The 461,373-nt window shown below is 38.5% G+C and carries 410 protein-coding genes, 11 pseudogenes and 3 riboswitches (2 of these 424 cut by a window edge); of the genes and pseudogenes, 123 read left to right on the top strand and 298 right to left on the bottom strand.

The window, feature by feature from the left end; all coding sequences use genetic code 11:
* The 11 genes from larB to MUN87_RS20465 form a co-directional block, all read right to left on the bottom strand.
* Positions 1-421, bottom strand: partial view of a nickel pincer cofactor biosynthesis protein LarB gene (larB, locus tag MUN87_RS20515; RefSeq protein ID WP_244743594.1) — the 5' portion only. The gene continues 326 nt to the left of window position 1, outside the view; the window shows 421 of its 747 coding nt (coding positions 1-421); its start codon is at positions 419-421; the stop codon falls past the left edge of the window.
* Positions 422-569: 148 nt separating this feature from the next.
* Positions 570-2,033 (bottom strand): gluconokinase, encoded by a 1,464-nt coding sequence (locus tag MUN87_RS20510; protein WP_244743592.1) that lies wholly within the window; start codon positions 2,031-2,033, stop codon positions 570-572.
* Positions 2,034-2,094: 61 nt separating this feature from the next.
* On the bottom strand, positions 2,095-2,895 hold the full coding sequence (gene larE, locus MUN87_RS20505) for an ATP-dependent sacrificial sulfur transferase LarE (protein WP_244743590.1): 801 nt from the start codon (positions 2,893-2,895) through the stop codon (positions 2,095-2,097).
* Between the two features lie 36 nt (positions 2,896-2,931).
* Positions 2,932-3,702 (bottom strand): SDR family oxidoreductase, encoded by a 771-nt coding sequence (locus tag MUN87_RS20500; RefSeq protein WP_244743588.1) that lies wholly within the window; start codon positions 3,700-3,702, stop codon positions 2,932-2,934.
* A gap of 22 nt (positions 3,703-3,724) precedes the next feature.
* On the bottom strand, positions 3,725-4,993 hold the full coding sequence (locus tag MUN87_RS20495) for a nickel pincer cofactor-dependent isomerase, group 22 (protein WP_244743586.1): 1,269 nt from the start codon (positions 4,991-4,993) through the stop codon (positions 3,725-3,727).
* Positions 4,994-5,022: 29 nt separating this feature from the next.
* On the bottom strand, positions 5,023-5,946 hold the full coding sequence (locus MUN87_RS20490) for an AEC family transporter (RefSeq protein ID WP_244743584.1): 924 nt from the start codon (positions 5,944-5,946) through the stop codon (positions 5,023-5,025).
* A 1,004-nt stretch (positions 5,947-6,950) separates the two neighbouring features.
* Positions 6,951-8,027: a Gfo/Idh/MocA family protein gene (locus tag MUN87_RS20485; protein WP_244743577.1), complete on the bottom strand. Its 1,077-nt coding sequence runs from the start codon at positions 8,025-8,027 to the stop codon at positions 6,951-6,953.
* Positions 8,028-8,093: 66 nt separating this feature from the next.
* The gene (locus MUN87_RS20480; protein WP_244743575.1) at positions 8,094-8,954 is read right to left on the bottom strand and encodes a sugar phosphate isomerase/epimerase family protein; all 861 of its coding nucleotides are present in this window, start codon (positions 8,952-8,954) and stop codon (positions 8,094-8,096) included.
* The gene (locus MUN87_RS20475) at positions 8,951-9,961 is read right to left on the bottom strand and encodes a Gfo/Idh/MocA family protein (RefSeq protein WP_244743572.1); all 1,011 of its coding nucleotides are present in this window, start codon (positions 9,959-9,961) and stop codon (positions 8,951-8,953) included. The genes MUN87_RS20480 and MUN87_RS20475 overlap by 4 nt, the downstream gene beginning before the upstream one ends.
* A 21-nt stretch (positions 9,962-9,982) precedes the next feature.
* On the bottom strand, positions 9,983-11,125 hold the full coding sequence (locus MUN87_RS20470) for a Gfo/Idh/MocA family protein (protein WP_244748036.1): 1,143 nt from the start codon (positions 11,123-11,125) through the stop codon (positions 9,983-9,985).
* Positions 11,125-11,985: a helix-turn-helix transcriptional regulator gene (locus MUN87_RS20465; protein WP_244743570.1), complete on the bottom strand. Its 861-nt coding sequence runs from the start codon at positions 11,983-11,985 to the stop codon at positions 11,125-11,127. The genes MUN87_RS20470 and MUN87_RS20465 overlap by 1 nt, the downstream gene beginning before the upstream one ends.
* 304 nt (positions 11,986-12,289) lie before the next feature.
* Here MUN87_RS20465 and MUN87_RS20460 point away from each other — a divergent pair, with 304 nt between their 5' ends.
* From MUN87_RS20460 to MUN87_RS20450, 3 genes are read left to right on the top strand one after another with little or no spacing between them, the layout of a single operon-like run.
* On the top strand, positions 12,290-12,994 hold the full coding sequence (locus tag MUN87_RS20460; protein WP_244743568.1) for a GTP pyrophosphokinase: 705 nt from the start codon (positions 12,290-12,292) through the stop codon (positions 12,992-12,994).
* Positions 12,995-13,010: 16 nt separating this feature from the next.
* Positions 13,011-13,613, top strand: a complete 603-nt coding sequence (locus MUN87_RS20455; protein ID WP_244743566.1) for a TetR/AcrR family transcriptional regulator — start codon at positions 13,011-13,013, stop codon at positions 13,611-13,613.
* Between the two features lie 22 nt (positions 13,614-13,635).
* Entirely contained in the window at positions 13,636-13,923 is a 288-nt protein-coding gene (locus MUN87_RS20450; protein ID WP_244743564.1) for a DUF3817 domain-containing protein, read from the top strand.
* Positions 13,924-14,626: 703 nt separating this feature from the next.
* On the opposite strand, the gene MUN87_RS20445 is transcribed toward MUN87_RS20450, so the two are convergent.
* Positions 14,627-15,208: a TetR/AcrR family transcriptional regulator gene (locus tag MUN87_RS20445; protein ID WP_244743562.1), complete on the bottom strand. Its 582-nt coding sequence runs from the start codon at positions 15,206-15,208 to the stop codon at positions 14,627-14,629.
* A 202-nt stretch (positions 15,209-15,410) separates the two neighbouring features.
* On the opposite strand from MUN87_RS20445, the gene MUN87_RS20440 reads away from it, so the two are divergent.
* Positions 15,411-16,172, top strand: a complete 762-nt coding sequence (locus tag MUN87_RS20440) for an SDR family oxidoreductase (protein WP_244743560.1) — start codon at positions 15,411-15,413, stop codon at positions 16,170-16,172.
* Positions 16,173-16,290: 118 nt separating this feature from the next.
* Positions 16,291-17,481 (top strand): M14 family metallopeptidase, encoded by a 1,191-nt coding sequence (locus MUN87_RS20435; RefSeq protein ID WP_244743558.1) that lies wholly within the window; start codon positions 16,291-16,293, stop codon positions 17,479-17,481.
* 887 nt (positions 17,482-18,368) lie between these two features.
* On the opposite strand, the gene MUN87_RS20430 is transcribed toward MUN87_RS20435, so the two are convergent.
* From MUN87_RS20430 to MUN87_RS20420, 3 genes are all read right to left on the bottom strand, one after another.
* A complete protein-coding gene (locus MUN87_RS20430) occupies positions 18,369-18,914 on the bottom strand; it encodes a hypothetical protein (RefSeq protein WP_244743557.1) in 546 nt (181 codons plus the stop codon).
* Positions 18,915-18,986: 72 nt separating this feature from the next.
* Positions 18,987-19,904 (bottom strand): aldo/keto reductase, encoded by a 918-nt coding sequence (locus MUN87_RS20425; protein ID WP_244743555.1) that lies wholly within the window; start codon positions 19,902-19,904, stop codon positions 18,987-18,989.
* A 66-nt stretch (positions 19,905-19,970) separates the two neighbouring features.
* Positions 19,971-20,837, bottom strand: a complete 867-nt coding sequence (locus MUN87_RS20420; RefSeq protein WP_244743553.1) for an ROK family protein — start codon at positions 20,835-20,837, stop codon at positions 19,971-19,973.
* A 115-nt stretch (positions 20,838-20,952) separates the two neighbouring features.
* Between MUN87_RS20420 and MUN87_RS20415 the strand changes: the two genes are divergently transcribed.
* Both MUN87_RS20415 and MUN87_RS20410 read left to right on the top strand, forming a co-directional pair.
* Positions 20,953-21,246 (top strand): hypothetical protein, encoded by a 294-nt coding sequence (locus tag MUN87_RS20415; RefSeq protein WP_244743551.1) that lies wholly within the window; start codon positions 20,953-20,955, stop codon positions 21,244-21,246.
* A gap of 61 nt (positions 21,247-21,307) precedes the next feature.
* Positions 21,308-23,032, top strand: a complete 1,725-nt coding sequence (locus tag MUN87_RS20410; protein ID WP_244743549.1) for an ABC transporter ATP-binding protein — start codon at positions 21,308-21,310, stop codon at positions 23,030-23,032.
* Positions 23,033-23,044: 12 nt separating this feature from the next.
* On the opposite strand, the gene MUN87_RS20405 is transcribed toward MUN87_RS20410, so the two are convergent.
* The 4 genes from MUN87_RS20405 to MUN87_RS20390 form a co-directional block, all read right to left on the bottom strand.
* The gene (locus MUN87_RS20405) at positions 23,045-23,245 is read right to left on the bottom strand and encodes a helix-turn-helix transcriptional regulator (RefSeq protein ID WP_244743547.1); all 201 of its coding nucleotides are present in this window, start codon (positions 23,243-23,245) and stop codon (positions 23,045-23,047) included.
* Complete coding sequence (locus MUN87_RS20400) at positions 23,242-23,757, bottom strand: DUF6773 family protein (RefSeq protein ID WP_244743545.1); 516 nt, start codon at positions 23,755-23,757, stop codon at positions 23,242-23,244. Before MUN87_RS20400 ends, MUN87_RS20405 begins: the two co-directional genes overlap by 4 nt.
* Positions 23,758-24,676: 919 nt before the next feature.
* Complete coding sequence (csaA, locus tag MUN87_RS20395) at positions 24,677-25,006, bottom strand: chaperone CsaA (RefSeq protein WP_244743543.1); 330 nt, start codon at positions 25,004-25,006, stop codon at positions 24,677-24,679.
* Between the two features lie 3 nt (positions 25,007-25,009).
* Complete coding sequence (locus MUN87_RS20390) at positions 25,010-25,837, bottom strand: alpha/beta hydrolase (protein WP_244743541.1); 828 nt, start codon at positions 25,835-25,837, stop codon at positions 25,010-25,012.
* 374 nt (positions 25,838-26,211) lie between these two features.
* Between MUN87_RS20390 and MUN87_RS20385 the strand changes: the two genes are divergently transcribed.
* The 5 genes from MUN87_RS20385 to MUN87_RS20365 all read left to right on the top strand — a co-directional run bounded on the left by MUN87_RS20385 (position 26,212) and on the right by MUN87_RS20365 (position 31,239).
* Complete coding sequence (locus tag MUN87_RS20385; RefSeq protein WP_244743539.1) at positions 26,212-28,500, top strand: ribonucleoside-diphosphate reductase subunit alpha; 2,289 nt, start codon at positions 26,212-26,214, stop codon at positions 28,498-28,500.
* Positions 28,501-28,556: 56 nt separating this feature from the next.
* The gene (locus MUN87_RS20380) at positions 28,557-29,606 is read left to right on the top strand and encodes a ribonucleotide-diphosphate reductase subunit beta (protein ID WP_244743537.1); all 1,050 of its coding nucleotides are present in this window, start codon (positions 28,557-28,559) and stop codon (positions 29,604-29,606) included.
* A gap of 33 nt (positions 29,607-29,639) precedes the next feature.
* Positions 29,640-30,083, top strand: a complete 444-nt coding sequence (locus MUN87_RS20375) for a flavodoxin domain-containing protein (RefSeq protein WP_244743535.1) — start codon at positions 29,640-29,642, stop codon at positions 30,081-30,083.
* A 93-nt stretch (positions 30,084-30,176) separates the two neighbouring features.
* Positions 30,177-30,608, top strand: coding sequence for a small multi-drug export protein (locus tag MUN87_RS20370; RefSeq protein WP_244743533.1), 432 nt, complete (start codon positions 30,177-30,179; stop codon positions 30,606-30,608).
* A 175-nt stretch (positions 30,609-30,783) separates the two neighbouring features.
* Positions 30,784-31,239, top strand: coding sequence for a DUF2269 family protein (locus MUN87_RS20365; protein ID WP_244743531.1), 456 nt, complete (start codon positions 30,784-30,786; stop codon positions 31,237-31,239).
* A 481-nt stretch (positions 31,240-31,720) separates the two neighbouring features.
* Here MUN87_RS20365 and MUN87_RS20360 read toward each other — a convergent pair whose 3' ends face one another.
* From MUN87_RS20360 to MUN87_RS20310, 11 genes are all read right to left on the bottom strand, one after another.
* A complete protein-coding gene (locus tag MUN87_RS20360) occupies positions 31,721-31,957 on the bottom strand; it encodes a hypothetical protein (RefSeq protein ID WP_244743528.1) in 237 nt (78 codons plus the stop codon).
* Entirely contained in the window at positions 31,950-33,515 is a 1,566-nt protein-coding gene (locus MUN87_RS20355; protein ID WP_244743526.1) for a sodium:solute symporter family protein, read from the bottom strand. The genes MUN87_RS20360 and MUN87_RS20355 overlap by 8 nt, the downstream gene beginning before the upstream one ends.
* A 1,345-nt stretch (positions 33,516-34,860) precedes the next feature.
* A complete protein-coding gene (locus tag MUN87_RS20350; RefSeq protein WP_244743524.1) occupies positions 34,861-35,970 on the bottom strand; it encodes an IS110 family RNA-guided transposase in 1,110 nt (369 codons plus the stop codon).
* Positions 35,971-36,390: 420 nt separating this feature from the next.
* Complete coding sequence (locus MUN87_RS20345) at positions 36,391-37,164, bottom strand: urease accessory protein UreD (RefSeq protein ID WP_244743522.1); 774 nt, start codon at positions 37,162-37,164, stop codon at positions 36,391-36,393.
* Positions 37,165-37,782 carry an urease accessory protein UreG gene (gene ureG / locus MUN87_RS20340; protein ID WP_244743520.1) on the bottom strand — a complete coding sequence of 206 codons (618 nt, stop codon included), beginning with the start codon at positions 37,780-37,782 and terminating at the stop codon, positions 37,165-37,167.
* Positions 37,783-37,799: 17 nt separating this feature from the next.
* On the bottom strand, positions 37,800-38,525 hold the full coding sequence (locus tag MUN87_RS20335; RefSeq protein ID WP_244743516.1) for an urease accessory protein UreF: 726 nt from the start codon (positions 38,523-38,525) through the stop codon (positions 37,800-37,802).
* Entirely contained in the window at positions 38,467-38,910 is a 444-nt protein-coding gene (locus tag MUN87_RS20330; protein WP_244748035.1) for an urease accessory protein UreE, read from the bottom strand. Before MUN87_RS20330 ends, MUN87_RS20335 begins: the two co-directional genes overlap by 59 nt.
* Before the next feature lie 14 nt (positions 38,911-38,924).
* The gene (gene ureC, locus MUN87_RS20325) at positions 38,925-40,640 is read right to left on the bottom strand and encodes an urease subunit alpha (RefSeq protein WP_244743511.1); all 1,716 of its coding nucleotides are present in this window, start codon (positions 40,638-40,640) and stop codon (positions 38,925-38,927) included.
* A gap of 16 nt (positions 40,641-40,656) precedes the next feature.
* Entirely contained in the window at positions 40,657-41,007 is a 351-nt protein-coding gene (locus MUN87_RS20320; RefSeq protein ID WP_244743509.1) for an urease subunit beta, read from the bottom strand.
* 12 nt (positions 41,008-41,019) lie between these two features.
* Positions 41,020-41,322 (bottom strand): urease subunit gamma, encoded by a 303-nt coding sequence (gene ureA, locus MUN87_RS20315; RefSeq protein WP_244743507.1) that lies wholly within the window; start codon positions 41,320-41,322, stop codon positions 41,020-41,022.
* A gap of 991 nt (positions 41,323-42,313) precedes the next feature.
* Positions 42,314-42,634 (bottom strand): spore germination protein, encoded by a 321-nt coding sequence (locus MUN87_RS20310; protein ID WP_244748034.1) that lies wholly within the window; start codon positions 42,632-42,634, stop codon positions 42,314-42,316.
* 339 nt (positions 42,635-42,973) lie between these two features.
* Here MUN87_RS20310 and MUN87_RS20305 point away from each other — a divergent pair, with 339 nt between their 5' ends.
* On the top strand, positions 42,974-44,431 hold the full coding sequence (locus tag MUN87_RS20305; RefSeq protein ID WP_244743505.1) for a Na+/H+ antiporter NhaC family protein: 1,458 nt from the start codon (positions 42,974-42,976) through the stop codon (positions 44,429-44,431).
* A gap of 338 nt (positions 44,432-44,769) precedes the next feature.
* On the opposite strand, the gene MUN87_RS20300 is transcribed toward MUN87_RS20305, so the two are convergent.
* Together MUN87_RS20300 and MUN87_RS20295 are read right to left on the bottom strand one after the other, a co-directional pair.
* Positions 44,770-45,939 (bottom strand): pyridoxal phosphate-dependent aminotransferase, encoded by a 1,170-nt coding sequence (locus MUN87_RS20300; protein WP_244743503.1) that lies wholly within the window; start codon positions 45,937-45,939, stop codon positions 44,770-44,772.
* A 4-nt stretch (positions 45,940-45,943) separates the two neighbouring features.
* A complete protein-coding gene (locus tag MUN87_RS20295; RefSeq protein ID WP_369413969.1) occupies positions 45,944-46,744 on the bottom strand; it encodes a carbon-nitrogen family hydrolase in 801 nt (266 codons plus the stop codon).
* A gap of 130 nt (positions 46,745-46,874) precedes the next feature.
* On the opposite strand from MUN87_RS20295, the gene MUN87_RS20290 reads away from it, so the two are divergent.
* Positions 46,875-48,437, top strand: a complete 1,563-nt coding sequence (locus tag MUN87_RS20290; protein WP_244743501.1) for a catalase — start codon at positions 46,875-46,877, stop codon at positions 48,435-48,437.
* A gap of 992 nt (positions 48,438-49,429) precedes the next feature.
* The gene (locus MUN87_RS20285; protein WP_244743499.1) at positions 49,430-50,713 is read left to right on the top strand and encodes a diguanylate cyclase domain-containing protein; all 1,284 of its coding nucleotides are present in this window, start codon (positions 49,430-49,432) and stop codon (positions 50,711-50,713) included.
* Between the two features lie 407 nt (positions 50,714-51,120).
* On the opposite strand, the gene hisA is transcribed toward MUN87_RS20285, so the two are convergent.
* The 3 genes from hisA to MUN87_RS20270 form a co-directional block, all read right to left on the bottom strand.
* Entirely contained in the window at positions 51,121-51,876 is a 756-nt protein-coding gene (gene hisA, locus MUN87_RS20280; protein ID WP_244743496.1) for a phosphoribosylformimino-5-aminoimidazole carboxamide ribotide isomerase, read from the bottom strand.
* Between the two features lie 132 nt (positions 51,877-52,008).
* Positions 52,009-53,031: an NADH:flavin oxidoreductase/NADH oxidase gene (locus MUN87_RS20275; RefSeq protein WP_244743493.1), complete on the bottom strand. Its 1,023-nt coding sequence runs from the start codon at positions 53,029-53,031 to the stop codon at positions 52,009-52,011.
* Between the two features lie 62 nt (positions 53,032-53,093).
* On the bottom strand, positions 53,094-53,759 hold the full coding sequence (locus tag MUN87_RS20270; protein WP_244743491.1) for a phosphatase PAP2 family protein: 666 nt from the start codon (positions 53,757-53,759) through the stop codon (positions 53,094-53,096).
* 221 nt (positions 53,760-53,980) lie between these two features.
* Here MUN87_RS20270 and MUN87_RS20265 point away from each other — a divergent pair, with 221 nt between their 5' ends.
* Positions 53,981-54,706: a SurA N-terminal domain-containing protein gene (locus MUN87_RS20265; protein WP_244743489.1), complete on the top strand. Its 726-nt coding sequence runs from the start codon at positions 53,981-53,983 to the stop codon at positions 54,704-54,706.
* A gap of 32 nt (positions 54,707-54,738) precedes the next feature.
* Here MUN87_RS20265 and MUN87_RS20260 read toward each other — a convergent pair whose 3' ends face one another.
* The 6 genes from MUN87_RS20260 to MUN87_RS20235 all read right to left on the bottom strand — a co-directional run bounded on the left by MUN87_RS20260 (position 54,739) and on the right by MUN87_RS20235 (position 61,225).
* Entirely contained in the window at positions 54,739-55,542 is an 804-nt protein-coding gene (locus MUN87_RS20260; RefSeq protein ID WP_244743487.1) for a hypothetical protein, read from the bottom strand.
* 308 nt (positions 55,543-55,850) lie between these two features.
* Positions 55,851-56,459, bottom strand: coding sequence for a transglutaminase-like domain-containing protein (locus MUN87_RS20255; RefSeq protein WP_244748032.1), 609 nt, complete (start codon positions 56,457-56,459; stop codon positions 55,851-55,853).
* A gap of 75 nt (positions 56,460-56,534) precedes the next feature.
* On the bottom strand, positions 56,535-57,365 hold the full coding sequence (locus MUN87_RS20250; RefSeq protein WP_244743485.1) for an SDR family oxidoreductase: 831 nt from the start codon (positions 57,363-57,365) through the stop codon (positions 56,535-56,537).
* Positions 57,366-58,222: 857 nt separating this feature from the next.
* A complete protein-coding gene (locus MUN87_RS20245; RefSeq protein ID WP_244743482.1) occupies positions 58,223-59,134 on the bottom strand; it encodes a glycine betaine ABC transporter substrate-binding protein in 912 nt (303 codons plus the stop codon).
* Positions 59,135-59,202: 68 nt separating this feature from the next.
* Positions 59,203-60,036 carry an ABC transporter permease gene (locus MUN87_RS20240; protein ID WP_244743480.1) on the bottom strand — a complete coding sequence of 278 codons (834 nt, stop codon included), beginning with the start codon at positions 60,034-60,036 and terminating at the stop codon, positions 59,203-59,205.
* Positions 60,029-61,225, bottom strand: a complete 1,197-nt coding sequence (locus MUN87_RS20235; RefSeq protein ID WP_244743478.1) for a quaternary amine ABC transporter ATP-binding protein — start codon at positions 61,223-61,225, stop codon at positions 60,029-60,031. Before MUN87_RS20235 ends, MUN87_RS20240 begins: the two co-directional genes overlap by 8 nt.
* Before the next feature lie 234 nt (positions 61,226-61,459).
* Here MUN87_RS20235 and MUN87_RS20230 point away from each other — a divergent pair, with 234 nt between their 5' ends.
* Entirely contained in the window at positions 61,460-61,951 is a 492-nt protein-coding gene (locus tag MUN87_RS20230) for a GbsR/MarR family transcriptional regulator (RefSeq protein ID WP_244743476.1), read from the top strand.
* A gap of 255 nt (positions 61,952-62,206) precedes the next feature.
* Here MUN87_RS20230 and MUN87_RS20225 read toward each other — a convergent pair whose 3' ends face one another.
* Together MUN87_RS20225 and MUN87_RS20220 are read right to left on the bottom strand one after the other, a co-directional pair.
* Positions 62,207-63,103 (bottom strand): hypothetical protein, encoded by an 897-nt coding sequence (locus MUN87_RS20225; RefSeq protein WP_244743475.1) that lies wholly within the window; start codon positions 63,101-63,103, stop codon positions 62,207-62,209.
* Positions 63,104-63,212: 109 nt separating this feature from the next.
* On the bottom strand, positions 63,213-63,662 hold the full coding sequence (locus MUN87_RS20220) for a MarR family winged helix-turn-helix transcriptional regulator (protein WP_244743472.1): 450 nt from the start codon (positions 63,660-63,662) through the stop codon (positions 63,213-63,215).
* A gap of 97 nt (positions 63,663-63,759) precedes the next feature.
* Between MUN87_RS20220 and MUN87_RS20215 the strand changes: the two genes are divergently transcribed.
* On the top strand, positions 63,760-64,683 hold the full coding sequence (locus MUN87_RS20215) for an ATP-binding cassette domain-containing protein (RefSeq protein ID WP_244743470.1): 924 nt from the start codon (positions 63,760-63,762) through the stop codon (positions 64,681-64,683).
* Positions 64,684-64,695: 12 nt separating this feature from the next.
* Entirely contained in the window at positions 64,696-65,523 is an 828-nt protein-coding gene (locus MUN87_RS20210; protein WP_244743467.1) for an ABC transporter permease, read from the top strand.
* 759 nt (positions 65,524-66,282) lie between these two features.
* On the opposite strand, the gene MUN87_RS20205 is transcribed toward MUN87_RS20210, so the two are convergent.
* From MUN87_RS20205 to MUN87_RS20180, 6 genes are read right to left on the bottom strand one after another with little or no spacing between them, the layout of a single operon-like run.
* Positions 66,283-67,023, bottom strand: a complete 741-nt coding sequence (locus tag MUN87_RS20205) for a class I SAM-dependent methyltransferase (protein ID WP_244743465.1) — start codon at positions 67,021-67,023, stop codon at positions 66,283-66,285.
* Between the two features lie 8 nt (positions 67,024-67,031).
* The gene (locus MUN87_RS20200; RefSeq protein ID WP_244743463.1) at positions 67,032-67,775 is read right to left on the bottom strand and encodes an AAA family ATPase; all 744 of its coding nucleotides are present in this window, start codon (positions 67,773-67,775) and stop codon (positions 67,032-67,034) included.
* 8 nt (positions 67,776-67,783) lie between these two features.
* The gene (locus MUN87_RS20195; protein ID WP_244743460.1) at positions 67,784-68,470 is read right to left on the bottom strand and encodes a response regulator transcription factor; all 687 of its coding nucleotides are present in this window, start codon (positions 68,468-68,470) and stop codon (positions 67,784-67,786) included.
* On the bottom strand, positions 68,463-69,548 hold the full coding sequence (locus MUN87_RS20190) for a sensor histidine kinase (RefSeq protein ID WP_244743458.1): 1,086 nt from the start codon (positions 69,546-69,548) through the stop codon (positions 68,463-68,465). Before MUN87_RS20190 ends, MUN87_RS20195 begins: the two co-directional genes overlap by 8 nt.
* A gap of 53 nt (positions 69,549-69,601) precedes the next feature.
* A complete protein-coding gene (locus tag MUN87_RS20185; protein WP_244743455.1) occupies positions 69,602-69,793 on the bottom strand; it encodes a DUF5957 family protein in 192 nt (63 codons plus the stop codon).
* Positions 69,790-70,179, bottom strand: coding sequence for a DUF6220 domain-containing protein (locus MUN87_RS20180; RefSeq protein ID WP_244743453.1), 390 nt, complete (start codon positions 70,177-70,179; stop codon positions 69,790-69,792). Before MUN87_RS20180 ends, MUN87_RS20185 begins: the two co-directional genes overlap by 4 nt.
* A gap of 164 nt (positions 70,180-70,343) precedes the next feature.
* Here MUN87_RS20180 and MUN87_RS22480 point away from each other — a divergent pair, with 164 nt between their 5' ends.
* Positions 70,344-70,640 (top strand): hypothetical protein, encoded by a 297-nt coding sequence (locus MUN87_RS22480; protein ID WP_369413967.1) that lies wholly within the window; start codon positions 70,344-70,346, stop codon positions 70,638-70,640.
* 92 nt (positions 70,641-70,732) lie between these two features.
* Complete coding sequence (locus tag MUN87_RS20175) at positions 70,733-71,092, top strand: YuzC family spore coat inner layer protein (RefSeq protein ID WP_244743451.1); 360 nt, start codon at positions 70,733-70,735, stop codon at positions 71,090-71,092.
* Between the two features lie 64 nt (positions 71,093-71,156).
* On the opposite strand, the gene MUN87_RS20170 is transcribed toward MUN87_RS20175, so the two are convergent.
* Positions 71,157-72,053, bottom strand: a complete 897-nt coding sequence (locus tag MUN87_RS20170) for a DMT family transporter (protein ID WP_244748031.1) — start codon at positions 72,051-72,053, stop codon at positions 71,157-71,159.
* A 307-nt stretch (positions 72,054-72,360) separates the two neighbouring features.
* Between MUN87_RS20170 and MUN87_RS20165 the strand changes: the two genes are divergently transcribed.
* Positions 72,361-73,128, top strand: coding sequence for a class I SAM-dependent methyltransferase (locus MUN87_RS20165; protein ID WP_244743449.1), 768 nt, complete (start codon positions 72,361-72,363; stop codon positions 73,126-73,128).
* Between the two features lie 455 nt (positions 73,129-73,583).
* On the opposite strand, the gene MUN87_RS20160 is transcribed toward MUN87_RS20165, so the two are convergent.
* Complete coding sequence (locus MUN87_RS20160) at positions 73,584-74,282, bottom strand: S41 family peptidase (RefSeq protein ID WP_244743446.1); 699 nt, start codon at positions 74,280-74,282, stop codon at positions 73,584-73,586.
* Positions 74,283-74,469: 187 nt separating this feature from the next.
* Here MUN87_RS20160 and MUN87_RS20155 point away from each other — a divergent pair, with 187 nt between their 5' ends.
* Complete coding sequence (locus MUN87_RS20155; protein WP_244740141.1) at positions 74,470-75,831, top strand: IS4 family transposase; 1,362 nt, start codon at positions 74,470-74,472, stop codon at positions 75,829-75,831.
* On the opposite strand, the gene MUN87_RS20150 is transcribed toward MUN87_RS20155, so the two are convergent.
* Positions 75,814-76,395: a hypothetical protein gene (locus MUN87_RS20150; RefSeq protein WP_244743444.1), complete on the bottom strand. Its 582-nt coding sequence runs from the start codon at positions 76,393-76,395 to the stop codon at positions 75,814-75,816. The two genes, MUN87_RS20155 and MUN87_RS20150, sit on opposite strands and share 18 nt — an antisense overlap.
* A gap of 130 nt (positions 76,396-76,525) precedes the next feature.
* On the opposite strand from MUN87_RS20150, the gene MUN87_RS20145 reads away from it, so the two are divergent.
* Positions 76,526-76,864, top strand: a complete 339-nt coding sequence (locus MUN87_RS20145; RefSeq protein WP_244743442.1) for a YqzG/YhdC family protein — start codon at positions 76,526-76,528, stop codon at positions 76,862-76,864.
* A 615-nt stretch (positions 76,865-77,479) separates the two neighbouring features.
* Here MUN87_RS20145 and MUN87_RS20140 read toward each other — a convergent pair.
* From MUN87_RS20140 to MUN87_RS20080, 13 genes and pseudogenes are all read right to left on the bottom strand, one after another.
* Positions 77,480-78,142 (bottom strand): HAD family hydrolase, encoded by a 663-nt coding sequence (locus MUN87_RS20140; protein WP_244743440.1) that lies wholly within the window; start codon positions 78,140-78,142, stop codon positions 77,480-77,482.
* A gap of 20 nt (positions 78,143-78,162) precedes the next feature.
* Positions 78,163-78,921 carry a GNAT family N-acetyltransferase gene (locus MUN87_RS20135; RefSeq protein ID WP_244743438.1) on the bottom strand — a complete coding sequence of 253 codons (759 nt, stop codon included), beginning with the start codon at positions 78,919-78,921 and terminating at the stop codon, positions 78,163-78,165.
* 149 nt (positions 78,922-79,070) lie between these two features.
* Positions 79,071-79,595 carry a DinB family protein gene (locus MUN87_RS20130; RefSeq protein ID WP_244743436.1) on the bottom strand — a complete coding sequence of 175 codons (525 nt, stop codon included), beginning with the start codon at positions 79,593-79,595 and terminating at the stop codon, positions 79,071-79,073.
* 58 nt (positions 79,596-79,653) lie between these two features.
* Positions 79,654-80,523 carry an LCP family glycopolymer transferase gene (locus MUN87_RS20125; RefSeq protein ID WP_244743434.1) on the bottom strand — a complete coding sequence of 290 codons (870 nt, stop codon included), beginning with the start codon at positions 80,521-80,523 and terminating at the stop codon, positions 79,654-79,656.
* Positions 80,483-81,052: an RNA polymerase sigma factor gene (locus MUN87_RS20120; RefSeq protein WP_244743432.1), complete on the bottom strand. Its 570-nt coding sequence runs from the start codon at positions 81,050-81,052 to the stop codon at positions 80,483-80,485. Before MUN87_RS20120 ends, MUN87_RS20125 begins: the two co-directional genes overlap by 41 nt.
* Positions 81,053-81,994: 942 nt before the next feature.
* A pseudogene (locus MUN87_RS20115) lies at positions 81,995-82,404 on the bottom strand (VOC family protein).
* Between the two features lie 66 nt (positions 82,405-82,470).
* Positions 82,471-83,376 (bottom strand): VOC family protein, encoded by a 906-nt coding sequence (locus tag MUN87_RS20110; RefSeq protein WP_244743430.1) that lies wholly within the window; start codon positions 83,374-83,376, stop codon positions 82,471-82,473.
* A 27-nt stretch (positions 83,377-83,403) separates the two neighbouring features.
* On the bottom strand, positions 83,404-83,574 hold the full coding sequence (locus MUN87_RS20105) for a hypothetical protein (RefSeq protein WP_244743428.1): 171 nt from the start codon (positions 83,572-83,574) through the stop codon (positions 83,404-83,406).
* Between the two features lie 17 nt (positions 83,575-83,591).
* A complete protein-coding gene (locus tag MUN87_RS20100; RefSeq protein WP_244743426.1) occupies positions 83,592-84,035 on the bottom strand; it encodes an NUDIX hydrolase in 444 nt (147 codons plus the stop codon).
* Between the two features lie 202 nt (positions 84,036-84,237).
* A complete protein-coding gene (locus MUN87_RS20095) occupies positions 84,238-85,074 on the bottom strand; it encodes a nucleotidyltransferase domain-containing protein (protein ID WP_244743424.1) in 837 nt (278 codons plus the stop codon).
* A gap of 92 nt (positions 85,075-85,166) precedes the next feature.
* Complete coding sequence (locus tag MUN87_RS20090; protein ID WP_244743422.1) at positions 85,167-85,733, bottom strand: histidine phosphatase family protein; 567 nt, start codon at positions 85,731-85,733, stop codon at positions 85,167-85,169.
* Between the two features lie 670 nt (positions 85,734-86,403).
* Complete coding sequence (locus tag MUN87_RS20085) at positions 86,404-89,061, bottom strand: YhgE/Pip domain-containing protein (protein ID WP_244743420.1); 2,658 nt, start codon at positions 89,059-89,061, stop codon at positions 86,404-86,406.
* Between the two features lie 24 nt (positions 89,062-89,085).
* Positions 89,086-89,661, bottom strand: a complete 576-nt coding sequence (locus MUN87_RS20080) for a TetR/AcrR family transcriptional regulator (RefSeq protein ID WP_244743418.1) — start codon at positions 89,659-89,661, stop codon at positions 89,086-89,088.
* A 319-nt stretch (positions 89,662-89,980) separates the two neighbouring features.
* Here MUN87_RS20080 and MUN87_RS20075 point away from each other — a divergent pair, with 319 nt between their 5' ends.
* Entirely contained in the window at positions 89,981-90,823 is an 843-nt protein-coding gene (locus tag MUN87_RS20075; RefSeq protein ID WP_244748030.1) for an aldo/keto reductase, read from the top strand.
* A 69-nt stretch (positions 90,824-90,892) separates the two neighbouring features.
* Positions 90,893-91,192 (top strand): hypothetical protein, encoded by a 300-nt coding sequence (locus MUN87_RS20070; protein WP_244743416.1) that lies wholly within the window; start codon positions 90,893-90,895, stop codon positions 91,190-91,192.
* Here the strand turns inward: MUN87_RS20070 and MUN87_RS20065 are convergent, their stop codons facing one another.
* The 5 genes from MUN87_RS20065 to MUN87_RS20045 form a co-directional block, all read right to left on the bottom strand.
* Positions 91,193-91,636, bottom strand: coding sequence for a hypothetical protein (locus MUN87_RS20065; RefSeq protein ID WP_244743414.1), 444 nt, complete (start codon positions 91,634-91,636; stop codon positions 91,193-91,195).
* A 440-nt stretch (positions 91,637-92,076) separates the two neighbouring features.
* Entirely contained in the window at positions 92,077-92,415 is a 339-nt protein-coding gene (locus MUN87_RS20060) for a hypothetical protein (RefSeq protein WP_244743412.1), read from the bottom strand.
* Between the two features lie 29 nt (positions 92,416-92,444).
* Entirely contained in the window at positions 92,445-92,645 is a 201-nt protein-coding gene (locus MUN87_RS20055; RefSeq protein ID WP_244743408.1) for a hypothetical protein, read from the bottom strand.
* Between the two features lie 352 nt (positions 92,646-92,997).
* Entirely contained in the window at positions 92,998-94,218 is a 1,221-nt protein-coding gene (locus MUN87_RS20050) for a cytochrome P450 (protein WP_244743406.1), read from the bottom strand.
* Positions 94,219-94,304: 86 nt separating this feature from the next.
* Positions 94,305-94,691: a MazG nucleotide pyrophosphohydrolase domain-containing protein gene (locus tag MUN87_RS20045; RefSeq protein ID WP_244743404.1), complete on the bottom strand. Its 387-nt coding sequence runs from the start codon at positions 94,689-94,691 to the stop codon at positions 94,305-94,307.
* A 102-nt stretch (positions 94,692-94,793) separates the two neighbouring features.
* Here MUN87_RS20045 and MUN87_RS20040 point away from each other — a divergent pair, with 102 nt between their 5' ends.
* Positions 94,794-95,351 carry a Maf family protein gene (locus MUN87_RS20040; protein ID WP_244743402.1) on the top strand — a complete coding sequence of 186 codons (558 nt, stop codon included), beginning with the start codon at positions 94,794-94,796 and terminating at the stop codon, positions 95,349-95,351.
* 103 nt (positions 95,352-95,454) lie between these two features.
* On the opposite strand, the gene abnA is transcribed toward MUN87_RS20040, so the two are convergent.
* Positions 95,455-96,414, bottom strand: a complete 960-nt coding sequence (gene abnA / locus MUN87_RS20035) for an arabinan endo-1,5-alpha-L-arabinosidase AbnA (protein WP_244743400.1) — start codon at positions 96,412-96,414, stop codon at positions 95,455-95,457.
* Between the two features lie 232 nt (positions 96,415-96,646).
* Here abnA and MUN87_RS20030 point away from each other — a divergent pair, with 232 nt between their 5' ends.
* Positions 96,647-97,198: a hypothetical protein gene (locus tag MUN87_RS20030; protein WP_244743398.1), complete on the top strand. Its 552-nt coding sequence runs from the start codon at positions 96,647-96,649 to the stop codon at positions 97,196-97,198.
* 188 nt (positions 97,199-97,386) lie between these two features.
* On the opposite strand, the gene MUN87_RS20025 is transcribed toward MUN87_RS20030, so the two are convergent.
* Positions 97,387-97,857, bottom strand: coding sequence for an SRPBCC domain-containing protein (locus MUN87_RS20025; protein ID WP_244743396.1), 471 nt, complete (start codon positions 97,855-97,857; stop codon positions 97,387-97,389).
* A 139-nt stretch (positions 97,858-97,996) separates the two neighbouring features.
* Between MUN87_RS20025 and MUN87_RS20020 the strand changes: the two genes are divergently transcribed.
* Positions 97,997-98,572 carry a GNAT family N-acetyltransferase gene (locus tag MUN87_RS20020; protein WP_244743394.1) on the top strand — a complete coding sequence of 192 codons (576 nt, stop codon included), beginning with the start codon at positions 97,997-97,999 and terminating at the stop codon, positions 98,570-98,572.
* Positions 98,573-99,147: 575 nt separating this feature from the next.
* Here MUN87_RS20020 and MUN87_RS20015 read toward each other — a convergent pair.
* Positions 99,148-102,285 (bottom strand): rhamnogalacturonan lyase, encoded by a 3,138-nt coding sequence (locus MUN87_RS20015; protein WP_244743392.1) that lies wholly within the window; start codon positions 102,283-102,285, stop codon positions 99,148-99,150.
* Positions 102,286-102,748: 463 nt separating this feature from the next.
* Here MUN87_RS20015 and MUN87_RS20010 point away from each other — a divergent pair, with 463 nt between their 5' ends.
* From MUN87_RS20010 to MUN87_RS20000, 3 genes are all read left to right on the top strand, one after another.
* Positions 102,749-103,741, top strand: a complete 993-nt coding sequence (locus MUN87_RS20010) for an NADPH:quinone oxidoreductase family protein (protein WP_244743390.1) — start codon at positions 102,749-102,751, stop codon at positions 103,739-103,741.
* A gap of 1,047 nt (positions 103,742-104,788) precedes the next feature.
* Positions 104,789-105,208, top strand: coding sequence for a MarR family winged helix-turn-helix transcriptional regulator (locus tag MUN87_RS20005; protein ID WP_244743387.1), 420 nt, complete (start codon positions 104,789-104,791; stop codon positions 105,206-105,208).
* Positions 105,209-105,221: 13 nt separating this feature from the next.
* The gene (locus MUN87_RS20000; RefSeq protein ID WP_244743385.1) at positions 105,222-106,418 is read left to right on the top strand and encodes an MFS transporter; all 1,197 of its coding nucleotides are present in this window, start codon (positions 105,222-105,224) and stop codon (positions 106,416-106,418) included.
* A 45-nt stretch (positions 106,419-106,463) separates the two neighbouring features.
* Here MUN87_RS20000 and MUN87_RS19995 read toward each other — a convergent pair whose 3' ends face one another.
* The 3 genes from MUN87_RS19995 to MUN87_RS19985 all read right to left on the bottom strand — a co-directional run bounded on the left by MUN87_RS19995 (position 106,464) and on the right by MUN87_RS19985 (position 110,529).
* Positions 106,464-107,090: a spore coat protein gene (locus MUN87_RS19995; RefSeq protein ID WP_244743383.1), complete on the bottom strand. Its 627-nt coding sequence runs from the start codon at positions 107,088-107,090 to the stop codon at positions 106,464-106,466.
* Between the two features lie 85 nt (positions 107,091-107,175).
* Positions 107,176-109,152 (bottom strand): glycoside hydrolase family 127 protein, encoded by a 1,977-nt coding sequence (locus tag MUN87_RS19990; protein WP_244743381.1) that lies wholly within the window; start codon positions 109,150-109,152, stop codon positions 107,176-107,178.
* Positions 109,153-109,176: 24 nt separating this feature from the next.
* Positions 109,177-110,529: a glycoside-pentoside-hexuronide (GPH):cation symporter gene (locus MUN87_RS19985; RefSeq protein ID WP_244743379.1), complete on the bottom strand. Its 1,353-nt coding sequence runs from the start codon at positions 110,527-110,529 to the stop codon at positions 109,177-109,179.
* Between the two features lie 508 nt (positions 110,530-111,037).
* On the opposite strand from MUN87_RS19985, the gene MUN87_RS19980 reads away from it, so the two are divergent.
* Both MUN87_RS19980 and MUN87_RS19975 read left to right on the top strand, forming a co-directional pair.
* Complete coding sequence (locus tag MUN87_RS19980; RefSeq protein WP_244743377.1) at positions 111,038-111,985, top strand: helix-turn-helix transcriptional regulator; 948 nt, start codon at positions 111,038-111,040, stop codon at positions 111,983-111,985.
* 144 nt (positions 111,986-112,129) lie between these two features.
* Complete coding sequence (locus MUN87_RS19975; RefSeq protein ID WP_244743375.1) at positions 112,130-112,723, top strand: TetR/AcrR family transcriptional regulator; 594 nt, start codon at positions 112,130-112,132, stop codon at positions 112,721-112,723.
* A 466-nt stretch (positions 112,724-113,189) separates the two neighbouring features.
* Here the strand turns inward: MUN87_RS19975 and MUN87_RS19970 are convergent, their stop codons facing one another.
* From MUN87_RS19970 to MUN87_RS19930, 9 genes are all read right to left on the bottom strand, one after another.
* Positions 113,190-113,843, bottom strand: a complete 654-nt coding sequence (locus tag MUN87_RS19970) for a DUF624 domain-containing protein (RefSeq protein ID WP_244743374.1) — start codon at positions 113,841-113,843, stop codon at positions 113,190-113,192.
* A gap of 14 nt (positions 113,844-113,857) precedes the next feature.
* Positions 113,858-116,233, bottom strand: coding sequence for a glycosyl hydrolase family 95 catalytic domain-containing protein (locus MUN87_RS19965; RefSeq protein ID WP_244743372.1), 2,376 nt, complete (start codon positions 116,231-116,233; stop codon positions 113,858-113,860).
* A 20-nt stretch (positions 116,234-116,253) separates the two neighbouring features.
* On the bottom strand, positions 116,254-118,314 hold the full coding sequence (locus MUN87_RS19960; RefSeq protein WP_244743370.1) for a glycoside hydrolase family 65: 2,061 nt from the start codon (positions 118,312-118,314) through the stop codon (positions 116,254-116,256).
* Between the two features lie 8 nt (positions 118,315-118,322).
* On the bottom strand, positions 118,323-120,602 hold the full coding sequence (locus tag MUN87_RS19955) for an AraC family transcriptional regulator (protein WP_244743368.1): 2,280 nt from the start codon (positions 120,600-120,602) through the stop codon (positions 118,323-118,325).
* Positions 120,603-120,817: 215 nt separating this feature from the next.
* Complete coding sequence (locus MUN87_RS19950) at positions 120,818-122,353, bottom strand: extracellular solute-binding protein (protein ID WP_244743366.1); 1,536 nt, start codon at positions 122,351-122,353, stop codon at positions 120,818-120,820.
* 128 nt (positions 122,354-122,481) lie between these two features.
* The gene (locus tag MUN87_RS19945; RefSeq protein WP_244743364.1) at positions 122,482-124,035 is read right to left on the bottom strand and encodes an extracellular solute-binding protein; all 1,554 of its coding nucleotides are present in this window, start codon (positions 124,033-124,035) and stop codon (positions 122,482-122,484) included.
* A 24-nt stretch (positions 124,036-124,059) separates the two neighbouring features.
* Positions 124,060-124,929, bottom strand: coding sequence for a carbohydrate ABC transporter permease (locus tag MUN87_RS19940; protein ID WP_244743362.1), 870 nt, complete (start codon positions 124,927-124,929; stop codon positions 124,060-124,062).
* A complete protein-coding gene (locus tag MUN87_RS19935; RefSeq protein WP_244748028.1) occupies positions 124,930-125,844 on the bottom strand; it encodes an ABC transporter permease in 915 nt (304 codons plus the stop codon).
* A 1,079-nt stretch (positions 125,845-126,923) separates the two neighbouring features.
* Complete coding sequence (locus tag MUN87_RS19930) at positions 126,924-128,459, bottom strand: DHA2 family efflux MFS transporter permease subunit (RefSeq protein ID WP_244743360.1); 1,536 nt, start codon at positions 128,457-128,459, stop codon at positions 126,924-126,926.
* 167 nt (positions 128,460-128,626) lie between these two features.
* Here MUN87_RS19930 and MUN87_RS19925 point away from each other — a divergent pair, with 167 nt between their 5' ends.
* The 7 genes from MUN87_RS19925 (at position 128,627) to MUN87_RS19895 (ending at position 135,490) form a co-directional block, all read left to right on the top strand.
* Positions 128,627-129,496: a TetR/AcrR family transcriptional regulator gene (locus MUN87_RS19925; RefSeq protein WP_244743358.1), complete on the top strand. Its 870-nt coding sequence runs from the start codon at positions 128,627-128,629 to the stop codon at positions 129,494-129,496.
* 403 nt (positions 129,497-129,899) lie between these two features.
* On the top strand, positions 129,900-130,337 hold the full coding sequence (locus tag MUN87_RS19920) for a MarR family winged helix-turn-helix transcriptional regulator (RefSeq protein ID WP_244743356.1): 438 nt from the start codon (positions 129,900-129,902) through the stop codon (positions 130,335-130,337).
* A 104-nt stretch (positions 130,338-130,441) separates the two neighbouring features.
* A complete protein-coding gene (locus tag MUN87_RS19915) occupies positions 130,442-131,176 on the top strand; it encodes a glucose 1-dehydrogenase (protein ID WP_244743354.1) in 735 nt (244 codons plus the stop codon).
* Between the two features lie 341 nt (positions 131,177-131,517).
* Entirely contained in the window at positions 131,518-132,609 is a 1,092-nt protein-coding gene (gene wecB, locus MUN87_RS19910) for a non-hydrolyzing UDP-N-acetylglucosamine 2-epimerase (RefSeq protein WP_244748027.1), read from the top strand.
* Positions 132,602-133,588 (top strand): polysaccharide biosynthesis protein, encoded by a 987-nt coding sequence (locus MUN87_RS19905; protein ID WP_244743352.1) that lies wholly within the window; start codon positions 132,602-132,604, stop codon positions 133,586-133,588. Before wecB ends, MUN87_RS19905 begins: the two co-directional genes overlap by 8 nt.
* A gap of 1 nt (position 133,589) precedes the next feature.
* Entirely contained in the window at positions 133,590-134,438 is an 849-nt protein-coding gene (locus MUN87_RS19900) for a dTDP-4-dehydrorhamnose reductase family protein (protein WP_244743350.1), read from the top strand.
* A gap of 119 nt (positions 134,439-134,557) precedes the next feature.
* The gene (locus MUN87_RS19895) at positions 134,558-135,490 is read left to right on the top strand and encodes an NAD-dependent epimerase/dehydratase family protein (protein ID WP_244743349.1); all 933 of its coding nucleotides are present in this window, start codon (positions 134,558-134,560) and stop codon (positions 135,488-135,490) included.
* A gap of 994 nt (positions 135,491-136,484) precedes the next feature.
* On the opposite strand, the gene MUN87_RS19890 is transcribed toward MUN87_RS19895, so the two are convergent.
* Entirely contained in the window at positions 136,485-137,723 is a 1,239-nt protein-coding gene (locus MUN87_RS19890) for a glycosyltransferase family 4 protein (protein WP_244743347.1), read from the bottom strand.
* 269 nt (positions 137,724-137,992) lie between these two features.
* Between MUN87_RS19890 and MUN87_RS19885 the strand changes: the two genes are divergently transcribed.
* The 3 genes from MUN87_RS19885 to MUN87_RS19875 all read left to right on the top strand — a co-directional run bounded on the left by MUN87_RS19885 (position 137,993) and on the right by MUN87_RS19875 (position 140,435).
* Positions 137,993-138,940: an NAD-dependent epimerase/dehydratase family protein gene (locus tag MUN87_RS19885; protein WP_244743345.1), complete on the top strand. Its 948-nt coding sequence runs from the start codon at positions 137,993-137,995 to the stop codon at positions 138,938-138,940.
* Positions 138,930-139,640, top strand: coding sequence for a glycosyltransferase (locus MUN87_RS19880; RefSeq protein ID WP_244743343.1), 711 nt, complete (start codon positions 138,930-138,932; stop codon positions 139,638-139,640). The genes MUN87_RS19885 and MUN87_RS19880 overlap by 11 nt, the downstream gene beginning before the upstream one ends.
* A 150-nt stretch (positions 139,641-139,790) precedes the next feature.
* Positions 139,791-140,435 (top strand): sulfotransferase family 2 domain-containing protein, encoded by a 645-nt coding sequence (locus MUN87_RS19875; RefSeq protein ID WP_244743342.1) that lies wholly within the window; start codon positions 139,791-139,793, stop codon positions 140,433-140,435.
* Between the two features lie 57 nt (positions 140,436-140,492).
* On the opposite strand, the gene MUN87_RS19870 is transcribed toward MUN87_RS19875, so the two are convergent.
* Positions 140,493-141,671, bottom strand: coding sequence for a glycosyltransferase family 4 protein (locus MUN87_RS19870; RefSeq protein ID WP_369413965.1), 1,179 nt, complete (start codon positions 141,669-141,671; stop codon positions 140,493-140,495).
* Between the two features lie 376 nt (positions 141,672-142,047).
* Between MUN87_RS19870 and MUN87_RS22350 the strand changes: the two genes are divergently transcribed.
* From MUN87_RS22350 to MUN87_RS19855, 3 genes are all read left to right on the top strand, one after another.
* Positions 142,048-142,149 (top strand): putative holin-like toxin, encoded by a 102-nt coding sequence (locus tag MUN87_RS22350; RefSeq protein ID WP_369413964.1) that lies wholly within the window; start codon positions 142,048-142,050, stop codon positions 142,147-142,149.
* Between the two features lie 259 nt (positions 142,150-142,408).
* Positions 142,409-142,969 (top strand): cysteine hydrolase family protein, encoded by a 561-nt coding sequence (locus MUN87_RS19860; RefSeq protein ID WP_244743340.1) that lies wholly within the window; start codon positions 142,409-142,411, stop codon positions 142,967-142,969.
* 488 nt (positions 142,970-143,457) lie between these two features.
* A complete protein-coding gene (locus MUN87_RS19855; RefSeq protein ID WP_244743338.1) occupies positions 143,458-143,832 on the top strand; it encodes a hypothetical protein in 375 nt (124 codons plus the stop codon).
* 105 nt (positions 143,833-143,937) lie between these two features.
* On the opposite strand, the gene MUN87_RS19850 is transcribed toward MUN87_RS19855, so the two are convergent.
* From MUN87_RS19850 to MUN87_RS19835, 4 genes are all read right to left on the bottom strand, one after another.
* Positions 143,938-144,999: a tartrate dehydrogenase gene (locus MUN87_RS19850; RefSeq protein WP_244743336.1), complete on the bottom strand. Its 1,062-nt coding sequence runs from the start codon at positions 144,997-144,999 to the stop codon at positions 143,938-143,940.
* A 150-nt stretch (positions 145,000-145,149) separates the two neighbouring features.
* A complete protein-coding gene (locus tag MUN87_RS19845; RefSeq protein WP_244748023.1) occupies positions 145,150-146,574 on the bottom strand; it encodes an NAD-dependent succinate-semialdehyde dehydrogenase in 1,425 nt (474 codons plus the stop codon).
* A gap of 19 nt (positions 146,575-146,593) precedes the next feature.
* Positions 146,594-147,859, bottom strand: coding sequence for a peptidase (locus tag MUN87_RS19840; protein ID WP_244743335.1), 1,266 nt, complete (start codon positions 147,857-147,859; stop codon positions 146,594-146,596).
* A 174-nt stretch (positions 147,860-148,033) separates the two neighbouring features.
* Entirely contained in the window at positions 148,034-148,678 is a 645-nt protein-coding gene (locus tag MUN87_RS19835) for a GntR family transcriptional regulator (RefSeq protein ID WP_244743332.1), read from the bottom strand.
* A gap of 215 nt (positions 148,679-148,893) precedes the next feature.
* Here MUN87_RS19835 and MUN87_RS19830 point away from each other — a divergent pair, with 215 nt between their 5' ends.
* The 3 genes from MUN87_RS19830 to ald (MUN87_RS19820) are packed head-to-tail and all read left to right on the top strand — an operon-like array spanning position 148,894 to position 152,350.
* Complete coding sequence (locus MUN87_RS19830) at positions 148,894-149,898, top strand: 2-hydroxyacid dehydrogenase (RefSeq protein ID WP_244743330.1); 1,005 nt, start codon at positions 148,894-148,896, stop codon at positions 149,896-149,898.
* Complete coding sequence (locus MUN87_RS19825; protein WP_244743327.1) at positions 149,882-151,231, top strand: aspartate aminotransferase family protein; 1,350 nt, start codon at positions 149,882-149,884, stop codon at positions 151,229-151,231. Before MUN87_RS19830 ends, MUN87_RS19825 begins: the two co-directional genes overlap by 17 nt.
* A 21-nt stretch (positions 151,232-151,252) precedes the next feature.
* Positions 151,253-152,350, top strand: a complete 1,098-nt coding sequence (ald, locus tag MUN87_RS19820) for an alanine dehydrogenase (protein ID WP_244743325.1) — start codon at positions 151,253-151,255, stop codon at positions 152,348-152,350.
* Between the two features lie 1,062 nt (positions 152,351-153,412).
* Here ald (MUN87_RS19820) and MUN87_RS19815 read toward each other — a convergent pair.
* The 8 genes from MUN87_RS19815 to MUN87_RS19780 form a co-directional block, all read right to left on the bottom strand.
* Positions 153,413-154,762 carry an aminotransferase gene (locus tag MUN87_RS19815; protein ID WP_244743323.1) on the bottom strand — a complete coding sequence of 450 codons (1,350 nt, stop codon included), beginning with the start codon at positions 154,760-154,762 and terminating at the stop codon, positions 153,413-153,415.
* A gap of 30 nt (positions 154,763-154,792) precedes the next feature.
* Positions 154,793-156,184, bottom strand: coding sequence for a sodium/glutamate symporter (locus MUN87_RS19810; protein ID WP_244748021.1), 1,392 nt, complete (start codon positions 156,182-156,184; stop codon positions 154,793-154,795).
* Between the two features lie 93 nt (positions 156,185-156,277).
* Positions 156,278-157,414 carry an alanine dehydrogenase gene (gene ald / locus MUN87_RS19805; protein ID WP_244743321.1) on the bottom strand — a complete coding sequence of 379 codons (1,137 nt, stop codon included), beginning with the start codon at positions 157,412-157,414 and terminating at the stop codon, positions 156,278-156,280.
* A 32-nt stretch (positions 157,415-157,446) separates the two neighbouring features.
* Complete coding sequence (locus tag MUN87_RS19800; protein ID WP_244743319.1) at positions 157,447-158,187, bottom strand: sulfite exporter TauE/SafE family protein; 741 nt, start codon at positions 158,185-158,187, stop codon at positions 157,447-157,449.
* Positions 158,188-158,204: 17 nt separating this feature from the next.
* Entirely contained in the window at positions 158,205-159,623 is a 1,419-nt protein-coding gene (locus MUN87_RS19795; protein WP_244743317.1) for an aldehyde dehydrogenase family protein, read from the bottom strand.
* Positions 159,624-159,699: 76 nt separating this feature from the next.
* Positions 159,700-161,358: an amidohydrolase gene (locus tag MUN87_RS19790; protein WP_244743314.1), complete on the bottom strand. Its 1,659-nt coding sequence runs from the start codon at positions 161,356-161,358 to the stop codon at positions 159,700-159,702.
* A 136-nt stretch (positions 161,359-161,494) separates the two neighbouring features.
* Positions 161,495-162,262, bottom strand: coding sequence for a GntR family transcriptional regulator (locus MUN87_RS19785; protein WP_244743312.1), 768 nt, complete (start codon positions 162,260-162,262; stop codon positions 161,495-161,497).
* 573 nt (positions 162,263-162,835) lie between these two features.
* Positions 162,836-163,420: a TetR/AcrR family transcriptional regulator gene (locus MUN87_RS19780; RefSeq protein ID WP_244743310.1), complete on the bottom strand. Its 585-nt coding sequence runs from the start codon at positions 163,418-163,420 to the stop codon at positions 162,836-162,838.
* A gap of 284 nt (positions 163,421-163,704) precedes the next feature.
* Here MUN87_RS19780 and MUN87_RS19775 point away from each other — a divergent pair, with 284 nt between their 5' ends.
* The 3 genes from MUN87_RS19775 (at position 163,705) to MUN87_RS19765 (ending at position 166,928) form a co-directional block, all read left to right on the top strand.
* Positions 163,705-165,111, top strand: a complete 1,407-nt coding sequence (locus MUN87_RS19775; RefSeq protein WP_244748019.1) for a DHA2 family efflux MFS transporter permease subunit — start codon at positions 163,705-163,707, stop codon at positions 165,109-165,111.
* Positions 165,112-165,356: 245 nt separating this feature from the next.
* Complete coding sequence (locus tag MUN87_RS19770; protein WP_244743307.1) at positions 165,357-166,535, top strand: FtsW/RodA/SpoVE family cell cycle protein; 1,179 nt, start codon at positions 165,357-165,359, stop codon at positions 166,533-166,535.
* A gap of 42 nt (positions 166,536-166,577) precedes the next feature.
* Positions 166,578-166,928: a hypothetical protein gene (locus MUN87_RS19765; protein WP_244743305.1), complete on the top strand. Its 351-nt coding sequence runs from the start codon at positions 166,578-166,580 to the stop codon at positions 166,926-166,928.
* Positions 166,929-168,403: 1,475 nt separating this feature from the next.
* Here MUN87_RS19765 and tnpA read toward each other — a convergent pair.
* From tnpA to MUN87_RS19730, 8 genes are all read right to left on the bottom strand, one after another.
* Positions 168,404-168,856: an IS200/IS605 family transposase gene (gene tnpA, locus MUN87_RS19760; protein ID WP_244743303.1), complete on the bottom strand. Its 453-nt coding sequence runs from the start codon at positions 168,854-168,856 to the stop codon at positions 168,404-168,406.
* A 187-nt stretch (positions 168,857-169,043) separates the two neighbouring features.
* Positions 169,044-170,303, bottom strand: coding sequence for an oligosaccharide MFS transporter (locus tag MUN87_RS19755; RefSeq protein WP_244743301.1), 1,260 nt, complete (start codon positions 170,301-170,303; stop codon positions 169,044-169,046).
* A 16-nt stretch (positions 170,304-170,319) separates the two neighbouring features.
* Positions 170,320-171,303 carry a glycoside hydrolase family 43 protein gene (locus MUN87_RS19750; protein ID WP_244743299.1) on the bottom strand — a complete coding sequence of 328 codons (984 nt, stop codon included), beginning with the start codon at positions 171,301-171,303 and terminating at the stop codon, positions 170,320-170,322.
* A 746-nt stretch (positions 171,304-172,049) separates the two neighbouring features.
* Positions 172,050-173,993: a PTS fructose transporter subunit IIABC gene (locus MUN87_RS19745; RefSeq protein WP_244743296.1), complete on the bottom strand. Its 1,944-nt coding sequence runs from the start codon at positions 173,991-173,993 to the stop codon at positions 172,050-172,052.
* 137 nt (positions 173,994-174,130) lie between these two features.
* Positions 174,131-175,981: a ribosomal protection-like ABC-F family protein gene (gene abc-f, locus MUN87_RS19740; protein ID WP_244743294.1), complete on the bottom strand. Its 1,851-nt coding sequence runs from the start codon at positions 175,979-175,981 to the stop codon at positions 174,131-174,133.
* Positions 175,982-176,998: 1,017 nt separating this feature from the next.
* Positions 176,999-177,115 (bottom strand): RAxF-45 family protein, encoded by a 117-nt coding sequence (locus tag MUN87_RS22385; RefSeq protein ID WP_305037411.1) that lies wholly within the window; start codon positions 177,113-177,115, stop codon positions 176,999-177,001.
* A 67-nt stretch (positions 177,116-177,182) separates the two neighbouring features.
* The gene (locus MUN87_RS19735) at positions 177,183-179,099 is read right to left on the bottom strand and encodes a BglG family transcription antiterminator (RefSeq protein WP_244743292.1); all 1,917 of its coding nucleotides are present in this window, start codon (positions 179,097-179,099) and stop codon (positions 177,183-177,185) included.
* A gap of 782 nt (positions 179,100-179,881) precedes the next feature.
* Complete coding sequence (locus tag MUN87_RS19730) at positions 179,882-181,102, bottom strand: molybdopterin-dependent oxidoreductase (RefSeq protein ID WP_244743290.1); 1,221 nt, start codon at positions 181,100-181,102, stop codon at positions 179,882-179,884.
* Positions 181,103-181,693: 591 nt separating this feature from the next.
* On the opposite strand from MUN87_RS19730, the gene MUN87_RS19725 reads away from it, so the two are divergent.
* Positions 181,694-181,897, top strand: coding sequence for a hypothetical protein (locus tag MUN87_RS19725; protein ID WP_244743288.1), 204 nt, complete (start codon positions 181,694-181,696; stop codon positions 181,895-181,897).
* Positions 181,898-182,202: 305 nt separating this feature from the next.
* Here MUN87_RS19725 and MUN87_RS19720 read toward each other — a convergent pair whose 3' ends face one another.
* The 5 genes from MUN87_RS19720 to MUN87_RS19700 form a co-directional block, all read right to left on the bottom strand.
* On the bottom strand, positions 182,203-183,156 hold the full coding sequence (locus MUN87_RS19720; protein ID WP_244743286.1) for an ABC transporter permease: 954 nt from the start codon (positions 183,154-183,156) through the stop codon (positions 182,203-182,205).
* The gene (locus MUN87_RS19715; RefSeq protein WP_244743284.1) at positions 183,149-184,207 is read right to left on the bottom strand and encodes an ABC transporter permease; all 1,059 of its coding nucleotides are present in this window, start codon (positions 184,205-184,207) and stop codon (positions 183,149-183,151) included. Before MUN87_RS19715 ends, MUN87_RS19720 begins: the two co-directional genes overlap by 8 nt.
* On the bottom strand, positions 184,204-185,739 hold the full coding sequence (locus MUN87_RS19710; RefSeq protein WP_244743282.1) for an ABC transporter ATP-binding protein: 1,536 nt from the start codon (positions 185,737-185,739) through the stop codon (positions 184,204-184,206). Before MUN87_RS19710 ends, MUN87_RS19715 begins: the two co-directional genes overlap by 4 nt.
* A 153-nt stretch (positions 185,740-185,892) precedes the next feature.
* Positions 185,893-187,014 (bottom strand): BMP family lipoprotein, encoded by a 1,122-nt coding sequence (locus tag MUN87_RS19705; RefSeq protein WP_244743280.1) that lies wholly within the window; start codon positions 187,012-187,014, stop codon positions 185,893-185,895.
* A gap of 618 nt (positions 187,015-187,632) precedes the next feature.
* Entirely contained in the window at positions 187,633-188,283 is a 651-nt protein-coding gene (locus MUN87_RS19700; RefSeq protein WP_244743278.1) for a YdeI/OmpD-associated family protein, read from the bottom strand.
* 174 nt (positions 188,284-188,457) lie between these two features.
* Between MUN87_RS19700 and MUN87_RS19695 the strand changes: the two genes are divergently transcribed.
* From MUN87_RS19695 to MUN87_RS19685, 3 genes are read left to right on the top strand one after another with little or no spacing between them, the layout of a single operon-like run.
* Positions 188,458-188,661, top strand: a complete 204-nt coding sequence (locus MUN87_RS19695) for a helix-turn-helix transcriptional regulator (RefSeq protein ID WP_305037410.1) — start codon at positions 188,458-188,460, stop codon at positions 188,659-188,661.
* Between the two features lie 5 nt (positions 188,662-188,666).
* Positions 188,667-189,041: a permease gene (locus MUN87_RS19690; RefSeq protein ID WP_244743274.1), complete on the top strand. Its 375-nt coding sequence runs from the start codon at positions 188,667-188,669 to the stop codon at positions 189,039-189,041.
* A 16-nt stretch (positions 189,042-189,057) separates the two neighbouring features.
* Positions 189,058-189,231 (top strand): DUF3976 domain-containing protein, encoded by a 174-nt coding sequence (locus tag MUN87_RS19685; protein WP_244743272.1) that lies wholly within the window; start codon positions 189,058-189,060, stop codon positions 189,229-189,231.
* Between the two features lie 259 nt (positions 189,232-189,490).
* On the opposite strand, the gene MUN87_RS19680 is transcribed toward MUN87_RS19685, so the two are convergent.
* The 4 genes from MUN87_RS19680 to MUN87_RS19665 all read right to left on the bottom strand — a co-directional run bounded on the left by MUN87_RS19680 (position 189,491) and on the right by MUN87_RS19665 (position 195,290).
* Complete coding sequence (locus MUN87_RS19680) at positions 189,491-190,600, bottom strand: GGDEF domain-containing protein (RefSeq protein WP_244743270.1); 1,110 nt, start codon at positions 190,598-190,600, stop codon at positions 189,491-189,493.
* Between the two features lie 638 nt (positions 190,601-191,238).
* Complete coding sequence (locus tag MUN87_RS19675; protein WP_244743267.1) at positions 191,239-192,132, bottom strand: TIGR03943 family putative permease subunit; 894 nt, start codon at positions 192,130-192,132, stop codon at positions 191,239-191,241.
* Positions 192,133-192,149: 17 nt separating this feature from the next.
* A complete protein-coding gene (locus MUN87_RS19670) occupies positions 192,150-193,157 on the bottom strand; it encodes a permease (RefSeq protein WP_244743265.1) in 1,008 nt (335 codons plus the stop codon).
* 1,128 nt (positions 193,158-194,285) lie between these two features.
* Positions 194,286-195,290, bottom strand: a complete 1,005-nt coding sequence (locus tag MUN87_RS19665) for an ABC transporter substrate-binding protein (protein ID WP_244743263.1) — start codon at positions 195,288-195,290, stop codon at positions 194,286-194,288.
* Between the two features lie 247 nt (positions 195,291-195,537).
* Between MUN87_RS19665 and MUN87_RS19660 the strand changes: the two genes are divergently transcribed.
* The gene (locus MUN87_RS19660) at positions 195,538-195,831 is read left to right on the top strand and encodes a hypothetical protein (RefSeq protein WP_244743262.1); all 294 of its coding nucleotides are present in this window, start codon (positions 195,538-195,540) and stop codon (positions 195,829-195,831) included.
* 47 nt (positions 195,832-195,878) lie between these two features.
* Here MUN87_RS19660 and MUN87_RS19655 read toward each other — a convergent pair whose 3' ends face one another.
* Positions 195,879-196,301, bottom strand: a complete 423-nt coding sequence (locus tag MUN87_RS19655) for an SRPBCC family protein (protein WP_244743259.1) — start codon at positions 196,299-196,301, stop codon at positions 195,879-195,881.
* Positions 196,302-196,569: 268 nt separating this feature from the next.
* Between MUN87_RS19655 and MUN87_RS19650 the strand changes: the two genes are divergently transcribed.
* The gene (locus MUN87_RS19650; protein ID WP_244743256.1) at positions 196,570-198,363 is read left to right on the top strand and encodes a cation:proton antiporter; all 1,794 of its coding nucleotides are present in this window, start codon (positions 196,570-196,572) and stop codon (positions 198,361-198,363) included.
* Positions 198,364-198,424: 61 nt separating this feature from the next.
* On the opposite strand, the gene MUN87_RS19645 is transcribed toward MUN87_RS19650, so the two are convergent.
* Complete coding sequence (locus tag MUN87_RS19645; protein ID WP_244743252.1) at positions 198,425-199,834, bottom strand: 8-oxoguanine deaminase; 1,410 nt, start codon at positions 199,832-199,834, stop codon at positions 198,425-198,427.
* Positions 199,835-199,927: 93 nt separating this feature from the next.
* Positions 199,928-200,593, bottom strand: a complete 666-nt coding sequence (locus MUN87_RS19640) for an HAD family hydrolase (RefSeq protein WP_244743248.1) — start codon at positions 200,591-200,593, stop codon at positions 199,928-199,930.
* A 276-nt stretch (positions 200,594-200,869) separates the two neighbouring features.
* Positions 200,870-200,971, top strand: a riboswitch (SAM riboswitch).
* A gap of 86 nt (positions 200,972-201,057) precedes the next feature.
* Between MUN87_RS19640 and MUN87_RS19635 the strand changes: the two genes are divergently transcribed.
* From MUN87_RS19635 to MUN87_RS19620, 4 genes are read left to right on the top strand one after another with little or no spacing between them, the layout of a single operon-like run.
* Positions 201,058-202,158 (top strand): 5-methyltetrahydropteroyltriglutamate--homocysteine S-methyltransferase, encoded by a 1,101-nt coding sequence (locus MUN87_RS19635; RefSeq protein WP_244743245.1) that lies wholly within the window; start codon positions 201,058-201,060, stop codon positions 202,156-202,158.
* Positions 202,159-202,170: 12 nt separating this feature from the next.
* The gene (locus MUN87_RS19630) at positions 202,171-202,935 is read left to right on the top strand and encodes an SDR family NAD(P)-dependent oxidoreductase (protein ID WP_244743242.1); all 765 of its coding nucleotides are present in this window, start codon (positions 202,171-202,173) and stop codon (positions 202,933-202,935) included.
* A gap of 29 nt (positions 202,936-202,964) precedes the next feature.
* Positions 202,965-204,254, top strand: coding sequence for a Na+/H+ antiporter NhaC family protein (locus MUN87_RS19625; protein WP_244743239.1), 1,290 nt, complete (start codon positions 202,965-202,967; stop codon positions 204,252-204,254).
* Positions 204,255-204,265: 11 nt separating this feature from the next.
* Positions 204,266-204,733 carry an S-ribosylhomocysteine lyase gene (locus MUN87_RS19620; RefSeq protein ID WP_244743231.1) on the top strand — a complete coding sequence of 156 codons (468 nt, stop codon included), beginning with the start codon at positions 204,266-204,268 and terminating at the stop codon, positions 204,731-204,733.
* 842 nt (positions 204,734-205,575) lie between these two features.
* Here MUN87_RS19620 and MUN87_RS19615 read toward each other — a convergent pair.
* Entirely contained in the window at positions 205,576-206,583 is a 1,008-nt protein-coding gene (locus MUN87_RS19615) for an aromatic ring-hydroxylating dioxygenase subunit alpha (RefSeq protein ID WP_244743228.1), read from the bottom strand.
* A complete protein-coding gene (locus MUN87_RS19610; RefSeq protein ID WP_244743224.1) occupies positions 206,570-207,937 on the bottom strand; it encodes a nucleobase:cation symporter-2 family protein in 1,368 nt (455 codons plus the stop codon). Before MUN87_RS19610 ends, MUN87_RS19615 begins: the two co-directional genes overlap by 14 nt.
* A 137-nt stretch (positions 207,938-208,074) precedes the next feature.
* Positions 208,075-208,176, bottom strand: a riboswitch (purine riboswitch).
* A 202-nt stretch (positions 208,177-208,378) separates the two neighbouring features.
* Between MUN87_RS19610 and guaD the strand changes: the two genes are divergently transcribed.
* Positions 208,379-209,725 (top strand): guanine deaminase, encoded by a 1,347-nt coding sequence (guaD, locus tag MUN87_RS19605; protein WP_244743221.1) that lies wholly within the window; start codon positions 208,379-208,381, stop codon positions 209,723-209,725.
* A 45-nt stretch (positions 209,726-209,770) separates the two neighbouring features.
* Here the strand turns inward: guaD and MUN87_RS19600 are convergent, their stop codons facing one another.
* Positions 209,771-210,703, bottom strand: coding sequence for a D-2-hydroxyacid dehydrogenase (locus MUN87_RS19600; RefSeq protein ID WP_244743218.1), 933 nt, complete (start codon positions 210,701-210,703; stop codon positions 209,771-209,773).
* Between the two features lie 90 nt (positions 210,704-210,793).
* Between MUN87_RS19600 and MUN87_RS19595 the strand changes: the two genes are divergently transcribed.
* The gene (locus tag MUN87_RS19595; RefSeq protein ID WP_244743215.1) at positions 210,794-211,576 is read left to right on the top strand and encodes an SDR family oxidoreductase; all 783 of its coding nucleotides are present in this window, start codon (positions 210,794-210,796) and stop codon (positions 211,574-211,576) included.
* 211 nt (positions 211,577-211,787) lie between these two features.
* Here the strand turns inward: MUN87_RS19595 and MUN87_RS19590 are convergent, their stop codons facing one another.
* The 11 genes and pseudogenes from MUN87_RS19590 to dhbA all read right to left on the bottom strand — a co-directional run bounded on the left by MUN87_RS19590 (position 211,788) and on the right by dhbA (position 229,325).
* Positions 211,788-211,982 (bottom strand): hypothetical protein, encoded by a 195-nt coding sequence (locus MUN87_RS19590; protein WP_244743212.1) that lies wholly within the window; start codon positions 211,980-211,982, stop codon positions 211,788-211,790.
* A 63-nt stretch (positions 211,983-212,045) separates the two neighbouring features.
* Entirely contained in the window at positions 212,046-212,714 is a 669-nt protein-coding gene (rpiA, locus tag MUN87_RS19585; protein ID WP_244743209.1) for a ribose-5-phosphate isomerase RpiA, read from the bottom strand.
* 1,453 nt (positions 212,715-214,167) lie between these two features.
* Positions 214,168-215,175: a bifunctional 3-deoxy-7-phosphoheptulonate synthase/chorismate mutase gene (locus MUN87_RS19580; RefSeq protein WP_244743205.1), complete on the bottom strand. Its 1,008-nt coding sequence runs from the start codon at positions 215,173-215,175 to the stop codon at positions 214,168-214,170.
* A gap of 20 nt (positions 215,176-215,195) precedes the next feature.
* Positions 215,196-215,873, bottom strand: a complete 678-nt coding sequence (locus MUN87_RS19575; RefSeq protein WP_244743202.1) for a 4'-phosphopantetheinyl transferase family protein — start codon at positions 215,871-215,873, stop codon at positions 215,196-215,198.
* Between the two features lie 13 nt (positions 215,874-215,886).
* Positions 215,887-217,275, bottom strand: a complete 1,389-nt coding sequence (locus MUN87_RS19570) for a DHA2 family efflux MFS transporter permease subunit (RefSeq protein WP_244743199.1) — start codon at positions 217,273-217,275, stop codon at positions 215,887-215,889.
* Position 217,276: 1 nt separating this feature from the next.
* Positions 217,277-217,495 (bottom strand): MbtH family protein, encoded by a 219-nt coding sequence (locus MUN87_RS19565; RefSeq protein ID WP_244743196.1) that lies wholly within the window; start codon positions 217,493-217,495, stop codon positions 217,277-217,279.
* Positions 217,479-224,632: pseudogene (locus tag MUN87_RS19560) on the bottom strand (amino acid adenylation domain-containing protein). Before MUN87_RS19560 ends, MUN87_RS19565 begins: the two are co-directional and overlap by 17 nt.
* Before the next feature lie 22 nt (positions 224,633-224,654).
* Entirely contained in the window at positions 224,655-225,542 is an 888-nt protein-coding gene (locus tag MUN87_RS19555; protein ID WP_244743193.1) for an isochorismatase, read from the bottom strand.
* 174 nt (positions 225,543-225,716) lie between these two features.
* Positions 225,717-227,324, bottom strand: a complete 1,608-nt coding sequence (locus MUN87_RS19550) for a (2,3-dihydroxybenzoyl)adenylate synthase (RefSeq protein WP_244743190.1) — start codon at positions 227,322-227,324, stop codon at positions 225,717-225,719.
* A 12-nt stretch (positions 227,325-227,336) separates the two neighbouring features.
* Positions 227,337-228,524, bottom strand: coding sequence for an isochorismate synthase DhbC (dhbC, locus tag MUN87_RS19545; protein WP_244743187.1), 1,188 nt, complete (start codon positions 228,522-228,524; stop codon positions 227,337-227,339).
* Between the two features lie 30 nt (positions 228,525-228,554).
* Entirely contained in the window at positions 228,555-229,325 is a 771-nt protein-coding gene (gene dhbA, locus MUN87_RS19540; protein ID WP_244743184.1) for a 2,3-dihydro-2,3-dihydroxybenzoate dehydrogenase, read from the bottom strand.
* A 348-nt stretch (positions 229,326-229,673) separates the two neighbouring features.
* Here dhbA and MUN87_RS19535 point away from each other — a divergent pair, with 348 nt between their 5' ends.
* The gene (locus MUN87_RS19535) at positions 229,674-230,912 is read left to right on the top strand and encodes an MFS transporter (RefSeq protein WP_244743181.1); all 1,239 of its coding nucleotides are present in this window, start codon (positions 229,674-229,676) and stop codon (positions 230,910-230,912) included.
* Here MUN87_RS19535 and MUN87_RS22475 read toward each other — a convergent pair.
* Complete coding sequence (locus MUN87_RS22475) at positions 230,853-231,008, bottom strand: helix-turn-helix domain-containing protein (protein ID WP_369413961.1); 156 nt, start codon at positions 231,006-231,008, stop codon at positions 230,853-230,855. The genes MUN87_RS19535 and MUN87_RS22475 overlap by 60 nt on opposite strands.
* A gap of 750 nt (positions 231,009-231,758) precedes the next feature.
* A complete protein-coding gene (locus MUN87_RS19530) occupies positions 231,759-232,460 on the bottom strand; it encodes a deoxynucleoside kinase (protein WP_244743178.1) in 702 nt (233 codons plus the stop codon).
* 194 nt (positions 232,461-232,654) lie between these two features.
* On the opposite strand from MUN87_RS19530, the gene MUN87_RS19525 reads away from it, so the two are divergent.
* The gene (locus MUN87_RS19525) at positions 232,655-233,500 is read left to right on the top strand and encodes a MerR family transcriptional regulator (RefSeq protein ID WP_244743174.1); all 846 of its coding nucleotides are present in this window, start codon (positions 232,655-232,657) and stop codon (positions 233,498-233,500) included.
* A 61-nt stretch (positions 233,501-233,561) separates the two neighbouring features.
* Complete coding sequence (locus MUN87_RS19520) at positions 233,562-234,902, top strand: MATE family efflux transporter (RefSeq protein WP_244743170.1); 1,341 nt, start codon at positions 233,562-233,564, stop codon at positions 234,900-234,902.
* Between the two features lie 338 nt (positions 234,903-235,240).
* On the opposite strand, the gene MUN87_RS19515 is transcribed toward MUN87_RS19520, so the two are convergent.
* On the bottom strand, positions 235,241-240,868 hold the full coding sequence (locus MUN87_RS19515; protein ID WP_244743166.1) for a pectinesterase family protein: 5,628 nt from the start codon (positions 240,866-240,868) through the stop codon (positions 235,241-235,243).
* A gap of 130 nt (positions 240,869-240,998) precedes the next feature.
* Entirely contained in the window at positions 240,999-244,457 is a 3,459-nt protein-coding gene (gene pelA, locus MUN87_RS19510; RefSeq protein WP_244743163.1) for a pectate lyase, read from the bottom strand.
* Between the two features lie 422 nt (positions 244,458-244,879).
* On the opposite strand from pelA, the gene brnQ reads away from it, so the two are divergent.
* The gene (brnQ, locus tag MUN87_RS19505; RefSeq protein ID WP_244743157.1) at positions 244,880-246,202 is read left to right on the top strand and encodes a branched-chain amino acid transport system II carrier protein; all 1,323 of its coding nucleotides are present in this window, start codon (positions 244,880-244,882) and stop codon (positions 246,200-246,202) included.
* A 184-nt stretch (positions 246,203-246,386) separates the two neighbouring features.
* Here brnQ and MUN87_RS19500 read toward each other — a convergent pair whose 3' ends face one another.
* The 5 genes from MUN87_RS19500 to MUN87_RS19480 form a co-directional block, all read right to left on the bottom strand.
* A complete protein-coding gene (locus MUN87_RS19500; protein WP_244743109.1) occupies positions 246,387-248,174 on the bottom strand; it encodes a M20/M25/M40 family metallo-hydrolase in 1,788 nt (595 codons plus the stop codon).
* Positions 248,138-249,337, bottom strand: a complete 1,200-nt coding sequence (locus MUN87_RS19495; protein ID WP_244743098.1) for an ornithine--oxo-acid transaminase — start codon at positions 249,335-249,337, stop codon at positions 248,138-248,140. The genes MUN87_RS19500 and MUN87_RS19495 overlap by 37 nt, the downstream gene beginning before the upstream one ends.
* A gap of 71 nt (positions 249,338-249,408) precedes the next feature.
* On the bottom strand, positions 249,409-249,636 hold the full coding sequence (locus MUN87_RS19490; RefSeq protein ID WP_244743095.1) for a hypothetical protein: 228 nt from the start codon (positions 249,634-249,636) through the stop codon (positions 249,409-249,411).
* A 424-nt stretch (positions 249,637-250,060) separates the two neighbouring features.
* Complete coding sequence (locus MUN87_RS19485; RefSeq protein WP_244743092.1) at positions 250,061-250,429, bottom strand: hypothetical protein; 369 nt, start codon at positions 250,427-250,429, stop codon at positions 250,061-250,063.
* Between the two features lie 191 nt (positions 250,430-250,620).
* Complete coding sequence (locus MUN87_RS19480) at positions 250,621-251,367, bottom strand: SDR family oxidoreductase (protein WP_244743090.1); 747 nt, start codon at positions 251,365-251,367, stop codon at positions 250,621-250,623.
* 167 nt (positions 251,368-251,534) lie between these two features.
* Between MUN87_RS19480 and MUN87_RS19475 the strand changes: the two are divergent.
* Positions 251,535-252,690: pseudogene (locus tag MUN87_RS19475) on the top strand (MFS transporter).
* A gap of 15 nt (positions 252,691-252,705) precedes the next feature.
* Here MUN87_RS19475 and MUN87_RS19470 read toward each other — a convergent pair.
* The 7 genes from MUN87_RS19470 to MUN87_RS19440 all read right to left on the bottom strand — a co-directional run bounded on the left by MUN87_RS19470 (position 252,706) and on the right by MUN87_RS19440 (position 260,310).
* Positions 252,706-253,401: a copper homeostasis protein CutC gene (locus tag MUN87_RS19470; RefSeq protein ID WP_244743087.1), complete on the bottom strand. Its 696-nt coding sequence runs from the start codon at positions 253,399-253,401 to the stop codon at positions 252,706-252,708.
* Between the two features lie 33 nt (positions 253,402-253,434).
* Complete coding sequence (locus tag MUN87_RS19465) at positions 253,435-253,806, bottom strand: iron chaperone (RefSeq protein ID WP_244743085.1); 372 nt, start codon at positions 253,804-253,806, stop codon at positions 253,435-253,437.
* Between the two features lie 217 nt (positions 253,807-254,023).
* Entirely contained in the window at positions 254,024-255,304 is a 1,281-nt protein-coding gene (locus tag MUN87_RS19460; RefSeq protein ID WP_244743082.1) for a TRAP transporter large permease, read from the bottom strand.
* A 4-nt stretch (positions 255,305-255,308) separates the two neighbouring features.
* Positions 255,309-255,806: a TRAP transporter small permease gene (locus MUN87_RS19455; RefSeq protein WP_244743080.1), complete on the bottom strand. Its 498-nt coding sequence runs from the start codon at positions 255,804-255,806 to the stop codon at positions 255,309-255,311.
* Positions 255,807-255,835: 29 nt separating this feature from the next.
* Positions 255,836-256,831: a TRAP transporter substrate-binding protein gene (locus MUN87_RS19450; protein WP_244743077.1), complete on the bottom strand. Its 996-nt coding sequence runs from the start codon at positions 256,829-256,831 to the stop codon at positions 255,836-255,838.
* A 1,093-nt stretch (positions 256,832-257,924) separates the two neighbouring features.
* A complete protein-coding gene (locus tag MUN87_RS19445; RefSeq protein ID WP_244743076.1) occupies positions 257,925-259,523 on the bottom strand; it encodes a hypothetical protein in 1,599 nt (532 codons plus the stop codon).
* Positions 259,516-260,310 (bottom strand): ABC transporter ATP-binding protein, encoded by a 795-nt coding sequence (locus MUN87_RS19440; RefSeq protein WP_244743073.1) that lies wholly within the window; start codon positions 260,308-260,310, stop codon positions 259,516-259,518. Before MUN87_RS19440 ends, MUN87_RS19445 begins: the two co-directional genes overlap by 8 nt.
* Before the next feature lie 124 nt (positions 260,311-260,434).
* On the opposite strand from MUN87_RS19440, the gene MUN87_RS19435 reads away from it, so the two are divergent.
* From MUN87_RS19435 to MUN87_RS19420, 4 genes are all read left to right on the top strand, one after another.
* Positions 260,435-263,086, top strand: coding sequence for a DEAD/DEAH box helicase family protein (locus MUN87_RS19435; RefSeq protein WP_244743071.1), 2,652 nt, complete (start codon positions 260,435-260,437; stop codon positions 263,084-263,086).
* A 207-nt stretch (positions 263,087-263,293) separates the two neighbouring features.
* On the top strand, positions 263,294-264,235 hold the full coding sequence (locus MUN87_RS19430; protein WP_244743069.1) for a response regulator transcription factor: 942 nt from the start codon (positions 263,294-263,296) through the stop codon (positions 264,233-264,235).
* 168 nt (positions 264,236-264,403) lie between these two features.
* The gene (locus tag MUN87_RS19425; protein ID WP_244743066.1) at positions 264,404-265,252 is read left to right on the top strand and encodes an ABC transporter ATP-binding protein; all 849 of its coding nucleotides are present in this window, start codon (positions 264,404-264,406) and stop codon (positions 265,250-265,252) included.
* Positions 265,252-265,950 (top strand): ABC transporter permease, encoded by a 699-nt coding sequence (locus tag MUN87_RS19420; protein ID WP_244743064.1) that lies wholly within the window; start codon positions 265,252-265,254, stop codon positions 265,948-265,950. The genes MUN87_RS19425 and MUN87_RS19420 overlap by 1 nt, the downstream gene beginning before the upstream one ends.
* Positions 265,951-266,114: 164 nt before the next feature.
* On the opposite strand, the gene MUN87_RS19415 is transcribed toward MUN87_RS19420, so the two are convergent.
* From MUN87_RS19415 to MUN87_RS19370, 10 genes are all read right to left on the bottom strand, one after another.
* Positions 266,115-268,154, bottom strand: coding sequence for a 5'-nucleotidase C-terminal domain-containing protein (locus MUN87_RS19415; RefSeq protein ID WP_244743061.1), 2,040 nt, complete (start codon positions 268,152-268,154; stop codon positions 266,115-266,117).
* A gap of 432 nt (positions 268,155-268,586) precedes the next feature.
* The gene (locus MUN87_RS19410) at positions 268,587-270,482 is read right to left on the bottom strand and encodes an ABC transporter permease (protein ID WP_244743059.1); all 1,896 of its coding nucleotides are present in this window, start codon (positions 270,480-270,482) and stop codon (positions 268,587-268,589) included.
* Entirely contained in the window at positions 270,457-271,221 is a 765-nt protein-coding gene (locus tag MUN87_RS19405) for an ABC transporter ATP-binding protein (protein ID WP_305037409.1), read from the bottom strand. Before MUN87_RS19405 ends, MUN87_RS19410 begins: the two co-directional genes overlap by 26 nt.
* A gap of 80 nt (positions 271,222-271,301) precedes the next feature.
* Positions 271,302-272,303 (bottom strand): sensor histidine kinase, encoded by a 1,002-nt coding sequence (locus MUN87_RS19400; protein WP_244743054.1) that lies wholly within the window; start codon positions 272,301-272,303, stop codon positions 271,302-271,304.
* Positions 272,300-273,004 (bottom strand): response regulator transcription factor, encoded by a 705-nt coding sequence (locus tag MUN87_RS19395; protein WP_244743053.1) that lies wholly within the window; start codon positions 273,002-273,004, stop codon positions 272,300-272,302. The genes MUN87_RS19400 and MUN87_RS19395 overlap by 4 nt, the downstream gene beginning before the upstream one ends.
* Positions 273,005-273,229: 225 nt before the next feature.
* Complete coding sequence (locus MUN87_RS19390) at positions 273,230-274,768, bottom strand: BCCT family transporter (protein ID WP_244743050.1); 1,539 nt, start codon at positions 274,766-274,768, stop codon at positions 273,230-273,232.
* Positions 274,769-274,995: 227 nt separating this feature from the next.
* The gene (locus MUN87_RS19385; RefSeq protein ID WP_244743047.1) at positions 274,996-275,961 is read right to left on the bottom strand and encodes a permease prefix domain 1-containing protein; all 966 of its coding nucleotides are present in this window, start codon (positions 275,959-275,961) and stop codon (positions 274,996-274,998) included.
* Positions 275,961-276,293, bottom strand: coding sequence for a PadR family transcriptional regulator (locus MUN87_RS19380; RefSeq protein ID WP_244743044.1), 333 nt, complete (start codon positions 276,291-276,293; stop codon positions 275,961-275,963). Before MUN87_RS19380 ends, MUN87_RS19385 begins: the two co-directional genes overlap by 1 nt.
* A 1,354-nt stretch (positions 276,294-277,647) precedes the next feature.
* Positions 277,648-277,980, bottom strand: a complete 333-nt coding sequence (locus MUN87_RS19375; RefSeq protein ID WP_244743041.1) for a branched-chain amino acid transporter permease — start codon at positions 277,978-277,980, stop codon at positions 277,648-277,650.
* Complete coding sequence (locus tag MUN87_RS19370; protein ID WP_244743038.1) at positions 277,977-278,690, bottom strand: AzlC family ABC transporter permease; 714 nt, start codon at positions 278,688-278,690, stop codon at positions 277,977-277,979. The genes MUN87_RS19375 and MUN87_RS19370 overlap by 4 nt, the downstream gene beginning before the upstream one ends.
* Before the next feature lie 210 nt (positions 278,691-278,900).
* Between MUN87_RS19370 and MUN87_RS19365 the strand changes: the two are divergent.
* A pseudogene (locus MUN87_RS19365) lies at positions 278,901-280,285 on the top strand (aminotransferase-like domain-containing protein).
* 573 nt (positions 280,286-280,858) lie between these two features.
* Here the strand turns inward: MUN87_RS19365 and MUN87_RS19360 are convergent.
* Positions 280,859-282,397 carry a BCCT family transporter gene (locus MUN87_RS19360; RefSeq protein WP_244743037.1) on the bottom strand — a complete coding sequence of 513 codons (1,539 nt, stop codon included), beginning with the start codon at positions 282,395-282,397 and terminating at the stop codon, positions 280,859-280,861.
* Between the two features lie 296 nt (positions 282,398-282,693).
* Here MUN87_RS19360 and MUN87_RS19355 point away from each other — a divergent pair, with 296 nt between their 5' ends.
* From MUN87_RS19355 to MUN87_RS19335, 5 genes are all read left to right on the top strand, one after another.
* The gene (locus tag MUN87_RS19355) at positions 282,694-284,253 is read left to right on the top strand and encodes a spore germination protein (RefSeq protein WP_244743034.1); all 1,560 of its coding nucleotides are present in this window, start codon (positions 282,694-282,696) and stop codon (positions 284,251-284,253) included.
* Positions 284,253-285,350 carry a GerAB/ArcD/ProY family transporter gene (locus tag MUN87_RS19350; RefSeq protein ID WP_244743031.1) on the top strand — a complete coding sequence of 366 codons (1,098 nt, stop codon included), beginning with the start codon at positions 284,253-284,255 and terminating at the stop codon, positions 285,348-285,350. The genes MUN87_RS19355 and MUN87_RS19350 overlap by 1 nt, the downstream gene beginning before the upstream one ends.
* Before the next feature lies 1 nt (position 285,351).
* Positions 285,352-286,530 carry a Ger(x)C family spore germination protein gene (locus tag MUN87_RS19345; RefSeq protein ID WP_244743028.1) on the top strand — a complete coding sequence of 393 codons (1,179 nt, stop codon included), beginning with the start codon at positions 285,352-285,354 and terminating at the stop codon, positions 286,528-286,530.
* A 14-nt stretch (positions 286,531-286,544) separates the two neighbouring features.
* Positions 286,545-286,688 carry a hypothetical protein gene (locus MUN87_RS19340; protein ID WP_244743027.1) on the top strand — a complete coding sequence of 48 codons (144 nt, stop codon included), beginning with the start codon at positions 286,545-286,547 and terminating at the stop codon, positions 286,686-286,688.
* Positions 286,689-286,810: 122 nt separating this feature from the next.
* Entirely contained in the window at positions 286,811-287,275 is a 465-nt protein-coding gene (locus MUN87_RS19335; protein WP_244743024.1) for a hypothetical protein, read from the top strand.
* A 61-nt stretch (positions 287,276-287,336) separates the two neighbouring features.
* Here MUN87_RS19335 and MUN87_RS19330 read toward each other — a convergent pair whose 3' ends face one another.
* From MUN87_RS19330 to MUN87_RS19285, 10 genes are all read right to left on the bottom strand, one after another.
* The gene (locus tag MUN87_RS19330) at positions 287,337-288,350 is read right to left on the bottom strand and encodes a DUF3231 family protein (RefSeq protein ID WP_244743022.1); all 1,014 of its coding nucleotides are present in this window, start codon (positions 288,348-288,350) and stop codon (positions 287,337-287,339) included.
* A 224-nt stretch (positions 288,351-288,574) separates the two neighbouring features.
* The gene (locus MUN87_RS19325; RefSeq protein WP_244743020.1) at positions 288,575-289,078 is read right to left on the bottom strand and encodes a glycosyl-4,4'-diaponeurosporenoate acyltransferase CrtO family protein; all 504 of its coding nucleotides are present in this window, start codon (positions 289,076-289,078) and stop codon (positions 288,575-288,577) included.
* Positions 289,079-289,090: 12 nt separating this feature from the next.
* A complete protein-coding gene (locus MUN87_RS19320; protein ID WP_244743018.1) occupies positions 289,091-290,215 on the bottom strand; it encodes a glycosyltransferase family 2 protein in 1,125 nt (374 codons plus the stop codon).
* A gap of 16 nt (positions 290,216-290,231) precedes the next feature.
* The gene (locus MUN87_RS19315) at positions 290,232-291,728 is read right to left on the bottom strand and encodes a phytoene desaturase family protein (protein WP_244743015.1); all 1,497 of its coding nucleotides are present in this window, start codon (positions 291,726-291,728) and stop codon (positions 290,232-290,234) included.
* A gap of 34 nt (positions 291,729-291,762) precedes the next feature.
* A complete protein-coding gene (locus tag MUN87_RS19310) occupies positions 291,763-292,620 on the bottom strand; it encodes a phytoene/squalene synthase family protein (protein WP_244743014.1) in 858 nt (285 codons plus the stop codon).
* Positions 292,621-292,633: 13 nt separating this feature from the next.
* Positions 292,634-294,148 carry a phytoene desaturase family protein gene (locus MUN87_RS19305; RefSeq protein ID WP_244743011.1) on the bottom strand — a complete coding sequence of 505 codons (1,515 nt, stop codon included), beginning with the start codon at positions 294,146-294,148 and terminating at the stop codon, positions 292,634-292,636.
* Positions 294,149-294,993: 845 nt separating this feature from the next.
* A complete protein-coding gene (locus MUN87_RS19300; protein WP_244743008.1) occupies positions 294,994-295,584 on the bottom strand; it encodes a TetR/AcrR family transcriptional regulator in 591 nt (196 codons plus the stop codon).
* A gap of 177 nt (positions 295,585-295,761) precedes the next feature.
* A complete protein-coding gene (locus MUN87_RS19295; protein WP_244743006.1) occupies positions 295,762-296,187 on the bottom strand; it encodes an RDD family protein in 426 nt (141 codons plus the stop codon).
* A 188-nt stretch (positions 296,188-296,375) separates the two neighbouring features.
* The gene (locus MUN87_RS19290) at positions 296,376-296,684 is read right to left on the bottom strand and encodes a GNAT family N-acetyltransferase (RefSeq protein WP_244743003.1); all 309 of its coding nucleotides are present in this window, start codon (positions 296,682-296,684) and stop codon (positions 296,376-296,378) included.
* Between the two features lie 128 nt (positions 296,685-296,812).
* On the bottom strand, positions 296,813-297,256 hold the full coding sequence (locus tag MUN87_RS19285) for an ASCH domain-containing protein (RefSeq protein WP_244748017.1): 444 nt from the start codon (positions 297,254-297,256) through the stop codon (positions 296,813-296,815).
* A gap of 169 nt (positions 297,257-297,425) precedes the next feature.
* Here MUN87_RS19285 and MUN87_RS19280 point away from each other — a divergent pair, with 169 nt between their 5' ends.
* Both MUN87_RS19280 and MUN87_RS22470 read left to right on the top strand, forming a co-directional pair.
* Complete coding sequence (locus MUN87_RS19280; RefSeq protein ID WP_244743000.1) at positions 297,426-297,605, top strand: hypothetical protein; 180 nt, start codon at positions 297,426-297,428, stop codon at positions 297,603-297,605.
* 297 nt (positions 297,606-297,902) lie between these two features.
* On the top strand, positions 297,903-298,172 hold the full coding sequence (locus tag MUN87_RS22470; protein WP_369414033.1) for a DUF3189 family protein: 270 nt from the start codon (positions 297,903-297,905) through the stop codon (positions 298,170-298,172).
* Positions 298,173-298,201: 29 nt separating this feature from the next.
* Here MUN87_RS22470 and MUN87_RS19275 read toward each other — a convergent pair whose 3' ends face one another.
* The 15 genes from MUN87_RS19275 to treP all read right to left on the bottom strand — a co-directional run bounded on the left by MUN87_RS19275 (position 298,202) and on the right by treP (position 320,357).
* The gene (locus MUN87_RS19275) at positions 298,202-298,972 is read right to left on the bottom strand and encodes a sugar phosphate isomerase/epimerase family protein (protein ID WP_244742998.1); all 771 of its coding nucleotides are present in this window, start codon (positions 298,970-298,972) and stop codon (positions 298,202-298,204) included.
* 19 nt (positions 298,973-298,991) lie between these two features.
* Complete coding sequence (locus MUN87_RS19270; RefSeq protein WP_244742996.1) at positions 298,992-299,987, bottom strand: hydroxyacid dehydrogenase; 996 nt, start codon at positions 299,985-299,987, stop codon at positions 298,992-298,994.
* Positions 299,988-300,034: 47 nt separating this feature from the next.
* The gene (locus MUN87_RS19265; protein WP_244742993.1) at positions 300,035-301,600 is read right to left on the bottom strand and encodes a glycoside hydrolase family 43 protein; all 1,566 of its coding nucleotides are present in this window, start codon (positions 301,598-301,600) and stop codon (positions 300,035-300,037) included.
* 41 nt (positions 301,601-301,641) lie between these two features.
* Entirely contained in the window at positions 301,642-303,738 is a 2,097-nt protein-coding gene (locus tag MUN87_RS19260) for a type 1 glutamine amidotransferase family protein (RefSeq protein ID WP_244742990.1), read from the bottom strand.
* 139 nt (positions 303,739-303,877) lie between these two features.
* Complete coding sequence (locus MUN87_RS19255) at positions 303,878-304,708, bottom strand: carbohydrate ABC transporter permease (RefSeq protein WP_244742988.1); 831 nt, start codon at positions 304,706-304,708, stop codon at positions 303,878-303,880.
* Positions 304,708-305,592, bottom strand: a complete 885-nt coding sequence (locus MUN87_RS19250) for a carbohydrate ABC transporter permease (RefSeq protein ID WP_244742985.1) — start codon at positions 305,590-305,592, stop codon at positions 304,708-304,710. Before MUN87_RS19250 ends, MUN87_RS19255 begins: the two co-directional genes overlap by 1 nt.
* Before the next feature lie 144 nt (positions 305,593-305,736).
* Positions 305,737-306,630 (bottom strand): nucleoside hydrolase, encoded by an 894-nt coding sequence (locus MUN87_RS19245; RefSeq protein ID WP_244742983.1) that lies wholly within the window; start codon positions 306,628-306,630, stop codon positions 305,737-305,739.
* A 105-nt stretch (positions 306,631-306,735) separates the two neighbouring features.
* The gene (locus tag MUN87_RS19240; RefSeq protein WP_244742980.1) at positions 306,736-308,034 is read right to left on the bottom strand and encodes an ABC transporter substrate-binding protein; all 1,299 of its coding nucleotides are present in this window, start codon (positions 308,032-308,034) and stop codon (positions 306,736-306,738) included.
* A 79-nt stretch (positions 308,035-308,113) separates the two neighbouring features.
* The gene (locus MUN87_RS19235) at positions 308,114-309,727 is read right to left on the bottom strand and encodes a response regulator transcription factor (protein ID WP_244742977.1); all 1,614 of its coding nucleotides are present in this window, start codon (positions 309,725-309,727) and stop codon (positions 308,114-308,116) included.
* On the bottom strand, positions 309,727-311,493 hold the full coding sequence (locus MUN87_RS19230; protein WP_244742974.1) for a sensor histidine kinase: 1,767 nt from the start codon (positions 311,491-311,493) through the stop codon (positions 309,727-309,729). The genes MUN87_RS19235 and MUN87_RS19230 overlap by 1 nt, the downstream gene beginning before the upstream one ends.
* A 5-nt stretch (positions 311,494-311,498) precedes the next feature.
* Positions 311,499-312,131 (bottom strand): YesL family protein, encoded by a 633-nt coding sequence (locus MUN87_RS19225; RefSeq protein ID WP_244742972.1) that lies wholly within the window; start codon positions 312,129-312,131, stop codon positions 311,499-311,501.
* 309 nt (positions 312,132-312,440) lie between these two features.
* Positions 312,441-316,061: an FIVAR domain-containing protein gene (locus MUN87_RS19220; protein ID WP_244748016.1), complete on the bottom strand. Its 3,621-nt coding sequence runs from the start codon at positions 316,059-316,061 to the stop codon at positions 312,441-312,443.
* Between the two features lie 399 nt (positions 316,062-316,460).
* Positions 316,461-317,174: a trehalose operon repressor gene (gene treR / locus MUN87_RS19215; protein ID WP_244742970.1), complete on the bottom strand. Its 714-nt coding sequence runs from the start codon at positions 317,172-317,174 to the stop codon at positions 316,461-316,463.
* A 13-nt stretch (positions 317,175-317,187) separates the two neighbouring features.
* Positions 317,188-318,861: an alpha,alpha-phosphotrehalase gene (gene treC, locus MUN87_RS19210; RefSeq protein ID WP_244742967.1), complete on the bottom strand. Its 1,674-nt coding sequence runs from the start codon at positions 318,859-318,861 to the stop codon at positions 317,188-317,190.
* Positions 318,862-318,920: 59 nt separating this feature from the next.
* Entirely contained in the window at positions 318,921-320,357 is a 1,437-nt protein-coding gene (gene treP / locus MUN87_RS19205) for a PTS system trehalose-specific EIIBC component (RefSeq protein ID WP_244742964.1), read from the bottom strand.
* A gap of 222 nt (positions 320,358-320,579) precedes the next feature.
* Between treP and MUN87_RS19200 the strand changes: the two genes are divergently transcribed.
* Both MUN87_RS19200 and MUN87_RS19195 read left to right on the top strand, forming a co-directional pair.
* Positions 320,580-321,206 carry a 5-bromo-4-chloroindolyl phosphate hydrolysis family protein gene (locus MUN87_RS19200; protein ID WP_244742962.1) on the top strand — a complete coding sequence of 209 codons (627 nt, stop codon included), beginning with the start codon at positions 320,580-320,582 and terminating at the stop codon, positions 321,204-321,206.
* Positions 321,199-322,344, top strand: coding sequence for a toxic anion resistance protein (locus tag MUN87_RS19195; RefSeq protein WP_244742959.1), 1,146 nt, complete (start codon positions 321,199-321,201; stop codon positions 322,342-322,344). The genes MUN87_RS19200 and MUN87_RS19195 overlap by 8 nt, the downstream gene beginning before the upstream one ends.
* Positions 322,345-322,420: 76 nt before the next feature.
* Here the strand turns inward: MUN87_RS19195 and MUN87_RS19190 are convergent, their stop codons facing one another.
* From MUN87_RS19190 to MUN87_RS19150, 9 genes are all read right to left on the bottom strand, one after another.
* Positions 322,421-322,579 (bottom strand): hypothetical protein, encoded by a 159-nt coding sequence (locus tag MUN87_RS19190; RefSeq protein ID WP_244742956.1) that lies wholly within the window; start codon positions 322,577-322,579, stop codon positions 322,421-322,423.
* Positions 322,580-322,648: 69 nt separating this feature from the next.
* Complete coding sequence (locus MUN87_RS19185) at positions 322,649-323,203, bottom strand: alpha/beta fold hydrolase (protein ID WP_244742954.1); 555 nt, start codon at positions 323,201-323,203, stop codon at positions 322,649-322,651.
* Between the two features lie 2 nt (positions 323,204-323,205).
* Positions 323,206-323,478, bottom strand: coding sequence for an alpha/beta fold hydrolase (locus MUN87_RS19180; RefSeq protein WP_244742951.1), 273 nt, complete (start codon positions 323,476-323,478; stop codon positions 323,206-323,208).
* 300 nt (positions 323,479-323,778) lie between these two features.
* Positions 323,779-324,528: a tyrosine-protein phosphatase gene (locus MUN87_RS19175; RefSeq protein WP_244742948.1), complete on the bottom strand. Its 750-nt coding sequence runs from the start codon at positions 324,526-324,528 to the stop codon at positions 323,779-323,781.
* Positions 324,529-324,546: 18 nt separating this feature from the next.
* On the bottom strand, positions 324,547-325,344 hold the full coding sequence (locus MUN87_RS19170) for a PhnE/PtxC family ABC transporter permease (protein WP_244742946.1): 798 nt from the start codon (positions 325,342-325,344) through the stop codon (positions 324,547-324,549).
* Between the two features lie 26 nt (positions 325,345-325,370).
* Complete coding sequence (gene phnE, locus MUN87_RS19165; RefSeq protein ID WP_244742943.1) at positions 325,371-326,168, bottom strand: phosphonate ABC transporter, permease protein PhnE; 798 nt, start codon at positions 326,166-326,168, stop codon at positions 325,371-325,373.
* The gene (gene phnC, locus MUN87_RS19160; protein ID WP_244742940.1) at positions 326,165-326,995 is read right to left on the bottom strand and encodes a phosphonate ABC transporter ATP-binding protein; all 831 of its coding nucleotides are present in this window, start codon (positions 326,993-326,995) and stop codon (positions 326,165-326,167) included. The genes phnE and phnC overlap by 4 nt, the downstream gene beginning before the upstream one ends.
* On the bottom strand, positions 326,995-327,933 hold the full coding sequence (locus tag MUN87_RS19155) for a phosphate/phosphite/phosphonate ABC transporter substrate-binding protein (RefSeq protein ID WP_244742937.1): 939 nt from the start codon (positions 327,931-327,933) through the stop codon (positions 326,995-326,997). Before MUN87_RS19155 ends, phnC begins: the two co-directional genes overlap by 1 nt.
* A gap of 986 nt (positions 327,934-328,919) precedes the next feature.
* Positions 328,920-329,753, bottom strand: coding sequence for an AraC family transcriptional regulator (locus MUN87_RS19150; protein WP_244742935.1), 834 nt, complete (start codon positions 329,751-329,753; stop codon positions 328,920-328,922).
* A 113-nt stretch (positions 329,754-329,866) separates the two neighbouring features.
* Between MUN87_RS19150 and MUN87_RS19145 the strand changes: the two genes are divergently transcribed.
* From MUN87_RS19145 to MUN87_RS19135, 3 genes are all read left to right on the top strand, one after another.
* The gene (locus MUN87_RS19145; RefSeq protein WP_244742932.1) at positions 329,867-330,859 is read left to right on the top strand and encodes a Gfo/Idh/MocA family protein; all 993 of its coding nucleotides are present in this window, start codon (positions 329,867-329,869) and stop codon (positions 330,857-330,859) included.
* A 15-nt stretch (positions 330,860-330,874) separates the two neighbouring features.
* Entirely contained in the window at positions 330,875-331,819 is a 945-nt protein-coding gene (locus MUN87_RS19140; RefSeq protein ID WP_244742930.1) for an aldo/keto reductase, read from the top strand.
* A gap of 348 nt (positions 331,820-332,167) precedes the next feature.
* Entirely contained in the window at positions 332,168-333,016 is an 849-nt protein-coding gene (locus MUN87_RS19135) for a CvfB family protein (RefSeq protein WP_439649636.1), read from the top strand.
* Positions 333,017-333,235: 219 nt separating this feature from the next.
* On the opposite strand, the gene MUN87_RS19130 is transcribed toward MUN87_RS19135, so the two are convergent.
* Complete coding sequence (locus MUN87_RS19130) at positions 333,236-333,691, bottom strand: VOC family protein (RefSeq protein WP_244742927.1); 456 nt, start codon at positions 333,689-333,691, stop codon at positions 333,236-333,238.
* Positions 333,692-333,837: 146 nt separating this feature from the next.
* Entirely contained in the window at positions 333,838-334,137 is a 300-nt protein-coding gene (locus MUN87_RS19125) for a hypothetical protein (protein ID WP_244742924.1), read from the bottom strand.
* 191 nt (positions 334,138-334,328) lie between these two features.
* Here MUN87_RS19125 and MUN87_RS19120 point away from each other — a divergent pair, with 191 nt between their 5' ends.
* Positions 334,329-334,808, top strand: a complete 480-nt coding sequence (locus MUN87_RS19120) for a hypothetical protein (RefSeq protein ID WP_244742922.1) — start codon at positions 334,329-334,331, stop codon at positions 334,806-334,808.
* A gap of 100 nt (positions 334,809-334,908) precedes the next feature.
* Here the strand turns inward: MUN87_RS19120 and MUN87_RS19115 are convergent, their stop codons facing one another.
* The 4 genes and pseudogenes from MUN87_RS19115 to MUN87_RS19100 form a co-directional block, all read right to left on the bottom strand.
* Complete coding sequence (locus MUN87_RS19115; protein WP_369414032.1) at positions 334,909-335,601, bottom strand: alpha/beta hydrolase; 693 nt, start codon at positions 335,599-335,601, stop codon at positions 334,909-334,911.
* Positions 335,602-335,649: 48 nt separating this feature from the next.
* Positions 335,650-335,826 carry a hypothetical protein gene (locus tag MUN87_RS19110; protein WP_244742919.1) on the bottom strand — a complete coding sequence of 59 codons (177 nt, stop codon included), beginning with the start codon at positions 335,824-335,826 and terminating at the stop codon, positions 335,650-335,652.
* Positions 335,827-335,903: 77 nt separating this feature from the next.
* Positions 335,904-336,741 (bottom strand): annotated as a pseudogene (locus tag MUN87_RS19105) (macrolide 2'-phosphotransferase).
* A 116-nt stretch (positions 336,742-336,857) separates the two neighbouring features.
* Positions 336,858-337,925, bottom strand: coding sequence for an NAD(P)H-dependent flavin oxidoreductase (locus tag MUN87_RS19100; protein WP_244748013.1), 1,068 nt, complete (start codon positions 337,923-337,925; stop codon positions 336,858-336,860).
* Positions 337,926-338,081: 156 nt separating this feature from the next.
* On the opposite strand from MUN87_RS19100, the gene MUN87_RS19095 reads away from it, so the two are divergent.
* On the top strand, positions 338,082-338,582 hold the full coding sequence (locus MUN87_RS19095; RefSeq protein WP_244742916.1) for a DNA-deoxyinosine glycosylase: 501 nt from the start codon (positions 338,082-338,084) through the stop codon (positions 338,580-338,582).
* Positions 338,583-338,638: 56 nt separating this feature from the next.
* On the opposite strand, the gene MUN87_RS19090 is transcribed toward MUN87_RS19095, so the two are convergent.
* The 4 genes from MUN87_RS19090 to MUN87_RS19075 all read right to left on the bottom strand — a co-directional run bounded on the left by MUN87_RS19090 (position 338,639) and on the right by MUN87_RS19075 (position 342,532).
* Entirely contained in the window at positions 338,639-339,343 is a 705-nt protein-coding gene (locus tag MUN87_RS19090) for a sulfotransferase family 2 domain-containing protein (RefSeq protein WP_244742914.1), read from the bottom strand.
* Positions 339,344-339,472: 129 nt separating this feature from the next.
* Positions 339,473-340,255, bottom strand: a complete 783-nt coding sequence (locus tag MUN87_RS19085; protein ID WP_244742911.1) for a CPBP family intramembrane glutamic endopeptidase — start codon at positions 340,253-340,255, stop codon at positions 339,473-339,475.
* Between the two features lie 312 nt (positions 340,256-340,567).
* Positions 340,568-340,738, bottom strand: coding sequence for a hypothetical protein (locus MUN87_RS19080; RefSeq protein WP_244742908.1), 171 nt, complete (start codon positions 340,736-340,738; stop codon positions 340,568-340,570).
* Positions 340,739-341,491: 753 nt separating this feature from the next.
* Entirely contained in the window at positions 341,492-342,532 is a 1,041-nt protein-coding gene (locus MUN87_RS19075; protein ID WP_244742905.1) for an NAD(P)-dependent alcohol dehydrogenase, read from the bottom strand.
* Between the two features lie 199 nt (positions 342,533-342,731).
* Here MUN87_RS19075 and MUN87_RS19070 point away from each other — a divergent pair, with 199 nt between their 5' ends.
* Both MUN87_RS19070 and MUN87_RS19065 read left to right on the top strand, forming a co-directional pair.
* Positions 342,732-343,136, top strand: a complete 405-nt coding sequence (locus tag MUN87_RS19070) for a MerR family transcriptional regulator (RefSeq protein ID WP_244742903.1) — start codon at positions 342,732-342,734, stop codon at positions 343,134-343,136.
* 134 nt (positions 343,137-343,270) lie between these two features.
* Positions 343,271-343,576 carry a GRAM domain-containing protein gene (locus MUN87_RS19065; RefSeq protein ID WP_244742900.1) on the top strand — a complete coding sequence of 102 codons (306 nt, stop codon included), beginning with the start codon at positions 343,271-343,273 and terminating at the stop codon, positions 343,574-343,576.
* 121 nt (positions 343,577-343,697) lie between these two features.
* Here MUN87_RS19065 and MUN87_RS19060 read toward each other — a convergent pair whose 3' ends face one another.
* The 4 genes from MUN87_RS19060 to MUN87_RS19045 form a co-directional block, all read right to left on the bottom strand.
* Entirely contained in the window at positions 343,698-345,083 is a 1,386-nt protein-coding gene (locus MUN87_RS19060; protein WP_244742898.1) for an extracellular solute-binding protein, read from the bottom strand.
* A gap of 64 nt (positions 345,084-345,147) precedes the next feature.
* Positions 345,148-345,999 (bottom strand): carbohydrate ABC transporter permease, encoded by an 852-nt coding sequence (locus tag MUN87_RS19055; protein ID WP_244742896.1) that lies wholly within the window; start codon positions 345,997-345,999, stop codon positions 345,148-345,150.
* Positions 346,000-346,023: 24 nt separating this feature from the next.
* Positions 346,024-347,004, bottom strand: coding sequence for a carbohydrate ABC transporter permease (locus tag MUN87_RS19050; protein WP_244742893.1), 981 nt, complete (start codon positions 347,002-347,004; stop codon positions 346,024-346,026).
* Between the two features lie 98 nt (positions 347,005-347,102).
* The gene (locus tag MUN87_RS19045; RefSeq protein ID WP_244742891.1) at positions 347,103-348,494 is read right to left on the bottom strand and encodes a family 4 glycosyl hydrolase; all 1,392 of its coding nucleotides are present in this window, start codon (positions 348,492-348,494) and stop codon (positions 347,103-347,105) included.
* 175 nt (positions 348,495-348,669) lie between these two features.
* Here MUN87_RS19045 and MUN87_RS19040 point away from each other — a divergent pair, with 175 nt between their 5' ends.
* The gene (locus MUN87_RS19040; RefSeq protein WP_244742889.1) at positions 348,670-349,506 is read left to right on the top strand and encodes an AraC family transcriptional regulator; all 837 of its coding nucleotides are present in this window, start codon (positions 348,670-348,672) and stop codon (positions 349,504-349,506) included.
* Between the two features lie 285 nt (positions 349,507-349,791).
* Here the strand turns inward: MUN87_RS19040 and MUN87_RS19035 are convergent, their stop codons facing one another.
* The 4 genes from MUN87_RS19035 to MUN87_RS19020 form a co-directional block, all read right to left on the bottom strand.
* Entirely contained in the window at positions 349,792-350,871 is a 1,080-nt protein-coding gene (locus MUN87_RS19035) for a DUF4179 domain-containing protein (protein WP_244742886.1), read from the bottom strand.
* Entirely contained in the window at positions 350,868-351,386 is a 519-nt protein-coding gene (locus MUN87_RS19030) for a sigma-70 family RNA polymerase sigma factor (protein WP_244742883.1), read from the bottom strand. The genes MUN87_RS19035 and MUN87_RS19030 overlap by 4 nt, the downstream gene beginning before the upstream one ends.
* A 138-nt stretch (positions 351,387-351,524) precedes the next feature.
* On the bottom strand, positions 351,525-351,830 hold the full coding sequence (locus tag MUN87_RS19025; protein WP_244742881.1) for a hypothetical protein: 306 nt from the start codon (positions 351,828-351,830) through the stop codon (positions 351,525-351,527).
* Positions 351,831-351,933: 103 nt separating this feature from the next.
* Entirely contained in the window at positions 351,934-352,401 is a 468-nt protein-coding gene (locus tag MUN87_RS19020; RefSeq protein WP_244742879.1) for a hypothetical protein, read from the bottom strand.
* 196 nt (positions 352,402-352,597) lie between these two features.
* Between MUN87_RS19020 and MUN87_RS19015 the strand changes: the two genes are divergently transcribed.
* Positions 352,598-352,768 carry a hypothetical protein gene (locus tag MUN87_RS19015; protein WP_244742876.1) on the top strand — a complete coding sequence of 57 codons (171 nt, stop codon included), beginning with the start codon at positions 352,598-352,600 and terminating at the stop codon, positions 352,766-352,768.
* 74 nt (positions 352,769-352,842) lie between these two features.
* Here MUN87_RS19015 and MUN87_RS19010 read toward each other — a convergent pair whose 3' ends face one another.
* Positions 352,843-354,150 (bottom strand): LLM class flavin-dependent oxidoreductase, encoded by a 1,308-nt coding sequence (locus MUN87_RS19010; RefSeq protein ID WP_244742874.1) that lies wholly within the window; start codon positions 354,148-354,150, stop codon positions 352,843-352,845.
* A 68-nt stretch (positions 354,151-354,218) separates the two neighbouring features.
* Positions 354,219-354,971, bottom strand: a complete 753-nt coding sequence (locus MUN87_RS19005; RefSeq protein WP_244748012.1) for a 3-oxoacyl-ACP reductase — start codon at positions 354,969-354,971, stop codon at positions 354,219-354,221.
* Positions 354,972-355,100: 129 nt separating this feature from the next.
* A riboswitch (TPP riboswitch) is annotated at positions 355,101-355,201 on the bottom strand.
* Between the two features lie 267 nt (positions 355,202-355,468).
* Between MUN87_RS19005 and MUN87_RS22345 the strand changes: the two genes are divergently transcribed.
* Complete coding sequence (locus MUN87_RS22345; RefSeq protein ID WP_255840636.1) at positions 355,469-355,597, top strand: hypothetical protein; 129 nt, start codon at positions 355,469-355,471, stop codon at positions 355,595-355,597.
* A gap of 149 nt (positions 355,598-355,746) precedes the next feature.
* On the opposite strand, the gene MUN87_RS19000 is transcribed toward MUN87_RS22345, so the two are convergent.
* From MUN87_RS19000 to MUN87_RS18980, 5 genes and pseudogenes are all read right to left on the bottom strand, one after another.
* Positions 355,747-356,727 carry an anti-sigma factor gene (locus tag MUN87_RS19000; RefSeq protein WP_244742872.1) on the bottom strand — a complete coding sequence of 327 codons (981 nt, stop codon included), beginning with the start codon at positions 356,725-356,727 and terminating at the stop codon, positions 355,747-355,749.
* A gap of 33 nt (positions 356,728-356,760) precedes the next feature.
* Positions 356,761-357,344 (bottom strand): annotated as a pseudogene (locus MUN87_RS18995) (phosphoribulokinase).
* A 41-nt stretch (positions 357,345-357,385) separates the two neighbouring features.
* Positions 357,386-357,640 carry a DUF5694 domain-containing protein gene (locus tag MUN87_RS18990; RefSeq protein WP_244742869.1) on the bottom strand — a complete coding sequence of 85 codons (255 nt, stop codon included), beginning with the start codon at positions 357,638-357,640 and terminating at the stop codon, positions 357,386-357,388.
* A 107-nt stretch (positions 357,641-357,747) separates the two neighbouring features.
* Entirely contained in the window at positions 357,748-358,059 is a 312-nt protein-coding gene (locus tag MUN87_RS18985) for a hypothetical protein (RefSeq protein ID WP_244742866.1), read from the bottom strand.
* Positions 358,060-358,198: 139 nt separating this feature from the next.
* Positions 358,199-358,612 carry an Lrp/AsnC family transcriptional regulator gene (locus MUN87_RS18980; RefSeq protein ID WP_244742863.1) on the bottom strand — a complete coding sequence of 138 codons (414 nt, stop codon included), beginning with the start codon at positions 358,610-358,612 and terminating at the stop codon, positions 358,199-358,201.
* Positions 358,613-358,742: 130 nt separating this feature from the next.
* Between MUN87_RS18980 and MUN87_RS18975 the strand changes: the two genes are divergently transcribed.
* Positions 358,743-359,513 carry an MBL fold metallo-hydrolase gene (locus MUN87_RS18975; RefSeq protein WP_244742861.1) on the top strand — a complete coding sequence of 257 codons (771 nt, stop codon included), beginning with the start codon at positions 358,743-358,745 and terminating at the stop codon, positions 359,511-359,513.
* A gap of 208 nt (positions 359,514-359,721) precedes the next feature.
* Here the strand turns inward: MUN87_RS18975 and MUN87_RS18970 are convergent, their stop codons facing one another.
* The 5 genes and pseudogenes from MUN87_RS18970 to MUN87_RS18950 all read right to left on the bottom strand — a co-directional run.
* Positions 359,722-360,060, bottom strand: a complete 339-nt coding sequence (locus tag MUN87_RS18970; RefSeq protein WP_244742859.1) for a hypothetical protein — start codon at positions 360,058-360,060, stop codon at positions 359,722-359,724.
* 341 nt (positions 360,061-360,401) lie between these two features.
* Positions 360,402-360,851 (bottom strand): GNAT family N-acetyltransferase, encoded by a 450-nt coding sequence (locus tag MUN87_RS18965; RefSeq protein ID WP_244742857.1) that lies wholly within the window; start codon positions 360,849-360,851, stop codon positions 360,402-360,404.
* A 322-nt stretch (positions 360,852-361,173) separates the two neighbouring features.
* A pseudogene (locus tag MUN87_RS18960) lies at positions 361,174-362,028 on the bottom strand (Rossmann-fold NAD(P)-binding domain-containing protein).
* Positions 362,029-362,277: 249 nt separating this feature from the next.
* Positions 362,278-362,622 (bottom strand): hypothetical protein, encoded by a 345-nt coding sequence (locus MUN87_RS18955; protein WP_244742852.1) that lies wholly within the window; start codon positions 362,620-362,622, stop codon positions 362,278-362,280.
* A gap of 119 nt (positions 362,623-362,741) precedes the next feature.
* A pseudogene (locus MUN87_RS18950) lies at positions 362,742-362,909 on the bottom strand (helix-turn-helix domain-containing protein); the annotation flags it as partial.
* Between the two features lie 362 nt (positions 362,910-363,271).
* Between MUN87_RS18950 and MUN87_RS18945 the strand changes: the two are divergent.
* Together MUN87_RS18945 and MUN87_RS18940 are read left to right on the top strand one after the other, a co-directional pair.
* On the top strand, positions 363,272-365,332 hold the full coding sequence (locus MUN87_RS18945; protein ID WP_244742849.1) for a hypothetical protein: 2,061 nt from the start codon (positions 363,272-363,274) through the stop codon (positions 365,330-365,332).
* 260 nt (positions 365,333-365,592) lie between these two features.
* Positions 365,593-366,345, top strand: coding sequence for an SDR family NAD(P)-dependent oxidoreductase (locus MUN87_RS18940; RefSeq protein ID WP_244742847.1), 753 nt, complete (start codon positions 365,593-365,595; stop codon positions 366,343-366,345).
* A 529-nt stretch (positions 366,346-366,874) separates the two neighbouring features.
* On the opposite strand, the gene MUN87_RS18935 is transcribed toward MUN87_RS18940, so the two are convergent.
* The 5 genes from MUN87_RS18935 to MUN87_RS18915 form a co-directional block, all read right to left on the bottom strand.
* Positions 366,875-367,306 (bottom strand): hypothetical protein, encoded by a 432-nt coding sequence (locus MUN87_RS18935; protein WP_244742845.1) that lies wholly within the window; start codon positions 367,304-367,306, stop codon positions 366,875-366,877.
* A 294-nt stretch (positions 367,307-367,600) separates the two neighbouring features.
* Complete coding sequence (locus MUN87_RS18930) at positions 367,601-367,804, bottom strand: hypothetical protein (RefSeq protein ID WP_244742842.1); 204 nt, start codon at positions 367,802-367,804, stop codon at positions 367,601-367,603.
* A gap of 138 nt (positions 367,805-367,942) precedes the next feature.
* On the bottom strand, positions 367,943-368,260 hold the full coding sequence (locus tag MUN87_RS18925) for an immunity protein CdiI family protein (RefSeq protein ID WP_244742840.1): 318 nt from the start codon (positions 368,258-368,260) through the stop codon (positions 367,943-367,945).
* A 238-nt stretch (positions 368,261-368,498) separates the two neighbouring features.
* The gene (locus MUN87_RS18920; RefSeq protein ID WP_244742838.1) at positions 368,499-368,933 is read right to left on the bottom strand and encodes an SMI1/KNR4 family protein; all 435 of its coding nucleotides are present in this window, start codon (positions 368,931-368,933) and stop codon (positions 368,499-368,501) included.
* 738 nt (positions 368,934-369,671) lie between these two features.
* Positions 369,672-370,244, bottom strand: a complete 573-nt coding sequence (locus MUN87_RS18915) for a sugar O-acetyltransferase (protein ID WP_244742835.1) — start codon at positions 370,242-370,244, stop codon at positions 369,672-369,674.
* Between the two features lie 172 nt (positions 370,245-370,416).
* On the opposite strand from MUN87_RS18915, the gene MUN87_RS18910 reads away from it, so the two are divergent.
* The gene (locus tag MUN87_RS18910) at positions 370,417-370,800 is read left to right on the top strand and encodes a DUF2255 family protein (RefSeq protein WP_244742833.1); all 384 of its coding nucleotides are present in this window, start codon (positions 370,417-370,419) and stop codon (positions 370,798-370,800) included.
* Positions 370,801-370,839: 39 nt separating this feature from the next.
* Here the strand turns inward: MUN87_RS18910 and MUN87_RS18905 are convergent, their stop codons facing one another.
* A complete protein-coding gene (locus tag MUN87_RS18905) occupies positions 370,840-371,238 on the bottom strand; it encodes a MerR family transcriptional regulator (protein WP_244742830.1) in 399 nt (132 codons plus the stop codon).
* A 172-nt stretch (positions 371,239-371,410) separates the two neighbouring features.
* On the opposite strand from MUN87_RS18905, the gene MUN87_RS18900 reads away from it, so the two are divergent.
* Together MUN87_RS18900 and MUN87_RS18895 are read left to right on the top strand one after the other, a co-directional pair.
* Complete coding sequence (locus MUN87_RS18900) at positions 371,411-371,731, top strand: carboxymuconolactone decarboxylase family protein (RefSeq protein WP_244742827.1); 321 nt, start codon at positions 371,411-371,413, stop codon at positions 371,729-371,731.
* A gap of 19 nt (positions 371,732-371,750) precedes the next feature.
* On the top strand, positions 371,751-372,149 hold the full coding sequence (locus MUN87_RS18895; RefSeq protein ID WP_244742825.1) for a cupin domain-containing protein: 399 nt from the start codon (positions 371,751-371,753) through the stop codon (positions 372,147-372,149).
* An 81-nt stretch (positions 372,150-372,230) separates the two neighbouring features.
* Here the strand turns inward: MUN87_RS18895 and MUN87_RS18890 are convergent, their stop codons facing one another.
* The 6 genes from MUN87_RS18890 to MUN87_RS18865 all read right to left on the bottom strand — a co-directional run bounded on the left by MUN87_RS18890 (position 372,231) and on the right by MUN87_RS18865 (position 376,317).
* On the bottom strand, positions 372,231-372,551 hold the full coding sequence (locus MUN87_RS18890) for a hypothetical protein (RefSeq protein ID WP_244742822.1): 321 nt from the start codon (positions 372,549-372,551) through the stop codon (positions 372,231-372,233).
* Positions 372,548-372,937 carry a zf-HC2 domain-containing protein gene (locus MUN87_RS18885; RefSeq protein ID WP_244742821.1) on the bottom strand — a complete coding sequence of 130 codons (390 nt, stop codon included), beginning with the start codon at positions 372,935-372,937 and terminating at the stop codon, positions 372,548-372,550. Before MUN87_RS18885 ends, MUN87_RS18890 begins: the two co-directional genes overlap by 4 nt.
* Positions 372,930-373,436, bottom strand: a complete 507-nt coding sequence (locus tag MUN87_RS18880) for an RNA polymerase sigma factor (protein WP_244742818.1) — start codon at positions 373,434-373,436, stop codon at positions 372,930-372,932. The genes MUN87_RS18885 and MUN87_RS18880 overlap by 8 nt, the downstream gene beginning before the upstream one ends.
* A 637-nt stretch (positions 373,437-374,073) precedes the next feature.
* Positions 374,074-374,376: a nucleotidyltransferase domain-containing protein gene (locus MUN87_RS18875; RefSeq protein ID WP_244742816.1), complete on the bottom strand. Its 303-nt coding sequence runs from the start codon at positions 374,374-374,376 to the stop codon at positions 374,074-374,076.
* A gap of 32 nt (positions 374,377-374,408) precedes the next feature.
* Positions 374,409-374,780: a nucleotidyltransferase substrate binding protein gene (locus MUN87_RS18870; protein ID WP_244742813.1), complete on the bottom strand. Its 372-nt coding sequence runs from the start codon at positions 374,778-374,780 to the stop codon at positions 374,409-374,411.
* 670 nt (positions 374,781-375,450) lie between these two features.
* Positions 375,451-376,317: an aldo/keto reductase gene (locus MUN87_RS18865; protein WP_244742810.1), complete on the bottom strand. Its 867-nt coding sequence runs from the start codon at positions 376,315-376,317 to the stop codon at positions 375,451-375,453.
* A gap of 317 nt (positions 376,318-376,634) precedes the next feature.
* On the opposite strand from MUN87_RS18865, the gene MUN87_RS18860 reads away from it, so the two are divergent.
* The 5 genes from MUN87_RS18860 to MUN87_RS18840 all read left to right on the top strand — a co-directional run bounded on the left by MUN87_RS18860 (position 376,635) and on the right by MUN87_RS18840 (position 383,094).
* Entirely contained in the window at positions 376,635-378,050 is a 1,416-nt protein-coding gene (locus tag MUN87_RS18860; protein ID WP_244742807.1) for a polysaccharide deacetylase family protein, read from the top strand.
* A gap of 144 nt (positions 378,051-378,194) precedes the next feature.
* A complete protein-coding gene (locus MUN87_RS18855; protein WP_244742804.1) occupies positions 378,195-379,202 on the top strand; it encodes an ABC transporter substrate-binding protein in 1,008 nt (335 codons plus the stop codon).
* A gap of 13 nt (positions 379,203-379,215) precedes the next feature.
* Entirely contained in the window at positions 379,216-380,946 is a 1,731-nt protein-coding gene (locus tag MUN87_RS18850) for an ABC transporter permease (RefSeq protein ID WP_244742802.1), read from the top strand.
* Complete coding sequence (locus MUN87_RS18845) at positions 380,943-382,013, top strand: ABC transporter ATP-binding protein (protein WP_244742799.1); 1,071 nt, start codon at positions 380,943-380,945, stop codon at positions 382,011-382,013. Before MUN87_RS18850 ends, MUN87_RS18845 begins: the two co-directional genes overlap by 4 nt.
* Positions 382,014-382,551: 538 nt before the next feature.
* Complete coding sequence (locus MUN87_RS18840) at positions 382,552-383,094, top strand: NADPH-dependent FMN reductase (protein ID WP_244742796.1); 543 nt, start codon at positions 382,552-382,554, stop codon at positions 383,092-383,094.
* Between the two features lie 92 nt (positions 383,095-383,186).
* On the opposite strand, the gene MUN87_RS18835 is transcribed toward MUN87_RS18840, so the two are convergent.
* The 5 genes from MUN87_RS18835 to MUN87_RS18815 all read right to left on the bottom strand — a co-directional run bounded on the left by MUN87_RS18835 (position 383,187) and on the right by MUN87_RS18815 (position 385,906).
* Positions 383,187-383,936: an ABC transporter permease gene (locus tag MUN87_RS18835; protein ID WP_244742794.1), complete on the bottom strand. Its 750-nt coding sequence runs from the start codon at positions 383,934-383,936 to the stop codon at positions 383,187-383,189.
* Entirely contained in the window at positions 383,926-384,699 is a 774-nt protein-coding gene (locus MUN87_RS18830) for an ABC transporter ATP-binding protein (RefSeq protein ID WP_244742791.1), read from the bottom strand. The genes MUN87_RS18835 and MUN87_RS18830 overlap by 11 nt, the downstream gene beginning before the upstream one ends.
* A 162-nt stretch (positions 384,700-384,861) precedes the next feature.
* Positions 384,862-385,194 (bottom strand): DUF1048 domain-containing protein, encoded by a 333-nt coding sequence (locus MUN87_RS18825; protein WP_244742788.1) that lies wholly within the window; start codon positions 385,192-385,194, stop codon positions 384,862-384,864.
* Positions 385,191-385,544, bottom strand: a complete 354-nt coding sequence (locus MUN87_RS18820; protein ID WP_244742785.1) for a DUF1048 domain-containing protein — start codon at positions 385,542-385,544, stop codon at positions 385,191-385,193. Before MUN87_RS18820 ends, MUN87_RS18825 begins: the two co-directional genes overlap by 4 nt.
* A gap of 23 nt (positions 385,545-385,567) precedes the next feature.
* The gene (locus MUN87_RS18815; protein WP_244742784.1) at positions 385,568-385,906 is read right to left on the bottom strand and encodes a PadR family transcriptional regulator; all 339 of its coding nucleotides are present in this window, start codon (positions 385,904-385,906) and stop codon (positions 385,568-385,570) included.
* A 287-nt stretch (positions 385,907-386,193) separates the two neighbouring features.
* Here MUN87_RS18815 and MUN87_RS18810 point away from each other — a divergent pair, with 287 nt between their 5' ends.
* A complete protein-coding gene (locus MUN87_RS18810) occupies positions 386,194-386,355 on the top strand; it encodes a YfhE family protein (RefSeq protein ID WP_244742781.1) in 162 nt (53 codons plus the stop codon).
* 521 nt (positions 386,356-386,876) lie between these two features.
* Here MUN87_RS18810 and MUN87_RS18800 read toward each other — a convergent pair.
* Entirely contained in the window at positions 386,877-387,317 is a 441-nt protein-coding gene (locus tag MUN87_RS18800) for a hypothetical protein (RefSeq protein ID WP_244742778.1), read from the bottom strand.
* Between the two features lie 16 nt (positions 387,318-387,333).
* Positions 387,334-387,561 carry a hypothetical protein gene (locus MUN87_RS18795; protein ID WP_244742776.1) on the bottom strand — a complete coding sequence of 76 codons (228 nt, stop codon included), beginning with the start codon at positions 387,559-387,561 and terminating at the stop codon, positions 387,334-387,336.
* Between the two features lie 213 nt (positions 387,562-387,774).
* Between MUN87_RS18795 and MUN87_RS18790 the strand changes: the two genes are divergently transcribed.
* Positions 387,775-388,371 (top strand): MSMEG_1061 family FMN-dependent PPOX-type flavoprotein, encoded by a 597-nt coding sequence (locus tag MUN87_RS18790; protein WP_244742773.1) that lies wholly within the window; start codon positions 387,775-387,777, stop codon positions 388,369-388,371.
* A gap of 15 nt (positions 388,372-388,386) precedes the next feature.
* On the opposite strand, the gene MUN87_RS18785 is transcribed toward MUN87_RS18790, so the two are convergent.
* From MUN87_RS18785 to MUN87_RS18705, 17 genes are all read right to left on the bottom strand, one after another.
* Entirely contained in the window at positions 388,387-388,635 is a 249-nt protein-coding gene (locus tag MUN87_RS18785; RefSeq protein ID WP_244742770.1) for a hypothetical protein, read from the bottom strand.
* A 20-nt stretch (positions 388,636-388,655) separates the two neighbouring features.
* The gene (locus MUN87_RS18780; protein ID WP_244742767.1) at positions 388,656-389,219 is read right to left on the bottom strand and encodes an NUDIX hydrolase; all 564 of its coding nucleotides are present in this window, start codon (positions 389,217-389,219) and stop codon (positions 388,656-388,658) included.
* Positions 389,220-389,688: 469 nt separating this feature from the next.
* Positions 389,689-389,826, bottom strand: a complete 138-nt coding sequence (locus MUN87_RS18775; RefSeq protein ID WP_244742766.1) for a hypothetical protein — start codon at positions 389,824-389,826, stop codon at positions 389,689-389,691.
* 274 nt (positions 389,827-390,100) lie between these two features.
* Positions 390,101-390,265, bottom strand: coding sequence for a hypothetical protein (locus tag MUN87_RS18770; protein ID WP_244742763.1), 165 nt, complete (start codon positions 390,263-390,265; stop codon positions 390,101-390,103).
* A gap of 149 nt (positions 390,266-390,414) precedes the next feature.
* Entirely contained in the window at positions 390,415-391,782 is a 1,368-nt protein-coding gene (locus MUN87_RS18765) for a hypothetical protein (RefSeq protein ID WP_244742761.1), read from the bottom strand.
* Between the two features lie 76 nt (positions 391,783-391,858).
* Entirely contained in the window at positions 391,859-392,428 is a 570-nt protein-coding gene (locus MUN87_RS18760; RefSeq protein ID WP_244742758.1) for a GNAT family N-acetyltransferase, read from the bottom strand.
* A gap of 633 nt (positions 392,429-393,061) precedes the next feature.
* On the bottom strand, positions 393,062-393,802 hold the full coding sequence (gene map / locus MUN87_RS18755) for a type I methionyl aminopeptidase (protein ID WP_244742755.1): 741 nt from the start codon (positions 393,800-393,802) through the stop codon (positions 393,062-393,064).
* A 211-nt stretch (positions 393,803-394,013) separates the two neighbouring features.
* A complete protein-coding gene (locus tag MUN87_RS18750; protein WP_244742753.1) occupies positions 394,014-394,991 on the bottom strand; it encodes an aldo/keto reductase in 978 nt (325 codons plus the stop codon).
* Positions 394,992-395,206: 215 nt separating this feature from the next.
* Positions 395,207-396,376, bottom strand: a complete 1,170-nt coding sequence (locus MUN87_RS18745) for a GTP-binding protein (RefSeq protein WP_244742751.1) — start codon at positions 396,374-396,376, stop codon at positions 395,207-395,209.
* Complete coding sequence (dcd, locus tag MUN87_RS18740; protein ID WP_244742748.1) at positions 396,373-396,921, bottom strand: dCTP deaminase; 549 nt, start codon at positions 396,919-396,921, stop codon at positions 396,373-396,375. The genes MUN87_RS18745 and dcd overlap by 4 nt, the downstream gene beginning before the upstream one ends.
* A gap of 15 nt (positions 396,922-396,936) precedes the next feature.
* Complete coding sequence (locus MUN87_RS18735) at positions 396,937-398,127, bottom strand: GTP-binding protein (protein WP_244742746.1); 1,191 nt, start codon at positions 398,125-398,127, stop codon at positions 396,937-396,939.
* A gap of 16 nt (positions 398,128-398,143) precedes the next feature.
* Positions 398,144-399,817, bottom strand: coding sequence for a nucleoside recognition domain-containing protein (locus tag MUN87_RS18730; protein ID WP_244742743.1), 1,674 nt, complete (start codon positions 399,815-399,817; stop codon positions 398,144-398,146).
* A complete protein-coding gene (locus MUN87_RS18725; protein ID WP_244742741.1) occupies positions 399,811-400,923 on the bottom strand; it encodes an NAD(P)/FAD-dependent oxidoreductase in 1,113 nt (370 codons plus the stop codon). The genes MUN87_RS18730 and MUN87_RS18725 overlap by 7 nt, the downstream gene beginning before the upstream one ends.
* Before the next feature lie 47 nt (positions 400,924-400,970).
* Complete coding sequence (locus tag MUN87_RS18720) at positions 400,971-401,936, bottom strand: CobW family GTP-binding protein (protein ID WP_244742739.1); 966 nt, start codon at positions 401,934-401,936, stop codon at positions 400,971-400,973.
* A gap of 176 nt (positions 401,937-402,112) precedes the next feature.
* The gene (gene rpsN, locus MUN87_RS18715; RefSeq protein WP_244742736.1) at positions 402,113-402,382 is read right to left on the bottom strand and encodes a 30S ribosomal protein S14; all 270 of its coding nucleotides are present in this window, start codon (positions 402,380-402,382) and stop codon (positions 402,113-402,115) included.
* Between the two features lie 176 nt (positions 402,383-402,558).
* A complete protein-coding gene (locus MUN87_RS18710; protein WP_244742734.1) occupies positions 402,559-403,713 on the bottom strand; it encodes an FAD/NAD(P)-binding protein in 1,155 nt (384 codons plus the stop codon).
* Between the two features lie 116 nt (positions 403,714-403,829).
* Entirely contained in the window at positions 403,830-404,192 is a 363-nt protein-coding gene (locus tag MUN87_RS18705; RefSeq protein ID WP_244742731.1) for a hypothetical protein, read from the bottom strand.
* 308 nt (positions 404,193-404,500) lie between these two features.
* On the opposite strand from MUN87_RS18705, the gene MUN87_RS18700 reads away from it, so the two are divergent.
* Complete coding sequence (locus tag MUN87_RS18700; RefSeq protein WP_244748011.1) at positions 404,501-405,685, top strand: macrolide family glycosyltransferase; 1,185 nt, start codon at positions 404,501-404,503, stop codon at positions 405,683-405,685.
* A 50-nt stretch (positions 405,686-405,735) separates the two neighbouring features.
* Here MUN87_RS18700 and MUN87_RS18695 read toward each other — a convergent pair whose 3' ends face one another.
* The 4 genes from MUN87_RS18695 to MUN87_RS18680 form a co-directional block, all read right to left on the bottom strand.
* Complete coding sequence (locus tag MUN87_RS18695) at positions 405,736-406,098, bottom strand: hypothetical protein (protein WP_244742729.1); 363 nt, start codon at positions 406,096-406,098, stop codon at positions 405,736-405,738.
* Positions 406,099-406,220: 122 nt separating this feature from the next.
* A complete protein-coding gene (locus MUN87_RS18690; RefSeq protein ID WP_244742726.1) occupies positions 406,221-406,694 on the bottom strand; it encodes an NUDIX domain-containing protein in 474 nt (157 codons plus the stop codon).
* A 300-nt stretch (positions 406,695-406,994) separates the two neighbouring features.
* Positions 406,995-407,345, bottom strand: a complete 351-nt coding sequence (locus MUN87_RS18685) for a hypothetical protein (RefSeq protein WP_244742723.1) — start codon at positions 407,343-407,345, stop codon at positions 406,995-406,997.
* Between the two features lie 421 nt (positions 407,346-407,766).
* Complete coding sequence (locus tag MUN87_RS18680; protein WP_244742721.1) at positions 407,767-408,081, bottom strand: DUF3892 domain-containing protein; 315 nt, start codon at positions 408,079-408,081, stop codon at positions 407,767-407,769.
* A 193-nt stretch (positions 408,082-408,274) separates the two neighbouring features.
* Between MUN87_RS18680 and MUN87_RS18675 the strand changes: the two genes are divergently transcribed.
* Positions 408,275-409,423, top strand: coding sequence for a DEAD/DEAH box helicase (locus MUN87_RS18675; RefSeq protein ID WP_244742719.1), 1,149 nt, complete (start codon positions 408,275-408,277; stop codon positions 409,421-409,423).
* A gap of 223 nt (positions 409,424-409,646) precedes the next feature.
* Here MUN87_RS18675 and MUN87_RS18670 read toward each other — a convergent pair whose 3' ends face one another.
* The gene (locus tag MUN87_RS18670) at positions 409,647-410,249 is read right to left on the bottom strand and encodes an NAD(P)H-dependent oxidoreductase (protein ID WP_244742717.1); all 603 of its coding nucleotides are present in this window, start codon (positions 410,247-410,249) and stop codon (positions 409,647-409,649) included.
* 120 nt (positions 410,250-410,369) lie between these two features.
* Between MUN87_RS18670 and MUN87_RS18665 the strand changes: the two genes are divergently transcribed.
* The gene (locus tag MUN87_RS18665) at positions 410,370-410,801 is read left to right on the top strand and encodes a MarR family winged helix-turn-helix transcriptional regulator (protein WP_244742714.1); all 432 of its coding nucleotides are present in this window, start codon (positions 410,370-410,372) and stop codon (positions 410,799-410,801) included.
* Between the two features lie 631 nt (positions 410,802-411,432).
* On the opposite strand, the gene MUN87_RS18660 is transcribed toward MUN87_RS18665, so the two are convergent.
* The 9 genes from MUN87_RS18660 to MUN87_RS18620 form a co-directional block, all read right to left on the bottom strand.
* Complete coding sequence (locus MUN87_RS18660; RefSeq protein WP_244742712.1) at positions 411,433-414,999, bottom strand: SIR2 family NAD-dependent protein deacylase; 3,567 nt, start codon at positions 414,997-414,999, stop codon at positions 411,433-411,435.
* An 88-nt stretch (positions 415,000-415,087) separates the two neighbouring features.
* Positions 415,088-416,281, bottom strand: coding sequence for a hypothetical protein (locus MUN87_RS18655; RefSeq protein ID WP_244742710.1), 1,194 nt, complete (start codon positions 416,279-416,281; stop codon positions 415,088-415,090).
* Positions 416,282-416,434: 153 nt separating this feature from the next.
* Positions 416,435-417,532, bottom strand: a complete 1,098-nt coding sequence (locus tag MUN87_RS18650) for an AAA family ATPase (RefSeq protein ID WP_244742707.1) — start codon at positions 417,530-417,532, stop codon at positions 416,435-416,437.
* Positions 417,525-418,295, bottom strand: a complete 771-nt coding sequence (locus MUN87_RS18645; RefSeq protein WP_244742704.1) for a DUF6414 family protein — start codon at positions 418,293-418,295, stop codon at positions 417,525-417,527. The genes MUN87_RS18650 and MUN87_RS18645 overlap by 8 nt, the downstream gene beginning before the upstream one ends.
* Positions 418,296-418,355: 60 nt before the next feature.
* Positions 418,356-419,870 (bottom strand): TnsD family Tn7-like transposition protein, encoded by a 1,515-nt coding sequence (locus MUN87_RS18640; RefSeq protein WP_244742701.1) that lies wholly within the window; start codon positions 419,868-419,870, stop codon positions 418,356-418,358.
* Positions 419,867-421,348: an AAA family ATPase gene (locus MUN87_RS18635; RefSeq protein ID WP_244742698.1), complete on the bottom strand. Its 1,482-nt coding sequence runs from the start codon at positions 421,346-421,348 to the stop codon at positions 419,867-419,869. Before MUN87_RS18635 ends, MUN87_RS18640 begins: the two co-directional genes overlap by 4 nt.
* On the bottom strand, positions 421,341-423,485 hold the full coding sequence (locus MUN87_RS18630) for a TnsB C-terminal domain-containing protein (RefSeq protein WP_244742696.1): 2,145 nt from the start codon (positions 423,483-423,485) through the stop codon (positions 421,341-421,343). Before MUN87_RS18630 ends, MUN87_RS18635 begins: the two co-directional genes overlap by 8 nt.
* 14 nt (positions 423,486-423,499) lie before the next feature.
* Positions 423,500-424,297: a TnsA endonuclease N-terminal domain-containing protein gene (locus MUN87_RS18625; RefSeq protein ID WP_244742694.1), complete on the bottom strand. Its 798-nt coding sequence runs from the start codon at positions 424,295-424,297 to the stop codon at positions 423,500-423,502.
* A gap of 120 nt (positions 424,298-424,417) precedes the next feature.
* A complete protein-coding gene (locus tag MUN87_RS18620; protein WP_244742692.1) occupies positions 424,418-424,987 on the bottom strand; it encodes a site-specific integrase in 570 nt (189 codons plus the stop codon).
* A gap of 111 nt (positions 424,988-425,098) precedes the next feature.
* Here MUN87_RS18620 and MUN87_RS18615 point away from each other — a divergent pair, with 111 nt between their 5' ends.
* The gene (locus tag MUN87_RS18615; protein ID WP_244742689.1) at positions 425,099-426,220 is read left to right on the top strand and encodes a DUF8371 domain-containing protein; all 1,122 of its coding nucleotides are present in this window, start codon (positions 425,099-425,101) and stop codon (positions 426,218-426,220) included.
* A 185-nt stretch (positions 426,221-426,405) separates the two neighbouring features.
* Here MUN87_RS18615 and MUN87_RS18610 read toward each other — a convergent pair whose 3' ends face one another.
* Genes MUN87_RS18610 through MUN87_RS18600 form a run of 3 tightly spaced genes read right to left on the bottom strand, consistent with a single transcriptional unit; the run spans position 426,406 to position 428,334 of the window.
* Positions 426,406-427,287, bottom strand: coding sequence for an LPO_1073/Vpar_1526 family protein (locus tag MUN87_RS18610; protein ID WP_154648249.1), 882 nt, complete (start codon positions 427,285-427,287; stop codon positions 426,406-426,408).
* Positions 427,268-427,468, bottom strand: a complete 201-nt coding sequence (locus tag MUN87_RS18605) for a hypothetical protein (protein ID WP_010651991.1) — start codon at positions 427,466-427,468, stop codon at positions 427,268-427,270. Before MUN87_RS18605 ends, MUN87_RS18610 begins: the two co-directional genes overlap by 20 nt.
* A 50-nt stretch (positions 427,469-427,518) precedes the next feature.
* Entirely contained in the window at positions 427,519-428,334 is an 816-nt protein-coding gene (locus tag MUN87_RS18600) for an HNH endonuclease (protein WP_010651992.1), read from the bottom strand.
* A 371-nt stretch (positions 428,335-428,705) separates the two neighbouring features.
* On the opposite strand from MUN87_RS18600, the gene MUN87_RS18595 reads away from it, so the two are divergent.
* The gene (locus MUN87_RS18595) at positions 428,706-429,284 is read left to right on the top strand and encodes a lasso peptide biosynthesis protein (protein WP_010651993.1); all 579 of its coding nucleotides are present in this window, start codon (positions 428,706-428,708) and stop codon (positions 429,282-429,284) included.
* A gap of 73 nt (positions 429,285-429,357) precedes the next feature.
* Here the strand turns inward: MUN87_RS18595 and MUN87_RS18590 are convergent, their stop codons facing one another.
* Together MUN87_RS18590 and MUN87_RS18585 are read right to left on the bottom strand one after the other, a co-directional pair.
* Positions 429,358-430,389, bottom strand: coding sequence for an HNH endonuclease (locus tag MUN87_RS18590; protein ID WP_244742688.1), 1,032 nt, complete (start codon positions 430,387-430,389; stop codon positions 429,358-429,360).
* 467 nt (positions 430,390-430,856) lie between these two features.
* Positions 430,857-431,924, bottom strand: coding sequence for a four helix bundle protein (locus MUN87_RS18585; protein WP_244742685.1), 1,068 nt, complete (start codon positions 431,922-431,924; stop codon positions 430,857-430,859).
* 241 nt (positions 431,925-432,165) lie between these two features.
* Here MUN87_RS18585 and MUN87_RS18580 point away from each other — a divergent pair, with 241 nt between their 5' ends.
* Both MUN87_RS18580 and MUN87_RS18575 read left to right on the top strand, forming a co-directional pair.
* Complete coding sequence (locus MUN87_RS18580) at positions 432,166-433,137, top strand: ParM/StbA family protein (RefSeq protein WP_244742682.1); 972 nt, start codon at positions 432,166-432,168, stop codon at positions 433,135-433,137.
* Positions 433,130-433,408: a hypothetical protein gene (locus MUN87_RS18575; RefSeq protein ID WP_244742680.1), complete on the top strand. Its 279-nt coding sequence runs from the start codon at positions 433,130-433,132 to the stop codon at positions 433,406-433,408. Before MUN87_RS18580 ends, MUN87_RS18575 begins: the two co-directional genes overlap by 8 nt.
* 72 nt (positions 433,409-433,480) lie before the next feature.
* Here MUN87_RS18575 and MUN87_RS18570 read toward each other — a convergent pair.
* A pseudogene (locus MUN87_RS18570) lies at positions 433,481-433,874 on the bottom strand (DEAD/DEAH box helicase family protein); the annotation flags it as partial.
* Positions 433,875-434,015: 141 nt separating this feature from the next.
* Positions 434,016-435,272 (bottom strand): GIY-YIG nuclease family protein, encoded by a 1,257-nt coding sequence (locus MUN87_RS18565; RefSeq protein ID WP_244742677.1) that lies wholly within the window; start codon positions 435,270-435,272, stop codon positions 434,016-434,018.
* A gap of 322 nt (positions 435,273-435,594) precedes the next feature.
* Between MUN87_RS18565 and istA (MUN87_RS18560) the strand changes: the two genes are divergently transcribed.
* From istA (MUN87_RS18560) to MUN87_RS18550, 3 genes are all read left to right on the top strand, one after another.
* Complete coding sequence (istA, locus tag MUN87_RS18560) at positions 435,595-437,139, top strand: IS21 family transposase (protein ID WP_439649668.1); 1,545 nt, start codon at positions 435,595-435,597, stop codon at positions 437,137-437,139.
* Positions 437,132-437,899 carry an IS21-like element helper ATPase IstB gene (gene istB, locus MUN87_RS18555; RefSeq protein WP_244742257.1) on the top strand — a complete coding sequence of 256 codons (768 nt, stop codon included), beginning with the start codon at positions 437,132-437,134 and terminating at the stop codon, positions 437,897-437,899. Before istA (MUN87_RS18560) ends, istB (MUN87_RS18555) begins: the two co-directional genes overlap by 8 nt.
* Before the next feature lie 114 nt (positions 437,900-438,013).
* Entirely contained in the window at positions 438,014-438,217 is a 204-nt protein-coding gene (locus tag MUN87_RS18550; protein WP_244742675.1) for a deaminase, read from the top strand.
* Positions 438,218-438,534: 317 nt separating this feature from the next.
* Here MUN87_RS18550 and MUN87_RS18545 read toward each other — a convergent pair whose 3' ends face one another.
* Together MUN87_RS18545 and MUN87_RS18540 are read right to left on the bottom strand one after the other, a co-directional pair.
* On the bottom strand, positions 438,535-440,136 hold the full coding sequence (locus tag MUN87_RS18545) for a helix-turn-helix domain-containing protein (protein WP_244742672.1): 1,602 nt from the start codon (positions 440,134-440,136) through the stop codon (positions 438,535-438,537).
* A gap of 1,180 nt (positions 440,137-441,316) precedes the next feature.
* Positions 441,317-441,601, bottom strand: coding sequence for a helix-turn-helix domain-containing protein (locus tag MUN87_RS18540; protein WP_224935532.1), 285 nt, complete (start codon positions 441,599-441,601; stop codon positions 441,317-441,319).
* Between the two features lie 623 nt (positions 441,602-442,224).
* Between MUN87_RS18540 and MUN87_RS18535 the strand changes: the two genes are divergently transcribed.
* Positions 442,225-442,632, top strand: a complete 408-nt coding sequence (locus tag MUN87_RS18535; protein ID WP_244742668.1) for a hypothetical protein — start codon at positions 442,225-442,227, stop codon at positions 442,630-442,632.
* A gap of 956 nt (positions 442,633-443,588) precedes the next feature.
* On the opposite strand, the gene MUN87_RS18530 is transcribed toward MUN87_RS18535, so the two are convergent.
* Positions 443,589-444,002, bottom strand: a complete 414-nt coding sequence (locus MUN87_RS18530) for a hypothetical protein (RefSeq protein WP_244742665.1) — start codon at positions 444,000-444,002, stop codon at positions 443,589-443,591.
* 795 nt (positions 444,003-444,797) lie between these two features.
* On the opposite strand from MUN87_RS18530, the gene MUN87_RS18525 reads away from it, so the two are divergent.
* Positions 444,798-444,965 carry a hypothetical protein gene (locus MUN87_RS18525; protein WP_244742663.1) on the top strand — a complete coding sequence of 56 codons (168 nt, stop codon included), beginning with the start codon at positions 444,798-444,800 and terminating at the stop codon, positions 444,963-444,965.
* An 82-nt stretch (positions 444,966-445,047) separates the two neighbouring features.
* Here MUN87_RS18525 and MUN87_RS18520 read toward each other — a convergent pair whose 3' ends face one another.
* From MUN87_RS18520 to pdxR, 4 genes and pseudogenes are all read right to left on the bottom strand, one after another.
* Positions 445,048-445,275, bottom strand: a complete 228-nt coding sequence (locus MUN87_RS18520; RefSeq protein ID WP_244748064.1) for a hypothetical protein — start codon at positions 445,273-445,275, stop codon at positions 445,048-445,050.
* Positions 445,276-445,626: 351 nt separating this feature from the next.
* Complete coding sequence (locus MUN87_RS18515; protein ID WP_244742660.1) at positions 445,627-445,893, bottom strand: hypothetical protein; 267 nt, start codon at positions 445,891-445,893, stop codon at positions 445,627-445,629.
* Positions 445,894-446,067: 174 nt separating this feature from the next.
* Positions 446,068-446,520: pseudogene (locus tag MUN87_RS18510) on the bottom strand (DNA/RNA non-specific endonuclease); the annotation flags it as partial.
* A 653-nt stretch (positions 446,521-447,173) separates the two neighbouring features.
* Positions 447,174-448,652, bottom strand: a complete 1,479-nt coding sequence (pdxR, locus tag MUN87_RS18505; RefSeq protein ID WP_244742658.1) for a MocR-like pyridoxine biosynthesis transcription factor PdxR — start codon at positions 448,650-448,652, stop codon at positions 447,174-447,176.
* 106 nt (positions 448,653-448,758) lie between these two features.
* Here pdxR and MUN87_RS18500 point away from each other — a divergent pair, with 106 nt between their 5' ends.
* The 3 genes from MUN87_RS18500 to MUN87_RS18490 all read left to right on the top strand — a co-directional run bounded on the left by MUN87_RS18500 (position 448,759) and on the right by MUN87_RS18490 (position 451,541).
* Positions 448,759-449,541: a PhzF family phenazine biosynthesis protein gene (locus MUN87_RS18500; protein WP_244742655.1), complete on the top strand. Its 783-nt coding sequence runs from the start codon at positions 448,759-448,761 to the stop codon at positions 449,539-449,541.
* 71 nt (positions 449,542-449,612) lie between these two features.
* Positions 449,613-450,884, top strand: a complete 1,272-nt coding sequence (locus MUN87_RS18495) for an MFS transporter (protein WP_244742652.1) — start codon at positions 449,613-449,615, stop codon at positions 450,882-450,884.
* Between the two features lie 21 nt (positions 450,885-450,905).
* Positions 450,906-451,541: a LysE family translocator gene (locus MUN87_RS18490; protein WP_244742650.1), complete on the top strand. Its 636-nt coding sequence runs from the start codon at positions 450,906-450,908 to the stop codon at positions 451,539-451,541.
* A 427-nt stretch (positions 451,542-451,968) separates the two neighbouring features.
* Here the strand turns inward: MUN87_RS18490 and MUN87_RS18485 are convergent, their stop codons facing one another.
* The 7 genes and pseudogenes from MUN87_RS18485 to MUN87_RS18455 form a co-directional block, all read right to left on the bottom strand.
* Entirely contained in the window at positions 451,969-452,586 is a 618-nt protein-coding gene (locus MUN87_RS18485) for an NUDIX hydrolase (RefSeq protein WP_244742647.1), read from the bottom strand.
* 304 nt (positions 452,587-452,890) lie between these two features.
* A complete protein-coding gene (gene istB, locus MUN87_RS18480) occupies positions 452,891-453,643 on the bottom strand; it encodes an IS21-like element helper ATPase IstB (RefSeq protein WP_244742645.1) in 753 nt (250 codons plus the stop codon).
* Positions 453,633-454,007: a hypothetical protein gene (locus tag MUN87_RS18475; RefSeq protein ID WP_244742642.1), complete on the bottom strand. Its 375-nt coding sequence runs from the start codon at positions 454,005-454,007 to the stop codon at positions 453,633-453,635. The genes istB (MUN87_RS18480) and MUN87_RS18475 overlap by 11 nt, the downstream gene beginning before the upstream one ends.
* A 69-nt stretch (positions 454,008-454,076) precedes the next feature.
* Positions 454,077-455,183, bottom strand: a complete 1,107-nt coding sequence (gene istA, locus MUN87_RS18470; RefSeq protein WP_244742639.1) for an IS21 family transposase — start codon at positions 455,181-455,183, stop codon at positions 454,077-454,079.
* 53 nt (positions 455,184-455,236) lie between these two features.
* Entirely contained in the window at positions 455,237-455,863 is a 627-nt protein-coding gene (locus MUN87_RS18465; protein ID WP_244742636.1) for an HAD family hydrolase, read from the bottom strand.
* Positions 455,863-456,551, bottom strand: a pseudogene (locus MUN87_RS18460) (DeoR/GlpR family DNA-binding transcription regulator). Before MUN87_RS18460 ends, MUN87_RS18465 begins: the two are co-directional and overlap by 1 nt.
* 409 nt (positions 456,552-456,960) lie before the next feature.
* Entirely contained in the window at positions 456,961-457,155 is a 195-nt protein-coding gene (locus tag MUN87_RS18455) for a hypothetical protein (protein WP_244742635.1), read from the bottom strand.
* 342 nt (positions 457,156-457,497) lie between these two features.
* Between MUN87_RS18455 and MUN87_RS18450 the strand changes: the two genes are divergently transcribed.
* A complete protein-coding gene (locus MUN87_RS18450; RefSeq protein ID WP_244742632.1) occupies positions 457,498-458,031 on the top strand; it encodes a GNAT family N-acetyltransferase in 534 nt (177 codons plus the stop codon).
* Between the two features lie 354 nt (positions 458,032-458,385).
* Here MUN87_RS18450 and MUN87_RS18445 read toward each other — a convergent pair whose 3' ends face one another.
* The 3 genes in view from MUN87_RS18445 to MUN87_RS18435 are tightly spaced (each overlapping or abutting the next) and all read right to left on the bottom strand, a layout consistent with a single transcriptional unit that may run on beyond the window.
* Entirely contained in the window at positions 458,386-458,973 is a 588-nt protein-coding gene (locus MUN87_RS18445) for a hypothetical protein (protein WP_244742629.1), read from the bottom strand.
* The gene (locus MUN87_RS18440; protein ID WP_244742627.1) at positions 458,963-460,723 is read right to left on the bottom strand and encodes a site-specific integrase; all 1,761 of its coding nucleotides are present in this window, start codon (positions 460,721-460,723) and stop codon (positions 458,963-458,965) included. The genes MUN87_RS18445 and MUN87_RS18440 overlap by 11 nt, the downstream gene beginning before the upstream one ends.
* On the bottom strand, positions 460,723-461,373 hold the 3' end of the coding sequence (locus tag MUN87_RS18435; protein WP_244742624.1) for a hypothetical protein. Its footprint extends 1,878 nt past the window's final position; the window shows 651 of its 2,529 coding nt (coding positions 1,879-2,529); the start codon falls outside the window, past its right edge; its stop codon occupies positions 460,723-460,725. The genes MUN87_RS18440 and MUN87_RS18435 overlap by 1 nt, the downstream gene beginning before the upstream one ends.

Below are 461,373 nucleotides of genomic sequence, written 5' to 3'. Positions count from 1 at the left end.
CACCACAGGCTTCAGCAGTTTTGGCTGCCTCTTCTGCAACTGGCAGATCAGAAGTGCCAGCACAAACAATCGCGATATAATCATTAAATTTTTGTTCAAATGCCTTATTCTTCATAAACAAAGTCTTACTGATTTCGTCATATTGAAACGCAGGTAAAGCTGACATAACCGCATCTGCTTTACCTTTTTCCATTCTGGTAATAAAAACATTATCACCTTTCGACAACATTGCCCGGGAAATATCGATAATATGAGAGGCTTCTTTTCCTTCGCCAAATATTACTTCCGGAAAGCCTTGTCGTTTCTTGCGATGATGATCAACCTTGGCAAATCCGAGGTTTTCAAAAGTTGCGAGCTGTTGCTGTGCATCTTCAGGTGACAGCTTCCCCGCTGCAACTTGCTTTAAAATATCTTCTAACACATGTATCACATCCAAAGTGGGCTATTTAAATTTTATTGGCCACTTTTGGGTGCTTTATGGCCACTTTCGATGATTTAATGGCCACTTTTCACTCTTTTATGGCCACTATTTCAGTTTTTATGGCCACTTCCCCGCGTTTTATGGCCACTTAGAAATATTTTTCAATATCTTTTGCTAACTGCTGATATTTCTTAAAAATTACTTGGTACGTTTGATGTTTCTCCATATCAGGCTGAATGACCTGATCAATCGGAATGTTTGCTTTAATTTCTTCAAAGGATTCTGCTTTTTCAATCGCAACAAGTGCCGTCCAGCTTGCTCCCCATGCTGCACCATGATGAGTGTCAGCTAATTGTACTTCTTGACCAAAGACATCTGCCAATATCTGTACCCATAGTGGAGACTTGGAAAGACCACCGTTAACCGAGATACTTGCAGGAGGTCCAGCGATTTCCTCTAGAGATTGACCGATTTGATAAATATTAAACACAATACCTTCTAAGACAGCACGCACTAATTGTGGCCTGCGATGAGTCACACTAAGACCATAGAAATTACCTCGTGCTTTCTGGTTCCATACAGGCGCTCGTTCTCCATTAACATAAGGAACAAAGAGTAAGCCATCTGCACCAATGGGAGCAACTTCAGCACCTGCAAGAAATTCTTCATGGCTACCTTCAAATTCCATCATTTCCTTTAACCACTGTAATGCAATCCCGCCATTATTAGTTGGACCCCCAATAATGGAACTGTCCTTCGTAAAAGCATAGCTAAAAGTTTCTCCATTATCATTCACATGTTGACCACTGATAAGCTGACGGATCGCGCCACTTGTTCCAACAGTAACCGCTACTTCTCCTGCCTTAATTGCACCATTACCTAAATTAGCTAATTGACCGTCTGCTGCACCGATAATTAGTGGTGTTCCCTCAGGCCACCCAAGTTCATCTGCAATTTCAGGTCGCAATCCATTAACACGCTCTGTTGGAGCAACAATATCAGACAACTGACTGCGATCGATACCAGCCAATTGTAATGCCTCTGGTTCCCAATCGAGTGATTTTACATTCATCAACCCTGTTGCTGAAGCCATTGAATAATCGACAATGCGAGATCCGAACCAGTTAAACAACAAATATTCCTTCCAAGACATAAAATAACTTGCTTTTGTATAAGGCGCATAGTTATGTTCTTTCATCCATACCAGTTTAAACAATGGTGACATAGGATGAATCGGTGTACCAGTCTTACTGTAAATCCGCTGTTTTATCTCCGAATCCAACTGTTCAACAATTTCACTGCTTCTGCCATCAGACCATATCGACATGTCTGATAATGGATTACCGTCCTGATCGACACAGATTAACGAATGCATGGCACACGAAATACCAACAGCCAAAACTTGCTGCTGTCTAGTGGATGCAAAAATATCAGTAAGTACTTGTTTCGTTCCTTTCTCTATTTCCTCCGGCTTTTGTTCCACAAAATCCGCATCCGGGTAATAGGTTTGAATAAGCTGTTCTGCTTCCGCTTTCACTTTCCCCGTGAGATCAAAGGCTACTGCTTTGACACTAGTTGTTCCAAAATCAAGTCCAATTACTACTTCCTCCATAATGTCCTCCTTGACCTACAATACCGAAAAGCTTTGGATCGTCTCCAAAGCTTTTCTCCTGTTATGATAAAGCGCGGTTCATACTACCGCTCTTATAACCCACCAAATCCATTGTAACAAATTTATAGCCGTAACTGTGAAGTTTTTCTGTAACGCGTTGATGATTAGCTAACAGTTTCTGCATATCCTGAGGTTCTACTTCAATTCTAGCAATCTCATCATGTGTGCGGACACGAACCTGTCGCATACCGATCGTTTTCAAGAAGGCCTCTGATTTCTCTACTTTTGTTAATTTTGCTTTCGTGATTGTTTCCCCATAAGCAATTCTAGAGGATAAACAGGCAAAAGATGGCTTATCCCATGTAGGAAGCTTCATCTCTTTGGACAGATCACGAATTTCATCTTTAAACAAACTCGCCTCCTGCAACGGACCTCTTACCCCTTGCTCTTTCGCTGCCCGCATACCAGGACGGTACTCACTCATATCATCTGCGATTACACCATAGACAATATTCTGATAGTTTTTTGCTTTCATAATCGGTACAAGATGATCAAACAGACTGTTTTTACAAAAGTAACAACGGTTTTTGTCATTTTCCGTATAGCCAGGAATCGCAAGTTCACTCGTCTCGATCACCTGATGGTTCGCACCGATAATGTTCGCCAGTTTCTTTGCTTCTTCTAATTCACTTGTTGGATATGTTTCAGAATCAGCTGTCACAGCTAGGACATTCTCTTTCCCTAACGTATCAACTGCTACTTTTAGTAAAAAGGTACTGTCGACTCCGCCTGAAAAGGCAACTACCACCTTCTTCATTTCCTGGAGAATAGAAACTAACATTTGATGTTTTTCTTCGTGCATGTCCCGTCTCCCTCCTTCATATTGCGATTTCCTTTATTATATCGTCATACTTCCGAAGCCACCATCCACACGCAACAGCTCCCCTGTCACAAAACCACTCGCTTTATCAGATGCTAAATATACAGCCGCACCTTGCAATTCCTCCGGTTCACCAAAACGGTTCATCGGTGTATGCCCCATAATCGAGTTAATCCGTTCTTCACTCAAAATTTTGCGGTTTTGCTCGGCTGGGAAAAAGCCTGGTATTATAGCATTTACCCGTATGTTATGTGGTGCAAATTCACGTGCAAGATATTGCGTTACACTGTTCATTGCAGCTTTGGATGCCGAATAAGTAAATACTTTGGAAAGTGGTGTCGTCGAAGATACAGATGAAATATTAATAATGCTACCGCCGCGTTGTTGTTCGACCATTTTTTTCGCAAAGATTTGTGTAGCAAAGACAACCCCCTTCAAATTAACGTCCATAATATTGTCCCATTCTTCCGTCGACAGTTCCAAGTATGGTGTCGTGCTGTTCATACCCGGTGCGTTCAGCAAAATATCCCATCCGCCGGACCACGCTTCAATTTCATCAGCTATTCGTTCAACCGTTGCCAAATCGCTTACATCTGCTTGAAATGCTTTTGCTTCTCCACCAGATGCTTCGATCTCCTTTACTACGTCTTCAGCTGTATTCAGATTACGTCCTACGATCGCTACCTTTGCACCTTGCGCTGACAATCCTTTCGCAATCGCTGCTCCTAACGTACTATTTCCTCCTAACGCTACTGCTACTTTTCCCGTTAAATCAAATAAATGACTCATGAATTCGTTCCCCTTTCTTTTTTTATAATAAATCGCCTTCAGCATTGAATGTCCAATCAAACAAATCAGAGCGTTTCTCCAAGTTTTGATGCGCTTCCACATCTGCCAGCATATTTTCTGATACTTCGATTTCACCAATTTCTAACGTATTCTTGATCCGTACCACTCTTGCTTTGGTAAAGTCGAGAATATTACACGTTTTAATTGCTGCCTGGATTGCTGTTTTTTGATTCGGCATTGCAGTCGAAATATGTGTTGGCCCCACTACTGTTGAAGTCAGGCCATTTGCATACGTCGCCTCACGATTCATCTTATCGACTAATCGCTGGGTCGTAAAATCTGCAGTTCCGACACCGTTTGCGTTCCCTTCTGTTTCCTCAGTGAGATCGAGTACCACCATTTTCGTAACCTCTGGTCCTCCGTATGCATATGGTGTTGGGTAACGTCCCGTAATGTTGGGGTCCATTCCATCCCCACTTATGTTCTTCCCAATCTCATCGATAATCAGCACATCAATCTGATCGAAAAATAATTTCGGTAATGATTTTTTTGCTAATTGTTGTAAATCAGGTTCTCGTTCCTCGATTTCTTCTGGTAAAAGTACTTCCAACTTTGCCACTTTATCAAAGGCATTCTCTACCGTCGCTACCGCAAATAGAATTGGCATCTTATCCAATATGATTTTTGCCATCGCCGGAACATGCTCTGCCATATGTTTAAACCCTAACTGATGACAGGCTTCTGCACCTTTCTGTTTCCCCAAACCGATACTGATCATTTTCATAATTCCACTTTCAACTGGCCCTCTAAAGGCTGTATGCGGTTTCACTCGGTTGATAACTACTATCCCATCCGCTTCTGAAGCAAGTTTATCAACATAAATCGGCAGGCCATTATCTAATTGATCAATTTGGATGACGTCCATCGATGAACGAATTTCAGCCCCGACAACTTCTTCTTTTACTCCGAGATGCTCAAGTACTGCTTTTTGTCCAGGGCCGGTTGCACCTCCGTGGCTTCCCATACATGGCACGATAAATGGAATTGCGCCATGCTCCTTCAGGTAGTCGATTGTTACTTTTGTTGTTTCTACGAGCCGATCAAGTCCACGGCTGCCAACCGCCACCGCAACTTCCATCCCTGGTGTGATATTATTCTCCAAACCTTTTTGATTTAATTGCTGGGATAAAACAGCACCTAGATCATCTATCTGCTCATCATTAAAAGACTGCTTTACCTTTGCCATTTTCGGAATTGGAATATGTTCAACAAGCTCATGCAAAATTCCCATTTTTATCACTCCTTTGTATACTCAATCTTTCACAGAAAATTGTTGGCCACATAAATGACCAAGGTAACAGTAAACATACTAGCTATTGTAGAAAAAAGTACGGTTTGTGCAGCTAAATCTGGATGACTTTTGTACTCCTCCGCAATAACAGCACTATTAACGGACGTCGGCATAGCTGAAGCAATCAATAATGCTTGCGCGATGACACCGTCTAGACGGAACAATAAAATAATTAAAAAAGCAATCACTGGTCCGCCAATCAATCGAATTGACATACTCGCATAAACCGAATATAAACCTCTTTTAAACTTAAATCTTGCCACTTGCGCCCCTAATGTCATTAAAGCGAATGCTACCATTGCATCTGCAATATAGTTGGCAGAGACCCAGATCGGATCCGGTATTGGTACATTCCATGCATTTAACAAGACACCCGCCAGCATGGCATATAACACCGGCATTTTGAAATAGCCTAAGGCCGCCTTCCATTTTCCATCTTTTGCTGCTCGTAATGAAAAAATCCCATAGGAAAATAAAAATATATTCTGCAGCGTTAAAACAATTACCTGTATTGACATCGCAAAGGGATCACCACGAAAGACCAGGTCATTAACAGGGACGCCATAGTTACCAGAATTGAAAAACATAACACTGTTGGCAAAAGTGGTACGTTTACCACCTTTAATCGACATAATTCTGGCTACTATAATAGCGATTACATATAATACCACTACTAACAGAACAAAAAAACCAAATACGTGTAAAAATAAATCGAAGCTGAATGTCGCTTCATATAAGCGAACGAAAATGAAAGCCGGAACAAGAAAATAAATATTTAGTTTCGCTAATGTTGCTAAATCTAGTTGAAATTTAAGATGTAAAGTAAACCCAATTGCTAACAAAATAAATATAGGGAGGATTACATCTTTAAAAATGACAAGAAACTCTGCCAAATAAAACCACTCCCTCGCAAAATAACAACGTTGTTATTTACTATATTATCATACACATACTAAAAAAGGAATGCTGTTTTTATTTTTTTCTTCCAATTATGGCTTAACATGTGCATAAACTGAAACAGCAATATGTTAAACAAATTAAAAGCCTAAAATAACAGGATATGTGCTTAAACAAGAATCATGCTATCTTTGGCTTTTATCTTGTTCTGTATGGATATACTGTGAAGTAACATCTACAGCGGATCGAGAAAAAGTGTGAATCAGATGAATAGGAAAACTTTTTATTCTAATTTGGTCATTTTGATATTTTTAATGTGTGTGGCAAAGCTCCGGAAATATGCTCCGCGTCCTGTGGGCACGGCTTCAGCTAGGCTACTACTCGAACAGCATCTTTGCTGCCTTGTGCCGAGGAAGCTTACTTCGAAGCGATACTTGCAGACACAGGCACAGACCAAGTGGATCTTCAGCTCGCGCTGATTCCACGGGAGTCTCCGCATATTTCCTACGCTTAAAAGAAGTTCTACAACGTATGGAACAGCTAAAAGCAGTGGTGCTAGGCATCTTTCATCATAAAAATAAGAAAGAAAACTTGAGGATAGCACTCTGTATACTAGCTCCGATATCCGTTGTAGAGTACAAAACATAGCGTATGCCAACCACGGAGACTCCCGCGGGATTGTGCAGGTGCTGGAGATCCACAACGTCTGCACCTGCGTCTTCTAGTAACGCTTCGAAGTAGGCTTCCTCGGTGCAAAGCAGCAATGAAGTAATGCAAGTAGTAGCCTAGCTCCAGCCGTGCCCCGCAGGACGCGGAGTGGTTGGACGGAACGGTATCCCAGCACATTATCTATTTCAAAATGATCTCATCGCTAAAGTCTTTTTACTTCGCAGTTTGCTTCTACTTCTTATTGCTTTTAACTTGAACAGTATTAATCTTAATTGTTCGTTTTCTAGCTTACTCACTTATATTATGTCCGCGCCTCTCATGATCCATCGCGCTATTTGGTTACATCAATAGCTGCGGCTTGTGCTTTTAGGCATAATTCAGCAGCTTTGAATGCGTGCTTTTGGGTCATTGCATTTTCGGTGCGGTGAATACAGTCCTTGATTAATTCACCGAAAAACGGGAAACCGACCTTACCATTCAAATCAAAATGCTGCTCGCCTTTTTGATCGACTAAGTACAGTTGATTACCTCCCTTTCCAGTGGCTAAATCAACATATTTACGAATTTCAATCATGCCGTCTGTTCCAATAATAAAGGTACGACCGTCACCCCAGTTACTTAATCCATCTGGTGTAAACCAGTCGACTCGGAAAAATTGCGTTGCACCGTTATCCCCTTTTAGTGTCGCATCACCATAATCGTCAAGTTCAGGATAGTCAGCATGATTATAGTTTCCAATTTTACTATGCAATACTTCTGCATCCTCACAGCCTGCGAAGAATAGAAACTGTTCAATCTGATGGCTGCCTATATCGCATAAAATACCACCATATCTGTCTTTCTGATAAAACCAATCCGGACGGCTAGGCGCATTCAGACGGTGTGGTCCGAATCCGGTAATCTGAATTACTTTACCAATAGCACCTTGCTCGATTAATTGACCGGCAAATACAGCACTTTCCACATGAAGACGTTCGCTGAAGTATACCATATATTTTTGGCCTGTTTCTTCTACGACTTTCTTAGTCTCCTCTAATTGCTCCAATGTCGTAAATGGTGTTTTGTCTGTAAAATAATCCTTACCAGCACGCATTACACGATTTCCAAGCGCACTGCGCTCAGATGGGATTGCTGCAGCTGTTACTAACTGCACTTCCATATCTTCTAACACTTGTTCGACAGACTCAGCTTGTCGTGCCTGGGGGAACTTCTCTAAAAAGCGATCTACCTTTTCCTGGTCTGGATCATAAACCCATTTCAATGTTGCACCTGCTTCAATAAGACCGTTGCATTGACCAAAGATATGACCATGATCTAAGGCAACTGCCGCAATCACAAATTCCCCTTCTTTGACAACCGGATTTGGTTTTCCTTTTGGTGCATAATTCATGCCGTCTCCATTACTCATGGCAAATTCCTCCTTAAAATCTATCATTCTATACTCTATTGTAAGTGTTTTCAGCCAATGTTCCAATTAAAACCAATCAGCGTAACCCATTTTTCTCAAATTTTCTGCCGAATCGTGTAAACAATCGTAGGGATCACGACCATATGTGTCATCCTGTTCAATTAAAAAGTATTGCGCGCCTGCTTCAATGCTCGCTTCTATAATTTCTGGCATATTCAGATTTCCTTCGCCCACTTCGGCAAACTCTATTAAATTGGTAAATTTGTGAAAGAAGTTACTCATATCTTTAAAATCTTCGTCAGTTAAACGCAAATCACCAATCCGGTAATCTTTTAAATGAATCAATGCGACCCGGTCTTTATATTGTTTAATAAAAGAAGCCGGATCAACTCCAGCGCGATGAATCCAATGCACATCTAATTCAAATCCTAACTGGCTTGTATTTTCTTTCATCAGATCTAACAAAAAGGTACCGTCAATCCGTTGAAATTCAATATGATGTGTATGATAATAAAGCTGAATGCCGTCATTCGCTAATTTATGAGCCATCTCTTCCGCCTGCGAAATGAATGCCATAATTTTTTGTTTATCTCCCATTTTGGTAAACGGTAACATTCCGATCCTTATAAACTGACAATTCAACATCTTGCAATCGGCGACAATTTTGTCATAGTCATCTAGTAAATTTTCTTGTTCACGTCCTGGCATCATTGGCTCTAACGGTGCACTCACAGCTGTAATATCGATATCGTAATCTTCGCTGGCCCGCTTTAATTCACGTACATTCTCTTCCGTCATCGGAATCTGGGAAACCTCGACTGAGCGAAAGCCTAGTTCATGTAATTTCTTCATTGTTTCATATGCACCATATTGTTCAACCTTGTGTTTAAGCATCATCATCTGTACACCTATTTTTGCTGTTGTCATTGGAATACCTCCATATTAATTTTTTCTTTTCGTTCAGAGGATTGATAAATCGCATCAATCATTTCCATCGAAATAAGCCCGTCGCTAGCATGAATATAATCAGAACCGTCCGTACTAATTTGCTGATAAAACTGATTGATTAATTTCGCATGACTTGCTCCATAGTAAAATTTACTCCCTGGCAATTTCCGGTCTTCTGCAATCTTTATTTTTTCTCCGTCATCTTTGGCGATGGTTAGTATACTGTCCTTAATCGTCAACTTCGCCTTTTCTAAAACAACCTGAAATTCGACAGATGAATTCTGCGCATTCGATATCGTAGCAAAAAACAATCCTGTTGCCTGATTCTCAAATGTAATATAAGCAGTTGCTGTATCTTCAATATCATGACCGTAATCCAATAATTGATCAACAGATCCTCTGATGGCGTCAATCTTCCCACCAATTAATTGCAATAAATCGAGCGTATGAATGGATTGATTAATCATCACCCCTCCACCTGCTGTTTCCATCGATCCTCGCCAAGGTTTTTCCTTATAATAGGATTTCGGCCTGTGCCATGTTACGATTCCTTTTAATCCTGTCACAGCACCGTATTCTCCACTACTAACAACTGTTTGAAGTGCCTCAACTGATTCGTTTAACCGATTTTGCAAATTGACACAAATTTTGACCTGTGGGTATTGTTGTTCCAAGGAAGCAATCGCACGACTATCGGTCAGTGTATGTGCAAGTGGTTTTTCAAGAATAACATGAATACCCTTCTCTACAGCCGCTTTGGTTACCTGGTAGTGCAAATGGTGTGGGAGACAAATATGCAAACAGTCTAATCGTTCCTCGTCTAACATCTGTCGATAGTCCGTATAAAAGGATGTACCCGGAACATTGCGTGCACACTTCTCATCGATATCACAAACTGCGATAAGCTCCACCTCGGATTGTTGCTGGAGAATCGGAATATGAACTTTTGAAATATCACCGAGCCCAACTACTCCTGCTTTTAACATCAGCCAGCCCTCTCTTCTCGTCTATTTTTCTGATGCTCTCCGTTTTTCTAATTCCCGTACATATAACTCTTCATCAATTGGCAAGTTGATTTCCTGATTCAACCAGCTTGACAAGTGCATGGCGTTTGCCAATTCAACGCCATTAATGCCATCGCTTCCCGGCGCAATTAAAGGCGTATCATCCAATATATTTGCAGCGAAGTTCTCTAAAACAGCTAAATGCTGTCCACCCCAGACGCTATCGAATTCCAATATTTCTTCCTCATAAATAGCTTCAGGACCTTTTCCTCTAAATAACGTCATCATATCCTGCATCGACATTGAATTGCTCATTTCACGCTCTGGCTTGTGCAGACGCTTCAGGGTGATTTTTTTACTATCGTCTACTACTATTTTTCCTTTATCACCTAATATTTCTAATCGATCCGTTCCCATCACATCATGAGTACAAGTAACAAATACGCCTGTTGCACCATTTCCATAATCAACAATTGTAGTAACATCGTCTTCTACCGGGATATTTCGTTGATAACCATATTGCGCCTTTGTATACACTTTTTCTGGCATACCGCACATCCATTGCAATAAATCTATTTGGTGTGGTGCTTGATTTACGAGAACACCCCCACCTTCTCCATCCCAAGTAGCTCGCCAGGAACCTGCATCATAATACCCTTGTGGACGCCACCATGTCGTTATGATCCAATTTGTTCTTCTAATTGCTCCAATCTCACCGTTATCAATGATTTCCTTCACTTTTTGGTAAAGTGGATTGGTCCGTTGATTAAACATAATTGCGTAGGTTAGTGCAGGCTTTGTCGCCGCATACTCATTGATTTCTCGTACTTGCTTTGTGTATACGCCTGCAGGTTTTTCTAATAACGCGTGAATATCACGTTTCAGAGCTTCGATTCCCATCTCTGGATGCAAATAATGCGGTACACACGTAACAATGGCATCAACATTACCGCTATCTAGCATCTCTATATAGTTTTGATAGAAGGGTACTTCCGGATATTCAGATTGTGCACGTTCTTGTTTGGCTGCATCAATATCACAAATTGCACCTATTTCTATGTTACGGATGCGCCCTTCTTTAATAAAATTGGCATACGCTCCACCCTGCTGACCTAATCCAATAATTCCTAATTTAACTGTTGACATCATTCATCACTCCTTATATATATTTCAAGGCGTTCCTGCCGATAGCTTCTCGCAGTCATACCAACATGGGATTTGAAGAATCGGCTAAAATGTGAAACGCTTTCAAAACCACATTCATTTGCGACTTGTTCCAATGTTTTGTCTTCTTCTACCTCAAGCAAGAATTTAACTTGCTGTAATCTTGTAGCCATTACATACTCCATCACGGTATAGCCTGTCATCTCTTTAAAGACATGGGACACATAAGATTTACTTAAACTCAGTTCATCTGCAATTTTTTGAATGGTTAATTTTTTATAGAAATAGGTTTGAATATAACTGGCAATGGTTTCCGCATGATAGGCTTTGTCGTGCTTATGGTTCACCTGTTTTTGCGAAGATACTTTTCCCAACCGGTTCATGAAGATAAGCAATTGAGAAAGCATTGTCTTAATCTCCCATATTTTTTCTTCAGGTGGAAGCTGCTGGTCCACATAAATGGCTCGCATGCTTTTGAACTGTGCTTCGATTGAACGGCTATGTTCTTCGTTCGTCGGTCGAATTAAACAATGGTGAATAGAACGGAACACATGAAGTAAGCTGCTGGCATTGATCGAATCCAATAACGGTTCAATAAACTCCGGTGAAAAATGAATATGACTGCGAATGTATTCACTGCCGTCGGGTACATTTGGCTTATGCAATGCAAGCCCATCCATTAATAAGATGTCACCAGGTTGCAAATCATAAATTTGATTATGAATCAGATAGCGGCATACACCTTTATGAAATAAAAAAATTTCATATTCTTGATGTGAATGTGCTCTGATATTGGAAAACTGCCCTTCTATCCGGTAATTAATCATTACATTATCTGTCATCTCATCACCTTAATTTCTTCATAGTCTTATTTTATTGTAAACGATTAGATAATAAAATGGCTAAAAATGCTTGATTTTTTTGTTTTTTTGACTCAGAGTGCTTTTTACTTAAACAGTCAGAAGACATTAATTGTTAGGTAGTTCAGGTGTCAGACAAAATATGTATAGAATGACACTTATTTTCTAAAATATCTTCATTTCAAACCGATATAATAGATGCACTCCTTAAAAAAGGCACATGGCTGTCAAGAATTCACTCATACTATCGAATATATAACAAATAACCAAAGGAGCTTGTACAAATATGGAAACCCAATTATATCAATTAAGAGCTGAACTCATTCGTTTTATGATGGCGTATAAGTTTGCACTGGAAGAAGTCAATACGAAGATCAATATCCTGCAACAGGAATTTCAATATATGCACGATTATAATCCGATCGAACATGTGAAATCTCGTGTAAAATCACCTGAAAGTATATTAAAAAAAATCAGAAAAAAAGAAATCCCGCTTTCGATGCCGGAAATTCAGGATAACATTCGCGACATAGCCGGTATACGAATCAATTGTTCGTTCACAAAAGATATTTACCGTATTTCTCAAATGCTCGAGGATCAAAAAGATATAACCGTTATTCAAAAAAAGGACTATATTGTAAATCCAAAGCCTAATGGCTATCGCAGTTTGCATTTAATCATCCAAATCCCCATCTTTATGTCTGATCGTGTTAAGAACGTATTTGTTGAAATTCAAATTCGTACAATTGCCATGGATTTCTGGGCTAGTTTAGAACACAAGATTTATTATAAATACAACAAAGATATACCAGAAAGGCTAAAGGCTGAATTAGCGGATGCCGCATCTTCCGCAACAGAGCTTGACAGAGAGATGGAATCTATCCATCAGGAAATCAATGAAATCAAGCAACAGACAGGTCCTTTATCTGATCAGGATGAGGAAATGATCTTTCCGATAGACTTGTTAAGGGAGATAGTGGATAATAAATAATAGAAGGAGCAAAACATTGCCAAAGGAAACATTTTTTAACTTACCAACTGAAAAGAAACAGAAATTATTAGATGCGCTGCATAAAGAATTCTCAGAGCAACCGCTCGCAACCGCCTCGATCGCTCATATCATACAATACGCTGATATACCGCGTGGCAGTTTTTATCAGTATTTTAATGATCTGGAAGATGCCTATTTCTATATCTTTAATCAACAAATCGAGCTGGCAATGGTTAAGTACATCTGGATTCTGGAAAAAAGCAAAGGAGATGTATTCCGGGCTTCTACTGAACTGTACCGAATTATAATAGAAGAGGAAGATCACTTTACCTTTTTTAAGCATGCTTTTCTTAATATGAACTATAAGATTGAAGAGAGTCTGTCAGGTATTTTTGCTAATGAGCAACGTATCGAACATTTTGAAGACATTTATAAAAGACTCGACTTACTATCTCTTAAACTCGAAAAAAAAGAAGAAATATTTCAATTGATGAAGTTGATTTCTGCAATTACTTTGCATAATATTATAGAGAAGTTTTCAAAAGACATGCCACTGGATGAGGCTGTTCAAACGTATCAGACACAATTAGCTTTTATCAAATCCGGTGTTGTTCAGTAATTTTTGTTAAGGGAGGTAGAAAATGAACCAAATAAACAGATTTCGTATCATAGGATTTTTGGAAGGAAGTTCATTATTGCTTCTATTATTTCTGGCAATGCCTCTGAAATATTGGGCGGGTTTACCAGAAGTTGTTACGGTATTTGGCAGTGTACATGGCGGCTTGTTCATTGTATACATATTGTTTACTATTTACACTACTATCACAGTCCGATGGCACTTCATCTGGTTCTTAAGCGCCGTCATTGTAGCATTCATCCCGTTTGGGAATTTTATTCTGGACAAGCGAATACGTCTATCGTTCCAATAACGAAATGATAACTTGAGCAAGCCGAACATACCAGCAATCTCATCAAACGAGATTCGTGGTATGTTCAGTTTTTTCCTTATATACGAAGAAAGGATAGAAGTACAGCCATAGAATTAATCATGCTGAATAGGAAGGTAGGTTCTTATAATATGGATTACGTCAACTAGCCGCTTTATGCTTTGGTAATTTTGGAATGATTCATGAGCTGGATACCGCTCCGTCCAACCACTGCGCGTGCTGCGGGAGTCTCCGTGGTTGGCCTACGCTAGGATTGGTGCTCTACAATCTTTGTAAAAGATAGCATTTTGATCACTCATCACTATATATAACGGGAATTGCATGAATAACATAATGCCTAGAACCACTGCTTTTAGCTGTTCCATATAATGTAGAATTTCCCTTAAGCGTAGGAAATAGGCGGAGACTCCCGTGAGATTAGTCGTGTGTGAAGACCCCGCAGTGAGCGTTTTTGCTCGCGATGAGGCTGAACCCGACCCCACAGGACGTGAAGCCTATTTCCGGAGCTTTGCTAAGCAGATAATCTATAGCAAAATGACTATTTTGCAATAAAGCCTTCGTTTACATGACCGGTTAGACTTACTCAGTTTTTCTTACGCTGCGTGTATAAGCTGTGAGAGAACATCTAAACAGATCCTGAAAAAGCGCGAATCAAATGATCTTGAAAGTTCGGTTTCCTAGCATTTTATTCCGCTAAGATATGACGGTTCATTTGCAGAATTGCCAGGAATTGATTAGCCATATATGACGAACTAAATTTAAAATCCTGCTGAATCCATTCTATTATTAATCCCCACACCGCATATGCCTGGTAACTGGCGATCAGATCAAGGTCTATATCCTGATTCGGTTGCTGGGAACTGGCTGCTTCTTTCATTAAATCTTTTAGTTTATGACATATTCTGCTCTGTAAGCCTTCCAATGCATTTGATTTGGCTATTACTGTATAAAAGTCGCTATAACTTGCAACATGTTCGAAGATTTTGATCGATGAGCCTGTTAAGTTGTCCACGTTTAATTCTTTAAATTGATGTAATGGCTCACGATAAGACACGATTAGATCTGCTATTACATCATCGACCATATCTTCTAACAATTGCTCTTTATATTGATAATGTTTATAAAACGTTCCCCTGTTCACATCCGCTTTTGTCACAATTTCCATTACTGTGATATGTTGCAAATTTTGTTGTTTTAATAAAGACATTAACGCTTTTTTTAATGATTTTTTCGATTTTCGAACACGACGATCCTGGTATTCATTCATGTATATATTCTCCCTGCTTGTTTAGAAATAGATGATAACTGAACATTTGAAGCATATTTGTCTAATAATCAACAAAGCAATATCTGATTGATGATTGTTTCGTCCATATTGGTATATTATACTATAAACAGATGTTGATTAATACACATCTGTTTATTTTTGAGATAACGGTTTCAAAATTATGTCCGAGGAGGAGTAAGTGATGAAATTACAAAACAAAGTAGCAATTGTAACAGGCGCAGCATCCGGTATGGGAAAAGCGATTGCAGAACGTTTCTCACAAGAAGGAGCAGCAGTCGTATTAGCTGATTTGAATGCAGAAGGTGTTAATACGCTAGCAAATGAGATAAACGATAATGGTGGAAAAGCAAAAGCTGTTGAAGTAAACATTGCCAATCTTGATGATATCAACAAGATGATTGAGGCAGCAGTTAATGAATTTGGTACATTAGACATTCTTGTTAATAATGCAGGAATCATGGACGGTTTTGAGCCCGTAGCAGAAGTAGATGATGACCGTTGGGATTTAATTTTCGATATCAACACAAAAGGTGTCATGCGTGCGATGCGAAAAGCCATCCCTGTCTTTTTAGAAAAAGGCCAAGGTGTTATTATTAATACTGCTTCTTCTGGTGGCTTGAATGGGGCTCACGCGGGTGCTACGTATACCGCATCGAAGCATGCAGTCATCGGGTTAACGAAGAACACTGCCTTTATGTATGCACAGAAAGGTATTCGTTGTAATGCGATTGCACCAGGCGCAGTTGCTACCAACATCTCAAGCTCCATGAAAAATGTGAGCCAGTTTGGAAGCGAACGTCTTAAATTAGGTCAATCTCTTATTCCAAATGTAGGATCTCCTAAGGATATTGCTAATGTTGCTTTATTCCTTGCATCCGATGAAGCTGCGTTTGTTAACGGTACAACGATTACCGCTGATGCTGGATGGACGTCAGCATTCTAATCAAATAAGACTCACTATCAGCCAATACTGATTTCAGTATTGGCTTTTTTGCTTTTATTCATAGTTTTTGACCACTGATCATAAAATGGAATAGCAGCAAAGAACGGAGGGTAATCAGATGATCATAAATGTCAGACAAGGCGATTCTTTATGGTATTACAGTCAACTATTCGGGATTCCGCTAACATTGATCGCCGCATCAAATAAACAGGTAAATCCAAACCAGATGATGATTGGCCAGCAAATAGCCATTCCTGGTTATGAGCTACAAACATATACCATTCAACCGGGTGATACGTTATGGGCAATTGCTCAAGCCAATCATCTGCCAATTGACCTTTTATATTTAGTTAATCCTGGTATTCAACCAATGTCATTGCAAATTGGCCAGAACATTAATATTCCTCAGCGAATTACAAGTCCCATTATTTCAGATGTTGATCATTACACCTATGATAAAATGAGAGAGGACATACAAAGACTTCGTAACCTGTACCCCTTTATCGATCAACAAACCATAGGTAATTCCGTATTAAATAAAGATATTATTGAACTGCGGGTTGGAACCGGTACGCGTCAAAAACACATTGATGGCTCTTTTCATGCAACGGAATGGATTACCACCCCAATTATTATGAAATTTTTAAATGATTATGTATTAGCTTTGACTAACAATCAGCAAATACGGGGACTAAACCTACTACCTTTCTTTGAATCCAACACATTATCTTTAGTACCAATGGTTAATCCAGACGGAGTAGATCTCGTCTTAAATGGAGCAGATGCAGCAGGTCCAAAACGGGACTTTGTTCTATCGATAAATGGCGGGAATACCGATTTTTCCGAATGGAAAGCAAATATAAATGGAGTCGATCTCAATAATCAGTATCCAGCATTGTGGGAGACAGAAGCTGATCGTAAACCGACATCACCTCAACCTCGTGACTTCCCAGGTTATCAGCCATTGTCAGAGCCTGAAGCGATTGCTATGGCGAATCTAGCGCAACAGTGGCCATTTGAAATTTTAAATGCTTTCCATACACAGGGGCAAGAAATTTACTGGGGTTTCCAAGGTTTAGAACCACCTCAGTCTGAAACGATTGTCGAAGAATTTAGTCGAGTCAGCGGTTACGATGCTATTCAATATGTTGACAGTTATGCCGGTTACAAAGACTGGTTTATTCAGGAATTTCAACGTCCTGGTTATACAGTTGAACTCGGAATCGGAGTCAATCCACTGCCGATTTCTCAATTTGATGAAATTTATGAAGATACATTAGGAATCATGCTGGCCACTTTATATATGTAAGAAGCAAAAACAAACGACTTTAGTCATCGTGAATGAAAAGTGAGACATTAATCAGTGGGGGATTACGGACGGTTAGCGTCGTGATAACATAAAAGCCGAATTTACACAAAAAAGGACACTCAGACCAAATTCGTGTTATGCTCGGCTTTTATTTTGGTGAATATATACTGTGCGAAGTAAGTTCTAAAACAGATCTAGAAAAAGCGTGAATCAGATGAATAGGAAAACATTTTTTTCGACTTGGTCATTTTGATATTTTTAATGTGCTTGGCAAAGCTCCGGAAATAGACTCCGCGTCCTGTGGGCACGGCTTCAGCTAGGCTACTACTTTGAACTACTCCTTTGCTGCCTTGTGCCGAGGAAGCTTACTTCGAAGCGGTACTTGCAGACACAAGCACAAACTAAGTGGATCTTCAGCTCGCGCTGATTCCACGGGAGTCTCCGCCTATTTCCTACGCTTAAGGGAAGTGCTACAACAGTTGCAATAATCAATAGCAGCAGTTCTAGGCATTATTCTAGTAGTAGTGTAGGATGAACGCTGATGAATAACACTCAAAATACTACAACCTACATCAGTTGTAGAGCCTAAATATTAGCGTAGGCCAACCACGGAGACTCCCGCGGGATTGTGCAGGTGATGGAGATCCACTTTGTGAAGTGGTCTTCTTCACAAAGTTAGCTCCAGCCGTGCCCCGCAGGACGCGGAGTGGTTGGACGGAGCGGTATCCAAGCACAAACTCTATTTCAAAATGGACTCAAAGCATAAAGTTAATGAAGCCTAACCAAATTTTCTTTACTTCGCAGTATGCTTCAACTCCGTATTTCGAGGAATTTTGGACAGCTCCTATTACGTCTTGCGGTTAAAATTAATTTGAGATCCAATTCTGCTATTTCCAAATCTTCGCATATTTTTTCCGATACTTAGGATCTTCCTCTAACTCGATTAAGGACAATGCCACTTTTTCGACTTCAGGGTTCTCTGTCTCTTGATAAATATTATATAGATTCTGGATCATATCATTTCGTCTTAATGTGTAATTTTTTTCATTTGCGCCATTAATAAACCGGTCTGTCATCCGATCGACAACGAGCTTTTCGTGCTGCTTACCTGCTAAGGCTATCCGCCATATCGCTTGTAAGGTATGTCTTGCAGTTACGAATTTTTCGTCATACGTTACTTGCCATACTTTATCAAAATCGTCTAAGATCCGATTCTCAGGATCACTAATGGCTAAATAAGACAAAAACTGTCCAGCACGTGATCGGTCATGGGCATCCTTACTCGATAAATCCTCGACAAGCTCGTCCCACACTTCGTAGGCCCAATCCACTTCATGCTTCATTTCCTTTATCAATTGGGTATATGCTTCATATTGTTTGTTACGATCCTTGCTTTTCAAATTGTCGAAGTTAGACTGAACTGTCTGATTCACATATAACACCCTTTCTATTTAATTATCATAACGAAAGCTGTTTACCTCTCGATAAACAGCTTCACTGTGTATTTATGGTAATTTATTTCCTGCAACACGGTATAAATCATACCACTCTTCCCTAGATAACGTTACATCTGATGCTTTTGCTATTTGAGAGATTCGCTCGGGATTCATTGAGCCAATTATCGGTTGCATGTTTGCCGGATGTCTCAAAATCCAAGCGATTGCAATGGCAGATTTTGAGACACCTTTTTTATCTGCATATTCTTGAAGTTTCTCATTTAGAACAGGAAATTGATCATTATCGACAAAAACCCCTTCAAAGAAACCATGTTGGAATGGTGACCACGGCTGAATGGTCATGTCATGGAGGCGACTGTAATCGATCACGCCACCGTCACGTACGATCGACGGATCATGCTCCATATTTACATTCAGACCGGCATCAATCATTGGCGTAAACATTAAGCTTAACTGTAATTGATTGGCTATCAGGTCCTGCTCCACTGATTTTTTTAGCAACTCGATTTGCATCGGGTTATGATTGCTTACTCCAAAATGGCGAACCTTGCCACTCTGTTTTAATTCATTAAAAGCCTCCGCCACTTCTTCCGGCTCCATTAAAGCATCCGGTCTATGTAGTAACAATATATCAAGATAATCTGTTTTTAAGCGTTGTAAACTTCCTTCCACAGAACGAATAATGTGTTCCTTAGAAAAGTCAAAAAAACCGTCGCGAATACCGCATTTTGATTGAATGACCATTTTTTCACGGATCGACGGATTCATATCAATCGCATCAGCAAAAATTTCTTCAGATTTACCTGCTCCGTAAATATCGGCATGATCAAACATATCAATTCCAGCCTCCATGCTTTGTTCAATGACACGGTTGGCCTCTTGTGTCGATAACTGATCCATGCGCATACAGCCAAGTGCTATTTCGCTAACCTGCAGACCGCTATTTCCCAACTCTAACTTTTTCATTACTATCACCTCTCTTACATAGTAGCACATCGCTAATTTGTAAGCGATTAAACTGCTTTCTAATCATTAAGTTGCAGCTAAATACAGTGCACCTTTAATTCCCGCTTCATCCGTTAGTCCAGGAGGCACGATATACTGATCAATCTCTGCTTCCGTCAAATGCGGCGAGCTGACATATTCATTTAACATTTCTAACACTTTATGACGAACTAATGGGAAAAGCTGTTGTTGTTTCATCACGCCTCCACCCATAATAATTCGCTCTGGTGACAGAATGTAAATATAATTGGTTAATGCTTGTGCGAGATAGAATGCTTCCATTTCCCAGACTTTATCATTTTCTGCTAGCTCGTGCCCTTTCTTCCCCCATCTTTTTTCTAATGAAGGTCCGGCAGCAATCCCTTCCAGACAGTCGTAGTGATAAGGGCATGTCCCTTTATAGGTATCATCAGGATGGCGAGCTACTTTGATATGGCCCATCTCAGGGTGTGAGAGCCCTTTCAATGTTTGTCCGTGAAAATAGGCTCCCGCACCGATTCCAGTACCAACCGTAATATACAGACAGGAATCGACGTCTTTTGCGTTACCCCATTTTGCTTCAGACATCGCCGCTACATTTACATCGGTATCTATCACTACTTCTACACCAAGACTATCTTTTAAGGCAGCACCTAATGGATAGCCTACCCAGTCAGTCTTCGGTGTATTTTGGATTTGACCGTAACTCTTACTGTTCTGATTTATATCAATCGGACCAAAACCTCCAAGTCCCAATCGTTCAATGCCTTTTCCTTCAAAAAACGCGATCACCTTCGGCACCGTAATTTCAGGATGCTCTGTCGGTATAACCGTCTTTTCAAAAATTCCCCCATATTCATCACCGATTGCTAATACAAATTTAGTACCGCCTGCTTCAATTCCTCCAAGCTTCATTTCCATAACCTCCAGCTACATGCTTTTTACACTCTTATTGTAGCATAATCTCTCGGTCAAATAGAATAACATCCCCCTTTATTCTGCATACTACCTAACAAAAAGGAGATTGGAAATGGAAGTATTCTATCTTATCGCTATTTTATCAGCCAGCCTGACGATTTTATTGAAACATTGGGGATTGCTAATGGTACAAGTGGCGTTTTTAATTATCGTCAGTCTATTTGCTCCTGATTCCTATTTATGGCTCTTGATAGCTATTCAGTTACTTTCGGGGATCTGGCTGCTTCTAAAAACCTTACAAGCAGTGGAATATAACTATCAATTAGAACTAGAAAAGACACACCGGATCGAGCAACATTGGACAAAGGGGCATCAAAACGGCACGAAAAAGAATTTTTTATCATAGGTGGTTAGACATTATTCTGCTATAATATGTAAGTCATCTTTAAAAAAAGGAGTATTATTACATGTTAAAGCAGTTTTTTTCTTACTATAAACCGCACAAACGCTTGTTTATTATTGATTTTGGCTGTGCTGTATTTGTGGCAATTCTGGAATTAGCTTTTCCTGTTGCGGTGCAATGGTTAATTGACGACCTTTTGCCAAATGGAGAATGGGATATGATTGTTACGGTCAGCATTCTATTATTAGCCGTTTATGTCCTGAGCACCTTCATGCAATTTATCGTCAGTTATCTTGGGCATAAACTGGGAATCAATATTGAAACTGATATGCGCGAAGAATTATTTACACATGTGCAAAGACAGTCCTTCCGTTTCTTTGATAATACCAAAACAGGTCATATTATGAGTAGAATTACGAACGATCTATTTGATATCGGGGAACTTGCCCATCACGGACCGGAGGACTTTTTTATTGCGATCATGACGTTTACCGGCGCTTTTTGGATTATGTTCACCATTAATCCTACCCTTGCCATTATTGCTCTCGTCATCGTTCCATTATTAACAGTACTAGTAACTTATTGTAATATCGCAATGAATAAAGCATGGCATCGAATGTATCATAATATTGCAGATGTCAATGCACGAGTAGAAGACGCTGTTTCTGGTGTTCGCGTCGTACAATCTTTTACTAATGAAGATTTTGAATTAAATCGATTCAATGAAGACAACGGTCGTTTCCGAAAAGCAAAAATTAAAGCTTACAAAGTAATGGCCGGAACACATTCCAGTATTTACATGATGACGCGTTTCTTAACGTTGATTGTGCTAGTCGTAGGTGCCTGGTTAAGCTTCAATGGGAGTTTGTCATATGGTGAATTAGTAAGCTTTGTATTATACACCAATGTTCTTATTAAACCGGTTGATAAAATCAGTGCACTCTTGGAACTGTATCCAAAAGGAATGGCAGGTTTTCGTCGTTTCCAGGAAATCTTAGCGAAGGAACCCGACATCAAAGACGACCCGAACGCACTGGAAGTGGACAAGCTTACAGGTGATATCCGATTTGATCACGTTGATTTCTCCTATGATGATCACCAGCAAGTATTAAAAAATATCAACTTGCAAATAACCCCTGGTGAAACAGTTGCCTTTGTCGGTCCATCAGGTGCTGGTAAAACGACTATTTGTTCTCTTATTCCGAGGTTCTATGATGTCAATAATGGTTCCATCACCATCGATGACCATGACATTCGTGACATTACGAAGAAATCGCTCCGTTCCCAAATTGGTATTGTTCAGCAGGATGTCTTTCTGTTTACAGGGACAGTCCGTGAGAATATTGCCTATGGAAGTCAGGATGCGACCGATGAAGAAATAGTGCTCGCAGCGAAGAAAGCACACCTTGATCAAGTGATTGCTGACTTACCTGATGGCTATGATACCCAAATTGGCGAACGTGGCTTGAAACTTTCTGGTGGTCAGAAACAACGGATGGCGATTGCCAGAACATTTTTAAAAAATCCACCAATCCTTATTCTAGATGAGGCAACGTCAGCTTTGGACACCGAAACAGAACGAATGATTCAGCAATCGTTAGATCAACTCGCCGAGAACAGAACGACGCTTGTTATCGCCCACAGATTGGCTACGATAAAAGATGCAGACCGTGTTGTAGTGGTAACAAATGAGGGAATAGCCGAACAAGGAAGTTATCAGGATTTACTCGCGATGGACGGGGTATTTGCCCGACTTCACAAAATTCAATATGAAAAAAATGAAGACTAAGTGCGCTGGCACTTAGTCTTCTTCATTCCAAAACAAATCATCTAGCGTCTTATTAACTGTTTTACAGATCGCGATGCACAATTGCAAGGTAGGATTATACTTACCTTGCTCAATTAAACCGATTGTCTGCCTGGTTACACCAATCTTTTTTGCTAACTCTTCTTGTGATAAATCGTGTTCTATTCGAGCTACCTTTAACTTCAAGTTCTTCATTCTTCTTCTTCTTCCTCTAGCTGTTTATCAACTGCTTTATCACTTCTCGTTTTCGCAATCTGATAGCTGACAAAAAGACCAATCACCAAAAAAGGCAAGTAGATCATCAGCGATCCAGCAAAGGTGATAAAGAAAAAGCTGATCTCTTCCATTCTGCTGTCAGCATATTGTACAGAACTGTTCACACCGAAAATAAGCGCAATCAATAATCCGAATACAATTCCGCTAATAACCGTTTTCGCCTGGAAGCTCCACTTATGTTTCTGATCATGTAACTCAACCTCTGATGTGAATAATCCTTTTTGTACTACTCGTATTGCATAGTACGCCCCAGCGACAAGGAAGATAATCATTTCGGTTGCTACGTACTCCATTGAGATACCGTACTCGAACGACTTATATATAGCGGAAACTAAACAAACAAGGTAAATCACCATAAATAACTCACGATAAATTTTATTTTGCTCGTTTATAACGCGCTCATCCTGAAAGCTGCTTTTTTTAAAAAACATCGAACCCCTCCAGTTAGTTTATATCTTTCATTATACTTAATATTTTACTTTTTGCAACATATATATTACATTAAGGTCGATAAAATATACAAAAGGAATTCTTAGCCCGATATTCCTCACTAATACCTGCTCATTCTTAATTAACTTTATAGCTGCCGATAATATGGATTATGTAAACAAAGGCTTTATTGCAACATAGTCATTTTGATATAGATTATCTGCTTAGCAAAGCTCCGGAAATAGGCTCCGCGTCCTGTGGGCACGGCTTCAGCTAAGCTACTACTTGAATAACATCTGTGCTGCCTTGTGCCGAGGAAGCTCACTTCGAAGCGATACTAGAAGACACAGGCACAAATAAATGGATCTTCAGCTCGCGCTGATTCCACGGGAGTCTCCGCCTATTTCCTACGCTTATGGGAAGTACTACAACGATTGGAACAGCTAGAAGCAGTGGTGCTTAGCAATGTATTTCATCAATTATGGTGTAAATCTTGCAGATAGTGCTTCATATCCTAGCTGCCGCATAAATTGTGGAGCTATACATCAGCGGAGGCCAACCACGGAGACTCCCGCGGGATTGTGCAGGTGCTGCAAATCCACAACGTCTGCACCTGTGTCTTCTAGTAAAGCTTCGAAGTAGGCTTCCTCGGTGCAAGGAAGCAAAGAAGTATTTCGGGTAGTAGCCTAGCTTCAGCCGTGCCCCGCAGGACGCGGAGTGGTTGGACGGAGCGGTATCCCAGCACATTAAATATCTCAATATGGCTGCTTGGCTAGCGATGGCTAGTTAACATAATCCATATTATAAGGAATTCAACTTCATGTTTCATAAGATTACTGCTGTGACTGCACTTTTATGCTTTCTTGTCTGATCTAAAAACTCGTTTATCTCTCTGTCATTATACGCTCTGTTATATCTGCATTAAGAGATTTTTGTACCATTCTCCACTTTCTGATCCGGACCTAACAGGACGACATCATCCGTACCCGGTACGCCTCCTAAAACAAGTACTTCTGATTTAAAACCGGCAATTCGCAGTGGTGGAAAATTTACTACTGCAGCGACTTGTCTTCCAATTAATTGTGCAGGCTCGTATCGTTTCGTAATCTGTGCAGAAGATTGTTTAATACCTAATTCTCCAAAATCTATTCTCAATTTTATCGCTGGTTTTCTTGCTTCCGGGAAAGCTTCTGCCTCCACAATTGTCCCAACACGCAAATCTAATTTAGTAAAATCATCAAACGTAGCCATTTTTTACACCTCTATTATTGTGTTTTGCAACCATTGACCGATAACAGCCAACGCTTGTATATCACTTACTATTCCATCATGGTCAATGTCTTCCAGAATCATAACATCCACATAGGGATTATCCTGAAACAATGGTTCATATGCAGTTGCTACAAATTGTTCATCTTCCTTCCCTGCTATAAGCAGCGTAGGCTTGGATAGATTTGCGATCGTATTCAGATAATGTACAGGATACCTCGATGCAAAGAGACGATAACTTAACGATATGGTTTCTGAACCATGTCGCAAATTTTCAGGCTTCTGGTTTTCAAAAACAATCCTGTCATTGTTTTTCGTGATATTTTGTTCATTCAATGCCAGTATCGAACTTAGATTATTTCTGATTGCCCGGCGAAATCCCGTGTTCTCCTTTGGTACAGTCGGGGCGCCAAAATGAATCAATGGCGCCAACAAGAGAAAAAGATCAAAGGCATCTGCAAGTTCTGTTTCCGAAAGCCTGAGCACACTGCCTCCTCCTGCAGAATGACCAGCCAGGATAAATCGTGAATCTTGATGATCTTTTTTTAACTGTGTTATAAATTGTTTTAAATCGTCTTCGTGCTGTCCGATATAGTCAATATCACCTTTTTTCGGACAAAAATCGCCGTATCCACGTAAATCAGGTGTCAAGACGGTTGCAATATTTCGCTTAGCAATGTATGATGCTAGAGGAGCTAAATAACGATGGTTTTCCGAAATACCATGTAGCAATATCATAATATCGTTACTAGTATGGGCCGGATACTTTTGATAAAAATGCCGATAACCATCATTGGTAGTATAAAAATGCATGCTGGACTCTCCCTTTGTACTATCATTAAGCCTATTATAACACTTTCCTTACATCATGTTTTACTAGATATTTGTAATCATATTCACCTAAATAAAAATAGTCTAAAAGACCTATTCGAGATTGAAGTGCTTGCCACATCAACTTTCCTACCTCTTTTTCTACCAAACTAGAAAAATATAACTGAGATTTTTTTATTGTCAAAAATGAGCTTATCATTTAAAATCTATATATAGTATCAAACAACAAAATTACTACAATATATTGTATTCATTATAACTATACTGATTCATTAACTGTTCGGTGAATACATAAAACAACTTATTAATTTCCGCTCCTACCGAGCGTTTTTATTATGTATATGGGGGTTTTTATCATGGCAACAGAAGTAAAATCTATTAAACAATCTGTCATCCAAGCTTTGCAAGATGCAGGAGAAAAGTACGGATTAAATACGGCAGAAATCCAAAAACGAATTGAAGAAACTACAAAATCCGACAAAGATACAACACAAGAAGCCCTTTTTTATTCGTTAAATCGTATCGCGATGGATGAACCAAATTGGACATTTGTGGCTGCACATTTTCATTTAAAACAGCTTTACGAAGAAGCGGCAGCTAATCGCGGATATGATGCTGAGCAACAATATGGAGATTTCTATTCCTTGATTCAAACTCTTACAGATAAGGGTATCTACAGCAAAGACTTACTTCAATCATATAGCAAAGAAGAAATTCAGACGTTGCAATCGTTTATTGATCCAACACAAGATACCCGTTTTAACTACATTGGGCTTTTCTTGCTTGCTGACCGTTATATCGCAAGGGATCACGACCGCAATCTGTTTGAATTGCCACAGGAGCGCTTTATGATCATTGCCATGACATTAATGCAAAACGAAGCTCCTGAACAACGATTGGAATTAATTAAAGAAGCTTATTGGGCTTTAAGTAATTTATATATGACAGTCGCTACACCAACTTTATCAAACGCTGGTAAAAGCTATGGACAATTATCATCCTGTTTCATTGATACTGTTGATGATTCATTAGACGGTATTTATTTAAACAACTGGGATATTGCACGCCTTAGTAAAGATGGAGGCGGAATCGGCATCTATTATGGAAAAGTTCGTGCCTTAGGCTCTGATATTAAGAAATTTAAAGGTAATTCATCTGGTGTTGTTCCGTGGATTCGACTAATTAACGATACTGCTGTCAGTGTCGACCAGCTAGGTCAGCGTCAAGGTGCTGTTGCCATTTATTTAGATGTATTCCATAAAGATGTAATGAATGGGTTCTTAGATTTGAAAACCAACAATGGCGACGAGCGTCGTAAAGCACATGATATCTTTACAGGCGTTAGCATCCCTGATTTATTTATGGAGCAATTACAAGAAACAGATGCGACTGGAAAAAGTATCGGAGAATGGCATACTTTCTGTCCGCATCAGGTGAAACAAATGATGGGCTGGAAAGACGAAAACGGTAATTCTCTAGGACTGGAAGATTTTTATGATGAGAAAGATCATAAATATTTCACCGAGAAATACTGGGAAGCAGTTAATCACCCGTTATTACCAAGAAAAACATACCGTGCCATGGACATTATGGCCCGCATTATGATCGCTCAATTAGAAACTGGAACACCATATATGTTCTATCGCGACGAAGTAAATCGTCAAAATCCAAACAAGCATAAACGCGGTATTGGTAAAACATCTGTTTATTGCAGCAACTTATGTACAGAGATTGCGCAGAATATGTCACCAACGACTATCTCTAACGAGTATCAAGATGAAGAAGGCAACATCATCATTGTTCGAAAACCAGGCGACTTTGTAGTATGTAACCTGTCTTCTATCAACCTGCCAAACGCAGTTCGTGCAGACGTAATAGAGCGTCTGGTCAAAATTCAGGTTCGTATGCTGGATAACGTCATCGACTTAAACACGATTTCCGTCGGTCAAGCACAAGTAACGAACAAAAAATACCGTGCTGTCGGACTCGGAACATTCGGCTGGCATCACCTGCTTGCTTTAGAAAGCATTCATTGGGAATCTGACGAAGCAGTAGCTTATGCAGACAAAGTATACGAAGACATTGCTTATTACACGATAAAAGCATCCATGGAACTGGCAAAAGAAAAAGGTGCTTATTCCGAATTTGAAGGATCAGAATGGCAATCCGGCGTCTACTTTGACCGCCGTGACTACCACTCCGACCGTTGGAACGAATTACGCGCAGACGTAGCAGCAAATGGTATCCGTAATGGTTGGCTAATGGCTGTTGCACCTAACTCGTCAACGGCAAAAATCGGTGGCTCAACGGATGGTATTGACCCATTGTATGCAGTAGAGTTCGCTGAAGAAAAGAAAAACTTTAAATTCAAAGTTACCGCGCCAGACCTTGATCATGTAACTTATAATTATTACCGAAGAGCACGTCATGAATTAGATCAAGTGTGGAGCATTAAACAAAATGCCAAGAGACAACGCCATGTTGACCAGGCAATCAGCTTTAACTTCTATGTACGTCATGATATCAAAGCAAAAGAATTATTAAACTTACACATTGCAGCTTGGGAAAATGGACTGAAAACAACGTATTATGTCCGCAGTACCTCTCAAACAGAAATCGAAGAGTGCGAAGCTTGTCACAGCTAATCTTATGATTAGCTGCTGACCTTTCTCGCTACATCTTTAAAAGGAGGATGTGTCACATGACACAAGTCGATCAACCTTTATCAAAAATTAAATTATTAAATCCAACGTATCCCAATAAATCTACAGGAATTATTAATGGAGAGTCTTCCGGTCTACTAAACTGGAACGATATTGCCTATCCACAAATGTACGACCTGTATCAAACATTGTTAGCGAATTTCTGGAAGGCACAAGAGATTAATATGCAAGATGATATCAAACAATGGGATAACTTAACTGATACGGAGAAAGATATATTCTTACGTATTAATACACAACTGGCATCATTAGACAGTTTACAAACACCAACGATGACACATGTAATGGACTATGTTACTGATTCGAGCTTTAAAGCAATCTTTGCTGTTATTTCTCAGCAAGAAGCAGTTCACAATGAGTCTTATTCCTATATTTTGAGTTCATTAGTGCCTTTACGTGAACAAAACGAACGATTTACACAAGCTAAAGAAGATCCAATTGTACGCAAACGAAATCAATTGATCCTAGACAGTTACGAAACATTCCGTGAGAATCCAACGCCACAGCGATTGTTCGAACTGGCGATCAACTCTATCAACTTAGAAGGTATCTATTTCTATGCTGGCTTCGCTTTCTTCTATCATTTAGCTCGTCAGCAAAAAATGTTAAAAACAAGTACAATGATCAGTTATATTCAGCGTGACGAAATGCAGCATGCTTATTTCGTATCACAGTTCGTACGGATCTTATTGACAGAGAATCCGGAATTGAATACAGAGGAAAACATTCAATATGTTTACAATACTGTCGATCAGGCTGTACAGCTGGAAAAAGAATGGGCTGACTACATTTTGAAAGATATTGAAGGTATTGATCTTGAAGAATTCCATGGCTATGTAGAATACCTGGCCAATAAACGTTTCCGTCAAATCGGACTGGATAATTATTATCCTGAACGCGACAATCCAATGGAATGGATTCATGTTTTCAGTGATGAAATGATGAACGAAACAAAATCTGATTTCTTCGAACAGAAATCAAGAACGTATACGAAAGTATCTTCTTCCAACGGATTTGACGAATTGTAAGTTACAAAAATCTGAAAAAGGAGGGGTCATTCGATGAGAGCAGCGATTATCTATACATCTGTTACAGGTAACACTTCAACACTTGCTGAGATAATTAGTGAAAAAATGGTGGCGCGTGACATCGAGACAGATCTAATCCCTGTTGATGAATTCCGCCCCGCCCTTTTACACGATTACGATATTGTCACCATCGGCACTTATTCGTGGGATAACGGTGATCTTCCACTCGAAATGGAAGAAGTATTCGAAGCATTTGAAACAGAAAACGTGGATCAGGTAATTACTGGTGTGTTCGGAACTGGAGACAGTTTCTACCCTTATTATTGTGGCGCGGTCGATCTATTCCGAGATATGCTCTATGTCCACACCAACCTTGCCGTCACGTTAAAAGTTGAATTAACCCCACAAGACGATGATCATCATCGCTGTGATAAATTTTGCGATCGATTAACAAGAGAATTTGTTGTTTTATCCTAACTGATTAAAAAGTTGATGTGGAAGCATCAACTTTTTTTACCGCAATGAGACTTAACAAATATAAAATGACTAGACAGACAGGAGTGTAACGACATGTGGGAATATCTATTAATCTTTTTGGGAGCTGCTATTCCATGGTTTGAAATTGCCTTGGTCATTCCCTTTGGTATCCTTTCCGGACTCAATCCGTTTATCGTGATCGTGACTGCATTTATTGGGAATATGGTTACCATCATCCCTCTTATCATTGGCTTTGAGAAATTCAAACAATGGCGAGCAAAACGCAACAATCAGAACCAGGCAAAGCGCGAAAATAAAGCCAGAACTTTATGGAATAAATATGGCTTGCCAGGCATGATCATGCTCGGCCCCATTCTAATCGGTTCACATATTGCTGCCTTCATCGGAATGACACTCGGCGCTAAAAAACGAGCCACTTTAATATGGTCCACGGTTAGTATTGGCGCATGGTCATTAGTATTCGGAGTAGTAACAGCATTAGGTTTTGATTTATTTACAAAATAATGAAATGGTTTAGAGTGACTTTTTCCTTGTCATTCTAAACCATTTTTCTCGTTCGAATATGAAATTATTGGCATAAGCGCTAACCGGCCGTAATACCCCCCACTGATTGAAGTCTCACTTTATGCTGTTTTTTGCTCATCAAAAGGTTTATAATGAGTAATAAGAAGGTGATTAGATGAATTCGCTCTATTCTTGGATTGTCGTCATACATATCTTTTCAGCTATCGTTGGCATTGGACCTGGATTTATTCTGACAACTATCGTTAAATCAGCAAAAACATTACCTGAAGTCCGCCATGCCTTTTTTATTAAAAAGAAACTGCATATCTTCGTCATGTCGGGTGGCATGTTGCTCTTAGTCTCCGGTTTACTGATGGGGCTATTAAGACCAATGTTATTTCAGCAAGGTTGGTATATCACAAGTCTGATCCTCTACTTTTTCGCTCTCCTGTTAGGTCCAACCGCGTTAAAAAGGAGTTCAGCACCAATAAAAGAAATGCTGGCTGACCCACAGCTTACTGATGTTCCAGACTCGTATCACGTACTCGTACAGCGATTATTGCGGATAGAATATGTGGAAAACACTTTGCTGTTGACGATTATATTGTTAATGGTTACGAAGCCATTCTAGCTAACCCATTTACTAATGAAATCGAGTAAATGGGTTTTCTTATTGGACAGCAATGATAGAGCATTGTTCCTTTACGCTTTGATCGAACCCTGTCCCCTACTTCTACATGATCTCGTTTACTATTCAGCAGTCACTACGAATGTTTTCATGCCTATGAAACCTGTCCACACTTCTTCCATAACCACTTCATACGATATATTGTAAGAAGAAAGGGGATGATCTCATGTGTTATCACCATTACGACCCTTGCAAAAAACCTCACCATGATCATGACTGCTTTCATGATTGCTGCTGCATCAAAATCATTTGTTGCTGTAAGAAAGAACCACACCATCATGATAGCTTACGCGACTTCGATCCTTGTAAATTAAAACCAAAAAAGAAGTTTTGCCACTCTTGCGGTAAACACTATTAAACGGTGAAAAGCTCATTCTTCTTGACGTAAAAGAGCACTGGACAACATATCCAGTGCTTCTTTTTTCTATACTTGTTTCTTTTCTATATAATATTCCACCCATGGACGGATAGCAGTATAGAGACCCGCAATAATCAGCCAGATAAAAGCCAGATAAGTCCATCCTTTGAAAAAAGCAAGACTGTATTCATAACCGGTAATAAACATTATACCAGGGAACAAAAAAATAAAGACAAAGGTCAAGCTGAAAGCCCATCTCGTACATAACTTGGCATCTTTGAGCAATTGTTTATTACTATCCATTCACCAACACATCCTTTGATTCAGACTCTTTCGTTACTTTGGTTTCTGCCTCCTGCTCTTCATCAAAGCTGTGGAATTGATCTTTCAATGAATCGAAATCAAATTCCTGCTTACTAATCAGCCCATGCCCAATTGCGATAAATCCACTCACCACAAATACAGTAACATTACCAAATAACATAGAGTGCAGTTCACCTAGTGAAGCAACTGAGATCTCCCCATAGCGCACCTGTGCGGTAACAAGCCAAACAATGATACCGGAAACCATCCCAGTTAGAGCGCCGTAGAAATTCCCTGTACTTGTCGCTTTCTTCCACATCAAACCTAACGTCAATGGAATTACCGCGCCACTTACGAAGATTCCCATTGCCATGTACACAAAACTTAGACCGATACCTGCTTTAAAAAGCAAGATAGACAACAAGCCCATTGCCAGCCCAAAGCTTAATGTTACGATTCGGGAAATCTTTAGTGTTTGTTGACCAGAAGCCTTTGGATTAATCGATTTACGGTAAATATCTGTGACAATAATATTAGTAATAGCTGTTAGTTCAGCAGCACCTGTTGACATCACAGCCATAAACAACATGACTAAGAACAGGATGGAACCGACAGATCCTAATAAATGCTGAGCCATAAGTGGTGCGGAAGCGTCAGGATCACCAATATTTAAGCCTAAACCAGCTGCACTTACTCCCATAAACGTTGCGATCGCAAATGGAATCGAGAACCAGGCAATCCCTCCATATATGTATGCCTTGGATGCTGCACTGTCCTTACTGGCGATCGCTCGTTGCCAATAGGACTGATCGACGAAAACTGTTCCAAAATTACCAATAATATTAATCATTCCAAAAAACAGACCAGGGATAGAAGCCATTGTAAGCATCTGACTTTGTTCAGGAATCGCTTTTAACCCTTCATAAACCGTATCAACCCCAAACTTCACATATACTACCGTTGCAAAAATAGTTAAAATAACGAAGATCATGACTGTGTTTAAATAATCAGCAATAAATGATGCTTTTAATCCTCCAATCATTGTATAAATCGTAAAGGTTAATGGAATAAGGAAAGCTGCTGCATAAACATTCATCCCAGTTAAAGAATTTAATGCAATCGCTCCTCCTAAAATAACCATTGCTGTAACGATAATATTTGTCATTAAGGCAAAGCCCATCATTAATTTATGATTTTTCTTATCAAACCTTTTCCCAACAAACTCCAGGAATGTGTGCGCCATTGGTGCTTTACGTTTTAAGTGGATTGCTACAATGGCAAAGAGCAGCACTTGAATACATGCACCGGCTGCGTACCAATAAGGACCACTAATCCCATACTTGAAGCCTGTCGAGGAAGACATCATAAGCGTTGCTGCCCAGGTCCAGGCTGCGATAATAGAAGCACTGGCAAGTCCAATTCCGACACTTCTGCCTGCCGTACTGAATTGCTCTGCTGTCATTTTTTCTTTGCGACGTTTCTGCATGATAATAGTAAGTCCAGTAAAAAATACGCCAAAAATTAGTAAAATTAAATAACCAGTTGTTGATGATAGCATTTTTGCCCCTCCAATTTTTATCTCTTTGTTTTCCGGAAAACTTTTCAATAGTTAGATAATGTAACAATTAATAGCGTAATGGAGATAGTCTCACCAAACAATTGTCATGTAAGGAAACCTCACACACTTTTTACCATATTTTTCTGATAATAGTGATTACACCTTGATAATACTGAATTCTAGCAATCTAACAAGCTCTGTAGAAGTTTGGTTTTTAGACGAATGAACAATTTGGCACTATACTTAGGAACTAGAATTAAACCAAAAAGTACTCAGCACCAGTCGTTATTGTTAGGTTATTCAACGATTTCTCTAACAGCAACAATAAAACACACCCAGTCCAAACCAACAAAATATTATAAGAACCCATCTTCATGTGCAGCATGATTATTTCTATTATGTACTTTCCACTAAGAAGAACCGGGCATAACCCACCCGGTCCTAATTGACTTAATTAATAAACAGCTTCCTATAATATGGATTATGTAAACAAAGACTGTATTGCCAAATGGTCATTTTGATATAGATTATCTGCTTAGCAAAGCTCCGGAAATAGGCTCCGCGTCCTGTGGGGTCGGGTTCAGCCTCCTCGCGAGCAAAAATCGCTCACTGCGGGGTCTTCACACACGACTGATCCCACGGGAGTCTCCGCCTATTTCCTACGCTTATGGGAAGTGCTACAACTTACGGTGCAGCTAAAAGCAGTGGTTATTTGCATTATGTTATTTAAATGCTGATATTTATGGTGCAATCAATATGCTAGCAATTCCAAACGTTGTAGAGCCCTCATCCTAGCGTAGGCCAACCACGTAGACTGATATGAACGAAACTGTCAAGTCCCTCTCGCAAACAATGGAAAGTTTCTAATTTTGGGCAACCTTAAGCTAAGAGTCTATGTTGGCTCTTTTTTAAAATACTATTTAATAAGCAGAGATATGCAGATTATCTCCTTCTTCTTAGCTTACCAACTTCTCCTCTCCTATCAAAAGGATTGTCAAGTGTTCTCCTTGACGATCCTTTTGATAGGAGAGACACTTATGCAAAGCTAAGAAATAATGGGATTCACCCTTCCTTTTCAGTTATAAAGGAGGTGAACACACGGCATGAAGGCAAAAATTCTCTGCTCCGATTGGCATACTGATATCCGTGGGTTCTCACATTTTATCTTTCCGTTTCAGGATCTGTCACGAACTCCTGGCGTGCGTTCACTATTAAAACATAGCTAGCACAAGTCTACGTCGTGCGTTATCCTTTACGGTTTTTATCTTTGCCTTCAAGCCCTATATTCATTTCCTTTTATTACAGATCACTTCTTCCTTTTATTCGCGCATGCCTACTTTAATGATTACGTAAATTCATTAGTTGGTTCGTTGGCAATTGCCCATATGAAACCTGCCAACTCTCTCCCAATAGCTGTGATAACTTTACCACTTTCTTTTCCTCGTTGCATTAGTCGGAAATACTTCTTATGCAAGCGTTGTTGGGCATTCCACGAAATAGTTGTAACATTAGCTGGTTGTCCTTTTTGTCTCTTTGCCAGCTCTCCTTTCACGGCAGGTGAATAACGATAACTCCATGCAGCCTCAATCAAAAGCCTTCGAACATGTCTATTTCCTGTTCTCGTTATATTACCTTGCTTCCGTATATACCCGCTGGAACTTTCCATCGGCACCAAACCTGTGTAGGCCATAAATTGGCTGGCTTTTTGAAAGCGTTCAAATGAACCGACTTCTGCCACTAAACTAGTTGCGGTGATTAAGGCTACACCTCGAAGTGACATAAGTTTTTGAATCATGGGGGCATGTACACCATTTTCGGCTTCTTCTTTAATAATTTTTTCTAATCGCTTTAATCGTTGTTGAGATTCCCTAAGTTGTTGCACATATTCTTGGAATATGCTCCTTGATGTTAATCGTTTAAATGTTAAGGTGTGAAGCCATTCCCAATATCTCACACTCCATTTTCTGACTCCTTCCGGTTCTTTTCTTCCATTTCTAAGAAGAAAATGGTTCACTCTATGTTTGGCTCTTTTTTCATCTTCCTTCACATCTTCACGTCCCCGAACTAAATCACGTAAAGCCTCATCATCTTCCGTGGGGACAAAAATCGGTGTTAATTCCCCTGCGCGATAAAGGGTTGCCAGATTTAAAGCATCTCGCTTATCGGTCTTCACCTTATCACCAGGTTTCTGAGGGATTAAGGATGGCGCAATAACTTCGCAAGGGATATCCAAATGTGTAAGTAATCGATAGAGTCCATACCCAACAGCTCCGGCCTCATAACAAACTTGAAGCTCTGCGGATTCTCCTAATTTCTTCATTATCTTATCAATGGCTCCTACCGTATAGTCAATCATCCCAATATACCTTGGTTTAGAACGTCCTTCTTCCGCAACGGCTACTGCAATTTTCTCTTTCGATACGTCTAATCCTACATATTTTGTGTTATACTTCATGGTACTAGCTCCTTTCGTATTTTAGCTCTGATTTGGGTTTTCATTTCATTTACGCTATACCCGGATTAACCTTCGATAATACGAGAAGGGGCTAGTTTCGTTCATAATAACTCCCGCGGGACAGGCAGGCGCTGAAGATCCACAACGTCTGCACCTGTGTCTTCTAGTAAAGCTTCGAAGTAGGCTTCCTCGGTGCAAGGCAGCAAAGAGGTATTTCGGGTAGTAGCCTAGCTTCAGCCGTGCCCCGCAGGACGCGAAGTGGTTGGCCGAAGCGGTATGCCAGCACATGAATCATTTCAAAATAAACACTAAGCTGTTAGTTTACATAATCCATATTATAGGAACTAAAATTCATGTTCAAAGTGATTACTGCTGTGACTGTACTTATATACTTTCCATGAAAAAAGCACAAAAACAGTGTTAGTTTTCCACTGCTTTTGTGCTTTCTGCAATTTGATCCATTTCTCTTTTGACTCGCGGCAGGTCATTGGACAGGAAGCGGACTAAATAGCCAGCATTACGTAAACGTGTTGTGCTGACTATATGATCCGTTGTTGTCTCATTCCATGCTTCCGGATCTATTCTAATATCCTGATCGATCAGCCAGACACTGGCAATATAATGATAGTTTCCCAGCACCCCAGCGTGCTTAAGATTTTGTTTGTCGGGATGTAAGGATAATTGATCGTAGACAATACAATCGTCCTCCATCCATACCTCAAGTTGTGTTTGACATCCATGAAAAGTGAAGGTTTCTCCCCTTTTTTCTCTGCCTGGATATAATATTTCCTCCCAATAGAACTTGCTGTCACACTTCATATTAATGATCGTATGACTGGAAAAATCACTTTCAGCAAATGGAATAACCTCTTCACGCTTCCAAGTCAGCGATGCCTTTTCTGCTAATTCCACCCTTACCTGCTGTTTACTCGGCTTGCCATTGTAAGCAGGATATACTTTCGTAGCTGCCTGTGGATGCAGTGTCACGGTTGTACCACTGTCCAGTTTCACATCAAATGAATTCGTATCACCAGCTACTAATCCGCCAGATGATTCCATTAAATAGACAGAGATATCATCAGGGTTATGGACATAAAGTCCTCTGCTCGCCTTTAATGGGGGCTGATAGTAAACATCCTTCATGATCGTTTTTTGCTGGCGCAAAGTAAAATAAAGCGCTAATTGGCCTTCCATTTAGGAAATTTCGCTTCCTTCTAATAACATAGCATGCTGGATCCACTGGATTACTTCTGGAATGCCTTCACCTTTTTTGACATTGGTAAATACGAAAGGACGTTCTTTCCTTGCTTCCTTTGCATCTTCCTTCATCTTATAAAGATCCACTTCGACATATGGTGCCAGGTCGATTTTGTTCACTAATAGAAGGTCTGATCTGGTAACTCCTGGTCCGCCTTTTCTCGGAATATCTCCACCTTCGGCCACATCAATTACATAAATATACCCATCCACTAATTCTGGACTGAACGTTGCAGACAAATTGTCGCCACCACTTTCTAACAAAATAATATCCAAGTCATCAAAGCGTCGCTTCAATTCATCAATTGCCTCAAAATTCATCGAAGCATCTTCCCGAATAGCAGTATGCGGACAGCCTCCGGTTTCTACCCCGATAATCCGATCTTCTGGGAGAATACCTTGTTTGATCAAAAATTGTGCATCCTCTTTCGTATAAATATCATTGGTAATAACGGCGACACTATATTGATTCACCATTTCCTTTGTCAGTTTCTCTACAAGTGACGTCTTACCTGAACCAACTGGTCCTCCTATTCCAACTATTACTGGTTTCATAAACATTTCTCCCTTCGTTACGATATAAATAATCTCGATGTTAAATATTTGTGCTGCATAGAAGCTAACTCCAGTCCAACGGCATGATTCGACAGGTCCGCCAATGACCGTTCCAGTACTTGCTTTGTTGCTTTTTCCATCTCAGGAATCAACCGGTGTATGACTTCTATCCCTGCTTTCTGACCAAGCGGAATCGCTCGAACCGCATTATGAACAAGACCTACTGTAGAAGAATACAAAAAAGTCAATACGGCGGTATACAAATCAAAAGCCAAATCTTTTGCATACAATCCGTATACAATGGGGAAATGCGACATTACTTGCTTATCCTGCAGCAATTGATACCATGCTTCTAGTGATGGTGTCTCACTGACAGGCAACACCGCTTTAACAAATTGCTTTCCTATCATAGCGCTAGCCTCTCTGGTCTCTTCTGCATTTTTGTTGGCATCACATATTTTGTCTAAGCGAATCAAAGCTGACATATCTTCGGTGACATAGCTTTCTTTCACAAAGATCCCATCCGTATAAGCAACATTTTCATGAAGATACATTTTACAAAATTGAAAAAGATCTTCCTTCGTGCGAATCGTATCCGACTGAATAAAGGTTTCCATCCCGAACGAATGCGTGTAACTGCCGATCGGAAAGGCAGAATCGTGAATATGCATCAAATACAGAAACTTAGTGCTGATGCCCTCTGTATTTGAAAGGTTCTGTAAATCGTCGTTCTGTTGCTTCATATTTCACACCTACTTCATCAAACAGTCGTTCTAACGTATCATCATAACGGACAACTATTTCTGATTCAGAAATCAGACATGGTGTATGGCGATTTCCTAATTCGAATGCAGCCTTGCCCATCTGTACGATCGATTCCGGATAGACGACATACACTTGCTCTTTTTTGGTTCTGATTACGATTTGCTTCTCTTCATCCTCGTAGACAACGTCTCCTACCTTTAAAGGTGCTTTTTCATCTAAAGCAATCGCAACGTCTGTGCCTTTATCCGTTGTTTTTCTTAAGATTCGTTTATTCAATTCATCCCAGTCCAACTCCACCCATTCACGATTTGGATGATCTTTCGGCTGATTTTCTATGTTGGTAATAACTTGTTTCGTTAACATCATAAGTCCCCCTCTTAAAATAAAAAATATCGCTGCGCCATGGCAACTTCTGAAAAAGGCTCACAAGTAATAATTATTCCATTTAATTTTACTTCATATGTTTCTGGATCCACTTCAATTGAAGGGGTCGCACCATTTAACGGCAGATCCTTCTTTTGAACATTGCGACAATTCTTGACCGGTCGAATCATTTTGGAAAGACCAAGCGATTCATGGACCTTCCCTTCGTATGCAGCTTGCGATACAAAGGTAATAGCTGTGCTGTATTTAGCCTTTCCTAAGGAACCGAACATCGGACGCATCATAACTGGCTGTGGAGTCGGAATCGATGCATTCGGATCTCCCATTTGGGCATAAGCGATCATGCCACCTTTGACAACTGTTTCAGGTTTCACACCAAAAAACTTTGGATCCCAAATCACCATGTCAGCTAATTTACCAGGTTCGATGGAGCCAATTTCCTCACTCATTCCATGAGTAATTGCTGGATTAATCGTATACTTTGCCACATAACGTTTCGCACGGAAGTTGTCATTTTCTGCTAGTTTATCTTCCTTCAGATAGCTGCGCTGCTTTTTCATTTTATCTGCAGTCTGCCAAATACGAGTAATACTCTCCCCGATTCGTCCCATCGCTTGTGAGTCAGAAGATATCATGCTTATTACACCTTCATCATGCAAAATATCCTCAGCTGCAATTGTTTCAGGACGAATCCGCGAATCAGCAAATGCGACATCTTCTGGAACGTTATGATCTAAGTGATGACAAACCATCAACATATCCAAATGCTCGTCAATCGTATTAATTGTATAAGGTCTCGTCGGATTTGTGGAAGATGGTAGTACATTCGGAAGCGAAGCAATCTTCATAATATCAGGAGCATGACCACCGCCAGCGCCTTCTGTATGATAGGTGTGAATCACACGCTCTCCAATTGCTTGAACGGTATCCTCCAGGAATCCTGCTTCATTCAACGTATCGGTATGTATTGCTACTTGTACATCCAGTTCATCAGCTACTTCCAGGCATTGACTGATTGCGGCAGGGGTTGTACCCCAGTCCTCGTGCAGCTTTAAGCCCACTGCTCCTGCTCTGATTTGTTCACGCTGCGGCTCAGGTGAAGATGCATTTCCTTTTCCTAAGAAGCCAATATTCACTGGATATTCTTCGGCCGCCTCCAGCATTCGATGAATATTCCACTCACCCGGCGTACAGGTCGTCGCATTGGTACCTGTTGCCGGTCCAGTACCACCGCCAATCATTGTTGTGTAGCCTGCCGCTAACGCAACATGGATCTGTTGCGGGCTGATAAAATGTATATGGGCATCGATCGCACCTGCTGTTACGATTTTCCCTTCGCAAGCAATAACCTCTGTCGATGCACCAACTACCATATTATCGGTAACGCCTTCCATTACGTCGGGATTACCTCCCTTACCAATCGCAACGATTCGACCATTTTTTACACCAATATCTGCTTTGACAATGCCGGTATAATCAAGAATAAGCGCATTGGTGAGAATCAAATCTAATACGTTTTGCTCTCGTGTATGGGTACCACTTTGGCCCATGCCATCACGCAATACTTTTCCGCCACCAAAAACACTTTCATCGCCATATGCCGTATAATCCTTTTCAACCTCTATCCATAACTCCGTATCTGCCAGACGGATCTGATCACCTGTAGTCGGGCCATAAAGTGAGGCATATTGCTGTCTGGAAAGTCGCATCGATTACCGCCCCCTTCTAAAATCCTTTTTCATTGATTTGTTTTACAATAGCCGTTTTCTCTGTGACACTGCCATTAGTCAAATTATTTAACCCATATACTTTCTTGTGACCGGCGATTTCGACGAGCTCGACTTCTTTCTCTTCACCTGGCTCAAAACGAACCGCTGTGCCTGCAGCAATATTAAGACGCATACCGATCGCACCCGCTCTATCAAACGAAAGTTCCCGATTAATTTCCGGAAAATGAAAATGTGAACCAACTTGAACGGGGCGATCCCCCTTATTTGAAACCTTGATAGTTTTTGTTAATCTTCCTCTATTAATCTCAATATCTTCTTTTGCTAGTTTCCATTCACCAGGGATCACTGAAAATCCTCCTTAAGAGATAGGTTGATGTACCGTTACCAGTTTAGTACCATCCGGAAAAGTCGCTTCGATTTGTACACTTTCAACCATTTCCGGTACTCCTTCCATTACATCATCTGCAGTCAGGACATGTTTGCCTTCCTGCATCAGCTGTGCAACTGTCTTTCCTTCACGTGCTCCTTCTAGTAAATAGCAGCTGATTAACGCTACTGCTTCTGGATAGTTTAATTTTATCCCTTTATTTTTACGCTTTTCGGCTAATTCGCCTGCTACAAAGAGCAATAATTTCTCTTGTTCTACCGGTGAAAGCTTCACAATACTTCCCCCTTGCTATTTTTCTATTACATTGTCAACGCTAGCATAACAATGGGTATTTTTTCTAAAGTTTTGTCAGATTATCTTACAATGAATAATTATTTCGAAATGTCCAACAAGTTCTTGGTGATATCATCCGAATTAGAAATACCAATAATCGCCTCTGTCATACGCCTTCATCTTAGCTTTACATTCTATTAGAAAATCTCGGACGACGTCAGTATCGTATACATTATTTCGTTCCAAACGTATAAAGAAAAAACCGGCCATAACCCGCCCGGTCCTAATTGACTTAATCAATAAACAACTTCCTATAATATGGATTATGTTAACAAAGGCTGTATTGCAAAATGGTCATTTTGATATAGATTATCTGCTTAGCAAAGCTCCGGAAATAGGCTCCGCGTCCTGTGGGCACAGCTTCAGCTAGGCTACTACTTGAAATAAATCTGTGCTGCCTTGTGCCGAGAAAGCTTACCTCGAAGCGATACTAGAAGACACAGGCACAAATGAAGTGGATCTTCAGCTCGCGCTGATTCCACGGGAGTCTCCGCCTATTTCCTACGCTTGAGGGAAGTGTTACAACGTATGGAACAGTTAAAAGCAGTGGTTCTAAGCATTATGTAATTCATTCCATTCCTGTTATGTTTACATTGATCAATATGCTACCTCTTACAAAAGTTGTACAGTCCCTATTCTAGCGTAGGCCAACCACGGAGACTCCCGCGGGACATGCAGGTGCTGGAGATCCACTTTGTGAAGTGCCCTCCTTCACAAAGTTAGCTCCAGCCGTGCCCCGCAGGACGCGGAGTGGTTGGACGGAGCGATATCCTAGCACATTAAATATCTCAATATGGATGCTCGGCTACCAATGGCTAGTTAACATAATCCATATTATCGGAACCCAACTTCCTATTCAGCACGATTACTTCTATGACTGTACTTAATACTTTCTCTGCCACACACAGCCCGGTTCTTTTGTTATCAGATATTAAATGGGATATACAGGTTGGTTAAACTTATTTCCGTATTCATTTCTTACTTTTGCTCGTTTGTTTTGTTTAAAGACTGGCTTTTTAATAAGTATTTTCAAGAAATCTCCTTTTGTAAAAGGGGAAACCGGACTAAGGTATGGAACCCCAAATGATTCTAATTTCGCTAAATAGCCAAGTGTTAGAAAAACACTTATAAAAAAACCAAACATCCCGAAAGCTGTGGCCAAAAAAACAGCTCCAATTCTAATGATTGATACGGTTCCGAATAAAGCTTGATTACCTAGAGTAAAAGTGGCGACGGCAGTAGTGGCTGAAATGATTACTCAACCCAGTAGCTAATAAAAAATAGCAAAAATTTGTGAGATCGAAATCTTACTCATCTAGGTTCCTCCAAACACATTAACTAGTGATATTTTGTGTGAATGTATTACAATTATGCATAATGCTTTTTACGAGAAGGTTTGTTCTCACTGATATTCTTCTCACTCATTGATCTTTCTACTTATGAAATCACGCTTACATATCATGATAGATAATCGATTTTTTAACTAGCGTTCTTTAACCAGTTATTATTTTCCTGCAATCGGCTCATTCTCATAACAATCGAATTATGGTACAATATGTGGTGTTTTCTATGATTTGAAGGAGGATATATTATGGAGCAAGATAGCGCATTATCACGTGCTACCGGAAATACTAAAATAGATTCACTTGAGTTCCATTTAGGTGCCTTTGGTGCTGCGATTCCCTTAGTGTTTTTCGTCATCTGGGCAATTACGACAAGTGTTTTACAATTATCTTCTGAAATAGGGCTGGTTCTCGGAGCTATTATCGGAATTACCTTAGGGTTATTTTTTTGTAAAAGTAAATGGGCAGATTATGCGCAAGGATTATTTGATGGACTGGCTCAGCCGATTGGTGTAATCGCCATGGTGGCTTGGTTTTATGCCGGAATGTTTGCTCAGTTGCTACAAGTTGGCGGCTTAGTAGAAGGACTGGTGTGGATTGGTATAGAGACTGGTTTTACCGGAGGCTGGTTTGTAGGATTAACTTTCATTCTTGCTGCAGTATTCTCTACCGCAGTTGGAACTGGCTATGGTACTACCGTTGCATTCTGTACGCTAATGTTCCCTGCCGGTGTTGCAACTGGTGCGGACCCGACTATCCTCTTTGCGGCAATTTTGGCAGGAGCAGTCTTTGGCGATAATCTCGCACCCGTATCCGATACAACAATTGTATCTGCTACCACACAGAATGCAGACGTACCTGGTGTGGTTCGCAGTCGTTTTAAATATGCTGTTGCTGCAGCAATCCCAACCTTATTGTTGTTTATTATCTTCGGAAGTGGTGGATCCATTGAGGAGCAGGCAAATATTTCATCTACAACAGATCCATCCGGCTTATTAATGCTGATCCCTTTTATTATCGTACTTACATTAGCTATTTCTGGTCAGCATATTATCACGTCTTTAACGTGGGGAATTATTGTTACGATCACCATGATTATATTATTCCCTGTTGGCTCAATTACCGACGTCATTCAATTTAATCCAGAATCTGATCAGATCGTTGAAGGTGCATTAATTAATGGTATTTCTGGATACATGAATATGGCGATATTAATTTTATTAATTGTTGCTGCCGCTCATATCATGCGTTTAGGTGGCACCATGGACACAATTACAACAACATTAGTAAAATGGATTAAAAATTCCATCCGACGTGCCGAATTGTCGATGTGGGCCATTGTAGCATTATTGAATAGCGCCATCACTATTAACACCGCAGCCGAAATTGCAGCTGCACCTTTCGTTCGTGAAATCGGTGAAAAATATAATATACACAGTTACCGCCGAGCGAACATGCTCGATGCTATTACGTCCGCATTGGGGTATATCTTCCCATGGGGAGCACCGGTATTGTTAGGTTGGTCGACGATCAGTTCGATGACAGATACGTATCAATGGCTACCAGTTGTCTCACCAACAGCCGTATTCCCATTCGTATTCCAAGGCTGGTTCCTCGTTGTGATTATGTTAATCGCAGCTATAACAGGATGGGGCTTGCGCTATCAAGGAAAAAATGGTGAAGAACTACGACAGCCACCAGAATAAGAAGTAAAAAGGGACAATATGCTGGTTATTGTGAGGTTTTAATGTGCAATGATACTCTCTTTCCTGGATAAGTCTCCGTGGTTGGTCTGTGCTATTGATTGGAATGACTTGTCCCACATAAGCGGAGCATATTTACAGAGTATTACAAAGCAGTTAAAGTCTATCAAAATCACCATTTATTATACAGTTCCACTTTACAAATCCATATTATAATAAATTCTGTAGTTCTTCTTCATGGCTATCGTGAGGCCCGGATATTTCTATCCGGGCCTTCTTTTCCATATAGAAACAGCTTGATCGACTGGACGCGGAGTATATTTTTCTAGACTGATAAAAAACTAGAACAATCCCAGCTTGTCAATTCGCTTACATGCTTCACGCAGCCGTTCTGGTTTTTCCAATAATCCAATTCGGACATAGCCTTCCCCTTCGTCCCCAAAACCATTTCCTGGGGCAACAACTACATGCGTTTTTTCCAGTAACAGTTTTGAAAAGGATTCGGAGGAATGCCCATCTGCTACAGGCATCCAAACAAAGAAAGAGCCACTGGCACTACCTCCGTGCCAACCGATATTGGCCGCTTCATCTAGAAAAGCCTCTCTGCGTTCACCATACACACGATTCAATGAGCGAATTGACTCTTCTCCATTATCGAGTGCCGCTTTCGTAGCAGCTTGAATCGCTCCAAAAATACTAACATAGTAATGGTCGTGTATCAGCTCCAGCGCATTAATAACAGATCGGTTCCCTACAGCAAAAGCGACACGCCATCCTGCCATATTATACGTCTTCGATAACGTATACATTTCAATACCGACATTCTTTGCCCCTGGTGACTGCAGAAAGCTTTGTGGCTTTTCATCAAAGCCAATCGCACCATAGGCAAAATCATGCACGACACATATTTCATATTTTTCAGCCATTTCGATCGTCTCATCGAAAAAATCCTTCGATGCTGTAGCAGCTGTTGGATTATTAGGATAATTAAGAAACATTAATTTTGCTTCTTCTAAATCTTTCTCAGGTATCTCATTATAATCCGGCAAAAATTCATTCTCTTCCCGCAGCGGCATATGCACAGGTTCAGCATTAGACAGTGCAACCCCAGACATGTAATCAGGATAGCCAGGATCAGGAACAAGCACTTTATCATGCGGATTAAGCAGACACTGATTGATTTCTACTAGACCTGTTTTCGAACCGAACATGATTGCTATTTCTGTTTCTGGATCGACATCTACCTGATATTCTCGTTGATAGAAATCAGCAATCGCCTGCTTTAAAAAAGGATAGCCTTGAAATGGGGAGTATTTATGATACAAAGGATTGGTACTTGCTTTTTGTAACGCCTCTACAATAAAGTCTGGTGTAGGCATATCGGGATTACCTTGCCCTAAATTAATGACATCATGCCCTTGCTTGACAAGCGCTTGAGTCGTCTTGACTAATTTCACAAAAAATTGTTCTGGTAATCGCTGCAAAGCATCTGAGTATTCAAAATTTATCATCTGATCACTCTCCATATAAATAAGGTACCCTGCTTGTAAAAACAGGTATTTCGTTACGGATCTTTCGAACGTTCTCAAGCATTATCTCCGCTCGAATGGTCGCCTCTGTTCGGGCAGGACCTGTAGCAATTGCTTCACCGGATGGACTGATTACAAGGGACTCTCCGGCGAAATCAGTGCCATCACATGTTCCACTGGCATTAGCCGCTATCATATAGCACTGGTTTTCAATAGCTCGTGCAAACAGCAGATAGTGCCAGTGTGTTTGTCTGGATGCTGGCCATTGCGCAACTACATGCATCACCTCCGCTCCTTGTAATGCCAGAGATCTGATTAATTCGGGGAAACGTAAATCATAACAAATCACGATTCCCATCTTCACACCATCCAGTTCAAATAATTCCCCTTTGTCACAACCGCCCTTTAAATATTTCGGTTCATCCAGCATCGGCACTAAATGAATTTTATCGTATTGATGCACAAGTTCTCCTAGCCGGTTAAAAACAAAACTCGTGTTGTAAATTCCGTCTTGTTTACGATTAGCGATTGATCCGCCAATTACATTGACCTGATATTTCTTTGCCAGGTCTGAAAGAAAGGGAATGGTGACTGATCCGTCATCATCTGCTATAGATTCTAATTGATCCAATGCATACCCGGTATTCCACATCTCAGGTAAAACAACTGTGTCTACTTTTGTGTTTGTGACGTCTGTTTCGAACCACTGTTTAATCTTCTCACGGTTTGCCTGCGGGTTCGCAACAACGACGTCCATCTGGTAAATTAAATATTCTATTTTCGTCACCTTCTTCCAACTTTCCTTAATTATAAAGTATATGATCACAGAATAAAACATATGATTTTTGAAGCAAACAGACTGCATAAGCTTTAGTGCAATGGTCATAATATAAACGATAAAAAAAGGAGGGTACATAATGGACAAGAAATCAAAAGATAACCATGGCAAAGAAACGATGACCAACCAGCAAGGTCATCCGGTAACAGACAACCAAAACGTTCGTACCGTCGGAAACCGCGGACCAACCACACTTGAAAACTATGATTTCATTGAAAAAATCAGTCATTTTGATCGCGAAAAAATACCTGAACGGATTGTCCATGCTCGCGGAACGGGTGCTTATGGATATTTCCAATCATACGGCACAGTGAACGGTGAACCAATTTCCAATTATACGCGTGCCAAAGTATTTACCAACACCGAAACCCAAACACCAGTTTTCCTTCGCTTTTCCACGGTGGTGCACGGTAAGCACTCACCAGAAACATTACGCGATCCAAGAGGCTTCGCGATCAAATTTTACACAGAGGATGGTAACTGGGATCTTGTCGGAAATAACTTAAAAATCTTTTTTATCCGCGATCCATTAAAATTCCCGGACATGATTCATGCATTTCGACCCGATCCTGTAACCAACGTACAGAACCTTGAACGAATGTTTGATTTTATCAGCGAATCTCCTGAAGCTATGCACATGGTTACCTTTGTTTTCTCTCCTTGGGGAATACCAGCCACCTATCGACATATGCAGGGATCTGGAGTTCATACGTACAAATGGGTCAACCATGAAGGTAAAGCTGTCCTTGTAAAATATCACTGGGAACCTGTCCAAGGTATTAAAAACCTTACCCAGAAGGAAGCTAACAAAATTCAAGGAGAGAATTTCAATCACGCCACACAAGATTTATATGAAGCGATTGAAAATGGTGATTATCCTGAATGGGAACTCTATGTGCAAATAATGGAGGATGGTGAACATCCTGAATTGGACTTTGATCCATTAGATGCAACGAAATTATGGTATAAAGATGATTATCCATGGCATAAAGTTGGCAAGCTGGTATTAAACCGAAATCCAGAGAATTTTCATGCAGAAGTAGAACAATCCGCATTCGGTACAGGGGTTTTAGTCGATGGTCTCGACTTCTCCGATGATAAAATGTTACAAGGGAGAACCTATTCCTACTCAGATACCCAGCGATACCGAGTTGGGGCAAATTATTTACAATTACCAGTAAATAAGCCTCACAAGAATGTGGTGACGAATCAGACTGGCGGGATGATGGATTTCAGACAAGACTATGGCGATTTTAAAAATCCTCATGTCGATTATGAACCTTCAACCATTGCCGGCTTAAAAGAAGCCAAAAATGCCGGCGTAGAGCATGAACCATATGTAGAAGGGCGATTACAACGTCAGCCTATTTCCCGGGAAAATAATTTCGGACAAGCCGGCGAAACCTACCGCAGACTGAATGATTGGGAGAAAGATGACCTGATTAACAATTTAGTTTCCGCCTTATTAGGCTGTCACAAAGATATCCAGGATAAAATGCTGGATATGTTCTATAAATGTGATAAAGACTATGGCGCCCGTGTCGAAAAAGGCTTAAAATCAGGAATGGAAAGCAAAGAAGAAATGATGGAAGATGCCATGCACGACGCCGAAGAAATGGGACACCCGTCCGATCCATATTAGAAAAAACCGGCATTCGCTAAGGCTATTAGCGAGTGCCTTAGTTTTTCTCTAAATCCTCACTACGCGAGATTCCTCATTTTAAAAAGGAAGGCCTGAAGCTTATTAACTTCAGGCCTTTTCTATGTACTGACAGATAATATTTGGTGATGTTTATCAGATTCGATTTAAGATTGCTCTTCTTCATGCATTGGGCATTCTCTCGGTACTCCTTTCGCCTGAAGTTACCTCTTCTTCATGCGTTGGGCGTTTTCTTGCTACTCCTTTCGCCTGAAGTTATCTCTTCTTCATGTGTTCGGCGTACGCTTGCTACTCCTTTCGCCTGAAGTTACCTCTTCTTCATGCGTTCGGCGTTCGCTTGCTACTCCTTTCGCCTGAAGTTACCTCTTCTTCATGCGTTGAGCGTTCGCTTGCTACTCCTTTCGCCTGAAGTTACCTCTTCTTCATGCGTTCGGCGTTTTCTTGCACCAACCAACACATGAAGTTCACTGTCTTCATGCATTGGAGACCTCATGTATCACTCTTTTGCCTGAGGTTCTCCATCTTCTTGCATTTGACAACCTTTTGCATCCGCTTACTCTGAAGATCGTCATCATCTTCATGCGCCTATCATCTATTCCGGATAACTGGCAAATCAGATGTGTCAGCAACTGCTAATAGCCAAGCACCCTAACTGATCCGAACATCCCACAACTGAAAAACCGGACATAACTCACCGGTCCTAATCGATGTAAATAATATAGAACTTCCTATTCATCACGATTACTTCTATGACTGTACTTAAGAAAAAATCCTGGTTATTACCAAAAATTTTTGCATTCCATTTCAAAATTTTTCATTTTTTTGATTTCGACATTAGAAAATTATGATATAATTCAAACACTATCTCATATTAATAGTTTGAATTCGAGAAAAACGTTTTATTACCAGCTAAAGAAGGGTAATACCAATTATAGCTTTGTACACAGTAAATATTACCTACAGGGGCTTCAACTATGACACCAATACCGTTTGATTACAATTATTCGCTCATTATTATTTCTATATTAATTGCAATCTTCGCTTCTTTTACAACGATTGAACTAGTGGGGATCGCTAGAAATGCACAACATAATACAAGAAAAAAATGGCTGATTACTGCCTCTTTTACTATGGGAATTGGCATCTGGACCATGCACTTTACCGGCATGATTGCAAGCGGTATAGGGGATAGCCAGATCCGAATAAATCTGATTGCTACAATCGTTTCCTTTATTGTCGCGATGATCGGTTCCTTAATAGCTTTCCGGTTAATTGCCAATCGGATCGCCAGTTATGCTCAATTAGTGCTTGCTGGCACAGTAATGGGATTGGCCATTTCTTCCATGCATTATATTGGTATGTATGCTGTTGAATATAACCATTATATGGAACACAACCCCGGCATTGTTGCTTTGTCGATTGTTATTGGCATCACAGGCTCAACGGCAGCTTTGATCATCTTCAATAAAGTAAGCGACAAACATTTATATTTATTCCAACTGCCTATAGCAATCATTCTAGGTATCGCAATCAGTTCGATGCACTATGTGGCTATGGAATCATTCACATTATACAATCTGCCAAATCAGCACCACAGTATTTTTCCGGAAGTTTCATCTACTATCGATTCTACGATTATGATCAATACATTAGTTATTATGTCTGCTGTCATCTTTCTCATAACGTATACGATGGGACTTCGTAACAAGCGATTACAATTAGCCATGTACGACATGGCATTTCATGATTCTGTCACAGGGCTACCTAACCGCTATTATTTCGATCAGCAATTCCAGCGCATCTTAGAAACAAGTAAAGCAAATCATGAATCATTCGCTATCCTGTTTTTAGATTTGGATAATTTCAAACGGATCAACGATGAACATGAACATGGACATGACGCAGGTGATCGATTTCTTAAACAAATAGGAAAGAGCCTTAGCAGCCTAGTCGGACAAGAGGCAGTAATTGCACGCTATGGCGGTGACGAATTTATTATCATTACTCAGAAAACCGATAAGAAGGGCGCAGAAACAGTAGCAAATAAAATAACCGCAGCTTTCGATGCACCTTTTATAATGGATGGAAAACAGCAGACAACCAGCTTCAGCATCGGTATTAGCTACTTCCCACAGAATGGTAAAGATATGGAGACATTAATCAGACAAGCTGACAAAGCAATGTATGTAGCCAAACAAAAAGGCAAAAATCAGTATACCAGCTATCAATCAGAGACACCGATCGATTCTTCTGGTTGAATCATGGATATACTGAAACAAAGATTCGAACAAAATGAAAAGCCGACCATAGCACGAAATCTCATAATACCAGATTCGTGTAAGGGTCGGCTTTTACGCTGTTTGGATATACTGCGAAGTAACAAGAACCGCGAAATATAGGTATCGCGATCAGCTGGGAGACCATTTTGACATGGTTTGTCTGCTAGAATGCCACTCCGTCCAACCACTCCGCGTCCTGCGGGACGCGGAGTGGTTGGACGGAGCGATATCATAACACATGAAATCGTTCAAAATGACTTCAACGCTAGTTAGCATGAAGCAATCTCGCTAAATAGTCATTACTTCGCAGTTGTTTCTACATTACAACTAAAAAATACCTATTTGTATCTTGGTTGTTTGTATTCTATCGTGCCAATTCTGTCTTCCTATTCCTTACAATAGTCAACAACTTGATCATAGGAGAGATCACCGCCAAATATATCTAGCGCACTGCCGATCGTGACATGCAATTTTCCTTTTGATAATTGTTCAAAAAGGTGTAAATCCTCAAGTGAAGAGACGCCACCAGCATATGTCGTTGGAATCGTCACATAGTCAGCTAGCAGCCTTACAAGATTTTCTGCTATGCCAGCCCGTTTGCCTTCCACGTCGGCTGCATGGATTAAAAACTCATCACAATACTGTTCCAACTCTTTTATTGTAGAAGCTGTAATTTCAATATTACTAAACTTCGTCCATTTATCTGTCACGACAAACCATTTGCCATCCTTCTGCTTACAGCTCAAATCTATCACTAAACGTTCCTTGCCAATCTTGTCTACTAAACGACGAAGTTTATCCATTTTTAATTCGCCATCCTGGAAGATATACGACGTGACAATGACATGAGAAGCCCCTGCATTCAAAAAGGTTAGTGCGTTATCCCCATTGATGCCGCCACCGATCTGTAAGCCGCCTGGATATGATTGAAGCGCCTCTATTGCCGCTTCTTTATTGCCATCACCAAGCATAATAACATGACCACCAGTTAACTGATCATCACGAAATTTAGCAGCATAATAGCTACTGTTATAGGTTGATACATAATTTTCAATAACTTGCTTATTTTCTTGATTTAATGTTGCACCAACGATTTGTTTTACTTTACCCTGATGCAAATCAATACAAGGTCTAAATTCCACACTATCACGTATCCCCTCGTTATCTTTTTATGGCCACTTCAGCGCATTTTATGGTAACTTTTTTTCGTTTTATGGCCACTTTTGCACATTTAATGGTCACTTTTTGATGTTTTATGGCCACTTTCACATCTATTAAGCAAAACCTCGCTCATATTGAACAGGTACTTGTATTTCTTGACCTAATTCATGCGCGGCATGGATTGCCCAGTAAGGATCACGAAGCATGCCACGTCCAACAGCAACGAAGTCAGCTTCTTGATTACCAATTACTGCATCAGCAAGGCGTGGAGTTTCCAGGTTTCCAACAGCCATAACGGGTACATGTAACGCTTCGCGCATTGCCCTTGCAAAAGGAAGCATATATCCTGCATGAAAGCCTGGATGACGTGAAGGGGCAATCGCTCCCTCTCCGCCAGCGCTAACATCAAAAATATCAACACCAGCTGCTTTGTAAGTTTTAGCTATTTCGATTCCACCTTCTAACGTATAGCCTTCTTCTACAAATTCAGTGGCAGATATTCGAAGAATCAGTGGCATATCTGCTGGCATTTCACTCTTCACTGCTTCAATCACTTCCGTACCAAAACGAGTCAGCTCTCCATATTCATCGTCTCGCTTGTTCGTATAACGAGAATGAAATTGGTGTATTAAATAGCCATGTGCGCCGTGTAATTCAATGGAATCAAAGCCTGCTTCGACTGCACGACGGGCTGCTTGCTTATATTTATCGACCATTTCTTTTACTTCCGCAGTAGAAAGTGCTCGTGGTTCTTTATATTTTTCACTGAAACGGATAGGAGACGGTGCCACTGGGGTCTCAGCGTCTTCTGCTTTTCGCCCTGCATGCGCAATTTGAATCGCAATTTTTGCACCTTGTGCATGAACACCATCCACGATCTTTTTATAAGCCGGAATTTGATCATCTGACCATAAACCTAAACAATTATTTGAAATTCTGCCATCAGGTTCAACGTTTGTCATTTCAACAATAATCAAACCTGTACCACCAACTGCTCTGCTGATATAGTGTGTCAGATGCCAATCATTCGGTGTGCCATCTTCCGCTGTTACCGAGTATTGACACATTGGTGGCATTACCACGCGATTTTTCAGATCTAAATTTTTTATATTAATTGGGCTAAATAGTTGTTTCATGATTATCCCCCTTTTTCCATTACCAATTTAGTATAGCAAGAAATGATGACTGTAGCACCTAATTAAACTTGCCGTTTCCTTGCGCGCCAAAGCAAGAATTCCAAGGTAAAGATACAGATAATTAACCATGACAACCCAAGCGCCATCCCTGCCAAAATATCTGTAAAGAAATGCACACCTAATACAACACGACTGTATGGAATAGCGATGCTTAATATGCCCAGCAAAAGAATTATCAACCATTTCACCGCTTGCTTCGATACCAGTTTCCAGACCAGAAAAATCAGAAAGCCGTAAAACGCAACAGACCCGGTAGAATGTCCACTAGGAAAACTGTAACCTGTACCATCAAACGCTGCAATTAATTCTGGACGATTGCGCTGAAATACTAATTTCAATACTTTTGTTAATAAACCAATACCAATCATATTTAAGCTAAACAAAATACTGTACCATTTATTATTTGTTAAGAAAAATAAGGACACCGCTACAATAACAGAACCAATTGTAATAACGAGCACCGAACCAGCTTCTGTTATCCATGTCATCCATTGATATAAGGTATCATCTTCCGTAAAAACAAGCACCTCATGGAAATAATGATCTACTTTAAATTTTTCATTTTCCAGGACATCATCTGCTAGCTCGATAAACAATGATGTGGTTAGAAATAACAGGACGAATCCTGCTATTAAGAAAAGAAAAGTTGGTTTTAAAATATGCTTCATAGTCCCACTCCCTAACGGTAATATTCCCGAAACAAGCCACTAAAAATCATGTTATGGAAAAAATGTAAAAAATGCTTTGTTTTGTTGATGAAATGTAATATTGAGTCAAACCCCTTGTCATAACAGTATTCTCTTTTATTTCGACAAAAGATATGACTTGCAATCCTGCTTCGAAGTATGTTTGAATGGACAAACAATGAGTAAATGGAGGTTAGGACAATATGAAAAAAAGCTTATTGACGTTGATGCTTATCATCGTATCGATCATAGCGGTTGCCTGTGGCAGTGAAGAAGATCAATCCAGCCAAGAATCATCTGAAGGTTCATCTGATTCATCATCTAATCAAACCGAGCAGCAGCTTGTAAGTGAAGAAGAAAAAGTTGAAAATGATAAAACTGTAGCAACCATCAATGGAACAGAAATTAATGGCGTTGCTTACAACCAAATGTATTCGACTGTAAAAAGCACCCTGCAACAATCAGGACAAGATACAGAAGATACTGATACATTAAAAGATCAAACTTTAACAGAATTAATAAATCAGGAATTAATCAGACAAGATGCCGTGGAACAAGGTATTGAAGTCGATGATGAACAAATCCAAAGCCAGGTTGATTCATTGAAAGATCAATACGGTGATCAATTCTCCACTGTATTGAAATCAAGTGGATTAACGGAAGAAACCTATAAAAAACAACTAAAACAAAATGCACTCTCAACGAAATATATGAAATCTGAATTTGATATCAACGTTTCAGATGAAGAAATCCAACAATATTATGATTCCTTAAAAGAACAATCTGAGAAAGAAATTCCTGCATTAGAGCAAGTCAAAGGTCAAATTGAACAGATGCTATTCTCACAAAAACAGCAGGAGAAAAAAGATCAAATCCAATCAAAAATTGATGAGCTAAAGAATAACGCGGAGATTGAGAAACTAATCTAAAGAAATTCAGAAAAGGAAGGACATCGAAAATTCTAATCGAGTCCTTCCTTTTTTATCTTTAAATCAGCAAGGTTATAGTCCACTATTGATACTCGCCTGGTTGTTTCCTTAATTTGTTTTCTATCTTCAACGGTTTGTTCAACTTTAGAGACAGATTCCATGCTAATTAAAATTCCCTCTCCATTCATTGTGTAGCTTCTTTTTAATTCTAAATAATTGATCGATTGATTGAGCGCTAATGACCGTTCCAATGTTTCGTTATTGTCGAGTCCTTTTTCTTGTGCTTCTTCTATTAAGGATTCTATCCGCTCCATATTTTGTTCCTTCTTTTTAGAAAAGTAGTCATCACTGTAGGTGATTGTGTATTTCTTGTTATTATCCTGACTCTCTACAGCTATAGATGCTACGTCTTCTTTTTCGAGATTTACTTCTAATAATACTTTTAAGTCATCGGGATATTCCGACGCCTCTCCTTGAAGCTGCTGCCATTCAGAACCTGCTTGTTGCTGAACGAAACGTTGATATTGACGGTTATCGATTTGTACCGTTTCTGCTACAAAGGCTTCTTCTCCTGACTGCTGCTGAACTTGTTTTAATTGCCAATCGACTTGATCACCTTGTACCAGAAAGGCACCTTCCGTCGAAGAAGATGAGACCTGTTCTCCGTCCTTGTTAATCTCGACCATTCCTGTAAAAGTTCCATTATCAAGCAGGTGTGTCTGATCACTCGCCTGTTCAAGTTTTTCTAACTTATCTGTTTCTGCACCATTATTGTCGCAAGAAGTAAGCCCAAACAGGCTAACTGCCATAACCCCAATAATAATTCCCAATTGCATACATAGCCTCCTATGCCACTACTGTTGTTGTACAATCTCGATTAATTGCTGTTTTTCTGATGAATCGATGTCAGTGTATTCAGTTAAGATCTTATTGATGAAAGCATTCCTTAGATTATCACTATAGAATATATCAGCTTTCACTAGTCGCAAGTATCCTTTATATGGTCTACCGTTATCAATATCCGATTTTAATTGTTGCAACATATTTGAATGATTTTTTGATTAACTTCATGGAAGGCTCATCCTTTATATATTATTAATACAATATTATCATTAAAAGGTTTTATTTTCCACGCAAATTCCTGTTACAGCTTTTCCGGCAAATAATGCTGATAGATTTCTAACATATCAGCATTACGCTCCAAAACATCCAAGGTTTGCTGGTTTGGTCTTACAAAGATTGTGGGATAATCAATTTCACCAAATTGCTGTTGTACCGGGAATGCTAATCGCTCTTCATCTAGTGAGAATTGCGCATCAACATTTTTATTGTTGCCTCTTGCATCTAACCTGATCCATTTGTCAAGCTGCTGTAAATAAACTGCATTTAATGCATGCAGCGAATAGCCTTTTTCAGGTGTATCGAACAGCATTAACCGCTGATAACAAAAACCTGTCGGAATGCCTTGAGACCGTAGTAATGCAGCAAATAGATTAGCTTTTGCATAACAGACTCCTTCTTTAAACTGAAGCACCTCGGATGCTTTAGATGTCACTCTTCTGCTTTGGATATCCCATACATGGTCGATTTGATCACGGATGAAGTGAAAGACCGTTTCTGTTTTTTCGATCTCCGTTTGGGAAGCCTCGAATAAGTTGCTAGCAGTCCTCATAATAAGATCGTTTGAGAAATCTATCGTTTCGGACTCCTCCAGATAATCCGAAATTTGATCGGATTCGCAAACAAGTTTCATCACAATCACTTCCCCTTTTGCATAAATATAAGTAATTATTTATAATTATACAAAAATACACTTGTTTTTTCCAGATTATTTTTTTAATTTTTTTAAGATGATTTTTTCTACTAATTGCCAAGGTAACAAGCGCTTGGCAAAAAACATGGCCGTTGCGCCTTTACCAATTGGGTAACGCAACTTAGGCTTGGATCGATGAGAAATTTTAATGATCAAATCCGCAATTTCTTTCGGATTCTGCTCGGTGTATGCTGTCTGCTTAGCATAGTTAAATACAGAGTGTTTCAGAGGGTCCGCCTCCATTGTTTCGTGATCTATGGTCTGCAAACTCTTGTGCCAAATTTCCGTCTGATAAGATGATGGTTCGATGATGGACACATAAATATTTCGCTGTAGCAATTCTAATCTTAAACTTTCACTAAAACCTTCTAAGGCAAATTTAGATGTACAATAGCTACTTAAACCAGGAAAGCCGATCAGACCGCTCACACTGCTAATATTAATAATATTCGCTTTTTCTGCCTGCTCTAAAATCGGCAGCATCGCATTGGTAACGCGAAACACCCCATGCAAATTCACATTTAATTGCTTTTCAAAATCATCTGGTGAAAGATCCGCTACAAAACCGCCTTGGGAATAGCCAGCATTATTAATAAGTAAATCGAGTCTTTGATAGTTTTGTTTCACATACTGTGTGACCTCTTCAATATGCTCATCGTTTGTGACGTCCATTTCCAGAATGATGATTTTATCGGTTAATTTTAATTCTGCTACCTTATCGTTTAAAGCTTGTTGAGACTGAAGGGTTCTCAGCGTTGCAATCACATGAAATCCATTTTTGGCAAGTTCAAGTGCAGTCACAAGCCCGAATCCACTTCCAGCCCCTGTAATTAATACCGTTTTCAAGATAGCTCCCTCCTTTTTCTTTTAGTTTAACACAGTTCTTGAGGGTGAATAATTTTACCGAATTTTCTCCATTCCTTTCTAGTGCATGTAAGTACAAGCACTAATAAACGTACAGTTCCCTTAGCCCAACTTCCTATAATATGGATTATGTCAACTAAATGCTTAATGGTCATTTTGATATGTTGTGTATGCCTTACAAAGCTCCGGAAATAGTCTTCGCGTCCTGTGGAGCACGGCGGTCTGCAAGGCTACTACTTGAAATAACATCTGTGCTGCCTAGTGCCGAGGAAGCTTACCTCGAAGCGAAACTAGAAGACACAGGCACAAATGAAGTGGATCTTCAACTCGCGCTGAGGCATGAGGAGTCTCCGCCTATTTCCTACGCTTTAATGAAGTGCTACAACGTATGGAACAGCAAAAAGCAGTGGTTCTAAGCATTATGTTATTCAAAAGCTGATATTTATGGTGCACTCAATATGCTAGCAATTCCAAAAGCTGTAGAGCCCCCATCCAAGCGTAGGCCAACCACGTAGACTCCCGCGGGACAGGCAGGCGCTGAAGATCCACAACGTCTGCACCTGTGTCTTCTAGTAAAGCTTCGAAGTAGGCTTCCTCGGTGCAAGGCAGCTAAGAGGTATTTCGGGTAGTAGCCTAGCTTCAGCCGTGCCCCGCAGGACGCGAAGTGGTTGGCCGGAGCCGCATTCCAGCACACGAAAAATTTCAAAATCATCACTAAGCAGCTAGTTGACATAATCCATATTATAAGAATCCAATTATCTATGTAATTTTCCTCCATGACAGTTCCTTACTAAATAGAAAACCCCCTTTTATCATAAGAGGGGGTTACATGCTAATTATTACTCAACACCTTTTGTCCATTCGTCGACTTTGTCTTGGTTTTCTTCAATCCATGCTTCTGCAGCGTCTTCTGGATCTTCACCATTCACGACTACGTCTACCATTACAGAGTTGATGTCTTCTTGTGTCCAGTTGAACTGGTCTAGTACTTTATAAACATTTGGTAAGTCTTCTTTTAATCCTTGACGTACCATTGTTTTGATATTTTCTGCTTCACCGTAAGCACCTTTAGGATCTTCTAAATATTTAAGGTCATATTCAGAGAACATCCAGTGTGGAGACCAGCCTGTCACAACAATATCTTCTTCATTTTCAATTGCGTCACCTAACGCAGTTGTCATGGCACCACTTGAAGAAGTTTGTAGTTCCCAATCGCTCAGGTTACCATATTCCTCAAGTACTGTTTCTGTTGCTCCTACTACACCAGAACCAGCTTCGATACCAGTAATAGTCATATCAGCTTGGTCAGATAGATCTTCAATTGATTCAACGTCCATATAAGATGGAACAACTAAACCTGTTTTTGCTCCTTCAAGGTTTGTTCCTAAATCTTCTACTTGATCGCCAAACTCTGCGAATTGTGATTCATGAGTAAGTGGTAACCATGCAGCAACCATACCATCTGCTTCATCATTTGCTACTGCTTCCCACATCGCAGCATTTTCAACTGATGTTAATTCTACATCATAACCCAAGTTTTCTAATACTTTACCTACAACATTCGTTGAAGCAATTTCTGTATCCCAGTTAACATAAACTAATTGAACTTCCTGGTCGTTTCCAACAGAAGCTGATTCATCTGAACCAGTATCGCTTTCTTCTTCAGATTCATCTCCGCCGCCACATGCAGCAAGAACTAACACTAAACCTAGTACAGCAATTAATCCAAAAGATTTCCATGTTTTCAACATTAATAGAACTCCCCTTTGTAAAATTTATATATTTAACTTCCCTGTTTTACAGGGAAGTTATTCACATATTATTTGTTCACATTTTGAGAAAGTCGATCAATAATAATCGCCAGAATAACAATACCTAAACCTGCAACGAAACCAGGACCTTCTTGTGAACGTTGTAATGCGGTTAATACTTCATCACCTAGACCGGGAGCACCGATCATCGAAGCTATAACAACCATTGACAAGGCAAGCATGATAGTCTGGTTTACACCTGCCATCATCGTTTTTCTTGCCATTGGCAACTCTACTTTAAACAGTTTCTGTGCACCTGTTGTCCCAAACGCATCTGCAGCTTCTACTAATTCAGCCGAAACTTGTCTGATACCAAGATTCGTGAAACGCACCACAGGTGGTGTTGCGAATACTACCGATGCAAAAATACCAGGTACCATACCGATACCGAAGAAAACAACGGCAGGAATTAAATATACAAAGGCAGGCATTGTCTGCATAAAGTCGAGAATTGGCGTAATAATTCGTTGCGCCCATACACTTTTGGACATCCAAATCCCCGCCGGAATACCAATAATAATCGATATCAGACTGGCAAAGACAACAAGAGTCAATGTTGCCATTAATTGTTCCCATAATTCCTGGTTATAAACAAACCATAGTCCAACAATCGAAAACGCTGCTAAACCAAATTTCTTACCTGAAACAAAAAATGCCACTACAGCTACTAATAAAATAACAATAATTGGTGGAATTTCAGCTAGCCAATCAGACGTAGATTCAACAAAATCACCAAAGTCTTCTTTAATAGGATCAAAGATAAATTCAAATGTATCTTGCATCCATTCCGTCGCATTATTAATCCAATCAGCTAATGGGATTTTTCCGATAAAATCAAGCATCTTCTGTCACCCCATTTCCGTTTGCTAATGCTGCAATAACGGCACCTCTCACGATAATACCTTTTAATTTGCCATCTTCTACAACAGCAACTGGTACGGGTGAATCATGAATAATATCAAAAATTTCATGAATGGGTGCCTCCATGCCAACTGTAGGCATGTCTTTCTTCAAAATATCGCGTAAATCTTTCGATTCTTTTTCTCTTGCACTTTTGACATCATCTGCTGTGACATAACCTTGTAACTGTCGTCCTCGGTCTACGACATAGATACTTGATAAACCTTGCTCACGAATTCGCTCTAATGCCACTCGTGGTCCATGCTTGTCAATGTCAACTGTTTCTGGGCGCTTCATAATATGACTTGCGGTTAATACTTTGGAACGGTCCACATCTTCGACAAATCGTTCTACGTAATCATTCGCTGGATTAACAAGGATTTCTTCTGGTGTACCAATTTGTACGATAGAACCATCCTTCATTAAAGCAATGCGATCACCGATTCTCAACGCTTCATCTAAATCGTGTGTAATAAAAATAATCGTTTTTTTCATTTTTTGTTGCAAATCCAGCAATTCGTCTTGCATATCTTTCCGAATTAAAGGGTCTAATGCTGAGAACGCCTCATCCATTAACAAGACTTCCGGGTCATTCGCTAAGGCACGAGCTAAACCAACACGCTGTTGCATCCCACCAGATAATTGATCCGGATACTGGTGAATAAAGCTTCCCAAACCTACTAGTTGTAATGCCTCTTCCGCTTTTTTCGCTCGTTCTTCCTTGCTGATCCCTTGTACTTCAAGTCCGAATTCGGTATTTTCCAACACGGTTCGGAACGGAAACAGACCAAACTTTTGGAATACCATACTCATTTTTTCCCGTCGTACTTTTCGTAATGCTTCTTTTCCAACCTTTGCCAAATTCTCTCCACCGACTTCTACATCACCTTCAGTAGGATCGATGAGACGATTTAACAAACGTACAAGGGTTGATTTACCACTTCCGGAAAGTCCCATGATAACAAAGACTTCTCCTTCTTCTACTTCAAAAGAAGCACGGTTAACACCTACTGTGCATCCTGTTTTTTCTAAGATTTGTTCTTTCGTGTAGCCCTCATCCAACAAGGAAAGAGCAGTTTTTGTCTTTTTGCCGAAAATTTTCGACAAGTCCTTTACTTTAATGACAGACATGAAATAAACCACCTCTTTTTCTTCGACATATTCCGTCATTTCCTGAACATCGTTTTTTATGTTACAGGAACATTTCATTTATTTCAACCGTTATGCACTGATTTTTCAGATTGTTACGTTCATAAAGTTTTATCTTTACAAAACGATTTTAATTCATTTACTATGTATATAGCTTTTTGTTTTAGTGTAGTGTAAAGTTAAAGTAAGTGCGTTAAAGGAGGTTGTCATAGCTTTATGACACAATCGGATCAAGGTCAATCAGAAAGAGTTAATAATCAGATTGTATCTGAATTCTCAAAAACATTAGAGATGTTTTCATTAAATAAAACAGAGGCACAGCTATTTGTGACCTTGTATTTAAATGAAGCACCGATGACATTAGACGAAATGAAAGAATCGCTTGGCAAAAGTAAAACAGCAATGAGCTATGCCATCCGCAGACTTTTGGAATTTAATCTTGTCGAACGCGTCTGGCAAAAAGGCGTGCGCAAAGACTTATACGAAGCTCGGGAAGATTTATACAAAAAATTCATGAAAACTTATGTTAATCGCTGGCTAGCTTCGCTAAATTTACAAATCAATAATTTAGCAGAAATACAGGAAGACCTTACTCATTATTCTGATTCACATAAAGAATTGTTTGAACGAAAGATTCAAGATGCTATTTCCTTTCACCGGTCATTGGAAGAAGTGTTTTCCAGCATCAAAAAGAATGATTTACTATAGTCATGTGTTGTGTTTGATCATATATAAAGTGAGACTTTGATCAGCGGGGGTTTTTAACCCCCGCTGATCATTAGCGAAACGTATCAGGATGTTAGCAACTGTTCACTCCCACTTAGCTGCTTTGTGATACACGAAGCTTGAAGTGGGAGTCTTACAGACGGTTAACATCGTGACAAAAAAAGGCTTGCACTTATTTTGTGCAAGCCTTTTTGGATTATTCATGACAAGATGAGAAATTATGATTATTCTTTTGCATTACATCATTTCTTCGATTGATCCGTCATCCTTATTAACTATATACCAGCCAACTGTTGCTGTGTGACTGGTATCACCATTTTGTACAAGCTCATATACCTGTACAACAAAATTACCATTATCATCTTTATGATCCATCACAACATTCATTTCACTATCTTCTGGAATGTTCAAGTACTCTCTGACAAGGTCCTCTGCTTTGTTATCCGTTATTTCACCAGTGTCTTCACTAGCTTCTTCGCCGTCACCGCTATCGCCATTATTGTCTGAAGAATCATTGCCGTTTTGACTACTATTGTCACTTTGGCCATCACCATTTGATGTATCTTTTAATTCTTCAGTGTGCACCTCCTGAACAATCCATTTATCATTTTTAGATGTGAGCACATATGTCATTTTCACTTCACCAATCAGCTCATTTGATTGTTCTTGGATAATTTCATATTCTGTTTTACTGACTTCTTGCATCTGGAAGGCTTGATCCTCTTTGAACCAAATCGGCGCTTCAGTCGGCACAACAAAAAGTTGACCGTCCGTCTGTTGGAAATACTGATCAACATATGAGCTTGCCAACTCTTCTGACATTATCGTCATAAATTCTTCTTTTAACGGTTCTTTCGCAGAGAAATCTTGAACTGTCCCTTGATCATCTGCATTGTTAATAACATCCATTACTGTATCATGATACTGATTTAATACCTCTGTTGCCTTGTTCTCATCAAGACTGAAGACCGATTCCTCTTCACCTGCATCATCTACATCGTCTGTAGCATCGATTGTTTCTGTGTCCCCATTTTTACCTGATGATTGCGTATCCTCTTCTGTGTCTTGTGAACACGCTATCAGAATAAGTGAGAGAAAAGCTAGTAGAATCAATACGAATAACTGTTTTTTCATAAGATACTCCCCCTGTTTATTTGTGGAAAAAAAGTATTTCTATTTACAATTTTCCCTAAAATTAATCATACCAAACTATTAGTCAGCCTCCTATAAGACTTTTTTCCCATCATTCTAACTTAGTCAATATCGTGTGAATGGAATCAAAAGCCCGGTGTAACTCATTTTTTTCTTCATCTGTCAGCTTGGCGAACCGACCTTGAACTATTTGATGTAATTCCTTTTTCATTTCAGACGCATATCGTTCGCCACATTCTGTCATTTCCAAGTAAGTGATCCGCCTGTCATGGGCATCTTTCTTTTTCTTAATAAAATCTTTTTCGATCAACTTCTGAATAATTGGTGTTAAATTGGATTTATTAATATCTAATTTTTTGGCAATGAACGTCATTTGAATCGGTTCTTCTCGTTCGATCATTCGTAACACGTGAAAATGAGAAGGATGAAGTCCGTCTTTTTTTACAACAGGTGATGTACCAAATAGTTTTTTTGGTAATAATGGTAAAACACTGAGTGCAGCATCCACCAGTTCATGAGTTAAGACGTCTTTTTCACTCATTTTGTTACACACTCCTTCAAATAAATTGACTTTATCTAGCTGTGGTTGGATAATAGTTATTATATCATAACTATTTCTTTCATGAGGAGGTTTTATATTGAATTCCGTCATATCTGTAAAAGATCTAACCAAAACATATAAGAAGGTTGAAGCAGTTAAAGGGATCAGTTTCGATGTGAAAGAAGGTGAAATCTTTGGCTTTCTTGGACCAAACGGCGCAGGTAAAAGCACCACAATTAATATGATTTGTACGATGCTGAAAGCTACATCCGGAGAGATTATTATTAACGGCTACGATGCAAATAAGGAAAAAGATGAGGTACGCGCAAGTATCGGTATTATTTTTCAAGAGAATACATTAGATGAAAAATTAACGGCTAACGAAAATCTAAAATTACACTGCAGATTTTACAATGTTCCGAAAGAAAAGCGTGATGCTCGTATACTGGAAGTATTGGAGATTGTTGACCTTGTAGACGAACAAAATCAACGGGTCGAGGAATACTCTGGCGGGATGAAGCGCCGGCTCGAAATAGCGCGCGGATTGCTTCATTATCCGAAGGTATTGTTTCTAGATGAGCCGACAGTCGGTCTCGACCCAAATACACGTGCTCATTTATGGGAATACATTTTAAAATTGAAGGAAAAAGAAGGCATTACGATGTTTTTAACGACGCATTATTTAGATGAAGCTGAGATTAGTGATCGTGTCGCGATTATGGATCAAGGTGAAATTATTGCCATTGATTCCCCTGCAGCCTTAAAGGATCAATTAGGTGGTGACATGATCGAGTTATCCACGGAAGATAATGATGCAGCACTAAAAGAAATCGAAGAAAAAATCAGCGATGCAGAGGTGGAGGTAAAAGACGATACCATTCACCTGAAGGTATCGAGCAGTGATGCGTTTATTTCAAAATTTATCAAGACATTAGAAATTCCAATTACTGCGCTAAACATCCGCAAACCTACATTGAATGATGTCTTTTTAGCGTATACAGGTCGCAAAATCAAGGATTAAGGAGGTATTTACATGGAAGGAATTCTGGCAATTTGGCAAAGAGATTTAACGAAATTTTTCAGAGATCGCGCTCGGCTGTTAGGTTCATTCTCTATGCCGATCCTATTTCTATTAATATTTGGCGGTGGATTAAGTGGGACAATGGAATCGATGATGGCAGGGGGAATGGCAGACGGTAGTGAAGGATTTAACTATGTTGAATTCGTCTTCCCTGGTATCGTATCGATGACATTACTGATGACAGCGATATTCTCCGCGATGTCTGTAATTGAAGATAAAAATTATGGGTACATGAAAGAAATCCTTGTCTCCCCCATTTCACGAGTAAGCATCGCAATTGGAAAAATGCTAGGGGCAGCTTCTGTATCAACGATTCAAGGTATCATTCTGTTTTTATTAATCCCTTTTCTCGGGCTATCTTATGATATTTGGTCCTTAATTAAAGTCATTCCATTTATGTTTCTGCTTGGGGCCGCTTTATCCGGGGTTGGTTTGTTATTTGCAAGTATGATTAAATCCACACAAGGCTTCCAGCTCATTGTGCAAATTCTGGTAATGCCGATGATTTTCTTATCCGGCGCCTTATTTCCAATTAACAATATGCCAAGCTGGCTTGATGTCATTGTGAAGCTTAACCCTGTTACGTACGGTGTCGATGTCATGAAGAAAATCATGATAGACGTCGACAGTCTTCCAGAAACAATCCGTCAAACTATGGGACTTGATATCACTGTATTCGGCCGTTCCGTGACCGTATTTGAGGAAATATTATTTATACTGGCATTCGCTGTCGTATTCGTAGCAATCGCCACCGTAAGCTTCAAGCGGGCGCATGCTTAAACGAACTATATTATAGCAGAGTCTGATTTAGCAGCTAAATCAGACTCTTTCTTTTATTAACAAAGTAATTATCCTGATAATATCGATTATGGGTAGCTTTATGCATGGTTAAGTCTAGCCATCAAAAATCAGAAAAATCGGGCATACCCCGCCCGGTCCTAATTGAATAAATTATATACAACTACCATAATATGCATTATGTAAACTAGCCATCGCTAGCCAAGCATCCATATTGATATATATAATGTGCTGGAATACCGCTTCAGCCAACCACTCCGCGTCCTGCGGGGCACGGCTGAAGCTAACTTTGTGAAGAAGGGCGCTTCACAAAGTGGATCTCCAGCACCTGCCTGTCCCGCGGGAGTCTACGTGGTTGGCCTACGCTTGGATGGGGGCTCTACAACTTTTGGAATTGCTAGCATATTGAGTGCACCCTTAATATCAGCTTTTGAATAACATAATGCTTAGAACCACTGCTTTTTGCTGTTCCATGCGTTGTAGAACTTCCCTAAAGCGTAGGAAATAGGCGGAGACTCCCGTGGAATCAGCACGAGCTGAAGATCCACAGGACGCGGAGCTTATTTCCGGAGCTTTGCTAAGCAGATAATCTATATCAAAATGACCATTTTGCAATACTGCCTTTGTTAACATAATGCATATTATAGGAACTCAACACTGACTTATTTTATTTAGGCATAGTGCTGAAGATAAAACATACGTTCAACTTAACTCTCAGCTACATCTTAAAATAACAGATCACTACTTTTTTGCCACAATCAAAAACCGTTTAGAATTCGTTGCGATTCCTTTTTCTGTCTGATACGTTGCTATAAAATCTTCAAACCTATCTAAATCATCAGAATACGCACCGAATTTTGGGATAATTGGCGTATATTTTAATAAAAAAAGCAAATCCTCTGGTCTCTGATAATACTCGGTGGCATCGTATTCACAGGTTTGCACAGTAGTAAAACCTGCTTCCTTCAAATCCTTGACATAGTTGTCTTTTAACTGTCCGTCCTGTGATTCCAATGCCTGCCCCCTGCCAAATGCTTTTTTTAAATTTATCTTATCCGTTTCCCTGACTTGCTGTGTCATAAATACCCCGCCCTTTTTCAATACGCTTGCCACTTCTTTAGCAGAGAACGGGGCATGACGACTGGTAACGATATCAAAAAAGCCATTCGGAAATTGCAATTGATCAGAAGTCATGTGAAAAAATTTCACATTTTTCTGTGATGCTTGATCTGCCTTTTCTATCATACTTCGTGACAGATCAATACCGACCACCAAAAATAATGAAGCGGCTAATTTAATTAGCTGTTCTCCGCTCCCACAGCCTATATCTAACAAACAATCAGATTCTCCCACCTTCTTTAACACTTCCTGATAAAACTCCCAACCGTTTCCTTCTGTTTCTACTTGGAGTTTGTCAAAATTCCAGCCATTTTCCTTACCTACTTCTTCATAAAATGCACGGTAATCAAACTTCTCGTCCATCCTGCACTTCACTCCTTTTCTTTAAAAAGTTCGCTTAACATTCGCTCGCGATTGTCCAGGAATAATCTCGTAATCTGATAATGATCGGTATCTTCGTATTTAACCTCCGCAATCTGCTCATCATCAAAGCTCCATATTTTGGCATCTGGATATCCTAATAAAATCGGCGAATGGGTTGCAATAATAAATTGACACTGTCCTGATGAAGCTAACTCATGCAGTATACGTAAAAAGGCGAGTTGTCGTTGCGGAGACAAAGCAGCCTCAGGCTCGTCCAATAAATAGATGGCTTGTTGATGGAAACGGTTCTGAAATAAGGATAAGAACGACTCGCCATGTGACTGATGATGTAAAGAATCCTCACCATACGCTTCGTATTTAGTGGAAGATGAGAATGGATCATCTTCCAAAGAATCAATATAAGTAGCAAACTGATGAAACGTCTCCGCACGCAAGAAAAAGCCATTCGTTATCTTAGGCAGCCACGATAACGTCACATAATCGCCGAGATCTGATTGCGTTGCTTCTGCATCATAGGAATTATTGCGGCCGCCACCAGCCGTATGGAATCCACACTTATCCGCTATGGCTTCTAGCAAGGTAGACTTTCCAGACCCATTTTCTCCTACAAAAAAAGTAACATTGTTTTCTATTTCCAATTGTTCAAAATTTTGAATAACTGGTATGGAAAAAGGATAGTCAGTTTTTGATTTAACCTTTGCCCTATCTAATGAAATTCGCTTTACATACATCTTCTCACCTACTTTTTTAAACGATAACCCACACCCCAAATCGTTTCTATCACGTTGGGCTTGGATGGATTTCCCTCAATTTTTTCACGGAGCTTACGTATATGGACGGTAACGGTAGAGCTGTCACCTATTGCATCAAACCCCCATATTCTTTCAAGTAATTGTTCTTTCGTAAAAACATGATTAGGATGACAAGCTAAAAAATAGAGTAGATCATACTCTTTCGCTGTTAACGTAATTATTTGTCCATTAACTGAAACTTTTCGAGAGGGTGGATCAATCGTAACATTGCCGATTTCGATTAATTGATGAGTACTTTCTCGGTTAGTCAACCTTCTATATCTCGATAAATGAGCTTTTACTCGTGCCACCAGCTCATTAGGATTGAAAGGTTTGACGATATAGTCATCTGCTCCCCGGTTAAAGCCCTTTATTTTATCAATATCTTCTTTACGTGCAGTTACCATCAAAATCGGAATATCTAATGTTCGGCGCAATTGTTCACACAGCTCCAAGCCATCTGTCCCTGGCAACATAATATCCAGTATAATTAAATCATACGCCTGATGCTCGATCGCTCGTTTTGCTAACACACCGTCCAATGCTATCGTCACATCAAACCCACTTAATTCTAAATAATCCTTTTCCAGTTCAGCAATACTCATTTCATCTTCCACAATTAAGACTTTATTCATCGTGTTCACCTTTTTTCAATTGAAAATAAATCGTTGTGCCTATTCCAGGCTCACTTTCTGCCCAGACGGTGCCCTGATGGATTTCGATAATTTTCTTCACAATCGCCAGTCCTAATCCACTGCCACCTGTAGCCGAATTACGTGATGAGTCCGTTCGATAAAATTGATCAAACACAAAAGGTACTGCAGCCTGATCGATGCCGATACCATTATCTTTTATCATCAGTATAACATTTTCTTCCTTTTCTGTAATAGAGAAGATAATTTTTGATCTACTATTATTTTGATACTTCACACTGTTCGTGACCACATTTAATATGGCTCGGTGTAATTGTTCACGGTCTGCTTCAATATTCGTCATCCTTCCAGATTGCTGAAATACAAAGTCAATCTGCGGATATTGAAATCGTAATTCTTCCATTATGTCATGACAATAGGAAACAAGATCGATGGTTTCAAAGTGAAAAGGCATACGTTGTAAATCCAGCTTCGAATAAACAAACAGTTCATCGACCATATATTCCAATGCTTCGGTTTTGTTGTAAATCGTTCTCATGTATCGATCATGTTTTTCCTCTGTATCTGCAACACCATCTAACACGCCCTGGACATAACCTTTGATCGAGGTAATCGGAGTCCGTAGATCATGGGAAATACTAGCGATCAGTTCACGACGGTTCGTTTCATATTTTTCCTGTGTCTGTTTCGCCATTTGCAAACTCTCACGCATCTCTTCCATCGTGTTAGCTAATTCGCCGAGCTCATCATTTGATGGCAACTTGATAGGATCATTCAGATTTCCTTGTTTTATTGCCCCTGCTGCATTTCTTAATTGTTGAATCGGCTTAATGATCGTCCGTGAGACAAAATAGGTCAACAATCCATTCGTCACGATGAGCACAAGAATTAAAGCTGCTAAACGATAATTCATAAATGACTGCATCACCTGTTCGTTCTGAGCTCCCTCACCTTTTATGAAAAATAGATAACCAAGTAAGATTTCGATTAACAAAAATCCGATGACTGGTACGACAATCATCGCAATATTAGAAAGTAACAGCCTTTTTTTGATCGACATCGTAACACCTGCCTTTGCCATGATTATATAGAAAAGCGTACGGATAAACCAGTTTAACCGTTGTGCTTGTAATCTATAACTGGTACTGTAACAGCACCGATTATACCTAGATATACGGAGAGATATTTCATCCCCAGTGCCATTTGAAATAACAGCATACCAGCCATGCCGATTACACTTGATAATGCAACGCCTAACACAAAACCACCGATAAAACCTATAATTATCCCGATAACTAATCTCATTGTGTCTGCTCCTTTTTCATATAATGATATAACTTGATCACCTTCCAATAAGCAACAAGCAATAATCCTGTGCCAATCACTGGATGCATAGCAGCAAGCAAAGGTAACTTTCCGCTCATATTTGCGGAAAAATACATCACAAATACGAGAGACATTATGCCAAACAATTGCCAATACGCCCAGCCAGGTAATTTGCCAAGCAAGGCAAGCACTATCATCAATAATGGTACATTAAATCCAAACAGGTGAATAAAAAACGTGTGCTCTTGCCAATGAAGCGGACTTATAAACACGGCCATTCCAGCAAAAACGAACTGTGCCATTACACTAAGCAGAAATAATATGGCTAGTACTGCATATATACGGGTAAAAAAGCGATATTTCAATATCATGTCCTCCTCTTTTATTGATAAGTACATGATATCGAGCAATTCTAAACAGCAGCTTAGCAATTTATTAATTTTTTATTAAGTTTATTTTTTTCTATTGGAGAAAAATGTTTCAATTGATACGATGTGTTTACAGTTGAACACGTGTAAGGAGTGTAGAAATGAATCTTGCTATTTTAATCTTATCGTTCGTGGTTTTTTTCTCATCACTTAAACTGTTATCCGTAATTAAATATCGAGATGAACATTCTTACTTTACCGAAATTAAACACAATTGTCTTTCTTTAATTTGTGGCCTTTCTCTCATTACCTCTCTTGTGTCTGTAACTTATCAGATTTGGGTACTTGTCGGTAGTCCGAATTCGTTTGCCGGCGGTTATTTTGTATTAGGCACGGCTCTTTTACTCTTTATCACCAGCTTTGTCGTCTTTTATAAATTCATTCAAAGAGAGAGTTAAAAATGCTAGCAGAATTGTATAGCCTATTCCCTTATACAAGCACAAACGCATATAGATAACTATATGTATTTATGGGAAAGGGGAAGAAAATCATGTACGATGCTCGTTATCCTTACTTCATTCCTGCCTATTCCAACTATCATCATTGGCAACGTCCATATCCACCGGTAGATCCGAACACACTATATCAATCCGCTAATCAGTCACAAAAAATATTACAAGAAGCCCGAATGGTTCTTACAAAATTTGCCGAATCCAAAGAATTTGATACAGAGTTAATGAATGCTGCCCAAGCTTCGAATCATGAAGAGGTGAGGCGCCTAATTCATTCGATTGGAGATATTTCCTCCAAAATAGAGGTTCATTTTAACCCGGATAGTATCAGATTAGAATTCTCTTCAAACGATGCCAATTCAGATTGTTGTCATGTAATTATTGCGTTGCGTTGGTAATAGAAGAGTAAGCCAATTAGAAAATAAAGTTAGTGCCATCTTGCAGCAAGGTGGCACTAACTAGTTATGAGGATATTTGATCGAGGTCTTCCCCCATTTGCTTTCTTCTTCCGAATTGTGTGGTAATAAGCACACCTGCTATTACAAGAACAGCACCAATTATTTTCATCGTAGTAATCGTTTCACCTAACCAGAAATAAGCTCCAATTACCGTTACTACCGGAAGAAAATTCAAAAATACCGATGCTTTAGACGGCCCTAATATATCCACCGCACGATTAAAAAATAGCAAAGCAATAAATGATGGAAATATTCCTAAATAGAATAATGAAACAATATGCGCTGCTCCATTAAAGGAAGGTATACCAGTTATCAGCCATTCGATCCCGACAACTGGTAACAGGACAAGCACTGAAATTCCTGTCATGATAAGCAGTGCGCCATACACTGGAAATAAATGCATATATTTCTTCACACATATCGAATAAATAGACCAGGAGAAGATGGCGCCTACCATTATCCCATCACCGACATTCCAGTTCATAGACGATAACGCTACTATTCTGCCATCAAGTACTACCCAAATTGCCCCGAAAAACGATATAACAATTCCAATCCATTGTACACTTTGCAGCTTTTCCTTAAGCAGAATCACACTGAAAATGACAGTCACGACTGGAATAACGGTTTCAAGCACTGATACATTTGTTGCCGTTGTATATTGCAAAGCACCGTAAATGAAAGTATTAAAAAAGGTTATTCCTGATAATGTCATCATCAGAAATGGCCATTTGTATGTCACAAAGACAGACCGGTAATGCCATGCCGATTTCCATCCGATTGGCAGCAAAATCAAAAGTGCAATAAACAATCGAAAAAAAGCGATCGTAAAAGGTGGTAAATCATTAATCGCTTTACCTACTAAAATATTGCCACCATAAAAAATAACAACCAATACCATTAACATATATGGATAAATAGCAAATCACTCCCATTAGCGAAACTAATCAGGGTATTAGCGTCTGTTTCCTCCCACTTAGCTTCTTTGTGAAGAAATGGGAGGAAACAGACGGTTAACACCGTGATAAAATCATGACTACTATCTTAACATTTTTCTGCTATATATAATCCACACTTTAGACAAATAAAATGGTATACTTACAGAAAATAATTCCATTTAATCACAAAAGGTATGTCTACTCCGTAGTATTTGACAAGATTGATACAGAAAACTGATGGTTACTATTTATTAAAAGGAGGAATTGTATATGAGCGAACGTGTACAGGATTATTGGAATCCGGAATTTTATGATCACCGCCATTCTTTTGTTTCTGAGTTAGGAAATGATGTTGTCCAACTGTTAGCACCTGTTAAAGGAGAAAGCATTCTTGATGTGGGATGTGGTACTGGTGATTTAACCAATCAAATCTCTCACAGACAAGTAACAATAGAAGGCATTGATAAATCCGAGAATATGATCCAGCAAGCCTTACATAAATATCCTCACATTCACTTCAGTGCTCAAGACATTTTGGAGATGGAGTATCATCAGCAATTTGATGCTGTCTTTTCCAACGCTGCCCTTCACTGGGTAAAACAGCCCAAACCAGCACTTGAACGAATATATCACAGCTTGAAGCCGGGTGGCAGATTTGTCGCAGAATTCGGTGGTAAAGGGAATGTAGAAACGATCACCGATGCAATTATTCTTCAAATTAAGAAGGCAGGGATCGACTATCATAATCAACAGTTCCCATGGTATTTCCCAAGCATCGCAGAATATACGGCATTAATGGAGCATGCTGGGTTTCGAGTGACACTCGCTCAACATTTTGACAGACCAACACCGTTAGATGGTGAGGAAGGGATAAGAAACTGGGTTGAGATGTTTGCAACAGAACTATTGAAGGATAGCTCTGATGAAATGAAGGAACAAATTATAAGTGGTGTAGAAGATAGTCTGCGGGATGTGTTATTCCAAGATGATCAATGGGTTGCGGATTATAAGAGGTTGAGAGTGATCGGGATAAAGTGAGACTTCAATCAGTGGGGTTTTACCCCCCACTGATTGCTAGCGAAACTTATCAGGAAGTTATCGTCCGTTTATCCCCCACTTAGCTTCTTAATAATCTCTCGAATCTTGAGGTGGGGATATTACGGATGGTTAGCACCGTGATAAAGCGAGGCTAGCAACCACCGAAAGCAGTCTCCGCATATTTTACAACGCGTAAAACAGTTCATTCTAAGGCAACAAAATAAGGTATAAAACTTGCAGATAGTGCTCCATATCACACCTGCTGGATTAGTTACAGAGCTAGCCATTGTTTCGGCCAACCGCCTAGACTCCCGCTGAACGTGGAGTGTAGTTGACCGAAGCAATATATATTCCAGCAGCATACTAAGTATTTCAAAATTACTTCAACGCTGACATAATCCCCCATTATAAATCCCACGCAAGGAGAAAATGATAATGATGAAATTTGCCACTTATTATTTGGTGACTTTTTGCAGCGCCTCTTTTAAGTCAACATCTTCTTTTATATGCTGAGGACTCCAAGGGATGTAGATATCAGGCTGAATACCTTTTCCACTCATTCCTTTCCCTTCATCCACTCTAGATAGTTTAGTGGTTGGATACCACAGTTCAAACTTATCTGCCAATTCCATTATGGCTATATTTGCATAATCGTTTAAACCTAAGGTAGGTCTTCCCATTACAATGACTTTTGAGGAGTTTTTGCATAGCTCCACAAATGAATCACCTGAGCTTCCACAATAAACATCCGTTAAAACCGTCACCTTTTCTGGCCCAGTTTTTGTTTTGATGATCAAACTGTTCTCTATTTCTCCAAAGTCAAGCTCGACAAAACCTTTACCTCTATTTTTGTCCAATTCCATTATCATTGTGTTGATCTGATCCAGCGTGTTGGAATCTTTAATCGATGACGCAGCATCTTTTAGCAACTTTGTACGGATTTCCACATTTCGATCGGTACAGTTAGTCAACATCTTATCATCATTAAAACTGTTTAGATCTACTTTTTCACCAGTAAAAAGATAAGGAAGTAATTCGAAGAAAGCTAAATCACTACCACCTTTATTAACACGTACATCAATTATAAGGTTTGTACAATTTTTTATCAGGAATTCGTTATCTCTTACTAACGCTTTAACTGCCTGGTGATCCATAAAGTCTGTAAGCTTTATAACTCAACTTTCGCAGCTAGAAAAAAGCACTCAATATAACTAGCTGCAAAGCTTATTACTGTTCAAATATGGTCATTGACAATCGAATTAGGTATAAAAAAACACCTCAACATTTGGTATAGTGTAATTGACGAGAAAACACTACCAATACAGAAGAGGTGTCTCCTATATGATAGCGAATAATGACCTAAATAAGCAACTACCAAATGAATTAAAATCAACATTTAGAGAATTGGACGTGTTTAAACATCTTAGAAAAGCTGGTATTACAAAGTCTGTAGGCTTTACTTGTGCCTATCTTTTTCAATTGATTTTTTGTTTGATCTTTGAAAATAAGAACTGGTATCAAGTACTTCAAAGTACCAAAGCGAATGATTGTCCAGAAAAGAATGCCGTCTATCGTTTTTTAAACAAGTCAACATTTGCTTGGAGAAGGTTTTTACTGTTTCTAAGTGCTCATACCATTGGAAAAGTAACCAACTTAACGAGTCATGATCGCCCGAAAGTATTGATTGTAGATGATTCTTCGTATGATCGTAATCGCAGTAAATCGGTTGAATTATTAGCGCGCTGTTTTGACCATGCATCCCAAAAAATGCGCTTCTATAAAGGGTTTCGTATGCTGACTCTTGGCTGGTCAGATGGTGCCACATTCATTCCAGTGGACTTTTCTTTATTGAGCTCGAAGAAAAGCCAAATTAATGGTATATCATCAAAAGTTGATAAGCGTAGTTCCGGTTATAAACGCAGAGTAGAAGCATTACAAACCGCACCTGAGCAACTACCAGGTATGGTTAAACGCGCAATGAATGCCGGTATTGATGCTTCCTATGTGCTGATGGACTCTTGGTTCACGTATCAGCCTCTCGTTAAGGAAATAAAAGAGCAAGGACTTGAGGTCATTGGCATGGTAAAGAACTTGAAGCAGCGTTACCTTGTGAATGGCCAACGTGTAAGCTTAAAGGAACTTTATCGTTTTGCGAAACCAACAGGTGGAAAGAAAAGCATTCTTCGTTCGATTCATACGACACAAGCGAATGGCGTGCCTATTAAAGTGGTCTTTGTGCGTAATCGAAATAAAAAAAGCGAATGGTTAGCTATTTTAAGCACCGACTGTACCCTAAGTGATCAAGAAATCATTCGTATTTATGGGATACGCTGGGACATTGAAGTTTTTTTCAAAACAACAAAGTCTCTTTTGAAACTCCAAAAAGAGTTCCAAAGTCGTTCATATGACGGCTTAATTAGTCATACGACCATCGTATTCGCACGATATATTATTCTCTCGTGGCAAAACCGATGTAGCACAGATGAGAGAACACTTGGCGGCATGTTTTATGAATTAAGTGATGAAGTTCATGATCTTGATTGGGCTGTGGCACTTCAGCAGTTGATCGAGCTTCTTGAAGATGCCTTGAAACAGAGCAACAAGAAGGTACAAAAATTAATCAAAAGTCAAGTCCAACACTGGATCGCAGGCTTACCCAACTATATCAGGGCTTACCTGCCTATTTCAGTGTGCGAAAGTTGAGTTTATAATTAATGTACCCTCTTCTATTTCTTTAAGACTATACTCTCCGTGATGCTGTTCTTTTTCATATTTCTTTATTTCTAAAAGAAACGCATTACCTTCCTTATCTTTTATTTCCATCGTTTTATACAACGGAACAATCGCAGTCCAATTTTCCCGCTCTGGCTCTGACTCCCTTAGTTGTCTTTGATGAAATTCAGCTAACTCTGAGACAGTTCTTCCATCCAACTTTAGAATGACATCCCCTGGATTCAAACGATTTTCTTTTCCTGTAGCTACTACATAAAGAGCATCTTTGTACCTTCTTACAACGAACCCCGCGTCTGTTATGTTGTTTTCACGGGAATTCACAGCGTATTTAAAATGCATATGTAAATCTTTAAAATCTAATAGGTAATCCTGAACGAGTTCTGCAAATTTTTGATCCGTTATTTTGCCTTGCTCTTGCCGTTTTTTAATTTCATTACGGTAAAAGTCGGGATTATCCCAGCCTACCTTGTCTAAACAGCCAGCATAATCCTTATGCAAAACGCTAACAATATCATCAAATATAGTTATATACATTACATGACCTCCAAAATATGGATATGAACTCTACATACTATACGAATTTAAACAGGTAAAGTTTCGCTAAAATTCACACATAACCCTGAACGAATAAGAAAATACTACTAGAAAAAGGAGTTCTGCACAAATGAGAATATTTATATCATTTCAGTTAGTTTTTGGTTTGTTTTTGATGGGTGCGTGGATACATGTCAACTCGAATACAGTAAGTGCTGCACAAGAAGAAGAACCTTCCTATGCAAAATGGGGACAAATTGCTATGAAAGAAACGAAAGAAAAATATCCTCAATCTAAAATTATTGATTATCTTCATGTCGGCAGAGAAAAAGCACCGGAGTATACAACAGAGAAATTTAAACTTTGGCTTAAAAATGAAACGAAAGAATTTGGTGTATTTGTAGACATTAAATTTGATAATGAAACAGAGAAAGTTATTGATATTACATTTAACGAAACAGATCGATAAAGACATAAGGAAAACCAATGGTCGTAGCTAGTAAAATAATATACAATTACCTATAATATGGATTATGTCATTGCCATTGCTAGCCGAGCATCCATATTGAGCTATTTAATGTGCTGAGATTCCGCTTCCGTCAACCACTCCGCGTCCTGCGGGGAGTCTACGTGGTTGGCCTACGCGCGACAACCAGGATATGGAGCACTATCTGCAAGATATACACCTTTTTGATGACCTAGCACGCCTGCTTCTTTCTGCTACATCCGTTGCAGAACTTCCCTTAAGCATAGGAAATAGGCGGAGACTCCCGTGCGATCAGTCGTGGTTAGAAGACCCCGCAGTGAGCGTTTTTTGCTCGCGAGGAGGCTGAACCCGCCTCCACAGGACTCTGAGCCTATTTCCGGAGCTTTTCTAAGTAGATAATCAATATCAAAATGACTATTTTGCAATAAAGCCTTTGTTTACATAATCCATATTATAGAAACGAAACTTCATGTTCAACATGAATACTGTGCCTGCACTTATATGCTTTCTTAAGTGATTAGAATAAACCCGGCATTTCCCTCGTCTATTAGCGAGTGCTGAATTTTATCTTATACCTGGTATATACTAAAAGGCACATTAGAATATACTTGCCATAAGAGTTCTTCTCAATTCACCTACATTTTCCACAAGAAAAGTAGGGCTAATCTGATTTATCTCAGCTAATGATCCATATCCATATGTCACACCAATAGAATCAATCCTAGTGTTTTTTGCTCCAATGATATCGTGCTCTCTATCTCCAATCATGATAAATTCATCAGAATCAAATTGACTGTAGGTATCAAGAATGTATTGAATAATCTCTGTTTTTGAGCTTCTCGTTCCATCAAGATTACTGCCGACAATACGTTCAAAATAATCAGCAATCTTAAAATAACTTACTATTTCTTCTGCAAAAATAGTCGGTTTCGAAGTTGCCACCACTAATATAACTCCTTGTTTACTCAATGATTTTAACATATCCGTAATCTGAGGATACAATTCGTTTTCAAACATACCCTTTTGTTTGAACCGCTCTCTATAAAATTTAATCGCTTTATCAATCTCTGACTCATTGAAATGATAATGTTCGGCAAAAGATACGTGTAACGGCGGACCGATGAAACATTCTAATTTATCTAAGTTTTGTTCATCGATTCCCATCTTGTTCAGAGCGTATTGGACAGATTTCGTAATACCAACCTTTGGGTCTGAAAGTGTTCCGTCTAAGTCGAATAAGATTACTTTATAATTCTTCATATATAGATTCCCTCCATTTCTTACTGGTAACTTTTCACTCGATACCAATATTTATATGCCTCTTGAAATCCTAACGTTGCATATAGATTCAGTGCTGGTGTATTATCGGAAACAACTTGGAGATAGGCTTGAGCTGCTCCATTTTCTTTTCCCCATTGCAGGAGGGTTAGCATGAGCTGTTTGCCATACCCCTTGTTTCTAAATTTAGGATTGGTAACAACATCGAACAATCCTAAGTATTGATCTTCAAGAACCGCCATACCACATGCTAACGTTTCCTGATTTTCGCTTACTAATCTTACAAAACTTACATCTGACAGGATATTTTCAAGTATTATTCTTAAATTTGGCTGGTCTTGCTCTTTCACATTATTTAGCAAACAATATTCTGTATACCAATCATCACATAGACGGTTGGATACAATCGCATTTTCCGATCGTGAGACAGCTATATCATCAAGCGATAGTAATTGTACACTAGTTAATCCAGCAGATATATAACCTTTTTGTGATAAGGTATCATCTAGATTATGAGGATATACAGACTTAGTAAGCTTATAGACAACATTCAGGTTCTGTTTACGATATATTTGTTCCACTCTATTCAACTTCTTTTCTATTTTCTCACTTGACATGTAAAGTGGATTGATAGAGTTAGCTCTTTTCGTATAACCATTGGAAAAACGTAAAACCCAACCATCATAAAGAACGGTCTGGAAGGATGGTAAGGCATTCATTGATAATTCTTCGATTTTTTGTATGAAAGCATTTTGTCCCATTTTATTGTCACTCCTTAGTTATTTTTTATCACGGCGCTAACCGTCCGTAATACCCCCACTTCAAGGTTCGAAAGATAAATAAGAAGCTAAGTGGGGGATAAACGAAGGTATCAGTGGGGATCAACCCCCCCACTGATTGAATTCTCACTTTATTTCCTGGATTCCTGATACGATTTTCTAAGCTGATTAATATGTGCTTGATGATAACGATTATGGTCCGCCATATGCCATAATCCCCAGCGAATAGTAGCTGTTTTTTCATCCTCATGCCCAAAACTGACTTTTCTTAATAGCTCAGCATCCGTTAATTGCAGACAAACCTCTCTTAATAACAGTAATACCTGATCATATGCTGACATCAATTGTAGCCAAGACTGTCCCTCGATCATTGGAAGTTTTTTCTCTTGATCTAGCATTGGTCCATATTTTTCTATTATATCATGTGGTACCGGCTCACCTTTCAATCTGTATACCCAATTGAGATCCACGCATGAGATATGTTTAATTAATTGTGCGGTACTGTTAGCGTTATGCTTTGGCCCTTTATAGTCGATTTCTGTCTGAGTCATACCGTCTGTGATGAGTTTTAATCGGTCACTATTTTCTATTACTGCTGCATACAACATCCCTACAACTGGGGACATCTTTTCATTTGTGTGTAAATCATTTATCATTTTTACCCCATTGCACAACTCACCTTTCCTTTCACCTAATTATACTGCTATAAAAAAATCAGTTACTATTAATCTTAAAATTCTCACGTAGCATTTCATAACCATTCTCACTCAACTTTTCTCCGTAAACATCATCAACAGGCTGGGGATCAAAAGAAATGTTCACTTCCTTAATGTTCATTCCAGTTACTAATGCCTTGACAACATCAGTTCTATTGTTAATTTTTAACACATTCTTTAGAAAGGCTTCCTGTTGAAAAAGTGCCAAGTATACCGAAAGAATTCTTTTATCTCTTCCGTAATCACCTTCTGGATCCTGGTATCTCATTGTCATATAATCAATGACTTCTTCACTATTATCTAATTTAATTTCACCTTCATTGTACATCTGCCCATTGTACTCAAATTGAAATGGATTATGAATTGCCAGTGGATTGTTATTTTCCACAAATGCGCCTATAGATTTCATATTTAGTTCAAATGTTTGCGTAATTTCTATTCCAAATAGGGCAGAAAATTTTTTAGAAGTAACGGGATGATAAATTTGGTCTTTATTATTCACACTGTATGGAATGAATGAATACGTGATCTGCTTCTCATTGTTATTTACATTTAATAATAACAGACTTGGCATGTCTTCCATATTCGTTACCAATAGATAGTTTGCATTGATAATTTCCGAAATATCAGTTTTATCTGTTGCATTATTCATATTATCATTCAACGGGAAGGGATTGAGACTAATAAATAAAATGAACACTAGAATGACTGCTGCGGTTGATGCAAATATTGGTATTAGCTTTCTTGACTTATTATTTTCAGATTGCATTTTATGTATCGTTTTGTCTTGCATTGTCTGATCAAATTCTTTATCTTTGTAAATGGAATTATTCAAGGATGTCTTTAGCTTCTTTAATTTTTCTTCCATTTTCTTCAACCTCCTTTACGTAATGGCTTTTGAATTTTTTTCTTCCTCTATTTAACCGTGTTTTTACGTTTGATTCACCTATTGATAGTAAATATGCAATTTCTTTAATAGCTAAATCTTCATAATAATATAGATTGAGAACTTCTCTGTATTTTATATCAATCTTGTATAAACATTTGGCAACTACATACGATTCAGTATTTTTTTCTAATTCTTCATCTGGGTTTTTCAAATGACTGGAAAGCTTTAGTTTAGTCAAATTTAAATATTTCCATTTATTCTTTGGACTCTTCAAATAATCTTTTGACTTATTAATAGCAATTTTATAAAGCCAGGTTTTCAACGAAGAATTCCCTTTAAATTGATAAAATTTCTGTGAATACGTTATAAATGTTTCTTGAACAATGTCTTCCGCTGTTGCCCAATTTTTCACATATGAATATACTAATTTCAGTAATGATGTGCCATACTGAGTCATTACGTTTCGAAGCTCTGTCTCATCAACAAAATATTTTTCTTGTTCACCCAAACCTCTCCCTCCTTCATGGAAATTCATCCTTTAGACGAGGACTATTTTATTCGGTTACACTTTTCAACTAATTATTCATTAAAAAAACCGGGCAAAAACCACCCGGTCCTAATTGACTTAATTAATAAACAACTTCCTATCATATGGATTATGTAAACAAAGGCTTTATTGCAAAGTAGTCATTTTGATATTGATTATCTGCATAGCAAAGCTCCAGAAATAGGCTCCGCGTCCTGTGGGCACGGCTTCAGCTAATTTATGAAAGAAAATTCTTTTCTTTCATAAATGGATCTTCAGCTCGCGCTGATTCCACGGGAGTCTCCGCCTATTTCCTACGCTTTAGAGAAGTGCTACAACGGATGTAACAGCAAAAAGCAGTGGTTCTAGGCATTTTTCCATATCTATTATATATGCATACGATCACTATGCTAGCTCTTACAAAAATTGTAGACTCCCAATTCTAGCGTAGGCCAACCACGGAGACCCCCGCGGGATTATGCAGGCGCTGAAGATCCACTTTGTGAAGCGATCTTCTTCACAAAGTTAGCTTCAGCCGTGCCCCGCAGGACGCGGAGTGGTTGGCCGGAGCGGTATCCTAGCACATTAAATATCTCAATATGGATGCTTGGCTAGCGATGGCTAGTTGACATAATCCATATTATAGGAACGAAACTTCATGTTAAATATGACTACTACTGTGCCCGCAGCTATATACTTGACTGATCATTGGCGAAACTTATCAGGGTGTTAGCGTCTGTAAGACTACCACTTAGCTTCTTTTTGAACTCGAAGCTTGAAGCGGGAGTCTTACAGAGGCTTAGCACCGTGATAAACAAAAAGGTACAACATAATCAAGTAATGTCTTCTTTCATTTCTCTTCAGAACAAATATCGTTTCAATCACTATATTTGTCCATTTTCTTCACAATGCGCTTGTTATTACTTAAGAAGCACTCTTATCCATATAAGCCACTTCCCAAAGGTGCCCATCCAAATCCTCAAATCCCCAAATATACATAAAACCACATGGTCTTGTGCTTCGTTATATGGAGTACCACCAATAGACAATGCTTTATTGACTATTTCATCAACTTGCTCTCTGCTTTCTGTAGAAATACAAAAGATTGCCTCGGCAGCAGCATTCGTGTCGACGATTTCTTTCTTCGTAAAGCTTTTAAATCTTTCTTCCACCATGATCATTGCAAAGATATTCTCTCCGATAATGACACAAGAAGTCGTCTCGTCTGAAAACTGTGGGTTGATTTCGAATCCTAATTCCTTGTAAAAATGAGTCGATTTACTAATATCTTTCACCGATAAATTCAAAAAGAAATCTTGAGATTCGAATGTCATTTTCATTACCACCTTATATAATTTTTAGATGAACGTACCATACCTTGTATCATTACCAGAATCTAATCATTCTCCGTTGTATGCTTGCCTTAATGCTGCAATATTAAATTTTTTCATACCAAGAAATGCTTTCGTTACACGATCAATTTGTTCGGAAGTACCATTACGCATCATCTCATCCATCTCTGTCGGAACAATTTGCCAGGAGACACCGAATTGATCTTTTAACCAGCCACATTGTTCTGCTTCTGGAACAACCGAAAGCTCGTCCCAATATTTATCAATTTCTTCTTGCGAATCGCACTTCACCATAAATGAAATAGCCTCGTTAAAGTCGAATCCATGTGGTTGGCCACTATCCATCGCCGCAAACCACTGATCTTCCAGCATAAAATCAGAAAACATTACCGAACCCTCTTTGTCGGGCTCCATGCCAGCAGGGTAGTGAGCTATATTGCCCATTTTTGCATTATTAAATATAGACAGATAAAAGTTAACTGCTTCTTCTGCTTTGCCACATCTATCCCCGACAAATAGAAAAGAGGGAACAATGGTTGGACGTTCTTCGCCTTCTGAATTGGTTAGCATTAATTGCCAAGTCACTCCATACTTATCCTGAATCCATCCATACTTTTCACTGAAAGGGTATTGATTAAGTGGCATTAGAGCCTGACCACCTTCAGACAATCTATCCCAAACTTCCACTAATCTTTTATCTGCATTTCCATCCTTTGACTTATCAAAATGCACAAAGAAGGAAATCGATGGATTTAATGTAAAGAATGGACCAGCGCTAATTGACATGAATTCTTGCCCCCATAATGTGAAAGAGACTTGATCACAATCTCCCGAAGGCGTGTCATAAAGCGTCGTAATATCCGTTATTTCTGATTCAGGAAAGACAGAAACATAAAACTCCGCTGCTTCCTTTGCTTCCTTGTCATACCATAAGTGTGGAACAATTTTTGTCATCCTTACACTCCTCATTTGAAATATGTGTTATTTTTTTAATTTACCGAAAGTGTCCAGTAATAATTGCACGACTATTAAACATAAAAGATAAGCAATTCCAGGTTCACTCGTTCCTAAAAACAGTACAAGCAGGAAAAGCAACGTGGATAAACTGAACAAAATCAGTAAATAAACGATACTACTTAAAATAGAAATCAAGCTTCTTCCTCCATAAACTAAATCATTTTGTTCTGAATGAGTGTGATTAACCCTTCAGGAACCAGCCGTAATCGCCTCTCTGTAAAATCATTTAAAGGCTTCCAAAATAACTTAATCTTCTCGCCACCATCCTCTATTCCTTCAAATGATTCGATATGATATAATGATTGATCAATAAATGCAGCATCATATACCATTACGATCTCGTGACCGTTATCCCCATTGAAAGTAAAGATATTCTCGACAGCACCTAAATAACTAAGATTTTTTATTTCTTGATTTATTTCCTCAGTAATTTCTCTAATGAGGGCATCAGTACTTGATTCGCCGAACTCTATTCCGCCTCCAATTGGACGGTAGAAATAATCACCTTTCATAGAATCAAAACCTTCTGCTACCAGAATTGAATCCTGATTGCTAAATATACAGATGACGATCGGTCTGATTATTCTTTTTTGCATATAAAGTGAGACTTTGATCAGTGGGGGTTTTTGACCCCCACTGATCATTAGCGAATCTTATCAGGGTGTTAGCGTCTGTTTACTCCCACTTAGCTTCTTTGTGATACTAGAGGCTTGAAGTGGGAGTTTTACAGACGGTTAGCAACGTGATAAACCTCCAACATATATTTTCCACTGGTATTCTTAGTCTGCTGAGATTCTTTTATAACACTAGAGATACAATTTTTTCGCACCATTCTTTTTTCTCTGCTAATCCTGTTTTTTTGGAAAGCTGTTTGTTTAACCGGAAAAACTCTGGTAGGATACTTGCCATCGTATTCCTTATTTCCTGTGAGGATCGGCTACAATCCCATTCTGCTAATAAGGATAATTGCCATTCCTGTAAATAACTTCTGCTGCCTTCCAGCTTTGACCAGATTCCATACGAGCTGTCTACCCGATATCCTGCTTCCATATACCAGCCACTAACGATTAACCATCTGATTTTGTCCAGGTTTGCCAGTGCATAATAGCTTTCATTTCTCATTACTGCTCGATATGTCTCATGAAGAAAAGCAAATATTTTCTCCCGCCAGAATTCCACTTCGTCTTTAGCAGGCTGATAGTCTAGCTTAGCAGATTGTTCTAATACATTAGCAATGATACCGTGAGGATCGTATAATGGCTGAAGTCCTTTCAACCATACAGAAGGCGTTAGCTCTTTAGGTTCTTTATAGAATGTATCAATCTTAACAAAACATTCATAGTGGGCAACAACGACAGGAGTGTGATCACTTCCTTCAAAGTATAAAACATTGCCCCATTTTTTTGAGCGCTCTCTCTTTTCACGAATAAACGCAGGTTTCGAATCTGGTGTTACAATAATGTGCAAATCTATATCAGAATAACAATCTGCATTCCCCTTTGCCAGGGAACCACCAAGTACAACTCCTAATACTTGTGGATCTGATTTCAAATCCTTTAACACATTATCCAGTAGTTTGTTGCGATGTACTGGAAGCTTTGCATCTCGTACAGTAAATTTACTTACAAATCCCACACATTAAGAATCAACCTTTCAAAAATGTATTTATTACAATATTCGATATGTAGCTTAAAATTCCTTTATTAAAGTCGCAGAAAGCAAAATGGTCAGTCCCACAGTCTGCGAACAGCATCCAATTCAAAGTCTGAAAATACTAACTCATAAATATCCGGCATAGAAGTATTTGCCCAAAAGCCATATCCGTACTTGCTGTTAAAGTAATTCATGATGATCGTCATAACATTCCCATGTGTACCAATTATCATTTGCTTTCCATAATAGGTAAGTAACAACTCCTTAATAACGGGAATTGCACGATTCTGAACATCGTTAACTGATTCACCATCCAGCAATGAATAATCATGATTTTGAAAAGATTTTTCGATTGCTTCCAGCCGCTCCTCTTTGGGCATTTTGAAATCACCTTTTAATTGACGTTCTCTTAAATCCTCTATTAAATTAATTTCCATTTTCTTATCATGCGCAATTCCTTCTATCGTTTGAACAGCCCTTTTATATGGACTTGAAAAAATGATATCAATCTGTTTGTTACTCATTATTTCCGTGACTTTCTGCGAATCCTGTTTCCCTTTTTCTGATATTCCTCTAATTCGCTCCCTTCCATAAATAAACGGTGATTCCGCATGTCTTATCATATAGATAATGGTTTTCATTAATGAGACCTCGATTCATTTCATTCAATTATTTTTTCCATATCATAAAATATAGATGAACTGTAGTAAAAGATGATATGTAGTACTATTGAGAAAACCGATCTTTCAATAGTAGCTAGCCTTGATATATATTATTCTACCATATTTATACAAATAACTTTAGAAAAACTGGAGCCCAGCCGGTTTAAATTAACATGAATAATACACAACTAGCTATGATACGACCTTTGGCCCTTTCTCTTTAAACGATACAAATCTCGGGGCACTGCTTAACACTTTTGGCCCCTTTCTCGCTAAACGATACAAATCTCGGGGCACTGCTTACCACTTTTGGTCCCTTTCTCGCTAAACGATACAAATCTCGGGGCACCACTTAACACTTTTGGTCCCTTTCTCGCTAAACGATACAAATCTCGGGGCACCACTTAACACTTTTGGTTCCTTTCTCGCTAAACGATACAAATCTCGGGGCACCACTTAACACTTTTGGTTCCTTTCTCGCTAAACGATACAAATCTCGGGGCACCGCTTACCACTTTTGGTTCCTTTCTTGCTAAACAATACAAATCTCGGGGCACTGCTTACCACTTTTGGTTCCTTTCTCGCTAATGAAAGAGATTATACAAAAGAGAACCCTTCTTGTTAAGAATAACAAAAAGAGTTCTCACCACTACTCCACTAGCCTGCTATCTTTCGACTTACGAGCAGTATCTTCTATTCGTTTTGCTAATAATGGTTTTAACAGTACTCCGATAATAAGCGCTACGACCAGAAAAACAAGTAGCATTATGATGTTTTTCCAGGCAACTTCCGGAATAATACCACCAACCGCTTCTCTTAGCAAATCGATTCCATAGGTGAATGGCATAAAAGGGTGCAACGCTTGGAAAAACGGCGGAGCTACTTCAATTGGGAAAGTACCTCCTCCACTTGATAACTGTAGCACTAACAGTACAATCATTAATGCTTTACCAATATTCCCTAATATCGAGGCAAAGGTGTAGACAATCGTCATAAACACTACCGCGATGATTAAGGAGAAGAGAACGAGCTGCAATGGATCACTCGCATAGACATCTAATACGAGTAAATCTCCGATACTGACGATAAGGCCCTGCAATATTGCCACTACTAAAAACAACAGCAATCTGCCGAAATAAATTTGTCTCTGTGTATAGCCTTCGCGATTATCTAATGGATGTAGATTTGTAGACAGCAGATTAGATAGCAGCAATGCCCCAACCCACAAGCTTAATGTCGTGTAAAAAGGTGCATTAGCTGATCCGTAGTTCGGAATCGGAAAAATATCTTCCTGTACTAATTCTACCGGACTGGCAAAGAAATCACTCTCTGCTGCCAAATCGTTTCGCAATAACTCAATCAGTTTGTTTAATTGATCCTTGTTTTCAATTTGATGCACTTTATCTGCAGCATCTGATACTCCTTCACTTAATTCTGGTAAATCATTTTCACTAAAGGCAGCGAGATCATGAATGGCTGATTCAAAAGCTGGAAGATTTTCCTCTAATAAGTTCGCCACTTTTAAATAATTATCCTCCAGCTGCGGTAAGTCTTCTTCCACAAACGTTGCCAATGCGTTTACTTTCTCTTCTACTTCCGGGAGATCCTCCTCGATAAAATCACTGAAAGCATGAATGGATTGTACGAAGACAGGGAATGTATCCTGCACCTGGCTGTTTACCTCATCCCATTTTTGCTGGATCTCAGGGAGTTGCTCCTGCATGGCAGAAATATCTGTTTCTAATTTAGCCAATACGCTGTCCGCATTCGTTAACATTTCTTGCAGCGTCTTATTTAATTCCGTCAATTGATCCATGTTCAGATTAGAATCAGCAATATTATCCTGAATACCAGAGAAGCTGTTATCGAGGCTTTCATTGCCATTCTTATCAAGCCATGTTGCCATAGTACTGGTATTCGATTGCGCTTCTGACAAATCATCCTCAATTAGTTCACGATTTATCGTTTGTGAATCAACAGTATTTGCTATATCCTGTTTCAAAACAGAAAAACTCTCAACCGTTTCTTCCATCTCTCCAATAAACGTATTGATATTCTCGTCTTCTGACAGGCTATATAAATTGGAATACATCTGTATATTGCTTTGCAAATAGAGAATGTGTTCCTCTAACTTCACTTGCAATTGATTCAACGCAGCCTCATGATCCGGAATATCTTCGTCTGCCTCGATACTCTCGATTTCCGCACTAATATCAGCAAGGGTCTGGTTCATTCGCATGATTTGTGATTGGAAAGACTGAACAAAAGGCTCTGCATTCCATTCTGCTTGTGATAGAAATTCCTGGAAGTCCTGCACGTATGCTTCAAGTGAGCTAGCCTGGTCTGCTATGTCATTCAGCGTATCCTGGTTATTCTTGATCTGCTCACGCACTTGTTGAACATGTTCACCTGCATCCGCTAGAAATTGATCCACTTCAGAGAATTTAGCTCCGATCTGATTAAAGTCTTCCACAGCCTTTTCTATCGTTGGCAATGTTTCCTCCACTTTTAAGACGGAATCACTTAATTCATATATTTTCGGAAACTGATCCTGCAATGTTAAGATGATATCTGCACCTTCATGTATTTTCGGTAAATAGTCTCTAATAGATAAAAAATAATCGATTTTTTCATTTATATTATCCCAGTCCTGATCAACGTCTTCGACAAATTGGCCAACTTTCATAATCTCTGGCATATTTTCATCGAGATCAAACAATGCATTTTCAATTTTCCGAATCGTTGGCAAGTCCTCTTCTAATTGAATACCTAATTTATCGAACTCCTCAAATAATGTATGAGACGTCTCATTGACAAACTGATCATTGATCGTATTTACGATCGACGAGGCACCCGCTGAGGTCATTTTTGGTGCAATGGCATTTTTCTTATCGTTAACTTGATACTTGACACTTGCCTTCACAGGCTCCCCTTCGACGACTTTTGCCAGCTTAGATGAGAAATCTTCTTTAATAAAAACACCAGCATAATAATCGCCATACTTTATGCCTTTTTCTGCTTCTTCTCTACTCGTAAATACCCAGCCTAAGCTATCATTGTCTTTCAAATTTTCTTCAAGCTGTTCACCGATATTGATGGATTCGCCCTCTACTTCCGCTCCAGCATCCTCATTGACGATTGCGATTTTGACATCTTCGGTATTGGAATACGGGTCCCATGAAGCACTTAAATTAAACCATGCATATAAAGAAGGCAAGATAGCTAAACCTATTAAAAGTAACCCAACTAATGGAACTCGCTTGATGTTTCGTAAATCTTGTTTAAAAATGTTCCAGCTATTTTTCAATGTTGTCACCTCTAATAAACGGGCTTAAGACGTTGGTGCCAGCCCTTCAATAAAGTGCAGTTGAATGAAGTCAGCCACTTCGTCTTTTGGCAATGCATCATTCCCACGTAATTTCCAGTCATTCACTAAATTAATGTACATTTTAAACATCAAGAAAGCTGTTATGCTCGGGTCGCATGATCGGATCTCTTTTCGTTCAATGGCTTTGGAAATTCGCTCTTCGATAAATAAACAGATTTCTTCCTCTAAGGCATCCAATGCTTCCGTTACAATCGGTGTCCCCAACTGGATAGCTTCTTGTGATAATTTGATTGTTAATTCATGTTGATCCCTAAAGGCGACTACATGGTGTAATACATTGTTAAAATTATCAATAAAAGAACGCTCTGATCTGATTGATTGAGTCGCTACTTCACGCATTTCGGTTGCTACGTTTTGAATAATAGCTTTTAACAATTCTTCTTTATTAGAGAAATAGTTATAAATCGTTCCTTTTCCAACCTTCGCTATTTTTGACACGAGGTCCATTGTGGTTGCCTTATATCCAAATTGTGAAAAAGACTCTGTTGCAGCTGCTATGATTTGTTTTTTTCGATCCATTCGCCCGATTCACTCCAAACTGACTAAAATACTGTTTTGGTCATTTATACAATATATCACGTTGCATACGGTTCGTAAAGCCTTATTTTAACGTTAAATCTTTTTACTTATTCAAAAATTTTGTTTTGAATAATGTTAAATGGTGGTAATACAATAATAGAAGTCTTTAAAAAGTTTTTGAATGAAAAGCAGGAAGGTCGAGTAGCGAAGCGTATGTAGGTTAATACTTGGAGAAAAGCTCACGCTGAAATTCTCCGCTTATCATTTAGTGACTTTTTGAACATCCTTTATATGAAGCGTTTAAAAAGGAGTGATTATGATGGAAAGTATCGTACCAACCATAAAGCTACATGATGGAATGGAAGTACCGACAATTGGATTTGGGACAGCTAATATAAAAGGAAATCAAGGCACAACGGTGATTGCCAATGCGATATCTAATGGTTACCGGTTACTTGATACTGCCTATAATTATGAGAATGAAGGTGCCGTCGGGGAAGCGATCCGCCGAGCTGCTGTACCAAGAGAAAAATTACGAGTTACATCCAAATTGCCTGGACGCTATCACCAATACGATGAGGCGATTAAAGCAATACAAGAATCATTATTCCGTGCCAACCTGGACTATTTCGATCTTTATTTGATCCATTGGCCAAACCCAAAACAAGATCATTACGTAGAAGCATGGCAGGCATTAATGGATGCACAAAAATGGGGATTGGTTCGTTCGATTGGCGTCAGTAACTTTTTACCGGAGCACCTGGAAAGACTGCAACGTGAAACGGGTGTGATGCCAACCGTCAATCAAATCGAGCTACATCCTTTCTTTAACCAGGAAGAACAACGGACTTTCCACGAAAAGCATCAGATTGTAACAGAGTCATGGAGCCCGCTCTATCGTGCAGAAGAAATCATGGAAAATGAAACAATACAGCAGGTCGCGAAGAAATATCATAAATCAGTAGGGCAGGTGATCCTACGCTGGCATTATCAGCTTGGAAATGTAACAATTCCGCGGTCAACTTCACCTGAACATCAATTAAACAATCTGTCTATTTTTGATTTTGCTTTGGATTATGAAGATATGGAAGCAATCGGACATTTAACGCGAACGGATGGCAGAATTAATGATCAGGATCCGGCCGTTTATGAAGAATTTTAAAATAAGGTTGCAGCTGAGAGAATTATTTTTCTCTCAGCGTGTATTACCGTCTGAAAGGAAGTAGATGAAATGGGCAGAATGTATATTTCCATAGCTTCATTATTTTTGTTGCTAAGTATCCTTCCACTAACACTTGTTACATTGCTAGATTACGAAAATTTTTCTTCCTATCTTTCTATTGTAACTCTCGGGGCAACTGGGAGTATGAGTCTGATCATTCCGATTGGTTACAGCATTATCAGTTTAATTTTTTCGTTTTTCATAAAAAGAACGGATATTAAATTATTTTTACTTATTGCTGGGTTTATTTTTTTATTAGTTAATATAGGCATGTGGTATATCGGTAATTTTGCTTTTTTAGAGCCTTAATTATGAGTGGATTGCGGTCTTCTGAATCGGTTCTTCCTCCCTTGCCGAACCAACCGAACTGATAATAAATATATAGAACGGATAAACGATTAATCCTCCTATCAAAAACAGACCAGCAACAGGGTTAGGATCGTCTCCACCATTCGTCATCGGAAATAAAGAAGCAACTACGTATGTAAAGAGTACTAAATATAGGAACCAAAGCACGATAGCCCAATAGTTAGCATTTCTTCCATTCAACCACTTTTTGGTCAAGTAATAGAGCGCGATGGTTCCCCCAATCATTTCAATTGCAGCATAAATCCAGGTAACCGTACTTATTGTATCTATATCCCAATTTGTTAATCTATTGATTCTATACACATTTAACATTAATTGCATCGGTACAAAAAACATAAGAGCGTACAACATACTAACCACATTTAATTTCAAGAAATACTTCAATTATAGTCCCCCCTTGATGATTATCGAATTGATTTTGTCTGTTCTTTTCATAGCAGTAAGTATCCATTTGCAAAAAAAGAAACATTACCAAATGTCACTTACGACTGTTACTGATGGTCCAATCCATCATTTTATCAATAATATAAAACTTGATATCCCGATTGTATTTTATTGTTCATAATATTTTTGTTATCACTGGATAATCAGGGACATATTCATTCCAATCATATGCCTGAATTGCTGACGGAAACAAAACAACGCTTCTCATAATTCGATCCTATTGTTCTGCAAAATATTTTTGTATTATTTTCATCATAACTATCCAAAATAAGTGTATTTTTAGCATGTCTCAATGTTCTTCTGATAAAAACAATTGATATTTTTGGTAGCTTTACAGCCTAAGAATTCGAACCGTGTCTATTTCTTCCTGTTACATTTTTCTAATTCTCAATTTGTTCCGTCTCCTTAACATTTATTTCATTTGAATGTTTTATTTTATCAAATGCCACAAATAAAAAGCCTGAAATAATGCCAGAAAGTAGCTTGAAAGGAACCACTTCGCTTGCTGCCAAAGCTAAAATACAAAAGATCAGTGGCACAAAACTAATGATTAATTTTTCAATAAGAAACCCTTCAGTAAATATTTTAATAGCTAGCAAAAATCCTATTGTTAAACCAATAATTAATAAGTATTCTTTGCTATCGCCATCACCAAACAATTTTGAAATTAAGTATATTACCGCAATACTCGCCACATAATCCAGCCATCTCCTGCGCATATCTCATTATTCCTTTCCAATCAATTTTTCTATTCTTTTCCACTACTTTTTATTAACTCCACCTCATCCTTTTGAGGTTCATAGGCATACTTCCAGAAATATTCTTCCTCATCCTGATCGCTTTTCACCAATTTTGTTAAAGTGATCACGTATGCTGCTGTACCTGCTTCTTTCCATACTCTATCACTTACAATACTCTCATGCGGCATAACATTGATAACGTGATTCATTCTGTGAAACTTGACAACCGGCTAACAGAATAAACACGATCAAAAATCCACCAGAAGCCATCCATTTACATTTCATGACATCAGCCCCCATCGTTGTATAAACACCCCTATTTTAACATGAATATCCATAAGCAACTATAATGAAAATATTTATTTCTTAAATATATTAGCTACTTATAATTCGGACTATGTAAACGTATGACGAAGTGGAAATATGGCCGCTAAGCAGTTAGATGACATATATAGAAATCCATACATCTTCTTGAGTATGGTTTTTTTGCAATTCGCTTTGTAACACATATTAAAAACGCCATTCATTCACTGATTAACGACATTTTTAACGTTTCAACGTTTATTCAAATGTAATGACTACTCTACTCTTCGGAAGCGACGGAATATCATTCATGCTGTAAGCAAGATTCTGCTTTGGAAAGGAATAAGAAACCTCATTCACAAAAAATTCAGCTGTTTCTTTCAATATATCAATCGTCATCCATTCGCCGGCACAACGGTGACCGATATCGAATTCTCCTCCTCCTTGTGGAATAAAATCAAACGGACTACTTTTCCATTCCATAAAACGTTCTGGCTCAAACCGCTCCGGATTTTCCCATATGTCAGGATCATGATTAGTACCATACAAATCGATAAGCGTTAGCGTACCTTCTTTGAATTCATACCCTTTCCAAGTGAAGTCCTGTTTGACGCGTGCTGCTGCAAAAGGGAAAAATGGATAATAACGGCGAACCTCTTGTATAAAGCTTTTAGCATCCCCATCCTCAATATGTGCGACCTTTTCTGGAAAGTCGTGAATCGATAGCATAAGAAAATCAATATATACTGCAATGGCAACAATCGGCCGTAACAAATTTAATATCTCTACGGCAACAATGCTCTTTTCTAAACCTTTCCCGTTATGATCTTTATGCATCGAAAACTGGTATAGAGCTCGATCCTGATCTGCTGCTAACTCATGGTTTCTCACTTTGTCCACCATGTCTTCGAGCCATCCCTGCGCTTTGATTCGAGAATATCTAGCCTTCCAATGCTTTGGACCAACATCTGCTGCATGTTCAAACATATCACTTAATTCGTCCACCCATTGTTCCTCATCAGTTGAGTCTACTGAAACGCCAGTCCATTTCAATGCAGCCCTTGTCAGCACATTTTTCGCAGCATCATAGACTTCCAATTTTTCTTGATTGGCTTTCACTTCAGCACGCCACTCTTCACGGACTAACGCTTGCATTTCTGTTAATTTTTCTTTTGTCATCAATGACATGAACATATTCTTACGATGATGGTGCGCTTGCCCATCCAACCCCTGTACACCACCCTGACCGAATAATGTTTTTTGAATACGGCCAGGAGCTGCATTTTTTCGTGAAAACTTTTCGTTGTCATAAAATAATTCCGCTTCTTCTTTCCCGACCATACAGATGACTTTTTCTGCTAAAATTCTTGTTTCAAAAATACGATGATCAAACTTCTCGGCATGATTCATGATATAATGATAACCTTCTTTTAACACTTCTAAAGTGTGATCAAGTCCACCCTCTTTAGGCATCGCCATAATAAAAACCTCCCTCGAATCAATTCTTGTTACTATCATTCCCCGCAATCCGTGATACAAACAAAAAACTGACACATCCAACTGCGTCAGTCTTTCGTTTGTACTCCTATATCTTTATTTTTCCGTTCTTTTACTTCGACCATTTTCTGATAGAAGGCTGATTCTAAATCAATCTCAAAATAATTAGCGTATTTGACGATGTAGGCCATACAGTCTGCCAGTTCTTTACCTACATCTTCTCTAACACTTTCTTTCGCTGCTTCAAACGCTTCTGATTCTGGAGTACCTTGATTCAATTGCTTGTTTGTGCTGTTAAACACTTTTCGCAGTTCCTCTGCTACCTCTGCCACTTCTGTTGACAATAGCATATAGTTATGTAGGAATGATGCTTGTTCTTCCTGATAATTTTCTCCGCTAATTTCCCAATTCATCTCTTTGTGATAAGCTGCCATATATGCTTGCAATTCTTTCAATGCTTCCACCTCATCCTTTTTTTATTAGTGTATCACAGATGGCTATTTGCAGTTTCCGTACACAGAAAGTATCATAATAAGAAAATGAAAAGAGGTATTGTGATGCAATTAATATTGGCCTCATCTTCTCCGCGAAGACAGCAGTTATTGGAACAAGTAGGAATCTCTTTTAAGATTCGCAAGCCTGAAGTGGATGAATCGGTTATAAAATTGGAAGAACCTTCACGTAAAGTTGAAGAACTTGCGAAGTTAAAAAACAATCATGTTACGTTAAAAGACCACAATGAAGTTATTTTATCTGCTGATACGGTCGTTGCGTATCAAAAACACATTTTTGAGAAACCGAAAACGAAGGAAGAAGCTTACACCATGATCGAAAGCTTAAGTGATAGACAGCATGACGTGTATACTGGTGTCATGTTACGTTCTGTCAAAAAGACGATCATTTTTGTCGAGAAAACAACAGTAGAATTTTGGCCGATTTCGAAAAAAGACATTCATACATACATCGATACCGATGAACCTTATGATAAGGCTGGCGGCTATGGCATTCAAAGTATCGGAGCAAAATTTGTCAAAGGGATTGTCGGTGATTACTATAATGTTGTCGGATTGCCTGTTTCACGTGTAGTGCGGGCATTACAGGAATTTGATCAATAAAGTCAATCAGTGGTTTATCTCTCGAATCTTGGGGTGGGGGTATTACGGACGGTTAGCGCCGTGATAAAAAAATCAGTCAGCTTTTCACTGACTGATTTTTTTATTAATATGTTGGCCAACCGTTGCTATCCCAACTAAGATCATTAATCAGCAATCGTGGTAAACCATTACTTTCTGCATCATAAGCATGACGAATGATCAGATTTTGATATACATCCTGATGTCCTGGTCCAATCCATCTGTCATTTCCGGTATCTAGAATAGTACCGCCTCCTTGCATCATACTGTTCCCCACTTTATCATAATACGGACCGGTAATTTGTGCAGAGCGTCCTACCGCAATCTTGTAGTCACTGTTCACACCGCTGCAGCATGAATCAAAGGAAACAAACAGATAATAATAGCCATTATGATAGGTGATTGTTGGTGCTTCTACCGCATGTTCAGGATCAGATGGTCTTGCCGCTATCGAGTGTTGTGTTCCTGTTGGCTTCATTGTATTTGGGTCTAATTTAGTTAATTTAATGCCGCTCCAGTAAGACCCGTATGATAACCATGGCTGTCCGTTTTCATCAACAATCATCGCCGGATCAATCGCATTATAATTATCAGAAGTAGTTGTCCGTGTTACCAGTCCATCATCCCGCCAATTCCCCGAAGAAATACTATCTGTTGACAGTAAACCTATTAATGACTGATTAGAGCCAAATGATGAAACAGAATAGTACAGCCAATAACGACCATTGAAATATTCAATATCTGGCGCCCACTGATTACTTGCATGATTCGGTACATAATCGCTCCACCAGCTAGCAGGCTCCGGGAAGATGACAGGTGCTTCGCCCCAACTGTAACCGCTATCATTTGAATAAATAACTCTAATTCCGTTGCCATCTGCTGGTCCAGTTCCAAACACCCAATATGTATCATTTTCTTTCACCATCGAAGGATCATGAATCATCGGATGTTCCTCCATATCCCAGAAAGCTGCCGAGACAGATACTCCTGAAATACCAATAAATAATAAAGATAACAAAATAACTTTCCACGTTACACGTAACATTTCATATGCTCCTCTCTTTTTTATTAAGTATGCGCTTACAAATATTATGTTGTAATCATACTTAATTAAATATCATTTTATCACAATTAGAAAAACAAACAAGGTACTTATATACTAATTTTTATTTTAAATATAATATTTTTGTTAATTGTACAATCCGTAATTCATTGGAATTTACCGTTTACATATTATCCAAAAAAGGTAACTATATTTATAAGGAGGGGTAAAAGTAATGAATAAATGGTTATCTGTATTTCTAGGTTTTATCGCTATTGGCATTATCGGTGGACTAATCTGGTCAGAACTCCCTGCTCAAACAAACGAGACAAAGATAGAAACAGAGCAGGACGATATACATAAACAGCAAGACCCTTCTTTAGATAAGCAACGAGCCCGTGAAATTGTATCAAACTATCAGTCAGCCTTTGAATCGATTATGGATGACACAGATGAACAGAACTTTTTACAGAACTTTGATACAAAAGAGAAAATCCAGCATCACTTACAAGAGTACCTCTCATCCGACTACACCAACCAACTCATTAATCGCTATATTACAACGAAAGATAATAGTCTTTATTTCAAATCACAAGGGTCTCCTTTATTTTTAAATCCAGACAAAGCATTTACGTTAACACAGGAAGCAGAGCAACACTATATTATCAGTCAGGAACAGAATAATGAATCAACTGGTCCGATTAAAAAAATATTTCATTTATCTTGGGAAGATGATCATTGGATTGTATCAAACGTAGAGGCTGAACGTTTAGATGAACAGAACTAAAGCACGGACAAAATCACACCACGGTAGACAATAGTTAAAAAGTCTGCCCAAAGCAACGATTGTCGAATTTTACTCTCGAGGAAAGAAAAAACGAAGAGCTGGACTGTCATGGAGCAAAATCAGGCAGGTGATTGGAATTATTTCAGCGAGATAGACGATAAAAGACTTGGGCATTACCCAAGTCTTTGTTATTTAAATGCCTTTTGATAATAAGCTCTTAATTCTTCTGCATTATCCGGCCAATCGACTTCTTTTCCTTCCGCCATTTGACCGAATGCATCTAGGCAGCGATGCCAGCCAGCAGCAATGAATTGCGCTAACTTTTTGTCATCAAACGTGTGCTTGAAGGTAAATTGACTGCCAGTCTTTTCTGGTGTTACTTTCATTTCGACCAGATCATCTACTTCCTGAAAAACAAACGTGTGAGGACGCTCGTATTCCAGAACCTCACCTTCGTATTGCGATCCTTCCCCATCATCAAAATACAACTTACCTCCAACAGCCAATTCCATTTCTCCAGTAGCAAAAGGATACCATTTTGTAAAGTAAGCCGGAGTCGTCATCACTTCAAATGCTTTCTCTGCTGAGCATGACAACTCTCGCTGAAACGCTAGCACGTATCTTCCATTCACTTCATAAAGCTGACCATAACCAGTCATGCCACGCCTCCTCCATTTTTTAATTAGTTCTACCATATACGTTTATAAAGCTGAATGCAATTAAAAACAGCTTGACGACAGCCATGATTACCGTTATATTTTTTGTTAATTATATTGCGTAAGAAAGGATGAAAACTCTATGAAAATAGCAGATATTTACGGAAACCTTCCATTGCTAGAAACAAATAGACTACGGCTTCGTAAAGTCAAACGAACAGATATCGAAGCAATTTATCATTATGCTTCCCAAGATAAAGTATCCCGCTATGTCACTTGGAATTCGCACGAGTCACTCCATGAGACAACTGCATTTGTCCAATTCATCCTGGAACAATACGAAAAAGGTAACATCGCACCTTGGGGTATCGAATATAAAGCGACAGGAGAATTCATCGGCACAGTTGATTTCGTTACATGGGATCCCGCTCAATTCACAGCTGAAATTGGTTATGTTATCACCCCGGAATACTGGGGCAAAGGCATTGTTACGGAAGCAGTTAGGGAATTAGTCCGCTTCGGATTTTCTGCAATGAAATTAGAACGGATTCAAGCTCGTTGTCTGGAAGAAAATATCGCCTCCGCCCGCGTTATGGAGAAATCAGGAATGACCTGTGAAGGCAACCTGCGACATGCTATTTATAAAAATGGCAAGCATAGCAACCTCAAAATCTATTCAATACTGAGAGAAGAATGGAATCAATCTCAAAAGGCTTAATATTGGGTACGATGCAAATCTCGGAATGTGAAGATTTGTGTCGTATCTAATTTAAATGGATAAGTACGGAGTCTCCACACAAAAGGTTTTGGGGACAAAACTACTAATCTACTCCTCCGCTTTAAGTGCCTTTCTCTCCCATGCATTAGTCCATCGCCGTCAAGTTAAGGTAATGCTTTTAAAAAGAAAAGTGAATACGTTACCGTAATGAATACAAGTTATCTGTGTGCAGTGATTTTTTGTGAGTTGAGTGTAAGAAATCATTTATAATAGCTGTTCCTGAAAGAAATCGGATGTTTGACCACAGGAGTCCTTTTGATATCCTTGAGAGGTCATATTTTTGATTCTTATAGACAACTTTTGACCTTTCCCTTTTCAACTGTCCATAAGAATGGATTATATGATAGGCCGAACATGTAAGACAGTTTAAGCACTCTTTTCTCTTTTCCTTAGCTTGACGGCTATGTGCATTAGCCCCAGGTCTCGATTTGTACCTAGCTCAGAGCTACCTCCTTTTCTTTTTATCCGTACACAGATAGAAAAGCTTGGAGCAAAACTCCAAGCTTTTCTATCTCTTATTCACTCCACTGTGCAATTAAGTCTTGCGCATCAGCGGTTAATGATGAAACTTGTTTATCTGCTAAATTACTTTTCTCTAGATGCTTAATAAATTGATTCATATGCCAAATCGCCAATCTAGGGTGATCTTTAGCAAGTTGATGTTCAGCTTGTTTCAGTTTCAGAGATAAAATTTTGTGACCTGGATTATCGGCTGAGATCGATACGGCATGCTCTATCGCTTGCAAACTTGGCGTATAATCTACCTCTGGAAAATCCAGTTCTCCATTCAATACCTGATCACGAATATCTTCACCTAAATAATATCCTAAATGCGGCGGTTGGTTGTAAGTCGTATTTTGCCATGCAATCCCCATACGATAGACCGAATCATGCATTAAAGTCGGCAATCTATAGTCAGTCGGAATAGACGTGGTGAATATTCTTAATTCCGTACTGTCTTCCGTTGGATAAATTGCTTCCTCACGCCAGTCACCGAGAATATCTGCTTGCAAGGTAGGATTTGCTTTTGTTCCGTTATTGCTGATCACGCCTTCAAAGCTTTCCAGAACATTAACTTGATTCGCTGACTCATCATATTTAGAAATGGTTGTACCATCCAGCATCTCGTTTAACAAATCGCCATCCCAATAGCTGACAAAGTTCACCGGTAAACCGATATCACGGAAGCTGTTTGTCACAACATCGCCATTGACGTTGTAAACACCACCGCCAGTTTCAACAGTACCACCACCGGCACCCCAGATTTCATAGCCAGGACTTGAGGTAATATTACCTGCTACACCACGTCCAGCATCTTTAAACGCATAATAGGCTTGTAAACTTTCACCTGTTGCCCCATCATGATATTCCAATGATGCGACTTCAGAGGATTCGCGAACTCCAAAGACATGCAGTCCTTCACGATTCGGATCGAAAGCACCTACATGCAGTGCATCCCCATGCGATCCCTGGACACGACCCATATCGCCATCCATCGCATACAAAATCGAACCATCATGATCAAGTGTTAAGGATCCAGCTACAATTTCATCAAAACCATCATTGTCGACATCACCGGTTGCCAGGTTGTGATTACCTAAGCTTGCTCCTCTGCCGGCTTCATCAGAATCAAAAGTCCAGTCTTCGATGAGCTCACCATTCTCCAGACTATACGCGGCAAAAGCAGTACGCTCATAATAACCGCGCCCATAAATCGCACTCGGTTTTTTGCCATCAATATATGCTACACCTGAAAGGAAACGATCCGATCGATTATAGAAAGTATCTCCCCACGATGCACCATGATCTCCTTCTTCTTTCTCTACTGGGAAGGCGAAATCAATCGTATCTATTTCCTTACCAGTATCACCGGCAAATACAGAAATATATTCGGGACCATCCACCACATGGCCGCCTTCATTGATCCATTTGCCATTATCTTCTTCATTTCCTATCACACTGACTTTTTTCGAACTGTCATATTTACCATCTGTTGCGCCATAAGTTGTAGTAGCATCGGCAGACTTGATTAAAAACTCAGACTTGCCATCACTGTTCATATCAGCTACAACAAACTGATGATATTGTGGACCGGAAGTTAAATTCATCCCCATATTCATTCGCCATAATAAAGTACCATCTAACTCATAAGCATCGAAAATCGTTGGACCAGTAATTACATCTTCTAATGCTGTCATCGCATTCGATGGACGCCATTTCAGAATGACCTCATATTCACCGTCACCATCGAGATCACCAACACTGGCATCATTAGCACTATACGTATAATCACCAGTTGCCGTAGTACCACCTTCTGGTTTTTGTAATGGTAGGGATAGATAATTATTTTCCTCCACGCTTACTTTAGTTCGCTCCATTATTTCTCCATTGGCATACGTTACAATCGAATAGTGATCATCTGCAGAACCATGTTTATCCGTAAAATTCGTTACAGACAAAAGGTCATGATTAAGTCTTTTGCCATTACGGTAGACACGGAATTTGACGTCTTTATCATATTCGTCGACCAATAACCTCCATGACAAAAAGATACCATCATCCGTTTCCAATGCTACCGCTCCGCGATCCAGCCACTCTGTAGCACGGTTTGTATCTGGCGGAGTCAAACGATTATAGACATAAACGGTCGCTTTCCGGTCAAAAGCATTATCGATTTCTGCAGAATCAGCAATCGTTCCAGAAAACTCATAGACCCCCGATTGCTCTGGATCCCATTCTTTCCCTACCGGCTGCCATTCACTTATCGCGGCCTCTGTTGTACTATGATCAGCAAGTGCAACGTCTACTGTTTCTGGTAATCCTATTGAATCAATATCAGCACTAGTGTCCCCAACATATACTCGTTCATATGGTAAAGACGGTACGTTGGTAATTGTATTATCATTTATCGGTACATGATAGATACCTACATTATCTAAGTATGTGGTCCATGTATGATTATTTCCTGAAGTACGAACGCCAACAAGACGTAAAGTGGAGACATTACCGTCAAAATCCACCTCATCTAAAGTAGATTGATAGCTTTCCTTTACGCCTGTAGCCTGATTCTCCATATCAAGTGACACATTATTGGAAGCAAGATCGAACGTCACCGCAGCATGATACCATGTTTCTTGATCAGTAAAGGATGTAGCTGTCTGTTCCTGATCTCCCGCATAATACGTAATAGGTTCTTTATTTGTACTATTTATGGTAAAGACTGTATTACCTGCACCATCCAGGATTCGGAATTCCCCACCATTTTCATATAAGTGCTCACCCTTATCATTACTTTTTCCTGGATACCAATCAAAAGTCACTAACACTTTTTCACCCATAACATTAGTGTCTAAGGACTTAGTAGCAACTCTTCCACCAGATTGATCCACAATATCGAATTGAAGCTTATCTGTTTCATTGCCCGCTACATCTTCCGTATTTGTTGAGAGGGTCGCTGCAGCAGTTGTAAAGCCCCAGTTATCCGGGGTTACTTCCCCACTATCACCGAAATCCGTGTAATACACGCCCTGGAACCCTTCTACATCGGGAATTTCAGCAGCTTTAACTGTAGAAATAGCAGAAAAATTTGCAAAAACTAAACTAAAAATTGCAACAAGTATAAGTACATGTTTTGGCTTCTTTTTATTCTTCAAGCTTGGACACTCCTTCTCCATAAGGCCTGTAGGTTTGATCTTGGTGAAGTGTGTGACATGGCCGTCTATTTTTATGAGATAAGTATTTTACAGCAGAATGTAAATTCGTCACCTCCCACCTTTAATGAAAACGCATACAAATTTCGGCTGCAGGATAACTTGATCTCCTTTTTAAGCGTAGCAAGAATTTTTCATTATTGTCTATAGAACTTTTTTGCAATAATGTCTTAATTGTTTCAACACCAGGTGTCACAAGGGGAAAAACGATGACAACTAATCTGGCAAGTCCGCATCTTGCAAAAATTGTATAGGACGTAGGTACGGGGATAAACAGGTCATTATATCTATATTGTTTGTTATATCTATCCGAGTCAGATTACTTTATATCTTATCACGATAGAGATTACAATGATTAAGAATGAATAATCTAGGGAATTGAATGAACATGAAAGGAGCTATTAACATGAATGAAACTTTTGAAGCATTCGTCGTGAACAAAACAGATGCGACGTTCAGTACAAATATTCAAAACTTGATATTGGACGATTTATCAGATGGTGATGTCTTAATTAAGGTCGCCTATTCCAGTGTAAATTATAAAGATGCCTTAGCAAGCAGTGAGAACGGTAAGGTAGCCAGTTCCTATCCGCTTGTTCCTGGGATTGATTTAGCTGGAACAGTTGTATCCTCTAATACCGACCGTTTTCGTGAAGGCGATCAAGTCATTGCAACCAGCTATGACATTGGTGTCGCACATAATGGTGGTTATAGTGAATATGCTCGTATTCCAGCTGAGTGGATCGTGCCACTTCCTCAAGGATTATCAGTGAAAGAAGCAATGATTTACGGTACAGCCGGTTTTACAGCAGCTTTATCTGTAAATAGACTAGAAGATAACGGCCTGATTCCTCAGAAAGGAAAAGTACTTGTAACAGGTGCAACCGGTGGTGTCGGCAGTTTAGCAGTCGCCATGCTTGCCAAAAAGGGCTATCATGTTGTAGCAAGTACGGGCAAACAATCAGAAAAAGAATATTTACGATCACTTGGTGCCAAAGAAATTATCAGTCGGGAAGACGTTTACGACGGACAGGTAAAACCGCTTGATAAAGAACAGTGGGCCGGAGTGATTGATCCAGTAGGAGGAGAACCGCTTGCATCTGTTTTAAGTAAAGTGCAATACAATGGTTCCGTAGCCGTTAGTGGCTTAACAGCAGGTGTGCAAGTACCGACAACCGTCTTCCCTTTCATTTTAAGAGGGATTAATTTGTTAGGAATTGACTCTGTCAACTGCCCGATGGAGATGCGCAAGAAAGTTTGGCAACGACTTTCAACCGATCTCAAGCTGGACAATTTAGATGAGATTGTAGAAAAGGAAATACCGCTGTCAGAATTACCGGCTAACCTTACCTCCATTCTAAAAGGTAATATTAGAGGCCGAATTTTAGTTAAATTGTAGATAAAGGAAAAAATATGTCTATTGAGTAATTGGAATAATATCAAGTGAGACTTCAATCAGGGGGGTATTACGGACGTTCAGCGCCGTGATAAAGATAATTTCCAGCTATGCTGCTATTGATCATTTCAAGCTATTATGCATGGCTTTTTGTCCGATAGACATGATATAACTATTCCATTCACGTAAACGTAAGGAAAACCGGGCATAACCCCGCGCCCGGTCCTTACCATAAATAATTATACAACTAGCTGTAAGATGGATTATGTAAAGTGACACATAGCGGTCATTTTGAATTGATTCATGTGCTAGGGACAACGTTTCTCCCCGCGATAGTCTATGTTTGGGCCCTGGCAATGGTACAGACTCTTCAAGGAGACAAAACCAGCCGGAATCCACCATCATTTGTCTTCTTTCTTTTTAAACTCTACAAATCTCTGCTAACTGCTCCCACTTTTGGTCCCTTTCTCACTAAACGATACAAATCTCTGCTGACTGGCTCCCACTTTTGGTTCCTTTATCGCTAATCGATACAAATCTCTGCTGACTACACCCCACTTTTGGTCCCTTTATCGCTAAACGATACAAATCTCTGCTAACTGCTCCCACTTTTGGCTCCTTTATCGCTAAACGATACAAATCTCTGCTGACTACACCCCACTTTTGGTCCCTTTATCGCTAAACGATACAAATCTCTGCTGACTACACCCCACTTTTGGTCCCTTTATCGCTAAACGATACAAATCTCTGCTAACTGCTCCCACTTTTGGCTCCTTTATCGCTAAACGATACAAATCTCTGCTGACTACACCCCACTTTTGGTCCCTTTATCGCTAAACGATACAAATCTCTGCTGACTACACCCCACTTTTGGTCCCTTTATCGCTAAACGATACAAATCTCTGCTAACTGCTCCCACTTTTGGCTCCTTTTTCTTATTTGAAATTTTATGTAAGAAGGAATACTGGACAGCATCCTGCATCTACTGCTAAAATTAAATAGTTACCCTAGCTAACTATTTACCCTGCATAGCAGGAAGGAGATGGAAAAATGCAAGAACCACATACGTTTTTTTACCAGTTGATATTGTTATACAGACCATTCGAGAAGAAATTAAATGATCTGTTGCAACAGCATGACTTACACCGGGCGCAATGGATTATCCTTTATTACTTATCCAATTTCGGGCCAAGTACAAATGTCGAGATATCCACCTACCAAGGAGTGGAGAAACCTACGATTACCCGTACGATGAGCCGCCTAGAAGCCTTAGGATTAGTAACCCACCGGCAAGGAAATGACAAACGCGAAAAAAAAATGATGGTTACGGACTACGGGAACCACGTGTATCTAAAAGTGCGACAATCAATCGATCAATTTGAAAAAGAAATTTTAGCTGGGATATCAGAAGAAGATCAAGTAGAAACGATGAGAATCTTCAAGGAAATAAGAAAAAACTTAACAAAGTAAGGAGAATGGTTTCATGAAGCAGCAAGAAAAGCTTTGGACGAAAGATTTTTTATTTGTATCCAGTGCCAATTTTTTCTTATATTTGGTGTTTTATTTATTACTAGTAACCATGACGGTATATGCTGTCGATGCTTTTGGCGTCAGCGAAAGTCAGGCAGGCCTTGTCACTGGCATATTCATTGTTGGTACCCTCATCGGGCGTCTCTTTATTGGCCGGATGATTTCTACCGTGGGAAATAAAAAGATGCTCTATGGTGGATTACTATTTTTTATTATCACTTCCGCATTTTATTTTGTACAATTAGGGATTGTCTTCCTGCTGGTAACACGCTTTTTGCATGGGATCGCATTAGGTATGGCAAGTACTGCAACAGGTACCATTGTGGCAGAAGTCATTCCTTCCAAACGAAAAGGCGAAGGAATCAGTTACTACAGTATGAGTATCACGCTCGCTACGGCAATTGGTCCGTTTATCGGTTTATATATGAGTCATCATACCAGTTTTCAAATGATATTCCGTTTCTGTCTCGTATTAGGAATTATTAGCTTTTTGCTTTCGCTATTCCTTCATATTCCGGAAGTCAAAAAAGAAACAACAACGAAAGAAACGAAGAAATTATCTTTATCGCAATTAATTGAAATAAAAGCATTACCGATCGCAGCGATTGTCCTGATTGTTTCCTTTTGTTATGCCAGTATTCTTTCGTTTATTAATTTTTATGCAATCGAAATTGACTTGGTCAATGCAGCCAGTCTGTTTTTCGTATTTTATGCGGTAGCTATTTTGGTCTCTCGTCCTTTCACTGGACGTTTAATGGATGAAAAAGGGGCAAATGCCGTCATGTATCCTGCATTTCTCCTGTTCGGCATTGGCTTGTTGTTGTTAAGTACAGCACAAAACAGTTTTATGCTATTATTCTCAGGAGTATTGATTGGCTTAGGATTTGGTAATATGCAATCTGTTACACAGGCAATTGCGGTCAAATCCACGACTCCTCAACAGATTGGCTTAGCAACTTCTACGTATTTTATAGCGCTGGATGCCGGCTTGGGTTTCGGTCCTTACTTACTGGGCATTATCATCCCGTTTACTGGTTACCAATACTTGTACATTATTTTGGGAATACTTGTCCTCCTTACTCTGCCGCTTTATTTTGTGATGCATGGTAAAAAAGATAAAAAATCCCTATCCAATGCTAGCTTAACTTAAAGGAAAGAGGGATACTCAATGAGTAACCCTCTTTTTTAATTCTGTTTAGTGCATGTTTTGCTGTGGTGCTTTCGCATACGCTTGCACCATAATATTCATATCTTGCTCTTTTAACTGTGGAATCTGGTAATAGCCATTTTTGTTTTGGTACAAGAATAACTCATAGCTCATCTCGATCAGGTTCGGAATACTGTCTGCCAGTATTCTTCGCAATACCGGATGGTTCATTTCAGCAGCTGCAGTCGTAAATCCAGAGGATGCTGCTTTAATTTGTCCTAACATAAACGAAGAATAGCATTCATCTGTTAATTGATTGACTGCCATTTTCGGCTGTTTCGGTTGACCTGCCTTCACCCCATAAGTAACCTCGTTACTTTGTTGCATCTTGTATTGCTGTGTTGGTACTTGCGGATCCTGTCCAGATTGAAAGGTATCCACAATCGTATTATACATTTGCAACATAAACGATGTCTGACGCTGAAGAATACCCTTTAGCTCTTGGCATTGAATATTTTGATCATATAATTGATACTGTTCAATTGCACCAATCAGACAACCAATCACTTCATGTGCATCAAATAACTCATGTGCACCATGATTATGAGTAGCTGTTTGATTCATCAAGTCTTGTGGCATTTGCATTCCATTTTGCGTTTGATTTTGATTTTGCATATTGTAGCCCTCCTTTGGAAAAGTCATATTTAGATTCTCCTCGGAGGTAATAATTATGTGCTACAATTTCATCTATCTTTTCTCATTATTTTGACAGCCAGACTAACATCTCACCTGGTGTCCGATTTGCCCAACAAAAGTATGGAACAAGTGTAATTAAATCTGATTCAAATGTTTCTTGTTCATCTATTCGATATAATTGATGATCCCAATCACTGGAGTATGCCTTTCTCAGACCGTTTACTTTTATTACCCCAACTCCTCCCAATACCTCAGGAGCAAAATGATAATCGAAATTACTGTCCTTGGGGATCCTCAACAAATGTAAGTCTTTGCCATTATCGACTTCTTCCGCACAATAAATGATAGGACCTCTTTGAATGGCTACCTTATGCTGATTAGACCTCACTTTTGGATTCGCTGTCCACTTCTGAATGGTCATATCTAATTCAACCGTGACTTCATCTCCGTTCTTCCAGCTTCTATGCAGGATGACATACCCGTTTTCCAAGTTACCTTCCCATTTTTGTCCATTCACATAAATATTGCTTGTCTTCGACCAGTATGGGATTCTTAAGGCTAAACCAAATTCAGTTTCCTTAATTGTATCAATTGTAAATATATTCATTCCATCCCATGGATAATTAGTTTTTTGATCTATTTTTATCGGGTTTTGATTTATTTCAAAGGTTGTATTATTCGTTATATATAAATTAGTGTATATCACATCGTCATGAATAGTATAAATGTATTTATTCAACGACGTTAATAATCTTGCCAGGTTCGGTGGACAACAAGCACAGCCAAACCATTCCGGACGTGTCACTTTGACATGGCTCTTGCCAGGATCTTTTTCGCTGTATTCCGGTTTTACTTCTAACGGATTTACATAAAAGAAATGTTTGCCATCTAATGCCATACCACTTATTACAGAATTGTAAAGTGCTCGTTCTAATGTATCTGCATATCGCCCATTTGCTTCATTTTTTAACATATTATATGCAAAAAAGATAAGTCCTACTGACGCACATGTTTCACAATACATCGTATCATTAGGCAAATCATAATCAGCTGTAAAAGCTTCCCCATTGACTGTTGAGCCAATGCCACCTGTAATATACATTCTTTTTTCTACGATGTTATTCCAGAGTCTTCTGCAAGCTGTTAACATTTCATCATCATTACTTAAATGAGCTAGATCTGCCATCGCCGTACACATATAAACAAGCCTTACCGCATGTCCTTCTGCCGTATCTTGTTCTAAGATTGGCTTATGCGCTTGATAATAGCTCAGCGGAAACTTACTCATTCCTTCAATAACTGGTCTTTCGCTGTTGTCTTCCTCTTTTTGTTTGGCAAAAAAAGTAGTATCTTGACCACGTTCATACAGAAAGAACTGACTTAGTTGCAAATAGTTCTCTTCCCCTGTTACCTCATATAATTTTGCTAAGGCAATTTCAATTTCTTCATGGCCATCGTAGCCTTTTATTTTGCCTTCTTCATAACCAAAATGATTATCAATACAGTATGCTAAACGACACGCGATACGTAATGCTTTCTCATTGTTTGTTGCCTTGTAGTAGGCAATAGCAGCTTCAATATAGTGACCTGCACAATATAATTCATGACTCTCCGCTAACATCTTAAATCTTCTTTCTGGTTCCTCTATGGAGAAATAGGTATTTAAATAGCCGTCTTTTTCTTGTGCACGTTCTAATAAATCGATAACACTGTCAGCCAGCTCTTTTAATTTCTCATCATATTTATATTGTAAAGAATACGCAACTGCTTCCAGCCATTTGTACACATCACTGTCTTGAAACACCCATCCATAATGGTTGCCTTCTTCCAGTCCTGCTGCAATTTTAAAATTTTCAATTGCGTGACTTTTTTCAGATGGTATCGTTTCGTCATTTCGCTCTTTTTCAATAGTAATGTCTGCTTGATCATTAAGTACTTTCCATTGATAAGGTATCATTTCTGTTCTAACCGTTTCTATATAATGAGACCAAAATTTATCTGTTATGTTTACACTATGTTGAGACACATGTTGCTCCGTCAAAATAAACATCCTCTCTTTTTTCTGTTAGCTTGTCTGATTAGCGGTTAAATACTGTCTTATTTTGTCTTCTTGTTTTTCATAAGGGCGGTAGAATATCATTGGAATAACTCCTAGTGCAAAAATAATAGCGGGCAACCAAATAAAAATAAACTGAATACCTAATAATGAAGCTTCTGTTTGTACTTCATTCGGGACATAACCTACCGCATTCAGGATAAGGGAAGGAATAAAGCCGCCCAACCCTGAACCCGCTTTTATACAAAAGGCACTTCCAATTGCTGTTAGAAATCCGCTTGCACGAAGACCGGTTTTCCATTCTCCATAATCTACTGTGTCTGACAGCATCGCAAATGGCATAGAGCAAGCAATACCTGAACCAATATTACCTATAATCCAACCTATAATAATAATGCTCAATACTTCTCCACCAGTAAACATGATAACTTGACCTATTGCTGCTAGTGCAAAACCAAGGATAGTTGTTGTATATTTGTTACTAAACTTCACTATAAACGGAATGACCATCATACCTAATACTTGAATAACAGAAATACCATTAATCAATGGAACGAGTCCTTTATCGCCAATATTATATTCAAAATAGTATACAAGCGTAGAGGTACGTACTGTTAGCGCTATCCAAAAAATCAAATTAGCTGCCACAACTAGTACCCATGGCCAATTTCCTTTTACTGCCTTGATACTTTGTTTCATTGGCAATTTCTTTATTTTGGTGGTATTTATTTCTCTTAAATCCGAGAAGGCAATAAGAAACATTATAATTGCAATCACAGCAGCTAGAGCCACAGTAATTGTGAAACCCTTTTGTTCATTTCCTCCTCCAAAATATGCAACTAGAGGCAGAGTAAATGTTACTGCTGCAAAATTCCCTATATTGCCACCAACCATACGAAAAGAATTTAATATAACACGTTCATTCGGATCTCTTGACAGGTTAGGAAGAATTGCTGTGATAGGCGTAGAAATACCGGTGTAACAAATACCTGCCAAAATATATGTTGCTGCAGCATAAACAATTTTCCATGTTCCATCAAGGTCAGGAGTTGTAAACGTTAATACTGTAAAAAAAGCAAATGGAACACATAACCATAAGAAATAAGGTCTGCTTTGACCGTATTTAGACTTCGTATGATCAATGATAAACCCCCATATTGGTGCATCAATTGCATCTATAAGGCGAGTTAACAATAGCAAGGTTCCTGCAACTCCAACCGATAAACCAAAAACATCGGTATAAAAATATAGTAAATAACCTGTAATAATACAATAAAGAAGATTCCCTCCTGTGTCCGTCAATGAGTAACTGATCCGTCGATGAAAAGGTACTTTATCCGACAGCATGTTTTTATTTTCCATGATGTAAGCCTCCAATTTTCATGATGTCAGAAAACGTTTTCTTTTGATTCAAAAAACTAACTTAGACATAATACGTATTATGAAGCTAACGATTCGTTAACTTGATATACATATTGTAAGCGCTGTTCTTCGTGATGAAAACAGTCATTTTTGTAGTTTTGGTGGCTTTTTCCGATAATTGAGCTGAATTTAGTTTTAGATAAAGTTAAATCCTATTTTATTAACCAGTCTATTGCCAAAGTATTATACTTGATTAATCAATATATATTAGTATACTATCAAATCAGGCTATCACATGGTGGAAAAAAACGACTTATGGTTAATAAAGTTAGACTTTGATCAGTGGGGGTTTTTGCCCCCACTGATCATTAGCAGAAATTATCAGGGCGTTAGCGTCTATCTACTCCCACTTAGCTTCGTCGTAGTACTCGTAGCTTGAAGTGGGAATCTTACAGACGGTTAGCACCGTGATCAAAACTACTTTTTTCAGTTTGGAGGTTATGTTTACATGGATATGCTCTGGAAAATTAACATTGAAAGGCCTGTTGCCTATTTCAAATCAGGCCAATTTGTTAGTAATCATGGCTGGAAACATAAGGAAATGAAACTAACTAAAGATTTTGAAATTATCATCGGAGTTCATAAATCTATATTTATTCAAATAGAAGATAAACAATTTGAATTACAGCACGGTGACGTATTACTGATACCACCTGGATTACAATATTTTGGCTATCATCCTTCTGAAAATGAGGCTAGTTTTTTCTGGTTGCATTTTTTTCCACGATCAGAGACAGACAGGTATCCAACAGACAAGTTTATTAATCACCTAATAGGGTCTCTTATCGATCATCATAGAGAGTCCATTAATAATGCATCGTTTCTTCCTGATTTTTTTTCGTTAAAATATACAAATAAGCCATTTATATTAATGAATCAAATATTAGATATAGCTAATAATTCTTATTACAGTACCTATGCAGTAGATTATCTCGTAACTGAAATGCTTATTGAACTTACCGAACAATTCAGTAAACGTTTTTTGCAATCGTATACAGATCAGTATGAAAACACACATAAATTTAACCAAATCCTCGAGTGGATTCGTGTAAATATCTACGAGGATATACATGTAAAAGATGTTGCTGATACTTTTTCAATGAATGCAGATCATTTAACAAGGGTTTTTAAAAAGAATATCGGCATGAGTACGATCAAATATATCAATACGATAAAACTGAACAAAGCGAAAGAATTACTATGTACAACTAATAAGACAATTAAGGAGATATCCTATCAATTAAACTTCAAGGAAGATAAGTACTTTATGAAATTATTTAAGAATTACGAAGGAATGACACCAAGCCAATTTCGAGATGCCTATACGAATACTTATATAAACACTCTTTCTGTAGATCCCGACATTCCTGTTCCTGACCATTTAAACTTTGAATAAAGGAAGAAATAAAAAGCCAAAAACTCATTTATCTTTTCTTAGGATTAGTTGTAAATTGAAGGTTTAGGAATTCTCCATTACAATTAATGGATACGTCTATCACAATTATTAGACGACAATGTATTGTATTTTAGAGGTGATCAAATGATTAGCAATGACAACTACAGAAAGGAACGACGAGATGCTGCTGAGAATCGTCATCGAATCTTAGAAGTAGCCTATCGCCTTTTTTCCCAACATAATATAGAAAAAGTAAGCATGAATCAAATTGCTAAAGAAGCCGGAATTGGCGCCGGTACACTCTATCGTAGATATAATAATAAAGGTGAAGTGTGTCTTGATCTAATTAAAGACAATTTTTGTGGTTTTTTGGAAGAAGTTCATCTGTATTTAGCATCACACCAGCATGAATTGGCCAGCTATCGATTTAAAGGAGTACTTCCATTATTTATCCGTTTTAAAGAAAGCAAAGCTTCCTTACTAAAAGGTGTCGAGAAATCGAGCACAAGTAACCGTCATATCATCACAAGTCCATTGTATAACGAATTACACCAAGTAATGGTCGGACTCTTTGATGAGATGAATCAATCGGAATTTAGAGTTGATAACAGTACATTTAGAGCGGATATGGTATTATTAGCTTTTTCAAGTGATTCCTACTTATTTCAACGTGAAGTACGCGGCCTGTCATCAGACGAATTCTTAGATCATATACATACCACGTTTTTATATAAGTAATAAAGTGGGAGTTTTTGACCCCCACTGATCATCAGCGAAACTTATCAGGGTGTTAGCGGCTGTTAGCTCCCACTTAGCTTTTTTGTGATACTCGAAGCGTGAAATGGGAGTCTTACAGACGGTTAGCACCGTGATCAAATGTAAAAAAATTACTTATGATACGATTATGTAATGCTAGCAGCTTAGTGGTGTTTTGAAATGTTTCATGTGCAGGGATACCACTTCGCGTCCTGCGGGGCACGGCTAAAGCCGTCCCCACAGGACGCGAATCACATTTCCGTATATTAGTTTAAAAGATAAAATACACCAAAATAACCATCTTCAATGCACCCTTTGACAATCCACATTTAGGAACTCAGCTTCATATTCAATATAATTACTGCAGTGACTGCACTGTTTTACTTTTTCACCTCAGAACAAAAACGTTCCAGTCTGTTTCTAATCCGTATTATAAATCAGCTTCGTACTACTCATGCTTCATGACCACTAAAAGCACTAAAAAAATAATAGGAGATGTACAAAAAAACAATAACAAAACCGGTAACCATTGAAAAATGACGTACACATACACAAAGCTGATGATTCCAATCGAAAGCGATAAAATCGGATGAGCTGTCATAATGCGTGCAGCAGCAGTGAAAATCTTCGCATCAAAGGTTGGAACGAGTACACAAACATACAACGTATAAATAAAACCGATAAAGGCGATCAAAAGAAAAATACTGCTTAGCATCTGATGCTGATAAGCGGCAGCATACCAGAAATCAACAAGTAAAATACCTAAAGCCACAGCCAACATCCAGCCTATTCTCATACTTTTTTTATAATTCTGTCTGTATGCCCAGATAAAATCCTTCACAAGATGAAACTCTTCCTTTGCAAGAAATCCTTTTACAACAGTACTTAACGCAGTCGTTGAAGGAATGAAAAGATAAGGCATACTTAATAACAGCAAAACAATAAGCGTTACGATTACTTCCATTTTTTCTGCTAACAATAAATTGACGAACAGAAACAATATCGGAATATTGAGTGCCAGCCAGATCAAATTAGAAAAGGCAAACCGGGCAATCCATTCTGCCATCACATAAAAACGGCCCATCAAACCTGCCGGTTGCATAAACATCCCCTCACTTATCTCGAAAAAATATGAATCGTTTGTCCTTGTGATAAATTCACATGGAGCATCTGTTGACCACTAGCAGTAATGGTAGCTCCATCCGTCCACTCAAAACGATCTGCAAAATCAGGCATAACCACCTGGATATCTGTTGGTCTCGTAGCGGTGATGGAAACAGAGAAATGACGTTCCCTTTGATTCCACTGAAAACTGCATGTACCTGTACAGAAATGAAAATCTGTCACTTTTCCGCATTCCCATGTCACTGGCAATGCGGGTAATAGCTTAATTGTATGTTGAGAAACAAATAGTAACATTTCTTGTATCGCGTTAACAACGCCGAGATTCGCATCCATTTGAACCGGTGCAGTATTTATATCCATTGTCAGTCCCATTTCACGCCAATCATTATGAAGCGTATATAAATTAGGCAACAAACAAGAGCGCATCAAATGCTCCAGGCTTTTCAAAGCATGTTCTGACTCCTCAAGCCTTGCATATATACAAGCCATATGAGCAAACGACCAGCCTGTCTGCGCTCCCAGCTTACGATTTTGTACTGCTTGGCGACCGGCTTGAAATAAGTCCGTTCCCTGTTCATATCCCGGAAAAATAGGATACAGATGGGAAAGATGACGATGCTGTTCGTTTTCTTCAAATCTGTCATCCATCCATTCACGAATGGCTCCCGTTTCAGTAAATAGATAAGGAGGTATTCTTTCCAACATTTCCTTCCAAATCGGTAACTCATCTCGGTAGACATCCATCTCCTGACACGCCGTCACTAAATTTGTTAACAATTCTTTCAGCACAGCAAAGTCCATCGTTGCATTCATCGCAGTCGGCATAGGGTGAGCTACTGGCTCACTCGTATCCGGCATAAAATTAGCAGGTGTATTCTCCGGTGAAACAGAAGGATAATAGCGATAATAACCATCTTCTACAACCAGAAAATCTTGATAAAATAGCGCTACTTCTTTCATAAATGGTAATGCTTTATCCTTAAAAAAGACCTCATCACCACTGAACTGATAGTATTGGTAAAAATGCTGCGCTAACCAGCCAGCTCCTGCTGTCCAGTTCATAATGACTGGTAAAATCTGGTTTGGAGTCCCAATATCAGGTGTCGTGCCTGCAGGGATATAAATACCTCGACAGCCATACAATTTTTTCGCATTATCACGAAAGTCATCGATCAAACGCAGATAGTAATCGGCAAGCGCTTGGTTATATCCAGTTAACCCACCAACATTAACATGCCAATACATCATCTGAATATTTTCATTCGCCATTCGATGACTCCACATTAAGCGATAATCACCATGCCAGAGACCATACATCGAGAATGGCTGACCACTTTCACTCGTACCAGATATAAATAAATAACGGCCATAGGCCCACAGTTTTTCATAAAGCTTCTGTGGCGCTTCCTGTTGATAAGCTTGTAATAGCAATGCTTCATTTGACTCATGGGTGTTTTGCGTGCTTAGTGTAAAATCAGAGGAAAAAAACAACGGCTGATAAACTGCTAAATGTTCCTGCAATAATGCGTCATACAGATGCTGTCCTGTGATTAACTGTTCACCGAGGTCATGCCACTGTTCCAAATAGTTATCTGTATCTGCAAACACTTTAATCAGCACGACAACCTCATCCGCATTCTGACAGGTTATGCTTTGACCATGACTGTTGCTCGTTCCTTGTTTCGTTTGGACAAAAGCAACTGCTCCATACGTATTTCCTTTATCATTGGTTGCTTTAAAATAGATAAACGGTTCCTTTGATTCAATCACAGCAGAAGCGGAAACTTCGTCGTATCTATCTTTCAGATGCACAGAATCAGTAGGATGCAAAGAAAAGCCTATTTCTGCATTTACAGCGTTTGACCGATCGGCGGTTATTCGATAAACTACAACATCCTCTGCATGTGAAACAAATAACTCTCTTACATATGTCGTACTTTCTTCTTTCCATGTCACTGCAATTTCACCAGTTGTCATATTCAGTCCTCGTCTGTATTGCGTAAACCCCTGTTCATTATCCATTTTGACGGTCAGATCGATCAATGGCAGGGGACTTTGTAACGTTGAATGATAGCCTGTTTGCTTCAATTCGTTCGTCAGATGCCAGTTAGCTTCTTCAAAAGCCTCTTTATCCATCATGGCGCGTGTTTCTTCCAACGTATGGCTTAGATCCGGAAGTTTTCCTTTCTCACCCAAATGCCAAAGCCTGCTATGATTTAATAAAATGGTTTCAGTATGAATTGCACCATATACTGCCGCTCCAATCTCACCATTACCGGCGGGCAGTGCTTCTCGCCATTTATTGCGCCACCATGAAGCTGGATAATCGAGAATCAATTTGTGTCGATCCGCAATTTCTTCAAACAAAGCAGTACCTCCTATCTCCGTTAAATATATGGAAGAAATCCTTCCGCTTCGACTTTCCACTGACCATTATCAGGAAAACCTGGATAATCTTTATTCCCGGCGCCATCCCAACCAGCTACCATCATAGCTATTGCGATAAGCAAGCCACCATTTCCCGGCAGGTAAGCTGTCAGACCTTTGCGTTGATAATTATGACCATTTGTCAAATGGGTATTTTTGATCGCATCTAATAACAGAAAGTCTACAGCAAGCTCGCTTTCCCCTAATCTTGCTGCGGTCATCGCACACATCGGAAAATCCCATCCCCATGCTGTTTCCCATTGCCATTCTTCTTTAACTTTCATTAAAGTATTACGCATCCATTCTTTGTTAATCATCGTTCCCGGCAGAATACCGTAGGCGGCTACCATTGATGGATGATCATGATTTTTCTCAGTGAAGGTATCTTCACAATCCTGATGGGCTAAGTAGATACCATCAAGTTCTCTTGGCTTTTGCAAATGGTTGGCAACCTCCAGCCATTTCTCCTCTACCGTGACGCCCAGTCGATTCGCCCAGGCCAGCGCGGTTTCCAATCCGTATTTCCAATATTCCACTTCATAAGGTGGATTAATAGAATCCTCCATCCGATGACATTCCTGCGCGGGAATTAGTGGTGGTCCTAGTACATAGCATGCTTGCTCGCTATCCCATACCGCGAAATCAGCCATAAATGTTGCAGTCTGAAAAACAATTTCCTTGTATTTTTCAAGTATCGCCGGATCACGATCAGCACGATAGAGCAATTCTGCCAGCATAATTGGATGAGGCTGCTGCCAAATCAATCCTGGTGCTACTGGCGAAGGACTTTGCTTTCCATCTACCCCCACCATTTTTGGCCATCTCGCCCCCAAATAACCTTGCTGTGAAGCAATGTCTTTAGCAATCGGCAAAATATGTTGATACCAGGATAAACTTCTGTCTAATCGTTCTGCTCTGCCCCAAAGCGGAAAATGAGCGGCATGCCACCAGTGCATTTCTAAATGCGCTTTTCCAAACCAGCTGTTATACATTAAGCCTGTTTCCTGTGGGGGTATAGAACCGCTGCTATGGATGGCAGTTAAATATTGTGAAAGGATTACCCTGCGCTCTAATTCCATGGCACGTTGATCCGAGCTGCCTTCAAAGGAAACAAATGCACCCGATTCCCAGAAATCAGCCCAATAGCCAGCCGATTGTTCCGCAATCTCATCAAAGCTTAGCATCTCAGCAGTTTCTTTCGAATGAAAGGTAACCGCAAAACTATAAGTCTCTTGCGATCGTGGAGGTGTAACCTGAAAGAGATGTGGTTCAACTCGCTCACAATCCCCTCCATTCTTCTGCCAATGGACAAAATAGTCTTCATCATCCATTACTCGTTGTAACACTACTCGATCCTTTGAATGAAGCAGCTCTTCTGTTTGATGACGGTCAGGGTTATCCCACGTCAGCTTCGTTGCTTTTGACCAATTATTATCCACTACATCAGGCGAAGGGAATGCTAGCTTTACTTTAACTTTTCCTTCTGAAAGCAAAGTTGAAGTAATCTGCACACCAATCGTATCTGTATGTGAAGCACAAATCGTTTTCACCTCCACTCGGTGATCGTGAATAACATATGAACTCGTAATGATACCAGACCACAAATCCAGTTCCTGATTAATATTATGAATGTCCTTAGCAGCAATAGGCTGGTCCTGATCATCCAAAAATTCAAACCCTAGTTGTCCTAATTGGATACGATGCGGATTTTGACGATGCCAGTGGTAGGCTTCCGCATGTTTCTCCGGTTTCATCGGGTATGGTACTTTATGTCCGTAATGATCAAATTCCTGATACTCCATATCCGCGACCGTAAATCGCTGTTTTCCACCAGTAGAATGCCATCCCCAATTGGATTGTGTTCCTAATGGTGTATCATATAGCCCGGGAAATGATTGCAATCCAGTAAAATCGACACTAAAACCTAATTCACTATTCCCAATGGACAATGGAGATAACCACTCGACACCTCTTATTTTCGGATTATGCTTCTGTACAATACGTTTTCTATCCAAGTTCATATCCTCCTCTATTGCTCGTTATCGTCTACCATCGCATTTAATCTTCTGTATTTCCCTGGAGTCATTTCTTTATATTCACGGAACTTGCGGATAAAGCTATTCTCATGCTGGTAACCAACTTCTAAGGCAATATCTGCTATTTTCATATTGCTTCTCGTCAGCAATTCCTGCGCTCGTTCCATTTTCAACCTCGTAAAATAACCGTAAATTGTATCATTCATCTCTTCTTTAAACCATTGACTGGCAAGACTGACACTTATTCCAACTGATTCTGCAATTTCCGGAATACCAATCGGTTCACTGAGGTGCATTGACATATATTGAATCATCTTGCGGCACTTGATATACCTTTTGGAATGGTGAAGTTTTTGAATGTTTTCAATTTTCTCTGAAATTCTGCCTTTAAATACTTTTGCTATATCTTCGACGTGCATCGTTCGAATATCCTCTAACGTTACGAAATCAGACGATGCCATCTCTTTATTGCGGGTAAATATTTCTTTTCGAATTTGTTCGATGAAATAAAAAGAAAGATCGGGACTAATCGTGCGTTTTGCCAGAATATCGAAGAAGCGTGTCACATTTTCAATTGATTGGACTGGCTCTTCCATTGAAATTGCTTTGACCAGTCGATCCATTTCGGCAATGTCTGCTTTGTCTTCTGCTGTCTCGGTTTCAGATACACGATTAATGGTGCTATACCCATCAAACAAACGATACTGTAATGCCAGTTCTGCTAGATTCAACGCTGTCTTGATCTCTTGAACGGGTACTTTTCCATCATGCATCCCAACTGAAACCGAATATCCTAATATATTCTCAATATTGGTAAGCGCTATCTTTAAGTGGTTTTCTAAATGAATTTTCCCTTCTTTATGCTGCAATAGAATGATCAGCTTTTCCTTGCCAATGTCTACTGCTTCCACTTCATAGTGAGAACCTAATACTTCCGTCAAGATATTTACCATCCCTGCTTTGACTACAGATCGATAATTACTTGTGACGTTTTCCTTCCAGTCTGGATAATGGTCAATTGAAACCATTAGCACTTGAAGATTGTCTTTCTTCCAATCAGAAAAATACGTTTGCCATTTTTCTCTCAGTTCGGATGCAGCCATTACTTTCCCAATGTATATGTCGTAGATAAATTTTGATTTCGCTTCTTGCTTCATTTTTCGAATCAGACTTTCTAATTGAGCATGATCGCTTACTAAATCATCGATAATATGCTCAAGATGCAGCAAGTCCCGCTGATAGGGCTGATCCGATTCTACTTCGAACAATTTTTTTAACCTTCGAATTGGCTTTAATTCAATCGAATGAATAAAGAAAATAGCAATAGCACCAATTATTAATGCAATAAGGGAAACAACAAAAACCACGTCACGAATTGTTTTCGATTTCGCTAATATACTTTCCTGTGATACCACAGATACATATTTCCATCCGGTAAATTCTGATTCTGTTTGATTCGCCAGCAAAACCTTGTCATTATATCTGATATTCGTCAGATTGCCCTCTCTGACTTCATGATTAATAAAATCAATTGTTTCTGCATCAAAATTACGATTACTAGTCTTATAGAGAATCGTGTTGTTAGGGTCTAAAATATACTGCATACTGTTCGAATTGGGATCCGTCGATGATTTAAGCTTTGCAAATAATTCCGATTCATTTAAATTAATCGCGACAACCCCTTGCACTTCCCCTTTGATGCTAATTTTTCGAAACAATGTAATATTTGAACCTTTATAGCGGGCACCATCTGGCAAATCACGATACTTTACTACCATTGGCTGATCTTGCAGCTCTTTTACCACGTCTGTCCATCCCGCATCATTAAATGTTGCACTGCTCGAACTATATCCTTGTGGAATCGCAACAAAACTATCTTTATTTGTATTATAAATATAAATGCTCTGTACATAGGAAGCGTTTTGTGTAATCGTTGTCAATTTATCGTAAATTTCTTTAATGTTTGGATAGGAAAAGGTAGTTGGATTCGTAATAAATCGAAATATGTTATTATCCAGTGCCAGTTTTACTGCAATTTTATCTGACTCCTCTATATATTCATCAATATAATGCATATTCATTTGCAGGATTTGTGATTGTGGTTCATTTATTTCCTGTTGCAGTATTTCTTTAGACGTATAATAAGAAGAAAAGCCAACAGTAAGTATAATAAACAATACGGGTATCATAAGTATTAAAAGCAGTCTTGTCTGGGTATCGGATAAATTTTTTCGAAGCATTTGCTTGAATCGGATTGGTAATAGCTTAGACATCTGCACACCTGCTTTCCTATTACGATCTTCTTATTTCAATCATGATTGTTATCACGACGCTAACCGTCTGTCCCCCCCACTGACTGATTGAAGTCTCACTTGTATATTATGTTTGGTCATCAGCTAACATTAATGATATTAGAAAAGCAGAGTGACTAACGCCATCCTGGAGAATGCTGGCGCTAGTCTGACACTACTTTTTTCATATTCTATTATTATTCCACTTTATCATACCATTCTTGCACGCGTTTGGTAACTTCTTCTCCTCCTGATTGCTTCCAGTTTTCAACGAACTCATCGAATTTATCAAGTGGCCACTCACCGATAACTATCTTCGTTAAATATTCCTGGAACAGTTTATGTGACTGGATATCTGGATAGCCTTGATAAACTGTACTTGGCAGACCATCGCCAGCAATTCTTCTAGCATCAGCTGTAGCGACGTCAAAAATATCCTTAATCATTTGCTGGTCTTCTTCTGGGAATGAATTATCAATACGGAGATCCATCGATTCTTCCGTTTGAAAATTTAACATCCCTAATGGCAATGGCGTCTCATCGGTTGCTGGAAGTAATACTTTTTCACCGTCAACGACTTCATGTTGTGCACCTTCTATACCATATTGGATAAAATCGGCATTCGCAGGGTCATAGAAGAAATCAAGCAACTTTAATGCATTGGCAGCATTATCTTCCGATGCTTTAGGAATTAACCACTCCGGAAGTCCCATGCTCTTCTGGGTGATGAATCCATCAAAGCCATCCACTTCAGGTAATGGCATTCCGCTCACATAAGCTTCCGGTGCTTCTTCTCTCATTGCAGCGAGCTTATCACGTAGATTTGCCGGCAGATGATACCAGCTGCCTACTAAATTATTATTAACTTTCGCTTGCCAGACGTCACCTTTATTAAGGAATGTTTCATTATCTAACAGTCCTTCTTCATATAGTTCACGAATAAATGCAATCGCTGCTTTCATATTTTCAGAGGTACCAGCGTAATTGATGTCACCATTGTAAATATCCCATTCCGGATACCCCTCCCACATCGCAACACCGAACATCGCAAACAAATGGTCCATCCATCTCCCAAACTCTCTTCCTGTGGTAGGAAGTTCATCTTGTTTGCCATTTCTATTCGGATCCTGATCTCTAAAAGCCATTAGCATTTCTTTATACTCATCCAATGTCTGAGGCATTTCCATTCCTACTTTTTCAAGCCAATCTTGTCGTAACAGTGCCGCACGCGAAGGAACTAAATAAACTTGTGGCACGTAATATATTTTTCCATCAGGAGAAGCAGTGCGAACTATATCCCATGCTTCCTCAGGAATCCTTTCCCAGACATGCGGTGCATATTTCGGTAATAATTCATCTAAGGCTAAAGCACCACCTTGATTGATAATGGTCTGTTCAACACCTCCAATCGGCCGTAATATATCAGGAAAATCTTCAGACGCAATCATCAGATTAATATATTCAGCTGGTTCAGAACCTGGTGGTGTTGTGATTAACTCGTATTCCACACCTGTTTTTTCTTTGACATATTGCACATGCGGATCATCACTGTCCGGGATTGTTCCTTTTCCCATATGACTTTTGAATACTGTAACAGTTGCCGATTCTTCTCCAGAGTTCTCTCCCTCTGTCGGATCATCTGTTTCTCCTGCCTGTTTATCATTCGAACAAGCTGTAAATACCGACAGTAGCAAGATTGCCAGCAATCCCAGCCATTGATGTTTAATTTGCATCTTTTTTCCTCCCCGAATGCATGTTTATCCTTATACAGAGATAAATCCTTTCTGAAAATGAAGTGACTAGCGCCATACGATCTAAGAACACTGGCGCTAGTCTAGCTTTCAATACTTTAAATCCAGCATTATTTCACTTTCTCATACCATTCCTGGACTCTTTTCGTTACTTCTTCCCCACCTGATTGGTTCCACTTTTCCACGAATTCATCGAATTTTTCAATTTCCCATTCGCCAATCACAATCTTCGTCAAGTATTCTTGGAACAGTTTATGAGACTGGATATCCGGATATCCTTGATACACTGTACTTGGCAAACCATCACCAGCAATTCTTCTGGCATCTTTTGAACTTACTTTAAAAATATCTTTCACCATTTGTTGTTCTTCTTCCGGGAAGCCGTTCTCGATTCGAATATCCATTGATTCTTCGGTTGTTAAATTTCTCATCCCTAATGCAACTGGCTTATCATCAGAGGACGGCAACAACACTTTTTTACCATCAACCACTTCATGCTGAACACCTTCAATACCGTACTGAATGAATTCTTCATATTCTGGATCATAGAAAAAGTCAAGCAGTCTTAACGCATTTGCTGCATTATCCTCTGATGCTTTTGGAATCATCCACTCTGGTTCACCCATGCTTTTTTGTGTAATATATCCGTCAAACCCTTCGACTTCCGGTAACGGCATACCAACAACATACGCATCTTCTGCACCTTGTTTCATTGCGGCATATCTTTCGCGCAAATTGGCAGGTAAGTGATACCAGCTGCCGACTAAGTTATTGTTAATCTTCGCAGTCCAGACGTCACCTTTATTTAAAAAGGTCTCATTATCCAATAATTTTTCTGCATATAATTCACGGATAAATGCAATCGCTGCTTTCATATTTTCAGAGGTACCTGCATAATTGATTTCGCCATCGTAAATGTCCCATTCCGGATAGCCTTCCCACATTGCAACACCGAACATCGCAAATAAGTGATCCATCCATCGACCGAATTCCCGGCCACTGGTAGGGAGTTCATCTTGCTTGCCATTTCCGTTCGGATCCTCATCACGGAAGGCGATTAACATTTCTTTGTATTCTTCTAGAGTCTCTGGCATTTCCATGCCTACCGCATCCAGCCAATCCTTACGCAATAATGCTGCACGCTCTGGGATTAAATATACTTTTGGTACGTAATAAATTTTTCCGTCGGGAGATGCTGATCTCACGATATCCCAAGCTTCTTCCGGGATTCGCTCCCACACATTCGGCGCATATTCAGGCAATAATTCATCAAGAGCAAGTGCCCCACCCTGATTAATCAATGTTTGTTCAACACCACCGATTGGTCGCAAAATATCAGGGAAATCTTCAGAAGCAATCATTAGATTAATATATTCCGCAGGCTCGGATCCAGGAGGTGTCGTCAATAACTCATATTCAACGCCCGTTTCTTCTTTTACAAATTGTACATGAGGATCATCACTGCCAGGAATTGTTCCTTTCCCCATATGACTTTTGAATACCGTAACAGTTGCCGCTCCATCACCAGACTCCTCTGATTTTTCACCTTCTGACTGGTTATCTGTTTCTCCTGCCTGTTCCTCACTTGAACAAGCAGTGAATAACGATAACATCAAGAATGCCAATAACACCATGAACCCCATCCAGATACGATTTCGTTGCATCTTGTTTCCTCCCCAGAATTAAATTTATTCTTTTATGGAACCTAATACTGCACCTTTCACAAAATATTTCTGCAAGTACGGATAAACCATGACGATCGGAATCGTTGCAAAAATAATCGTTGCCGCTTTTAATGTTGTCGTATTAAAATCAAAATCTCCCATAATTAAGTCAACCGCTGCTAATTGTTCCTCAGACGTAAAGAACGCACGCAGACGCATTTGTAACGGCCATAAACTCGGATCCCTCAAAAACAGGACCGCTGATTTGAACGTATTCCAGTAACCAACCGCATAAAACAAACCGATCGTTGCCAATACTGGTTTAGACAGTTGTAAATAAATCTGGAATAGCAAGCGAAACTCATTACAGCCATCAATACGTGCCGCATCATCAATATCTTTCGGTATCCCAAGAAAAAACGTACGAACGATGACCATGTTAAAAGTACTGATTAAACCAGGAATAATTAATGACCAGATCGAATCCATTAATCCTACTTCTCTAACCGTTAAAAAGAATGGAATCATTGGTGCATTAAAGATCATAGTCAGCACCATAATTAACATAATTGGTCTGCGCAATAAAAACTCTTTTCTTGATAATGGAAACGCTGTCATAATCGTAAATAACATACTAAGAATTGTACCGACTACTGTTATAAAAACTGTAACACCAAAGGCACGCCATAATACTTCATTTTGCAGAATATGCTCCCATGTGGCAAGTGTAAAATTCACTGGAATTAAAAATACTTCTTTAGAATCAGCAGCTATTGGCGAACTGAAGGAAACCGCTAATAAGTGAAGCAAAGGCGCAATCATGGTAGATGCTAACACAATCAATACCAGATAATTAAACACCTGAAATATTCGTTCTCCTATTGTTTGTTTCATTTACCACAGCCCCTGTTCTGATTTTCTCGCAAGACGGTTAAAAATCCATAATAATGCAAATCCAATAACAGATTGGAATAACCCAATTGCTGTCGTCAGACTGTACTGTCCTTGCAGAACCCCAGCCCGATATACATATGTTTCAATAATATCACCTACGGAATACGTCATCGGTGTCAGCAAGTTGAATATTTGATCGAACCCTAGTTCAAGGAAGTTCCCAATATTCAATAGAAATAATACCGCGATGGTAGGTAACATTAAAGGGAGTGTAATATAGATGGTTTGCTTAAAACGATTGGCTCCATCTATGACAGCCGCTTCATAAAGACTAGGATTGATTGCCGTTATCGCTGCCAGATAAATGATGGTACCCCATCCGATTTCTTTCCAAATACCAGAAATAATGACAATTGTTCTAAAGTACGCTTCTTCCTGCATAAACAAAATTGGTTCAAAACCTAACATTTCGCGAAAAGCATTTACAATTCCTTGATTGGCCAACAGTTCAAATACAATACCGCCAACGACCACCCAAGAAAGAAAATGCGGTAAATAAAATAAACTTTGCACTGTTTTCTTGACAATCAGTACTCTCACTTCGTTAAATAATAACGCTAAGATAATTGGTGCAGGGAATTGAAATACTAACTGATACAGTGCTATTAATGCAGTGTTTCGTAATACTTCATGAAAATCCTGATAATGCAGAAGCATTTTAAAGTTTTCCAAACCGACCCACGGACTTCCTAAGATTCCGTTGAAAATCTGATAATTTTGAAACGCGATGACACTACCCATAAGCGGAATATACTTAAAAACAATATAAAAAATAATTCCGGGTAAGATCATTAAATAAAGCATCCAATGCCTGCGAATATTTTTGATCAGTCTGTTCTGTTTGACTCGATCCATTTTACTGCTTTTATTAATAATCGCTTGATCTGCCATGCACTCCCTCCTTTCTGTTTGGTTGATCAAATCATACCCCGAGACAATATGAAAGCGCAATCAACCAATCACATAATAACTATTCAATTCCTATAATCACGCTATTTGGAGGATTGGTTCATTAAATGTTAGAAATGTTTGTTCTAAGGAACGCCAAGGGATTTGAGAACATTTCGGTAAGGATGCAGGTAAGATTTAACACCTTCCCAATTCGGATTATGACTAGACTGTATATCGGTAGCTACACCATTATTTTTACAATTATCTACTTCTCGCTAATAGAAAAACCGGGCATAACCCGCCCGGTTCTAATTGACTTCATTAATAAACAACTTCCTATAATATGGATTATGTCAACTAAAGCTGTATGGCAAAACGGTCATTTTGAAATATTTTATCTGCGTTGCAAAGCTCCGGAAATAGGCTCCGCGTCCTGTGGGCACGGCTTCAGCTAGGCTACTACTTGAAATAACATCTGTGCTGCCTTGTGCCGAGGAAGCTTACCTCGAAGCGATACTAGAAGACACAGGCACAGACTAAGTGGATCTTCAGCTCGCGCTGAGGCATGAGGAGTCTCCGCCTATTTCCTACGCTTTAGGGAAGTGCTACAACTTATGGAACAGTTAAAAACAGTGGTTCTAGGCATGATGTTATTATTTATTCAGTTCCTGTTATATATAGTGATGAGTGATCAATATGCTATCTCTTACAAACATTGTGGAGTACCAATCCTAGCGTAGGCCAACCACGGAGACTCCCGCGGGATTATGCAGGCGCTGAAGATCCACTTTGTGAAGCGATCTTCTTCACAAAGTTAGCTTCAGCCGTGCCCCGCAGGACGCGGAGTGGTTGGCAGGAGCGGTATCCTAGCACATTAAATATCTCAATATGGATGCTTGGCTAGCGATGGCTAGTTGACATAATCCATATTATAGGAACTCAGCTTTATGTTCCATATGATTACTGCTGTGACTGCACTTTTATACTTTCTTGACTGATGATATAAAAAAAGCGTTCAGCATCTGAATGCTGAACGCTTTGTGTTATTCTGCTGCTACTTGCTCGATCTTTGTTTCTGCTGGTTGCTCTTCTTTTTGTTGTGAAGTTGATTTCACTCGTTTGATAAAGAATGCTAATATCAACGCAACTGCCGCAATAAAGGTCGAGATAAAGAAGGTAAAGTTAATTCCGTTTAACATCGCCAGATTTAGTATTTCCTGAGGAATACTTTGTTCGGCTCCACCTGTAACTTGGCTTGGATCTAAGTTTCCAGCAGCAATGTTTTCCTGAACAATATCTGTTGCACTTGATTCGGTACGCTTATTCATGATCGTAATTAACAATGCGGAACCGATCGCACCAGACACTTGCTGTAACGTATTATTCATTGCTGTACCATCTGGATAGTTCGCAGCTGGCAGCTGATTTAAACCATTTGTCATAACTGGCATCATAACCATGGACATACCGAACATTCTAAAGGTATAAAGAATAACCAAAGTTGAATAAGCAGTGTCCATGCTAATATTACTAAAGAAGAAAGTAGTTCCAGTCGTAATCGTTAGACCAATAATCGCTAATACCTTCGCACCATATTTATCAAACAATCGACCTGTGATTGGAGACATAATCCCCATTATTAATGCACCCGGGAGCATTAATAAACCAGATTCCATAGGCGATATACCACGAATCGTTTGAATATAAATCGGCATCAAGATCATAGCCGAGAACATCGCCATCGCAATGACGATTGAAATAGCAGATGCTAATGCGAACATTGGGTATTTATAGATTCGGAATTCAAGCATTGGCACATCCAATTTGAGCTGACGGACAATGAAAGAAACAAGACCAATGGCACCAACAATAATGGTACCGTACACCCACGGGTCACTCCAGCCGTCATCACCAGCAGAGCTGAATCCGTATAATAATCCTCCAAAACCTATACTTGAAAGAACAATCGAAAATATATCTAATTTAATTTCGCGCTTACCTGTAATATCTTTCAATTTAAAGATCGAAATAATTAACGATAAAGCAGCTATCGGAAGTACTATATCGAACAGCATTCTCCAGCTGTAATGTTCCACAATCCACCCTGACAAAGTGGGTCCAATAGCAGGAGCTGTAATCATAACAATACCAAAAGTACCCATTGCCGCGCCACGTTTTTCAATCGGGAATGCATTTAGCATAACGTTCATAAGTAATGGCATCATAATTGCTGAACCAGATGCTTGAATCATTCTGGCAGCTAATAATACACCAAATGCCGGAGCAATACTTGCTAAAAAAGTACCTAACGTAAACAGAGTCATCGCTGTAATAAATAATTTCTTATCAGAAAATCGCTGAATTAAAAAAGCACTTGCAGGAATTAATATACCATTGATAAGCATATAACCTGTTGAGAGCCATTGCACAGACGTAGCATTCACTTCAAATTCAGTCATTATCGAAGGCAAAGCTACATTTAATAAAGTTTCATTTAAAATAGATACAAACGCACCGATAAACAAAATCGCAATCATGCCATAAGGTGGTTTTTTTTCTATTGAATGGTTGTTTGACATTCGTGTATCCTTCTTTCCATTATAGTAGTTAAATGAAGTACTTACTTATTCTATACCTATAGTTCAATAATTGCAATATATATTTTTTCCCATATTAAAAAACGTTGATATTTTAGTGTTTATTCGGTAAAATTAAATTATACCATCGTTATAAAAAGGGTGAAAAAATGAACGATACACGAAAAAAAGTCATTGATGCTGCCCACTCCTTATTTGTCAAAAAAGGGTTTGCAGCTTCCTCTATACAAGACATACTTGATAAAGCAGAAATTTCGAAAGGAACGTTTTACAATCATTTTCATTCCAAGAACGATTGTTTACTCGCCATTCTTTCCTACGTGGAAGATCAGATAGATACGGAACGCCAAAAGATTGCAATTGGCAAAGAAAAAGACAATGAAGAAGTCTTCATCGAACAAGTCGCAATGAAAATGACGATGAACCGTGAGCATAATCTGATGACAGTATTTCAAACGGTTTCCATCTCTGAAGACGAACAATTGAAAGCTTATATGCATCGCGCCCACGCAAAAGAACTGAAATGGCTTGCTCAAAGAATAGCGGATATTTACCCTGCTGACGGAAGTCGTTACACAATGGACCATGCGATTATGTTGCTCGGCAGTATTCACAGCTTTCAATTCGTGGCTAAGTTAGGGTCTGGTCAGACACCAGCCATTGAGAAAGTCATTCGTTATGTACTTAGACGAATTAAATCGATGCTTGCTGTTCAAATAGAAACACAAGAAACGTTCTTCCAGCGACAATGGTTAGATCATGACTTACACACAAATGAACAAGACCAGCAGCAGACACTTTTTCATCAATTAAAACTATTAGAGACCGATTTACGAAATAATGGTAACGACAAAAAACATGCCTACGTCCAATTTCTTATTAATGAATTACAAGCAGAGGAACCAAAATATTTCTTGATCGAAAGCGTCTGCCAATCCATGTTACAAGCCTTTACTGATTCGCCATTAGAACATGAGATTCAGCAAGTAGTCCATCTGATTTACCATTTATATTTATAAAAAACTATGACATGACACAAGCTACGCTAGTAAATAAAACGTGGACTTTTGTGAAGCGGTATTCTACCACATAAAAACATGTCAATAAAGAGAGACTTTGATCAGTGATGGTTTTGACCCCCACTGATCATTAGCGAAACTTATCAGGCTGTTAGCGTCTGTTTACTCCCATTTCAAGCTTCTTTGTGATACTCGAAGCTTGAAATGGGAGTCTTACAGACGGTTAGCGCCGTGATAAATGCTAATAGCCGAACATGACATAAATAGATGGTTTGTCATGTTCGGCTTTAAATTTAGCTCTTGCTTATTCCGAAAAATCACTAGCAAATAAATTAGTTTAGTGTTAAACTAACCATAAAGTTTAACACTAAACTTTTTTAAACTACTGAAAGGAACGAATCAATTGGAGAACACAAATATTTTTAAATTAATCCATACGATTGAGAAAATTAACAACGAACACATCATTCATTTCACAAAAGCTTATTCTTACCCGCTCGGTATTTCACCTATATTAGCATTGTCTGAATTACGTTCACACGGCGCTTTGAAACAGGTAGAGCTCGCTAATACGCTCGGCTACACAAAAGGAGCTATGACAAATATTGCAACGAAACTGGTCAACCTCAATCTTGCTGTTAGACAACCAGATGAACACGATAAAAGAACGATACGAATGATGATCACGCCAGAAGGAGAAAAAGCACTTTCCGAGGCACAAACAATAGGAAAAAAATTATTTATGGACATCTTCGAAGTATTAAGTGAAGAAGAATTAAATCAATATTTAATGATTCAAGAAAAATTATTAGAAGCGGTCACTAAAGAAAAACGGTCATAACCAAACTGGACACTAGGTCACATAATAAGTGTTAGAAGAGATTACGAATTTATGCTCTCTCAACCTTAACTATTTGAAAATAACAAAAACGAGGAGGAAAGAAAATGAGCAGATTAGCAGGTAAAGTAGCACTAATTACAGGTGGAGCCCGGGGCATGGGTGCTTCGCATGTCAAATGCTTCAAACAAGAAGGCGCAAGCGTAATGATTGCAGACATATTAGAAGAAGAAGGTAGAGCATTAGCAGATCAATTGGGTGGCAACGTACAATTTAAGAAGCTGGATGTGACAAAAAGAAACAATTGGCAAGAAGTGATTCAATATACAGAAGATATTTTTGGGAAGATCGATATTCTCGTCAATAACGCTGGCATCAGTATGAATAAATCATTCGAAGAGATTACAGAAGAAGACTATCGAAAAATCGTGGATATCAATCAGATTTCCGTCTTCTTAGGCATGCAATCTGTTCTCCCTGCTATGAAGAAGACTGGCGGTGGATCAATTGTCAACATTTCGTCCATTAATGGGATTGTTGGTGGAGCAATCGGCTATACAGATACAAAATTTGCAGTAAGAGGAATGACAAAAGCAGCTGCACTCAATCTAAGTCCCTACAACATTCGAGTAAACTCTGTTCATCCAGGTGTCATTGAAACACCGATGATCATGCAGGAGGATTCCAAAGAGACAATTGAAACATTCTCCAAGCACATTCCTGCCGGCAGAGTAGCAAAACCAGAAGAAGTAACGCAGATGGTACTCTACCTCGCTTCCGATGAATCCAGCTATAGTACCGGGTCCGAATTTATCGTTGACGGTGGATTAACCGCACGATAAACTTTTCCAAAAGAATCCCCATTAATAAGAAAGTCCGGCAAACCCTAACCGGTCCGAATTGACTTAATTAATAAACAACTACCTATCTCCCTATTCAGCATGATTACTTCTACGACTGTACTTATATACTTTCATTGCTTACAAAAAAGCCGCAGTAACCACTGCGGCTTTTTTTCGCATACACTTGATCCAGTCCAAATCTCTGTAGGCATATAAAGGATTCTTTGTTTATGTCGATTCATGCCTACAGCATTTCTTCAATCCAAGCATATTGTTATTACAAAGAATATGTAACAACTAACAAAATAAATGGATGTATGTCATCAGAAGGTGTGAAGCAATTGAAAATCATGACTGTATTAGGTACAAGACCAGAAATTATCCGGTTGAGTCTTATTATAAAAAAGCTAGATCAATTTGCTGACAAACATACCCTAGTTCATACCGGTCAGAATTTTACCGCAACACTTAACGATGTTTTTTTCGATGAGTTAGATGTGCGTAAGCCGGATTATATATTAGGTACTAATCAGCTTACATTAGGTGAACAATTATCTCTACTCTTTCAAGATCTGGAAAAAATCATTCATAAGGAAAAACCAGATAAAGTCCTTGTCTTAGGAGATACCAACAGTGGTTTAAGCGCCATTCTTTCCGAAAGAATGGGGATTCCTGTTGTCCATATGGAAGCGGGGAACCGCTGTTTTGATTTGGAAGTACCGGAAGAAAAGAATCGACGAATCATCGATGCTGTCTCTAGTTGCAATCTGCCTTACACCCCCAACAGTAAAGAAAATCTTCTAAGAGAAGGAATACAACCAAACCGTGTCTTTCTATCCGGCAACCCTATATATGAAGTATTAGAGCATAACCGGGCAAAGATTGAACAAAGCACCATACTTGACCGGCTGCAACTAAAGAAAGACGGTTATTTTCTAGCAACATTTCATCGAGCGGAAAATGTAGACCATGCAGATAAATTAGCAGAAATACTCAAAGGATTGAATATGGTTGCAGATATTTTTCAAAAGAAAATAATTTGCAGCGTGCACCCAAGAACGCGATCACGTATCGAAGCAAGCTCGGGATTACCTGAACATCCCCTCGTTGAATTTCATGAGCCATTCGGATTCTTTGATTTTGTCAAATTAGAGAAAAATTGTCTTTGTGCCTTAACCGACAGTGGCACGGTACAAGAAGAATGTTGTTTATTTCACATTCCTACCGTAACAATCCGAAAAACAACCGAAAGACCTGAAACCATCGAATGTGGCAGTAACATGTTGTCTGGCATCGATGCACAACAAATCGCTCAGTCAACTCGCGTAATGATCAAACAATCACGAGATTGGACTTTTCCAGAAGGTTATGATCACCGCAGTGTATCAGATAAAGTAATTAAGATTGTCATGGGAGGCATGAATTATGTTTAAAGATCAAACGATACTGATTACAGGCGGTACTGGTTCATGGGGATATGAATTGGTACGTCAGCTGATTTTATTTGAACCAAAAGAAATCCGAATCTATTCTCGAAATGAATCAAGTCAATTTACGATGCAACAAGAATTCGATAATCACCCGTTATTGAAATTTGTCATTGGAGATATTAGAGAAAAAGATGCGTTAACCGAAGCGTGCCAGGGTGTTGATTATCTCTTCCATCTTGCCGCACTGAAGCATGTTCCCGTTTGTGAATATCAACCACTTGAGGCATTAAAAACAAATGTTCACGGTACACAGAACGTCATTGACGCTGCCATCGAGTGTGGCGTCAAAAAAGTGTTATACATCTCTACAGACAAAGCCGCAAATCCCTTTAATTTCTATGGATTGTCGAAAGCAATGGGCGAACGTCTTATCATTCATGCCAACACCTTAAATAGCGCAACCCAGTTCGTCTGTATTCGTGGTGGTAATGTGCTCGGAACTAACGGCAGCGTCATTCATGTTTTGAAAAAACACATGAAAGAAAAAGGAAAAATCGGTATTACCGATTTAAATATGACTCGTTTTTTCTTAACTATTGAAGATGCGATTCGGCTTGTTTTTAAAGCTACAGCAGAAAGTATCGGTGGCGAGATATTTGTGATGAAAATGCCAGCATGTAAAATTCTCGACATTGCACAAGTGTTAATTGACGCTTCAAACAGAAAAGATATTGCTATCGAAGTAATCGGAACAAGACCTGGTGAAAAAATCCACGAATTATTGTTGTCTGATAACGAAAGCCAAACAGCCATCACCTATGATGAAGAATATTTCGTTATTTTACCATTTATTCACATCGATGGTTTACAAGAGCATTATAAGGATTATCCATCTACTAACCTTGCAAACTATAATTCGAGCAAAGATTTAATGTCAAAAAAAGAGATTCATGCAATGCTCGCTAAAGGGAGGTTCATCTAACATGAAACTGTTAGTCCTTGGCGGTCATGGTATGGCAGGCCATGTTATTACACATTACTTTATGCAGAAAAGCAACTTCCAAGTTTTTTATACATCGAGAAATAAGGCAGACAAAGATAGCATCTATTTAGATGTAACGAATTCTACAAGACTAGAAGAAATAATCGATATTATCAAACCTGATTTCATCATTAACTGTATCGGTGTTTTAATTGAATATGCAGAGAATAATCCAGAGATGGCTCATCAAATAAACAGCATCCTTCCCTATCAAATTGCCAAATTAGCGGACAGATATCAAAGTAAACTGATCCATCTGAGTACTGATTGTGTATTTTCTGGAAAGAAAGGCAATTACACAGAGGATGATGAAGCGGATGGCACAACGATTTATGCACAGTCAAAAAAACTAGGGGAAATCAAGCAGGATAATCACTTAACCATACGCACATCAATTATTGGTCCTGAATTAAAAGAGGACGGTCAGGGGTTATTTCTCTGGTTTATGAAACAGCAAGGTCAAATTAAAGGATTTGAGAAGGTCTTATGGAACGGTGTGACAACATTAGAACTAGCAAAAGCGATCGACGTCATGATAGAAAAAGAGATAACTGGATTAATACATGTCGGCGCCAAACAGAAAGTTTCAAAATACACACTGTTAAAAATGATCCAGGATATTTTCGATAAACAGGACGTAAAAATCATTGCCGATGACCAAAACAAGCTGGATCGCACCGTTAAAAGTAACCGTAGCGATTTCAGTTATGAAGTACCCTGCTATGAGAACATGCTTCTAGACATGAAAGAATGGATGGAACAAAACCATTTACTATATAATCGCCAATAAAATGGACAAGGCGAATCACTATATAAGTACTATTTAAATGACATTGGGTGATTGTCCAATACCCCTCTCCCTTCTATCTCATACACTATGATATCTAGAAATAGGGAGTTGGGTTTATCATGAAGACATTCGTAACGGGTGGAGCAGGATTTATCGGATCTCACCTTGTCGACTATTTAATACAACAACATCATGAAGTGCACGTCATCGATGATTTATCTTCTGGAAAAAGATCGTATTTGCATCCTCAGGCTACTTTCCACCACCTTGATATTCGTAGTGATCAAACAGGCGACCTGATCAGGGAAGAAAAACCAAACATACTTTTTCACCTTGCCGCCCAAGCTGATGTGACAAGATCGATTGAAGATCCAAAATTTGACGCTGATGTGAATATTAACGGAACCATACAATTATTAAAGGCATGCAACGATGCAAAAGTACAAAAATTCATCTTCTCCTCCACTTCCGCAGTTTACGGTAATTTACAGAAGACATTCATTACAGAATCAGATCCTGCCACACCGTTTTCCTATTACGGAATTTCCAAATTAAGTGCTGAATCCTATATACAACTATTTCACCAATTGTATCAGCTGCCATTTATTATTCTACGCTACGGAAATGTTTACGGCCCCCGTCAGACCGCAAAGGGCGAAGGAGGTGTGATAGCTGTGTTCATGGAAAAAATCAGAAATGAACAACCATTAATGATTCATGGAGATGGCGAACAATCTCGTGATTTTGTTTATGTTGATGACGTAGTGCAAGCTAATATCGCAGCTATGACAAGCGAACAGAACGGAATGGTACAAATAAGCACTGGTAAACGGACATCCATTAATCAATTGGTTGCATCGCTCTCTTCACTGCACAACAAACCGCTCGACACGGTTCATAAAGCAGGAAGGAAAGGCGACATCAAACATAGCTGTCTCGCCAACCAAAAAGCTTATGACTTATTGAACTGGAAACCAAATACAGAAATAGCTCAAGGCATTCAATACACGTATTCCTATTATCAACCTATAACGGAGAATACGGATAATTAAATAGTCTGCAAAATGAACACATAAGAAAAACTTCGGCATTCAACTCGTCTATTAGCGAGTGCCGAAGTTTTTCCTTATGCCTGGTACATACTGGATTTTCACTTATTCGCGCTTCTCTATTTATAATTTCCTAACCTATTAGATAAAGTGAGACTTTGATCAGTGGAGGTTTTTGCCCCTACTGATCATTAGCGAAACTTATCAGGGTGTTAGTGTCCGTTTACTCCCACTTAGTTTCTTTGTGATACTTGAAGTAGGAGTCTCACAGACGGTTAGCACCGTGATAAAGTGAGACTTTTTGTCCTCTTTCTTTTAAACACTACAAATCTTTGATGACAGCTTCCCACTTTTGTTCCCTTTCTCGCTAAACAATACAAATCTTTGATGACCGCTTCCCACTTTTGTTCCCTTTCTCACTAAACGAGACAAATCTTTGATAACCGCTTCCCACTTTTGTTCCCTTTCTCGCTAAACGAGACAAATCTTTGATGACCGCTCACCACTTTTGTTCCCTTTCTTGCTAAACGAGACAAATCTTTGATGACCGCTTCCCACTTTTGTTCCCTTTCTCGCTAAACAATACAAATCTTTGATGACCGCTTCCCACTTTTGTTCCCTTTCTTGCTAAACGATACAAATCTTTGATGACTGCTCCCCACTTTTGTTCCCTTTCTCGCTATACGATACAAATCTTTGATGACCGCTTCCCACTTTTGGCTCCTTTCTCGCTATACGATACAAATCTTTGATGACCGCTTCCCACTTTTGGCTCCTTTCTCGCTAAACGATACAAATCTCGTGGCATCGCTATCTACTTTTGCTTCCTTTCCTTATCTCGTTACGTCGTGCTTCTTGACTGCTAATTTTCCTATTGCAAAAAAAAGGAAAGTCGAATAAATATACTATCAAAGAGGAACCAAATTTGATGTTGAAACCATATACTTAAACGAAAATATTTCCATCATTGCAAATAGAAATAATTTGTTAGCTTTCTTTATTCGGGATGGGTATGCGCTCTTTTTTTGATTGCTTCCTGATAAATACGAAATACCTTCTTGATTGCTTTGTCCATTCTCCAATGTTTTAACGCCCATTCTTTTACGTTCTTTCCTAGATGTTCCGTTAATAACGAATCTTCCAATAATCTTTTCAATTGCTCACATAAGTGTTGAGGATTACCCGTATTTGCAATCAAACCTGTTTTACCATCCTTGACCATTTCAGGAAGCCCTCCAGCGTCACTGGTGATGATTGCTTTCCCAGCCAGTTGCGCCTCAATGATGGACAGTGGCTGATTATCCAATTGACTCGGCAGAACATAAATATCGGCTAAGGATAGCAAATATGGAATATCTTGACGATTTCCAAAAAAATGAATTTCCTCTTGTAAATCATATTGTTTCACCTTTTCTTGTACATTATTCCGGTCAGGTCCATCCCCAACTATCCAGCAAATCCAGTTATCATTTTTCTTTTTTAATAAATGTAACGCCTCTACCAAATCATAGACACCTTTCTTTTCTATAATTCTGCCTGTGAACAAAATCAGCTTCTGATCTACAGGTCGATCGATCTCCGATTTTATCGCCATTTTCCGTATAAAAGAATCAATGTCATAGCCATAATGAAGCACTCGGAGTTTATTTTTAGGTACTTGATATTCTTTCATAAAAATTCTTTTTAACCAATGATTAGCAACGATGGTATATTCAGCAGCCATTGCCCCTTCTCTTTCCATTTCATCAAAATAACGACAAGCAATTTCCGCTGTAGGTGATTTAAAAATTCTTGTAACGGCATCCTTCAATTCTTCGGCGGCCGAGCCATGAATACTGGAAACCTGAGGAATCGTACGTGGTCTGATCCGGTTTATACAAGCACTGGATATGACATCCTGGGTATGAATCAAATCATAATGCGTAATATCCAGCTTGCGTGCAGCAATTTCGTATATGCAGCGATGTAACTCATAATATCTAACATATGGATCTTGCTGGATAACCGGTAATTGCTTCTTGCGATTCGCAAATTCTGTCTCTATTTCATCCTCTATGGCATTCTTCTCTACCTTCCTTTGCTGATTCCATATATGAACGATCGTATTCCCCTCATTGAACCCCATCAGATCGACTTGATGGCCTTGTTGTTCATAGCGATCTCTTAATTGCATCATATAATTCCACACACCACCGACATGAGGAACAGCCCAAAATGTGGCCAATAAGATTTTCATAGGACATCTCCTTATTTCTCTTCGAATTATTCTCCCTCTTCAATCTTATGCGAATTCTTTCATAATTGTTTGGATAGCAATTATTTTTACTCTGTCGTAATGCCTTTTTATTAATGAACGAGTTTATCTGCCTACAGCAATAACGGTGATCAAGCATAAGATAGCACTACACAAAGTGATCGACTAAATGGCGGTCTGATAATGGAACGAATCAAGCTGTGGCATCGGCTGCTAATATCATGTGATCACGAAGATTGGAATGGATTACCGTGACAAATAACAAAAAGTTGCTTATTACCGGGGCTAGTGGATTCACCGGACAGCATGCCTGTCGTTATTTTCAAGAAAAAGGTTTTGACATAACTGCTGTTTCTCATACAGCAAATCAACTGGAGATGAACTGGATCAAGTGTAATCTAACTAAGCAGGAACAGGTTAAACAATTGATAACTAATACGAAGCCTGATTACGTATTACATTTAGCTGGGCAAAACAATGTTAGTCATTCCTGGAAGAATCCTGTCCAATCAATAGAAACTAATTTGCTTGCTACTTTATATCTTTTGGAAGCTATTAGAGAAGTCGTTCCTCTATGCCGGATAGTTGTCGCTGGATCTACGTTACAGTTTGATCCGTTATCTATGAATACGTTGAAGCATCCATATGGTGTAAGCAAAACATTACAGAGCCTGCTTGCTCAGTCATGGGTACCGTTATACAACATGGAAATTGTCATTGCTAATCCTACCAACTTGATCGGTCCAGGTCCTTCTCATGGTGTCTGTTCGATCATCGCAGATAAACTGGCAGAAACGGAAAGTACGAACACGAACAATCTCCCTTCACTTACTATTAATCTACAAGCACAGCGCGATTTCCTTGATGTCCGTGATGCGATTACAGCATATCATCTTCTGCTAGAAAAAGGAGCTGCTGGTGACACCTACAATGTCACAACCGGAAAAAACCGGTCACTCCTTGAAATCACGAAAGTTTTTCAATCGATGACGACAAGTAATTTCCAGATCGGTTCTACGACTGCCGATCAAACAGACATTCAACCAGTAGCAACTCCTGACCGTTTACATGAGCTAGGTTGGAAACCTGCCATACCACTTAGAACATCTTTAGCAGATACACTTGATTATTACCGGAAACGCTTCTCATCGTCATTCGATAACATGGATAATTTAAGGAGGGATACAGATGAATCCTAAAGTAACGATTATCATACCGTTCTACAACTGTTCCTATGTTGATCAGGCTATAGAGAGCGCATTAGCACAAACCTATCATAACGTGGAAATCATTTTGGTTGATGACGGATCAACTTCTTATACTGAAAAAATAACCCCCTATCTCCAACGATTAACATACATCAGGAAAGAAAATGGCGGTACGGCTACTGCATTAAACCGAGGCATACAAGAGGCATCTGGTGATTATATCGTATGGCTCAGCTCTGATGATGTGTTTTATCCAGAGAAGATTGCTAAACAGATGAAATTTACACAAGACAATCAGGCAGTCATCAGTTTTACTAATTTTGATATTATTGACAATCAAAACAATGTAACTATGAAATGGGGAGGTTATCGATTACAGGACGACGCAGAATTTTATAAACGCTTTTTGCTGACGAATATTGTGAACGGTTGTACCGTTATGATGAAAAAAGATTTGTTCGATCAATTTGGTTTATTCAAGCCAGAGTATCGCTACACACAAGATTACGAAATGTGGTATCGATTAATTGTAAAAGGCTATAAATTTCATTATTTAGATGAAGTACTAACTAACTTTAGAAGACACGATGCATCCGGGACAAATAAACACTTACCTGAACTCTACAAAGAAATGCATAAAATTGAACAAATCTATCGTCCACAGTTATTAAAATTATTTACCATTAAATAATATTTGCTTCGTCGTGAAATAGAATAGAGGTGTAATCAATTGCAAGATAAAAAACAATACATTGACGGATTAATGAGTTGGCCACCACCGTTATACGATGAAGGATTTCCATTAATATTTTTTTGGACTCCTAAAGGAGGTTGTACCTCTTTGATCAAATGGTATTTTTATCATATTGGTTTACTGCAAACTGCATTAGATTATGATCCATGGGTCCATAAATATCGCGAAAATCAATTTTACAAGCAACAGGATTATAAAGAGAAGGTAAGAAAAGATCTATTAAAAGGTGAAAAAGAAGTATATAAACTGGTTCGCGATCCATACAAAAGAGCTGTTAGTTCCTTCTTAAGCATGATTGGAAATGATCAGATTTGTCAGAGTGTTTTTCCCGAGGTAAGTACTGGAATATCCTTCAAACAATTTTTGTATCGTGTAAAACAAATTGGTATAAGTAATGATAAAATCGATCACCACATTGCAGAACAATATATCGATGGAGAAGAACATTTTATTGACCGTTACATTAAACTGGAAGAGTTCAACCAACAAATAACGCTAATTGAAAAGCAGTTTAACTTAACCGCTTCTCCCCTGTCAGAAATCACTCGTTCCCCTCATCACATAAAACAAATAACGAAAGAAACGAAGGGAATTCATTTTTCCGATGTCCCTATCACGATCAAAGATTTTAATAACATACCGAAATATGATCAATTTTATGATGAAGAAGCCAAGCAATTAGTTGCTAGCTTATATGCGAAAGACTTTCAGACATTCGGCTATACAATATAAAATTAAACCACATCAGTCCAATTTAACAAAACCGGAACTTTGCGTTCCGGTTTTGTTTCATTTTGCTCCTAAGTCATGCAACATTTTAATAAAGTTCTGACCATAGCGTGCTGGACTGAAATTTGTATGCAAATGACTGATTGCATTTTTTATAATGGTATTTCTTAATGGATGATTGGACATCAGTTCTTTTGCTTGTTCCACAGCTTCCGGTACATTTCCTAACGTATAATATTTTCCAGTCTGATCATGAATGACAGAGCTTTTTACTCCATCAGAATCAGTCGTCAAGACCGGGCAACGACAACTCATTGCTTCCAAAATAGACAATGGCGCACCTTCTACCTTTGAAGTAGAGCATAAAAAGCCGCCAGAGTCTCCTATTTTTGAAAAATGCTCCGCCATTTTTTCGTGTGGTACATTGGCATGTATGGTAAGGCTATCTTCTAAATCCAATTTCTTTATCATTTCACGAAACGCCTTCCGTTCTATTGGCGTACTAATCGTGGGATCTTCATACATATATAGCTGTATATTAGCATTATGTTGAACCATCTGCTTGCCAATCCGCAGAAATTCCCTCCAATTTTTATTATCTTCAATGCGGCCAATCCATGCAATAATGGGTGTCTCTTTTTCGTTTGAAGGTACATAACCAAATTGCTTCGTATCAAATGAATTATTAAAATGAAATGCCGGAACCGTCGGATAGAATTCTTCGATCAATTCTACGATATGAGGTGTTTTCGGTGTAAGAAAAGCGTCAGCATGCTTCATTACAGTCGGAACAGCAGATTGAAGCACCGATTTAGCTACACTTTTCGGTCCGTAGCCTTGAATTTCTACAATTATCTTTCCTTGGAAACCTAATGAACGGAAGACTGGCAGAATATCAAAGTCTGACGTTACAACTAGAGCACTGAAATGGTTCTTTGTCAGGATTTCTTTAAAGTCATTCACATCCTTGGTAATGTATGTTGGGGCGCCATGATCATTCACAAGTTCTCGCCTTTTTTCATAATACAGAAAATGTGGATTTATATGATGTGCTTGAAGTACTGCCGATCTTTGACGATTTAATGTTTCTACTCCTCCACTCGGCACATAATAAACGAATAGTACATTTATGTTCTGATGCTGGTCGAGGGAAAGAGCTGTTTTCTCGACTAATTCACTGCTTTGATTTTCTATTTCCTTACTTGAATCCATTTGCGCATTCGATTCATCTGAATACATACCGTCATCCCCCTTCATATTCATACTATGTATATGTAGAATCAGCTGGGAGTGTTAAATCTTAAAGTAAGTATGAGAAATAGCGATGGTGACTTGTTTTCATTACCCACATTACGTCGCGTTTCTTTATTGCTAAATTTTTCCTACCGCATAAAGTGAGACTTTGATCAGTGGGGGTTTTTGCCCCCCCACTGATTGTTAGCGGCTGTTTACTCCTACTTAGCTTCTTTATGATACTCGAAGCGTGAAGTGGGAGTCTTACAAACGGTTAGCACCGTGACAAAAAAAGAATGTACGTTCGAATTATTTTTGTTATAATTGAGGTGGATAATGTTCTATTAGGGAGAAGTCGGCTAATCCCCGTTGAAAGGGGGTGATGCCACTGAGTATGTATGAGAGCTTTATGGTGCTTTTTTCATTCGGCACAATGCTTATCGCATTACTCGCTTTGATTGTTTCGATAATCAATAAAAAATAGACCTCCCTATTTACCCTGACAAGTGACTAGGTGAGGTCTATCGTGCAAGATAGCCGAACCCTCTCTGGGGGAACCGCTTATCCGAAAGCCACAGTGTTCGCTGTGGCTTTTTATTTACTTTAATCTTACCAATATTATAACAGTTTGCAGCGATTTTGTCACCTTGCATTCTTTCCATTCCCATGCATATCACTCGTGAATAAATCCAATCAACTTTATAATGTAAATAGAACTTCATTCTCAAAAGGAGCTAATTTTTATGTCCCAGCAAACCGCTTTACTCGCCATGGATTTGCAAAATAATATCATTTCTCGCTATGCAACAGACCCAGAAGCACTACTCCCATTCCAACAGGCCATTGATGCAGCAAGAAGAGCTGATATACCAGTTATATTTGTACGTGTCGCATTTCGAGATCACTTCTTAGAGGTAAGTGAACACAATAAAATGTTTGGTCGGTTAAAACAAATGGATCCAACAGCCGGTTCTAATCAGGGTACCGAGATTCATGAAGCGATTGCCCCTGAACCTGGAGAAGCAATTGTCACTAAGCGAAGAGTAAGTGCTTTTTCCGGAAGTGACCTCGAAGTACTGTTACGGTCGATGGGAATTCAACATGTAATTCTCTCAGGAATCGCAACTAGCGGTGTAGTCCTGTCAACATTAAGAGAAGCAGCTGACAAAGATTACAAATTAACAGTATTGTCTGATGCTTGTCTGGATGGGGATAAAGAAGTGCACCGTGTCTTAACCGAAAAAGTCTTTCCGATGCAGGCAGAAGTTGTTACTGTTTCTGATTGGGCAGCCGGTATTGCTTAAGAACCGGAATGAAGCGAGTTGGACCTAAGTAAATACTGAAGCTGTCTTTAATGCAGATTACGCAAACTGGAAATGCGTCATTTTGACACAAATTGTGTGCTGTAATTCTGCTTTGGCAGACTCTAAAGTTGCACACTTCCGGGTCTCTGCTATTGTGTATACAACCTTTCGAAATGATCAGATAAAACGTAAGAGAAGAATCCATTCGTTCTATTGTGCATGAATCTGCAAGTAAGATATACTTCTCTTTGTTAAAGTGAGACTGCAATCAGGGGGGGATTGACCTCCACTGATTGCTAGCGAAACTTATCAGGGTGTTAGCGTCTGTTTACTCCCACTTAGTTTCTTTCTGATACTCGAAGCTTGAAGCGAGAGTCTTTCAGACGGTTAACACCGTGGTAAATTCGAGTTTTTTATAGCATGTTGGTCCATTTCCTTCTATTTGGGCATATGCTATCAAGAAACATATTTACAAAGAGGTGATATATATGAATTACCCTATACAATCATTTCAGCAAGGTTATTTTCGTAACCCTCCTCACCATGGTGGCGGAGGTGGTCCACATCATGGTCCCAATCACGGTGGTGGACATGGACCAGACGGACCTGGCCCTCATCACGGTCACGGACCGGATCATGGACATGGACCTCATCCACATCCACCACACAACGATCCCTTTAATCCATTAGGTTTCGCAGCAGGAGCAGCTACGGGTTTATTATTAGGGACAGCGGCTTCACCAGGACCATATCCGGCACCATATCCTTATCCGTATCAATACCCGTATCCTTCATATCCTTATTCTGCAGATTATCCAGGCTATCCTTATTATCCGTATCCCTATCCAAACTTTTACTATTAGAAAAACAAAGGCATCCGCCTCTTCTTTTAGCGGTTGCCTTAGTTTTTTTATGTCAGATACACTTAGATTCCACCATACATAATCCGTACCATAAGAGCCTTTCCCTCATGCATTTGCCAATAGTCTTTTGTGTATTTCATCTACCACTTCTTCTGTGCTGTGCTTCCCACCTAAATCAGGCGTTTTAATTCCCGATGCAATGGTGTTTGCCATAGCGTCGAATAATAAAGAGGCGAGTTCCGGATAATCAATATGATCGAGCATCATCTTTGCCGACCACAGTTGCCCGATTGGATTTGCAATCCCTTTCCCTGCAATATCAGGAGCTGAGCCATGGACCGGCTCAAACATGGAAGGATATTTCCCGTCCAGATTAATGTTTGCTGCCGGTGCAATCCCTATACTTCCCATTATCGCTGCTCCGATATCTGTCAATATATCTCCAAATAAATTACTGCCAACAATCACATCAAAGCTGCTCGGTTTTGTTACTAAGAAGGCCGACAATGCATCAATATGCTGTGACTGCTTTTCAACCTTTGGATAATCTTCTCCTACTTCCGCAAGGATTTTATCCCAAAAAGGCATACTATAAACGATTCCGTTAGATTTGGTGGCACTTGTCACTTTTTGATTTCGCTCTTCAGCCAGGGCACATGCATATCTGATCGTCCGTTCTACTGCTTTCCTGGTGAATATTGCATTTTGAACGGCTACTTCATCGGGACCGCTGTGCATGGTCCCTCCGATCTCACTGTATTCACCCTCACTATTTTCACGAACAACCATAAAATCAAAATCATTCGGATTGGCTAGGGGAGATGATACACCTTCGAGATATTTTACTGGACGTAAATTTATTACCTGTTCACACTCGCGCCTGATTTTTATTAATAATCCCCATAAAGAGATATGGTCTGGAACGAGATTTTGATCACCTACTGCACCTAAAAAAATCTGCTCGTGCTGTTTTAATTGTTCCATACCGTTCTTAGGCATCATTTGTCCATGTGCTAGATGATAATCACACCCCCATGGATATTCCGTAAACTGAAAGGTAATACCACCATGGATATCCGCTAATACATTTAACAAATCCAGTGATACCGGGACTACCTCTTTTCCGATTCCATCGCCAGGAATGACAGCAATATCATGTGTAACCATAAGGCACCTTCTTTTTTAAAAAATGTGGATAGTTAGAATCTCTCAAGACTTGCATTATCCTTCTACAGAAACTTTGCACTTATGAATATATATTAGTAATACATCAACTTAGCGCTCAATGTTTTCTAATTTTAGCTAAGTGTTGTTAGATCATATACCAATCGATACATATTGCTTTTCCAAGAAGTCTTCAATCCCTTGATGGCCACCTTCTCTGCCAACTCCACTTTCCTTCATTCCCCCAAAAGGAGCTTGTGCAGCAGAGACAATCCCTTCATTCCAGCCGACCACACCGTAATCAAGGCTCCCGATCAGCCTCATACCTCTGCTTAAGTTTTCGGTAAACACATATGCTGCTAATCCATAAGGCGTATCATTTGCTAATTGTATGGCTTCCTCATCTGTTCTCACCTTTTGAATTGGAGCAACTGGACCAAATGTTTCTTCCTTCATGACGATCATGTTAGCATTAACATCTTTCAAAACGGTTGGTGCATAATAATTGTCACCTGCCGAAGCATCCCGGTTACCACCAACCACTACTCTAGCCCCTTTCGACACCGCATCGGTAACATGCTCTTCTACTTTTTCAACTGCCGCCTGATTAATTAATGGGCCAATATCTGTCTCACTATTCAATCCATTTCCGAGCTTCATACCTTTTACTTTTTCGGCAAAACGTTCGATAAAAGCTTCATAGATTCCTTCTTGCACATAGATTCTATTCCCGCAAACACATGTCTGCCCGGCATTCCTGAACTTCGACGCCATCGTTCCTTCCACTGCTTTATCGATATCTGCATCATCTAAAATAACGATAGGAGCATGCCCTCCAAGCTCTAGCGATAATCGCTTCAACTGCTTGGCACCTTGCTCCATCAATTTTTTTCCTACGGCAGTGGAACCGGTAAATGTCACTTTCTTCACTTTGGCATTACCCATCAGCTCTCCACCAATTTCAGTGGATGAACCGGTAACAATATTGACAACACCGGTTGGAAAACCCGCCTGATGACAAAGTTCAACTAATTTGATTGCGGTTAAGGGTGTTTCTCCGGATGGCTTTACAACGACAGTACATCCAGCAGCAAAAGCCGGAGCCATCTTTCTTGTCAGCATGGCAGCCGGGAAGTTCCACGGGGTAATGGCTGCAACAACACCAACCGGTTTCTTCCAAACTTGCATTCTATTATTGGGCTTATGAGAAGGAATCACTTCTCCGTAAATTCGCTTTGCCTCTTCTGCATACCAGTCAATATAAGACAACGCATAATCGATCTCACCGCGAGATTCTGCTAATGGTTTACCCATTTCTAATGTCATAACTCTGGCAATCTCTTCTTTTTGATCGATAATCAGCTTTGCCCAATCCTTCAGTAATCGATTTCGCTCATACACAGTCGTTTCGGACCAGCTTTTAAAAGATGCTGCAGCTGCGTCAATCGCTACACTTGTTTCTTTCACACCCGCTATTGGTATAGTTCCAACGACTTCTCCATTAGCAGGATTGTAAATATTCTTCTGTTCGAGTTCTTGACCGATCCATTCGCCGTTTATATAATTTAATCCATTCATCATTAGCACCACCTTATTTTCATTTGTCCTTATTACACCATTCAATGATTGCATGAGTAATAATTTCAGCCGTTTCAAAGATATTATCAAGTTCAATATATTCATTTGCAAAGTGTGCCATACTGGTTGTTCCCGGTCCAAAAATAACACTCGGGATATTACCTGCCTGTGTCAACAGTCCGCCATCCGTTCCCCATGTTGAACCAGCGATGACCGGTTCTTCCTTTTTTATCGATGTATAAGTTCCCTTAAGAACGTCCATAAAGGCATGATTTAAAGGGCAGTCACCAGGAGGAAGACGTAAGCCAAACCATTCCACCTCAACAGGATGCTTCTGAAACCACGGATCTTTATCTGCTAAATTGGCCAAAGTATCTTCAAATTCTTGCCGCGCCTCTTCAATTGTTTCTCCTGGAGCAATGCCATACCTGCCCTCTATTTCTACAAGATCAGGTACTGCTGAAGGGAAGTATCCACCTTTAAAACTGCCAACATTTAAAGGAATTGGAATTGGATTGTCTGCATACAAAGGATCTGTGATACGATCATTTCGTTTTTTTTCTAATTCCAGAAGTGTCTGATAGACAATTACTCCTTTATCAATTGCACTTACTCCCTCATATCTCGTACCACCATGCGCTGATATCCCCTTGACCTTAAGTCGAAACCAATTCGAACCTTGTTGCTTAGGGAAAATTTTCATTTGGCTTGGTTCCGGAATTAATGCAACGTCTGCGTTGTATCCTTTTTCAATAACAGAGAGCGTTCCAGAGCCACCAGACTCTTCCTCAATCACACTACAAAAAACGATATCTCCCTTTAATGTCAGATTCATTTCTTTTATTGTTTCCATCGCTATAATTAAAGCCAGGTTTCCCCCTTTCATATCGGTAGCACCACGGCCAAATAATTTGCCATCTTTCACCGTTCCTGAAAACGGATCATCATCCCAAGGATCCAAATCACCAGCTGGTACGACATCAATATGGCCATTCAACATAATCGAATGACCGCCTCCTGTTCCAGGTAATACACCAACGACATTCGGGCTTCCTTTAAAGCTTTTTCGAGTGGAATTAAAAAAAGGATTTTGAGAAAGTGTCTGATAATCTGGTTCCCAAACATCAACCTCTAAACCTAATTCATGTAACTTTTCGGCGACAATAGTCTGCACGCCTTGTTCATTTCCTACTGTACTGGGCTGTTGTACCATTCGTTGAAGCAGGGTGGTATAATGCTCTCGTTTGCCATCAATACACGCTTTAATTTGTTGAGACAAATCCAAAATTATTTCCCCCTTACTATTGTTGGTATTACTCATGCTTCCTTAAGTAAAGTGAGACTGGAATCAGTTGGGATTTTGACCCGCACTGATTGCTAGCGAGACTTATCAGGAAGTTTTCGCCCGTTTATCCCCTACTCCGCTTCTAAGTTATTACTCAAACCTTAAAGTGGGGTATTACGGACGGTTAGCGCCGTGGTAAATATGTCTTCTGACAGATAATTCAATCAAAGATTTATCCTGTACCTGTAAGGCTTGAAATAAATCTTCATGTTCCTTGTAGAACAATTCTTTGTTTTGCTTATAATACGTATCCAATTCAGATAAAAAGGTGCGTATTTGAACTTGAATGAGATCATACATCTTCACAATCCGCGAGTTGTTACACAAATGAACGACAAACAAATGAAATTTCAAATCCAGATCAAACATCGCATTCCAATCATCCGTCTTATCGAGTTTTTTCATTTCATCGATAATGTTACTTAATTGCTCGAAATCTTCTGCTGTCATCACCTCTGATGCATTGATAAATGCCTGTGTTTCGAGAATAGCCCGAACTTCCATAATCTCACGAACATCTTCATCACTATGTTTAATAACAAAGGTACCTCTTCTTGCCTTATTCTCCAGTAAACCCTCGAACTCCAATGTTTGCAATGCTTCTCTCAGTGAACTTCTGCTTACCCCAAATTCCTCGGCCAGACTCGCTTCATAAAGTCGCTCACCAAACTCAATTTCCCCATTCCAAATCCGTTTCCTGATCTCTTCTGATATCACTTCGCTGAGCGGTTTTTGAACTAGTTTATTATTATCATTCATTACTCTCTTCCTTCATAAAATGTAATAGCACTTCTAAACGATTGTCGACATAACTATAATATAACCACATTCTACCTGCTGGTATGTTACCTGTCAATAATATATCTGAATATTACGAACTATTGACTTATTCTGAATTATGTGCAAAATTATAGGTATACCTCATCTTGTCGACATACGACAAGCATCCTTCTGAATGAAAGGAGACTTCTCTTATGAAAAAAGCGAAAGTAATGGTGTATAATCGTGTGTCCGGGGAAGTCCAGGAAAAACTTAAAACACGTTACAACGTCGTAAACTACCAACATATCGATCCTCTAAACCATGAATTATTCCTAGCTGATTTAAAAGACACGGAAGGAATTATCGGTCTTGAACTCCCAGTAACCGAAAAATTATTACAACAGGCACCGCTTTTAAAGATTGTATGTAATGTGTCGACCGGTTATAACAATCTGGACATCGAAGCGATGACAAAATACAGCGTGATGGCTACAAACACGCCTGGTGTGCTCGAGGAAACAACTGCTGATGCAGTGTTTGGGATTTTGCTGGCAACTGCCAGACGCATTCCGGAACTTCACAATTATTTACGGAGCGGTGGCTGGAAACAGTATCTGACGCATGATCAATTCGGCGTCAATGTCCACCACAAAACAATAGGCATTATTGGGATGGGTACGATTGGCTCACTTATCGCCAAACGAGCGCACGGCGGATTCAACATGAATGTACTCTATCACAATCGCACACGTAACGAAGACGCAGAAAAGAAATACAACGCAACCTACTGTGAAATGAATACGTTATTAACGAAAGCAGATTTCATTTGCTTAATGACGCCCTTAACACCAAGCACGAAAAATTTAATCGGGAAACGGGAATTTGATTTAATGAAAAGCTCTGCTATCTTTATCAATGGTTCCCGAGGAGCAACAGTTGATGAAACCGCACTAATTGAAGCCTTAAAGCAGAAAAAAATTCGGGCTGCTGGTTTGGATGTATACCGGCAAGAACCAGTAAACCATGACAATGAATTACTCCAGCTAACAAACGTCGTTACCACACCACACATTGGATCCTCTACCTATGAAACAGAATTAGCCATGTCGAGACTAGCCGCTCAAAACCTGATCGAAGGGTTAAGCGGAAAGAAGCCTGCCAATTTAATCAATAAAGAACTTTTCATTCAAACGGAGGGAAATGAATATGAAATTTAACACGGATAATCTCTTTCGTAAAGATGAGCAGTATGTATGGCATGCTATGAAGAAATATAATCCAGATGCAACAATGATCACAAAAAAAGCGGATGGCGTCTGGATAACAGACATTAACGATAATAGATACCTAGATGGAATGGCTGGATTATGGTGTGTGAATGTCGGATATGGCCGACCGGAAATCGCCGATGTCGCCAGTGAGCAGCTTAAGGAAATGTCTTACTATCCATTAATGAATAGTCATTTACCCGCCATAGAATTAAGCGAGAAGCTCAACGAATGGCTAGGCGATGATTATGTGATTTTCTTTTCTAATAGTGGTTCTGAAGCGAATGAAACGGCATTAAAGATAACGAGACAATATTTCCATCAAATAGGTGAACCTAGTAAACACAAAGTTGTGTCCAGATACCGTTCTTACCATGGAAGTACCATTGCTACACTCGCAGCTGGTGGTCAGATGCAGCGCGCCTATAAATATGAACCGTTAGCACAAGGATTCTTACATGTAGCTCCTCCTGATTGTTATCGAAGTGGCTTCCACCGAGAAGATGGAACGTGTTGTATCGAAGCTGCCAACGATATAGATAAAGTGATGACTTGGGAAATGAGTGAAACAATTGGTGCAGTCATCATGGAACCGATCATTACAGGTGGAGGCGTTCTTGTTCCTCATGATAGTTACATGAAACGAGTCAAAGAGATTTGTGAGAAGCATGGCGCATTATTGATCTGTGATGAAGTTATTTGTGGATTCGGCCGAACCGGTAAACAATTTGGATTTAAACATTATGACGTGCAGCCTGATATTGTCACGATGGCGAAAGGATTAACAAGTGGATATATGCCTCTTGCCGCCACTGCAGTCAAACGAGAAATCTATGAAGCTTTTACTACCACTGACGATTATGATCATTTTCGTCATGTTAATACATTTGGCGGAAGTCCTGCTGCGTGTGCAGTAGCTTTGAAAAACCTTGAAATCATCGAAGAAGAACAGCTGATTCAAAACGCTGAATCACTTGGTGAATGGCTATTGCATGAACTACAGCCTTTAATGGATCACCCGAATGTAGGAGATATCCGCGGAAAAGGATTAGTTGCTGGTATTGAATTAGTGAAAGATAAAACGACAAAAGAACCAATAGAAGAGGAACGGGCAGCAAGCATTGTGAAAATGTGTAAAGAACAGCATATATTAATAGGCAAGACTAGTGATACTGTTGCTGGATTTAATAATATTATTACTATGTCTCCGCCGCTTTCCATTACCCAGGATGAACTCCAACTAATGATTGATGCATTGAAAATGGCAATCGCCAAATTATAATGAACCGAAAGGAGCTTATTTATGATTATTGGCGTTCCTAAGGAAATAAAAAATAATGAGAATCGTGTTGCGCTGACGCCGACAGGAGTTGCACAATTCATCGATAATGGACATCAAGTTGTCATAGAAAAGAACGCTGGTACTGGCAGTGGTTTTTTAGATCAAGAATACTTTGAAACTGGTGCAATTATCGAGGATAGCACAGACAATGTGTGGAATCAGGCTGATATGATTCTAAAAGTGAAAGAACCATTAGCATCAGAATATCGTTATTTCCGTGAAGACCTTATCCTTTTTACTTATTTACACCTAGCAGCAGAACCAGAATTAGCAAATGCTTTAATTGATTCAAAGATAACAGCTATCGCTTATGAAACCATTGAAGAGAATGGCAAACTTCCCTTGCTTACACCAATGAGCGAAATCGCCGGACGAATGGCTTCACAAATCGGTGCACAGTTTTTAGAAAAAATACATGGTGGAAAAGGGATTCTCTTATCTGGTGTACCTGGCGTCTCACGGGGTAAAATAACGGTTATTGGCGGGGGCGTTGTCGGGACTAATGCAGCCAAAATCGCCATCGGTTTAGGTGCGGATGTGACAATTATTGATCTTAATCCTGATAGATTGCGAGAGTTGGATGACTTGTTTGGCAACCACATCCGTACACTGATATCCAACCCTGCAAATATTGCCACTGCAGTGACAGAGGCTGATCTGGTAATCGGTGGCGTACTCATCCCTGGCGGTAAAGCACCGAAGCTCGTATCGGAAGAAATCGTAAAAAAAATGAGTCCTGGTTCTGTCATTGTCGATGTCGCGATTGATCAAGGCGGCATTGTCGAAACAGTCGACCACATCACCACTCACGATCACCCTACGTACACCAAACATGGTGTCGTTCATTATGCAGTAGCAAACATGCCTGGATCAGTCCCAAGAACAGCAACGAATGCACTAACCAATGTCACCCTCCCCTATGCACTCCACATTGCAAATAAAGGGCTGAAGGAAGCTTGTAAAAGACGACCATCGATTCAAAAAGGGATTAATGTAGCAAAGGGAAAAATTACACACGAGCTAGTTGCAAAAGAACTTGAGGAAGCATTGGCTAAATGAGGATATAATGTATAACTTGTTCTGTTTTGTTTTCGTTCAAAGACGGTAAGACTACCGGGAGTTATAAATTCTCAGTGTGTAATACTAGAAAACAAACAACATACTACAGATAGAATCTTTTTACGTCTAGACGTAGTTGAAGCATACTGCGAAGTAATACAATTTGGCGAGATTTCTTCATGCTAACAAGCGTTCGTTGAAGTCATTTTGAACGATTTCATGTGCTATGATATCGCTCCGGCCAACCACTCCGCGTCCTGTGGGGCACGGCTTCAGATAGGCTACTACTTGAAATAACATCTGTGCTGCCTTGTGCCGAAGAAGCTTACCTCGAAGCGATACTAGAAGACACAGGCACAGACTAAGTAGATCTTCAGCTCGCGCTGATCCCACGGGAGTCTCCGTGGTTGGCCTACGCTATAGTTTAGGCTCTACAACCAATGGTAGAGGTAGTATTTTGACCTGTGTGCCTTATGATTTCTCACAAAAAGCATCTATCTTCTAGATAACATGGTATGCTTGGTTCCACTGCTGAATGTAGGAATATAATACAATGTATATCAAAAGAGGGAAGTTCCTCCAATACTTTATCTTATTACAGCGGGAAAAATGCGATAAGAAAATATGTCTGCTGCTATCCATACATTTTCAAGAAAGTAGTATAAACACATGAGGATACCGCTCAGCATACCATTAGTTGTAGTATCTAACATTAACGTAGTCCAACTACGGAGACTCCCGCGGGATTGTGCAGGTGCTGAAGAACCACTTTGTGAAGCGCCCTTCTTCACAAAGTTAGCTTCAGCCGTGCTCCGCAGGACGCGGAGTGGTTGGACGGAGTGGCATTCTAGCAGACAAACCATGTCAAAATGGTCTCCCAGCTGATCGCGATACCTATATTTCGCGGTTCTTGTTACTTCGCAGTATATCTATACAGTATAATAGAAAACCGAACATAACATGAATATCGTTCTTGACGACATTTCATGCATGTTCGGCTATTAATTAGACCACAAACGTATTCAAGTTTTCCTTATTTTTCTTATCTTCACTTCCCATTTATTAAACTAATTTTTGTATTGCTTCGGTTACCACATCTACGACCCATTGCAAGTCTTCTTCTTTCGATATCAGCGGTGGAGCGATGATCAGGACGTTGCTGTAGCCTGGTACTGTATCGCCATTCTTACCGATGATGATCCCTTTTTTCTTACACTCCTGGATAACAAAATCGACTTTCTCATCTGATGCTGGTGCTTTTGTTAATTTGTTTTCCACCAATTCAATACCACAAAGGAATCCGGCGCGACGGCATTCACCGACGTATGGGAGGTTCTCAAGCTGACGAAGTCTGTCAAGTATTTGATTGCCAAGTTTTTCGACACGATCAACAATTTGCTCTCGTTCAATAATTTCGATATTCTTTAAGGCTACCGCACATGAAGCTGGGTGACCTCCGTAGGTAGAAACATGACGGAAATGATCGTGTTGGTCATCTCCTTTAAACTTTTCGTAAATATACGATTGAACAGCTGTTGCACCAAGTGGTAAATAACCGCTCGTTAACCCCTTCGCCATCGTGACGATATCAGGTTGGACTCCCTCTGAATGCATAAATCCGAACATTTTCCCGGTACGTCCGAAACCGGAGACGACTTCATCCATAATTAGCAGCACATCATATTTCTCACAAATAGCTTGCACTCGTTGCAAATATTTCGGCGAAGGTACAAGGACACCTCCACCAGAAATAATAGGTTCCATAATGACAGCAGCTACTGTTTCTTCACCTTCCCAGACGATGGTTTGCTCTAACATATCTGCTGCAATTAAATCAGATCCCTCTCCTCCCTTATCAAACATACAACGATAACTGTATGGTGGGACAACATGTAAAAAGCCTGGTACACCTGGATCATACTTCATCCGTCGGTTCGCCTGAGCTGTTGCACTCAATGCACCTAATGTCGTACCGTGATAGGCACGATAGCGAGAAATGATCTTATACTTCTCTGGATTACCATTTTGTTTATGGTATTGGCGTGCGATTTTAAACGCTGTTTCATTTGCTTCAGAACCACTATTTGCAAAAAATGTTTTATAGGATGCGCCTAATGTTTCACTAATTTTTGCTGATAGATCGATGGCCGGCTGATGGCTTAATGTTAATGGTGAATAGGAAAGATTCATCATTGTATTTGCAGCAGCCTCTACGATTTCTTTCTGTCCATGCCCTAAATTCAAGCACCAAAGTCCTGATACGCCATCAAAATATTTTTCACCTGATTCTGCTGTAAACCATGCTCCTTCACCATGAGAAACTACCATTGGTCGTGTTTCAGGATTGAATCTATTTAATGCATGCCATAAATGTTCTTGTTTCTGTTCTGTTTTAATTAATGTACCTACCATTCTATTCCCCTCCCAATTATCGGACGTTTATTACACCGCTGACTTTTTCTTTTCTAAAACCGGTTCAACCTTCGTATTAAATTGATATGTTTTCTTACCCCAGACTTTAAATATTTTTAAAATAATTAAATAGACTGGAATTGGGGCAATTAATAGTAAGATTCCTATTGTCATGGATAACGTTCCACCACCGATTCCCATAATGGTCAATACCGTTACAAACGAAAATGTCATAAACACATTCATCATTCCTAATTCGACTGGTGTTGCTGATTTAAGTGAAGGATCGATCATTCTGACTAATGCAATGCCACTTGGTGTTGTTGCCGTTGCAGCTCCAAACAATCCTAACGTTCTGCCAAAATCGTCCTCGCCTCCTAGACGTTGACCAAAATAGACAACAACCAAAACGGTAACGACCGTGATAATAATTGACTCTATTAATATGGGTATAAGCCATTCACCTATAATACTGAATTGTACTGCCATAAAGGAACAAACAATTAAATAATCTGTCGCCCAACCAGTAATTTTAGATTGAAATGTATTGTTAAGCAGATAATCAATACCTAATTTTTTCATCATTGCTTTTACAATATAAGCTGCCACCAAACCATGAACGAATAACATTGCACTCATACTTGCACCGATCCCTGGAACAAACGACATCAGCCATGACAAGCCTAAGGCCATAATGTAACAGACTCCCATGATCGCAAAGTGGAAGGTCATAGTATCCATATTGCCGCTATATATCGTCTCTTTTCCAAGAGATTTTTCTTGTTCACTTTTGACGTAATAACCTCTTTCTACTGCCTGATCAATTTTCGCCTGGCCAAAATTCTTAGCTAAGCCTTTCTTCAATCCATATTTCGCAAGAGGGACACCTACTAAGAAACAAAAAATAAATCCGATTGCTGCAAACGTCATCCCCACCATCGCTGCATTCTCAATACCATACTGCTGTTCAAAAATAGTACCAAACGTTGCCGCCTGTCCAGGTCCTTGTGTAAAAGCAAATGGAATTAATAAGCCATAAAACGGATCCATATTAAACTGTCCACCAATTGCCAAAATGATTACTATACCAACAGCCGGCGTCAGTGCATAAAGTAGTGTCCATAGGATCCCCATTCCAAGCGCACCTTTTGCAATTTCTTTTCCTTTTGAACCTTTAGATTCTTTTGATTTCCGGACATTTGTTAAACCGATTGAAATAAAAGATAATGTAAATAAATGTGTAACAATCGTTGTGAATACGCCAGGATCAGATACACTATCCATTCCAACATTCATTACAACAATCCCAAGAATTCCTCCAATAACACTTGCCGGCACTAACATATTTTTAAAAAATGGTATTTTCGCTCTTCCTATGACACCAAGACACAACATAATGCTGGCTAAACCAAAAGCAATCATAAAATTCAATTAGATAACCCCCTACAGATTTTTAAAGACCTCTACTCCCCACAAGCGAAAGGCTATGTTTTCTGTCTTTATCTATGAATATGGTTACAACGAAACAGCTGACATCATATTTAATTGTGCTTCTACACGTTGATACGTATAATTGTGAGCATCTGCTACCGCACGATAAGTAACAATACCATTCATCGTATTTACACCTTTGGTTAATACTGGGTTCTCAATTACAGCTTTTTCAAGCCCTTTATTGGCAATTTCTAAACCATACGGACCGGTAACATTCGTTAATGCAATCGTTGAGGTTCTCGATACGGCACCAGGCATATTAGCTACAGCATAATGAACAACACCATGTCGCTCATAGGTTGGGGCACTGTGTGTCGTAATGTGATCAATTGTTGCTATTGAACCACCTTGATCGATCGCGACATCGACAATAACAGATCCTTTGTCCATTGTTTTTACCATTTCTTCGGTTACGAGCTGTGGTGCACGTGTCCCTGGAATTAATACTGCTCCGATCAACAAATCGGCTTGTTTAACAGCTGAAGCGATATTATAAGAATTGGATACCATCGTCTGTACTTGGCCATTAAACAGGTCATCTAATTGACGAAGACGCTGAACATTAATATCGAGGATTGTAACACTTGCGCCTAATCCTAGTGCGATTTTAGCAGCATTGGTACCAACGATTCCTCCACCGATTATCGTGACTTTTGCTTTCGCTACACCAGGTACCCCGCCTGGCAGGATCCCTTTTCCACCGTTAGACTTTTCCAAAAAGCGGGCACCGATTTGAACGGACATTCGTCCAGCCACTTCACTCATAGGTGTTAAAAGTGGTAGTGAACCGTCTTCTAACTGGATCGTTTCATAAGCAACAGCTTGCACACCTTTGTCAATTAATGCCTTGGTCAGTGCTGGTTCTGCAGCCAAATGCAAGTACGTATATAAAATTAATCCTTCATAAAAATAGTCATATTCTGATGGTAATGGTTCCTTCACCTTTATTACCATTTCTGCTGTCCATACCTTACTTGCACTTTCAAAAATCACTGCTCCTGCCTCAGTATACTCCAGGTCAGTAAAGCCGCTGCCTTCACCGGCATTCTGTTCGATCCATACTTCGTGACCTGCCTGTTTATACATTTGAACCCCTGCTGGCGTAAGTCCTACGCGATTTTCATTGTCTTTAATTTCTTTTGGTACACCAATAATCATTGTGTATTCTCCTCTCTTGTAACGAAGTTAGATTAATAGATATATCCCATAAAAAAGATTAGTCCGTGAATCACATGAAAGAAAACTCTTTCTGCTAATAAATGATTAAGCCATTTTCCCACATAGCCTCCTAAAATGATTAAAGGAATGTAGATAAATGCTAGTAATAAATCTTGAAATGCAATGACATCGAAACCAATGTAAAAGATGATCTTCAATGTATCCATAATTGCCAGTAATACAATAATATTGGCCGTAAACGCCTGTTTACTCATCTTTTCCTGAGAAAAGAGAACCGATAATGGGATCCCGCCAGAATTTGCTGCGGCTCCAATTAATCCTGATAGAAAGGCGCTAACTTGTCGAATTAGCTTGGTGATGACTGGATGTATGGTCCGCTTCTGAACTTTCTTGTCTGACTTACGAGAAGCATTCCAAAGGCTAAAACCACAAATAATGGATAATACGCCAATCCCTCTTCGGATGATGTCATCCGGTACAACGGTTAGTATTAAGCTTCCTATTAAAGTACCGATCACTGCCAATGGAAGCATTTGATAAAATAGTTTTTTATTAATTGATTTCCAATGTGACCGAACGCCATTGACATTGCTAAACCATAATATTGGTGCAAGTAAACCGACTGATTTCGCTGATGGCATAAATAAGGTTAGAATCGGGTTCAGTACAATTCCGGCACCAAACCCGAAGCCCACTTTCATAAGTCCACTGATAAAGGCAAACACACATAGAATCACTACCAACTCTGTCATCTGATTGGATACTCCATTTACTTACGAGCGTAAATGGTTTTCCATTCTGTATAGAAGGAAACAGCATGTTGGCCTAGTTCTCTAAAACCGCCAATTCCTGTTGCTTTAATCCCTCCAAATGGCATTTGTGGTTCACTGTATGCGGAAGGTAAGTTTATATGGACTAAGCCTGATTCTATTTCTTCCACGTATTGCAATGCCCAATCAATGTTTTGTGTGTAAATACTAGATGAAAGCCCATAGCGAATGTCATTTGCTTGTTCTAGACAAGCATCAAAATCATCAAACGGAATCATAACAAGAACAGGTCCAAAAATTTCTTCCTGTGCGAGTTTACTTTCCTGTGTGACATGGTCAAATAAAGTAGGCTGGATGAAATAGCCCTTATTCTCTTCTACTGCAGGCGGCAATCCACCGAAGGCCAGGTCAAGCTGTTCATCGATCCCTGATTGAATATAGGATCGAACAGTACGATATTGCTGTTCATCGACGACAGGTCCCATAATAGATAACGCATCATGTGGGTTACCGACACGAACATTAGCTAGCTGTTTCGTAAGCTCTTTTCGAAACGCTTGATGAACAGACTGATGAACAAAAATTCTGCTCGTTGCCGTACAACGCTGGCCACCATCCAACAGCCCACCAGCGATCACATCAGCTGCTGCTCGCTCGAGATTAGCGTCCGGCATAATGATAAAAGGATTTTTCCCACCCATTTCAGCCTGGAACCTGATCCCTCTAGGTGCGACCATTTGGTTAATGATTCTTCCAGTATCCGTCGAACCAGTAAAAGATACTGCTTTGATCGTTTCGTGCTCAGCAAATTTTTTCCCTACCTCTGGTCCTGGCGCAATCACCATTTGCACTAATCCCTCTGGTAGTGAACTGGCATCAAATATTTCCTGAAGCTTCTCTGCAATTAAGATCGTTTGTGGTGCCGGCTTCCAGACGACAGCATTTCCAGCAACTAATGCCGGTGCGATTTTCCAAACTGGAATCGCGAGTGGTACATTCCAAGGTGTAATAATTCCGACAACCCCTAACGGACGTTGCACAGAATAAGCCATGATGTTAATGTCTGTTGATGGGATGGTAGTACCTGTCAACCTTGCCCCTTCACCGGCTAAAAATCTCAAGATCGATGTGGTACGGTCTACTTCTCCTGCTGCCTGTGCCGTACACTTCCCAGCCTCATCGACTAATAATTGGGTTAGTCCTTCTTTTTCTTGTTCGATCAGCGTTGCCAATTCAAGTAAGACATCGCCTCGGTTTGGTGCAGATGTTTTTCGCCAAACCTTTTGGGCTTGTTCTGCTGACTCGATCTTTTGATTGATCTCTTTTTCATTGATTATTCGTAATGCGCCAAGCTTTTCTTTCGTAGCTGGATTAATAGTTTCCATTTCTTTCTCTTCTGTAATGCTCGTCGTTCCCATACGAAACGCCTCCTCTACTTCAATTCTATAAGGTGTATTTTTCTGAATATTCAGAAATTTAAAGCTATTTGTATACCTAGTTAGTAACAAGTTCCTTATTTTCATATACTGCTTTCCCATCAATATAAGTAGACTGAATCTTAATATCTTTTATTTTCTCTGGAGCAATGCTGGTAGGATCTTCTTCTAATACAGCGAAGTCAGCACATTTCCCAATTTCGATACTTCCAACATTTTCTTCATCAAAAATTAATTCTGCACCGTAAATTGTCATCGACTTTAATGCTGTGATCACATCAATACGCTGTTCTGGTCCTAAAATTTTGCCACTGCTTGTCGTACGGTTAACAGCTGCCCAAACCGAGAATAAAGGTGAAATTGGTGTTACTGGACAATCAGAATGCAGGGTGAATAATAAGTCATTATCGACCGCATCTTTCAGTGGACTGATTCTTCGACCTCTGTCCGGGCCGAGGAAAATGTTTTCGTGGCGATCTCCCCAGAAATATACGTGATTGATAAAGAATGATCCGGCAATACCTAAACGAGCCATATTTTCGATATCTTCTGTTGTTGCTGATTGTACGTGTTCGATTCGGTGTTTATGATCCTCACGTGCGCTATTGATAATCGCATTTTCGTAAGCATCAATAATTGAACCAATTGCTCTGTCGCCGTTACCATGAGTGGTAATTCGGAATCCACGTTTATGTAGATCCAAAACTTCTTCATTCAAGTCTTCCTGAGCAAAAATCAAATCACCGTAAACACCTGGATTTTGATAATAAGGTTTTCGCAGTGCACCTGTTAGTCCTTGAATCGAACCATCCTGGAACATTTTCGCGCTATCTAATCGAGCTAGTCCATTTGATTTTTCTTTAATTTCCTGATCTATCTGCTCTGGTGTATAACCACCATATGGTTGACCATCGCGTAATAAAAAGTGCATGATCATTAATTGGGTACGCATCGGATTTATGCCATTTGCAGCTGCTTTCGTATGGACTTCTAATTCCGCAAGTGTACTAACCGCCGCATCTGAATTTGTCGTAATCCCTTGTGCTACGTATTCTTGAGCAGCATATCGTAAGTCTTCGATCATTTCTCCTTCTGTTTTCTGAGGCATCTTGACTCTAACTGGCATCTGTGCTGCTGCTTCATATAATACCCCGTTTAATTTACCTTCACTGTCTCGTCCGAAGTGCCCACCTGATTCTGGATCCTTTGTATCATCCGCTAATCCTGCTAGTTCTAATGCGGCAGAGTTAGCAACCGCTAAATGTCCTGATGCATGCATTAAAATAACTGGGTGATTCGGTGAAACTGGATCTAGATCAGCACGAGTTGGGTGGCGAAGTTCAGCTAATAATGTATCATCATAGCCAAAACCTACAATCCATTCGCCGTCAGCTGTATTTTCTGCTTTTTCTGCTATCAGTTCTTTAAGATCTTCAATTGTTTCATTTGGTGGTGTGCTGCAATTAAGCATATCGCGCATTGTCCCAGACATTAAAATGTGGTTATGTGTGTCAACAAAGCCCGGTAGTAACGTTGCGCCCTGTAAATCTATAACATTAGTATTATCGGTAATCGTTACTTCCCCCGCTGGCGGCTCGCTCTCTTCCCAAACCCCTACGATTCTACCATCTGCAACTGCTACAGAACCTGCTTTGTGGTTTTCCTTGTCCAACGTTAACACATTAGCATTTTTAAATAATAAAGTTATTTCTTTCATTGTCTCGCTCCTTTTAATTTTTTAGTTGAAATGAAGTAATGATGTATTTACAAGTTATTTTTACAGGATGGGCATCATTTATCAAAACGGTTGTCACAATCCTTTACAAACTATTTTTGAAAAACGTTTTTGTTTCTTAGAAATGTAGTGTACTTAGTGCTGTCCATTCCTCGTGAACGCCATTACCATTACAGTTATTCCTCGATTGCTCAATTGAAAATTGATAGCCTAAATAGACTGCTCGCATTTGTTCAATTGGTTGACCACCTTCCCCAAACACGATTCCATTCCACAACAGGAGCGGATCCCCTTCTTTCAAGTTTAATAACTTAGCTTCTTCGGGCAAGGCACCTACGGCCTGAAACCGTTGGGACGACTTAATTGGATGAATATTTCGTTTCGCCAGAATATCGTAAAGCAAGTCTTTCTCTAAATCCTCCTCCAATAAATCGGGATACAGCTGACAAGGAATGTAAGAAGTTCTAACAACAACAGGTTCCCCATCTGCTAATCGGAGACGAACAAACTTATATACATCACTCTCTTCAGGTATTTGTAAATCACTGGCCATTTTTTTCGTCGCTGTCACCACTCTTTTTTCAATTAATTGAGCACTATGCGTATGGCCAGTTTGGTTCATTTCCTCTGCAAAAGTGGTAAATATTTGCGCGTCATTCTTCACAATTGGTGATGAAACAAATGTGCCAAGGCCACGTTTTTTTACTAAATGACCTTCTTGAACTAATTCTCCTAAAGCTTGTCTGACAGTTGGTCTGCTGATCCCATGCTCATTAGCAAGCTCTGATTCTGAAGGTAATTTTTGACCCTTTTTATAAATCTCTGCCTCGATTTGCTCATAAAGCCAATCCTTCAACTGCAAGTAATAAGGTACTTTACTATTCAAATTAACGATATTACCCCTCCTATCCACATGCTTTTTCGGGTGTAATGACAAGTGGTTGTATTTACAAGTACTTTAATCGATAGTGATGGATCTGTCTTTTTTCTTGTAAATATATCTGTCAGACTTTCAATAATTGAAGCAGTAAGGGAAGCACATATGAAAAGCGGATATTATTATCGCTAAAAAAAGGGCAAAGTGGTACCTTTTTTCATTCTTCTTCCGCTTGAAGTTGCTCAAACTTCAGACGTTCCTCTACTCTTTGGACCTCCTTCCACTCGAAGATACTAAAACTTCAGACGTTTCTACACTGTCTAGCTATTCCTACGCTTGAAAAGGCTTGAACTTCAAACATTTCCTATTATTTTATTTTCCTTTGCCAATATCTTCAACAGCGAAAACAACTTCCATTCGCGCATCAAATTTCACCTTCAACAGAAACACGAAGCATTCGACTCTACTTTTGCGAGTATCATTTGTTTTTTGCTTCTTCACCGCTATAATGGAATGCTTTTCTAGCGCATATAAAAAGGATCCGATAATATAATCGGATCCTTAACATCTGTTTCACTTCACTCACTTGTGACGGTTATGGATTAACGCGAATTGTTGTGCAAGGTAGTTCGGGCTGTAAGGCATATCATTTCTCAACCAGGAAACAATGGTTCCAATTAATGCTGATGAATCATACCAGATCAGAATCTCTTTTTGAATACTCGCTTTCTCAACAAAAGATTCACTGCCTCTATTTTCAATCCCGGACATAATTTTGTCGACTAAAAGCTGCATAAGGCGATCTTTAAAAAGTGGAATGCCTCTCGTTGTAAGAACCACTTTATAAAAATTCGCATTAGCTGCTATATGTTCCAGGCATTTAGACAATACTTCTCCTGTAGGTTGATCCGAAGTTCGATTGATTCTTGCTTCTTCAATCACATTGGAAATATCTTCAACCATATCATCGGCCATTTTATCCATCATATCGGTAATGTCTTTGTAATGCAGATAAAATGTAACCCGATTAATGGTAGCTCTTTCTGCCAGGCGATTCACGGAAATCTTTTTGATATCCATTTCTAACAGCAGCTCGATAAAAGCATCTCGAAGCAGCTGGCGCGTACGGATGATGCGTGGATCGGTCTTTTCTTTTGTCTTAACCATACTCTTTCCTCCCACACTATATTTACATAAAATTATTTAATGTAGTATTATTATCTATTTTGCTACATTATTGTTCAATTTGTAAACTAATTTACACTTTATAAATTATTGTTGGTTGAATACTGGCACTATAACAATTATAATATTCTTTGTGTCTAAAATTTAAACGACACTGTGTAAATTAATTGTTTTATTGACCTTAACGGGTATAGAAAGGATGAACAATATTGGCAACTAGTGCTAACACTGGCGATAACGAAAAAAAATGGTCGATCTTAACCATTATGATTTTAGGTTCTTTTTTTGCATTATTTAATCAAACCACGATGACAGTCGCGCTACCACCATTAATGGAAGCTTTTAACATAGATGCTTCTACTGGACAATGGCTGACTACAGGATACATGTTAGTCAATGGTGTATTAATTCCGGTGACCGGATTCTTAATGAAACGCTTTTCTACTAGACAATTATATTTAGCTGCAATGATTATTTTCTTGATAGGTACACTCGTATCTGCCATTGCGCCAACTTTTGTCGTACTACTTATTGGTCGTTTGATTCAAGCTGCCTCGACCGGTATTATGATGCCTTTGTTAATGAACGTTGTATTATCATTATTCCCACCAGAAAAAAGAGGAACAGCGATGGGAACTGTTGGACTTGCAATCATCTTCGCACCTGCTATAGGCCCGACATTAGCCGGATATATTTTAGATAACTTCTCTTGGCGCGTATTATTTTATGGAATGATTCCATTTGTTCTTTTAATTATTATATTCGCATCGATCTTTCTGAAAAATGTATCAGAAACTACAACTAGCAAAATGGATTTTGTTAGTCTCATATTATCCACTATTGGTTTTGGCGGTATTTTATATGGATTCAGTGAAGCAGGAAATAACGGCTGGGGGCATTTGGAAGTTATAATATCACTCATTGTCGGCTTTATCACCATCGGTATATTTACCTTAAGACAACTTAAATCAAGTGATCCGTTTCTTGACCTACGGGTTTTCCGTTACAACATGTTTTCCTTAACGACAATTATTAACTGCACTGTTACTTTTGTCATGTACGCAGATATGATTTTATTGCCGCTATATTTACAGAATGCCAGAGGCTTTACTGCGTTCGAATCAGGTTTACTAATGTTACCTGGCGCACTGCTGATGGGTCTCTTGAGTCCTGCCGTTGGTAAGTTGTTTGATCGATTTGGAGTCAAATGGCTCGCGATTATTGGTTTAATTATTATTCTGCTTACCACTTATTCTTTTACTAATTTAACCGATTCAATCAGCTATACTGTACTTATTTTAATGTATGCCGGACGTCGGTTAGGAATGGCTTTGTTCTTGATGCCGTTACAAACAGCTGGTCTAAATCAATTGCCAAATAGTTTGCATGCTCACGGTACAGCAATTTCAAACACTACTCGTCAAGTGGCAGGAGCAATCGGAACTTCGCTAATTGTTACGATCATGACGAGCAGAACAAAGGATCACCTACAGGAAATGGTTACAAATGGCATCACCGGATCACAGGAACATTTAACAATGGAAGCGTCGATTCAGGGTATCAATGATGCATACTTTACCATGTTATTTTTTGCATTCATCAGCCTTGTACTTTCGTTCTTTATTAAACGTGTAAAACAAGCATCTGAAGACAGTTTACAAACTTCTAAATAAGTGTATATGATGAAAAAGACTTGACTAGTGGTCAAGTCTTTTTTTGCTATGGATATCAAAATGCTACTCTCTTAATTTTATTTTGATAGGAATAAATGGAATTTTATGTTAAAATACACACAAGGATATGGAAGCATTTCTAACTTTGATACATTGCTAATGTTTTTTCGATGGCTTTTCTGAATCAAAGGCGCAGCTAGCAAGTTAACAAGCTTCTTTCAATTACATAATAAAGGAAGTAATCTATGAGAAAAATTCATGTTAGATATGACTTGTTATATATTCTTCTGCTATTCATTGGTGTTAGTCTTTTTGCTATTTATAATGCCCAACAGCTAAATCAATATGAAGGTGAAAATTTCGTATTCAAACAGGCTGTGTGGATTTCCCTAGGGATTATAGCAATTGTTTGCCTGCAATTATTAGAAACACAAACCATTTTCTTACTAAGTACCGTTTTATATTATTTCGGTCTATCTTTACTAGTTGTTTTGCTCGTCAGCCCTGAAAGCATAGTCCCCACGATTAATGGCGCAAATAGCTGGTTCCAATACGAAGGAATTACTTTTCAGCCCTCTGAATTAACCAAAATCACAACCATTCTATATTTATCTTATGCTATCTCTAAGCATAAGGAAAGGTTCCAAAATTCAAACTTAAAATATGATTTACTTCTCTTACTAAAGATTTTATTGATTGGCCTTGCGCCTGTTGTCTTAATCTTACTTCAGCCTGATTTTGGTACTGCTATGGTTCTTGCTGGGATAACGATTATTATGTTATTTCTCTCGGGTATCGATTGGAAAATAATTTTCGGAATTGCTACTATATCCATTACATTCGCAATTATATTCATTTTTATGACAATTAATCTACCTGATGTCATGCAAAATACTTTTAATATTGATAATTATCAAATTAATAGAATCGAAACATGGGTCGGTTTAGAAGATAATGATTCAGGCAATACCTATCAAATTGATAAAGCCTTGGTTGCTATCGGTTCAGGTTATCTTAATGGATTTCAAGGAGAAACCTCATCAATGTATATACCGGAAGCTCATACAGATTTTATATTTTCAATCATTGGTCACAATTTCGGCTTTGTTGGAGCGGCAATCGTCATATTCTTGTATTTCTTTCTAATCTATACGTTAATACAAATCGGATTAAAATTATATACTATCAATCTATTCGGTGCATATATTTGTTTCGGATATATCACATTAATCTTAATCCACACTTTTCAAAACATAGGAATGAATGTAGGAATTATGCCTATTACCGGTATACCATTACTATTAATTAGTTACGGTGGCAGCTCCACGTTAACTGCCTTGATCGGATATGGACTAATTTATAAAGTTGGATGTGAATTATTAAAAGAAGAAGACTATATGTTCAGAGAGAGTGAAATGCGCTAAATCTTATTGGTTAAGCAACAGATAGGAAGGGAGAGTGCTTTCTTGAAAGCCAGACAACTTATAAAATATTTCTTATATTCTATTGTTACAGTTGGACTTTTAATAGCTTTAGGATTTTACAGTCTAATTCATTCTAATACCATTGAAAATACTAATGTTGTCAAGATTGACTGCACTGGTCAAGATTATGCAACAGTCGCCGGCAAACAGATAAAATGTGATCACCAATACTACCTTTTCCTCGATGGTATAAAGGTTTCTGTAAAGAATGAAAACATCTGGAACATCATTGACAAAAATCAAGAATATAATGTGACATATGAATGGTATGGGTTTAAGACACCAGCTCTAAAATATATCAAATTAGCAGGAGATTCTGCTAATCCTCATTAGAATTTGAAATTCCTAAGTGAAACCAGGCGTAACCTGTCCGGTTCTAATTGACATAAATTATATACAACTACCTATAATATCGATTATGTAAACTAAGCATTACTAGCCAAGCATTCATATTGAGATATTTAATGTGCTAGAATATTTGCTCTACAACTTTTGGAATTGCTAGCTTATTGATTGCACCATAAAAATCAGCTTTTGAATAACATAATGCCTAGAACCACTGCTTTTAGCTGTACCATAAGTTGTAGCACTTCCCATAAGCATAGGAAATAGGCGGAGACTCCCGCGGGATCAGTCGTGTGTGAAGACTCCGCAGTGAGCGGTTTTGCTTGTGAGGAGGCTGAACCCGCCCCCACAGGACGCGGAGCCTATTTCCGGAGCTTTGCTGAGCAGATAATCTATATCAAAATAACCACTTGGAAATACCTTATTTTAACATAATCCATATTATAGGAACTGAATTTCACAATAAGTATGATTACTGCCGTGACTGCACTTACGTCCTTTCTGTAGAGTAGAAAACAGGAATTAGATACTACCTTCTTCTTGTCCTCGGGTTTCAGGGTGTTCCACCTTACTAAGCCAGACTCAAAGGTAATAACCTCCTCCTATTTCCCCTCATCAAACCGTACGTGAAGTTTTCCCTCATACGGCTTTCCGACGCTCTTTCTTCCTTTGGCTTTACGGGGTTGATATCCTTTGGCTCAAAGGTATAATGTTCATTAAAAGTTTTCGAGCTTTCTCTTTATTGTGTAGTTAGCCTATCTAAAGGCATTCACTCACTCTTACCTTTTTTAAACATGTGAACGAAGTAGGGTATTGGCTTCTGCCGTCCTTCCCTAGATCACGTTGTGTTGTCATGATCATCCCTGGTACTATGACCCCCTCCGACTTCCTCTCAGCCCATCCACCATTTCACTTTATGCTTATAGGTATCTGTTTTACTTCTTTCTGAAGTGACCGAGGAGGATATCCCCAGTTCCGTTATTTACTTTCTTAACATGTCGCTCTCCATACCCCGAGGGATTCTTCGGTGTTGATATTCCAAGTTCTTCACACCTTCCATGGTCTTCGCTTATCAGTCACAAACTCGACTTCCCTTGTTCCTCTTGTGAGGGTTGTAATTGACGAGGCTGCAAGATTCACTTGATGTTACAACCTGTTAAGTTGCTCGCACTACGTAGAGTACTTTGTCACGGGGCTTCAACCTTAGGATTTCTCCACCAATTGCCCGTCAGCTACCGAGCGTCTTGGTACTTACTCGGGTTGGACTTTCACCAACTAGCAATTAACGGCTTGCTGGGCACGCGACTGATTAAAAATCAAAACCACCAGTGTGAACTGGTGGTTTGCTCTCCGGCTGAAAGCCTTTGTTACCGGCCTCGGCCTTAAAGGCCCACCGAACGGTCTCCCTTTTGCACCACATTCACTCACTAATTCTAAAGAATCTTCTATTTCTTCTTATTTTTTTAGCCTGTAAACGGATCATACTCTTCGAATAATGTTAATTGATCATCCATAAAGTCTTCTTTAAGTTGATTTCTAATGTATTCTTGTATTTGCCTTCTATTTCTACCCACTGTATCAGCATAGAAACCTCGGCACCAAAACTTTCTATTGCCATATCTGTATTTTAAATTGGCATGACGATCAAAAATCATCAAACTACTTTTTCCTTTTAAATATCCCATAAATTGTGACACACTTATCTTTGGTGGAATACTTACCAACATGTGTATGTGATCAGGACAGGCATTAGCTTCATGAATGGTTACCCCTTTCCTTTCACATAAATCTCGAATAATTTGACCTATACTCTTTTTATACTTTCCATAAATGATTTGCCTTCTGTACTTTGGTGCGAAAACGATATGATACTTACAATTCCATACCGTGTGTGCTAAACTATTCTTGTCCTTCATTGGACACGCCTCCTTCTTAGGTGAGATTTTGTGGTCGGGAAACCAACTTTATCTTACCATGAAGAGAGGCTTTTTTTGCCCCCACGCTAAAAGCTTTCCGGAACCCCTGGCACAGCCAGGGGTTTTCAAAAACATAAATAAACGCTTGGATGTCAAATATCCAAGCGTTTACAATAATTTTTAATAACTATGCAGCATGCTGTTCTAAACTGTTTTTCGTATAATATTTTTCACTTCTCATAATCAATCCACCAGCAATAACAAATGCCAGAATGATGAATGCCATTACAATATAGCCACTTTGGAAACCGATGGCACTGTACAACACACCCATTACATACGAGAATATGGTAATACCAACTTGCTTAGCGAAGTTAAATCCAAGCATGTAAACCGTTGCAGACAAGCGTACATCAAATACTCCAGTTATGTACTTCATAATCGAAACAAGCATTAAAGGCATTTCGATCGCTGCTAGTAAGCGCCAGATTGCAAGCATCCAGATTTCAGTAAACAGCGCAGATCCTAAAACTCGGATGAACAATACCGCACCAGCAATAATCAGACCATTTTTGGCACCGATTTTATTAATGATAAAAGGTGTTGCGATCATAAAACCTGCTTCCAGAAATACTTGTACAGAAGCGATACGACTAAATACTAATTCACCTTGAGATGCATCGTTGAAAAAGCTTGCAAAATAGTTCGGGAATTGCTGATCAAATACGTCAAACATCGTCGCAATACCGATCATCATAATACAGAATCCCCAGAAACTGCGATTTTTGAAAACATTCATAATATTTTCTTTGGTAACCGGCGTTTCTTCTTCTTTTTCATCTGAATCTGCCGGTGTTTCTTCACCATAACTATCTTTATCAACACGAAGAACAAATAAAAGAATACCTAATACAACAGCAGAAATAGAACATGCCCAAAAAATGCTGTATGAATTTTGCACGAACATAATACCGCCAATAAACGCTGCTGTACCACCAGCTAATGAACCAAACAAGCGGACATGTCCATATTCATAATTACTAGCACGTGAGGAACGTTCGATATATGCCTCAACAACACCTACACCGCCATTTAAGCAAAGACTTAAGTAAGCACCGCCGACAACGGCACCAAAAATCGCATTGATTTCCAATAACGGAATAAAGGCAAACTGTACAAATGGACCGATAAATAATAAGCAAAGCACAACAAAGCCAAATAACCATTTTCTTAAGCCCAGTTTATCCTGCACCACTCCGTATAACGGTTCCAAAACAAGTGCAGTAATTGCCATTGCAGAGAACACGAGACCAGAAACACTGGTATCAAGGTTAGCTGTTTTATTTAGCCAAAAAGGCAAGAAGGCGAAGATTAACGCCCATATCATAAAGTAAAAGTAATACATACCGCCAAAATTCCAAAACTTTAACTGCTTTAAGTTTTTCATAGCTGTCTACTCCTTTTTATTTTAATACTTCTGGTGTTTTCGGTGTCCAGCGATCATCTGGTAACGGTTCACCAAAGATTGGATTCCCCTGCTCGTCCCATTCTACTTTTTGAGCTCGAGCCTGACGATTCGGTTCATATAAAGGATCTCCAACTAATTCTGTATAATTTCTAGCATGATAGACTAGGATTGTTTCGCCGTCTTCAGACTCTGTAAAACTATTATGTCCCGGTCCATACTGACCATTTGCTTCATTACTTTGGAAAACAGGTTCCTCATTCTTTGTCCAAGCGTTTGGATCAAGCAAATCAGCGTCAGCATCAGCTGTTAGAATACCCATACAGTAATCAACACCTGTCGCACTACCGGAATACGTCAAGAATACCTTTCCATTTTTAATTAAAACGGCAGGTCCTTCGTTTACCCAGAAACCTTGGATTTCCCAAGAAAATTCAGGTTTGGTCAACATAACTGGTTCCGTTTTCAAAGTCCACGGATTTTCCATCTTCGCAATATATAAATTAGAGTGCCCTTCAATTTCTAAATCTTGTTGTGCCCATACGTAGTACAATTCTTCTTTATGATAGAATATCGTCGCATCTAATGCGAACGTTGACATCCCCGTCTTCACTTCACCTTTTTCGATCCAATCACCTTCCATCGGATTATCTGAATCGTTTTCAAGAACATACATACGGTGATTAAATGTATCATCATCAATATTGGTATCAGGTGCAGCAGCGAAATATATGTACCACTTACCTTCTGCGCGATGGATTTCTGGTGCCCAGATTAATTGGCTTAATGGACCGCTTTCATGTTTCCACCAAACAGCAGTTTCTTCTGCATCGTGTAATCCATTTAATGTTTTTGCTCTTCTTAACACAATTCGATCGTATAATGGATGCGATCCTGTAAAATAGTAATAGCCGTCTTCATGTTTATAAACAAAAGGATCAGCTCGTTGTAATACTATTGGATTTTTAATATCTTCTGTCATATTTAAACACCTCTTAATCATCTTTAATTTAAAATAACTATTTATTCTTTAAAAACAGAAACCGTTTCCTTCTGTTTAGAAGAATATCACTCATACGTATAAGTGTCAACGAAAATACCACAAAAGTTGTTTAATTACACAAAAATAATTTCATTGTTAATCATTTAGTTATTTAAATAATGAGTTAAAACGCCTTCGTTTTATACAGAATCACCTTTTAGTTATGATAATATTATGAAATATTCATTATTCTTATCAACAACTCATTTTCTTATAACACAAATACATACGTACAAGAATGAAATGGAGAATACTTCTTCGATTCACTTATTTAATGAGTCTTTCTCATCGCTACAGCAAGTACAGTGCTTTATAGAGTATGCTTACAGAAAAACCGTGCATAACTAACGAGCATGAGTAACTTATAACTACCTATAGATTATGTAAACTATCATTGCGACCACTTTGATATATTATGTGTGCTAGGATACCGTTCCATCCAACCACTTTGCTTCCTGCGTGGCAAGGCTGAAGCATATGAAATATTTCAAAATAAATACTAAGAAGTTGACATAATCCATATTATAGGAACTAAAATTCATGTTCAAAGTGATTACTGCTGTGACTGCACATTTATACTTTCTTGACTCATAAAAAAACCGAACATAACTTGAATCGTCTTTACAACATTCGTGTTATGTTCGGATGGTTCGGGGTCTAAAACCAGACCCTTTCCCTATATGCTATTATTGAACTTCCTCTAAAAGCTTCATCGCTTCTTCTTCCGTTTGAACTGCTAACAGTTGATTTCTAAAGTTTTCGTCCATTAATTTACGAGATAGCATTTGTAATATCTTCAAGTGTGCATCTCCCGCACTTTCTTCAGGAACAGCAATCATAAAGATCAACTTAGCATCTGAACCATCGAGGCTGCTCCAATCAACGCCATCACGTTTAATACCAAAAGCTACTGCCGGACGTTTTACTGCTTTTGATTTTCCGTGAGGGATAGCGATGTTCATGCCCAGACCAGTAGAGCTTTGTGCTTCACGATCTAAAATAGCTTGTCTGTATACATCTTTGGATTCTAAGATACCTGATGCTTGCATTTTGTCAATCAGTTCGTCAATGACTGCATCACGCGTCTCACCTTCTAGACTTGTTTTGATTAAATCTGCATTTGTGATATCGACTAATTTATTTATTTCTGGTTGTTCGTCGTGTTGTTCTGTTGGTTCTACAGTCTCTTCTTCTGCTTCTTCTTGTACCTCTGCTGGTCCGCCGGCTGGAGCGGGTTCAGTTACATCTTTTTTCAAGAAGTTAACCATCAAGACGGTTACTATCACACCAGCAATAGCAGCAATAAAGAACATGAGTACATTGTCCACTGCACCTAGTACCGCTACAATCGGTCCACCATGTGCCACTTTATTTCCAACACTGCCTATCATCGCAATCACAGAACCTACGACTGAACCTGTAACGATACTTGGAATAACACGGAGCGGATCCTGCGCTGCAAACGGAATCGCACCCTCTGTAATACCAAATAGCCCCATGGTGAACGATGCCTTACCTGCTTCTCTTTCATTTGGCATATATTTATTTTTATTGAGCATTGTTGCAAGTCCCATACCAATCGGCGGGATACAGATGGAAACCGCAATAGGTCCCATTATTTCATAATTACCTTCTGCAATCATCGCTGAACCGAATAAGAATGCTACTTTATTAAACGGTCCACCCATATCCACTGCAATCATCGCACCAAGGATAACCGCCAGTAGAATGGAGCTTGCTCCCTGCATTCCAGAAAGCATATTCGTTAATCCTTCAAAAATCAGAGCAACAGGAGATCCAATGACAAATATAAATAGAAGACCGACAATTACCGATGAAAAAATCGGGATAAAGATAATCGGCATGACAGGCTGCACGGCTTGTGGTACTTTTATCTTCTTGATTGCTAAAGCCACATAACCTGCTAGAAAACCGGCAATAATACCGCCAATAAAACCAGCGCCTGCTTCACTTCCATAAAAACTACCATTTGCTGCAATATAACCACCGATCATACCTGGTACTAACCCTGGACGATCTGCAATACTTACGGCAATAAAACCTGCCAAAATTGGCACCATAAACATAAATGATGTATTACCCAATTTCTCAATTTGTTTCCAGATGGAATCCTCAGGTACTACAATACCACTTGCTGTCTGCTCACCACCAAGGGTTAACGCAAGGGCAATTAATAAACCACCAACCACGATAAATGGTACCATGTAAGATACACCATTCATCAAGTGCTTATAAACCGGGTTTTCTTTCTTTTTGCGATTCTGCTTGATTTCTTCCGAAGATTTCAATTCAGGTCTGTATTCGGAAGCATTGCCATCCTGAATTCGCTGAATCAATTCTTTCGGTTTACGAATGCCGTCTTGTACACCGGTAACAATTAATTTTTTGCCAGCAAAACGTTCTTTTGATACTTCTTTATCTGAAGCAATAATGATACCATCTGCTTCTTCTATATCCTGATCGGTTAACGCATTTTCGACACCGATCGAACCTTGTGTCTCGACTTTGATATCGATGCCCATTTCTTCGCCTGCTTTTTGTAAATTCTCCGCAGCCATATAAGTGTGTGCAATACCGACAGGACATGCAGTCACTGCTAATACTTTCATGTTGTTTCCTCCTTTTGTGCATGTTTACTGTAATTGCATACACCTATTGTACACCCCTAATAATCATTTATTATTTTTACTTTTTACCGGAACTTGTGGTAAAAATAAATTATTACCACAAGTTCCCTCTCCATTTCTTATAACTGATCACATATAGCTTCCCATCTATTCTCTAATGTTTCTTTTTCCTGATAAAGCTCTTGCAACCCGGCTACGTCATTTGTTATCAACAACTCTTCTTCTAACTCCATAATTCTTTGTTCCAATGCATCTATCTCTTCTTTGCGACTCTTCTTTCCATTCTGTTTCTGATTTCTTCTTTTAGATGTTGGTGGTTGTTGTTCTATAACTGGGATTTCTTTTATTTCGTTCATTTTCTTCTTGGCCCAATTATAATCTCCTTCAAAAGCATAGAGCTGTTTAGATTCAATCCAATATATTTTGTCAAACAGCTTGTTAAGAAAGTACCTGTCATGAGACACCGCAAGTATTGTGCCTTGAAAACTACTTAATGCTTCTTCCAATACTTCTCTTGATTCAATATCTAAATGATTGGTTGGCTCATCTAAAAGTAGTACATTGATATCCTGATACATTAGCTGTGCTAATCGTAATCGCATTCGTTCCCCACCGCTTAATTGAGACACGTGACGAAAAACATCGTAGCCATAAAACATAAAACGAGCAAGAATAGCTCTTGCCTCCCCTTCTGTTACTGACACTTCTTCTCTAAAAACTTCTATCACGGTTTCCTGTCCCATTTCGACAAATATCTGCTGCGACAGATAGCCAAATTTCACGTTACTGCCAATGCTGACCTCACCATTACTAGGATCGATCTGCTTGAGAATTAGTTTAATCAAAGTTGATTTTCCTGTCCCATTTTCACCAACGATCGCGGCTCGTTCCTGATATTCAAGCAGCAAGTTTACTTGTTTCAGCACAATTCGCTCATTGTAGCACTTCGATACATCTGTCAATTTAATCACGTCTTTTCCGCTTCGATCAGACATTTCCATTGACAGTTTCATTTTGTTTGGCTGCATAACAGGCCGATTTATTATTTCCATTCGTTCTATCGCTCTCTCCATATTTCTTGCACGCCGATGCAGACTTGCATTAGGAGGATTGGCTCTGTTTGCCCAATCTCGCAAGCGTTTGATCGTTTCTTTCATCTTTTTTATTTTTTTCTGCTGTTCTTCATATGCCATGAATTCCCTTAGCAGCTTCTCTTCTTTCTCTTTAACGAATCCAGAAAAATTTGAATGGTATGTCGTTAATTCTCCTTCTTCAAGATCTATTACTTTATTCGTCACTTCATCTAAAAAATAGCGATCGTGGGAGATGATAACCACTGTTCCCTGATACGTTTGCAAAAATTGTCCGAGCCATTCTACAGCTATTAAATCTAAATGGTTAGTTGGTTCATCTAACAGCAGCATATCCGGCTGCTGCAGTAGCATTACACCTAATCCCACTTTTGTTTTTTCACCACCACTTAACTTGGAGAATGGTTGCTCCAGTAGAGTCTGAATATTTAGCCCATATGCAATCTTCTCTATATTTGAATCTATTTCGAAACCACCATTAACAGAAAACTGATCTTGCAAAACGCCATATTCAGCGATCAAGGTTTGCAGATGCTCGTTATTTTTCTCTGTCGCCATTTCGCTTTCCATTTGTTTTAACTTTTCCTCGATTTGCATTAACGAGGAAAAGGCTGTTCTTAAAACATCTTTTACAGAATTTGCATTTGTATATTCTGGTATTTGGGATAGATAGCCACTGACTAATCCCCGCTTCCAATGAATTTGCCCAGCATCAGGGGTTTCTTCTCCTGCTATCAGACGGAGCAACGTTGTCTTTCCGCTACCATTTCGCCCAACTAGGGCAACACGTTGCTTCTCTTTTATTTCTAACGATAAATTTTGAAATATGACATTCCCTCCGTACACTTTCTCTATATTATTTACACTGCATACAATCATGTTTGATTCTCCTTTTCATTAAAAAGCCGTGCATAACCAGCCCGGTCTAACTAACATAAATATAAACAATTGCCTATAATATGGATTATGTGAAGTAAAACTGTCTGACATTGTGGTAATTTTGATAGACTCTATCTGCTTAGCAAAGCTCCGGAAATAGGCTCCGCGTCCTGTGGGCACGGCTTCAGCTAACTTAGGAAAGAAAATTCTTTTCTTTCCTAAGTGGATCTTCAGCTCGTGCTGATTCCACGGGAGTCTCCGCCTATTTCCTACGCTTGAGGGAAGTGCTACAACTGATGTAACAGCAAAAAGCAGTGATTCTTGGCATTAACAATAACCATTATATAGGCATGCAATCATATGCTAGCCTTAACAAAAATTGTAGAGTCCCAATCCTAGCGCTGGCCAACAGCATAGGCTTCCTCAGTACAAGGCAGCAGAGAAGTCATTCGTGTATTAGCCTAGCTTCAGCCGTGCCCCGCAGGACCCGAAATGGTTAGCCAGAGCGGTATCCAAGCACATAGATCATTTCAAAATTATCACTATGCTAGCTAACATAATCCATATTATAATACTAGCTTCATATTCTGAATTGATTACTTCTTCTTTCTTATACTTGGCACATTCAATTTTTCACTACTTCGCGCTTCCTCATTGCTGATTTTCTCATACCATATAAAGTGAGACTTCAATCAGCGGGAGGTATTACAGACGGTTAGCGCCGTTACAAAAAAAGCCACAGGAAGAAAGATCTCCCCGTGGCTAACGTTCTCACTATGGATAGACTTAAAGTTAGACTTTGATCAGTGGGGGTGTTTGACCCCCACTGATCATTAGCGAAACTTGTCAGGGTATTAGCGTCTGTTTACTCCCACTTAGCTTCTTTGTGATACTTGAAATGGGAGTCTTACAAACGGTTAGCACCGCGACAAAAAAGGAGAGCATAAAACAGGCTCTCCTTTCTTGCTATCTTAATATGTGGGTTAAGAGATGTTCTCACTGTTTTTCATTTACTATTTAGTTGTTAAAAAAGGACATACGTATCCCGTTAACAACTGCAATCGCAAATTTCGCACGGCAAAAATAAAGGTATTCCAACCATTGTCCATGCACAAAAACAGCTTGATTTAACATCTTTTCCCCACCTCCGTTTATTTTAAGTTAACACAATTGTACTACTATTTTGACAATAAGACAAATCCTAATATAACCGATTTAGAAAGGACTGAACATCCTTGGCATCCAGTAATCGAGAAACTGCTGCAGGGCTTTCACTCAGTTGAACAATATGACTGACTGCCGTGCGATTCCATTTCTGATCATTATCAGAAATGGCCAGCATAAAGACAATCGATACACGTTCATCGCCCCATTTCATTGGCTCTTTCAGCAAAGCAACAGCTATGGCAGATTGGAGAACCTGCTTTGGATTACCGTGAGGAATTGCTACTCCTCCACCGATAGAAGTAGCGGATCTTCTCTCTCGCAAAACAGCACTGTGGCTAAACGATTTCTCGACAATACCTTTTTCATATAACACATTTCCAAGTTGTTCAATCACCTGAAAGGGGTGATCCTTGTCCATCTGCAATTGGACAAGATCCCCTCTAATTAACGAGGAGAGCCCCGTTTTTTTACTTTCTTGTTTCTTATGTTCTATAGCAGACAAAAATTGATTTAATTTTTGCTTGTCCTTTGATTCTAGCAAAGGGGTAACCTTGACATAAGGAACTTGGATGTTTGATAGATCAATGGTGGATATTACCAGATCAATGTTACCTTGATTTAAATACGTATTTAAATCGGCTTTTCCAACACAAGCGACTATTTCCATATCCTGATAATGCTGTTCAATCTTTGCTTGTAATAAATGAGACATTCCAACTCCCATGTGACAAACAATCAATGCCCTTCGTTTCTGCTCTCTGCTCGATTCAAGACGTTCAACTGATGCTTGAAAATGCAGTACTAAATAAGCTGCTTCATCTTCCGGTACTTCAAGATGATGCTTTTCTTTGATGTCTGTAAGTGCTAGCATTACCATATTAAACATATAAGGATACATTTTTTTAATTTCAGGTAAAAGCGGATTAGTAATAGGAAATCCGTACTTCAAACGGTTAATAACCGAATGAATATGGACGGTTAATCCGCTTTTCAGCATGTCATCACTGTCAAATGAAAATAGTGTAAGGTCTCTTAACCTTGTGATAAGGGATTCAATCACTTCTGACAGAAATCGATTCTCGAGTAAAGAATCGTCCCTGCTATCCCCTTTCTTTTTACTGCTTATAAGATGCCATGTGAAATATATCCTTTCATCTTCTGAAAAGGAGAGCTTAAACATATCTTCTAAATAGGAGAAAAAGGAAACTGCATAAGTATATTCACGATGCTGAATAACCGTCTCTTTTTCAATGGATGGAACCGTTACAGGCGACTTTTGCCTTGTCCGCTTCATCATGATCAACGCATGAACAAGTAAACTTTCGATGGCTCCATCCGTAAAAGCGATCGCATACTGCTGTTGTAATTCATCAAGTGCTCGCTGGACTGTCGTTATTTCATAAGGATAGAACAAATCCATCACATACGTTTTATCTGTTGTAACCGAAGATATTAGTTCGGACAAATGTGCCAGAGCACTTCTTTTGTGCAGTTCGTCTCCTTCTACTATATTGCCGACGCGCGGTTTGGAAACCAATTCTAATTGATAATCAGACAGCCAATTTGCAATACTCGCTAATTCCTTTTTGACCGTTTGCTTAGGAACAAAAAAAGCCTTCGAAAATTGCTGCAGTGTTGTCGGCCTATCATGTACCAACAGTTGATAAGCCATTTCAACCAGGCGGTCTTCGTGACTTTTCGGTTCTGCTGCTAACATTTGCTTGAATACAGCAGTCCGGTCTTCATCATTTATTTCCAGGGTAATACCTATACCTGGCTGCCGTGTAATCTTTGCACTCTGATAATCGGTCAAGGCGGATTCTATTTTCTTTAAATCATTACGCACCGTTTTCTCTGCACATTCAAGCTGATTGGCTAAATGCATAATCGTAAGCGTCTGATCATTTTGAATAAGCAGTGTCCGTAATAATTCCTTTTGTCGATCGTTCATGATTACACCTCTTTTACTGTTGCTTCAAAGTGTAGCATATTCCGCTCTAACATGCATCAGCATCCGCCCTTTTGGAAATATTTAGAATGCAATCCCGTATGGAAGATGAAACTGCATTTAACAGTTTTCTTAAGAAATCCGGCATAAACCCGACCGTTCCTAATTGACATTAATAATATACAGCTTCCTATAATATGGATTATGTCTACTATCCATTGCTAGCCGAGCATCCATATTGAGATATTTAATGTGTTGGGATACCGCTCCGTCCAACCACTCCGCGTCCTGCGGGGCACGGCTGAAGCTAACTTTGTGAAGAAAGGCACTTCACAAAGTGGATCTTCAGCGCCTGCCTGTCCCGCGGGAGTCTACGTGGTTGGCCTACGCTGATGTATAGCTCCACAATTTATGCGACAGCTAGGATATGAAGCACTATCTGCAAGATTTACACCTTAATTGATGAAATACATTGCTTAGCACCACTGCTTCTAACTGTTCCATGCGTTGTAGCACTTCCTTAAGCGTAGGAAATAGGCGGAGACTCCCGTGGAATCAGCGCGAGCTGAAGATCCACTTATGAAAGAAAAGAATTTTCTTTCATAAGTTAGCTGAAGCCGTGCCCACAGGACGCGGAGCCTATTTCCGGAGCTTTGTTAAGCACATGGAATCTATCAAAATAACCATCAAAGTTAGACAGTTTTACTTTACATAATCCATATTATAGGAACTCAATTATGATTACTGATGTGACTGCACTTATACGCTTCCTTCATTCAATCTCACTACGATTTACTCACCCAAGCGTCAGTGGAATATCCTCTTTTTTCCCAGTAGCCAACATGTTCTTCTTCTATTAGTTCAATTCGGTTCAACCATTTTACTGATTTATAAGCATACATTTCTGGCACTATCAAACGGACAGGGCCGCCGTTCTTTTTGCTAATTAACTCACCATCAATTAAAACTGCTACCATCACATCATCCATCATCGCCTGTTCTATCGTCAGTGTATCCGTATAGACGCCATCTGCTGAATAGAACTTCACAAACCTTGCTTGTTTCGTTACATTTGCGTCTTCTAACAGTTTTTTCAGAGGAATTCCTTCCCAAGTGACGTCGTATACACTCCAGCCGGTCACACAATAAAAGTTACTTACCTGTACGTCACGCTTCAATTGCAGAAATTGATCCCAATCATAAGATTGCGTATTATTTACCAAGCCGTCTATCGAAAACTGCCAATTCTCTTCTGATTGTGTTGGCATTTCGGTTACTGTGTAATACCTGAACTCCCCTCTTCTGCCTCCCCCAATTGGCGGTGCAGAATCACCCGCAGGTTGTGGATTTCGAAACTGATTTGCATCTGCCACCCTACTTTTTGGTTCAAGTTCTGGAAAATACGTTCGAAGCCATTTTAAAATACTTGGTGAAAAAACAAGCATAATTATCAAGCCTGTTATCAATTGTAAGAAAGTTCTCCGTCGATATATCGGATTATGATCTTCCACAACTAATGGCTTTTCTTCTTTTTTTACAGGTTTCACAAGTCGTTTAAACCACTTGCTTCTCGTGACACTATGATAAATTAAATAAGGCACTCCTAGCCATGTAGCCAAATCATGAATTACTAGTGCAGACGAACTGATTAACGGAGGAACGTGCCGATGATAAGTCAATACCACTCCGGACAGGATCAACGTACATAATACTGTTAAAACATAATAAAGGTTAATTCGATGATTTTTTCTTTTCCTAAGCGTTTTCAGATGTTTTTGCATCTTCGGCATATAGAATAAAATAGGCAAAAGACTAATAAATCCGATCCATACATGACTCTCCCTTACCCAGACACGAATTGCCGGAAAAACTAATCGAAAAGAAGAAGAGAACAATAGAAAACCAGTGATAGCTAAAACCGTGAAGATAATTGCATTTGCATGATGAAGCCTTACTAACCGTTGTCCAACATTCAGCTTTTTTGTAAAAATTAATCGCCAATTCATCTCTATCTTCCTCCATCTTAAATAAGTAATGAAATCGCAAAGAAACTTCCTTCAGAATTAATGCCGAAATGTTTTTGTTGTGTGACATCTTCTTTTACGTTTTTCCCTTTATTCTATCATGTTGCCCTAACAGAAAACACATATATTACTTGACTTGCAAACCTTTTCCCTATCTTCTCCCCCCATATTAGCGTCAATTTCCAGATTATCACTGTTCATGTTATCTGCCGGATCCTTATCTCCACTACAAACCGCTCACACCAATGGACTTGCTACATTTAGTTCTTCTTTCCTTTGTGATTGTCTCAAACGTTCAATAGATCTCGCATCTTTATAAAATGAGACATCTATCAGCGGATTATTACGGATGGTTAGCGCCGTGATAATCAAAATACTGTCATAAGATCTTACATAGTAATTGTTACTTTTCACAATATAGCCTATTATTAAAATCAACAAACACACACTAATCCGTTAAATAAGATTAAGAATCTTTTACAATATCATTACGATAGTTAACAAAAAAGGTGTTGATACCGTTTTCATTTTGTGGTAAGATACTAATACAAAGTTCAAAATGGAGGTTCAGAGATGAATTTTTACGAAAAATTGCCAGATGATGTATTAATTCAATTTTATGAAGAACTGAACAAATCGATCGAACTCGGCCACGTCACTAAGTCATCTTATTATGAGCTTGGACTAATAATTTCTGTATTAAATAGTAGAAATATTAATACAGAGCAACCAGTTTCAGAACTTGCTAATGATAGAATCTCATTTGTCATTGCTTGATTACATTACAACTACTTTGTCATTTTACATAATACAATGAAGGACAGTTCTGTATAGGAGACTGTCTTTTTTGCTTGTAACTATTAATAGATCCACTTTTTGTTTTATTATATGATGTGCGCTTTGATTTTTTTCGATCTTATCCACAAGATCATTTCTTATGATATGGACACTTGATCGCACATGAATCATTTCATAATGTCTATTTGGACATAATCCAGATTTGCTTCCACGCTAACATTCTATATTTTCAAAATAAATAAAAAAACAGACTTGAAACTGTACAAGTCTGTTTTTAATCTTTTTTATCTGCTTCCTTTTATATATGGGACACCATTAGCTCGTGGTGCATCGGCTCTGCCAATAAACCCTGCCAGAGCTAATATCGTTAATAAATATGGTGCAATCAACAATATGATTTGTGGTATATTTTCCAACACGGGGACTCCAGCGCTCACTACACTTAAACTTTGCGCAAGTCCAAAGAACAGCGCAGCCCCCATTGCACCTAGTGGATGCCATTTTCCAAAGATAACAGCAGCCAGTGACATAAACCCTTGCCCAACAATTGTTGAGTGAGAGAAGTTAGAAGCGATGGTCAAGGCAAAAACTGATCCACCTAATCCGCCTAATGCCCCTGAAAGCAACACTGCAATATAACGCATTCTTTCTACTTTAATTCCATTCGTATCAGCCGCCATTGGGTGCTCGCCGACTGCGCGCAAACGTAAACCGAATGGCGTTTGATATAACACATACCAGGCTACAAAAGCGAGAATAATTGCTAAATAGGATGTGACATACACCCCTTCGAAAAAGAGGGTTCCGATCAACGGAATATTCGAAAGCACTGGGATATCTGTTGTATAGAAAGGCTGATTAACCATATCTGTCTGGCCTTTATCATACCAAACCTTTGTTAGATAAACACCAATACCGAGTGCTAACATGTTAATCGCAACACCACTTACAACCTGATTAGCATAGAACGTAATCGACGCAACAGCATGAATAAGTGAAAAAAGTGCACCAATCACAGTAGCGGCGATAAGCGACACCCACGGCGTCCAGACCCCGAATACATCGGCAAATGTCAGATTAAAGACAATGCCGACAAATGCTCCCATCACCATGAGTCCTTCTAATCCAATATTTACGACACCAGACCGTTCGCTAAACACTCCTCCTAATGCTGTTAAGATGAGAGGTGCTGAATAGAAAAGAACAGTTGGAATAATTGATTGTAAGATATCAAACATCTATATTCCCTCCTTTTTTGAAGCGAAGTAAAGCCCAGCGAATGATATAACTGGATGCGACAAAGAAAATAATCAATGCGATAATAATATCTACGAGTTCTGTCGGAACACCAGCTGCTGTAGGCATTTCCCCAGCACCTTCTTTTAAAGCACCAAACAAAATGGCGGCTAATACGACACCAAAAGCATTGTTAGAGCCAAGCAGCGCAACAGCAATTCCATCAAAACCAAGATTTGTAAAGCCTGACATGACAGAGATTGTTCCATACGTACCAAGGCCTTCCATCGTTCCCGCAAGACCCGCGAAAGCACCACCGAGTACCATCGATAAGATAATATTTCTACTGACATTCATTCCGGCATAATTAGAAGCATGCCGATTAAAGCCGACCGCTTTTAATTCATAACCATACGTGGTGCGTTCAATAATAAACCACATAACAAAAGCTGCTGCCAAAGCAATTAAAACACCATAGTGTACCCTTGAATAAAAGGTAATACTCTGTAGCCAGGTTGATGCTAAAGAGGCTGTTGCTGCAATCGGTTCTGTTGTCGTAGCTTGGTCTGTCAGAATACTTCGGATAATTTCATTGGTCACATGTAATGCAATATAATTCATCATAATCGTAATAATAACTTCGTGAACACCAAGTTTTGCTTTTAATAAACCAGGGATGAATCCCCATAGACCACCTGCTACAGCTCCAGCTAACACCGCTAAAGGAAGATGAATAATCATCGGCGCCTCCACAGCAACGCCAACCCAAATCGAGGCTAGCCAACCGACGATAACTTGCCCTTCAGCACCGATATTAAAAAGGCCTGTTTTGAAGGCAAACGCTACTGCTAGCCCTGTTAAAATTAATGGTGTGGTTCGACGAATTGTCTCCCCTAATGTATAGCTATCACCAAATGCACCTCTCCATAAAGCCGCATATCCTTCAATCGGATTATGACCTGAGGCTAGCATAATAATCGCTCCAGCTAATAAACCTACTATAACCGATATAACTGGAACTAAAATTCCAAACAATCTATTATTCGCTGTCATTCGCTAATTACACCTGCCTTGTCCACTTGACTTCCTGCCATTAAAAGGCCAAGCTCTTGTTCATTCGTATCTTCTGGTTTCACATCAGCCACAATTTTACCATCAAACATAACGGCAATCCTGTCACTGACATTCATAATTTCATCAAGTTCAAAGGATACGAGCAGAATTGCACTCCCCTTATCACGTTCTTCAATTAATTTTCTATGGATAAATTCGATCGCACCAACGTCCAAACCTCTTGTCGGCTGGGCAGCGATTAATAATTTCGGAGAGCGGTCAACTTCTCGGCCAATAATCGCCTTTTGCTGGTTTCCGCCTGATAAAGCCCGTGCCTTCGTATAGACACTCGGTGTACGGACATCGTACTCTTCGATGATCTTCTCTGCTTTATCAAAAATTTCATTATATTTAAGCACACTGGCATTAGAATAAGGCTTCTGATAATACGTCTGTAACACAATATTCTCACCAACTGAATAGTCCAGTACAAGTCCATATTTATGACGATCCTGCGGAATATGTCCAAGCCCACTTTCGGTAATCTTTCTGGGAGATAATCTAGTAATCTCCTTGTTAGATAATGTTACCGATCCTGATCTTGTTTTCGAAAGGCCTGTTATCGCTTCAATTAATTCCGATTGACCATTTCCATCGACCCCTGCAATCCCAACAATTTCACCAGCACGCACGTCTAAATTTAACCCTTTTACCATATCTAATTTTCTTGAATCTCTTACAAACAAATCTTTTATAGCTAAAACAATATCTTTCGGCTCTGCTGTTTTTTTCTCTGTTTTAAAGCTTACTTCCCGACCAACCATCAATGAAGCGAGCTCGGTAGTGTTTGTATCTGCGACATTGACTGTGCCGATCCCTTTTCCTTTACGGATAACCGTACATCTGTCACAGACCTCCATAATTTCCTTTAATTTATGCGTAATGAGAATAATCGATTTTCCTTCTTTAATTAAGGAGCGCATAATGTCAATAAGTTCATTTATTTCCTGTGGCGTCAGTACTGCAGTTGGTTCATCAAAAATCAGCACTTCTGCACCTCGATACAACGTCTTTAAAATCTCTACACGCTGTTGCATTCCAACTGAAATATCACTAATTTTTGCATCTGGATCTACCTGTAATCCATAGCGATCGGATAATTCTTTTATTTCCTTACTTGCTTTAGCAAGATCAATCTTTCCGAATTTATTCGTAGGCTCACTGCCTAACACAATATTCTGAGTAACGGTAAATGGTTCTACTAACATAAAGTGCTGATGGACCATACCAATACCTAACCCATTAGCGATATTAGGATTAGTTATATTAACAGGTTTACCGTTGACACGGATTTCTCCTTTTTCCGGCTGATATAATCCGAATAATACATTCATCAATGTTGATTTACCGGCACCATTCTCGCCAAGCAATGCATGAATTTCCCCTTTTTGTAACTGAACAGTAATATTATCATTTGCTACAATTCCCGGGAACTCTTTTCTAATGTTCAACATCTCAATTGCATAATCCACTTGTTTCACCCCTATATATAAGTCTTTGACTATTTTGACAAGATGTAAAAATAAGCAATGAAAAAGGCTTTTATCTAAAAACCTTTTTCATTGAAAATTTTCTAATCTAACATAATAGTAGAGAAGGCTTGCAGAGCCTTCTCTATTCAAAGCTTATAATGATTCTTCGAATGCTTCGAGGTCTTCTATTGTAGAAGGAACTTCGATTTCACCGCTTAAGATTTTCTCTTTGTACTCATCTACAGCAGTAATAATTTCGCCCGTCATTGCTTCTTCGTTTGTTTTAGCAAAATCAATACCATCTTGCTCTAAACCGTACTCCAGTTTCTCTCCACCAGGAAATTCACCGTTCATACCACGATTAGCAACGTCTTGAACCGCTACATCTACACGTTTTACCATTGAAGTTAATGTTACGTTGTGGTCGCCGATTGTACCTTCATCATGCTGGTCACGGTCAACACCGATCACCCAGATTTCACGTTCAGGATCATTTTGCTTAATGTCTTTTGCTTGGTTGAATACACCGTTACCTGTTGCACCAGAAGCATGATAGATAACATCAACACCACTGTCATACATATTGGTAGCAATTAATTTACCTTTGGCAGCATCAGCGAATGATTCTGCATACTGAACATCTACTTCAATATCAGGATTCACAGATTTCACACCTGCAATAAAACCTGATTCGAATTTTTTGATTAATGGAGAATCAACCCCTCCTACAAATCCTACTTTGTTTGTAGTTGTTTTCATTGCTGCTGCAACGCCAACCAGGAATGATCCTTGGTGTTCTTTAAATGTAATACTTACCGCATTATCCGCTTCCACTGTATCATCTACTATTGCGAAATTTGTATCCGGATACTGCTCTGCCGCTTTTTGAATATCCTCTTTTAATTCAAAGCCGATACCATATACTAAATTATATTCATCACGTACAAAACGAGTTAAGTTCGGCATATAGTCTGCTTTATCAGTTGATTGTGCATAATCAAAGCCTTCCCCTTGAGATAAACCATGTTCTTCTCCCCATGCTTGAATACCTTCCCACGCAGATTGATTAAATGATTTATCATCTACCCCACCGACATCCGTAACCATCGCTACACTGTAATCAGTAGAAGTTGCATCTTCACCGCTTGTACCTTCCTCGTTACCTTCTGTTGCTGTATTGTCTTCTGCTCCATCTTCATCTGCAGTGCCACATGCAGCTAAGAACATACCTAACGTTAAAGCCAATACGAATAATAAAAATTTACGATTTTTCATCGTATTCCCTCCTATGCTGGATTAATATGTAGGAAAAAACGCCTGTAATAAAAGGCTTTCCAACTTGTCCTTTCGAGTTAACAAATCTCAGTAATACACAAATATTTAATTATTAAGACCTATTAAACAACCTAATTATATCCATAAAATTATGTTTATCGAGATAGTTTCGAAAGTCAGACTTAATATTACCACTATTAACTAAATTTATAAATACTATTGTTAAAAAATATTTCAATAAATTAATATTTTTGTAACAAAAACGAAACATCTCCAAGTCTTTCTGGAGAGTTCTTTTACAAAAATTTTATTATTGTTAGTTTTTTATTCATTATCAGAGATAATAATCAGAATTTTGTGAAATTTGTTAAAGTGAGGGTATTGCGGATGGGTAGAAACATGATAAAGTTGAATCTGCCAATAAAAAAAACCATTTCGGAATCCAGACTAAGAGGTAAAGTTTCACTAGCAATCAGTGGGGGTTATCGTCCGTTTATCCCCCACTTAGCTTCTTATTTATCTCTCTAATCTTGAAGTGGGAGCCTTACAGACGGTTAGCACCGTGATAAAATGTAACATGTTTTCCTTCTTTTTCATTTATGAACGTGAACATGTACATTATTTCTTACTCTGACGGAACAACTCCATCGATTTATAGCCTTGTTTTAGAATATCGATCATTTGCTGCTGACGTTTTTCTTTTGTTTTTTGCTGTTTTGCCGAATAAATATAACGTGCCCAATCTCGTTGATAACCTGGTGTTAAATGAAGGTAAAAATCCAATTGCTCAGGATAGCCTGCTAAAAATTGTTCAACATCTTTTATATTACCTTGATAATCTTCTACCTTTTGACTAGCTGCCCGTGTCTTTTTCACTTTTTTTGGCTCCCGCTTTATCCCTACGACCGTAAAGACCTCATCCATACTCACCATCCGGGAAAATTTCAGATCACTTCCTTCTATGTATCCATCTTCACCAACACGTAGAGCAGGAAAAATTTGATCTCTGTGAACATATGTCTGATATCGTTTGTTTCCTTTTTTCGGGTAAGCGAAATATAAATATCCTTTATCATCCAAAGATTGCTGCTGTATAATCTGCTTTACGCTCGTCATCATTTCTTCGATCGTTTCTACGAAGATAAAAATAGCATCATGTTGATCGGACAGATCTTTTTTATATTGATTAAATAGATCATAATCGTTTGGCTGATTTAATACGACAAGATTTTTGTATTTACTCAAATTTAGCTTGATTATAATTGACATGATTTTCTCCTTTTTACCATTTGTTTATTATCGTTAGTATACAGCTGAATGATGTTTTTATAAACAAGACATTTTCCTTAAGAAATTTGCTATTACCCCCTTTATGTAAAGGTAACTTGACGTAAAGCTACCTTTACATTTATAATGATATTAACGAACAAGGAAGTGATGGGATTGAAAAACAAGTTGAAAGAAATTCGAAATACGCATCAATATTCTCAAGATTATTTAGCTAACGCGCTAGGTGTATCCAGGCAGACCATTATCTCTATCGAAAAAGGAAAATACAATCCTTCTCTTCCCCTAGCCATGCAAATAGCAAGGATTTTTAATGTTTATGTGGAAGAAATTTTTTTACTCGAAGATTCAGAGGAGTGATCAAGTTGTATAATCGTTTAGCATATTTCATACTCGGATGTTTGTTCACTGTGCTTGCCTTACTCATGTTAGCAACTGCGATAATCGTCCAACAAGCACCATTAGCAATTACGTATACATTTTTATCATTATCGATTATGTCTTTTTGTCTATATTATCTTTTTCCGCATTTTGTAAAAAAGGATGAGAGAGTAAAAATAATTAAGCAAAAGGGTGCCTATTTCTCGATCTTTGCCTTTTTACTTTATGTCATGATTTTCTCACTGCTACTGCAAACGAATCTGTTACAACTTTCTGCATCCTATTTGATAGCTATTCTTGCTTCACTTATGATAAGTACGATTTTTATTTCCTTTTGTATTTTCGCAAAGCTGTATTAGAAAAGGAGAAGTGTATATGCAAAGCTTTTTATTCATCATTATGTTCATCATTGGTTACATCGTCTTGTTCTTGTTTGTCCGGAATGATGTTGATGAGGAGAAAAAACTGACAAGGAAAGGTTTTATCAAACTTATTACAGGCATCACCGTTATATTCGTTTCAACAGCTGTAATAGTAGCAGCAACTTGATCCATAACTACTTATGTATATTAAGCTGCCAATAAAACGGATTACAGCATACGTACTGCCGTGCCCCGCAGGAGTGGTTGACCGGAGCGATCTTCTAACACTTGAATAATAAGTAAACACTAAGCAGCTCACTGACATAATCGGTCAACCCCTATTCTAAGCGCCTTCTGCAATTCAACAAGTAATTATATACTTATATTGTTAAACAGGCCGACATTATACTTCTCAGCCTGTTAACTCTTCCATTTCTATTTGCAAATCACACAGATTTCGCCGTTTTTTTATCCTGATACATCTTTTCATCCACTAATGTATACAACTCATCTACTGTCATTTGAGTGGAAAACTTTTGATAGCCGTAGCTATACCTTAAATTTTGAATAAATCTATCGGGATTCTTTGCTAATAGATGATCGATTTCTTTCATACATTTCTTGATATCTCGATCGTGTGCTTCTAGGACAACAATAAATTCGTCCCCTCCCAATCTGGAGACGAGGGCGTTGGTATGAAACACTTTCTTCAAAACCTCAGCAAAAGAAACCAGTACCTGATCACCTTTGTCATGGCCAAAATGATCATTGATCTCTTTGAAATCATTTAGATCCATTAACAAAACACCAAATGGTTTACCTGCTTCTACCAGGTGTTGTAAATAAATTTCATAACTTTGTCTATTATAGAGTTTGGTTAAATAATCTTCTTCCGTTGAATTGGTTTCCAGAAAAATATAGGCTACTAATATTCCTAGTACAATAGAGGTCCAAGAAAAATATAACTTGGAATCAAATAGCTGGATAATCATCCCTATGATCGGAAGCATGAAGAATACGAGGAAAATATTCATGACGTACTTTTGAGTTCGCTTCTGGTTGATGATCACAAAGACAAACATATACACATACAAACTTGCCAGTATTAAATAATGCACCCATTTTAAATCACCGCTATGAAAACTGTTTTCATCAGGACTGATATAGAAATAAACGGGATAAAAGAGATTGATAAGTAATACAATAAACGTCAGCACACTCAAATCCTGATAAAACCGCCGCTTATAGAGACGGCCAGGTTCTTTATAAAGATGATAGTCGACGTAGGAAAGAATAATTCCTCCTATCACGGGACCAATCATAAACAACATAAAGTTTGTTGCATATTCCAGAAAATACGCGCCAACAAATTGCATACCATCAAAAATCCATGTTAATGGTTCAACTATAATCGCAAATGCAGATGCTACCATTAACACTTTTAGAATTTTCTTACTGAAACTCTTAACCTTAGATTTCATTTTAATAATGACATAGAGTACGATTAGAATCATGATAGCAAAAACATTAATTTGAAATTGCACCAAATAATCCATATAGGTGACCCCTTCATATTTTTTGATCATCAGCGAATGATCTTGTCATCATTATATACGGCTTTCGGTAAAGAGTCAAAAGACCTATCTTTTGTTAAATTATCTGAAAATATCATTATATAATAAAAAAACACTGAATAGAAGTCACATTTTAAGGCAAGAAAAACCAGGCATAACCCGCCCGATTTTTTTTAAATACGATTGGAAAGCATAAAAGTACAGTCATAGCACTTTATAGCTGGCTATGATATTAGTTGTAGAGCTATACTTTAGCGTAGGCCAACCACTGCGATTCCCGCGGGAGCATGCAGGTGCTGAATATCCACACCGTCTGCATCTGTGCCTTCTAGTAAAGCTTTTAAGGAGGCTTCCTCGGTGCAAGGCAACAAAGAGGTATTTCGGGAAGTAGCTTAGCTTCAGCCGTGCCCCTTAGTACGCGAAGTGGTTGGTCGGATTGATATTGCAGCACATTATATATTTCAATATAAATGTTTGTCTAGCAATGGCTAGTTAACAAAATCTATATTATAAGAATCTAGCAATTATGTTTAACATGTTTACTTCTATGACTGTACTTATATACTTCTGGTTATGAAACAGATGAGCGTGCACCTTTTTCATTGAAGCTTTTCGCCAATTCACATTAATTTTATAACGACTGGGTACACATAAGGCAGTTCCGGCTGCTGAATCTCTTCCCAGCCTGTCACTTTTATTGCCGGTAAGGATATCCCATTGTAGTCCTGCAGATAAATAGTACCTGTAACACTAATCCAGGTATCTTCAGCTATAGACTCCGCTCCTTCCAATGTCGACAGGAATCCAATTAAGCTGGAGTCTGCCACACAATGAGTGATTAAGTATCTGCCTATCACCACTTGATTGGCATCAAACCCATCTTCTTTATATACAAAACCTTTTATAGAGATTTCCTTCCCTACATACTTTTCCGGTTCGGCATTTATCATTTCATAATAAGTAGAATAAGCTTGATCAGTCATCTTTATCGATGACGCATCAGCTAATGAACCTTTCATTTGCTCATATTCATCCTTCTTCATTCCATTGGAGTTCAGATTAGGATCAGGCTGATTGTAATCTTGCTGGCTACCTGAGGCATTACCATTATTTGTTGTCGTACTCTCTTCCCTATTGGCATTATTCGTAAGTGAAAGCATCACACCTTTTTTTTCTGCAATCGACGCATCTAAGGTTGATAGTGGTAGCACAAGTCCTGTAATTATTGGCAATAGAATAATAGAATAAGAAGTCAATTTTCTAACATTAATGGTACCATACCCATGATCATGATGGTGATCACAGTCATGTTCATGGCTTTCGTTTTGCTTCGTTTTCCAAATACGGTGGATCTGAAATCCAAATAAAACCAGCAAAATAAAAACACCGATCTTACTGATTGCTTCATACTTCGGATTAATTAACAATAAGACTTGATCCGAATAATGAAGATTAGTAATGAATAAGGCAAACAGTAATAAAATCATAGCCCTAACAGCTTGTTGAACATTCATAGCTTCATCTCCCTCCTTTAATACAATCCACTAAGTAAAAGCATGGTAAGGAACACGGTAAACGTAACAATTCCTAAAAAAATGAAAACAAATCTTGCTTTAAAAGTACTTAACAACATAAACGTATTTTTCAGATCGATCATTGGACCATAAATGAGAAACGCCAAAATAGCAGAGGTTGGAAATAAATTACGAAAGGAAGCCCCAATAAAAGCATCTGCTTCTGAACAGAGAGAAAGAAAATAAGCAAGGCCCATCATGACAGCGGTAGAAGAAATGGCCTGTCCATCACCTAATGCTACTAGCGCTTCTGATGATATGTATGTTTGGACAAAAGCTGCTACCAATGCACCCATGATTAGATATTTACCCATATCAAAAAATTCGTCGACAGCGTGCAGAAAGACATTAGTACATTTCTCAATGATAGATGTTGATGTTTTTTCTACATGATGTGAACAACCAGCATTATGTGTGCTTGTCTGTTTCAATTGATTCGATTTGAACAACACACTAATAACCGTAGCGATCACGATCGCAATGACAAATCCTATCATCATTCTGGAAATGGCTATATTAAGATCATTTCCGAATGCCATAAAAGTAGATAAAATTACAATCGGGTTAATAAGCGGTCCGGTTAACAGGAACCCTATCCCCGCATAAATAGGTACTCCTTTCGTTATCAATCGTCTGACAATGGGAACAATGCCGCACTCACACGCTGGAAAACACGCACCTACGACACAACTCATAACGATAGCCAAAAATTTATTCTTTGGTATTAACCGCTTGATATAATCTTCAGTTATAAATATTTGAATCCCACCAGCAATCAAGACACCAATCAGGACAAAAGGTAAGGCTTCAATTAAAATACTTAAAAAAATAGTATTTAAATTATAGATAGAATCTGGTAACGTAAATACCCCTTTAAACGTACTGCTTATCTGCAAAATACACACACAACATCCAAATAAAAAAAGTCCAGTTACATCTGTGATAGTATTTCGAAAACTGCCCATTTCAGCATTCCTCCCGCTTATTACATTTTCTTGTTATCCAACAAACCAAAATCATTACGATTTAAAGTTATTACTAGTCTATGAAAAATAGATTTACTTATGCTATTTTATTGGAAAATACGAAAACTACTTCAAATAAAGTGAGACTTTGTTAAGTGGGGATTTTTGAACCCTATGATCATTAGCGAAACTTATCAGGGTGTTATACGGTTAATGTTAAGCGAGACTGTATGTTGTTGTGGTAATTTTGAAAGGTTTTATTCACTTAGCAATGTCCCGGAAGTACGGCGCAGAACACTAAATAAGCATAACCGCCCCCCGGTCCTAATTGACTTCATTAATAAAAAACTTCCTATAATATGGATTATGTTAACTAAGGCTTTATTGCCAAATAGTCATTTTGATATAGATTATCTGCTTAGCAAAGCTCCGGAAATAGGCTCCGCGTCCTGTGGGCACGACTTCAGCTAACTTATGAAAGAAAATTCTTTTCTTTCATAAGTGGATCTTCAGCTCGCGCTGATTCCACGGGAGTCTCCGCCTATTTCCTACGCTAATGGGAAGTACTACAACGATTGGAACAGCTAGAAGCAGTGGTGCTTAGCAATGTATTTCATCAATTAAGGTTTAAATCTTGCAGTTAGTGCTTCATATCCTAACTGTCGCATAAATTGTGGAGCTATACATCAGCGGAGGCCAACAACGGAGACTCACGCGGGATTGTGCAGGTGCTGGAGATCCACTTTGTGAAGCGTTCTTCTTCACAAAGTTAGCTCCAGCCGTGCCCCGCAGGACGCGGAGTGGTTGGACGGAGCGGTATCATACCACACATAATTTTTCAAAATGACCACTAAGCTGCTAGTTAACATAATCCATATTATAGGAACTCAGCTTCATGTTCAAAGTGATTACTGCTGTGACTGTACTTTTCTTTCTTTACTGATAAGAAAAACCGCGTGTAGCACGACATCTCATCTAAGATATGCGTGTTACATGCGGCTTATGCTTGACTATAATGTGAGACTTTGATCAGGGTGTTAGCGTCTGTTTACTTCAAATTTAGTACTTTGTGATACTCGAAGCTTGAAGTGGGAGTCTTACAGACGGTTAGCTAAGCTTTCGTACTTTTTATTCTGGCAAAAATTCAGTGGTGAAAATATCATTGGCATCAAATTTTTCGTCCAATAATTCTAACTCATATAATTGGTCAATTAAAGTAGACCAGCGCTCCTCTGTCATATAGCCAACACCATGTTCTGCTGCGTCTCTGCCAAAGACAAATTCTTCTTGTGATTCCTGTTCGAATTGTAACGCCTCTAATGAGAGATCTTGCGTCTCTTTGTGAATGACTTCTGTAATCTCATCCGGCGATTCTTTATAATAGTTCCATCCCTCCACGAATGAGGTTACCATTCGTTGGACAATCTCTTTATTTTCCTCCAGGTAATCCTTTGTAACAAACAAAACAATATTATACGGATCATACCCGGAATCGGAGATCAGCTTTGTTTCGGTTTCGATCCCTTCTTGCTTTAAGAAAAATGGTTCCGAAGTGACAAATGCCTGACTGACAGAATCCGGATCACTGATGAAATTAGCATGTTGACCAGAATATGCTAGCTCTTCTACTTCATTTAAATCATAATTATTTTGTAAGTAATCCCAGTAAACGATACCTGGCTGAATAAATACTTTCTTTCCATTCATTTCGCTGAAGTCTTCTATTCCTTTCCCTTCATGAAACATCAGTGCTTGAGGACTTCCTTGCATGGTAGCAGCAACAGCCACTAATTCTATCCCTTCATTTCTAGCTGTCACAAGCTGATCAGCATGTACTAACCCAAATTCAGCACTTCCTGAAGAAACCAGCTGTATCGGCGAGACTTGAGCACCTCCGGGTTCAATGGCGACATCCAGATCGTTCTCAGCAAAAATCCCTTGATCTTCTGCTGCATATATTCCACCGTGCTGTGCTTTCGCAAACCAGTTCAGGATAAGCTTGACTGAAGCTGTTTCTCCTTCACCTGATGCAGACTTACTAGAACCTTCTTGGCTGCATGCCATTAATAAAAACATTGTCAGTGCACAAACTAATAAACCAAATCCGTTTAACTTTTTTCTCTTATCCCCCATACGATCGCTCCTTCTTCACCACTTATTTTACTATCTTTTGGTAATTGCGTTTTTGCTTATCTATATCCTATATTTTTGTCTAACTAGTGTCATTGGATAGAATACACAAAAAAATCGGTATTTCTTGTAAAATGTTACAATGAAGATAATCGATAGTACACTCTCATTAAATTCTCATCCTCATCTCATCAGTTATTTAATTTTTTCTACTAAAATAGGGAAAGAATAGATAACAGGAGTGGTTATAATGAAAAAATTAGTATGGTTATGTATCATCGTGTTTAGCTTGACAGCTTGTAACACAGGTGACATAAGCGGAGAAGCACAAGAAGAGTTACAAGAATATGGATATATGGAGAACTATATGGAGATAGACCAATATACGGTCAATATAAAAGAGAATAATCCCTATAAACGAATTATTCTCTATGAAGAGTCAAATGGATCTATTAAATATAAATCTGTATTTATTAAGAAAACCAACAGACTAAAGATCATTGACATTACTCAAGATCAAATACTTTTTAATAATGAGATTTGAAGCACACTGCCCTGAACCAGAATAGAGGTCTCAGGGCAGTATACTGCTCAGTTTTCCAGGAAATTTTTTAACGCATCTAAGTCTTTGGCGCATGCTTTTTTGAAAGTTCCGGCAATCATTTTACCAAACAATTTAGCAAATCCTGTAAGTCCGCTTATTTCACCGTGCAATGTAATCTTTGTTTGATCTTGTCCAGAGGTAAGAAGATAGGTAAACAAATATTCTCCTTTTCCAGTCGTTCCTTTTGTTCCATCGCAACGGAAAACTACCTTATCTGGTTCATCAAGTTCAACCACCTCAAAATGTTCAGTAGCTTGGGTACCAAACATTTTTCGTGTTTCTTTCCACTCGCTTCCCACCGCCAACGGCCCGCTGTCTAAGCGTTCTATCCTAACTAATCCTTGCATCCAATCCTTTGCAGAATCGAGATCAAGTAAAGCTTCATATGCTGCTTGTTTAGATACTTGCACATACCTTTCCACTTTGAAGTGAATACTCAACGACATTACCTCCAACCATTTTTTAAAAGTATATCATAAAGTGAGACTTATCAGGAAGTTATCGTCCGTTTATCCCCCACCTAGCTTCTTTGTGATACTTCAAGCTTGAAGTGGGAGTCTTACAGACGGTTAGCACCGTGATAAACAGAACATCGTCATTTATTGTCAGCGCGTATTTTTTTACAATACAGAAACGAAAAGCTATACTTATCTGAAAGTCTAACACAATCAGAAGGTGATGATGATAGCGTCAGAATTTGCTTTGTTTAGTATTGTTATAGTGATATCACTTGGGATTTTTTCTCAATGGCTGGCATGGAGAATCCAATGGCCATCCATCGTGATCATGTCTATTGCCGGACTACTGATAGGTCCGATTACCGGTTTTATCAATCCACAGGAAGCGATTGGCAGTCTATACAGCCCAATTATTTCACTTGCTGTTGCCCTGATTTTATTTGAAGGAAGTACAAGCCTTGATATACGTGAGCTTAGAGGAATTTCTAAATCTGTTTATCGCATCGTAACATTTGGCGCGTTCTTAGCATGGATTGGCGGTGCTTTAGCTGCTCACTTTATTGCAGGTCTTAACCTGGAAATTTCATTTATCATTGGTGGGTTATTTGTTGTCACAGGCCCAACTGTTATTATTCCATTACTAAGACAGGCTAAATTAAAAACAAGGGTTTCTTCTGTACTGAAATGGGAAGGAATTATCGTTGATCCAATCGGCCCACTCCTCGCCTTATTCGCGTATGAAATCATAAAAATTACATCTGCTGAGTCATTTGAATTCAGTGATTTTATTCCTTTCTTTGGTGCTGCATTGCTCGCTGTGATGGCTGGATATATCATTGGTATACTGGTAAGTCTCCTGATTGGAAAAGGGATAATTCCTGAATACCTAAAATCCCCGTTTATTTTATGTTTCGTATTAATTTGTTTCTCGATCGGAGAAGTGATCATGCATGAAACGGGAATGCTTGCCGTGACGATCATGGGCATTACATTAGCCCGCACAAAAAAATATATCCGCTCCATTGGCAGTACCGGGCATTTTATGGAAGATGTATCAGTTCTGTTAACCTCTACTGTTTTCATTTTACTTACTGCTTCGTTAACGAGAGAGATTCTGACCGAAACATTCACATGGCCGATTATCAGCTTTGTCGTAGTGATGCTTTTTCTTGTACGACCGCTCTCGATTTGGATTTCCACAATTGGAACAGAGCTTACGTTAAAGGAGAAAGCATTAGTAGGATGGATCGCTCCAAGAGGGATCGTCGCATTGGCTGTCTCTGGTTATTTTGCTGAAGTATTGATCGCGGATGGTTATCAAAACGCAAGTATTTTAACATCATTAACTTTTGCTTTAGTCTTTATCACGGTTTGTGTCCATGGCTTTTCGATTGGACCGCTTTCTAAGCAGCTGGGCTTGGCAAATACGACATCCAATGGTGTCATAATGGTTGGTGCGAGCAGTTTTTCGATTGCCCTTGCAGCTCATTTAAAGACTTTAGACATACAGGCGTTGATTGCGGATTCCTCTGAGGACCTTCTTTACCAAGCGAAGAAGTTAGGAATATCCACTTACCACGGTGAAATTCTCTCGGAACAAAGCGATTTTGAAATTGATATGACACCGTATCAAACGATATTGGCAATGAAGGGGGATGGTGCATATAATGCGCTTGTATGCCAGTCTTATCTGCCAACATTCGGGTATCATCATACCTTTTCACTTACGATCGCTAAGAATACATCGGAGCTCCAAGAGCTTTCGCCATCCATGAAAGCCAATATGCTTTTTGGTGAAAAAGAAACTTTTAGGGAATTAAACAAGAAAGTCAACATTGGCTATACTTTTAAAACAATCGAAATGACGGAAAAGCAAACATTAGATCGAAATGAGCGATCGATAGAAGGTACACCGCTATGTGTGAAAAGTAAAAATGGCAAATTAATTTTTGTTACCTTACAGAAAAAAATAACACTCGATAAAGGAGATCAGCTAGTCGTGCTAGCAGCATAAGCCAAAGATCTTGGGAACAGCAAGTATCATGGAAAATCCATGATACTTGCTCGTTCTAACCTTATTTCTTGGAACGTCTTCTACGATAATTTACGTTTGTATTCTTTGCTGCCATTTCCAGCATTCTGTTTGCTGCTATTTGTGCCTGGAAAGCGATTTGCTCTTCATTAATCCCGACTAGACGACCACCTTCCACAACCACTTTTCCTCCAACAATCGTGGTATCCACCTGTGCTGTACCCGTTAGTACCGGTAAAGAGGTATCATCAAACAACGCACCTGCAAACTCTAATCTGTTGGTATCAATCATAAATAAATCAGCAGCTTTTCCTACTTCTAATGAGCCGATTGCATCCTCCCAGCCGAGAACTTTAGAGGATCCTCTTGTTGCCACATATAAACATTCCTCTGCTGATAAAGCAGTAGAGCCGTGCTGTAACTTATGTAAGAGATTCATAATTTTCACTTCGAGTAACATACTGGATGCGTCATTGGAAGCAGACCCGTCAACACCAAGACCAACATTCACATTATTTGCAAGCATTTTCTCAATTGGAAAGGTACCGGATGAGAGCTTCATATTACTGCTCGGACAATGCGCGATACCACACCCACATGCTCCCAGTTTCGTTATTTCCTCATCATTAAACCATATGCCGTGTGCATACCAGACATCCTCGCCTATCCACCCTGTTTCTTCCATTAGTTCCAACGGACGGAGACCCAGTTTCTCTCGACAGAAATCTTCTTCATCTTGTGTTTCCGCAAGATGTGTATGCATTCTAACGCCATAAGTGCGGGCAAGACTAGACGATTCTGTTAAAAGATCTTTGCTGACAGAAAAAGGTGAACATGGCGCCACCCCAATACGTAACATAGAAAATTTACTAGCATCATGATATGTTTCAATTACTCTACGGGAGTCACGCAAAATTGTCTCCTCGTCCTGAACAACCTCATCTGGTGGCAATCCTCCTTTTGATCGTCCTAAACTCATGGACCCTCTAGTTGGAAAAAAACGAATGCCCAAATCAGCTGCAGCACGAATTTCCTCATCGATCAACTCACCGCTCACAGAATTAGGAAACACATAAAAATGATCGGATACCGTAGTACAACCGCTTTTTAATAGTTCTCCCAACCCAACCATTGCACTTAAATAGACGTCTTCGGGACGAAGGTAACGCCAAATATCGTACAATGTGATCAACCAATCAAATAATTCGACATCCTGAGCACGTGGAATATTCCTGGTAAAAGTTTGATAAAGATGATGATGAGTATTAATCAAACCGGGAAAAATGATCTTCCCTTTCGCATCTATCACTTTATCTGCGGTTTGGTATGGAATATCCTCACCGATGGCAATAATCTCCTGCCCCTCAATATACATACTTCCGCCTTCGTATTGGTTTCTGTCATTGTCCATTGTTATAATATTTCTCGCGTTCTTAATTAAAAGAGAACTCACTGTATCACCTGCTTTGTTTATTTTTAGAATAAATTAATCGTGAATTGCTTATTTTGTCATTGTAGTGATAACACCAGTATAGGTAAAACCGTGTTATCCCAACTTATTGTCAATGATGATTGGTAAGATTTCCTTCAGGTCATCCACCGCCCAATCCGCAGAACACGTTCTCCATCCTGCGTCCTTTTTCCAAATAGCTTGCATACCAATACGCTGCGCTGCCAGCACATCATTTTCCGGATGATCGCCAATGAATATACTTTGATCAGGCTGTACATGTAATTGCCCCAGCGCTTTTTGAAAAATACGAGGATCTGGCTTTTTCATTCCTTCCCACTCGGAAATCAGGATCGTATCAAAATAATGTTCAATTCCTAGTGCTTTTATATTGTCCAATTGGAACTGTCCTTTACCATTTGAAATAATAGCTAGTGCGATACCTCTCTGTTTTAAATGATCCAACGTTTCTTTCAGATGAGCAAAAGGTACACAGCTGAACTGGAACTGGCTGATATAATCTGCAAGCAATGCTTCTGAGCTTAGACCCGTTATCTCGAATTCTTCTACCATCTGCTGGTAGACTTTATCCTTCCAGACATAGCCCCTGTTGTCTAATTCAATGAACCTTATAATATAGGAATCTTTTGATAAGTGATGTAACGAAGCTAGTCTTTCGTATTGATTCGTAATAAAATGCCGTACTGAAGCATCCCTATTTAACAATGTACCATCTAAATCAAATAAAACAGCCTTGATCATGTCAACTCCCCCTCATTACCACTAAGCTGCTAGCTAGCATTACATATTCCATATTATAGGAACACATCTTCATGTTCAGCTTGATTACTTGGATGCCTGCATTTAACCTGCCAATCTGATATAATTTGGCTCCTAATTACCTTCATTGTACAGCGAACAGTTATTTTTTTCCACAAGGGACAGGTGGTCTTCAAGTACTATCTTAAAAATTTTTAACTTGACGTTTGTCGAATTTTAGGGTAAATTTAATTTTATTAATTTCATATTTTACGATATTTCTTATCAAGAGAGGTGGAGGGACTGGCCCTTTGAAGCCTCGGCAACAGCTGTTATCAGCATTGTGCCAATTCCAGAAGCGTTATGCTTAAAAGATAGGAAGAGTATTTGAACATTGTTTAATGACCTCTCCTTCTTAAAGGAGAGGTTTTTTTATTTCGCAAAAACTAATTAGGAGGAAATAAATTATGACCATTTCTATTCACCCACCATTTAAAGCAGATCATGTAGGAAGTCTTTTGCGACCTGCCAATCTGCTTCAAGCAAGAAAAGATTACAAAACTGGCAAGATCACTGCCGGTCAATTACATGACATCGAAACACAAGAATTAAAACGTATCGTAGATAAGCAAATAGAAGTTGGCCTTCAAGCAGTTACGGACGGAGAGTTCAGAAGAGATTGGTGGCACATTGATTTTCTGGAGCACCTCAATGGAATCGAAGGATATGTTCCGGATCAAGGCTTTGATTTCGAAGACGAAGAGACAGAACCATACAATGTTCGTAATATTGGCAAGATCTCATTTAATCAAGATCACCCTTTTCTGCAAGACTTTAAAACATTTAATCAAATTGTAGACGGCCGTGCCGTTGCTAAGCAGACGATCCCGAGTCCTAATCAATTATTATATGTTGGCATGAGAAATCCTGATATTTATCCAGATATCGAAGCATATGCCGATGATATTGTGAATGCCTATCGTGATGCACTTGCTGCTTTCTATGAAGCAGGATGCCGTTACATTCAATTAGATGACGTTTCGATTGCTGGTTTTGTTACGGAAAATGACTTTATTTACGACCATGCTTATTCCATGGAACAATTATTTGATCTGTCTATAAGAATGGTGAATCGTGTACTAGAAAATAAACCGCAAGATTTGTATGTCACCACTCATTTGTGTCGAGGAAACTATCGATCTACTCACGCATTTTCCGGTGCCTATGATAAAATTGCCCCTCGTCTATTTGCCGAAGAAAAAGTCGACGCCTTTTTCTTAGAATATGATGATGAACGCTCTGGTACATTTGAAGCGTTGCAGCACATTCCCGCTGGCGGACCAAATGTCGTGATTGGTATCTTTACTTCTAAAAAAGGAGAACTAGAAGATAAAGACGAAATGAAAGCTCGTATCGAAGAAGCAAGTCAATTTGTTCCAAAATCACAACTGTGCATCAGTCCGCAGTGCGGATTCTCATCCACACATCACGGGAATAAATTAACCGAACAGCAGCAATGGGACAAGCTCAAATACGTAGTAGATATAGCAAAAGAAACACTGGAATAATGGAGTGATCACATGTATGCGATGGATTTAACGAATAAAATAGCGATTGTAACCGGAGGTACTAGCGGTATCGGAAAAGCAATCGTCGATGCATTTTTGGATTGTGGTGCCAAAGTGGCGGTCGCCGATATGGCACCACCCGCGACCACGGAGTCTGAACAGTTCTTTTACCAGCAAGTAGATGTGTCTGATCAAAAACAAGTAACAACTATGGTAGACAATGTTATAGCGCACTTTGGCCGAATCGATATTCTCGTAAACAACGCCGGCATTTCAACGATGGATTACTTTGTTGATATCAATGAACAAGACTGGGACAAAACAATGGATGTCAATGCGAAAGGTGTTTATATGTGCATGCAAACTGTCGCCAGGAAGTTACAGCAACAAGGAGAAGGTGGTAAAATCATCAATATCGCCTCCCAAGCTGGCAAAAATGGCTACCGTTTAATGGGCAGCTATGTTGCTTCGAAGCACGCTGTCCTTGGCATGACAAAAGTAGCTGCTATTGAATTAGCGAAGGATCAAATCAATGTCAATGCAGTCTGCCCAGGCATTGTAGAAACTGAAATGAAGAAAAAAGAACGAGTCATTGGTGGAAACTTACGCGGAGTAGATGCTGCAGCGATACAAGCGGAAGATCATTCGCAAGTACCACTCGGACGAACAGCAGTACCGGCAGATATTGCAAATGTAGTTGTTTTTCTCGCATCCAATTACGCTAATTACATGACTGGTCAAGGAATCAACGTGACCGGTGGTATGACAATGCATTAACTTAACTAAAAATGAAGGGGGCATTCATCATGTCTAACAACAAGGGGAATATAACGGCACTTGCCCCGTTATTCATCTTTGTCTTATTATTTATTGGAACTGGCATTATCTCAGGTGATTTTTCCAATATGCCGTTAAATGTGGCAGTTATTATTGCAAGTGGGATTGCCTTAGCGATGAACAGAAAAGAAAAACTTGCTGATAAAATTGATATATTTACGAAAGGCGCTGGCCATCCGAATATTATGCTGATGGCTGTTATTTTCGTATTAGCAGGTGCCTTTTCCCAAACAGCTAAAGGGATGGGGGCGGTCGATGCTACCGTCAACCTAGGATTATCCTTAATTCCTAGTAATCTATTAATGGTAGGATTGTTTATTGTTGGCTGTTTTATCTCGATCTCAATGGGGACGTCGATGGGTACTGTTGCAGCGTTAGCGCCGATTGGGATTGGTATCGCAGAACAAACTGGTATCCCTTTAGCATTAGCAATGGGAACAGTTATTGGCGGTGCAATCTTCGGTGATAATCTGTCGATGATTTCTGATACAACCATTGCTGCCGTTCGCACACAGAAAACAAAGATGAGCGATAAGTTTAAAGCGAACTTTTGGATTGTCCTACCCGGGGCACTCGTCACAGCTATTATCTTATGGATTGTAACATCTGGTGAGCAAATCGATGCCCTTGGAGATTATTCCTATCAATTTGTGAAAATACTTCCGTACCTCACCGTTCTGATTGCCGCAATTCTTGGTGTCAATGTATTGATTGTCTTAACAGGTGGTACAATTTTTGCAGGTATTATTGGTTTATTTGATGGATCATATACGCTCGTTTCCTTCGTTCAAGCTGTTTCACAAGGAATCATCAATATGGAGGATATTGCGATCGTTGCAATCTTAATCGGTGGTATTATTGCCATTATTCAGCATAATGGCGGGATTCAATGGTTGTTACATGCTGTCACAAGTAAAATCAAAACGAAGAAAGGTGCAGAATTTGCCATTGCAGGCCTTGTCAGTACAACAGATATCGCCACTGCCAATAACACTATTTCCATTATTATTACCGGTCCATTAGCGAAAAATATTGCAGATGAATATCAGATTGACGCACGTAAGTCTGCCAGTATTCTCGATATTTTTGCAGGAGGATGGCAAGGTATTGTACCTTATGGAGGGCAGATGCTAGCAGCTTCAGGACTAGCAGCTATTTCCCCTGTTAGTATACTACCGTATTCTTTCTATCCGATAGCATTACTGATTTTTGGGATACTAGCAATTTTGTTAGGTTTTCCACGATTCAAACAAAAATAGGAGTGATAAACATGGTCAAAAAAATGAACGTAGAAAGTTTTAATCTAGATCACACAAAAGTAGCAGCACCTTATATCCGCTTAGCAGGTACAACGGAAGGCGCAAATGGCGATGTCATCCACAAATATGATGTCCGTTTAAAACAACCGAACCAAGGGCATATGGAAATGCCCGCCCTCCATTCATTGGAGCATTTAATGGCAGAAAACATTCGTAATCATCATGATACCGTCGTAGATTTTGGCCCAATGGGTTGTCAAACCGGCTTTTATTTAACGGTTATTAATCACGACAATTATGATGAAGTGTTAGATGCATTAGAAGCATCATTAAAAGATGTGCTAGCAGCAACAGAAGTACCTGCATGTAACGAAGTACAGTGCGGGTGGGCTGCCAGTCACAGCCTCGAAGGCGCCCAAGCATTAGCACAGGAATTGCTGGACAAACGTGCAGAATGGAAAAATGTATTTGCTGATTAATCTGCTTTTCATAGAATCATATGATGCACGTGCTTGGGAAAAAATATTTTAGTTACTCCATAGCCAAACGCAACAAGAAATGTTTCAATTAACATTCATGTTGCGTTTGGCTTTTATAATGCACTGTATGAATATACTGCGAAGTAACTTATTGCGAAAAAAGTAATCAAGCTGTCTATCAATTTGGCTATTTTGAAATGTATTATATACTAAGCAAAGCTTCGGAAATAGGCTTCGCGTCCTATGGGGCACGGCTTCAGCTAACTTTGCAAAGAAAATTCTTTTCTTTACAAAGTGGATCTTCAGCTCGCGCTGATCCCATGGGAGTCTCCGCATATTTCCTACGCTTTAGGGAAGTGCTACAACGAATGGCAGAGCTAAAAGCAGTGGTGCTAGACATTATAAATCATCAAAATGGTTAATCCGTGCAATATCCTTCTTGTCACATCAGTTGTAAAGCCCCCATCCTAGCGAAGGCCAACCACGGAGACTCCCGCGGGAATGTGCAGGTGCTGAAGATCCACTTTGTGAAGCGCTCTTCTTCACAAAGTTAGCTTCAGCCGTGCCCCGCAGGACGCGGAGTGGTTGGACGGAGCGGTATCCTAGTACATTATCTATTTCAAAATGATCTCATCGCTAAAGTCTTTTTACTTCGCAGTTTGCTTCTACTACGTATTCTTTGTAATTAGCAATACCACACCGTCATACAGATTTGGATGACTTAACCCTTATTATAAGAACCAAATTAATGTGTTGATTATATACTTCTGTTCTTAAAACAAAAAGTGGCACCCTGCAGGTTTCTGCATAAGTACCACTCCATACCTTATTTTCTTCTAATCTTACTTCTTTCGTTTACTCCGTTTTTCCCGATCGATTGGCAATGTTCCATTTTCAACGCCTAATTCATCCAACCAGCGTCGATATGCAATTGTAAGTGCGTCTGATTTTAAGTGCATTTCCATTTGCAGATCAAGTGGAAGCAATTCTGGTTTTTGACTTTCAACAACGTCTAAGTCTTGATAAAAAATGACATCCTGAAACTCTCGAAACGGCTGATCTGGTGCATCTAAATCATAGTTTCTTGTTAACAGCATAAACACCTGACATTTCTCATGATCTAACTGATTAACTGCCGTAAGAATCGTAAACTCTTCGTCAGAACCTTCTGTTGTTTTTGTAAATCTGGCCACAATCGGATTTAATACTTCATAGACATAATCGGTGTAGCCACCCTTGGAACGACCATCTGAATTCGGCTGATAGACAGGAATTTTGCTTGTCATTAAACGACCATCAATAAAGTCAACATCATAATCTACTACTTCCGCATGGTCAGAGTCACCCAACATACCTTCATGGACAAACATTAAGTGAGATACATCAAGGAAGTTTTCGATAATTCTTGGTGCATTCGCATTAACATGATAAGGACCGCAAATAATCGTACGATAGCCTTCTTGTTCGCCTTCAGGATATTTAATGAATGGCGCCGGCTCGTCACCAAGATTAACCCAGATCAGACCTAGATATTCTTCACAATGATACACCGTTGCTCTTGCTTTTTTCGGAATTGGTCTTTCACAAGGTAACGCCGGAATCTTTGTACACGTACCATGATCATTATATTCCCAGGCATGATAGGCACAGACTAACTTGCCATCCACCACTTTTCCTAATGATAGCGCGGCGCCACGGTGAATACACAAATCCTTGAATGCATGTACCCCTTTTTCATTACGAAAGACAACAACTCGCTCACCAAGCACGTGCACTTGTTTTGGATCATCTAGCAATTCTTCTGCTGTACAAACCGGGTGCCATTCATTCCATAATTTATCTTGTTGCATAAGTTACATCCTCCGCTTCAGCATCTGTCGTTTTGTCATCATTTTTTGCTGGTAAAATGAAGTTAAGAATCAATGCACCAATTGCTCCGACCGCTGTTCCGGAAGCAACGAAGTACGTCACAATCTGAGGTAATGTACTCATGGCATCTGCAGGTAATAAAACGGCAAACAAAGCGAGCAAAATCGGTACGCCAATCACGATCATGTTGCGTTCTGTAAACGGTGCTTTCTTAATAACTTTAAATCCGTTCATCATAATAACCACACATAAGATAGCAAAAACACCATTAATAACAACTTCTGGAATACTCGCGATAATGTTCATTAATTTCGGCATCATCCCTAACAACAATAGAATGATTCCACCAGCTAATATCGGCTTACGACTTTTTACACCAGTAATTGCAATGATTCCCGCGTTGGAAGAATAGCCAGTTACAGGTGTTCCACCAAAGAATGAACCGACAAAACAGCCTAAACCTTCACCAAAAGCGCCACCATTCAAACGTTTATCGTCCAGTTTCTCTTCTGTTACTTCTCCGACTGTAAACCAGGTTCCAGTCGTTTCAATCACAATAATAAGATAAATAGCCAGCATAATTAAAATAGCATTTATATCAAAGGTTGGAACGCCAAAAGCAAAAATACTTGGTAAAGCAAACCATGACGCTTCACCAACAGCAGAAAAATCTACTAAATCAAAGAATGATGCCACAATCGTTCCAATACCTAAAGCTAAAATAACAGAGGCAACTTTTATAAATTTAAAAGATGTTACTTTTTCTCCAAAATACATACAGATAACTAGTACTGCTGCTGTAATAAAGGCAATCAGCATATTTTGATTAAAGGTTCCTTCGCCGCCGTAAATAGAATTAATCGCACTAGGCATAAGCGAAATACCAACTACTACAATAACCGTTCCTGCTACGATTGGCGGAATAAACCTTTTTACAACCTTACTAAACAGCTTTAACGGCTTTCCAATCAGCGCAATCAACAATGCTCCAGGGATTAAGCTGCCAATCATTGCTCCTACTCCTGATGTCGTACCAATAGCTGCCAATGCACTAAGCGGGACAAAAGATGGCCCCTGCATAACAGGAAGCTTCATTGCAAATCCAGCCTGGATCAAGGTTGCTAGTCCACAAGCAATAAATGTCATTTGAATTAATAAAGCACTATCTGTAACGGAAAAAGATAATAATCCCGCTAAAATAATCGGTGGTATAAATAAGTCCATTGCTAGAACATGCTGCAAACCAATAAATAATGATTTCCCAATCGAAATATTTTCTTTCTCTATCTCATCTGATTTCACTTCTGTTTCTAACTTTTCAGCTGCATTCTCCATGCTGTGCTTCCCCCCAATGTATATCATTATTTCTCATATAATTAAAAAAGCCCGAAACACACACTTCACTATGGTAAAGTAGGTGTTTCGAGCTAAGTAGTTCGAAATGATGAGAAAAACATCTACACTAAAGCAAATGTCTTTCGTACCTTTTCCATAGTCGGTTTATTTACGGTAAACCGGTAGAAACTCGCAGGCCATATTCCCGCTATTATATGAAAAACACGATTAAGTTTGTATTTAGTATATCATCCTTTTTTCTGTTTACAAGTATTATTTTGTCGAAAATTGAAGTCTTAATTTTCTGATAAATGACCGAAAACCTTATCTGATAAGGTATGCAACGTTTTCCAACTAACGCTATTTTACGATTGGACTTCCATTCACAATTCTATTATAATGACAAGTAAATAACCAAAATACGAACAATAAGGTGATTAAATGAATAAATATTCGCGAATTTTCCTAGGAACTGCCTTTACTAGTCAATCTGAAAAAGAAGTGAAAATCTTGCAAGACTATCTTTTTTGTATCGATGACCATGGCATGATTGAAAAAGCTGTTGCTCCAGCAGACCCGCAATACCAGACTATTTTGAATGAGTATAAAGATAAAGAATGCTTCCACCAGCTGCAAGACAGAGAATATCTTCTTCCCGGATTCATTGACTTGCATATCCACGCACCTCAGTGGGCTCAGGCAGGAACTGCATTGGATCTGCCTCTAAATGATTGGCTGCACACGTATACCTTTCCACTTGAAGCTAAATTCTCGGATATGGCTTATGCCGAAAAGGTATATGATGACCTTATCCGTACCTTGCTTGCTAACGGCACCACCACTGGACTTTATTTCGCGACTGTCCATAAAGAGTCCAGTTTCCGATTGGCTGAAATTTGTGCAGAGAAAGGTCAGCGCGGTCTTGTAGGAAAAGTCGTTGCAGATGATCCGGAACAAAACCCTGACTACTACCGTGATAAAGATGCCAGGACGGCTTTAGCAGAAACCGAAGCTTTTATTCTGGAGGTCAAAGAATTAGCAAAAACGACGAAACAAGGTGTGTATCCCGTCGTTACGCCTCGGTTTATTCCGAGCTGCTCGGATGAAGCATTGAAAGGATTAGGAAAATTAGCAGAAAAGTATAACACCCATATCCAATCTCATTGCAGTGAAAGCGACTGGGAACATGGCTATGTCAAAGAGAGATTTGAAAAAAATGATGCCTTTGCATTAAATGACTTTGGCTTATTAAGAGAGAAATCAGTAATGGCTCATTGTATTTTTTTGGAAGACGATGATGTGGCATTATTCGCAGAAACAGGGACAGCAATTGGTCATTGTCCATTATCAAATGCCTATTTTGCCAACAGTGTGATCCCCATTTCCCGTTTTCATGCGAAGGGCGTCGATGTGGGATTAGGTACGGATATTTCGGCAGGCGCGACACCAAGTATTTACGATAATGCCAAGCAAGCAGTAGTCTCATCAAGAATGCTCGAAGATGGGGTAGATACTTCTCTTTCTCCTGAAAAAAGAGGTGTATCAGATTCACGGATAACCATTAATGAAGCCTTTTATTTCGCAACCGCTGGTGGTGGTGAAAGTCTGAGCCTGCCAATCGGGCGCCTTGATGAAGGATATGCATGGGACGCGCAGATCATCGATACAACGAAACTACCGATTTTCGATAACAGCGAGCCATTATCAGATATTTTTCAAAAGATCTTATATCTGGTTAAAGCGGAAAATATTAAACAAGTCTGGGTGCAAGGCGAACGTGTCAAATAACAGCTGTTTAGCGGATAAATCTCTTCTGGAGATTTATCCGCTAAATTAAAACCCTTTTTCTATATCTACCTGATTTTGCAAGGGACGGTCGTTCTCAACTCGTTCAAGTGTTTCCACAAAACATTGTACGGCTTCTTCCGCTGTAGTAACTGCAGATATATGTGGTGTGACCGTTATTCTGAGATCTTGCCAAAATGGATGAGCTTCAGGCAATGGTTCATTTGCAAAGACATCTAATACTGCAAACCTGAGCTGTTCAGCATCCAACGCTGCTAATAAGTCTGCCTCTGAAACTGATTCTCCTCTGCCGACATTGATAAATCCTGCTTGTGAGAGTTTGCTAAAGATCCGCTCATTGAACAGTTGCTCCGTTTTTTTCGTCAATGGTAAGGTGTTTATCATATAATCGACGGTCTGTAATATGCCAGAGGCATCATCATTTGCAACCACTTGTTTAAATCCTGTTTTTTGCTTACCACTTAAAGATACCCCATACACTTCTACCCCGAATGACGATAAGACGCTGGCTACTTTCTGACCTATTTCACCTGTTCCATAAATGACTACCTTTGCTTCATTCAGCATGCTGGGCTTAATTGGTTGCCAGCTTCCCTCAGCTTGCAGTTCCTTGAATCGATTATGTAACTGCACATCTTTTAGCAAATAACTCAAGCAATATTCGCTGATTCTTTCACCAAATGAACAAATCGTTCTTGTTAAAAGAACCTTATCATCCCAATTTTTCTGAAACAAAAAATGATCTACACCAGCACCAAGTGAATGAACCCACTTCACCTGACTGTAGTCATAGCTGGTTTTCGTTTTAAAAGATACAAAAGCATCTGCCCACTGCAAATCTGATTCTTGGACGGCTGCTTCATTGGCAAAGCGCATACTTTTATCGATTTTGTATGGTGCAAGTAATTCCTCTAACTCTTGATTCAATTCGCTTACAAATAAAATTCGATTTATATTCACTCTGTTCTTCCTCCTCATCCGAACAACGATGTATAGAACGATATTATTCTAACATAATATGCATGTAATCATGAAAATGAGGTGAAGAAAATGGATCGTTACCAAGACAAAGTTGTTATTATTACAGGTGGAGCTTCTGGATTAGGTCAAGCAGCTGCTTTACAAATTGCGAAAGAAGGCGGATCATTAGTTCTTGTCGACTTAAACAAAGATGGCCTCGAAGAAAGCAAAAAGGAAATTCTCGCAGCGGCGCCTGAGGTAAAAGTTGAATTAGTAGAGGCTAACGTCGCCAAAGAAGATGAAGTAAAACAGTATATTCAGCAGGCGATTGACACATTTGGCAAAATCGATGGTTTCTTTAACAACGCGGGAATTGAAGGAAAGCAGGATTTAACAGAAGACTTCGGAATCGACGAATTCCACAAAGTTGTGAGCATCAATTTAGATGGCGTCTTTTTCGGCATGAAATATGCATTAAAACAGATGAAAAAACAAGGCTACGGCTCGATTGTCAATACGGCATCTGTTGGTGGTATTCGCGGTGTCGGAAATCAATCTGGATATGCAGCGAGTAAGCATGGTGTCGTTGGTCTAACCCGAAACTCTGGTGTGGAGTATGGTCAATTCGGTGTCAGTATTAAAGCAATTGCGCCAGGCGCTATTATGACGCCTATGGTGGAAGGCTCACTTAAACAGATTGGTGGAGAAAATTGGGAAGAAGCAGGCAAAGAATTTGTGAGTGTTAATCCGATGAAACGCTTCGGAAAACCAGAAGAAGTTGGCTATTTAGTTGCGTTTCTGCTATCAGATCAAGCCAATTTTATTAATGCGGCTGTCATTCCAATCGATGGTGGACAATCTTATAAATATTAAGATAAATCGATAAAGTTCACTTGGTCCTAATTAATAATATCCTCTACCTTTAAAATGGATTATCTAAAGTAGAACTATCTGACATTGTGAAGATTTTGATAGATTTGACTTGCTTTGAAAAGCTCCGGTCTTACCGGGCACGGCTCCAGTCGTGCCCCGGCCGGACGAAGTGTTTGGCTGGAGCGTTATTCAAGTAAACTAAGCAGTTTTTTTATCTTACAGTCATATAAATCACCAGTGCCACAATAGATCCTACGATTGAGACAAGATAGATCATGCTTAGTAAAGTTACCTGGGACTTGCTTTTTTCTCGATAATTCGGATCACTTCGTCCAAGTTGTTTATAAGTCAACACAAATGCAATCACACCGATTACAACGATTAGGACAGCATATACTATTAGCACTGTTGCTTCCTCCTTTTTGTGTCTCTTTACAGAACTATTTCCTTGAAGCAATGTGTGTAAACCTTAGTCAGATAATACTTCTGCAGGACCATTTTCCCGTCCGATAATGATAACATCGGCCATGTCGACAAAAAGACCATTTTCTACTACTCCCGGAATGCTGTTTAGTGCTGTACGCATACTAGTTGGATCCATAATCGAATCAAAGTAGCAATCTACAATATAATTTTCATTGTCTGTAATAAAAGGGACTTGATCTTCTTGACGTAATACCGGCTTGCAACCGAGCGAACTGACTTGACTGCTCGTAAGTTCCCATCCGAATTTCACTATTTCTACAGGTAATGGAAATTGACCCAGTCTTTTCACAAATTTTGAAGGATCGATCACCACGATAAACTGTTTGGCAATAGACGCTATCATTTTTTCACGCAATAATGCTCCCCCACCGCCCTTAATTAATGAAAAATCAGCGGTAGCTTCATCTGCTCCATCTATGGCAATATCTATTTGAGTCACTTCTGACATTTCCAATATGGGGATGCCTAATTTTCTGGCTAACTCCTCGGTACTTTTCGAAGTCGGCACACCTTTGATTTTCATACCATTTGCTACTAATTCCCCCAGCTTCATAGTCGCCCAATACGCGGTAGATCCTGTACCAAGGCCAACAATCATACCATCTTCCACATATTCCGCTACTTTTTCGCCCGCTTTTCTCTTAAGATCCATCACCATCACCTCGTTTTCTTCCTTATACTATCATCATACTATGTGGTTCGTATGATAAAAAGAGACTGGGGTATTAGTTTTTTAACTAACGATACAAATATCGTTGCGCTACCTCCCACTTTTGGTTCCTTTCTCGCTAAACGATACAAATCTCTGACTGCTTCTCCTCACTTTTGGTTCCTTTCTCGCTAAACGATACAAATCTCTGGCTGCTGCCTCCCACTTTTGGTTCCTTTCTCGCTAAACGATACAAATCTCTGGCTACTACTCCTCACTTTTGGTTCCTTTCTCGCTAAACGATACAAATCTCTGGCTGCTCCTCCTCACTTTTGGTTCCTTTCTCGCTAAACGATACAAATCTCTGACTGCTTCCTCCCACTTTTGGTTCCTTTCTCGCTAAACGATACAAATCTCTGGCTGCTGCCTCCCACTTTTGGTTCCTTTCTCGCTAAACGATACAAATCTCTGGCTGCTCCCTCCCACTTTTGGTTCCTTTCTCGCTAAATGATACAAATCTCTGGCTACTGCTCCCACTTTTGGCTCCTTTCTCGCTAAACGATACAAATCTCTGGCTGCTCCTCCTCACTTTTGGTTCCTTTCTCGCTAAATGATACAAATCTCTGGCTACTGCTCCTCACTTTTGGCTCCTTTCTCGCTAAACGATACAAATCTCTGACTGCTGCTCCTCACTTTTGGTTCCTTTCTCGCTGAACGGTACAAATCTTTGACTGCTGCCTCCTCACTTTTGGTTCCTTTCTCGCTGAACGGTACAAATCTTTGACTGCTGCCTCCTCACTTTTGGTTCCTTTCTCGCTAAACGATACAGGACTTTTTTGATCGAATATCTTCCTTTCTTGACCATTAACTGCATCTCACATAAAGTTATAAAGTATTTTGTATTTTTTTACCATAATTCGTACTATTTTCGGTTTACATTCATTTAATCCCTCGATGGAACAGGCCATTCCGACAAGATACCTCAACTACATCTCACATACAGCCAAAAAATAACTTACATTTTTTACTATAATTCGTATTATAACCGGTTTTACTTCATCTAATCACACGATAAAATAGACTTTATACATACTCTATCAATAGATTCGTTTCTTTTTAAAAAGTAGACACTTTACTTCAACTTCTATTGATTATAAAAATGAACGAATGCTTCTGACTACCAGCTTCCCATTCTCGTTACACGATACAAATCTCGATGTACCGCTTCCCATTTTTGGTTCCTTTTCTCTCGCTTATAACAGAGATCATATACTTCCTACCATACAAAAGAAGCCAAACACAACACGGGAATCTTTTTTAAACAAGATTTGTGATGCGCTCAACTTCTTTTTTATGCTAATCCCTATTTAACTATGTGATGCCTCTTCCATAAACGTATCAGTAATAGGGGGGCATACAAATAATTCCAAGCTACATTGTTCCTTGATCACTTCTATTAAAGCAAATGGTGCTGTTCAAATTTTTCAATTGCATCCATGAAAGCATGAAATTCCGACAGGTCCATTTGTTGTTTCGCATCAGACAAAGCAACGGCTGGGTTGGGATGAACTTCGGTCATTATGCCATCTGCCCCTACTGCTAATGCTGCTTTTGCAGTTGGCAGCAGAATATCTTTTCGTCCCGTCGAATGCGTGATGTCGACGAGCACAGGTAAATGCGTTTCTTGTTTCAAGATTGGGACAGCGGATATATCTAAGGTATTTCTCGTCGCATCCTCATATGTTCGAATCCCTCTTTCACAGAGAATAACATTAGGATTACCTTCTGCCAGGATGTATTCAGCTGCCATTTTAAATTCCTTTATGGTACTGGACAGCCCGCGCTTCAAGAGCACCGGTTTGTTCACACGACCGACTGCTTTCAACAATTCAAAGTTTTGCATATTTCTTGAGCCAACTTGAATAATATCAATATATGGCAATGCTGTTTCGATCTGATCTGCACTCATTATTTCGGAAACCACTGCCATATCATGGATCCTGGCTGCATCAGACAACATCCTCAATCCGTTAATTCCTAACCCTTGAAAATCATAGGGAGAGGTCCGTGGTTTGAAGGCGCCACCTCTGATAAATTTCACACCTCGGCTAGCTAAATCAGCTGCTGCCTGTCTAACCTGTTCTTCCGTTTCCACCGAACATGGACCCATTATTTTGACAGGTTCACCCTGGCCAATTTTATGCTTTTTCACTTGAATCACTGTATCTTCACGTTTGTAATCCCTTGAATACAAATAGGTATCCTTTTTGGAAGAAAAGCGTTCATCAAGCTGTGTGAACAGCTGCTGAATGGACGCAGCATCGTATGGTCCATTATTTACTTTCTCAATCTGATCCATTGTCAATTTGGCGTCTTCCTGATTTTCTAATATAAGCTTTCCTCTTTCGCTGATCAGCTGAATAATTTCCTCTTCCAGCTTCTGCATTGGTAATGTTACTGTCATCTTTTTTCCTCCTTGACTAATCATTCCTGTCCAGATAACAATGACTGATAGGTTATTTCTTGGATAACAGGTATTTCATGAACACTTTCTGCACTAACACTCAAAGGATAATCAGTCTCTACCCAGTATGTGTTACCAGACATCCAATCAAGCAAATCTCCGTCCTCATATATATCGATTTGTCCCTCTTGCTTAATCTCTACTTCAAACGAAGCCAGTGACTGTGACAATCCTATGCCACGAGCCTTCAAGAAGCTTTCTTTTGCTGTCCATATTTGATAGAACTTCCGTAAAGGAGTTCCATTGAGTGCTACTGTCCGATACTCATTATTTGTCAAAAATGCTTCCGCATAATCGATTGGTTTCACCTGTTCAATATCAATCCCGACTGGTGTATCATGTACCGCACAAGCGACCCATTCACCAGCATGGGACACGTTAAAATGGAATGGGGAATCATTCCATAAGTATGGTTTGCCGAACCGGTTACGCCTAATCCATTCCCAATTCCATTCCGTGCCGTAATACTTCCTGTATAAAAAGCGAATAAGCAGATCACCAATTGCCGAACGAAATCGATCTTCCAGATGGTAAAAACGTTGTAATCGTATGGACCTTTCCTTCATTAAATAAGGAAAAACAGCTGCTATATCCTGTTCCCGTCTCACTTCCGGCAATCGACAAACCCAAATCTCCACAACTTGTTCCTCCTTATGCTCTCTCCGCTTGTACGTGTACTTGCTCCTTCTCTCGTTCTCGATAAGTTAAACCAATAAAAAAACAAATACCAATAAATACTGCCGATCCAGCAAGCGCCCATTGGTAAGGCACTATAGTGATGTCTGCTGCTTGCTGCGATCCGATGATGCTTGCGAGTATCGCAACGCCGAAGACACCTCCAAACCGTTTCTGGACATTATGTAAAGTCGTTGCCTGACTCATCTGCTGTTTCGAGATAGTTTGGAATGCCGTTATCTGTGCTGCAGTTACCGAATGGCCTAGGAAAATACCAACTCCGAACATAAGCAATCGGATCACCCATGGATTTGCTTCAGCAAGTAAGGCAATAAGCGCAAAGATCAACATCGATCCAAATAAAGAAATTAGCATTAGTCGTCGGACGCCTAATTTTTTCATCGACCATGGCAGCAGCTGAGAAGCAACCATCAAGCCAAGTGCCTCAGGAAACGTCGTTAATCCGGTATGAAAAGCAGAGAAACCTAAAACATTCTGATACAGAAGTGGAAAAACATATAACATACCAAACAATCCTGCCGCTGAAAATAGCCCTATTAAACTCATTACCCGAAATGAACGATCTTCGAATAGATATATATTCAGCATCGGTTTTGGTGTTTCCTTTTCAATTTTAACGAGATAAAGAATAAAACCTAATCCCAATAGAAACGGGATAAAGACTTTTGGGGCGCTCCAGCCGAGTATAGGTGCTTCAATTAAAGCGTAGATGATCAAACCGACACCCGGGAGTGAAAACAGAAATCCTTTCAGGTCGAATCTGCCAACAGAGGGCTCCTTGTATTCTTCTATAAACAAGCCACTTAACACGAGTACGATCGCACCAATCGGTATATTCAGATAAAAGATCCAGCGCCACGAAAGCTGATCCACCAATAAACCGCCAACCACTGGACCAAGTGCTGGCGCTATTGCAATCGGTACTACCAATACTCTCGACAGATTAGGACGTTCTTCCGGAGTGAATGTCCGGAACAACATCGACATGCCAACAGGTGTCAAAAGTCCCGCTCCCGCTCCTTGCAATACTCGACATACATTTAACATCGCCTGGCTTTGAGCCCAGCCACAAGATAAGGATGCAATGGTAAATATACTGACCGCCAGCATTAACATTCTTTTCGAGCCAAAACGATCCCCAAGCCAGCCTGCTACCGGCAGCATCATTGCCAGACTGACAAGGTAGCCAATGTTTACACCACTTGTAGCAGAGACAGGTACATTGAATTCCTGCCCAATTGTAGATAGAGCGACATTGATAATCGTTGCATCCATCGCCACAATAAACATCGACATCACGTATACTGCAATGATCACTTTTTTGTAAAAAGATAAGGAGCGCATCTTATTTTCCTAATCCGACAGCTTCGGTACTCGTTGAATCGACTCGGATATCAGTCCAGTGTGTTTCGATATAAGCGATACAATCTGCTCTAGCGGCTTTGCCATACTCAATATCCCAGCCGTCCGGGATATTTAGAAAAGCAGGCCAGAGTGAATACTGGCCTTTATCGTTTTTTAATGCATAAAATGTTCCGTCTTGGTTTTCAAATGGATTCTTCATGCTTTCTCTCTCCTTCTTGTAATGATTTGAGAATCTGTGCACCAATTTCAGCAAGCGGTGCAGGCTGACACATATCTTTATGGCGACATTCCACTTCATATTCTTCGATATTCCCAGTTACATATGGTTTCCACGTATCGGTATAAATAGGATCGAACCATTCTGGAATAATGGTAGATCGGAAGAATAGCAAATCACCATGATACGGTTCTGGCTGATAGTCTTTTAGAATACTAACCGAATTCACATACGTATCTTTTAAATTCATTAGTGTTTCGTGATCTAAGCTCGCTAGTGCACTGCCATCTTCCTGTAGCAGCTCACTTACATTCTCAAAGGTCACTTTCTCTTCTCGCAAGCTTTCCGGATCATATCCACCAAGCGCAAGCAGTGCGACAAGGGCTTCATCATCATCCGGTGCTGCTTTTATTGGTAAATAGAGACTTGGATAGGCGTCCAGCATTACGACAAGTCCAACTTCCTCCCCTGACGCTTTAATTCGTTGGCCATCGCATGAATAACATTTCCGCCTAACGACCAGCCGACTAAATGATAAGGACCATGTTGCTGAACAGTCTTAATGTGTGCCACATATTCCTTAGCCATCTCTTGTATCGAACTTGGCCATCCTCCTTTTTCAGCTATACCACGAGCTTGCAATCCGTAAATTGGATATTCTTTACCTAATGCCTGCATCAATCCTGCATAGCACCAGCTCAAACCACCTGCAGGGTGTACACAGAAGACAGCAGGTTTGGTTCCATTCTTTCTCAATGGTAAGAGGATATCTAATGCATTGTCACTTTCACCGTCCTCCATCTTCTCGGCCAATCCTGCGACTGTTGGTGCTTCAAACAAGCTGGCAATCGTAATATCTTTTCCGAATGATTGTTTAATGTTAGACATTAGCTTTACGGCTAACAGCGAATGACCACCTAAATCAAAGAAGCCATCATCAATACTGATATGCGAAAGTCCTAACACGTCTCTGAACAGCTGACAAAGCAGTTCTTCCGTTGGTGTACGCGGTGTTCGATCTGAACCAGACCCTGTGAATTGCGGTGCAGGTAACGCTTTTTTATCCAGTTTTCCATTTGGTGTCAATGGCCATTCTTCTACATGAACAAACGCGGAAGGAACCATATAATCTGGCAAACGGCTGGCTAAATACGTTTTCCACTCCGCCGTCTCTATTTCCTTATTATCTTTCATTTGTAAATAGGCGACGAGACGCTGGTCTCCAGGCTGATCTTCACGGACAAGTACTGCTGCTTGGTTAACATCCGTATGCTCTGCCAGTGCCGTTTCGATTTCCCCTAACTCAATACGGAATCCTCTGATTTTTACTTGATGATCGGCACGACCGATGTAATCAAGTGAGCCATCATCCCGCCATTTAGCAAGGTCACCAGTTCGATACATACGTGCCCCATTCGGTTCAAACGGATTAGCGATGAATCTGTCAGCAGTCAAGTCTGGGCGACCTAAATAGCCTAACGCCTGTCCATCACCTGATACATGCATTTCCCCGATTACACCTGGTGGCACGGGTTGCAGCCAATCGTCCAATACATAGACACCAAGGTCAGGGATATTCTCCCCTATGACACTGTTTGCCCGAATATCGACGATACGCTCGTCAAACTCCATATAACTGACATGTACAGTTGTTTCCGTAATACCATACATGTTAATAAGTTTTGGTGCATCATCGGCGTGGCGCTCGTACCACCCTTTAAGTCGGCCAACCTCTATTGCTTCCCCACCAAAAATAACGTAGCGGAGTGATAAGTTTTGGCTCAGCTCCTGATTGTCCCTGTCTGCTTGCATCAACTGATAAAAGGCAGAAGGTGTCTGGTTTAACACGGTTACGTCTTCTTCTGCAAGCAGTTCGAGAAAGGCATCAGGTGAACGGCTGACATCATATGGGACGACAACGAGGCGTCCTCCATTTAATAATGCTCCCCAAATTTCCCAAACAGAGAAATCAAAGGCATAGGAGTGGAACAACGTCCAGACATCATGATGATCAAAATCAAACCAATGATTGGTAGAGCCGAATAAACGGATCACATTCTGGTGTGGGATAACGACACCCTTAGGATTACCTGTTGAACCGGATGTATAAATCACATACGCTGGATCGATTGGTGTTACTGGCCTGCTTCGATCACGGTCAGTCGGGTTAGTATCGCTCTGGTGTTCTAATGCTTTTACTACCGCTGGTTCATCAAGTACGATCAGCTCTTCATCGTCCTGATCTTGCACCGCCTCAACATGGGTAGAAGTCGTAACAATGCATACAGGTTGCGCATCGTCTTTCATATAACGGATCCTTGCTGCTGGATAATTCGGATCAAGCGGAACATAAGCTGCACCTGTTTTTAATATCGCCAGCAATCCAACTACCATGTCTACTGAACGCGACATCGCTAAAGCAGCAAATTGTCCTGGTCCTACCCCTTTATTGATCATGAGATGAGCAAGACGATTGACCTTTTTATTTAATTCCTCATACGTCAGAACTGTCTCCTTGTAACTTAGCGCCGGTTGCTGAGGATGCTCTTGCACTTGCTTCTCAAATAAGGCATTCACCGTATTTTCTGCCACTCTCATTGGCTTCGGACTGCCTAATTCTAACATCGCCTTTTTCTGCTGTTCTCCTAAAATATCAATCTGTGATATCGTCTGATCAGGTTCAGCTGTCGCCTGATCTAAGAAGCGCAGTAATTGATCTATCATTCTTTCTATTGTATCTCGTTTAAATAGTTCGGTACTGTATTCTACTAATCCTTGTATTCCTTCATCTTCGGCGCGCCCATGCTCGGTAAACTCGAAGGTCAGATCAAACTTGGATGTTCCGACACTGCGAATATGGACACTGCTCTCTAATTCCGGCAGTTCTAACGATGCCTCAGGAGTATTCTGCAAAATAAGCATGACTTGAAACAATGGATGTTTCGCTTTTGACCGTACTGGATTCAGCACTTCTACCAGTCTTTCAAATGGCAGCTCCTGATTTTCATAGGCACTTACGTTCACGGAACGAACCCGAGAAAGCAGTTCACGGAAACTTGGATCATTGGATGTATCTGTTCGGAGTACAAGTGTATTAATAAATAACCCGACAAGGTCTGATAAAGACTGTTCGTTTCGTCCAGCCACCGGACTACCTAATGGAATATCCTCACCCGCACCCATTCGCGTTAACAGTGCACTTACTCCTGCTTGCAGAACCATGAATAAACTGACTCCATTTTCTTTTGCAACCTGCTCCAATCGTTGATGGAGTGAAGGATTAAGCGTGAAGGCGAATGTATCTCCTTGATGGCTGGATTCTGCTGGTCTTGGATAATCTGTCGGCAACTCCAATTGGTCTGGTAAATCAGCTAATTCCTGCTCCCAGTATTGAATCTGTTCCGCTATGAAACTATCTTCTCCCTGTTCTTCACTCAACAGATCATTTTGCCACATGACGTAATCTCCATAATCGATCGGTAACTCCTGCCACGATGGGCTCTCATGCATTAAACGCGCTTGATAAGCTTCTTGTAAATCCTGTGTGAACGGATAAAGTGACCAGCCATCTCCAACCATGTGATGAATGAGCACAAGTAAGGTGTAGCGTCCATTCCCTTGTTCGAATAATCTCACCTGACAAGAAGGTTCTTCCGATAGATGGAAGGAATATTGGACAGCTTCTTCGATCGCCTGTTTCATCTGTTCTGCTTTTACTTGCTCAACAGGAAGCGCTGGTATTACTTGATCTGCTTCAATGATCGTCTGATACGGTTCGCCATCATGTTCTCTAAAAATTGTCCGAAGTGGTGGGTGACGATCAATAACGTCACAAAGGGCCTGATACATGGCTGTCTGATCAAGATTACCTTCAAGCTCAATCACCATTGGGATATTATACGTCGGACTCGCCCCTTCTAATTGATGAAGGAACCATAATCGCTTCTGTGCAAAGGATAAAGCCATCTCGGCAGGTTTTTCCCTTTTTTCAATTGACGGTCTCACCTTCCCGCCAACATTCAGCTGATGAACTAGCCCAGCTACAGTAGGTGCTTCAAACAGCTTTCCAATGCTGATCTCTACTTCAAACTCGTCTCTCATTCGATTAATTAAGCGTCCTGCCAATAATGAATGACCACCTAAATAAAAGAAGTGATCATGCACACCAACCTGAGGGAGATCCAGGACTTCCGCAAATAATTCCGTTAAACGTTTTTCCTGAGGTGTCCTTGGCTCACGATCGTGTGAACTGCTTTCCTGCTGTGGTGCAGGTAACACTTTTTTGTTAATTTTCCCGTTCGGTGTTAACGGAAAGGCATCGAGTACTACAATTGCTGATGGCACCATATATTCCGGCAAGTATTCATAAGCTAATTCACGTAATGCCGTAGCAATCGATTCAGTTGGCGCCGTGACATAAGCAACCAGACGCTTATCTCCCGGTCGATCCTCTCTGACGATTACTTTGGCCTGATTTACTAGATCATGCTTGGCTAATATCGATTCAATCTCACCAGGTTCAATCCGAAATCCTCTTACTTTCACCTGATCGTCTACTCTGCCTCCGTAATGTAACGTACCATCTGCATTCCATAAGGCACGATCTCCTGTACAATACATCCGTTCTCCAGCGCCATCGAATGGATTCGCTACAAAACGTTCCGCCGTTAAAGCTGTTCGACGGTTATAACCCGCCGCAAGTCCGTTACCGGCAATATACATGTTACCCATTACACCTGGAGGAACCGGCTGAAGACTGTCATCCAAAATATAGATTTGCGTATTCAGAATCGGCTTACCAATCGATGGCGTCTCATTTACTTCCTGCTCAAACGTCATCGCAGTTGACCAAATGGTTGTTTCCGTCGGACCATAAAGATTGGTGATCTTACATCCTTGCTGATGCAGAGACTGTGCCAGCGTTTGTGGCAAAGCTTCACCACCAACAAGCACTTCTACACCATTTAAAGCATCTGCATTCTCTGCTACAATCGACTGCCACAATGTCGGGGTCGCTTGCATGATCGTAATGGTCTGATCTTTCAATTCCTCTGTCAATTGTCTAGGATCCTGAATCGATTCTTTCTCGGCGACTACACACGTTGCCCCACTTAATAATGGTAAAAATAATTCCAATACAGATATGTCGAAAGCAATCGTTGTGACGGCCAGTAATCGATCTTTTCCGGTAAGTGAGAATTTCTGATGCATCGCAAACAAGAAGTTCGTAACGCCACCATGCGTCACCATTACCCCTTTTGGATTACCTGTAGAACCTGATGTATAGATCATATATACAGGATCATCGAATTTGATCTCAACTTCCGGATAATCTTGCCCTTGATAAGCATAAATTTCTTTTTGTACATGCGAATCATCAAGCACGAGACAAGGAACATCGTTTGATTGAAAAACCTCCTGGATGTTCTGATAGGTAATGGCATAGGTCGGGCTGGCATCACTCAACACATAGCCAATCCGGTCAGAAGGATAGCTGGGATCAATTGGTACATACACAGCTCCAATATTCATCACCGCTAGCATGGCGATTACCATGTCCTCGGACCGCGGTAATGATAAAGCAATTACATCACCTTGTTTGACACCACGATGTGCTAATACATGCGATAATTGATTGACCTTTTCATCGACCTCGGCGTACGTATAGCTGTTACCACGAAATACAAGTGCTGCTTTCTCCGGTGTTTGACTGCATTGCTGTCTGAATGCAGATACAACAGAGTGCATCGGAACATCGAACGACGTATCATTCCATTTCTCTAACACCTGGTCATGTTCTGCTTCAAGCAGAAGATGATAACGACCGATTGCATCTTCAAAATTTTGATAGGCTAAATCTTTTATGTTTTTCACCATGCGTTGGACATGAAGCGCTACTTCTGATTGATCATATATTTCCGGATTATAATCAAGATCAATTCTAATCCCTTTTTTATCCTGCTGGTCATACACATTTACCGATAAATCATCAACAGGCCCTGTAGCAAGCTTATGGGTAACACCTTTCACTTCACCAAACTGCCAATCATAAGCAAATGGCATAATATTAACTTGAGGTCCGAATAACCTGCTTTGATCACCAACTTTATTTAAATCACGGCGTAAATCCTCATGTCGGTAATATTGATGCTGCTGTATCTGCTGCATCGATGTTCTTATTTGATGTAACAATTCCAGGAAAGACTGATCGGATTGAACAGTTACCCGAAGCGGCAGAATATTCATGACCATTGATGGAACCTTGATCGATTTCGAGCCCATTCTGTTCATCATTGGTACACTTAAGACAACGTCATCTGATCCAGTCAATCGATGAACATATAAGGCGACAGAGGCCATCATCACTTCTGACCAATGAAAACGGTACTGCTGTGCCTTTTTCTTGAGCAGTTCAAACGCAGATCTATCGAGATAATCTGTAATCTGTCCCACTGTTTTGGGTAAGATGGAAGTCTCTTCTGTTAAACTGACTACTTCAGGCTGATCAGCGAATTGGTCCATCCAAAACTGTCGATCTTTTTCAAATTTCTCAGATTGACGATATGCTTGATCTTCCTTTATCACCGCTTCGAACGTTGAACCGTTTCGTTCTTCCTCCTCCTGACCATTTAGCAAGGATTGATAATGATTAACCACCGACTGATTAAGCAACGTAAAACCATACGCATCTGAGGCTATATGATGAATCTTCTGATACCAGTAGTAGTGTTCCTCATCTAATTTAAATAGGACGTGCTTACATAACGATTCCTTGCCCAAATCAATCGCGGTTGCCACATCCTCTTTCATCCATTGGTACGCTTTTTCTCGGGAATTCTCTTCCTTACTAAGGTCCATTAAGAGAAACGGAACCTTTGGCTCGGTGCGTAATATTTGAATCGGACCATCGCCTTCATCAGCAAATTGCATCTGAAGAGCATCCGCTTCACGCATCGTCTTTCTGATTGCTGCTTCAAAGAAATCAATATGTAACGGACCTCGAATATCCACATACTCTGCTGTATTATAAATCGGATTATCCGGTTCAAGCTGTTGTGCATACCATATTCCAGTCTGAGCGCCAGTCAATGGCCAACGCTGCGCAATTGTCTGCTGCATAAAAACCTGCCTCCCTTTCCAATTAGACACTTTGCTTCTGGTACTCTGTTATTTTGGCCCACCAATCATTCAATGTTGGGTTCTCAGCCAATGTGACAAAGTCGACGTCGACTCCTTCTTGTCGCAATTCTTCTCTGACACTCATCAACCGGATCGAATCAAGTCCGACATCAAGGAGATTCTCCTGACCGGTCAGCTCATCTGGTGACTGATCCAATAACTCTGCCACTCTTTCCCTTAAGCCTTCAAACGATGCGAATTGTAAGTCATCTTGTGGTTGTACTGCATTTAAAACCTGCTCTAATGTAGTAGTAACACCGCAACGTGTCGCCACATAATTTAGTGCCATCTGATGTTTTTCGACTGAGAAATCGGCGATTGCATCAGCAACCAGAAAGCTTTGAACATCCTCCATGAATGCTTCAGTCGCAGTTACTAAACAGCCAATATGCGCATATACGCCAGTAATGATCAGCTGATCGCGGCCTGTTGCTTCCAGAAATGATTGCAAGCTGGTGCGTTTAAATGCACTATAACGCCATTTTGTTAATACAAGGTCCTCTTCATCTGGTGTAATGGTGTCGATGATTTTAGTCACAGATTCATCATCAGTCAGACCATCTCCCCAAAAGTCGGTCAATAGCGCTCTATCTTTTGGATCCTGGTCCCCAGGCTGTGCAGTATAAACCACCGGAATCCCCAATGCTTTACACTGTTTTTTCAGCTTCTCGATGTTGTTAACTAGTTCAGGAATGGGCGATTGCTCCTGGTCATAAGCATTCAAGAAGTACTGCTGCATATCATGAATCAGAAGGACAGCTCGGTCACGATCCACCTCCCAAGTCACACGGTTTTCTGGTAAATCTCCTGTTGTTGGCATTTGATAAGATGGAATGGTCGGTAATCCCATTAACCACACTTCCTTTCTCGTTTATTTTGCTTTCACTAATTTATCACGGTGCTAAACGTCGGTAAGACTCCCACTTAAGCTTCGAGTTCACAAAGAAGCTAAGTGGAAGTAAACAGACGCTAACACCCTGTTAATTTTCGCTAATGATCAGTGGGGGTCAAAAAACCCCACTGATCAAAGTCTCACTTTATCTGAAATTTGTTGTCTTAATTTCTTTTTGCTCACTTTACCAAGAGCGGTTTGCGGGAACGATTCAACCCATTCGACACGGTCAGGAATCTTGTATGTCGCCAACCCTCGTTTTTCCAAAAAGGTACGGATTACCGCTGTGGTTTGCTGTTCTCCCTTGGGTATGATGAATGCACATGAACGTTCTCCTAAGAAATGATCAGGCATCGAGACGATCGCTGCATCATACACACTTGGATGTGCAAGTAAATGATTTTCTACTTCTTCAGCTGCAATCTTTTCTCCACCACGATTGATTTGATCCTTGTCCCTTCCTTCAACTGTGATGCTTCCATCTTCATTGCGTCTGACAAGATCTCCCGTTCGATAAAACCCGTCATCTGTAAAGGACTTCTTATTGTGCTGTTCTGCTTTATAATAGCCACGGATTGTATATGGACCTCTCGTTAGCAGTTCACCTACTTCACCGATCGCAACTTCCTGATCGTCTTCATCCACGATCCGGACCTCATCATAGTCTGACATCGGCCGGCCTTGTGTATGAATGATCGTTTCTTCCGGATCATCCAGACGAGTGTAATTGACCAGTCCTTCTGCCATTCCAAAAACTTGCTGGAGTTGACAGCCAAATGCAGGACGTATTCGTTTTGCACTCTCCGCACTAAATTTAGCTCCACCGACTTGTATCACTTGTAAACTGGAAAAGTCATACGAGCGAGATTTAATTGCTTCCAGCCAAATCAGCGCAATTGGCGGGACCATCCCGGTAATCGTTACTTTTTCCTTTTCAATGAGCGGAAATGCTTCATCTGGACTTGAACCACCAGAAAGCACGATTCTACCACCTGCACAGATGGTTCCCAGCACACCAGGAGAACTTAACGGGAAATTATGCGCAACAGGTAAAACAGCCAGATAGACACTGTCCTCTGTCATTTCGCAAACCTCATTACTTTTTATCAAGCTGTACATGTAATCGTCATGTGTACGGGGAATCAGCTTCGAAAGTCCCGTACTTCCTCCTGACAATTGCAGAAATGCAACGTCTGATGGACGAACATCCAGCTTATTCAATGGTTCATCTTTATATAAATCTGCTAGTTGGATAAACGAATCGGTTTCTCCATGAACAATGACATTACCTAGTGTTGGTACTTCTTCCTTCACACGTTCTGCCATTGGCAAGTAATCGTAACCAGCATGTTTGTCAGCCACTATATATGCTTTCGCTTCGGAAAATTCACAGAAATACTGTATTTCACTGATGCGATGGGTCGGCAAAGCAAAAACAGGCAATGCTCCTAAATTAAACAGAGCGAAAATCACTTCAAAAAAAGCGATCTGATTAGGTAGCTGCACTACGACCAGGTCTTCTTTCTCAATACCTAGCTGCTGCAGACCAACTGCTAATTGGTCGACCCGCTCCTGCAACTGTGCATAGCTGACCTGCTCATCATGTGTGGTAAGTACGATACGGTCAGGATACTGCTCTGCCTGTTTTCGTAACATTTCACCAAATGTTTCCCCTTTCCAGCAACCTTGTTCACGATAATAAGTTGCTAGTTCTTCTGGCCATGTCGGACAACCTTCCACGACTAATCCCTCCTAGTTATCTTGAATTCCCATTGCACGCAGCATGGTTTGCATCTTCGCACCTGTTTCTGCTAATTCTTCCTCTGCTTTCGAGCCAGCAACAACGCCCGCTCCTGCGAACAGCTGCATCGAATGCTCGGTTGCTTCGGCACAACGGATTGTGACAATCCATTCTCCGTCACCTCGTTCATTGCACCAGCCAACCATACCGGTAAAGTATTGACGGTCAAATGGTTCAATATCACGAATAGCCTCATGTGCCGCTTCTGTTGGGTGTCCACAGACAGCTGGTGTCGGATGAAGAGCAGTCGCTAACGCTAATGATGAAGTCTTTTCGTCTCTGACAATCCCTTTGACCTCCGTGGATAAGTGCCACATTGTTTCCGTTTTGATTAAGGACGGTTCCTCTGGTACATGAATCAATTCACATAACGGATCCAGTGATTCCTTGACTGCACGGACAACTACTGCATGTTCGTGAAGATCCTTAGCAGATTGAATCAGTTCGTCTGCCCGTCGTTGATCTTCCACCGGATCACTGCTGCGAGGACGAGACCCTGCTAACGGATTGGCCATTACCATAAAACCTGATTTAGAAACAAGCAGCTCCGGGCTGGCACCAATTAATGTCCGAGACCGATCATTTTCTTTCGGCAAATCAAGTGCAAATGTATAGCCACTTGTATTATGATGAGCCAGATTTGATAGAATGGATTCAACTTGAATCGGTTGATCTGATGTCATTCGTAAGGAACGTGATAATACCAGCTTCTCTATATCACCTTTCTGAATCCGATCTAGTCCATCATTGACACCTCGTTCGTAATCTTCCGGTTTTGGCACAGGCTCTAGTGTATATGAGGCGTGAAAATCGTTATGGTCTTGCGCCTCTCCTGATTCAATTGGTCCTGCTATGTCTACTTCTTTTGGGACAACCAGATGGGCAGCGTTCTTTTTGTCAAAAGGTACGGCACCTATTACGATCGGGTGAGCGTGACCTGCCTCTTTTGCCTCTGAAATGGTAGCTTGAACCGACTCGGCTAACGTTGGATACTTAGCTTGTCCTGGAGTCCAATCAACAGCAGCAAATACGCCACTGCCTTTTAACGTTTGATTTGGTGAAGCAAGAAAATAATCTCCCACTTCGTATTGCTTCATTAACTCATTACCCGTTTGCTTTAATACATCGGTAAGCAGCATTAGCTGATGACCTCCTTTTGATTTTTCCTGCTAAACGCCAAGCGTTGCACCACCATCAACACAAATATCCTCCATCGTCATATGTCCTGATCTTTCTGACGCTAAGAAGAGAATCGTATCGGCAATGTCTTGCGCTTGTCCCAATTTCTGAAGGGGGATACCGAGACGATATGCCTCCTGCGTACCTTTAATCGATTGTTCTCTTCCATTTTCGTCGGTCCACAATTGCCTTAGCATATTTGTTTCGGTAGAGCCTGGTGATACGACATTGCAACGAATATTGTACTTGGCAAGCTCGAGCCCTAAGCATTTCGTATACATGGTGGCAGCGGCTTTCGAGGCTGCATAGGCTGCCATTGACATTCTAGGCATGCGTGCTGCATTAGAGCTTACTACTACAATTGATCCTTGCTTTCTTTGTTTCATTCGTCGACTGACAGCTTTTGTGACAAGGAATAGCGAGGTTGCATTAACCTCAAATGTTTGCTCCCATTCCTCCTGTGCCAGTGCATCCACTTCCGCTAAATGAAGTACACCTGCTACATTTGCAAGAATATCAATTGCACCTATCTTGTTTTCAATGGTGTCTACTACATCCTCCACAGCATCAATGTCTGAAATATCTATGCAAAATGGCGTGACTTGCTTGTTTTGTTCAAATCTATCCATAACTGTATGCTGACAATCAACCGCAGCTACATGTGCGCCTTGTTGGACAAACGAATCAACAACAACCCGTCCAATCCCACCTGCAGCACCTGTAACCATCACTGTCTTGCCAACTATATCTTGTAATTGCATGTCATCCTCCTTTCTAAAAATCACATGCATGATTGATAACGATTATCATTATCGACAACGCCTGTTACAAATGATAACCATTCTCAATGATAAGCGCAACCCTTTTTCCATTATTTGAAATAAATTAACTAATTAATTTACATAAAATGGGTTTATTGCTACTTTCACGCATTGGATCCTGATAAATAACTACTACAATAATGACTTAAAGTTGAGCTCAATCGGAATTATGATAGCGAGACAACGATCAGATGTACTAGTTTGTGTAACATATTGCGCTGATTCGTAACAATATTCAGGAAGAAAGTCTTGACAGTTCCCTCTATAGTTGTCTGTGGGGTGATTTACATGTTTAGAAAAGTTTGGAGAAATAAACATACACGTTACTATCTTCTCGGTGGCGGTATTTCAAAGCTTGGGGACGTTTTATCAGGTATGGCTTTTTTATTTTTGGCATATGATGTAACGAAATCAAATGCGCTAACAACCGTTATGGCGATTGCCGAAACCATGCCCTATTTACTATTCGGTTTAATTGGAGGTGTTGTGGCAGATTGGGCTGATAAGAGGAAATTATTAATCATACTTGATATAGTACGGATTCCATTGGTCTTTTCAGTTGTATGCTTCTACTATTTGGATCTGCTGTCCTTCTATTACCTGCTGATCGTCAGCTTTCTCATTCAGAGTATTGGGTGTTTCTTCAATCCCGCACACAGGTCGGTCCTGCCTGCTATTACACCCGAGGATTACAGAACTGCCGTAAACAGCATCAATGACAGTCTGTCCAGAGGAGTAAAGGTCTTAAGTCCCTTTTTGTCTGTGTGGGTATTGAATCACTATGGAGCGATTCATTTCTTCACTATTGATACGATTACTTATGCAGTAAGTGCTTGGTGCATTTCCAGAATTACGATAAATGATCAAGCCTCGGTTGTCATGAACAAATCAGTTAATAATTTGTTTCGTTCGATAGGTGAATTTACTCATTGGGCAGCATCACACCTTACGATAAGACGGCTGTTCCTATGTACGTTTATTACTGTATTCTTTAACACATGGGTATGGGAAGTAGGGATGTTACTTGCGTTGAGTCAGCTAAGCAAGGACAGTGAAGCATTATACAGTATGCTTCAAGGCGTGTTTGGTGGAGTTGTCATTGTTACCAATATCCTTCTACCTTTTTTTCTGAAAAGAATGTCATTGCTGCTCTATCTATTTGGGTCGATCATCTGGGGAATCGGGATTACATACTATGGTTTTGTATTTGAGATTAATCATTTTTTTATTGGCAGTGCTATCGTAGGGATCGGTTTACCAATAGCTGGATTGACTCGTATTCACTTGCTTCAGACACTAGTACCCGATGATAAAATGGGAAGGGCCTTTAGCACTAATGCCGTGTTATTATATTTATCAAACACTGTTTCTTTAGCAGTTTATGGTTTTCTTGTTTCCTTTTTATCCATACGAACATTAATGCTGTGGAGCGGCATGTTTATTGTTTGCTCAAGCGTAATCGGCTTATTAGTGACGATGGATTCTGCGAAATTCCGTCGGCGTTTTACGATAAATCTTTTTAAATAATTGATTATAGGCGGATACATTCTGAAATCCATGACTCAACGCAATGGTTAAAATCGTATGATCAGTCAATATCAGGGATGATTGGCTTTTAAACAATCGATATAATTGAAGCCATGAGTATGGAGAGATGCCAAGCTCTTCTTTAAAAAAATGAGCGAATTATGTCAACTACGACTGTATATCTGAATGGCCATTTTGATATATTTTATCTGCTTAGCAAAGCTCCGGAAATAGGCTCCGCGTCCTGTGGGCACGGCTTAAGCTAGGCTACTACTTGAATAACATCTGTGCTGCCTTGTGCCGAGGAAGCTTACTTCGAAGCGTTACTTGCAGACACAGGCACAAATAAGTGGATCTTCAGCTCGCGCTGATTCCACGGGAGTCTCCGCCTATTTCCTACGCTTTAAGGAAGTACTACATCATATGAAACAGCTAAAAGCAGTGGATCTAGGCATTATGTTATTCATTCAATTGCTGTTATATATACAGTGATCAATATGCTATCTCTTACAAAAGTTGTAGAGTCCACATCCTAGCGTAGGCCAACCACGGAGACTCCCGCGGGATTATGCAGGCGCTGAAGATCCACTTTGTGAAACGATCTTCTTCACAAAGTTAGCTTCAGCCGTGCCCCGCAGGACGCGGAGTGGTTGGCCGGAGCGGTATCCTAGCACATTAAATATCTCAATATGGATGCTTGGCTAGCGATGGCTAGTTTACATAATCCATATTATAGGAACTCAGCTACTTTACATGATCCGTAATAGGCACCCATTTATACTTTTATTCAGATAAAAACCATTGCCAATAGATAGACAATGGTTTCGCTGGATAGGATTTATGTTATTAGTTCGATGTGTCTACTAATTCCAACTTTACTAGCTCTTGTCGGATTAATTCTACGACAGTTTCCCGATCGTCCAAGTTATTTTCAAAATCCAGATCATCAACATTTATCTTAAGAACCGAAGAGATATTATACTCATCAAAATAATGACGATATTCTTTATTCAGCCGCTCCCAATATGCAATTTCTGTATCCAGTTCATATTGTCTACCACGCTTTGTGATTCGACGAACAGCTTCATCTGTCGAAGCCTCCAGATAAATCATTAAGGCAGGTGGCTGACAGTGTTCGATCATATTCCCAAACAAATCTTTATATATGTTAAACTCTTCCTCTGACATATCGCCAGAATCTTTCAACATCTTGGCAAAAATCACATCACCATAAATGCTGCGATCCAGTACTGCTTTATTTAATTGGCTTGCATTTTTTATATGACGGAATCGTTCATTCAAAAAGAATACTTGCAGCGGGAAGCTGTAACGCTCGCGATCATAATAAAACTTGTCCAGAATGGGATTGTTTACTACCGGTTCTTCAAATGGCGTATAGCCAAATTCATTAACAACGATGTCCATTAAGGTACTTTTTCCAACCCCTACTACACCATCTATTGTAATCATGTTCCATGTCTCTCCTTCAGTGTTGTCTTTTAGCCCTTTCAGGCATTCTTGATAAAACCCCTTGTCTTGTTGTTTCAACCTGTTATCACTCCTTCAGATTGCATTGGATTATAGGGTTTGCTGTGTTCTGTTTACACTTGATTCATTATACGGAAAAGTAAGCTATTTTACTATATCCATTTCGCATTTTCATTTTACAATGTCGTGAACTCTGTATGTTATACTAATTAAATACTTCAATCTAGGTCAATTGCAGTCTATGGAGGTAAAAAATGAAAAATCAATTCCTTATTGGTGAACTTGCGAAGTTATTTCAGATCCCCACTTCTACTCTTCGGTATTATGATGAGATCGGTATTTTTCAACCAAAACACAAAGACCCCGACAGTATGTACCGCTATTACACCGTTGATCAATTTATCGTATTAGACACCATCATCTTTTTAAAAAATCAAGGTTTTTCTATCAAAGATATAAAACAGCATCTGGAGCATAGAAAACCGGAAAGCATTAAAAAATTATTAGAAAATAAACTGGATGAAGTCAAGAAGGAGATGGAGCGGTTAAATCAGGTATCCGCAAAAATCAACCATAAGATTTCTACCATTGATACCGGACTTTCTCTGGCTGCTAATCCTGTTTTAGAATTTAAGTGGTTCCCGGCAAGAACGATCTCATTTATCTATAATGATTCACCAATCAATTTACAAGAAGATTTCAATTCACTGTATGTAAGAGACTTAGAAGAGATTTCTACATCTGGTATCGGATATGAAGGCTATTTTACCGGCGATTTTGGTAACATTGTTGACTTACAAAGTCTTTATCAGGACAGAGAAGTTAAATATCGCGCAGTATTTGAAGTGCTTCCTGATGATAAGTATGGACACCGGATAAAACTATCCAAACTGAATGAAGGTACATATGCCTGCTATCCTCATTGTGGACCGTATGAAACCATTAAATCCACTTATTTATACGTGTTAGCAGAACTGGAGAAAGGTGACTACCACATTACGGGTGATCCTCTCGAAATCATTATGCTAGATGAATCGATCATCCAGGATGAACAATCATATGTTACTTGGATACAAATCCCAATAACTAAATCTTCTTGACCTTCAAGTTACTTGAAGCTTTATACTACCTCTTGTGACGAAAAATCAGGAGGTATGCTTCATGCACACTACACACGCTCATTTAAAAAATCAACCTGTGAAAAAGGTTTTTTTCGCATATTTCTTTCCGTCCATATTAGGTATGATGCTGATGTCAGCCAATATATTAATCGACGGAATATTCGTTGGTAACGGGGTCGGCCCAGAGGGAATTGCAGGGGTAAACCTGGCAATGCCGGTCTTCTCGCTATTATTTTCTATCGCCCTTTGGATCGGTGTCGGTGCTGGTACCATGTACTCGATCAACATCGGCAGCGAAGCAAAGGATAAAGCAAGCAGTATTTTTTCACTTGCAGTAATCAGTACATTGGTGCTGCTATTTTTTATTGGTCTAATTGGATACTTGAATGTTGAAAAAATTGCGCTTCTACTCGGAGCTAATCATGATACTTTATCTTACACAACGGACTATTTAACTATTCTGTTTCTATTCGGTTGGCTGATCGCTATACAGGAGCTGATTAGTATCTTTGTTCGAAATGATGGCAGTCCAAAATTATCAATGATTGCACTTGGTGTTACTGCCGTAGTAAATATCTTGCTGAATTACGTGATGATATTTGTATTAGATTTAGCGGTGTTTGGTGCTGCGCTAGCTACCGTCTTAGCCAGCGTCGTTGGTTTACTCGTTCTCTGCCTTCACTTCCTTAAAGCTACCACCTTGCGGAAAATAACTTTCCAATGGTGGTCATGGCGCTTGCTTGGTCGCATTTTCACAGTTGGATTTCCTAGTTTTCTCGCCGAAGCAGGTACGATGGTATTTGTAGCAGGTTATAATTTGGCGATCGTCCATTTATTAGGCACGACAGGTGTAGCGGCATTTTCTGTCATTAACTATTTACACGGTTTTATGTTCTTGTCATTTTTCGGCATTGAGTTAGCACTACAGCCAATGATCAGTTACTACTATGGAGCAAATGAAAAGAATCGTATAGAGGAAAGTTTGAAACTTGGTGAAAAAGCAGCTTTTACTTTAGGAGGCGTTCTTCTTGTTATCGGTTTGTTTGCTGCACCGGTACTCGTCTCTTTCTTCGGACTGGAGTCAGAAGAAGTACGCACATTGGCTGTTCAGGGAATCAGATTGTTTTTCATAGGCTATCTTTTTATTGGTTTCAATTTTGTCTATATGACCTACTTTCAATCAATTGGTCAAATTAAATCATCAATGACCATTGCGCTATTGAGAGGCTTTGTTATTCTGATACTTCTGTTATGGATTCTGCCGAAGATAATCGGTGTTGCTGGTGTCTGGTTGGCATTACCATTTGCAGAATTGATCGTAGCATTGCTGATTATTCTCTTTGCCAGGAAGCATGTGATAAGGGTGCGAACTGCAAAATAATGAAACAATGAAAAAAGGTGGTTGTTTTTTATCATAATGGCCGAACACAACACGGTGATTCATCCCGTGTTGTGTTCGGCCAGTTTCTTACTTAGTAAAGAAGACTGTTTAGCAGCTTTCTTATTTTTCAACAAAACGGTTAGATTCTAAGGTTGCCTTATCTCAAAAAATACTTCACTCTTTTTATGCACGTATTGTCGGCGGTTGAGTGCTTCTATCGGACAATTCCTCTACCTTTCAAACTCTCTTTGTCCGGTTGAGCGCTTCTATCGGACAATTCCTCTACCTTTCGAACTCTCTTTGTCCGGTCGAACATTGCTATTTGTGCAGATACTTCTTCACTTCCTTTTTCTAGTAGTCACTAGAACACTTCCAGCAATCAGAAGTAGCAACCCTGTTAACAAAAAGTTATAAAAGCCATTAAATGTATTTGGCAACTCGCCATCTGCTTCGTTCTGATCAGAATCAGTGCTGGTAGTTACATCTTCTTCATCTGGAGATGACTCTTCTTCATTGTCGGTATTAGTAGTAGCATCAGATCCATTTTCCTCTTCATCATTGGATTCATCTGTATTTTCATCCGTGGAATCATCTGCATCCTCTTCCTCAGCAGTAACGAATGATAATGAATAGGTTTGCGTAATACCATCCTCGGCTACTACTTCAATCAAGGTTTGCTCTGACATATCCGCCGCTTCCTTAACGCTGACGCTGCTTTGTTCACTTGCTGCATCAGCTGTCACATTCGGAATATCTGTTGTTCCTTCCGCTACTGTCACCTCATATTCCAGCTGCGTCGGGTCAAATGCTGACAATGCTTCCTCGTCAATCGAAATACCAGCTAATCCTGCATTACTATTGAAAAGGGTCTTATGTTCTACCGGATTCCAATCATCCTCACCTGCCAGCACTTTTTCCGGAGTATAGGCAGCTGCCTCCTCTGCCGTTAGCTGTTTAGACCATGAATATCGCGGTTCGGGATCTCCTCCTGGCCCACTGCTGGCAAATTCCGAATATCTCGCAGTCTCTTCGTTTGCCGGATCTCCCCAATTGTTCCAGCCGTTCGGTTTTATATGATTATCCATCCACGTATTGATATAGACAACGTTGGAAAAAGGGCGCCACGGTCTGCCAAGCTCTACTGCATCCTCCAGTCCTTCTGCTGCGGTTAGTTTACTATTATAGAAAACGTAGCCGGTTTTGCCTTCCTGTGTTGATGCGGCTGTCACATAACCAGAGTCTCTGCTATGAATCACAGATCGATCAAAAACAGCAGTCGCATCGCCGAAGATAAAGTCAACATCTCCGGAAATATAACTGTCTACATAATATTGTCTTACATCATCTGTCGCTAAAAGTGTATCCTGCCAACCAATCAATCTCACATTCCGATACACCTGACGATCTCCTCTCGCTGATAGAGCAAGCGCTTGTGACGTGTCGTTACCTGAATCATTTTCAATTGTTACGTTTTCAGCGACAAAATCATCACCTTGTGCAAGCATACTGTAGCTGTCAGAAGTTCCAATTTCATTTCCATCCGGGCCAATTGTTTTGGCATTGTCATCATATATTAACACTGTATCTTCTGGTTGTTCTCCTTTACCGATTAGACTAATTTTTGATTTCTCTCTGGAAATAACAATTTTCTCACGATACTCGCCACTCTTTACATTGATAACAGTTCTTGTTTCATTATTATCTGGAACCGCATCAATTGCAGCTTGCACGGTTTCATAGTCCCCAGATCCATCCTTCGCCACTGTTATTACTTCGGCTGCGGTACCTTTAATTTGTTCGGATGAGTAGCCTTGCCCTTGATCATTGACAGCATGCACAAGATAGTAATAATCGGTACCTGCAGAAAGATCTTCATCGACAAAAACAGGATCGGTGACATCTTCTGCTATTGTTTCAAACGGTTCGTCGGTAGTCGTTCGGCGTTTTACCACATATCCATCTGCGCTCTCTACAGCTTGCCATGATAATTGAAGTTTGCCATCATCCGGATTACTTATTTCAATTCCGACAGGCGCAGATGGTGTTCCATCATCTGCTTTAGGTTTGTTGACCACCACTTCACTCATTAAGCTTACGGTGTCATCATTTTTAGCTGTAACCCTATAGAAATACGGTTTACCATTCAGAAGATCTTGATCCGTATAGGATGGCTCAGTCACATTCGTAACCTTCTCAAAAGGACCATCATTGTCTTCCGCACGCTGTACCTCATATTCTGAAGCACCTTCCACTTCCTCCCAGTTAAGTGTTATCTCTTCATTGCCAGCTTCCGCTTTTAGCTCAGCAGGCGTTGTAAGCGCCGCAACAGGGGTTACTTCCTGCTGTTCAGAATTCAAGCTTTCTCCTCCCACATGTTTCGCAGCAATCACATAATAGTAGGTCGTACCATTCGTTAATCCACTATTCGTGTAGGAGGTTTTGGTATAATCCTCTGCTACGGTATCATACGGACCAGCCTGATTCGTTGCACGTTTAATTACATAAGAGGTGGCATGTTCTACCGCTTCCCAGCTAATATTTACCTGGGTATTCCTTGGCTGTACTGTAACACTTTCTGGTGCAGGGGGTACTTCTGGATTCGCCGTTGGTGTCACTTCTATTTCCTCCGAATTAGCACTCTCCCCATTCTCACTATTACTTGCAATCACGTAATAATACGATTTTCCATTAATCAGCTCAGAATCTGTAAATGAAGTATCAGTAATGTCTTCTGCTATCGTCGTGTACTCTCCACCACTTGTTTCACTTCGTTTGACATTATAGGAAGTAGCCCCATCGGTTACCTGCCAATTGAGTTGCACTTTCGTATCACCTACAATGGCGTCCAATCCTTCCGGCGCCTCTACTGGTTCAACAAAAACCTGGATATTATCAAAATAAATGTGTCCGCCACCACTACCAGGCGTTGCCGATGCAATCCGGGCAATTCCTTCTTCAGATAAATCATCGGAAAAGGCAATATCCTCTGCCACCAGTTGATCATTAATATAAATATCAGCTGTCGACGTTACTGCATTTGCAACTATTTTAAAATGGTACCACTCGTTATCTTCCGGGCGATCCGTCAATTTCGTATAAGCACCACTTTTTGAATAAACAAAGGTATATTCCTCTTCTCCTGCCGGCTTGCGTAATTCCAGTGAAACAGCCGTTTTATCTCCGTCTTCATTTTGCAAGCTGAAGAATCGGGAAGTACCTGCCATACTCGGCTGCATAAAGTCCATCTCCACAACAACTGTACCTTTTTGTGGCGCAAATTTTTTGGCAAAGGTTACGTTTGTTCCACCTTCATCATGGAGTTTCATTGCTTTTGCTGAGCTGTTTCCTGTCGAATCTTCTGGCACCTCTGCTACAATTGTTCGGTTAATATCGACTTGCGGATCCGGTCCAACGGTATAATCTGCCGGTGCCTGATTTATTGTTTGTTCTTCAAAATCATCATCTAAATAATATATGGTCTCAAGATCTCCTGTTGGAACAGCACTTACTTCTTGAGAAGGGAAACTCTCGCCGTCCTCATTACTCGCACTGATCACAAAGTAATATTCTTTGCCTGCCGTGAGATCTGACACCGTGTAATTAGTATCTTCGGTTTCCGTAACTGTTTGATAAGGACCTCCCGGAACTGTCGATTGTTTCACCTTGTATTGAGCAGCACCATCAACTTGATCCCAGCTCAACATCACTTGTTTATCACCGGCATTTGCTTCAATGTTTTTTGGTGTATCAGGAATGGCACTTGATAATTGTTGCAGTGACACATGAGAGAAACGGGATCTGTTCAACTTCTCAAAATGGTCATCCGGCTTGGCTGCATCTGCCATTAAACCAAAATAGACTGTATCGTCTACTGCCAATGTTTCTGTACCCAGCTTTGTCCATGATTCACCATCAGCCGATATCGAACTTGTGAACTGATCACCGATCCGAGTAATTTTCACCCAATATGGTGTATCTACTGCAATATCACTTGTTATGGCATTTAGATCTGCACCATTTTCGAAACGGGTTAATGTTTTTGCAGCTTTTCCACCTTTCACATACGATATTGCTGTTGTTAGCATAGGTGAGGATTCCGTTAAGTCCTCTCTTATCATTACACCAGCTTCTGCTTCATTGTCTGTACCGGTTATTTCTTCTACTTTGGCAACTATCTCACCATTTCCAGTCAACTCCTGATAGGCATAGTGGAAATGATCTGCTGATCCTGCCACATCGCCACTCGATTTAACGATGATTTCTTCGTCTTCGATTTCCGTATGACCAGCAATTCCCGGATTACCAATATCCGTGCTTGCCCATGGCGATATATCTTCGTTGGTATTGACATGAATGACAACATTACTAGAGTCTGTTGACGTGCCGGTGTCATCGATCGCTTTTGCAGTAAGATGGTGAGTCCCTTCAGGCAGGTCACTCCACTGATACGTATACGGTGCAGTACTATCTTCACCAAGCTTCTCACTTCCTTGATAGAAGACGACCGTTTCCACCGCACCATCACTGTCAGATGCATTCGCTTCTATTGTAATATCTGATCCTGTTTCATGGATGGTATTCATTGTCGGTGACTGAATCGATACAGTTGGATTCGCTGACCCGTTTGCTGCAATGCTATTTAAATAGTCTTCGAGATTCGTATAGCCATCTCCATCTGTATCATCATTTCGATCGGCCGGATCTGTTGCATCCAGACTATGCTCTTCCTCCCATTGATCTGGCATACCATCTTGATCCTCATCTGCTATATCTGATTCCACTTCGGCAAAATCGGGATAACCACCGACTTCATTCTGTGAATTAATAAAATGACCTGTTCCGTTCTCGACTTCATTAACGATCCTTGCATCGATCGCATCACGACGTGGCAATGTCGCGCCACTATTTGCTAACACATCCTGGTAAGCGTCCGTGGCACTTTGGTCTGGCAATGGGTTTTCCATTTCTTTTGGCGAATCGGAAACATTGACATCCGTATATGATCGGACCCCTTTCCAGTTATCCGCTGTTACTTCAGAAGACCCATCCATATAATTCCCGTTCAAGTACCAATTACTGTGCGGATCCATATCAGCGAATATTAATTGTCGTGAGCTGTCATACGTATTAACACCTGGTTTGTAATAGTTATCCGTAATATTATTTTGTCCATTCTCACCGCCATAGGAAGAGAATAATCCCCAGTTATAAATCACATTATTTTGAAAATCGACATGATCTACCAGACCATCCGGTAATGCTGGCTCTGTACCTGGAAAGCGTGGGTTACGACTAAAATTATGCGCAAAAAGGTTGTGATGAAAGGACGCATTATAGCCGCCCTGAATCCCACCATAGCCATGGCGACCCTTATGGTGTGCTGTCATTAACATACTTTCCGAAATAATCGAGTATTGTACAGTCGTATGCAGATTTGCATACAGAGAAAGTACTTCATCCACCGACCAGCTGAAAGAACTGTGATCAATGATGATATTCTCATGATAACGGCCACTTAAAGCATCTGCTTCAGCAAGATTCTTATCACCAAGGCGAAATCTCAAATAACGAATAATAATATTGTCTGCTTCGATTGTTACGTTATGGCCCACTAAACTAATCCCTTCTCCTGGAGCAGTCTGTCCTGCGATCGTTAGATTTTCCCCAGTCAGCTTTAACGTGGACTCCAAATCGATGGTTCCACCGACTTGAAAGATAATCGTGGTATTATCTCGCGAAACACCTTCACGTAATGAACCTGGTCCGGAATCATTTAAATTCGTGACATAATACACATCTCCGCCACGTCCACCAGTCGTATATTTCCCACCGCCTTCAGCTCCTGGAAAAGCTGGTGTCAATTGTTCTTCACTCTTCTCGGCTTTTGTACTCTCGGCAGTTGTTTGCACTGGCATCGATGGAAATACAAGTAAAAGGATAAGTAAGATGATTAATCCTTTTTTCATTCGGTAATCCTCCTTTTTGTGACCAAAACTTATATGGAAGGCTTGGCCATCTCGTCTAATAAGTTCATCTAACAAACAAACTAAGGTTATTCAGAAAAAGTCAGTACGATACTGACTTTTTCTGATTGATTTACTCATTCTTAACGGATTTTGTTCTTTTCCATTGATAGATGAAAATACCGACCCCAGCTAGTAAAATAACGCCGCCAAACATTAACCAGTTATACATATTGGTAGCTGTATCAGGGAGAGACTGCCCTTCTGATTCTTCCATGTTTGCGATGTTTTCCTCTTCTTCGTTGTTTTCATTTGTTTCTTCGTTATCGGTCTTATCTGAATTGTTGTCATTTCCTTCTTCATTCTCATCTGTGTCAGTCGTATTTCCATTGTCTTCTCCATTGGTATTTTCATTTTCATCGTCACCATCATCCGGATCCGGATCTGGATCTACCGACTCCGACTGTCCTTCAATTCGATGTAACGCATCCAGTTCTAATGTTTCTCCCGCTATATTCGTAGAATTCTCGCCTACTACTTTTACATAGGCACGATTTTCGAAGTAACCTGTAGTATTAGCCACTTGCAATAAGTCCGCGGCAAAATCACCAGCCCACATGTAGCTTGATCTGTTATCTTTGTCCAGATCCATAATATCGTGGGTAACCAGTTCGTTACTGCGCTGCGTAAATAATGGTTTATTCGTCCCAATTTCATAGAGTCGATACCAGTAAGAGCTGGAAGGGTCCTCGTAATAATATTGTTCATTCTCATCAAACCGTTCAAATCGATAGCCCTCTACCTCTACTTCATCAAACCAGTTCAACGCGCCTTCAACAGCTGTCTGCACCGCTGGCGTTTGATCTGGTAATGCCATTAAATATTGCACAATACTGACAGACTCAAAGCCCGATATCGATGGAATTTCGAAGGCTCTGCCTGTTACCGGCTCGTAAGTAAAAGGGTCATGCTGTTGGCCCCATGCCGTCAGCTCTCCATCTACTTTGATTTGTGCGTTCACTAGATAATCTGTCGCCAAATTTACAGATGCCTGGATTTCTGTCGCTAAATCAGCACTGATAATATCTGAATTAAATGGGTATTGTTTCTCTGCCATTAACGTCATCGCGTTTAATGTGCGAATCATCGCATTATCATTAAATGTCACATTATCCTGATAGCTTCCGTTTAATGGATAGGCCTGTGCAAAACCACCTGTTTCATACTGTAAATTTTGCAAGAATTCAATCCCTTTTAAAACCGATTCTTTATACCTTTCATAACCTGTTTCTTTGTACATCAAGGCCAGGAACAAAATTTCATCAATGGTCGCATTGTTATCAATCGTTCCTGTTTCCATGTCTGCACTAAACGAATACGATTCAGATCGTGGTTCTTCACCATCCCATGGCCGGGTGAATAACGTGTCTGATTTATTTTTATCCCATCCCCCGTGCTCAATCTGCCATGTTAACAGGTTATCTGCCTGCGTAATCGATTCTTCCAGATTATCGGAATAATAATCTGCCTTTAAATACGGCACATGATGAGGATCTTCACTCACTTCTCTTTCAAGTGCTCCATCCAATCCAAAAGCTTCTTCAGTCTCGTAAATCACTACTGTTTGACCAGCTTCGTTCTCTTCAACCGTAGTACCGGTTATGGTGAAATTCGCCTCAAGATCAGGATTTAAGCTCTCCCATTTCCCTGTCGCCTCCAGTAATTCAAGGTCATTTGGATCGAAATTGGCGACCTTACCATTAAAGGTCACTTTGACGGCATGGCGATCAAGTACTTCTGCGCTTATAATTTTAATTGGACCTGGCGCCACGGTTTCTGGATCCGGTAATACCGTTAACTGAATTTGTTTTGATTTATTCCCGGCTTGATCAATACCTACAATCGTAATCGTATTTTTTTCTCCATTAGTAAGCTCCAATTTCGTCTCGAATGAAAGGTCTTCTTTTACTTCAACTTCCTTCCCATTAATCAACACCGTACCTGCTTCATTCATCGTACCTGAAACCGGATAGGGATTATAAACAGTTTGGTAGTAATCCCCTTTGTCCTCTCCTACTGCATCATCTACTGTTACGATTGGTGGCTCTTCTTCATAGGTGACGGTTAGTTCCACTGGTTCTGCCGCTTCCCCATCTTCATTTACAGCTTCGATGGTAATGCTGTTTTCCCCTTCGGCAAGCTCAATTATGTGGTTAAAAGTAAGATCAGTTACTTCTACTTGCTCCCCATTAATCGAAACCGTGCTCGGTTGATCAACTTTTCCTGTAATCGTATACATTTTTTCATTTATAGAAGAAGGCAGTTCATCCAGCTCGATGACCGGACTTGTATTGACCGGTGTAACTGAAACGGATTGTGAATGAACACTGGTTGCGACATCATTCCCTGCCGTAACAACATAGAAATACGTTTCTCCGTTTGTAAGATCTGTATCGGTATAAGTAGTCTCTGACAGATTGTTTGCTATTAATTCATACGCATCTGGCTGATCCACTGCACTTCGCAGCACATCATAGGAAGTTGCAGCTTCAACAGCCTCCCAATTAAGCGTGACTTCACCATTACCTGCTGCAGCTTGTAAGCCCGTTGGAGCTGCTAATGCTTCTACCGGTGTCGCGTGGATTTCTTCTGTTATATCACTTTCACCTTCATCAGATATGAGTGAAAGAACATAATAATAGGTAGTGCCGTTTTCCACCTCACTATCCGTATAAGAAGTAGTGTCTAGTCCAGATGCAACCGTCTCATACGGTCCCCCTGCTGTTTCACTTCGTTTTAATGTAAAGGTTTTGGCTGATTCATCTGTATCAAGTGCCCATTCAACAGATGCATCAAATAGCTTCCAGCCTGCTTCTGTCATGTAGTCCTCTTGGTCTTTAAATAAAAAAGTGGAAACACGACGAGCTGGAATGGTGTCGCCATTGACACGTTTGTCCCCTTTTTCGTACGCAAAAATAGTAGCTTTTTCCTGATCTCCAGCTACGGTTGCAATCACGTCTGCATCTTCACCTGGCGTACCAAAATTGACTTTCCCTGCCTGGTTATAAACTTCTACAGCGTCTGTAAGTCCTGCCGCCAAGGGATGATCGCTGTTTTGAATAGAAATGGAGGTTTGGCCGTCAATATCCCCAGAATCACCAGATGCTGCACTGCTTAAATGCACATTATCTACGACCCATCCTTTCGCATAGATAACAGGAATCTCTACGTTCATGAACTTTTGGCCAATATCTGCAGAACCGCCGGATTCACCGACAAAGACGATGTCATGCCCCTCGGCATCTTCTGTTACCGCTTCTTCCGCTCGTACCAGTTCAATGTTGTTAAATCCCAGTGTTTCTAAATGGGCAATCGTTTTGTGATCCGCTGGAACGTCATTACCTATGTATAGTAATGATTTGCCGCTGCCAACAGAACGATTCCAGCTCAATGATACTTGCCCATCGCCCGCATTTGCCGCGAGTCCTGTTGGCGCATTTGAAGATGCTGCACCGGAGACGATCAATGGACTAACAGGTATTGTTGTAAAGGTAATAAGCAATACTAAAAATGATAGTAATAATTTCTTCACTTAAACGTATCCTCCTCTTTTATAAGAATGAAAACAACTTAAGATGCGGGTTTCTTTGCTTGAAGTGTTCTGTGGATAATAGAAATGATGGTCTAGTTGGTGTCACGCTTTTTAGTTTTTACAAAGGGCTCTTTCACCTCCTACTATTACTTTCATTCTAACAATGATTAGATTACATTTTTTTATATCAACGAATAAAACCCTTACATTTTTGTATCGAAAAGATCTATCTTAAGGTTTAAAAATAGGACTTCCATCACAGGAAGTATTACGGTCGGTTAGCGCCGTGATAAGTTGGTTCGTACGTTGTTTAGATTTACCATAAGAATATTTGTGAAAATAATTGCTTTTCAGATTATTCCATGATATTCTGTTAATATTTTGACGAAGAATGTCGATTTTGGAGAATACGGAGGTTTAGTATGTCATCACGAAATTCAATGGGGATCATAACAGTAGGCTTTATGTTATTTGCGCTGTTTTTTGGTGCGGGAAATCTGATTTTTCCAGCACAAATAGGACAAGCCGCTGGTGACCATCTTTTCACAGCGAACTTAGGATTTATCATTACAGGAGTTGGTTTACCAGTATTAGGAGTACTGGCTCTAGCGATTTCAGGAAAAAACGATCTCCAAACGTTAGCAAGTCAAGTGCATCCTCTCTATGGCATTATTTTTACGGTCGCTCTTTATTTAACAATTGGACCGTTATTTGCTTTACCTAGAACGAATACAGTGGCATATGAAATAGGGGTATCACCTTTTTTTGCAAATCAATCCAATGACATAGTGTTATTGATTTTTACAGTTGTTTTCTTTGGTTTATCGTTATTTTTGGCCTTACAGTCAAGTAAAATTGTCGATATTATCGGAAAAGTGCTGACCCCTTTACTATTAATTGTAATTGCGTTATTAATCATTGCAGCATTCATTAATCCTATCGGAGGAATCCAGGAACCTACGGAAGCCTATACAGTCAACAGTTTCTTTAAAGGATTTCAGGAAGGTTATTTAACCATGGATATGCTGGCAGCGTTTGTGTTCGGAATTATTATTATTAACGCCGTCAAAGATCTTGGTTATCATTCAAAAAAACAGATGATGATGTCTACAATGAAAGCAGCACTAATAGCAGCAGTATTGCTAGCTATCGTCTATTCATCACTTGCCTATGTAGGTGCAATAAGTGTCAATGAAATTGGCTACGTGGATAATGGTGGTACCATTTTAGCCGCTTCATCGGAGTTTTATTTTGGGTCATTTGGTAAAATCATTCTCGGGTTTATTGTAATAGGAGCTTGTTTAACAACAAGTATCGGGTTGATCACATCCTGTGCATCTTATTTCCATAAAATCATCCCAAAATTGTCGTATAAATTATGGGCTGTTATTTTTACCGTCGTCAGTGCTGTCATCTCGAACTTCGGCTTAACAACGATTATTGAATTTTCAGTGCCTGTGTTATCGATGTTGTATCCTTTAGCAATGTGTTTATTGGTATTAACTTTATTACACCCGCTGTACAAAGGAAGAAAAGAGGTTTATCAAATCAGTATTTTGTTTACCTTTGTCATTGCGTTAGTAGACGGATTGAAAGCAGCAGGAATCCATATAGAATCAGTAGACAAGTTATTCACGTCTGTCCTTCCACTTTACACTGTTGGTTTAGGATGGATAATACCTGCCATCGCAGGGGGACTGATTGGCTTTGTTTGGAGTCGTTTCAGGAAAGATTCAACAGCTTAATATGGTAAAAGCCAGGTGATGTCACCTGGCTTTTTTATCGGGCAAGTAGTACAGTCACTGCAGTGATCATAATGAACATGAATTGTAGTTACTAATGGCCGGAGCGGTATCCCCGCACTAAAAACATGTCAAAATGACTTCTCGACTGGTTGACACAATCCCAATTTAAACCGTGCGGGGGTTCTTACTGGTTTAGAGACAATGTCATCTGAATCGCTTGTTTTAACACGTATGGGGCTACGTTTGCTGAGTATTGCACATCCAAGCGTTCCGTTCGTTTATGTGCATCCTTGCCGTATGGCCCTACGTTAATGGTCGGTACATCAAGCGCAGCAATCTGCTCGACAGGTATCGAATAAGTCTTGCCCCATAATGGCATGTTTGCCTCAAGTGTTGGTAAGACTTGCCCAATATTTGCAATTCTGCAGTAGCTGACATCAGATAGCCCTGTGAAAAATTGCTTGGACAGTATCGTTTCTTCCCGCTCACGATTATGCTGTTCTATCAACTTATCTACAATTTTGGCTATTTTTTGGTCAACTGCTTTCGTCCTATCCAGACCCACGTGGGGATAATAAGGTGGTGCGAGCATCATAACAAAAAATGGTGCCCGATCAACGAAAAACTCACAGACTACTTCCGCTACTGCAATCGTTATTTCTCTGTCGTCATATCCTTTATCCTGACTGACGTGAATGGTTTCTTGAATCGTTTCTTCAAAATGAATCCCAAATTGCTGCACGCCCAGTTGGTATAATTCTTGAAATTCATAGACTACCGGTTGTTTCACATTATAGAAGTGGCGTCTTTCTCCTTGTTTAAATTTGTTGTACTGCAGTAAGGCATTCTCATGCAATTGCTCAGCAGCAGATTCGACGACTGCCTTAAGCTTGTTTAAAACTGTTAAAGGTGTTTGTTCAAGTGTCAAAATGTTGTAGATGGCATAGGCCATTCCAATGGTTTGCACGTCATATCTTTTCTTCAAATCTCTCATTTGCAAGCAAGTAGGTGGCGGGTTACTTTCCCCTTTAATTGTTTCAGTGAAAAGCTCCGACCATTCCATTTGTTGTACCACTTCCGTTAGCATCCATCCCGCATTCATGCCCTCCAGAGGCTCGCCTACATGTGTTTCTTTTCCAACACTCATCACAATCGGCAGCACTTTTCCAACCGAACCTTTATACACATATTTGGACCTGTCTCCAGGATAAGCGGCGAAGTTCGGTTCTGAGCAAATACATAGTTCATACGTTAGTTGATGCTCTCGCTTTACCCGGTTTAAAAAGGGGACAGATGCCAACATACCTTTTGAGTTGGTTTCTTCATCTGGTGTTGCAAGCAACAAAATATTTCCATCAAAATCCTTTTGTTGAGACAACTCGTGAAGCACTGCTAATTGAATGGCAAGCCCTGCTTTCATATCCATAATTCCGCGTCCAAACAGCCAATGCTCACTAAGTAAGTCTTTTTTTACTTCTTCAGTTAATGTATCGATATACTGATCACGCAATATTTTCTTTAATGTAACAGGATCAAACGCATAATCTTTTAAATTCCCGTAATCTTCTACACCAACGACATCATAGTGGCTAAGTAAAATAATTGTTTTGTTTGAATCGCCATTCCCTTTCAACAACCCAGCAACAGAAAAGCGGGATAATGGATCATTTTCAAGTGGAACTCTATATAGATGACCGGGATTAGCTTTGAAGTATGTCATCTCTGCTAAGATAGAAAAAATTTCATTACCCATCTGATTTTCCCCATCCGTATTCGTAATACTTGGGACGTTCACTAATCTTATTATCAAATCGGGAATCGATTGTATGGTATCTTTTACAACCTCCATCATGTCACCCCATTTTTCTATTTTGTACATTGTACTGCTTGCCTCTAGGAAAGAAAAGGAGCTTGACGTTTTATCTGACGTTGTTTTTAAGCGAATACTCGTTTTATCCGATCGATTGCCCATTCTAATTCCTTTTCTGTAATCACTAATGGCGGAGCAAACCGAATAACATTTTCATGTGTTTCTTTACACAGCACACCTTGCTCCTTCAACTGTTCACAGTATGGGCGTGCGCTTGTGTACAATTCCACTCCAATAAATAACCCTTTACCACGAACTTCTTTAATCGCAGGATGCTCAATTTGCTTTAATTGTTGCAAAAGATACTCCCCTTGCTCTAATGACTGTGCTGCTAGTTGCTCCTCCTCAATTACTTGCAGGGAAGCAATCGCCACCGCACAAGCTAAAGGATTGCCACCAAACGTGGAGCCATGTGAACCCGGATTAAACACCCGCATAATGTGTTGATCTGCTGCTATACAAGAGATCGGCATAACGCCACCTCCAAGTGCCTTTCCAAGCAGATACATATCGGGCCTTACTTCCTCCCAATCACAGGCGAATACTTTTCCGGTACGCCCAAGACCTGTCTGCACTTCATCGGCAATCCACAAAATACCGGCGCTTCGACATATGTCCTGCACTTCTTTTAAATAACCAGCTGGCGGAATAATAATTCCTGCTTCACCTTGGATCGGTTCCATCAAAAAAGCAGCAGTATTAGGAGTTATCGCCGCTCGTAACGCCTCGATATCTCCAAATGGAATCAGCCTCAGGCCCGGTAACATTGGACCGAAATCTCGCCGATTCTCTGATTCCGATGATAACGATACAGCCGTCATCGTCCTGCCATGGAAGTTCCCTTCACATGCTATGATTTCTGCTTGATCTGCTTGAATTCCTTTTGTTTCATAAGCCCAACGTCTAGCGGTTTTAACTGCTGTTTCCACCGCTTCAGCACCGGTATTCATCGGCAGTACCTTTTCTTTTCCAGTTATCTCTGCCACTTTCTGAAAAAAATAACCAAGCTGATCATGGTGAAACGCACGTGACGTCAGAGTCACCCTATCCGCTTGTTCCTTTAATGCTTTTATAATCTTAAGATGTCGATGCCCCTGATTAACAGCAGAATAACCACTTAACATATCCAAATAATCGTTGCCCTCCAAATCCTTCACCCAGACACCCTTTGCTTCGGCAATAACAACTGGAAGTGGATGGTAATTATTTGCTCCATATTTAGACGTCTGTACAAGGATGTTTTGCGAATCATTTTTATCCGCCATCTTCATATCTCCTTCAGGTAATTTTATAAGGAACTATATACTATGCAGGAACTGGGCAGGCGGTTAACACTTTAAGGAAGAGAGGCAATGAGGCAATTAACTTTCCATACAAAAACTCCATCCTGCACCTGAAATTTTGTTGCTTTCATTAGCTGCTGTGATAAATCTTTGCTTACTTCTTTGGGCTTTTGGTTCAATTCCATTATCGCTACAAATCTTTGGTTGCCTTTCTCGCTAAACGATACAAATCTAGGGCGACTGCTTCCCACTTTTGGTTCCTTTCCTGCTAAACGATACAAATCTAGGACGACTGCTCTCCACTTTTGGTTCTTTTCCTGCTAAACGATACAAATCTAGGACGACTCCTTCCCACTTTTGGTTCCTTTCCTGCTAAACGATACAAATCTAGGACGACTGCTCTCCACTTTTGGTTCCTTTCCTGCTAAACGACACAAATCTAGGACGACTCCTTCCCACTTTTGGTTCCTTTCTCGCTATACGATACAAATCTAGGACGACTGCTCTCCACTTTTGGTCCCTTTCCCACTATCGTTAGAAGTTACCTCCCCTATATTTCCATGTGTCCCCTAATACAAAAAATAGTAGAACCGCATGAACTAAAAGGTTTCATGCGGTTCTACTATTTTTCATACTGACAACATATCGGATTTTATTAATACTGTGTCTTCCAGCCCCAAAGGAATTTATTTAGATCAAGTTGCCTTACACTTCAATAATTTCATAGTTTGCTAAATCAGCTTTTTCTGCCACACGTTCTAATTGCTGTCTGATTTCGAAGTTATCACTGATTAGAAATTCTATTTTTTTAAATTCGGATGCTTTGTACATTTTAAATGAATGCGTTAGTCTCGGAAGCATATTGTCATTCACAATGTCTAAATCTATGCATTCTATTTCCAACAAGTATTCAATCGTTGAAATAGAGCCAATTTTTTGTTGGTAATCGTATTGGAATTGCTCTGCCTTTTCGGGAGTAAATGTACCAGCAACATTCATGTATACTTTTTTCTTTACCGGTTGAACATCAATGACATACCCACCATTTTCAGTCATTTTTTCGATCTTTGCCATTGGAATCTATCCTTTCTGATAGTGAAAAGAGCCTGATTATAATGTTTGTAAAATCAGCAGGCTCCAAATAATAGGTATAAAAGACCACTCAACTATACAATACCACCACAATATTAGCAAGTATTACCATTGTTTTTTTACACAAAAGAGCGGACAACTAATTATGCCCGCTCTGCTTAGTTTCTATTTATTTATCCTTGATTGGTTGGCTTCACTATAATTTCACTGACATCCACATTTTGCGGTTGGTTGACAGCATAATAGACTGCCTCGCCAATATCAGCACTGTCAAGAGATGTAATACCTTCAAAAAAGCCGTCCTTCAGCATACTTTTTACATCTTCATCGGAAATAGTATCCAATAGCTCTGTCTCCACAACACCTGGTGATATGGTAGTAGTACGCACATTACTCTTGGCAATTTCTTTTGATAAACCTTCCATAATTACTCGAGCGGCGAATTTCGTACCACAATAGACCGCTCCAGAAGGCATGACCTCATGTCCTGCGATAGAGGAGGTCGTGAGAATGTGTCCTTCATTTCTCTCGAGCATATGTGGTAAGACGGCTGCAATACCATATAAAACACCTTTTATATTGACATCTACCATTTGATCCCATTCATCTACCTTCTTGTTTTTCATAAAGCTAAGTGGCATGAGTCCGGCATTATTAAACAGCACATCTACTTGATTAAATTCATCAATTGCAAATTGAATTAAATCTTCCATTTCTTGCTGTGACGTTACATCTGTTGTTTTTATCTTAATATCTCCTGAGTACTGTCGTAAGCGATCTTGAATTTCAGCCAATTTATCCTCTCTTCTTGCTGCAAGAACAACATTCGCACCTTCTTTGACAAAGCGTTCTGCTGTCGCTTCACCAATTCCACTGCTTGCTCCTGTAATCACTACAGATTTGCCTTTCCAATTCGCCATTCTAACAATCCTCCAATTTATAGTTTCATTAGGCTTCTATTGGTGTTATTCACTGGGAATACTTTTATTAAACTTATTTTATCTAGTCTCCTGAATCAAATCATGTGTCCTCTCCTCCATAATGCTGTATCATAAGGAACGTCAATCAAGGAAAGTGGTGGTTTTACATGTCGCAACTTAGAATTAACAGATTCCGTTTTTGGATTTTAGTAAGTATTGTAGCTGTTTCCGGCTTTAGTCAAGGGATGCTGTTGCTTAGCTGTTATTTTTGAAAATAGTGGTGTTTCTTCCTTTTTAAACGGATTAAATGCTACCGCTTTATACATCGGTATTTTGCTGGCATCACCATTTATGGAACATCCCTTACGAAAATACGGATATAAACCGATTATCGTTTGTGGCGGTTTATTGGTACTCGTTTCCCTTGCGTTATTTCCACTTTGGAAAACATTCTGGTTCTGGTTTTTCTTAAGGCTTTTGATCGGTATTGGCGATCATGCACTGAATTTTGGGGCACAGACCTGGATTACCCATTTCTCACCGGAACACAAAAGAGGAAGAAACATTGCACTGTATGGATTATTCTTTGGAATTGGTTTCGCAGTGGGGCCGTTATTGGTGCCGTTAGTAGACATTAATGAGAACCTGCCATTTATCCTTTCTTCCGTCCTAAGTTTAATGGGATGGTTATGTTTACTCACTCTGACAAATGAATTTCCTGAACAGGACATGGAGATGAATCATTGGGGAGAATCGTTTTACCGGTTTGCAAAAGCATGGAAAATAGCATGGGTTGCATTCTTGCCACCTTTAGCATACGGTTTTCTTGAAACGTCTTTGAATGGGAGTTTTCCCATATATGCATTACGTATTGGCTTAGATGTACATAACGTTTCTACCTTATTGGTGGCGTTTGCTCTAGGCGGGATCGTTTTTCAGCTTCCTCTGGGGATGATCAGTGATAAGCTCGGCAGAAATAACGTATTACTTGGTGCGCTCTTCATTGGCTTTGTGTTCTTTTCATTGGCAGCCATGCTGGAAGACTCCTTTATCAGTCTGCTTGTATGTCTATTTATTGCAGGTATGTTTGTTGGTTCTACCTTTTCACTGGGGATCTCTTATATGACTGATTTAATGCCGAAAAATTTACTGCCAACAGGTAACCTCTTATGCGGTGTATGTTTTAGCTTTGGAAGTTTAATCGGGCCATCCATTGGGGGACTGGCGATTGAAACCCTTCATTCGATCAGTTTTTTCAGCATTATCAGCCTGTTATTTTTCGTTGTCTTTTTGTTAACACTGTATAAACGGATAAAAACTTAACAGTGTTAACAAAAATTAATGCGTCGCTTTGAAATCGGTTAATGCTTGTACAGCCGCTTCATTAAAAGACTGTTGAAAGGACCGCTGCTTTCTGATCGAACTGCCAAAGTGATACTGCGACGCATTAACACTATCATGAATGGCTGCAATATTATCTGGAGAAAGTCCAGATCCCGGCATGATTTGCGGCCCATTTTCTTGCTTGGAAAGTGCCAACAGTTCGCGCAATTGACTCAATCCTGCCGAGCAATTGGCTTCCCCCCCAGAAGTTAATATTCTTTTTATATGTGGATAATATTTTGTTAGTGTCAAATAAGCTTCCCTCTGTGATCGAACAGCATCAAAGGCACGATGGAATGTGATATCAATCGTTGAAAAACGAGTGACGACTTCCTCTAATAAACGTTCATCAATCGTGTCGTCCTCTGTTAATCCACCAATGACAATTCCTTTTCCACCAAGACTGACTACATGATCAATATCTTCCAGCATAATTGCTTTGTCCGCGCTTGAGTAGTGAAAATGGTCGCTGTGCGGGCGAATCATGACTTGAACAGGAATCGATACACTTTGCAAAACTTCTTTTAACGCACCATGACTTGGCGTTAATCCCCCTTCACTAATCGCCGAGACAAGCTCAAGCCGATCAGCACCCAATTCTTGCGCGCGAGCAGCTTCTTCTCCATTTTGCACGATAAATTCTACTAACATTGTGTACACTCCTTCCTCTTTTGTTTTCTCTGTTTACTTACGCCAAAAGGTAGAACAATCGGCTTTATCTACTATGTTAAACTCAATCATTTTCTCTAGTAATCCATAATCAACCGGCTGGTTCCACTTAATTCGGATCAACTCCTTCGTGTGGTCATAACGAGACGCTTCAATATCATTAGCAAAATGGATCATGGCCGCTCGCTCCGGTGCTACCGCTAAATGATGTTTGGCGACACTAAACCCAATAATAAAAGTATCGTGATCGGTAAACATCGGTTGATTCCACTTCACAACCGGTGCTAAATGTGGAAATTTCTCCGGTATCCACTTTAATAATTCTTCCGTTCTTTCGCGATAATCAGGGTTGTCTATTTTCGATAAAAAGTCGGCAAATAATTCCATATTGTTTCCTCCTTAAATTAAGAAATCTCTCACTTTCTATCTTAATATATATCTCATTTTAATTCACCTTGAATGAGACAAAGCGATACAGAATGTAACAGGCATTGATTGAGTATCAGCATACCTTTATAACATAAAGAAAGCTGGCATACACGACTATTCTTAAAATTCGTGCATGACAGCTTAGAATAAATCTTTCGCCTACCCTCACTTTTATTTAAACCCCCAACAAATGCGGTAAAAATAAAGTCAAGCTTGGAAAGTATGCGATGATTAATAACGCCACGATCATTACAATATAAAATGGGAGCATCCCTTTGGTTGCTTCTTCTATCGATAGTTTCCCGATTGCTGAACCTACGAAGAGAACGGAGCCTACAGGTGGCGTTACTAAACCTACTCCTAACGCCAGCATTAATACCACACCAAAGTGGATAGGGTCCATGCCTATATTTGTAGCAACTGGTAACAGAATAGGCGTGATAATCAGTATTAGTGGCGCCATATCCATTATCATCCCAAGTACTAACATAATAATAAGAATCATCAGCAAAGTAATAGCCGGATTCGGTGAGAAATTAATTAAGCCATTGGAAACAATCGATGGCACTTCGAGCAATGCTAATAACCAGCCAAACCCTGTGGATGCACCGATCAAAAATAACACCATCGCTAACGTCTTAAACGTTCTTTGTAAAATAACTCCCATTCTCGATATCTTAATATCCCGGTACACAAAAAAAGTAATGAAAAAAGCGTACAAAACAGCAATAGCAGCAGATTCAGTAGCAGTAAAGATCCCCGTTAAAATTCCGCCGATGATAATCACGATTGTAAAGATACCTAATAACCCTTCGCGGACAATTTTTGGCACTTCTTCGCGACTGATTACCTCACCACGGGCATAATTTTTCTTCGCCGCAATCAGATAGGTCAACACCATGATCACTAATCCTAATAATAAGCCAGGTACAAGACCTCCCATAAAAAGGCCGCCAATGGAAACCCCACCTGCAACGGTCGAGTAAATAATCATATTATGACTTGGAGGTATTAGTACACCTTGCACTGAGCTGGAAATCGTAACTGCAATCGAATAGTCGGTATCATACTTCTGTTTTTTCATGATCGGAATTAATACAGAACCTAACGAAGACGTATCCGCAAGAGCTGAGCCAGATATACCACCAAAGAAGCTGCTGGCCAGTACATTGACCATGGCAAGTCCACCTCTGATTTTTCCAATCATAACATTTGCTAAATTTATTAACCGTTTCGAAATCCCGCCTTCATTCATGATTTCGCCAGCCAGAATAAAGAAAGGAATAGCCAGTAATGAAAAAGAATTCAAGCCTGATGCCATCTGTTGAATAATTGCTGCAGGGCTGATCCCCATATAAATGCCTGTACCAATCGACGCAATAGCAAGGGAGAGTGCGATTGGTATTCTAAGCAGCAACAGTAATATGAAACCACCAATCAAAAATAATATCTCCATCTTCTCACCCCTCCATTGCATCGTCATATTCCTGATGCAGTCCTTTGGTAAATAACAACTCAACTCCATTAATCGTGACGAAAATTCCGGCCACTGGAACAGCAGCATATAAAAAGCTAGAGGAAATCCCCAGCCCTGCCATCGTTGAATAATTCATCAGCAACATAAATTCTGTGCCAAAATAGATTAACACCATACCAAAAATAATAATTAATACTTTTGTCATGTATTCTATGAAACTTTTTGTTCTATCATTAAAGCGCTTCACAAATAATCCGACTGCAATATGCAGTTTTTCTTTAAAACCGTAAGCGATCCCGAGAAAACTGATCCAAACAAATAATAAACGTGCAAGTTCCTCTGACCATGCGGGAGTAAAATCCAAAAATGTTCGAGTAAATATTTGCAATAGTATCGTTAAGACTATGATGCCAATTAACGTTACCGAGAGACCGAGTAATACATGATCCATGACCTGCTTTGCTTTTTTTAGTGTTTTCATCCTACTCCTCCTTCATAGATGTCAATTACTTATTCATCCTCTGTTAATCTCTCAATCCACTTACGATATGTGTCACCATATTTATCATAAACAGGTTGCACCGCTTCCCGCCATTCACTTACATCATCGACTTCAATCAGCTCACTGCCAGCTGCGGTTACTTTTTCTTTAGAGACTTCTGTTAGCTGATCCCATGCCTCACGCTGCACTTCGATTGATTCCATCGCGGCTTCTTTAAATATTGCCTGATCTTCTTCACTTAGCTGATCCCACGTTTCTTGTGAGGATAAAAGAACTTCAGGTGCTCCCTGAAAACCATTTACCGTATAATACTTCGCGACATTATAATGACTGGAGGTGTAGTAGCTTGGGAAATTATTCTCCGCTCCATCAATCACACCATTTTGCAGTGAAGAATATACTTCACCATAATCCATTGGCGTCGCTGATGCTCCCAGTGACTCGACAATATCTATTGCCAATTCAGAGGATTGTACGCGAATCTTTAAGCCTTTCATATCTTCAGGTGACTTAATCGGCCTTACCGTGTTATAAAAACTTCTTTCACCAGAGTCATAGAATGCCAGACCAACTAATTTGGTTCCTGAAAACGTATTCAAAAGATCGTTTCCTACATCCCCTGTTAACTTATCCCATTTTTCCTTTTCGTCTTCAAAAAGAAACGGCATAGCTAACACACCTATTTGATCATTAAATTCCGTTAAAGGGATCGTATTTGATCGGACAAAATCAATCGCCCCTAACTGTGTAAGCTCAACTGCCCTCTTCTCATCACCTAACTGACCACCATGATATACTTTGATTTTATATCTTCCATCCGTTTTTTCCTCGACCAATCTTGCAAACTCTTTTGCCCCGATAGTGGTTGGATAATCAGCAGGCTGGTTTTCAGCCAAAATTAAAGTCGTTGTCCCATCTGCATTAACAGAATATTCACTGCATCCCGCTAACAAAAAAGTTGTGATACAAACTATCCAAAATAATGATATCGCTTTCTTTTTCATGTAGTCTCACTCCTAATTATGCTGTTGAAATCAAACTGTGTAGCTATTCATTCAAAATCTCAATAGAAAAGGAACAAAAGAATCATTTTTGTAAGCGTTAACTTTTCTAGTTTTACAATAACAACGTTGTTATTGTAAATGTTAAATTAAAAAGTAATGAAAATCAAGATGAATCTATTGATGAAGACGGAAATGGTTTTAAAGTAATAGAGTGAAAATAAAAAGACAGTTCTTCTGTACCACTGGAAATCTTCAGAGACCCGGCAAAACCAGATATGAAGACATCCCTGATATTGAGCAGATCACCTGCATATTGAAACTTCGCACTGTAAAATCATTAAGAAAATGGATAACTATAATCAATCGAATACCAACCAGCACTTTAAAACGGGGTGAGTTAGGCTGGCTATTGTAATAAATATAAACGATACAAATCTCCTTACTCTGCTCCACACTTTTGGCTCCTTTCCTGTTAAACGATACAAATCTCCTTACTCTGATTCACACTTTTGGCTCCTTTTCTGCTAAACGATACAAATCTCCTTACTCTGCTCCACACTTTTGGTTCCTTTCCTGCTAAACGATACAAATCTCCTTACTCTGCTCCACACTTTTTGCTCCTTTCCTGCTAAACGATACAAATCTCCTTACTCCGCTCCACACTTTTGGCTCCTTTTCAGCTCTGCAATACAAATAACATCTATCTAAGCATTCTTTTCCTCAATAGGTTGAAATCATTTTCTCTACGTCGCGCTTCCTTCATAGTTAAAAATCCCCTGCTTTCTAACGTGTAAGAAAAACCGAGCATAAACCACCCGGTCCTAATTGACTTAATTAATAAACAACTTCCTATGGATTAAGGTTTTATTACAAAGTAGTTATTTTGATATAGATTATCTGCTTAGCAAAGCTCCGGTAATAGGCTCCGCGTCCTGTGGGGCACGGAGTGGTTGGCCGAAGCGGTATCCTAGCACATTAAATATCTCAATATGGATACTCGGCTACCAATGGTTAGTTAACATAATACATATTACAGGAACTCAGCTTGACTGATTAAAAAGGACAGAAGACTCAATCTCCTGCCCTGCTCTCTCTATTTCCTCCATAAAACCACGTTAGCTGCCACTAATACTGCGATCAAAATATATGGTCCGATTGCGAAAGAATTTGCTATGAATTGGATGACGCCTAGAAATAACGCTAAGACCAGCAGTGCGAATGTCTCTGCAACTTGTTTGCTTTCGGCGCCTTTATATGGTTCTGAAAAAGGCATCGTCTTTTTCAGATATACTCGGTAACAAATTCTGCTGTGAATCCCGGTTGCCAATAACAGCCCAAGCAAAAACGTCCAGATCTTAACCGAGAATATCACAAGAAATATAACACCTAATACAAGATAAACCGGAATAAACAAACGGACCAAAAATGCTTTTAACGCTGCTCGATGCAATATTGCCTCATTACTAACCGGTAGTGCTCGAAAAACCCAGGCGCCTTTCTCGTTCGCAGAAAACTGAAGCATTTGGACACCAGCGGGAATTAAGGCCAAACAAAAATACATAGTGAAATACATGTTTCCTTCTCGAATTTCGGCCCAGGAATGCAGCGTCAGGTCATTAATGATAAAAATAAATGGAAATACTAAAGCCATTCCGATTGACGGATAGACCTTCAACTTAAAATCCCGTTCGTTTCGCAGCATTCGCGATGTGAAATCGAAAAAAATTCGCTCTTCCTTATTCCAGACCAGCAGCCTCGACCACAGGCGAGTCCACCATTCCTTGACTTGTTTGTGCTTGCCGTTGTTAGTTAGAAGCTTCTCCAAATTACGTTCAAAAGCAGGAGTCAATTTTATATAAAGGATGATAGCAATAATCGGAACTACCACACCTAATACAGCAAGTATGATATAGTCTGTATTCCACGCGCCGTGCATGACAATTTCATAGATGGCACCATACCAGATCGGCGGCATCAGAACATGCCACCAGCCGAAATCAAATTGAACATTCAAATCAACAAATTCAAAGGAGCGCGCTACTACTTGGTAGCCGACGACCATCGAAATACTTAATAGAATTTGTATATAATTGATAATATCCTTTAATTTCTCGCCATCAAAGAATCGTAAAACTAGGATATAAACCAAAGCTGTCATAATCAGGATCAGTAAATTCACAAAAAACAGGATCACAATACTTAACAGAAAGAAAACAATACCGTGATTCACGAGCCCAACAATCATCGGAATAGCCGTAAAGGCAATTGTCAGCTGACACAAATATAGAGTAATATGTACTACTTTTGTACTGTTGATCGTTCGGCTGTCTACCGGCTTGGTATGGAGTATCATATTATCTCGAACATCTAACAATACACTCGAAAAATCCGAAATCGTTGACGTCATGATAATAAACATGACAATGCCGTACAGAATACTCATTTGAAAAATATATTGATCTCCAATTAAGAAGGCTATTAAGATTAACCCCATCAAAGCATAAATACCGAGCGATTTCAAAAACTGATTGCCTGAATCTGACTCAGAATCATTAAATATTGTCGGTACCCTTCGCGAATCCATCGTTAATTTTAATTGCAAAATCTTGCGCATCATCGGATAATCAACATGCATTCGCTCGAAAAAGAAGCGCAGTATATCCAAGATTTTCAGTGACTTAAAATTATTCATTCCGATCACCATTCTTCACGATTGAAACAAAAGAACTGGCAATTTCCTGATGCTTATCGAAGCCTGTCAGCTGATTGAAGATTTCCTCCAGAGATCCTTCCTGACTCTGCTGCTGTAATTGTTCAAATGTACCATCCGCAACAATTTGCCCATCCGCCAGCAAGACAATTCTGTTGCTGATTTTTTCGACGACATCCATAATATGCGAGGAATAAAAAATTGTCTTGCCTTCGCTCGCTAACTGATCCAGAATCTCCTTCACAATCATCATACTGTTGGCATCAAGCCCGCTTAACGGTTCGTCTAAAAACAGCAAATCCGGATTATGTATAATACTTGCAATAAAAAGAACCTTCTGGCGCATCCCTTTAGAGAAAGAAGAGATTCTCGTATGCACCACATTCTCTAATTCAAATAAACGCATTAGTGCCATTGTTTTTGTCGTAATGTCATGTTGGTCCATTCCATACAGACCACCAACAAAGGAGAGATATTCAAGTGGAGTTAAACTATCATAAATCTCACCATTTTCCGGGACATATCCGATTCTTTTTTTATAAGCAACACCGCTTTTTTTAATGTCTTCACCAAATATTTCGATGTCGCCATGAAAACTGGAGATTAAGCCTAACATCATTTTTACTGTGGTACTTTTTCCTGCACCGTTTGGTCCGATATAACCAATAATTTGTCCTTGGTAGACATCAAGATTGATAGATTCCAAAACCCGGCTACCGCCAAACGATTTCGATACATTTTTCAATGATAAAATAACTTCTTTTTCCATTTTTTACACCTCCACCGATAGCTTAACATATATTCCCTTTAATTGTTGTTGCTTTAGTGTCAAAAATAAGGAAAAATGTGTATACTAATCTGCATAAGCCATAAAGAACGGAGCGTTTTTGTACATGAATCAATTTCCTGAAGGGATTGCGTTTTGCTTCCCCTGGCGCAGTTATCAAAAAGACGTATTGCAACAATTAAATCAACATCTCGAGAACCATCATTTGCATCTGGTAGCACCACCAGGTTCAGGTAAAACGGTACTAGGATTAGAAGTAATTAGAAGATTGGATAAAGCTACCCTGATTATTGCTCCGACACTAGCAATCCGTAACCAGTGGGCAGATCGTTTTACAGAGCTTTTTTTGCAGGAGCTGGAGCAGCCCGACTGGATTTCGACTGATATTAAAAATCCAGCATTTATGACCATCACAACCTATCAAGGATTATATGCGTTATTTCACGATTCATTACAAGCGCAGGAAACAGATCTCGATGATTTAGAAGAAGAAGAAATCCCTCTCGAGAATGACGCCAAACATGCTGCTATCGAACGACTTTTTCAGCAAAACTTCCAAACGCTTGTATTAGATGAGGCGCACCATTTGCGAACAAATTGGTGGAAAACAACGATGCACCTCAGAAACCAGTTGGATAATCCGACGCTGATTGCTTTAACAGCTACCCCGCCTTATGATGTCGGAAAATCGGAATGGGATAAGTATATTGAATTGTGTGGACCGATCGATGAAGAAATTGAAGTAGCTGCGCTCGTAAAAGAAGGAGACTTATGTCCTCATCAGGATTATGTTTGGATGTCGTCCATGACAACAAAAGAAAAAGAACCAATTGATACCTTTCATCATGAAGCAGAATCTATCAGAATACATTTATTAAATAATGAACCATTACGGCAAACGATTGAGAATCATCCATGGATACTGTCAGACGAATCTATTGAAGAGAAACTGGCAAACTATTCATATTTTATAAGTATGATTATTTATTTGAAGGAAATCGATAGTCTCGCCTGGAAGAAGCCTTTTGACAGATTAAATGAAAAGGCAGTTGACCTCCCCTCCTTTGATCTGGAATGGGCAGAGGAATTATTAACCTTTTTATTGTACCGTGATAAGCATAATGATTCGAAAGAAGAACCGTTAAAAACAATCAAAAAGCAACTATCATCGATTAAAGCAATCGAACACCGTAAAGTGAAACTAATGGCCACGAAATCGATGGAAAGGACTTTATTACATAGTGCTTCGAAGCTGGACAGCATTATCGACATCGTACAATTAGAAAAAAATTCGCAAAAAGATTCGCTGCGCTTAGTCATACTAGCAGATTACATTTATAAAGAAGATCTCGGCGAAGATAAACCATTGATTCGGTTAGGTGTGGTGCCTATCTTTGAGAAACTTCGCAGAAATGTGGCGGATCAATGCCGGATTGGTGTGTTAACCGGATCTGTTGTGATTGTACCTAAACAGGTGCTCCCTTTACTTGAGAAATACCGGTTGCAATTTACTGCTAACACGCTTGAACATGATGATCGTTATGCCATCATTACCTGGAAAGGTGCATCGAGACAGGAAATGGTGAAAGTCATCACTCACATTTTTGCTAGTGGTGAAATGGATGTGTTAGTTGGAACTACCGCTCTACTAGGAGAAGGATGGGATGCGCCAAGCGTTAATACGTTAATCCTTGCCTCCTATGTGGGAAGTTTTATGCTGACGAATCAAATGCGCGGCCGTGCGATCCGAGCTGAACGTGGCAATCCAGATAAAGTAGCGAATATTTGGCACTTAGTCTGTGTTGATCAGCATATGATTAGCGGCGGGTATGATTATCAGTCTTTAAGCAGACGGTTCCAGTCCTTAAATGGGGTTGATGCAGAGGTTGCGATTATTCAATCCGGGATCCATCGCTTACGTATTGCAAAGCCTCCATTTGATAAACAAGCAATCTATCAAACCAATCATACCATGTTAACTCGTGCAACGGATCGCAACCGGCTTTTTGACAAGTGGCAGGAAGCTGTCCAAAAAGGGGAAAAGAAAAGAGAAGAAGTTGAAATTAATTCACAGCAATTGCCACGCATGTTTGAATTTCGAAACACTGTGAAATCGTTATTTATCATGACGATCACTACAATTTTGAGTATTCTTTATTCCATTGGTGAAAATAGCTACCATCTTCATTCATGGAAGGAACTAATGGCAGCACTGATCATAGGGCTTCTAATTGGAATCGTTATATCGAGTCCATATTGGTGGCGGGCAATCCGGATTGTCTTATTCAATTCCTCACTTGAATCAAGGATGAAGCATGTCGCCGAAACACTCTATCACACCTTTTACGAGATCGGAGTTATCCATACACCGATGAAGCACAACAACATCATTATTCAGAAAGAAGACGGAGGCGGTCTGTCCGGCTATTTAGAACATGGTACGACACAGGAACAAAAACTGTTTCTCGAAGCATTGGCACAGCTGTTGGACCCTATTGACAATCCAAGATATATTCTCCACCGACAATCAGGGAAACGTTTATGGGTTCGCCATGATTACCATGCCATACCTGATGAAATTGGACGGAAGAAAGAGCACGTCGAAATCTTTTTGAGAAATTGGAAAAAAAGATTAGGAAAAGCAGCCTATATGTATACGAGAACACCAGAAGGAAGGCAGTTATTATTAAAAGCAAGATACCGTGCCATGTCCAATAAATTCGTCACTAAATCGGAACAGCGGAGTGTTTGGAAGTAGAGTGGCCTTTCTTATTCCGCTCACTTTGCTTCCATACCAGTGTCGTATTAAAGTGTCATAACCTCCCTATAAGTATGTTCGACACCTAAAAGTCGCTTTGATGCTACTTTCAATTCTGTTTGCCGAAGTTGCGTTCCTTTTTGAACACGTTCATCGTGCAATAGGAATAATAGAATAATGTTATAACAGAATAGGAGTTTCTAATAAATGGTATCTTTTAAAATTGACAGTGAACATTCTGTGAGTGATATACTTCCGTCTTTTTCACTCACAGTTGAGGAAGCATCTACTGCGTCTCTTTACTGTGACGCAGATATGCAAGGAGAAATAATGCATTTTTTACATAAACAGAATAACGTCTGCGTTTTTGACCAGAAGGATGGCTTGTATCAGCGATTGTCGGTAGAGGACAATATTACCTTCTTCCATAAATGGTTCCGCTGTTCTGTGCCACTCGCTGAAATTCTTGTCTTATTTGAGCTGCAAAGCTGTGTGAAGTCACCTTTGCATAAATGCACAGTTTCTGAAATTCGCCGCATCCATTTCGCCAAATATTTTATGAGTGGCAGCAGTCCCATGATTTTCAGGGAGCCAATTTACAATATCGATATCCGTTCCATCAATACTTTTATTAAAATGCTGCAAAAAATCAAGGAAAAGCATATCCCTGTACTTGTTCTAGTCTCAAATATGGAACATGCCTTACTACTCGGTGATGTTGCATACAAATTACAGTACAAAGGTTTGCAAAAAATAGAAGTCGAGAACCAAGACGAACATGCTTCATCAGTTGAAACAGAAAACACATCCATCAGCTTGTTAAAGATTCCTGCACGAGTAGATGATAAAATCATTCTTTTTGACCCACCAGAAATCGATTATATCGAAAGTCAGGATGGCAAAGCAGTAATTGTCATTAATGAAACATCGTACATTATGGATTCCACCCTTACAAAAATGGAAAAGAAATTAGAACTGTACGGTTTCTATCGTTGTCATCGCTCCTATATCGTTAATCTGCAAAAAGTGCGCGAAATTATTACTTGGTCCAAAAACACCTATTCACTCAGAATTGATAATAAAGTACAGTCCACCATTCCGCTGTCTCGAACCAAAATTCAGGACATCCGAGAGAAATTCAACTTATAATTAGTACCGTTCAGCTTTAATTAGTGAATAATAAGGTATAGTTGACCAACATTTCACCTGTTTACTGATACATTTCAGCTTTTACAGGGTACAATCCGTCTTCATTCAACTGCACACCTCCTTGCATCGATCTACAATGAAGGTACCACATCAAAAGGAGGTATACGTTTGGAACACGCGATTGAAGTAAAAAATGTACGAAAGGTATTTGATCAGGTCATTGCTATTGATCATATTCATTTTCATCTGAATAAGGGAGAAATTTTTGGCTTACTCGTCCCCAGTGGATCAGGAAAGACCACAACCGTTAAAATGTTAACAGGGGAATTGAAACAGACACAAGGTGAAATAAATGTATTAGGAATAAACGCTAAACAATTCCGAACTCCTGCATTCAAATCCAAGATTGGTATTCTCTCTGATAATAGTGCGCTCTATGAACGACTCACGGTTTATGACAACTTGAAATTATTCTGTAAATTATATAATGCGTCACCTGCAGCGATTGATACCATTCTTAAGGAAGTTAATTTAGAAGGCGAACAGTCCAAGACAGTCTCCAAATTATCTAAAGGCATGAAGCAACGAGTTTTACTTGCAAAGGCACTGATTCACAAGCCTGATTTAGTATTTCTTGATGAACCAACCTCTGCCTTGGATCCCGGAAACATCGCGCAGATTCATCGCGGACTCCGTAAGCTAAATGAAGCAGGTACGACGATTTTCTTAACCACTCATAATATGGAGGAAGCAACCACATTATGTGACAGGGTAGCATTCTTAAATGGAGGAAAAATACAAGAACTCGACACTCCTGAGGCACTTCGTTACAAATATTCTACGCATGCCTTTCATGTCGAGACCTTTGATGGTCAACACTTGGTCCTTGAAAATGAACCGAATAATGCCGAACAGATAAAAGAACTAATCGTGAATGGAAATGTAAAAACTATGCATACAGATAATCCGACGCTTGGCGATATCTTCCTTAAGGTAACCGGAAAGGAGCTGGTTTAATGAATATTCAGCGTATTAGCGCTATTTTTGAAAAAGATAGTAAAGATTTCTTAAAAAACATAACTTTGCTGATGATGCCTTTTATTTCGATTGTATTAGCACTTGTTTATAATCGGGTCGGGGATAGTGAAGCGCAAATGCCAATTATGATGATCTATGTAATTGTAGGCGTAACGTTTTCGACAGTTACCTCTGTTACAATAATGACAATGATGGCAGAGGAAAATGAAAAGAAAACATTAAGGGGATTAATCTTATCACCTGCTTCGTTTGCAGACATCATTGCAGGCAAAAGCCTCGTCACCAGCATTATTACATTTGTTACGTTGATCATTTCATTACTCATTATCGGTCATGAGCCAATAGTAAGCATTAGGCCGATTATAAGCATGTTTCTGTTATTCTTGTTCTTCCTCATGCTTGGTATCGGTATCGGCCTTTTTGCAAAATCAATGGCTTCTACATCTGCTTATGGCATGCCTGTTATGTTCCTTTTCGGTTTTACCCCAATGTTCTCTATCATTGGATTTGGTGAGGACAATCTCGTAATGAAAATTTTCGAGTTTTTTCCAATTATGCAGGCAATCGAAATCCATGATACTTCGTCCTGGCTTCCTTTAGGGGTGATCAGTCTATGGGTTGTGGCTGCTGCGATCTTTATGTACGTATGCTTTAGAAAAACTGTAACAGATGAGTAGGGTTCATACATCTATAGATAATAGTTGGGTGATGGAGAGTGGTGCTTCGGTGCCATTCTTTTTGTTTTTCATAAATCCATATAAAACAGGGCATTTCCAAAAAGAATGCCCTGTCCCATAAAAATCGTTATATATCAGGTTCGTATCCTAACTTATCACCTACATTAAGTATTTTTTATTCTTCTGCAGATGAACATAACTGCACCAAGCATCATCAAAACCCCACCTAGCAAAATGAACGAATACATATTGGCAGCTGTATCGGGCAGTCGCTCACCAGATTCCTGTTCAGTATCTTTATCTGAATCGGATTCCGTAACGTTATCTTCAGAGGGATCTTGTTGTGTATCATCGTCGTTATCTTGACTGTTCTCTTCTGTTTCCGAACCAGTATTGTCAGTTTCTCCATTTTCATCATTCGTGTTCTCATTATTTGCATTATCTTCTGTATTATCATTGTTGCCATCATTACCAGCATCTTCTTCGTCTGAGTCCTCTTCTTCATCCCCATTATCCTCAGGCTGATCAGGATCTTCTCCCATTAAATCCGTTATCCGCCCTTCCGTTTCTGGAGCAACCTCACCATTTAAGTCTTCAACCATATAATCGCGCAATTGTTCCCAGTCAATTTCGCCGATATCTTTGACGCGCCCTTCATTGTAAGCTTGGGCAAACACTTCAAAATCGTCTCCGCCTTTACCAGTAAAATTATTCGTTGTTACCAGATATGTTTGATCAGCTTTGATTTCCTGGTACTCGCCACCCGTTTTCACTTCCATCTTTACAATCCGGGACCCGGGTTCGTTGGTACTGTCATAATTAAATTTCATACCGGCAATTTGCAGGAAACCGCCACTTTCTTCAGGAGCCTGGCGAACACTGTGCTCTAGAATTTTCTTAATTTCAGCGCCTGTCAACTCAGCAACCACTGGATCGTTGCCGAACGGTAATACTGCAATTACCTCACCAACCGTGATCGGACCTTGATCAATAGCAGCACGAATACCGCCACCGTTTTGCATCGCAATCACTACTCCAGGTTCTTTTTCCTGCGCTTTGGTAAGCATGGCATCCGTTATCAAATTCCCCAGTGCTGTTTCGTTCGCACGCACGCTGACATCACTGTCACTTAGACGCGGATTCAGGATGGCCTCTACAGCTGTAGCCCCGGTCTCCTGATTGGCTAATGCATCAACCTCGTCCTTATAGGAGGCAAGTACCTCTGCTGCTTCAGAATCCGCTTCTTTCTCATTAACATCAATTAATTGGCCGCCATATTCAACAACTGCTCCATTCTCATCAAAAGAAACGTCTAATGTTCCGAGCATTTGTGCATATTGGTACGCTTGAACAATCACAGTTGGATCTTTCTCTTCCCCATTTTCATCTGTCGAAACAACAGCTGGTTCATCCAATTTCGTATGAGAGTGTCCACCTACAATGATATCAATCCCATCAACAGCAGTTGCCAGCTGCAAATCATTACCCATTTCGGGATTGCTGTTATAGCCAAGATGATTGACAGCAATAATTTTATTAACACCCTGCTCTTCAAAAGCAGCAACCGCACGCTCTGCTTCATTAATATAATTTAAGAACTTCACATTAACCGGGCTCGATATATTTGCCGTATCTTCCGTCGTTAAGCCGAAGATTCCTACTTTTTCACCGTTTACTTCTTTAATAATCCCATCGTACACAGATCCACTTTCTGGTGATTCCACAAATTTTTGCTGATTTATGTAACCGTTCATAAATGGATCTTCAGAAAAATCAACATTCGTTCCAAGCAAAGGAAAATCAGCAGCTGCTACAAATTCCGCTAAAGACTCATGCCCATTCTCACCAGAACCAAGGTCAAATTCATGATTACCAAAAACCATTGCATCGAAATCCATCATGTTTAATAATGCCAAATCAGCTTGTCCTTTAAACTGGTTAAAATATAAGGTACCTGAGAAAACATCACCGGCATGGAGTAACAATGCTTCAGGAATCTCTGCTCGCACTTCCTTGATTGCTGTTAACATCTTCGGTAATGGTTCTACATGTGCATGGGTGTCGTTCATATGCATAATCGTTATCGAATAATTATCACTGTCATCCTCTGCAGCAAACGTACTTACAGGGAACACAAGCACTATTACGGCAATTACCATCACATGCAACTTCAGAGAAAACATGGTCAGTCTAGAGCTAAACATTATCATTGCCTCCTAAATAATTTTTTAAAATAGAAGTAAGTCGTGATAGTGTATGCTATGCTATCATCCTACAATAATCCTCCTTTTTTTACCATCTTCTTTTATTTTAAAAATAATTTATTAAACGAAAATGACACGCTCGTAAAATACTTGTAAATTCTTGCAGAAAATTCCCTTCTGTAATTCTAGAATTCTATAGCTGCCAGTAATTCGGATTATGTTAACAACATAGTGGTAATTTTGAAATTATCCGGTTGATCGGTATGTATAAGTGATCAGAAATACCATCCTACTCATTTTATATCATAATGCTAAGAACCGTTGCTATTTCCTGTGTCTAACGTTTATTGGCATCCAGCCCTTTACACTCTTCAACAAATTACCCTATTGACAGGAAAGGGACAAGAGAACCGTCCTCTTGTCCCGAATTTCTTATAAAATGGCACCTTTCACTTGTTTGATATAGAAATATCGCACTAGCCAAAAATAGATGATTTGAATGACAGCGAAGCTTCCCAACACGAGCGAAGATTCTGCTGCTAAGTTGTAATCGAATAGATGAGATAAAGCGGTTAGTGCTACAGCACCGTGAACCAAAGCGATAATTATTGGTGAGAAAAATAGTAATGCAATCTGCCGGTTCACTACTTTTTTTAACTCAGATTCTTTCAAACCAATCTTTGCAATAGCACGGAACTTGCGCTTTTCTTCATCTAAATCAGTAAATAGACGGAAGTAAAGGAAGCTACCGGCGGAAACAAAAAAGACAATTCCAATAAACAAACCAATAAATAAAATCGGCCCATATGCTTTATTAATTTGATAAAGCGTATAATCATTGGCATATGCTTTATGTGGCAATTGTTCATTTAATTTTCTTCCTGCTTCGAGTATTTGATCCTCTTGTCCTTCTTTTGCTTCCCATACAATACTCAAGTCGGTTCTCAATGGTGATCCTAGCCGGTTGTACGCCTTGTCATTTACCACATAGTAACCATTTAATTCAGAAAATATCTCTGAATGCACTACTTCTTCCGGTTGGATTTCCTGTCCATTATCCATTTGAATACTAGAGGCCATCAGCTTTTCACTTGCTTTCGGCCCTTGAGTCAGCATCGCAGCACTCTGTTCCACTACAATTGCCTCGTTTTCATCTGGATGTACTTCCTTCTCTCCAATTAAGGCAGCAAATCGATTATAGTCAGAAGCACGAGTGATCAATACGCCATTGCTCATTTCTGATGTTTCAAAATAACGTAACTCAGCTGATTCCATCTTAGCCTCTACATCTTCTTCCTTCAGAACAGCATTAATGGTATGAATATCCTTCTCGATCACTTCTTCACTATCATCCGCCCAAGGTAAATATTCTATGGTATATGGATTAGCATCCTTTACACCTTTCGTGAGATAGGATTGAAATCCATATAACGTACCAATCGCACTAAAAGCCACCGTTGAGATAATAGCCACTAAGAAAAATGTCCTTGCATTATCCTTCATCCGAAATGACAAGTCAGAGAATAACAGCATATTTGTTTTCCGCCAGAAAATAAGTTGATTCCCTTTTATAAGACGGATTATAAAAACACTTAATTGCGTAAATAAAAGATACGTTCCAAGTGTGACAACTAAAATAACAGGAATCATTGCAAACACAACAGTAGCACCCTTTACGGAAAGAGCAGTGCCATAGCCAGCAATTAGTAACAATGCTGCTAGAATGGACAGGAACACAGAAGCTTTCGGTTCTCCCTTGGATTGTTTATCTCCTTTAATTAAATCAATTAATTTATTTGTACGAAGAATAAACGAAACAAATACCGATATACAGAAAAATAATAAGATAAAGCTCAGAAACGTCACTACGATAGCCAGAGAAGGAAAATAAAAATAAAGGGATTCATTAATTATTAATACATTCTCCGCAATTAATAAAATCACTTTTGCAAATAGTAAACCAGTCAAGATACCTCCGACTGTCGCAAAAAAACCTATTAAGATATTTTCCAAAAATACCATTAGTCGAATTTGTCTGTCGGAAGCTCCCAGCATCATTAATAAGCCAAATTCTTTCTTTCTGGATTGTAAAAAAGAACTCATTGAATAGAGGACAAAAAAGAAAGAAAACACATAAATGATTCCACCAGAAACAGCCATGCCAAATAAAGCATTTTGATTGATCGAACCACCCGTAAACGCTGGATGAAACGCGAATATGGCAAAAGTGAAAAATACCATCACCGTGAACATACTACTTAGGAAGTAAGCAATATACATTCGTTTATTACGAAGTACATTATTAAACGCGAACTGACGAAAAGTCATTGCCATCGCCTCCCATCAAGGAAAGCATGTCTATTATTTTCTGAAAAAATGCTTGTCTGCTCTCCCCACGGTAAATTTCGGAATGTAACTTGCCATCTCGAATAAATATAACTCGATCTGAATAGCTTGCCGCTTGCGGATCATGTGTCACCATCAATAAGCTTGCTTTCTCCTGCTCATTGATCGATACCAACATCTTCATCACATCTTTTGATGCTTTGGAATCCAGGTTTCCTGTTGGCTCATCTGCTAACAGTAACTTAGGCTGATGTATCATTGCCCGGGCAATAGCAGCTCGCTGTGCCTGGCCACCAGATATTTCGGATGTCCGTTTACTCATGATTGAAGAAATACCAAGATTTTCAGCAATTTTAGATGCCTTATCTTTCATCTCTTTAACATTAGTACCATCTAACGTCAGTGGCAGTACAATATTTTCTTCAACGGTCAATGTATGCAATAAATTGAAATCCTGAAAAATAAAGCCTAATTCATTTCTACGGAATTTAGCTAAATCATTTTTCTTCAGATTATGAGGATTTTCCTCCTCGATTTCTACTGTTCCTGTAGTCGGTGAATCGTTTGTAGAGATAATATTTAGCAAGGTCGTTTTACCACTTCCGGATGGACCCATAATCGCGACAAATTCACCTTTTTCAATTTCTAAATCAATATCAGTAAGGGCACGGTAAGCTACTTTACCATCGTAAACCTTACTTACTTTTGTAAGTTTAAGCATAATCATTCTCCTTTCAAAACTTATAGTAAAAGTATAGCCAAGTCTTTACCTTTTAACTATCGATTATGCTTTCACCAATCTTACATCTGTGTAAGGTTTTGTGTGTTGGAAAAAATGATTCGTACCGATGTACCTTCTCCAACAATGGATGACAATTCGATCCGATGCTCCAGTCTTTCGGCCACTTCTTTTACCAAGTAAAGCCCCATACCTGTCGATTCACGATATTTCCGTCCATTTTCTCCAGTATAAAACTTATTAAACACTCGTTTCTGATCTGCAACCGGGATACCCACTCCAAAATCTTTCACTTCCATTACAGCTTCACCCTTATTCTCATATAACGAAATCACCAGTTGTTTGGATTGTCCGGCAGAATATTTCACCGCATTATGTACAAGTTGAGTTAATAGAAAGAAAAGCCACTTTTCATCAGTCTCCACCGTTATCTCTGGCAGTTCTTCCTTTAATTGTGGATAGACTTCATTCCGGATATAAAAGCGCTTATTCTCACGGTTCACTTCATGCACCAGCTTGGATAACAAAACAGGCTTAATTTGAAAATCTTCTGCGATGGTACGCAGTCTTGCCATATAAAGAACGGTATTCAGACCAGTACGCATGCGATCGGTTTCCTCACGAATGCTGGATGATTCAGGCTCATCCAATGACTGAGCTGTTAATTCAATGATAGACAGCGGCGTCTTCATTTGATGTACCCAACGATCCATAAATAACAGATGCTCTTCTTGTGTCTCTTCTGATCTTTGCAGTTCTTCCAGGTACAGACAATACTGCGATGTCACTAATTGGCCTAGCGCTTCAGAGACTGGAGCTTGTTCCATCGCCTCAAGCGATTCATCAAGTGTTGCAACAGGCTTCTGCAATCTTTGATAAAAGTTCCTTCTGCTAATGTATCGATAAGTGAGAAATGCTGTCATTAATACAATCGATAAAAATATAGCATACATAATAACGCTCACACCTCGATAACCATCCAGGAAAAAGAGCAGTGTGATGAATAGTGACTGTCCCAGCTGAAACAAAATGAAAGCCAGATGTTCACGAAGAAATAATTTCATGCTTTTCCCTCTTTCCAGGTAATGCGCAGACGATATCCAGCTCCCCTCACCGTTTCGACAGCATGTTTAATGCCTAGCTCTTCAAATTTCTTACGAACGCGCGTTATATTGACATTCAAGGTATTTTCATCGACATAGGTTTGATCATCCCATATTTTCTCCAACAGATCCTGCCGGCCAGCAACACGAGGATATCGCTCCAACAGACTTTCAATAATATCGGATTCTTTTTTCGTTAAAGGCGTCACTTCATCTTCATATTGCAACTCTAATCGTTCCGGATATAAGCACAATCCTTCTTGCATTAGCACTCGTTCCTCCACCTTAGCCGCATATTCTCCATAAGCACGGCGCAGCTGGCTTCTGATTTTTGCCATGACGATATCAGGATGAAATGGTTTAGTGATAAAATCATCACCACCATTATCCAATGCCATTACTTGATCCATCTCCCCTGTTCGTGCCGAGATAAAAATCACGGGACAAATTGATTCTTTTCTAATTTGCCGGCACCAATAATACCCGTCATAACTTGGCAGGTTGATATCGAGTAACAACAGCTTTGGCTCTACTTCACGAAAAGTGGTAAGGATATTATCAAAATCTTCCGCAATGTTCACTTGATAACCGTATTTTTCTATATATGAAGATAGATATTTTGCGATCTTGATATCATCTTCTACAATCATAATTTTTTCCATGTCTGGTGGCTCCTAGTATATGAATTAATGTATGTTTACTATAACATATCCATTTCGGCAGAAACCATTTAGCAAATCCGATTAATGAGAGAGTAGTGTGACAGCTATAATCATGCTGGAGATATTATACTTTCTGCTCATAAGAAAAAAGCTGAACCTAACACACATGAAAATGCACGTTAGGTTCAGCTGTTAAAGTGACTAAAAAATTCTTCAGTCACAGGCTTATTTTTTCTTAATAATATGTTGTTCTTTCGCTAATTTTTTCGCTATGATTGGCGCATCCCAGAGTGATGGCAGCAGGAGTAATGAAACTGGTGCTGCTGTTACCACAATAAAGTTTTGCAGCATACCGACTGTTTCTTCTCCGATCGCTAATAATGACACCCCGACGACTCCAAACATAAGTGCCCAAAAAACACGGACAAGACGGTTAGGTTCATCTGTTCCACTTAACGTCACCGCAACGGTATAGGACATGGAATCAGCCGTGGTAGCTACGAATACAACTGATACTATAATAAATCCAATCGCAAATGCGGTACCCAATGGGATTTGATTCATGATCGCCATCACTGTAGCAGGCATACCACTTTCAATAAGTGCATTTGATACAGAACCTGGGTTTTCCAGCTCAGAAAAAATACCTGTACCACCGACAACAGTGAACCAGATGTTACTAACAATCGGCGCAATTACGGCAACAGCAATAATTAATTCCCGTATGGTTCTTCCTCTCGATATTTTACTGATAAACATTGCCATCATGGGGCCGTAACCAATAAACCATCCCCAGAAAAAGATCGTCCATGATCCTAGCCAAGCCTGGTCTACCCGATATAAACTCATAGACAAAAAGTTTTGTAAGTGAAAGGCTTCAGCGCCTAGAAATAAATCTATAATAAACAGCGTTGGTCCAAGAATAAACATGGCAACCATTAACAAGACCACCATACTGACATTAATACGGCTAAGCCATTGGATACCACGTTCCACTCCAGTCGCTGCCGAAATCGAAGCAATCACAGCTAAAAAGATAATGATAATTGCCTGGGTAATGAACGTATTCGGAATGTCAAATACTGCTTCCAACCCATAACCAACTTGAAGACCTAAAAAGCCGATAGGTCCGATTGTTCCCGCTGCTGTCGCTACAATCGATACAATGTCAGCAGTTGAGCCAATAAAACTGTTTTTAAATATTTTCTCACCGAACATTGGGTATAAAAAAGTTCGTGGCTTTAGAGGGTGACCTTTATGATAATGAGCATACATAAGCACAATCGTCGTTAGCGTACCTAAACATGCCCATGCAGAGAAGCCCCAGTGCAGATAACTCTGCGCCATTGCAGGTATTGCGGCTTCGATCGTTCCTTTTTCAACACCTGAAAATAGCGGAGGTGTTGTCACATAATGATACATCGGACCTGCCGCAGCCCAAAAGACTCCCCCACTAGCTAAAAGTGTACACAAAATCATGGAAATCCAGCGAAAATTGCCAATTTCCGGTCGATCGATTTTACCAAGTCGTACTCTTCCATACTTACTAAATGCTAATATTAATCCAACTATAAACATGACCAGCAATAATACTTGCCAATAGGCTCCAAAGTACTTTGCTGTAAAAGAGAATGAATCATTGATCAGCTGTCCTACTAATTTGTCATCAACAAGAGAAGCGATGACAAATAGAATAAGCAGCCCTCCACTTATGCTAAATGCAATCCAATCCAAACCCTTCTTCTTCCTCGTATAGTCATCCATTATTTTCCTCCTAAAGTAAATCCAGATAATCGTTACTTCTATGAATATTATTTTGCTAACCTACCGTAAGATCCCATTTATGGTTTACTATTCATGACCTTTACCCATCAAGAATAGTACGGATAAATAGGTTACGATTAAAAGCACAGATCATCAATTATAGGATAAAGAGGAAAATAAGTCAAAAAACCATTCGTTCATCACCGGTCTGTCATGGAATTATATATTTAAGCATCTTTTTTCGAAAAAAGCGTATAGGAAGCATTGAAAATAGCAACTAACAATCCAGCAATTGGAAACACAAGCCAGTTGATATGCCATAACTCAAAGACGAAACCGCTAATCAAGAAAAAGATGACAGCTAATGGCATAATAATGGATGCAATCGCTCCATTAATTCGTTCTTCCTTTTCGGCAGCCTCTCTATTCATAGGGCGCTCCAGCAGTGTCGTAAAACTGCCATGTACCATACCAAAATAAACAAATAGATAAATGGCAATGGCGATCAATGCCAGCATAATGACCACACCGAAGATAATCCATTGTTCATTTACAGCCATCATAAAAATAAGAATGGCAGGCGATAAGATGATGAGAGCAACACCACAAATAAGAGCAGCGACAAATCTTGATTGCTGATTGTTTTTCATCATTTCTACTTTAGATTGGAGTTCCCTGGATATTTCAAAATCCATTTGCTTATTAATATATTTAAATTTATCAAGCTTCAAGCCACCATAGATAAACAGACTGACAGCAATGGCTACGAGTATCGTAAATAGAATAACACCTGTAGTGAGCGCAATGTTTCTTTCGATATAGCCGCTTTCAAATAAAGCAGTAAAAAGGACTATAATTGCTGAACCTACGATACAAAGCAATACACCAAGCCCAATCCATTTACCTGCTAATCTATTTGTTTCAAGGTAATCATCAACCTCTGTTTCTGTCAGCAGCCGATTCGGTCCTGTTTGATTCTCCTGGCTAATATCATAAGATTCGATAATTTCATCGATATTACCAAACTCAGAAATGACAATACCAATCGCTTCATTCTCTGTCTTTCCCTCCTGCTTTAATTCGTGATACTTCTCTTCCATATTGGCCAGAAGCTCATCCCGCAATTGTTTCATCTCCAATGTTTTAGGAAGGGAAGCAAACATATTATCTAGATAACTGATAATCGTCTCCATTAGCGAAAGTCCTCCTTAATAAATTGATTAATCACATCTTTCGTCAATTCCCACTCTCGACACTTTTCCTGGTAGAACTGTAGACCTGCTTCGGTAATTTTATAATAGGTTCTTTTTTTCCCGAAGGTCTGCTCTTTATGAAAGGATTCAATATAACCTTTCTTCAGCAGTCGGTTAAAAGCTGAGTATAGCGTGGTTTCCTTAATAATATATTTTTCATCAGACAGCTCCTTGATCCTTTTGGAAATCTCATAGCCGTACGATTCTTTCTCTAATAATAAATAAAGGATGATGGTGTCATTGTAACCACGAATCACATCACTACTAATCAAAAAGCTGATCCCCCTTCTTCACACACTATTTTACTTCATCTGTCGTAGTAATCTTATCTTACCACAATTACTACGACAGGTGAAGTAATTTTTCCGAATTAAGAAAAACTAGGTATAAACCCGCCCTGTCTTCACTAACAATTTAATAGTTGGGGCACTTCTATTAGCCAATGTTCTTCCCAGTGGTTTATGTGTCGCCCTGCGCTAAGGTACAGGCTCTTCAGGGAGACAATAATACCAGACAGGAACCCCATCATTTTCTTCTTTCTTTATAAACGATACAAATCTTTGGCTACTGCTTCACCTTTTTGTTCCCTTTCCAGTTAAACGATAGAAGACATTTTGATCGAAAACCTCCTCCCTCTTTTGACCATTAACCGCATATGGCATGCAGCTATAAAACTTTTTGAATATTTTACCATAATCCGTACTATTATCGGTTGCATCCCATATAATACCATTATAAAACTGGCCTTTCCGACGTAGATGTCCCCCTTTCTCTAAAAATAGACACTTCACTCCAACTTCTATTGATTATAAAAATGAACGAGTGTTTCTTCCCCCTACCAGCTTCCAACCGTTTCATAATCATTTGTCTTCTTTCTAATTAAACGATACAAATCTCCTGCCTCTTCTTCGTACATTTGGTTCCTTTCCCGTTAAACGATACAAATCTCTGGCTTCTGCTCCCCACTTTTGGTCCCTTTCTCGTTAAACGATACAAATCTCCTGCCTCTTCCTCGCTCATTTGGTCCCTTTCCCGTTAAACGATACAAATCTCCTGCCCCTTCCTCGCTCATTTGGTTCCTTTCTCGTTAAACGATACAAATCTCTGGCTTCTGCTCCCCACTTTTGGTCCCTTTCCCATTAAACGATAGAGGACATTTTGATCGAATGCCTCCCTCTTTTGACCATTAACCGCATCTCTCATACAGCTATGAAATAATTTGAATATTTTCCATAATTCGTACTGTTATCGGTTTTATTCCATATAATCCTATTACAAAATAAACCTTTCCGATGTAGAAGTTTCACTAAAAAAGTAGACACTTCACTCCAACTTCTATTGATTATAAAAATGAACGACTGCTCAACTACAAGCTTCCAATCATCTCTTATAACTTTAGCAAAATAACCACACCGCCAGATGTTCTACTGTAGATAATCCATACCATAAAAACCCCCCTGTTCAGCATGATTACTTCCTTACTCTCAAGAAAAACTGGGCAGTTCCACTATCTGTTTTCAAAACAGTCATCATGTTTTCCCACATAAGCAAAAAAGCGTATTATCCAAGAGCAGATAATACGCTGGGGCTATTGCGGCGGTACTTCTACAGCACCTTTTCATTCAGTTAAAACACTACTTGAATCATAACCATATACACAACCGTTCCTGATGCAATGGAGAGCAGCATGTTTTTCTTCCAGAAATGGATCAGGACGACGGATGCTACACCTACCATTTCAGGTATGCCATAAGTTCCCGACAGAAACGTTACATCTTTCAGACAATAGATCACTAAAAGACCCAGTACCGCTGTTGGCAACACTCTTCCTAGGTAGCGAATATAATCCGGCGTGGTTTTACCGGCTGGAAATAGAATAAATGGCAGAAATCTGGTCAGCATGGTCCCTAGTACAACCATCGCTATCGTGATAACCTGCTGTGTTACACTCATCGTCATACGGTACTGACCTCGACTTTCTCATGTGGTTTTCTAAGTATTGTGAGTACTGCTAAAATAGCGAACATAGTTGGTATAATAAACAGATCTCCTCCGAAAATAACAAGGCAGATAACGGAACAACATAAGCCTATACCTGCGCTCCGATGATTTTTCTCTTTCATCCAGTTGTCCATCAATATAACGACAAACAAAGCAGTCAATACAAATTCAAGTCCTTCTGTATTAAATGGAATAAATGCTCCAAAATATGCCCCAATGATGGAACCGACTACCCAATAACCATGATTAAGCATGGTCACGAAGAACATAAACCAGCCTCTGTCGATATGGCGTGGTATGTCTGCCGTGCTATTAATCGAAAAAGCCTCATCTGATAGACCATAAATTAGGTAAAACTTCTTTTTGCCCATCCCTTTATACTTCTCCAGCATCGAAATACCATAAAAAATATGCCGTGCATTAACCATTATTGTTAAAACTAGCGCATATAGCGGATTAAAGGTAGCTAATAATAATGTAGCTGCCAAGAATTCCATCGATCCTGAATAAATCACTAAACTCATTAAGATCGGATATATAGGATGAAAGCCTAATGAGTTCATATAGATTCCATAGGCAATTCCTAAAAAAATAAAGCCTGCCATAATGGGAATGGTAAGCGGAAATGCCGAACGTAACGCTGCTGTTATATGATTTCTGTCTGTCATACGATCACATCCTGTTAAATGAACTGTATATTATTTTTATCACAATAAATCCATACAATAAATAAAAGAATTGTATGGATTACAATTCTTTTTGCTTCCACATATCTTCCGTTAAAGAGGACGTTTGCCTCGATTTCTCGACAAATTCGGACTGATATATGCATACAATCAATGATATAATTGTATTGATTAAAAATTGTGAGGTGTACCATGCCAGTAAATTCATTCGATCATTATCCCATGTCCTGGAAACCTGATAAACAAATGCTGAAACGTCCTTATTATCAGTCACTTGCTACGTTATTGGAACAGGAAATAACAAATGGCTTTTTGGCACCCGGAACAAAGTTGCCGCCACAACGTGAATTAGCAGACTTTCTCGATTTAAATTTCACCACCATTACGCGTGCTTATAAGGTGTGTGAAGAACGTGGCTTAATCTATGCCGTCACTGGAAGTGGCACCTTTGTTTCTGCAAATGCGACTCGCTCAATTACGATTTCAACGGATCAGGTCACTACCAATATCGACTTAGGATTTGTCGCCTCTTTTGAGCAAACGAATGCTATGGTAACGGAAACGATTGAAGAAGTCGTAAAGAAAAATTATTTGGAACAACTACTTAATTACAATGATCCGACTGGTATCCCCATCAAAAAAAAGCAGCACTTAATTGGATGGAATCGTTCGGTATTAATGTCGACCAGGACCATGTAGCGATTGTTTCTGGTGCACAAAATGCCCTGGCTATCAGTTTGTCGGCGTTGTTTGAGCCTGGAAATCGGATTGCAACAGATTTATACACGTATTCCAATTTTATCGAATTAGCCAAAATGTATCAGATTCAACTCGTCCCTATTGTTAGTGATATGTATGGAATGTCAGCCGAAGAGCTGGAAAAGCAGTGCAACAAAACAAATATTCACGGTATTTTTCTCATGCCATCCTGCAGTAACCCTACTACTATTATGATTCCGGATTTTAGAAAACGCGAACTAGCCGAAGTCATCCGTAAGCATCGGTTAATTTTGATTGAGGATGATATCCATGCCTTCCTAACAGCTGGCATTATTCCTGATTATCAGCAGCCGATGTTTGAACTGCTTCCGGAACAGACGGTTTATATTTGTGGTACCGGGAAATCGATTTGCTCAGGTTTACGAGTTGCCTATATGGTGTATGGAGATGTGTTGCGCGAGAAGATTCTGCGAGCTATTTTTAATATAAATCTTAAAACCTCTTCATTAGATGTGGAGATTATTACTGAGCTAATTCTGTCAGGTAAAGCGCATGAAATTATCACCAAAAAGAAACAGCTGGCACAAACAGCAAATGATATTTATTCCAAGTATTTCCCAACCAGCGAGCCAAACGGACATCCGCTTAGTTTTTATCGTTGGCTTCCGATTCAGGAACACAGCAATCAAATGGAACTAAGATTAGAAGAACTAGGCATTCGCGCTTTTCATTCAGACCGCTTCCTAAGTGGCCAGACAACACCTGATAAGTATTTACGCATTGCCCTGTCATCTGCCAAATCTATGGATAAGTTGCGGCTAGGTTTGCAAATTTTAAAACAGTATCTTAACCAATAGAAACTGAATATCATCAATGAATACATGTATACTTTTACGTATACTTATATTCGTTGATGATAACTACCTATACTATTCCCTGAGTGGTCATATTTTTGATTCTTATGGACAACTTTTACTCTTTTCCTTTTTAACTGTCCATAAGATCCATTCTTATAGACAACTTTTGCCCTTTTCCTTCTCAACTGTCCATAAGATCCATTCTTATGAACAACTTTTACTCTTTTCCTTTTCAACTGTCCATAAGATTCATTCTTATAGACAACTTTTGCCCTTTTCCTTTTCAACTGTCCATAAGATTCATTCTTATAGACAACTTTTGCCCTTTTCCTTTTCAACTGTCCATAAGAATGGATTATATGATAGGCCGAACATTTAACTCTTTTCCTCAGCTTGACGGCTATGGCCCGATCCCACAGGAAGCCGAGCCTATTTCAATCCATATGATAGGAACCCACTGACATTTATATGTTTTTAAAAATTTTCACTACATCGTGCTTCTTCATCGCCTCAGCATAAAAAAATCACTGCTTATCTTGGTTGATAAGCAGTGGCTTTTCTAGTTGACCTATTCTATTTCTTTTCCACAATCTTTTGTTCTCTTGCCATCTTAGCAGCAATTTTCGGTGCATCCCACAGTGCTGGAAGCAGCAGTAAGGATACAGGGACTGCTGTTACGACGATAAAGTTTTGCAGTGCCGTGATACTTCCTTCGCCAATTGCTAGTAAACAAACAGCGACAACACCGAACATAAGCGCCCAGAAGACACGGATGAAGCGATTTGGTTCATCGGTTCCGCTTAATGTTACCGCAACCGTATAGGACATTGAATCTGTTGTCGTCGCCACGAAGATAATCGTCACAATTAAGAAACCTACAGACAACAAGAAACCAAGCGGAATTTGATTCATAATCGCCATTACTGCTGCCGGCATACCATTTTCGTTAAGCGCAGTGGAAACCGAACCGCCATTTTGCATTTCGTAGAAAATACCCGATCCACCAACAACAGTGAACCAAAAATTACTGACAATTGGCGCGATAATGGAAACAGCGATAATTAGCTCTCTGATCGTTCTACCACGGGAGATTCTACTGATGAAGATAGCCATCATCGGACCATAACCGATAAACCAGCCCCAGAAGAAAATCGTCCAGTAGCCAAGCCAGCCTTGGTCAACACGATACAGACTCATCGTCAAGAAATTTTGTATATAAAAGCCTTGTGAACCAATAAACAGATCAATAATGAACAATGTTGGTCCAAGGATCAGCATTGCAACCATTAAAACAACTACAAAGCCAACATTTATCCGGCTCAGTAATTGAATGCCTCGTTCAATACCAGTTGCTGCTGAAATGGACGCAATCACTACTAAAAAGATAATGATAAGAGATTGCGTAAAATACGTATCAGGAATGCCAAATATTTCTTGCAAACCATATCCAACTTGCAGACCTAGAAAGCCAACAGGTCCAATCGTACCTGCTGCAACGGACACAATTGAAACAATATCTGCAATCGTACCTACAACACTTTTATGAAAAATTTTCTCACCAAACAATGGGTACAATAATGTACGCGGCTTAAGTGGATAACCTTTGTTGTAATGAGCATACATTAATACAATGGTCGCTAGGGTACCTAAGATTGCCCACGCTAAAAAGCCCCAGTGTAAGAAACTTTGTGCCATTGCCGGGAATGCAGCTTCCATCGATCCTGCTTCCATCCCTGAGAATAACGGCGGTGTTGTAATGAAATGATACATCGGCTCTGCCGCTGCCCAGAAAACTCCTCCACCTGCTAAAAGTGTACATAAAATCATCGAAATCCAACGATAATTATCATTTTCCGGTTTAACCAAATTACCGAGACGTACTTTTCCATATTTAGAGAAAGCTAATATTAATCCAATCACAAATGTCGCTAGCAGTAATACTTGCCAATAAGCTCCAAAATACTTCACTGAAAAGTTAAAGCTCTCATTAATCCATTGACCAGTTAATTGGTCATCCCAAACAGAAGCGAGGACAAATAAAATGAGAATGCCTCCACTAATGCTAAAGGAAACCCAATCCAATTTGTTCTTTTTTTCTATATCGTCACGCATTGTTTTCCTCCTAATATTTCATACGTTGCGTTTATCTTAACCTAATTCGAATTTATTATAATTCAGCTCTATCTCTCGACAATCAGCAACTCGCTCTTTCCCAAATACTTTTATATAATTTAGTGATAATTTCACCTGCCCATCCAGTTTAAGCACAATTTCTCATTATAGGTGAGTATAGAAAAGAAGTCAAAACTCACCTCTGCCTTTAACTACTGTAAAAAACAACTATTTTAGATAAGAACCTTCTCCAAGTATAGAACCGACTAAAGTTGGAGAAAAATTAGTTAATAGGAATGCTTTTATCTGAGGTGGTTATCATTCGCAAAAAGCTGTTTAATCAAAAACGAAATAAAGATGAATATTCAAATACTAATAAAATAGAAAAAACATTAGAAAACAACCTTATTATTATAAAGAAATTATTAGATGAACCGAACGATTTGCACGTGCGGACATTCACCGTACGAGGCTCACAGCATCTTTGTGCTACCGTCTATATTGATGGGTTAGCAGACAGCAAGTATGTACGTAATAATATTATCGAAAATATTCAGCTGAAAACCGAGAGAAGAGAAATACCTGATGATAAACAAGCGCTTTTCGATGTATTAAATCAAGAGATTCTATCCAGTTCCACCCTTCAAATAGGGTATACGCTCGATGATATATCCCATTCCCTTTTAACCGGGAGTACAATTCTATATCTTGACGGGATGGATAAAGTTTTTATTATCGGGACACAAGGGTGGGACAAACGCGCGATAGAAGAACCTGTATCCGAATCTGTCATCCGCGGACCTAGAGATGGTTTTGTCGAAGATTTACGAACGAACATGGTTTTAATGCGTCGTTATATCCAGGATCCAAATTTGCGATTTAAAACACATCAGATCGGAAGACGATCTAAGAAAAATCTTGTGGTAGCCTATATTGCTGATGTGATTCATCCGGATATTTTAAAAGAAATTAATCGAAGACTAGCTGCTATCGATACCGATGATGCACCAGAATCAGGCTTTATCGAACAGTGGATTGAAGATGACTATCTGTCTCCTTTCCCGCAAATTATGAACACAGAACGGCCAGATAAAGCCTCTGCTGCATTATTGCAGGGAAAAGTTGTTATCTTGCTGGATGGGAGCCCTTTCGTTTTAATCGCTCCCCTAACGTTAGGTAATTCTCTGCAATCTCCTGAAGATTATTATGAACGATGGACGATTGGTACTTTACTTAGAATTTTACGCTATATAGCAGCCTTTATTGCTATTTTTTTACCTTCCTTATATATTGCATTAGTTTCGTTTCATCCAGGGATGATTCCTACCAATTTAGCATTTTCGATTGCAGCTTCAAGGGAAGGTGTTCCATTTACACCGCTAGTCGAAGCATTCTTAATGGCCATCACCATGGAATTGTTACGTGAAGCTGGTGCACGATTACCAAGAACCATTGGTCAGACAATTGGAATTGTAGGTGGTCTGGTGATAGGGGACGCAGCAGTACAAGCTGGTATCGTAAGTCCTATCATGGTCATTGTAGTCGCTCTCAATGCGATTGCATCATTTGCCTTACCAGCCTACAGTATTGCTATAGCATTTCGAATTATATTATTCGGTTTTATCATATTATCGGGATTGTTTGGCCTTTATGGGATTATTATTGGTTATATTATGGTAAATATTCATATTGCCAACCTCAAAAGTATAGGGGTTCCATACTCCACTCCATTTGCGCCAACGTTCTTTAAGGATTGGGAAGATCTGATCTTTCGTGAACCCATCCCGCAATTAACCAGAAGACCTGTTTATATGCAAACAAGAGATAAGGAGACAACGGATAGGAGAAATAAGTAATGAAAAAGTTTGAATATGCTGACGAACAAATTTCTGACAAACAAATTCTGATTGCTGTTCCTTCCTTTGTGATTGGTATCGGCGTACTTTCTCTGCCAAAGTATATTGCCTCCGTAACAACGGCATCCGATGGCTGGGTTGCCTTATTAATTGGAGGGATCATCGCGATGGTTATCACTTGGTCTGTCGCTAAATTATCAGCCCGTTTTCCCAATCAGTCTTTTTTCACCTATTCATCCGCGATCGTTACACGACCAATCGCGATGATGCTTACTTTCTTGTTCTCCTGTTTATCAATGGGGATAACGGCGTTACAGATTCGACAGATTGCTGACATATCCAAGCACTATCTATTAAAAGAAACACCCGTTGAAGTCATTTCATTTACCTTTTTATTATTAATTATTTATGCGGTAGCAGGTTCCAGGACCGCATTATTCCGTTTAAATACAATGTTCTTACCCTTTGTTTTATTTGTCGCTGTGATTGTAATTGTTTTTAATATTAAATGGATGCATCCCAGTTTCTTATTACCTGCTTTTGAAACAGATCTGACAAGTTACTTTGATGCTGTAAAAAGCAGTGTATTGTCTTATGCAGGTTTTGGAATTCTGTGGTTTTATATCACACTTGTAAAGAAGCCGGAAAAAACACCGCAGCTGGCAGTAATCGGTATGTGTATCCCCATTCTGTTATACTTCGCTCTATATTTAACTTGTATATTAGTTTTTGGAACCTCTGTCACGGCAAATCTTCAATATCCGACTGTAGAACTGGCTAAAATTGTAGAAATTCCCGGTGGCATTCTGGAACGTTTTGAATCTTTGTTCTTTGTTATTTGGATCATGGCAATTTTTAATACGACTTCAATGGCATTAGATATAGCTGTCCTGGCACTTCAATCCATTTTTAAAAATACGGCTAAAGTGATCCTGATTTTTATTATTACGCCGATTATTTATATTGCCGGTATGTTACCACAGGAATTAGTGCAGGTTTCGCAGTTTTCATCCTTTATCGGGTACAGTTCGGTTCTATATACAGCGTTTGTTGTTATTTTATTATCTATCATCGCAAAGATTAGAAAGGTGAAGTGACATGAAGTATTTTCTAACATTTATTTCGTGCTTTTCTTTATGTATACTCTCAGGCTGCTGGGATGAATCACCCATAGACGAACGAGGTTTTGTGATCGGAAGTGCACTCGACACATCTGATAATAGTCAAAACGGTTTGTATGATATAACACTTACCAGTCAGTTTGTTATACCAGATAAATTATCAAATCCGAGTCAAGGGCAAGGTGGTGGTGAACAATCTGCTTTCAAAAATATTTCTGTCTCTGGCCAAAGTTCATTCCAAATTTCCAGAAACATGTTAAGCCTTACTAGCCTGATTCCGAACTATGAACATTTAAAAATCTTGGTCATTTCAACAGATATCGCAGAAGAATCTGAATTGTTTTCCAGTGTTGTCGATGGCTTTATCCGTGATCATGAAATGCGTAGAGGAATAAAAGTGATGGTAGCGGAAGGAGCTGCGAAAGAAATACTGGAAGTCAAATCAGATACAGAACAGCTTCCTTCACGATTAATTGATACTATCATGGAAAATAACGTGAAATCATTAGAATTAATTGAACCCGTACGAGTGGGAGAGCTGCACCGGTATTTATTAAACGAAAGCAGTTATGTCCTCCCACTCCTATCATTATCAGATGATGGTTATATTCAATACGACAGTATCGCTGTTTTTAATGGGAAAGCAGATCAAAAGGTTGGTTCCCTTACTGGAGATGACATTAAAGGACTCAATTTAATCAGAGGGAATGTTACTAATGGCATCATACTTTTTTACATAGATGGTCATCCTATGGTATACGAAATTAATACCGCCAGCAGTTCAGTCAACATCAATGTAGTTAACCCAGACGATATTCAAGTTACGGTATCAGTTGATACAGAAGGTTCGATTGCCGAAATGTTTGGCAGCAGAACACTGCTGGACCAGTCATATATTCACAAAATCGAATCACAAATTAATAAAAGAATCGAACAAATCATTACCACTACGATTAGAAAAGGACAGGAGGAATTACAAGTCGATATTTTCGGCTTTCGTAATATCTTAAGACAGAAACACTATAATGACTGGGAAAAAATCGAGAACAATTGGGAAGAAGGTGAACAGATATTCTCAAACAACACAACGGTAGAAGTGTCTTCAGACGCTATTGTACGAAACATCGGTGCTTCCGATAAAGCAAAAGATCAATGAATGGAGAGAGGATCATGTGGGAGAATATCATTGGAAGATTACCTGATAAGTTAATTTTGATTTGCTCGATCTTAACTTTTTTAGTACCTTTTGTTATTTATAAAATCAATAAAAAGCTGCACAAGAACGGCGATCCTATTTGGAAGAAAGAAGACTAATCTTTTGGATAAAGAAAAGTAGGTGCTACGATTGAATGTCTATATTTACGATATATCATTCAAAGAGAAAATTCCCCTTTATTTCTCTAATACAACCATTATTCTAGTAAAGGCTGAGAAAAATGAAAGTTGCTGAGGTAATGTTCTGGAGCATTGCATTACCAGGATTCGGACAAATACTCAATGGGAAATTGGTAAAGGGGATTGTATTAATAGGCCTGGAAATGATTATCAATGTACAGGCCAATATAAACGATATCATTATTTACAGTTTTTATGGGCAAATTGATCTCGCTATTGAGACGGCCGAGTTCCAATGGCTGATGTTCTATCCTTGTTTGTATTTCTTTGCTATATGGGATGCTTATAAAGACGCTGGCGGTGGTAACAAGCCGTTTGCTTTCTTCCCCTTTGTATGTTGCGCTTATTCTGTAACAATTGGAACGATCTTCTCCTCAAGTTTCACTTTGTTTGACGTTTTATTCGGGCCTATTTGGCTGCCCATTTTAAGTGTACTGCCTGGACTTTTTCTTGGAATACTTTTGCAAATGATTATGACAAAAACCACTTCAACTAAGCTAAAATGAAAACAGTCCATTTTGCAGGATAGCGCGATGCCTCCTTCCAAATGGACTGTTTTTTGATGCATTAACTTTTATTTTTCGCTAATTCCTCTCGATTCTTCGTCCCTGGTGGTTCCTCTAACCAATTGTTCTTGATCATGATATCTACTCCGCTTTTGGCTAATTTCGCCACTTCTACAGACAACCGTTCATAATTTGCCATCAAATCAGTTCGTTGACTGGCAGCAGCTGCAGTAGCATAATTACCGATTCCCGATGAAATCATAAGTGACATATGGAACATCATTAATTTATCGGAAAAGGTTGGAGAAGTCGAGTCACTAACCGATACATCCGGAACTTGTGGAGCTTCCAAATCATTTTCTAAAAGAATATCCCCAAAAATTTTGATATGCTTTTTGGCGATTTCTTTTGCTCGTAACATATAATCTTGCACTTCTTTCATCGGAGACGTCTGTGCGAAAGAAAGACATAACTTTACCCCAATCGTATTTGTCTGAATGTTCATGTATAAATACGAAATCTCGGTAGCATTTAATGGTCGTTTGTGATGTAATGGATTTAAACCCCTCATATATTGTTTACTATCTATATAAGTTACTTCTTTAGGTACTTCAATATATGGTTGCCTTGCATTTACACCTTTGGATAGCGCAATCTCAGATGCTTGATGAAAAAGCTTCGTCGTTTCTTTAAGAGCATCCATAAAATAAAGTCGGATATCCTCCCTGTCACTCATGGCAACTAACCCACTATAAGTCACCATTCCTACTTTCGCCATATGAGTGACGTAGCTTAAACAAAATAAATCTGTATAGAGCCAAGGGGCATCCTCCTTCACATCACTAGAGGTAAACCCCACTGGTTTCGCATAATGCTCTTGTTCAAAAATAGCCAGTAATTCGTCAAGATGGTTGGCTGATATGTCATACGCCAACTGGATTACTGTTTTTATATCCTCATCCTCTATATGTTTCTGCATAAAACGCAAGATACTGTTCGCCATACTGTCATTCATGTAGCCCATCCATAACGAAGAAATCTCGCCAGACGTCAGGTGTATATTTTTGTCACTCATCTGCATCCTCCCAAATAATTCATTCTTCGTTTATTATGTACAGAATGAGTTAGATTATGACGAAAAGCCCTCTAATTTAAACTATATAATCTTTAGACTTTCAATAAAATTATCGGCTTCGCATTCTCCTCTTCAGCCTTACTGACAAAAAGTACATTCAGCCCTTGTTGATTGCTATAGAAATGAGGTCTTATTGCTTTTCATATAAAAAAAAGCTGAACCCATTACATAACCAGCCTTCCCTTACCTTTTTTTCTTTTCACAACAAGTTGTAGTCTTGCACGGTTATATCGTTGCAGCATAATAATAGGTATATTTACCACCAGTGCATACACAATCATTATCGTCCCTGCCCACGGAGGATTCCATAAAAAAAAGAGAAGAGCTGGGGGAATACACAGCCAGTGTGTTAATTCTGCTCTTCGCGATTCCCTGATAAATGTTTCCAGATAAACTACATCAAGCGTCAGCAGCTCTTTTTTTTGAAAACCTTTTTTAAATAATTTTGCTCCATCTGGTACAATATGTTTCCAGCGTTTTATCTTAAAATTATTGCCCCAAAACTTTCCCTCTCGTTCCCAGCTTCTGATCTGATATAATCCACTATTTTTTCTAAAATGTTCCTCCCGAATTGCTAATGTGATGAGGGAAATAACAATATGAATGACGCCCCAGATCAAAATATCTAAGATAATCGTCCACATATTTCCTAAATCTATTAATTGCATAGTCCTAACACCTCAGACTTTTATTTTACGACCACGCCAGTTTACGGTATGACGAATATACGTTAAATATAAAGAGTTCCCAAAAATCACAGAAAAAAACAAGAATAAGCAAGGGAAGAACAGAAACGATACAAAATGAAAACTCCCTGTCCGATTTGCTGAATAATACAGTTGCAGCATATAAAGAAAATATACGATCAAACCACAAATAATCCAATTCAGGGATTCGGTGAACAGAGCAGTAACGAGAAAAGGAAAACTGATAAATCCACCACTAATCCAACTGATGATCGCACCCATTACAAGAGGATGCGTGGATTGCGAAGCAGTAGCAAAGCTCTTAGACCACCCTTCTACCAATGGTCGAATACCGTCCGGGTACATTTGAAAATTAATGACTCCCCGCCCACTATAGCAACGTACCGGCATGCCCTTCTCTTTAAAAAGACTACCAAGTGCTAAGTCATCCATTACCGCTTCACGAATTTTTTCATGTCCACCTGTACGAAAATAATCTTCCTTTGCACATAGAATACAAGGACCGAACGATCCAGCAACCTCCAACTTTTCGCGAAATGGGGTAAACACATTCATCCCTGCCATTACAATAATATTAAAAACAGCAGACAAGTTTTCATAGAAACGCTCGATGGTATGGTAGGGCTGGAGCGACAATATGCCACTGCTCCCCTTTTCTTGATAACAGGAAACCAAATTACCTAAACTCTCTTCATCGGTAAAACGTGTGTCTGCATCTAAAAATAACAAATAATCACCTTGCGCGTGATTCGCCCCTGTCCAGCAGGCTGATGATTTCCCAATCCAACCATCCTGCAATGTGTTATTACTTCGGACGCTTGCATGATATTGACGTGCAATGTGTGCTGTTTGATCCGCAGAGTCATCATCGACCACGATCAATTCATATCTGCTATATTGTTGCAAGGCAATCGATTCTAACAATGGTTTTATCCGTTCTTCCTCATTCCTGGCCGGTATAATGATGGATATCATGATGTCACTAATTTCTTGTGTTTGTTTCCTTGTCACATAAGGAATTTTCCAAAGCATAACTAAGCCCGCCATCAGACCAGCTATGATCACGATTAAACCACTTATAAATACCCAAGTAAGCAACCTTCATCCTCCTCTTTTAAGCTTTACCGTCTCTTGTCAGAATCATATCCTTTACTTGCTGACCACTTAGCGTTACCATTGGCATGCCACCGCCAGGGTTAACCGAACCTCCAACAAAATATAGATTAGAATATCGTTTACTTTGTTTCGGATGCTTAAAACCTTTATTTTTCTTTTTGTCTGATAGCGTACCATATATGGATCCTCTGTGAGAGTAGTACATTCGCTCGATATCATGCGGAGTCCACATGTCCTCTGTAACGATATGATCCCTCAATCCATCTAATCCCATGCCCTCTAGTTTCAACAGCACTTGTTCCCTAAAGCGTTTGTAATCCTCATCGGTAAAGGCTGTATCCTGAATATAGGGAATATGCGGCAGTATTTTTATGTTTTCGTGCCCTGCTGGCGCTTGCTTTGGGTCTGTTTTATTTACATTAACGACATAAATAGTTGGATCATCCGGTAACTGATGATGATGAAAAATATGGTGCATTTGCTCTTTTAGATTTTCGGAAAAGAAAAAATTATGATGGGCTAGTTGCGGATATGTCTTCCTTACCCCTAGATGTAAAACAAGCCCTGAACTGGATGGTTCAAATTTTTTCTCTAGATTTGACAGATAGGCTGTATCCTCCTCTAACAAATTACGATAAGCCGGAATTACTTCCATATTGGAAATAAAATAATCTGCATGTATGTGTTCTCCATTCAACAATTCAGCAGCAACAATTTTCTTATTCTTATTTTTTACTAACTTCTTAACTTCCTGGTTATAATGGAGCTCGACTCCAATTTCTACTGCTAATTTCTCCATGCCAAGTGCGATCTGATGCATGCCACCAGGAACATACCAAAGTCCTTGTGCGTGTTGCATGTAAATCAACATATTTAAAATAGCAGGTGCGTCGTATGGCGAAGACCCTACATATTTAATGAAGTAGGATAAAAGGGTTCGCAGCTTGGGATTACTGATCCTTTTCGCTATCGCTTCATACATAGTCGAAAACAAGTCAAAGCCTTTTAAAGAAGCGAAAATACCTTGATGTTTGACAATCTCTTTCGTGGTGTCCAACCCTTTAGCGAAATAACTTTGTTCAGTAGACCGATACAATTTTTTTGCATAGTCTAAGAAATCCTTGTATTCAGCGATATCACGTTGACTGAGCTGATCATTCGTCCGAAGCATATACTGCAAATCACGGTATAAATCGATTGTGGTACGATCGGTAAAAAAACCACGAATCTCATGATCCAAACGTTGGACTGGAAAGTAATCTCTCATCTCTTTACCACTTCTATGGAACAAGCGTTCAAATATTTCGGGCATTGTTAACATCGATGGACCCAAGTCAAACCCGAATCCGTCCTGCTCGAGTCGATTTAATTTGCCACCAGGATGACTATTCTTTTCAAAGAGAGATACTTGATAACCATGCTGTGCCAACGAAATAGCTGCTGACAGTCCACCAAGACCTCCCCCAACAATGACAACTGTTTTGGGATGTGCCATACATCTGTCCTCCTATCTGTCTGTTATGATCACGTTATAATTGAAGTGCCTGGTGAATATCTTCCATTTCTTCCGCTGATAATGCATTTTCTTGACCAAAACAGTCATAATTATTATTGCGAATCGATGTTAAGATACCACGATATACTTTTGCAGATAGTATCACCGGTAATCTGCTATCCCTATCAAAATAATCCAATTTCTTGTAAAAATCATCATACAATTCATCAGCGCGATGAGCTATTTTCTCAAAAATCTGGATAAAAGCAAGATTAACTACGCCATTGGCTAAATCTGTTTCTGTATAGGATGCTTCTATCATTAACTGTTCAGGCAAATAAATACGATGAATTTCCTGATAGTCTTCGCCGATATCTCGTAATATATTGGTTAACTGCATAGCAGCTCCTAAACTAATAGCTTGTTGCCTAAGATCTATTGTTGATTGGGATGAGATGATTGGTAATAGCATTAATCCAACTGACCCCGCTACATAATAGCTATACTTTTCTACTTGATCCAATGTTGCTGGCTGCTGAAAATCTATGTCCATTCGTTGTCCTTTTAATTGATCAAAGAAGGGCTCTATATCCATGTCATAACGATCAAAAACATCGTGCAGCGCTCTCCAGATTGGCTTATCCACTGGTATTCCTTCGTTAAATAATGATAATTCTCTTTCTACTGCTTCCAGCCTTTCTATCTGTTCTTCTTTGCTTATTACATTATCTACACTATCATCAGCCAACCTGCAAAAAGCATAAATCGCAAATACAGCATTAGCTTTATCTTTCGGAAGTCGTGAAAAGGAATAATAAAAACTTTTGGAATGTCTGCGAATAATTTGTTTACAATAAAGATAGTCTTGTTTTAATTGATTCGTAGTCTTCATGCCAACCCTCCTGTTATTGAGAAACATGCTTACCATCATCCAACATCAATTCGCCACTGGCAATTTTGGCTGACAACAATACGATCGGAACACCAGCACCTGGATGTGTACTGCTTCCGGTAAAATAGAGGTTTTCACAATTTTTCGCTTTACTTTGAGGACGCATATGATTACTTTGTTTTAGCGTAGGTCGTAACCCAAAACACGCACCATTGTAAGCATTAAATTTTGACTTGAAATCTTCAGGAGTCATATACGTTTCGGAAATAATATCTTCCTCTAAATTTCCAAAACCATCGGTATTCATCAGCTTCCTGATGACCAAGGATCGATAATATTGAATCGTGTCTTCATCCCAAGGATAATCAGCTGTAGATAAATCCGATACTGGTACAAGTATATATAGCCCATCCTGTCCTTCAGGAGCTAATGTTTTGTCCATTTTGGAACCGATGTAGACATAAAAGGAAGGGTCATCGATTTTATCGCCATTAAAGATCTGTTCCAGGTTTGTTTCCAAGTCATCACTAAAAACAAAATTATGGATATTCGATACCTCTTCATATTTCTTGTTCATGCCCAAATACATAATGAAGCAGGAGCAGGAATATTTCATACTGTCTATTTTCTTATCGGTATATTTACCTTTTGCCTTAGTATCCTGAACCAACTGTTTCATCGCATATGGAAAGTCAGCATTGCACATCACATAATCTGCATAGACTTCTTGTTCATTCACTTTAATACCTTTAGCCTGTTGATTATCAATAAGGATTTCTTCCACATTCGCATGATAATGTACCTTTCCACCTAATTCGATAAACAATCGTTCCATTGATTGCGCCATGGTATACATGCCACCTTTGATAAACCACACACCATATAACAGTTCAATCATTGGAATAATCGTGTATAAAGAAGGGCCGTTTAATGGAGAGATGCCAATATATAAGGTTTGGAAACTAATCATTTGTTTCAGTCGTTCATCCTTTATGTATTTACTAATAAAACGGTCGGCATTTCCTAATGTTTTCAGCTTCAAACCTTGCCAAAGCATATATGGATTATAGAAGTCTGTATGCTTTCGAAATGGGCGTTGCAGAAAATGATTTTTTGCTACCAGGAATCGTTTGTATATTTTATCTAAGTACGTGAGAAAGCCACTCGCGTCCTTGTCACTGAATTTTTCCAGCGTTTTCATTAGGTCTGTTAGATCTGAGGATATATCATACGTCCCTTTTCGGCTGCCTCCGAAGAACACGGTATACATCGGATCTATTTTTTCCATTGGAATGTAATCATCAGGATCTCGGCCTGCTAACTCAAATATTTCCCGATACAGTTCAGGCATCATGACGATGCTGGGACCTAGATCGAACTGAAAACCGTCCTGTTCGATCTTATGCATCTTACCACCGGGAATCGCTTCTTTTTCATACAGTTCCACTTGATAACCAGCATGCTGAAGTCTGATTGCACTTGCTAATCCCGCAACTCCCGCTCCTATGACAATTACCTTTTTCTTCATGAGGTTCTATCTCCTTACCTACTGATATATTTTTAAATTGTAATTAGCGTTCAATGGGAACTTTCTCTATTTAGTTGAATAGGAAATTTGACATACAATAATAAAAACAGATAACTACATAGTACCCTTCCTTCTCAAGAGTGAAACTTTTTACTTAACAGCTATATATTAGTTTTTTCACGAAAAATTACCACCATACGGTATAGTTCCTTTATATCACATTTGCATTTCACTTATCAATTGATAAGTGAAGATTTAAGAAAAAACGGGCATAAACCACCCGGTCCTAATTGACTTAATCAATAAACAACTTCCTATAATATGGATTATGTTAACTAGCTGCTTAGTGGTGATTTTGAAAGGATTCATGTGCTAGGATACCGCTCCAGCCAACCACTTCGCGTCCTGCGGGGCACGGCTGAAGCTAACTTTGTGAAGAAGATCACTTCACAAAGTGGATCTTCAGCACCTGCATAATCCCGCGGGAGTCTACGTGGTTGGCCTACGCTAGGATGTTTGCTCTACAACTTTTGGAATTGATAGCATATTGATCACACCATAAATAACAGCTTTTGAATAACATAGTGCCTAGAACCACTGCTTTTAGCTGTTCTATACATTGTAGCACTTCCCTAAAGCGTAGGAAATTAGCTGAAGCCGTGCCCACAGGACGCGGAGCCTATTTCCGGAGCTTTGCAACGCAGATAAAATATTTCAAAATGACCGTTTTGCCATACAGCCTTAGTTAACATAATCCATATTATAGGAACCTATCTTTCTATTCAGCATAATTACTTCTACGACTGTACTTATATACTTTCTTTGCTTATAAAAAAAGATCCTTCTTAGGATTTTTTCGTCCCATGAAGGATCAAGTCTACAAGTAATGCGTATTCACCAGCTAATGATTTTGTTCTCTGTCTTCTATTAGATATGGTTTGGCCAATTGTTAATAAGCAAAACCTTGCCGCTTCTTCCGGTTCAATGCTATCTCTTAATTCACCCTTACTTCTCATTTCTTCAAATAGATGTAAGAAGGGTTCTAAATATGTTTCTCTCCATAATGAATAGATCTTACGTTGATTCTCTTCCTTGAATTCAACCGAAATATCATGAATCATCATCATGATGCTCGAAGGATGCTCCTCCGCCAGTACTTCCAGCATCAACTCCAATCGCTTTGCCATCGTAGTTTCATTAATCGCAGTCAGCTTTTTTTGGATACTCTGGACAAATCTATGTAACATCGCAATATACAGGGATTGCTTATCTGTATAATGATAATATAGAGCAGGCTGGGTAATCTCACATTTTGCAGCTATCTCTCTCGTCGTGACAGCTCGGAATCCTTTCTCCATGAATAAATCTTCTGCTACCTGTAAGATTCGATTTCTTGTCCATTCCAGTTCTTCTTTTCTAGATCTTGGCTTCATCATTTATGTATACTCCCTTATTCTTCTTACTACCAGTATATCACTTTTAGCACTGTCACTTGTATGACGGTTTAGAAAAGGTAGGGAAAAGTCTAACATAAGTTTCTTCTGTATCTTGAGCTTATCGCGAGCGTTACGAACTAGAACGTCCATTCTAATAGAATGGACGTTCATGCATACTTATTCTGCTTCTGTTGCCGGTTCTGTTGTTACATACGTTCTGGCAATAAAGTCATGAATAGCACGTTTATCTTCTCTGATCCCCACCATAAACGCACTAACTATTAAACCGATACCAAACGTGAAAGCATATATCATACCTGCGACAATATCTCGTAACAACATGTTCCCTATGCCTACTTTACTACCATCTAATTTCACAATACGATTACCGGTAAGTCTTCTCCCAATTGTATAACCATACCACACAACTGGCAGAAGTAACCCATAGATAACGCCTAACCAATCAGTAAAATAATAATCATCTCTTAAAAATTCCCCATAGATCGCTAATGTCAAAAATCCGCTCACTAGCGTAATCAGAATGCCATCTAAAAATCTTGCACAAAGTCTGTTTAGAAAACCAGCTGGATTCATCACAGTCATGTAAAATCACTCCTCAAGTTATATCTATTTTCTGTCGTTTTACGAGAACTGTTTTTCGTAACAGTGCACAGTCTTGCTGTTCCATTCACGATTTTCATAGAACGTAAATCCCATCGATTCCCAAAAGTGTTTGGCTCCTTCATTGTATTCGAGAATACCAATATGTACAACATGATAGCTTTGCTCTTTTAATTTTTTTCAAAAGCTTCATAAGCCCTTTTTCCGCATCCTAGTAATTGATACTCTTTTTTGATCATCAAAAACCCTATCCACGGATGATTGTCGCGAGGATTATTGTCTAAAAAATCAACAACACCAATCGTTTTTTCTCCATCTATGATAAGATAACTTTCGGTTTTACCATTTAAGAATTCTTTTCTAATTTCAGACATAGATCGTGAAGCATTGCCATTCTCCAGTATATTGTATGCTGGATTTGAATGGACAATGTCAGATGCTAGTGTTAGGTTGTGTTCAGTAATTGGTTGGAAGATCATTGGCTTCTCCTTTTTATGTATTTGTTGCATATAGTAACGGTTTGAATTATAGGTTAATTCCAAAGATCGATTGCTTTTGTGCATGACAAGAGTATTTTTTACCTAAACTCGAATAGTAAGGTTCATTTTCACTTCACATCAATCACTTCAAACCGCTCACATACCAATAACATATCTTCAGAAAATTCCCGCCCAATTGCATTCAATTCGTTTCGAAAAAATGTTTCATGAGCTTTCCACCAATACTGATAAGACTTATCTCCTTCACCTTCTGCAGCAGCAAATTCTGCTGATACCTCATTCATAGGTGTTAATGTAACTTCTACCGTCTTTATAAGTGCAACTGGCTTATCTTCACTATTTAATACAATACTGTAATCCTCTGTTGTCGGCAGAGGTTCATTCTCCAATTCATAAAATAAATGAGCCGAGCATGTTGCCGTTTTGATTCCATCAATCACTAATTGTGCGAGGTAATCAGGATCAGCGCCGAATTGCCATGCACTGACATTTTCAGGTTGATCCTGTTCACCCCAATATTCATTCCAGTATGCTTGTGCTTCTTGATTCATCATTTACCTCCAGTATTTTTCATATCGTACGAGAAATTGTTCTGTAACACTGTCTTTATTAACAGTAGTCACTAAATATATCATCCTTTATATTATTCTATTATATATTTTCGATTAGATTATAACTAGGTTTGTTCGTAAAAAACTTAAAGAGAGAGGAGGCAAAATAGTGGTTGAACAAAGCAATAGCCGAACAAACACCAAGAATTGTGTTCATTCGGCTATCGTGACTGCAACTTCCTCCACATGGTCATTTGTTATTTTGTTGTTTGGCTACATGACTGCGTTATTCAAGTTCATCCAATCAGCACTTTACATCGTTGTACCTTTTTCCTTTAAAGAAGGATAAAACACTAAAATTCGGAAATCTTATGAATAATATCATCATTGGTAAAAAATGAAAAAGTTAGTACATCATTCATTTCACATATAAGCTCATAAAGTTTAGTTTAATTGGCGAAATAATAATAAAATACACAAGGAGTAATATTAGTGATATTTATATACAATGATTTCGTAGGCACTCATACTACAATCACTTGCTGTTGTAGCCTATCATTTAAACAGATCGCCAACAGACCTACGGATGAAATCGTCCATGTACATTATTTTAATCAATTAAAGAAAAAAAGGCCTCGGAAAATTAATTTTTCATGGTATCGATGATGATGAAAAAGATGTTTATACCATTGGCAGAAGAAATAATAAATATGTAGTACCTGCTATTGAACAAGTAGCAAGCTGGTTGCAGAAAAGAAATCGTACAGAGGAAAAGAAAATCATTTCTAACACTTCTCCTATAGTTCCTTTTGTTATGTCAATTGGAGGTATCTTAGCAAGAGGATTGCATGGAAAAATAAGCGTAAAAAGCAGTAATACAATACGTAAACGGTGTGTTAGCAAGGTACGAACTTAGCCCCTGCTAACACACATAAGTTATATCTTTTATGAGGTATGGTTACTATACTTTAATTTCTGTAATGCTCTCGCATCTTGCAAAAACTGGTCTACATCATCATCTTTTACAAACTCCATTAACAGATAACGTTCTTTGCCATCTTGACTGATTTTCTCTAAATACTGGTGCCATTCATCGATTCCTTCTGATAAATGCATGCGCTTTTCAAAGGAATACCAATGGAATACATGGATATTGGTGATCCATGGTTTCACCGCTTCGATACTGGCAAGCCTCTCTGCTACAGATACCTGATTAGGAGGCTGCCAATAGGTATACACATTATGATGCGAAACGTTCTGTAATAATTGCTGAGCACTTTCCTTTGTATCTGTTAATGTATGATCATGAAACTCTAAATGAATACTAATTCCTTCGGCATATGCGAGGTCGCCTATTCGTCTCGCATCCCCAGCGACTCGTTCACGATAGTCGCCACTTGCCTTAGCACTGCCAAGGGCACCTGCCCATACCCGGATGGCTGGTGCACCTAAAGCCTTTGCTGTTTGACATACTGTTTCAAATGTATAGTGTTGTGCTTCTTGTTCCGCCAATCGGTAATAAGAGCCATATGAACTGACTTCTAATCCTGCATTTCTCGTCCTCGCGCCAACATCTTCAGCTGTCTGTATGTCCCCCACTGGTACATGAACATCTGCGCCCCATTCAATCGCATCCAGTTCTGCCTTTTTGGTTAATTCGATTATTTCATGCGTGTTTTTATGCCGAAACGTTATCGAACACATACCTAATTTCATATTGGCACTCCTTTCTAATTTAGGCCATCCGAATAAATTGTTCTTTCGTCACTTCCCATTCCAATGGCTGATCTGTAAGATAACGCTTTAATTCCTCTAACATATAAACCCCCATACGCCCACACTCTTCTCCTTCACTGCCAGCCATGTGCGGTGTAATAACAACATTCGGCAGTTGATATAAAAAGGAATCCTCAGATGGTGGTTCTGGATTCGTCACATCTAGCACAGCTGTAATATCGGTACGCTCTTGTAAAACGTTCACCATTTCTTCTTCTTTTACGATCGCACCTCTTGCTGTATTGATAAAACTTGATCCCTGTTTCATCAAGCGAAAATGTTCTCCCTCAATCATGCCTATTGTTTCTTCGAGAAGTGGTGTATGCAGGGAAACAACATCTGCTTGCTGGAATACTTCCTCTAAAGAGCAAAGGGTAACACCTAGTTGATCAGCTTCTTCCTCTGTAACAAAAGGATCATAGGCTAAAACATCTATGTCAAACGGGCGCAACAGCTCTAAGGTATGCCGCCCCACTGTACTAAGTGAAATCAGACCAATTTTACTTCGAAACGCCCCCTTCACAGCAAAAGGTTTGGATGGAAATTGCTTCGTTTCTTGTATATCCCGAACAAAACACCAACCGTTTTTCAGACAGAATAAAATTTGAGATATGGTAAACTCAGCTACTGGTGTTGCGTTAGCTGCCACTGCTGTGGTAAAACGAATACCACTTTCCCATGCAGCCTCTTTGGCGATCGCTTTAATAGAGCCCGCTCCATATAGGATAAGTTCCAGACGTGGCGCATGGTCTAATAGTTCCTGATCAATTACAGGGGCTCCCCAGCCAGTAATGATAATTTCGACTTCTTGCAGCAACGATAAATTATTCCTTAACTGCTCTTGTGTCATCGGTTCCGCCACAATATTGACCTGACTGCTGATCTCTTTTCGAATAAAAGCAGGATACACTATTGAAAAAGTATCTTGATTCATCACAAATATTGCGTTTTTCACTTTTATCACCCTTTATGTTTTTTTATAGCATCGCCCGTGCTGGTCTCTTACAAGTTTTTATATGCAAAATAGTCAAAATCAGCGTATGTTTTTTGTCCAGACAGGTCTTGACAACATACTCCGACGAATGCGCCTGTAAAGCCTAACTTCCCTCCGTATTCATCACCTAAATTCCCAAATGGTAGTGCCGGACCAACCTCATTCCATTCACTCGAGGCTACTCGATAATAGAATTGCAACCTTTCCCCAAGTATAACGACTTTGAAATAAACAGATTGATCTTGCTTAACCGGAACAGGCGATTCTAATAATTCATCGTACTCCCCCTGGTCATGCTGAATAATTTGAATGACTTTCTGATATTTTTCATCATACGTCACATGCAGATAAAATAAGTCCATTTCATCAAACACACAAATTAGCCCAGCCTTTTGCATAAACGTATCAGGAGAGAACTCCACTACAGTCTCTGCCTGCATCGCATAACTTTCGATACTTCGTGCAATCACACTCTGTCTGTGAAGGGATCGCAATGATTCTCTGCCATGTAATCTAAGGTAGCCCGGCCTTTCTGTTAAGTTGGCCCAATCTTGTGTTACCGGTACTCGTAATGATTGATAAATGAAGGATAATTCTGATTCATTAAAATCATCTTTTTCTGCTCTGCTTGGAAAAGTCGTCTCTGGTAATCCAGGTGCTTCTGTCTCTGCTGTCGGCAGCCCATCTCCTTCCGCCATACGCAGCCAGCCGTCATCCGTCCATATACACTTTTGCAAGGAGGTTTCACGTCCTAGCGGGCATTCCTTATTTGCCAGTGGTCGGGCACTTAAGTAAGCCATATACCAATCACCTGTTTGAGTTTCTACGAGTGATCCATGACCTGCTCGCTGTACAGGATGTTCGGGATGATTTCTGGCGGTTAAAATTTGCGGCATTGGATCTTGTTCATAAGGTCCTTGGATATTTTTAGATCTCCTTACAGAAACAGAATGGTTAAAGCCAGTTCCACCATCTGCGAGAATGATATAATAATAGCCATTCACTTTATATAAATTAGATCCTTCCAACACATGGTCTTCTCCTTCAATTATTTTACGAACAGGACCGGTCAGTTTCTTTTCTTCAGCATCATATTCCTGGAGCAGAATACCATGAAAAGTTTTTTCCTTTTTGCGGAAATCCCATTGCATATTCATTAACCACTTACGACCGTCCTCATCATGAAATAGTGCCGGGTCAAAACCAGAACTATTTAAAAAAATCGGGTCAGACCATGGTCCTTCTATATTGGTTGCGGTCACTAAATAATTATGGCAATCCTTATATGGTCCGCTTTTCGTTTTGACATCTGTATAAATTAAATAGAAGACACCATCATTATAAGTTAAATTTGGTGCCCACGCACCACCAGAGCTTGGATGTCCTATTAAGTTCAATTGCGATATTCTTGTAAGCGGGTAAGTTAGCAATCGCCAATTGTTTAAATCCTTGGAATGATGAATTCTAACACCTGGAAACCATTCGAAGGTGGAGGTTGCTATATAATAGTCATCTCCCACTCTTAAGAAAGACGGATCTGGATTAAAACCGGGTAAAATAGGGTTCTGGATCATTTTATACCTCCTCGTACATAGTCACTTGCTAGTTCGCTAAATCATGTAACTTTTTCAATAAAAACTGAAGTTCTTGGTAATAGCAAATCTGTTGTGACCGGAAACTGAAAGTGTCGTTTTCCTTCTAAATCTTCCAATGAAACCGGATAGGAGCTATGATTAACAATTACCATGCCATTATCAAATTCAGCCGTTTCTACTTCTTTTTGATAAAAACGCGAACTTCGATTAATATGCTCATCCAAAATATCGTGTACCATATCGTGTCTCATCAGTGGAATTGGAGACAACTCATTATTTTTTTGATCGAGTGGTACGTGGGGTGCAACCTTTGAGCAATATGAATATCCATAATAAAACCCAAAGGAATACACGGTACCCTTATTGATATGATGAGCTGTCACTGCTCCCTTATCATCTTGCAGATAAGTCGCAATTAATTCATCACCTTCAAAGCTTTCAAAATATTCACTTTGAGGCAGCCCACCTTCATGATAGATGATACAATCTTTCTCATGTACTTCCCCTTTAATAGAGAAAGTATTTTCTATTAAACGATCATGAGGACTGTGAATGATTATACCTCCCTGTTCTACCCATGATTTTAACTTGTGTTCGGCTTCCTCATGCTGTTCCAAATGATAACAATCATTTGCGCTAATAATCAGTACTTTATAGCTATCCAAGTGGTTAATCATAATATCTAAATCTATTACATCTGTAGCATAGCCAGCGTCACAACAAGAATGATACCACCCTAGCATGTCCATTCGGCGTTCTTTGTTACCATTGACTGACATCGGTTCAAATGCAGCCATAGCTGAGGGAAACAATATCGCAACTTCTTTTCTCCTGCTGCCTTTAATTAAAGGGATGACATCTTTTGCCCAGCTATTCGCTTTTTGTAAAGAGGTTTGGAAAGAAGGAGCCATTCGATGTAACACGCCTCCATCATCTAGTCCACACATTCCATAAGAAGTGTAGCCACTGATACCATTGGCAACCATACTACCCACTATTTCAGCAGGTGTTAACGTTGCATAGATATCATTATAGAGAAACCTTCCCCAATAAATTCCACCGATAAATTCTCTCCCTTCATTCATTACTCGCATCATACTATGCTGACAAGACACTACATAAGGGTCGGCGTCTCCATATGGCGTGACCGGGACTGTGATGAAATGAGTAGCATCAACATATGGAGAAAGCTTATAAATATCAATTCCCCTCATTGCAGTATCCCATAACTCACTGAATCCCACATCAGCAAGTAAAGAACCATCAATATTTAAAAAGTAACTCCATTGCGCCAAATCAGGTTTCAAATATAAAGATGGATCTACTTCTTTTAATCTATTTTGCATAGACGCGAAATAATGGCATAGTTCTTCCTTTCTCCATTTCATATTATCTGTCCACATAATAGCTTTAGGTGATTGATTCACAACATCTTCGCTAGTAAACATCTCGTCAAAATGGTGGTCATACCAATAATCACTTGGTGTTAATTCATGAAATGACGTAAAATTAGTTTGGTAGATTTCGTTAAAGAATTGAATATCATTATTGTACTGCTTCTCTAACCAGGACGTGTATCTGATGATACCATCTTGATCGAAACTTGGTGCTACAATAGGATCCCACATACTGCAAATAGGTTTACGAGTTTCCTGATTCACTTCTACTTTGACCATGTTGTCTTCATAAGTTGTCAATAAGCCTTTCACGTGTTCGATCATAGAATCCTTCGCTTTATCGGACCAGTAACGATACCATTTTCCACTTGTTCCATCTGTGTTTCTGACAGAATCACCATAAATTGGTGGACTAAACCGGATATTGGGGTACAAGTTATCACCATTTAAATATAAAGCAAGAAACTCATGACTAAGTCCATGCTTCTTCAAAGTCGCAATAGTGAATTCGATCATTTTTACATATTGACTTGCATCCAATCCTTTGTAACGATCATGAAAATCCTCCCATGCTTTGGCGTCTAATAAAAAGCTGTTAAACCCTAATCTTTCTGCTAATTGTACTGAATACTCAACGAAATTCTCATCATCAAATGCAGGTTTATAGAAATTTCCAGCCCACACATTTATGTAAGGTTCCTTTGTTTTTATATCTAGCATTTTACTATCCCTCGCTTATATCAATTTTGAATGTTTTTAGGCTAAATCCTGAAATTCTTTTATACGCAAATGATATACTCCATATTAGTTTGTAAGAAAAACAGCCTCTGTTACAGGCTGTTTTTTGGAGAATTAAATATTACGCTTTAACAGCCCCAGCCGTAATACCTTTTACAAAATATCGCTGTGCAGCTGTAAAGAAGATAATCATTGGCGTCATCGCAATGACAGTACCGGCAAATAAAATCCCCCATTGTGCAGAATACAGACCAATAAATTGATAGATTTCAACATTAATTGTTTTTACATCCATTCCACTCATTACAAGTAGAGGAAGTAAAAAGTCATTCCAAATCCCCAAGCCTTGTAGAACGATTATCGTTACTGTCGTTGGTGTAACTAAAGGAAAGATGATTTTCCAGAATATCGTAAACTTGTTTGCTCCATCTATTTCTGCTGCTTCTTCAAGCGTATAAGGTATACCTCTGATAAAACTAGTATAAAGAAGCACCGATAAAGAAACAGAGAATGCAATATATTGATTAATTACACCATATAGATTTCCTAGCAGACCTAATGTATCCAGTTGTTCAAATAATGGAATCATATAAGTTTGGAACGGAATCATAAATGACATAATGAAATAAACGTAAACAATATAATAAAATTTCCCCTTTTGTCGTGCTAGAGGGTAAGCAGCCATCGGTATAATTAACACAATTAAAAACAGTGAGCATATCGTAATTATGACACTATTCGTAAATGCCTCTAAAAAATTTGTTTCCTCAAATAAACGCTGAAAATTGTCAAATCCAAAGGAACTTGGTAACGCTAACGGGTCAGCGAGAATTTCACCATTACTTTTGAACGCGGACATGAATGCAAATAACACTGGAAAAATGATAATAATGGAAACGACTATAGTTAATACCAGCAGTAACCAATCTTTTGCTTTTATCTTTTTTCTCATTACATATCAATCTCCCTTTTAGAAAGTATTTTATTTTGAACAACTGTTAACACCATTGTTAGGATGAAGAGAATAACTGCTAATGCGGTACCATATCCATATTGATAATTTGCAAAGGCAACCTTATAAATCTGATATGGTAAATTCTCCGTAGTAAAACCTGGTCCCCCATCTGTCATGACGGCAATTTCTTCAAATATTTTCATCCCATTAAAGAAGGACAAAGTCACATTGATCGTAACAGCACCTGCCAGTAGTGGAAACGTTACTTTCCAGAATCGCTTCCACGGGGTTGCTCCATCTAGATCAGCAGATTCTAATAATTCTTTTGGAACAGATTGTAAGGCAGCTAAGTATATAATCATGTGATAGCCGATCTGTTTCCAAACCATTGTTACGATTAAAGACCATCTAGCAAGTTCAGGATTTCCTAACCAATCCTGCTGTAAGTTCTCTAAGCCCACATTTGCTAGAAGCGCATTGATGATACCAAAATTAGAGTTATACATAATACTCCAAATAAACCCTAAGACAATACCACTTAACAATACCGGAATGAAAATAACATTCCGAAAAAAAGTCTTTCCTTTAATGACATTGTCCACTAATACAGCAACTGCAAGTGCTATAATATTTACTAAAATCGTCTTAACAACGGCATACAAAAAAGTATTAGAAACAGAATTATAAAAACGATCACTTTGAAACATGTTACTATAATTGTCCCATCCAATAAACGTCATATCGTCACTAATTCCGTTCCAAGAAAAGAAACTATAAGGAATACTAACGATTGTTGGATAAATGATAAATAATGTGTAAAAGAAAAATGCTGGAAAAATAAACATAAGTGAAGTCCGATGATTATTCCATATTTTCTTCATTGAAATCCTCTCCTTCATCTGTTAAAACTATATATTTATATTGTAAGGAAACGTTTTCAATTTTGTAATGGCTTTTTTAAAGTGCTGTGTATAGTTTTTTTAGATCGTCTTTCATTGGTGATATTATTTATCCATTAGAAAATGTTAATCAGCAAACAATGCGAGCTTTGCAAAGAAGTCTTCTAATAAAAATCGTGCGTCAACACGTTCGTACACCCGTATATTTCTATTGTTCTTTTTAAAAATATAATTCATATTATCATCAATAGCAGGAGCTTGAATAACCTTGTAGTCAAATTCTTGATCATCTATTAATAAGGAAACTGCAGGTGAATCTCCTAATACCCACATTTCTCCTTTTGGCCAGTGATTTCTATGTCCATTTCTAGCATTATGTGCAATCAATTCTTCGTAAAGATAACGTCCAATCTCTCCTCTTGGTCTAACCTTTATAGCAAGTTCAGCTATACCTACTCTAACCATATCATATACATTTTTGGGTACTTGCCAAAGTCTGAGAGAAGAACTAAACACTATCTGGGCTGCTTTCATATCATTAGATAAGTTAAACTCTAATCCACCATGTGGATATTTCCCACCACCTATCCAAATGACAACGAGGCGATCTGCAATTTTTGGTTCTTGTAAATAGGCAGATGCGACGTCTGTTAATGGACCTTGACATAAAACATATAGAGGTAGAGGGTCGTCTTTCATAGCCTCCTCTATAATTAATCGCCCACCTTCAGTGCGAATCGGCGTTTGTTTATTTTTCAATTGATGATTCGCTCCTGTCACCACCCGATATCGATTTGTCATCCCCATTAATTTAAGAACTTGATGAATTTCCGCTGTTGATTCCTCTGCACCAATAGAACTTCGCTTACCATAATGAGTCCCGATTAAACCTTTTATCTGTAACCTTGGTGTTAATAACGCATGAACAACCGCATATTGATCATCCACTTCGCATTTGGCATCTGTATTGATAATTACTCTGACTTGTTTTGATGATGGTACTGTATAAAAATGATTCATTTGTTTTCAAAACCTCTCTGCGTTCGTAGCATTTTTCAAAAAAAAAAGCTAAACGTAACACGAATGTTATGTTCAGCTTTTCTTCTAGTCTGTAAATCTTTTCAGTTATTCTTGCCCTTGCAACCTTTCCCATTCCGCCTCTACCTTAGGTAGTTCTTCTTCTACATCAGCATCACTTAAGATCCATTCCTGCACAGTTTTATAGAACCAATCCCTGAAACTTGGAGGTATTTGATTTTCACCCAGCATTTCATTGATTGGAGGTACAGTAGCATCGGCATTATTATACGTTTCAATTAGACGTTCTTGCGCATCAATTCCATCATATGACACTTCTTCAACAGTAACCGGCAGTGAACCCATTTTTTCCAAGACTTTTTTATAAACATCCGGTTGATAAAAATATTGATAAAAAGCAGTTGCTGCTTCCATCTTTTCCGGCTCATCCTCTAATGTTTTTGAAAGTGCCCATCCTGCACCTGTTCCGCCTGTAAACAAATTGATATTGCCTTCTTGATCAGGTACTGGCATATATCCTATTTCAAATTCAGGATCCGCTTCTTTTAATTGGGTAAACATCCATGGCCCTGAGAAAAATCCCATCGCTTTACCACTGGTTACTAAAGCTGCTAATTGATTGTCTGGAGTACTGATCCAATTGTCACTTACTACACCACTTTCAAATAAGTCCATCATCTGATTCATTGCTTCTGTCGGTTCTTCATCAGTCCATGAGGCTTCTCCACTGTTTACCTTTGCATTCCAATTGCGATCTTCCGCAAATATATTATTAATTAAGAAATGATTAAGCCAGAACCCCATATGCCAAACATCCTGACCACCTACCGCGATAGGTGTTTCTCCTAAATTCTTGACTTCATTCATAACCTCCAGGAATTCATCATACGTTTTAGGTTCTTGGTTAAGACCATTCTCTTCAAAGAACTTCTTATTATAAATATAACCAAGGGCTGTTGCTGAAGTTGGTAATACATATGCTGTCCCGTCAAACTCTACAGGGTTACGAATTAACGAGCTTAAACTGTCTGGCATCGGCGCCAGCTTATCACTTTCATAATATTCCTGAACATCCATCAATTCAAAGATATCAGGAAATTCACCAGTTGCATCTTTTGTTCTTAAGTACTCTGAGTAACTGCCATCCGTAGCTGATTCTCCATTTATAACAATGTCCGGATGTTCTTCGTTAAACGAAGATATAACCTCATCCATCACTTGTCTCCATGCTGGGTCTCCTGTGTAAACTAAATCCAATTCAACTTTATCAGAATCGTTCTCTGAACTGTCCCCTGATGAACTCTCATCGGATCCTCCCGAACAACCCACAGTTATGATCAGTAATAGAACAAATAATCCAAATAACCACCATTTCTTATTTTTCATTGTTTTACCTCCCTCTTTAATGTAACTCCATTGTAAGCAAGCGCTTCCATGTTGTGAATGCTCTTTTTTAAGTCAGAGGTTAGGTTTTTTTAGCTAGATTGGATTGTCGATAATTTGTAGGTAACTTTCCAAAATATTTTTTAAACATATCGCTAAACTGTCTGACATTACGATAACCTACTTCTTCTGCGATTTCATAGATTAATAAATCACTGGTAAGGAGCAAATTCATCGCGTTATCCATTCTTATTTTCGTTAAATATTTCTTAAAATTCTGACCGGTATGTTTTTTGAAAAAACTGGAGAAATAATATGGATTCATATGCACTTTTTTGGCCATCGAATCTAATGTAATATTCTGATAATAATGTGCTTCAATATATTCTAAAATCGTTTTTAATTGATAATTCTCGTTGATCGTCTCTTGCTTTGCTAGTTCATTTTGTATATATTGTGCTAATTCGACAATAAATTCTTTCAATTCATGAAACGTACGCAACTCATGTAACTTGTTTAACAAAGTAACATTTTTTTGATCGGGGTAAATATTGATTCCTATTTTTCGAAATGTTTCCTTTAACTCACTTACTATTGAAAAACAGGTACTCACTACAATGTCCTTTTTGCCGGATGAGATAACGGTGAGCCATTCAAAAAAGTTTCCGATGACATTCTGTAATTCTGAATTATTTTGTTTCAAAATTGCATGATATAGTAATTCTCGGTTTTCTGTTAGATTTTCGGATGAAATTTTCTGATTAAATTCCGGCAGAATATCTCTTTCTATTAACTGACTTGGGGCAACAAAATAATAATATTGCGCGTAAAATAAAGATGTTTTTTTGGACTGGTGCAAATCTTTTATATTTTTAACAGTATCGCCTATGCCACAAAACATATGGATTCCTAATAAATCTTTTATCTTTTTACAAAGTCTTTGTATAAGGTGTAACACATCCCCCGTGTTATTGTGATTTATTAAAAATAAAAGACTAGATTCCGCTTGCTCTAATTGAAAGAGTTTAAACTCATTTGATCTTGTCAAATCTTCGAGCACGTTTCGAATCGAAAACAAAAGTAGTCGCTCTTGATTTTCGTTCCACATCGCTTCTGTTCCATGGTATGTAATAGAGCTATCATATGAAATAGAAAGGACTGTATAACACTGATTTTTAAATGCTTTTGTTATTTCTGTTTGGTAGTAATCGTTTGTGATAGCTCTATCAGCAAATTGCTGCACCACTTCTAATAATTTCTTTTCATTGTCTTTATTTCTTAGATTAACTAGTTGTTCTTTTTCTTGTATGCTTATTTTATTTTGATCTAACCCTTGTTTTATCTGCTTGATTTCATTTCGAAGCTTTTCTTTGTCAATCGGCTTGATTACATATCCTTTAGCCCCATATTGAAGAGCATCCTTCGCATAGGAAAAATCCTCGTATGCGCTGATAAATAACACGTTCGTATCCAACTCTTGATCTCTCAATTTTTTTATAAACTCAATCCCCGTCATTCTTGGCATAGAGATGTCTGTAATAACTAAATCTGGCTCTTTAACAAGTGTCTCCTGCCATAAATCTTCCCCATTATTCGCCTCACCTATTACAGTAAAGCCTTCTTCCTTCCACTTAATTAATTTCTTCAATCCCCTAATTATAATTGGTTCATCATCTGCTATTACTACTCGATACATTACTGCACCTCCTGAATTGGGAGTATGATTCTCACCTGTGTGCCAATATACTTGTTACTTTCGATTTCTATTCCAAAAGGATTACCATATAATTCAAAAATGCGTTGATGAATATTTTTTAGGCCGATACCGTTATTTTTTTTATCGATTGTAACTTGCTTGTTATAGAGATAAGAATTTAAAGAGTTTACAGCATCGTGATCCATGCCGACACCATCATCTAAAACAGAAATGACACAGCATTGATCTTTTTTCTCAATCGCTACTTCAATTGTCCCATTGCCGTTCTTCTCTTTTAAGCCGTGCATTATGGCATTCTCAACAATTGGCTGGATCGTTAGTTTTGGAAGCGATTGTAACGATGAGACAGCGTCATCTTTATTTATTTGATAACGGATACGATCTTCATAACGATATGCAATTAAGTTTAAATAGGCTTCTACGTATTTCAACTCTTTTTCAAGAGGTACTACATCGTCATTATGTTCCATAATATATTTTAATTGCGTAGACAGATAATGAATCATCTCTGCTACCTCATCTGCATCCTGATCTACCGCGCTCATACGAATCACTTCTAACGTATTGTATAAATAATGTGGCTGGATTTGACTGCGCAACGCATTTAATTCAGCTTGTTTTTGATTAATTTGAGCGATATATACTTTGCTAATATACTGATTCAGACTATCCAGCATATGATCAAGTCCATCTGCTAACTGACCAATTTCATCCTTACGTTTCATAGTCAGTCGGTCATCGAGCTTTCCTGACTCTACTTTTTTCATTAACTTTGTCATTTGACTAATTGGTTGAGCAAAGCGTCTGGAGAAAAAAAGTGCAACGATAATTAATGCCAACATCGCCCCAATAATGACAATATGAATAACCTTCAACGTACCAGAAAGTCGGTCAAAAAGTGATTGTCTTTCCATTTCCGCAACAACCTTCCAGCCAAGTTCATCAACATCCTCTGTTAACTGAAAATGATTGTCAGATATTTCATTTACTACTCCACTCATTTCTTTGCCAATTAGCTCAGTTTTACTACTGTAAATAATTTGATTCTCTTCATCCAATACGTATACCTGATCAGATGGTTCAAAATTCAAATCATTGAAAATTTCTTCGAAGACTGCTAAATCAATATCGATAAAAATCGTTCCTTGAATATCTGAATTCTCTGTTATAATATTTCTGCTATCCAGTAAGTTACGAGCGAAGGTAATCACGTAACCCTTGGTATTAGCAAAATAATCGTCTTGATGAACCGGCAATATCGTTAATTGATTATAATTTCCCTCTAATTCATCCTGATGATCCTCATACAATGTGTAATTTTCTTGGATAAACTGATTAGCATTACGGGAGTGATAACGCGGTACTCTATCAAAGGTAGGTACTAAAGTGACATTTTTAATATATTGATCGGTATTCAGTAGTGTACGAAGAAAGTCATCAATCGCACGTTCTGTCCGATAACTGGACATTTGATCTTGTTTATTAATCACATCATGAACCCGCCCAAACTCCGGTAAATTATAGGTATACATTAGCTTTGTTATATAATTATAGGTCTCGTAGATATCGGCCACTCGAGTAGATGAATAGTCAAGTATTTCTTCATAATTATTGATAGTGTGCCTCTCCACCTGATTGGAAACGGTTGAAATAGAAAGGTAACTTAAAATCATTAAGGGAATGATACCTACCGTAATAAAAGCAAAAGTGAATTTTATAAAAATCCCCAGGTTACGTTTTTTCATCTGCCTCACGCTTTCTCTTCTATCATTTGCTGGTCATGTCTCTCCAATCTGTGAAAGCTGAGCACAACATTAACCAAAGCCATTATACTAAAACTAAAGAAAATAAGTAAGCCTGGTATTAATAGCGTAATATAACCAATGATGATAAAAATTAATAGATTTGTGATTACAGTCAATGGGTGTAACACCGCTAATATAAAGGCATTTTTCCAGTTTGCTAATATACTTACTTCGTAATGAACTTGTACAGAAAAAAGAAATGTAGTAATCATGATATAGACAATTCCTAGAGAGATTAAGATGACTTGAAGTATCGTCATTGTCCAATGATCAAATTGGAAAGCAATAAGAAAATCCAAATACAGAAAAACACCCAGCATTACAATAGGCAAACCATATTTATTCGCAATGACAAATTGTTTTTTGTAAACGCTTAAGAAACTACGAATAACTGAAACATCTTGCTTTTGTATGACTATTCTTCTTAGTAACGTATATAAAGCAACTGTAGCTGGTGCGAAACCAATTATTACTAAGCCAGTGATTACACCTAAAATCCATAGTACATTTAATATTGCAAGCCGCGATATCCATAATGAAATGGAATAAATCCCACCTGAAAGACCCTGTAGTTTCATCTTATTCCCTCCTTGTTTTATCTCTTTTTATAAATAATTCTAATTAAAATAAGTTTAAAACAATACCCTCTAAGATATATTCACTAAAAAAAAGAACTTCATCTAAAAAAACTGCACATTCTAAAGTGTCCTATTTTATCTAGTAAGGGAGTATATTCTTCTACAAGTATAACTCTATATCGTTACTATGTATCTTTTTTTATACTAGTTGAGATTGCTCAAAAAAAAAGATGCTCACAATCTTCAAAATCATGAGCATCTTTTTTATTATTTTTACCTCTTGGCAAATTTACCGACTAAAGCTACTTTTTATTTTGATATACCCTTCTTTCTATAGGAAAATAACGCCAAACTTGCACCAAAGATAATCAACAAAGTACCAACAAGTATTAAGTTGAACAACCATGTGGCAGTATCAGGAAGTTTATCTTGTGGATCTTTTCCTTTATCTGATCCATTATCTGATACTTGCTCCTTCTCACTATCCTCGTCTGTTTTTTGTTCTTCATTATTGCCCTTATCATCTGTTTGACCTTGGTCAGTATCTTCAGAAGTAATGACAGCAGCCTCGAAATCTGTAATAGCTTTGTTCAATTTGCTAGCGGCTGCTGTCACTTCTGCTTGAATTGCGCCGTTATCTTCTAGAACACCTTCAGCAACCTTAATCGCCGTTTCAAACGTATCTTTCGCTGATTCAGGGTACTGTCCTGGTTCTTCCCCAACCTTTGCATTCACGAGTAAATCTTTTGCCTTTTTTATAACTGACTGTAACTTTGTGGTATCTAATTTAGGATTAACTGATACCAAAAAGTTTGCAACAGTTTCTTTTAATTCTTTTATTGCTTCCATCACTATTGGCTTCGTATTATTCAATTCTTCCAATATACTTTGAGCTGAACTGATTGCTGTTCCAAGTTCCTCTTTCGATGATTGTGTATATTGTCCGGGTTTTTCTCCTACTTCTGATTCTTCAAACAGCTCTCTAGTGTCCTCTATTACAGATTTTAGAGACTCTGCCACAAATATTCGCTGATCATATCCTTGTGGTAAATTAGCTGTGACTGTTTTGTCATTTGAATTAACATTGCTCTCAGCCTCAACTAATTTCCCTTCCGTATCCGTATAATAGATTACTACTTTAGTTTCATCTATATTTTCTTCAGAGTTATACGGAAGAGTAATACTTACATTTCCATCTGCTGAATAATAAAGATCACCATCTTTTTTATCTATACCAGCAGCGATACTTTCCCCATCTGCTGATTCGATTTTGTATCGATCCTTTTGAATCATTTTACCAGTGCCAAGGTATAAAGATTTAAAACCTTTATCATTTTCTGATGCAATACCATACATACCACTAAAGGACATATCATCAGCTGGTGTGTATTCCGCACCGTCACTTGAGCTAACAATATAATCCTTTCTACCTTCTAACTCTTCATTAAGTGCTTTACTCTCAACTAATATACCTGCATAATTATCTTTGGATGATAAGTCGGATATTTTTTTAATAGATTTATTTTCGCCTTCATATGGTTCAAATACAGATACAAATGGTGCAGAAGCTGCATTATTATCTGTTTGTCTCACAATTAAAGTTGGAGTCGTTTCAGGAGCACTATTCACTCCTTCTGGACTAACGTTCGACAAATAAGTAGTTGGTGGTGCATCAACCTGATAAATCGTCCTTCCTTCCTGTCCTTTCATCCACATGTCCATTACGATGTCCGGTGAAGAGTCTGATCCATTAATGGTCCATTTCGCATTAAAATCTTGATTATTTGCTACACTTTTGTGATTGTTAAAAAGGTCATAATTCTCATAGGTCGTTTCCCCAAACCCATCAACTTCTGTCATATTCAATGCGTCACCAGATGTATTATTGACTTCCAATTTGTCTCCTAGATTATGGTATATATAGTCGTTATTTTGCTGGTCTGATCGAAAAATATCTATATAGTATCCAGTATTTGCTGACGTTCTAACAATGCTTACCAATCTTCTTTTTTCATCAGCTGTAACGTCAGAGAATTGATAGTTTTCAGATATTTGGTTACCATTAGTAAACTCACCAGTTGCAGGCGCTGGTTCTAGTGCGTTGATTTCCAATTCTCCGTGTGTATATCCAGGTACAACAGTATTGGCTCCAGCGGGTCCTGAATGATAACCATAGTCATCACTCCAATAGGACTCGTATGCTTTAGAATCAACACCAAGTGCCCAGCCCTTACCATATAATTGCATTGCAAGTCCTTGTTTATTTAAGTGCGCCCCATCTCTTCCTCCGTACAACGTTGCCATAAGCCCATTGTCTATGTCATTTTTATTTTTCATTGTAATATGACGGTGGAAATCTGAATATGCGGTCCGCATTTCTTTCTTTTCTGTAGAAGTATCCGTATCGGAAAGATCCCCTACATATGTTGCCAATCCAACCCAGTTACTTTGAGACCCTTGCCATTCCGTTACAACACCTCTATTCTCGTAAACACCTGAATCTATTGCTTCATTAATTGAATTTGCAATTACATTTGCTTTTTGGTCATTGCCCGTCAGCGTATAATAAGATAATAATCGTTCTAAAACTTCTAAATCCGCTGTTCCACCTCTACCATCACCTAGAACGACGATGTTCCCTCTTGGGTCCATCCATGGGAAAATCGCATTCGCTGCTTTTTCTATAATAGGAACACCGTCTATTATGTCTGTTCCTACATTCTTCAATGGAACTGCCCAACCTAATACTACACTTATCGTTCCAAGAGCATATGTTGGCGATTCGGGCCATAAACCTGTATCTGGATTATAGGTTTCCATAATTTTATCGAGGGAACCACTAAACTCCGTATCTTTATTTAAATACTCTAAATAATACTCTCTCCCTTTACCATCTTCATAGTAATCATTATTTTCCAACACTAAAATTAGATTCATAATCTGGTTCCACGTATTAGTGTTCCAATTTCCTTCTGCATGACCGCGAACTAACCCAATATCGATAAAACGTTTAAATACTTCTGAGAATATATCTGTGACACCCATGTCTAATTCTTTTAAATGAGGATCTGGGTTCTCTTTTAAGTAATCATACAAGAAATCATAACTTACTGCTGCCAGCTTGGCTATGTCATCATGAATGACTTCATAATCATAATAGCCACTAATCCCACCTGGTTCATACCCGCCAGGACCACCAAGTGACTGATCTGGATCTAATGGCGGATTCATATAATAAGTACCTAAAACCCATTGCCATATCACACTGGATGCAAACTCCGCAAAATCCTCCTCACCTGTTAGCCAATAAAGGAAAGAAGCTCGCTCTACCGTCTCCAAAATATCTCTATTGTTATATCTCACCATATGACCTGTCTCTTCATATGGAACTTTAACTAAACCCGCTTCTCTATCATCTCTATCAATTGCTAACATCTCTCCTGTTTCGTTATATGGAATAATATCTTCTAAAGGCGGATTTATATAACTATTCCATGTTCTCATACCAGGCATTCGTACGGTTGGAACCGGAGCGTTACCCTCGCCATAATCAAAGTTCTGGTCCTTAACATACGTTTGAGTATAATGCTCACCTTCTTTCCAATACATTGCCATCCTTGATTTCATCCAATCAGGGTCTTCTTGATGTAATTCAACATAATGTTGAACAGATTGATATTCAATATCATAAAAATTGTTCCATTTTCCGTAACGAATATTTTCATAGGCTTCTTCTGCCCAGTCATATTTCTCTATCTTCTCCCATATTTTATCTCGATCGCCATCTTTGACATAGACCCTTGGGTGTTGTGACACACTTTCAGAATCAGTAGTATTCTTCTCTACCTTTGTTTCTTCATTTGTCGCAGCTAATGTACTGATGCTACTCTGTGGCAGAATAACAATTAGTGCTAATAAGATGATAGCCATCTTTTTCAAACAATCTCCTCCTTTAATAGTGCTAATGCCTTAAAAACTGATGGATGGAAAGGTCATTATTTTTCATCACATTCATAACACCCCCTTAAAACAACAACTTGAAAACGCTTACTATATAAGATAATAAAAAAGTATATTAGCCACCTCAATACTGTTTTTTAATGTATAATTACTCTTTTTTAAGACAAAAAAATATCAATAGGACTTTTTTACTGTTTTTTTATAAACGGAATGAATAGTTTGACTTAGTTATTCAAACTGAACTAAAAAAAAGAAAAGATGTGTATAGACGACACATCTTTTCTTAAATGCAGCTTCACTATAAATAGTTCCTTCATGTTTTAATTATAACGAAATAAAAGAGAGCAGTAACCTTAAGCTACTGCTCCCTCAATGATTCCTCCTCGCAAAATCAACAAAACGGAATTTATCCGGCCGGTGTCGCGATTCGGTATATTGAAATAGACTGGCGTCATCCAGATACACATAGTTTTTGATCACGACAATGTTATGGAAGCCGTCTAAGTCCAGCAATGATCGATCTTCTTCCGTTGGTTCCTCGACCACAATCTCTTTCTTGGCAAAGCTGATCGTAAGGTTCAGCTCCCCTTCAATATAGGCGTAAATGGAATCCTGTGCGATTTCTTCACTCATATGTGGGACAAAACGTTCCAGCAAATAATCCTTATCGAGAATAATCTTGCTTCCTGAAAAAGATCGAATACGGCAAACTTGCCAGACTCGTTCTGCTTCTTTCAATTTCAAGTGTTCGCTTATGTCCGGAGGAGCATCGATTAACTGACAGGCGTGCACCATCGTTTCCGGTTGCTGTCCGATTTTCTCGGAAACTTCTTTAAAGCTGACAAGTCCAGACACCGGAAAATCAAACTTACTCCTGTCAATCACGACAGACCCCTTCCCTCTTATCTTCTGGATATAGCCATTTTGCGCCAGTAATGTTAACGCCTTTCGAATCGTTTCACGCGATGTGTTATATTTGGTTGTCAGTTCATTTTCAGATGGCAAAAATTCCTTCGGTTTATAGGCTTCGATGTCAATCTGTTTTACCATGTCTTGATAAATAATCATATACTTATTCTGCATGCTGGCAATCCTCTTATTTCTTCATTTGATAATAGACGAATGACTCATAAGGCAGAAGTTCCCGCTGATCAACCGCACGATCTTCCATCGTATAATTCGTGAGTATCACTTCACCTGATCCATCAAATCCGTCTATGTCCTCTGGTAATGTAAAAACGACACGCTTGTCATAAAAATTATTGACGACAAGCATCCATTCCTCCTCATTTTCTCTTACATAGGCAAAAATTGCAAGATGATCAGGCAACAGCAACTGATAAGTACCATCTGTGATGACCTGGTATTCTTTTCTTAGTGCGATCAGCTGTTGATAATGATAAAAAATAGAATCGCTGTCCGCAATCGCTTGTTCGGCATTAATGTCCGGATAATTATCCGCTACGTTAATCCATGGTGTGCCAGTAGTAAATCCTGCATTTTCCGTACTATTCCACTGCATCGGTGTTCTCGAATTATCTCGTGATTTCTCTTGTAAGATCTCGATGATTTCCTGTTTCGTCATGCCTTCCGCTTTTTTACTATCATACATATTCAGCGATTCGACGTCCCGGTATTGATCAATCGATGCAAATTTAGGGTTGGTCATTCCTATTTCTTCCCCTTGATAAATATAAGGTGTCCCTTGCATCAAGTGAATCGTGGTGGCCAGCATTTTGGCAGATTCTTTATGATACTCTTCGTCATCTCCAAATCGTGAAACGACACGTGGCTGATCATGATTACACCAGAAGAGGGCGTTCCAGCCACCGCCCTGCTGCATACCAACCTGCCATTTTGATAGGATTTGTTTTAATTCGAGAAAATCAAAATCAGCTTTTGTCCATTTCTCGCCATCGGGATAATCGACTTTTAAATGATGAAAATTGAACGTCATGTCTAACTCTTCACGATCAGGATTGGAATAAGCAATACAGTCCTCCAAAGTTGTCGATGACATTTCACCAACCGTAATCGTTTGACGCCCTTTAAATACATGCTGATTCATCTCGTGCAAATATTCATGCACTCGTGGACCATCTGTATAAAACCTGCGGCCATCACCAGCATCATCACTCGGAAAGCGCTGATCCTTGGAAATAAGATTGATAACATCTAACCGGAAGCCATCCACACCCTTGTCTAACCAGAAATTCATCATTTGATAGACTTCAGAGCGCACCTGTTGATTTTCCCAATTGAGATCTGCTTGTGTCACGTCAAACAGGTGGAGATAATATTGTGCTGATGTTTGATCCCATTGCCATGCAGACCCACCAAATTTTGATTGCCAGTTGGTTGGCGGGCGATCTGCTTCGCCATTCTTCCAAATATAAAAATCCCGATACGGATTATCTGGTGATGATTGTGATTGTTTAAACCAGTCGTGCTCAGTTGATGTATGGTTTACTACAATATCCATGATTAATTTCATACCTCGCTGATGCGTTGCTTCTAATAACGCTTCAAAATCTTGCATCGTTCCATATTCCGGATGGATCGAAAAATAGTCAGAGATATCATAGCCATTATCATTCTGTGGTGAGGCATAGACAGGAGTCAGCCAGATTACATCCACTCCAAGTTTCTTCAGATAATCCAATTGTTCAATGATTCCTTGAATATCACCTGTGCCATTACCTGTTGTATCTCTAAAACTCTTTGGATAGATCTGATAGACAACAGACTTCTTCCACCATTGTTCGCTCATTGTCCTACATCCTTTCTTACCTGTAACCGAAAAAGAGAGGGATAATCCTCTCTTTTTCTTTATCTTTTTTCTAGTCGTTCATACGCATCCTTACCAATTTTCGTTCTTGCGAGTATGACTGTCAATATAAACGGAACTACAATCGCCACGACCATTGCAACACAGAACATCAAAATATCTGCGACTTGAATCGATAGTACGCCTGGAATACCGCCTACACCGATCGAGTTAGCCATAACACCTGACCCGACCGAGATAACAGCGGCAATTGCTGAACCGGTAATCCCTGCGAAAAATGGGAAAAGATATTTTAAGTTAATCCCGTACAGCGCAGGCTCTGTTACACCAAGATAACAGGAAATCGCTGCAGGTACGGATACTTGCTGTTCTTGCTTATCTTTACGATTCAAATAGATCATGGCGACAACGGCAGAGCCTTGTGCGATATTGGACAGGGCAATCATTGGCCATAATATCGTACCGTCGAAGTCACTCATCAGCTGTAAATCAATCGCATTGGTCATATGATGCAATCCGGTAATGACAAGCGGCGCATAGGCAAAGCCGAATATCGCGGCAAACAACCAGCCAAAACCTGAAGTTAAGCCAGAATAGACAATATTAGAAATCCAGGAACCGATCTCCCAGCCGATTGGACCTAAGACAACATGGGCAATCAGCACGGCAGGAATCAGTGCGAAAAACGGAACAAATATCATCGATACAACACTTGGAATTACTTTTCGCAACCAGATTTCCAAATAAGCTAAAACAAATCCGGCTAAGATCGCTGGGATAACCTGCGCCTGATAACCGATCATATCAATTTGGACAAAACCGAAATCCCATTGCGGAATCGAATCGGCTCCAGCAACACTATAAGCATTTAATAATTGCGGTGATACTAACGTAATACCTAAGACAATACCAAGTACTTGCGTGGTTCCCATTTTTCTTGAGATTGCCCACGTAATCGCAACCGGTAAGAAGTGGAAGATCGCTTCCCCAATCAACCAGAGAAAATCATAAACACCCTTCCAGAATTGAGACGTTTCTGCTAACGTCTGCGTTCCTCCATTGACCATGTCAATGGAACCAATTACATTACGAAACCCGAGAATCAGCCCCCCAACAACTAGTGCAGGAATAATCGGTGTGAAAATCTCAGCAAGATGGGAAACCATCCGCTGCAGGACATTCATATTTTGCTTCGCTGCTTGTTTTGCATCATCCTTGGAGCTGTCTCCTACACCGGCAACTTTGGTAAATTCATTATAAAACGTCGCGACCTCATTACCGATAATGACTTGAAACTGCCCGCCAGACGTAAAGGTACCTTTGACAAGATCAATCTCTTCAATCGCTTCCACATCTGCTTTGTCTGTATCATGCAATACAAAACGCATCCTTGTAGCACAATGCGTCACAACGGAGATGTTGTCACTGCCGCCTACTTTTTCAAGTAGTTTGTCGGCTTGTTCTTTATATTTACTCATTTTCGCTCCTCCTCACTTTTTACATGTATATACAAGTGATTACGTTTTCATGTTATCTTGTATATACATGTTTGTCAATAAAAAAATATATCTGACGGTAGAACGGCTTCGCTTGCCAATCTATCCCCTCTTTATTTGGCATATAAACGCCGAAAAAAACTGAAACTTTTCTTTCTCTCAATCGTAGTACTAGATAAGGATATAGTTAGGAGTCGATAGAAGATGTTTAAATTGCTAACAGTAGTCATCGGAATATTCATCGCTGTTCCGGTTATGATTACGACATGGTTCGTTAGTTTTTTTGCTATAGATTTGTCCTATTGGTATGCCTCTCTACTATCATTGATAGTGGCTGGTCTCACCTATGGACTGGTTTCGGTCATCAGTCATTTCCGATTTCTCAAAAATAATCAGTTGACATTAAAGGATTACCGCTACATTCGCAAGAATCTGGCAGAAGCTCGTCCGAAAATACGCCGTTTGCAAAAAGCGCTATTTTCCATTCACCATCTCACTTTTATTAAAGACAACATGGATCTGGTACGAGTGGCCAGAAAGATTTATCGCACGACAAAGAAAGAACCTAAGCGATTCTATCAAGGCAGCCAGTTCTATTTTTCACATATCGATTCAGCGGTAGAGTTAACGGAAAAATATGCCCTGCTCTCATCACAGCCAGCGAAAAACAAGGAGATGGAACTGGTGCTGAAAGAAACACGTCATGCGTTAAAAGATATCCAGGCAAAAATCGAGCAGGATCTCTATGACATTCTCTCCGACGATTTGGAGCAACTGCAATTCGAAGTAGATTTTGCAAAACATAAGAAAGGGTTGGATTACCATGAATAAAGAAGAACATAATTTGATGAACGATTTATTGAACAATCCATTTGATGAGCATAAAAGGGAGACTGATACGCAAGTTCCTGAAGAAAAGAAACTGATTGATGTGCTTCCAGAAGAAGATCAGGAAAGAGCACGCTCACTTGCCACCCAGATTGATCCAACGAATCACAAAGCGATTATTTCCTACGGTACACAGGCACAGACTAAGTTATTATCCTTCTCCCATTCGATGCTCGACCATGTCCAGAAGAAGGATGTTGGGGAAGTCGGCCAAGTAATCAGTGACTTAATGAAGAAATTCAATGAGATCAACCCGGACGATTTAAAGCCGGAGAAGCAAAATGTATTGAAACGCCTATTCGGCAAGCTATCCAGCTCTGTACAGGAGACACTGTCTAAATATCAAAAAACAGGTGCCCAAATTGACCGGATAACGGTGAAATTGGAGCGAAATAAAGAGGGACTGCTATCGGACATCTCGGTGCTTGAACAGCTTTATGAACACAACAAGGAATATTTCAAAGGATTAAATGTCTACATTGCAGCCGGCGAACTGAAGCTGGAGGAATTACAGGAAAAAGAAATACCAGCTTTACGAAAAACGGCTGAATCGACAAATGATCAAATGAAATATCAGGAAGTGAATGACCTGATTCAATTTACAGATCGACTCGAAAAACGACTGCACGATTTGAAACTAAGTCGTCAAATTACGATTCAGAGCGCGCCACAAATACGATTAATTCAAAATACCAATCAGGTACTTGTCGAGAAAATTCAATCATCCATTCTCACGGCGATTCCATTATGGAAGAATCAAATTGCAATCGCGCTAACGATGTTCCGTCAGCAGCATGCCGTCGAAGCGCAGAAACAGGTTTCGAAAACAACGAATGACCTTCTACTGAAAAATGCGGAGATGTTAAAGACCAATACGGTGGAAACCGCAAAGTTGAATGAGCAAGGGCTTGTTGATATTGAGACGTTGAAGACGACCCAGGAGAATTTGGTTTCCACACTGGAAGAAGTGTTCAAGATACAAGAGGATGGACGCAGAAAGCGCTTGGAAGCAGAGCAAGAGATTAGTACAATGGAAAATGAGATGAAACAGCGATTATTGCAGGTTAAGGATAGTAATTAGATGATGGAAAGGTGCCAGTCTTTTAGTGAGGTCTGGCACTTTTTTGATAGATTGACGGTTCCATGGCTGATAAGGATTAAGCTGTTTTTTTCATATCTTCCGTCTCGTCCACATGATTTATATGCTGCCTTTTTACATCCCAATAGTAAATGCGGGGCAGGCCTGTTAGTATCCAATACTCATGCAATAACGTCGAACTGACAAATACGATCATCGTCCAGTCTAGTGACTTCATCAGCATCTCTCCCTTCAGAACTATTTTATGGCGAAGGGAGGTTGTCTAAGAACGAATGATTAATCTATTCTAATCTAGCAAAAATGCTTTGATTTTAACTAAGCATTCCTCATCTTCCCAATGCATATAATGTTGCGTATCCATTTTAAACAGTTCGATATTTTGATTTGGCTGCAAATGTTCGATTTCCTTAGCCGTTACTTGTTCTTCTTTCATGTTCTTATCTTTGAAGGAAGCATAGATAAGTAAACAAGGGGCAGTTATGCGATGAAGCAGTTTAGGTAAATGTAAACGATAGTAGCCAAACAGCAAACGGATTCCTTCCCTGTTAACGGGCACTTCTTCACGGAATGCCTTTCTTATGTAATCCGATTCTTCAAGATAAAACCTGTCACAAAATTTCTCCATGGATTGTTCCTTTTCTACCTCCGACTCTACTGCTAGAAAAGGTTTTTCTATTATTTTGACAAAGGCGTTACCAAACACACTCTCAAATACACTTACCAAGGGAATTGCAAATCGAAATAGACCATACTCTTTCGGGAACAAGGGCATTTTTTTGTGACCTTGGTCCAATAATACTATCTTCGCCACATGATCTGGATATAATGTCGCAAAGCACATCACTAATCCCGCCCCAGCGAATGCCCCACAAATACTGCTTGATCGATTTGATGGTGATCGATGTACACCTTTATCCACTGGGCAATTTTAGCAACGGTAACTTTGTCTGATATCCCTTCACTTTTTCCGATACCGGGAAGATCTACTAAATGACACTCATATGTATCTGATAGATATTCAGCTATATTTAACCCTTCTATACCGGGAAAACCTGTCGCAGGTAAGAAAATTAAAGGCTCGCCCTTTCCTATAATGGTAGAATGATAGTTTTCCATAACAGTTACACCACCAAGCATATATAATTATGACTATTTTACCATAAATATATATTGGACTGGGAATATTATTGCCACTGCGGATTTTCTTTCGGTCATTACTGCTTTGATGTGGGGCTCTTTTGATCGAATGTGGCCTTCTTTCGTTCATAACTGCTTTGATTTGAGGCTCTTTTGGTCGAATGTGGCCTTCTTTCGTTCATAATGCTTTCAAATAAAATTCTTTTGATCGAATTGCATTAAAATCAAAATAAAAAAGCTTACAAACATCCCTAACACTTGTCTGTAAGCTTTTCAAAATTATATAGTCACAACTGAACCCTTATCAATCAATCGATTCTTCACCAGTGTAATGACTTCCTGTTCCACGCCTTTAGCTAATAAATACTGTTCAACCGTTTCATATGTAGCTGTGAGATACTCGTACGTTTTCTCCATGTACTCCCCTTTCGAGTACATATAATCTACCGGAATACCTTCAGGGAGATCCTCTTCTGTGTGCATCGTCTTTAGGTTGGTATAACTCACTTCATAATTGGAGATGATGTCCTTTTTCTCGACGCCGGCTAAGCTCAGAAGCATCATGGCCAGGATTCCCGTTCGGTCTTTACCGCCTGCGCAATGAAAGATAATTCCGCCTTCCTCAGCATGTGCGATACGATAGAAAATGTCATGGAGCACTTTATTATCTTCCAGTAATTCAATGTAAAAGTCTCCCATGAATCGTTTTTCTGTAGTGGAATAAGTAATATTAGATACCTGCTTCGTGATAAACGGAAAATTGTAATAGTGACAGAAATCCTCCTTCACTAATGCATTAGGTTTTGCCACGATTTCATCTTCACCACGTAAATCGATGACCGTCTTCACGCCGTACTCATTTAAAAAAGTGATATCCTCTTCGGTTAACTTGCTCATATCACTGGATCGTAATAGTTCGTGCCATTTTGTCTGCTGACCATCCGCTGTACTGTAACCGCCTAGCTCACGGCAATTGTCGACGCTCACTAATGGCAAACGAACCCAATTTAATTTTGCATTCTTGATCATATCTTCTTTTCCTCCTGTTTATCTGCTTTCCCCATACTTCACCATGGTCTTCAGCTTTGTCATCGAGAATTCCAGCACTAACATCAGTAGACAGATAACAATCAGAATCGTCGTCGTTTGGGCATAATCATAAGCACCAATCGCTTTTGTCAAAAGCAGCCCAATACCACCGACACCGATAATACCTAAACCGATCGACTCCGCTACGTCCCCTTCAAAGCGGACAGTAATCCAACCGAAGAAAGAAGTAATACAAAGTGGAATTAAACCGTGAAAAACAATATTGAACCAAGACGCCCCTGTTGACCGCATCGCTTCAACAATATCGGTACCGACTTCTTCAATACTTCCGGTAAACAATTTAATCAGATAACCGATCGAAGATAACAACATGGCGATGAAACCTGATGTATAGCCAAATCCGAGACTGGCGATGACCATTAATCCCCAGACAAGACCGGGCACCGAACGGATTACCGCAAAAAAAGCTTTAATAAAATTGGCCAGATAGTTGCTTGGCGTAATGTTTCTTGCTGCCAAAAAGCTCAACAGCATGGCAATGATAACCGATACCACTAATGTCAGAAAAGCAAGTGATAAACTGGTCAAACAAGCTAGTAAAGCATTTGGGATAACACTTAAATCGATCACCATCATTCTCCCGATCACAGCTGGCACATTTTCCAATCTTTCAAAGAATTTCTGAACATCTAGGTTAACGAGCTTAATCGAGCCAATAAACACGGTGACCAGGATAAAAGCAGTTAATATTGATTTGACGGCACTCCCTTTTGAAGTTACTCGTATACGCTCCATTATTTTTTCCATCCCTTACTATTGAGTTATGCAATTCGACTGCGAATCGAATTTGTGACGTATTCTGTTACTAAAATAATACAAACAATGACCGTGATGATCGTCAACGCCTCACCATAATTAAATAAATTAATATTGGTATCAATTAAGACACCAATCCCGCCGGCACCTACTAAACCGATAACAGTCGATGCACGAACGTTTATCTCAAATGAAAATAATGTCCAATTAATCCAGGCAGGTACAAATTGCGGGATGACACCATGAAATAAAATTTGAAAATACGACGCACCATTCGCCTGCAATGCCTCCAGCTTATCACCGGAAATTTCATCAATAGATTCTGCATAACTTTTGCCAAGAAAACCGACTGTTACGAGAATTAAGGCGATGACACCGACAATGCCACCAATGCCGAAAATATAAACCAATAATGCCCCCCAGATGATGAATGGAATATTTCTTAAGATTGAAATAAAACCTCGGACAAATACGCGTAGTGGTTTGAATTTATTCGTATGTTCCGAGATTAAGATACCTAAAATAAAGGCAACGATAGATGAAATATAAGTAGCAATCACGGCATATCCCAACGTGTCAATTACTAAAGGAATATATTCTTTGATATTCTCCAAATTCGCTGGGAAGAATTTCTGAAAGAAAAACATGATGAAATTTGGCAATCCCATTACCATGTCGATAAAACTTAATTTTAAATAATAGATACTAAAAATGCTGGCTGCCAACAAGGCCGATACCGTTATGATGGCTTTACTGGATCCGCCTTGTTTAATCGGAATTTGATTAGTTGATCGCATTTTCATTGTTCCGCTCCACTCACTTTTCCGTCTTCATTCGCAACCGCCTGAGCTGCTCCACCTTTATTTTGCAATGTCATTTGCGATTCTTTTCCTTCATAGATATCTCGTACCATCGAATCTGTTAACTGGGCCGGTGAGCCATCAAACACCACTTCCCCTTTTTTAATTCCGATAATTCGAGACGCGTATCGCTTGGCATAATCCACCTGGTGGAGATTGACTACACACGTTAATTGCTTTTCAATCGAAATACTGTGTAATTGTTGCATGACAATATTGGCAGACACCGGATCAAGTGAAGCAATCGGTTCATCCGCCAGTAAAATTTTCGGTCGTTGGAGCAGCGCTCTGCAAATACCAACTCGTTGCATCTGACCACCGGATAAGGCATCCGCGCGTTTATACATCTGGTCTTCGAGTCCGACTTTTTTCAGTAACTCTACTGCTTCTTGTTTATCCTGCTGGCTGTACAAACCTAGTAAACTCTTGTATAAAGGAGTATTGCTTAATTGGCCATGCAACACATTTTTAATCACATTGGTACGGCTCACTAGATTATAATGCTGAAAAATCATACCGATTTTAGAACGTTGATCACGCAATTTTCGCCCGCTAAATTTTTCCATATGCTGATTATCAAATACAATATCACCTTCCGTTGGATCGACCAGACGGTTGATGCAACGGATAAAAGTAGATTTCCCCGCTCCTGATGGGCCAATCACAACGATAAACTCACCAGGATAAAAATCTAGAGAAATGCCATTGAGCGCACGCGTTTCTTTTCCATATACTTTGACTAAATCTCGTATTGATAATACTGCTTCCATTATTCCTGCACATCCTCTAACGCATTAATGGTATCTAACATTTCGATTGCCGGATCATAATAATCCGCTTCGGTTGCTTCGAATCGAGTGCCCGCATCACCATGAAGTGCCTCAAAGTATTCTTCATTTTCAAATGATACGAAGGCATCCTTTAATGCTTTTTTGAAATCTTCCGGTAAGTCACCTCGAACAATATAAGATGCATCCGGAATGTTAGATGTACGGCCAATCACTTTGATATCATCTGGATTAAAACTATCTGATTCCCCCATCATTTCCATCACCTGGTGAGCGACAGCTGCTGCCTCGTAATCTCCCATCGCTACACCCATCAAGCTATTTGGGTGTCCTTCAGAAAACACGACATTTTCAAAGAAATAACCAGATTGTTCAATTTTGTCCGGATCTAAATCCAATTCCTGTACCAGCGTAGCCTTTGGATAAAGGTAACCAGAAGAAGAAGCGGCATTAACAAAAGCAAAGTTAGTTCCTTTTAAATCTTCTAAACTATTAATGTCCTCATTGTCTGCTTGTGTAACAAAATCAGTGTAATACTCGGTTCCTCCTGGCACGACAGGTGTAACTAATAATTCCGCGCCTGCCTTTTGTTTTGCCTGATAGTAGCTCATCGGGCTTGCCAGCATAACATCAAGATTCCCCGCAGCCATTGCTTCAATTCCAACTGCATAGCTTCCACCATCAAATTCCTGTACTTCGATACCAAGTTCTTCAGAAATATGTTCTTTTAAAGAAGTATGCATAGTCGCAGCTTCTGTCGGATTATTTTCGTCCGGCATCTGTACCAATGTAATCGACTCTGGCCATTCACCATTTCCAGACTCCGCTTCTGCTGTTGTGGCACCTTCTGCGTTATTGCATGCTGCTAAAATAAATACGAATAAAAGCGGTAAAACCATTCTTCCTAACAAACTTTTCATAACCTTCATCCCCTTAGATTAATTGTTGTTCGTTCAGATTTGTCATATTGTACGTAACTTGTATACAACTCAAATACAATTTCCTTACACTGATAAATATACAGGCGAATTGTTAAGTAAGTGTTAATCTATTGAAAATGTTCTATTAAGTTTGGAGAGTGGTTGATCTTGGGAGTAGAGTGATAATAGACAGCTTAGAAAAGTGGTTTTACACAAGGGGAAATGATAATTATTTAATGTGCTAGGTTAGTGTTCCAGTCGGCTACAAAACAAAGCGCGCGCATGCTAGAATTACGATTCCTGTAGTGCCCAATGAAATCTCGATGTGTTGCTCCCTGCTTTTGGCTCCTTTCTGCTTAAACGATACAAATCTTGATGTGCTGCTCCCTACTTTTGGCTCCTTTCCGCTTAAACGATACAAATCTCGATGTGCTGCTCCTTACTTTTGGTTCCTTTCCGCTTAAACGATACAAATCTTGATGTATTGCCCCCTGCTTTTGGCTCCTTTCAGCTTAAACGATACAAATCTTGATGTGTTGCTCCCTACTTTTGGTTCCTTTCCGCTTAAACGATACAAATCTTGATGTGCTGCTCCTTACTTTTGGTTCCTTTCCGCTTAAACGATACAAATCTTGATGTGTTGCCCCCTGCTTTTGGCTCCTTTCCGCTTAAACGATACAAATCTTGATGTGTTGCTCCCTACTTTTGGCTCCTTTCCGCTTAAACGATACAAATCTCGATGTGCAGCTCCCTGCTTTTAGTTCCTTTCCGCTTAAACGAGATACAAATCTTGATGTGTTGCTCCCAACTTTTGGTTCCTTTCAGCTTAAACGATACAAATCTCCATGAATTGTTTTTCTTAGCTAATGCTTACCAATATTACTTTTAGCTCATACGCAGGACTGCAGTGAAGCGATTCATAGGAGCTTTTCTGTGGCATAAAAAAAGAGCATTCTCAAATAAAAATGCTCTCTTACAGTTTGCTCTCACACATACATTTGCCGATACTTCGTTGGGGTGATTCCTTCATTCTCCAGAAATAGCTTATTAAAATAGCTCGGGTTGGGATAACCGGAGCGTTCGGCGATTTCTTTGACGGTGAGATTTTTTTCTTCCAGCAGTAATTGTTTACTCCATTGTAAACGACATAAGGTGACAAAGGTCATCGGCGTCATTTTGGTGACACGTTTGAACAATCTGCAAAAATAATACGTACTTACTCCTGTTTCGGCTGCCCAATATTCCAAGTCGAATGGTTCGGGTGCCTTCTCCTGCATTTTCGGCAAAAGGGATTGGATCCGCAAATCAATTTCCTGATTTGATTTTGATTCCCTTGGAACGGCTTGGTTAGTAAAACAGGACAAGAAGGAATACGTAAGAGTGGATAATTGTGATAATTGCAAAAAGCTGTTCTCCTCTGCTTCCTGCAACAATAACTCATGCTCCTTCACCAGCCTTATCAAATCTGGTAATCGCCACAAGGTAAAACGACCAAAGCCAATCTCTGACAAAAAGTTAGTTAACGTACTTCCGTAAAAATGAACCCATCTGACGCTCCACGGATCAACCGAACTGCTAAAATAAGTCTGTTCCTGCTGCGGGAAATAAAGAAAGGCATCCCCTTTTTGCAGCGTAAATTGCTTACCATCCATTTCTACAAAACCAGTACCAGCAAGAACAATATGAATACTAAAATTATCTAACGAACCCGCCTCACGATAGACCTGATGATCTGCAGCCATCTGATAAGCACCGACTGATTCCGGAAGGATCATATAGGCATGTTTTTTTAACGTTGGTAATAGCACTTGACGATTCATCGCTCCCCCTCTTTCTCAGGACAATATTGTGTTATCTTATTGCAAAAAGCTTCTATTTTCATTTTAATCACAATCGCTTATAATAACAACAAAGTTATACAGGAGGTACAAACATGACGATTAAATGGGGAGTTATCAGCACAGCAAATATCGCAAAAAAAGCCGTTATTCCTGGCATCAAACAATCCAAAACAGGTGAAGTCTATGCCATCGCCAGCCGTAATCTGGACCATGCAACAGAAGCCGCTAAAGAGTTAGAAATTCCGGTTGCCTATGGAAGCTATGAAGCATTAATACAAGATAGCAAAATTGATGCCGTTTACATTCCATTACCTAACCACCTGCATAAAGAATGGGCGATCAAAGCAATGGAAGCTGGTAAGCATGTATTATGTGAAAAGCCAATTGCTTTAGACGCTAAGGAAGCAGAGGAGATGGAAACAGCCAGCCGAAAAGCAGGAGTCGTTTTGGCAGAAGCCTTTATGTACCGGTATCATCCACGATATCAAATGATCGAGGAAATCATTCAATCCGGTGAGATCGGAGAAATCCGCGGTATACACGGTGCATTCACCTTCAATAACGCTGCTGCAAAGGAAAACGTCCGCTATCGAAAGGATTGGGGTGGTGGTTCTTTATATGATGTCGGTGTTTATCCGATTAGTGCTGCGAGAATGATTATGAAAGCAGAGCCACAAGCCGCAACAGTCCATGCATTCTTTTCAGAAGAGCATGATCACGTCGATATGATGGCTGCGGGGATTTTAGAATTTGATAACGGGATTGCTCTAAGCTTTGATTGTGGCATGTGGGCTGCCTCTCGTAACCGGTTGGAGATTATCGGGACAGAAGGCCGAATCGAACTGCCATCCGCTTTTGTTGCCAATCAAAATGAGCAGGATCATTTTTACCTGCACACCAATAAGGGAACAAAGGAGATCGAAGTTCCACACGTCAATCAGTATGCCCTTCAGGCTGATGTGATTGGAAAAAGCATTCAAAGCGGTGAGGCATTACCATATCCAGCTGATGATGCGGTGTTAAACATGAAAGTACTCGACGCTTGCCTTACTTCTGCGGAGGAAAGAAGACGTGTTGAAATCTAAGGAGGTCGCTTAAAAATGAAAACGATTCAAATAAAAGGGCTTGATAAGCCTGTCACAACGTTGATTCAAGGCTCTGATTATTTTAAACCGAATGTGTATGAAAAAGTATGTCAGGTACTGGACCGGTATGTTGCGATTGGCGGGAATACGATCGACACGGCACACATTTATTGTGGCGGCGAGAGTGAAGTCGCAATTGGGATGTGGTTAAAAGAGCGCAATAATCGCGACGATATCGTTATTTTAACAAAAGGTGCCCATCACGATCAAAACGGACCACGCGTCAATGCCGACGCCATCCGTCAGGACCTTTTTGAAAGTTTAGAACGACTTGGCACGGATTATATTGATTTGTATGCTCTGCACCGGGATGATCCTGAAGTTCCCGTTAGCGAGATCATCGATGCGTTAAACGAGCAAATCAAAGCAGGTCGCATTAAAGCAATCGGCGGATCCAACTGGACAACCGAACGGATTCAGGCCGCCAATGAGTATGCCGACGCTAATGGCTTAACAGGATTTTCATTCAACAGTCCGAACCTCAGTTTAGCCAAGGCAAACGAACCTTTCTGGAAGGGATGTGTCTCCAGTGACAGTGAGGACCTACACTGGCATGAACAGACACAATTACCACTGTTATCATGGTCTTCTCAGGCAAGAGGATTTTTCACTGGACGATTTACACCAGAAGATCGAAGTAATCAAGACCTTGTACGTGTGTTCTATAGTGACGCAAATTGGGACCGGTTGAAACGAGCCGAACAATTAGCAGAGCAGAAAAGTGTGACAGCGATCCAGATTGCCTTAGCGTATGTACTGAATCAGTCTTTTCCCACCTGTGCATTGATCGGCGCCCAGAACGAACATGAGCTTCTCTCTTGCTTGGAAGGATCGAGCATTTTATTAACGAAAGAGGAAACGGCTTGGTTGGAGAATGGAAGTTTCGCAAAAAAACATTGACAATCCTTTTCTTTTATGAGATCATAATAAGGTTAACAAATATGAAGTAACTAATAAGTGAATCTGGCATTCTACGGAAAGTTTTTGAAGATGCTTATTCACACTGGCGCGACTTCGGGGTCGCAAGGACGTAAGAGCAGGTAGGGCTTACGTTGCTTAAGTTAGAAAATTACCAGTGGAACATGTACCGCGGTAAAGTGAAATTTGAATAATGAATTTCCCACCCGAGATTATCGGGATATAAAAATAATAATAAATCTTATGTGTTACTTTATAAATCAAAGGGGTACTCTTATAGTAAGAGTGCCCCTTTTCCAATACATATAATTGAAGAAAGAAGGTCTTAATATGATGAATCAAATCGGTACAAACCAGACACTGGAGGTACTGCGAAAAATAGATACTGGATATGTGTTAGAAGGAGACATCCTCCTGCACCATAACGAAACGGATAAAGAACTGGAAGCAGAGCAGTCTGTAGAAGTTTTTGTTTATCAGGATAAAAAAGGACAAACTGTAGCGACGACGCAATTGCCAGCGATTCAAATCGATACGTACGGATGGGCTGAAGTGGTCGAAGTCTTACCGCACTTAGGTGTTTTTGTTAATATTGGCACAACCAAAGAAATCCTCGTATCGAAAGATGATCTGCCATTATTTATTGACGTATGGCCGATCGTCGGTGATGAACTCTATGTTTCTTTAGGGAAAGATCGGAAAGGTCGCCTGCTCGCCCTACCGGCAACAGAAGGAATTTTTGAGAGAATGTTCGAATCAGCACCAGATGATCTATTAAACGACACGGTGAGTGGTCGCATCTATCGTACAGACAGAGAAGGGGCCGTATGTATTACTGAAGAAGGCTATCGCGGATTTATCCATCACACCGAGCGAAAGGGAGAACCACGTTTAGGTGAACAAGTAGAAGGACGTGTGATTGAAGTTAAGCATGATGGTACACTAAATGTCTCATTACGACCGTTGAAGCAACACAGTATGGGAGAAGATGCGGACGAGATATTGACTCTGTTAGAGGAGAACAATGGCGTTATGCCGTTTTCTGACAAAAGTGATCCTGAAGAGATTCGCGAAACCTTCAATATCAGTAAAGCAGCGTTTAAACGAGCACTCGGGAAACTAATGAAAGAAAGAAAAATTGAACAGCGCGATGGCAAGACCTACCTCATTTCGGAGTGACAGCAGTTGGGATTCACCTAGGATAAATGGATAGAGCGGGGCTATTGGACAGTCCCGCTCCTTTTTGTTTGCGGATTGTCCGTTTGAACGCTTCTATCGGACATCTCCTCTCCTTTTCGTAGGCGCATTGTCCGTTTGAACCGATAAAACGCTTTTCTCATCTTCATAGATAGAGTCAGCCCACTGGTCATAGCGGGCTGGTCACCTCCATCCATACTGTTATTCATCATTCTCTAAAAGTTCCGTAATTATCTTCAAGTCTCTAAATGTATCCATATAGGCATAGCGCCCACCTGGGTATTCACCCTTTTGTTCCAAAGGCATTCCATTCGCTTCCATTATTTTGACTTTCTCTTGTAAACCTCCCACAACAAAGGCAATATGATGCGGACCCTCACCGTGTTCATCTAAATATTCACGCCAGGTGCTCGGCTGCTGATCTGGTTCAATCAATTCCAGCTGCAAGGAACCCATATCAAAAAAGGCTAGCTTTGCTCTTGCAGCGGTGCTTTCACCTTTGAATTCCGTTTGAGCCAGTTCAGGTGCATCTGTTTGATTTATCTGCGGCTTCTCCATTCCAAAAAAATCTGCATAGGTTTGCGCTGTCTTTTCAATATCATGAACAAGAATCCCGATTTGAGTTATAACGTTTGTTCCTAATATATTACTTTCCATTACCATAACCTCCTGCTTTTCTGTTGTATAGTTCAAATCATCATTTCTAAGTAACAAAACTTGTTATTATCCATACATTCAACAAAAGGTTAAAAATTCCTGCTCGTAAGGAGTAATTTCTAAGAAAGAAATGATTCAGTAAGGTATTACGGACGATTAGGCCATGATAAATAGGTAATCGTGATTAAAAGTAGTATTGCAGGTACAATAAAAAGATATAAAATGGATACAACACCTAGTATAAAGGAAATAATCAACAAGATAAGTGAAGTCCGTTTATTGTTATTTATTTTAAAAGCTCCAATAATAGTTAAGATTCCACTAGTAACGCCAAGAAACCATATGTTACCCACAGTATAAGAATCATCAATAATAGCAGATAACTGTGCTGCAATTGAAATCAATATTGTTAGAAATCCAGCAATTAAAGTGAGTGCTCTCATCATACATTCCTCCAATAAATTGTTTTTATCTTTCTATATTAGACCAATAAATCCTGATAATGGTTCCCTCTTCTTTTTGGCACACTCTACAAGCCCTTTCATAGATTTAAGAATAAATTAAGAATTCCATAATAATGAGATAAGTATGAACGCTTATGATGGACTCACACCAAATGGAAAAGGAGTTTAACATTATGAAGCAATTATCATTTTTATCTGCAGCCTCTCATTTATGGTTACAGTGGATTATGTTAGGGAGTATACTGGTGGATACATTCATGCTCTATCCTAATATTTTTCACAACATTCCCGAGTCTTTTGAACTTGGCCTCGAGTTCATGGCGGTGGCCAGTCCACCTCTCGGAGCAGCTAGTATTATCACGGGTATATTAGCACTTATTTTTGCGTGGAAAGTTCGGCCTGCTCGATACTGGATTTTGTTCAGTATGCTGATGATCGTTTTGGAAGGGGCTGCTTCGATGATTTTTGAATGGCCGAGGAATACCATTATGTTTATTGAAGGGACCGAGGTTCATTCGGTTGCGTTTCTTAAGCAAACGGCGAATGAATTTTTAATGGTTCACGGGTTTCGGGTTGCGTGTAATATAGTTGGAGCTTTGCTGATGTTTGTTGGGTTTATGAAGTATTATAAGCATACTATGTTTACAAAATAATAAACATGATCAGTGCTTCTGAATTTAAACGGAAAGGAATTAATTCCAAATGACCAATGGGATTAATTCCTTTTTGCTAAATAATTTCGTTTCATTCGGATTAGTCTTCAAAGGCATTTTGCAGTGCCTTTATTCTCAAGGCCTTATTCTGAACTACTATTTCACTTGATTCAACCATATCATATCCATGGACCGTTCCTTTCGTTCGATTAAGTTGAACCGATACTTGTGCATTCTTTAAAGCTTCTGCATATTCGATTCCCTCATCTCGCAGACAATCGTACTCTGCTACTTCCACATAAGCGTTTGGCAGATTTTTGTGAGATTCAGCATCTATAGGTGAAGCATAATTGTCAGTTAATACATTCTTTAAGTATAAATCCCACATTTTTTTATTCAGTTTTGAATTCCACATTGGTGTATCATGGAACATTCTCATTGAATCCGTGGATTGCTTCTTATCCGTTACAGGGTAAATTAACAATTGAAAGTTTATGGTGAATTCTTGTCTGTCCCTCGCTAACAAGGCAACTCCTGCCGCTAAAGCACCATCGGCACTGTCGCCACCAATTGCAATCTTGTCTTTATTAATATTCAGTTTAGCAGCTTGAGAGCTAACCCATTTACAGGCTGCATAACAATCTTCTAAACCATAAGGAAATTTATATTTAGGCAATAACCGGTAATCTACAAATATAACCTTACAAGGTGTATTTAATGCATAATCTGCACATAAATTAATATGATAAGGTGCTTCTTTAATAGCAAAAGCTCCACCATGAAAATAGACAATCCAATTTTCAGTGACTGCATGAACAGGCTCATAAATCGTGATAGAGATTTAACCATTTTTATACCCTTTTATTTTCTCTTTTGATACTTTCCATTCATCAGGTAGATTTATTTTGTTATTTTTTCTTTGAACAAGCTTATTAAGGACTGGTAATAACATTGGATAAAAAGGAAGCCTCGTGCTTCTTAACTCATCAAAGTCACGATCGATATTATAATTAGTCAATATGCACAACTCCTTAATCTAGCTTTTATTTTCAAAACAGTGATGACAAAAATTGCAGTTAAATTCCCACCAGTACTCTATTCACTCCCCATTGCGTCTTTCGCCATCTGCTCATACTCTTTCAGACCAGAAGTAATCGCAAACTCAGCAACCGCTACAGGGTATGCAGCACTAAGCTCGATGATGTGCTCTTTCATGGAAGGCCAGTAAATCCCTCCCGCTTTCTTGTAATAGTTGATCAGTTTCGCTAAAGCACCTTCACCGAATACCTGGTATTGAAAAACAAAGTCACTTGATACATCGGTTACTTTCGCTTCGGTCCAGTCAATCAAGCCGACTACATTCGTATTTTTCTGATCTATCATCGTATGACCAGCATGCAGATCGCCATGAATCAGCCCAGTTTGGACAGGCCACAGTTCTTTATTATTCACCCATTGCTGCCAGCGATTCCACAAAGATTCGCTTACCCCGAACTGTGCTTTCACCTTCTCCATACGTTCCTTCATCGAAAACCTTGCCTCTTCTGCTGATTGAACAGATAGCCCGGCTTCAATGTGCCTCTTCCGCCGGTACGGTATGCAGCGCGGCCAATACGTTAGCTAACGTCTGGTGAAATGGTTCCGGGACATTTTCGTAATCCATCTCCCACACATAGTTTTGAATCTCTGGATCAATCGTTCCCGCAGGTGTGCCGGTTAATTTTTTGTAAGCAATGATGTCGTCTTCATAGATCGACCAAACCGGAACTTGAAAAGGAACGTGTTTAGCGATGAGATCCAGTGCTTTCTTTTCAGCAACTGTCCTCGGCATCACATCGTCACGTCTCGGAAGCCTTAACACCCACTCTTCTCCTTCAGTATCTTCCGCATAAGCAACCAAAAAATCTAAGCCTGACTCGTTGAATGAAATCATATTTACTTTCACTTCCAAACCATACTTCCTGGCTGTTTCTGACACTTGCTGTTTGTTCAAAATGATCACTTCCTTCTTCAGTTTTTATATAATAACAGAAAATATGCCCGTTTCGATCATCTGCTTTTCATTATCTCCTCTACCTGATCCGCAATGTCAGTGATAAGCTTTCCGACCGATTGTCTTTTGCTTAAGCGAGGTGATTGGCCGCTCCACATATGCATGTATTCCGAGCGATTCTGCTTAGCTGCCTCACTTCGAATCGATTTAGTCAAAGAATTTAAAATCGGGTAATCTGGCAGGCTTTTTTCATATGGTGTCATTTTCCTGACGAACTCATTTTGAATCCCTCTTGCCGGTTTACCGCTGATAACTGAAGTAATAACAGTTTGTGCTTCACTACTGTTCAAGATAGCATCGATATGTTGCTGTTTCGCACCACTTTCCAACACAGTCAGAAAAGCCGTACCCATTTGAACTGCTTGAGCACCTAAGGTAAGAGCTGCTAAAACACCTCTTCCATCCATGATTCCTCCAGCCGCTATCACAGGAATGTTCACCTGATCGACCGTCTGCGGAATAAGTGACATCGTTCCAACCAGTCCGTTCTCATATGTATTGGCGAACGTACCACGATGGCCCCCTGCTTCACTTCCCTGCATCACCACCATATCGACACCATTTTCTTCGTTGATGCTGGCTTCATTTACTGTCGTAGCCGTACCGATTACTATAATATTTCGCTCTTGTAATTTGTGAATGACTTGCTTTGACGGGACACCAAAAGTAAAACTGCAGACAGCTATTTTTTCTTGGAGAATAATTTCGAGCTGTTTTTCAAAAAGTTCTGTTGATGGCGCTGTGATCTCTGGTTCCGTTAGCTTCAATTCTTCGCGAAATGGCTGCAATAATTCATTGGTTTTTACGATCTCTCTTTCAGATACATCGGGTATTTCTGGAATAAAAAGATTGACTCCAAAAGGCTTATCCGTTAATTCCTTTATTCGCTGAATCGCTTCTTTCATTTGTTCGGCTCTCATATATCCTGCGCCTAATGTTCCCAGCCCGCCTGCACGAGAAACGGCGGCGACAAGCTCCGGTGTTGTTGGACCACCTGCCATTCCAGCCTGGATAATCGGATATTGAATGTTAAGTACTTGAGTAAATTGATTATCATTCCACATCATCATTCTCCTTTTCGATGGCTTATCGGACTTTATTACAGTGTACCATCAAAGGTTGCTGTTATCTTCTATTAATTATGCGATTTCCTTCCTTTATAGACGACTCACATCTGATATAATTTTATGATAAGAGATAGGTGGAAAGGTGAGATAGACATGGCTAATCAGAAAATATATTCATTGGAACCAATTATTGATCAACAGGCTAGTGTCTTGATTCTTGGCTCTATTCCTGGAAAACAATCCTTAAAGAAACAGCAGTATTATGGCAATCTACGAAACCATTTCTGGCCGATATTATTTGAGATTTATCAACAGGAGTGGATGGAAACCTATCAGGAAAAGGTTTCTTTTTTACATGATAAAGGAATTGCCCTATGGGATGTGATTGGAGCCTGCTACCGAGAAGGCAGTCTCGATTCCAGTATAACAGATGCGGATCCGAACCAATTGGAAGAACTACTCGATACCTATCCTACTATTAAGAGAATTGGTTGTAATGGTACAAAATCGTATCAAACCTTTCGCAAACACTTTGCGCATTTAATGGCTAAATATGAGGTGAGAATGCTGCCTTCTACCAGTCCGATTCCTGGCCGTTATAATAAAAGTTTTGAAGAAAAGGTAGAGATTTGGAAAGGGATATTTGAGGAATAGCTAATGATTAACTCGGGCAGCCCATTCACCTGAAAAGGCTGCCCTGTTCGTGGTTATCATGAATCTTTTTTCTCAAGGCCATTTTGCAACTGCTGCTCAAAAAGCTCTTGTGCATACTGATACAATTCGATATCTAATTGATTGTTGTCTTCGATTAATGAGATAAACTCCTTTGACAGCTTACTTTTCAGCGGACGCTTTTTGGTAATGTTAAGTCTTTCGTATTCAAGCGTATTCCATCCCAAAGCTTTTTGCATAAGAATCAGTGATTCATCAAATCTTTCGTTAAGTCCGATTACGCTGAACGTTCGTAAATTTTCTTTTGCTAGATCAATAGTTGGTTCGGATAATCCAGCTATCATTTTTGTCTGGCAATTATGCGCTTCCGAGTGTTTGTTTATAAATTCTTCAAATGTCATATCCTTAAACTTCGGAAAAACGGCTGGCTTACTCTGATAATAATAATAAAGGGATACCACTCGATCTACCGGATCACGCAACATGGTGAAATAGGAAAAGGGTCGAGAAAAAATAGCATGAATACCGTAAAAGTAGTGTCCAGCAACAGCCTTAATATTATTTTTGTCTAATTCGTTGAGCTCCATATACTTCGATTTCATCTCGTCTGGTAACAGATGGTTATAAAATTGATTTTCTTCGTATTGTCTTCTGAAAATTGAATTTAATGTTGTTCCTCCTGTTTTAGGGATATGCATAAAAATAATTAAATCCTCATTCAATTTATATAACTCTCCCTTCATTACGTTACTACTAATGAATGCAGAGAAGAGGAAAAAGTTTGGACAATACGATTTATTTTTATAATTGTGCTCTTCTCGAAGTATCTATTTATATCTGTCTACCGCTACATTTGCCAGCCATCAGATTGGTTAATGAAAGATGGATACAAATAATACGTGAAGAAAGAAATCTGCTGACATATGTGCAACCATTGCATACTCTAAGCCTTTTTTCCAATACAAGTAACCGAACCATAAACCAAGAAGACCATTTAAAACCAAAGCCCGTATAACAATGATAGCAGACAATTCACCGAATACTTGTATCGTAGCTGGCAAATGTCCTATTCCAAATAAAATGGCTGTGAGAAATATTGCAATATAGTAGAAGCTTCTGGGGATATTTCCTTTTTCCTTTTTTGTTATTCGCGCCAACAGCCAGACAACTAGTGTCATACCAAACAGACGCAGCATGAGTTCCTCTGTAATACCTCCATAAACAAGAGTAAGCAAGCCTTGCCACCAACTAGTAACGGTGGTTTGATCCTCCGGCATTTCTATCATAGGAGAAAATATAAATAAGTCTAGAAAAATCGTGATAAGGGAACCAATAAACGCTACCAAAATACCGATTATCATCCATTTTTTTGAGAGGGTTTGTGGTTTTTTTCCGTAAATAAGTCTCTCTAATATCGGAGCTTTTAAACTAGTTCTCTCTTGTAGTCTTACGCCAATTAACACCATTACAAACAATAGCAAAATGTCGATAATAGAGTTTACCGTTACAACTAATGAAACTGGCATGGCCTCGGGACTTGATTGATAAAATTCATTGTTCATTAAGATGGTCATTTCATATGGAATGATTGCAACTATTCCGATACCACCTAGAAACGTGAGTAATAGAGCTAATTTTATATGCCATTTTCGCACTGAATCACTCCTATTTTCAGATACTTTCTTATACGGATATTATTGCAAAAAAAGCTTCGTTATGACTCTTTCTTTTTCATTAGTTCATTTTTTAAGGCTATCATCAAAATAATGAGAATGGATTCCAAATATTTTCAACTAGCAGGCTTATTAACTTGCACATCTGAGAATATATTAATCATTCGCAAGAAATGTTTAGGGAATGATTTGAAGTTAACAAACTGCGGATTGCATAAAATAGTAACTAGTTTCAAAAATGTAGCGCTCCCATGCAAATTACAGTTTATCTGGGGCAGCTTCTTTCAATTGGCTTCAATCCTCTAACTCGTAACTCACTGGTTCCTGATAACGATCATCAAATTGATCTAATATCAATAACGCACCAAATATTATGGTAAAGCCTATGATCACAAGTAAAATGATACTAATAACAGAATAAAGTAATATTTTTTTCCACCCTAACTCTTTCATCCGCTCTTTCAACTTTACGCACCCCTTTTCCAAACAGCATTTACCATATTGTAACAAAAATATAGTCATTCATGCGCAACAATTGATAAAAATATCCTTTTTCTCATTGGAGGGATCTGGCACACTTCACCCGATCCTAATTGACATAAATACTATACAACTATCTGGGATTAAGTTAAGTGGCACATAGCGGACATTTTGAAATAATTCATGTGCTGATACCCCTTCTACCAGCCATTTTTCGTCCTGCGGAAGTCTATGGGCTGGACTACGCTATGGTACAGACTCTTTAAGGAGACAAAACCAGCAGGGAAACACCATGATTTGTCTTCTTTCTTCCGAAACAATACAAATCTTTGGTGTTCACTTCCCACTTTTGGCTCCTTTCTCACTAAACGATACAAATCTTTGGTGTTCGCTTACAACTTTTGGCTCCTTTCTCTCTAACGACACAAATCTCACGGCACTGCAATTACTTTTGGCTCCTTTTCTTATCTCACTAACGAGAATGATTATATACTTTTCATTCTTATACTTGGTACGTACTAAATCTTCATTTCGTCGTGCTTCTTCATTACTAAAACTTTTCCTAACATTAGAAAAACTCGGCATTCGCCTTGTCTTTAGCGAGTGCCGAAGTTTTTCTTATACTTGGTACACTTTAAATTTTCACTACGTCGAGCTTCTTCTCTGCTAAAATTTTATACTTTCCTAACGTGTAAAAAAGGCTTAGAGATTGTCCTCCAAGCCTTTTCTTATAAAAACTTACATCGTACTAATATCAATCACGAATCGATACTTAACATCTGAAGCTAACACGCGCTCATATGCGTAATCAATCTGATCTGCCGAGATCACTTCAATTGAGGGAACGGTGTTATGTTTTGCACAGAAATCCAGCATTTCCTGTGTCTCACGAATGCCGCCAATCATGGAACCTGCAAAGGAACGACGGTGAGGAATGAGAGAGAACACATTGACAGCCAATGGCTCTGCAGGTGCACCAACATTTACGAGCGTCCCATCTAACGTTAATAAGGAGAGGTGCGCATTGATATCAATATTAGCACTTACCGTATTAATAATCAGGTCAAAGGTACCTGCCAGTTGCTCGAAAGTTTCGGGAGAGCTTGTGGCATAGTAGTGATCTGCACCGAATTGCATGCCGTCCTCTTTTTTATTCAATGTTTGTGACAATACCGTCACCTCAGCCCCCATAGCATGTGCAATCTTAACAGCCATATGACCAAGACCGCCCATACCAACAACGGCTACTTTCTTACCAGGGCCAGCTTGCCAATGGTTTAATGGAGAATATGTCGTAATTCCAGCACAAAGTAATGGCGCAGCTACATCAAGCCCAATGTTATCAGGAATTCTAAGAACAAAATCCTCTGTTACAACGATGTGAGTGGAATAACCACCTTGAGTCGGCTCGCCATATTTATCTACACCAGCGTATGTTGGAACATTTCCTTTGAGACAGTACTGTTCTTCTCCTTGCTGGCAATTCTCGCATTCACCGCAGGAGTCTACCATACATCCAACACCAACACGGTCACCTACCTTATACTTGGTTACCTCGGGTCCTACATCCGTCACTACCCCAGCTATCTCATGTCCAGGTACAAGAGGATAGTTCACCTCTCCCCAGTCACCATGGGCAGTATGAATGTCAGAATGGCAGATTCCTGCATATTTAATCTCAATCAACACATCATGTAAATCAAGTTCGCGTCGAGTAATCTCAGCTGCGCGGAACGATTTTTTTGGACCGTCGACAGCACGTGCTTTAGCAGTTACCATTAATAAAAACCTCCTGAAATAAATACTTAAAGAGAGCTTCTTCTCTTTCCCATCCATTCTACGCCTTATAGTTAACTCTAGGTCAAGTGATGAAGTCTATTTATTTGAAGGACTTTCTATATGTAATAGATTTTGACATTCCAGTAATACCGTGATAGTATTTTGCCACTCGAAGTTAATCAGAAAAGGGAGATCAGTGATGAAAACATATTCTATCGGAGAAGTGGCAAGAGAATTGAACCTTACCGTATATACCTTGCGTTACTATGACAAAGAAGGACTTCTGCCCTTTGTGGAACGTACAGCTAGCGGAACTCGCCTGTTTAAAGCATCCGACTTAGACGCACTAAAAGTGATTGAATGTCTAAAATCGACTGGAATGCCCATTAAGGAAATTAAGAGCTTCATTGATTGGTGCTCAGACGGAGATGACACACTGCAGCAAAGATATGACATGTTTTTGGAACGAAAAGCGAGTGTGGAAGCACAGATGGAAGAACTGAAGAAGACAATGGAGCTGATTGAGCATAAATGCTCCTATTACAAGACGGCACTGGATGCTGGCACTGAAGCCGTTCATAAAACAAATAAAATAGAGATTTAAAGCAAACCACCTGTATATTGCAGGTGGTTTATTTCTGCACCAATAGGGAATAAATTGGTAACTCATTAGAAAGGATGAAACTTTTCTCGCGCTCGATCGTATACATTAGAAAGACAAGGAGAGGTGATAGTCTCATGGAAAACGTCGTAAAAAAGGGAATGGCGAACCTGTGGAAAGGAAAAGAAGCCGTCGGTGGCAAGTTGTATTTAACTTCTCAACAGCTAACACATGAAGCACATAAAATGAACATTAAGAAAGAGAAAGTGGAAATTAATTTATCAGATATTGATCGCTTGGAATTTTATACGAATAAAGTTTTAGGAATACCACTTATGAAAAACGGTTTGAAAGTGGTAGACAAAGAGAATCAACAGTATAAATTTGTGGTGAATAAAAGAGAGACTTGGAAGGATGAGATTGAGGCGTTGTTAGAAAACTAATAAAAAACATTAAAAGATTCTCCTATACTTAAAAAAAAGAAAGAAGGTTTATAATTAGAGTGATTCCGATTGTTTTAGAATCACTCTAATTATGTTTATTCTGCCCTAACTTATTCACTCACTATCTATTCTCTAACCATGCTGTACTTTCCTGTTGCGCCTTCTTTAGTGCATCTTCCGGAGATCTCTTTCCTGTTAAAGCCGCTTCCACTTCAGAAGTTAAAATAAATCTCGGCTGAGCAGATCCCCATGGATAACGTGGAGTCCACGGAGTAGCGAGTGCTTCGAAAACAGGATTTATCAGCTCCTCATATTCCTTCACACTTTCCCAGTCTTTAGCCGCCTTAAGGGAAGGCATCGCACCGACTTCCTCAAAAATATATCGTTGAGCAAATTCACTTGTAGCAAATTTCAACCATTCCCATGCCAAATCCTTATTTTCACTATTTTTCGCAATAGTGATCGGACTTCCAGAAAAGACTCCACCTTGGCCTTGATCATTCTTAAACACTTGTGCAATACCAATTCTATCATCCACCCCCTGAGCATACGCTGGTTTCACAATGTTCTCAGGTGCCTGATCAAGCATAATAGCGATATCGTTTTCTTTTGTCATCCATTTTTCATTTCCTTGATTGCTAACGATTCCTTCAGGTGCTAATTCTTGCATATCTAACAACCAATTTAATCCTTTTAACATTTCTGGCGAATCAAAAGAAAATTCCATTTCATCCCAAGCAAAGCCTGTACCCCACTGTCCATTTTGACCTTCAACTGTGTTAGTTAAAGTAAAGGCAGAACCCCAATCTCCTCGGTACCAAATACCATAGTTTTGTTCACCTGTCTCAGGATTCTCACCAGTCATCTTACTTGCCTTTTCAGCAATTTCTTCCATAGTAGGATATTCAGAGAGATACTCTACCCCCCACTGATCAAACAATTCCTTGTCATATGCAATGAAACGAGCATCGCTAAGAAAAGGAAGGCTGTATATACTCAAATCTTCGCTTTCCGGACCTAAAGCTTTCCACCCTTCCACCTGATTATCAATAAACTTATCCACCTGGAATTCGTCATCTTCTTCAATGAATGGCTGTAACGGTTCTAGAACACCTTGTGAAGCAAAATCCGCCACCCCAGGCATTTGATAGACATCCGCTTCACCTGAAGTGAGCATTGCCTGAGTTTTTTCTGTATAACCTTCCCATGGCATTAATATAAATTCAACAGTAGCACCTGGATGTTGCCGTTCAAATTCTTTCTTTAAAACCTCTACTCCCTCTGTTTTAACTCCAGTAATGGGGTCTGTTGAAGATTCCATAGAAAAGTTACCAATCAATTGAACCTTTATCGTTCCCTCCCAATCCTGAGAATTGTCCACTTCTGCTTTAGGAAGATCCGACATCCCTTCAGAAGTGGAATCATCACTGCAAGCTATAAGTACCACTGCCATTAACATCACAAGAACGATACCAAAAAAAGACTTTTTGCACCATGTAAATCTCATTTCTTCCCCTCCAGTTTTTAAGTTATCATAGGTCATATAGCCACTTGAAAAAGGAATGTTGTCATCATCCCTTTACCCCACTAAGGGCAATACTTTGAATAATGTATCGTTGTAAGAAGAGATACAATACTATGATCGGTAAAATACTTACTGTCGCAAGAGCCATTGTTAACCCACCTAGACTCGTACCATTCTCCAAAGAAAAACTAGCCAAATATAACGGCACAGTGTGAAGCTCCTGACTATTAAGTACAACTAACGGCCACATAAAATCATTCCAGCTCCATATAAAAGCAAGAATTACCATGGTTGCGGCAATAGGTCCTGCCAGTGGTAAATAAACCTTAAAAAAGATCCGGAACTCACCAGCACCATCAATCTGCGCTGCTTCTCGAAGGGTATCTGGAAGCTGATCAAAGAACTGTTTACATAGAAAGATCAGCATGCCATTTATAATCGGTGGCAGGATGAGCGGCCAGAATGTATTCAATAAATCAACACTGTTAAACAAAGTATATAAGGGTATCAATCGTGGTTCCATTGGTATCATTAAGGTACATAGTACAATAATGAATAACAATTTCTTTCCTTTAAAATTCCCTTTTGAAAAAGCGTAACCAGCCATTAAAGAAGCAGACACTCCAATTAAAACAGAACTAATTGTAACGATACCTGAATTAATATACGACTGGATTAAACGTCCATTTTCAAAAACAATCCCGTAGTTGAAACCAGACAATTCTTGTGGAATTAACCTCGGTGGAAAAGGCATACTTATATTTGCCGTCCGGTCAAATCCGACACTGACCATCCATATAAAAGGTGCCATTAGTACAACGCCACACACTAACAAAACAAAAAACTTGAGAATATCGGTTAAACGTTGCATTTGGTTCTCAGTAAGATTATTATTCATTCCGCTTTCCTCCTCTCCGTGTCATCATAATTTCATGTTAGAAACTTTTAAGTTAATAAATGTGAATATGAGGATAATGATAAACATTATATATGTGGCAGCAGAGGCAATTCCAAACTCCATTCCAGTGAAACCCCTTTCATAAATGAATGCACCCATTGTTTGTATCGAACGGGCAGGGCTTCCAGTCGGACCACCTAATACATACACCTCATTAAACCGCTGCAGAGCACCAATCCAACCAGTGATCAGTAGGAATGCAAAAGTAGAAGTCATGTTAGGTATCGTGATAAACAGCCATTGCTGAAATCTTCCAGCACCATCAATACGAGCTGCTTCATACATTTCCGGCGATATTGCCTGTAAATTTGCCAAACAGATAATAATAACAAACCCAATCCAATGCCATACCGACAGTAAAATGACTCCCCATTTTGATGTATTGGGGTCGGATAGCCATCCAGGTGTTGGCAAGCCCAATGAATCAAGTACATAATTAACAATCCCCATTTCGGGATGAAGAACAAAAGCAAAAATCATCGCGGCCGCAACAATCGAAGTGACATTAGGCAAGAAGTAAACTACTTTGAAAAAGTTTTGCCCCTTAGGCGTAGAATTAATTAACGAAGCAAAGATAAAACCTAAAGGAATGGTAATTAAAATCTGAAAAATACCAATATAGAAAGTATTCCATACCGAGTTCCAGAAAGGGCCCGATGTCAAAACCGTCTTGAAGTTTGCAAGACCGATAAACGTCTCATTCGTTCCATTAGATTGAAAGAAACTGAGTCTTAAAGATTCAAAAATGGGATAAACCATGAAAAGCAGAATCCCAAGAAGCGCTGGAGTCAGGAAAACATACCAAATGCTTCCTGACTTTGATCGCTTCTTTGTTACTTTCTTTGCAAACCCCTTTTGTGGCTCTCTTCTTGAGTGATTAACTGGTGACACAAGCTGATGTTCCTGCTCATGATTTGGCTGTGTTTCAGCTTGGTTTCCGTTCATAACAATCTCCTTTCTTCACTCATATGTGAGTTTTTTTGTTTGAAAGATTCGTCTGTGAAATGGTTGCAAATAAGGATTAACTGTTTTAACAAGCAATCTTACACATAATCCTTCTCATACCACTGCTTAGGAATCATATCCTTCTCCAACTCCAGAAGTTCTTCAATAATCTGATCGGCATCAGCAATTGAATGAACAAGTGGATCAGTCAGCATCGCCATTCTAAGCTTGTCACGATTTCCTTCTACAACTGCTTCTGCTGTTAATTCATGTGTATCCAGCACTAACTCTTGCATACCTCGGATTCCGCGGGGCATTTCACCAACAGGCAGTGGCTTGACTCCATCCATTGTGACGTCGCAAAGTAATTCCAGGAAGGAATCGTCGTTCATATTGGAGACTGCGCCGTGATTGACCGTGTTAATGTAGAATGGTTTACCTAATCCCCCTACCATATTTTCAATAATATCGGTGGCATGATCCGGACCAAATGTGTCCATGAATGCACTGATTGGCGTTTCACCGCTTAAGAACTGATCAATCTGTTGCCACATCTCATCATGACGCTGATAACGGTCTTCTGTTTCCCAAATCGATAATGGCGGAATTGAATCTTCCAGTTTGCCGAGGCCTTGCCAGTAAGGAACGTATTCCTTTGTATGTGCCGTACAAGTTGGGACATAGCCAAAAATATCATATAATTGATAGCTGATCGCATCATTGAAAAGTGCCTTGGCACCGGTATCACCACCGACTGTTTCTGTCTCTCCAGAACGTCTCAATGATTCCGCAATTGCAGGAAGTACATCTCTCCCTTTATACTCCGCCTTCAACAGCCATGTGAAGTGATTGACACCCGCTATGCGCACATCAAATTGACGATCGATTTCGTCGGTATACTCCTCTTTGTCTTTGATGATCCCGGCCCGTTCCGCATAGATGATTTTCTTATGCGGCATATGATGCGAATCACAGAGAGCAAACGTCTTTAAATTTGGTGCATACTTTTTCAACGCCATGCCATTCACTGTCGATGGATTAATATAATTGATCACCCATGCTTCCGGACAGATGGCTTCAATATCTTTGGCACACTCCATGATCATCGGAAGTTCACGCATCGCACGGAAAATACCACCCGGACCAATCGTATCGCCGGAACACATTCTGATTCCATATTTTTCAGAAATATCACAGTCTATCCCTCTGTATTTCACCGTATCTACAGCAAAACTAAGGACGACAAAATCAGCATCCTGCAATACTTCTTTGCGGTCGACCGATCCTTCGATTTTTAAATCTACCTGATTGTCCTCGACCACCATTTCTGCTAAGTTGACCAGTTTATTCAACCTTTCTTCGTTTGAATCCACTAAAGCCAATGTTCCTTTGTTTAGATGCTTTGAATGTACCATCTGCCAAATACACTGGCGGCCAAAGAACAAGCTTCCTGCTCCTAGTACTACTACCTTTGGATTTTGAATCGTCATTGAAATTCCCCTCCATTTCTTGTGTTATGTTTCATTATAGAAAGCGGATTCAATAAATAACATGCACGAAAGTAAGCACTTCATGTCAAAAAGTAAGATTAACTATCCAGCGAAAATTCATATGATATAATGAACAGAAAATAATATGTCGAAAAGTATGAGGATGATTTCAGGGATGGATAGTGTAGATATTTTTAATGAGCTTTCAGAACTTGTAACGGTCCGGATCAATTCCTGCAGCGAAGTCGAACATCCAAACAGTTGGATAGAAAGAAGACAGTATAAAGATTATGACTTATGGTGTATTCAAGAAGGGCAAGTAGAAATCAGGATACAAGATGAGGTTCACATCGCTTCAGAGGGAGATTTAATTCTTCTTAGTCCAAAGGTTGCTTATTCCGCAACAACCCCAAGTGACAGTTGCATCTTTATTTTCACTCATTTTGACGTCAGTCTTGGCGATCATCTAAGTATTCTGGATAATTTTCAGCTGGCAGGGATTTTAAAAAATGAGCTTGTAAAAGAGGAACGTCGTCTTTTTTTGGATGCATATGATCAATACAAACTTCAAATGGCCATGTCACAGATGCGTTTAAAGGGAGCTTTGACGATTCTGATAGCCAAGATTATGGAGCATTATGGCCGTTGTCACTATCGAGGTGAATTTATCCAAAATGCCTCCGAACAGAAGCTGACCAAATATTTGGATAAGCTGCAGCCTGTGTTTGATTTCGCTCATGAACACCTTCATCAAACACTGACAGTTGGAGAACTCGCGACGATAGCAGGAATGTCGGAGAAATATTTTATCTCTTATTTTAAGCAAGCACTAGGAGTGACCCCTGGGCGGTATATCTATCAATTAAAAATGAACCGGGCTCGCGACCTTTTATACAGTAAACAATACTCGGTTCAGGAAATTGCCAGCATGCTTGGATACCCCGATCCATACAGTTTTTCGAAGGCGTTTAAGAAATATTATCAGGTGCCGCCTTCTAAGTTTGTTTGGTGAGTTTCGGTTTAAGTGATAGACGCCGTAACTTGGTTATGCCATCTTCCTAAAACAATTGATTTTAGTTGGGTGGTTTTATGCCTTTCTCTTCATAACCAACACGACAAGTCCAGAGAAACTACCCTCCCATTCCCTTTCTCTATCTGTTGGCGTTAGAAAGCACACCCACCGTTCAGCACTATCTACATCTTTTATTACACCGCAACATTTATTTACCAAAAAAATAGAAACAACATTTCTTTCATGTGAATGCTGTTTCTATCTTTCTCAACTAATAACGCAAATTTATTTATATAACATCTCATAAATATTATCATGTTCTTTGTCTCTGATAATCAATTTATAAGATATTTTCTCGACTTTTAATGCATCTCTTTTTACTTCTATTACTTCCCTTGCGTATTTCGCAATTTCTGCTGCCAGTTTTTTAGCTTGTTCTTCATCTGACAAGGAAGTCTTCAAAATAATTTGGAGTGGTTCTGGATGAAAGGAATAGGCAAATCCGTTCACCTCACTGAACTTTTTATTCGCTTCATCCATCACCGAACTAAAAATAGGCTGCCAGTTTTGATCTCTTATTTCCGCCTCGCTTCGTCCGGTGATTTCAACTTGATATTCTAAATCTGTTTTATTAAAAATCGCATCATGTACAAGACTTTCAACATCATTCTTTTCTTTATTAAATTGTTGCTGGGTATCTCTAACTTCAATTTGCAGAATGGGGTTTTCAGCATCCATACTCATCACTCCAGGTTTATACCCTTTTTGCCGCAACACTTCTTCAGCTATTTTAAATAATTGATCGGTGCGTTCTGCTTGTTCTTTGTCCTCTTTGCTTACCTCAGCAAAATCATCGTTTTTTAATTCTATAGAAATGTTAACTTCACCTATGTTGAACGAGTCTGCTAAATCATTGATCATTCCTTCTATTTCTTTTCCATATTCTTGTTCAAGGGTTTTATCTTCAGTCAAAATGTTTATTTCAGGCGGGTCGTAGGTGAACATTCTAGACATGGAGACACTAACTACACCTTGATAATTCTTGCTTAACGATTCACTTACCTTGTTATATAATTCATTTAACATTTCTTTCCTATCTTCCGTTTGATCCATACTTTGTAAGATTTGATTTAGTAAAGGAACATTTGAAATAACTTTCGCCATGACGGGAGAAACAAATGTGGAACCCATTAACAGAGAAATGAATATTACTGCGGCACTGCATAAGTAGGTTATTTTTTTGCTTAGACTCCAGTTTTTTCTTTTACCTTGTTTTATCGCACTTTCTACCGCACGATTCAATTTCTTTTCGGGAATTTCTATTTGATCGATATCCTTCTTAAAATTCGGAAAGTTATTGTTCATTGAATACTTTCCTCCTTTAAATACATTTTTAACTGTTTAACTGCACGATGTAAATGAGTCTTTACCGTTCCTTCTGGGCAATTCAATGTTTCTGCAATTTGTTTCACCGTAAAATCCTGATAATACCTGAGAATGATAACAGTTTTATACTGGTCATGCAGCTGATTAATTGCATCAACCAAGTCGATGTGATCTTCTACCTCGTAAATTTCGGTTGTCCGAAACTCTTCCATTGCTTCAATAGGTATGACCCGCTTGTTTTTCTTTATAAAATCCAAGGCATTGTTAATCAGTATTCGGGTTAACCAGGTCGAGAAATATTGATTTTTCTTTAGTTTTTTAATTGATATGTACGCTTTGTATATGGTTTCCTGCACAATATCTAAAGCATCATTTTCATTTTTTACATACATATAGGCCATCCGGTAAAGCTTATTTTTTTCTTGTTGAATCAATTCCTGAAAGGCTTTCTGGTTTCCCCTTCTTGCCTTATTAATCATCTGCTGGTCCGACATATTTTCCTCCTTTCGCTTCAATAATTAGACCCCAAATAATACTAAAACGTTTCAATAAGAAAACAAGAATCTCCTAATTTGAGATTCTTGTTTTCTTATCAGCGTAATGAAATTTGATAATACTACACTTTTCTCACGCTATCTAGAAAAATTCTCGCCTTCCTCAAGCTGGTTATCCATTAGCTCATTCAGCTTTTTCTTCGTATCAAAATAAGCAACGATAAGTACACTAACATCAATGATTAACATACCTATCCCCAGTACAGTTGAACCACTAAATCCTAAAATTAATCCATAAACCATTCCTCCACATATACATGCAAGATATAGATATCCTCTTTTTCTATTTTCAACAAATATAGAGGAGAAAACGGCTATCGCTAAAAGTGAGCCAATTAATTGAGCTATAAAAACGGTAATATGCATCCAAAAATTAAATTCCATATTTCCACCCTTTTAGACAAGTTAATCTTAAGAATCAACTTATGTATTTCAATGTATTCATTTTGACGCTGTCTGGATGTCTCACTTTCAAGATCCACTATAATCAGCCAATAACATATGTAATCACTACAAAAACTCCCCAAACGAAAACAGGAATCCAAAAGCTTTTCAGAGCACTATTCCATTTGTAAATATTTTTCTTCATCAACACATAATCCGTGATGAAATACAATATAGATGCAAACAAGCTGTACCAAAGTAAAATCAATCCGAAAAGAACATGAAATGTTAATGAAAAATATATCTTCAAATTCCCCTTAGTGTGTACAGCTAACCAATGGGCAATATAATCGCTTATCGTAGACGTTATGGTGGCGTACAAGAGGATAACTGGAAAACCATACATAAGATATACCCGAACTGCTATGGCTACATTTTGAAAATATTGACCAACCGATGTAATTTCACTGAATGGATTAGGAACTGCTAAGCCTAACAGGATAGCAAATAACGAACCAGAAATGGTAGCTGCTATCACTTTTCTTGATAACAAATCACTTAATTCACTCATCTTATATTGCTCCTTAACATAGTTCTCTCTACATCTATACTAACATAATATTCCACATAAATAAGAACGACCTTTTTGATGATCGTCTAATTCTGATGTAAATATAAGAAAACATCCGGTAGAATAATTGATCAGTTCACAAAATCGTAGTAATTTTCTCTACTATTTTAAGCACCATGAACAGACTTTAGGTGGCATGTCCTATGAACTATTCGATGAGACTTATGACCTCGATCAGGCTTTACATCAGTTAACTGAGCTTGAAGACTTATTCAGGAAAGGGATCATCCCTTTGGATATCGAAAACATACTAACACTAATGATCTCTTTCGAACCATTGGTTGCGTTTATCACGGCCGATACATAATAAAAAATTATCCCCTCATATGCATTTTTAGACTAATACCAGCATCTCACCCCTTAACTAGTAGAGTCATTTTATTATGCCAACCCTAAATGTTCACGAAAGGTATGACCTTCATATTTTTCTCTGAAAATACCTCTTTTTTGCATTTCAGGAACGATAAGTTCAACAAAGTCCTCTAAACTACCAGGTAATGTAGGAGGCATAAGATTAAATCCATCAGCCACACCTGCTTCAAACCAGACTTCCATCTGATCCACAATTTCGTCGGGTGTGCCTATCAGCGTGTGATGTCCACCACCTGCATTTAGATATCCTAATAATTCTCTTACTGTAGGTTGTTTATCATTAATAATTTCTAGTATCGTTTCGTAACGTCCAACTGGGCCAGTAAATTCTTCTACTGGGGGTAATGGAGGTACTTCTTTATCAATTTCCCAATTAGAACAGTCTTGTTGAATAAAGAAACTCAACTGTTTTAAGGCTGTTTCAAGAGGTAATTGCTCATCTAATGCTGCTTTTTTGGCTAGCGCTTCTTCATGAGTACGGCCTACATAGGTTACTAAGCCTGGAAATACTTTGATATGTCTATCGCTGTCTTCGCTATGTTTAACTTGTTCATCTAATCTTTCACGAAATTTTTTGGCTTGGTTTAAGTTCCACGATACGGAATAGACTGCATCGGCATATTTTGCAGCTAATGCAACGCCTTGTTTCGATGCCCCTGCCTGCATGGATACTGGTTTGCCTTGCGGACTTTTTGGCGTAGTGGATGGTCCATTCACTGTGAAATAAGTACCCTCGTGATGAAAAGGCTGAATGTTTGAAGGATTTATCAATTTTCTTTCTTCTCGATGATGTAGAAACTCCTTACTGTCCCATGAAAGAAATAACTTATTCATTAAAGCAGCGAATTCATCTGCCTTTTCATAGCGTTTGTCATGAGAAGGTAGTTCTTCCATACTATGATTTAATGCCTCTAAATCAGTCATTGACGTTACGAGATTCCAACCAACACGTCCTTTTGTAATATGGTCTAAACTTAATAGTTGTCGTGAAGCTGTAAAAGGATTAGAAAAAGTACTTGAAATTGTTGTGACTAATCCCACATGATTTGTCACTTGAGAAATAGCAGTTAAATTGACTACTGGATCAAACCAAAATGCTGGCATATCACTAGAATCTTTCGCTTTAAATGACTGATTATCAGCAAAGAATACTGCGTCAAAATACCCCTTTTCCGCTATTTGTGATAAAGATTGGTAATAAGAAATGTCGCCAATCCGTTCAACGCTTGAATCTGGCATTAACCAAGCTGCTTGGTGGTGTCCACAACCATACAGCAAAACTCCTAAGTGTAGCTGCTTTCCTTTTGTCTTTGTCATTTTTTTCACACCTCCAAATAGAGCATTATTAATTGACTTGCATACTCCTTATTTTAAAGATTAAGCAATTAGTTCATTGTCAAACCGCCATCAACTGTGAAATTCTGACCTGTAATACCGTCCGCATTTACCGAAGATAAATAAGCAACCATATTGGCTACATCTTGAGGTGTGGTCACCTTCTTCAATGGCGTTGATTGAGCAATTAAATCGAATACTTCTGGAGTTGTAGCAGCACTGGCGTCAGTCGTTTTTAATAATCCACCTGAAACGACATTCGCTTTTATACCATATAGTCCTAATTCAGAAGCGATATTACGTGTGAATCCTATTAATCCAGCTTTAGCTGTTGTATATTCGTGGTAGGGTACAACTGGATTTTGGTATAGATTAGTACCGATATTGATAATACTTCCATTTTTTCGTTCAATGAATTGAGGTATGACGCTTTGAACTACATTAAATGCTGCTTTTAACGTACCATCTAGGTGTTTTTGATAATCCTCCCAAGTGAGTTCTGTAAAGGTTTTCTGTTTGTTTGGATCGAATTTGAAATCTACTAATGCATTGTTAACTACAACATCTATTTGACCAAAATATTCTGTTGCTTTATTTATCAATTTATCTACTTCTTTACGATCTGTTACATCAGCTTGAATTGCAATCGCATTCTTTTCACCAATCTCAGAAACTAGCTTCTCAGCAGCATCTTTGCTTTGATAATAATTGATAACCACTTGAAAACCTTGTTGTGCCAACGTCTTTACAATGGTTGCTCCTAAACCTCTACTGCTACCTGTTACTAATACGCTTCTACTCATCATAACAACTCCTGTATTTTTAATTTTGATGAAACTTAAATAAAAAAAATACGCAACCTTCCCATAGGAAAATTGCGTAAAACTAAATAACTACATATTAAGCATAAAGAACAGTCGCTCTTTAAGTATGTATTAGAGTTTACACTTTCCTACGCTAGTTTCAACTAGTTCAGGTTCAAAGGGTTTGAGGTAATACTCATCTCAGTTAAATAACACCCCTAGTGCATATATTAAATTATTTTTAATAGTATCGTTTAAAGAAATTTATGTCAAGGTAATATGACTTGTTCATGTTATTCTTCACATATTTTATTATTCCCCTGCTCTTTATAGCACTACTACTCTCATCAAGGTTCGGTCTGTTGAAACCGTGAACAGTGCAACGTCTGCTCAGAATCATTTTGACTTCCTCTTTTTGTGATATCCGGTACTGATAAGCTTTGGTCGTATTGATATATCTCCCGCCACACATAATAAGAAAGAAAGGAGGGTTTACTTTGAAAAGCAAAGGTGTCGGCGAAAAAATTGAAGAAACGACAGAGAACCTAATGAAAAAAGGCGTCCCTGCAAGAACAGCAGCATTTGCCTCATCCATGGGCTATCTTAGGCACTTGAAAAAGAAATAACTGTCACACAAAAAGGAGCAAAATCTTTTGCTCCTTTTCCTTCCACTAATTCGGGTCATTTTTTACCCTCTGATTGAGAACGATAATGCTCAAATCCCTTTTCCGTGGCATAAGTCTTAAAGACCCTATGATACCGCCTCGTAACGTCCTCACTCCTCCCAATTCCACAACTCAACTTCTCCTAGCTGTTCACCCTGAACAAAGTCAGCCTCCTGCAATGTTAATAATTCTTTTGCAGGACCTGTTACAACAGCCCCATATACAGAAAAACCTTCTTCTTCAAGATATTGATATCTTTCCTCTAAATGGCCGAGACGCAGGAAATCCTGATAATAACTTTCAGGCTTTTCAAGAAGGTCGCCCATGTTCTTTAACATCAGCTGCTTGCTATCCTCTAGTGAACCTTCATCTAACCAGGTAATCCAGAGTGACTGATGATAGTTTTCATCATGATCCATACCGCCTGTTAAACCAATTACATCGGATAACATCATTAAATTGCTTCCACCAGTCCAGCCATAGGGATCATAATTAACGAACTCCCCGGTATACAAAGGCATCCATAATACGCGAAGATCATAATCAGCTAATGATTGTATCAGCTGCTCAGCTTTCATAAAATCTGTAGTGGAAAAAGCTAACTCGCCCACTGTTCCTTCAGGCAGCTTCTCCAATGTTCCCCACACATTTGGTGAAGTATTAGCCTTTAACTTTCCTCCTGAACGTGGGTCTTCAGGTAGCGAAAAGGAAAATTCACTTAATTTCTTTTGACCTGGATATTTATAAGTAATGGTTGAATAACTGCTGGACAGTCGTTTCGTTATTTGCGCCTCACCAATTACAAGATCTTCTGTCCCAACCTTTTTCAATACATTATAGGACAAACTTTTTGTTCCGAAAGCTGACAGGTCTTCTTCCTTTATCTCAAAATCACCTCGCACATTGGGTACTGTCCATTCAAGCGCAAGACTGGAATAATACATATTTTCTTTTCCAATCGCTGATTTATCAAATACTATATTCGTAACCATCATATAAAACGCATAAATAAAAAACACAGCTATTAATGTCAGAATAAACCGAAATGCAAGCGTGAATTTTGAGTTTCTTAGCATTTGTTTTTCTGTCATCGTTCCATCCTTACTTTTTCGTTCATACAGCCATCAAATTAGTTCTTCTTTTTCTATGCAATACTTTTCATTCGAATTTTTCACAACTATATCGAAATTTTGATGATAAGGATGCATAAATACTTCATATTGAATTCTGCGTTCTTTGTGAGATTGCTTTAGTGCTGTTATATCTGCGCCTCTTTCAGCAATATCTCTTGTGGATCTTCTGGTAAATTCCGTTTCACCATTCGTGTATAAGTAAATTGTTACATCAAATAAATCCAGATTGGAAAACGCCACACTCATTCCTTCTATAATAGTTACATCGTTCTCAGCAGATATATAATGACTCTGATCATAATGTGTTGCCAGAGTGTATAAATCCAAGTCGTCTCTGATCATTTTTATGTCTCTTTCTAAAGCAGTTATATGATGAGCACCAGGATGACAAGCTGTCATTTTATATTGATGATTTTCATTCTTATATTCATAATTGATAACAGCATATTTCCTCATAGCAGCTGATTCTATAATATATGGATCCGTCCAGATGCACCATGACCTGAGATGCCAATTATCATTTTTCGATCTTGACTGCTTATCAAATTGGCTAGCTTTTTTAATATGTAGTCCATCTTTACCTCCAGTTTGTTCAATGGCTTGCAGGTTACTATGTTTAAAAGGGTTGATAACTCTCCAGCCATTTCCCTTCAAATAATCTCCTCAGCATCCAGAGATGATCACTACCAATAATGAGTAAAATCCGATCATATGAATCGCTTACATCCAAGACATTATTAAAGATCATCAATTCTCTTTCCATCCATTTGTTCAAAAAATCGAATCCTGTTTTTCTGCCTTTGTCATCCGTTATCGTAACAGAAGATAAGTAGATTTTCTCAAGTTTTTCAACAGATTCTTCGCTATTCAATTATCTGTAGGGCTCCATCAATGACGTGTCTAGATTGGAGCAGCTTCGTCAATGTCTTATTTCTTTTTTGCAAAAACACCTCTCCAAATCACTATACATAATATGGCTTACTCAAATTGCTTGTAATACTTCTTTGGGTCACGTATATTATTTTCCACAAAAAATTCCGCCTGGCTCTTAAACAGATCGATGTAGGATGCTTTATCCATCGCAATATCTTCAAGCTCTTTAATACTTCCATCAATGTCCACAGTATTTGTTTTCAGATCTACATGAACAGTCATATACACTTTCCCATTGTATGATATCGTTCCAGTGACTTGCTTATTGTGTACATCAACAACTGAATATTCATGTTTTACGCCTGTAGGTTTGAATAGTGTAAAGCCGATATTTGATTTTTGATTATCGTTTGTCATAAATAGATTCCACCTATTAGTTTATTAATACTGCGTTTCACTCAATATCTTAACATAATATTCCATATTATTCTTATTAATTTATTCTTGAAACTAAAAAAGACGATCCAATCGCTGACCGTCTTGACCCCTACCCTTTTCATTTTTCATCAATCACTATGGATAATTTGTAGTTTGCATACTCATTTAAATCTTCTAAGAAGTGACTCATTTGTTCATTGGATGTGAACTTGCATTCAAGAAGATAACAACCGTCTCCACTAATTTTATAGTGATGGATTACATATTGCTCACGAGTTCTTAGAAACGCTAAATATGGCTGATGATTAATCGTTTGTGTAATAATCGTCAGAAAAGCATGGATATCATATCCCATTTTAACTTGGTTAAGTTGAATACTATACCCTTCAATAATACCACTATCTTCTAATTTTTCTACTCTTGCCGTTGCAGCAGGTCCAGTCAAATGCACTTTTTCACCTAATTCCTTCATAGTAATACGGCTGTTCTTGGATAATTCATCTATGATAAGAAAATCCGTTCTGTCTAACATTTCTTTCCCTCCTTTCATAAATAAAGTCAAATCGGTAAAAGACTTTATTTCATCCATGTATTTGTGAATAGGTCATAGTTTAGAATATACATTGTGTAGAGAAATTTTCAACGAAAAGGAGTTAATTGTTATGAAGATACAACAAATTCGAAATGCAACATTAATGGTTGAATACGCAGGGAAAAAGTTTTTAATTGATCCAATGCTAGCGGAAAAAGGCGCTTATCCGCCTATGCCAAATCCAGCTTCAAGCGCGCCACAAGGAGATCAATTATTTCCTTTAGTTAGCCTGCCGGTCGGTGTTAATCATATTATCCAGGCAGATGCCGTTATCGTAACACATCTTCACCCTGACCATTGGGATGATGCTGCTAAAGAAATATTGCCAAAAGAAATCAAGCTTTTCACCCAAAATGAAGAAGACGCAAACACCATTCGAAACGATGGTTTTGGAAATGTCGAGGTTTTACAAGAGGATACAATCTTCGAAGGTATTCAGTTAACGAAAACGAAAGGTGAACATGGAAGAGGCGAGATCCTAAAGCTAGCTGGACATGTGTGCGGCGTTGTCTTCAAACATTCATCAGAGAAAACTTTATATATCGCCGGTGATACGGTCTGGTATGATGGAGTCGAGGAAGAAATAGACAGACACAAACCAGAAATTATAATTGTTAATGCAGGCGATAATCAATTCAGTCAAGGCGGTTCTTTAGTTATGGGGAAAGAGGATGTATATCAGGTCAACCAAGCAGCTCCACAAGCTAAAATAATTGCTGTTCACATGGAGGCTGTCAACCATTGGACATTATCAAGGGATGAATTAAAGCGATTCATGAATGAAAAAGGTATTACTTCTAATGTGTTTGTTCCAGATGACGGAGAGTCTTACTTGTATTAAAGTTACCCAGACAGAAAGTGAGCACTTTCTGTCTGCATTATCATAATCACATGTTGCTTATCGACTCATAAATTATTTACTATTACTCATAATCCTTTAGCTGGTTTGACAGCATCCAGCTTTTTCAATATTTGATCATGAAAGCAAATACCACTGTAGCAATATTGAGGTTATCCTTCGCTAGTTTGTATACATAATTACATTTACTTTAGTATTCATACTTATCCAAATCATTTATATACCAAGGCTCATCTGATGATGAACTTGAACTACCAACTATTAATTTGTATGAGTCTTGAATAAAAGGAACTTTGAAAGATATGTTGAGAGTTATTTTTTCCGTGGGTTCTATTTTTGTAATTGAAGGGTTTTGATTATCTAAAAACTCACCTTCATATCTTTCTTCACCATGGACTAAATGATAATTTAAGTTTTCTGTAATCAAAGACATTTCTCCAACATTTTCGATGGAAACAATTGAAGAGATGGTGAACATACTTTCGGCATCCTTTTTGCCCTCTGTTCTCTCTGCATATGCTGTATGCATCGTTACTATTTTATCTTTATCTTTGTAACTCTCTCCGTAAGTTAGTCTGCCGTCTGGATTATTTAAGTTTTCTGTTCCTATATTTTCATCTGAATTATCATCCTTTTGTTTACAAGCACTTAGGGAAACAATACAAATTAATATGACAATAAAGAATATTTTTTTAATAGAATATCCCTCACTTTATTAAATTTATTTTCATAGGAGATGGGCGGCTTATTCTACCGTATGTCTTCAGCATCCGTGTGGTATTGATTTGATTAATATTCGGTGGCACATTAATCAAAAGCAATACATCTCACGGGAATTTGGAAATTTTTAGAACTAGACCTCTCCATCACTCATCTAACTGTGTACTTAAACATAAGTTCATCATTATTCGGATCCCTTTCATTCATGAACTCGAACCCTATACTCTCATATAAGCTATAGGCAATTCTATTGTCCTCAGTGATACTTAAGTATATAACGTTTACTCCATATTCTTCTGAAACGATATCAATAAGCTTCCTCATCGAAATTTTTCCGTAACCCATACCTTGATATTTTTTATCTATTATTATTCTATCAATCCAAGTATCTTTATTAGGACCAAAAGAACCGTACATAGCAAATCCTATTATTTCATCAGCATCATATATAGCTACTGGATGCCATTCACGATGGATTTTCGCTTCATCTAAACATTCATCTACCGTTTCGATAAATGTTTCTTGTCCACTCTTTAATTTAATATTTCTAACTTTGCATTCATTCGTATCATCAATATTTTTAAAATGCACGTTGCTCATTGTATTGCCTACACCTCAATTCTAAATGCTTTTTGAGTTATCTTGAAATTTTCTGAATGTTGACTACAGCAAGTGCTAAGAACGGTAATCGATTTCAAGTTATGTACGAGTCGATTACTGCACATAGTTAACTTGGATTAAATGTTGTAATTGATGTTAGTCATCACAATTTCTATGCAATGCAAACGGAGATTGTTTCTAATTGTGCGAGGGTTTTGCAATATTGTGGGATGACCCTCTGAATAGAATTGTCCACACAGAGGGTCTTTCTCCCTATTTGATAACTTCTTACATGATACATTTTGATGATTGCTCAGTGCAATTAATTTACACGCATCAATCGCGTTAATGTTTCTTCGAGTCCTTTTTTAAATGATGTTTTTGGAATGATGCCGATCCGTTTTTCATATTTTTCGCCACTCAAAATAAACCCTTCTTTAGTGAGGTACATAATTTCGACAATCTCTCTCATAAATAGATCGAACAAGCCAATAAAACGAATAGCATTTTTAGTTAGTGGAATGATGAGCTTTCGACTTCCAGTTATTTGACGAGCAATTTTGATAATTTCCTTACCAGAAATCAATTCAGAGCCTGGTATATTCCAGTTCTCTCCATAAGAATCATCTTCTACAGCTATATCTACAATCATTCTAGTGGCATCTGGTAAATAGACATATTCCCGAGGTGTTTTCAAATTTCCAATAAAAATCGTAATCTTATTAGCTGCCCTTCCTTCTAGAGTTGGCTGCAAATAAGAATCTTGTGATGTGGGACCATAATAATATGCCAATCGGACAATTAATGCTTCCGCTCTTCTCCATTTGGAACTGAATATCAACTTCCCAAATTCCACTCTAATTTTATCTTTTTTAGTATGTGGCTGGTGCGGATGACTTTCATCTCCCTTTGCAACCTGATGTCCATATACGTAAATTTCATCAACAAATACAATTTTCTTCCCTAAAGTATCAGCTACTTTTATAATTGTTTGATAATCAAATATATCCCCCTGTTTAACTGTTAATTTTGGATAATGATCATGTTCCACCATTAGTGCATTCAATTTACTTTGGATCGACCGAAAGCAATAACTTCTATCCCTCTGTTCAATAATTCCAAAACAATAAACCTGTCCTGTCCCAACAGTTGCTCCTAAAGCAATCGATGGTTTCATTTACAAAACTCCTTTAGTTAGTGATTAATCAATCATAAAAATAATAAAAAATAGGATGTTAGCGACTCTGCTATTTCCATCCTCCTACAGGAAAGATTAAGATGAAATACCTCTAACAGATAAAGCTTTTTATCTTAATCCCAAAATGTGAACAATACGACCACGATAGCTATAATACCTAATACAATAGAATTCTTCATATTGTTTGTACTCATCTATAACACCTCCCGTGAAATCACCTAAACTGGATTATTGATTTTTTTTACCATCAATTAGCTCATGAAGATCTATGAAATAAGAAATATTACATAATATTCCTCTCGCCAAAAATGTCGTAACTTCCTTTTCCACATTCTTAATCCCTGCTGCTTTAAATCGATCTATGGTATAATTATGGATGCTCAACAACCCTTTTTGTGTTGCATTTCGCACAGCGCTTTGTGTAACGGAAATTCCTATCACCTGTAATGCGATTTCATTAGGATATAATGCAGAAAGCTCTTCATATGCTGTGACCATCTCTTCAACAAGTTGTTCAGGAGCAGTATCCACATGCTTAAAAGTATGAAGAATCCTTTCAACAGGGTTGATCATTCCAACTAGTCCAACCAACTAATGACACAAACAACAATTAGTCCAATCGAAACGTAGTCTATTTTGGCTAATCTCATATTTTTCACCGTCTTCATTTATTTAGTGATTGATCAATAATAACGGTCAAAAATTGATACTAAAGCTGCAATAAACAATTCTTCCTTTGTTATAAAAAATCGAAAGACATAAGGCTGTGATATGCCTGCTTTTTCTGCAATGTGTGCAGTAGTTGTATTATAGTAACCTCTTCTTGCAAAAACTTCTAATCCCGCTTCAAGAACTTCCTCTTACGGAAGCTTTTTAAGAAATAAGGTAAGATTAATGCAAAAAAATGTAAGAAAAGCCTTGTTTTTACTACTTTTTGTAATTATTTCATAATATCACATTACCCAAGAAGAATTAAAATAAGCATTTAGTGCATCCCACTTGGGGACCCAAATATGAAGTTATTGGTAAATATGATTATTTGATTGATTCATTAACTTTTTTCACTTTTGGAAATAATATAATTGACCCACATCTATATATCTGTATTTTTTTCAATTAGCATATTTTTTTAGGGAAATAGAATCATTTTATCTAATTTTTCCAATATTGGTAATCTGTTTTTGTTATAATAAGCGAGTATGTCAAATGAAGGAGTGTTAACATGACCAAAAATATTTATCTAATTGGATTAATCGCATCGTTATTTTTACTTGCAGCATGTTCATCGTCAAAAGATTCTTCCCAGAACTTGACGGAAACGATAAGCGGGAATGAACCGACTGAAGAAGAAAACGAAGCAAGTCTCGAAAAAAAAGCCTTATTTACATATGAAGAACCGGAAAATGCCACCTATGATATTCATAGTGTCAAAATTTCCAATGATGCTAGTACAGTATTATTCTCTACTGTGGAATCAATCAAACGGGAAGATGAGCGTAGCAATTATCTAAAATATGAAGGAAATGAAGCGATTGATCTGAACGATCTTTCTACCTCTGATAACGAAGAGGAATCTTGTCGGCAAGCTCAAGTTTCTCCAAATGGCCAATATATAATCCTAAATTGCCTAAAAATGGATCATGAATTCATGATATATGATTCGCAAAAAGAGGAGATCGTTCATAATGAACCAACTTTTGAAAACTACGGCAGCGAAGTAAAAGGCATTACGAATGAGATGGAAGTCATACTCAGGTCCATCGATGGTGACATTCTTACTGTTTATAATCCCGAAGCGAAGGAAAGCGAAGAATATAATTTACCTGACATGACAGGTCATGAATCAGAATCATTTGATGAAATTTCCATTACTAATGATGGACAGCAATTGCTTGTAGATGCATTTTACCGACTATACCTATTAGATCGTGAAACAGGAAATCTCGAGGAATTAGTGAACTTGGATTCCTATCATGAACAATTTGATACAGAAGATCTTTTTCTCTATAATAGAAAACTTTCACCAAATGGAGAATATGCCTATTTTGAGATAAGTGAAAATTCGCCAGACCCATTATATCAAAGTCATAACTTTATGAACCTGGAAACAGGCGAAACCCAGAGCTATACAGATTTTGAATATGATGATGTGGGAGATATAGATAACAACGGAAGAATCCTCTTAGTAGAATCTGAGGATTTATATATCCACTCGATCCCTGAAAAGCTAACCTATCAACTGCCTAATCTAGATTTCAACAGTACTTATGCTGGATACTATACACTCTCAGGTGATGGAATATCTATCATCTATGCTGATAAAGAGAGCGATGAAGTGAAAGTTAATTATCTTTATCAGGCGGCACTTGGAGAGGTTACTTCCTATGCGACAACGGATTTTCTTGCACAGGAGGAAAACTTGGAAAAAATGACCAGACCTGGAATGGATTCATCAGTAAGTTCAGACAGTATTCCTTTTTCTGAAGTAAATGAAGACTTGACAACAATGTATCAGAAAATTTGGAATAACACTGCCGCGCTTCATTATCCTACAGAATTCCCTGAAGAAGTTAACCGGATTAACTACAGTGTTGGTATGGATACCTATGGTCAAACGATCAGGTTTGCAACTGACTCTAACAAGCGGACTGATATGTCATTTCAAGCATTTGATAATGCGGAGGAGGACCAAAAAGAATCTTGTTATAATGATGACTTAGAACTTGTAGAAACAAAAGATGGCATCGATTATTACTTTTACCTATACAATAATGATGAGGGTGAACTGTCATTTGTAAAAAATGATTGGTGTTATATCATCGATGGCGAAGATTTTAGCGAAGAAGAATATCTTGCTTTAGCATATTCTTTTGCAGAAGCTGGAGAAACACCACATGAGCTTCCAATAGAGCAAGTAAATTTTCCAACTAGACTGCCGATCGAGGATGTAATCATCTCTAGTCATAATGTATATCATTATGCCAGCGATAACACACATAAATATGTCGTCTCTTATTATGGTGATGGAGAAAATGACATTGCTGTAGACCTGGAAATCTTACAAGATGAACCTACTTTCTATGATTGGGAAGAAAATGAATCGATAGAGCTCTCTAACGGAACAGAAGCTTTATTCAATGAGGAACATCTAATTCTGTTCTTGTATGACGGAAATTATTATTACGATATTGAAGCAGACATTGACAATGACCAACTAGATAAATTAGGACTGGAAAAGGTAAAAAATTCCTTAATTGAAGTAGGTAATTCAATAGAACTTTAATGGGACAGAGGGGCAGAAAATCTGTCCCTCTTTCATTATAAATTCTCTATCCTCTTTCAGACACCGCCTAAATTTTCTTGTAATCTGCTGCTGTTAAACATGGCTGGTTATCGTTATATATTACAAAAAAGATAACCTTCTTATGGATAAATTTGATCAGTAGTAATGAGACAACTTTATTGACAAACACAGCATTTTATTAAACAATAAATGCAATGTACTTTTTATTTGCTTTCAACTTACATAAAGGAGATGGACATATGACACGTCAAAAAGTTGCAGTTGTAACGGGTGCGGGAAGTGGACTAGGACAATCGGTAGCTGTTAAATTAGCAGAAAAAGGTATTAATGTCAGTGTGGTGGATATATCAGAAGATGGTGGCCAAGAAACGGTAAAAATGATCGAAGAAAATGGAGCCAAGGCTATATTTGTTAAGGCAGATGTTAGTAAGGCAGAAGATGTGAAAAATTATGTTGATCAAACAGTAAAAGAATTTGGTACGATCGATATGTTTTACAATAATGCAGGTATTTCCGGGCCTGGGACTAATTTTGTTGAAAATACAATTGAACAGATTGATCAAGTAATTGATATTAATATGCGTGGTGCATTATATGGTATTAAGTATGTATTAGAGGTTATGCTTAAGAATGGTGGAGGTGCTATTGTTAATACTTCTTCTACAGCCGGTCTTGTAGGTCAAGAAACAGTAGGAACTTATTCAGCGACAAAGCATGGTATCATAGGTATTACTAAAACAATTGCCGCTGAGTATGCTGCACAAGGAATTCGTTCTAATGCAGTAGCTCCAGGAGCAACGGAAACTCCTATGGTAGCACATTTTATGGAAAGAAATCCAGACGCAGCAAAAAACGCAATCGACCCAGTGCCTCAGAAACGTTTAGGTCAACCAAAAGAAGTTGCCAACACAGTCGCCTTCTTGCTAAGTGAAGATGCTGCATATATAAATGGCGCTGTTGTTCCAATTGATGGTGGCTTTACAGCTATTTAAACGATGATATAATAAAATTTCATTAACGTTGAGTAGCAAGTAAAAAGAACCGTATCTAGTGTTTGTATAAACATTAGATACGGTTCTTTTTTTGTACGGTAGGAAAGTATAAAATTTTAGCAATGAAGAAGTTCGACGTAGTGAAAATTAGTATGTACCAAGTATAAGAAAAACTTCGGCACTCGCTAATAGACGAGGCGAAGACCGAGTTTTTCTAATAATATATAGAACCATCTTTACCCTCGTCACCTTTTAACAATAGCTTGCCGGTTTTAAAAATGAAATCATTGTTCTTTCCCATCCAAAACAAGTCAACCAAAACACTTCGCTAATTCTTTTCGAATCTTTTCGCTCCTGTCTCTTCATAACAATCCAAGTAGATTTCAATGATCAAATCCAGAGCAGGTGAATATGTTCCACTAGCGCACCCATAAAACTAGCTCTTTTTTGCAGTAATACAACTAGATATACGGTTTCATATCCCTAGCAGCAATTTAATGATCTGGAATTGCAAGACAACACGACAACACTATCTTTTTCTTTCTAAAATCAAATAATCCTTAGACTTAAGTACAGGGATATCACGTTGATCAGCATAATTGATTAAATCCTTATAAATCTCCATTGGATAGAAATTAATAATACGAACATTAAGTCCTTTATTGGTTTGCACAACGACACATTTCTTCGCCCAGCCAACACGCTTACACTTCATGCTCACAATCTGATTAGACTGCATTACTTTTTTGTAAATTGGTATTGTGAAAATATGTATCTTATATAATAGAGCGTCCTCATCAATACTCAGAGTATATTTCAGAAAAAATGATAAAAGAGAAAATAAAAATAAAATAATTATAAAATAATCCAAAATAACATGGTCATTCATAAGTATTAAAAAAAACATTAATACGGTATTAAGCACTTGAACATCTGATGGCATTTTTGCAGTGTAATTCATTTACTCCCCCCAATCTTTTAAACAAAATATTCAGATTATTCATTTAGTCATTAAAAGATAATGTTCTTCAAATATATGAGTCCATATAAAACAACGGTAATGATTACTCCAAACAGCCCAAACATTACAAAACCATATACAAACCCCTTACTCATAGCAACTAAATCTAACAACATGTTCTTAAAAACATCAAAAACCTTATTCAAAACGCTCACCTCATCGCACCTCTTTCGCAATTATTTCATCATGAAAAATTCACTTTTATTAGAAGCTGGAACTCTATCTGCATCATGCTCAATAATATTTCCAAATATAAAGTTCGCCAATGATAATAACAATGAAAATAAAAAGAAGGACTAAAAGGCCAAGTGATAGTGCCAGACCATTTACGATTAAAAATGACATACCAAAGACATTTCTCTTTTTCTTAATACTTAATACACCGAATACACTGCCTAACGCCCAGATGAATAATGCCAAATAGAATGTGTTATACAATATAATCCCTGTCACTGCACATAACATAGAAAGATATTTAAAGATAATGAACACGTCCTCAAATCATTTTTTCAAACAGCTTTAAGACGAGTTATTGCCGCAGAATCTCATCTCCAAGCAATTGCTATCATTATTGCTTTAAAGTGAAGAATATACGTAACTTACCTTATATCCATCTCCAAGTTCCATTTTCAACTTTTGATGCAAACGGAGGCCTTTTTTATTATGAGACTTTATTAAAATAGCAGTATCATCCATTATATTTTCGCCCCAATCCGTCTGTTCCAATATGTCGCCATATTCCATCATCCATTCCATTAAATCAGCTTTCAACTGTTTAGATAGAGGGAAATCATTCATTTCCAGATTAAAGCCGCACGTTGAGCACCACAGAGGATCGGCGCTATAATCAGCTTCCATCTTGTATGTATTGTGCGAACATTCGAATTTTGTCACTTATTTCTCCTCCTCATAAACAATAGATTACAATGCTTCAAGTAATGGTTTGCAACTGATATACAAAATAACCACGAGCATCATCAGAATAAACCAGGAGTATGAATGCTTTCTATTTTTTATCGTAAGCAAAAGCGACTATAATACTTATAAGAGCTATTCCAGCTAAAATTGAAATGATGGTTAAGAAAAGGTACATAATGATTTTATCCCCCTGGTGTGAACGAAATGACAATAGCTATGTAGTTATTTCCCCAGTAATCCAACCTTCTACAAATTTCTCCAATGACGAAGCAACCCATGTTCTACTGTCATCTTCATGATTCCAGACATAAATATCCTCTGTTAGAATACTCCCATTCAATATTCTATAGCAAAATAAATCGCCACTGCCGTCACCAGCAAAAAATAAGAAGTGATCAAATGGCATATAAATATCTTTATAGTCAGCAAAGTTTCTAAAAAATAAATTATCCTCCACAATTCGTGAAGTTAACCATATTAATGGATAGTCGAAGCTATCAAAAATTCCATTGGTTTCGCTAAATAATTCCAGCAATTTTTTTGGTAATGCTACATTTAGTTTTTCACGAATTTGACTAATTTCCCGGTTTGTTGCTGGAGGTCGGAAGGTGTATTCGTCTGATATTGATCTTATATAGTGCTTCCACATTAATGACACCTTCCTCAAAAGTAGATTATTATGTTAAATACATTTGTTCAAAATACGAATTTCAATACAGAATAGAATTCTTCACCATTTGGTAATTTAACAAAATTCTTTTTCATTAATCACGACTACGGCAACTCCAACTAAAATCCATGTACACTTTTGTTTGGGTTGCTTGTCAAACTCTTCTATCAGTTCATATGTGTAGAAATTTTTCCAGAAATCCAATCTTCACATACCTGAATATTTAATAAAATTACTCCAATGAGGTTTAGCACTCTCGCAAAAAAAGAAGGTGAGTTAATAACTAATATGCTTTCACTAAATATAATAATGATTAATGGGACGCAGAAGAGAAGCATTTTAGCAGGTGTATTCCTTTTTTCTTTCCTCATATGAATCCCCCTCGTTGCTATTCTAATTAAACAATTTTGTCTATTCCTTTGAAGACTACACCATTAACATATCTTTCAATTTGATATTTAAAGCATCATAACTTTCTTTCTGATAGTTATTTCTACTCTAGCAGTTAAAAAGAGCAAAAATAACGTAAGACTTTGATCAGTGGATTTTAACCCCCCACTGATCTTACAGACGGTTAGCACCGTGATTAAACTTATTTCATCTTATTACAATCCCCATCCATTTTAACATAATATTACAATTATTCTATTAAATTTCTACATAAAAAACAGAAAAAAACACGTCAACTATCTCACTTGTCAACGTGTTTTTAACGTACTAATTAATCTCAATATTTTTTATTACTTTCGCAGGTAATCCTCCCGCTACAACATTAGCCGGTACATCCTTCGTCACTACAGCACCTGCTGCAATAATCGCACCATCACCAATGGTCACACCTGGAAGGACGGTTGCATTTGCACCTATCCAGACATTTTCACCGATCTTAATTGGTGCAGGCCGCAGATTGCTGCGCTTTTTGGGATCGGGGTTGTGATTTAATGTAGCCAACACCACATTATGCCCAATCAGTGCACCATCACCAATCGTAATGCCACCCTGATCCTGAAAGCGGCAGCCTGAGTTAATGAAGACGTTCTTTCCTACATGAATATTTTTGCCACAGTCGGTATAAAAAGGCGGAAACATCGCGAACGTATCGTCAACCTGTTTCCCAATCAATTGCGAAAATAATACCTGTATTTCTTCTGGAGTATGGTATTTTCCGTTCAGCTCTGCTGTTATCTTTAATGCTTGTTGTGAAACGTTATGCATCATTTGATGTATCTCAGAACCGCCCTCTATTTCCTCTCCTTTGTTCAGATGTGCCAAAATTTCATCGATATCCATCAGAATCCTCCTTGTGTAAGTTAACTTTTTTCGTGCTTTGTCTCAACTCTGCTATATCTATACCATACACCATCAAGTACACTTGAGGGCAAATTTTATACAAAACAATCTTGACTTAAAGCACACTCTAACCTTTAAACTAACGATATAGAATAATTAGGAGGTGAACACAATGGAATCGAATTGGACTGAGGAGCAATTAAACGTATTCTCGAGGACTGACGATCTTTATATTTCACCCTTTTATAGTGACGGCAAAACGCCTGGAACACCGACATGGATCTGGTCGGTTGTCGCAGATCATCACTTATATGTCCGAGCTTATAATGGTCAGCACTCAAGCTGGTATCAATCCGCTCTTGCGCAACAAACAGGAAAAATTTCCATCGCTGGTCAAGAATATGATGTCACTTTTCAACCTACCGAAAGGGATCCTGCATTAACTAAAAAAATTGATCAGGCATATGAAGAAAAATACAGCAACAGTAACTATCTTTCACCTATGCTAGGGGAAGGACCGGTAAGTGCAACAGTTAAGATTTCTCCTCGGCATTAATAAGGCTGCCACCCTGCTCAGGTGGCAGCACATCATTCTTTACTCTTCTTCATTCGGATAAAGCACAAACTCATATTTATCCCCATTCAGCTGATCATGATAAAATGCCAATTTTCTACTGATGATATCTAAATTACGCTGCAGGTTTTCAATATCCTGTTTTACTAGATCTTGCCGTTTCTCCAGCAATTCCATCCTGTCATGTATGGTTTCCTCCCCCATAGAACGCCATTTTGTATATTGTTTTAATTCAGCCATCGTCATCCCGGCATCTTTTAAATGAAGCAGAAATTGCACCCAGCCAATATCAGCATCTGTAAAAATACGTATATTGTTCTCATCCCTTTGTGGCGCAAGCAACTCTTCATTTTCATAATACCTTAATGTACTCGTCGCCACACCAACAAGCTCTGCAAACTCACCGATAGAATAAGTCACAACAATCCCCCCATCTAACTATTTATTACCTTTTACCATACACGCTGTTGAAGTTAAGCGCCAATAATTGAGCTAAAAAGAAGAGAGCAAAACGTTCCATTTGTCTTAAAGTATACTTTAAGGTCTATACTTTTCCTTGTAACTACTTATACAGAATTGGAGGGAATTAAAATTGGCAGAAAAACAAACCGCTGGTCGCGAACTATTAGGAGAATTCGCACCAAAATTCGCAGAACTGAACGATGATGTTTTATTTGGAGAAGTCTGGTCCAGAGAGAAAGAACTGTCCCCTCGAGATCGAAGTATGATTACCGTATCCGCATTAATCGCCGGAGGAAATTACGAGCAGTTAACGCCCCATCTTCACAAAGCGAAGGAAAACGGCGTAACCAAAGAGGAAATTGCCGAAATAATTACCCACCTGTCTTTTTATACAGGATGGCCCAAAGCATGGTCGGCATTTAACCTTGCAAAAGAAATTTTTCAAGACTAACAGAAAGAAGGAATAGAAGATGAAAAACGAATCGTTAAAGAACAGCACTATTTTTCCATTGGGAGAAAAAGTGGAATCAGACCATTTTATCGGTGATGCTTATTTGCAAATGGTATTCACTGATGAAGCACCTCTCAATAGCGCGATAGGCAATGTAACCTTTGCCCCGAAATCACGGAACAGCTGGCACTCCCATAAGGTTGGCCAAGTATTGCTGGTTACCGGTGGTGAGGGCTGGTATCAGAAGGAAGGCGAACAAGCCCAGCTGCTTAAAACCGGAGATGTTGTAAATATCCCACCACATGTAAAACACTGGCATGGTGCAACAAAGGATAGCTGGTTCGTCCACCTGGCAATGACTCCGGGCGAAACCGAGTGGCTGGAGCCTGTTGATGAAGAATGGTACAACCAATTATAGCATTACCTCTTGCATGTCATTTCATTTTGGCAAAGGGAAAGACGGGCGTGTAGCCCTTCCCTTTGCTTGGATTTTTTCATTTTATTTTGCCGATCTGTCACGACATAAAATCGCAGTAATAGCATTCAATAAAAGTGTTACGATAAGAAGCACTCCCCCTACCCGAACCACCGCTCCGCTTGTATCCATTAAAGCAGACCAATCCTCGATGTCAACCAGATGATAATGATAGACTATCTGGAAATATAACGAAATCGCACAGGCACTGATGCTGATAACGGCAAGTACGCCCCAATTCCTGTAGTCATTGTTTTTATATCGCACGAGATTAATAACTGGAATTATCCAGGCAACAAGTCCAAGTAAGAGACTGCCTACATTAAACAAACCCCAATCGATCATTTTTTACCCTCCTTCTTATTTTTCAATTCGTAATACCTGTTCATAAAATAAATCAAAAAGTAGATAAATAGCAAAAATGTGACGATGGCAACTAACCAAAAACTAAAGATTCGCAAGGAAATGACTAGCCCAATAACAATACCGATTAAAACAGCAATTATTATCATATGATTGATTCGACGCTTCACACCTTTTATCAGCTTCCTGTCATCCGGTTCATCATCAAGGAATTCATCCCTAGGTAGATCACCTTCAGCATTTTTAAGAAAACGGCTGCATTCTTCGCAAGAGTGAAGATGCTCTTCAATAAACTGATTGCTGTCTTCACTTGTAAGTTTTTCAACATACATCGGAATTAAATCCTTCACAATTTCGCATTTATTCATCTGCATCACCTCCATTGATCATTGTAGCGAGTCTGTTTTTTGCCCTGTAAAAATTCACCCTTGCCCATTTATCTGACTGGTCCATGATTTCCCCGATTTCTTTAAAGTTCAATTCGCTGTACAGACGCAGGATAACAACCTCTTGCTGTGGTTGTTTCAACTTCTTGATAGCGGTTAACAAAGTCATCGCATTTTCTTTCTTTAAATAGATATCTTCTGGCGTTTCCTTATTGGAAGGGTCATTTTCTAATGCCGAGATGTCAGCAGCACTTTCCACATTCTTATGTTTTTTCAAATAGTTATAAAAGGTATATTTGGCAATTTGAAATAGCCAGGTAGATAGTTTGCTGCGACCTTTAAAACTGTAAATAGATTTAAAAGCTCTGAGAAATGTTTCCTGCGTCAATTCTTCTGCTATGTATTTGTTGCCTGATAAGTAGAATAAATATCTATAAATCTGTTTTTCATATTTAATATACAACTGCTTAAACTCATCCAATTACGTACCTCCTTTCGAGAGGGTTCACTTTGTAAGTGTATGTATAAAAGAAAACGTTACAAATTATCTGGATTTTCATCAGTTTATTTTTAAAGGATACAAATCTCTGGTGGACACTCCTCACTTTTGGTTCCTTTCTAGCTAAACGATACAAATCTTTGGTCACTGCTTCCCGCTTTTGGCTCCTTTCTAGTTAAACGCTACAAATCGCTGCTCGCTGCTTCCCACTTTTGACTCCTTTCTCGTTAAACGCTACAAATCGCTGCTCGCTGCTTCCCACTTTTGGCTCCTTTCTCGTTAAACGCTACAAATCGCTGCTCGCTGCTTCCCACTTTTGGTTCCTTTCTCGCTAAACGATACAAATCTCTGGTCACTGCTTCCCACTTTTGGCTCCTTTCTTTCCAAAAGATACGAATATTTACGTTCTAGGTTCCTTTGCTATGTAAAAATTTTTGGATTGCTCATTTACTTTGCGTTGGCGAGACTTGTATTACAAAGAATAAAATATTCATCTCTACACTATTTTTACTGCTATCAATCTCCTTTTTTACATTAACATAAAATGACAATTCTGCCTTTCTAAATATAACAAGAACACGTTGACAAGATGGTCAACGTGTTCTTATGTTTTTCATCGTCATCCTTCATAAATGACCTTTCCTTCTTTATTAATATGTTGTATCAGCTTCTTATTTGCGATCGATTCATAATGAAGAAGATCAAAGTAATATGGCAACGGATATACTTCATTCAGTAGATCAGATAATTTAAACAGCGTATCTGAAGTAATATTTTTTCCTTTGATTGCAATATCAATATCTGAGCCTTTTTTATAATTTCCCATTGCTCTGCTTCCAAAGATAATACCGTATTCGATTTCCTCAAATTTTTCTAACGCATCGTTTATATAGCGTAAATCTTTTTCAATTAATCCAAACATCAATATCTTTCCTTTAATAATTTGTCATACAATTATTTCAGAATCGGTAGAAATTGCTCTTGTATTTCTACAACCAGTTTCTCAGCCAACTCTTGATCATAAGTATGTGTTGTTAAACTCCGCTTGGATAATGCCTCCATCCATAGGTGACCATCCTCGATGATCTCAGCTTGAAATGCTTGTTTAATCGATTCTCTTGGGCTTTTCGCAACTAAGCCCTCCGCCTCCAAATAATCCTTCAACAATTTCCAAGCCAATTCAAAAGTAGTCTCAAAAAATTGAATAATGCCTGCACGTTCTAATTCAGTTGAAATGCTCATACTAGCGTATTTTTCTAAGAGCTTAAAGGATTTCTCGAAGTTCTCAAATCTTTGTTTCCAACGAATTTCTTTCATTTCATCCATGGGTTCACTCCTTTTTCTACTATAGTCAGACACATAATTTTTTATGGTAATAGGTTAAAAAAATCGGCATTCGCCTCGTTTTAACGAGTATCGTAGTATTTCTTATACTTGGGTACAACTTAAATTTTCATTACATCGAGCTTCTTCATTGCTAAAATTTAATACTTTCCTATCGTTAAATATTAACAATATTCCTTCTGGTTGTTTTTTCTAATCCCATTATACACTTATTATATCTTAATACGAAAATTGTCCGTCATGAATGATTTAAAAATTTTTACTTTTCCTCTACTAGAGGGCATCGGTATGGCTCCCGCTGATCATCTACGATATCTCGTTACATTCTGATTGGTGTTGCGATAGAATAAATAGGATACTTCTCATTACTATAATCAATGAAAGTGAGAAAAAGGTGCCGTTTGAAATCGTTGAAATTAGAAGTAATTTAAAAGCTTCACATAAAGTGAGACTTTGATCAGTGGGGGTTTTTGACCCCCGCTGAACATTAGCGAAACTTATCAGGGTGTGTTAACACTTCCACTTATACTCGAAGCGTGAAGTGGGAGTCTTACAGACGATTAGCGCCGTTTTTTTTAAAAAGTGGCCACCACCTGTTCAGCATAAAAAAAGCACAGGCTCATCCTGTGCTTTTCCCTTAAACGCTAATTATTTACTTCAGCTTTCCACCAAATACCGGCATTACACTAGCCTCACCATAATCTTTAATACGCTCAATATTTTTCAGGAACTCCATATCCTCATCTGAAATAATAAAGTCTACATCGGCATTGTTTTTCATGTGCGCTGGATTGCCCGTTTTAGGTAACGGAAGAAGTCCCAGTTGTAAATCATATCGAATACTTAACTGTGGTACGGAAACACCGTATTTGTCTGCAATGTCTAATACTTGTTGATTTTTGAACAGTTCACCATGGGCAATCGGAGAATAAGCTTCTACAAGAATGTCTTGTTCCTGGATATAGCTGATCAAGTCTTGTGGCGTGTTACTTATATGCGCCAAGATCTGATTGACCATTGGTTTGACAGTGCAGTTTTGAAGAATGTTATCCAGATCCTCTTTTTCAAAGTTTGAAACACCGATAGCACGAAGTTTTCCTGCTTGGTATGCTTCTTCAAGCGCTCTCCACGCTTCACGATTTCCTTCGAAATAACGATCTTCTTCACGGAACTCCATCCATGGCTGTGGACTGTGAATAATCATCATATCCAGATAATCAAGTCCCATTGTTTCCAATGACTGATCAATTGCTGCAACAGCTTCTTCATAGGATTTCACCTCAGCAGCAAGCTTTGTGGTAATAAACAGATCTTCTCTATTTACACCACATGCTCTAATTCCTTCGCCGACACCACTTTCGTTCTCATATGCCTGCGCTGTGTCAATATGACGATATCCGATTTTGACAGCCTCCACTACCGCCTGTGCAACACCCTGATTCTCGATCATCCACGTGCCAAGACCTAATTTAGGAATCTCGACACCATTCGCCAGTGTATAATTTTCGTTTAACATCATTTATAGCATCTCCTTTTGTATTCGTTGCTTTTAATAGAAAAAAATCAATGAAGTACATGTCGTACTCCGTTAAAATTAATTACTATAATCATCGTAGACCTTAGAGTTAACTATAAGTCAAGGATTTCTTTTTAAATATTTTGTTATCTATCCATCTTCTGTCTCTCCGTTCTTTCAGTTGGTGCATTGAATAAACGATCGAAGTTGTCACAACTGATACTCTTTTATTACTTGCTTCTCTGTACTCTACTTGCTTTCCAATGCAATAAGCGTTTAAAATATACACTTGTGATTAAAAAATTTTAGAGGTGACTTGCATGAAATCGACATCTAAGAGAATGATGATTTTTATTGGTATCATACTTATCATCATCCTTGTAATCTTATTTATGACTGTTTTTCAAAAAGATCAACAAAAGCAAAACAAAGAAGAAATCATTACCCACTCGAAGTACGAAGGAGTCGATATTATCACAGACGTTGCATATGATGACACGTACAGATCAGCCACACACTATCCTATATTTAATATTGCTAAACTAGATGATGAAATTGCTGCATATGTACAGAAATCAGAGGAGAATTTTTTTACTGATTTAAAAGATAAAGACCCTAAATGGTTAGAAAAAAGGCCAGCATCATTTTCTTTATCATTTGATATTTATCCGATACAAGACAACTTGTATTCTATTGTATTTTACAAAGATACTTACTCAGGCGGAGCAAATATGCAACAGGATTCCAACGTCTATCTGGTAGATATGGAAAAAGGCCAATTTATTAAACAAAATGAGATCATTGACAATACAACAGAAAACAAAGATCAATTGTACGAGCAGCTCAAACAAGGCTTTATGCAATCTGAAGATTACCAAGACTTTTTCTTTGAAGAAGAATTACATAAATGGTTGTATGATGAGTCCAATACATTCTCCAACATGTACATCGAAGAAGATCACCTGGTCTTCATCTTTAATGAATATCAGGTTACGGCAGGTGCAGCAGGAAGACCTGTCATCCGCATTCCGTTAAATGATATAAAAGGTATCATTTCGAAAGAGTGGAAGGATAAACTCAAAATAGAAGAAGATGAATCAGAAGAACAAGAGAAACCAACAGAGCCAGAAGAAGGCGACAGTGAAGATAACGGGGATACAACAGAGTCAGAGATTCCGGATGATGCTAAAAAAGTAGCGATTACCTTTGACGATGGACCACACCCTGAAAACACGTTAAAAATCCTCAATATTCTCGAAGAATATGAGATGAAAGCCACATTTTTCATGCTCGGAAGTCGTGTGGATTTCTATCCCGATATTGCCAAAGAAGTAGCAAAAAGAGGTCACGAAATCGGTAATCACACCTGGCACCACAAAGACTTAACAACGTTAGGCACAACAGAAATTAAGGAAGAAGTGCAATCTACTGCAGATATGATCAAAAAGGCAACTGGCGAAGCTCCGACCGCATTCCGTCCGCCATACGGAGCAATTAATGACAATGTCCGAAGCGTAGTAGATCAAGAATCTACACTATGGACGATCGATACAGAAGACTGGAAGTCCCATGATCCAGACGCCATTCTGGAAGTGGTAAAGGATAATATCGAAGATGGTTCAATTATTCTCATGCACGATATCCATTCGACCACTGTAGAAGGATTTAAGAAGGTCGCTGCCTATTTAAAAAAAGAAGGCTATTATACCGTTACCGTTTCTCAGTTAAATGATTAAAACGCAAGGAATCACTTGATTCCTTGCGTTTTTTGCTTCAATTTACAAACTCTTCATCAAAACATAACTTTAGTTAAAACCAACTTAACATTCATTTGTCATAATGAGTGGCAGTAATACCACCAACCAAAGGAGGCATTTTCCATGTCAAAAATTAAATTTTTATTTTTACTCATTACTATTTTCACTCTTTTAGCTGGATGTGGACAAGCTCAAGAAGGTAACGCAAGCAGTGTTTCCGGTGAACTAAACTTCTACACCTCCCAGCCCGACGCAGATGCGGAGAAATTGATTTCTGCTTTCAATGAGCACTACCCGGATGTGAATGTAACGGTATATCGCTCTGGTACAGAAGAAGTCATCAGCAAGGTCCAAGCCGAAAAACAAGCAGGCGAAGTCCAGGCAGATGTGTTATTAGTCGCAGATTCTGTCACATTTGAAAGTTTAAAGAAGCAAGAGATGTTACTGGAATACAAGTCTGATGAGGCCGAGCAAATTCCTGAATCATTTGTCGATCCTGACGGTATGTATACCGGAACAAAAGTAATGTCCACTGCTTTAGTAGTGAACAGTGAAAAAGTAAGCGAAATGCCGACATCATGGACGGCGTTGACAGACGCAGATTCATCAGGTCAAGTGGTCATGCCCAGCCCGCTTTATTCCGGGGCGGCTGCCTACAATTTGGGCGTCCTGACTCGTAATGATGAGTTTGGTTGGAAATTCTATGAGAATGTCAAAGCAAATGAACCAATGATCACGCAAGGGAATGGCGATGTGTTAAAAGCAGTCGCAAATGGTGAGAAATCCTATGGTATGGTCGTCGACTTCATTGTCGCTCGTGCAGAAGCAGACGGATCACCGGTCAAGCTTGTTTATCCTGATGAAGGCGTACCCGTGATCACGGAACCAATTGGTATTATGCAAAAAACAGACAATCAGCCTGCCGCCAAAGCATTTGTTGATTTTGTCTTATCACAGGAAGGACAAGAATTAGCAGCAGAAATTGGTTACACCCCAATCAGAGAAGGTGTTTCTGCACCAAAAGGTTTGAAAACCATCGAAGAAATGAGTGTACTGGAAGCAGACATCAACGAACTCTATCAAAACCGCGAGCTAGACAAAGAACAATTTAACCAATTATTTGGAGAATAAGGATGAGGACAGCATGGCCAATCATAACCATAGAGAAGTAATGCCGAACCAGGCATTACGTTCTCTTTTTTCTTATAAAAACATGATCAAGATTTTAGCGATACTTGCCATTTGTGCAATTTTTCTATTACCGATTTATCGCTTAATCATGCTTAGCTTCACTTCGGATGGAAATCTAACTTTCTTAAATTACACGACCATTCTGCAGGATGCTGCCACATGGCAGGTCGTACAGAATACAGTATTGGTGGTTGCAGGATCTACAGTTGTTTCCCTAATTATTGGTGTTTCACTGGCATGGTTAGTAGCTTACACCGATATCAGAGCCAAACGGGTCATGCAGATTTTTATCGTACTCCCCTTTGTGATCCCGTCCTATATTACAACCTTAGCCTGGACACAATTTCTAGGAACGGACGGGCTGTACATGAAGCTTGCTTCTCTGCCCCCTTTCAGTGTGGAGCCTATTGATTTATACAGTCTGGCAGGCATCATTTTTGTGCTTGGTTTTTCCCATTATCCACTTGTTTATCTACTTACGGTCAGTGTCTTCCGCAAAATACCGCGAGAGCTTGAGTTAGCATCACGGGCTTCAGGTGCAAAACGATCGACCACCTTTCGAAAAGTAAACATGCCACTTGCCCTGCCCGGCATTGTCAGTGGCGGATTTCTTGCGTTTCTGGCAAACCTGGATAACTTCGGCATTCCAGCTTTTCTCGGTATACCAGCGCAAATAAATGTGTTAAGTACTTATATTTATCAGCAAGTAGTCGGCTTCGGTCCTTCTGCTTTCTCCAGAGCAGCAACCTTTTCCGTATTACTAGGAATTGTGGCATTAATCGGAACAGCAATTCAATGGCTGTTTTTACGAAAATCTAAACGGTTAGAAACAACAATCGAAGACAAGCAACCGCGTTATTTTCTTGGAAAAAGAAAGTGGCTGGTCGAACTGATCATCTGGGTCTTATTCTTCGTTACCGGTGTCGTCCCACTAATCTCAATGGGTATGACATCACTGATCACAGCGTATGGTGTTGATTTCACCTTACAAACTATCAGCTTAGAAAACTATCAATTTATCCTTAATACAAGCTCCAAAGCAAAGGAAGCACTTGGGAACAGCGCTATGCTCGCCGGTGTGACAGCTGCTGTCGGGATCGTGATCGGTACAGCTATTGCCTATCTTCGTGTACGAAAGCCAAATTTTTTAAGTAAGTTTACCGAGGTGTCGATTGGATTGCCATATGCACTGCCGGGAACAGTGATGGCCTTATCGATGATTTTCGCCTGGATGGAGCCTGTGCCTGGTTGGAACCCTGGCATTTACGGATCGATCATGATCCTTTTTATCGCTTATATCACGAGATTTTTAATTTTACAAGTTAGAGGAAGCATTACTGCCGTCATGCAGGTCGATCTGTCGATGGAAGAGGCGGCGCATGTGAGCGGAGCGAAGGGCTGGTCAAAGTGGCGCAAGATTCTGCTGCCACTGCTTATTCCGGGGGTACTAACTGGTGCTTTTCTCGTTTTTCTCAGTGCTTTAACCGAGCTCACTGTGTCTTCCTTACTTTGGTCGTCTAATTCAGAAACGATTGGCGTCGTGATCTTCGGCTTCGAACAGGCAGGTTACACTACTTATACCACCGCTTTTTCAAGTCTGATTGTGTTGTTGATTATCTTAGGCTTTATCATTTTATATGTATCACAGTCCTATTGGAACAGAAAGGTAGGGAAACGGACATGACCACCATTATCGAAGATTTATTGAAAAAATTTGATCAGACCACCGCTTTACAGAACATCAATATCTCCATTCAGGACGGCGAATTCATCGCCATTCTCGGTCCATCAGGGTGTGGCAAAACAACCTTACTGCGCTTACTGGCAGGTTTCGACTCGCCATCAGATGGAAGTATTACGATTGGCGATCAGCAAGTAAGTACTAAGTATGTCACGCTCCCACCGGAAAAACGGAATATCGGGATGGTGTTTCAATCATTTGCGCTATGGCCACATCTGAATGTTCGAAAACATATCGAATTCCCTCTGCTTCATCATCAGTATGTACCGGCAGATATTCGCGCCAACACTGCTAAGCGAGTGGATGAGGTAATGAAAATTATTGAACTAACCGAGCTGGCGAACCGGATGCCTAATGAATTATCAGGCGGACAGAAACAGCGAGTGGCGTTGGGACGGGCGATTGCACCAAAACCAGAGCTTTTATTAATGGATGAACCGCTCAGCAATCTTGATGCAGAGCTGCGAATGGAGATGCGTAAAGAAATTCAAGAACTACACCATCTCACGAATGCCACAATCGTCTATGTCACCCATGATCAAGCAGAAGCGTTAGCAATGGCTGACCGGATTGTCGTCATGAATAAGGGAAAGATCGAACAAATTGGTACACCACAGGAGATATACAGCCGCCCAACAACAGCCTTTGTTGCTAATTTTGTTGGAAAAGCGAATTTAATTCAAGGAACGTGGGAGAGCGATCAATTCACACCTGCCTCCTATCCCGCTATTACATGGCCGGACTTAGGTGTTTCGATTCCATTGAAGAAACAGGGAATTTATCCAATTCGACCAGAGCAGCTTGAGATTGTGAAGGATCAGCAAGGGATTGAAGGCGAAATTACCAGTGTTCAATATCAAGGAAAAGAGATCCATTATACCGTTCAGGCTGATGGGATGGATTGGGTTGTGCATAGCGGGATGATGGAGAAATTTCGACTGGGAGAACGGATTGTGTTGCAGTTGAAGGTTGCCGTTAAAGAGGAGCAGAAGGAAGTTGTGTATTCGTAAGGGTTAGCGAACTTCTCTACAAGAAGGTGTTATTAGAAAAAAACAGGAAAGTCCTTTCGTTCTATCAAAGAAAAAATATACAACTACCTATAATATGGATTATGTAAGGCTAAGGCTGTATGGCAAAATGGCCATTTTGATATAATTTATCTGCTTAGCAAAGCTCCGGAAATAGGCTCAGCGTCCTGTGGGCACGGTTTCAGCTAGGCTGGTTGACATAATCCATATTATAAGAACCCACCCTCACGTTCAGCATATTTACTTCTATGACTCTACTAATATACTTTCTTTACCTTGTCAGAAACAGGCTCTGATAACCTTTTTGTATTATTCCATAGGTATACTTTTTATAATACGATGGAATGCTCCCTTTCTAGCTAAGACTCCCTACTTGCACCTATTATTCTATCTTGGTAAACTATCACTTGTATGTGCAACGAATAATACATGATTAGCGCCGGCATTTCGTGATTGTTGATGTTGGTCGTATAGATAGAATAAGAATTGCTCATCACTATTTATTTTCAGGAGGTATACGATGAAAGTAGCAGCTATTGTAGGAAGTATACGTAAAGATTCATATAATTTACAGCTAGCGAAGCACGTGCAAAATCGCTATGCAGATCAGGTCGAGGTAGAAATTCTAGATTTAAGTCCTCTTCCAATGTATAACCAGGATAACGAATTAGATGCACCACAAGAGGTGCTTGATTTCAAAGCAAAAGTAAAAGAAGCGGACACCGTACTTTGGATCACTCCCGAGTACAACTCTTCCATCCCAGGTGTACTAGGAAATGCGATTGATTGGTTGAGCCGTGTGGATCAAGTAATGATTGGAAAACCTTCTATTATTATGGGAACTTCTATGGGAGCATTAGGCTCCGTTAAAGCACAGATGCATTTACGAGATATTTTATTTGCGCCTGGATTAGATTCGCCAGTGCTTAGTGCCAATGAAGTATATGTAGGAGCTGTGCATACGAAATTTGACACAGAAGGCAACTTAACAGATGAATCTACGATCGCCTTCTTAGATAATGTGATGGCTAATTTACAAGAGTGGATGAAGCGATACGTATAATACAAACACCTCTTCCTTTTTCAAAATACGGAAGAGGTGTTTCTTAATATTTAGCACTCTATACGGATGAAACTGCGAACTCAAAGGTCCACCTATCGTAACTGCCGTTTAAACACTTTTCCAGTAACAAAATAAGCCATAACCATAATAGCCAAACACCAACCAAGCGCAATCCAAATACTGCTATCAACAACCCCATCATACAAAAGGGCTCGAATCGAATTCACTATAGATGTCACAGGTTGATTCTCCGCGAACGCACGTACAATCGCAGGCATGGTTTCGGTCGGAACAAATGCCGAACTGATAAATGGCAGGAAAATCAACGGATACGAATATGCTGTTGCGCCTTCCATCGATCTTGCCGTCAATCCAGGAATGACGGCAAGCCACGTCAGTGCCAGTGTAAACAATCCGAGTATCCCTATTACTGAGAGCCAATCGAAAACACCTGCATTCGAACGGAAGCCCATTAGTAACGCAACGAGGATAACAATAGCGATAGTGAGCGCATTGGATATAAGTGAGGTCCACACGTGTGCCCACAATATGGAAGAACGTTTGATCGGCATCGTAGTGAAACGCGTCATCAGCCCGCTCTTTACATCGTTAAATAGTCGCAAGGAGGTGTATGCGACGCCTGATGCTATCGTGATCAGTAAGATGCCCGGTAATAAATAATTGACGTAATTGGCCGTTCCTGTCTCGATTGCACCACCAAATACATAGACAAACAACAGCATCATCATGATCGGCGTCACTGCTACCGTGATAATTGTATCCGGACTTCTCATGATATTCCGCATTAAACGTCCCAGCAATACCCCTGTTCTATTTTTCATTTAGATCTCCTCCTTTTTTGCCGACGATCGCGAGAAATATTTCCTCTAAAGTTGGTTGTTTCTCGATGTATTCCACTTTCGTTGGTGGGAACATCTCCTTGATCTCTGCCAGGCTGCCGGTCGTGATAATTTTTCCTTCATGCAGGATGGCAATACGGTCTGCCAGTTGTTCGGCTTCTTCAAGATATTGGGTGGTCAGCAAAATCGTCGTCCCACCGTCTGCAAGCTTTTTAACTGTATTCCAGACCTTCTGTCGTGCTTCGGGATCAAGCCCTGTCGTCGGTTCATCAAGAAAAATAACAACAGGATTACCAATCAAACTCATTGCAATGTCTAACCGCCGCTTCATCCCGCCGGAGTATTTATCTGCTCGGGTGTTGGCCGCATCCATCAAGCCAAATCTTGCAAGCAGATCCTCAGCGACTTGGGCAGAATGGGGAACTCCTCTTAACTTAGCAATCATTTGCAGATTCTCCCTCCCTGTCAGCATACCGTCTAAAGCGGCAAACTGTCCTGTCAGACTAATGATCTGGCGTACAGAATCAGGCTGAAGTTGTACGTCAAAGCCGCTAATACTTACTTCCCCATCATCTGACTTCATTAGCGTTGAGAGAATGTTAACCGTCGTCGTCTTGCCCGCTCCATTTGAACCAAGCAGGGCAAAAATTTCGCCACGTTGCATTTTAAAATCCACCCCCTTTAAAACGTCCTTGCCTTTAATGGATTTTCGCAATCTCTTAACAGAAATCGTTGTATTGTTCATACGTTTTTCCTCCTTCATCCCACTATTTAGTCTTACTGATAATCTGTATCACTTAGTACTAAAGTAAAAATAAAACTGAATACTAAAGTTGGTAACGCACCGTTATACCCAGCTATTCAGTCTAAATTATCTGCGATTTGTTTCATAGTGATAAAGTGCATGTTATTTTTTCTTAGCCTTATCTGCTTTGTGTTTGACCGATTCTTGATAGAGATCCGCATAAGTTTTTGAGTCTTCAATCAGCGCATCGCAGAAAGCAGCAACGTCTGATCCTGTGATTTCAAGCACACTTTTTCCATCAGCTACACCTTCTTCAAAGAAGTGGAGAATCTCTGAGAGCGGTCCTATCCCTTCATGTAACTCAACAGGGCCGACTTTATAGAGATATTTTTGCATCTCTTTATAGACAATCTGGTAATCCTGCGGAAGTGCCTTCACACGGGAAACATGGGCTCTCCATTCTTTTTTGCCTTCGATAATTTTTTTGATACTCATTTTAGTCCTCCTAATTTTCTTGCTACGTTCCTGTTAAGCTGCTCACGCCATTTATCTCGATATGATTTTGCACCTTCGTCCCCAACAAGCGCCGCACAGAAGCCTTTGATATCATCCCCTAATACTTCCTCTACACGCTGGCCGTCTGCTGCTGTTACTTCAAGCAGTTCAAGTGCGCTGTCCATAATCGGCATCAAATTACGACCAGTGAAATCGCCATGAAGCCAAAGATTACTTTTTATTTCTTCCCAAGCAGCTTGATAATCAGCAGGCAAGCCCTTTGCTCGTGCATCAAAACCCTTCATTTGTTTCGTCATATCACTGCCCGTTACTTTTTCAAAAAAGTTCATTTACAGTCTCCTTTCCACACATGTTAATTACTCCTGTTAATTTCTTTCGTTCTCAGTTCATTCATTTTGTCCGAAATGAATTCCCATTTCCTCCAAAAAAGCGCAAGATGATCCTGACCCGCTGCGTTAAGTGTGTAAAATTTTCGCGGCGGTCCAACGGTGGATCTTTTTTTCTCGATGTCGACCAGATTGTTTCGCTCCAGCCGCATTGTAATCGTATAGACGGTGCCCTCCACTACATCGGTGAAGCCAAGCTTTCGCAGCTGCTGTGTGATTTCATAGCCGTACGTTTCTCCTCGGCTGATGATCTCCAGCACACAACCCTCGAGCACCCCTTTCATCATTTCGGTGTTATTTTCCACATTCATCCCTCTTTTGTATTCTCTTTTTTTAGTACTCTGTTATACATGTATTCTGTATTACTTACTACTAGTATATAGTAATGCAGATTAGTTGTGATTGTCAAGCGCATTTTTTATAACGGCATTTCAAAATAAACACAGATCTAGCTTTTATTCATTTCCGGACAGTACATCATATATAATTATCCCATAATGCAAGAAGAAAATTTTTTGGTCTATGTTTATTACTCAAATTCGCAGGGTAATTCATATATATAACCCGATTCCAACAGAAAGGATGAAACATTATGTCTAAAAAGACACAGTATCAACCAATCGGAATAAATGGGAATGAACCATCAGATGCTCAGGAAGTTATTTATTCAAAAGAATTTAAACGAGCAGATATTGCTGGTGGCTATCGAAAACCGAAAGTAAATCAGGCAAAAAATGAAAATCCTGATTTATAAGGGCAGTTATCCTAGCCTTTACCATAGTCTCATTTAAAAAGAGATCGTGCAGATTACTGTACGGTCTCTTTTTATGATTATGTGCCTCCAATTAACCAGCATATTGAAGAACCAGCTGATAAATTGCTACGCAAAGTCCTAAAATACTTGCTTTCATTTTCGATGGATGGTTACTTTTACTACGAATCAAGTAAATGAAACTGCTATAAATCCCAAGGGAATCCACAGCTCAAAGACACCTTCCATTGTACTGCGAGAATATATTGGAGTTACGTACGTGCTAATCAAAAAATAAAGAAAAACTTTAATACCTGACCCGTTGAATTGTTTACTCCACCTTACCAAAAAGAAAATAACAATAATTGCAATAATTGTTATGTCGAGAGAAGGTAAAACAATAGCAAAGTCACCAAATTCAAATTCCATTTTATAGCGCCCTTCTTTCTGCATGGAGTCCTATCTTTCTCCACTTCTATCATTTGATTTATTACGCTGAATAAATCAAAGCTCATCACTCATATCTAATCAAAAAAATTAAAAATTACATGACCAACTTTGTCATGTACCCAATCAATCTGACTAATTTCCGCACTGCTTAAACTATGGTTCGATTTAAATTTATGCATAGGCTGGCTAAGCTCATCTGTTTTGAAAACTGTATAGTTGGAGGTAAGCTGATCATAGAGAGCTGGTATATCTATAAATGTAATGTTCGTATCACTAATTTCCGAAGCAAATGCCAGATAGGGATAATGTTTATTTAACAGCATGAAAAACTGTTTTTCCTTGATTTCAACTTGCACGTTATAAAAGTTGATCGGATATGCTGGAGAGGTAAACTGAATAATTTTCCCCTTGTGCTGCAGGGCCAATTCAAAGCATATTCGTTTGAATTGTTTTCCATCTACTTCTGGCGGTGGGGCTTCTCCTGCTCTATAAAAGCCTGTTATTCCATAGGGCATTTTCATCATCTTTTTCTCACGCGCGTACTTTCGCTGCTTTCCTATTTAATATAAATGACCAGCCAAAAGCAGCTATTAATCCAATCCAAAAAATAGCAAAGTTAGATAACAAATAATGATGAAAAAGATAGAAATATAGCTGATTTGTAAATAAGGAGATTAAGAAAACGTAAAAGCCAACCATACACGCTTTTTCCCAATTTTTAGTTTCCTTTTGAGACATCGCTTTAAAGAAGATCCCCATACTGTCACCTCATTCCTCTATTCATAACGTTCATTCCTTTACTTACATTTTTTCACAAATTAACAGGAAAGGGAAGATATTTTTTCGGAGTATTGAACAACGTATGACAGTAGCTGATAGCGCTCAACACTTTTTTATCCAAAGTATTGATAATGATTTTCATTCACTGTAAAATAGGTATTATCTTTGTCGTTATAGAAAGAGGTTTTAATAATGGAGCCAATCAATTTTTCAGCCAATGCAGTTACTTCAGAAGAGGAACTTCGGGAAATAGTAGGAACACCACACGAACATGTTATTAAAAAGAATGTTTCGTTAATAGATGACCAATGTAAGAGATTTATCGAGATGTCACCACTGTTTTTCCTATCTTCGTCAAATGCGGAGGGTAAGTGCGATGTCTCACCAAAAGGGGACTTCCCGAGTGGCGTTCACGTATTAAACAACAAACAATTAGTAATTCCGGATCGTCCAGGGAATAAACGCGTTGACTCGATCATCAATATATTATCCAATCCACATGTTGGACTATTGTTCCTTATTCCAGGGCTTGGAGAAGTACTGCGTATAAATGGTCGTGCAACCATTATTAAAGATCCTGAGATTCTAAGCAGTTTGAGCCTGAAAGGAAAACCGCCATTGCTAGGGATTGGGGTAGATGTAGAAGAGTGCTTTATCCACTGTCCACGTGCATTGTATCAATCAAAAGTATGGAACACTGACTCATGGCCAGACAAAGCAGATCTCCCATCCAGTTTAGAAATATTTCATGCAGCTTTACGACATAATGGTGTGAAATTGAAGAAATAAGAGTTTGATAGTTTTTTAAAAGTTAAACAATCCTGCTATTAGAATAACCAGCATTACAGCAAGATATATGTAGCTTTTCTTTAGATAAAAAGCAATCACACCTGCTACAGAGACGCCAACCCAAAAGATATTATCTGCCAGTGGTGGCAACAGGTCAAAGAAAAATAGATCAATTGAAAGCTTTACTATTAGCAGGATTACTAATGCAAGTAAGATTGAGTCAATTGTTTTATTTTCTTTTTTCCTGTTTATATTAGATTCCAAGGAATCCCCCCTAGGTTAGGTTATATGCGCGATTCTTCTATCTTAGCCATTATTTTGTTATAGATTACCTTCATATGTGGTTCGTCAGAATATGTATTTATTTCCTCAAAAGGAATCCACTGAACATCACTGTTCTCATCAGGCTTTACCATAAGTGGCGCATCCTCATCTACCTCCAGCAAATAAGCCACTGACAGGTGTAAATGTGGTGCTACATATTTCCCTTTTTTTTCATGTCCTAATACAGGTAAAATGTCTAACGATAAAAGCTCTTCTGTGATCGGACGAATATCTTCCACACCGGTCTCTTCTCGCACCTCTTTAATTGCCACATACAGCAAGTCATCATCTCCGTCTGCATGTCCGCCAGCCCATGACCAGGAATTAAATATATTGTGATGAACCATTAACGCTTTGTTTCTATTTTTATTTACAACAAAAGCAGAACTGGTTATATGTGCGATTTCGTTATTTCTCGTGAGAAGATCGTCAAACTTATCTATACAGTTAACCACGATTTCTTTATCTTTTTCTTCCTGCTCATTATACGGTTTATAGTTTATTATAGGTTCGATCCAACTCATACTTTGCCTACTTTCTTTTAGAAAAATACTAAATAATTGTCTTTATTTTATCATAGCATACTCACTTTTGTTTAATTTCCCATTCTTTTTACTGTTTCATTACTGGTGTTATAATCGGAAACATATAACGACTCATAGCCCTCAAGTTAAGGTAAGGCTTTTAAAAAAGCAAGGTGAATACGTTACCGTAATGAATACAAGCTAAGTATGGAAGGGAATTTTTATGAGTTTTGTGAAATATATGAAACCATTTATAAAAGCTCTTCCTGAAGTTTTGTCGATTTCGAAACTGCAAGAATTGGCTCCTCAAAACTCCTGAAGATATCCTTAATTGCTCATACATTTGATTCTTATGGACAACTTTTCCTCTTTTCCTCTTCAGCTGTCCGTAAGAATGGATTATATGATAGAAGGGAACGGCTAACTATGGAAAAAAACTCTCTAAAAGTATTGTCTCCTTGTACAAATTTCATGTTAAAACACTAAATGCTTTCTTCGACAAAATCGATACGTGAAAAAATAACAAAGCCGGCAACGCACCTAATAGCAGCGCTCTGCTTATATCTAACAATGAATCATTATCAAACAGAAATATTAACCCAATCATGGATAAACCACCAATCGCGTATACCAAAAACCCCACCATATATTTTATGTATGTATTACGAAACCGCATTGACTCTATATATCTATCTACAAAGGCAGAATAAAGCCCACCACCTATTGCAAATACAGGTAGTGAATAGAATATATAAAGTGAGACTTCAATCAGTGGGGGTTTTACCTCCACTGATTGCTAGCGAAACTTATCAGGAAGTTATCGTCCGTTTATCCCCCACTCATCTTCTTATTTATCTCTGGAATCTTGAAGTGGGGGGGTATTACGGACGGTTAGCGCCGTGATAAATTACCAATAACGAGTGAAAAGAAAAATAACCAACTCCTGGTTCTTGCTCAGCTATTGGTGTATACTCGATAAAAGCTAAAAATAGAGAGAAGATTACCGAAGAAAGCAGAGCAACAATACTCTTTTCCAAAAACTTCATTTAAACACCACCTTATATGCACCTAATCGTGCTCTACTAAAACAATACCAGATCATGGAATCTTTTTAAATCTAATCATTAAACTAACTACACCCTGTTCCCTTCAGAATTACAGGGGTGTAACTATTACGGTTTGATTTAATAAACTGTCACTGCTTCTCACCGGATGCCTCTTCTATCAAAGCCACCCATGAGCCAGAGCCAGGTGTCCGCAAAGCCAGTTTTCCTTCTATTTTATATTCATTTCTTACTTTTACCCATTCGACCGTCACCCGTTCTTCTGGCTTCCACTGCGCTTCATCGATCAGTAGCCATTGCACACTCCACTCATCATTATAAACCCACGGGTCGAGTTCTACTGATCCTTCCTCCGGAAAATAGACCGCATACTGTATACCTACATTCGCAAAACAATAGCAACCGTTTTCATTTCTGTTGGTTAATAAATGATTCGCAGGCCTACAGGCAAAAACGTCCAATCTTTTTACAAGTAAGTCCATTGCTCGAAGCTGGTTCTGTGCTGTCGCAGAAAGGCCCATTCCCCAGTTCCCTTCGTTTCTATGAAAACGGGCGGAAGCACTCCCGCCAAAAATATCGCGCCAGAAACGCTGGACCGCTTCTGTTGTCGTACCTGCTGAAGTATTGTATGCGATTCGTTTCTTATCAAGTTGCTCATGATCTCCGTATATTTTTTCGTGATTCATCGGGACAGGTGTTCTTGCATGGATGATATTCCTGAATTTTTGGATCTCATCCCAATGGGCTTGCCCTTTCTCTCCTTTGGAATCCTGATTAATTTGTGAAATATCAACGAAGCTATATAGTTCCGGGTATTGAAGAAAAGTGCGGACTGTACTGGAAGGATGCATATGCATAGTTGTGACTTCTATTTGCTTGTTCTGCTTTGCAGCTGACTGATGTATGACGGTCGCCCAATAATTTTCCCATTCCAGACCTGCCCAGCTTTCATTATTAATGTTATACAAACAATGATCGTATTGTAAGGTGATTTCCATCAATTTTTCAATATATTGGTTTTGATAGGTAAGTACCGCATGATTTTGATCGGTAACGGTTTTGGTGAATGACGCAGGAGCTTCTAAATCCCGCTCTTCATAGTTAATATTATTTTTTGGATTCCATGGCAACGTATTCCATAATTTCAAATCATGCTGGTCCCATAATGTAATTTGGGGGATGATCTCTCTTTTTTTCGTTTCCTCTAAGAAAAAAGATAACCGCTCCCAATAGGCATCATTCCACTGATCTAAATCATAGGTGTCTGCTTTTATTTCTTTAAACGGATATACATTGCCAGAATCACGGTCAGACATCGTGTTGCGCACATAGTTGCCACCAACGGTTTGAAGCAGGTCTAAATGGTCCGTTAATCTTTCCCCCACCCATTGGTATAAATTATCATCATTACTCGCGCCAATCAGTAATACCGGTTTACCTTTGTACTGCCAATAAGCTGGATTATCTTTGAAGGGTTGAATTCTGTTTTGGTTATACATCTCTTCACCTCTTATCCATTTAGTTCTATACTATCATAGAATCGCTTATGCAAACTTTTGAATCTGTTATAATTCTTTACTTTTTATCTGTATCTTTTTCATAATCTTGCTTCAATAATGAATACATTAATAAATCATCAAATTTGCCACAAGTAAATTCATAATTTCTCAAAAGACCTTCTTGTATAAAGCCCTTGCTTTCTACTAATTTTTTTGATGAACTATTAGGCGGTTCAATTAATGCTTGTATCCGCTGCAGGTTCCATTGTTCGAATCCATATGTAATAATTGCTCCTAACGCTTCACTTGCGATGCCATATCCCCAGTATTCTTTACTTAATTCAAAACCAATTTCAGAACGGCGATGCTCTGAGACAAAATTGAGAAATCCACAACTGCCTATAACCCGTCCTTGCTCTTTTATAGTGATGCCCCATCTTATACCCTTGTTCTCTTCAAATATTGACTGATACCACGCAAGTTCGTCCAGTGCATCATCAATCGATTTAAAAGGTTCCAATCCGTAGTATTTCATGACATCTTGATCAGACAGATAGGCTAACATACTTTCTGCATCATCTTTGGTTACTTGTCTTAGAATCAATCTATCCGTTTCGATTACGGGAAAATTATTTTTGTCTCTCATCCTCATCATCCTTTTACCATCACTAAATTTAATTATGTCCTATATCAACGATAGGCTATGACATTATATTAGCATAAAATTCCATCGTATTATGTTCAATTAGAGATATTCGGCATTCTTCTGGTATTTTATTGAGTGTCAGCATTTTAAATTTCACTGTGATGGGAAACCTCTTTTCGTCTTGTCGGAGTCTATGTGTCGCCCTTCGCTTTGGTACAGACTCTTCAACTAGAAGGGAATCATCATTTGTCTTCTTTCTTTTTAAACACTACAAATCTTGTTGCGCCGCTTCCCAGTTTTGTCTTCTTTCCCACTAAACGATACAAATCTCGGCTACCAGCACTACTCTTTTGGGTCCTTTCTCATTAAATGATACAAATCTCGTGGGATCGCTTTCTGATTTTGACTACTTTTTCTTATCTCGCTAATAAGAATGTTATATACTTTTCATTCTGATTAGAAAAACTCGGCATTCGCCTCGTTTAATAAGGATGCCGAGTTCTTCTTATACTTGCTATATTCTAAATTTTCACTACGTCGAACTGGTTAATTTTCTTAACATCTAAAAATAGACGACCACTTGATGATCGTCTATTCCAACGCTTATAACTCGTAACACGACTATCCACGCGTTTACAATGTCGTAATAATCGGTCCGTCTTTTGTCAGTATAATCGTGTGTTCATATTGTGCCACACAGCTTTCGTCAGTTAGGAAGGTCCAGCCATCATCTGATTGGTACACTTCCTCTTCCAATGTAGAGATAAAAGGTTCGAAGGCAATGACCATACCATCTTTTAAAATTTCATCATCCCAGCGCGAGTGGAAATTAAAAATATGTGATGGTGCTTCATGAATCGAACGCCCAACGCCATGCCCGGTAAGATTCTTGATAACGGTTAGGCCATGCTGTTTCGCTACATTGTGTACTGCTTTACCGAGCGCACTTTTCTTCGCACCTGGTTTTGCCTTCTCCAGTCCAGCATCAAAAGCTTCTTTCGCAACGTCACATATTTTTTGTAAAATCAATTCTCCCTGCCCAATGACAAAAGAAATGCCGGTATCCGCGAAATAGCCGTTTTTCGAACCTGACACATCGATATTCACAAGGTCCCCTTCTTCAATGACCCGGTCGCCAGGAATCCCGTGGGCAACTTCTTCATTAATACTAATGCACGTATATCCAGGAAAATCGTATTCTCCTTTTGGCGCAGATTGAGCTCCGGCTTTTTCAAACATTTCTCCTGCTAATTCATCGAGTTCTTTTGTAGTCACGCCAGGTTTCGTACTCTGAACTAACTCATCACGGATTGCTCCGCAGATTTTACCAATTTCTTTTAATCCATTAAAATCCTCTTCTGTCTTTGCTATCATTGTTGTTCCTCACTTTTTATCTTATTTATCATTATCATTTTAACATAAATGGGAAGGCTGGCCTTCATCAACGAGGCACGCTCATTTCTATATTTTAATATAGGGTTTGGTGTTATTGCAAAGTATGATGAATGGCATTGTTTTGCGACAGAATAAAAAAAGGGAATACGAACCACATCCGGTTCGTATTCCGCTCTCTTCTATTCATCTTTTACCATGCATAAGAATTTGGTGCTGCACCGTAACCAGGGAAAATCTCATCCAAACGGTCAAGTGTTGCCTGATCTAATTCAATTTCGACCGCACGCAAGGATTTTTCAAATTGATCCAGAGTTCGTGGGCCGATAATTGGTGCATCTAATGCTGGATTATGCAGTACCCAGGCAAGGGCTACATCTGCTTCATGCTCTCCCAAATCCTTACAAAGATCAGAGAACGCTTCCAATTGTGAACGATGTTTTTCCACTCGTTCTGTTAGAGCAGCTGACCGTGAGCCTTGAGCTGGATTTAATGCGTTGCCACCAAGCAGTCCTCCATCTAATGGACTCCAGGCAATCACACCAATGCCCTGGTCCTTTGCTGCAGGCAGTACTTCCAATTCCGGAAGACGACATAGTAAGCTGTATTTATGCTGTTCAGAGACAATGCCTAAGAAATGACGTTCCTTGGCAGCTGCCTGGGCCTTAATCAGATCCCACCCTGCAAAGTTACTGGAACCAACGTAATCAATCGTGCCTTTCTGAACTTCCGCCTGAAAGACTTCCCACAGTTCTTCCCATGAGACATTGCGATCAATATGGTGCATTTGGTACAACTCAATGTGATCAGTCTGCAAGCGCTTAAGTGATCCTTCTAAATGACGACGGACCTTATAAGCAGAAAGAAATCTCCCCTCATTTGGACCATCGTTTTCATCGCCCATATGATTATATACTTTCGTAGCAAGCACCACTTTTTCCCTGCGATTGCCACCTTGCGCAAACCATCTGCCAATAATCTCTTCTGTCCAGCCATGATGACCTTTTCCGCCATATACATTTGCCGTGTCAAAGAAGTTTATCCCAGCATCAAGGGCAGCATCCATTATTTTGTGTGCTTCCTTTTCCTCTGTTGCCGGACCAAAATTCATCGTTCCTAAACATAGTTTACTAACTTTCATGCCTGTTCGACCTAAATTGGTGTACTTCATTGTTTCCCCTCCTGTGTATTTGGCTTTTCACTTAGAGTATAGGGGAATTGTATAATTTAGGCAATGAATGTGTCTTGTTTGAGAAACATTATCTTTACGAATTGAATGTCTGATAGTAATTCGCCATTGATTGGCAAGCTCTCTATAACATTTGTTTGTGTTGATCCACTAAAAAAGATGCCACCTATACATAAATCAGGCAACACCTTTTTCATTTAAATAAATGAAGGTAACGGATCCTTAAAGGACATAATATCTAGTTCTTCCTCATTTACCAAACATTCATCCAATGATTGAACCATCACATCCTTATCCATATTACTTCCTATAAATACGAGCTCTGTCATTCTATCTCCTGCTTGATCATCCCATTCTTCAAACAAAGCAGGATCTTGTACTTTTAATTCATCTAGTTCTTCTTGCGAATAGCTGGCCAGCCATCTGCCTGCTCCCTCTAAAGTCAACATTGATCCTGCCTGAGACAAGAGTCCTGCAACCTCATTTCTTGTCACTAGCCAAAAGAAACCTTTTGCACGGATAACTTCTGTTGGCCAGTTTTCTAACCATTGATGAAATCTCTCTGGATGGAATGGCTTTCTGCTTCTGTAAACAAATGAACCAATTCCATATTCTTCTGTTTCAGGTACATGCTCCTGATTCAATTCCTTGATCCAGCCAGCACCCTGACTTGCCTTTTCATAATTGAATTGATTGGTATGGAGAACTTGCAATGGATCAATTTCTCCAAAGCTTGTTGCAATAATATTTGCTTCCGGATTTAGTTTATGAAGTACATTCGTTAATTTAGCAACTTCCTTATCTGACAGCATATCTATTTTATTTAACACGATCACATTAGCAAACTCAATTTGATCAATTAATAAATCAACAATACCTCTTTCATCATCATCCGAAACATGTAATTGCCTGTCTATTAATAGATCTTCTGATTGATAATCCTCCCAGAATTGCTGACCATTGACCATTGTTACCATGGTGTCAATCTGGAAAAAGGCGTTTAAATCTATTCCTAATGCTTCGTCATGATAAGCAAAGCTCTGCGCAACAGGGATTGGTTCAGACACACCACTTGATTCAATCAGCACGTAGTCAATGTCCAATTGAGCCAATTTCTCTAATTCCACTACTAAGTCCTCTCGCAGGGTACAGCAGATACACCCATTTGTCATTTCTACCAAATTTTCTTTCGTTCTCACAAGGCCTCCTTCTTTTACAAGCTTTGCGTCAACATTAATTTCACTCATATCGTTAACAATAATTGCTATTTTCAAACCTAGCTGATTTTCAAGGAGATGATGAAGTAAAGTTGTTTTTCCAGCTCCAAGAAAACCACTTAAAACCGTTACAGGTATTTTTTTACTCATTCCTTTTCTTCCTCTCTGTCTAAGTACACCCGACTAGGTGTAGCTCCATCCTGAAACAAATACTTGCCGCTATATCCCTCTGTCTCCTGATCAACTTGTGCGATGACTAATTGACACACTCGCATACCGACTTTAAGTTGAACGGGTATACGATTTGCATTAAATAACTCTAAAGTGATCTGACCGGAGAAGCCCGGATCGATCCAGCCTGCATTTTGAATAAAAACGCCTAATCTACCGATAGAACTTCTCCCTTCAACAAAGGCTGTTAAAATGTCAGGCAAACGAATTTGCTCTGCTGTTGTTCCTAACATAAACGTTTTCGGCGGAATCGTAATAACCTCACCAGCTGTCACTTGCATTTCATGATAATTTGCTGGACTGTTAACCGATAAAATAGGGGTAGATAAGTCATCCACTACTAAAAAATGCTCGCCTAGACATAGATCAATAGACGCTGGCTGTATATTTGATTCCTTATACGGAGTAATGGTAATTCGTTCTTCATATATGGATTGTTTAATCGTATGTCCTGATAAGATCACTCGTTCTCACTCCTGTTATGAAATTCGCCAATGGAATGGGTTTCTGAATTGTGACCAGTCTTCCTCCATCTCTGACTCCGTTAATAGACAACGATCTAGTTCACTGGTTATCTCCTCAACATCCAAGTCCATTCCGATGAATACAAGCTTTGTATGACGATCTCCAAATTCAGGATCCCATAAGTCCCTTACTTCTTTATTCGTTCTTAATAGCTCATTACGCTGCTCTTTCGGAAGAGAATCCACCCAATAAGCTAGTGGTTCAACATTTACGGAAGGGCCAGCTTGTGATAACAATAATGCGATATCATGATGTGTCACACACCACATCACACCTTTCACCCGAACGATCTCTTTGGGTAAATCTTGATACCAACTTACTAATCGATCCGTGTGAAAAGGCAGCCTTGACCTATAGACGAACGAACTTATTCCATATTCCTCTGTTTCCGGCGTATGATTTTCCACTCCTGCATTAAGTTCCTTCAACCAGCCTGCTGATGCACTGGCTTTTTCAAAATTAAACAAACGGGTATTTAGTATTTCCTTCGGATCGATTTTACTATGTTGTGTGCGGACAATTTCCGCTTCAGGCTGTAGCTTTCGGATAACTTTCTCTAACTTTTGTAAATCTTCCTCTTTTACCAAATCTGTCTTATTCAAGACTAGAACATTACAGAATTCAATTTGGTCAAGTAACAAATCTGCAATATTACGCGTATCCCCTTCACCTACCGCCTGTTGTCTCTCCAGCAAGCTGTCTCCTGAACCAAAATCATGCCAGAATCGATTTGCATCAACAACTGTAACCATCGTATCCAAACGACAATATTTCGTTAAATCAATTTCCATTTCTTCATCAATATAAGAGAAGGTTTGTGCAACAGGAACAGGCTCACTTATTCCAGAAGACTCAATCAGAATGTAATCAATATCTCCTTTTTTCACGAGGCTTTCCACTTCTACTAATAAATCCTCTCGCAATGTACAGCAAATACAACCGTTAGACATTTCTACTAACTTTTCTTCTGTACGGGAGAATCCACCCTGTGATTGGACCAGCTCACTATCAATATTGACTTCACTCATGTCATTGACAATTACCGCTACCTTCAAGCCTTCACGATTATGTAAGACATGATTCAATAATGTTGTTTTACCAGCACCTAAATAACCACTTAATACAGTTACTGGAATCTTCTTCATTTGTTTCTCCTCCTATTCAACTTATAAAATATAATCCTGCGGCAAGAAATGATGCACTAACAACACTTGTCAACATTTGTTTCCATCCGATTGATACAGCATCCTTCCAGCTAAGCTCTTTGCTGATAGTAAATAATGTAACAAGGCAAGCAGATAAGGTCGATGCCAAGTAAACAAGAATAAATAGTTGACTGGAAGACATATTCATTAATAAACTGCCCTGTCCCTCATTTAAGACAAGTAAGCCATCCTTTCTAATAAAAGAAAAAATCAAACCAGGTGCTGCATCTGCTGGTAATGAAAATAGATATAATAAAGGCATCGCAATCCAGCTAAAAATCGATAATATGCCGATAGTATCTAGTACTGAAGCAACCAGACATATTAACAAGAAAATTGGCATAGCCTGCAATAAAAATTGCTTAATCACACCTGAAAACTTCCACCAGAATGCACGCCAATTGATTTCCTGCAAATGTGGCAAAGGGGCAATTCTTTTTAGTTCTTCTGTTGCTGTTCTATTCCAAATCCTTGTATGAATAGCACCAACTACTAATAATACGAGCAAATAAGGTAAAAATAAAAAAGGGACATGTGCAGCATTGAAAATTGATAAGTTAGCACCAATTTGATAACTGCAAGCTGAACCAAAGGAAATCATCGATACACAAGACAGCCGGGTGCAACTGCTACAACTTCTGCTTTGCATGACGGCGACAACATTACAGCCAAAACCTGTGATAACAGGAAGCAAATCTCTTCCTGTTAACCCTATCTTTCGAAGCCACGGATCTAAGGCATTTGTTAAATGTTCTTGTATACCAATCTCCTCTGTAAGAGTAGTAGTGATACTGATGAACAGGACAACAGGAAATGCCCAAAGAAATGAATACCAACCTAAGGTAATGACACCGTAATCACCTACTAACACATTAGCTAAAAAGGCAGGAACCTGCTCCACCATAGTGGTTATCGGTATCAGCAAGTATTGTTCTGTCACCGGTTCTAGCCAGCTGACAAATAAATAAGCTGCCAATACTGGCAAGGCAAACATCGTCAGAATAATTAAACAAGCTAGCATTGGACCTACTATTTTCAAACGAAAAATTGGTATTACTTTATTAACAGGATGAGGCGACGAAGGCAGAAAATGAAGGATACTCGCAGTCACCGCCCATGCTCTGGCATTCTGAATACAAGTAATTACTTTTTCTTGTTCCGCAAAATCCATCTTTCTGGCATTAATCCAGACTACCGGTACCTGCAAGAGTTCTTGCACTCTGTTTTGTTCAGCTCTAGCAGGTAAGTACTTATCCCGGTGAGTTGCAACAATCGCTACTTTTTTACCTTTCAATTTCAATTCCTTCTCCAGCTGGATCAGTTCTTCTGCCAGCTCCGTTGCTTTTACAACTATAAGTAAGGTTTGTTCCCCTTCTATATGATCTAAAGTAAGTTGGGTATTTTGGCTGTCCATATCAAATTGAATGCCTGGTAAGTCTGTTAATCGCATAACACTGTTTAATTTACATGATGCTGTTAAGGCAGCTATTGTTGATCCTCTTACATTACTAGCCAACGCTCGGTTTTCCCCAGTCATATGGCGAAATAAGCCGGATTTCCCAACTGACTCACACCCTACTAACATGACTTCTACCGGATTAGCATAGGGAGGCGTAACGCTTTCTAGCATTGACACCTCTCCCCACACATAGAGAGATCATTAAGATAAAAGTTTTCTCGTTTATACTCCTCTAATATCGATAAATCTAAATCTAACCGGTGACCGATTGTTTCTGCTATAACAGCAAAGCGTTGACGAAATTTGTATATATAACAGAAGATATGATCATTGTGGCGAAGCTCTGGTCCTGCTAGAAATAAGCCAGGTGTCGCTACAGATTCGTCTCTTTCATTAACTAGAACTTCGCCGTGCTTTCCACGCTTCACTAAATTTTCTATCATTGATGTGCTGCCTGAAAAGCCAGTAGCTAATATCGGTTTCTCCTTTGTAAAGAAAACTTTCCCACTACTCGTATACACGTCATATCCTGACGATACTTTTTCGATACGTGTCACTGCTGTATTGCCTACAACCCTTAATAAGTCTGAATCCAATAAGGGGCGGACACGACCATATGTATAGGTTGACAGGGCAGTACTAGGATCACTACTATCGATCTCCCAAGTATTCGTTCTTGCTATTAATGTAGATCTCTTACCTGATCGCCCTAGATGAAATGCTGCATCCATACCACTTTCATATCCTCCGATGATAACAAAATCATCACCTTCCACGTCCTCCCAGGATGGAATCAAGCTATTGTGCACACCAACTTCTGCACCCGGAAAAGGCTGCAAGTCCGGATATTGATATTGCCCTGCTGCCCAGATAACATATTGACTTTGATAGATTCCTTCTGTCGTATCTATGGAAAAGATGCCTGCACTCTTATGAATTTGATTTACTTGAACACCTTCTTTAATAGGAAGTGTAAAATGATCTGCTAACACATTAAGGTATTCTGCATAAGCTTCACCAGTGGGATGTTCCATATCTATTGTGTATGCTGGTGACGTTTTTGGAACAATGGCATTTAAATCTGTCTGACCAAAACCTTGCGCAGGAAAGGAAGGAGTTATAAATCTCATTTCCTCTGGCCAAAGCTGAAACGATGCTCCTACTTCTTCTTTCTCTATAATTAAGTAGGAAGTGCAATTCATTTGTTGTAATAAAGCGCCGACACCAATTCCGGAAGGACCTGCTCCAACCACAATGACGTCATATATTTGATTCATCCATACCACCCCAAATAATAATCATTACGATTTAAAACGCAAAAAAATTAAGCAAGACAATATTGAAAACCTCTCTCCAGTTCCTCAAAATCGAGATGCTTTCCAATAAAAACGATCTCACTTTGTCTTAACTCATCATTCACCCATTTAAAGCTTTCAGTTCCTGCAAATAGCATATGTACACCTTGGAAAACCACTCTGTTCTCCAGTTGCTTAATATAGAGCACACCCTTATAACGATATAAATGTTCTCCTTTAAACTGGACTAAATAAGCGAACCATTTATTCACTTTTTCTAAATCAAGCGGACGGTCGTCTCGAAAAACACAAGATGTGACTTGATCATTATGATGATGGTGATGTGTTTGAGTTAATAGATTTGGATCCATTGTTAATATATATTCTAATTCAAAGGATTTTTTCCCTATTAGATCTCCACTGTCTACATTCGCATATGTCGTATATATCCGTTCTGCTTGTGGATTCATGTTAATCAGCTGTTGTTCCAATTCACTTTTTTCAGCTTCTGTGATCAAATCCATTTTGTTTACTATTAGAACATCTGCAAAGGCGATTTGTTGCCCTGGCTCTTCTTCTTTTACATGATGCCAAATATGCTTGGCATCAACCATCGTAATCACACTGTCCAATTCAAATGATGCTGCTGTCTGTTCATCCATTAGAAAGGTTTGAATAACAGGAGCTGGATTAGCCATACCGGTAGTCTCAATAATAATGTGGTCCATTTCTGTTTCCTGTTTCATCATATTAGTTAATATGTTGATTAAATCTGCTCGCACATTACAACATATACAACCACTGTTTATCTCGAGAATTTCTTCCTTTGTTGACACCACCAAGTGACTATCAATCGACGTATCACCAAATTCATTGATAATGACAGCAACATTCTGTTCTGGCATATCTTGCAACAAATTATTTAACAATGACGTTTTCCCAGCCCCTAAGAAACCAGTTAAAATAGTTACTGGAATAGGGATTTCTTGTGACAAGACTTTTCCTCCTTATAAAGTAGGCTATGATCAGAAGGGTTATTAACTTTCACTGATCAGTAATGAATCTTAACTTTTTGTGTCTGTATACCCCCACTTAGCTTCTTTCTATTACTTAAGAATTGGAATGGGGGTCTTACAGACGTTTAACACTGTGATAAACATTCATGGTTTTGTTACCAACTTGCTTTTTTCACACCAGGCACTTGACCCTTATGCGCATATTCCCTAAAAGCAATACGGGACATGTTGAATTTGCGCATATAGCCACGTGGTCTACCTGTCACTTCACAACGGTTTTTCAACCTTGTCGGTGAAGAATCCCGAGGTAATTTACTTAGTGCTTCATAATCACCTTTTGCTTTTAGCTCTCTTCTTAATTCTGCATATTGCAAAACCATTTGCTGCCGTTTTTTCTCTTTAGCTATTTTGGATTTTTTAGCCATTTCTAATTACTCCTTTCGCTATTCACAATTTCGTTTCAAGGTTTCTAATATGTTAAATCGTAATAATTACGAATAAAAATCATTATAAACGAAATTACTCGTAATGTAAATAGTAATGGTTACGATTTACAAAAAACAATAAAGCTTTTCTATTATTTGTTGCTTTACTCGTCTTGTTATAAATTATATGCGATGCGCTCCGCTGCCTTTCTTGCCCCAGCAATATTCCTAGAAACAGGTCCAATTTCTAATTCTGCAAGAGCTCCGGCAACATAGAGCCCCCGTTTCCATTTAAGAGAAGAGGAAACAATAGGAAAACCACAAGAAGAACAAGGTAGATCCCATTGCTTTATCGTCTTTTTCAGCCACTCTTCCCCTGGTAATCTCGACTCTGCACCAGTAGCAAGGATTAAGGAATGACCTGATATGGATTTATCATTTGTTACGAACAATTCCACCGTATCGTCTATCGTTTTGGCACCATGTATTTCTTCTGTGATAATCGTCAGTTTACCATTCCTTACTTGTTTTCTTAACTTCACATGCAGCTCACTTGTTATGGAACCTCGGTGTCTTGCCTCTTGAATAACCTTTCTTCGTTCACTGTAGCAATTCATTTTCTGATAGTTTCTTAAATTTTTTGGGCCCAGCCAGCCTGGATCACTATCAAAATCTTTGATTCGAAACGGATGACGCTTCACTAAAGTAACAGAATGTATGGTATTTTTGTCGGAAAGTGTGTATGCCAGGTGAGCTGCCGTCATCCCCCCTCCTACTATAACAATATCTCCTTCATGTGGAAGAGGTGTTTCCATATCGAATACATGACTAATAGTTGCTGCCTTTTTGTATGGACAAGCCCATTCTGGATAATGTGCTTGATGATTTACACCCATTGCCAGTACAACACATTCTCCTCTGACAACTTGATTGTTGGAAGTCTTTACCTCCCAACAGCCATTTGACCACGTAAGTTCCTTCACTGTCCCTTGTCGCCAACAACGTTGAATCCCTACTTTATTCATTTCATCCATACTGTGCTGATTAAACATATCTAAACGTGGCCTTGCGTACCTTCCTTTGAAAGGTCTGGCGTAGTCCTGATGACGTGAATATTTTTTTAGACTAAATGGGTCAGCTCCCAGATGATGAACAGAGGGAGATCTTAAATAAGGCATACCGGTTTTGGCTGTTAACGTTTGCCACATATACATGGGTTCCGGATAGGTATCGATGACCAGCATTTCCTTTTTGTTTACGCCATTTTCAAGTAAACGGGTGGCCACACAACATCCTTGCACTCCTCCCCCTATAATGATCCACTTATACATATAAGAATGACTCCTTCTTCTGATGATCCTCTTACTTTAATAGCAAGGTAGGTTAATACCAAACAACCTTTTTCTGTTTCAATCATACTCATCCACTGGACTACTGCATCATTACATTAGGAATTGGGAATATTAAAATAAAATAGTTTATGTCTTTTATTATTTCTTCTGCTTGAATGAACAAAAAATGTACAGTCAAGCCATTGGATGTTCGCATACATGATTTCTAGTTTACGACTAATTTCTTCCTCCATTACTGTCATTTTTTTAATAAGTTCCGATAAAGTCATACCAAAATCACACGCTATTTTCTCATGTGGTGATTCTGTTTTCACTTGATACATCAGCTCTTCTGTCGAATGTACCTGTGCTGCTAAATCATCCTCCATTTCAATCACACGATTGTATAAGAATCGCTCTTGTTCTGAGTAATCGTTTAAGATTTTACGTAATAACAAGTTAACTGTATTACTATTCATATCCGTATCCTTTCTGGAATTACTTCTATTCTATCAGTTCATTAACAAAACGTAATCATTACGATTTATATTGTATACTTTATCTTGAAACATGTAAAGAATCAAGTTTGCTACATTAATTCACAGTTCTACTTTACATAATCTCTATTTTAATAATCCAAAATTCATCTTGAGCATGATGCTTGTACTTACACCCCGCCTCTTTTTATGCAGTAAAAAAACCGGGCATATATAAATATTGCTATAGCTGTGATTTCTATTATAAAATACGGGTAATAACTTATAATCTACTAAAGAGGTGACGACTTATCGCAAACATACTGATGATAAACGTGCCGGCTGAAGGACATGTCAATCCTAGTTTAGGCATAACAAAAGCTTTTGCAGACCGTGGTGACAACGTCTACTATATCTCTACGGAAGATTACAAGGATCGCTTAGAGGGTGTAGGAGCAAATGTTGTCCTGCATGATAATTATCTAAAAGGAGCAGAGATCGATCCTGGTAGTTCAGATGGACTTCATTCTTTTTTAAACATATTCTTGAAAACCTCTTTTGATATTTTATCTGTAACCAGAGAGTTAGATAAGGATATTTCCTTTGATTTTGTTTACTACGATTCCTTTGGTCCGGGAGAATTAGTGAGAGACTATTTACATATACCTGGCTTCTCGTCTTCAGCATCCTTTCTAATTCCAGAGGATTATAAGAAGAAACTGCCGCTCCATCCTGAAGCTGCGGGATCTCTTCACTTTAATGAAGAAGGGAAAGTCCTGTTAGACAGGGTTAAGCAAGAATTTGGTGTGGCACCTAAAAACATGCTTCAGTTCATGCAAAATCAAGGAGAGAAAACAATGGTATATACGAGCGAGTATTTCCAACCTCGTCTGGAGGAGTTTGGTGAGGGGCATCATTTTATTGGCCCCAGCTTTCCTCAACGAAAAGGTACAATTGATTTTCCCTTTGATCAGATTGAAAATGAGCAAGTTCTTTATATTTCCATGGGAACTGTTCTGGACCATGTCGAAGCTTTCTTTAATATGTGTATCGATGCTTTTTCCGATTTTCCAGGGAAAGTTGTGATTGCAGCAGGATCCAGTGTTGATTTCGAGAAACTAAAGGATGCTCCAGAAAACTTCATTATTCAAAAATATGTCCCTCAGTTAGATATTCTGCAGCATACGAATGTATTCCTGACCCACGGGGGCATGAACAGTGTGAATGAAGCCATCTATTATGAGGTCCCAATGGTCGTGATCCCGCGCGATAAGGACCAGCCGATGGTAGCCGCTCGCCTATCAGAACTTGAAGCGGGTTATGCGATCTTTCCAGATGAGTTAACGGAAGAAGCACTGAAAAATGCAGTCAATCAGATTGTGGAAAACGATGATTATTATCAGGGGATCGAAAAAATTAAGAGCAGTTTTCAGTCTTGTGGAGGACCGGCAGAAGCGTTAGAGATTATTGATGATTATCTGGATGGGAAAAAGTGAATGCAGAAGGAACCTGAACAGGTTCCTTCTCTCCATTGTTTAACAACTATCTAATCTCTAGAATCAATCTCTTTTAAATACTTAATTAGAGACTCAAACTTATACGTTTTTTGCACTAGACCATTTTCATCAAAAATAATAAAAGCGGGTTCTTCTTTTAAATCTAATTCAGGATAGGTAGTTTCTGATGATTCAAGAGAACTTTGGTATATAATTGAGTAATTACTAATATTTATCCCTTCGTTGCTTAGTTCTTCTGGATTAATTTCATAGCCGACTGAATAAATGGAATACTCACTATTCTCACTTGGCATTAAATTAGTGTAATGACGAGCGAATTCATCTTTTTCACTGCATCCAAATAAGAAACAGCAGCCTAAAACCAAAAATAAAATTCTTTTAACTCTAATCACTTCCTTTCTTATTATTAGGAGAATTAGTATCTCTAGGTTTGTTCTGCACATTTTCTATAATTATAACAAATGGGGAGCAATAGTCCTTTTTTTATTGGATCCTTACTCACTGGAGCACTTCATTATCGCAGTCTCTCAAGCGTATAATCTTCAACTAGTTCTATATTCTTTTTGTTCTTGATATAGTTCTTTATTTGCTGTTTGATATTTGGTATCAGTAAAACGGAATCTAATTCTTCTAAAGGGATCCATTTCACCGCCGATTGATGAAGATCTGGATGTTGGGGTAATCGCGGTACGGAGTTATTTTTTAATGTACATTCAAAAATGAGGTGTAACCCATGTTTTTCATTGACATTATAATCGCCAGACTGTTTATGCGGGGCAAGTTCATAAATTATTGCTAACGGTCCAACGTCGACCTGTGCTGTCGTTTCTTCTAATACCTCTCTTGCAACACCCTCTAATATCGTTTCTCCCGGTTCTAAGCCTCCGCCAGGTAAATTATAATGTATGCCGTTATCATCATATTCTACTAAAAGGATAGAATTATTTTCGATTATTAGACCTGTACATCGTATTCTTACATGCGACATGTGTTCACCTCGTTTATCTGCTGTCAGATTTTCTTTGTTTCTATCAAGCGTTTAAGAACAAATTCTTTCAAATTTTTAATCCTTTCTTGATATATAACCATTTTTCAAATTGTTCTTTTGATGTAATATTATCATTCAGTACGGCATCATAAATTTCTACGCTAAAAAAAGATTTGCGATATAAAGAATGGCTATGTAGTTGATTCTTGATGTTTAAAATTGATTGTCTCTTATTATTATCAACTTTAGCCTTTAGTTCTGCTATTTTACTTTGTCTTTGCTGGACCTCTTCTGGAGGAATCAACCATATATCGATTTTCCATTGCTGGTCAAAAATTTTTGTATAAATCCCCAATACAATCCATTAGGTAACCCCGGTGTATTACCCATTAATTCATTTCTAAAGATCATTTTTGCGGGATTCATCATATCTGTAATTTCTTTACCTAATTCAAAAAATGTCGTAACGTTAATTGATTCAGATTCAAGGTAAATATCTAAGTCTCGCCAAGTCATTAATTGCAAAAAATAACTTCCACTTATTTGTGGATTACCGAACTTTCGTAACAAATCATAGAATCCGTTTTCATAAAGAATGTCATATGCTTCATTTGATATTTCTTTATTTAATACCTCTAATTCCAAGCTCAAACCTATCCCTCCCGTATTTCCTTTTCTCAACTAATTATAATGAAATAACAGTTAGAGAGTTTTCACTTCTAAGAGATTGTTAAAGAATGAAGCAAATGCTTAATAATCAATAGAATACTTTTTGTCCCTTATGATCCGTATATGTCACATATCCATCATGATCAATGCGAATTTCGGTTCCCATTTTTAAATTTCAGGAAAAAACTGATTATAGAAACTTGCTCAACTTCCTTGATCGAACTTATTGAATATTTTTTTCTCATGTATATCTTAACATAAATATCCATTTATATTTGTTATTGTTTTACATACCTTTTAAAAAAGAAGATGAAGAAACTACACTTAGGATTTCCAATGATAGGGCTAAAGCTTGTACCAAAAAAATTTAGTGTAGAGCCTTCTTCCTTCTTTATCCATCCTATTAAAAAGTATCTAATTGATCTAGATTATTTTCTTTAATACCGTCAGGTTCACTACGAATAATGTCTCGACCATACTTATGAAATACATCGACATGTTTAAGTTTCCCAGCTTTTGCTTCATCTATTGCGGTTACGTAGTCTAACTCTCTACCGCTATTCGTTTTAACTGCAATAATATCGCCGTCATCATTTTTTCGAACAGCAACAATTTGTTCTTTTCCAAGCTCTCCTAATGCTGGCACTTCCTGCTGAGCCTGTTCCTCCCCTTGCTGTTTATAATCTTGATATATTTTCTCGAATTCTTGATTGTCCATATTCCATACCTCCTAAATATACATGTAGTTTATAACGAAGGGACATTTTTATGTGTAATCTCTCCCCCAACATATGGAGAGCACATAATCGATTTAATTTATCGCAAAATAGTGGTACAGGTTGACGTATATAGTAATCCGCATTACTCTGAATAAAGATGTACGAATTGAAGCATTAAGAGGAGCATTAAATATGAATAAAACACAATCATTAAATGAAGTATTGCCTGAACTGAAACCGTTTCTTCAAACCACATGGGATAAATCCGGATTTGAAAAACTAACAGCCATTCAACTACATACGGCCCGTTTTATAATCAATGGAAAAGATATCATTGCTGAGTCACCAACAGGCAGCGGTAAAACGCTAGCTTATCTTTTACCGCTTTTGCAACAAATCGATCCAACTCAAAAAAATACCCAAGTTGTTATCTTAGCATCATCCCATGAACTAGTGATGCAAATAAATCAAGAAGTTCAGGAGTGGTCAAGAGATAGTGGAATTGGAAGTGCTACACTGATTGGTGGAGCAAACGTAAAACGACAAATTGAAAAGTTGAAAAAGAAACCGCAAATTGTAATTGGAACACCAGGAAGAATGAACGAACTAATTAACCAGAAAAAACTAAAGATGCATCAAGTAAAAACGATTGTACTGGATGAAGCAGATCAACTGTTAGTACCTGAACATATATCTACTATCGAAAAAATTGTAAAAAGTACCATGAGTGACCGGCAAGTACTCGTCTTTTCGGCAACTCTACCTAAAATCGTACAATCAAAGGCAGAAGAACTAATGAACAATCCTGAAGTAATTCGAGTAGGCAAAGAAGATGATGATCGACCAAATGTAGAGTACATGTATCTTGTTAGTGAAGCGAGAGATAAGATTGAATCGTTACGAAAGCTCGTACGAAATCATGAAATGAAAGCACTTGTCTTCGTCAAAGACATTACAACGCTTTCGGTACTGGCAGAAAAACTAATATTTATGGGAATCCATGCAGGAGTTTTACATAGTGACTCCAAAAAACAAGAACGCGCTAAAGCAATTAAAGAATTTCGCGAAGGAACATCTGAACTACTACTAGCTTCAGATGTTGCTGCAAGAGGTTTAGATATTCCTGATTTAACCCATGTTATTCATATGGACTTGCCTAAGGAGACGGCACAATTTGTTCATCGCTCCGGAAGAACTGGGCGGTTAGGATCTGACTCAGGAACCGTTGTAGCCATTGTCACGGAGAGTGAGGAGCGACAACTGCAGAAGTTTAGTCGCCAATTAAATTTAACTGTTTCAAAGAAAATCTTATTCAAAGGAAAATTAGTTGATTCAAAATAAAGTGAGACTTTGATCAGTGGGGGTTTTTGGACCCCACTGATCATTTAGTGAAACTTATCAGGGTGTTAAGGTCTGTTTACTCCCACTTAGCTTCTTTGTAACACTCGAAGTGGGAGTTTTACAGACGGTTAGCACCGTGATTAAGGTACTTTAATTTCCTTCGATGAATTTTAACAATCTGTTGTGTAGCCATCTACAATCACTAATTACTAGCAGTTGATTTTTAAGATGTTAAGCTAAGGATATTCAATTTTTGAAAATACCTGTATACTTTGTTTATTTTTTTCTGATGTTTACCCTTTGAGTTTTCCATATTCCCAAACTCAAAAAACTTTACCTTTTTAATGCCTACGTATTGAAACAATGCTTTACGCATTAAAACTTTATGAGCATTATTTAACCAAAACAATGGATAAAAGGTTGGACCTTTCATTACAGAAATACATACGACTGATTTACCCTTCAACAAACCAACTGGTAACAACTTACCGTTATCTTTGTAGGCAAATCCTGCTGCAAACATTTTATCAATATACCCCATTAACATAGCAGGAGGCCTTCCCCACCATATAGGATAAATAAAAATAATCTTTTCAGCCCACGATAGTTGATCCCGATATTTTTCTAATTCTGGAGCTTTATACATATCTCTTCTCTTCTTTTTCTCTCCAAATTCAAGAACCGGATTGAATTTTTCTTCATATAAATCTAAAACTTGAACATTTTGTATAACATGATTTTCATCACAACCTCGAAGTACCCCTTGTAAAAATGCATAGCTCAAGCTTTGATGATTTGGATGGGTGAAAACTATTAAAACGTTCACTATTAAACACCTTATTAGTTATCATTTGATAACTAAATATTAACACCAACTCGATTTAGTTGTCAATTGATAATTGTTTTTTGATAATATATTTGATACTTTGTAAATGAGGTGATTTATATGGACAAGGCTAAGCTTTTCCATCAGTTTGTTCGATTTACTACATCTGTACATCAAATGACAAACGATATGACAAAAGAAATCAAAATTGAAAACATTACTACCGTTCAATACAAAATATTAGAATTTATTACAGTTAGCCAACCAGTAACTCTTAGTGAAATAAGTGAATGCTTGCATTTATCTTTACCTAATTCTAGCCGTGAATTAAAGAAACTAATTGAAAACCAACTATGCGAAAAAATTATTGATTCGAATGATCGTCGTAAATATGACATTCGTCTCACCGAAAATGGAACAGAGCTAATGAATAAAGTATTTCAAGAGCTTGAATCAAAATTTCAAGATCGAATTAACAATTTAACAGAGCCTGAACTGAAAGAAATTGAAGAGGCAATCCAAATTTTACAAACTAAATTTTTGCATAGGTGAAATGGAAAGGACCAATTGGAAAGACTTTATGTTAACTTTAAAATGTTATAACTTATCTTTCCATAAGAAAGACCTCTAGCCTGCGCTTTTTAGTGTAAAAGTAAGACGCCAGGGGTTAAAAAGTCCCTCGAACCATTAGTCCGAGGGATCATAAAATATACTTTTATAAAGCTCATAATACTAGGCTATTTTTGTACCGTTAAAATAAACAAAACTTTTTTCTTCCCCCTCCAATCCCCATTCCACCGTCGGAGTTAAAATAAAGTTTTCCTACCGAACCCCTATTTTGAAGGATTTTTGATTCAAAAACACTCCATTTTTCCCCTCTTTTTCACCTGTTTTTTCACCTTTTTTTCTTTTTTAAAATAAAGTTCTCCGATAATGTTGCATGAAGGAAACACGAGAGAACCATGACAAGACAAGGGATGAGCATGAAAAAGACCCGGAAATCGGAAATGTTTATTTTCACGAAATCGGGGTCTGAATCGGAAATGTTTATTTTGGCTCGGAAGTTTATATTTTAATTAGACATAGTAGATAGAAGAGTTATAGAAATAAAGAAAAGTAGGAACCAGATGTTTAGCCCACCTGCAGAGGATGATTGCTTACCTGTCTCAATACAAAAACTATCCTACTTTGACTCAAACAACTCACTATATTTTCTAACTTCAGGCAATCTATGTTCTTTTGTAAAAGTTTTCCAAGATTCTAATTCTTCGTTGTAAGTTACCTTTCCGTTAGCATATATTTTGCCAGAAAGATTTGCTAACTCGGATAATAGTTCATTTTTTTGATCTGTTATTGAACTGTTATCATAATAGTTATGCTCAAAATCATCTAATATCAAGTTTAAAGATTTTATCAAACTTAAATACTCAGCATTATTAAAGAAATCTGGGATATTTTTTATGATATTGCTTATTGATTTAGTTGTTTCTAACAATGTAACTTCCTTTCGATAGATAAAAAGGTTTAGTAGGGTTGTCTTTACTTCTGATAGGTCTGCTATTATTTCACCCATACTTTCCAAAATTACTAAATCATAACATGCAACAACTGATGAGTTAAATATCTCTAAATTGTTACTCATTAATCCATCGTATATTTTATCTATACTATTTTGCTTCACTACCCCAACCCTTACTAAAGTAGGTATCAAAAATAAAGCCATATGATACTTATTCTTACATAATTTAGTATAAATACCTTCAAGTTTTTCTTTATCACCAGCAGTTAAACAGTCGACAGGAATATTTGGTAAGAAAGAGTTTTTTAGAAATATAATCATGATTAATAAATCATCACTTTCTCCAAATAAACTATCAGTTTTTTCCTTTAACAACCATTCTTCCTGATTGTCCCACCATTCAAAAAAATTCTCCAACCAACTAATATACGTCCGATTTGTTAAGGTTAAAAAGCGATTCTCTTTGTAAATAAAATCCGGGAAAATATTTCTTAAATCCCTTAAAAGGGTATCTAAACCACTACCAATTGAAGTTATCCCAGTTTTACTGTCATGGGATTTTGGTATTGATTCTTGAATACGTAAATGACTGTATTTTTCCTGCAGTTCAATATCATCAGTTATTAATACTAGATAAGAATCTAATAAACCATTGCAGTAATTAGATTCTTCTTTTCTAATAATATCAGCTACATTTGTTCTAAACATAGCTATAAATTCATCGGGAAAATTGTCAGTTGCTAAAAGGTTAGCTAACCTCCTCAGAGAAGCATCTCGAATATTACTTTTTTCTCCCTTTAAGATTTTTAGTAATCTATTCACCTCGGCAATGTCAACATCTATTTCTATATTATCTGAAAAGTCAAATTCAAATGAAGGATCATAAAAGCTAAAATCATTTAATATTATCTCAGAGAGACTTCCTTGAGGATCACCAATAATAGGGAGTTTGTAAACTTCACTTATAAAAATCCCTTTCTCATCATTATTTTTATCAAATAATATTCTTCTAAAAAGATGTTCGAATACTTTTTTATTACTTCTACGATTTTCTTCCTGATAACCTCTATTTCCATATAATTCTATTACTGTTTTATCGACTTTCACCTTTTCTTCTTTTTGCAAAGCAAAGTATATACGTGACAATACTTCTAACAGTAAATTGGTATTTTGATTACTAAGTATTCCAACCATAACTATTTCAGCAAATAGCGACAAGCTGGTTCCATCTGTTTTATAAATAACATCCCTAGAGAAATAGTGATCGATTTCTTTAACATCCCCTATTCGTAGGTACATTATCCATGAGTAAAAAGGATATAATTTTCCCGCATTTTTTAACGCAATATTAATAGCATTCTTTGCAAACTTTTGACCAGTAGATCCTAGACCAAACTCTTCATATAACATTATCATGCTGTATGAATCAACCAGTTCCAAATCTAAGGTACTATTAAATCTACTTGTCTGGGATATTCGATTCGGATCAAATCCCTTTTTCTCGAATATTCCCGACTTTTCTTCATATGGTTTTATTCTACTAAACATAAAGTCTAATTCTTTTAATGGATTACTAAGTTTTGACTCCAATATTAATAGTCTTTCTTTACTATTTTGCATAGTATTTCTTTTTAATTGAATCAGATTTGATAGTATAACTCCCTCTAAGGACAGCAAACGATAGTTATTATTTTTTATTGCTATTATTTTTCTAACAGTAGTTAAATTATTTTCTAATATTTTTATAGATTTTTCCTTTTCTCCAATCCTTGAAAAAATGACCGCCTTTTTAACCATCCATTCAAAATCCTTATTTGTTAATGACCATTTATCAAGCAAACTCCTGGCTTCATTATATTCAAATTTTGCGATTTTCATCAAAATTTGTTCGAAGATAAACTGATTCGTAATATCCTCGTTCAAATCACTTTTTTCTAGTATCTCAAGATATTTATTAAAATCATTTTCATTATAATCAAGTCTAGCTTCTTTGAGTAATCTAACAATAATACCCTTTATACCGGCAGGATAATCCGTTGCGGTACTCTCATCAATTAATTCCCTCATCGTTTTATGAAGACCATAATCAATAGGAATTTGAAAAGTATCATACACCCAAACTATTTCATTTACTGCCGATATCCGTTTAGATATCTCATTTTCACTATTTGCCGCCAACTCCTCCAATTCATTACAGGCTAATTGTAATATCTCAATATTTCTTTTTTTGATTATGTCGGGCATAACTAGCCATCCAGGGTAATTTTCCCTATTATAAATAAAGGTATTTAATACGTTATCAATTTTTTTTAAATTACTTCCAAAATAACTTTTATATGGCCACTCCCTTTCATCCTTCTTCTCCTGATAGGCTAAATATTGAAAGACATCATTAAACATTTGCTCATACACATTGCCCTTGTTCTCTTCTTTATATACTTCTTTAAAATCAATAAGAGTTATTCCTCTTTCTTTTAGTAAACTTTCCCTTTTGTGCTCATCATAGGCCAACATATAAATTTTTGGCATGTGTTCTCCTAAATTCTTATTGACCCATTTTGTCCAGCTTTCAAAATTGGGATCATCTCCAGAGAAACCTAATAATACAAAGGTTGTTTCCATAATTGACTGTTGAACCATATTAACTAATGGAGCAAACTTTCTACTATATGATTCAAAATCACTTCTAGTAAAAATAAATGGTCTATTCGAAGGAAAACTCCCATGTAATTTCACTATTCTAGGGGAAGCTGAATTAGGAATATCTCTCACATCATAAATAACTTGATAATTTCTTTCAATGATGTGTGGTAATGTTCTTTCTAACAACGTGTCATAGTTAGTCGTATAAATATCGGACCAAGGGAGCTTTAATAAACTCCTGTGAATTTCACCTGGCTCATAATTTTGATCAGGAACAGTTTGTTTAATTATAGTATCTAAACTTTCACGTCCATATTCACTAGCGTAACTTTCACTAATATCTAACACGTTTTCACTATCCGGTAATTCGTCAGGATTTAGGCCTTCCAGAATTTTATTTTTAACACCTAACCAAGTTGACATACTTTCAAGTGAGGCATCAAGTTTATTTGCATTTAAGCTAAATCCAGACCCGATCATTACTGAAACCCTACTTTTGCCATCTTCCGCCCACAGTCTATCTCGTATTTTTTGTAGATGGTGGTACTTTGGTAGCTTCTCTTTAAATAAATTTATAGTATCTTCCATTTACAACCCTCCAAAAAATCAATACATGTAATTATCTTAAAACAGTATTTATTTAAGATATAGTGTTCAATAACTTATAAAATTGGACTTATGACTGCCTTTGCAAAATCTGTTCAAATAAACTAACACTCTTCCCTAAAAGCTCATCCTCTTTTTCTACAAGGGGATCAATCCAGTCAGCCTTATCTCTTGCCCATTTTAACCATCTTATAAGTCTAACTTTTTGCTCTTCATCTTTAACCTTATGTATTTTTAATTCCAAGTCATCCGCAAACTCTCTAATCTTTTTTGCTTTATCCCAGTCAGAGACCGCTTGGGTAAGTTCCTTAACTTCCTCTAACTCATCTTTTCTTAGTTGCTCTAACCTTCTCTCTCTTTTCTGTTCTTCCCATTCCCTTTCTTGTACCAATTCTTCTAATTTATATTCTGCATATAGTCTGTTTCCAACAACAAATATTTGGTAAATGATATCTCCAATTTGTTCTTCTAAAGGTTTATCCTTCAAGTCCTGAAATGCCATTTCTTGTCTACTTCTGTTAGTATAGCTGAGCCAATTATCTGCAACCAATGTTAGTATAAGTTTGTTATCTTTTTCTTTTAATTCAAAATAAAAGATTGTATACATAACTGCGAAATATGAAGTATCTTTCCCTTCTTTAATTTCTGCCCTCGTATAACCCTCCATTTCGTCAAGTGCCTTTATAATTGTGTCTAGTATTCTATAAGCTCTATTTATCGAGGAACTAGATACATTTATAGATAAAGTAGCTTCATTATCTCTAAATCCTTTTGGTGGAATAACTTTGTTATAGGATTTGCTTAGTTCTCTGTCCCTCTTTTTCCTATAGTTGATCTCCTCCTTGTGATCAGAAATTAATGAATGAGGATTTCTAAGCTGATTACTAACTTTTAAATTAGAACATTTATCTTTAATAAATTTCTTGGATTCATCTCTTAATAAATGTAGCTCTTCCTTAGAAGATACTACATCTTCACCTATATTTTCTAAATCAGTTCTGTACTTTATCACATAGTTTCTTACATGTTTTCTCAAGGCTTTAGTAACTCCGGGCAACTTGGTTTTAGAAACTTCCTCTCCATTGTTTACCTTTGTCCAATATCCTCTAGTAGGTATTGGAATTATTAGCCTTTTTAGATGCTTTCTTAGTGTAGTATCAGATATACAGTAGTTTTCTGCCACAACTGATATAGGTTGGCTCCACACTTCGTCATAAAGCTGTTCTCTTTCATCTTGTGTTACATTCTTAAAATCAAATTTCAAACTCTTATACCTCCTTCAATCTATATCTGTTGCTTGCCAATTTTAGCAAAGTAGTCAGTAATTTTATCTCTACTCACAGTTTATCTCTTATAAACAATAAAGCATACAAAAAAGTAGGATCCTCTTTTGAGTTCCTACTACTTTTAGAATCAATTATTCTTTTATATTTTCCAACACAGCATGTAATGCAAAAGAATCCTCTATAAGGTGTTTAATTTCCCTTACATTATCACATTCTACATAACTACTGGATAGACGTTGTATAATGCTTTCACTCAATCTATTTTCATAAACTTCTATTAAACTTTCATATATTTGTTCTCCAATTTTTTGTTTCGCTTCGTCATTTAGATCATTAAAATGTACAATTTTATCAAATCTATTATAGATTGCACTCCCTAAATGCTCTTCAATCTCATTCAGATCATTGTAGTTAGAAGTACAAATTATTATTGACTTTTCTAACCTTAGGGAATAATTTTGATCTTCGTAAACTCCTTCATCAAACAATTGGTAAAAGGCACTATGAAATGAAGAATGTGCTTTATCAAATTCATCTAATAAAAGTACATTTGATTCTCTATCTAACAGATCTTTTGCGAAACTTTTTTCGTAATGGGCACCTCCAAATAAGTACGTAGAGAATTGATTATTTTGAAACATAGAAAACTGCTTTCTAAAAAGTGGTTCTCCAACTACTTCCGCAATAAACTTAGCAGTTTCTGTTTTACCTAAACCTGAGTTCCCATACAATAACAAAACTACTGGCCTTATTCTATCATCTAATGTCAACGGAAAAAGTGCCTGTAACAACTCAAACTTCACACTACTTTGACCAATTATCTTTAAATCATATTTAGAATTAATTATTTTTAAATGGTCAAGAGTAATTAAACAATAATCTTGGTAGACAATTTCTGTATTAGGATGCAACCTTATGATTTGGTCACTAATTTGCAAAGGGGGATTGTGTAAATAAATATTTTTAGAGTCAAATTTGCTTAAAAAGTTATTAAAGTTAATAATAACGTGTTCTCGTACGCCTGCATATTCATCAGAGCTTGCTACAAAATTTTCAACAAAAACACGTTCATCATTATTATCATTTTCATTCTGACCTTGAATGTGAATAACGTAACTTTTACTATCCTTATCTATTTCATAGACTAAATCTGTCAAAGTCCTATGGTCAGTGGGAATTATTTTATAAAATTCATTTTTCGAACCATAGTATATCACTATATTACTCACCCATAACACCTGCCAATACTATATCATAAACGTCTAGTAATTTATCATGAGAAGTCTGGTCACTACCTGTGACTACCTGAATGGCACTAGGTTTTTTCTTATCATCTTCAAATTCAAATTCTTTCTCCATAGATAATTGCTCTTTTGTACATGTTCCAACTCTTACACCGAAGTAGGATAAACTCATTTTCGATAGATCTGCTAAACTGTAATTATTTTTAAAGGCATTGATATTGAACCTTAATACATGCTTAGGTTCTGTTTCTCCATTTAAAAGCATTTGATAGTAACCTCTTTCTCCTAATACAGCATTATTTAATTGTTCAAGATCAATAGGTATCTCCTCTTTAGGAACAACGTTCAGATAGGAGCTATACATCTTATACATCGTTACAGAATTCTCTGGAGCATGAACACCGGCATCATGAAATTGATATACATTCTTATCCATACTAGCAATATTGATATAGTCTGTTAGAAGTGTATTTGTTAAGGTACTTTCAATTAAACTTCTGGTTCTAGCATCATAACTTGCATTTGTATGACCAGACAACGATGCCTTTATTGCAGAAAACCAATTAACTCCTCCTTTAGCTTGTGCATCAATTTCAGCCAATAATTTAGCAAGTTTTTCTTTATTTTCTGTTGTACTCCAATCAATTTGCCCACCATTTTGAATAGTAATATAATCCGTTGCAGACATTTCATCGAAATACACTATCTTTATTATCTTTTTTTGATCAGAAGATTCATTTCTTGTCATAACGCTCCCTCCAATTCGCTTAATACTAACCTAATTATACCACCAGTTTCAGTTATAACTTTAAAGGCGATTTTTAATTTCCAAAATCAATTTCCTTGCTTCTTTATTTCTCCCACCGAAGCCAGCATAAAGTTGAATTTTATATGGAGTTAACGTTTCGCCTTTTTGAATCATTTCCTTTATTGCCCATCTAATTTTACGAATGCGGAATTCAACTATATCTTCCTTAACTTCTTGTAAATACTGATTAGTTCTTGCTAATTTCGGGTTTCTTAACCATTGCCCTATACCTAGCTCTTTTCTGACACTTTCTGTAGTTATTCGAATTGGTTTCCCTTGTTTTTTTAATAACTTTTCTACGGCTCCTGTAGCAAGCCTCAAACATTCTTCATCTCTCTTTTCCCAATCAATCGTGCTAACTTTTTCTTTCCCCAATTGAGCCTTTGGTGTTACATTGTCATACCAATCCCAATCATATTTACAAATCCATGTATGTAGCCCTTTCCCCTTATCTTTTAACTGACTTCTATTTGCACCCGGATTTTCTGCAATTAAACGTAACCAGTTTTCCCTTCTCTGGTGAATGCTAAAATTCGGATTATGTTTGACTGAACCGGACTTCTTTCCTATAACCCTTTTTTCTTGAAAAAGATTTTCTGCACTAACACCCAAAAATTGCAAGAACAATAAATGTCTCAAGGGACTCCTATTTTTTTGATTATTTCGTATAAACAATCGAAGCCAATTAGTCGGACTATCTGGATCAATACCGCTCTGCATCATTTCCAAATACTGTGTAGGATAGTAATGTAGAAATCTTTCTTGAACATCTTTCATATACAGATTTCCATTCCTTGAAGCTAGCCCTTTTTCTCTTAACCTATCAATGTAATAATTAATTATATAGTTTAACTCTTTTCTCTGAAGATTCTTATTCAATAAGGACTCCGCAGTATGGATATGTTGGAGATTTAATTGTTTAATAGTATCTGAGTAATCATCTGCTACTATCTTTTCATTACAAACCTCTTCATCTGCACATATAAATTCAAGACCGCTTCCAGTACTTAAAACTGGACTCTCTTTTAAAAGGATATGGTGTTTTGAACAGTAATAGGCACCTATTATCTGATGATTGATACGCCAATAACTCTCACCCAATGTATCTATATCTTCCTTAAAACAAACCGGACAATACTTTAAATAACTCGGTTTTCGTACTTTACTTCCACCAAATCCTATTAGCTTTTCAATGTTTTTTTTAGATCCATTTGATCCTTTTCCAATTGTATCGTAGATAAGGTCTGTTTTCTCCTGTGAAAGAAATGATGTATAAAACGGAAATAGAGTATGTTTCTCGATAATCTCCTTAGATGTTACTTTTGAAGTTTGTGGCAAACATTTAACAAATGAATCAATGTATTGGGGAAAATAAGAAGAAGATACTAAAACGTAACTTCCGAATAAATCTTCTATTAAAGCTCTCACACTTATCATTCCGCACTTCCTCTGATATCGTGCAATCACAGAATAAAAAAGTTCGTTTTCGTACAATTCTGGTAGAAAATTAATCATACATCTTTCACATCAATCCATGTTGTGGCTTCCTCAATATAATTATTTTCTAGTAGCAATTGATATGGTGATTTATCTTCTTTAGCTCCCAGCTGAAGCAAATTGCGTAAATCATCTTCCGAGTATTCTTTACACTTGGTTTTCTGCTTAGGTTTCTCTACCTTCTCAGGTGGTTCGACATTATATTCCTTCTTCTTTCTTACTGGTTCTTCCTTTCTCACTGCTATATTTTGCTTTATTCTCGACTCTTCTAATTCAATCTTTCTTATATCTTCATACTTTGCAATTTTATGTGGATTCCCTGAACGAATTGCATTTAACATTGGTTGAAGTAACCTAAACTTTTCATTTGCAACTTTCTTTATTAGACCGATGGAAAGCTCTTCTTTTCCACTTTCTATAGCAAGCTGTTGCGAGTACACAAATAACTTTATCACTAAATCAGATATACCCTGAGTAAGCTCATATATTGTTTTACCGAATTCTTCATTATAAGGTACGAAATTTTGTGTCCATTGATATTTCCATATCGACTCTAACAAAAGGTTAAATTCATTGCCATATTGCATATTGTTATAGATGATTTCAGCGTTGCCTGTTAAACGCCTTGTCATACGCAATTCCTTCCCGAATAAATCGTACGCACCCGGGGTTCCTATTAAGCAAAGATTAATTCCCGTATTTATTAAGTAGACAAAGAAGTTCATAATTTGTTCCGCACCACGTTTTTTTATATTCTGTGTTTCATCAATAACAAGTAGACCCAGCCCTATATTGTGTGCTACCTGACTGATTAAAGGTAACATGCTATCTACAGACATATTTCTTGAAACGTATTTCTTATAATTATTTGTTCCTAGCAATTCATCCACTTTCATGAAAAATTGTAAGCACAATGCTTTTAAACTTGAATTACTTGGTGCTTCTAGCTTCAACCATACAAGTTGGATTTGATTAAAATGGGCACCTTTGTATTCGTTGTGAATGATTACTTGTGGAATATCGCTTAGAACTCTATTAATTGTTGTTGTCTTACCCATGCCAGAAAAACCGATAAATGTCCCGCAAGAAGAAGTGGTTCTGAAATTTTGTCTACTATTTATTTCATATGAACGATTAATAATTTCTTTTCCAGAGTCATTAATATACTTTTTATAGTTCTTATCAAAAGGGTTCCTAGCCAAATAACCTTGCAGAATCAATGTATGAATCATATTCCACACATCTATGTGCACCGGAAGAGGAGTATATAGCTGAAACAATCGGTTTATCATGTGTATTCGATAAATACTTTCAGCATGTTTTTCTTCATCATTATAGATTGGTTTAACCATGAGCTTTCTAATGATTGCTGCTTTATCCAATAATGGTGGTAGTGCTTGAATCAACGGGTTTTGATTAAACTCTTCCAACGGGAATTCCTTATACTCTGCCTGAATAGCCTCCATTCCATTTGGTAGAAATATAGAGTTACTCAATATCATCATCCCAATCTAGCTCTTGTATAGCTCTAAACAAATCAAGTTCATCCTCTGTATGTCCCTGTTTTTCAACTGATTCCATCAATGTTTCCCCTGCCTCCACCTTCTGTATATTCAATTCCCGTTTAAGTTCCCTTTTTTCTCGTTGATTCTCCCTTATTCCCCTTAGTCGTTGAGCCCTACTTAATGAATCATCTTTTTGTGCTGCCGTCTTCTTCTTTCCTTGTCCAACAATCGTTTGAATATCGTCATATAACTTCATCTTCTCCTGCAATTCTTGTTCCTTGCTTCTGTTATCTATTGATTGTTCATGCTTTATTATCTGATTTATTTCATCTATTCCTTTATTTTCATACTTAGTCAAATGCTCAAGTAGATGCAACTTGTGAAACTCCCCATCCTCATTAATTGTATACACATAGGAAAGATCCCTCGGATCATACCAAATCTTTATTTTTTTGCTACCGTTAATTCTTGCTGACTGAAACCAATTATTTTTCAATGAGTAATCCGAAGCGTACAACATCTTCTTAAATCTAACCCCACGTGAAGTAATGGTTCCTATATCAGTTGGAAGTAGGTGCATCTTTACTGTTTGTTCAGGTAATACTCGTAATTGCCCTTTCATATTGTTCACTCCGTAGTCCCATATCTTAACGGGTATTTTTTCAACTTCTTCACTAATCATCATTTCATCCAATACATATTCACTCAAGACATGATGATTGTTATGGAATAGCACACATTTGATAACAATTCGTGTGAATTCGTCTATTGTTAGATTAGCTTTAAGTCTATAATCTTCGTCTCCCCTCTCTATTGTGTTCTTCCCATTCTTTACAACCCCATCAGCAAATGGTTTGACCTTTATGTTTAATTGTGCAAATGCCTGTTCAATAATCCCTTTGTAGTCAGCTCTGTACGGAGGGGTGTTCTGTATCGAAATACCTAATCCTCCAATAGCATCTTCAATCTGTTTACCGTTTAGTTCACCCCTGTCAGCAAAAATCCTTTGCGGCACACAAGCCACATCCCACTCATCTTTATCCAGTGTGATACCAAACTGTTTACAAAAATCACTCTTGGGTAACATGCTATTTGCAAGAGCAACCATAGTGCCTGTGTACGAATTAAATGACTCAAAAGTGACATTAACCCCAACTATCATTCTGGAAAATACATCAATTACGCATATTAAAGTTGGTCTGCCAACAATCAAGTTACGATCTACGGATGAAACCAGATAAATATCAAACTGTGTAGAGTCTATTTGCCAAAGTGTTCCTGGACCTAATCCAGCATCTTGTGTTGAATTTCCAATGATAGCACGATGATTTTGGAAATAGTTCCTTGCTCCTTTTCTATTAATCAATTCCTTTTTTGGATTATTTAACTTCTTAAACCAATAAAAGAATTGAGGGTAAGTAGGAATACTTGAAGGCTCCTTAATCACGGGTACTTCATTACCATTTATATCAACCTTTGTTTCTGTAAAAAAATCCTTTAATATTAATTCATAAGTCACTTTTAACGAGTTCTGCCTTCCATTGTAGTAATAACGATTTAATCCTGTTTTGAAATATCTCTTTACTTTGTCATCAATATTTATCCCTTGTCTACTTCCTATTTTTCTAGGTCTGCCCCTCTTTTTATCACCCTCTTTTCTGTCCTTACCTTTAGAGCCGCATAAATTAAATGCAGGGAGCAATCCATTTCTTATCTTTCCACCTTTCCAATAACGTACAAGATAACTTTTTACAGTTGAATAATTGATTTTATATTCTGATACTGCTAGTTTAATGGCTTTTTCACGATACTTGCTTTGAAATATCAAAACCTCTCTATCTACTTGTTGAAGTACAAAATTCACTATATCACATGCTTGATTTCTTCTTTCCTTTTCTGCATTGCTTAATTCTTCTTCAACAACATAACGTGTGTATGGGTCATTTTCTAAAATCGTTATTTCTTCGTTATTATAATCAGAAATTAATTCATCTTCTCTAATGAGAAATGGCCATCTAACTTTATTCATATCAATTGCATATATAATAGAAGAAAGTCGTTCACAAAATACAATCCGTATTGTTCTTCCATCATGATACTGTAATAAAAAATTCTCCTTCAGTTCCAAAAAAATCAACCACCTTAAAGCAGTAAATTATTAACTTTTGACTCTAAATCTATCCTTTTTGTGAGATCAATAGCTAACTCTTTCTTTGCTATCAAATAGCGAAAGAGAAACAGGCCCGATCCTTTCTGTAATCCTTCCTTTTTGTCAAATATCTTCAGCAGCTCTTTTAAGGGAAGTTCATCATTTTCCAAGATAAATCTCATCATCGCTACAGAACGTTCATCTTTATCCAACTCCCCCTCACTACCCACCAGTAGCGTCTCTCTTATCCATTCAATATTTTTTGCTAACTGTCTAGGAAGCTGTTTCTCAGTAATTACCTTCCAATCAATTCCTTTATGCTGCCAATACCTTCTTTCAATTTCTAGCTTTTCAAATGTTATTTTCCTTTTAAGTTCTGTTGTATTTTTTACTGTTCTTGCTATATCCTTTTCTTCTCCGTTAGCGTCTTTTACAGTCAATAGGAAATTTGTGGTCAACAAATAAGGCTCTTTAGTCTCCTTATCCAAGAACTTATCAAACCGTAAATCCTCTTTATCATCAATTACCTCATCAACATCTAACAGCGGAAAAGATTCTCTAATATCAATAACACTAGAATTAAATTCGAATAATAGAAAAGCCCTATATTGATTGTCAGAATGAAGATGATGTACACGATTTGTTTTTAGCCCATAGATTCTCGAAACCCTACCTTTGGAACTGTAATTGTACGTGTAGTTCCAAGGTAGATAATCTTTTCCAATCCCCTGACCTCTTCCTTCCTTTAGATACTTGCCTAATTTTTCTTTAGTCCAATTGTTCGTCCCCATTGAACTCCTCCTTAATTTTTCCGAAACTAAAAATGACTATTGGCAATCAAGTTCGTTTTTTTTGAACTGATTATCAATAGTCAAATACTTTATTTCCTATTAGATTAAGTTTGCACACTTTTATAAATTCACCTCTAAGTATAAGTTGTCAAGATCTTCTTGTAATATACCAAGATATCTTTTGGTTTCTGCTACAGAACTATGATTTAGAGCTATACATATATAATCGAGCGATATACCTTTTTGAAATGCCCAGTAGCCCCAAGTTTTTCTCATTCCATGTGTCGAAAATCTTTCATTAATACCCACCATGTCACAGGCGGTATTTAGCATGGATGCTGCATATTGTCTTGAAATCGGTTGATTTATTCCCTTTCTACTTGTAAAAAGGTAATCATTCTGATTTTTATTAATATACTCTTTCATGTATTCATTTATAGCTTTTGTAAGGTTCTTTGTTATAGGGAACCTTTTGTATTTTCCAGTTTTCTTTTCTTTTATTTCTATAAATTCATTAGCTTTTTTCCCATTCCAAACATGTTTTACCTTTAGTGTTAAAATATCACTTATTCTTAAAGCTGATGATATCCCTACCATAAAGAGTAAATAATCCCTTTTATTTTTCCCACGTAAATATCCTTTTACAGCTTCAAGCTGTTTCAAGTCCCTTATTGGCTGAACTACCTTCAATGTTTCACCTCCTATACAACCTTACAAAAACATTCTATCCGGTGAATGAAGAAACCTCAAGAGCCTAGAGGCAATAAATCTTGTATAATAAAATACTAAGGGGGTATCTAAATGCTAGATATTTATGAAGAGGCATCTAAAGAATTTAAACAAATTCTTCATCACTTGCTAGATATAGTAGTTGATCATTTTATAGAAATAGGAAGTAACCTTAGTTATGAGGAAATTTACGCTACAGTATTCCCATTACACAAACAAGAAGATAAAGAATATGCCCTAGACTTTCTAAAAAAACTTCATAGAGAAGTTATAGATGGGTTTACACATGAATTTACTCCAATGAAAGAATATGTTTTATTTAATATTTTATTTTTTGTTTATGATAGTTCAGAAGATGGGTTCATGTTGGAAGATGAAATTACTAAATTCCTAAATAAAATTAATAAAGATGCACTTTTAGAAGATGAATTAAGGGTCTTACAAAGTATTAATACTCCAAATGATCTTATAGGATTATGTTTTGATGATTTAGATTTTCTTGATGTGCCCGATATTTTTGAAACATATAAGACACACCCAGATGTGGTTACTAAATTTTTGCATATCGACTTAGATTACTACACTGAATTAATGCCAGATGATATTCTATTAAAATACAATGAAATAAAAGGGCATATCCAAACTACTACAATAGATTCAGTGACTAATGAAGAATCATTTTTTCGTCTTATTATTGAATTGGTAGAAAACTTTAACCACATTATTGTACATAAAAAAGGGCATGCTCTTATAAACAATAAATTAGGGGAGTATTCAGAGAAGGAAGTTCAAGTTCTATTTGATATTTTTATTGCAACATATTTAAAAGATACAGACATAGTTGTTTCACGTGAAGTAGACACTGGTAGAGGTACTGTTGATTTTTATTTTTCTCATGGAAAAAAATCACAGGCGTTGATTGAAATTAAATTAGGAAGTCATAATCGGTTTGAACATGGAATTAAACACCAATTACCTACGTACCTATTAACCGAAAATATCAAGTTTGGTTATTTCATTCTTATTTGTTATTCTGAAGAATCGTACAATAATTCTGAATTCCTATATGAAGAGGCTGAAAAGTTAAGTTCTAAATACCAAAAGAAAATCCGTTTTAAAAGAATTAATGCTAGTGGTAATTTAAAGAGTGCTTCAAAAATTACAAATGATAATGAAATGGGCTTTACAGATTAACTTAATTTCCATATCACTAGATACAAATTATGAATATTACAGTATGGTTTAATACAGTGAATGTAGAATATTCAAAAGGCATACATTTAAAATCTAAAATAGGAATGCTGATTTAACGGCATTCCTTTGTTTACACAGCTGGTTTTTGTAAAGTAAATGAGTCTATAATCATTTATATTATAAATTCATCCTTTTATCCAGATATTCAAATCTATATTTGCATTCATAACAATATTGAAGTGTGTAACTGCTAGTGCTATTCCAACACTTGTTAAAGCGTAACGGTTAAAATACCCATGATTCCATTTGAAGAAGACTGATTCACTCAATGTATCAATAACAAATTGATTTCTTACTGGTGGGTCTAAAACATCTAACGTATTTCCTTCGACTTTTTCGTTTAATTCTTCCGAATAAGATTTCCTTATAAAATATTCAAGATTTTGGGAGGAGTCTGTAGTAATATCATTCGATGCAGCCCCGACGTAAACCAAATGCTCAAAATAATTTCGTTCTTGTATAAATTGTACTAAATCATCAGTTATAATGGTGTCAAGAGATTCTATCAACACTCTGACTTTTGACATTTTGCAATTTTTCACCAAAAATATTGCTGTTAACAAATTTAGTTGGTTTATAGTTAACTTAGGTATTATCTCTATCGCTTCATTTAATACTATCTTTTTTAAAGAGTCTTCTTTTACTCTAAATCTATCTTTTAAAAGATTGGTTAGAATTTCTAAGGTATCGGGGCCACCATTTCGAGCATATATACTTTGAGCTTTTATAAGCGTATATTGAACATCTGGAACTTTAATTTTTTCTATTTGTTCTGGCAATTCCTTCTCTAAATTCCGCAATAATTCATCAATCAATTTTTCTGCTCTTTCTAATGCAACACTTTTTGCTTCCTCACTTAATTCGTAGAAGTTTTGTTTATAAACGTCTAAAGCTATCTGTCTTGCATCGGAATAACTTATCCCAATTTGTTGATTAACCAGAACCTGTCTTCCCTGTATGTTTGTTGAATTGTCCCCACTATTTATTTCATTTTTCTTGTCCATCATTTTTACCACCAAGTGTTATATTAACATCCTTTCCACTTTGAATGTTTGTTGAATTATTACCTGAATTAATCATTTGCTCTTTTCCCTTATGATTTTTTGTAAAGAGACCTATAATGCCCAAAATAGCAGACACACCAATACCGCTAAAAATCCAATTTATATTCTCTTGTATCCATTCCATTTTAGTACCCTCTCTGTAATTATTAATTATTTACTGTGAGTACAACTTTTTCAATCTATATCCCAATAACGATTTGATAAGCTATTAAATGCCATACTCCTATCCCCTTTAGACTTATTACAATGTTCACATGTAAGTTGGAAATTAATAGGATCATTATTACCACGATTTTCTAACGGAATAATATGGTCATAATTTTCAGTATTATCTAAGTTGAGTATCTTTGTTAAATCAGCACCGCAAATCTGACATCTCCCTTTATCTCTCATAAATACTCCTCGCTTTAACCATTGAGGAATATATTTGCATCTTTTTATAACTCCGTCTTTCTTTAAGTATTCTGGAATATCTTCTGCCTTTAAATTTAAAATTAACTCCCTTAACTGAGAATTAAACTCGAATAAGAAAAGTTTATTTGAATACAACACGGTAAATATATCATCTATAATTACTGGGCTCAACTCGTCCATAAAAAAGTCAAATAATTCTCTTGCATAATCCTCAGCTTCTTCAAATTCTTCAGGATTCAGTTCATCATCTGTCTTACCGACATTATCAAACTTACCTAAAATTGTATAATCAATATTATAGAAGTCCAAGAGACCAGTTAATGTATTTATTACCTCCATTGGAAAGTGTTTATCCAACATGTAGTCATAATTAGTAAAATAAATATATTCTATGTACTCATGTAGTATAGTTTTTTTACGTGGTTTGGCACAGATTGATAAAAAATCAACATCTGCATAAAAAATCCAGTTTTCAATTGTTAAGTCATTTAATCCATACAATTCTGCTATTACATGGGAAGCCATATTTATTGCTTCATTCCCATGCCATTTAATTTTTGTGCTTCTCTTATCCAAAAGATTCATATCCTTTCCAACAATTCTGTTGTTTGAAATCCTAGTGAAAATATTATTTCTCCTATTTCCTTTTTATCTATGTAGTAATCCACCATTATCGTTAAGGCTATACCCATAAAACATACAACTAAATATATTAATTCCTTATTTTTCCTTTGCCCATAATTATACCATAAGGTCTAATAAGCCATGGGTACATCCCAGATAAGAAAAACTAATATTTTGAAACACATTCTATTAATTATCCTAGAAGCTATGATTCTGGAACAGATTAATTTACAGTAGGGTTAGTATAATTTTAAACTAGAAATCAAAATGTTATAATTAATCATAATAGAAATTAAATTACTAATTGAATTGGGGAGAATTCTATGGCGACAAGTCAAACAAAACCATATCGCATAACGGCTGAGGGTATTCCTCTTAAACACGAACAAAGTGAAAAAATATATAAGACCTTCTTTGCAGTATCTGACTATTATAAAAAGCACCCTAATCCTGGAGCATGCCATCTAATCTCCAGCATTTTTCACATCTTACTTAATGAACAAAAAGTTGAAAATGATTTATGTATCGGAGAGGTAAAAACTGGATTTCAATATTTTGATCATTCTTGGATAGAAATTGATGGTAAGGTTTTCGATATTGCCATCCAACTGACATTAGATGGAACTAGGAATGCCCCAATCTATGCAGGGTATGATTTACAAACCGAAGTAAAGTCTGATAGGACTTACGGATCCCTATCACCAACTGGTTTTGATAGAGATGCAAATCAAGTCTTGAGAACTCCTTTTGTAAAATACATGGATCGGTACCCCCATTTTAAAGAAGGGGCATGGAAGATTGTTAAAGTTGTTGGTAGAGAACTCCGATTGAAATTGGATATAGCTGAACTTCGACAGAGATACAAAAATACAGAACGCACTTTGAAAACGTCTCCCTCTTAAATGCAGTGCTGTCTTTAAGTAAAGTATAGGGCTACCTATTGCAGTCTTTTTCAATTTGGTAGAAGATTTTCATTTAATGGCTTGTATAATTACTTATATAATCAATCAATCTGAGTTCTTGCCTGTTTTGCCAGTCACAAATAAAACCATCTAGCCCAAGGACTCCGTCAAAATCATCACATAAATTAATGAGAGTTTCAAAATGATCTCCATAAAAACTTATAAGACCCCTTAAAGAATTTCTATCTTGAATGATAAAAAGTTTATGTGCTTTTTCAGGATAAGAAATAGGCATATTAATTTTTTGCCCACTCAAGGTAACGAAGTTGTTTTCTCCACCGTTTACAATCCAGTGTCGAATGGGATTAAAACACTCCTTTAAAACAAAATCTTGGCCTTTCACAAAGGCCAAGTAATTGAATATGATTTTCGCACAGACCCTATAAAAAGTCTCATCAAATTCAATTGTTTGAAAAACTTTTACCTGCTCTGTTCCCTTGCGTGCAGTTTGATTTTCTAATGTATTTTCAAGAGAATTCATTATAAAATTTTTAATTTGTGGTTCATGCTGTTTATGGTTTAAAGCGAGGTACCATTTCCCATCATGAACTCCAAGAATAAATTCGTCTTGGGTTAATCGTTCATCTTGATACAATGTATGCTTACCATTATATTTTCCCAATTTTTTAAGAAACCCTGAGACCTGTTTAACTTCATCACCTAATGACGTGTCTGAAAGAAAATGATAGTTTCCTTTTATATTAACTTTGATTTGAGAAATAAGATAAGGTTTTCCTAAACTGATGTAACCAAATTTAATCTCATTCGGATTTGACTCACCGTCTATTAAACTAACTTTTGATTTTGTTGCATTCTTAGGATTTAAGTTACCCCTCTTACCCGGGCCATAAAATTGTCGTGGAAGTGCAATAAGAGAATTTCTCATAAATGAAAGTTCCATCGCTGAAAAAGCATTGTTACATTCATGACTTACATATTCCATAGGTAGTTTTTGTATTCCCCCTATACCAGCAGGAAAAATATGTTCCTCAGATGAAAACGATACTTCTGGAACTTTTTTCTTTAAATAGATACAATACTTCATTCCATCCACTCCTTTTCCTTTTTAATAGATAAAACATTCAATGGATTAATTCCTCAATTTTCCTAGCCCTGGAAAGTTATCATTTACTTCAAGATCAATGCTCCAGACTCTTAATACTTCATTTTTCCTCCTCTTTGGGCGGTTGGTTGAATTCATATGTTCCTAACCCACTTAATTGTACCTAATACATAAGAAATTTTGTAATAGACGGATTTAATAATTTAGAAAATAACTCTAAGTTATGTGGAAAAAAGAGGATATTCATAAACACATGAATGCTGGCCCCCTTAATTTCTTTTTTAAATAAGCAACCCAAAACTATATACATAACTTTTTAAGCCCCTATTGGCTATCATTTCAATGGTATTTAACGTTCCCCATCTTTGGGGAACGTTAAATTGCTTAGTTAAGCTAATCTCTCTTGCAAAGGATAAACAGTATTATTTTATACTTATTATTTCAGAAGATTAACTTGCTCTCTCACTACTAATGTTGCTCATGTTCGCAGAAAGCACATTCCGTATAGAAATCCTCAACTCACTAATTTCTTTTAAGGACTCTTTTGAAGTAATGCCTTTACTCACCGATGTTTCCAACGAACTTTCAAGCCCTCTTAATGCCTTCAAAGAATCATTAAAGAAACGAAATTTCTTTTTAATATATAATTGATGTGCTTCGGCAATATTAGCAACACATGAAGTTGCTTGCTTTCTCATTTTTCTTACAAGGTCTTTTTCCTTCCAAAATTCTCTTCTTCTTGTAACTTCATATATCATCTCTACCAACAGCAAAGCATTATCATATGCTCCAAAGTTTTTCACATTAGGTGTGTATGGGCTTGGCAGATCTAATCCTTTTCCCTCTTTTTCTTTAATATTGGATAAGTTTTTTGTAAGAATACCTATCACATGATTAACCATGTTATCCAATTCCTCGAATTGGTTTTGGGTGATATACTTTTGGCCCAATGAGACCTGGAGCCATGCAGAAGTTTCTTTTGCAGATCCTACCGCTATGCTGTACTGGTTAAACTTCTCTCGAATATAGATTTGCTCACCTATTTGTATTCTTTTTTTAATTGACTCTGCACTTCTCTCAATTTGATTAACAATATGATAAAACTCGAATGAAGGAAAGTTCTTACATAGTTCAATGATTCGTTCTTCTAATTCCTTCGCTTTCTGATAGCCATTAAATTGTTGTACATCTCTTACTTCAAGGGTATGCTGCTTGTTTTGTAGAGGAATAATGTGTTTGGAGGATTTTGAGGGAGTACTTGCATACTCATCATTTGAAGAGAGGATTGGGGTGAGGTCATGAAGGTTATCGTAAATTTGAACAGCTCTATACTTATCCAAATAATAATTAATTACAATTCTCTCAGATTCGGTGGTATCTTTTAGATCTTTGAGAACCCAAATTAATCCTTTCTCTGCTAGGTTCTTTAGTTTTCCACCAATGTCCATGATGCTATAGTTAGATAATTCTTTTTCATTTCGATACCAGTTTTGTATTTCTTCTACTTTTTTATTCAATTTTCTTTCACTCCTTTTTCTTTATAAAGTATTGATTCTTTTCTTCTTTATACTTCTATTGTACTATCTCGCTTTTTTAATAAATAGTTTATTAGGTTCAACCATGTTCTAGCATTATTTATGAAACTTATGAAATTATCACACTTACTAGAACCCTACTATTATGAATTTTTCTTATTTTTATGACTAAAGTGCATAGTATGAACTGTTAAATCTATTAAATAAAAGGAAGTGGTTTTACATGAAAGAACAGCTCTTGATTGCCGTAGACTGTGGCAAAGGAAATACCAAGGCTCTATCAAAATATAAAGGTAGAACTTACACAACAACTTTTCCAACGAGAATGCAACAAGTTAAAAGATTCGGAGTAGAAATTCAACCGAACTCCTATCTAGTCGAGTACAACGGAGATGAATTTCTTCTGGGAGAAATGGTCTCTGAGAGTTACTCTGATTACAACTTAACCAAAAACTCACTCATCCATAAAGTAGCCATTTACACAGCTATTACCAAACTTCTCCTAAAGGCAAATGCTCCTAGTAATGTGGATATTCGCTTAGCTGTCAATGTACCAATCACCACTTACAAGGATTCCATTCAAAAAAGGAACTTTAAATCTATGATTGAAAATGAGAATCGAACAATCCACTTAATCGTAAATGGTAAAGCATTCTCATTTGACTTATCGGATGTTACCATCGCATTTGAAGGTATGGGTGAAGTATACGCCAAACCTGAAAAATACAGAAAAGGATATACAACAGTGATAGATGTAGGAGGCTTAAACTGCACATTTTGCCAGTTCAAAGGCGTGCAGCCCATGGTTAACACGATGATCTCATCAGATTTAGGTGTCAAAATCCTTCTCGGCAAAATCGGAAAAGCTATCAATGAATTCTATGGCCTTTCTGTTTCCTCTGATGACTTGGAACACGTATTGAGAAGTGGATACTTTGCGAGTAAAGGAGAAATCTTTGAAGATAGTAAGGTATTTATTGAAGAACTAAAGTTTGATCACCTGCAACAAATCGTTCAATTTGCAAAGAGTCGTGGATATACTTTCAATATGTCAGACATCCATTTTGTGGGAGGTGGGTCCATTACTCTAAGAAGATACATTAAGCAGCTATTTCCCCATGCAGTCATTATCGACAATCCCCTCTACAGCAATTGCCTCTCTTTCCTCAAAATTCTCGAGGTCAAATATGCCTAATGCCAGATATACCATCAGCATCCTCTCTAAAGACTCTGAATTAATCCATTACATTGAGAACAAAAGAAAGTCAGTTGGATTAAGTGCCTACATTCGGGAATTGATTCGAAAAGACATGAAAAATCAAGATATTTCAGATTTTGAGCAAATATATGAATATGTAGCAAAAAGAATTATGGAAAATGGGTTTATCTCAGCAGAATCAGGTGCTCAAAAAGTGAATGAGTTTATTGATCAGCAAGATAAGGATATTATCACGGACCTCTTCTAATTCTTCACACAAACATAAAGGACCCCAAACACAGGGTCCTTTATGTTTGTGGTTCATCACTGTATTAACCTATACGTCTTCCATATTTTCTTCTGCTAATCTATCATCTTCAAAAGGCATCTTCTAACGATTTATCCGATAAGATGTTAGTCATTGCTATCGAAGCCTTCCCGCCCTGGGATTAATGAGCTTCATCTATTACTATTCCATACTTACCAGCAGAAAATTCTCCTAGTTTTTCGATAATAAATGGGAACTTCTGTAACGTATTGATAATCACTCTAGTTCCTCCAGCAATAGCATTAGCTAATTGGGCAGAATCTTTATCTATTTTCTCTACCATTCCCGCTTTGTGTTCTAATTGATAAACAGCATCTTTTAGCTGCTTATCTAATACTCTTCTGTCCGTAATAAGAATAACGCTGGTAAACATTGCGTTATCTTCATCATCATGGAGTATAGCAAGAGTGGGGGGAGTCCTTAACTGCCCTTATCCAAGAGGCTTTTCAAACCCTTCAAGACGTTCATCAATTAACCGTAAATAAAAAAGAACAAAAAAAGAGAACGGAGTGATTTCGATTCTTTTTCTATTTGTGTTGTTTTTGTTTTAAGGCAAGAGCTTTGTCACGACGTTTTTAAATTTCATGATAGTGGTCTCATTATTTTTTTCTAGTTGTAATCGCTCCATCGCTTCATCCAGGATGGCAATTTCATTATCGTAGTCTTTTAGCTTTCGATAGGCCATTGCGTATGAATTGTATAACGCTGGAGCCTCATAGCCGTTATAACGGGCTTTATCGAATAGCTCAATCGCTTGTTCCAAGTTACCCTCTTTTCTCTTTTTATCTCCTTCGTCCCAATATGGCTTCCCTTCATCGAATCCCTTCGACCAATCATGTAAGTTCCGTATATCTTTCAATGGAACTCGATTATGTATGGGGTTAATCGCTATTTCTTCCGTTGAATCAAGCTCTACTTCACCTAACTTCTCTTTTAACAGCTTCCATACATCTATCAAATGATACGTTGGTATGTTTCGTCCGAGTTTCTCCAATGCTTCTTTTTGATCTAACTCATAATTTGTAAGATAGTCATCTCCAATATATATCCAAGCGGTAACAGATTTCGCATATTTACTTTTCAATATTTTATTTCCATTTGCTTCTAATAAGGTTTTTGTTTCACTATGGTGCTTCTCCAAATTCCCTCCATAAATAACTTTGATTTCATCTCGTATATTTCGATTGATGAATACAACTGCCTTTAAATTGTTGTACTCCACTCTATCAAATGCTCTAGGCTTTACGTCAAAGTAATGCTCATCAATCTCACTTGGATACAGATAAGGAGCTGTTTCAAATTGCAACTTCGGTGTACTGGGACTCCGATCATATCCATTCCCTCTTTTCGTCATCAAGGGAATGATTCGATTGGTTAACCTATCATTAGTTTCATTGAGGATTCGTGTCATTTCTTGAGATTCTAACTCTATCGCCTCAACCTCGGTTAATCCCTTTCTTATAAAACGTACATCCGTATCATACATTTTTCGTATTTTTTCCGCTTCATGTGATCGTTCATGGTACTCTTTATACCGGTTGCCACGACCTTTCCCCACATAAAAAATCTCTCCTGTATCTTTAATGAACCATTCGTACACATAGAAGTCGGTTGCGGTACTACCAGTTGAGACACCCACTGGTGATGAAGAAAAGGAGATATTTATACCTTTATCCTGATTCGTGCTTGTGCCGGTTATCGTCTTGATTGGCTTTCGTAATTCGTTTGTCTCTTCATTATGATTCTGTATGTCACGGTGTTTTTCTGTTTTCTTTTTTCCAAATAGCCTACTAAATAAGCCCATTAGAACACCTTCCCCTTTTTCAGATTCATAGTTCCTATTTCCTATTCTACCAATAAACAATAGAACCGTGCTACAAAACCTAATCTTTTTAATCCCTACACCAATCGCATAGCATAAAGAACTTTTAGAAAATAAGGTGACTGAACAATGAATCATTTAAGTTGGCATGAGTATTTCATGGCGAATGCTCTACTCGCTTCTAAACGCAGCAAAGTGTATATGGTAACTTAAAAGTGAGCCACTATAGCAATTGAAAACTGAGCCACTTTGATAGAAAATAACCCTAATGACATATTAGGGGGAAGCATCAGGAGTGATTATGTTGAGCGAGAAACAGACCATCATACAATTATATTTGGAGGGAATGAGTGAGAGAAAGATTGCTAAGGAAACAAAGAAGGCAAGGAATACTGTCAGTAAGTATATAAAAGAATTTGAGAAAAGTAGGAAGAATGATGTTCGTAATCTACCGATTACAGAAGATATTGTAAAGCCCCCTGCTTATAAAAAGAGAACGGGTAAAAAGAGAGTATTAACAGAGGAAATTAAAAATATTCTTAGAGGCTACATAAAGGATAATGAGTGGAAAAGAAATCACTATATGAATAAACAGCAAATGAAAATAATAGATATGCACGAGAGCCTAATAGATGCTGGGTATCCCATTAGTTATACAACTGTTAGGAACTTTGTTAATGAGGAAGCAGCAAAAACAAAGGAAGTTTTCATCAGACGGTATTGTGAACCAGGATATGAAGTTGAATTTGACTGGGGGGAAGTAAAGCTAGAGATAGATGGGAAGATTAGAAGTTTTTCACTTGCAGTGTTTACGTTAGCACATAGTAATTATCGATTTGCGAGGCTATATCAATCTGAGTCACAAGTTTGCGTGTTAGATGTTCATACGAAATTTATCGATCATGTTGGTTTTATACCTTCGGTATTTACCTATGACAATATGCGAACCGTTGTGAAATCATTTATTGGAACAGAGAGGGCCATTACGGATAGCATGATTCATCTATCTAACTATTATCAATTTAAAATTCGTCTCTGTGAACCAAGAAAAGGTAACCAGAAGGGACACGTGGAGCGAAGTGTAGAGTTTATAAGGCGAAAAGCCTTTTCATCGAAATACTCTTTTACGAGTTTAAGAGAGGCTGAAGACCATCTTTCTAGATCATTACAAAGAATAAATGGGCGACATCATCATGAACATAAAGAAAAGCACGTGATTTTAATGGAAAAGGAAAAGTCTGTATCAAAACTCGCAGTGATTACCCCATTTGACGTTGCTGATCTGGTTGAATGTCGAGTGGATAAGTATAGTACAGTAGTTATTAAACAAAATCATTATTCTGTTCCAGAAGGACATGTAGGAAAATACCTTAAAGCAAAGGTAGGAGCAGAGGAAATCAAATTATTTGTAGAAGGAGAGCTAGTGGCAGAACATCCACGAAATTGGGGGTTACATCAATGGGAGATGAATATCTACCATTATTTAAAAACATTTCAAAAGAAAAAAGGTGCCATCACTCAAAGTCAAAGCTTTAAGCAGGCACCAACACAAATAAAAAATATATACAACCATCATTATATCGGAAAAGAAAAAGAATTCATAGAGTTACTCCTCTATATTAAAGAAAATAACAACTTAGACAGGGTCTTAAAGGCGGTGGAAGAATTAAATTCTATACGAACAGGATATGTAAATACGGAAAGAATTTTATTCATTTGTGAACAATCTACTCCTGAAGGAGTCCAAGTATATAACCCTGATGAAACGATGTATCAATCAGAAAACAATATGAGAGCCTATGCCAATATGTTTAAGCAAATAGATGAAGGAGTAACTAAATATGGATAAAAAGCAGCAAATTGTAGAGATATGTAAAGAATTACGTTTACCAAGCATTCGGAAAATGGTACAGGAGGAAACAGATTTTCAAAATCCAAAACAAGCCTATGAAGTTTTATTGCAAGTTCTTTTACAGGAGAAAAGTGATCGGTTAGTACGCGCAAAGCAAAACAGAATCCGTGCAGCTAATTTCCCGCAGAAAAAGCTATTAGAAGAATTAATCGTAGAGGCATTGCCAAGTCAAGCAAAACAAAAATTACCGTTTCTAAAAACTTTGGATTTTATTACGGAAGGACAAAATGTCATTCTTACAGGATCACCAGGTACAGGTAAGTCACATATTGCCATAGGATTAGGTATGGAAGCATGCTTAGCTGGATATAGAGTGTTTTTTGCGACGGTACCCTCGTTAATTAACCAGCTTAAGGAACATCGTTCGGAGAGAACACTGCGATCATTTGAATTGAAATTTGAAAAATATGATTTGGTTGTTCTCGATGAATTAGGTTATATCTCATTTGACAAAGAAGGTGCAGAATTATTATTTTCTCACCTATCGTTAAGAGCAGGAAGGAAATCAACCATTATTACAAGCAACCTGTCATTTCTAAAATGGCAGGAGATTTTCCACGATCCAGTACTTACTGCCGCATTAACAGACCGTTTAACACACAAATCACATGTGTTAAACATGAATGGGCCTTCTTTCAGAATGAAAGAAACGGAGGATTGGCTAAAAACAAGTGCTGAGGAAGTGGCTCAAATTTAAATTGCGATTTGGCTCACTTTTCACTTGCGAAATACAGCAAAGATCCAAACACATAAGTTGGTGCTTGTATTGTAAATCCAAAGAAACCGAATTGCTGGTGTTGGCTATAACGGAATGCCAGAAGGATTAGACCAGGCTTTCCCATGGGAACGTGATGGTGAATGGTTAGACACCAAATACCCTTATGTTGTTCATGCGGAATTGAATACCATATCGAATAGCACGGAGGACATTAATGGATGTTCTATCTATGTGACGTTGTTCCCTTGCTGTGAATGTGCGAAAGCTCTTGTTCAATCAGGTGTGAAGAAAGTCTAATATCTATCAGATAAATACGATGGTACAGACGGGCAATACCGCTTCTAAACGACTATTAGATGCTTGTGGTGTTTCCTATGAACAACTAGAACTAGATAACCCTATTGTGTTAGGTGAATACCTATTTCTTTTATGATAGTAATAGGGCAGTGTAATTCCCTAATTATGTTACCGTCTCAGCGATGTGGTCTTGATGCCCACATAAGTTCCCCCATATAAGAAGATAAAAATGTCCACTTTATAAGATGAACCGAATGATAATAGGCACCCAAAACAACGGGAAATCACCATCTTAAACAAAAATAAAAAACGAATGCCTATTGAAGAAAGCCCTCATTTTTCAACCCTTTAATTCGTCTTTGCAATGTCTTAGGCTGTATCCCTAATAGTTTGCATATCTCTTTTTTCTTATATCCTTCTGCTAAAAGTTTCTTTATTTCTTTCTTTTCCGCTTCGATTAATTCCCTTTTGCTTATGTTTGGATTTCCAAACTTCTCTTCTCTATATCGTCTGGATTTCTTTACCTTGTCTCTCCGCTTTTTCTCCGTAATGCTTATAATTGTTTCCAAGTTCATGTTTTCTTCTATTTCAGGGGTAATACAGAGTCGTTCAAGAATAGTCTCGTTTTTATAAGAATACTGTTTTCTAACTACATTCCTTGTATCTTGTTCAATGAGATTTGGTCTTAGGGGGAATTTGAAGTGGTCGTTAAGTTCAAGCATCAAGTCTCTAGCCTCCTCCAGTGAATATCCAGCTAAAAGAGCATGTGATCGAACCATGAAGCATAAGAATCTTCTGCCATCCAATTGGCCATTGTAATAATCAACAATCCGGAAGAAGTCTCTTAATCTTGTTGTATTGAGGGTTAAAGTATTTTGAAGATAAATGACCTTGCCTTTTTTCTTTGGTTTGGATTTCCATTCCGAATACCAATCTGGTAGTGGATCTAGCCACTTTTCCTTAATTATTTCTATTTCGTACTCATGACCAAATAGCTCTATTTGGACAATGCTACCATCTTTACTATTGATACTACTAGCAATTCTGCCATGAGAAGTAATTGGTTGGAATTCCGCCCCATATTTGGATAGTCGTTCGGCAAATACCTTGGAAATCCTTCTTGCAATGTTTTTCGATGCTTTTGAACTCTGATTCACGTATAGGTCATTTAACTTGTATAGCAACCTTAACTGATGCCCACATTCGATAGCTGATGGATAAGGAATTGTGTTCCCAACCTCGGTTTCAAGAATAGACTGCCATACTTGCATGGGTGTCTTTGTCTTGTATTTTGGTATTTTTCTGTAATCTACATCTACTTGTATCAATGGGATTGAAAACACATTTTCATCTGTCGCACCTATCATTGTTTTATAAGTGGACAGGGAGTACATCAAATCTACATTTCGACAGAAAATATGGGAATGCAAGATTGAGGAGAGTTTAATCTTATCTTTGAGGGAGTTTATTGGGTAGAAATAGTTTTCCCCAGTCTCCTTGTTCAATAAATGAACAAATACATTGGCATCAGTATTGTAAGCAAAAGAAAAGAAATTTGCTAACTCAGACATATTAGCCTTCTGGGGTCCTATTATTTCAGTAGAATTCCTGTATTTCTTTACTTCTCTTTTAGCAATTTTCAAACCCAATTGTTGATAGGCATAATCCCGTTGTTCCCAAAAATCATATCTCATTAGATTTAGATCAACTTCTTTTTTGGGAAGTCTTTTCATAGTTTGCAATAAGTCATCTAAGTTTCTTGGTTTGTAAACACAATATACTATTTTGGTAACTGGATCAAATGTAGGAACCATATTAGGATATTTAAGCAACTTTTCTTTATTATCTTTATAATATTCGGCAATAGCCAGTTCCGATTCTGAATCTTTATTTGAAAATAACTGCTCTGTTAAACTCATAAAAAAACTACCTACCTTTTAATTGAATTTCCTTATCATAGACAATTGCAGGTAGATAAATAAAGAAGGTAATGTTTGATGTTGTTCGAGTAAAACAGTATTTTCATCATAACAATATACGTCATCACTTGTACTGTTAATAAAATATTGAACAATTATTAAATTAGTTATAAACCACTTCTCCCATCTCCAGTTACTTGCAAAAGACTTTTCCGATAGTTGGATAAGATGAGAAAATTATTTATAAAAATCACAAAACGACCGCAAAGTTAGGAAAATAGATACTATCCCCAAGCAGCTATACTCCATATACACCAAACCTTGCCCCGAACTGTCATTTCGGTAAAAAACTGCATATATATAAAAAAATAATCCCAACTACAAGGAAAGCTACTGTTATCCAACCTAATGGTATCAATCCACGTCCCTCCTTTTTTATAAATACTTTACTCACATAAGTCCTCAACAATATGATTGATTGGTAAATAAACAAAAAATTTAACTTTAACAATCCTTCCATTATAGGGGGATTGCTTTTTTAAGAATGGGTGCCCTATTCTCTTCTCAGCTTTATTTTCTAACCATAGCTAGAGTTGTAAATAAGTTTTCTTTTAACCTATTACAAGAAGGCTGTTGCCTCCCTAATCAGATATGTTATTTCCTATTCATGGAGGCAGTTTTTAAGTTGAATTGAAACCTTATTTACGACATCACTTGTATAGGGTTATGATTCGGTCATCCTGATTTTCATAACCTAAATCGTACGGTATATTTTGAATACTTCTACGTTTAAAAGTACATAAATGTAAAATCATCTTAAATCTTAATTTTAATCTTGCATTCCATTTTGACTAATGGTAAAACTGGTGACAACACTTTCGCTACATTTTGCAACTTTTCGTAAACTTTGGATTGCTCCTTCGCCTTAAAGTTTTTTTCTTTTTGACTTAGTTTTTCTGAAGGCAAAATACTACCTGATCTCTATACTAAATTGCTCGATTTTTAATTCCCCAAACTGAGTTTCATTTTCGGCATTCATCGAAACAAACGTATTAAATACAAGACAATAGAAATAGTAGGCTAATATCTCTGTATCGAGTCATTACCTTGGCATTTCTTAATTTAGCTTGACATATAAAAAGACTACTAGCTAATCTAGTAGTCTGCCCTTTAGAAGACATTAATCAAGTATCTTTCTCAATGTCTCTTTATTTTCAATCACTGTTTTTAAATACTGTTCTGCCTCTTCTTGCATACCAAAACCGTTCAGCAAGATGTTTAATTTTGTGGTTAGCTCACATCCTCGATAACCACGCATCAGTCTATATATATAACTTGGCGAAAGATTTGTCTTATCGGACAGTTCTTGCAAGGTATACCCACGTTTCTGCTTTAACAACTCCACCAATTCTCCAAATCGTTCATCAATCATTTCTAAAATATTGGCCTTTTCCTGATTACTCATCTATTTTCCTCCTAATAGTAACTGTTTATTATTACAGTCCCTTTGTTTTGTTTAGCAATATATTCTAAGCAACTGTTTAATAAACTATTACTACCTTCATAAGATATGTAAATTGAATTTATTGGATAAGGTATAGTTAAGCAATTATAAATAAACAATAAGAATAACAATTTTTAAATTCCGATTATTGTTCCTGCAGCATTGTGCGAACCTTTATAAAACGGATTATATTTTTCTCATCTTTACTCCCCTGTATGAAATTTATTGTATATATTTACTACTTTTAAACTATTAAATTATTGTATTACTTATAAGATGTAATCAAATGGATAGGGTTCTAGGGTGATCCTTACTCAACCGAAGACTGGTATCCTTACTAATTCCTATAGAAATGTTCTATATCAAGGAGGTTGATGTTTAAAGACTAATAACTATTTTATTTATATACATGTATAGGGTTATGATTCGGTCATCCTGATTTGCTGTATCTTGCATCAATCTTTTTCTTTGTTAATTCCTTACTATTTTTAAATATCTGCTATTAAATTGCTATAATAGAGAAAATAGTACATTATATAAGTAGGTAAAATATACCTAAAATAACACGGTAGAGGTGTAGCTTAATGATTGCTGAACAAGAAGTTCAATTAATGAAAGCAGCTTACGGAATATTATATGAAGTAGAAAATTGCTTGCGAACCTACATCAAATATAATATGGAAGATTGCTACGACATTCATTGGTTTTATTATGCTCCACGAATTGTTTTAAAACGTCCGCCATCAAAGTCATTTGAAAATCTTCTATTTAGCGACTACGAAACATACTTTCGAAATTATCCCAAAGCCTTTAAAAACTTACCATCAAAATTTTACACTCAACTTCGCCAGATTTATCCATTGAGAAACAAAATTTCCCATCATCATCTATTATCTCTATCTGAATTTGAATTGCTTGAACGGAACTCTACATTTTTGATTAACTTTATGGAGAATAACCTTAATAAGTCATTGATTACTTCTTATATGTAAAAAGCCAGGGGCAGAAACAAAAAATGAGTGGGTCACTTTTTTGCACTTAATACTATGGGCTATAAATGAGAGGACTTATACTGTGACGTGACATATAGTTAATTAATCACCCCCCTATAACTATTTCAGTACATGGAGAGTGTTTTATGTTATTGATGACAAACCTTACCTTTATTTCATTACTTGTATAGGGTTATGATTCGGTTATCCTGATTTGTGATATTCAAATTTTATTATTAAATGTTTAAACGAGTATAAAAGATAAAATTACAAGGGCTAATATAGCTTCCTAAGAATCCAGTGCGATATTCGATATTTTGTTTTGACTAATGGCAAAACTGGTGATAACACTTCCGCTATATTTTGCAGTTTTTCATTAAACTTTGGATTGATTCACCGTTATAAATTGCATTTTCTCCTATTTTATAATCCCACGTTTTGACTAATGACAAAACCGGGACAATTCCTTCCGCTACATCTTGCAACTTTTTATAAACTTTGGATTAGTCCATCGTTATAAACTGCAACTTTTTTGCCAGAAGTCAATAAAAGTATTATTAATTTGTGGATTGTCTATAAAATATTTGTCGAAAGTCAAAACTGGGGCAATTCCATCGTTATAAACTGCAACTTTTCATAAACTTTGGATTGATCCTCCGTTATAAACCGCAACTTCGGTCGGGATTTTCAATTGTAACTTTGACTTAATAAGTTACCCAGGCCACTTTTTGTTATAGAACATTTGAAATCTTTCATAGCGGCATGCTATATTAGGAATAAGAAAACCCCGTGCTAGTATCACGGAGTAATCATATATAGCTTGCTCGAAGTGAGAGGCCGCTCACTTAAATAATTAAAAGAGAAATCACCCTTCAGCTTTTGGACGAGCGTTTCGGGGTGGTTTTTTCTTTTAATTTCTTACTTTTTTTCTTTCTTAATCACCTCCCATATCACTCTTACTCCCTATCTCTCCTACATTTTCTAATTAATTTGAATAATCCAAACGGTCCGTATTCCATCCGGTTTAATTCCCTTACAATTCTTTCGTTTTTCTCTCGGAGTTTCCTCGAGCGATTACTTTCCGATATTTTTGGGATTCTGACGTTTGCTCTTTTATATTTCTTTTTCGTACTATCAATTTTCATACTACTGCAATCGTTACGTTGATGACTTTTTCGAATAAAATTTAACCACTTTTCCTCTTCCTTTTTCGCAACATCAGGTGAGTGTTTATTAAATTGTAAATTCATACTGGAATGAATCTGTTGAACTTGATCTAAGGAGTAACCCAGTTGCTTGCAAGCCAAGAGCAAAAACCCTAATGCTTGCTCTTCATCCATCCTTCTTTTAGTGAGTTCTTGGTCTGTCATATCGCATCACCTTCCTTTTATCTTTTACATAGTAATTTTCAAATCTATTAAGTATTGTCTTAACTAAGTCCTCATTCTTCTTTATCACAGAATAGGTTTCCTATTGTAATCCATCGTATCGTACAGGTATAAAACGGGTGCCCTTCAAATTCCTTCTGTTAAATCTTAAGTTACAAGGAAATGCTTTTTACTACGATTACAATTAGCTTATCTACTTTAATAAATGTATAGGGTTATGGTTCGGTCATCCTGTTTTTAATTACATATTTGTCAACTTCTCAACTTGTTCTAATTAGATTCATCACTAAGCACCGGTTGACACATAAAATTAGAATTAATTCCTTTTTATAATCTATTATGATATATAGATGCTCTTCACCCCTTCTATCAGTTATAGTTCCAACCTTCAACAGTTGTATTTAGAGTCTAAATCTTGGATGGTTTTACTTTTCATGCTAGTCATTGCTTAAATAAATACCACTACCAGACTATTTTTTAAGGAACACTCAACACTTTTACAACTTTCTAAATGTGTTGATACCCTGTAAGCTAGATCCCTACTAAATCACGGTTTTTTGATGGAAAAGTATCAACACCCATATCTGAAAATAGCTATCTAGTTTTAGAGAAGTGTTGACCATTAATGTTAAAATACTCATGAAATGTAAATTCTTCACTTTTACACACCCTCAAAAAGTTTATATACTAGGATTATAAGATAAATAATCATACTATTCTTATGTAGTTCATGAATTCGTTTAATAATGTTCTGAGTTACAATCAGGAGGATGTAGAATGACTATCAGCCAAGAATTGAAAAGAGACCTATGCAAAAGTTATAGTAACAGTAAAGAGTTAAATCAAAAATTCTTAATGAATTTAGAGAGTTATCAACAAAATGATAAGGAAAAAGAGTATCAGCAGTTACAAGGAAGTTTTGACAAGTTATTGAAACGACCATAACATCCTACTTACTTATTATTGTGAAGCTAATCGGTTTAAATTAAATTAAAGATTAAAGATCCAGACAGGCAAAATAGGCAGTTCAATCATTTTCCTCTTCTGAAAAGGGAATGATTTCCCCATTAGGGTATTCTTTTACCCACTGTCCATTCTTAATATAAACTTCGTATCTTCCTTTCGCCTCAGCTTGGGCTCTAGCCATCTCACCTGTAAGTTTTATCCACTTATCTAAATGAGCGTATTTTCGACCCGGATTATTTACTTTTTCTGTTTTAAACGGTTTTTGAGAATCCTTATTATTATCTGTCACACCGTATATCCTCCTCTTTGTTTTAATGCTATAGAATAACCTCAGACACTGACTGATATCACTCTGTAAAGTTCACTTAGTTAAATCTTCTTCCAACGTATATATTCATTCCTGATGGTGTCTTACATTCACTATTGACTATATTTAATGGAACAATAAGAAACTCGTACCCATTAATGGATACGAGTTCTAAAAAATCTATTCTGCTCTTTGACTGAAAGCTATTTTTATCCATTAATACCACCCTTACTTGCCCATTTTATATGACGTCTTGATTATGTATTAATCAAGGTGTCTACGGATCAATACATGCAGTTTTGATAGCATGAAAATAATATTAAGGTCAACTATCTATAAAGACCTAAGTTCTCCAGGGAATCTCGCTCTAACAATCACATCTTCAGCAGTCCTATAAGAAAATATCATTTCGCCATTTGTCCCTTCCCAAATGTCATCGACTAGAATTGCATATTTATTAACATCCTTTATAATAATCACTTGACCCTTTTCTAATTCTTTATTTGTTTCAATTATTATACCGTTTGACCAATCCAATCGATAACGATAAACATTTTCAAAGTCAGCAAATGTCTTATGTAGTCCATGGTAGAGCAACAAAGAAATCACCCCCTTTCAATTTATTCACCCCCTAGAAAGTCAAAATAACGTATTGCAGCGTTATTTAGGGAATGTGTATCTTCATTTCATTATCTCGAATTATAGCCTTTTACACGTTTAAAACAGCGTGGGGAAATCCTCATAATTCTTTCGTATTTCCAAAGTTCTAGGAGACTACTCACCTACCATACCGTCTCCATCACGATCATCCATATATTGGTATAGCCAATGATCACTCGTTATTGGCATACTGAAGCCTGCTGCTTTTGCTTCTGCGATAGTCACCTGTCCATTACCGTTTGTATCAACACTAGAAAGATCCCCTTCATTTTTAGAAGAACTTGCTGATACGGACTCGGAGTCCTTATTTCCGGTCAATCCAAGTGATTCGTTTACTTCGTCAGGGTTGCCATTATCAAACTCATCTACAATCTTATTCCCTTTCAAAGTGTAAGTGTACTTATAATGAGAAGGAATCTGCGTTTCCGTATCCGGATAAGTAATAGTTGCTTCAAAATTGGTTGCCCCACCAGCTTTTCGGATTGAGTCCTCCATGTATGCTTGGTCCCCGTGTCGGTTAAGCGTACTATCTTGTGGAGTAATATTATAAGCATTCGAGACCCCACCAGTATAGGATAGTCTTTTAGGGGATAAAACCTTTTAGCTGTTGATACACCTCGATTTGGGCGATGAACAAAACTTAATGATGAACAAAACTTAATATTCCTACACTTTTCGGACTGTAAAAGGGGTCCCGTCAGAAAAATGAGGATTTACAACGATCAGAAATATACAAGATTTTATACCTGTTTTATAGTGAATTGCAGCCTCTTATAAAAGGTATCTGTTAATCATGGCCCTAAATTTTTAGGTGAAGGTAAATAACAAAGTCCCGAAATATACAGTTTAATGAATAAAACAATGTATATTTTGGCTCTTATAGATATTGGAGTTATTGAACAAAAGCCACCCATACATATTAACTATACCAAAAAGGGGTTAAGAATGTTTATATTGGTCTTTTGATTTTGGTTATATTTTTGGTTATACCTTTTAAGTAGTTTTTGAAGTTTTTAGAGAAGTCCACTCATCGTAACCAAAAACGGTCGTTTGTAGTTATCTTGTTATAAAAAAATGGATATTTATGTTAAGATAGATAAGAGATTGTGAAAAGGTGTACTTAAAGTAACGAGGTTTATTGAAGAAGTCACGGGAATATTTGAACGAAATTAACCCCATTTTTTAAAATGGGGTATTACTTATTAACATAGCATTTCTTTTTAAAAATGTGGCGAGTTTTCTTGTTTAATTTTTGAGTCAATAGCTGGTTGAAGGATGTTACAAATGGTTGTCACACCTTGTTCTAATTGTTGCTCATTCATATAAGAGAAACTTATTCGTAAATGATGATTTTCTTGCTCTGTGGGGTAACAGGCTGACCCAGGTAAAAAAGTGATTTGCTCTTTCTTTGCTTCTAATAAGAGGTGATCCGTATTAATCCAGGAAGGAAGAGTAATCCATACGTTTAATCCTCCCTTTGGTATAAACCAAGTTACTCCTTCAGGGGCATGTTGTGACAAGATCTCCAAAACTAGATCACGTCGTATCCTTAGAGCTGTTCTTAGCTTTTTAAGATGATCAATCATTCTCTTTGAAGTAATAAATGGAGTGATGGCTTTTTGTGTTAGTAAAGGACTGCCTAAGTCTGCGTTAGCCTTGGCAGCTAATAGGCGTTTAAATATAGAACCTGAAGCAGCTAATATTCCAATTCTACAACCTGGAGCTAATACTTTGCTTAAACCTTTCAAGTAAATGACATGACCCTCTTTGTCCAGACTTTTCATTGGTGCTGGAGGCTTTCTTTCAAAATAGATTTCACTACATGGATCATCCTCAATTACTAAACACTGCGTACTTTTAGCAATCTCAAGAATTTGTCTGCGGCGTTTTATGGGCATTATAGCACCTGTTGGATTGTGAAACGTAGGGACCGTATAGATGATTTTTGGTTTATATTTATCACATAAATTCTGAAGTAAATCGACTCTCATCCCATCGCTGTCAACAGGAACGGTAAGAATGGTCGCACCTCTCCCTCGAAATACATCAATAGCTCCTGGGTAAGTAGGAGCTTCCATGACTACTACATCACCAGGTCCAACAAAGGTACGAGCAATGAGGTCAATTCCTTGTTGTGAACCACTTGTTACTAAAATATTATCAGGAGAAATTGGCAGGTCCATCTTTTGTAAATACTCAACCATTGCCTGCCTAAGCGCTTTATCTCCTTGGATCACGCCGTACTGTGAGAGAACTTTTTGGTTTTCAGAAAGCATCCTGTGAATTTCTTGCTCTAAGTATCGATTAGGTAGCAGTCCAGGATCTATCATAGAAGATGAAAGGTGAATTCGTTCAGGGACTTGATGAAAACGAGCAAATTGAGACCTTGGTAAATAATCTTGAACGGAAAGTTGCCAATCGTATGAACTGGTTCGTTCTTTTCTTTCTGTTTCTTCCATTTTTCTCTTTCTTATAAACGTTCCTTTCCCTTGTACAGACGTGATAAATCCCTCTTGTTCTAGCTTTTGATAGGCCTTTACTACAGTAACTAAACTTACCCCAAGCTGTTTTGAGAGTTCGCGTACAGAAGGTAATTGTAATTCTTCTTCTAAGAGATCGGAACGAATATGATCGCGAATAGAATGGTATATTTGCTTCGTTAATGAAATGTCAGCATTACGTTGAATCTCAATGTGCATGACCAAATCTCCTTTAAGTGTTATACATGGGTGTTGAGTGTTATACACAAACAGATATAAACTACCAATAGATTATTAAACACATTATAACACTGGAGGAAATGAAATGAAATATTTTGTAGTTGATGCCTTTGCAGAAAAAGTTTTTGAAGGGAACCCTGCGGGTGTATGTATCATGAATGATTGGATTTCAGATGAACTCATGCAGAAAATAGCCATTGAAAATAACCTGTCGGAAACAGCATTTGCAGTAAAAGAGAGCTCACATTATGGACTGAGATGGTTTACACCTGGAGGAGAAATTAACCTTTGTGGGCACGCGACGTTAGCAACAGCATTTATCATTCTTAATTATTATGAGATGCAATTAGATAGCGTTAAGTTCAGCACAATTAGTGGAGAGTTGACCATAAACAAGCAAGATGATTTATATGAACTGGATTTCCCTTCTGTTCCTTCAGAACAGATTTCTGTTACTGGGCAAATGATCAGCGCTTTGGGAATCATACCAAAGGAAACATTTTTGAATAGAGATCTAGTTTTCGTATTAGAGTCCGAAGAAGAAGTCAGAAACGTAAGCCCTGACTTTGCAAAATTAGAAACATTGCCAGAAGGCTTGGGTGTTTGCGTTACGGCGCAAGGAAGCGAATTCGATTTTGTTTCCAGAGCGTTTTTTCCTAAGTTAAAAGTAAACGAAGACCCCGTAACAGGTTCCTTACATTGTAGCTTAATTCCGTTTTGGGCAAATATACTAGAAAAAAAAGAAATGGTGGCTAGACAATTATCAAGTAGAGGAGGAACGCTTTACTGTAAACATGAGGATACTCGAGTAAAGATGGCTGGAAGAGCAGTTCTATATTCAGTAGCCGAATTAAATATTGAGACTTAATAACGAAAACATTAACCACTGGATTTGTAACTCTACAATATATTTGGTTTTAATAAATGAGGGGTGAAGGCTTGAAACGTGTTCATTATAGCTGGGTTATTTTATTTATTGCATTTTTTTCTATTGTAACTGCAGGTATTATACGTTCCTCATCTGGAGTCTTCATCGTTCCTTTTGAAGATGAATTTGGATGGGATCGGTCAACGATTTCATTTGCTTTTGCAATTAGTCTTCTTCTATACGGTATATCAGGTCCATTTATGGCTGCTTTAATAGAGGTAGTTGGTCTAAAGAAAATGATGATAATAGCAATGTTAACATTATTGATGGGTATCCTGCTTACCTTTTTTATGGTGAAGCCCTGGCAGTTAGTTTTGATTTGGGGAATCATTATCGGCTTGGGTTCTGGTTTGTTCTTAACTGTGCTAAGCCCTTATATTGCAAATCAATGGTTTGTAAAAAGAAGGGGACTTGCGCTAGGTATATTAACAGCGAGTACAGCTACAGGTCAATTAATTCTCTTACCATTGTTAGCGGTGATTGTAGAAACCCATTCCTGGAAATGGGCGATGGGCCTCATTCTTTGTCTTAGTTTCATTATGCTAGTTTTTATCTTATTATTTATAAAAAATTCACCTCTGGAAGTGGGACTTCTTCCATATGGACAAGAAATGCCTTCAACTGTATATCAGGTAGAACAAAAGAAAAACCCTATAATGATTGCCTTTCAAACTTTTATCGAAGCTGTAAAAGTAAAGGAATTTTGGTTACTAGCAGGAAGCTTCTTTATCTGTGGTCTTTCCACTAGTGGACTGATTGGTACACATTTTATTTCTTACTGTATTGGCTTTGGTTTTACTGCTGTAACGGCAGCTTCCATGCTCTCATTAATGGGTGTGTTTGATTTAGTTGGAACAACTCTTTCTGGTTGGTTGTCTGATCGGTTCGATAATCGTTGGCTGTTGTTTTGGTATTACAGTTTAAGAGGGGCTTCACTTATGTTTCTCCCATTTGCGCTTTCTGATGGGTCCTATATTTTTCTAATAATATTCTCTGTGTTTTATGGGTTAGATTGGATTGCTACTGTACCACCAACTATTAACATTTCAAGACAGATCTTTGGAATGGAGAAAAGTGTTATCGTGTACGGTTGGCTCTTTGCATCCCATCAATTAGGTTCAGCTGTAGCAGCAGGTGGCGCAGGGCTCATATATAAGATATTCAATTCATATTCATGGGCATTTGCTTTAGCAGGAATGTTTTGTGTACTAGCAAGTCTATTTGTGATAGTAATAAAAAAACAACGCGTTAAAGTTGAGATTCAATCCCATGTAGCTAATTAAGAATGGAAGGAATTTGCTTGTATGTCACATTATTATATGTTTATTTTTGTATCCCTTATTATCATTATGACTCCAGGGCCTGACTTTATTTTGATTACTAAAAATGCACTTACAATTAATAGACATGCAGGTCGTATGACTTCATATGGAGTTGTGACAGGACATATTATTTATGCAACAGCTTCTATCCTTGGCTTCACGGCCATTATTGCAAAATCTATAGTGCTTTTTGAAGGAATCAAATATACTGGAGGTATCTACCTTCTTTATCTAGGAATTAAGGCAATCCTGTCTAGTATAAAGAATAAGGAAAAAGAAAACACAGAAATTAAATTAGAGGCTGAATTGCAAGTTGCTCAAAAAAACACTTCTTATTTCCAAGGATTAGCAAGTACACTTCTAAATCCTAAAGCCATTATGTTTTATATTTCTTTTCTTCCACAGTTTATTGATTTACAAGGAAATATAATTCTGCAATCAGTGATACTCGCAGGGCTTTTTATAATAACTGTTTTATTGTGGTTTACTTTATATCTTTATATTCTTACTTACATTAGTTCGTGGTTTAAAAAACCTTCTGTAGAAAGAATCTTTGACCGAGTTTCTGGTATTGCATTAATTTATTTAGGAATAAAGTTAGCTCTTGGAAAAAATTAATTTTAGATTATTGTATCAATCTTAGTTATAAGTAAGGATGATATTGGTACTTTGCACTAACTGCGGAGATAAATCTAAAATGAAGAATATGTGAATTTTTTCACTTAAATTATAGGGTGGCTTTAGTTTAACAAGCCAATTAAAAAGTCGGTTCCTTAGCGTTGGATATTACCATCAGTTTGCCCCTGCCAAACCATTTTTTACTCCATTGGTTTTCACAAAATGCACCACTTAATATCAAGGAATACACCACTTAATTCAATAAGACAGGCATCAATCATTATAACAGAATGGTTGATGCCTGTTTCAGAATGGAAGATTATCTATTTTTGCTCGTTTGATTTGATTTTCATTTATAGTTGAATGTATTCCACGTATCTGCCTATCTCATTTTTACACCTGGATATGTCCATTCCATTTTTAAAAATCAATCAAGATAGACAGTTTCTTGTGGATTATATAAATGTTTAAAAGCCAGTTGAATTTGTGATTCTGTATTTCTAGCCTTCGATAATAACGGGAGTTCATTTTCAGCAAAAAACTCAACTGCACTTGTTTCGATTCCTTCTTTTGATTGACCACCGATGATTTCACATTGGATAAATATTTTATAAACGTGATATGGGGAAGAAGGATGTGGATGACATTTCTTATCAAGTACACCTATCAATTTTATTGCTTTAACATCAAATCCTGATTCTTCCTTTACTTCATTTACCGCAACTTCACTTGGAGTTAATCCTATATCACCCCAACCGCCAGGTAATGACCAAGCCCCGTCAGCATTTTCCCTAACCATTAAAATCTTATTATCCTTAAATACAACAGACCTGATATCAACTTTTGGAGTAGAATAACCTGTTTCATTAGCAAATAGATCTTTTATTACTGTCTTGTCTATATCTGTTTGTTGTGACAACATTTCAACGCTAATATTTCTTATCAATTCAAATCTTTCCAAGTCATATACATCTTTCGAATAAGTTAACCCTGCCTGTGCAATGGACTGCAATTGTTTTGCCCAGTCGAGCCATTTAGGTTCCATATAGTATAGCTCCTTCCCCAGTAATTAATAAGAATTCATACCTGTATTATACCTGAAATATCTTTAGGGCCTTTTAATATGTAAACTGCTGATTCAAAACCTTCAATCGTTTTAGAACCCTATAAGGCAAGGAAAAATGTCACTCTGCACTATCTGCGCATTGCATATTATATATCGAATCACCTATGTATATTGTCTCGTCTTTATCTGCACTCAATTCTTTTAAACAAAAACAATAATGGATTAGGATACGGTATGTGATTTTTAGTATCACTAGTTCAATAAAAAAGAGATGTTATTCATTTCACCTACCTCCCTTCAATCCATGACGTTCACGCATTGAAATATCCCCATCAAGCGTGATTTTATAGGAGTTGTGAACGATTCGGTCAAGAATTGCGTCAGCGAGTTGTTGATGCCCGATTCTTGAATGCCAACCTTCAGGTGCGAATTGAGAACAAAATATTGTTGAAAGCCTCTGATGTCGATTTTCGATGATTTCTAGTAAAATGGTGCTTTGATCTTCGGACAAATTAACAAGAAGCCATTCATCAATAATAAGCAAATCGACTTTCTTATATTTGTTGAGTATTTTCCGAAGACTTCCGTCTGCCATAGTCTTCGCTACTACAAGTTCATCAATCAATTCCGGCAATCGAATGTATTTCACATGAAAGAAATTTCGGCAAGCTGCGATTCCTAACGCATTAGAGATATATGATTTACCGGATCCCGTAGCCCCCATAAGAATGACATTGCGGCCCTCTTTGATGTAATTACAGGTGAAAAGCTCTAAAATCAGGTGTTTATCAATTTTCCGATCTTCATGAAATTCGATTTCTTCGACACAGGCTTGAGGTTCAATAAATTTGGCTTGACGAATCAAGCGTTGAAGGCGATTTGATTGTCTGCGTGAGTATTCGTTATCGACTAACAGCTGAAACCGTTGATCAAAAGACATATCATCAAAATCTTTGGAACCTTGCAGATCATACGATTCGATCATTCCTTTCAGATTCATTTCTGTCAGCTTTTGTCGAGTATCTTTATTCATCATTTAAACCACCTCCATAATAACCAGCACCACGAGTAAAACCGTAGTCGGGTTCGGTTTTGTTTTGTTTCAGAGGATTATCGACTTTTCCTGTTTGTGCTTTATTCCTAGCTAGAATCGTATTAACCAATTGCCCCGTCGGTGAACTGGCTACCTCTACAGCCGTTTGACAAGCACCTTCCAGTTCAATCTCTGAGTATTTCTTGAGTGCTTTTTTTAGTACTTGAACTGAACGTAATGCTTGTTTTTCTGAGGTGGTTTCAAATATCTTCTTAACCAGTTTTTCTGTGAAAATGCCAATAGTGGTCGCCCATTCTATGGCTTTGTCAGGCGTTTGCTCATAATATTTCCTATGAGAATCAGGCATGTGTGATACATCAGTGGAGTATTGTCCAATCTGACCTTTTAAACGCCTGTGGGAAGCTATTCTCAAGTCTTAAAAATAGATTTCAACTAGTTCATTAGTCAGTTTAATATCAACGTTGTCTTGGACATATTCAAAAGGCGTTGAATAGTAGTTTTTATCTATCTGAACATGATAGTTTCTTTGCACTTTTGCGACACGCCACTCAGATAGTAGAAAAGGACGGAGTGGAGGTGGGATTAGTCTTGGTTGTTCATCTTGAACAAATACCAGATACCTACTACCTGTACGTTTTTGAAACGGTGCGTGGTTCATTTCTTCCATCAACTTATGAATTTGTTTGTTTAAATCTTTGACCGAAAAACATTGATAATTGCGCAGTGCACCAATGATGTACCGAGACACATAACCTGCTGTTCCTTCTGCTGCCGGCTTATCCTTTGGCCGTTTAACCCTTGCAGGTACGATAACTGTTTGGTAGTGATCCGCCAGTTGTTGGTAAGCAGCATTTAAAATCGGTTCATAACGATCAGCTTTTGTTACCCCTGTTTTGAGATTATCTGGAACAATAGATTCTGGAACTCCTTTGAAATACTTAAAGGCATGAATATGGGCAGAAAGCCAATTATTCACTTTCATATCCATAAAGGCTTCAACGTAAAAATATTGGCTGTATGGGAATGTTGCGACAAAGAGATAAGCTTTTTCTTCAATACCAGTTTCTGAGTCTATGACTGGTAAAGTAGATCCAATCCAATCGATTTCTACTAACTCTCCAGGTTTCCTTTTTATAGGCATTGTCAGATTATACTTGCTGGCATACGAACGGTATCCTCGACAAAAACTGGTATAAGAGTATGGAAATTTCTTTGAAGATTTTGCTTTTTCCTTGTATTCACGATGTAATAACTGAAGTGTGACGTTTTTCTTCATTAGTTCTTTATGGACATACTCCCAATTCACGGGATAATAGCCACGTTCAAAGGTTTGCCTCTCTGGATAAAGTAACTCAAATAGCCACAGATTATCCATCTCATCAGTTGTTTCGGTTAATCCTTTTTCATTCGCTCGTTGAATCACATCTCTAATGGTGTGGCGAGAGTGAGAGGTCGTAGAGCTAATAGTCCTTTGAGATACGTTATCAAAATATAATTGCAGTATTTTCTTGTAATTGATCATATCAAGTATCCTCCTCAGCCCCTATTTGGAAGAAAACAAACAGATGTGGAAATTTACAATAAATCAAGAATACTGCTAGGTTGCTGTAATTGAATATCCAAATTTTCAAACTCAGGTTTATCAAGCGCACCCCATCTTGCTAAGCCGAATGAAACTCCACATGACAGAGCACTTTGCATATCGTAAATCGAATCTCCGACATAGATTGAAGTATCTTTATTTACTGCTAATATATCAATCGCTTTTTGAATGGGTTCAGGATTAGGCTTGTGTAGTTCAGTATCAGATGCGGTAATAACGACATCAAAATAATGTTTCAACTCAAAATGATCAAATTCATTTTGCATTTCTTCGTTTGTTTTAGAAGTGATGATTCCAAGCTTCTTATTCATTTTTCTTAGTTTTTCAAGAGTTACTTGAACTTCGGGAAAGACAGTGGCATAGCTGGAGAATTGCAGGACATTTTTCCCCCATGCTGATAATAATGGCTCAATGTCAGAATCGTTCTTTACAAACTGCTTTATAGCTTCTTTCCCAGGAATACCAAGAATAAAATGTAGACTTTCAATAGGTACAGTGAGTTTTTTTTCTTCTAACAGAGTTTTTTGCAATGACTTGGTCATTACATACTCGGTATCAATTAATGTGCCATCTACATCGAATAAAACTGTTTCAAACATTATGCATTCTCCTTTAGATAGACAATCTTAGATGAATCAATTATTGTCGTTAGATTGTCTGGTAATAGTTTGTTAGTGACAAAATAATCTATATCCCCGAAATCATATATCTTAAAATTATGTTGGACGTTTACTTTGGTATTATCAAAAATAAGGACGACCTTTTTAGATTGATCTAATATTTTTGCTTTAATATCGATGTCCTCATCATACGCATAGTAGATTCCTTTTTCCGTGATTCCAGCACAACTTAGAAATGAAATGTCAAATTCGAATTTTTCCATTTCCAATAACGGTTTTGCTCCAGCCACACATCGTTTCTCACGATCTAAAGCTCCCCTAATAAACGTGTCTTACTTTTTGAGTTTCTAAGTAATTGATCCGCAATATCCAGTGAGTTAGTGACTGAAAGAAGTTGCTCACTATGCGGTAAAAAATGTGGGACAAATTCGACTGTAGTCGAGACATCAAGGTATATTATTCGCTCATCTTTGATAATACCTGCCGCTTTTTTTGCAAGAGATTTCTTTATAGCTATTAGGTCCGAATTTCGTTCTAAATAACTATCAAGTTTATTAAAAGAATTGGGTAAACTAATTCCGCCATAGTTTCGCTCGACCAAATTACTATCCGATAACTTGATAATATCTCTTCGAACTGTGTCCCTTGATGCTCCGGTCAAAGACATAATATCTTTCAGACTAAGTGACTTCGCTTTGTTAAGTGATTTTAAAATCATATTTAATCGTTCATGCTGAATCAAAATTACACCTCCTATAAGCTATTTTAAGTGTATATATACATTAACTTAAAATGGCTTATTTGTAAATGATAATAAAAAAGATCAATCCCACACTATAGAAAAATAGGGTACAGGATTGATCCGAGTTCATAGTTTGGTGCATTATGTGATATTCAGTGGAGCATTTAATGATATTAAGTGGTGCAAAGTATAACACTCATGGGGCAATCGCTTAGGAATATTCAAGCGTACAGGAATTCGACTTTTTTTAGGTTTCAATTTTCTTAGCGTATAATATCTGCGTTTTGTCGGCAGGACCCCTTCTTTAGTTCAATAACTTCAATTTTGTTTTCCGTTAATAGACCGAACTAACAAAATTCCCGATAATGCTGTAAGAAGAATTTGAGTTTCCGCTATCAGTATTTTGGACATCATTGATTTCAATATTTGAACTTTGAAAAATTGGCTCACTATCACTCTTAGTACCACAAGCCGAAAAAGTGATTAACAATATACTATATACAAAAAAAAGAATAATACTTTTTTTCATCTTCGACCTCCTAACTTTTAATACTGCTTCATTTAATACAATAATCGAATCTACTTAATTAAACACTCCGGCTTCTTTACTTTAATAAGCAATAGGTGCTGAAAAATCGACAAATCCTTGTTCAGCTAAAGCACCAGTTAGCACAACAAGGAAGTAATAAACTGGAGATTGACCACCATGACATAACACTATAAAATAAAAACATACTAAATTGGAGGTTTTTGTTTGTTAAACTTATGTTTAGAGCTGGGTGTGTAACACTTTCTTAATGACTTCGTGCATAAAGAAAGTGCTATTTATAGGATGAAAAATAAAGTATATAAAAAGAACAGGAGACTATAAATGGATATCATAATTCGACCAGAACTCAATATACAATATAATTCAACTGAAGAAATTATTAAAAAAGCCTTTTTGAATGAAGAATATAGCGATAAGAGAGAACATCTACTTGTAAATAGGATTAGAAAATCATATGCATTCATTCCTGAACTTTCATTAGTCGCATTAAATCAAGGAAAAAATATTATAGGTCATATTCTTCTATCTAAAATAAAAATTGTAGATGGTGATAACGCAGTCGATTCTTTGGCACTTGCTCCAGTTTCTGTTACTCCTGAGTATCAGAAAAAAGGAATTGGAAGTCAGTTAATTCACGCTGCGTTAAAAAACGCAAAAGACCTTGGATATCGTTCAGTAATTGTTTTAGGACATAAAGATTATTATCCTAAGTTTGGTTTTAAACCAGCTAGTTTATGGAATATTAAAGCCCCATTTGAGGTGCCTGATGAGGTGTTTATGGCTCTAGAATTAACACATAATTCTCTTGAAAAAGTGCAAGGTGTCGTTCATTATTCAAAAGCATTTTTAGAGTAAAACTTTTGAATGATTAGATTTTAATAAAAAAGAGGTTGTCCGAAAATTGTTTTATAATATTTTCTATGGACTGCCTCTTTTTTATATGGATACATCACTTAAAACATTTACATTTCTTCTTCAACTCCTCTGCCCGTTATTGCAACAAACATTACTTCGTTAATGTGCATAATTATTAATATATGTACATTTTTCGTGAGTATTGAAAATGAAATCACAAGTGGTGGTTGCACTATTCTTAATACCATCATATACATTCTTCCATGAAAAAGGGAAGTCCTTAACTGGAAAAAAGTGTTTCATTTTATCAAGCAAAAACTGTGTCATCGTTTCAAGCGGTCGCAAGACTTTTGCTTATTTGAATAAATCTTCAAATTCATCTTCAATTTCTTTAAATTTCTTTTCCGCATCTATGACATTATCCTTTAACTGAAAGTTTTTACGACTAAGAAGAGAAGTGCTATGCAATGTCATCGATTCATATTTTTCTTGATAGAATGCAGATTGCTTTTTCAGGGCGTCGATTTCTTTTTTTAGAGAGGCTATTTCTTTATCCTTAGTATTTAGCATATTTTCTAATTCAGTTGTCTTTAGCACCTGTTCAAAAGTAGTTTGATATGCATCAAGGACTTGTTGAACCCTTGTGATTAGTAGGTTTTTATTGTGATAATTAGAATTTACTAAATTCTCAGCCGAAGGAATTTTTACATTCTCTTTCATTAAACCCACGATTGCCATAGGGGTTTGATTAAGCTTTTCAATGTCTTCTCGAATCTGTTTATTATTTCTCCATACGTACCGAGGAAACTTCGTTTCGCGCCCTAAATCTGCGAGAGTGATTAATTTTCCACTATATTTGTTTGCATATTCGAATAAAGTAGCTCTTAGTTCCTCATATGTATATTTCTGCGGTCTGCCACCCTTAATGTTTTCAGTTGTCATCTTGTACCTCCCTTTTTTTTGCTAGATGTGCCTCTAACATTGCTTTTCTATTTAATAAAATTGCGAGATTTGCGCTGTTTCGTTCAAGTTCTTTAGAGTTTTTTTCGTTATTCGCGAACTCTGACTCATTTTTCCTATAAGCTGATTGATAATACTTTTTGATGAAATTTAATTTAATTTGTATTTCATCTTGAATTTTTGTGATTTTGTTTACCATTTCGGCTTGTTCTTGAGTGGTCAAATTAGATAAATCTATATGAATCTTATTACAAAAGATACAATCATCTTCAAAACATTCATACGGAAATTTTTTTGATTGGCAGTAACCATAATCTATTTTCTTTTCTTTAGAGTAGTCAGAATGCCAATAAGAGAGTATCTGCTTTTGACGAAATGTAAAATGCTCAAATCCTGAAGTATTTAGGTTTGTCATACGTTGTTGGATATCCTTAGCTAGTAAGCTAGAATAAGACCGTTGAAAATCATCGATATGAGATGCATATGAGGATTGGGTTTCAATCTTATTATGACCTGCCATTTGAGCGATTGTTAATTCGCTGAATCCTTGCATCATCATTGAACAAATTGCGAAATGGCGTGTATCCATTAGATTAAAACGAGTAATGGTTTTGTGTCGGTTTTCTAAATCTAATTCGTCTCTTGAATTCACAACGTTAATACCAATTCCGTCTTGTATCACTTCGTCGAAAAATGAATCCAATAGCCTTGTCATTAAAGTGGTTGTTCGGTGGTTGGTATGATTTATTGTTTCCCCTCTATTTATGAAGCTGCTACGATTAGGCATTTTTAAATGTTCATAATGGTGAGAGAGATGAAATAGATATTCTTCGTTCTCGCTATTAGTTATCTTTCTATAATCTTCGATAATTTCGAACACTTCTTTGTTTATCTGAATTTCGTGTGGTATGGCAACTTGATGCTTTCCTTTAGCTTTTAGAGGGGATTGCTTTCTTTTCCCTTTTGTTAGGTAATATTTTTCTTCTTTCGAATCGTATCGTATATCGTTATTTTTTATTGTAACGAGTTCAATTGGACGAATAGGGATGATTGTTGATAATTTCCACCAAATAAAGACTGGATAGTATTTTGAACGCATATAATTTGTTGCTTTATTCATGAAATCGTTAATTAAAAAATCGAAACAAACGAATTCTTCATAAGTAGGTATTGCTCTGATCACATCCCAATTAATGCCGGGTATGGATTCTAATAAAGGGATATAATCAGACGCGTCGTTTATGGGGTTAAAATACAAGAATCCCAAGTTATAGATTTTGTATTTATCTAAATGAGTTTTTAATGACTCCTTTTCTAGCTTCCATTCCTCAAATTCTATTAATTTTCGTTTGTCATAACCATTTGTTAATCTAATGCTTTTTAAAATGTTGTAAAACCCCTCAAACATGCTATCTGTGGATATATTTCGGTCATATAGTTGTATAATTACGTAGCATTTTAAAGATAAATAAAGCTCTTTATTATATTCTATTTCCGTAAAATCAAGTTTCCTGTAATATTCGCGTCCTATTACTCTCCATTGATGGTCAAAAAATTCGGATGTGGCTTCAATAATCCCATCGTCTTGTAAAAGCTCGAATTTTTCTTGATACTGATTTAACTCATCTTTGTTGTACTTGAGGTACTTTTTTTCTGCAACTGAATCGGAAGTCTCTTCGTAAATAAGTAATCCTTTGTCTAGATTGCCTACTTTAATTTTTTTTACAGCCATCAATTATTCACCTCGTCTATGGTTAAAAATTTTGTGACATTTAATTCTCTGATGTCTGATTGCAACAAGTCCAAATCTATGAAACTGCGAATATAATTCGTATCAAATTGATCATACATTTTTTTGAAATCCATTAGGATATACAAAAGCGATTTAATCATGTATGTATATTTGATGCGTGCTATATGTTCGTCTTGATTTATTCTTTTTAGTCGTTCAATTAAAGAAAATATTTTCACATTCACAATATCTAAAATATAATTGGTATCGATGCGATTTTTGCAACCGAGACATGGCATTTCTAGATTATATTCAACCTCGTTTTTGAACGGACAATTTTCCAAACCTACGAGACATTGTGAATGGTCTAGCAATGAAGGGGAGCGTAATCTGGAAATATCCTTTAGTTTGTCTTTTAACTCTTTTTTTGGAATTTTCATAAGGTCTTTTAATAAAGTAATTGATTGCTCGTGCCTAGTGACGGCATATCCTGATAATTCGTTTATCATTACAGGTGAATATTCTTTGTTGATATTTGTTATGGCTGTTGTCATTTCTTCTAAGTTCATCGGTTCATTTTCATTTATGGCATCTATCATAACTTTTACTTGCCATCCAAAAATCCCTCTATCGAAAGCGTGTCGAGCCAT

The organism is Gracilibacillus salinarum (assembly GCF_022919575.1).
Classification (GTDB): Bacteria; Bacillota; Bacilli; order Bacillales; family Amphibacillaceae; genus Gracilibacillus; species Gracilibacillus salinarum.
This window is presented reverse-complemented; position numbering and strand designations above follow the sequence as displayed.

What these genes read in the sequence shown, in the direction of transcription:
- MUN87_RS18820 (WP_244742785.1), bottom strand. Translation starts at nt 385,544, where the DNA reads ATGAACTTTTTTGAAAAAGTAACGGGCAGTGATATGACGAAACAAATG.
- phnC (WP_244742940.1), bottom strand. Translation starts at nt 326,995, where the DNA reads ATGGAAGCAGTATTATCAATACGAGATTTAGTCAAAGTATATGGAAAA.
- MUN87_RS18850 (WP_244742802.1), top strand. Translation starts at nt 379,216, where the DNA reads ATGGCCAATCATAACCATAGAGAAGTAATGCCGAACCAGGCATTACGT.
- MUN87_RS19880 (WP_244743343.1), top strand. Translation starts at nt 138,930, where the DNA reads ATGAATCCTAAAGTAACGATTATCATACCGTTCTACAACTGTTCCTAT.
- istB (WP_244742645.1), bottom strand. Translation starts at nt 453,643, where the DNA reads ATGATGAATAAAGATACTCGACAAAAGCTGACAGAAATGAATCTGAAA.
- MUN87_RS20445 (WP_244743562.1), bottom strand. Translation starts at nt 15,208, where the DNA reads ATGAATGAATACCAGGATCGTCGTGTTCGAAAATCGAAAAAATCATTA.
- MUN87_RS20005 (WP_244743387.1), top strand. Translation starts at nt 104,789, where the DNA reads ATGCAAGAACCACATACGTTTTTTTACCAGTTGATATTGTTATACAGA.
- MUN87_RS19980 (WP_244743377.1), top strand. Translation starts at nt 111,038, where the DNA reads ATGGATATGCTCTGGAAAATTAACATTGAAAGGCCTGTTGCCTATTTC.
- MUN87_RS20020 (WP_244743394.1), top strand. Translation starts at nt 97,997, where the DNA reads ATGAAAATAGCAGATATTTACGGAAACCTTCCATTGCTAGAAACAAAT.
- MUN87_RS18940 (WP_244742847.1), top strand. Translation starts at nt 365,593, where the DNA reads ATGACACGTCAAAAAGTTGCAGTTGTAACGGGTGCGGGAAGTGGACTA.
- MUN87_RS18735 (WP_244742746.1), bottom strand. Translation starts at nt 398,127, where the DNA reads ATGAAGAAGATTCCAGTAACTGTATTAAGTGGTTATTTAGGTGCTGGT.
- MUN87_RS18725 (WP_244742741.1), bottom strand. Translation starts at nt 400,923, where the DNA reads ATGAATCAAATATATGACGTCATTGTGGTTGGAGCAGGTCCTTCCGGA.
- MUN87_RS19950 (WP_244743366.1), bottom strand. Translation starts at nt 122,353, where the DNA reads ATGCAAATTAAACATCAATGGCTGGGATTGCTGGCAATCTTGCTACTG.
- MUN87_RS19120 (WP_244742922.1), top strand. Translation starts at nt 334,329, where the DNA reads ATGAAGCAATTATCATTTTTATCTGCAGCCTCTCATTTATGGTTACAG.
- MUN87_RS19190 (WP_244742956.1), bottom strand. Translation starts at nt 322,579, where the DNA reads ATGAAGTCACTAGACTGGACGATGATCGTATTTGTCAGTTCGACGTTA.
- MUN87_RS19230 (WP_244742974.1), bottom strand. Translation starts at nt 311,493, where the DNA reads ATGAAAAAACGTAACCTGGGGATTTTTATAAAATTCACTTTTGCTTTT.
- MUN87_RS18525 (WP_244742663.1), top strand. Translation starts at nt 444,798, where the DNA reads ATGACTATCAGCCAAGAATTGAAAAGAGACCTATGCAAAAGTTATAGT.
- MUN87_RS20140 (WP_244743440.1), bottom strand. Translation starts at nt 78,142, where the DNA reads ATGAAGAATTATAAAGTAATCTTATTCGACTTAGACGGAACACTTTCA.
- MUN87_RS20330 (WP_244748035.1), bottom strand. Translation starts at nt 38,910, where the DNA reads ATGTTAACGAAACAAGTTATTACCAACATAGAAAATCAGCCGAAAGAT.
- MUN87_RS18580 (WP_244742682.1), top strand. Translation starts at nt 432,166, where the DNA reads ATGAAAGAACAGCTCTTGATTGCCGTAGACTGTGGCAAAGGAAATACC.
- MUN87_RS18845 (WP_244742799.1), top strand. Translation starts at nt 380,943, where the DNA reads ATGACCACCATTATCGAAGATTTATTGAAAAAATTTGATCAGACCACC.
- treC (WP_244742967.1), bottom strand. Translation starts at nt 318,861, where the DNA reads ATGAGCGAACAATGGTGGAAGAAGTCTGTTGTCTATCAGATCTATCCA.
- MUN87_RS20230 (WP_244743476.1), top strand. Translation starts at nt 61,460, where the DNA reads ATGACACAATCGGATCAAGGTCAATCAGAAAGAGTTAATAATCAGATT.
- MUN87_RS19995 (WP_244743383.1), bottom strand. Translation starts at nt 107,090, where the DNA reads ATGCAAAATCAAAATCAAACGCAAAATGGAATGCAAATGCCACAAGAC.
- MUN87_RS20285 (WP_244743499.1), top strand. Translation starts at nt 49,430, where the DNA reads ATGACACCAATACCGTTTGATTACAATTATTCGCTCATTATTATTTCT.
- MUN87_RS18575 (WP_244742680.1), top strand. Translation starts at nt 433,130, where the DNA reads ATGCCTAATGCCAGATATACCATCAGCATCCTCTCTAAAGACTCTGAA.
- MUN87_RS19030 (WP_244742883.1), bottom strand. Translation starts at nt 351,386, where the DNA reads ATGTCGGACCAGCAGATGATTAATAAGGCAAGAAGGGGAAACCAGAAA.
- MUN87_RS19800 (WP_244743319.1), bottom strand. Translation starts at nt 158,187, where the DNA reads ATGACAGAGTTGGTAGTGATTCTATGTGTGTTTGCCTTTATCAGTGGA.
- MUN87_RS20460 (WP_244743568.1), top strand. Translation starts at nt 12,290, where the DNA reads ATGGAAACCCAATTATATCAATTAAGAGCTGAACTCATTCGTTTTATG.
- MUN87_RS19060 (WP_244742898.1), bottom strand. Translation starts at nt 345,083, where the DNA reads ATGAGATTTACATGGTGCAAAAAGTCTTTTTTTGGTATCGTTCTTGTG.
- ureG (WP_244743520.1), bottom strand. Translation starts at nt 37,782, where the DNA reads ATGAAACCAGTAATAGTTGGAATAGGAGGACCAGTTGGTTCAGGTAAG.
- MUN87_RS19050 (WP_244742893.1), bottom strand. Translation starts at nt 347,004, where the DNA reads ATGAACGGAAACCAAGCTGAAACACAGCCAAATCATGAGCAGGAACAT.
- MUN87_RS19830 (WP_244743330.1), top strand. Translation starts at nt 148,894, where the DNA reads ATGAAAAAAGCGAAAGTAATGGTGTATAATCGTGTGTCCGGGGAAGTC.
- MUN87_RS18830 (WP_244742791.1), bottom strand. Translation starts at nt 384,699, where the DNA reads ATGAACAATACAACGATTTCTGTTAAGAGATTGCGAAAATCCATTAAA.
- MUN87_RS19055 (WP_244742896.1), bottom strand. Translation starts at nt 345,999, where the DNA reads ATGAATAATAATCTTACTGAGAACCAAATGCAACGTTTAACCGATATT.
- MUN87_RS19495 (WP_244743098.1), bottom strand. Translation starts at nt 249,337, where the DNA reads ATGGCGGATAAAAATGATTCGCAAAACATCCTTGTACAGACGTCTAAA.
- larE (WP_244743590.1), bottom strand. Translation starts at nt 2,895, where the DNA reads ATGCACGAAGAAAAACATCAAATGTTAGTTTCTATTCTCCAGGAAATG.
- MUN87_RS19630 (WP_244743242.1), top strand. Translation starts at nt 202,171, where the DNA reads ATGTATGCGATGGATTTAACGAATAAAATAGCGATTGTAACCGGAGGT.
- MUN87_RS19555 (WP_244743193.1), bottom strand. Translation starts at nt 225,542, where the DNA reads ATGGGATTACCGACCATTCCATCTTATCAAATGCCAACAACAGGAGAT.
- MUN87_RS19860 (WP_244743340.1), top strand. Translation starts at nt 142,409, where the DNA reads ATGTCCCAGCAAACCGCTTTACTCGCCATGGATTTGCAAAATAATATC.
- MUN87_RS19240 (WP_244742980.1), bottom strand. Translation starts at nt 308,034, where the DNA reads ATGAAAAATAAGAAATGGTGGTTATTTGGATTATTTGTTCTATTACTG.
- MUN87_RS18455 (WP_244742635.1), bottom strand. Translation starts at nt 457,155, where the DNA reads ATGAAAAAAAGTATTATTCTTTTTTTTGTATATAGTATATTGTTAATC.
- MUN87_RS19395 (WP_244743053.1), bottom strand. Translation starts at nt 273,004, where the DNA reads ATGGAAAAAATTATGATTGTAGAAGATGATATCAAGATCGCAAAATAT.
- MUN87_RS18730 (WP_244742743.1), bottom strand. Translation starts at nt 399,817, where the DNA reads ATGCTAGAAAGCGTTACGCCTCCCTATGCTAATCCGGTAGAAGTCATG.
- MUN87_RS18810 (WP_244742781.1), top strand. Translation starts at nt 386,194, where the DNA reads ATGTCTAAAAAGACACAGTATCAACCAATCGGAATAAATGGGAATGAA.
- MUN87_RS19625 (WP_244743239.1), top strand. Translation starts at nt 202,965, where the DNA reads ATGTCTAACAACAAGGGGAATATAACGGCACTTGCCCCGTTATTCATC.
- MUN87_RS20200 (WP_244743463.1), bottom strand. Translation starts at nt 67,775, where the DNA reads ATGTATGTAAAGCGAATTTCATTAGATAGGGCAAAGGTTAAATCAAAA.
- MUN87_RS18935 (WP_244742845.1), bottom strand. Translation starts at nt 367,306, where the DNA reads ATGAATTACACTGCAAAAATGCCATCAGATGTTCAAGTGCTTAATACC.
- MUN87_RS19845 (WP_244748023.1), bottom strand. Translation starts at nt 146,574, where the DNA reads ATGAATGGATTAAATTATATAAACGGCGAATGGATCGGTCAAGAACTC.
- MUN87_RS20210 (WP_244743467.1), top strand. Translation starts at nt 64,696, where the DNA reads ATGGAAGGAATTCTGGCAATTTGGCAAAGAGATTTAACGAAATTTTTC.
- MUN87_RS19745 (WP_244743296.1), bottom strand. Translation starts at nt 173,993, where the DNA reads ATGAAAGTATTAGCAGTGACTGCATGTCCTGTCGGTATTGCACACACT.
- MUN87_RS20275 (WP_244743493.1), bottom strand. Translation starts at nt 53,031, where the DNA reads ATGAAACAACTATTTAGCCCAATTAATATAAAAAATTTAGATCTGAAA.
- MUN87_RS18855 (WP_244742804.1), top strand. Translation starts at nt 378,195, where the DNA reads ATGTCAAAAATTAAATTTTTATTTTTACTCATTACTATTTTCACTCTT.
- MUN87_RS19960 (WP_244743370.1), bottom strand. Translation starts at nt 118,314, where the DNA reads ATGAACTTGGATAGAAAACGTATTGTACAGAAGCATAATCCGAAAATA.
- MUN87_RS19570 (WP_244743199.1), bottom strand. Translation starts at nt 217,275, where the DNA reads ATGCGCTCCTTATCTTTTTACAAAAAAGTGATCATTGCAGTATACGTG.
- MUN87_RS19985 (WP_244743379.1), bottom strand. Translation starts at nt 110,529, where the DNA reads ATGGAAAATAAAAACATGCTGTCGGATAAAGTACCTTTTCATCGACGG.
- MUN87_RS19780 (WP_244743310.1), bottom strand. Translation starts at nt 163,420, where the DNA reads ATGGTTAAGACAAAAGAAAAGACCGATCCACGCATCATCCGTACGCGC.
- abc-f (WP_244743294.1), bottom strand. Translation starts at nt 175,981, where the DNA reads ATGATTGTATGCAGTGTAAATAATATAGAGAAAGTGTACGGAGGGAAT.
- MUN87_RS20165 (WP_244743449.1), top strand. Translation starts at nt 72,361, where the DNA reads ATGAGCGAACGTGTACAGGATTATTGGAATCCGGAATTTTATGATCAC.
- MUN87_RS20135 (WP_244743438.1), bottom strand. Translation starts at nt 78,921, where the DNA reads ATGGGACAAAATGCTTTCATACAAAAAATCGAAGAATTATCAATGAAT.
- MUN87_RS18765 (WP_244742761.1), bottom strand. Translation starts at nt 391,782, where the DNA reads ATGTATAACCAAAACAGAATTCAACCCTTCAAAGATAATCCAGCTTAT.
- MUN87_RS18490 (WP_244742650.1), top strand. Translation starts at nt 450,906, where the DNA reads ATGTCACATTATTATATGTTTATTTTTGTATCCCTTATTATCATTATG.
- MUN87_RS18540 (WP_224935532.1), bottom strand. Translation starts at nt 441,601, where the DNA reads ATGAGTAATCAGGAAAAGGCCAATATTTTAGAAATGATTGATGAACGA.
- MUN87_RS19480 (WP_244743090.1), bottom strand. Translation starts at nt 251,367, where the DNA reads ATGGCGAATTGGAAAGGCAAATCTGTAGTGATTACAGGAGCAAGCAGT.
- brnQ (WP_244743157.1), top strand. Translation starts at nt 244,880, where the DNA reads ATGTCATCACGAAATTCAATGGGGATCATAACAGTAGGCTTTATGTTA.
- MUN87_RS19260 (WP_244742990.1), bottom strand. Translation starts at nt 303,738, where the DNA reads ATGCTAGATATAAAAACAAAGGAACCTTACATAAATGTGTGGGCTGGA.
- MUN87_RS19850 (WP_244743336.1), bottom strand. Translation starts at nt 144,999, where the DNA reads ATGGTTACACATGATATTGCTGTCATTCCTGGCGATGGAATCGGAAAA.
- MUN87_RS19440 (WP_244743073.1), bottom strand. Translation starts at nt 260,310, where the DNA reads ATGGAAAAAGAAGTTATTTTATCATTGAAAAATGTATCGAAATCGTTT.
- MUN87_RS20050 (WP_244743406.1), bottom strand. Translation starts at nt 94,218, where the DNA reads ATGGCGATGCCTAAAGAGGGTGGACTTGATCACACTTTAGAAGTGTTA.
- MUN87_RS20060 (WP_244743412.1), bottom strand. Translation starts at nt 92,415, where the DNA reads ATGCGCAGGAGATGGCTGGATTATGTGGCGAGTATTGCGGTAATATAC.
- MUN87_RS19350 (WP_244743031.1), top strand. Translation starts at nt 284,253, where the DNA reads ATGAAAAAGTTTGAATATGCTGACGAACAAATTTCTGACAAACAAATT.
- MUN87_RS18915 (WP_244742835.1), bottom strand. Translation starts at nt 370,244, where the DNA reads ATGGATATCGATGAAATTTTGGCACATCTGAACAAAGGAGAGGAAATA.
- dhbA (WP_244743184.1), bottom strand. Translation starts at nt 229,325, where the DNA reads ATGCAATTACAAGATATAGTTGGCAAGACAGTGATGGTTACAGGTGCT.
- MUN87_RS19660 (WP_244743262.1), top strand. Translation starts at nt 195,538, where the DNA reads ATGAAAAAATTAGTATGGTTATGTATCATCGTGTTTAGCTTGACAGCT.
- MUN87_RS20355 (WP_244743526.1), bottom strand. Translation starts at nt 33,515, where the DNA reads ATGCTATCATCAACAACTGGTTATTTAATTTTACTAATTTTTGGCGTA.
- MUN87_RS19225 (WP_244742972.1), bottom strand. Translation starts at nt 312,131, where the DNA reads ATGAAACTACAGGGTCTTTCAGGTGGGATTTATTCCATTTCATTATGG.
- MUN87_RS19305 (WP_244743011.1), bottom strand. Translation starts at nt 294,148, where the DNA reads ATGAAGAAAAAGGTAATTGTCATAGGAGCGGGAGTTGCGGGATTAGCA.
- MUN87_RS20500 (WP_244743588.1), bottom strand. Translation starts at nt 3,702, where the DNA reads ATGAGTCATTTATTTGATTTAACGGGAAAAGTAGCAGTAGCGTTAGGA.
- MUN87_RS18710 (WP_244742734.1), bottom strand. Translation starts at nt 403,713, where the DNA reads ATGTATAAGTGGATCATTATAGGGGGAGGAGTGCAAGGATGTTGTGTG.
- MUN87_RS20400 (WP_244743545.1), bottom strand. Translation starts at nt 23,757, where the DNA reads ATGTTTTTTAAAAAAAGCAGCTTTCAGGATGAGCGCGTTATAAACGAG.
- MUN87_RS20070 (WP_244743416.1), top strand. Translation starts at nt 90,893, where the DNA reads ATGGGCAGAATGTATATTTCCATAGCTTCATTATTTTTGTTGCTAAGT.
- MUN87_RS19455 (WP_244743080.1), bottom strand. Translation starts at nt 255,806, where the DNA reads ATGAAAACACTAAAAAAAGCAAAGCAGGTCATGGATCATGTATTACTC.
- MUN87_RS19755 (WP_244743301.1), bottom strand. Translation starts at nt 170,303, where the DNA reads ATGAAAAACTTAAAGCAGTTAAAGTTTTGGAATTTTGGCGGTATGTAT.
- MUN87_RS19825 (WP_244743327.1), top strand. Translation starts at nt 149,882, where the DNA reads ATGAATATGAAATTTAACACGGATAATCTCTTTCGTAAAGATGAGCAG.
- MUN87_RS18535 (WP_244742668.1), top strand. Translation starts at nt 442,225, where the DNA reads ATGATTGCTGAACAAGAAGTTCAATTAATGAAAGCAGCTTACGGAATA.
- MUN87_RS19130 (WP_244742927.1), bottom strand. Translation starts at nt 333,691, where the DNA reads ATGGAAAGTAATATATTAGGAACAAACGTTATAACTCAAATCGGGATT.
- MUN87_RS19285 (WP_244748017.1), bottom strand. Translation starts at nt 297,256, where the DNA reads ATGAATCAAGAAGCACAAGCATACTGGAATGAATATTGGGGTGAACAG.
- MUN87_RS19125 (WP_244742924.1), bottom strand. Translation starts at nt 334,137, where the DNA reads ATGATGAGAGCACTCACTTTAATTGCTGGATTTCTAACAATATTGATT.
- MUN87_RS18800 (WP_244742778.1), bottom strand. Translation starts at nt 387,317, where the DNA reads ATGCCCTATGGAATAACAGGCTTTTATAGAGCAGGAGAAGCCCCACCG.
- MUN87_RS18750 (WP_244742753.1), bottom strand. Translation starts at nt 394,991, where the DNA reads ATGAAGTACACCAATTTAGGTCGAACAGGCATGAAAGTTAGTAAACTA.
- MUN87_RS18890 (WP_244742822.1), bottom strand. Translation starts at nt 372,551, where the DNA reads ATGATCGATTGGGGTTTGTTTAATGTAGGCAGTCTCTTACTTGGACTT.
- MUN87_RS18680 (WP_244742721.1), bottom strand. Translation starts at nt 408,081, where the DNA reads ATGGACAATCAAGAATTCGAGAAAATATATCAAGATTATAAACAGCAA.
- MUN87_RS19890 (WP_244743347.1), bottom strand. Translation starts at nt 137,723, where the DNA reads ATGAAAATCTTATTGGCCACATTTTGGGCTGTTCCTCATGTCGGTGGT.
- MUN87_RS19730 (WP_244743290.1), bottom strand. Translation starts at nt 181,102, where the DNA reads ATGAATTGGCGATTAATTTTTACAAAAAAGCTGAATGTTGGACAACGG.
- MUN87_RS19935 (WP_244748028.1), bottom strand. Translation starts at nt 125,844, where the DNA reads ATGGATCGAGTCAAACAGAACAGACTGATCAAAAATATTCGCAGGCAT.
- MUN87_RS19565 (WP_244743196.1), bottom strand. Translation starts at nt 217,495, where the DNA reads ATGAAGAATCCATTTGAAAACCAAGACGGAACATTTTATGCATTAAAA.
- phnE (WP_244742943.1), bottom strand. Translation starts at nt 326,168, where the DNA reads ATGAAAATGCGATCAACTAATCAAATTCCGATTAAACAAGGCGGATCC.
- MUN87_RS19535 (WP_244743181.1), top strand. Translation starts at nt 229,674, where the DNA reads ATGTTTAGAAAAGTTTGGAGAAATAAACATACACGTTACTATCTTCTC.
- MUN87_RS19650 (WP_244743256.1), top strand. Translation starts at nt 196,570, where the DNA reads ATGATGATAGCGTCAGAATTTGCTTTGTTTAGTATTGTTATAGTGATA.
- MUN87_RS19915 (WP_244743354.1), top strand. Translation starts at nt 130,442, where the DNA reads ATGAGCAGATTAGCAGGTAAAGTAGCACTAATTACAGGTGGAGCCCGG.
- dhbC (WP_244743187.1), bottom strand. Translation starts at nt 228,524, where the DNA reads ATGCTGCTTACCGATGTATTAAAGCAAACGGGTAATGAGTTAATGAAG.
- MUN87_RS18465 (WP_244742636.1), bottom strand. Translation starts at nt 455,863, where the DNA reads ATGTTTGAAACAGTTTTATTCGATGTAGATGGCACATTAATTGATACC.
- MUN87_RS20100 (WP_244743426.1), bottom strand. Translation starts at nt 84,035, where the DNA reads ATGCAAAAAAGAATAATCAGACCGATCGTCATCTGTATATTTAGCAAT.
- MUN87_RS20270 (WP_244743491.1), bottom strand. Translation starts at nt 53,759, where the DNA reads ATGAAGCATATTTTAAAACCAACTTTTCTTTTCTTAATAGCAGGATTC.
- MUN87_RS20305 (WP_244743505.1), top strand. Translation starts at nt 42,974, where the DNA reads ATGGAGCAAGATAGCGCATTATCACGTGCTACCGGAAATACTAAAATA.
- MUN87_RS19375 (WP_244743041.1), bottom strand. Translation starts at nt 277,980, where the DNA reads ATGACGATGAGTGTAACACAGCAGGTTATCACGATAGCGATGGTTGTA.
- MUN87_RS19040 (WP_244742889.1), top strand. Translation starts at nt 348,670, where the DNA reads ATGGATAGTGTAGATATTTTTAATGAGCTTTCAGAACTTGTAACGGTC.
- MUN87_RS18965 (WP_244742857.1), bottom strand. Translation starts at nt 360,851, where the DNA reads ATGAGCAACGTGCATTTTAAAAATATTGATGATACGAATGAATGCAAA.
- MUN87_RS18885 (WP_244742821.1), bottom strand. Translation starts at nt 372,937, where the DNA reads ATGAATAAATGCGAAATTGTGAAGGATTTAATTCCGATGTATGTTGAA.
- MUN87_RS20350 (WP_244743524.1), bottom strand. Translation starts at nt 35,970, where the DNA reads ATGAAGTATAACACAAAATATGTAGGATTAGACGTATCGAAAGAGAAA.
- MUN87_RS20300 (WP_244743503.1), bottom strand. Translation starts at nt 45,939, where the DNA reads ATGATAAATTTTGAATACTCAGATGCTTTGCAGCGATTACCAGAACAA.
- MUN87_RS20240 (WP_244743480.1), bottom strand. Translation starts at nt 60,036, where the DNA reads ATGCTTGATTTTATCGGAAAAATCCCATTAGCTGATTGGATTAATAAT.
- MUN87_RS19715 (WP_244743284.1), bottom strand. Translation starts at nt 184,207, where the DNA reads ATGACAGCGAATAATAGATTGTTTGGAATTTTAGTTCCAGTTATATCG.
- MUN87_RS18865 (WP_244742810.1), bottom strand. Translation starts at nt 376,317, where the DNA reads ATGATGTTAAACGAAAATTATACACTGGCGAATGGTGTCGAGATTCCT.
- MUN87_RS19095 (WP_244742916.1), top strand. Translation starts at nt 338,082, where the DNA reads ATGGCTAATCAGAAAATATATTCATTGGAACCAATTATTGATCAACAG.
- MUN87_RS19430 (WP_244743069.1), top strand. Translation starts at nt 263,294, where the DNA reads ATGGTATCTTTTAAAATTGACAGTGAACATTCTGTGAGTGATATACTT.
- MUN87_RS19200 (WP_244742962.1), top strand. Translation starts at nt 320,580, where the DNA reads ATGTTTAAATTGCTAACAGTAGTCATCGGAATATTCATCGCTGTTCCG.
- MUN87_RS18445 (WP_244742629.1), bottom strand. Translation starts at nt 458,973, where the DNA reads ATGACAACTGAAAACATTAAGGGTGGCAGACCGCAGAAATATACATAT.
- MUN87_RS20510 (WP_244743592.1), bottom strand. Translation starts at nt 2,033, where the DNA reads ATGGAGGAAGTAGTAATTGGACTTGATTTTGGAACAACTAGTGTCAAA.
- MUN87_RS19835 (WP_244743332.1), bottom strand. Translation starts at nt 148,678, where the DNA reads ATGAATGATAATAATAAACTAGTTCAAAAACCGCTCAGCGAAGTGATA.
- MUN87_RS19930 (WP_244743360.1), bottom strand. Translation starts at nt 128,459, where the DNA reads ATGTCAAACAACCATTCAATAGAAAAAAAACCACCTTATGGCATGATT.
- MUN87_RS20245 (WP_244743482.1), bottom strand. Translation starts at nt 59,134, where the DNA reads ATGTTGAAAACATGGAAATCTTTTGGATTAATTGCTGTACTAGGTTTA.
- MUN87_RS20475 (WP_244743572.1), bottom strand. Translation starts at nt 9,961, where the DNA reads ATGTTAAAAGCAGGAGTAGTTGGGCTCGGTGATATTTCAAAAGTTCAT.
- MUN87_RS20335 (WP_244743516.1), bottom strand. Translation starts at nt 38,525, where the DNA reads ATGAAGCAACAGAACGACGATTTACAGAACCTTTCAAATACAGAGGGC.
- MUN87_RS20345 (WP_244743522.1), bottom strand. Translation starts at nt 37,164, where the DNA reads ATGGAAGGCCAATTAGCGCTTTATTTTACTTTGCGCCAGCAAAAAACG.
- MUN87_RS20265 (WP_244743489.1), top strand. Translation starts at nt 53,981, where the DNA reads ATGAAAAAAAGCTTATTGACGTTGATGCTTATCATCGTATCGATCATA.
- MUN87_RS19345 (WP_244743028.1), top strand. Translation starts at nt 285,352, where the DNA reads ATGAAGTATTTTCTAACATTTATTTCGTGCTTTTCTTTATGTATACTC.
- MUN87_RS19520 (WP_244743170.1), top strand. Translation starts at nt 233,562, where the DNA reads ATGCACACTACACACGCTCATTTAAAAAATCAACCTGTGAAAAAGGTT.
- MUN87_RS18980 (WP_244742863.1), bottom strand. Translation starts at nt 358,612, where the DNA reads ATGTTAGACAGAACGGATTTTCTTATCATAGATGAATTATCCAAGAAC.
- MUN87_RS20360 (WP_244743528.1), bottom strand. Translation starts at nt 31,957, where the DNA reads ATGGATAGTAATAAACAATTGCTCAAAGATGCCAAGTTATGTACGAGA.
- MUN87_RS20370 (WP_244743533.1), top strand. Translation starts at nt 30,177, where the DNA reads ATGTGGGAATATCTATTAATCTTTTTGGGAGCTGCTATTCCATGGTTT.
- MUN87_RS18825 (WP_244742788.1), bottom strand. Translation starts at nt 385,194, where the DNA reads ATGAGTATCAAAAAAATTATCGAAGGCAAAAAAGAATGGAGAGCCCAT.
- MUN87_RS22480 (WP_369413967.1), top strand. Translation starts at nt 70,344, where the DNA reads ATGAATCTTGCTATTTTAATCTTATCGTTCGTGGTTTTTTTCTCATCA.
- MUN87_RS18795 (WP_244742776.1), bottom strand. Translation starts at nt 387,561, where the DNA reads ATGGGGATCTTCTTTAAAGCGATGTCTCAAAAGGAAACTAAAAATTGG.
- MUN87_RS19420 (WP_244743064.1), top strand. Translation starts at nt 265,252, where the DNA reads ATGAATATTCAGCGTATTAGCGCTATTTTTGAAAAAGATAGTAAAGAT.
- MUN87_RS19360 (WP_244743037.1), bottom strand. Translation starts at nt 282,397, where the DNA reads ATGCGTGACGATATAGAAAAAAAGAACAAATTGGATTGGGTTTCCTTT.
- MUN87_RS20185 (WP_244743455.1), bottom strand. Translation starts at nt 69,793, where the DNA reads ATGAGATTAGTTATCGGGATAATTATAGGTTTTATCGGTGGTTTTGTG.
- istA (WP_244742639.1), bottom strand. Translation starts at nt 455,183, where the DNA reads ATGATCAATTACAAGAAAATACTGCAATTATATTTTGATAACGTATCT.
- MUN87_RS19680 (WP_244743270.1), bottom strand. Translation starts at nt 190,600, where the DNA reads ATGGATTATTTGGTGCAATTTCAAATTAATGTTTTTGCTATCATGATT.
- MUN87_RS19065 (WP_244742900.1), top strand. Translation starts at nt 343,271, where the DNA reads ATGGAAAACGTCGTAAAAAAGGGAATGGCGAACCTGTGGAAAGGAAAA.
- MUN87_RS19300 (WP_244743008.1), bottom strand. Translation starts at nt 295,584, where the DNA reads ATGATGAAGCCAAGATCTAGAAAAGAAGAACTGGAATGGACAAGAAAT.
- MUN87_RS19370 (WP_244743038.1), bottom strand. Translation starts at nt 278,690, where the DNA reads ATGACAGACAGAAATCATATAACAGCAGCGTTACGTTCGGCATTTCCG.
- MUN87_RS19465 (WP_244743085.1), bottom strand. Translation starts at nt 253,806, where the DNA reads ATGGAATTATTTGCCGACTTTTTATCGAAAATAGACAACCCTGATTAT.
- MUN87_RS19900 (WP_244743350.1), top strand. Translation starts at nt 133,590, where the DNA reads ATGAAACTGTTAGTCCTTGGCGGTCATGGTATGGCAGGCCATGTTATT.
- MUN87_RS20495 (WP_244743586.1), bottom strand. Translation starts at nt 4,993, where the DNA reads ATGGGAATTTTGCATGAGCTTGTTGAACATATTCCAATTCCGAAAATG.
- MUN87_RS18500 (WP_244742655.1), top strand. Translation starts at nt 448,759, where the DNA reads ATGAAATATTTTGTAGTTGATGCCTTTGCAGAAAAAGTTTTTGAAGGG.
- MUN87_RS18870 (WP_244742813.1), bottom strand. Translation starts at nt 374,780, where the DNA reads ATGGATGAAATGAAAGAAATTCGTTGGAAACAAAGATTTGAGAACTTC.
- MUN87_RS19250 (WP_244742985.1), bottom strand. Translation starts at nt 305,592, where the DNA reads ATGAAGAAAATATGGAATAATCATCGGACTTCACTTATGTTTATTTTT.
- MUN87_RS20450 (WP_244743564.1), top strand. Translation starts at nt 13,636, where the DNA reads ATGAACCAAATAAACAGATTTCGTATCATAGGATTTTTGGAAGGAAGT.
- MUN87_RS19075 (WP_244742905.1), bottom strand. Translation starts at nt 342,532, where the DNA reads ATGGTAACTGCTAAAGCACGTGCTGTCGACGGTCCAAAAAAATCGTTC.
- MUN87_RS19720 (WP_244743286.1), bottom strand. Translation starts at nt 183,156, where the DNA reads ATGTTTGATATCTTACAATCAATTATTCCAACTGTTCTTTTCTATTCA.
- MUN87_RS19070 (WP_244742903.1), top strand. Translation starts at nt 342,732, where the DNA reads ATGAAAACATATTCTATCGGAGAAGTGGCAAGAGAATTGAACCTTACC.
- MUN87_RS20055 (WP_244743408.1), bottom strand. Translation starts at nt 92,645, where the DNA reads ATGAATCACGTTATCAATGTTATGCCGCATGAGAGTATTGTAAGTGAT.
- MUN87_RS19185 (WP_244742954.1), bottom strand. Translation starts at nt 323,203, where the DNA reads ATGTGCTTTGCGACATTATATCCAGATCATGTGGCGAAGATAGTATTA.
- MUN87_RS19725 (WP_244743288.1), top strand. Translation starts at nt 181,694, where the DNA reads ATGAATTTTTACGAAAAATTGCCAGATGATGTATTAATTCAATTTTAT.
- MUN87_RS19945 (WP_244743364.1), bottom strand. Translation starts at nt 124,035, where the DNA reads ATGCAACGAAATCGTATCTGGATGGGGTTCATGGTGTTATTGGCATTC.
- MUN87_RS19310 (WP_244743014.1), bottom strand. Translation starts at nt 292,620, where the DNA reads ATGAAGACTACGAATCAATTAAAACAAGACTATCTTTATTGTAAACAA.
- MUN87_RS20145 (WP_244743442.1), top strand. Translation starts at nt 76,526, where the DNA reads ATGAGAATATTTATATCATTTCAGTTAGTTTTTGGTTTGTTTTTGATG.
- MUN87_RS19955 (WP_244743368.1), bottom strand. Translation starts at nt 120,602, where the DNA reads ATGTCTAAGCTATTACCAATCCGATTCAAGCAAATGCTTCGAAAAAAT.
- guaD (WP_244743221.1), top strand. Translation starts at nt 208,379, where the DNA reads ATGAATAAATATTCGCGAATTTTCCTAGGAACTGCCTTTACTAGTCAA.
- MUN87_RS18840 (WP_244742796.1), top strand. Translation starts at nt 382,552, where the DNA reads ATGAAAGTAGCAGCTATTGTAGGAAGTATACGTAAAGATTCATATAAT.
- MUN87_RS18615 (WP_244742689.1), top strand. Translation starts at nt 425,099, where the DNA reads ATGCTAGATATTTATGAAGAGGCATCTAAAGAATTTAAACAAATTCTT.
- MUN87_RS19870 (WP_369413965.1), bottom strand. Translation starts at nt 141,671, where the DNA reads ATGTATTCAGATGAATCGAATGCGCAAATGGATTCAAGTAAGGAAATA.
- MUN87_RS19175 (WP_244742948.1), bottom strand. Translation starts at nt 324,528, where the DNA reads ATGATCAAGAATGCAAAATTAAATTGGGTTCGTTTGCCATTAGTGAGC.
- MUN87_RS20205 (WP_244743465.1), bottom strand. Translation starts at nt 67,023, where the DNA reads ATGGACGAGAAGTTTGATTACCGTGCATTTTATGAAGAAGTAGGTAAG.
- MUN87_RS19640 (WP_244743248.1), bottom strand. Translation starts at nt 200,593, where the DNA reads ATGATCAAGGCTGTTTTATTTGATTTAGATGGTACATTGTTAAATAGG.
- MUN87_RS22350 (WP_369413964.1), top strand. Translation starts at nt 142,048, where the DNA reads ATGCCACTGAGTATGTATGAGAGCTTTATGGTGCTTTTTTCATTCGGC.
- MUN87_RS19265 (WP_244742993.1), bottom strand. Translation starts at nt 301,600, where the DNA reads ATGATCCAGAACCCTATTTTACCCGGTTTTAATCCAGATCCGTCTTTC.
- MUN87_RS19355 (WP_244743034.1), top strand. Translation starts at nt 282,694, where the DNA reads ATGCTTTTATCTGAGGTGGTTATCATTCGCAAAAAGCTGTTTAATCAA.
- MUN87_RS19435 (WP_244743071.1), top strand. Translation starts at nt 260,435, where the DNA reads ATGAATCAATTTCCTGAAGGGATTGCGTTTTGCTTCCCCTGGCGCAGT.
- MUN87_RS19180 (WP_244742951.1), bottom strand. Translation starts at nt 323,478, where the DNA reads ATGGAAAACTATCATTCTACCATTATAGGAAAGGGCGAGCCTTTAATT.
- MUN87_RS18895 (WP_244742825.1), top strand. Translation starts at nt 371,751, where the DNA reads ATGAAAAACGAATCGTTAAAGAACAGCACTATTTTTCCATTGGGAGAA.
- istB (WP_244742257.1), top strand. Translation starts at nt 437,132, where the DNA reads ATGGATAAAAAGCAGCAAATTGTAGAGATATGTAAAGAATTACGTTTA.
- MUN87_RS18625 (WP_244742694.1), bottom strand. Translation starts at nt 424,297, where the DNA reads ATGGGGACGAACAATTGGACTAAAGAAAAATTAGGCAAGTATCTAAAG.
- MUN87_RS20175 (WP_244743451.1), top strand. Translation starts at nt 70,733, where the DNA reads ATGTACGATGCTCGTTATCCTTACTTCATTCCTGCCTATTCCAACTAT.
- MUN87_RS20170 (WP_244748031.1), bottom strand. Translation starts at nt 72,053, where the DNA reads ATGGTATTGGTTGTTATTTTTTATGGTGGCAATATTTTAGTAGGTAAA.
- MUN87_RS20155 (WP_244740141.1), top strand. Translation starts at nt 74,470, where the DNA reads ATGATAGCGAATAATGACCTAAATAAGCAACTACCAAATGAATTAAAA.
- MUN87_RS19275 (WP_244742998.1), bottom strand. Translation starts at nt 298,972, where the DNA reads ATGAAATTAGGTATGTGTTCGATAACGTTTCGGCATAAAAACACGCAT.
- MUN87_RS18645 (WP_244742704.1), bottom strand. Translation starts at nt 418,295, where the DNA reads ATGACAAGAAATGAATCTTCTGATCAAAAAAAGATAATAAAGATAGTG.
- MUN87_RS19035 (WP_244742886.1), bottom strand. Translation starts at nt 350,871, where the DNA reads ATGAACAATAACTTTCCGAATTTTAAGAAGGATATCGATCAAATAGAA.
- MUN87_RS19620 (WP_244743231.1), top strand. Translation starts at nt 204,266, where the DNA reads ATGGTCAAAAAAATGAACGTAGAAAGTTTTAATCTAGATCACACAAAA.
- MUN87_RS18545 (WP_244742672.1), bottom strand. Translation starts at nt 440,136, where the DNA reads ATGAGTTTAACAGAGCAGTTATTTTCAAATAAAGATTCAGAATCGGAA.
- MUN87_RS18605 (WP_010651991.1), bottom strand. Translation starts at nt 427,468, where the DNA reads ATGGAATGGATACAAGAGAATATAAATTGGATTTTTAGCGGTATTGGT.
- treR (WP_244742970.1), bottom strand. Translation starts at nt 317,174, where the DNA reads ATGCAGAATAAGTATATGATTATTTATCAAGACATGGTAAAACAGATT.
- MUN87_RS19515 (WP_244743166.1), bottom strand. Translation starts at nt 240,868, where the DNA reads ATGAAAAAAGGATTAATCATCTTACTTATCCTTTTACTTGTATTTCCA.
- MUN87_RS19975 (WP_244743375.1), top strand. Translation starts at nt 112,130, where the DNA reads ATGATTAGCAATGACAACTACAGAAAGGAACGACGAGATGCTGCTGAG.
- MUN87_RS19580 (WP_244743205.1), bottom strand. Translation starts at nt 215,175, where the DNA reads ATGACAGTAACATTACCAATGCAGAAGCTGGAAGAGGAAATTATTCAG.
- ureC (WP_244743511.1), bottom strand. Translation starts at nt 40,640, where the DNA reads ATGCGACTTTCCAGACAGCAATATGCCTCACTTTATGGCCCGACTACA.
- MUN87_RS20375 (WP_244743535.1), top strand. Translation starts at nt 29,640, where the DNA reads ATGAGAGCAGCGATTATCTATACATCTGTTACAGGTAACACTTCAACA.
- MUN87_RS19500 (WP_244743109.1), bottom strand. Translation starts at nt 248,174, where the DNA reads ATGGGCAATCGATCGGATAAAACGAGTATTCGCTTAAAAACAACGTCA.
- MUN87_RS18440 (WP_244742627.1), bottom strand. Translation starts at nt 460,723, where the DNA reads ATGGCTGTAAAAAAAATTAAAGTAGGCAATCTAGACAAAGGATTACTT.
- MUN87_RS18945 (WP_244742849.1), top strand. Translation starts at nt 363,272, where the DNA reads ATGACCAAAAATATTTATCTAATTGGATTAATCGCATCGTTATTTTTA.
- MUN87_RS18860 (WP_244742807.1), top strand. Translation starts at nt 376,635, where the DNA reads ATGAAATCGACATCTAAGAGAATGATGATTTTTATTGGTATCATACTT.
- MUN87_RS19235 (WP_244742977.1), bottom strand. Translation starts at nt 309,727, where the DNA reads ATGTATCGAGTAGTAATAGCAGATGATGAACCAATTATAATTAGGGGA.
- MUN87_RS18745 (WP_244742751.1), bottom strand. Translation starts at nt 396,376, where the DNA reads ATGAGTAAAAAAATACCTGTAACGGTTTTAAGTGGTTTTCTTGGAGCT.
- MUN87_RS19685 (WP_244743272.1), top strand. Translation starts at nt 189,058, where the DNA reads ATGCAAAGCTTTTTATTCATCATTATGTTCATCATTGGTTACATCGTC.
- MUN87_RS19460 (WP_244743082.1), bottom strand. Translation starts at nt 255,304, where the DNA reads ATGGAGATATTATTTTTGATTGGTGGTTTCATATTACTGTTGCTGCTT.
- MUN87_RS19195 (WP_244742959.1), top strand. Translation starts at nt 321,199, where the DNA reads ATGAATAAAGAAGAACATAATTTGATGAACGATTTATTGAACAATCCA.
- MUN87_RS18970 (WP_244742859.1), bottom strand. Translation starts at nt 360,060, where the DNA reads ATGCATACAGCATATGCAGAGAGAACAGAGGGCAAAAAGGATGCCGAA.
- MUN87_RS18595 (WP_010651993.1), top strand. Translation starts at nt 428,706, where the DNA reads ATGGCGACAAGTCAAACAAAACCATATCGCATAACGGCTGAGGGTATT.
- MUN87_RS20470 (WP_244748036.1), bottom strand. Translation starts at nt 11,125, where the DNA reads ATGTCAACAGTTAAATTAGGAATTATTGGATTAGGTCAGCAGGGTGGA.
- MUN87_RS19750 (WP_244743299.1), bottom strand. Translation starts at nt 171,303, where the DNA reads ATGACAGAAGATATTAAAAATCCAATAGTATTACAACGAGCTGATCCT.
- MUN87_RS18590 (WP_244742688.1), bottom strand. Translation starts at nt 430,389, where the DNA reads ATGAAGTATTGTATCTATTTAAAGAAAAAAGTTCCAGAAGTATCGTTT.
- MUN87_RS20040 (WP_244743402.1), top strand. Translation starts at nt 94,794, where the DNA reads ATGCAATTAATATTGGCCTCATCTTCTCCGCGAAGACAGCAGTTATTG.
- tnpA (WP_244743303.1), bottom strand. Translation starts at nt 168,856, where the DNA reads ATGAAGGACAAGAATAGTTTAGCACACACGGTATGGAATTGTAAGTAT.
- MUN87_RS19815 (WP_244743323.1), bottom strand. Translation starts at nt 154,762, where the DNA reads ATGGTAGGTACATTAATTAAAACAGAACAGAAACAAGAACATTTATGG.
- MUN87_RS18565 (WP_244742677.1), bottom strand. Translation starts at nt 435,272, where the DNA reads ATGGGCTTATTTAGTAGGCTATTTGGAAAAAAGAAAACAGAAAAACAC.
- MUN87_RS18920 (WP_244742838.1), bottom strand. Translation starts at nt 368,933, where the DNA reads ATGTGGAAGCACTATATAAGATCAATATCAGACGAATACACCTTCCGA.
- MUN87_RS18485 (WP_244742647.1), bottom strand. Translation starts at nt 452,586, where the DNA reads ATGGAACCTAAATGGCTCGACTGGGCAAAACAATTGCAGTCCATTGCA.
- MUN87_RS19925 (WP_244743358.1), top strand. Translation starts at nt 128,627, where the DNA reads ATGAACGATACACGAAAAAAAGTCATTGATGCTGCCCACTCCTTATTT.
- MUN87_RS20225 (WP_244743475.1), bottom strand. Translation starts at nt 63,103, where the DNA reads ATGAAAAAACAGTTATTCGTATTGATTCTACTAGCTTTTCTCTCACTT.
- MUN87_RS19665 (WP_244743263.1), bottom strand. Translation starts at nt 195,290, where the DNA reads ATGGGGGATAAGAGAAAAAAGTTAAACGGATTTGGTTTATTAGTTTGT.
- treP (WP_244742964.1), bottom strand. Translation starts at nt 320,357, where the DNA reads ATGAGTAAATATAAAGAACAAGCCGACAAACTACTTGAAAAAGTAGGC.
- MUN87_RS19810 (WP_244748021.1), bottom strand. Translation starts at nt 156,184, where the DNA reads ATGATTGCTTTTGGTTTAGCCAGCATTATGTTGTGTCTTGGTGTCATA.
- MUN87_RS19005 (WP_244748012.1), bottom strand. Translation starts at nt 354,971, where the DNA reads ATGAGTAGAAGCGTATTAGTAACAGGTAGCAGTAGAGGTTTAGGAGCA.
- MUN87_RS19410 (WP_244743059.1), bottom strand. Translation starts at nt 270,482, where the DNA reads ATGACTTTTCGTCAGTTCGCGTTTAATAATGTACTTCGTAATAAACGA.
- MUN87_RS19340 (WP_244743027.1), top strand. Translation starts at nt 286,545, where the DNA reads ATGTGGGAGAATATCATTGGAAGATTACCTGATAAGTTAATTTTGATT.
- MUN87_RS19415 (WP_244743061.1), bottom strand. Translation starts at nt 268,154, where the DNA reads ATGTTTAGCTCTAGACTGACCATGTTTTCTCTGAAGTTGCATGTGATG.
- MUN87_RS19045 (WP_244742891.1), bottom strand. Translation starts at nt 348,494, where the DNA reads ATGACGATTCAAAATCCAAAGGTAGTAGTACTAGGAGCAGGAAGCTTG.
- MUN87_RS19335 (WP_244743024.1), top strand. Translation starts at nt 286,811, where the DNA reads ATGAAAGTTGCTGAGGTAATGTTCTGGAGCATTGCATTACCAGGATTC.
- MUN87_RS20410 (WP_244743549.1), top strand. Translation starts at nt 21,308, where the DNA reads ATGTTAAAGCAGTTTTTTTCTTACTATAAACCGCACAAACGCTTGTTT.
- MUN87_RS18985 (WP_244742866.1), bottom strand. Translation starts at nt 358,059, where the DNA reads ATGACAAACGATAATCAAAAATCAAATATCGGCTTTACACTATTCAAA.
- MUN87_RS19155 (WP_244742937.1), bottom strand. Translation starts at nt 327,933, where the DNA reads ATGAAAAGTTTGTTAGGAAGAATGGTTTTACCGCTTTTATTCGTATTT.
- MUN87_RS20160 (WP_244743446.1), bottom strand. Translation starts at nt 74,282, where the DNA reads ATGGATCACCAGGCAGTTAAAGCGTTAGTAAGAGATAACGAATTCCTG.
- MUN87_RS20385 (WP_244743539.1), top strand. Translation starts at nt 26,212, where the DNA reads ATGGCAACAGAAGTAAAATCTATTAAACAATCTGTCATCCAAGCTTTG.
- MUN87_RS20415 (WP_244743551.1), top strand. Translation starts at nt 20,953, where the DNA reads ATGGAAGTATTCTATCTTATCGCTATTTTATCAGCCAGCCTGACGATT.
- MUN87_RS20260 (WP_244743487.1), bottom strand. Translation starts at nt 55,542, where the DNA reads ATGCAATTGGGAATTATTATTGGGGTTATGGCAGTTAGCCTGTTTGGG.
- MUN87_RS22385 (WP_305037411.1), bottom strand. Translation starts at nt 177,115, where the DNA reads ATGTTAAATCAAGCTGTTTTTGTGCATGGACAATGGTTGGAATACCTT.
- MUN87_RS19255 (WP_244742988.1), bottom strand. Translation starts at nt 304,708, where the DNA reads ATGAGAAAAAAGATAAAAGCAAAAGATTGGTTACTGCTGGTATTAACT.
- MUN87_RS19895 (WP_244743349.1), top strand. Translation starts at nt 134,558, where the DNA reads ATGAAGACATTCGTAACGGGTGGAGCAGGATTTATCGGATCTCACCTT.
- MUN87_RS19315 (WP_244743015.1), bottom strand. Translation starts at nt 291,728, where the DNA reads ATGGCACATCCCAAAACAGTTGTCATTGTTGGGGGAGGTCTTGGTGGA.
- MUN87_RS20000 (WP_244743385.1), top strand. Translation starts at nt 105,222, where the DNA reads ATGAAGCAGCAAGAAAAGCTTTGGACGAAAGATTTTTTATTTGTATCC.
- MUN87_RS20220 (WP_244743472.1), bottom strand. Translation starts at nt 63,662, where the DNA reads ATGAGTGAAAAAGACGTCTTAACTCATGAACTGGTGGATGCTGCACTC.
- MUN87_RS20130 (WP_244743436.1), bottom strand. Translation starts at nt 79,595, where the DNA reads ATGATAAATGATTTACACACAAATGAAAAGATGTCCCCAGTTGTAGGG.
- MUN87_RS18550 (WP_244742675.1), top strand. Translation starts at nt 438,014, where the DNA reads ATGCCAGAAGGATTAGACCAGGCTTTCCCATGGGAACGTGATGGTGAA.
- MUN87_RS19525 (WP_244743174.1), top strand. Translation starts at nt 232,655, where the DNA reads ATGAAAAATCAATTCCTTATTGGTGAACTTGCGAAGTTATTTCAGATC.
- MUN87_RS19405 (WP_305037409.1), bottom strand. Translation starts at nt 271,221, where the DNA reads ATGCTTAAACTTACAAAAGTAAGTAAGGTTTACGATGGTAAAGTAGCT.
- MUN87_RS20480 (WP_244743575.1), bottom strand. Translation starts at nt 8,954, where the DNA reads ATGACAACAGCAAAAATAGGTGTACAGATGATGATGCTTAAACACAAG.
- abnA (WP_244743400.1), bottom strand. Translation starts at nt 96,414, where the DNA reads ATGTTACGTGTAACGTGGAAAGTTATTTTGTTATCTTTATTATTTATT.
- MUN87_RS19855 (WP_244743338.1), top strand. Translation starts at nt 143,458, where the DNA reads ATGAATTACCCTATACAATCATTTCAGCAAGGTTATTTTCGTAACCCT.
- MUN87_RS19700 (WP_244743278.1), bottom strand. Translation starts at nt 188,283, where the DNA reads ATGTCAATTATAATCAAGCTAAATTTGAGTAAATACAAAAATCTTGTC.
- MUN87_RS19670 (WP_244743265.1), bottom strand. Translation starts at nt 193,157, where the DNA reads ATGGGCAGTTTTCGAAATACTATCACAGATGTAACTGGACTTTTTTTA.
- MUN87_RS18665 (WP_244742714.1), top strand. Translation starts at nt 410,370, where the DNA reads ATGGACAAGGCTAAGCTTTTCCATCAGTTTGTTCGATTTACTACATCT.
- MUN87_RS19010 (WP_244742874.1), bottom strand. Translation starts at nt 354,150, where the DNA reads ATGACAAAGACAAAAGGAAAGCAGCTACACTTAGGAGTTTTGCTGTAT.
- MUN87_RS19170 (WP_244742946.1), bottom strand. Translation starts at nt 325,344, where the DNA reads ATGGAGCGTATACGAGTAACTTCAAAAGGGAGTGCCGTCAAATCAATA.
- MUN87_RS18660 (WP_244742712.1), bottom strand. Translation starts at nt 414,999, where the DNA reads ATGGAAGATACTATAAATTTATTTAAAGAGAAGCTACCAAAGTACCAC.
- MUN87_RS19100 (WP_244748013.1), bottom strand. Translation starts at nt 337,925, where the DNA reads ATGTGGAATGATAATCAATTTACTCAAGTACTTAACATTCAATATCCG.
- MUN87_RS20025 (WP_244743396.1), bottom strand. Translation starts at nt 97,857, where the DNA reads ATGACTGGTTATGGTCAGCTTTATGAAGTGAATGGAAGATACGTGCTA.
- MUN87_RS19135 (WP_439649636.1), top strand. Translation starts at nt 332,168, where the DNA reads ATGATGAATCAAATCGGTACAAACCAGACACTGGAGGTACTGCGAAAA.
- MUN87_RS19595 (WP_244743215.1), top strand. Translation starts at nt 210,794, where the DNA reads ATGGATCGTTACCAAGACAAAGTTGTTATTATTACAGGTGGAGCTTCT.
- MUN87_RS19220 (WP_244748016.1), bottom strand. Translation starts at nt 316,061, where the DNA reads ATGGCTATCATCTTATTAGCACTAATTGTTATTCTGCCACAGAGTAGC.
- MUN87_RS20405 (WP_244743547.1), bottom strand. Translation starts at nt 23,245, where the DNA reads ATGAAGAACTTGAAGTTAAAGGTAGCTCGAATAGAACACGATTTATCA.
- pdxR (WP_244742658.1), bottom strand. Translation starts at nt 448,652, where the DNA reads ATGCACATTGAGATTCAACGTAATGCTGACATTTCATTAACGAAGCAA.
- MUN87_RS19330 (WP_244743022.1), bottom strand. Translation starts at nt 288,350, where the DNA reads ATGAGTGACAAAAATATACACCTGACGTCTGGCGAGATTTCTTCGTTA.
- MUN87_RS19970 (WP_244743374.1), bottom strand. Translation starts at nt 113,843, where the DNA reads ATGCAACCGGCAGGTTTGATGGGCCGTTTTTATGTGATGGCAGAATGG.
- MUN87_RS20390 (WP_244743541.1), bottom strand. Translation starts at nt 25,837, where the DNA reads ATGCATTTTTATACTACCAATGATGGTTATCGGCATTTTTATCAAAAG.
- MUN87_RS18835 (WP_244742794.1), bottom strand. Translation starts at nt 383,936, where the DNA reads ATGAAAAATAGAACAGGGGTATTGCTGGGACGTTTAATGCGGAATATC.
- MUN87_RS18975 (WP_244742861.1), top strand. Translation starts at nt 358,743, where the DNA reads ATGAAGATACAACAAATTCGAAATGCAACATTAATGGTTGAATACGCA.
- MUN87_RS19705 (WP_244743280.1), bottom strand. Translation starts at nt 187,014, where the DNA reads ATGAAAAATCGTAAATTTTTATTATTCGTATTGGCTTTAACGTTAGGT.
- MUN87_RS18640 (WP_244742701.1), bottom strand. Translation starts at nt 419,870, where the DNA reads ATGATTAATTTTCTACCAGAATTGTACGAAAACGAACTTTTTTATTCT.
- rpiA (WP_244743209.1), bottom strand. Translation starts at nt 212,714, where the DNA reads ATGGATCTTAAGAGAAAAGCGGGCGAAAAAGTAGCGGAATATGTGGAA.
- MUN87_RS19675 (WP_244743267.1), bottom strand. Translation starts at nt 192,132, where the DNA reads ATGAATGTTCAACAAGCTGTTAGGGCTATGATTTTATTACTGTTTGCC.
- MUN87_RS18760 (WP_244742758.1), bottom strand. Translation starts at nt 392,428, where the DNA reads ATGAGAGACAAAAATAATTTTCCCGTAATCGAAACGGATAGATTGATT.
- MUN87_RS20195 (WP_244743460.1), bottom strand. Translation starts at nt 68,470, where the DNA reads ATGAATAAAGTCTTAATTGTGGAAGATGAAATGAGTATTGCTGAACTG.
- MUN87_RS20190 (WP_244743458.1), bottom strand. Translation starts at nt 69,548, where the DNA reads ATGTCGATCAAAAAAAGGCTGTTACTTTCTAATATTGCGATGATTGTC.
- MUN87_RS19020 (WP_244742879.1), bottom strand. Translation starts at nt 352,401, where the DNA reads ATGAGTGAATTAAGTGATTTGTTATCAAGAAAAGTGATAGCAGCTACC.
- MUN87_RS18610 (WP_154648249.1), bottom strand. Translation starts at nt 427,287, where the DNA reads ATGATGGACAAGAAAAATGAAATAAATAGTGGGGACAATTCAACAAAC.
- MUN87_RS20485 (WP_244743577.1), bottom strand. Translation starts at nt 8,027, where the DNA reads ATGAGTAATGGAGACGGCATGAATTATGCACCAAAAGGAAAACCAAAT.
- rpsN (WP_244742736.1), bottom strand. Translation starts at nt 402,382, where the DNA reads ATGGCTAAAAAATCCAAAATAGCTAAAGAGAAAAAACGGCAGCAAATG.
- MUN87_RS19450 (WP_244743077.1), bottom strand. Translation starts at nt 256,831, where the DNA reads ATGAAAAAGAAAGCGATATCATTATTTTGGATAGTTTGTATCACAACT.
- MUN87_RS20380 (WP_244743537.1), top strand. Translation starts at nt 28,557, where the DNA reads ATGACACAAGTCGATCAACCTTTATCAAAAATTAAATTATTAAATCCA.
- MUN87_RS19790 (WP_244743314.1), bottom strand. Translation starts at nt 161,358, where the DNA reads ATGAAAGAAATAACTTTATTATTTAAAAATGCTAATGTGTTAACGTTG.
- csaA (WP_244743543.1), bottom strand. Translation starts at nt 25,006, where the DNA reads ATGGCTACGTTTGATGATTTTACTAAATTAGATTTGCGTGTTGGGACA.
- MUN87_RS20440 (WP_244743560.1), top strand. Translation starts at nt 15,411, where the DNA reads ATGAAATTACAAAACAAAGTAGCAATTGTAACAGGCGCAGCATCCGGT.
- MUN87_RS19615 (WP_244743228.1), bottom strand. Translation starts at nt 206,583, where the DNA reads ATGCAACAAGATAAATTATGGAATGAATGGCACCCGGTTTGTACAGCA.
- MUN87_RS19025 (WP_244742881.1), bottom strand. Translation starts at nt 351,830, where the DNA reads ATGGAATTTAATTTTTGGATGCATATTACCGTTTTTATAGCTCAATTA.
- MUN87_RS20235 (WP_244743478.1), bottom strand. Translation starts at nt 61,225, where the DNA reads ATGTCTGTCATTAAAGTAAAGGACTTGTCGAAAATTTTCGGCAAAAAG.
- MUN87_RS19470 (WP_244743087.1), bottom strand. Translation starts at nt 253,401, where the DNA reads ATGTTAGTAGAATTTATCGTGCAAAATGGAGAAGAAGCTGCTCGCGCG.
- MUN87_RS18530 (WP_244742665.1), bottom strand. Translation starts at nt 444,002, where the DNA reads ATGACAGACCAAGAACTCACTAAAAGAAGGATGGATGAAGAGCAAGCA.
- MUN87_RS18475 (WP_244742642.1), bottom strand. Translation starts at nt 454,007, where the DNA reads ATGCCTGATTCTCATAGGAAATATTATGAGCAAACGCCTGACAAAGCC.
- MUN87_RS20420 (WP_244743553.1), bottom strand. Translation starts at nt 20,837, where the DNA reads ATGAAGCTTGGAGGAATTGAAGCAGGCGGTACTAAATTTGTATTAGCA.
- MUN87_RS18450 (WP_244742632.1), top strand. Translation starts at nt 457,498, where the DNA reads ATGGATATCATAATTCGACCAGAACTCAATATACAATATAATTCAACT.
- MUN87_RS19400 (WP_244743054.1), bottom strand. Translation starts at nt 272,303, where the DNA reads ATGAAATTATTTCTTCGTGAACATCTGGCTTTCATTTTGTTTCAGCTG.
- MUN87_RS19735 (WP_244743292.1), bottom strand. Translation starts at nt 179,099, where the DNA reads ATGAACGATCGACAAAAGGAATTATTACGGACACTGCTTATTCAAAAT.
- MUN87_RS19290 (WP_244743003.1), bottom strand. Translation starts at nt 296,684, where the DNA reads ATGATCTTCCAACCAATTACTGAACACAACCTAACACTAGCATCTGAC.
- MUN87_RS18955 (WP_244742852.1), bottom strand. Translation starts at nt 362,622, where the DNA reads ATGATCAACCCTGTTGAAAGGATTCTTCATACTTTTAAGCATGTGGAT.
- MUN87_RS20435 (WP_244743558.1), top strand. Translation starts at nt 16,291, where the DNA reads ATGATCATAAATGTCAGACAAGGCGATTCTTTATGGTATTACAGTCAA.
- MUN87_RS19445 (WP_244743076.1), bottom strand. Translation starts at nt 259,523, where the DNA reads ATGAATAATTTTAAGTCACTGAAAATCTTGGATATACTGCGCTTCTTT.
- MUN87_RS18775 (WP_244742766.1), bottom strand. Translation starts at nt 389,826, where the DNA reads ATGATTGGGTTAATATTTCTGTTTGATAATGATTCATTGTTAGATATA.
- MUN87_RS20090 (WP_244743422.1), bottom strand. Translation starts at nt 85,733, where the DNA reads ATGAAAACCATTATCTATATGATAAGACATGCGGAATCACCGTTTATT.
- MUN87_RS18705 (WP_244742731.1), bottom strand. Translation starts at nt 404,192, where the DNA reads ATGAATAGTAATACAGTTAACTTGTTATTACGTAAAATCTTAAACGAT.
- MUN87_RS18780 (WP_244742767.1), bottom strand. Translation starts at nt 389,219, where the DNA reads ATGAGTTGGATCGAACCTATAATAAACTATAAACCGTATAATGAGCAG.
- MUN87_RS20465 (WP_244743570.1), bottom strand. Translation starts at nt 11,985, where the DNA reads ATGACAGATAATGTAATGATTAATTACCGGATAGAAGGGCAGTTTTCC.
- MUN87_RS19775 (WP_244748019.1), top strand. Translation starts at nt 163,705, where the DNA reads ATGATTTTAGGTTCTTTTTTTGCATTATTTAATCAAACCACGATGACA.
- MUN87_RS20010 (WP_244743390.1), top strand. Translation starts at nt 102,749, where the DNA reads ATGAATGAAACTTTTGAAGCATTCGTCGTGAACAAAACAGATGCGACG.
- MUN87_RS19000 (WP_244742872.1), bottom strand. Translation starts at nt 356,727, where the DNA reads ATGACAGAAAAACAAATGCTAAGAAACTCAAAATTCACGCTTGCATTT.
- MUN87_RS19295 (WP_244743006.1), bottom strand. Translation starts at nt 296,187, where the DNA reads ATGACTGTGATGAATCCAGCTGGTTTTCTAAACAGACTTTGTGCAAGA.
- MUN87_RS20125 (WP_244743434.1), bottom strand. Translation starts at nt 80,523, where the DNA reads ATGGAAGAAAAATTAAAGAAGCTAAAGACATCCTTGAATAATTCCATT.
- MUN87_RS18770 (WP_244742763.1), bottom strand. Translation starts at nt 390,265, where the DNA reads ATGAAGTTTTTGGAAAAGAGTATTGTTGCTCTGCTTTCTTCGGTAATC.
- MUN87_RS19015 (WP_244742876.1), top strand. Translation starts at nt 352,598, where the DNA reads ATGTCCTATGAACTATTCGATGAGACTTATGACCTCGATCAGGCTTTA.
- ald (WP_244743321.1), bottom strand. Translation starts at nt 157,414, where the DNA reads ATGATTATTGGTGTACCAAAAGAAATTAAAGACAATGAAAATCGCGTA.
- MUN87_RS20365 (WP_244743531.1), top strand. Translation starts at nt 30,784, where the DNA reads ATGAATTCGCTCTATTCTTGGATTGTCGTCATACATATCTTTTCAGCT.
- MUN87_RS20030 (WP_244743398.1), top strand. Translation starts at nt 96,647, where the DNA reads ATGAATAAATGGTTATCTGTATTTCTAGGTTTTATCGCTATTGGCATT.
- MUN87_RS20110 (WP_244743430.1), bottom strand. Translation starts at nt 83,376, where the DNA reads ATGACAAAAATTGTTCCACACTTATGGTATGACAAGGAAGCAAAGGAA.
- MUN87_RS19770 (WP_244743307.1), top strand. Translation starts at nt 165,357, where the DNA reads ATGAGAAAAATTCATGTTAGATATGACTTGTTATATATTCTTCTGCTA.
- MUN87_RS20150 (WP_244743444.1), bottom strand. Translation starts at nt 76,395, where the DNA reads ATGTATATAACTATATTTGATGATATTGTTAGCGTTTTGCATAAGGAT.
- MUN87_RS20425 (WP_244743555.1), bottom strand. Translation starts at nt 19,904, where the DNA reads ATGAAAAAGTTAGAGTTGGGAAATAGCGGTCTGCAGGTTAGCGAAATA.
- MUN87_RS19635 (WP_244743245.1), top strand. Translation starts at nt 201,058, where the DNA reads ATGACCATTTCTATTCACCCACCATTTAAAGCAGATCATGTAGGAAGT.
- MUN87_RS19090 (WP_244742914.1), bottom strand. Translation starts at nt 339,343, where the DNA reads ATGAAGGGAGAGTTATATAAATTGAATGAGGATTTAATTATTTTTATG.
- map (WP_244742755.1), bottom strand. Translation starts at nt 393,802, where the DNA reads ATGATAGCAAAGACAGAAGAGGATTTTAATGGATTAAAAGAAATTGGT.
- MUN87_RS18690 (WP_244742726.1), bottom strand. Translation starts at nt 406,694, where the DNA reads ATGTCGCATGTAAGAATACGATGTACAGGTCTAATAATCGAAAATAAT.
- MUN87_RS19485 (WP_244743092.1), bottom strand. Translation starts at nt 250,429, where the DNA reads ATGGCAAAGATCGAAAAAATGACTGAAAATGGTGGGTATGTCATTGAT.
- MUN87_RS19325 (WP_244743020.1), bottom strand. Translation starts at nt 289,078, where the DNA reads ATGCAATTAATAGATTTAGGAAATATGTGGACGATTATCTTAGATATT.
- MUN87_RS19150 (WP_244742935.1), bottom strand. Translation starts at nt 329,753, where the DNA reads ATGAATCGTCAAGTGCTATTACCAACGTTAAAAAAACATGCCTATATG.
- MUN87_RS19905 (WP_244743352.1), top strand. Translation starts at nt 132,602, where the DNA reads ATGTTTAAAGATCAAACGATACTGATTACAGGCGGTACTGGTTCATGG.
- MUN87_RS19610 (WP_244743224.1), bottom strand. Translation starts at nt 207,937, where the DNA reads ATGGAGAATGCAGCTGAAAAGTTAGAAACAGAAGTGAAATCAGATGAG.
- MUN87_RS20255 (WP_244748032.1), bottom strand. Translation starts at nt 56,459, where the DNA reads ATGAAACTTGTTTGCGAATCCGATCAAATTTCGGATTATCTGGAGGAG.
- MUN87_RS19390 (WP_244743050.1), bottom strand. Translation starts at nt 274,768, where the DNA reads ATGGATGACTATACGAGGAAGAAGAAGGGTTTGGATTGGATTGCATTT.
- ald (WP_244743325.1), top strand. Translation starts at nt 151,253, where the DNA reads ATGATTATTGGCGTTCCTAAGGAAATAAAAAATAATGAGAATCGTGTT.
- MUN87_RS20075 (WP_244748030.1), top strand. Translation starts at nt 89,981, where the DNA reads ATGGAAAGTATCGTACCAACCATAAAGCTACATGATGGAATGGAAGTA.
- MUN87_RS19145 (WP_244742932.1), top strand. Translation starts at nt 329,867, where the DNA reads ATGACGATTAAATGGGGAGTTATCAGCACAGCAAATATCGCAAAAAAA.
- MUN87_RS19795 (WP_244743317.1), bottom strand. Translation starts at nt 159,623, where the DNA reads ATGGGAACGACGAGCATTACAGAAGAGAAAGAAATGGAAACTATTAAT.
- MUN87_RS19385 (WP_244743047.1), bottom strand. Translation starts at nt 275,961, where the DNA reads ATGGAGACGATTATCAGTTATCTAGATAATATGTTTGCTTCCCTTCCT.
- MUN87_RS19140 (WP_244742930.1), top strand. Translation starts at nt 330,875, where the DNA reads ATGAAAACGATTCAAATAAAAGGGCTTGATAAGCCTGTCACAACGTTG.
- MUN87_RS20290 (WP_244743501.1), top strand. Translation starts at nt 46,875, where the DNA reads ATGGACAAGAAATCAAAAGATAACCATGGCAAAGAAACGATGACCAAC.
- MUN87_RS18910 (WP_244742833.1), top strand. Translation starts at nt 370,417, where the DNA reads ATGGAATCGAATTGGACTGAGGAGCAATTAAACGTATTCTCGAGGACT.
- MUN87_RS18790 (WP_244742773.1), top strand. Translation starts at nt 387,775, where the DNA reads ATGGAGCCAATCAATTTTTCAGCCAATGCAGTTACTTCAGAAGAGGAA.
- MUN87_RS19245 (WP_244742983.1), bottom strand. Translation starts at nt 306,630, where the DNA reads ATGAATCATTTTTATACAGTACCATCATCAAAACAAGTCAGAGTAATT.
- MUN87_RS18675 (WP_244742719.1), top strand. Translation starts at nt 408,275, where the DNA reads ATGAATAAAACACAATCATTAAATGAAGTATTGCCTGAACTGAAACCG.
- MUN87_RS20080 (WP_244743418.1), bottom strand. Translation starts at nt 89,661, where the DNA reads ATGGATCGAAAAAAACAAATCATAGCAGCTGCAACAGAGTCTTTTTCA.
- MUN87_RS18875 (WP_244742816.1), bottom strand. Translation starts at nt 374,376, where the DNA reads ATGTTTGGATTAATTGAAAAAGATTTACGCTATATAAACGATGCGTTA.
- MUN87_RS19940 (WP_244743362.1), bottom strand. Translation starts at nt 124,929, where the DNA reads ATGAAACAAACAATAGGAGAACGAATATTTCAGGTGTTTAATTATCTG.